Annotated in this window: 385 protein-coding genes, 9 tRNA genes, 2 rRNA genes and 73 pseudogenes (1 of these 469 only partly in view); 227 read left to right on the top strand and 242 right to left on the bottom strand. The window is 35.4% G+C overall.

The annotated features are described in order from the left end of the window. From wmk (NMD99_RS02335) to NMD99_RS02320, 4 genes and pseudogenes are all read left to right on the top strand, one after another. Window positions 1-906: the 3' portion of a WO male-killing family protein Wmk gene (gene wmk / locus NMD99_RS02335; RefSeq protein WP_264735343.1), read on the top strand. The gene continues 6 nt to the left of window position 1, outside the view; only the last 906 of its 912 coding nucleotides appear in the window; its start codon lies beyond the left edge, outside the window; the stop codon is at window positions 904-906. A gap of 170 nt (window positions 907-1,076) precedes the next feature. Then, window positions 1,077-1,733, top strand: a complete 657-nt coding sequence (locus NMD99_RS02330; RefSeq protein WP_264735344.1) for a JAB domain-containing protein — start codon at window positions 1,077-1,079, stop codon at window positions 1,731-1,733. A gap of 101 nt (window positions 1,734-1,834) precedes the next feature. Beyond that, window positions 1,835-2,590, top strand: a pseudogene (locus NMD99_RS02325) (hypothetical protein); the annotation flags it as partial. A 251-nt stretch (window positions 2,591-2,841) separates the two neighbouring features. Next, the gene (locus NMD99_RS02320) at window positions 2,842-4,167 is read left to right on the top strand and encodes an IS110 family RNA-guided transposase (RefSeq protein ID WP_309165749.1); all 1,326 of its coding nucleotides are present in this window, start codon (window positions 2,842-2,844) and stop codon (window positions 4,165-4,167) included. A gap of 66 nt (window positions 4,168-4,233) precedes the next feature. On the opposite strand, the gene NMD99_RS02315 is transcribed toward NMD99_RS02320, so the two are convergent. From NMD99_RS02315 to NMD99_RS02300, 4 genes are all read right to left on the bottom strand, one after another. Continuing rightward, window positions 4,234-4,464, bottom strand: coding sequence for a hypothetical protein (locus NMD99_RS02315; protein WP_264688326.1), 231 nt, complete (start codon window positions 4,462-4,464; stop codon window positions 4,234-4,236). A 69-nt stretch (window positions 4,465-4,533) separates the two neighbouring features. Beyond that, window positions 4,534-5,142: an SCO family protein gene (locus NMD99_RS02310; RefSeq protein WP_253309508.1), complete on the bottom strand. Its 609-nt coding sequence runs from the start codon at window positions 5,140-5,142 to the stop codon at window positions 4,534-4,536. A 44-nt stretch (window positions 5,143-5,186) separates the two neighbouring features. Continuing rightward, window positions 5,187-5,882, bottom strand: a complete 696-nt coding sequence (gene dnaQ, locus NMD99_RS02305; RefSeq protein WP_253309507.1) for a DNA polymerase III subunit epsilon — start codon at window positions 5,880-5,882, stop codon at window positions 5,187-5,189. Window positions 5,883-5,906: 24 nt separating this feature from the next. After that, a complete protein-coding gene (locus NMD99_RS02300) occupies window positions 5,907-6,557 on the bottom strand; it encodes a Tim44/TimA family putative adaptor protein (protein WP_264688327.1) in 651 nt (216 codons plus the stop codon). Between the two features lie 164 nt (window positions 6,558-6,721). Between NMD99_RS02300 and secB the strand changes: the two genes are divergently transcribed. The 3 genes from secB to putA all read left to right on the top strand — a co-directional run bounded on the left by secB (window position 6,722) and on the right by putA (window position 13,084). Continuing rightward, a complete protein-coding gene (gene secB / locus NMD99_RS02295) occupies window positions 6,722-7,225 on the top strand; it encodes a protein-export chaperone SecB (RefSeq protein WP_253309505.1) in 504 nt (167 codons plus the stop codon). Between the two features lie 14 nt (window positions 7,226-7,239). After that, window positions 7,240-9,825, top strand: a complete 2,586-nt coding sequence (gene acnA / locus NMD99_RS02290; protein WP_264688329.1) for an aconitate hydratase AcnA — start codon at window positions 7,240-7,242, stop codon at window positions 9,823-9,825. 118 nt (window positions 9,826-9,943) lie between these two features. Further along, entirely contained in the window at window positions 9,944-13,084 is a 3,141-nt protein-coding gene (gene putA, locus NMD99_RS02285) for a bifunctional proline dehydrogenase/L-glutamate gamma-semialdehyde dehydrogenase PutA (RefSeq protein WP_309166615.1), read from the top strand. 167 nt (window positions 13,085-13,251) lie between these two features. Here putA and NMD99_RS02280 read toward each other — a convergent pair whose 3' ends face one another. Then, complete coding sequence (locus NMD99_RS02280) at window positions 13,252-13,377, bottom strand: hypothetical protein (protein ID WP_309166614.1); 126 nt, start codon at window positions 13,375-13,377, stop codon at window positions 13,252-13,254. Between the two features lie 309 nt (window positions 13,378-13,686). On the opposite strand from NMD99_RS02280, the pseudogene NMD99_RS02275 reads away from it, so the two are divergent. Beyond that, window positions 13,687-14,701, top strand: a pseudogene (locus NMD99_RS02275) (IS110 family RNA-guided transposase). Between the two features lie 228 nt (window positions 14,702-14,929). Here the strand turns inward: NMD99_RS02275 and NMD99_RS02270 are convergent. The 4 genes and pseudogenes from NMD99_RS02270 to dapE form a co-directional block, all read right to left on the bottom strand. Continuing rightward, window positions 14,930-15,632, bottom strand: a pseudogene (locus tag NMD99_RS02270) (IS256 family transposase); the annotation flags it as partial. 104 nt (window positions 15,633-15,736) lie between these two features. Then, window positions 15,737-16,486 carry an alpha/beta hydrolase gene (locus NMD99_RS02265; protein ID WP_253309626.1) on the bottom strand — a complete coding sequence of 250 codons (750 nt, stop codon included), beginning with the start codon at window positions 16,484-16,486 and terminating at the stop codon, window positions 15,737-15,739. A gap of 1 nt (window position 16,487) precedes the next feature. Beyond that, a complete protein-coding gene (locus NMD99_RS02260; RefSeq protein WP_253309627.1) occupies window positions 16,488-17,015 on the bottom strand; it encodes a c-type cytochrome in 528 nt (175 codons plus the stop codon). Window positions 17,016-17,659: 644 nt separating this feature from the next. Continuing rightward, window positions 17,660-18,865 (bottom strand): succinyl-diaminopimelate desuccinylase, encoded by a 1,206-nt coding sequence (dapE, locus tag NMD99_RS02255; protein ID WP_253309628.1) that lies wholly within the window; start codon window positions 18,863-18,865, stop codon window positions 17,660-17,662. 42 nt (window positions 18,866-18,907) lie between these two features. On the opposite strand from dapE, the gene NMD99_RS02250 reads away from it, so the two are divergent. After that, entirely contained in the window at window positions 18,908-20,245 is a 1,338-nt protein-coding gene (locus tag NMD99_RS02250) for an iron-containing alcohol dehydrogenase (protein ID WP_264688448.1), read from the top strand. A gap of 195 nt (window positions 20,246-20,440) precedes the next feature. Here the strand turns inward: NMD99_RS02250 and NMD99_RS02245 are convergent. The 6 genes from NMD99_RS02245 to dnaE form a co-directional block, all read right to left on the bottom strand. Continuing rightward, window positions 20,441-20,513: transfer RNA gene (locus tag NMD99_RS02245), tRNA-Met, on the bottom strand. Then, on the bottom strand, window positions 20,513-21,805 hold the full coding sequence (purB, locus tag NMD99_RS02240) for an adenylosuccinate lyase (protein ID WP_253309630.1): 1,293 nt from the start codon (window positions 21,803-21,805) through the stop codon (window positions 20,513-20,515). The genes NMD99_RS02245 and purB overlap by 1 nt, the downstream gene beginning before the upstream one ends. A 112-nt stretch (window positions 21,806-21,917) precedes the next feature. Further along, window positions 21,918-22,463 (bottom strand): 50S ribosomal protein L9, encoded by a 546-nt coding sequence (gene rplI / locus NMD99_RS02235; RefSeq protein ID WP_264735518.1) that lies wholly within the window; start codon window positions 22,461-22,463, stop codon window positions 21,918-21,920. 7 nt (window positions 22,464-22,470) lie between these two features. Continuing rightward, the gene (gene rpsR, locus NMD99_RS02230; RefSeq protein WP_064125330.1) at window positions 22,471-22,746 is read right to left on the bottom strand and encodes a 30S ribosomal protein S18; all 276 of its coding nucleotides are present in this window, start codon (window positions 22,744-22,746) and stop codon (window positions 22,471-22,473) included. Continuing rightward, complete coding sequence (rpsF, locus tag NMD99_RS02225) at window positions 22,746-23,528, bottom strand: 30S ribosomal protein S6 (RefSeq protein ID WP_265016769.1); 783 nt, start codon at window positions 23,526-23,528, stop codon at window positions 22,746-22,748. The genes rpsR and rpsF overlap by 1 nt, the downstream gene beginning before the upstream one ends. 48 nt (window positions 23,529-23,576) lie before the next feature. Beyond that, window positions 23,577-27,017, bottom strand: a complete 3,441-nt coding sequence (gene dnaE / locus NMD99_RS02220; RefSeq protein WP_265016792.1) for a DNA polymerase III subunit alpha — start codon at window positions 27,015-27,017, stop codon at window positions 23,577-23,579. An 816-nt stretch (window positions 27,018-27,833) separates the two neighbouring features. Here dnaE and NMD99_RS02215 point away from each other — a divergent pair. After that, a complete protein-coding gene (locus NMD99_RS02215; protein ID WP_309166606.1) occupies window positions 27,834-27,959 on the top strand; it encodes a hypothetical protein in 126 nt (41 codons plus the stop codon). A 485-nt stretch (window positions 27,960-28,444) separates the two neighbouring features. Here the strand turns inward: NMD99_RS02215 and NMD99_RS02210 are convergent. Together NMD99_RS02210 and NMD99_RS02205 are read right to left on the bottom strand one after the other, a co-directional pair. Beyond that, window positions 28,445-29,458 (bottom strand): annotated as a pseudogene (locus tag NMD99_RS02210) (IS110 family RNA-guided transposase). A gap of 70 nt (window positions 29,459-29,528) precedes the next feature. Continuing rightward, window positions 29,529-29,807: a hypothetical protein gene (locus tag NMD99_RS02205; RefSeq protein WP_309166604.1), complete on the bottom strand. Its 279-nt coding sequence runs from the start codon at window positions 29,805-29,807 to the stop codon at window positions 29,529-29,531. A gap of 107 nt (window positions 29,808-29,914) precedes the next feature. Here NMD99_RS02205 and NMD99_RS02200 point away from each other — a divergent pair, with 107 nt between their 5' ends. Next, complete coding sequence (locus NMD99_RS02200; RefSeq protein WP_253309635.1) at window positions 29,915-31,162, top strand: IscS subfamily cysteine desulfurase; 1,248 nt, start codon at window positions 29,915-29,917, stop codon at window positions 31,160-31,162. A gap of 89 nt (window positions 31,163-31,251) precedes the next feature. On the opposite strand, the gene NMD99_RS02195 is transcribed toward NMD99_RS02200, so the two are convergent. From NMD99_RS02195 to lipB, 3 genes are all read right to left on the bottom strand, one after another. Then, window positions 31,252-31,470, bottom strand: coding sequence for a hypothetical protein (locus tag NMD99_RS02195; RefSeq protein WP_309166603.1), 219 nt, complete (start codon window positions 31,468-31,470; stop codon window positions 31,252-31,254). A gap of 393 nt (window positions 31,471-31,863) precedes the next feature. Beyond that, on the bottom strand, window positions 31,864-32,841 hold the full coding sequence (locus NMD99_RS02190; RefSeq protein ID WP_253309636.1) for an LD-carboxypeptidase: 978 nt from the start codon (window positions 32,839-32,841) through the stop codon (window positions 31,864-31,866). Further along, on the bottom strand, window positions 32,841-33,458 hold the full coding sequence (lipB, locus tag NMD99_RS02185; RefSeq protein WP_253309637.1) for a lipoyl(octanoyl) transferase LipB: 618 nt from the start codon (window positions 33,456-33,458) through the stop codon (window positions 32,841-32,843). Before lipB ends, NMD99_RS02190 begins: the two co-directional genes overlap by 1 nt. Window positions 33,459-33,733: 275 nt before the next feature. Here lipB and NMD99_RS02180 point away from each other — a divergent pair, with 275 nt between their 5' ends. The 3 genes from NMD99_RS02180 (at window position 33,734) to NMD99_RS02170 (ending at window position 35,625) form a co-directional block, all read left to right on the top strand. After that, complete coding sequence (locus NMD99_RS02180) at window positions 33,734-33,967, top strand: DUF6290 family protein (RefSeq protein WP_010081986.1); 234 nt, start codon at window positions 33,734-33,736, stop codon at window positions 33,965-33,967. Continuing rightward, window positions 33,943-34,206 carry a type II toxin-antitoxin system RelE family toxin gene (locus tag NMD99_RS02175; RefSeq protein ID WP_309166922.1) on the top strand — a complete coding sequence of 88 codons (264 nt, stop codon included), beginning with the start codon at window positions 33,943-33,945 and terminating at the stop codon, window positions 34,204-34,206. Before NMD99_RS02180 ends, NMD99_RS02175 begins: the two co-directional genes overlap by 25 nt. A 234-nt stretch (window positions 34,207-34,440) precedes the next feature. Further along, window positions 34,441-35,625 carry a phage portal protein gene (locus NMD99_RS02170; protein WP_264688245.1) on the top strand — a complete coding sequence of 395 codons (1,185 nt, stop codon included), beginning with the start codon at window positions 34,441-34,443 and terminating at the stop codon, window positions 35,623-35,625. A 302-nt stretch (window positions 35,626-35,927) separates the two neighbouring features. Here the strand turns inward: NMD99_RS02170 and NMD99_RS02165 are convergent, their stop codons facing one another. From NMD99_RS02165 to murJ, 4 genes are all read right to left on the bottom strand, one after another. After that, window positions 35,928-36,602, bottom strand: coding sequence for a hypothetical protein (locus NMD99_RS02165; RefSeq protein ID WP_265044955.1), 675 nt, complete (start codon window positions 36,600-36,602; stop codon window positions 35,928-35,930). A gap of 97 nt (window positions 36,603-36,699) precedes the next feature. Further along, window positions 36,700-39,252 carry an AsmA-like C-terminal region-containing protein gene (locus tag NMD99_RS02160; RefSeq protein ID WP_265016771.1) on the bottom strand — a complete coding sequence of 851 codons (2,553 nt, stop codon included), beginning with the start codon at window positions 39,250-39,252 and terminating at the stop codon, window positions 36,700-36,702. Then, entirely contained in the window at window positions 39,249-39,521 is a 273-nt protein-coding gene (locus NMD99_RS02155; protein WP_309166594.1) for a hypothetical protein, read from the bottom strand. The genes NMD99_RS02160 and NMD99_RS02155 overlap by 4 nt, the downstream gene beginning before the upstream one ends. Then, window positions 39,514-41,010, bottom strand: coding sequence for a murein biosynthesis integral membrane protein MurJ (murJ, locus tag NMD99_RS02150; protein WP_309166592.1), 1,497 nt, complete (start codon window positions 41,008-41,010; stop codon window positions 39,514-39,516). The genes NMD99_RS02155 and murJ overlap by 8 nt, the downstream gene beginning before the upstream one ends. Before the next feature lie 150 nt (window positions 41,011-41,160). On the opposite strand from murJ, the gene NMD99_RS02145 reads away from it, so the two are divergent. Together NMD99_RS02145 and NMD99_RS02140 are read left to right on the top strand one after the other, a co-directional pair. Next, window positions 41,161-41,236: transfer RNA gene (locus NMD99_RS02145), tRNA-His, on the top strand. Between the two features lie 65 nt (window positions 41,237-41,301). Beyond that, window positions 41,302-41,733 carry a hypothetical protein gene (locus tag NMD99_RS02140; RefSeq protein ID WP_253309643.1) on the top strand — a complete coding sequence of 144 codons (432 nt, stop codon included), beginning with the start codon at window positions 41,302-41,304 and terminating at the stop codon, window positions 41,731-41,733. Between the two features lie 274 nt (window positions 41,734-42,007). Here NMD99_RS02140 and NMD99_RS02135 read toward each other — a convergent pair whose 3' ends face one another. From NMD99_RS02135 to NMD99_RS02125, 3 genes are all read right to left on the bottom strand, one after another. Then, on the bottom strand, window positions 42,008-44,680 hold the full coding sequence (locus NMD99_RS02135; RefSeq protein WP_309166589.1) for a hypothetical protein: 2,673 nt from the start codon (window positions 44,678-44,680) through the stop codon (window positions 42,008-42,010). 119 nt (window positions 44,681-44,799) lie between these two features. Next, window positions 44,800-46,134: an alanine/glycine:cation symporter family protein gene (locus NMD99_RS02130; RefSeq protein ID WP_253309645.1), complete on the bottom strand. Its 1,335-nt coding sequence runs from the start codon at window positions 46,132-46,134 to the stop codon at window positions 44,800-44,802. A gap of 254 nt (window positions 46,135-46,388) precedes the next feature. Further along, on the bottom strand, window positions 46,389-46,892 hold the full coding sequence (locus NMD99_RS02125) for a protein-disulfide reductase DsbD domain-containing protein (protein WP_253309646.1): 504 nt from the start codon (window positions 46,890-46,892) through the stop codon (window positions 46,389-46,391). Window positions 46,893-47,181: 289 nt separating this feature from the next. Here NMD99_RS02125 and NMD99_RS02120 point away from each other — a divergent pair, with 289 nt between their 5' ends. Further along, a complete protein-coding gene (locus tag NMD99_RS02120) occupies window positions 47,182-47,391 on the top strand; it encodes a hypothetical protein (protein ID WP_309166585.1) in 210 nt (69 codons plus the stop codon). 223 nt (window positions 47,392-47,614) lie between these two features. On the opposite strand, the gene groL is transcribed toward NMD99_RS02120, so the two are convergent. Further along, complete coding sequence (groL, locus tag NMD99_RS02115; RefSeq protein WP_309166584.1) at window positions 47,615-49,264, bottom strand: chaperonin GroEL; 1,650 nt, start codon at window positions 49,262-49,264, stop codon at window positions 47,615-47,617. A 100-nt stretch (window positions 49,265-49,364) separates the two neighbouring features. Then, window positions 49,365-49,655: a co-chaperone GroES gene (locus NMD99_RS02110; RefSeq protein ID WP_373457551.1), complete on the bottom strand. Its 291-nt coding sequence runs from the start codon at window positions 49,653-49,655 to the stop codon at window positions 49,365-49,367. A 173-nt stretch (window positions 49,656-49,828) separates the two neighbouring features. Here NMD99_RS02110 and ygfZ point away from each other — a divergent pair, with 173 nt between their 5' ends. From ygfZ to NMD99_RS02095, 3 genes are all read left to right on the top strand, one after another. After that, a complete protein-coding gene (gene ygfZ / locus NMD99_RS02105) occupies window positions 49,829-50,635 on the top strand; it encodes a CAF17-like 4Fe-4S cluster assembly/insertion protein YgfZ (RefSeq protein WP_253309649.1) in 807 nt (268 codons plus the stop codon). A gap of 149 nt (window positions 50,636-50,784) precedes the next feature. Beyond that, complete coding sequence (dut, locus tag NMD99_RS02100) at window positions 50,785-51,246, top strand: dUTP diphosphatase (RefSeq protein ID WP_264688252.1); 462 nt, start codon at window positions 50,785-50,787, stop codon at window positions 51,244-51,246. Between the two features lie 78 nt (window positions 51,247-51,324). Further along, the gene (locus tag NMD99_RS02095; RefSeq protein WP_264688253.1) at window positions 51,325-51,954 is read left to right on the top strand and encodes a hypothetical protein; all 630 of its coding nucleotides are present in this window, start codon (window positions 51,325-51,327) and stop codon (window positions 51,952-51,954) included. Window positions 51,955-52,064: 110 nt separating this feature from the next. Here NMD99_RS02095 and nusB read toward each other — a convergent pair whose 3' ends face one another. The 3 genes and pseudogenes from nusB to yidC all read right to left on the bottom strand — a co-directional run bounded on the left by nusB (window position 52,065) and on the right by yidC (window position 54,661). Next, on the bottom strand, window positions 52,065-52,547 hold the full coding sequence (gene nusB / locus NMD99_RS02090; protein WP_264688254.1) for a transcription antitermination factor NusB: 483 nt from the start codon (window positions 52,545-52,547) through the stop codon (window positions 52,065-52,067). Then, the gene (locus NMD99_RS02085) at window positions 52,547-52,975 is read right to left on the bottom strand and encodes a 6,7-dimethyl-8-ribityllumazine synthase (RefSeq protein WP_253309653.1); all 429 of its coding nucleotides are present in this window, start codon (window positions 52,973-52,975) and stop codon (window positions 52,547-52,549) included. Before NMD99_RS02085 ends, nusB begins: the two co-directional genes overlap by 1 nt. Beyond that, window positions 52,953-54,661: pseudogene (yidC, locus tag NMD99_RS02080) on the bottom strand (membrane protein insertase YidC). The gene NMD99_RS02085 and the pseudogene yidC overlap by 23 nt, the downstream one beginning before the upstream one ends. 134 nt (window positions 54,662-54,795) lie before the next feature. Between yidC and NMD99_RS02075 the strand changes: the two are divergent. Beyond that, the gene (locus NMD99_RS02075) at window positions 54,796-55,311 is read left to right on the top strand and encodes a TIGR02281 family clan AA aspartic protease (protein ID WP_182182693.1); all 516 of its coding nucleotides are present in this window, start codon (window positions 54,796-54,798) and stop codon (window positions 55,309-55,311) included. 6 nt (window positions 55,312-55,317) lie between these two features. Here NMD99_RS02075 and secF read toward each other — a convergent pair whose 3' ends face one another. Continuing rightward, window positions 55,318-56,193 (bottom strand): protein translocase subunit SecF, encoded by an 876-nt coding sequence (gene secF / locus NMD99_RS02070; protein WP_265044950.1) that lies wholly within the window; start codon window positions 56,191-56,193, stop codon window positions 55,318-55,320. Between the two features lie 209 nt (window positions 56,194-56,402). On the opposite strand from secF, the gene NMD99_RS02065 reads away from it, so the two are divergent. Together NMD99_RS02065 and NMD99_RS02060 are read left to right on the top strand one after the other, a co-directional pair. Then, window positions 56,403-56,615 (top strand): hypothetical protein, encoded by a 213-nt coding sequence (locus NMD99_RS02065; protein WP_309166580.1) that lies wholly within the window; start codon window positions 56,403-56,405, stop codon window positions 56,613-56,615. Between the two features lie 11 nt (window positions 56,616-56,626). Next, a complete protein-coding gene (locus NMD99_RS02060) occupies window positions 56,627-56,821 on the top strand; it encodes a hypothetical protein (protein ID WP_309166579.1) in 195 nt (64 codons plus the stop codon). 379 nt (window positions 56,822-57,200) lie between these two features. Here the strand turns inward: NMD99_RS02060 and NMD99_RS02055 are convergent. Beyond that, window positions 57,201-59,086: pseudogene (locus NMD99_RS02055) on the bottom strand (heme lyase CcmF/NrfE family subunit). On the opposite strand from NMD99_RS02055, the gene NMD99_RS02050 reads away from it, so the two are divergent. The 6 genes and pseudogenes from NMD99_RS02050 (at window position 59,043) to hemA (ending at window position 69,558) form a co-directional block, all read left to right on the top strand. Further along, window positions 59,043-59,222, top strand: coding sequence for a hypothetical protein (locus NMD99_RS02050; RefSeq protein WP_253302580.1), 180 nt, complete (start codon window positions 59,043-59,045; stop codon window positions 59,220-59,222). The pseudogene NMD99_RS02055 and the gene NMD99_RS02050 sit on opposite strands and share 44 nt — an antisense overlap. Window positions 59,223-59,324: 102 nt before the next feature. Beyond that, complete coding sequence (locus NMD99_RS02045) at window positions 59,325-60,566, top strand: hypothetical protein (RefSeq protein WP_265016776.1); 1,242 nt, start codon at window positions 59,325-59,327, stop codon at window positions 60,564-60,566. Window positions 60,567-60,688: 122 nt separating this feature from the next. Then, window positions 60,689-62,014: a dihydroorotase gene (locus NMD99_RS02040; RefSeq protein WP_264688260.1), complete on the top strand. Its 1,326-nt coding sequence runs from the start codon at window positions 60,689-60,691 to the stop codon at window positions 62,012-62,014. A 1,549-nt stretch (window positions 62,015-63,563) separates the two neighbouring features. Beyond that, window positions 63,564-65,468: a molecular chaperone HtpG gene (gene htpG / locus NMD99_RS02035; RefSeq protein ID WP_309166578.1), complete on the top strand. Its 1,905-nt coding sequence runs from the start codon at window positions 63,564-63,566 to the stop codon at window positions 65,466-65,468. 159 nt (window positions 65,469-65,627) lie between these two features. Further along, entirely contained in the window at window positions 65,628-68,282 is a 2,655-nt protein-coding gene (locus NMD99_RS02030; protein WP_265016507.1) for a lipase family protein, read from the top strand. Between the two features lie 68 nt (window positions 68,283-68,350). Continuing rightward, a pseudogene (gene hemA / locus NMD99_RS02025) lies at window positions 68,351-69,558 on the top strand (5-aminolevulinate synthase). A 118-nt stretch (window positions 69,559-69,676) separates the two neighbouring features. On the opposite strand, the gene NMD99_RS02020 reads toward hemA, so the two are convergent. The 3 genes from NMD99_RS02020 to rimM form a co-directional block, all read right to left on the bottom strand. Further along, window positions 69,677-70,372, bottom strand: coding sequence for an inositol monophosphatase family protein (locus NMD99_RS02020; protein ID WP_264736261.1), 696 nt, complete (start codon window positions 70,370-70,372; stop codon window positions 69,677-69,679). 8 nt (window positions 70,373-70,380) lie between these two features. After that, on the bottom strand, window positions 70,381-70,947 hold the full coding sequence (gene efp, locus NMD99_RS02015) for an elongation factor P (protein ID WP_253307236.1): 567 nt from the start codon (window positions 70,945-70,947) through the stop codon (window positions 70,381-70,383). 62 nt (window positions 70,948-71,009) lie between these two features. Further along, window positions 71,010-71,516 carry a ribosome maturation factor RimM gene (gene rimM / locus NMD99_RS02010; protein ID WP_309166576.1) on the bottom strand — a complete coding sequence of 169 codons (507 nt, stop codon included), beginning with the start codon at window positions 71,514-71,516 and terminating at the stop codon, window positions 71,010-71,012. 120 nt (window positions 71,517-71,636) lie between these two features. Here rimM and NMD99_RS02005 point away from each other — a divergent pair, with 120 nt between their 5' ends. Continuing rightward, a complete protein-coding gene (locus tag NMD99_RS02005; protein WP_309166575.1) occupies window positions 71,637-73,667 on the top strand; it encodes a DEAD/DEAH box helicase family protein in 2,031 nt (676 codons plus the stop codon). A gap of 80 nt (window positions 73,668-73,747) precedes the next feature. Here the strand turns inward: NMD99_RS02005 and NMD99_RS02000 are convergent, their stop codons facing one another. Continuing rightward, window positions 73,748-74,713 (bottom strand): IS110 family RNA-guided transposase, encoded by a 966-nt coding sequence (locus tag NMD99_RS02000; protein ID WP_309165561.1) that lies wholly within the window; start codon window positions 74,711-74,713, stop codon window positions 73,748-73,750. Window positions 74,714-74,934: 221 nt separating this feature from the next. Between NMD99_RS02000 and NMD99_RS01995 the strand changes: the two genes are divergently transcribed. Then, window positions 74,935-76,611 (top strand): hypothetical protein, encoded by a 1,677-nt coding sequence (locus NMD99_RS01995; protein ID WP_309166573.1) that lies wholly within the window; start codon window positions 74,935-74,937, stop codon window positions 76,609-76,611. Here NMD99_RS01995 and NMD99_RS01990 read toward each other — a convergent pair. After that, on the bottom strand, window positions 76,592-77,788 hold the full coding sequence (locus tag NMD99_RS01990) for an aspartate aminotransferase family protein (RefSeq protein ID WP_264688070.1): 1,197 nt from the start codon (window positions 77,786-77,788) through the stop codon (window positions 76,592-76,594). The genes NMD99_RS01995 and NMD99_RS01990 overlap by 20 nt on opposite strands. 65 nt (window positions 77,789-77,853) lie before the next feature. Here NMD99_RS01990 and NMD99_RS01985 point away from each other — a divergent pair. Further along, a pseudogene (locus NMD99_RS01985) lies at window positions 77,854-79,280 on the top strand (sensor histidine kinase). Window positions 79,281-79,559: 279 nt separating this feature from the next. Continuing rightward, window positions 79,560-80,518: pseudogene (locus NMD99_RS01980) on the top strand (IS630 family transposase). A 127-nt stretch (window positions 80,519-80,645) separates the two neighbouring features. On the opposite strand, the gene NMD99_RS01975 reads toward NMD99_RS01980, so the two are convergent. After that, window positions 80,646-82,307: an ankyrin repeat domain-containing protein gene (locus NMD99_RS01975; RefSeq protein WP_309166572.1), complete on the bottom strand. Its 1,662-nt coding sequence runs from the start codon at window positions 82,305-82,307 to the stop codon at window positions 80,646-80,648. A 141-nt stretch (window positions 82,308-82,448) separates the two neighbouring features. Here NMD99_RS01975 and NMD99_RS01970 point away from each other — a divergent pair, with 141 nt between their 5' ends. The 6 genes and pseudogenes from NMD99_RS01970 (at window position 82,449) to NMD99_RS07945 (ending at window position 88,118) form a co-directional block, all read left to right on the top strand. Next, window positions 82,449-83,636 carry an MFS transporter gene (locus tag NMD99_RS01970; RefSeq protein WP_253307243.1) on the top strand — a complete coding sequence of 396 codons (1,188 nt, stop codon included), beginning with the start codon at window positions 82,449-82,451 and terminating at the stop codon, window positions 83,634-83,636. A gap of 60 nt (window positions 83,637-83,696) precedes the next feature. Beyond that, window positions 83,697-84,002, top strand: coding sequence for an integration host factor subunit alpha (locus NMD99_RS01965; RefSeq protein ID WP_253307244.1), 306 nt, complete (start codon window positions 83,697-83,699; stop codon window positions 84,000-84,002). Beyond that, window positions 84,002-84,337 (top strand): MerR family transcriptional regulator, encoded by a 336-nt coding sequence (locus NMD99_RS01960; RefSeq protein WP_253307245.1) that lies wholly within the window; start codon window positions 84,002-84,004, stop codon window positions 84,335-84,337. The genes NMD99_RS01965 and NMD99_RS01960 overlap by 1 nt, the downstream gene beginning before the upstream one ends. A gap of 53 nt (window positions 84,338-84,390) precedes the next feature. Beyond that, window positions 84,391-84,996: a murein hydrolase activator EnvC family protein gene (locus tag NMD99_RS01955; RefSeq protein ID WP_253310003.1), complete on the top strand. Its 606-nt coding sequence runs from the start codon at window positions 84,391-84,393 to the stop codon at window positions 84,994-84,996. A gap of 12 nt (window positions 84,997-85,008) precedes the next feature. Continuing rightward, window positions 85,009-87,516, top strand: a complete 2,508-nt coding sequence (gene leuS, locus NMD99_RS01950; protein ID WP_264688065.1) for a leucine--tRNA ligase — start codon at window positions 85,009-85,011, stop codon at window positions 87,514-87,516. 217 nt (window positions 87,517-87,733) lie between these two features. After that, window positions 87,734-88,118 (top strand): annotated as a pseudogene (locus tag NMD99_RS07945) (transposase). An 18-nt stretch (window positions 88,119-88,136) separates the two neighbouring features. Here NMD99_RS07945 and NMD99_RS01945 read toward each other — a convergent pair. The 10 genes and pseudogenes from NMD99_RS01945 to NMD99_RS01900 all read right to left on the bottom strand — a co-directional run. Beyond that, window positions 88,137-88,484, bottom strand: a pseudogene (locus NMD99_RS01945) (IS110 family transposase); the annotation flags it as partial. A gap of 301 nt (window positions 88,485-88,785) precedes the next feature. Beyond that, entirely contained in the window at window positions 88,786-89,865 is a 1,080-nt protein-coding gene (recF, locus tag NMD99_RS01940) for a DNA replication/repair protein RecF (RefSeq protein WP_264328634.1), read from the bottom strand. A gap of 16 nt (window positions 89,866-89,881) precedes the next feature. Further along, window positions 89,882-90,349 carry a thioredoxin-dependent thiol peroxidase gene (bcp, locus tag NMD99_RS01935; RefSeq protein ID WP_264688477.1) on the bottom strand — a complete coding sequence of 156 codons (468 nt, stop codon included), beginning with the start codon at window positions 90,347-90,349 and terminating at the stop codon, window positions 89,882-89,884. A gap of 302 nt (window positions 90,350-90,651) precedes the next feature. Then, window positions 90,652-90,873 (bottom strand): annotated as a pseudogene (locus NMD99_RS01930) (PD-(D/E)XK nuclease family transposase); the annotation flags it as partial. 3 nt (window positions 90,874-90,876) lie between these two features. Beyond that, window positions 90,877-91,215, bottom strand: a pseudogene (locus tag NMD99_RS01925) (ankyrin repeat domain-containing protein); the annotation flags it as partial. A 382-nt stretch (window positions 91,216-91,597) separates the two neighbouring features. After that, window positions 91,598-92,665: an RDD family protein gene (locus NMD99_RS01920; protein WP_253309130.1), complete on the bottom strand. Its 1,068-nt coding sequence runs from the start codon at window positions 92,663-92,665 to the stop codon at window positions 91,598-91,600. 288 nt (window positions 92,666-92,953) lie between these two features. Further along, the gene (locus NMD99_RS01915; protein WP_253309131.1) at window positions 92,954-94,042 is read right to left on the bottom strand and encodes a Fic family protein; all 1,089 of its coding nucleotides are present in this window, start codon (window positions 94,040-94,042) and stop codon (window positions 92,954-92,956) included. Between the two features lie 227 nt (window positions 94,043-94,269). After that, window positions 94,270-94,470, bottom strand: coding sequence for a DUF4143 domain-containing protein (locus NMD99_RS01910; protein ID WP_309166566.1), 201 nt, complete (start codon window positions 94,468-94,470; stop codon window positions 94,270-94,272). A 1,010-nt stretch (window positions 94,471-95,480) separates the two neighbouring features. Beyond that, window positions 95,481-95,699 carry a type II toxin-antitoxin system RelE family toxin gene (locus tag NMD99_RS01905; RefSeq protein ID WP_253309132.1) on the bottom strand — a complete coding sequence of 73 codons (219 nt, stop codon included), beginning with the start codon at window positions 95,697-95,699 and terminating at the stop codon, window positions 95,481-95,483. A 15-nt stretch (window positions 95,700-95,714) separates the two neighbouring features. Continuing rightward, entirely contained in the window at window positions 95,715-95,933 is a 219-nt protein-coding gene (locus tag NMD99_RS01900; protein ID WP_253309133.1) for a hypothetical protein, read from the bottom strand. A gap of 150 nt (window positions 95,934-96,083) precedes the next feature. On the opposite strand from NMD99_RS01900, the gene NMD99_RS01895 reads away from it, so the two are divergent. The 8 genes and pseudogenes from NMD99_RS01895 to NMD99_RS01870 all read left to right on the top strand — a co-directional run. Next, a complete protein-coding gene (locus tag NMD99_RS01895) occupies window positions 96,084-96,548 on the top strand; it encodes a hypothetical protein (RefSeq protein ID WP_253309134.1) in 465 nt (154 codons plus the stop codon). Between the two features lie 105 nt (window positions 96,549-96,653). Further along, window positions 96,654-98,586: pseudogene (gene mnmG, locus NMD99_RS01890) on the top strand (tRNA uridine-5-carboxymethylaminomethyl(34) synthesis enzyme MnmG). A 5-nt stretch (window positions 98,587-98,591) separates the two neighbouring features. Further along, entirely contained in the window at window positions 98,592-100,259 is a 1,668-nt protein-coding gene (locus NMD99_RS01885; protein WP_253309136.1) for an aminopeptidase P family protein, read from the top strand. Window positions 100,260-100,378: 119 nt separating this feature from the next. After that, window positions 100,379-100,744, top strand: coding sequence for a hypothetical protein (locus NMD99_RS01880; protein ID WP_309166563.1), 366 nt, complete (start codon window positions 100,379-100,381; stop codon window positions 100,742-100,744). Window positions 100,745-100,870: 126 nt separating this feature from the next. Next, window positions 100,871-101,582 (top strand): annotated as a pseudogene (locus NMD99_RS08110) (transposase); the annotation flags it as partial. A gap of 208 nt (window positions 101,583-101,790) precedes the next feature. Beyond that, a complete protein-coding gene (locus NMD99_RS01875; protein ID WP_253307195.1) occupies window positions 101,791-102,024 on the top strand; it encodes a DDE-type integrase/transposase/recombinase in 234 nt (77 codons plus the stop codon). Then, window positions 102,021-102,155, top strand: coding sequence for an IS3 family transposase (locus NMD99_RS07940; protein ID WP_353272951.1), 135 nt, complete (start codon window positions 102,021-102,023; stop codon window positions 102,153-102,155). Before NMD99_RS01875 ends, NMD99_RS07940 begins: the two co-directional genes overlap by 4 nt. Window positions 102,156-102,198: 43 nt before the next feature. Next, window positions 102,199-102,351: pseudogene (locus NMD99_RS01870) on the top strand (transposase); the annotation flags it as partial. Between the two features lie 252 nt (window positions 102,352-102,603). Here NMD99_RS01870 and NMD99_RS01865 read toward each other — a convergent pair. After that, a complete protein-coding gene (locus NMD99_RS01865; protein ID WP_309166560.1) occupies window positions 102,604-103,800 on the bottom strand; it encodes a hypothetical protein in 1,197 nt (398 codons plus the stop codon). Between the two features lie 1,389 nt (window positions 103,801-105,189). On the opposite strand from NMD99_RS01865, the gene NMD99_RS01860 reads away from it, so the two are divergent. The 7 genes and pseudogenes from NMD99_RS01860 to NMD99_RS01830 all read left to right on the top strand — a co-directional run. Then, window positions 105,190-106,983, top strand: a complete 1,794-nt coding sequence (locus tag NMD99_RS01860; protein WP_253309139.1) for a reverse transcriptase/maturase family protein — start codon at window positions 105,190-105,192, stop codon at window positions 106,981-106,983. A gap of 553 nt (window positions 106,984-107,536) precedes the next feature. Then, window positions 107,537-107,796, top strand: a pseudogene (locus NMD99_RS01855) (PD-(D/E)XK nuclease family transposase); the annotation flags it as partial. Next, window positions 107,794-108,006: a hypothetical protein gene (locus NMD99_RS01850; protein WP_309166972.1), complete on the top strand. Its 213-nt coding sequence runs from the start codon at window positions 107,794-107,796 to the stop codon at window positions 108,004-108,006. The pseudogene NMD99_RS01855 and the gene NMD99_RS01850, both read left to right, overlap by 3 nt. 149 nt (window positions 108,007-108,155) lie before the next feature. Next, on the top strand, window positions 108,156-108,422 hold the full coding sequence (locus tag NMD99_RS01845; RefSeq protein WP_265017506.1) for a hypothetical protein: 267 nt from the start codon (window positions 108,156-108,158) through the stop codon (window positions 108,420-108,422). A gap of 8 nt (window positions 108,423-108,430) precedes the next feature. Further along, window positions 108,431-108,670 carry a reverse transcriptase N-terminal domain-containing protein gene (locus NMD99_RS01840; protein WP_253309103.1) on the top strand — a complete coding sequence of 80 codons (240 nt, stop codon included), beginning with the start codon at window positions 108,431-108,433 and terminating at the stop codon, window positions 108,668-108,670. A gap of 147 nt (window positions 108,671-108,817) precedes the next feature. Beyond that, window positions 108,818-109,417, top strand: coding sequence for a group II intron maturase-specific domain-containing protein (locus NMD99_RS01835; protein ID WP_309166908.1), 600 nt, complete (start codon window positions 108,818-108,820; stop codon window positions 109,415-109,417). Then, window positions 109,414-109,998 (top strand): annotated as a pseudogene (locus NMD99_RS01830) (Rpn family recombination-promoting nuclease/putative transposase); the annotation flags it as partial. The gene NMD99_RS01835 and the pseudogene NMD99_RS01830, both read left to right, overlap by 4 nt. Before the next feature lie 20 nt (window positions 109,999-110,018). On the opposite strand, the gene NMD99_RS01825 reads toward NMD99_RS01830, so the two are convergent. Next, entirely contained in the window at window positions 110,019-111,344 is a 1,326-nt protein-coding gene (locus NMD99_RS01825; protein WP_309165749.1) for an IS110 family RNA-guided transposase, read from the bottom strand. 272 nt (window positions 111,345-111,616) lie between these two features. Here NMD99_RS01825 and NMD99_RS01820 point away from each other — a divergent pair. After that, a pseudogene (locus NMD99_RS01820) lies at window positions 111,617-111,835 on the top strand (Rpn family recombination-promoting nuclease/putative transposase); the annotation flags it as partial. Between the two features lie 137 nt (window positions 111,836-111,972). Here the strand turns inward: NMD99_RS01820 and NMD99_RS01815 are convergent. After that, window positions 111,973-112,512, bottom strand: coding sequence for a latrotoxin-related protein (locus NMD99_RS01815; protein ID WP_309166556.1), 540 nt, complete (start codon window positions 112,510-112,512; stop codon window positions 111,973-111,975). Between the two features lie 2 nt (window positions 112,513-112,514). On the opposite strand from NMD99_RS01815, the gene NMD99_RS01810 reads away from it, so the two are divergent. Continuing rightward, on the top strand, window positions 112,515-112,739 hold the full coding sequence (locus NMD99_RS01810; protein ID WP_253309672.1) for an ankyrin repeat domain-containing protein: 225 nt from the start codon (window positions 112,515-112,517) through the stop codon (window positions 112,737-112,739). A 158-nt stretch (window positions 112,740-112,897) separates the two neighbouring features. On the opposite strand, the gene NMD99_RS01805 is transcribed toward NMD99_RS01810, so the two are convergent. The 5 genes and pseudogenes from NMD99_RS01805 to NMD99_RS01790 all read right to left on the bottom strand — a co-directional run bounded on the left by NMD99_RS01805 (window position 112,898) and on the right by NMD99_RS01790 (window position 117,227). Next, window positions 112,898-114,007: a WD_0033/WD_0034 family tandem repeat-containing protein gene (locus tag NMD99_RS01805; RefSeq protein WP_265044935.1), complete on the bottom strand. Its 1,110-nt coding sequence runs from the start codon at window positions 114,005-114,007 to the stop codon at window positions 112,898-112,900. Window positions 114,008-114,382: 375 nt separating this feature from the next. Then, window positions 114,383-114,519: pseudogene (locus tag NMD99_RS07935) on the bottom strand (IS4-like element ISWosp8 family transposase); the annotation flags it as partial. A 204-nt stretch (window positions 114,520-114,723) separates the two neighbouring features. After that, window positions 114,724-116,534, bottom strand: a pseudogene (gene glmS / locus NMD99_RS01800) (glutamine--fructose-6-phosphate transaminase (isomerizing)). Between the two features lie 32 nt (window positions 116,535-116,566). After that, complete coding sequence (gene yajC, locus NMD99_RS01795; protein WP_253302548.1) at window positions 116,567-117,013, bottom strand: preprotein translocase subunit YajC; 447 nt, start codon at window positions 117,011-117,013, stop codon at window positions 116,567-116,569. Window positions 117,014-117,150: 137 nt separating this feature from the next. Continuing rightward, a tRNA-Asp gene (locus NMD99_RS01790) sits at window positions 117,151-117,227 on the bottom strand. A 192-nt stretch (window positions 117,228-117,419) separates the two neighbouring features. Between NMD99_RS01790 and rpsB the strand changes: the two genes are divergently transcribed. The 4 genes from rpsB to frr are packed head-to-tail and all read left to right on the top strand — an operon-like array spanning window position 117,420 to window position 120,419. Beyond that, entirely contained in the window at window positions 117,420-118,268 is an 849-nt protein-coding gene (gene rpsB / locus NMD99_RS01785) for a 30S ribosomal protein S2 (RefSeq protein WP_253309669.1), read from the top strand. Continuing rightward, the gene (gene tsf / locus NMD99_RS01780; RefSeq protein WP_264732175.1) at window positions 118,249-119,109 is read left to right on the top strand and encodes a translation elongation factor Ts; all 861 of its coding nucleotides are present in this window, start codon (window positions 118,249-118,251) and stop codon (window positions 119,107-119,109) included. The genes rpsB and tsf overlap by 20 nt, the downstream gene beginning before the upstream one ends. Window positions 119,110-119,119: 10 nt before the next feature. Further along, window positions 119,120-119,854, top strand: coding sequence for a UMP kinase (gene pyrH / locus NMD99_RS01775; RefSeq protein ID WP_182182811.1), 735 nt, complete (start codon window positions 119,120-119,122; stop codon window positions 119,852-119,854). A 7-nt stretch (window positions 119,855-119,861) separates the two neighbouring features. Continuing rightward, entirely contained in the window at window positions 119,862-120,419 is a 558-nt protein-coding gene (gene frr / locus NMD99_RS01770) for a ribosome recycling factor (protein ID WP_164224746.1), read from the top strand. A gap of 124 nt (window positions 120,420-120,543) precedes the next feature. On the opposite strand, the gene NMD99_RS01765 is transcribed toward frr, so the two are convergent. Beyond that, window positions 120,544-120,756, bottom strand: a complete 213-nt coding sequence (locus NMD99_RS01765; RefSeq protein ID WP_265016780.1) for a hypothetical protein — start codon at window positions 120,754-120,756, stop codon at window positions 120,544-120,546. A 172-nt stretch (window positions 120,757-120,928) separates the two neighbouring features. Between NMD99_RS01765 and uppS the strand changes: the two are divergent. Further along, window positions 120,929-121,623, top strand: a pseudogene (uppS, locus tag NMD99_RS01760) (polyprenyl diphosphate synthase). Then, window positions 121,613-122,239, top strand: a complete 627-nt coding sequence (locus NMD99_RS01755; protein ID WP_253309667.1) for a phosphatidate cytidylyltransferase — start codon at window positions 121,613-121,615, stop codon at window positions 122,237-122,239. Before uppS ends, NMD99_RS01755 begins: the two are co-directional and overlap by 11 nt. A gap of 24 nt (window positions 122,240-122,263) precedes the next feature. On the opposite strand, the gene NMD99_RS01750 is transcribed toward NMD99_RS01755, so the two are convergent. Together NMD99_RS01750 and coaD are read right to left on the bottom strand one after the other, a co-directional pair. Further along, window positions 122,264-122,455, bottom strand: a complete 192-nt coding sequence (locus NMD99_RS01750) for a zinc-finger domain-containing protein (RefSeq protein WP_253309666.1) — start codon at window positions 122,453-122,455, stop codon at window positions 122,264-122,266. Between the two features lie 68 nt (window positions 122,456-122,523). After that, window positions 122,524-123,030 carry a pantetheine-phosphate adenylyltransferase gene (gene coaD, locus NMD99_RS01745; RefSeq protein WP_253309665.1) on the bottom strand — a complete coding sequence of 169 codons (507 nt, stop codon included), beginning with the start codon at window positions 123,028-123,030 and terminating at the stop codon, window positions 122,524-122,526. A gap of 81 nt (window positions 123,031-123,111) precedes the next feature. Here coaD and NMD99_RS01740 point away from each other — a divergent pair. Then, a tRNA-Phe gene (locus NMD99_RS01740) sits at window positions 123,112-123,184 on the top strand. A gap of 80 nt (window positions 123,185-123,264) precedes the next feature. Beyond that, complete coding sequence (locus NMD99_RS01735) at window positions 123,265-124,266, top strand: gamma-glutamyl-gamma-aminobutyrate hydrolase family protein (protein ID WP_309166919.1); 1,002 nt, start codon at window positions 123,265-123,267, stop codon at window positions 124,264-124,266. Between the two features lie 120 nt (window positions 124,267-124,386). Here the strand turns inward: NMD99_RS01735 and ubiH are convergent, their stop codons facing one another. From ubiH to NMD99_RS01710, 5 genes are all read right to left on the bottom strand, one after another. Continuing rightward, window positions 124,387-125,535 carry a 2-octaprenyl-6-methoxyphenyl hydroxylase gene (gene ubiH / locus NMD99_RS01730; protein WP_253309980.1) on the bottom strand — a complete coding sequence of 383 codons (1,149 nt, stop codon included), beginning with the start codon at window positions 125,533-125,535 and terminating at the stop codon, window positions 124,387-124,389. Window positions 125,536-126,108: 573 nt separating this feature from the next. Beyond that, entirely contained in the window at window positions 126,109-127,119 is a 1,011-nt protein-coding gene (locus tag NMD99_RS01725) for an Mrp/NBP35 family ATP-binding protein (protein WP_253309664.1), read from the bottom strand. A gap of 644 nt (window positions 127,120-127,763) precedes the next feature. Beyond that, complete coding sequence (typA, locus tag NMD99_RS01720) at window positions 127,764-129,593, bottom strand: translational GTPase TypA (RefSeq protein WP_253309662.1); 1,830 nt, start codon at window positions 129,591-129,593, stop codon at window positions 127,764-127,766. Window positions 129,594-129,698: 105 nt separating this feature from the next. After that, window positions 129,699-130,295 (bottom strand): orotate phosphoribosyltransferase, encoded by a 597-nt coding sequence (gene pyrE, locus NMD99_RS01715; RefSeq protein WP_309166545.1) that lies wholly within the window; start codon window positions 130,293-130,295, stop codon window positions 129,699-129,701. Between the two features lie 3 nt (window positions 130,296-130,298). Continuing rightward, window positions 130,299-131,483 carry a dicarboxylate/amino acid:cation symporter gene (locus tag NMD99_RS01710; RefSeq protein ID WP_264732084.1) on the bottom strand — a complete coding sequence of 395 codons (1,185 nt, stop codon included), beginning with the start codon at window positions 131,481-131,483 and terminating at the stop codon, window positions 130,299-130,301. Window positions 131,484-132,026: 543 nt separating this feature from the next. Between NMD99_RS01710 and NMD99_RS01705 the strand changes: the two genes are divergently transcribed. The 5 genes from NMD99_RS01705 (at window position 132,027) to NMD99_RS01685 (ending at window position 135,953) form a co-directional block, all read left to right on the top strand. Then, a complete protein-coding gene (locus NMD99_RS01705; protein ID WP_265017533.1) occupies window positions 132,027-133,217 on the top strand; it encodes a WD_0033/WD_0034 family tandem repeat-containing protein in 1,191 nt (396 codons plus the stop codon). A gap of 174 nt (window positions 133,218-133,391) precedes the next feature. Next, on the top strand, window positions 133,392-133,607 hold the full coding sequence (locus tag NMD99_RS01700) for a hypothetical protein (RefSeq protein WP_264688148.1): 216 nt from the start codon (window positions 133,392-133,394) through the stop codon (window positions 133,605-133,607). A 170-nt stretch (window positions 133,608-133,777) separates the two neighbouring features. Beyond that, a complete protein-coding gene (locus NMD99_RS01695; protein ID WP_309166543.1) occupies window positions 133,778-134,881 on the top strand; it encodes an ankyrin repeat domain-containing protein in 1,104 nt (367 codons plus the stop codon). Window positions 134,882-134,976: 95 nt separating this feature from the next. Then, the gene (locus NMD99_RS01690; protein WP_309166541.1) at window positions 134,977-135,489 is read left to right on the top strand and encodes a hypothetical protein; all 513 of its coding nucleotides are present in this window, start codon (window positions 134,977-134,979) and stop codon (window positions 135,487-135,489) included. Further along, a complete protein-coding gene (locus NMD99_RS01685; RefSeq protein WP_309166539.1) occupies window positions 135,486-135,953 on the top strand; it encodes a helix-turn-helix domain-containing protein in 468 nt (155 codons plus the stop codon). Before NMD99_RS01690 ends, NMD99_RS01685 begins: the two co-directional genes overlap by 4 nt. Before the next feature lie 89 nt (window positions 135,954-136,042). On the opposite strand, the gene NMD99_RS01680 is transcribed toward NMD99_RS01685, so the two are convergent. Beyond that, window positions 136,043-136,402 carry a hypothetical protein gene (locus tag NMD99_RS01680; RefSeq protein WP_309166538.1) on the bottom strand — a complete coding sequence of 120 codons (360 nt, stop codon included), beginning with the start codon at window positions 136,400-136,402 and terminating at the stop codon, window positions 136,043-136,045. A 277-nt stretch (window positions 136,403-136,679) separates the two neighbouring features. On the opposite strand from NMD99_RS01680, the gene NMD99_RS01675 reads away from it, so the two are divergent. Beyond that, complete coding sequence (locus tag NMD99_RS01675; RefSeq protein WP_253308968.1) at window positions 136,680-137,639, top strand: IS110 family RNA-guided transposase; 960 nt, start codon at window positions 136,680-136,682, stop codon at window positions 137,637-137,639. A 112-nt stretch (window positions 137,640-137,751) separates the two neighbouring features. On the opposite strand, the pseudogene NMD99_RS01670 reads toward NMD99_RS01675, so the two are convergent. The 3 genes and pseudogenes from NMD99_RS01670 to NMD99_RS01660 form a co-directional block, all read right to left on the bottom strand. Beyond that, window positions 137,752-137,961, bottom strand: a pseudogene (locus NMD99_RS01670) (major capsid protein); the annotation flags it as partial. A gap of 34 nt (window positions 137,962-137,995) precedes the next feature. Beyond that, window positions 137,996-138,373 carry a head decoration protein gene (locus NMD99_RS01665; protein WP_264687786.1) on the bottom strand — a complete coding sequence of 126 codons (378 nt, stop codon included), beginning with the start codon at window positions 138,371-138,373 and terminating at the stop codon, window positions 137,996-137,998. 229 nt (window positions 138,374-138,602) lie between these two features. Beyond that, window positions 138,603-139,016: a hypothetical protein gene (locus NMD99_RS01660; RefSeq protein WP_309166537.1), complete on the bottom strand. Its 414-nt coding sequence runs from the start codon at window positions 139,014-139,016 to the stop codon at window positions 138,603-138,605. 372 nt (window positions 139,017-139,388) lie between these two features. On the opposite strand from NMD99_RS01660, the gene NMD99_RS01655 reads away from it, so the two are divergent. The 3 genes and pseudogenes from NMD99_RS01655 to NMD99_RS01645 all read left to right on the top strand — a co-directional run bounded on the left by NMD99_RS01655 (window position 139,389) and on the right by NMD99_RS01645 (window position 142,478). Next, a complete protein-coding gene (locus tag NMD99_RS01655) occupies window positions 139,389-140,354 on the top strand; it encodes an IS110 family RNA-guided transposase (RefSeq protein WP_309165561.1) in 966 nt (321 codons plus the stop codon). Between the two features lie 83 nt (window positions 140,355-140,437). Continuing rightward, window positions 140,438-141,333: pseudogene (locus NMD99_RS01650) on the top strand (transposase); the annotation flags it as partial. Then, window positions 141,330-142,478 (top strand): ankyrin repeat domain-containing protein, encoded by a 1,149-nt coding sequence (locus NMD99_RS01645; protein WP_309166536.1) that lies wholly within the window; start codon window positions 141,330-141,332, stop codon window positions 142,476-142,478. The pseudogene NMD99_RS01650 and the gene NMD99_RS01645, both read left to right, overlap by 4 nt. Here the strand turns inward: NMD99_RS01645 and NMD99_RS01640 are convergent. Further along, window positions 142,466-143,791 (bottom strand): IS110 family RNA-guided transposase, encoded by a 1,326-nt coding sequence (locus NMD99_RS01640; protein ID WP_309165749.1) that lies wholly within the window; start codon window positions 143,789-143,791, stop codon window positions 142,466-142,468. The genes NMD99_RS01645 and NMD99_RS01640 overlap by 13 nt on opposite strands. A 281-nt stretch (window positions 143,792-144,072) precedes the next feature. Here NMD99_RS01640 and NMD99_RS01635 point away from each other — a divergent pair, with 281 nt between their 5' ends. Next, window positions 144,073-144,228, top strand: coding sequence for an ankyrin repeat domain-containing protein (locus NMD99_RS01635; protein WP_309166534.1), 156 nt, complete (start codon window positions 144,073-144,075; stop codon window positions 144,226-144,228). 85 nt (window positions 144,229-144,313) lie between these two features. Here NMD99_RS01635 and NMD99_RS01630 read toward each other — a convergent pair whose 3' ends face one another. From NMD99_RS01630 to NMD99_RS01615, 4 genes and pseudogenes are all read right to left on the bottom strand, one after another. Then, the gene (locus NMD99_RS01630; RefSeq protein ID WP_253309412.1) at window positions 144,314-144,733 is read right to left on the bottom strand and encodes a YqaA family protein; all 420 of its coding nucleotides are present in this window, start codon (window positions 144,731-144,733) and stop codon (window positions 144,314-144,316) included. Window positions 144,734-144,739: 6 nt separating this feature from the next. Beyond that, a pseudogene (gene cysS / locus NMD99_RS01625) lies at window positions 144,740-146,112 on the bottom strand (cysteine--tRNA ligase). After that, a complete protein-coding gene (locus NMD99_RS01620; RefSeq protein ID WP_264687737.1) occupies window positions 146,105-146,761 on the bottom strand; it encodes an exopolysaccharide biosynthesis protein in 657 nt (218 codons plus the stop codon). The pseudogene cysS and the gene NMD99_RS01620 overlap by 8 nt, the downstream one beginning before the upstream one ends. Before the next feature lie 89 nt (window positions 146,762-146,850). Beyond that, the gene (locus NMD99_RS01615) at window positions 146,851-147,507 is read right to left on the bottom strand and encodes an exopolysaccharide biosynthesis protein (protein ID WP_264735898.1); all 657 of its coding nucleotides are present in this window, start codon (window positions 147,505-147,507) and stop codon (window positions 146,851-146,853) included. Between the two features lie 78 nt (window positions 147,508-147,585). On the opposite strand from NMD99_RS01615, the gene NMD99_RS01610 reads away from it, so the two are divergent. Next, window positions 147,586-147,714 carry a hypothetical protein gene (locus NMD99_RS01610; protein WP_309166532.1) on the top strand — a complete coding sequence of 43 codons (129 nt, stop codon included), beginning with the start codon at window positions 147,586-147,588 and terminating at the stop codon, window positions 147,712-147,714. 18 nt (window positions 147,715-147,732) lie between these two features. Here the strand turns inward: NMD99_RS01610 and NMD99_RS01605 are convergent, their stop codons facing one another. The 3 genes from NMD99_RS01605 to NMD99_RS01595 form a co-directional block, all read right to left on the bottom strand. Beyond that, window positions 147,733-148,827, bottom strand: a complete 1,095-nt coding sequence (locus NMD99_RS01605) for a hypothetical protein (protein ID WP_253309409.1) — start codon at window positions 148,825-148,827, stop codon at window positions 147,733-147,735. Between the two features lie 289 nt (window positions 148,828-149,116). Further along, complete coding sequence (tatA, locus tag NMD99_RS01600; RefSeq protein WP_006013840.1) at window positions 149,117-149,284, bottom strand: twin-arginine translocase TatA; 168 nt, start codon at window positions 149,282-149,284, stop codon at window positions 149,117-149,119. A gap of 173 nt (window positions 149,285-149,457) precedes the next feature. Then, entirely contained in the window at window positions 149,458-150,186 is a 729-nt protein-coding gene (locus NMD99_RS01595) for an ABC transporter ATP-binding protein (RefSeq protein ID WP_253309408.1), read from the bottom strand. Window positions 150,187-150,334: 148 nt separating this feature from the next. Here NMD99_RS01595 and NMD99_RS01590 point away from each other — a divergent pair. After that, window positions 150,335-150,411: transfer RNA gene (locus NMD99_RS01590), tRNA-Arg, on the top strand. A gap of 92 nt (window positions 150,412-150,503) precedes the next feature. Here NMD99_RS01590 and NMD99_RS01585 read toward each other — a convergent pair. Further along, on the bottom strand, window positions 150,504-150,659 hold the full coding sequence (locus tag NMD99_RS01585) for a hypothetical protein (RefSeq protein WP_309166478.1): 156 nt from the start codon (window positions 150,657-150,659) through the stop codon (window positions 150,504-150,506). Window positions 150,660-151,194: 535 nt separating this feature from the next. On the opposite strand from NMD99_RS01585, the gene rpsL reads away from it, so the two are divergent. The 12 genes and pseudogenes from rpsL to NMD99_RS01525 all read left to right on the top strand — a co-directional run bounded on the left by rpsL (window position 151,195) and on the right by NMD99_RS01525 (window position 167,094). After that, a complete protein-coding gene (gene rpsL, locus NMD99_RS01580; RefSeq protein ID WP_006279787.1) occupies window positions 151,195-151,569 on the top strand; it encodes a 30S ribosomal protein S12 in 375 nt (124 codons plus the stop codon). 5 nt (window positions 151,570-151,574) lie between these two features. Then, a pseudogene (rpsG, locus tag NMD99_RS01575) lies at window positions 151,575-152,053 on the top strand (30S ribosomal protein S7). Between the two features lie 21 nt (window positions 152,054-152,074). Beyond that, window positions 152,075-154,146, top strand: a pseudogene (fusA, locus tag NMD99_RS01570) (elongation factor G). An 11-nt stretch (window positions 154,147-154,157) separates the two neighbouring features. Then, entirely contained in the window at window positions 154,158-155,330 is a 1,173-nt protein-coding gene (tuf, locus tag NMD99_RS01565; RefSeq protein ID WP_309166470.1) for an elongation factor Tu, read from the top strand. A gap of 13 nt (window positions 155,331-155,343) precedes the next feature. Then, window positions 155,344-155,416: transfer RNA gene (locus tag NMD99_RS01560), tRNA-Trp, on the top strand. A 10-nt stretch (window positions 155,417-155,426) separates the two neighbouring features. Continuing rightward, window positions 155,427-155,636, top strand: a complete 210-nt coding sequence (gene secE, locus NMD99_RS01555) for a preprotein translocase subunit SecE (RefSeq protein ID WP_064125120.1) — start codon at window positions 155,427-155,429, stop codon at window positions 155,634-155,636. Further along, window positions 155,626-156,462, top strand: a complete 837-nt coding sequence (gene nusG, locus NMD99_RS01550; protein WP_309166466.1) for a transcription termination/antitermination protein NusG — start codon at window positions 155,626-155,628, stop codon at window positions 156,460-156,462. The genes secE and nusG overlap by 11 nt, the downstream gene beginning before the upstream one ends. Before the next feature lie 2 nt (window positions 156,463-156,464). After that, entirely contained in the window at window positions 156,465-156,905 is a 441-nt protein-coding gene (locus NMD99_RS01545) for a 50S ribosomal protein L11 (RefSeq protein ID WP_253307298.1), read from the top strand. A gap of 4 nt (window positions 156,906-156,909) precedes the next feature. Then, window positions 156,910-157,563, top strand: a complete 654-nt coding sequence (gene rplA, locus NMD99_RS01540; RefSeq protein WP_253307299.1) for a 50S ribosomal protein L1 — start codon at window positions 156,910-156,912, stop codon at window positions 157,561-157,563. 12 nt (window positions 157,564-157,575) lie between these two features. Continuing rightward, the gene (rplJ, locus tag NMD99_RS01535) at window positions 157,576-158,094 is read left to right on the top strand and encodes a 50S ribosomal protein L10 (protein WP_253307300.1); all 519 of its coding nucleotides are present in this window, start codon (window positions 157,576-157,578) and stop codon (window positions 158,092-158,094) included. Between the two features lie 26 nt (window positions 158,095-158,120). After that, complete coding sequence (gene rplL / locus NMD99_RS01530; protein WP_253307301.1) at window positions 158,121-158,522, top strand: 50S ribosomal protein L7/L12; 402 nt, start codon at window positions 158,121-158,123, stop codon at window positions 158,520-158,522. A gap of 58 nt (window positions 158,523-158,580) precedes the next feature. After that, window positions 158,581-167,094: a DNA-directed RNA polymerase subunit beta/beta' gene (locus NMD99_RS01525; protein WP_309166464.1), complete on the top strand. Its 8,514-nt coding sequence runs from the start codon at window positions 158,581-158,583 to the stop codon at window positions 167,092-167,094. A gap of 6 nt (window positions 167,095-167,100) precedes the next feature. Here the strand turns inward: NMD99_RS01525 and dusB are convergent, their stop codons facing one another. After that, complete coding sequence (gene dusB, locus NMD99_RS01520) at window positions 167,101-168,063, bottom strand: tRNA dihydrouridine synthase DusB (protein ID WP_264735904.1); 963 nt, start codon at window positions 168,061-168,063, stop codon at window positions 167,101-167,103. A 28-nt stretch (window positions 168,064-168,091) separates the two neighbouring features. Continuing rightward, on the bottom strand, window positions 168,092-169,372 hold the full coding sequence (locus NMD99_RS01515; protein WP_265045400.1) for a hypothetical protein: 1,281 nt from the start codon (window positions 169,370-169,372) through the stop codon (window positions 168,092-168,094). Between the two features lie 143 nt (window positions 169,373-169,515). On the opposite strand from NMD99_RS01515, the gene serS reads away from it, so the two are divergent. After that, window positions 169,516-170,793, top strand: a complete 1,278-nt coding sequence (gene serS / locus NMD99_RS01510; protein WP_264687727.1) for a serine--tRNA ligase — start codon at window positions 169,516-169,518, stop codon at window positions 170,791-170,793. Between the two features lie 34 nt (window positions 170,794-170,827). Continuing rightward, window positions 170,828-172,099 (top strand): phosphoribosylamine--glycine ligase, encoded by a 1,272-nt coding sequence (purD, locus tag NMD99_RS01505; protein ID WP_253307305.1) that lies wholly within the window; start codon window positions 170,828-170,830, stop codon window positions 172,097-172,099. 301 nt (window positions 172,100-172,400) lie between these two features. Here purD and NMD99_RS01500 read toward each other — a convergent pair whose 3' ends face one another. The 6 genes and pseudogenes from NMD99_RS01500 to NMD99_RS01480 all read right to left on the bottom strand — a co-directional run bounded on the left by NMD99_RS01500 (window position 172,401) and on the right by NMD99_RS01480 (window position 179,094). Beyond that, window positions 172,401-175,820 carry a cytoplasmic incompatibility factor CifB gene (locus NMD99_RS01500; protein ID WP_309166460.1) on the bottom strand — a complete coding sequence of 1,140 codons (3,420 nt, stop codon included), beginning with the start codon at window positions 175,818-175,820 and terminating at the stop codon, window positions 172,401-172,403. 53 nt (window positions 175,821-175,873) lie between these two features. Beyond that, window positions 175,874-176,614, bottom strand: coding sequence for a hypothetical protein (locus NMD99_RS01495; RefSeq protein ID WP_309166458.1), 741 nt, complete (start codon window positions 176,612-176,614; stop codon window positions 175,874-175,876). Between the two features lie 221 nt (window positions 176,615-176,835). Further along, window positions 176,836-177,342, bottom strand: coding sequence for a hypothetical protein (locus NMD99_RS01490; protein ID WP_309166457.1), 507 nt, complete (start codon window positions 177,340-177,342; stop codon window positions 176,836-176,838). Between the two features lie 109 nt (window positions 177,343-177,451). Continuing rightward, a pseudogene (locus tag NMD99_RS08105) lies at window positions 177,452-177,622 on the bottom strand (pyrimidine dimer DNA glycosylase/endonuclease V); the annotation flags it as partial. Window positions 177,623-177,631: 9 nt separating this feature from the next. After that, window positions 177,632-178,165: a pyrimidine dimer DNA glycosylase/endonuclease V gene (locus NMD99_RS01485; protein ID WP_253307348.1), complete on the bottom strand. Its 534-nt coding sequence runs from the start codon at window positions 178,163-178,165 to the stop codon at window positions 177,632-177,634. A gap of 20 nt (window positions 178,166-178,185) precedes the next feature. Then, complete coding sequence (locus NMD99_RS01480; protein ID WP_264688169.1) at window positions 178,186-179,094, bottom strand: Rpn family recombination-promoting nuclease/putative transposase; 909 nt, start codon at window positions 179,092-179,094, stop codon at window positions 178,186-178,188. Between the two features lie 385 nt (window positions 179,095-179,479). On the opposite strand from NMD99_RS01480, the gene wmk (NMD99_RS01475) reads away from it, so the two are divergent. The 3 genes and pseudogenes from wmk (NMD99_RS01475) to NMD99_RS01465 form a co-directional block, all read left to right on the top strand. Continuing rightward, window positions 179,480-180,421, top strand: a complete 942-nt coding sequence (wmk, locus tag NMD99_RS01475; protein ID WP_309166455.1) for a WO male-killing family protein Wmk — start codon at window positions 179,480-179,482, stop codon at window positions 180,419-180,421. A 211-nt stretch (window positions 180,422-180,632) separates the two neighbouring features. Beyond that, a complete protein-coding gene (locus NMD99_RS01470; protein WP_309166453.1) occupies window positions 180,633-181,310 on the top strand; it encodes a JAB domain-containing protein in 678 nt (225 codons plus the stop codon). A gap of 170 nt (window positions 181,311-181,480) precedes the next feature. Next, a pseudogene (locus NMD99_RS01465) lies at window positions 181,481-181,948 on the top strand (hypothetical protein); the annotation flags it as partial. Window positions 181,949-182,029: 81 nt separating this feature from the next. On the opposite strand, the gene NMD99_RS01460 reads toward NMD99_RS01465, so the two are convergent. Further along, the gene (locus tag NMD99_RS01460) at window positions 182,030-182,995 is read right to left on the bottom strand and encodes an IS110 family RNA-guided transposase (RefSeq protein ID WP_309165561.1); all 966 of its coding nucleotides are present in this window, start codon (window positions 182,993-182,995) and stop codon (window positions 182,030-182,032) included. A gap of 217 nt (window positions 182,996-183,212) precedes the next feature. Here NMD99_RS01460 and NMD99_RS01455 point away from each other — a divergent pair. From NMD99_RS01455 to wmk (NMD99_RS01445), 3 genes and pseudogenes are all read left to right on the top strand, one after another. After that, window positions 183,213-183,941 (top strand): annotated as a pseudogene (locus tag NMD99_RS01455) (hypothetical protein); the annotation flags it as partial. A 100-nt stretch (window positions 183,942-184,041) separates the two neighbouring features. Then, complete coding sequence (gene wmk / locus NMD99_RS01450) at window positions 184,042-184,944, top strand: WO male-killing family protein Wmk (protein WP_309166450.1); 903 nt, start codon at window positions 184,042-184,044, stop codon at window positions 184,942-184,944. Between the two features lie 46 nt (window positions 184,945-184,990). Then, entirely contained in the window at window positions 184,991-185,968 is a 978-nt protein-coding gene (wmk, locus tag NMD99_RS01445) for a WO male-killing family protein Wmk (protein ID WP_309166447.1), read from the top strand. 115 nt (window positions 185,969-186,083) lie between these two features. Here wmk (NMD99_RS01445) and NMD99_RS01440 read toward each other — a convergent pair whose 3' ends face one another. After that, on the bottom strand, window positions 186,084-187,004 hold the full coding sequence (locus tag NMD99_RS01440; RefSeq protein WP_309166445.1) for a patatin-like phospholipase family protein: 921 nt from the start codon (window positions 187,002-187,004) through the stop codon (window positions 186,084-186,086). Between NMD99_RS01440 and NMD99_RS01435 the strand changes: the two genes are divergently transcribed. After that, window positions 187,003-187,524, top strand: a complete 522-nt coding sequence (locus NMD99_RS01435) for a phospholipase D family nuclease (RefSeq protein ID WP_264329736.1) — start codon at window positions 187,003-187,005, stop codon at window positions 187,522-187,524. The genes NMD99_RS01440 and NMD99_RS01435 overlap by 2 nt on opposite strands. On the opposite strand, the gene NMD99_RS01430 is transcribed toward NMD99_RS01435, so the two are convergent. From NMD99_RS01430 to NMD99_RS01395, 8 genes and pseudogenes are all read right to left on the bottom strand, one after another. Continuing rightward, the gene (locus tag NMD99_RS01430; RefSeq protein WP_264329735.1) at window positions 187,525-187,743 is read right to left on the bottom strand and encodes a hypothetical protein; all 219 of its coding nucleotides are present in this window, start codon (window positions 187,741-187,743) and stop codon (window positions 187,525-187,527) included. It abuts the gene before it with no gap. Between the two features lie 67 nt (window positions 187,744-187,810). Continuing rightward, window positions 187,811-188,356 carry an ankyrin repeat domain-containing protein gene (locus NMD99_RS01425; RefSeq protein WP_309166441.1) on the bottom strand — a complete coding sequence of 182 codons (546 nt, stop codon included), beginning with the start codon at window positions 188,354-188,356 and terminating at the stop codon, window positions 187,811-187,813. A 204-nt stretch (window positions 188,357-188,560) separates the two neighbouring features. Further along, complete coding sequence (locus tag NMD99_RS01420) at window positions 188,561-189,358, bottom strand: phage late control D family protein (RefSeq protein ID WP_309166439.1); 798 nt, start codon at window positions 189,356-189,358, stop codon at window positions 188,561-188,563. Beyond that, window positions 189,355-189,564, bottom strand: a complete 210-nt coding sequence (locus NMD99_RS01415) for a tail protein X (RefSeq protein WP_373457550.1) — start codon at window positions 189,562-189,564, stop codon at window positions 189,355-189,357. The genes NMD99_RS01420 and NMD99_RS01415 overlap by 4 nt, the downstream gene beginning before the upstream one ends. Further along, window positions 189,561-189,899 carry a phage tail protein gene (locus NMD99_RS01410; protein WP_309166435.1) on the bottom strand — a complete coding sequence of 113 codons (339 nt, stop codon included), beginning with the start codon at window positions 189,897-189,899 and terminating at the stop codon, window positions 189,561-189,563. The genes NMD99_RS01415 and NMD99_RS01410 overlap by 4 nt, the downstream gene beginning before the upstream one ends. Further along, entirely contained in the window at window positions 189,899-192,184 is a 2,286-nt protein-coding gene (locus NMD99_RS01405; protein ID WP_309166432.1) for a phage tail tape measure protein, read from the bottom strand. Before NMD99_RS01405 ends, NMD99_RS01410 begins: the two co-directional genes overlap by 1 nt. 72 nt (window positions 192,185-192,256) lie before the next feature. Beyond that, window positions 192,257-192,550: a phage tail assembly protein gene (locus tag NMD99_RS01400; protein WP_309166430.1), complete on the bottom strand. Its 294-nt coding sequence runs from the start codon at window positions 192,548-192,550 to the stop codon at window positions 192,257-192,259. Between the two features lie 133 nt (window positions 192,551-192,683). Beyond that, window positions 192,684-193,313: pseudogene (locus tag NMD99_RS01395) on the bottom strand (Rpn family recombination-promoting nuclease/putative transposase); the annotation flags it as partial. A 142-nt stretch (window positions 193,314-193,455) separates the two neighbouring features. Here NMD99_RS01395 and NMD99_RS01390 point away from each other — a divergent pair. Further along, window positions 193,456-194,922, top strand: a complete 1,467-nt coding sequence (locus NMD99_RS01390; RefSeq protein ID WP_309166915.1) for an IS4 family transposase — start codon at window positions 193,456-193,458, stop codon at window positions 194,920-194,922. 7 nt (window positions 194,923-194,929) lie between these two features. Here the strand turns inward: NMD99_RS01390 and NMD99_RS01385 are convergent. From NMD99_RS01385 to NMD99_RS01370, 4 genes and pseudogenes are all read right to left on the bottom strand, one after another. Next, window positions 194,930-195,016 (bottom strand): annotated as a pseudogene (locus tag NMD99_RS01385) (Rpn family recombination-promoting nuclease/putative transposase); the annotation flags it as partial. Then, window positions 195,013-196,560 carry a group II intron reverse transcriptase/maturase gene (ltrA, locus tag NMD99_RS01380; protein ID WP_309165860.1) on the bottom strand — a complete coding sequence of 516 codons (1,548 nt, stop codon included), beginning with the start codon at window positions 196,558-196,560 and terminating at the stop codon, window positions 195,013-195,015. The pseudogene NMD99_RS01385 and the gene ltrA (NMD99_RS01380), both read right to left, overlap by 4 nt. Then, window positions 196,557-196,835 (bottom strand): hypothetical protein, encoded by a 279-nt coding sequence (locus NMD99_RS01375; RefSeq protein WP_264377970.1) that lies wholly within the window; start codon window positions 196,833-196,835, stop codon window positions 196,557-196,559. The genes ltrA (NMD99_RS01380) and NMD99_RS01375 overlap by 4 nt, the downstream gene beginning before the upstream one ends. A 160-nt stretch (window positions 196,836-196,995) precedes the next feature. Further along, the gene (locus NMD99_RS01370) at window positions 196,996-197,193 is read right to left on the bottom strand and encodes a hypothetical protein (RefSeq protein ID WP_309166428.1); all 198 of its coding nucleotides are present in this window, start codon (window positions 197,191-197,193) and stop codon (window positions 196,996-196,998) included. A 186-nt stretch (window positions 197,194-197,379) separates the two neighbouring features. On the opposite strand from NMD99_RS01370, the gene NMD99_RS01365 reads away from it, so the two are divergent. Then, complete coding sequence (locus NMD99_RS01365; RefSeq protein WP_253309092.1) at window positions 197,380-197,880, top strand: hypothetical protein; 501 nt, start codon at window positions 197,380-197,382, stop codon at window positions 197,878-197,880. A gap of 181 nt (window positions 197,881-198,061) precedes the next feature. Here NMD99_RS01365 and glpX read toward each other — a convergent pair. Next, window positions 198,062-198,978, bottom strand: a pseudogene (gene glpX / locus NMD99_RS01360) (class II fructose-bisphosphatase). A gap of 115 nt (window positions 198,979-199,093) precedes the next feature. Between glpX and NMD99_RS01355 the strand changes: the two are divergent. Continuing rightward, window positions 199,094-200,416: an ankyrin repeat domain-containing protein gene (locus NMD99_RS01355; RefSeq protein WP_309166427.1), complete on the top strand. Its 1,323-nt coding sequence runs from the start codon at window positions 199,094-199,096 to the stop codon at window positions 200,414-200,416. A 430-nt stretch (window positions 200,417-200,846) separates the two neighbouring features. Here NMD99_RS01355 and NMD99_RS01350 read toward each other — a convergent pair whose 3' ends face one another. After that, window positions 200,847-201,605, bottom strand: a complete 759-nt coding sequence (locus NMD99_RS01350; RefSeq protein ID WP_319803108.1) for a recombinase zinc beta ribbon domain-containing protein — start codon at window positions 201,603-201,605, stop codon at window positions 200,847-200,849. A gap of 27 nt (window positions 201,606-201,632) precedes the next feature. Further along, window positions 201,633-201,929 (bottom strand): annotated as a pseudogene (locus tag NMD99_RS08085) (recombinase family protein); the annotation flags it as partial. Between the two features lie 249 nt (window positions 201,930-202,178). Between NMD99_RS08085 and NMD99_RS01340 the strand changes: the two are divergent. Then, on the top strand, window positions 202,179-202,778 hold the full coding sequence (locus tag NMD99_RS01340) for an ankyrin repeat domain-containing protein (RefSeq protein ID WP_264688273.1): 600 nt from the start codon (window positions 202,179-202,181) through the stop codon (window positions 202,776-202,778). A 156-nt stretch (window positions 202,779-202,934) separates the two neighbouring features. After that, window positions 202,935-203,237 (top strand): hypothetical protein, encoded by a 303-nt coding sequence (locus tag NMD99_RS01335; RefSeq protein ID WP_309166423.1) that lies wholly within the window; start codon window positions 202,935-202,937, stop codon window positions 203,235-203,237. A 119-nt stretch (window positions 203,238-203,356) separates the two neighbouring features. Here the strand turns inward: NMD99_RS01335 and NMD99_RS01330 are convergent. From NMD99_RS01330 to NMD99_RS01300, 7 genes and pseudogenes are all read right to left on the bottom strand, one after another. After that, window positions 203,357-203,666, bottom strand: a pseudogene (locus tag NMD99_RS01330) (phage portal protein); the annotation flags it as partial. After that, window positions 203,666-204,697 carry a PDDEXK nuclease domain-containing protein gene (locus NMD99_RS01325; protein ID WP_253309097.1) on the bottom strand — a complete coding sequence of 344 codons (1,032 nt, stop codon included), beginning with the start codon at window positions 204,695-204,697 and terminating at the stop codon, window positions 203,666-203,668. The gene NMD99_RS01325 and the pseudogene NMD99_RS01330, both read right to left, overlap by 1 nt. Window positions 204,698-204,723: 26 nt before the next feature. Continuing rightward, window positions 204,724-204,948, bottom strand: coding sequence for a gpW family protein (locus NMD99_RS01320; protein ID WP_253309098.1), 225 nt, complete (start codon window positions 204,946-204,948; stop codon window positions 204,724-204,726). Next, a pseudogene (locus NMD99_RS01315) lies at window positions 204,935-205,675 on the bottom strand (terminase gpA endonuclease subunit); the annotation flags it as partial. The gene NMD99_RS01320 and the pseudogene NMD99_RS01315, both read right to left, overlap by 14 nt. Window positions 205,676-205,680: 5 nt before the next feature. Beyond that, window positions 205,681-206,013, bottom strand: a pseudogene (locus tag NMD99_RS01310) (Holliday junction resolvase); the annotation flags it as partial. Window positions 206,014-206,511: 498 nt separating this feature from the next. Beyond that, on the bottom strand, window positions 206,512-208,953 hold the full coding sequence (locus tag NMD99_RS01305) for a DEAD/DEAH box helicase (protein WP_309166420.1): 2,442 nt from the start codon (window positions 208,951-208,953) through the stop codon (window positions 206,512-206,514). After that, a complete protein-coding gene (locus NMD99_RS01300) occupies window positions 208,953-210,146 on the bottom strand; it encodes an SWIM zinc finger family protein (protein WP_309166418.1) in 1,194 nt (397 codons plus the stop codon). Before NMD99_RS01300 ends, NMD99_RS01305 begins: the two co-directional genes overlap by 1 nt. Window positions 210,147-210,565: 419 nt before the next feature. On the opposite strand from NMD99_RS01300, the gene NMD99_RS01295 reads away from it, so the two are divergent. The 9 genes and pseudogenes from NMD99_RS01295 (at window position 210,566) to NMD99_RS01255 (ending at window position 219,890) form a co-directional block, all read left to right on the top strand. After that, on the top strand, window positions 210,566-214,666 hold the full coding sequence (locus NMD99_RS01295; protein ID WP_309166417.1) for a host RNA manipulator TomO: 4,101 nt from the start codon (window positions 210,566-210,568) through the stop codon (window positions 214,664-214,666). Between the two features lie 103 nt (window positions 214,667-214,769). Beyond that, window positions 214,770-216,101 carry an NAD-dependent DNA ligase LigA gene (gene ligA, locus NMD99_RS01290; protein WP_309166911.1) on the top strand — a complete coding sequence of 444 codons (1,332 nt, stop codon included), beginning with the start codon at window positions 214,770-214,772 and terminating at the stop codon, window positions 216,099-216,101. A 399-nt stretch (window positions 216,102-216,500) separates the two neighbouring features. After that, a pseudogene (locus NMD99_RS01285) lies at window positions 216,501-216,746 on the top strand (PD-(D/E)XK nuclease family transposase); the annotation flags it as partial. A 358-nt stretch (window positions 216,747-217,104) separates the two neighbouring features. Next, window positions 217,105-217,371, top strand: coding sequence for a hypothetical protein (locus NMD99_RS01280; RefSeq protein WP_265017506.1), 267 nt, complete (start codon window positions 217,105-217,107; stop codon window positions 217,369-217,371). An 8-nt stretch (window positions 217,372-217,379) separates the two neighbouring features. Continuing rightward, entirely contained in the window at window positions 217,380-217,619 is a 240-nt protein-coding gene (locus NMD99_RS01275; protein WP_253309103.1) for a reverse transcriptase N-terminal domain-containing protein, read from the top strand. Window positions 217,620-217,766: 147 nt separating this feature from the next. Further along, window positions 217,767-218,366, top strand: coding sequence for a group II intron maturase-specific domain-containing protein (locus NMD99_RS01270; RefSeq protein WP_309166908.1), 600 nt, complete (start codon window positions 217,767-217,769; stop codon window positions 218,364-218,366). After that, window positions 218,363-219,148, top strand: coding sequence for an Rpn family recombination-promoting nuclease/putative transposase (locus tag NMD99_RS01265; RefSeq protein ID WP_264688117.1), 786 nt, complete (start codon window positions 218,363-218,365; stop codon window positions 219,146-219,148). The genes NMD99_RS01270 and NMD99_RS01265 overlap by 4 nt, the downstream gene beginning before the upstream one ends. 20 nt (window positions 219,149-219,168) lie before the next feature. Continuing rightward, window positions 219,169-219,693 (top strand): pyrimidine dimer DNA glycosylase/endonuclease V, encoded by a 525-nt coding sequence (locus NMD99_RS01260; RefSeq protein WP_309166413.1) that lies wholly within the window; start codon window positions 219,169-219,171, stop codon window positions 219,691-219,693. Further along, on the top strand, window positions 219,666-219,890 hold the full coding sequence (locus NMD99_RS01255) for a hypothetical protein (protein WP_253309107.1): 225 nt from the start codon (window positions 219,666-219,668) through the stop codon (window positions 219,888-219,890). The genes NMD99_RS01260 and NMD99_RS01255 overlap by 28 nt, the downstream gene beginning before the upstream one ends. 81 nt (window positions 219,891-219,971) lie before the next feature. On the opposite strand, the gene NMD99_RS01250 is transcribed toward NMD99_RS01255, so the two are convergent. The 5 genes from NMD99_RS01250 to NMD99_RS01230 form a co-directional block, all read right to left on the bottom strand. Beyond that, window positions 219,972-220,613, bottom strand: a complete 642-nt coding sequence (locus NMD99_RS01250) for a latrotoxin-related protein (RefSeq protein WP_264732308.1) — start codon at window positions 220,611-220,613, stop codon at window positions 219,972-219,974. 467 nt (window positions 220,614-221,080) lie between these two features. Continuing rightward, window positions 221,081-222,109, bottom strand: a complete 1,029-nt coding sequence (locus NMD99_RS01245) for a hypothetical protein (RefSeq protein WP_309166411.1) — start codon at window positions 222,107-222,109, stop codon at window positions 221,081-221,083. Continuing rightward, a complete protein-coding gene (locus tag NMD99_RS01240) occupies window positions 222,103-223,596 on the bottom strand; it encodes a J domain-containing protein (RefSeq protein WP_309166408.1) in 1,494 nt (497 codons plus the stop codon). Before NMD99_RS01240 ends, NMD99_RS01245 begins: the two co-directional genes overlap by 7 nt. Window positions 223,597-223,612: 16 nt before the next feature. Next, entirely contained in the window at window positions 223,613-223,867 is a 255-nt protein-coding gene (locus NMD99_RS01235; protein WP_264688114.1) for a DUF1016 N-terminal domain-containing protein, read from the bottom strand. 145 nt (window positions 223,868-224,012) lie between these two features. Continuing rightward, complete coding sequence (locus NMD99_RS01230; protein ID WP_253309112.1) at window positions 224,013-224,699, bottom strand: TerC family protein; 687 nt, start codon at window positions 224,697-224,699, stop codon at window positions 224,013-224,015. Between the two features lie 268 nt (window positions 224,700-224,967). On the opposite strand from NMD99_RS01230, the gene NMD99_RS01225 reads away from it, so the two are divergent. The 3 genes from NMD99_RS01225 to mutS all read left to right on the top strand — a co-directional run bounded on the left by NMD99_RS01225 (window position 224,968) and on the right by mutS (window position 230,232). Next, a complete protein-coding gene (locus NMD99_RS01225; RefSeq protein ID WP_353282582.1) occupies window positions 224,968-226,125 on the top strand; it encodes a Fic family protein in 1,158 nt (385 codons plus the stop codon). A 185-nt stretch (window positions 226,126-226,310) separates the two neighbouring features. Beyond that, entirely contained in the window at window positions 226,311-227,120 is an 810-nt protein-coding gene (locus NMD99_RS01220) for an ankyrin repeat domain-containing protein (RefSeq protein WP_264732319.1), read from the top strand. Window positions 227,121-227,718: 598 nt separating this feature from the next. Continuing rightward, a complete protein-coding gene (mutS, locus tag NMD99_RS01215; RefSeq protein ID WP_253309115.1) occupies window positions 227,719-230,232 on the top strand; it encodes a DNA mismatch repair protein MutS in 2,514 nt (837 codons plus the stop codon). Window positions 230,233-230,418: 186 nt separating this feature from the next. Here mutS and NMD99_RS01210 read toward each other — a convergent pair whose 3' ends face one another. Together NMD99_RS01210 and NMD99_RS01205 are read right to left on the bottom strand one after the other, a co-directional pair. Continuing rightward, the gene (locus NMD99_RS01210) at window positions 230,419-231,582 is read right to left on the bottom strand and encodes a porin (RefSeq protein ID WP_309166401.1); all 1,164 of its coding nucleotides are present in this window, start codon (window positions 231,580-231,582) and stop codon (window positions 230,419-230,421) included. A gap of 62 nt (window positions 231,583-231,644) precedes the next feature. Next, window positions 231,645-232,460: a hypothetical protein gene (locus NMD99_RS01205; RefSeq protein WP_253309117.1), complete on the bottom strand. Its 816-nt coding sequence runs from the start codon at window positions 232,458-232,460 to the stop codon at window positions 231,645-231,647. 503 nt (window positions 232,461-232,963) lie between these two features. Between NMD99_RS01205 and NMD99_RS01200 the strand changes: the two genes are divergently transcribed. From NMD99_RS01200 to NMD99_RS01180, 5 genes are all read left to right on the top strand, one after another. Continuing rightward, on the top strand, window positions 232,964-233,110 hold the full coding sequence (locus NMD99_RS01200) for a hypothetical protein (protein WP_253309118.1): 147 nt from the start codon (window positions 232,964-232,966) through the stop codon (window positions 233,108-233,110). A 207-nt stretch (window positions 233,111-233,317) separates the two neighbouring features. Then, window positions 233,318-233,395, top strand: a tRNA-Arg gene (locus tag NMD99_RS01195). 82 nt (window positions 233,396-233,477) lie between these two features. Further along, the gene (gene dnaJ, locus NMD99_RS01190) at window positions 233,478-234,596 is read left to right on the top strand and encodes a molecular chaperone DnaJ (RefSeq protein WP_264732332.1); all 1,119 of its coding nucleotides are present in this window, start codon (window positions 233,478-233,480) and stop codon (window positions 234,594-234,596) included. A gap of 217 nt (window positions 234,597-234,813) precedes the next feature. Next, entirely contained in the window at window positions 234,814-236,448 is a 1,635-nt protein-coding gene (locus NMD99_RS01185) for a ribonuclease J (protein WP_309166399.1), read from the top strand. A gap of 9 nt (window positions 236,449-236,457) precedes the next feature. Further along, entirely contained in the window at window positions 236,458-237,720 is a 1,263-nt protein-coding gene (locus tag NMD99_RS01180) for a Tol-Pal system protein TolB (RefSeq protein WP_253309121.1), read from the top strand. Here the strand turns inward: NMD99_RS01180 and NMD99_RS01175 are convergent. Beyond that, window positions 237,711-237,875, bottom strand: coding sequence for a hypothetical protein (locus NMD99_RS01175; protein ID WP_253309122.1), 165 nt, complete (start codon window positions 237,873-237,875; stop codon window positions 237,711-237,713). The genes NMD99_RS01180 and NMD99_RS01175 overlap by 10 nt on opposite strands. A gap of 93 nt (window positions 237,876-237,968) precedes the next feature. On the opposite strand from NMD99_RS01175, the pseudogene NMD99_RS01170 reads away from it, so the two are divergent. Next, window positions 237,969-238,187 (top strand): annotated as a pseudogene (locus tag NMD99_RS01170) (IS66 family transposase); the annotation flags it as partial. 34 nt (window positions 238,188-238,221) lie between these two features. On the opposite strand, the pseudogene NMD99_RS01165 reads toward NMD99_RS01170, so the two are convergent. The 7 genes and pseudogenes from NMD99_RS01165 to NMD99_RS01135 all read right to left on the bottom strand — a co-directional run bounded on the left by NMD99_RS01165 (window position 238,222) and on the right by NMD99_RS01135 (window position 244,397). Continuing rightward, window positions 238,222-239,452 (bottom strand): annotated as a pseudogene (locus NMD99_RS01165) (IS256-like element ISWpi15 family transposase). 192 nt (window positions 239,453-239,644) lie between these two features. Then, window positions 239,645-240,238 (bottom strand): Maf family nucleotide pyrophosphatase, encoded by a 594-nt coding sequence (locus NMD99_RS01160; protein WP_064125248.1) that lies wholly within the window; start codon window positions 240,236-240,238, stop codon window positions 239,645-239,647. Further along, window positions 240,216-240,478, bottom strand: a pseudogene (gene infA, locus NMD99_RS01155) (translation initiation factor IF-1). Before infA ends, NMD99_RS01160 begins: the two are co-directional and overlap by 23 nt. Window positions 240,479-240,624: 146 nt before the next feature. Next, a complete protein-coding gene (locus NMD99_RS01150; protein WP_309166395.1) occupies window positions 240,625-241,563 on the bottom strand; it encodes a coiled-coil domain-containing protein in 939 nt (312 codons plus the stop codon). A gap of 59 nt (window positions 241,564-241,622) precedes the next feature. After that, window positions 241,623-242,279: a hypothetical protein gene (locus tag NMD99_RS01145; protein ID WP_309166393.1), complete on the bottom strand. Its 657-nt coding sequence runs from the start codon at window positions 242,277-242,279 to the stop codon at window positions 241,623-241,625. Next, window positions 242,216-242,863: a hypothetical protein gene (locus tag NMD99_RS01140; protein ID WP_309166392.1), complete on the bottom strand. Its 648-nt coding sequence runs from the start codon at window positions 242,861-242,863 to the stop codon at window positions 242,216-242,218. Before NMD99_RS01140 ends, NMD99_RS01145 begins: the two co-directional genes overlap by 64 nt. A gap of 256 nt (window positions 242,864-243,119) precedes the next feature. Next, window positions 243,120-244,397 (bottom strand): adenylosuccinate synthase, encoded by a 1,278-nt coding sequence (locus NMD99_RS01135; protein WP_264688480.1) that lies wholly within the window; start codon window positions 244,395-244,397, stop codon window positions 243,120-243,122. A 180-nt stretch (window positions 244,398-244,577) separates the two neighbouring features. Between NMD99_RS01135 and NMD99_RS01130 the strand changes: the two are divergent. Then, window positions 244,578-246,244: pseudogene (locus NMD99_RS01130) on the top strand (hypothetical protein). Between the two features lie 67 nt (window positions 246,245-246,311). On the opposite strand, the gene NMD99_RS01125 reads toward NMD99_RS01130, so the two are convergent. Further along, window positions 246,312-246,479 (bottom strand): hypothetical protein, encoded by a 168-nt coding sequence (locus NMD99_RS01125; protein WP_264688104.1) that lies wholly within the window; start codon window positions 246,477-246,479, stop codon window positions 246,312-246,314. Window positions 246,480-246,550: 71 nt separating this feature from the next. Further along, the gene (gene ccmC, locus NMD99_RS01120; protein ID WP_253309953.1) at window positions 246,551-247,261 is read right to left on the bottom strand and encodes a heme ABC transporter permease CcmC; all 711 of its coding nucleotides are present in this window, start codon (window positions 247,259-247,261) and stop codon (window positions 246,551-246,553) included. 150 nt (window positions 247,262-247,411) lie between these two features. Between ccmC and NMD99_RS01115 the strand changes: the two genes are divergently transcribed. The 3 genes from NMD99_RS01115 to NMD99_RS01105 all read left to right on the top strand — a co-directional run bounded on the left by NMD99_RS01115 (window position 247,412) and on the right by NMD99_RS01105 (window position 248,791). Beyond that, the gene (locus NMD99_RS01115; RefSeq protein WP_253309258.1) at window positions 247,412-248,230 is read left to right on the top strand and encodes a pyruvate, water dikinase regulatory protein; all 819 of its coding nucleotides are present in this window, start codon (window positions 247,412-247,414) and stop codon (window positions 248,228-248,230) included. 69 nt (window positions 248,231-248,299) lie between these two features. Next, complete coding sequence (gene ykgO / locus NMD99_RS01110) at window positions 248,300-248,428, top strand: type B 50S ribosomal protein L36 (RefSeq protein WP_006279631.1); 129 nt, start codon at window positions 248,300-248,302, stop codon at window positions 248,426-248,428. A gap of 204 nt (window positions 248,429-248,632) precedes the next feature. Then, a complete protein-coding gene (locus NMD99_RS01105) occupies window positions 248,633-248,791 on the top strand; it encodes a hypothetical protein (protein ID WP_309166374.1) in 159 nt (52 codons plus the stop codon). A gap of 294 nt (window positions 248,792-249,085) precedes the next feature. Here the strand turns inward: NMD99_RS01105 and NMD99_RS01100 are convergent, their stop codons facing one another. Together NMD99_RS01100 and NMD99_RS08100 are read right to left on the bottom strand one after the other, a co-directional pair. Continuing rightward, complete coding sequence (locus NMD99_RS01100; protein WP_253309260.1) at window positions 249,086-250,015, bottom strand: AEC family transporter; 930 nt, start codon at window positions 250,013-250,015, stop codon at window positions 249,086-249,088. A 306-nt stretch (window positions 250,016-250,321) separates the two neighbouring features. Continuing rightward, window positions 250,322-250,465 (bottom strand): annotated as a pseudogene (locus NMD99_RS08100) (N-acetyltransferase); the annotation flags it as partial. A 16-nt stretch (window positions 250,466-250,481) separates the two neighbouring features. Here NMD99_RS08100 and NMD99_RS01095 point away from each other — a divergent pair. After that, window positions 250,482-251,645 (top strand): multidrug effflux MFS transporter, encoded by a 1,164-nt coding sequence (locus NMD99_RS01095; RefSeq protein ID WP_265016353.1) that lies wholly within the window; start codon window positions 250,482-250,484, stop codon window positions 251,643-251,645. A gap of 28 nt (window positions 251,646-251,673) precedes the next feature. Here the strand turns inward: NMD99_RS01095 and prfA are convergent, their stop codons facing one another. Next, window positions 251,674-252,753, bottom strand: coding sequence for a peptide chain release factor 1 (prfA, locus tag NMD99_RS01090; protein ID WP_253308954.1), 1,080 nt, complete (start codon window positions 252,751-252,753; stop codon window positions 251,674-251,676). 103 nt (window positions 252,754-252,856) lie between these two features. On the opposite strand from prfA, the gene yihA reads away from it, so the two are divergent. After that, the gene (gene yihA, locus NMD99_RS01085; RefSeq protein WP_373457554.1) at window positions 252,857-253,453 is read left to right on the top strand and encodes a ribosome biogenesis GTP-binding protein YihA/YsxC; all 597 of its coding nucleotides are present in this window, start codon (window positions 252,857-252,859) and stop codon (window positions 253,451-253,453) included. A gap of 4 nt (window positions 253,454-253,457) precedes the next feature. Further along, entirely contained in the window at window positions 253,458-254,369 is a 912-nt protein-coding gene (gene argB / locus NMD99_RS01080; RefSeq protein ID WP_253308952.1) for an acetylglutamate kinase, read from the top strand. Between the two features lie 429 nt (window positions 254,370-254,798). Here argB and NMD99_RS01075 read toward each other — a convergent pair whose 3' ends face one another. Then, a complete protein-coding gene (locus NMD99_RS01075) occupies window positions 254,799-255,002 on the bottom strand; it encodes a hypothetical protein (protein WP_309166368.1) in 204 nt (67 codons plus the stop codon). Window positions 255,003-255,267: 265 nt separating this feature from the next. Here NMD99_RS01075 and NMD99_RS01070 point away from each other — a divergent pair, with 265 nt between their 5' ends. From NMD99_RS01070 to NMD99_RS01045, 6 genes are all read left to right on the top strand, one after another. Next, entirely contained in the window at window positions 255,268-256,983 is a 1,716-nt protein-coding gene (locus tag NMD99_RS01070; RefSeq protein ID WP_265016351.1) for an ABC transporter ATP-binding protein, read from the top strand. A gap of 686 nt (window positions 256,984-257,669) precedes the next feature. Then, window positions 257,670-258,419, top strand: coding sequence for a hypothetical protein (locus NMD99_RS01065; RefSeq protein WP_309166366.1), 750 nt, complete (start codon window positions 257,670-257,672; stop codon window positions 258,417-258,419). Window positions 258,420-258,495: 76 nt separating this feature from the next. Continuing rightward, window positions 258,496-259,911, top strand: coding sequence for a hypothetical protein (locus tag NMD99_RS01060; RefSeq protein ID WP_309166365.1), 1,416 nt, complete (start codon window positions 258,496-258,498; stop codon window positions 259,909-259,911). Window positions 259,912-260,259: 348 nt separating this feature from the next. Further along, window positions 260,260-261,966, top strand: a complete 1,707-nt coding sequence (gene argS, locus NMD99_RS01055) for an arginine--tRNA ligase (protein WP_253308947.1) — start codon at window positions 260,260-260,262, stop codon at window positions 261,964-261,966. Window positions 261,967-262,020: 54 nt separating this feature from the next. Next, window positions 262,021-262,944 (top strand): ankyrin repeat domain-containing protein, encoded by a 924-nt coding sequence (locus NMD99_RS01050; RefSeq protein WP_309166364.1) that lies wholly within the window; start codon window positions 262,021-262,023, stop codon window positions 262,942-262,944. 14 nt (window positions 262,945-262,958) lie between these two features. Beyond that, the gene (locus NMD99_RS01045) at window positions 262,959-263,156 is read left to right on the top strand and encodes a hypothetical protein (protein ID WP_265017634.1); all 198 of its coding nucleotides are present in this window, start codon (window positions 262,959-262,961) and stop codon (window positions 263,154-263,156) included. Window positions 263,157-263,293: 137 nt separating this feature from the next. On the opposite strand, the gene NMD99_RS01040 is transcribed toward NMD99_RS01045, so the two are convergent. The 10 genes from NMD99_RS01040 to rpsD form a co-directional block, all read right to left on the bottom strand. Beyond that, on the bottom strand, window positions 263,294-263,413 hold the full coding sequence (locus NMD99_RS01040) for a WPE palindromic element domain-containing protein (protein WP_264688089.1): 120 nt from the start codon (window positions 263,411-263,413) through the stop codon (window positions 263,294-263,296). Between the two features lie 280 nt (window positions 263,414-263,693). Then, window positions 263,694-265,019, bottom strand: coding sequence for an IS110 family RNA-guided transposase (locus tag NMD99_RS01035; protein ID WP_309165749.1), 1,326 nt, complete (start codon window positions 265,017-265,019; stop codon window positions 263,694-263,696). Window positions 265,020-265,420: 401 nt separating this feature from the next. Then, window positions 265,421-266,527, bottom strand: a complete 1,107-nt coding sequence (locus NMD99_RS01030; RefSeq protein WP_253308944.1) for an FtsW/RodA/SpoVE family cell cycle protein — start codon at window positions 266,525-266,527, stop codon at window positions 265,421-265,423. Next, window positions 266,524-267,240, bottom strand: a complete 717-nt coding sequence (gene ubiE / locus NMD99_RS01025; RefSeq protein ID WP_253308943.1) for a bifunctional demethylmenaquinone methyltransferase/2-methoxy-6-polyprenyl-1,4-benzoquinol methylase UbiE — start codon at window positions 267,238-267,240, stop codon at window positions 266,524-266,526. Before ubiE ends, NMD99_RS01030 begins: the two co-directional genes overlap by 4 nt. Before the next feature lie 60 nt (window positions 267,241-267,300). Then, window positions 267,301-268,164 carry a lipoyl synthase gene (lipA, locus tag NMD99_RS01020; RefSeq protein WP_309166360.1) on the bottom strand — a complete coding sequence of 288 codons (864 nt, stop codon included), beginning with the start codon at window positions 268,162-268,164 and terminating at the stop codon, window positions 267,301-267,303. Further along, window positions 268,157-268,471: a 50S ribosomal protein L28 gene (rpmB, locus tag NMD99_RS01015; RefSeq protein WP_006279619.1), complete on the bottom strand. Its 315-nt coding sequence runs from the start codon at window positions 268,469-268,471 to the stop codon at window positions 268,157-268,159. The genes lipA and rpmB overlap by 8 nt, the downstream gene beginning before the upstream one ends. Window positions 268,472-268,508: 37 nt before the next feature. Next, entirely contained in the window at window positions 268,509-268,850 is a 342-nt protein-coding gene (locus tag NMD99_RS01010) for a DciA family protein (RefSeq protein WP_182182927.1), read from the bottom strand. 477 nt (window positions 268,851-269,327) lie between these two features. After that, a complete protein-coding gene (iscX, locus tag NMD99_RS01005; RefSeq protein WP_253308941.1) occupies window positions 269,328-269,522 on the bottom strand; it encodes a Fe-S cluster assembly protein IscX in 195 nt (64 codons plus the stop codon). Window positions 269,523-269,552: 30 nt separating this feature from the next. Further along, a tRNA-Leu gene (locus NMD99_RS01000) sits at window positions 269,553-269,639 on the bottom strand. A gap of 10 nt (window positions 269,640-269,649) precedes the next feature. Next, a complete protein-coding gene (gene rpsD / locus NMD99_RS00995) occupies window positions 269,650-270,264 on the bottom strand; it encodes a 30S ribosomal protein S4 (protein WP_265016347.1) in 615 nt (204 codons plus the stop codon). A 113-nt stretch (window positions 270,265-270,377) separates the two neighbouring features. Here rpsD and NMD99_RS00990 point away from each other — a divergent pair, with 113 nt between their 5' ends. Continuing rightward, entirely contained in the window at window positions 270,378-272,522 is a 2,145-nt protein-coding gene (locus tag NMD99_RS00990; RefSeq protein ID WP_309166330.1) for a transketolase family protein, read from the top strand. Window positions 272,523-273,214: 692 nt separating this feature from the next. On the opposite strand, the gene NMD99_RS00985 is transcribed toward NMD99_RS00990, so the two are convergent. Continuing rightward, window positions 273,215-273,355, bottom strand: coding sequence for a hypothetical protein (locus tag NMD99_RS00985; RefSeq protein WP_309166327.1), 141 nt, complete (start codon window positions 273,353-273,355; stop codon window positions 273,215-273,217). Between the two features lie 51 nt (window positions 273,356-273,406). On the opposite strand from NMD99_RS00985, the gene NMD99_RS00980 reads away from it, so the two are divergent. Then, window positions 273,407-273,712, top strand: coding sequence for a hypothetical protein (locus tag NMD99_RS00980; RefSeq protein ID WP_309166324.1), 306 nt, complete (start codon window positions 273,407-273,409; stop codon window positions 273,710-273,712). Between the two features lie 44 nt (window positions 273,713-273,756). Here the strand turns inward: NMD99_RS00980 and NMD99_RS00975 are convergent, their stop codons facing one another. The 4 genes from NMD99_RS00975 to NMD99_RS00960 form a co-directional block, all read right to left on the bottom strand. After that, entirely contained in the window at window positions 273,757-274,818 is a 1,062-nt protein-coding gene (locus NMD99_RS00975) for an ankyrin repeat domain-containing protein (protein WP_309166321.1), read from the bottom strand. Between the two features lie 57 nt (window positions 274,819-274,875). Then, complete coding sequence (locus NMD99_RS00970) at window positions 274,876-276,099, bottom strand: multidrug effflux MFS transporter (protein ID WP_482134908.1); 1,224 nt, start codon at window positions 276,097-276,099, stop codon at window positions 274,876-274,878. A gap of 371 nt (window positions 276,100-276,470) precedes the next feature. Beyond that, complete coding sequence (locus NMD99_RS00965) at window positions 276,471-278,807, bottom strand: glycoside hydrolase/phage tail family protein (RefSeq protein ID WP_309166318.1); 2,337 nt, start codon at window positions 278,805-278,807, stop codon at window positions 276,471-276,473. Then, window positions 278,804-279,766: a hypothetical protein gene (locus tag NMD99_RS00960; RefSeq protein WP_265045448.1), complete on the bottom strand. Its 963-nt coding sequence runs from the start codon at window positions 279,764-279,766 to the stop codon at window positions 278,804-278,806. The genes NMD99_RS00965 and NMD99_RS00960 overlap by 4 nt, the downstream gene beginning before the upstream one ends. A gap of 338 nt (window positions 279,767-280,104) precedes the next feature. Here NMD99_RS00960 and NMD99_RS00955 point away from each other — a divergent pair, with 338 nt between their 5' ends. Further along, window positions 280,105-280,962, top strand: coding sequence for a hypothetical protein (locus tag NMD99_RS00955; RefSeq protein ID WP_265017642.1), 858 nt, complete (start codon window positions 280,105-280,107; stop codon window positions 280,960-280,962). Between the two features lie 157 nt (window positions 280,963-281,119). Here the strand turns inward: NMD99_RS00955 and dcd are convergent, their stop codons facing one another. Then, window positions 281,120-281,677 carry a dCTP deaminase gene (dcd, locus tag NMD99_RS00950; protein WP_064125494.1) on the bottom strand — a complete coding sequence of 186 codons (558 nt, stop codon included), beginning with the start codon at window positions 281,675-281,677 and terminating at the stop codon, window positions 281,120-281,122. A gap of 175 nt (window positions 281,678-281,852) precedes the next feature. After that, window positions 281,853-282,014: a hypothetical protein gene (locus tag NMD99_RS00945; protein ID WP_264688080.1), complete on the bottom strand. Its 162-nt coding sequence runs from the start codon at window positions 282,012-282,014 to the stop codon at window positions 281,853-281,855. A 115-nt stretch (window positions 282,015-282,129) separates the two neighbouring features. On the opposite strand from NMD99_RS00945, the gene NMD99_RS00940 reads away from it, so the two are divergent. Continuing rightward, on the top strand, window positions 282,130-283,146 hold the full coding sequence (locus NMD99_RS00940) for a substrate-binding domain-containing protein (protein ID WP_309166310.1): 1,017 nt from the start codon (window positions 282,130-282,132) through the stop codon (window positions 283,144-283,146). A 347-nt stretch (window positions 283,147-283,493) separates the two neighbouring features. Here NMD99_RS00940 and NMD99_RS00935 read toward each other — a convergent pair whose 3' ends face one another. Beyond that, window positions 283,494-284,144: a hypothetical protein gene (locus tag NMD99_RS00935; protein WP_309166308.1), complete on the bottom strand. Its 651-nt coding sequence runs from the start codon at window positions 284,142-284,144 to the stop codon at window positions 283,494-283,496. Between the two features lie 28 nt (window positions 284,145-284,172). Beyond that, complete coding sequence (locus tag NMD99_RS00930) at window positions 284,173-284,736, bottom strand: hypothetical protein (RefSeq protein ID WP_309166305.1); 564 nt, start codon at window positions 284,734-284,736, stop codon at window positions 284,173-284,175. A 146-nt stretch (window positions 284,737-284,882) separates the two neighbouring features. On the opposite strand from NMD99_RS00930, the gene NMD99_RS00925 reads away from it, so the two are divergent. Then, window positions 284,883-285,881: a TrkH family potassium uptake protein gene (locus NMD99_RS00925; protein ID WP_309166302.1), complete on the top strand. Its 999-nt coding sequence runs from the start codon at window positions 284,883-284,885 to the stop codon at window positions 285,879-285,881. Continuing rightward, the gene (locus tag NMD99_RS00920) at window positions 285,848-286,333 is read left to right on the top strand and encodes a potassium transporter TrkG (RefSeq protein WP_309166299.1); all 486 of its coding nucleotides are present in this window, start codon (window positions 285,848-285,850) and stop codon (window positions 286,331-286,333) included. The genes NMD99_RS00925 and NMD99_RS00920 overlap by 34 nt, the downstream gene beginning before the upstream one ends. 353 nt (window positions 286,334-286,686) lie before the next feature. On the opposite strand, the gene mgtE is transcribed toward NMD99_RS00920, so the two are convergent. Continuing rightward, window positions 286,687-288,057, bottom strand: a complete 1,371-nt coding sequence (mgtE, locus tag NMD99_RS00915) for a magnesium transporter (protein ID WP_253308930.1) — start codon at window positions 288,055-288,057, stop codon at window positions 286,687-286,689. 154 nt (window positions 288,058-288,211) lie between these two features. Between mgtE and prfB the strand changes: the two genes are divergently transcribed. Then, a protein-coding gene (gene prfB, locus NMD99_RS00910; RefSeq protein ID WP_253308929.1) for a peptide chain release factor 2 occupies window positions 288,212-289,316 on the top strand; the annotation gives its coding sequence in 2 pieces (ribosomal slippage) (window positions 288,212-288,286 and window positions 288,288-289,316; 1,104 coding nt in all). Window positions 289,317-289,380: 64 nt separating this feature from the next. Then, window positions 289,381-290,871: an ankyrin repeat domain-containing protein gene (locus tag NMD99_RS00905; RefSeq protein ID WP_250294653.1), complete on the top strand. Its 1,491-nt coding sequence runs from the start codon at window positions 289,381-289,383 to the stop codon at window positions 290,869-290,871. Window positions 290,872-290,894: 23 nt separating this feature from the next. On the opposite strand, the gene NMD99_RS00900 is transcribed toward NMD99_RS00905, so the two are convergent. From NMD99_RS00900 to NMD99_RS00890, 3 genes are all read right to left on the bottom strand, one after another. After that, window positions 290,895-291,239 carry a DMT family transporter gene (locus NMD99_RS00900; protein WP_264732404.1) on the bottom strand — a complete coding sequence of 115 codons (345 nt, stop codon included), beginning with the start codon at window positions 291,237-291,239 and terminating at the stop codon, window positions 290,895-290,897. Between the two features lie 16 nt (window positions 291,240-291,255). After that, entirely contained in the window at window positions 291,256-291,570 is a 315-nt protein-coding gene (locus tag NMD99_RS00895; protein WP_064124961.1) for a DMT family transporter, read from the bottom strand. Window positions 291,571-291,678: 108 nt separating this feature from the next. Then, entirely contained in the window at window positions 291,679-292,785 is a 1,107-nt protein-coding gene (locus NMD99_RS00890) for a D-alanyl-D-alanine carboxypeptidase family protein (RefSeq protein WP_253308928.1), read from the bottom strand. A 1,256-nt stretch (window positions 292,786-294,041) separates the two neighbouring features. On the opposite strand from NMD99_RS00890, the gene NMD99_RS00885 reads away from it, so the two are divergent. From NMD99_RS00885 to NMD99_RS00865, 5 genes and pseudogenes are all read left to right on the top strand, one after another. After that, a complete protein-coding gene (locus NMD99_RS00885; protein ID WP_309166290.1) occupies window positions 294,042-294,578 on the top strand; it encodes a JAB domain-containing protein in 537 nt (178 codons plus the stop codon). A 352-nt stretch (window positions 294,579-294,930) separates the two neighbouring features. Then, on the top strand, window positions 294,931-296,991 hold the full coding sequence (locus tag NMD99_RS00880) for a recombinase family protein (RefSeq protein ID WP_309165575.1): 2,061 nt from the start codon (window positions 294,931-294,933) through the stop codon (window positions 296,989-296,991). Between the two features lie 33 nt (window positions 296,992-297,024). Then, window positions 297,025-297,171 (top strand): annotated as a pseudogene (locus NMD99_RS00875) (JAB domain-containing protein); the annotation flags it as partial. 53 nt (window positions 297,172-297,224) lie between these two features. After that, window positions 297,225-297,353, top strand: coding sequence for a hypothetical protein (locus NMD99_RS00870; protein ID WP_309166288.1), 129 nt, complete (start codon window positions 297,225-297,227; stop codon window positions 297,351-297,353). 45 nt (window positions 297,354-297,398) lie between these two features. Continuing rightward, window positions 297,399-297,689 (top strand): GIY-YIG nuclease family protein, encoded by a 291-nt coding sequence (locus NMD99_RS00865; RefSeq protein WP_007549156.1) that lies wholly within the window; start codon window positions 297,399-297,401, stop codon window positions 297,687-297,689. A 604-nt stretch (window positions 297,690-298,293) separates the two neighbouring features. Here NMD99_RS00865 and NMD99_RS00860 read toward each other — a convergent pair. Next, window positions 298,294-301,785 (bottom strand): UvrD-helicase domain-containing protein, encoded by a 3,492-nt coding sequence (locus NMD99_RS00860; RefSeq protein WP_309166280.1) that lies wholly within the window; start codon window positions 301,783-301,785, stop codon window positions 298,294-298,296. A gap of 280 nt (window positions 301,786-302,065) precedes the next feature. Between NMD99_RS00860 and NMD99_RS00850 the strand changes: the two genes are divergently transcribed. From NMD99_RS00850 to pstB, 8 genes and pseudogenes are all read left to right on the top strand, one after another. Next, window positions 302,066-302,932, top strand: coding sequence for a 4-(cytidine 5'-diphospho)-2-C-methyl-D-erythritol kinase (locus NMD99_RS00850; protein WP_253307339.1), 867 nt, complete (start codon window positions 302,066-302,068; stop codon window positions 302,930-302,932). 4 nt (window positions 302,933-302,936) lie between these two features. After that, entirely contained in the window at window positions 302,937-303,293 is a 357-nt protein-coding gene (locus tag NMD99_RS00845) for an Mth938-like domain-containing protein (protein ID WP_253307338.1), read from the top strand. Window position 303,294: 1 nt separating this feature from the next. Continuing rightward, window positions 303,295-304,104, top strand: coding sequence for a metal ABC transporter permease (locus NMD99_RS00840; RefSeq protein ID WP_253307337.1), 810 nt, complete (start codon window positions 303,295-303,297; stop codon window positions 304,102-304,104). A 131-nt stretch (window positions 304,105-304,235) separates the two neighbouring features. Next, window positions 304,236-304,424: a hypothetical protein gene (locus NMD99_RS00835; RefSeq protein ID WP_096618007.1), complete on the top strand. Its 189-nt coding sequence runs from the start codon at window positions 304,236-304,238 to the stop codon at window positions 304,422-304,424. A gap of 5 nt (window positions 304,425-304,429) precedes the next feature. Then, entirely contained in the window at window positions 304,430-305,446 is a 1,017-nt protein-coding gene (holA, locus tag NMD99_RS00830) for a DNA polymerase III subunit delta (RefSeq protein WP_253307336.1), read from the top strand. Between the two features lie 334 nt (window positions 305,447-305,780). Next, a complete protein-coding gene (locus NMD99_RS00825; protein WP_265045429.1) occupies window positions 305,781-306,698 on the top strand; it encodes an Rpn family recombination-promoting nuclease/putative transposase in 918 nt (305 codons plus the stop codon). A gap of 470 nt (window positions 306,699-307,168) precedes the next feature. Further along, window positions 307,169-307,952, top strand: a pseudogene (gene dapB / locus NMD99_RS00820) (4-hydroxy-tetrahydrodipicolinate reductase). Beyond that, window positions 307,949-308,707: a phosphate ABC transporter ATP-binding protein PstB gene (pstB, locus tag NMD99_RS00815; protein ID WP_253307333.1), complete on the top strand. Its 759-nt coding sequence runs from the start codon at window positions 307,949-307,951 to the stop codon at window positions 308,705-308,707. The pseudogene dapB and the gene pstB overlap by 4 nt, the downstream one beginning before the upstream one ends. Before the next feature lie 206 nt (window positions 308,708-308,913). Here the strand turns inward: pstB and NMD99_RS00810 are convergent. The 3 genes and pseudogenes from NMD99_RS00810 to NMD99_RS00795 all read right to left on the bottom strand — a co-directional run bounded on the left by NMD99_RS00810 (window position 308,914) and on the right by NMD99_RS00795 (window position 313,475). Further along, window positions 308,914-310,316, bottom strand: a pseudogene (locus tag NMD99_RS00810) (hypothetical protein). 193 nt (window positions 310,317-310,509) lie between these two features. Then, the gene (locus NMD99_RS00800) at window positions 310,510-311,841 is read right to left on the bottom strand and encodes a DNA recombination protein RmuC (protein WP_253307331.1); all 1,332 of its coding nucleotides are present in this window, start codon (window positions 311,839-311,841) and stop codon (window positions 310,510-310,512) included. Window positions 311,842-312,275: 434 nt separating this feature from the next. Then, the gene (locus NMD99_RS00795) at window positions 312,276-313,475 is read right to left on the bottom strand and encodes a phage major capsid protein (protein ID WP_309166270.1); all 1,200 of its coding nucleotides are present in this window, start codon (window positions 313,473-313,475) and stop codon (window positions 312,276-312,278) included. A 92-nt stretch (window positions 313,476-313,567) separates the two neighbouring features. Between NMD99_RS00795 and NMD99_RS08080 the strand changes: the two genes are divergently transcribed. Beyond that, window positions 313,568-313,825: a hypothetical protein gene (locus NMD99_RS08080; protein ID WP_264688133.1), complete on the top strand. Its 258-nt coding sequence runs from the start codon at window positions 313,568-313,570 to the stop codon at window positions 313,823-313,825. Between the two features lie 208 nt (window positions 313,826-314,033). On the opposite strand, the gene pyrF is transcribed toward NMD99_RS08080, so the two are convergent. From pyrF to NMD99_RS00745, 9 genes are all read right to left on the bottom strand, one after another. Continuing rightward, entirely contained in the window at window positions 314,034-314,702 is a 669-nt protein-coding gene (gene pyrF / locus NMD99_RS00785; protein WP_309166268.1) for an orotidine-5'-phosphate decarboxylase, read from the bottom strand. Between the two features lie 36 nt (window positions 314,703-314,738). After that, a complete protein-coding gene (locus tag NMD99_RS00780) occupies window positions 314,739-315,647 on the bottom strand; it encodes a hypothetical protein (protein ID WP_309166265.1) in 909 nt (302 codons plus the stop codon). Between the two features lie 50 nt (window positions 315,648-315,697). Continuing rightward, window positions 315,698-316,111 carry a hypothetical protein gene (locus NMD99_RS00775; protein WP_309166262.1) on the bottom strand — a complete coding sequence of 138 codons (414 nt, stop codon included), beginning with the start codon at window positions 316,109-316,111 and terminating at the stop codon, window positions 315,698-315,700. Window positions 316,112-316,201: 90 nt separating this feature from the next. Continuing rightward, complete coding sequence (locus tag NMD99_RS00770) at window positions 316,202-317,143, bottom strand: hypothetical protein (RefSeq protein WP_309166259.1); 942 nt, start codon at window positions 317,141-317,143, stop codon at window positions 316,202-316,204. Next, on the bottom strand, window positions 317,140-317,700 hold the full coding sequence (locus NMD99_RS00765; RefSeq protein ID WP_309166258.1) for a hypothetical protein: 561 nt from the start codon (window positions 317,698-317,700) through the stop codon (window positions 317,140-317,142). Before NMD99_RS00765 ends, NMD99_RS00770 begins: the two co-directional genes overlap by 4 nt. A 65-nt stretch (window positions 317,701-317,765) precedes the next feature. Beyond that, window positions 317,766-320,414: a valine--tRNA ligase gene (locus NMD99_RS00760; RefSeq protein WP_253307324.1), complete on the bottom strand. Its 2,649-nt coding sequence runs from the start codon at window positions 320,412-320,414 to the stop codon at window positions 317,766-317,768. 95 nt (window positions 320,415-320,509) lie between these two features. After that, window positions 320,510-320,632 (bottom strand): hypothetical protein, encoded by a 123-nt coding sequence (locus tag NMD99_RS00755; protein ID WP_309166255.1) that lies wholly within the window; start codon window positions 320,630-320,632, stop codon window positions 320,510-320,512. 19 nt (window positions 320,633-320,651) lie between these two features. Further along, on the bottom strand, window positions 320,652-320,774 hold the full coding sequence (locus tag NMD99_RS00750) for a hypothetical protein (protein ID WP_309166252.1): 123 nt from the start codon (window positions 320,772-320,774) through the stop codon (window positions 320,652-320,654). Beyond that, the gene (locus NMD99_RS00745) at window positions 320,768-320,920 is read right to left on the bottom strand and encodes a hypothetical protein (protein WP_309166249.1); all 153 of its coding nucleotides are present in this window, start codon (window positions 320,918-320,920) and stop codon (window positions 320,768-320,770) included. The genes NMD99_RS00750 and NMD99_RS00745 overlap by 7 nt, the downstream gene beginning before the upstream one ends. 187 nt (window positions 320,921-321,107) lie before the next feature. Between NMD99_RS00745 and NMD99_RS00740 the strand changes: the two genes are divergently transcribed. Then, window positions 321,108-322,409 carry a coiled-coil domain-containing protein gene (locus NMD99_RS00740; RefSeq protein WP_309166248.1) on the top strand — a complete coding sequence of 434 codons (1,302 nt, stop codon included), beginning with the start codon at window positions 321,108-321,110 and terminating at the stop codon, window positions 322,407-322,409. A gap of 467 nt (window positions 322,410-322,876) precedes the next feature. Beyond that, window positions 322,877-324,151 (top strand): MFS transporter, encoded by a 1,275-nt coding sequence (locus NMD99_RS00735; RefSeq protein WP_253308905.1) that lies wholly within the window; start codon window positions 322,877-322,879, stop codon window positions 324,149-324,151. 542 nt (window positions 324,152-324,693) lie between these two features. Here the strand turns inward: NMD99_RS00735 and ftsL are convergent. Further along, the gene (ftsL, locus tag NMD99_RS00730) at window positions 324,694-325,005 is read right to left on the bottom strand and encodes a cell division protein FtsL (RefSeq protein WP_265016323.1); all 312 of its coding nucleotides are present in this window, start codon (window positions 325,003-325,005) and stop codon (window positions 324,694-324,696) included. Further along, entirely contained in the window at window positions 325,002-325,955 is a 954-nt protein-coding gene (rsmH, locus tag NMD99_RS00725; protein WP_253309686.1) for a 16S rRNA (cytosine(1402)-N(4))-methyltransferase RsmH, read from the bottom strand. Before rsmH ends, ftsL begins: the two co-directional genes overlap by 4 nt. A gap of 220 nt (window positions 325,956-326,175) precedes the next feature. On the opposite strand from rsmH, the gene NMD99_RS00720 reads away from it, so the two are divergent. Continuing rightward, window positions 326,176-327,387: an MFS transporter gene (locus tag NMD99_RS00720; RefSeq protein ID WP_253309685.1), complete on the top strand. Its 1,212-nt coding sequence runs from the start codon at window positions 326,176-326,178 to the stop codon at window positions 327,385-327,387. Window positions 327,388-327,437: 50 nt separating this feature from the next. On the opposite strand, the gene map is transcribed toward NMD99_RS00720, so the two are convergent. The 3 genes and pseudogenes from map to ftsA form a co-directional block, all read right to left on the bottom strand. After that, window positions 327,438-328,220, bottom strand: a complete 783-nt coding sequence (gene map / locus NMD99_RS00715) for a type I methionyl aminopeptidase (RefSeq protein WP_253309684.1) — start codon at window positions 328,218-328,220, stop codon at window positions 327,438-327,440. A gap of 247 nt (window positions 328,221-328,467) precedes the next feature. Further along, window positions 328,468-328,770, bottom strand: a complete 303-nt coding sequence (locus NMD99_RS00710; RefSeq protein ID WP_309166246.1) for a pyrophosphohydrolase domain-containing protein — start codon at window positions 328,768-328,770, stop codon at window positions 328,468-328,470. Between the two features lie 41 nt (window positions 328,771-328,811). Beyond that, window positions 328,812-330,049: pseudogene (gene ftsA, locus NMD99_RS00705) on the bottom strand (cell division protein FtsA). 138 nt (window positions 330,050-330,187) lie between these two features. On the opposite strand from ftsA, the gene def reads away from it, so the two are divergent. Both def and NMD99_RS00695 read left to right on the top strand, forming a co-directional pair. Further along, on the top strand, window positions 330,188-330,727 hold the full coding sequence (def, locus tag NMD99_RS00700) for a peptide deformylase (protein ID WP_253309681.1): 540 nt from the start codon (window positions 330,188-330,190) through the stop codon (window positions 330,725-330,727). Then, entirely contained in the window at window positions 330,717-331,538 is an 822-nt protein-coding gene (locus tag NMD99_RS00695) for a uracil-DNA glycosylase (RefSeq protein WP_253309680.1), read from the top strand. The genes def and NMD99_RS00695 overlap by 11 nt, the downstream gene beginning before the upstream one ends. A 202-nt stretch (window positions 331,539-331,740) precedes the next feature. Here NMD99_RS00695 and NMD99_RS00690 read toward each other — a convergent pair whose 3' ends face one another. Continuing rightward, entirely contained in the window at window positions 331,741-331,899 is a 159-nt protein-coding gene (locus NMD99_RS00690) for a hypothetical protein (RefSeq protein ID WP_309166241.1), read from the bottom strand. Between the two features lie 520 nt (window positions 331,900-332,419). On the opposite strand from NMD99_RS00690, the gene NMD99_RS00685 reads away from it, so the two are divergent. Next, window positions 332,420-333,769, top strand: coding sequence for a leucine-rich repeat domain-containing protein (locus NMD99_RS00685; RefSeq protein WP_309166239.1), 1,350 nt, complete (start codon window positions 332,420-332,422; stop codon window positions 333,767-333,769). A gap of 345 nt (window positions 333,770-334,114) precedes the next feature. Here NMD99_RS00685 and wmk (NMD99_RS00680) read toward each other — a convergent pair whose 3' ends face one another. Beyond that, window positions 334,115-335,068, bottom strand: coding sequence for a WO male-killing family protein Wmk (wmk, locus tag NMD99_RS00680; protein WP_309166236.1), 954 nt, complete (start codon window positions 335,066-335,068; stop codon window positions 334,115-334,117). Window positions 335,069-336,054: 986 nt separating this feature from the next. On the opposite strand from wmk (NMD99_RS00680), the gene ltrA (NMD99_RS00675) reads away from it, so the two are divergent. The 3 genes and pseudogenes from ltrA (NMD99_RS00675) to NMD99_RS00665 all read left to right on the top strand — a co-directional run bounded on the left by ltrA (NMD99_RS00675) (window position 336,055) and on the right by NMD99_RS00665 (window position 341,174). Continuing rightward, entirely contained in the window at window positions 336,055-337,305 is a 1,251-nt protein-coding gene (gene ltrA, locus NMD99_RS00675) for a group II intron reverse transcriptase/maturase (protein ID WP_253309676.1), read from the top strand. Between the two features lie 557 nt (window positions 337,306-337,862). Further along, window positions 337,863-339,656: a reverse transcriptase/maturase family protein gene (locus NMD99_RS00670; RefSeq protein WP_253309139.1), complete on the top strand. Its 1,794-nt coding sequence runs from the start codon at window positions 337,863-337,865 to the stop codon at window positions 339,654-339,656. Between the two features lie 733 nt (window positions 339,657-340,389). After that, window positions 340,390-341,174: pseudogene (locus NMD99_RS00665) on the top strand (enoyl-ACP reductase FabI). Here the strand turns inward: NMD99_RS00665 and secD are convergent. Continuing rightward, window positions 341,171-342,688, bottom strand: a complete 1,518-nt coding sequence (gene secD, locus NMD99_RS00660) for a protein translocase subunit SecD (RefSeq protein ID WP_265016790.1) — start codon at window positions 342,686-342,688, stop codon at window positions 341,171-341,173. The pseudogene NMD99_RS00665 and the gene secD sit on opposite strands and share 4 nt — an antisense overlap. A 532-nt stretch (window positions 342,689-343,220) precedes the next feature. On the opposite strand from secD, the gene NMD99_RS00655 reads away from it, so the two are divergent. The 4 genes from NMD99_RS00655 (at window position 343,221) to murB (ending at window position 345,671) form a co-directional block, all read left to right on the top strand. Continuing rightward, on the top strand, window positions 343,221-343,349 hold the full coding sequence (locus tag NMD99_RS00655) for a hypothetical protein (protein WP_264736160.1): 129 nt from the start codon (window positions 343,221-343,223) through the stop codon (window positions 343,347-343,349). A 313-nt stretch (window positions 343,350-343,662) separates the two neighbouring features. Next, window positions 343,663-343,875, top strand: coding sequence for a hypothetical protein (locus NMD99_RS00645; protein WP_253309142.1), 213 nt, complete (start codon window positions 343,663-343,665; stop codon window positions 343,873-343,875). A gap of 39 nt (window positions 343,876-343,914) precedes the next feature. Further along, complete coding sequence (gene hemC / locus NMD99_RS00640) at window positions 343,915-344,793, top strand: hydroxymethylbilane synthase (protein ID WP_264688058.1); 879 nt, start codon at window positions 343,915-343,917, stop codon at window positions 344,791-344,793. Next, the gene (gene murB, locus NMD99_RS00635; protein WP_253309144.1) at window positions 344,784-345,671 is read left to right on the top strand and encodes a UDP-N-acetylmuramate dehydrogenase; all 888 of its coding nucleotides are present in this window, start codon (window positions 344,784-344,786) and stop codon (window positions 345,669-345,671) included. Before hemC ends, murB begins: the two co-directional genes overlap by 10 nt. A 738-nt stretch (window positions 345,672-346,409) precedes the next feature. Here murB and NMD99_RS00630 read toward each other — a convergent pair. The 4 genes and pseudogenes from NMD99_RS00630 to NMD99_RS00615 form a co-directional block, all read right to left on the bottom strand. Then, complete coding sequence (locus NMD99_RS00630) at window positions 346,410-347,168, bottom strand: cell division protein FtsQ/DivIB (protein WP_253309145.1); 759 nt, start codon at window positions 347,166-347,168, stop codon at window positions 346,410-346,412. Continuing rightward, window positions 347,149-348,166: pseudogene (locus tag NMD99_RS00625) on the bottom strand (D-alanine--D-alanine ligase). Before NMD99_RS00625 ends, NMD99_RS00630 begins: the two are co-directional and overlap by 20 nt. Window positions 348,167-348,472: 306 nt before the next feature. Continuing rightward, entirely contained in the window at window positions 348,473-349,078 is a 606-nt protein-coding gene (locus NMD99_RS00620) for a hypothetical protein (protein ID WP_253309146.1), read from the bottom strand. Window positions 349,079-349,292: 214 nt separating this feature from the next. Next, on the bottom strand, window positions 349,293-349,667 hold the full coding sequence (locus NMD99_RS00615) for a ferredoxin family protein (RefSeq protein ID WP_010082601.1): 375 nt from the start codon (window positions 349,665-349,667) through the stop codon (window positions 349,293-349,295). Between the two features lie 61 nt (window positions 349,668-349,728). Between NMD99_RS00615 and dprA the strand changes: the two genes are divergently transcribed. Beyond that, window positions 349,729-350,817 (top strand): DNA-processing protein DprA, encoded by a 1,089-nt coding sequence (gene dprA / locus NMD99_RS00610; protein ID WP_253309148.1) that lies wholly within the window; start codon window positions 349,729-349,731, stop codon window positions 350,815-350,817. Window positions 350,818-351,037: 220 nt separating this feature from the next. On the opposite strand, the gene NMD99_RS00605 is transcribed toward dprA, so the two are convergent. Both NMD99_RS00605 and NMD99_RS00600 read right to left on the bottom strand, forming a co-directional pair. After that, complete coding sequence (locus NMD99_RS00605; RefSeq protein WP_265016707.1) at window positions 351,038-351,766, bottom strand: triosephosphate isomerase; 729 nt, start codon at window positions 351,764-351,766, stop codon at window positions 351,038-351,040. Between the two features lie 24 nt (window positions 351,767-351,790). Continuing rightward, a tRNA-Thr gene (locus NMD99_RS00600) sits at window positions 351,791-351,863 on the bottom strand. 78 nt (window positions 351,864-351,941) lie between these two features. On the opposite strand from NMD99_RS00600, the gene rsmA reads away from it, so the two are divergent. Further along, window positions 351,942-352,760 carry a 16S rRNA (adenine(1518)-N(6)/adenine(1519)-N(6))-dimethyltransferase RsmA gene (gene rsmA, locus NMD99_RS00595; protein ID WP_253309945.1) on the top strand — a complete coding sequence of 273 codons (819 nt, stop codon included), beginning with the start codon at window positions 351,942-351,944 and terminating at the stop codon, window positions 352,758-352,760. Window positions 352,761-352,791: 31 nt separating this feature from the next. Continuing rightward, window positions 352,792-354,285 carry an IMP dehydrogenase gene (guaB, locus tag NMD99_RS00590; RefSeq protein ID WP_309166227.1) on the top strand — a complete coding sequence of 498 codons (1,494 nt, stop codon included), beginning with the start codon at window positions 352,792-352,794 and terminating at the stop codon, window positions 354,283-354,285. A gap of 10 nt (window positions 354,286-354,295) precedes the next feature. Here the strand turns inward: guaB and fsa are convergent, their stop codons facing one another. The 4 genes from fsa to pstC form a co-directional block, all read right to left on the bottom strand. After that, window positions 354,296-354,937: a fructose-6-phosphate aldolase gene (gene fsa, locus NMD99_RS00585; RefSeq protein ID WP_309166225.1), complete on the bottom strand. Its 642-nt coding sequence runs from the start codon at window positions 354,935-354,937 to the stop codon at window positions 354,296-354,298. Between the two features lie 305 nt (window positions 354,938-355,242). Beyond that, on the bottom strand, window positions 355,243-355,587 hold the full coding sequence (locus NMD99_RS00580) for a F0F1 ATP synthase subunit delta/epsilon (RefSeq protein ID WP_006279902.1): 345 nt from the start codon (window positions 355,585-355,587) through the stop codon (window positions 355,243-355,245). A gap of 12 nt (window positions 355,588-355,599) precedes the next feature. Then, window positions 355,600-357,027, bottom strand: a complete 1,428-nt coding sequence (atpD, locus tag NMD99_RS00575; protein WP_253309946.1) for a F0F1 ATP synthase subunit beta — start codon at window positions 357,025-357,027, stop codon at window positions 355,600-355,602. A gap of 101 nt (window positions 357,028-357,128) precedes the next feature. After that, window positions 357,129-358,217: a phosphate ABC transporter permease subunit PstC gene (gene pstC, locus NMD99_RS00570; RefSeq protein WP_264688474.1), complete on the bottom strand. Its 1,089-nt coding sequence runs from the start codon at window positions 358,215-358,217 to the stop codon at window positions 357,129-357,131. A gap of 107 nt (window positions 358,218-358,324) precedes the next feature. Here pstC and rpmH point away from each other — a divergent pair, with 107 nt between their 5' ends. From rpmH to NMD99_RS00555, 3 genes and pseudogenes are all read left to right on the top strand, one after another. Further along, window positions 358,325-358,459, top strand: coding sequence for a 50S ribosomal protein L34 (rpmH, locus tag NMD99_RS00565; RefSeq protein ID WP_006279898.1), 135 nt, complete (start codon window positions 358,325-358,327; stop codon window positions 358,457-358,459). Window positions 358,460-358,526: 67 nt separating this feature from the next. Next, window positions 358,527-358,802: pseudogene (gene rnpA, locus NMD99_RS00560) on the top strand (ribonuclease P protein component); the annotation flags it as partial. A 90-nt stretch (window positions 358,803-358,892) separates the two neighbouring features. Next, the gene (locus NMD99_RS00555) at window positions 358,893-359,117 is read left to right on the top strand and encodes a hypothetical protein (protein ID WP_253309152.1); all 225 of its coding nucleotides are present in this window, start codon (window positions 358,893-358,895) and stop codon (window positions 359,115-359,117) included. A gap of 16 nt (window positions 359,118-359,133) precedes the next feature. On the opposite strand, the gene rrf is transcribed toward NMD99_RS00555, so the two are convergent. Further along, window positions 359,134-359,240 (bottom strand): 5S ribosomal RNA (gene rrf, locus NMD99_RS00550). Between the two features lie 66 nt (window positions 359,241-359,306). After that, a 23S ribosomal RNA gene (locus NMD99_RS00545) occupies window positions 359,307-362,072 on the bottom strand. Between the two features lie 332 nt (window positions 362,073-362,404). On the opposite strand from NMD99_RS00545, the gene NMD99_RS00540 reads away from it, so the two are divergent. Together NMD99_RS00540 and NMD99_RS00535 are read left to right on the top strand one after the other, a co-directional pair. Further along, entirely contained in the window at window positions 362,405-363,481 is a 1,077-nt protein-coding gene (locus tag NMD99_RS00540) for a methyltransferase domain-containing protein (protein ID WP_264329070.1), read from the top strand. Between the two features lie 58 nt (window positions 363,482-363,539). Further along, entirely contained in the window at window positions 363,540-365,324 is a 1,785-nt protein-coding gene (locus NMD99_RS00535) for a ribonucleoside-diphosphate reductase subunit alpha (RefSeq protein ID WP_309166204.1), read from the top strand. 657 nt (window positions 365,325-365,981) lie between these two features. Here the strand turns inward: NMD99_RS00535 and NMD99_RS00530 are convergent. Next, entirely contained in the window at window positions 365,982-366,185 is a 204-nt protein-coding gene (locus NMD99_RS00530) for a hypothetical protein (protein WP_309166201.1), read from the bottom strand. A 223-nt stretch (window positions 366,186-366,408) separates the two neighbouring features. After that, window positions 366,409-367,423, bottom strand: a pseudogene (locus NMD99_RS00525) (IS110 family RNA-guided transposase). 209 nt (window positions 367,424-367,632) lie between these two features. Between NMD99_RS00525 and NMD99_RS00520 the strand changes: the two are divergent. The 3 genes and pseudogenes from NMD99_RS00520 (at window position 367,633) to NMD99_RS00510 (ending at window position 370,110) form a co-directional block, all read left to right on the top strand. Continuing rightward, window positions 367,633-367,878 (top strand): WD_0033/WD_0034 family tandem repeat-containing protein, encoded by a 246-nt coding sequence (locus tag NMD99_RS00520; RefSeq protein WP_253309706.1) that lies wholly within the window; start codon window positions 367,633-367,635, stop codon window positions 367,876-367,878. A gap of 38 nt (window positions 367,879-367,916) precedes the next feature. Beyond that, window positions 367,917-368,853, top strand: a pseudogene (locus NMD99_RS00515) (IS481 family transposase); the annotation flags it as partial. Between the two features lie 90 nt (window positions 368,854-368,943). Next, window positions 368,944-370,110, top strand: a complete 1,167-nt coding sequence (locus tag NMD99_RS00510) for an aspartate kinase (protein WP_253309957.1) — start codon at window positions 368,944-368,946, stop codon at window positions 370,108-370,110. 179 nt (window positions 370,111-370,289) lie between these two features. On the opposite strand, the pseudogene NMD99_RS08095 reads toward NMD99_RS00510, so the two are convergent. Together NMD99_RS08095 and NMD99_RS00495 are read right to left on the bottom strand one after the other, a co-directional pair. Continuing rightward, a pseudogene (locus NMD99_RS08095) lies at window positions 370,290-371,230 on the bottom strand (IS5 family transposase). Further along, complete coding sequence (locus NMD99_RS00495; protein ID WP_264735643.1) at window positions 371,215-371,382, bottom strand: hypothetical protein; 168 nt, start codon at window positions 371,380-371,382, stop codon at window positions 371,215-371,217. Before NMD99_RS00495 ends, NMD99_RS08095 begins: the two are co-directional and overlap by 16 nt. A 61-nt stretch (window positions 371,383-371,443) precedes the next feature. On the opposite strand from NMD99_RS00495, the gene NMD99_RS08075 reads away from it, so the two are divergent. Further along, window positions 371,444-371,602, top strand: a complete 159-nt coding sequence (locus tag NMD99_RS08075; RefSeq protein WP_410543501.1) for a hypothetical protein — start codon at window positions 371,444-371,446, stop codon at window positions 371,600-371,602. Window positions 371,603-371,621: 19 nt separating this feature from the next. Here NMD99_RS08075 and NMD99_RS00485 read toward each other — a convergent pair. Both NMD99_RS00485 and NMD99_RS00480 read right to left on the bottom strand, forming a co-directional pair. Then, a pseudogene (locus tag NMD99_RS00485) lies at window positions 371,622-372,852 on the bottom strand (IS256-like element ISWpi15 family transposase). An 85-nt stretch (window positions 372,853-372,937) separates the two neighbouring features. Then, window positions 372,938-373,237, bottom strand: a complete 300-nt coding sequence (locus tag NMD99_RS00480) for an ETC complex I subunit (protein ID WP_253309377.1) — start codon at window positions 373,235-373,237, stop codon at window positions 372,938-372,940. Window positions 373,238-373,382: 145 nt separating this feature from the next. Here NMD99_RS00480 and NMD99_RS00475 point away from each other — a divergent pair, with 145 nt between their 5' ends. The 3 genes from NMD99_RS00475 (at window position 373,383) to NMD99_RS08130 (ending at window position 375,158) form a co-directional block, all read left to right on the top strand. Further along, the gene (locus tag NMD99_RS00475; RefSeq protein WP_250295275.1) at window positions 373,383-373,991 is read left to right on the top strand and encodes a 50S ribosomal protein L25/general stress protein Ctc; all 609 of its coding nucleotides are present in this window, start codon (window positions 373,383-373,385) and stop codon (window positions 373,989-373,991) included. A gap of 2 nt (window positions 373,992-373,993) precedes the next feature. Then, a complete protein-coding gene (pth, locus tag NMD99_RS00470) occupies window positions 373,994-374,542 on the top strand; it encodes an aminoacyl-tRNA hydrolase (RefSeq protein ID WP_253309378.1) in 549 nt (182 codons plus the stop codon). 490 nt (window positions 374,543-375,032) lie between these two features. Continuing rightward, window positions 375,033-375,158: a hypothetical protein gene (locus tag NMD99_RS08130; protein ID WP_264688319.1), complete on the top strand. Its 126-nt coding sequence runs from the start codon at window positions 375,033-375,035 to the stop codon at window positions 375,156-375,158. A 283-nt stretch (window positions 375,159-375,441) separates the two neighbouring features. Here the strand turns inward: NMD99_RS08130 and NMD99_RS00460 are convergent, their stop codons facing one another. From NMD99_RS00460 to NMD99_RS00445, 4 genes are all read right to left on the bottom strand, one after another. Then, window positions 375,442-376,218 (bottom strand): hypothetical protein, encoded by a 777-nt coding sequence (locus NMD99_RS00460; protein ID WP_253309379.1) that lies wholly within the window; start codon window positions 376,216-376,218, stop codon window positions 375,442-375,444. A 65-nt stretch (window positions 376,219-376,283) separates the two neighbouring features. Beyond that, window positions 376,284-376,673 (bottom strand): phage tail tube protein, encoded by a 390-nt coding sequence (locus NMD99_RS00455; RefSeq protein WP_182159821.1) that lies wholly within the window; start codon window positions 376,671-376,673, stop codon window positions 376,284-376,286. Beyond that, complete coding sequence (gene gp17 / locus NMD99_RS00450; protein ID WP_253309381.1) at window positions 376,648-377,058, bottom strand: tail completion protein gp17; 411 nt, start codon at window positions 377,056-377,058, stop codon at window positions 376,648-376,650. The genes NMD99_RS00455 and gp17 overlap by 26 nt, the downstream gene beginning before the upstream one ends. Window positions 377,059-377,387: 329 nt before the next feature. Beyond that, window positions 377,388-377,936 carry a head-tail connector protein gene (locus NMD99_RS00445; protein WP_264688316.1) on the bottom strand — a complete coding sequence of 183 codons (549 nt, stop codon included), beginning with the start codon at window positions 377,934-377,936 and terminating at the stop codon, window positions 377,388-377,390. Window positions 377,937-378,075: 139 nt separating this feature from the next. Here NMD99_RS00445 and NMD99_RS00440 point away from each other — a divergent pair, with 139 nt between their 5' ends. Then, window positions 378,076-378,237, top strand: coding sequence for a hypothetical protein (locus tag NMD99_RS00440; RefSeq protein WP_309166190.1), 162 nt, complete (start codon window positions 378,076-378,078; stop codon window positions 378,235-378,237). 247 nt (window positions 378,238-378,484) lie between these two features. After that, window positions 378,485-379,504, top strand: coding sequence for an IS110 family RNA-guided transposase (locus NMD99_RS00435; RefSeq protein ID WP_309165827.1), 1,020 nt, complete (start codon window positions 378,485-378,487; stop codon window positions 379,502-379,504). Between the two features lie 490 nt (window positions 379,505-379,994). Here NMD99_RS00435 and NMD99_RS00430 read toward each other — a convergent pair whose 3' ends face one another. The 3 genes from NMD99_RS00430 to NMD99_RS00420 form a co-directional block, all read right to left on the bottom strand. Continuing rightward, window positions 379,995-380,294: an ECH_0659 family protein gene (locus tag NMD99_RS00430; RefSeq protein ID WP_309166187.1), complete on the bottom strand. Its 300-nt coding sequence runs from the start codon at window positions 380,292-380,294 to the stop codon at window positions 379,995-379,997. 315 nt (window positions 380,295-380,609) lie between these two features. Continuing rightward, window positions 380,610-380,792 carry a hypothetical protein gene (locus NMD99_RS00425; RefSeq protein WP_253309383.1) on the bottom strand — a complete coding sequence of 61 codons (183 nt, stop codon included), beginning with the start codon at window positions 380,790-380,792 and terminating at the stop codon, window positions 380,610-380,612. Beyond that, entirely contained in the window at window positions 380,786-382,981 is a 2,196-nt protein-coding gene (locus tag NMD99_RS00420; protein WP_309166182.1) for an ankyrin repeat domain-containing protein, read from the bottom strand. Before NMD99_RS00420 ends, NMD99_RS00425 begins: the two co-directional genes overlap by 7 nt. Before the next feature lie 69 nt (window positions 382,982-383,050). Here NMD99_RS00420 and NMD99_RS00415 point away from each other — a divergent pair, with 69 nt between their 5' ends. Continuing rightward, entirely contained in the window at window positions 383,051-383,176 is a 126-nt protein-coding gene (locus NMD99_RS00415) for a hypothetical protein (protein WP_264688313.1), read from the top strand. Window positions 383,177-383,848: 672 nt separating this feature from the next. Here the strand turns inward: NMD99_RS00415 and NMD99_RS00410 are convergent. The 3 genes from NMD99_RS00410 to NMD99_RS00400 all read right to left on the bottom strand — a co-directional run bounded on the left by NMD99_RS00410 (window position 383,849) and on the right by NMD99_RS00400 (window position 386,334). Next, on the bottom strand, window positions 383,849-384,427 hold the full coding sequence (locus NMD99_RS00410; protein ID WP_253309385.1) for an RlmE family RNA methyltransferase: 579 nt from the start codon (window positions 384,425-384,427) through the stop codon (window positions 383,849-383,851). Between the two features lie 76 nt (window positions 384,428-384,503). Then, window positions 384,504-385,079, bottom strand: a complete 576-nt coding sequence (locus NMD99_RS00405; RefSeq protein WP_253309386.1) for a PopZ family protein — start codon at window positions 385,077-385,079, stop codon at window positions 384,504-384,506. Between the two features lie 19 nt (window positions 385,080-385,098). Then, the gene (locus tag NMD99_RS00400; protein WP_264688311.1) at window positions 385,099-386,334 is read right to left on the bottom strand and encodes a TolC family protein; all 1,236 of its coding nucleotides are present in this window, start codon (window positions 386,332-386,334) and stop codon (window positions 385,099-385,101) included. A gap of 132 nt (window positions 386,335-386,466) precedes the next feature. Between NMD99_RS00400 and rplM the strand changes: the two genes are divergently transcribed. From rplM to NMD99_RS00385, 3 genes are all read left to right on the top strand, one after another. Next, a complete protein-coding gene (gene rplM / locus NMD99_RS00395) occupies window positions 386,467-386,925 on the top strand; it encodes a 50S ribosomal protein L13 (RefSeq protein ID WP_253309391.1) in 459 nt (152 codons plus the stop codon). A gap of 10 nt (window positions 386,926-386,935) precedes the next feature. Continuing rightward, entirely contained in the window at window positions 386,936-387,391 is a 456-nt protein-coding gene (gene rpsI, locus NMD99_RS00390; RefSeq protein WP_253309392.1) for a 30S ribosomal protein S9, read from the top strand. A 145-nt stretch (window positions 387,392-387,536) separates the two neighbouring features. After that, window positions 387,537-387,848 carry an HU family DNA-binding protein gene (locus NMD99_RS00385; protein ID WP_309166173.1) on the top strand — a complete coding sequence of 104 codons (312 nt, stop codon included), beginning with the start codon at window positions 387,537-387,539 and terminating at the stop codon, window positions 387,846-387,848. Here the strand turns inward: NMD99_RS00385 and NMD99_RS00380 are convergent. Beyond that, window positions 387,841-388,548: a pyridoxine 5'-phosphate synthase gene (locus NMD99_RS00380; protein WP_253309395.1), complete on the bottom strand. Its 708-nt coding sequence runs from the start codon at window positions 388,546-388,548 to the stop codon at window positions 387,841-387,843. The genes NMD99_RS00385 and NMD99_RS00380 overlap by 8 nt on opposite strands. 262 nt (window positions 388,549-388,810) lie before the next feature. Between NMD99_RS00380 and odhB the strand changes: the two genes are divergently transcribed. Next, window positions 388,811-389,983, top strand: coding sequence for a 2-oxoglutarate dehydrogenase complex dihydrolipoyllysine-residue succinyltransferase (odhB, locus tag NMD99_RS00375; protein ID WP_253309396.1), 1,173 nt, complete (start codon window positions 388,811-388,813; stop codon window positions 389,981-389,983). A 103-nt stretch (window positions 389,984-390,086) separates the two neighbouring features. After that, window positions 390,087-390,974, top strand: a complete 888-nt coding sequence (locus NMD99_RS00370; RefSeq protein WP_253309397.1) for an aminoglycoside phosphotransferase family protein — start codon at window positions 390,087-390,089, stop codon at window positions 390,972-390,974. 70 nt (window positions 390,975-391,044) lie between these two features. Here the strand turns inward: NMD99_RS00370 and NMD99_RS00365 are convergent, their stop codons facing one another. Continuing rightward, window positions 391,045-392,370: an IS110 family RNA-guided transposase gene (locus NMD99_RS00365; RefSeq protein WP_309165749.1), complete on the bottom strand. Its 1,326-nt coding sequence runs from the start codon at window positions 392,368-392,370 to the stop codon at window positions 391,045-391,047. A gap of 394 nt (window positions 392,371-392,764) precedes the next feature. Between NMD99_RS00365 and gyrB the strand changes: the two genes are divergently transcribed. Together gyrB and lpdA are read left to right on the top strand one after the other, a co-directional pair. Further along, window positions 392,765-395,152, top strand: a complete 2,388-nt coding sequence (gene gyrB, locus NMD99_RS00360; RefSeq protein WP_253309509.1) for a DNA topoisomerase (ATP-hydrolyzing) subunit B — start codon at window positions 392,765-392,767, stop codon at window positions 395,150-395,152. Between the two features lie 997 nt (window positions 395,153-396,149). Further along, window positions 396,150-397,535 carry a dihydrolipoyl dehydrogenase gene (lpdA, locus tag NMD99_RS00355; protein WP_264736150.1) on the top strand — a complete coding sequence of 462 codons (1,386 nt, stop codon included), beginning with the start codon at window positions 396,150-396,152 and terminating at the stop codon, window positions 397,533-397,535. A 1-nt stretch (window position 397,536) separates the two neighbouring features. Here the strand turns inward: lpdA and NMD99_RS00350 are convergent, their stop codons facing one another. After that, on the bottom strand, window positions 397,537-397,929 hold the full coding sequence (locus NMD99_RS00350) for a hypothetical protein (protein ID WP_264688321.1): 393 nt from the start codon (window positions 397,927-397,929) through the stop codon (window positions 397,537-397,539). A 73-nt stretch (window positions 397,930-398,002) separates the two neighbouring features. Between NMD99_RS00350 and murG the strand changes: the two are divergent. Beyond that, window positions 398,003-399,087: pseudogene (gene murG / locus NMD99_RS00345) on the top strand (undecaprenyldiphospho-muramoylpentapeptide beta-N-acetylglucosaminyltransferase). On the opposite strand, the pseudogene NMD99_RS00340 reads toward murG, so the two are convergent. Beyond that, window positions 399,028-400,258, bottom strand: a pseudogene (locus NMD99_RS00340) (IS256-like element ISWpi15 family transposase). The pseudogenes murG and NMD99_RS00340 overlap by 60 nt on opposite strands. A gap of 102 nt (window positions 400,259-400,360) precedes the next feature. Here NMD99_RS00340 and NMD99_RS00335 point away from each other — a divergent pair. Both NMD99_RS00335 and NMD99_RS00330 read left to right on the top strand, forming a co-directional pair. After that, the gene (locus NMD99_RS00335) at window positions 400,361-400,606 is read left to right on the top strand and encodes a hypothetical protein (protein ID WP_253307281.1); all 246 of its coding nucleotides are present in this window, start codon (window positions 400,361-400,363) and stop codon (window positions 400,604-400,606) included. Window positions 400,607-400,658: 52 nt separating this feature from the next. Next, on the top strand, window positions 400,659-401,258 hold the full coding sequence (locus tag NMD99_RS00330; protein ID WP_253307282.1) for a TIGR02217 family protein: 600 nt from the start codon (window positions 400,659-400,661) through the stop codon (window positions 401,256-401,258). Here NMD99_RS00330 and NMD99_RS00325 read toward each other — a convergent pair. The 5 genes and pseudogenes from NMD99_RS00325 to purE (NMD99_RS00305) all read right to left on the bottom strand — a co-directional run bounded on the left by NMD99_RS00325 (window position 401,251) and on the right by purE (NMD99_RS00305) (window position 408,339). Further along, window positions 401,251-403,895: pseudogene (locus tag NMD99_RS00325) on the bottom strand (2-oxoglutarate dehydrogenase E1 component). The gene NMD99_RS00330 and the pseudogene NMD99_RS00325 overlap by 8 nt on opposite strands. A 464-nt stretch (window positions 403,896-404,359) precedes the next feature. Next, complete coding sequence (locus tag NMD99_RS00320) at window positions 404,360-405,316, bottom strand: ankyrin repeat domain-containing protein (RefSeq protein WP_309166166.1); 957 nt, start codon at window positions 405,314-405,316, stop codon at window positions 404,360-404,362. A gap of 155 nt (window positions 405,317-405,471) precedes the next feature. Next, entirely contained in the window at window positions 405,472-405,612 is a 141-nt protein-coding gene (locus NMD99_RS00315) for a hypothetical protein (RefSeq protein ID WP_264736007.1), read from the bottom strand. A gap of 369 nt (window positions 405,613-405,981) precedes the next feature. Further along, a pseudogene (mutL, locus tag NMD99_RS00310) lies at window positions 405,982-407,840 on the bottom strand (DNA mismatch repair endonuclease MutL). A gap of 7 nt (window positions 407,841-407,847) precedes the next feature. Beyond that, window positions 407,848-408,339 (bottom strand): 5-(carboxyamino)imidazole ribonucleotide mutase, encoded by a 492-nt coding sequence (gene purE / locus NMD99_RS00305; protein WP_253307285.1) that lies wholly within the window; start codon window positions 408,337-408,339, stop codon window positions 407,848-407,850. A gap of 435 nt (window positions 408,340-408,774) precedes the next feature. On the opposite strand from purE (NMD99_RS00305), the gene NMD99_RS00300 reads away from it, so the two are divergent. The 10 genes from NMD99_RS00300 (at window position 408,775) to NMD99_RS00255 (ending at window position 414,855) form a co-directional block, all read left to right on the top strand. Continuing rightward, a complete protein-coding gene (locus NMD99_RS00300) occupies window positions 408,775-409,071 on the top strand; it encodes a helix-turn-helix domain-containing protein (protein ID WP_253310011.1) in 297 nt (98 codons plus the stop codon). A 60-nt stretch (window positions 409,072-409,131) separates the two neighbouring features. Continuing rightward, a complete protein-coding gene (gene rpoZ / locus NMD99_RS00295) occupies window positions 409,132-409,548 on the top strand; it encodes a DNA-directed RNA polymerase subunit omega (protein WP_253307286.1) in 417 nt (138 codons plus the stop codon). Window positions 409,549-409,576: 28 nt separating this feature from the next. Continuing rightward, a complete protein-coding gene (locus NMD99_RS00290; protein WP_082860906.1) occupies window positions 409,577-409,822 on the top strand; it encodes a monovalent cation/H+ antiporter complex subunit F in 246 nt (81 codons plus the stop codon). Between the two features lie 6 nt (window positions 409,823-409,828). Next, the gene (gene mnhG, locus NMD99_RS00285) at window positions 409,829-410,116 is read left to right on the top strand and encodes a monovalent cation/H(+) antiporter subunit G (protein ID WP_096617042.1); all 288 of its coding nucleotides are present in this window, start codon (window positions 409,829-409,831) and stop codon (window positions 410,114-410,116) included. 1 nt (window position 410,117) lies between these two features. Further along, on the top strand, window positions 410,118-410,645 hold the full coding sequence (locus NMD99_RS00280) for a DUF4040 domain-containing protein (RefSeq protein ID WP_264688399.1): 528 nt from the start codon (window positions 410,118-410,120) through the stop codon (window positions 410,643-410,645). After that, window positions 410,638-411,057: a Na(+)/H(+) antiporter subunit B gene (locus NMD99_RS00275; protein ID WP_164224942.1), complete on the top strand. Its 420-nt coding sequence runs from the start codon at window positions 410,638-410,640 to the stop codon at window positions 411,055-411,057. Before NMD99_RS00280 ends, NMD99_RS00275 begins: the two co-directional genes overlap by 8 nt. Then, the gene (locus tag NMD99_RS00270; protein WP_253307288.1) at window positions 411,054-411,380 is read left to right on the top strand and encodes a cation:proton antiporter subunit C; all 327 of its coding nucleotides are present in this window, start codon (window positions 411,054-411,056) and stop codon (window positions 411,378-411,380) included. The genes NMD99_RS00275 and NMD99_RS00270 overlap by 4 nt, the downstream gene beginning before the upstream one ends. A 123-nt stretch (window positions 411,381-411,503) precedes the next feature. Then, on the top strand, window positions 411,504-413,447 hold the full coding sequence (gene rpoD / locus NMD99_RS00265; protein WP_264688398.1) for an RNA polymerase sigma factor RpoD: 1,944 nt from the start codon (window positions 411,504-411,506) through the stop codon (window positions 413,445-413,447). 207 nt (window positions 413,448-413,654) lie between these two features. Further along, window positions 413,655-414,635 (top strand): SGNH/GDSL hydrolase family protein, encoded by a 981-nt coding sequence (locus NMD99_RS00260; protein ID WP_253307290.1) that lies wholly within the window; start codon window positions 413,655-413,657, stop codon window positions 414,633-414,635. 52 nt (window positions 414,636-414,687) lie between these two features. Further along, window positions 414,688-414,855 carry a hypothetical protein gene (locus NMD99_RS00255; RefSeq protein ID WP_265017346.1) on the top strand — a complete coding sequence of 56 codons (168 nt, stop codon included), beginning with the start codon at window positions 414,688-414,690 and terminating at the stop codon, window positions 414,853-414,855. 128 nt (window positions 414,856-414,983) lie between these two features. On the opposite strand, the gene NMD99_RS00250 is transcribed toward NMD99_RS00255, so the two are convergent. Beyond that, on the bottom strand, window positions 414,984-416,384 hold the full coding sequence (locus NMD99_RS00250) for a hypothetical protein (RefSeq protein ID WP_265017347.1): 1,401 nt from the start codon (window positions 416,382-416,384) through the stop codon (window positions 414,984-414,986). 959 nt (window positions 416,385-417,343) lie between these two features. On the opposite strand from NMD99_RS00250, the gene NMD99_RS00245 reads away from it, so the two are divergent. From NMD99_RS00245 to NMD99_RS00235, 3 genes and pseudogenes are all read left to right on the top strand, one after another. Further along, window positions 417,344-418,369: an extracellular solute-binding protein gene (locus tag NMD99_RS00245; RefSeq protein ID WP_253307261.1), complete on the top strand. Its 1,026-nt coding sequence runs from the start codon at window positions 417,344-417,346 to the stop codon at window positions 418,367-418,369. A 203-nt stretch (window positions 418,370-418,572) separates the two neighbouring features. Continuing rightward, window positions 418,573-419,469 carry an aspartate carbamoyltransferase catalytic subunit gene (locus tag NMD99_RS00240; protein ID WP_253307260.1) on the top strand — a complete coding sequence of 299 codons (897 nt, stop codon included), beginning with the start codon at window positions 418,573-418,575 and terminating at the stop codon, window positions 419,467-419,469. Between the two features lie 325 nt (window positions 419,470-419,794). Further along, window positions 419,795-419,947: pseudogene (locus NMD99_RS00235) on the top strand (IS4 family transposase); the annotation flags it as partial. Window positions 419,948-420,068: 121 nt separating this feature from the next. Here the strand turns inward: NMD99_RS00235 and rho (NMD99_RS00230) are convergent. Together rho (NMD99_RS00230) and NMD99_RS00225 are read right to left on the bottom strand one after the other, a co-directional pair. Further along, complete coding sequence (gene rho / locus NMD99_RS00230; protein WP_264328936.1) at window positions 420,069-421,472, bottom strand: transcription termination factor Rho; 1,404 nt, start codon at window positions 421,470-421,472, stop codon at window positions 420,069-420,071. Window positions 421,473-421,664: 192 nt separating this feature from the next. Continuing rightward, window positions 421,665-422,273: a cell cycle transcriptional regulator TrcR gene (locus NMD99_RS00225; protein ID WP_309166152.1), complete on the bottom strand. Its 609-nt coding sequence runs from the start codon at window positions 422,271-422,273 to the stop codon at window positions 421,665-421,667. Between the two features lie 334 nt (window positions 422,274-422,607). On the opposite strand from NMD99_RS00225, the pseudogene NMD99_RS00220 reads away from it, so the two are divergent. From NMD99_RS00220 to trpS (NMD99_RS00200), 5 genes and pseudogenes are all read left to right on the top strand, one after another. Then, window positions 422,608-424,419 (top strand): annotated as a pseudogene (locus tag NMD99_RS00220) (peptidylprolyl isomerase); the annotation flags it as partial. A 376-nt stretch (window positions 424,420-424,795) separates the two neighbouring features. Then, window positions 424,796-425,116, top strand: coding sequence for a 30S ribosomal protein S16 (gene rpsP, locus NMD99_RS00215; protein ID WP_253307256.1), 321 nt, complete (start codon window positions 424,796-424,798; stop codon window positions 425,114-425,116). A gap of 11 nt (window positions 425,117-425,127) precedes the next feature. Further along, window positions 425,128-426,113, top strand: a pseudogene (locus NMD99_RS00210) (polyprenyl synthetase family protein). 61 nt (window positions 426,114-426,174) lie between these two features. After that, window positions 426,175-426,744, top strand: a complete 570-nt coding sequence (locus tag NMD99_RS00205) for a nucleotide exchange factor GrpE (RefSeq protein WP_253307254.1) — start codon at window positions 426,175-426,177, stop codon at window positions 426,742-426,744. A gap of 17 nt (window positions 426,745-426,761) precedes the next feature. After that, window positions 426,762-427,760 (top strand): tryptophan--tRNA ligase, encoded by a 999-nt coding sequence (trpS, locus tag NMD99_RS00200; RefSeq protein ID WP_264688393.1) that lies wholly within the window; start codon window positions 426,762-426,764, stop codon window positions 427,758-427,760. Window positions 427,761-427,846: 86 nt separating this feature from the next. Here the strand turns inward: trpS (NMD99_RS00200) and NMD99_RS00195 are convergent. Together NMD99_RS00195 and NMD99_RS00190 are read right to left on the bottom strand one after the other, a co-directional pair. Continuing rightward, window positions 427,847-428,055: pseudogene (locus tag NMD99_RS00195) on the bottom strand (IS256 family transposase); the annotation flags it as partial. A gap of 10 nt (window positions 428,056-428,065) precedes the next feature. Then, window positions 428,066-428,580, bottom strand: a pseudogene (locus NMD99_RS00190) (gamma carbonic anhydrase family protein). A 144-nt stretch (window positions 428,581-428,724) separates the two neighbouring features. On the opposite strand from NMD99_RS00190, the gene secG (NMD99_RS00185) reads away from it, so the two are divergent. From secG (NMD99_RS00185) to NMD99_RS00175, 3 genes and pseudogenes are all read left to right on the top strand, one after another. Continuing rightward, window positions 428,725-429,045, top strand: a complete 321-nt coding sequence (gene secG, locus NMD99_RS00185) for a preprotein translocase subunit SecG (RefSeq protein ID WP_264732556.1) — start codon at window positions 428,725-428,727, stop codon at window positions 429,043-429,045. Next, window positions 429,045-430,166, top strand: a pseudogene (locus tag NMD99_RS00180) (CTP synthase); the annotation flags it as partial. The gene secG (NMD99_RS00185) and the pseudogene NMD99_RS00180, both read left to right, overlap by 1 nt. Window positions 430,167-430,619: 453 nt before the next feature. Continuing rightward, on the top strand, window positions 430,620-431,801 hold the full coding sequence (locus NMD99_RS00175) for a WD_0033/WD_0034 family tandem repeat-containing protein (RefSeq protein ID WP_265017585.1): 1,182 nt from the start codon (window positions 430,620-430,622) through the stop codon (window positions 431,799-431,801). 243 nt (window positions 431,802-432,044) lie between these two features. On the opposite strand, the gene NMD99_RS00170 is transcribed toward NMD99_RS00175, so the two are convergent. Continuing rightward, window positions 432,045-433,262 (bottom strand): MFS transporter, encoded by a 1,218-nt coding sequence (locus NMD99_RS00170; RefSeq protein WP_309166137.1) that lies wholly within the window; start codon window positions 433,260-433,262, stop codon window positions 432,045-432,047. 77 nt (window positions 433,263-433,339) lie between these two features. Between NMD99_RS00170 and NMD99_RS00165 the strand changes: the two are divergent. Further along, a pseudogene (locus NMD99_RS00165) lies at window positions 433,340-433,919 on the top strand (transposase); the annotation flags it as partial. A 76-nt stretch (window positions 433,920-433,995) separates the two neighbouring features. Here the strand turns inward: NMD99_RS00165 and NMD99_RS00160 are convergent. Beyond that, window positions 433,996-434,568: pseudogene (locus NMD99_RS00160) on the bottom strand (transposase); the annotation flags it as partial. Between the two features lie 75 nt (window positions 434,569-434,643). On the opposite strand from NMD99_RS00160, the gene NMD99_RS00155 reads away from it, so the two are divergent. Both NMD99_RS00155 and NMD99_RS00150 read left to right on the top strand, forming a co-directional pair. Continuing rightward, window positions 434,644-434,988 carry an MFS transporter gene (locus tag NMD99_RS00155; RefSeq protein WP_309166160.1) on the top strand — a complete coding sequence of 115 codons (345 nt, stop codon included), beginning with the start codon at window positions 434,644-434,646 and terminating at the stop codon, window positions 434,986-434,988. 19 nt (window positions 434,989-435,007) lie between these two features. Then, complete coding sequence (locus NMD99_RS00150; RefSeq protein ID WP_309166157.1) at window positions 435,008-435,859, top strand: MFS transporter; 852 nt, start codon at window positions 435,008-435,010, stop codon at window positions 435,857-435,859. Between the two features lie 243 nt (window positions 435,860-436,102). Here NMD99_RS00150 and NMD99_RS00145 read toward each other — a convergent pair whose 3' ends face one another. From NMD99_RS00145 to secG (NMD99_RS00130), 4 genes are all read right to left on the bottom strand, one after another. Further along, window positions 436,103-437,284, bottom strand: coding sequence for a WD_0033/WD_0034 family tandem repeat-containing protein (locus tag NMD99_RS00145; protein WP_265017585.1), 1,182 nt, complete (start codon window positions 437,282-437,284; stop codon window positions 436,103-436,105). A 601-nt stretch (window positions 437,285-437,885) separates the two neighbouring features. Beyond that, window positions 437,886-438,305 (bottom strand): nucleoside deaminase, encoded by a 420-nt coding sequence (locus tag NMD99_RS00140; RefSeq protein WP_253307249.1) that lies wholly within the window; start codon window positions 438,303-438,305, stop codon window positions 437,886-437,888. 41 nt (window positions 438,306-438,346) lie between these two features. Continuing rightward, window positions 438,347-439,951 carry a CTP synthase gene (locus tag NMD99_RS00135; RefSeq protein WP_309166155.1) on the bottom strand — a complete coding sequence of 535 codons (1,605 nt, stop codon included), beginning with the start codon at window positions 439,949-439,951 and terminating at the stop codon, window positions 438,347-438,349. Further along, a complete protein-coding gene (gene secG, locus NMD99_RS00130) occupies window positions 439,951-440,271 on the bottom strand; it encodes a preprotein translocase subunit SecG (RefSeq protein WP_264732556.1) in 321 nt (106 codons plus the stop codon). The genes NMD99_RS00135 and secG (NMD99_RS00130) overlap by 1 nt, the downstream gene beginning before the upstream one ends. 144 nt (window positions 440,272-440,415) lie before the next feature. On the opposite strand from secG (NMD99_RS00130), the gene NMD99_RS00125 reads away from it, so the two are divergent. Continuing rightward, complete coding sequence (locus NMD99_RS00125; RefSeq protein WP_253307252.1) at window positions 440,416-440,931, top strand: gamma carbonic anhydrase family protein; 516 nt, start codon at window positions 440,416-440,418, stop codon at window positions 440,929-440,931. 10 nt (window positions 440,932-440,941) lie between these two features. Continuing rightward, window positions 440,942-441,150 (top strand): annotated as a pseudogene (locus tag NMD99_RS00120) (IS256 family transposase); the annotation flags it as partial. A gap of 86 nt (window positions 441,151-441,236) precedes the next feature. On the opposite strand, the gene trpS (NMD99_RS00115) reads toward NMD99_RS00120, so the two are convergent. The 5 genes and pseudogenes from trpS (NMD99_RS00115) to NMD99_RS00095 all read right to left on the bottom strand — a co-directional run. Further along, on the bottom strand, window positions 441,237-442,235 hold the full coding sequence (gene trpS, locus NMD99_RS00115; RefSeq protein ID WP_264688393.1) for a tryptophan--tRNA ligase: 999 nt from the start codon (window positions 442,233-442,235) through the stop codon (window positions 441,237-441,239). A 17-nt stretch (window positions 442,236-442,252) separates the two neighbouring features. Further along, a complete protein-coding gene (locus tag NMD99_RS00110; RefSeq protein ID WP_253307254.1) occupies window positions 442,253-442,822 on the bottom strand; it encodes a nucleotide exchange factor GrpE in 570 nt (189 codons plus the stop codon). Between the two features lie 61 nt (window positions 442,823-442,883). Then, window positions 442,884-443,870: a polyprenyl synthetase family protein gene (locus NMD99_RS00105; protein WP_253307255.1), complete on the bottom strand. Its 987-nt coding sequence runs from the start codon at window positions 443,868-443,870 to the stop codon at window positions 442,884-442,886. Between the two features lie 11 nt (window positions 443,871-443,881). After that, a complete protein-coding gene (rpsP, locus tag NMD99_RS00100; protein WP_253307256.1) occupies window positions 443,882-444,202 on the bottom strand; it encodes a 30S ribosomal protein S16 in 321 nt (106 codons plus the stop codon). A 376-nt stretch (window positions 444,203-444,578) separates the two neighbouring features. Next, window positions 444,579-446,390 (bottom strand): annotated as a pseudogene (locus NMD99_RS00095) (peptidylprolyl isomerase); the annotation flags it as partial. Window positions 446,391-446,724: 334 nt separating this feature from the next. Here NMD99_RS00095 and NMD99_RS00090 point away from each other — a divergent pair. Together NMD99_RS00090 and rho (NMD99_RS00085) are read left to right on the top strand one after the other, a co-directional pair. After that, complete coding sequence (locus NMD99_RS00090; RefSeq protein WP_309166152.1) at window positions 446,725-447,333, top strand: cell cycle transcriptional regulator TrcR; 609 nt, start codon at window positions 446,725-446,727, stop codon at window positions 447,331-447,333. Between the two features lie 192 nt (window positions 447,334-447,525). Beyond that, window positions 447,526-448,929 carry a transcription termination factor Rho gene (gene rho / locus NMD99_RS00085; RefSeq protein WP_264328936.1) on the top strand — a complete coding sequence of 468 codons (1,404 nt, stop codon included), beginning with the start codon at window positions 447,526-447,528 and terminating at the stop codon, window positions 448,927-448,929. 121 nt (window positions 448,930-449,050) lie between these two features. On the opposite strand, the pseudogene NMD99_RS00080 reads toward rho (NMD99_RS00085), so the two are convergent. The 3 genes and pseudogenes from NMD99_RS00080 to NMD99_RS00070 all read right to left on the bottom strand — a co-directional run. After that, window positions 449,051-449,203 (bottom strand): annotated as a pseudogene (locus tag NMD99_RS00080) (IS4 family transposase); the annotation flags it as partial. 325 nt (window positions 449,204-449,528) lie between these two features. Further along, a complete protein-coding gene (locus NMD99_RS00075; protein WP_253307260.1) occupies window positions 449,529-450,425 on the bottom strand; it encodes an aspartate carbamoyltransferase catalytic subunit in 897 nt (298 codons plus the stop codon). Between the two features lie 203 nt (window positions 450,426-450,628). Then, window positions 450,629-451,654 (bottom strand): extracellular solute-binding protein, encoded by a 1,026-nt coding sequence (locus NMD99_RS00070; RefSeq protein WP_253307261.1) that lies wholly within the window; start codon window positions 451,652-451,654, stop codon window positions 450,629-450,631. A 959-nt stretch (window positions 451,655-452,613) separates the two neighbouring features. Here NMD99_RS00070 and NMD99_RS00065 point away from each other — a divergent pair. After that, window positions 452,614-454,014, top strand: a complete 1,401-nt coding sequence (locus tag NMD99_RS00065) for a hypothetical protein (RefSeq protein ID WP_265017347.1) — start codon at window positions 452,614-452,616, stop codon at window positions 454,012-454,014. A gap of 128 nt (window positions 454,015-454,142) precedes the next feature. On the opposite strand, the gene NMD99_RS00060 is transcribed toward NMD99_RS00065, so the two are convergent. The 10 genes and pseudogenes from NMD99_RS00060 to NMD99_RS00015 all read right to left on the bottom strand — a co-directional run bounded on the left by NMD99_RS00060 (window position 454,143) and on the right by NMD99_RS00015 (window position 460,213). Continuing rightward, a complete protein-coding gene (locus tag NMD99_RS00060) occupies window positions 454,143-454,310 on the bottom strand; it encodes a hypothetical protein (RefSeq protein ID WP_265017346.1) in 168 nt (55 codons plus the stop codon). A 52-nt stretch (window positions 454,311-454,362) separates the two neighbouring features. Continuing rightward, window positions 454,363-455,343 carry an SGNH/GDSL hydrolase family protein gene (locus NMD99_RS00055; protein WP_253307290.1) on the bottom strand — a complete coding sequence of 327 codons (981 nt, stop codon included), beginning with the start codon at window positions 455,341-455,343 and terminating at the stop codon, window positions 454,363-454,365. A 207-nt stretch (window positions 455,344-455,550) separates the two neighbouring features. Next, the gene (rpoD, locus tag NMD99_RS00050; RefSeq protein ID WP_264688398.1) at window positions 455,551-457,494 is read right to left on the bottom strand and encodes an RNA polymerase sigma factor RpoD; all 1,944 of its coding nucleotides are present in this window, start codon (window positions 457,492-457,494) and stop codon (window positions 455,551-455,553) included. Window positions 457,495-457,617: 123 nt separating this feature from the next. Continuing rightward, window positions 457,618-457,944 (bottom strand): cation:proton antiporter subunit C, encoded by a 327-nt coding sequence (locus NMD99_RS00045; RefSeq protein ID WP_253307288.1) that lies wholly within the window; start codon window positions 457,942-457,944, stop codon window positions 457,618-457,620. Further along, window positions 457,941-458,360, bottom strand: coding sequence for a Na(+)/H(+) antiporter subunit B (locus tag NMD99_RS00040; protein ID WP_164224942.1), 420 nt, complete (start codon window positions 458,358-458,360; stop codon window positions 457,941-457,943). The genes NMD99_RS00045 and NMD99_RS00040 overlap by 4 nt, the downstream gene beginning before the upstream one ends. After that, entirely contained in the window at window positions 458,353-458,880 is a 528-nt protein-coding gene (locus tag NMD99_RS00035) for a DUF4040 domain-containing protein (RefSeq protein ID WP_264688399.1), read from the bottom strand. Before NMD99_RS00035 ends, NMD99_RS00040 begins: the two co-directional genes overlap by 8 nt. A gap of 24 nt (window positions 458,881-458,904) precedes the next feature. Next, a pseudogene (locus NMD99_RS00030) lies at window positions 458,905-459,168 on the bottom strand (monovalent cation/H(+) antiporter subunit G); the annotation flags it as partial. A gap of 6 nt (window positions 459,169-459,174) precedes the next feature. Further along, window positions 459,175-459,420 (bottom strand): monovalent cation/H+ antiporter complex subunit F, encoded by a 246-nt coding sequence (locus NMD99_RS00025; protein WP_082860906.1) that lies wholly within the window; start codon window positions 459,418-459,420, stop codon window positions 459,175-459,177. A gap of 28 nt (window positions 459,421-459,448) precedes the next feature. Continuing rightward, window positions 459,449-459,865 (bottom strand): DNA-directed RNA polymerase subunit omega, encoded by a 417-nt coding sequence (gene rpoZ, locus NMD99_RS00020; protein WP_253307286.1) that lies wholly within the window; start codon window positions 459,863-459,865, stop codon window positions 459,449-459,451. Between the two features lie 29 nt (window positions 459,866-459,894). After that, window positions 459,895-460,213 (bottom strand): annotated as a pseudogene (locus tag NMD99_RS00015) (XRE family transcriptional regulator). A 427-nt stretch (window positions 460,214-460,640) separates the two neighbouring features. On the opposite strand from NMD99_RS00015, the pseudogene purE (NMD99_RS00010) reads away from it, so the two are divergent. Next, window positions 460,641-461,117, top strand: a pseudogene (gene purE / locus NMD99_RS00010) (5-(carboxyamino)imidazole ribonucleotide mutase). 7 nt (window positions 461,118-461,124) lie between these two features. Then, window positions 461,125-461,371: pseudogene (locus NMD99_RS00005) on the top strand (ATP-binding protein); the annotation flags it as partial. Window positions 461,372-461,373 lie beyond the last annotated feature (2 nt).

Here is a 461,373-nt window from a genome sequence, read left to right as displayed (position 1 = left end):
AATATCTCGATAAGGTACAAAATAGCACAAAAAGTAAGGAGCTGGAGGTTAAAGCGAGGTTATACTCAAAAAGATTTAGCGGGAAAAATTGGCGTAACGTATCAAGTAGTACTACAATATGAAAAAGGAACACGTAAAATTTCGATTGAGAAATTGTATGCTATAGCAGAAGTGTTATCGGTTGGCATCATAGATCTTATTCCTGTATCAAATGAAAAAATTTGCCTTAAAAACGAAGAAGAAGAGATACTAAATCTAGTAAGAGAATATAAAAAGATTAACGGTCAGGAGTTACGTAGGATGTTTTGTTTACTAACCAAATTTGTCCAAATTAGCGAGAAAAGTAGTAAAAAAGCAGAGAAGGTGAAAATTGCAAAGGGTATGGTTAAAGCAGGAATTTCTGTTGATATTGTTTCACAAGCAATTGGCCTCTCTGCTAATGAGTGTGTTGAAGAAAAAACAGGTTCTATATACTACCAAATAGGAAAAAAGATAAAAGAATGGAGGCTAGTGAGAGAGTATACTCAAAAGGATTTGGCTGAGAAAATGGATACAACACGTGATGAAATAAGCAACTATGAGCAAGGACGTGTGGCCATTCCACTGGAAAAATTATATGCAATAGCAGAAACATTATCAATTAGCATTACAGATCTGCTCATAGAGGAAGATGAGATAGTAGAAAGTGAGCTACCTGATTTAATAAAAGAATACAAAAAAATTGAGAGTCAAGAATTACGCTATGCGCTAATAAAATCTCTGTTTGAAAGCATACAAATTTGCGAAGAAAAAGTGAAAAGAGCAGAAAAGATGAAAATTGCAAAGGATTTAGTGAAAGGAGGAATTTCTACCGATATTATTTTGCAAATAACAGGCCTCTCTTTAGGCGAAATTCAACAGATTTAAAATAAAAAATCAGTATATATTAATATCTTTACTCTTAGATGAAAAAATAAGTAAAAAAGATTGAGAAATTGATTTGACTTCACTCGGAAGCTATGGCTCTATGCCAATGCTGATAAAAAAACAGCAGTAAATAATTAAAAAAAGTTTGTTGTTAGTGAAGGGTAAATTATATGAATAAAAGTAAAGAAGAAATAGAATTCAGAATATTAGAAAGCAAAGGCAAAGCACTACTTGATCGTGAAATAATGGAAACATTTCTAAGTGCAGTACATGAAAGGCCACAAGCTCAAGAAATTGCTAAAAATCTGGTGAATACTTATACGGGAGTAGGAAGGATTTTAGGTAGAGAAATGGATGACCTGAAAGTCATAGAAGGAGTAACTGATTCTGCAGTAGCAATGATTATGTGTGTTAAGGAAACACTAGAAAGGGTACTGAGAGAAAAGCTCAAGAGTGAGCCAATAATGGACTTACAAGGGCTAGTAGAGTACTTAAACGTAAGTATAGGCCACTCAGAAAGGGAATGTGTAAAAATACTGTACTTGAATAAAAGGCGCCAATTAATCGGAGAAGAATCCTATATTGGTGAAATGGAAAAAGCACCAGTATACATAAAGGAAATTATAAGAAAAGCATTAATAAAGAATGCAACATTAGTAATAATGTCACACAACCATCCTGGGGGACGCTTAGAACCATCAGAAGAAGATCAAGAAGTAACGAAGAGCTTAGCAGCAGCATGTAGTACTGTAAGCGTAAAATTGTTTGACCATATTATCATCACAAGTGGAGGCTATTTCAGTTTTCGAGAAAACGGATTGTTATAGCAGAAAATATTTGCAAATCTACTCACTATAATTTATAATGAGTAGTAAGATGTATAAAGTTTATTGTACGCTTAAAAAGTATTTTTAATAGTGAGGATAATATGGGTAATAAAATAATTGTACCTTTTGATGATAAGAAAGGAGGTACTTATGAATTAAACGTTGATCTTGATAAATTATCAGAAGGTGAGATGTTAAATGCTATTATAGGAATTGGTCGTGTTAACCAGCAGTCCACCTTTGTAAGCAAAACTAATAAGGCTAAAAAACCTGGAGAAGTGCCCTTCCCTAATAGAGACGTTCAAATCAACTACGGAAAGGGACTTGATTACATATATGGCACAAAACCTATAAGTGATCAAGAAGATAAAAATCCATTTACCTCTGCCTTGCAAAAAATAAAGCCAAGTATAAGCGAAAGCGAAAAATTGAGCTGGTTTAAAAGTGCTGTGGTAAGAGCAAAAAGTTTAAAAGAGATGAATAAAGTTATAGATGAAGTAATAGATGATGGAGCAAGGCTAAATGCATGTAATGATGGGGAATGGAGTTTCGCAGAGTATGTAGTATTAGGTACACATTTTCATAAATTTGATAAGGTTGATCGTAAAAAGGTAATACGTAAATTAATGTTAAGCGGTGCAGAGTTTCATGATACTCTACTACAGAATAAACTGATAGGTGAAATCTATAATGAGCTACAACCAGAAATTCAGCCACAGATAGATAAGCAACTAGAAGAACTAGGAAAAGCTGGTGAAAGTGCTGTTCAGGAAGGAGCTTTAATAGATCTAGAAATAGATAATAGGACGTTTTTTGTGGAATTCTCTGAGGACAGCGCCGGACAGATAAAACCTGTCAAACCAAAAAGAAACTTCCTAGCTGAGTGTATGGCAAATTTTATGTATAATTTTGTAGAGAAGAGCTTTTTGCAGTTATAGCCGAACTGTGCAATGGTGCCTTAAGTGCCCGTAGGACAGCGTGGCTTTGGAGGAACGGTCGAACCACTGATGGAGCCTTTTGGGCTACCTCGATTAGAAGAATGTATAACTCAATCGTCCCAAGCTTAAGCACTTCTCAATTATGGATTATTATATAATGGAGATTAAAAATGGCAAAGTTCAAAAGTAAATTAGAGATAACGAATCCTAATGCAGCAGGAATCGATGTTGGCTCGGCTGTACATTATGTATGTGTACCCGAAGGAAGCGATGAACAACGTATACAAAAATTTAGCTGCTTTACGGAAGATCTCTACAACATAGCAAAATGGTTGAAAAAATGTAAAGTTAATACAGTAGCCATGGAGTCAACAGGAGTGTACTGGATTCCTTTGTTTCAAGTACTTGAATCACACGGATTTGAAGTAAAACTGGTAAACGCAAAACATGTTAAAAATGTACCTGGGAGAAAATCAGATGTGCAAGATTGTCAATGGATTCAACAACTACACAGTTACGGGTTACTCCAAGGGTCATTTAGGCCAGATGATCAAATGTGTGTATTGCGTAGTTATGTTCGGCAACGTAAAAATTTAATTGAAAATGCTTCTACACATACTTTGCGTATGCAAAAAGCGCTAACACAAATGAATATTCAACTACATAAAGTTATAAGCGATACAACTGGTGTAACTGGAATGCAAATTATTAAAGCAATAATAGATGGTGAGAATAATCCTGAAAAATTGGCTGAACTAAGAGATGGACGAATAAAAAGTGATAAATCTGTTATTGCAAAAGCATTAGCAGGAAACTATAGAAAAGAACACCTATTTACATTAAAGCAAGAATTTGAGCTATATAATATTTATCAGGAAAAAGTAGCAGAATGTGACAGGAGCATTGAAGAATATTATAAAACATTTGAGACAAAGTCTGATGAGAGTAAAAAGTTAGGTGAAGAGAAAAATAAGCACAGAAAAAGTAAACCAAACTTTGCTTTGCATGAAGAATTATATCGAGTAACTGGTATAGATTTTACCAAAATTCCTGGATTGGATATACTAACTGTACAAACTATCATTTCGGAAGTTGGTATTAACTATAATAAATGGCGATCAGAAAAGCATTTTACTTCGTGGTTGGGGCTAAGCCCTGCTAATAAAATTACAGGGGAAAAAGTGTTTAGCACAAGAACACGTAAAGTCATTAATCGTGCCGCGAATGCATTTCGAATGGCTGCTCACTGTGTATCAAGAAGCAATAGCGGAATAGGTGCATATTGTAGAAGGTTAAAAAAACGACTAGGTGCACCAAAAGCGATTACTGCTACGGCAAGGAAATTAGCATGTATCTTTTATAGTATGTTGAAGTATGGACAAGAATATGTAGAAAGAGGAATAGATTATTATGAAACACGTTACAAAGAGAAAGTTGTAAAAAATTTAATCAAAAAGGCACAGGAATTCGGTTATATCTTAGTTCAACAGGAATAACTAATGGGAAGTTTCTTAGAAGCAAATAGTGTCATTCCAATGCGTCTTCCATAACTGTACGAACATTCATTTTTGAAGGTAAATTGCACAACAGATGATGTCATTCCTGTCTGGAATCCAGAAATTTTGCTTATAACTGAGCTGATGAGCTAAAGGTAGTTGTCTTACGCTAAAACAAACGTTTTTAATTAAGTTGCATAGAAGCTGGATCCCAGTGTCTGGGCACTGGGATGACACCTCACTGGTGGGAATTGCTCCCAAACTACAACGTTCGTACAGTTGTGTATGTCTTCCCATGGAGATTGCTCTCAAATCATAATGCTCATGCAGTTGCGTGCTCGACTAATTAACAGAAAAATCTATAATTCAGTTTACGTATTTTCTTATCTCAGCCAAAATCTTATCAGATTGACTTTCGTCTGAATTTAAATCAGCTGCAAAGTGTGTAACATATTTTCCTCCAGGGCCAATAAGATATATTATCGAAGAATGGTTGATTTCTTCTTCTCCGTCTACTTTGCTTGCATATACTTTATATTTCGCAACTACTTCGTCTATTTTTTCTCTTTCACCAGTTAACATTTGTATTCTATGGTCAAATTGCTGCTGAAATTCTTTAAGTCTTTCCGTGCTATCGCGCTCAGGATCAACTGTGATGAAGAATGTTTGTAGCTTGTTGTTAGTTTTCTCATCTAACTTTGCAAGTGTTTCTGAAATTATCCCAAGGTTCATAGGACAAATTCTTTTACATGAGGAAAATCCAAAGAAAATCATCATGTATTTATCTTTAAAATCACTACTGCGCAGAATCTGTCCGTCCTGATTAATTAAAGAAAAATCTCCGCCTATCTTAACTTCCGCGTTGTGAATCGCTGCCGGGGCAAATATGCCTTTTTTAGTGAAATAACAATAACCTAAAAAAACAACTGCTAATGCTGCTAGCACATTAGATAACAATCTTATAAACCTTACCATTAGAATGCTCTCAGTAAAATCAAATTGTATCTTTATTGGTTAACCTATTCAATATATTTATCCCAAAGTGTATTGTTAATTTTGTCTAACAGTTTCTTATGTTCATCAATTTCTTCACTATTTGGTGAATGTTCTCTGGGAGTTAGATTACGCACTTTATGCTGAACAAATGTAGAGTTACTGTCCTGATTGCATTCATTATCAAACAGAAAGGTTTGTAACCCTCCTGTAAGTTCAACATATACCTTTGCAAGCAATTGAGCATCAACTAGTGCTCCGTGCAATTCTCTATTCTCTAGCGATATATCAAAACGCTTACATAATGCATTCAAAGAAGCAGGTGATCCTACGAATTTTTTCCTCGCAAGAGGTAATGTATCTAGCACTCTATCTGAGGAAATTAACCCAGCATTCAGCTTGCTTAACTCCATGTTAAGGAACTTAACATCGAATTCAGCGTTGTGAATTACCAAAATATCATTAGATATAAAGTCAAGAAATTCAAGTGCAACATCTGAGAATAATGGTTTATCTTCTAAAAATTCTTCACTAATACCGTGAATCTTAAACGAGTGATAAGGTATATCTCTTTCTGGGTTAAGGTACCGATGGAGTACTTTACCTGTTGGAATACGATTAATTAATTCCACACACCCTATTTCAATAATTCGATGACCAGATCCAGTGTCAAGACCTGTCGTTTCAGTGTCAAGTACTATTTCGCGCAGCTTGCTTTCCATGGTTAACTCTAAATAAAACTAATCTTACTTGTCATTTGTCTTATCGTTATTTGTCTTTTTATAGTTAATAGAAACAAGCAACCAGCTTGGGTCTGATGAATTAACATTTTTTTTGAATTGCCATACATCCTCAACTTTATTAATGGTGGATGTGCTACCTGATATTATATTTTCTGAGCTATCTTTAATAAAGTTAATTTGCTCTGAAAGGAAATATACTGCAATAAACACTGTGTTTTTTACTAGCTTTATTTCTAAAATCTTTTGTGAAACGATAGAAACAATTATAGACTCGTGCACCTCTTTACGATGTTTAATCTTCTCTGCAAAATTATCATATAAGTCTTTATCGAGAAGTGGTTTTAACTGAGACAAATTTCCTTGATTGAAATACTTTATTATTAATTCAAAAGCTATGCTTGAACCTTCTATAAAGTGGGAAATAGAAAAATCTTTGTTTTTTTTTAATATTTGTTCATAAGTAACTTTTATTGAATTTTCATCGTTGCTATCAATGTAACCCTCAATGTTTTCTACTACATCTTCTTTACTTCGGCTTACATCCAACACACTAGTTAGCTTTTTTAGATTGAGATTGGCTGACCTTCCTAAAGAATTATACAAACGTGAAAAAATGAACGCCGCTAATAAAGTATATATTACAAGCTCTATCATAGTAACTCAACTCCTTGGCATATAAAGTATCCGAACATTATTAATTATTAATGAAAATATGTTTTTCATATCAACTTATAATCAGGTTTGCTATTCGTTTGTAAATGAATATATTATATAAGAAAGTATTAAATATCTCAACTTAATTAAAGGAGACGTAAGAAATGCCACAACAAAAAATGAGAATTCACGGTCAATATGTTAAAGATCTATCGTTTGAGAATCCGAATTCGCCATTCCTTTCTTCAAATAAAGCTCCCGATATTAATGTAATGGTTAATATCAATTCAGCGAAATTAGAAGGAATGGAAAACAAAGAAGGAGTAAATGAAGAAAAATCTTTCCATGAAATTACTTTACATATAGAAGTCAGAGCAACGATAAAAGATGAAGGTATAAAAGATGGCGTAGCTTTCATTTGTGAGACAAAATATTGTGGCATTTTTTCAATAGAAAATTTTAAAGAGTTGAGTGAGGAAGAGGTAAGACAAGCTTTGTTTATTGGCGGACCTACTTTTCTTTTCCCTTTTGCAAGAGAAATAATTGCAAGAGTTACAAGTAGTGGTGGATTTCCCCCACTAATGCTAGATCCCATAGATTTTGAAACTATGTACGAGCAGCAAAGTCAACAACAAAGAAGTAACGGTAGTAATTCCAATTTTAACTAATATGATGTAACCTGATGAATAATTCTTTAAACGCAAAAACGACTTTAAACATTGACGGGAAGTCATACAACTATTTTAGCCTAAATAGTGCTAGTGAATTTTTAGGAATAGATGTAACTAAATTGCCCTGCTCACTTAAGGTTCTGCTTGAAAATTTATTGCGCAATGAAGATGGAGTAAACGTAAAGCTGGATGATATAAAAATACTAGCAAGTTGCGTTAATAAACACGCTAATCATGAAATTAGCTACAAGCCAGCAAGGGTGTTGATGCAAGATTTTACAGGGGTTCCTGCTGTCGTCGATTTAGCTTCTATGCGGAGTTATGTCAAGAAAAATGGAGGCGATCCAAGCAGCATAAATCCGTCTGTGCCCGTTGATCTTGTGATCGACCATTCTGTTCAAGTAGATAGTTATGGAAGTGTTTCCGCATTCAGTAAGAATGTTGAGCTAGAAGTAAAAAGAAATTTGGAGAGATATCAATTCTTAAAGTGGGGAGAATCATCCTTCACAAATTTTAGAGTAGTACCGCCAGGTACTGGAATTTGCCACCAAGTGAATCTTGAGTATTTAGCGCAAGTTGTATGTAATAAGGATGGGGTTTTGTATCCTGATACTTTGGTTGGTACGGATAGCCATACTACGATGGTTAACGGGTTATCAGTCCTTGGTTGGGGTGTTGGAGGCATAGAAGCTGAGTCTGTGATGCTTGGTCAACCAATTAGTATGGTGATTCCAGAAGTAGTTGGATTTAAATTAATTGGCAGACTGCCGGAAGGAGTAACTGCGACTGATTTAGTGCTGACGGTTACCAATATCCTAAGAACAAAGGGTGTTGTTGGTACGTTTGTAGAATTTTATGGTGATGGTTTAGATTATTTATCTTTGGCAGATAGGGCAACTATAGCAAACATGGCCCCAGAGTATGGCGCAACTTGTGGATTTTTTCCAATTGATCAGAAAACGCTAGATTATTTAAGCTTAACCGGAAGGCCAGAAAAGCTAGTTGAGGCTTATGCGAAAGAGCAAGGATTGTGGCGTGGCAATAATGAGTTAGCATTTTTTGACATACTAGAGCTTGATTTATCAAGCGTGAAGCCAGTAATGGCTGGTCCCAAAAGACCACAAGATAAGGTTTTTCTTTCACAAGTGGCAGAGTCTTTTTCTAAATCATTTTCAGTTAACGAATTAAAGGAAAGTGATAAGCTTCAAGATGGAAGTGTAGTTATTGCAGCAATAACAAGCTGCACTAACACCTCAAATCCAAGTGTAATGATTGCTGCAGGTCTTGTAGCTCGTAATGCAATTAAACTTGGATTAAAATCAAAGCCTTGGGTTAAAACTTCTCTTGCTCCAGGGTCACAAGTTGTAACAGAATATTTAGAAAAGTCTGGATTGCAGGTAGATCTAAATGCTTTGGGTTTTAATCTAGTTGGATATGGTTGCACAACTTGCATTGGGAATTCTGGTCCACTTAATAAAGATATAGAAGATGGCATTAAAAACAAAAATTTAACTGTTGCTGCAGTTTTATCCGGTAATCGTAACTTTGAAGGAAGAATTCATCCGTTAGTCAAAGCTAATTACTTGGCATCTCCTCCACTTGTTGTTGCATATGCACTTGCTGGTACTGTGCAAACTGATTTGACAAAAGATTCAATATGCAAAGATAAGAATGGAAATGATGTCTATCTCAAAGATATATGGCCAACAAACAATGAAATCGAAGATTGTGTTAAAAATGTGGTAACACGTGAGATGTTTATACAAAAGTATAAGGATGTTTTTTCTGGTGATGAACATTGGCGAAAGATAAAGTGTGAAAAAAGTGAAATCTATAATTGGGATGCAAACAGCACTTACATACAAGATCCGCCCTATTTTGATAATTTATCACCTAAAAATAATAAAGATAAAACAATCGATATAAAAGGTGCACAAATATTGGCAATGTTTGGCGATAGCGTAACCACTGATCACATTTCCCCTGCTGGAAATATTGCCTCAAGTAGTCCTGCAGGTATATATTTAAAAAATCTTGGAATTGAGCCACAGGACTTTAATTCGTATGGGTCTCGTCGTGGTAACCACAATGTAATGATGCGTGGGACTTTTGCTAACATTAGAATAAAAAATGAAATGGTAAGCATCGAAGGCGGCTATACAAAATATATTCCTTCTCAAGAAACTATGTCGATTTTTGATGCAGCAATGCGCTACAAGGAAACTCTCATCATTGTGGCAGGAAAGGAGTATGGCACAGGTTCAAGTAGGGATTGGGCAGCAAAAGGTACTTTATTGTTGGGGATTAAAGTTGTAATTGCAGAAAGCTTTGAGCGTATACATAGGTCCAACTTGGTCGGCATGGGTGTTCTTCCACTTATATTCCAAAATGGAATAACCAGAAAGATATTTGATGGTAGTGAGGTAATAAGCATAAAAGGTGAAATAGTGCCAGGTGGAAATCTAGAATGTATCATCAAAAGAAAGGATAATTCAAAGCAATCAATTCAACTCAAATGCTGTGTACAAACCGCAACTGAGATTAAATACTTAATGCATGGCGGAGTGTTAAGCTACATACTTGCACAATCCTTTTAAAGTTATTGCATGGACTTCTTTTAGCCAGCCCTGATCCCTTTATAAATAACAATTTGCTCTGTGCAAAGTTATGATATAATTTTACCTTACATATAGTAAAGGTGTTTTATAAATAATTATGATTACCTCTATACAAGAACCTAACGAATTGAGAAAACGTTTACAAGGATTTTATCGTGCTGATGAGAAAAGTTATGTACGCCGCCTTATAGAAAAAACAGAGCTTTCAGCTGATTCAAAAAGTAGAATTTATAATATTGCAAAACAAGTTATTGAAAAAATCAAACACAATAAATTAAGTATTGTAGATTCCTTTATGCAGCAATACTCGCTTTCCAATGATGAAGGAATAGCATTGATGTGCCTTGCTGAATCGCTACTTAGAATACCAGATGATTATACAATAGACGAAATAATCAAAGATAAAATTGCCAATCAGGAATGGAATAAATATTTAGGGCACTCTTCTTCGTTGTTTGTCAATGCTTCCACATGGAGCTTGATGATAGGTAGCAGTATATTGAGAGATAATGAAGGCGATTCGAAGTTCTATTACGCAATTTCTAAGTTACTTAAGAATTTAGGAGAACCGATCATTCGCAAAGCAGTAAAACAAGCAATGTCTATGCTTGGTAATCATTTTGTTGTTGGAGAAACCACAGAAGAAGCTTTAAGGTATGCAAAACTAGATGACAATAGTAAGTTTTTATACTCTTTTGATATGCTTGGCGAAGCTGCTCACACAGCTGAAGATGCAGAAGAGTATTTTAATTCATACATGCACTCAATAAAAGCTATAGGTGAATCCACTGAAATAAATGATTGTTTTAAATCGCATGGAATTTCAATCAAATTGTCTGCGTTACATCCACGTTATGAATTTGGTCAATTCGATAATATAGCTGAAGAGTTGAGAGCTAAACTGCTAGAGCTTTGTCATGAAGCAAAAAAATACAACATTTCATTATGCATAGATGCAGAAGAAACAGAAAGGCTTGAAATGTCCTTAATCTTGTTTGAACAATTACGGCTTGATGAATCACTTTCTGAGTGGGAAGGGCTTGGCTTGGCTGTACAAGCATATCAAAAACGTGCTTTATCTGTTCTTGAATTTGTAGAGGATGTTGCTATTCGATCAAATCATAAAATTATGGTCAGACTTGTAAAAGGTGCATATTGGGATTCAGAAATCAAGCGTACGCAAGAATTGGGATTAAATGATTACTCAGTATTTACAAGAAAAAGCTATACTGACGTATCTTACCTCGCGTGCGCACAGAAACTTTTGAGTAAACCAAACAGCTTTTACCCATGCTTTGGAACTCATAACGCCTATACTTTTGCTTCTATCATGGAACTTGCTGATAAAAACCACCCTGGATTTGAATTTCAACGCTTACATGGAATGGCAAAAGACTTATATGATTATGCAATGTCAGAGCTTGCAACAAATGTTAGCTGTCGTGTCTACGCACCCGTTGGGGAACATAGTGACTTGTTGCCTTATCTTATAAGATGCCTTCTTGAAAATGGAGCTAATAGTTCATTTGTTAATCAAATAAATGATTCTAACGTTAAAATTGATGAGTTAATTTCAGATCCACTGGAAAAAGCTATAAATTTTAATTATGAACCTCATCCAGGCATTCCGTTACCACAAGATATTTTGGGACCAGAAAGAAAAAATTCTTTGGGAATGGATATTAGTGACTCGGTGATAGTCTCACAATTTGCAGATGATATAAAGAGCTTTAGTGAAAAAAAATGGCAAGTTGGGCCGATAATTGACGGACAGTCACTTTTTGATGATGCCAAATTTACTGAAGTGGTGAACCCTGCACATTTAGAAAATGTAATTGGAGAAGTGTCAAATACAACAAGTGCTCAAGTTTTAAACGCTCTTGAAATAGCACATAATGCTTTTACTGAATGGCAGAATGTTTCAGCAGAAAAGCGCGCTAAATGCCTTGAAAAAGCTGCAGATTTGCTTGAAGAAAGGATGAAAGAGTTGATTTACATTCTGATCGTAGAAGCAGGAAAAATTTTATCTGATGCAATAGCGGAAGTAAGAGAGGCAGTGGATTTCTTACGTTACTACGCAACGATAGCAAAAAATGAACTGAGCGACTGGAAAAAATTGCCAGGTCCAACGGGTGAAGATAACTTCATCTTTTTTGAAGGCAGAGGAGTTTTCCTGTGTATATCACCATGGAATTTTCCACTTGCTATCTTCATTGGGCAGGTTTCAGCTGCACTTGCAGCAGGTAATGCGGTGCTGGCAAAACCGGCAGAGCAAACGCCGATTATTGCCTACGAAGCTGTTAAGATACTACATGAAGCTGGGATACCAAAAAATGTGTTACACCTCATTCCTGGGGATGGTGGATATTTAGGCAAAATATTAGTTCCAGACAATAGAATTGCTGGAGTAGCTTTTACTGGCTCAACACAAACTGCTCAAATAATTAATAAAATGCTTGCGGATAGGGATGGTCCTATTGTACCGCTTATTGCTGAAACAGGAGGGCTCAATGCTATGATTGTTGATAGCTCTGCTCTCTTAGAGCAAGTGACTACAGATGTTGTACTTTCTGCGTTTCGCAGTGCCGGCCAACGCTGTTCTGCACTTAGAGTGCTGTTTATTCAAGAGGACATAGCAGAGAAGCAGATAAAAATGATATGTGGTGCAGCGCAAGAACTCAAGATTGGTGACCCAATACAACTTAGTACTGATATTGGTCCAATAATTGACAAAGCATCTATCGATATGCTAACTCAACATACGCAAAAAATGTCAGAGGACGAAGATTCAAATCTGTTATTTAAAGTACCCATGGATACAAATTCTCATAATGGTTATTTCTTTCCTCCATATATTTATGAGATACAAAAAATTTCGCAATTAAAGCAAGAAGTATTTGGTCCTATTTTGCATATCATACGTTTTAACAAGTCACAATTAAATGAAGTTATAAGTGATATAAACAATACAGGATATGGGCTTACATTTTCTTTGCAGAGCCGTATACAAAATCAGATCGATTTAATAAGCAAAAAAATATCAGTTGGAAATGTCTACATCAACCGTAACCAGATAGGTGCAGCAGTTGGGATACAACCATTTGGTGGTAGAGGACTATCTGGCACTGGGCCAAAAGCTGGTGGTCCTCATTATTTACAGCGTTTTTCTACAGAAAAAGTTGTAAGTGTTAACACTACAGCATTCGGTGGTAACACTACACTTATGTGTTTGGATTAATTTGCGGGCCCTAATTTTTCTCCTATCTTACCCCTAAACTAGACGTTCGTGCAGACAGCGCTAAAATCAGAAAAGGACCAGTTCATGCACTAGACTTCTTGCATAACCTAAACTAAGCAGAAAAAAGGTGTCATCCGAGTAGCCCCTTCGGTTTCATCTCAGTGCCTCTATGATGTCATCCCAGTGCCCTGACTACTTGGATCCAGGAAAAAGAATGATGTCATGAAAGTAGCCCCTATGATGTCATTCCAGTGCTCCTTTCTCGTCATCCCAGTAGCCTCCTTTTTTGTCATCCCAATACCCCCCTCTTGTCATCCCAGTGCCCAGACACTGGGATCTCATTTTACTTTATGATAATGTCATGAAAGTAGCCTCCTTCTTGTATCTTGTCAAAAGCATCTAATGTTTTAAGCTTAAGCATTAGGTGGAGAAGGGAGGAACTCTGTGCTTCTTCTTAGATATAAAATCTGTAGAGGAGATAAGAATTCCCTTCTCAAAAGTATAGGCTGGACGGTATCGTAGAAAGACCTGAATGGTTCTAATTCTGTATTCACAAGACTAGCCTTACTTTTCATTTTTAATGGTAACGTATGGGGTTATATATGATCAACAACTTTTTGGGCATAGATATATCAAAAGATCGCTTTGATGTTTTTCTCTCATTTATAAGCAAAAAAGGAAAGCGTGAAACTAGAAAAAGAAGCTTTAAGAACGATGGTTTCAAAGTCTACTGAATTTTCTACACAAACATAATGTAGAAAAAGTAAAAACCTGCATGGAATCTACTGGTTGTTATAGCGAAGCACTGGCTGAATTTCTACACAATGCTGGACATTTTGTAAGTGTTGTAAATCCTTATTGCATAAAATCTTATGCAAGGAGTAAGCTGATACGACAAAAGAATGATCAGACCGATGCAGAAGTTATTGCTGATTATTGCCAAAGACAGGAACCTTCTAGTTGGACACCACCTTCTCCTGAAATGAAAAAATTAAAACATCTTTATCGTTGCTCAGTTGCGTTAAAAGATGAGTTAACATTAGTAAATAACCACTTAGAAAAAAAGAGAGACTGCCTAAAGAAGTTGCAAATGCTTGGGAAGACCTTGCAATGAATATAGCTCAAAAAATAGAAACAATAAAAAACTCCGTACGTGAACTATTAAATCAACACAAAGAATTGTTGGAAAATTTTCAACTTCTATTGACTATTCCAGGCATAGGAGAAGAATCAGCAATAGCTATTTTAGCTGAAGTTTCTGATATAGAGGTTTTTAGAGATGCCAGGCAATTGGCAGCATATACAGGAGTTATACCACGAAATATGACGTCAGGTTCCTCTGTATATGCCAAACCCAGATTAAGTAAATCCGGTTCACAAACATTACGTAAGGCACTTTTCTTTCCTGCCATAGTAGCTAAGAATCACAATCCTATCATTATGAGCTTTTGCCAAAGATTAAAGGAAAAGGGTAAGCATAATATGGCCATCGTTGGTGCTGCAATGCGTAAGCTACTCCATATCATTTTCGGTATTCTGACATCCAAAAGTGCTTTTGATCCTAACCATATCAAAAACTACAGGGCTAGGAGGTTGACTGAAGGTTTAGTACTTTAAAATCAAAAATGCTTCCTATCTATCTTATGTAAAGTGGTATCTTACACAAATTTATTGAATGTTGTTGGTTAGTGGATATGTTGATAAGTAAATTAGTTTTATACGCACAAAACAGATGAAGTTTACTTATCAACATATCCACTAACTATAATCTGTGTACTGTTACACAATTGGAAGTATTTTTTGATTTTATGATGCAACTTGGGAAATTTTTATAATTTTTTTGTTGACTAACAAGACGGTATCTCCTCTTTCTTTGAGGTCATTTAGCACTCCCAACCAGAAGTTAGCTCCTTCACTTTCAGCCAAATAAAAACCTAATACTTCTTTTTTGCCATTTTGATCTATGCCTAATATGTTATACATGCATTTACTTACGCAATGCCCGTCCTCTTTGACTTTAAAAAACCATGAAAACTATCGGATATACAGACTGCAGCGGGCGACTACGCCATTCGTTGATTACTGGTAGCAATTTGTCAGTAATACTTGATATCTCTGCCACCGATATTTTGTGATCATAAATTTCCTCAACATGTGACACTATATCTCTATAGCCCATACCACTGGCAAATGTGCTCAAAATCTTCGTTTCAAGCTCTGGATGTAAGTTTGTTTGCCTTTTTTTGACTATTTGTGGTTCGAAACTTCCTTCCCTATCTCTTGGCGTCAAAAGCTCAAATGACCCTGCGCTTGTACGTAAAGTCTTTGCATTCCTCCCATTTCTTCGATTATTCTCTTCGCTTTCAGCCGACAAGTGGTTTTCTATTTCACCTTCCAGGCTTACCTCCAGCAACTTTTTTATAAACGGTGTTAATGCTCCATCTCTTCCTGTCAACGGTCTTCCTTCTCGTATAGACGACAGGATATTTGTTTCTAATTCTTTATAATCTACCAAACCGGTAGTTCTGTTTACTACTTTCTGACTCATTGTCAAACCTCCATTTTTTTATATCAATTTATTACTTTTTTTTCGGTTTGACACAGTTTATTTAACACTCCCGATTGAAGAATTAAGTGGAAATCTGTGAACGGTTACCTATATGTTTTTGCTGGCAAAAATTCTCTAATGGTCTTAAATAAAACTTTCAGTGAGTGATTGTCAGACATGTTGTGCTCTGCTGATTTCATCAAGTATACTTCAACATCGGTTGACTTAATTTTTTCAGCTAAATTCAATGAAGTTTGATAAGGAACATCTTTATCATTAATGCTATGCAATAAGCGCACAGGACAGTTTATATCTATTGCTTCTCTGTTTAAAAGAAGGTTCTTTCTGCCATCTTCGATCAAATTTTTAGTTATTTTGTATGTACAATGCTCTGAAGTAAAATCTATTACACCTTTAGAACCTAGTTCTTCTTTTTGCTTGCCTGACAATTGCTTGAATATCAAATCTTCAGTAAAATCAGGAGCAGACGATATGCCGATTAATGCTGCAATTTTTTCTGAAAATTGAAGGGCAATGAGCAGCATCAGCCATCCTCCCATACTTGAACCTATAATTATTTGTTTATCGCTAGTTAATTCACTTATCACTTTAGCACAATTTTCTTGCCAATCACTTATCGTGTAATCAATAAAATCACCACTTGAATGACCGTGACCAAAATAATCAAATAGCACAAGTGCTATATCGTTTTCTTGGCAAAATTTGTAAATAGCAGTTGCTTTAGTTCCATCCATATTAGATGCAAATCCACCGAAAAAAACTACAGAAGCTTTCTTTCCTTGTAGCTTTCGATATGCTATGTGACCATTATTTCCATCATTACAATAATCCATACTACTTTGGCAAAGCAACCGGGTTATCACTCAATTGACGCAAATAACTAACTAGATCTGCAATTTCTTGTGGATTGGAAATACCTGCAAATGCCATACGCGTACCTTTTATATAGGCTTTTGGGTTCTTTAAGAAAGCAAATAGCTCCTCATACCCCCATTTTCCACCTCTTTCAAGCACTGCTTTTGAGTAATTGAATGAGTTACCAAGATGAGCCTTTTTGTTTCCAACTACGTTCCATAAGTTTGGTCCTACTTTATTCATTCCACCTTTCTCAAAACTATGGCAGGCTATACATTTCTTCGCTGCTGACTTGCCTTTTTCAAAGCTAGCATTCTGCATGAGCGCTCCAATATCGAGCGCCACTTGCTCGATTTTTTGCTGGAACTCATTGTTACCAGCAGCTACTATCGTTTGGTGTTCAATCTTATATTCCTCTGGACTATACAGCATATCAACTACGTTGCTGACTATCATAATGATTAGCCCAGAAAGTAAAATCGATGCTGCAATCTTATTAAGCTCCATAGTTAATTTTTATCAATTAATGTTGCTTAAATTATGCAAATATTTTCGCAAATAGCAACCAATTACCTTGAAGCTCGCTAAAGATGAGAGTCTCTAGCTACAAATATTAAGAAATTTACCAAATGGAAAAAAAGGCAAAAGAAGCCCCGTGGTTGGCTAATTACTTACATTATACTTTCAAGTATGGCGTTTTTTTATTCTAAACGCTTAATAACCGCGATTTAGCTGCTTTTTAATGCAACTAACCTTTAGTCATAAATGTTTAAGAAATTTACTAAACAGAAAAAAAGGCAAAAGAAACCCTAGGGTAGCTAATTATTCACTATCCATTTTTTAAGTTGGCGTTTTTTAATGTTTTAAATGCTTTATAAGCGTATTTCAGCTTGTATAGGTAAAAACCTAGAAATTTGATAAAGACATAGAGTGCACATAGTGCAAAAAATTAAACATGAGACGCCAAATACGTTGAGTTTTTTTGTCATTTAATCTGTACAGAGAAGATAAATAAATAGCTTCATTTTCATGATAAGGGGGCTGGCGGAGTTTGTCAAGTGGTTTTTGTAGCTCTCATGGTTTTTGGATTCTAACGTCACACGCTGGCAGTTGTTACTCAAACAACAGTTATGCAAGAGATCTGATTACATCTAAGCTAACAATGGACCACTAGATATATTACTAACTACGTTGACCTGACTCAATATTTTATTAGTGGGATTGAAATAATTTTCTATAAATTCCTTATATATAGCTGTTAATTTATGTATATCATTTACTAATACGCATTCGTTTATCTGATGTGCGGTTTTGTTGATTATACCAAATTCAATCACTGGACAAACATCTTTGATAAACGCAGCGTCAGATGTGCCACCACTTGTGCTCAGCACAGCATCAATACTGGTAACTTTATTTATCGCATCAAGCATAATATCAGTATTTCTATCAGGAGTAGAGAGGAAAACGTCCCTGCTGCTATGCATAGAAAGTTTATAATCGTTAGTTACACTGGAGCATATTTCATCAATCAGCTTATATAAGCCGTCAGGTGTTTGTGTATCGTTATATCGAATGTTAAAACGTGTAGTTGCTGAACTAGGTATTAGATTGCTAGTATTATTTCCAACATCGATAGTAGTAACTTCGCAATGTGAAGGCTGAAAATATTTATTACCATGATCAAAAGTAGTATTTTTTACCTTACTCAATATCGATATTACCTTATATATTGGATTATCTGCTAGGTCTGGGTAGGCAACGTGTCCTTGTTTTCCATGGCAAATTAATTCAAATGTTACAGAACCTCTTCTGCCTATTTTTATGGTATCACCTAATTTCTCACTACTGGTTGGTTCGGCAACTACACAAAAATCTATCTTTTTTTGCTTACTTTTCATCCATTCCAAAACTGCCTTTGTTCCATATTCTTCCGTGCTTTCTTCAGCACTGGTAATCAATGCACTTATCGAACCATTAAATTGAAACTTTTCTGCAATTAAATTTGCCATAGCAGCAATAAATGCAGCTATTCCGCTTTTCATATCAGCTGCTCCTCTTCCATATAGCATTCCATCTCTAACTTCTGGATTAAATGGACCAAATGCCCAATCTTTTAACTGACCCGGTGGTACAACATCAACATGCCCAGCAAAGCACAAATTTGGTACTCCATTTATATATTTCGCATAAAGATTTTTAACTTTAGTTCCATCATCACCAAATTCTAAAATCTCACAGTCAAAGCCACTTTTCTTGAAGATTGTTGCTATATGCTCTATTGCCCCGCCGTCCCTTGGTGTTATACTCTCAAAAGAGATCAATTTCTTAGTTAGCTCTACAGGGTCAATTTTCATGTCAACCTTAAAATAATTATATTGCTATATTGTAAACACTCTATGCACTATTTAAAACAAATATTACATCAAACCGAACAAACTTTTCTAAGAGAAGTAATAACAGATTACCACCTTGCTGATGATATCTATGAAATATGCACACGACACGGAAATGACATCTTTCTAGTTGCAGATGAAAATACAGCAAAACTTTTAAACAAAAACGTATTTAATAAAATTTCTCACTTAATTATCCCGAGCAATACCATTAGGCCTCTTGCAAAACCTCATATCATTTCGGATGCTCCCTACATTTTATCATCCCAGTCCTTCGAGACTGGGATCCAGGAAAAAAAATCAGCGTCACGCGCTGGAATGACACCAACCATGGGTACTAATCTTTCACTTGCCTCTCTTGAAACCATAAATCTAGTTAGAAACAAAGCAAAAGACAGTGACTTAATAGTTGCATTTGGTAGCGGCACCGTTAACGACATCTGCAAATATGCAAGCTACCTCGAGAAAAAAGATTATATATCGTTCCCAACAGCCGCTTCCATGAATGGATATACATCCGCAAATGCTTCAATATTAGTAAATGGATACAAAAAATCGTTCAAAGCACATCTTCCAAGAGCGATATATATAGATATAGACATACTTACCAATGCACCACTGCGCCTCACATTAAGCGGATTTGCAGATTTCATTTGCCGTTCGACAGTTCAGGCTGACTGGCTACTATCTCATTTGTTGCTTGGCACAGAATACAATGAATTACCTTTTACACTTGTTCGCGATTTGGAGCAAATTTTGCTAAGAGAGTATACGGCGCTTACTAAAAGAAGTAGAAAAGTGGTCCTATTACTTATGGAAGTTCTACTAATTTCAGGACTTGGAATGGTAATATCAAAAGGCAGCTATTCTGCAAGCCAAGGAGAGCATATGATAGCTCACGCAATGGAAATGGTAACAAGAGATCATTCCTCACTACATGGCGAAAAAATTGCTGTTACGACGATTACCATGGCTAATTTGCAGGAAAAAATATTATCAATACAAAACCCGATTATCAACCCGACCACTTTAGATGTAAAACATATAACTCAGTGCTTTGATAATATCGAATTTGTAAGAACTTTTGAACAGAAGCAAATTATGCAGCAAAAAATCCAAGAGATTATTTGTAAAGAATGGACTAATATTTCCAATTTAATTAAGCAAAATTTACTACCTGCAAAATACCTGCAAAAAATATTTGAAGATCTATCAATTCCGCACTTACCAGAGCACCTCAGTTGGAATAAAGAACAATATTGTAAAGTGGTCGATCTTGCGTTTGCAACAAGAGATAGATTCACCTTTCTTGACTTAGCTAATTGCATAGAAGAAAGTTAAGTTTTGTAGTGAAATTCTGTCATTTAAAGAGATCATAGGCCAAAAGCTAAACCCTTTTCACAATCTCTTATCCATTTTCCTCTAAACTGTACACCTAAGTGGATATACAACTGAACGTAACCATTCCAAGTAGCTGACACTGGGTCGCACTACTTCACCAATAGCACTATCTTGCTAAACATAGTTTAGTTCGAGTGGCTGAGGAGGGACTTGAACCCCCGACCAAGAGATTATGATCCTCCTGCTCTACCAACTGAGCTACTCAGCCTAATTGAAAACCTTGCTATATATGTGACCTACATGCTTTGTATAATATTTCAAATCAAACAAAGATTCAAGTTTTTCCGAGTTAATAACCTTAAGTAAAGGTTTATCTTGTTTCAATTCGGCCAGAAAATCACTGTTGTTTTGTTTCACTTTCATTGCATTGCTCTGAACAATTTTATACGCCTCTTCCCTCGCCAAACCACTATTTACTAACTCAAGCAATACACGCTGTGAGAAAACTAAACCTTTTGAAGAATTTAAGTTCTTTTCAATGTTTTCCTTATTGATTACCAATTTATCTATCAAATCTGTTAATCGCACTAAAGCAAAATCCATTGTTATACAAGCATCAGGAGCAATGCATCTTTCCACAGACGAGTGTGATATATCACGTTCGTGCCACAATGCAACATTTTCTAACGCAGGAAAAACATAACTGCGTATTAAACGTGAGAGTCCCGTCAGATTTTCACTTAAAATAGGATTACATTTGTGTGGCATAGCAGAGCTTCCCTTCTGCCCAATGGAAAAATGCTCAGAAATTTCGCCGATTTCAGTTCTTTGCAAATGACGAATTTCAATTGCAATATTTTCTATTGAGCTTGCAATCACTCCCAAAACCGAAAAGAACATGGCATGTCTATCACGAGGAATGACTTGAGACGATATGGTTTCAGGTATGAGTCCCATTTCTTTTGCTACATACTCTTCAACAAACGGATCAACATTTGCAAAATTACCTACTGCACCTGATATTTTACAAATTGAGATCTCTTTTTGCGCGCTAATTAATCTCTGATAATTGCGTTTAAATTCAGCATAAAATCTAGCAAATTTTAATCCAAGAGTTGTTGGTTCTGCATGCATTCCATGACTGCGCCCAACACAAACAATATCTTTATAGTCCTCAGCTTTTTTTTTCAATACTGCAAGTAAATTTTTTAGATTCCCGAGTAAAATATCACATGACTCTTTCAACTGCACCGCAAGGCATGTATCCAAAACATCAGAACTTGTCATTCCATAGTGGAGATAACGAACATCAACTCCCGCTTTTTCAGCAACATATGTCAGAAAAGCTATAACATCATGTTTTACAATGGATTCAATTTCGTTGATACGTTCAATATCAAATTCAATAGCACCAGAGAGCTTCTGAGCAACACTATTTGGAATCACTCCTAACTCTGCTTGAGCTTCACACGCTAATTTTTCTATTTTAAGCCATATATTAAATTTATTATTTTCCTCCCAAATGGAAGACATTTCTTTTTGGCTATAGCGCGGGATCATTAAATGACCCCCGTCTTATCTTTGAACATGCTAGATCCCAGTGTCACGCACTGGGATGACAGAAAAAAAAGGCACTGGAATGACAGGAATAGTTGATATATTTTATTCACTGCTATTTGTTATTTGTATCTTCTTGCTCCACTGCTTCACCTTCTTGTTGCTCAGACTTCTGATTTTGCAACTTTACTTGCCTTAATTCATGCGCATCTGTTTCGGATTTCACGACGTATATAGTAATTGGTACTACTACTTCACTATGTAATTCTACGTTTACTTGGTATTCACCCAAGTTTTTGATGCTTATTCCACCAAAAGATAAACTACGATGATCTATCGCATGTCCTTCTTGTAGTAAAACTTTCGCAATTTCACGTGTTGTTACAGAACCAAAAATTTTACCATCCTCTGAAGCTTGCTTTATCAATACCACAAACTTATCATGTAGTGACAATGCAAGCTCTTTTGCTACATTTAATCTTTTTATATTCTCTTCTTCCAGTAATAAACGTTGCTCCTCTAGCTTTGTTAAATTTTCCTTGGTAGCTTTCACCGCTTTTCTTTGTGGAAAAAGAAAATTACGTGCATAACCTGGTTTAACTTTGACAACTTCACCAAGCTTACCTAAAGTCCTTATATTTTCCTTTAAAATTATCAACATAAATTACCTAAACTTTTTTAGTACAGTAAGGAACAAGAGCCAAAAAACGTGCCCTTATGATCGCTAAGCGTAACTTCCTTTGTTTTTTTGCACATACGCCTGTTAACCTTCTAGGTAATATCCTACCATAGTCAGAGGTAAACTTGGATAATAAATCTGTATTCTTATAATCTATGTCTTCATCTTTAGACGTAGCAAGAGGGCAAACTTTAGAACGCCTAAAGCCAGTCCTATTATTTACAGATACGTAAGAATTATTAAAACTATTTCGTCTTTTCATCATTATGCGTTTTGCTCCTCAATTTGTTTATTCATCATATAAGATTTACCTTCAAAAAATTTATCAACCTGCACAGACAAGTGGCGAATAACGTTCTCATTAAGTTTCATTCTACGCACAAATTCATCCAGAATGTTTGCAGTAGAACTTATGCACATTATACAATAATGACCGCTCTTCATCTTATTTATTGGATATGCAAAATCCAAAAGACCCCAATGTTCATACTTGATTAATCCCGATGCTTCAATGTTTTCCAAAAGCATCTCCAATGCTTTGCTCGATTGAGTTGGACCGTTTATTCTAAAATCTTTCAAAATATCTTGAAAAATCTTTATTAGATGTTCTGAAATATTTCTCTTCAAAGCATTTACTGCATTATGGATAAACGCACTTTTAGTAATTTGCTCACTGCCTCCTAGAAATTTTATAAAATCTTGCGTTATTCCTAAATCTTTTAGGTCATCTTTCAACTCTTTATCGATTTTTGACTTCACTTCTTTCAAATTTGAAAGATCTTCTTCCAATTCAACCCATAAAATTTTTGTAAGATCTTCCAAGAAATCAGAGTAAGCAACTAGACCTTCTTTAATGTCTTCAGCACGCGTTTCTAACTCTTGTTTTGTAAGCGTACTATTTTGCCTTTCCATAAGACTCTTGATCTTCTGGAAAATAACATCTGCTTTAATATTTTTCAATGAAACAGCTAGCTCTTGGACCATCTCCTCTACTTCTTGCTGTAATAATCCTTGTTGTGCTATAAAAGTAAATTCATAAAGATTCACTATATCTTCCTTTAATACCGATTAAATATTTCATTATATAAAGCTTTTTTATATAAGCAAGTTATTTGTATTAATTTCTACGCCTTTAATCCAGCTTAAGTTAGATATTTCATAAATAACTTGAGGAGCAATTGAGTATGCACCTGGTAATAAGATGCTCACTTTATGTTTTTCGAGAAGAAGTTTTAGCATTATTTTGGTTCTGCCTTTATCTTTCAATATTGCATTTAATTCCATAGCGGCTTTTTGCGAATCCGTGCACTCAGTGGTGAGAACTAATTCCTTTATTGTAGAAGCGATTCTTTTTGTAAACTCAGATATATCCTTGCCTGCTAATCTTGTCGTATTTTCCGAAGCTTCAAGATCAATTATCACAAATGTTCCTGGTGAAAATAAATCTCTTTTTTCTTCTATTATTTCATTATTATAAAATGCTATTTCAGAAACGTTATGGGGATCAGAAAGTGTGAGTATAACAAACCTTCCACGCTCTGAAGTTCTCATACGTGCATTTAATATTACCCCAGCAGTTTTTGCTGTTCTATTTTCTCCGATAAACCCAATATTTAACTTTTCCAGAAGAATTCTAAATTTTTCAAGTGGATGATTAGTTAAATAAAATCCTAGTGAAAATAACTCATGCTCTAATTTTTCCTCTTCATCAAAATCTTCCACATTCTCAAATTTCGGTTTGAGGACATCAAGACTACCAAACAAAGCAGCTTGACTTGATTCCCTATCCTGTTTGTTTTTATTTGCAAAGTAAATCAGCATGTCCATTGACTCATATAGCTGCTTTCTGTTCTTATGCACGCTATCGAATGCCCCGGATTTAATTAGGCTTTCTAGCGCTCTCTTATTTATTATATGACCTGAATTTTGAATGAATTCCCATATGTCCTTATAAGCGCTTGAACGTGTGTTCACTATTCCTTCTGCTATAGAAAAACCAACATTCCTCAAGGCAGCAATACCATAACGTATGCACTCACCCTCTATTGAGAATTCAGCTTGAGACTTGTTTATATCAGGTGGAAGAACGGTAACGCCACTAAACTTTGCTGCATGATAAAATAAATTCAGTTTATCTCTATCATCAATATTTAGATTCATTAGTGCTGTAAAAAATTCTAATGGATAATTAGCTTTAAGGTAAGCCGTTTGATAAGATATAACCGCATATGCAGCTGCGTGAGATTTATTAAATCCATAACCAGCAAATTTTGCAACAAGGTCAAAGATATAACTTGCCCTGTCATAATCAACGCCATTCTTCGTTGCCCCTTGGATGAAAAGTTCACGTTGTTTATCCATCTCTTCCTTAATTTTCTTACCCATGGCACGTCTCAGCAGATCTGCTTCCGCTAAGCTATACCCGGAAAGAATACGGGCTATTTCCATCACCTGCTCCTGGTAGATTATTACCCCAAATGTTTCTTTTAACACTCCTTCAAGTAACGGATGAATATAATCTGGCTTTTCAAGTCCATGCTTTCTTGCAACATAAGTTGGAATGTTATCCATAGGTCCTGGACGATAAAGGGAAATTAAAGCGATAATATCTTCAATGCAATCTGGCTTTAATTTGATTAAAGCTTCTCTCATTCCCGAACTTTCAAGCTGGAACACTCCAATTGAATCACCGCTAGAGAGCATCTCATAGGTTTTTTGATCATTCAAAGGAACTGAAGAAATATCGATCTTTTTTTCATCACGATTAATTAAACGACATACATGATCTATTAGTGTTAGCGTACCAAGTCCAAGAAAATCAAATTTTATTAACCCAGCTTTCTCCACATATTTCATGCTGTATTGAGTGATTGGCAGAGCCGAATTTGGATCGTAGTACACAGGAACAAAATTTTCCAACTTTTGATCACATATTACAATTCCAGCAGCATGAGTTGAAACGTGACGATATATTCCTTCAAGCTTTAGTGATATATCAAGAAGCTTTGCAATTACCTCATCACTATCCCGTTCTTTCTGCAGGTTTTGATCAAGCTCTATCGCTTGCGATAAAGTTACAGGATTTACTGGATTAAATGGAACCATTTTAGATATTTTATCCACTTGAGAGTAAGGCATTTGCAATACTCTACCAACATCACGCAATACTGCCCTTGCTTGCAATTTTCCAAAAGTGATTATTTGAGCAACATAACCGTACTTTTTCTGAACATAATCAATAACCAGGTCCCTTTTCTCTTGGCAGAAATCGATATCAAAGTCAGGCATTGATACACGATCGGGATTTAAAAACCTTTCAAATATTAGGCCAAACTTTATTGGATCAAGGTCTGTAATCTGTAAGCTCCAAGCAACAATTGATCCAGCACCAGAGCCTCTTCCTGGACCAACTGGAATGCCATTTGCTTTGCTCCAACGAATGAAATCAGAAACTATCAAAAAGTAGCCAGCGTAGTTCATCGAAGTTATTACGCTTAGTTCATAATCTAACCTGTCGTAGTATTGCTTGAAATCGATATCATGTTGTGTGTCATCATCTGGTTTGGTGTCATTCCAGCGCGTGACGCTGGAATCTCTCTGGATCCCAGTATCAAGTACTGGGATGACAGTGGAGGGTGTTCTGGTGACAGAAGAGGATTTTGCAATACGCAGCTTCAATCCTGCAACTGCCTGCTCCCTCAGTTCTTCATTCTCAGTTTTATTTTCTCGACAAGGAAATTTAGGCAAGATAGGCTGCCTGCTTCTTGGCATGTAAGAGCACCGCTTAGCTATCACTAAAGTGTTATGAATTGCTTCGGGAATGTCGCTAAACAGCTCCTCCATTTCTGCCACAGATTTGAAGTAATGCTCGGTAGTTAACTTCTTTCTGTTATTCTCCAGGGCATAACTCCCCTCCGATATGCACGTTAATATGTCATAAGCCTCATAATCAGACCTATTTGGAAAAAACACATCGTTCGTTGCAACCAGTGGTACATTGCGCTGATAAGCAAAATCTATTAAAGCTTCTTCAAGCTCTAGCTCTTTATTCAGCCCATGACGCTGCAATTCAACATATAAATGACCATCGAATGCTGAAAGCAGTTTTTCAACCGTTTCTTTATCTTGCCCCAACAATAGTTGAGCCAAACATCCACCGGTTAAAGCGATCAGACCCATACTTAAATTCAATAGCTCATCAAAATCAACGTAAGGAATATCGCTGTTATTCTTGCGCTTTTTAAAAGACTCACTCACCAAAGTGACTAAATTAGTGTACCCTTGCTCATTTTTTGCAAGCAATAATATAGGTAAATTTTGTTCTGAATGTTTAACTATAATATTGCATCCTATTATTAGCTGTATTCCCCTACTTGCTGCATATTCTGAAAATTCGAGCGAGCCAAACAAGTTGCCTGAATCAGTAATTGCAACCGCTGGCATTTTATTTCGCAAACAAAGGCCTATCAGCTCCTCAATTTTAACCGAGCTTTCAAGCAGCGAATAAACACTATGAACACGTAAGTGTATGAACATAAAAAACTTTAGATCAACAAAAAAGGATAACATTAATTTACCCATGAGAACATAATTTCATGAAAACAAAAGCCTATAAAATTCTAAAATTAAAATACAAAAACTTCCTTGACAAACTCCGCCAGCCCCCTTATTATGATAATAAGGGTATTTATGACTCAAAACTTGTTTTTGATCTGCGCAGGTTCAACAACAAAAATTCAGTAAAAAACTCAGGGTATTTATTGGCGGATTAGATAAAATTATAGCGGCTGCATGTCTTTTTTATTTTTTCTACATTCAGCCAAATCGCGCTTAAACTAAGCGTCAGCACATTATTACAGCGCCACTTACAGTAATATAGAGTCAAAACTCGCTACTCGGGGCTTCTTTTGCCTTTTTTTTCGTTTGGTAAATTTCTTAAATATTTATGGCTAAAGTAATTTAGGCCTACCGACAACCGTCATCCCGCTACGTATTAGCGGCTAAGAGATACCGCGAATGAATCGCGGTATGACGGTTCGCGGTGGCATCTCGTCATCCCGCTACGTGTTAGCGCTTACTATTACCCACAAATAAAGACATGGTATTGTATTTACTCAAATAATTTAATTTTATTAACCTGAAAGCTTATTGGATTAAAATTATTAAATTAAGAGTTATAATTTTAGCAACTAAAAGCTGTAAATTGCACCATATAAACAGTTATTTCAAGCAAAAGTTATGCCATTAAGAGCTATGCAACAAACATTTATATTTGTGGGTAATAGTAAGGTGTTAGCGGGATCTAGAGATACCGCGGCGGTATAATGGTTAAGTAATTCGTCATCCCGCTGCTTGTTAGCGGGATCTATGCTAAGGAGATACCGCGGCGGTATGACGGTTCGCGGTGGCATGACAATAACTTCGTCATCCCGCTGCTTGTTAGCGGGATCTATGCTAAGAGATACCGCGGCGGTATGACGGTTAAGTAGGGTGTCATTCCAGTCTGGAATCTAGTTCTTATTGTACATTTACTTGGTGTAGAGTTAAGTTTCCTGGATCCAAGTAGTCTGGGCACTGGGATGACGAGAAAGGAGCACTGCCATTATAGAGTAAAATGAGATCCCAGTGTCAGCTACTCGGATGACAGAAGAGGGGCTACTCGGATGACAAAAAAGGGGCTACTCGGATGACAAAAAAGGAGCACTAGAATGACAGGAGATACCGTCTTGTTAGTCAACAAAAAAATTATAAAAATTTCCCAAGTTGCATCATAAAATCAAAAAATACTTCCAATTGTGTAACAGTACACAGATTATAGTTAGTGGATATGTTGATAAGTAAACTTCATCTGTTTTGTGCGTATAAAACTAATTTACTTATCAACATATCCACTAACCAACAACATTCAATAAATTTGTGTAAGATACCACTTTACATAAGATAGATAGGAAGCATTTTTGATTTTAAAGTACTAAACCTTCAGTCAACCTCCTAGCCCTGTAGTTTTTGATATGGTTAGGATCAAAAGCACTTTTGGATGTCAGAATACCGAAAATGATATGGAGTAGCTTACGCATTGCAGCACCAACGATGGCCATATTATGCTTACCCTTTTCCTTTAATCTTTGGCAAAAGCTCATAATGATAGGATTGTGATTCTTAGCTACTATGGCAGGAAAGAAAAGTGCCTTACGTAATGTTTGTGAACCGGATTTACTTAATCTGGGTTTGGCATATACAGAGGAACCTGACGTCATATTTCGTGGTATAACTCCTGTATATGCTGCCAATTGCCTGGCATCTCTAAAAACCTCTATATCAGAAACTTCAGCTAAAATAGCTATTGCTGATTCTTCTCCTATGCCTGGAATAGTCAATAGAAGTTGAAAATTTTCCAACAATTCTTTGTGTTGATTTAATAGTTCACGTACGGAGTTTTTTATTGTTTCTATTTTTTGAGCTATATTCATTGCAAGGTCTTCCCAAGCATTTGCAACTTCTTTAGGCAGTCTCTCTTTTTTTCTAAGTGGTTATTTACTAATGTTAACTCATCTTTTAACGCAACTGAGCAACGATAAAGATGTTTTAATTTTTTCATTTCAGGAGAAGGTGGTGTCCAACTAGAAGGTTCCTGTCTTTGGCAATAATCAGCAATAACTTCTGCATCGGTCTGATCATTCTTTTGTCGTATCAGCTTACTCCTTGCATAAGATTTTATGCAATAAGGATTTACAACACTTACAAAATGTCCAGCATTGTGTAGAAATTCAGCCAGTGCTTCGCTATAACAACCAGTAGATTCCATGCAGGTTTTTACTTTTTCTACATTATGTTTGTGTAGAAAATTCAGTAGACTTTGAAACCATCGTTCTTAAAGCTTCTTTTCTAGTTTCACGCTTTCCTTTTTTGCTTATAAATGAGAGAAAAACATCAAAGCGATCTTTTGATATATCTATGCCCAAAAAGTTGTTGATCATATATAACCCCATACGTTACCATTAAAAATGAAAAGTAAGGCTAACCTTGTGAATACAGAATTAGAACCATTTAGGTCTTTCTACGATACCGTCCAGCCTCTACTTTTGAGGAGGGATTCTTGACTTTACCACAGATTTTATATCTAAGATTATTGACAAAATTTTCCCTTCTCCATCTAATGTTTAAGCTTAAAACACTAGATGCTTTTTTCAAGATACAAGAAGGGGCTACTCGGATGATACTATTATAGAGTGAACCAGTGTCAGCTACTCGGATGACAAAAGGAGCTACTCGGATGACATCATAGGGGCGCTGGAATGACACCATCACAGAGTGAACCAGCGTCATACACACATCCCTTTGGTGACAATGTTTGTTGATGCAAGATTATACCTTGAAAAAATTAAGTTTTAGTGCTATTAAATAGTTGTAAATTTTGTCCCTGTGGTAGCTTTATGAATGTTGAAAGTAAGAAAATACATGATACTAAAATAAAATTACCAATATTTCTTGATTATCAATCTACTACTAAAGTGGATCCCCGTGTTTTGGAGGTAATGATACCTTATTTTGGTGAGTTCAGTAATGCACACTCTCGCAGCCATTCATTTGGTTGGACTGCTGAAGAAGCAGTGGAAAAAGCAAGGAAACACATCGCTGATCTGGTGAACGCAGATAGCAAAGAAATTATCTTTACCTCAGGTGCAACTGAGTCAAATAATACAGCAATCAAGGGCATTGCTCACTTTTACAAAAATAAAGGAAATCATATAATAACTGTCTGCACGGAGCATAAGTGTGTTCTGGATTCTTGTCGGCATCTGGAAAATGAAGGCTTTAAAGTTACATATTTGCCTGTTAAGCAAAACGGAATTATAGATTTATCAAAGCTTGAGGAAGCAATTACTGATAAAACAATCCTGGTTTCAGTGATGATGGTAAATAATGAAATCGGAGTAATTCAGCCTGTAAAGGAGATTGGTAAAATATGCAGAAAGCATAATATATTTTTCCATACAGATGCAGCTCAAAGCTTTGGAAAAGTTCCAATTGATGTTAATGAGATGTGCATTGATCTTATGAGTCTCTCTAGCCACAAAATTTATGGACCTATGGGAATAGGCGCATTATATGTCCGTAGAAAGAATCCTCGTGTTAGGCTGATACCATTGATTAGTGGTGGTGGACAAGAAAGAGGTATGCGTTCTGGAACAGTTCCAACACCTCTTGCAGTTGGTTTTGGTGAAGCGGCACGTATCGCTAAAGAAGAAATGGAAACAGAAGCAAGCAAATTGGAAGGACTGAGAGATATTTTGTACAATAAGATAAAAGAAGCATTTCCTGATATCGTTTTAAATGGTGATTATGAAAATAGAATTCCTGGCAACCTAAACTTGAGCTTTCCCTATGTTGAGGGTGAGTCTCTCATCATGGCAATCAAGGATTTAGCAGTAAGTTCTGGTTCTGCGTGCACGTCTGCGTCTCTTGAGCCTTCCTATGTCATACGGTCGCTAAATAATGGCCACGACCTTGAGCATTCATCAATTAGATTTGGCCTAGGCCGATTTACAACTAAAGAAGAAGTTTTGTACGCAGCAGATCTTGTTGCTAAAAATATTGGCCGACTGAGAGAAATGAGCCCACTTTGGGAGATGGTACAAGAAGGAGTAGATTTGAACACCGTGAAATGGGACTTTCATTAAGTATATCCATTCAGCCAGTCCAACTGCAAATGCACTTTGAAATTACTCTGTAACCATTCACACTTAATTCTGCAATTCTTTGATCTCACTCATAGCTGTATGAACATTCGTTTTTGAAGGTAAATTGCACAGCAAATGGTGTCATCCCAGTGCCCAGACACTGGGATCCAGAAATTTTGCTTATAACTGAGCTGATGAGCTAAAGGTAGTTGTCTTACGCTAAAACAAACGTTTTTAATTAAGTTGCATAGAAGCTGGATCCCAGTGTCTGGGCACTGGGATGACACCCATAAGTGTTGAAAGTGCAATCACACAAGGTGATTAATGGTATGTAAATCTCCTCTTGATATCAACCTTCGTTGTTGGGAAAGCAGATAAACCACGTCGAAAATTCGCTTAAACCTTCTAACCACAGGCAAAAAGGCGCTTTTTTAATTTATTTTATTACCATTGAAATTTATGCCGTTAACCACCTTATATAATGCCACTTATAGCACTTTCAACACTTATGGATGACACCCCACTGGTGGCCCAAACTACAACGTTCGTACAGTTGTTAGCGCCGCGGCAGTATGACGGTTAAGTACGTGTTAGCGGGATCTAGAGATACCGCGAATGAATCGCGGTATGACGGTTAAGTACGTGTTAGCGGCTAAGAGATACCGTGGCGGCATGACGTAGAGCTCGCATTAGCTATAAGATTAGCTAACATTCTGCACATCCATAAAAAACAAACCTTCTTTTTCGTCTTGAACGCTAATAATAGCGTGAGTGTTAAGAGGTAAAGGGTCATTTGTATGTCCATGGCCTACCCCTTTCATTGTAAATACAGGAAAGTTAACACTTTTTGCAAGCCTTTCTTTTACAACTTCAACAAGATTATCATTATAACAGTTAACGAAATCCCCAAAGATTACTGCATGCACTCCATCAAAAATGTGAGCTTGTTTTAGGTGATCTAAACTGCGCTCTATTGCGTATGGGTAAACTCTTATGTCCTCTAAAAATAGAATTTTACCTTTCGCATTTATTTGCCAAGCGGTTCCTATACTATTTTCAACTAAAGTCATATTACCACCGATGACTTTAGACTCTAATCTGCCATCTTTTAGTCTAATGCCATTGTTTATCATCTTTAGGTTATCAAATCTGATAGAATCCCGCTTGTTAAGAATTAACTCTTTCAATTTTTCAACAGAGCTTTCAGAAACGGAGCTATTTACTATCATTTCCAACATGGTGCCGTGAAGAGTTTGCCAATCATATTTAGCTTGTAGATAGATGTGCAAGGCAGTTATATCGCTATAGCCTATGAGGATTTTTTTGTTTTGAGCAATCCTTTCTTTTTTATCATTGGGTAACTTTTCTAGATAGGGAATTAACCGAGAAGCCCCTTCTCCTCCTCTGATACACCAAATTATTTTACTATCATTAGTTAGTGCACTAACCAAATCATTTGCTCTGAATTCATCAGAGTTGGAATAAAATGGATTGTCATTACTATATATTTTTTCCGAAATATGGGGATTAAAATCCGAAGCTTCTACATATTCTTTTATAGTAGTCAGATCTGATTCTTTTCCCTTGGAAGAAGGAGCAATAATATCAACTCGGTCGATTGCATGAATACCTGTGTTAGCACATAAAGTGAAAATAAAATATAAAAGGTAAATGATCATTAAAATATCTTATAAAACTCTTTTTTTAGTATATCATCCAATTCAGAGAGTGGAACTTTCACTCCTAGTTCTTCCATTGATGTGACGCCATAACCTTGCAGTCCACAAGGAATAATACCCTTATAGTGAGAGAGATCTGGAAAGACGTTAAGCGCTATGCCATGATAAGTTACCCATTTTCTTAAGCGAATACCAAAAGCTGCAATTTTTTTTTCTACTCCATTGTTATTCACCCAAACACCTATTCTATCCTCTTTAAATTCTCCAAGTATATTAAATTGCTTTAAAACATTTATTATCCACTTACTTAGGTCTCTAATATATAGCTTTATGTCACATTTATTTCTTTTTTTAAGGTTTAACATTAAATATATGATGCGCTGTCCTGGACCATGATATGTGTGTTTACCACCCCTTCCTGTTTTATATATAGGAAATAGTTTTTCAACAATATCATCATCTGTTGCACTGATTCCTGCAGTATAAAGTGGAGGGTGCTGGAGTAGCCATACCAATTCGTCTGCTGAATTATTGTAAATTTGTTGAATTTTTTCTTCCATAGATTTTACGGCACAGTTATAATCAATAAGCTGATTAGATATTAGCCATTCTGTCATGTTCAATTTCTTTTCTTTTTAGTATAGCAATGCATTCTTTTCCTGTCATCCAAGTGCCCTCTTCTTGTCATTCCAGTGTGTGACACTGAGCGCAGCCTTTCTTATTCCTAATATACTTAATACTAACTTCTGTGCTATTTCTCCTTAACAAACATAGTACATGACAAATGTTTAATTGTTTGTCAACACAGGTCCTCTTTACGTATAGGCAACTTTTTTTATTGAAAAATTCAGAAAAATGTTGTATAATTATTAGTAGATTTTAGGTAAAATATATGGCAAACTCAAAATTTAGCATAACTTTCAACAACGAAATTTCAGAGTGTCTTGCTGGACTAGCTAAAATAAGAAATAAGTCCATTAAAGAACTAACAGAGAAGCTAATACAAGAAGCAATTGAAAATGAGGAAGATAAAATACTAATTGAGCGTGCTGCTAAACGTAATGTTTCAGGTGTAAAGAAAATTAGAAGTGAGGATGTAGACTGGAATACAATATTATCTTCATAGAAAGCGTTCTTGAGAAAGACCTTCCAGCTCTTCCAAAAACAATAAGATTAAGGATCATAAATGCGATAAATAAGCGCCTTACAATTGATCCCATTAACCTTGGTGAGCCATTATATTACAGATTTAAAGGACAAAGAAGATTAAGGGTAGGTGATTATCGCGTTATCTATTCCGTAAATATTATAAAATATGAAGTGGTTATCACAGAGATAGGACACAGAAAAGATATTTATAAGTAAGTACATCATATAAACATTAAATATATTTTTACTCCTTCCTGATTCATTTTCTACCTTAGGTGGCTTCGCTCAGCTCAAAAAAAAGCTCATTCTTTTTGCTACCCCTTATTGTGCCTGCCATTTAACTACTGTGTAGAGATTGCTCTCAAACATAATGTTCGTACGTTAGTATATCCTTCCTGTGACACCAATTGATATAATTCTACCACAAATTCAATTTTTTAGGAGGCACATATGAATTTCAACATTTTTCAAAGAAAGAAAAGCAGTGAATATTCTGCTTTGCAGCTAATGATGGAACCAAGTTGGAGTAAGCGTGATTATGTAAGTTTTGCTGAGGAAGGTTACATAAAAAATGTTATTGCCTTTCGAGCAATTAATATGATTGCAAGTGCTGCATCTTCGGTACCTTTTACTCTCTGCCAGCTTACTGAACAGGGAAAATCGCAACTAAAAGCCCATCCATTACTGAAATTACTTTATTCTCCTAATCCAATGACATCAAAATCGGAATTTATTGAGGGGATTGTAACTTATCGGTTAGTTAACGGCAATTCTTATATATTGATGGTTGAGTCGCAGAACAATAGAAAACCACCAACAGAGCTTTATCTTCTGCGCCCTGATAGGGTTGAAATTGTTCCAGGGAGAAATAACGTTCCTTATATCTATCGTTATACCATAAATAACAACGGTTATGACTTTAAAGTTGATAAACTAACCGGACGTTCAGCAGTGTTGCACCTAAAGACCTTTAACCCTTTGAATGATTGGTATGGATTATCACCAATTGAGGCAGCTGCATACAGTATAGATCAGCATAATCAGGCGGGTGCTTGGAATCAAGCGATGTTGCAAAATGGGGCAAGACCAAGTGGTGCAATAGTTGTGAAATCAGCGAAGGACGGGAGTGGTGGAAGTTTAAGTCAAGAGCAGTACCAACGCTTAAAAGAGCAAATAAATGATCATTATTCAGGTTCTGTCAATGCTGGAAGACCGATATTGCTTGAAGGAGGCTTGGAGTGGAAGGAAATGAGCTTATCACCAAGGGATATGGATTTTATTGAGTCCAAACACAGTTCAGCTCGTGATATTGCCCTGGCTTTTGGCGTCCCACCGCAGTTGCTTGGCATACCAGGTGATAACACTTATAGCAATTTAGTCGAAGCACGCTTATCCCTCTGGGAACAGACGGTTTTACCAACGCTAGAAAATATTATCTGTCACCTGAATTCTTGGCTAACACCAAAATTTGGCGAGGATCTGTGCTTGTCGTACGACAAAGATGCAATAGAAATTCTCATGGAAAAGAGGCAAAAGTTGTGGAAATACGTAGAAAACGCAAGCTTTATGACACTCAATGAAAAAAGGGAAGCATTTGGCTTGCCACCACTGCCAGGTGGTGATGAGTTAGGTTAAGTTTGATCCGTTCAGTTGTGCGGCTAAAAGACAACTTAAAAGAGTTTAAGTTTTTGCTTTGTACTTTGTAAAATATTAAAAAAATCAGCCAAATTACACCATATTTAGTCTATTTTATCCTATAGTTTTGGGTTTACCGAGGGTTCGTCATTCTGCTACATGTTAGCGCCGCGGCGGTGTGACGTAGGGTTGCACTAGCTATAGCAACTTTGTCTGCGCAACCATTTTCTACCGCACCATTGAACAGATATGCTTGAAGATATCCGTTCAGATGAGTTTATTGTCTCCTAAACCGTACACGCCTAACAAGCTACCGCTAGAGCTTGTGAAAAATTCTCTATTTTTATTCCCTTTAATTTACTGGATAAGTTGTCTACAAACAAATCTGATTTAGTGCAGATCTGCTCTATTTTTTTAGGAGATAAAGAGGAATCTAATTGATTCGCTATACCAGACACTCCATTTAAAACTACTCCAGCACCATATGGTACATATGACACAGTATATATAGCACCTGACGTAAAATCTAGTAAGTTCTGAGAAGAAGTGGTAATTTTATACCCTACTGTGTTTTTATCTTCTCCTTTGCATTTTTTAAGCACTTTTGATGCACCATGAGGAATATAAGATATACCAGCTATACCATATGAAGCCCCATTTAAGGCGTACGATACAACTACCGTTGTTGCTGATAGCGCTTTAGCTCCATATTTTGCAGTATAAAGCAATGGCTTAAGGGCATAAGAAATAGTTTTACCTTGTGATTCAGATTCAAGCAACGAATTTAGTTCTTCTTGTGTTGCTGCACATTCAAAAAATTCTTTCTCATCAATTTCTGCAAGATCAATCTCTTCAAAACCCTCATCAATATCTACAGGAGTCACTGTTTCTTTTATAGGGCTAACTTCTACATCACTTCCAATAACACTTGAATTATTAGAATTTTTGCCAAAAAGATTCGAAAACATACTAAACATTTTTTTTTACCTACAACTTAACGCTCATATCAATATATTAACCTAATATTAACCAGGTGTCAAGCACATATGACTCTTATAAACAGATGTTAGTAAATTAACTATTCCTCTTGCCAACCAGAGCGATGAAGATTTGGTCTACATCAAAACTCATCTTAGGACGCCAAATAGGGCCATCCAAATGCATATCGATATAGATTGGATTACTATAGTTTGGTGGTATGAAAAAGAACCTGAATATAGAAGCTAAAGCGAAGTTAGATAAGGTTAAATTAGAAGAGATCGACCCTGATGCTTGATCAATCCCGAATTGTAAACTAGTTGAACATATACCACTCTTAATACTTGCTTTTCCGCTAATATTTTCAAAAAATGTACTGCCATTATATATATCAACATAAGCAAATGTGGAAATTTCAGACTTATTCTTACTGCTTAACAAATTAGCGATAAATGAATTGAAATCTACATTAGTAACTTCTATTCCCTGCGCTTGTAAGTTTACATCTCCTGATAAGCTATTAGCCCAATCATGAAAACTTTTTCCTTGAGTTTTGATTGCACCACTTAAGCTTATCTGACCATTTACATTGTCAATTCCTATAACCTTACCAATCTTTTTAGTGTCCAAATTTACAATAGAAAATCTTGTATTCATTGAGTCTGATCTTAAATAACCCTGAAAAAACACTTGCCCGTGTTCTAATACGTAACTTGCCTGCCTGATAGTGATAACGTTGTTTCTCATTACCGCATCCAAATTAAAATCTTTCAAAACATTCTGCTCGGTTTTAAATTCTGCAGTATTGATTTGCACATTTGCATCAAAGCCTTCTTTGTCATCCAAAAAATCAAGCTGCTTTGTTGACCATTGAATTTGATCTATCTCATTTCTTGAATTTCTTTTTACCTCTACTAAATTTGGTAATTTAAAGATATTTCCATTAAATTTATTGCCCGTAAGGTTCACATCTAATAAAGGTTTGGCGTATTTTTGATCTACTAATATTTTTGCATTACCGGTAATATCGAAATCTTCTCCAGATAGTTTTATTTTATCTGCAACTAGCTTACCTTTTTCCATTTTCAGCAAAAAATCCAAATTTTTAATTTTCGTATCATTCAATGTAAGGTTATTAACACTGGCCTTTATATTTGCATCATACTGAAAATTTTTCAGCCGTTGCATTTTAGATAAACTGCTAAATAATGAATGATCATATTTATCTGCATCAAGATTATGCATGCTAAATTTACCATCAACCACACTGCGTTTTTTTGTGTGGCTTACTCTAATTGACCCTTGCAAGGATTCCTTATTATTTAGCAGTCTAATGTCTGAGATAGATAATATTCTTGGTGCAAGGTGCAGTTTAGAACTTAGTGTAAATTGATTTTTCTGGTTTTCTTTCATCTTTATAGAAGGAAAAAAACATGAAATGAATGACTCAAAATCATTTCCTTCTACTAACAAATCACCGTTGAATTCAGATAGGACATTATTGTTTGAGATCTCTCCTGATAAGTAAGATATATTATTGATTCCAGGAAATTTAAGAAGCGTATTAACTTTTACTTTGCCATCAGTGGATTTTAGTACAGCACGGAAATTGTCCAATATTTTGTTTTGATATTGAATGTTAGAAGCTTCCATATTAAAATTTAAGCTCAAGTTCTTTGGCACAACTGCTCTAAAACATTCCAGAAGGTCTTTTATATTCGTTGTTTTTTGTGAATTGTCTTGTATGGAATCTAAGTCAACTTTACTGAAGCTAATATTGAAATTAGTGTGATCGCTTTTTCTATCATTTTGTATTGTACCGCTGGCTTGCATGCTTTTGGAATCAATTTTTAAGTCAGTTGCCGTAAACTCACTTTCATTAAGACTTATATTGGATGATATCTTGATATTTTCGCTAGGAATAACACAAGAGAGAAAGCTAAGATTAATGATTTTTGCTAAATCACCCACAGAACCGGAACTGTTATTAATTGTTAATGTTAAATTACCCTGGAGTTCTTCTTGATTTCTATTACCTGTAAATAGCAAATTTACAAAATTTGATTCAACACTAATGTGTACATTCTTTTTTGTAATATCAACCTTTCCTGAAAAATCGTAATTATTATCACCTACCTTTACTTTACCGGAGAATTGCCTATTTTTTTTTACAGCAACTTCCTTTATATTAACAATGCTGCTATAATTAGCGAAATCATTCTTAAAACTTACTTGGCTGTCTTTTATTACTATATCGACTGTGTTACCACTGGCTTTTGTATTTATAATATTAATTAAATTTTCTTTATTGCTTTTCATGCCAAACAATGTGATTGACTTTGGTTGCAACGAGAATAAAAGCAACGATAGGAACGATGGCCTTATTTCAATTTTTCTTACACTAATTAAATCTGATAGCTTTTGCTCTTTATTTTCGTTGTATTGTATATATACATTATGAATAGTGAGCTTTGGAGTAATGAGTGAAACTTCAACTTTCCCTCCAATATGCACTTTAGCATCATACGTTCTCTCCAACTCTTTTATGATATATTTCCTGTAGCCACTCCAATCCTTAAAAGTTGCAGCAACGTGCATGAGAATTAATAGCAGCGAGATTGATAATATGGCGTATATTGAGAGCTTCATAATATGCCTCTTAATTGCAATGGAGTTACTCTATTTCCTACCTTTGTCATCTCAATGTCTATCTTTGTCATCCCAGCACCCACTCCTGTCATCCCAGTGCTTGACACTGGGATCCATCTTATTTTCATCATGGGCATTATTTCAGCGTATACTCCTAGAATCTGTTGTCTATTGCATAATTTGCAAATATTTTTATATCTGGATCCCAGTGTCAAGCACTGGGATGACACCGTTTGCTGTTCCTTTAGCAAAAGATCTAGTTTATACATATTTCAAATTATTCAAATTTCCTCTAAACATTAAATAGAGAATACCAAAATAAACAATAACACTCAAAGCTATTAAAGTCGTTAAATAAACAATACGAGCCAATATTTTATCAAAAAATAATCCTGCCAACAAAGAATTAAAAATATAAAGGGCTATTGACATGACTACCGTTGCTACAAAAATTTTCATGATATTTAACAATAACGCTTGGCTAACCTTATATATTTTATTTATTGTTAAATAACTAATTAATAGAATGGAGTTTATCCAAGTGGAAACGGAAGTAGCGATAGCAATCCCCGTGTGCTGATACTCGTTCATTAACAAAAGGTTTAGCACTACATTAATTCCAAGGCACATTAGTGAGAACATAGTTGGTATTTTTAGATTGCCTTTAGCAAAAAACGTGGGTAGCAATACTTTATTTATAATAAATGCAGGTAAAGAAAGAGAAAATGCTATTAACGTGGGAGCAGTTTGCTGCACTGCATAATGATCAAACCGGCCGTAAGAAAAAAGCGTAAGTAAAATTATGTCGGGAATAATAATAAAGGCAGCAGTTGTTGGCATAATTAACATTAATCCTATGTTGAGAGCCTTGTTCTGTATTTTGACTATATTTTCAGTATTATTTACCTGTTTTGAAATTAAAGGAAGAAGCACTGTACCGATTGCAGTACCGATTATTCCCTGCGGTAGTTGATTTAGTCTATCGGCATAATATATATAGGACACCGCATTTGGTATAAAACTCGCCATGATTGTGTCAATCCATACACTTATTTGAGTTACACAATTGTTGATAATTGCAGGTATCACACGCTTAAAAAACAACCTTACTTCATTGCTTAATTCAAGGCTAAAAGAAAAAGCTGCCTTTAACTTGTATGCACTAAATAGTATCAAAAGTAGCTGGAAAATTCCTCCTATAAGGACAGCTATAGAAAGGTTGTGCGCTGGAGTTTTTATGTAAGGCACAAACAAACTGATGATTAAACAGAGATTCAAAACGATTGGTGCAATAGCTGTTGAAGCAAAATGCTGCTTTACTTGCAGCATTCCACCAATAAGTGATACAATTGAAACAAAGATTATGTAGGGCATCATAATTCTTGATAAAGTAACAGTAAGGGTAAACTTACTTTGGTCAAATCCAGGAGCAAAAATTTGAATCATATAAGGGGAGAAAGTTTGCATGATAAGGCAAAAAATTACTAAGATAATAAACGTAATGGATATTACACTACTTGCAAAATTAAATGCCTTTTTATCATCGTGTGATTCTATTGAATATAACGGTATAAAGGACGTGGTAAATGCTCCCTCTGCAAAAAATGCGCGAAATAGATTGGCAAAACGAAACGAAGAAAAAAATATGTCTGCAAGAGAGTTTGCACCAATAACCGTAGCAATCAATACATCTCTTATTAACCCTGAGATCCTTGAAATAGCCGTAAAAAAACTAAATGTGAAAATACTTTTAAACATACCACTACTTCATTAGTATCAATACAATTAACTATAATAGTAAAAGTATCAATGAAAATATTTATTGGCTAAACTTAAAACCCTCTACAAAAGGAGAGTTAAATAATCAATTGACTATTTGCGCTCGTATGTTAGATATTTTATATCTTGGCGGGCGTAGCTCAGTTGGTAGAGCGTCAGTTTGTGGTACTGAATGTCGCCAGTTCGATCCTGGTCGCTCGCCCCACTAAAATTTTCTGCTTTACAGAAATATGAACAAATGGTAATATATCAATTAATTAGGGAGGTTGTATGGATAAAGGAGATTTAATACTTTTAGGTGTAGCATCAGTAATAGGTGCACTTACAGGTTTGGGATTGAGTTTCACAGCTTTGTCACCTTTGGTTATAGGTGGAATTATTGCTGACGTTCCTGTAATATTATTGACTGCATGTGATATATGCGAAGGAGAATGCTCCAAGAAAGATCTTTTCAATATGGCCGTTTTATGCGTTGCAAGCGCTGCAATTGGAGTTGGCCTTGCTGCAGCCGCAACTGCTATTTTTCCTGGTGCAATGCTTGGAATGGGCTCTGCAGCTTTAACAGGTGCGGCAATAGGAGCCATAGCGCCAATTGCAGGGATATTTGCAATCATAGCTACATCATTTGCTGCTAAAAAAGTGAATGAATATATTATTTCTCCTATAGTTGAGTGTTTTTCTTCAAAAGGGAAGGGGTGCTAATCACTTTAAACCAATTAAGTAAGGTTTCTGCTTTCTGTTATTCTAGTGTGTAGCATATAGCTGTACGAACATTTGTTTGCAAAGGCAGTGTGTTAAGTGTTATAGCCGGTTTTGCCTCAAACACAAAGGCAGTGCCTGGACTCTTGCTTCAATGTTAAACAAAATACCATAGAATTCAAAATGCAAAAAGAAATGTTCAACATTGTATCAGAATGGTGCTATATTGGGCCTTAACTTGACGCGTATGCTTTTTTGAACATTCCCTAACCTCAATTTATATTGAAATACCTTTATTGGTATCTTTTTCTTGTTGTGACTCAGCAATACGTTTAGTCCAATCCAGTGGCCTTTTATTTCTGTTACCTAATGCAATTCTATTGCGATCATAACTATCAGTGTGTTCCGTTAAAGTATCTTTTCTTTCTTCTTCTATTACTCCAATTTTCAGTTGTGCTTCATCTTTCTCTAGTAATTTATATAGATTACTATTTTTATCTACAATTGAATTAGTGTCATTGTTTTCTTGTTCTGCCACTGTTTTTATGTCTGTTGAACTGTCTTTTAACAATCCTGCTGCTAATAAATGTTCTTTGGTTTGTTCACTAATTCCTTTTTGATCCACCGGTTTTAGTGGGAACTTCTGAGTTTCTTTATCCAACTTACTGATAAATTCCGTAAGTAGAGTGTCATCTCTTTGTTCAACATTCATTAGGCTCGCTTTTAACTGTCCAGGATTTACTTGAGATTGTCCATGATTGGCATGAGTTGGAGATGAATAGCCCGAATCGTTTGTTTTTGCATCTGTTGAACTGTCTTTTAGCAACCCATCTTCTTTATCTTGTGACAGTTTATCAGTAGGATCAACTTGCCTTAATCCTCTATTATCTTGCTGTGATCTATCTCTGATTTCTTTAAGAAGATTTTCAGGTGGAGTTTGGTCACTTTGTTCAATGTTCTCTAAGCTCCTCTTTGGCTGCTCAGGATCTACTTGAGGTTGAGCATGAATTTGAGGTGAATAGCCCGAATCGTTTGTTTTTACATCTGTTGAACTGTCTTTTAGCAACCCATCTTCTTTATCTTGTGACAGTTTATCAGTAGGATCAACTTGCCTTAATCCTCTATTATCTTGCTGTGATCTATCTCTGATTTCTTTAAGAAGATTTTCAGGTGGAGTTTGGTCACTTTGTTCAATGTTCTCTAAGCTCCTCTTTGGCTGCTCAGGATCTACTTGAGGTTGAGCATGAATTTGAGGTGAATAGCCCGAATCGTTTGTTTTTACATCTGTTGAACTGTCTTTTAGCAACCCATCTTCTTTATCTTGTGACAGTTTATCAGTAGGATCAACTTGCCTTAATCCTCTATTATCTTGCTGTGATCTATCTCTGATTTCTTTAAGAAGATTTTCAGGTGGAGTTTGGTCACTTTGTTCAATGTTCTCTAAGCTCCTCTTTGGCTGCTCAGGATCTACTTGAGGTTGAGCATGAATTTGAGGTGAATAGCCCGAGTCACTTTTGCTATTGGGTTTTGGAACAGAAAGTGGCTGTTTACTTTCTTCCCACTCAGCATCACTGGCACCACGGTTATCACTGTCATGTTCATGTATATTTGAATAAGGCAAGTAAGGAACTTTGTCCTTTAATGTTTCTAATATAGAAGACGTTGATTCATTTTTCCTGCCTCCTTCCATTGATGCTCCGCTACCATCAACAACACCAGTGCGCCGTAAGCTGTTTCTCTTGAAATTTCTGATGTCTTGTAATAGATCGCCTTTGCTATTTCCTTCTTGTTGCTGGGTTTTAGGTTGTTGCTGATTATTAGGTGTTTGCTCACTTCTATCTGGTTTTTGGCTTCCAGGTACAGCATGTCCAAATGTAGGATTGTCATACCGTTCATCTTTTTGCCTATTATCTTGATTGTGGCTTACAGACTTGGTGAAAGTAGAACTGTCCGAAGGATCAGAAGTTGCACCTTTTTGCTGATTATTAGGTGTTTGCTCACTTCTATCTGGTTTTTGGCTTCCACTCCCTTGCTCATTGAAAACATCTTTTTCAGGTGTAGTTCTAAGTGGTGGCAGCGAAGGGGTCTGAGACCCAATTTCTCGATTCATATGAGTAGCTTGGTGTTTTTGAACAGGTTTTTTGACCTCTTGCTCAATATCTCTACTGTTACTTTTTATTGCGATTTCAGATGATTTGTTAAGGGCTTGATTGTCTTTTCCGTCATGTTGCACCTCATTCACTTTTCCTTTTTCCCTGAATTTTATTTCATGCAAGAATAAACCACCTATTTTTACATCTTGATTCGCTTCTAACCGTTCTAGAGAAAAATCATCACCTTTAACAAGGTCTACACCGTTAGCATCAATCTTAATTTTGATCTTGCATTCTTCCCCTTTCGCATACCATTTCAGAGTCATCTCATATGAACCATCGGTTACGACATAATGTCTTATTTTTTTCCCTCCTTCCTCGGCAACAAAACCATGCATTCCGCTCTTTCCATCACTATGCAACGTTGAAAATCCCGAGATTCCATTCTTCTGACAAAAATCACTGTTTAAAAATTCGCTGATTTTGAACTCTTTCTTGTTATCCTCCAGTGTAATACTGGCATGATTACCGTATATTGAAACTTTTTTATCTTCAACATCATCATTAATGTTATTAGCACTAGTAATATATTTATTCAACTCTTCTTTAGCTTTATCTTCAAGCTCTTTTCTAGCTGTCTTGTTGCATTCCTGAAGAATAACTCCACATGCTTTATTTTTGTTTTCATCTTCGTCCCAATTCCAGTCGGCGTGTTCTGTTAAAAACTTTACTGTGTTAAAATCAACTCTAACATTATAAATTAGGTCGTCTTCCTTTTTTATTTCATCAAATAAAGGAAAAAATTCTTGAACGCGCTCATTATAAATGTGTTTTTGTTGTATATTGTTAGTATTCATATACCCCTCACTAATAACCCTCTGCCTTTAGTTCTAGCTAATATTAGCTAATATAATTATCACGAGCATTGGTTGAATTTTTATTAAGGAAGGTTGTGTTGTTACTCAGATGGCAACTTTTAGTTGGCGCCTAATTTTAAATATCTGTTGCTCACAGTAAACACTTCTGGATCTTGAGAAGTTAGCTTGAGTATAGCGAGTATGTTGATAAATAACAAAGCAGCAATCGAGATATCAGCGACATCCCATAGCAATCGGACTTTACCTATTGCACCAAGCGGAATGATCATGGTAAAAATTACAATCCAGATTTTAGTGTATTTATTATCCATAGACACATAGCGTATTGTCTGTTTTGAGCAAAAAAACCAAGTAAAAATAGTAGTAAAGGCAAAACAAAACATTATGGCCATAATTAAATAGTCAATATAGGGCCAATTCATAGCTTTTCTAAAAGCAAATATGCACATGTTAGTACTCTCTAAATCAGTGACCCAAGAATCTGTGACAAGCAGTACCATTGTTGTAATAAACACTATAAATGCAACTATAAAAGGCGATATTATTGTAATTAGACTCTGCTCAATAATAAATTTATTATTATTTTTCTTAGGAACAATTGAAGAATGTACGATTCCTTCGAGGCCAAGCCCTATATCTGTTGCAAAAATACCTCGCAAAGTTCCGACTTGAATAATAGTCAACATTTCTAAAATCAAACCTAGAGATAAACCAGAGTTAAAGCTACTAGCTGTCAAAAAATTGCTTGTTATTAATTTTAGAGAAGGAGGGATATTTTCACTAAACTTAAATAATATGATACCGCAAAGTGTGAGGTAACTTACCGTCATTATCGGTATCATAGCCGATATAAAAATTTTAATTTTTTTTAAGCTGAGAACTGCAACAACAAAAAATATTATGGCCATTACAATGCCACCAATGACTACAGGCACATCTATCATGTTAAGTGGTATTGATAGAGAATTTACCTGAACAAGGTTACCAGCTGTTATTGAAACCATCATCATAACAACCAGAAACACAATTGTAGCTTTTCTAGAATTAAATGCATCAGCCATATAGGCTACAGGGCCACCTATAAACCGTCCGTTCTTTTCCTTTCTGGTTTTTATACTTAGATAACAAGTGACATATTTTATCACAGAAGTGATAACAATAATTATTGCCATCCATAAAATAGAGCCCGGTCCTCCGGTTTTTAGAGCAACAGCAGTTCCTGAAATGTTTCCTACTCCTAAATTTCCCCCTAAGATTGTAAACAGGGCGGCTATAGAAGAAAATTTATTTTCCCCTCTTTTAACTCCAATGAGTGAAAGGGCGTACGGCAATCTAAATATCTGTAGCCATTTTAGTTTAACCGATAGGTAAACACCAGCAACTAGCATGAGTAATATTGTTGGCAGTAATAAAACAAACTTTACTGTATCCATCTGTAAAAGTGAGATTTTTATTTAAGTATACAACAAAAATTGAGAATACCTAACCTATTTTCTATGTATGACTTCGTTTCCGTCATTCTAGAAACCTTTTCTTGTCATCCCAGTGCGTGACACTGGGATCTAAATTTTTTATGCGAAACCATTATGTTTATATACTTGTAGGCCCAAGTTCCTCACATAGTGAACAAAAAAGTAAATGAGATTCCAGTGTCACGCACTGGAATGACACCTACCCCATGAGAACCCTATTTTTCATACCACTCATTTATAAGTTTATTGATATCAGAATCTATAAAATCCTTTAGTGGTTGCCTGGTTTTTATCTCAACATTTTTAGGGATGCACCTATCTTTACATATCGCATAATTTATATGGAAGTTAAGGTCAATATACCCTTGATTTGAAAACACATTCATCTTAAAGGGAAATAATACCATATCCTTATATACGTTACTGATAAATATCTCTCTTCCTACTTTATCTCTATGTTCCTTTGGAGTAGGCCAGTAAATATCTATGTTTAATGTGTTACCCTTACAATCAAAAGAAGTGGGAAGACCGAAATCTCCAGGATCTTTATAATATATGTGCCAGCCTGGTTCTACTGTAACCTTTATTGCACCTTTAAGAGTGAGGTTTGCTTCATTTATCTCGCCAATAAGTAAATCAAATTTTGCAATTTCCTCGTCAGCATATAGTTGGGTGCAAGAAAAAAATAAAAACAATATTAAATATATATGTATTTTCATTAAGGCAAATTTCTCCTTTTATAGAGAAAGTGATTTAGATTTTAAGTGTTATATTTAATAGCATTATATAGATTATTTATTAATATAGCATTATTCTAATATATACAACTGTAATATAAATGGATGAAAAGAATAAGTCATTGTGGAAAACACATATAGCTAAACTGACTTAGATTTACCGACAATTTGAAAAACAAAAATTCGTCATTCCGCTACTTGTTAGCGGAATCTATGCCGAGATACCGCGAATGAATCACGGTATGACGTAGGATTGCTGTCGTCCTGCTACGTGTTAGCGGATGAGATACCACGAATGAATCGCGGTATGACGGTTCGCGGCAGCATGACAATAAGCTCGTCATTCCGCTACGTGTTAGCGGGATCTATGCCAAGAGATACCGTGAATGAATCGCGGTATGACGGTTCGCGGCAGCATGACAATAAGCTCGTCATCCCGCTACGTGTTAGCGGGATCTATGCCAAGAGATACCGTGAATGAATCGCGGTATGACGTGTTGCTTGGGTCAGCTATAGTATAAATATACTAGGGATTATAGTTTTCTTATGCTGCCTTTTTGTTATTAGACAACCACAATATAAAGGGGTGAAACGGATGCAAACAGTAGTGCCTTTCTGCACCAAACGTATTACCTTTAACGAATAGTAAAATGTGAGATTTTTTGGAACTACCGTGGAGCAATTGCTCCACGGTTTCACTCTACTTAGAATCCACCCATGCCACCCATTTCTCCTGCGCCCATAGGAGATGAAGCATTTTCTTTGCTTGGTACATCAACTATCATAGATTCAGTAGTAATCAGCACACTCGCAACAGATATCGCTGTTTCAAAAGCAATACGCACCACTTTTGCTGGATCAATCACACCAGCTGTAAATGCATTAGCGTAATTCATAGCCTCAACGTTGTATATAAGCTCTTTATCATTCTGCTTAATCAAATAGTCAATGATAACAGCAGATTCAAGACCAGCATTTTTAACTAACCTTCTAATTGGAGCACTGAGAACTTTCTTAATAATGTTTATGCCTATTTGCTCTTCGTCACTTGCACCTTTTAATTTGTCGAGAACAGATGAAGCATAAAGAAGTGCAACTCCACCACCTGGAACTATGCCTTCTTCAATTGCAGCTCTTGTTGCATGCAGCGCATCTTCAACTCTATCTCTACGTTCTTTAACTTCCACTTCAGTTGCTCCACCAACTTTTAGCACAGCAACACCACCTGATAATTTCGCTAAACGTTCTCTTAGCTTTTCTTTATCATAATCAGAAGTTGAAGTTTCAATTTGAGATTTGATCTGCTCGATTCTAGCTTTCACACTGTCAGAATCGCTATTTTCGCTGACAACTGTGGTATTATCTTTAGTAATTTTAACATTTTTAGCAGTACCAAGATCATCAAGTGTCAGATCTTCCATCTTGATTCCAAGTTCATCTTTTATGACGTACTTAGCACCAGTCAAAGTTGCTATATCTTCGAGCATTTCCTTTCTTCTGTCACCAAAACCTGGAGCTTTTACTGCAGCAACTTTTAAACCACCACGCAATTTATTGATAACTAAAGTGCTTAATGCTTCACCTTCGATATCCTCTGCAATAATAACTAAAGGTTTACCAGATTTAACAACAGCTTCAAGAATAGGAAGTAAAGGTTGAATAATATTTAATTTTTTCTCTGTAATTAATAGATAAGGATTATCAAGCTCCACGATCATTTTTTCATTATTTGTAATAAAATACGGAGAAAGATAACCGCGATCAAATTGCATGCCAGTAGTCAGCTCAACTTCTAACTCTTTTGAACCTTTACTCTCTTCAACAGTTATTACACCCTCTTTTCCAACTTTTTTCACGGAATCAGCGATACTGTTACCTATATCCTTATCACCATTTGCAGAGATTATCGCAACTTGCGCTACTTCATCCATTTTCTCTAGAGAAATTGTACGAGACATTAATGCAATTTCCTTTAATATTACATCTTTTGCCTTCTGTATTCCGTTTTTAATACCAACACGATCGTTTCCAGCAGCAATTGATTTTGAAGCTTCCATGATCATGCTGCTAGTTAATATTGAGCACGTTGTTGTACCATCACCAACTTTGTCGTTACATTGAGAACAACTTTGGGCAAAGATGCTTGCTATTGCAGCATTTAGTGGTTTTTCAGGCTTGATACCCTTCATCACCTTATAACCATCTTTTGTAATTTCTGGTGCTCCATAGGGCTTATTAATCCCTACTGTTTTTCCTCTAGGTCCCGCAGTTATTGCTACCGTTGAATCCACTATTGCTGCGACTTCACGAAAGGCTTCTTGTAACTGCTCACCTGATACTACTACATTAGTCATTTTTATCACCTCTTGTTAATAAAAAATTTAGAAAACTATAATAAAACCATTTACAATGCGCCATGTTGCGCTTTGTTTCAATTTAGTAAAATAAAGACTGCTATTTAATGACAGCAAGTATATCGGACTCTTTCATCACGATAAGCTTTTCATCATTATGTTCTATTTCTGTACCAGCCCATTGACGATAGAACACTTTATCACCAGCCTTTACAGTTAAAGCTATGCGTTCGCCATTTGAGTTGCGTGAACCTTCACCAGTTGCTACAATTTCACCTTTAGTAGGTTTCTTTTCAGCACTTGATGGAAGCATAATTCCACCCTGCTTTTCCTCGCTAATAGGCTTGATCAGCACGCTATCATCCAATACATTTAAACTTATACTTGACATTTGCTTTTCCTCTCAACAAATTAACCTATAACTTTATATATATACTCGTAAGTTAGATTTCAAGGGCTGGAGCTTGTAAAATATGCACACCATATAAAATATGCACGCCAAAAGCAGTTTCTAAAAGAGCCTAATGTTATATAATAAAATTTAGGTTTATTTATAGAGATTTCATGAGTTATATACCATTCTTAAGTCGTGGTGTGATAGTGCTATATGGGCCTGACACTAGAGATTTTCTGCAGGGCATTATAACCAATGATATTAATAAGCTAGATAGCCAAAAAGCTATTTACTCTTTATTGCTTAGCCCTCAGGGAAAATACCTATATGATTTTTTTCTTATTGAATATGGTAGATATATTTTCTTAGAGTGCGAAAATGTGCACTTACAGCAAATAATCGAGAAACTAGATTTACTTAAAACTTATTTGAGAGTGAAAATTAAAGACATTAGTGCACTATATAAGGTTGGAGTTTTGTTTGATACTAAGTTGGCGGAGTGTAGTAGTAAGTCACAAGTTATTTTTCAAGATCCAAGGCACAAGCTGCTAGGAATGAGGATCATACATAAAGATGAAATAAAAGAACCGGTTGGAGATTTTATTCAGTATGAAAAAGTTAGAATTAAAAACCTTGTCCCAGATGGAGCAAAAGATATGGTACAAAATTCATCGTTCCCATTGCAATATTTAATCGATAAGGCAAACGGTATAAGCTTTAATAAGGGGTGTTACGTAGGTCAGGAAGTCGTAAATCGAATGAGCAGACAAGAAATATTCAGAAGAAAACTTTATCTTGTTGAGGGGGATAACGCACTTCCAGATATTGGCACTAAAGTGACAAATGAAAATAATGAGGAAATAGGGGAACTGCGCTCTAGTGTAGACAACATTGGACTTGCATTGCTTAATACTCAAAAAAGTCATGCAAATTTATATGTCGATGGGGTTAAGTGCGTTAAGACGTTGTATAATTAAAGTCTTAAGGTAGCGCATATAGAAACGAAAAACTTATTTTATGGCCTAGCGTCACGCACTAGAATGACATCATTTACGATGTAACATTTATTACTTTTGCAGATACAATTTACATGCTATAATTGAATCTTCATAGTTGGTAAATTGGAGTGCAAAGAAGTAAAATTAAAGTAGAAATAAAGAGATTATCACACGGAGAAGACTTGTCTCTTCCATGTTATGCAACTACGCAGAGTGCTGGTATGGATCTTTATGCTGCATTGAATGACTCTGCTGTTTTAAATCCACTTGAGAGATTACTTGTTCCAACTGGAATTGTGATTGCAATACCAAACGGTTTTGAGGGGCAAATCCGCCCACGTTCTGGTCTTGCTGCAAAACATGGAATCACTGTCTTAAATTCTCCGGGCACTATAGACTCTGATTATCGAGGTGAGGTGAAGATTTGCCTAATTAATCTAAGTAATCAGTCGTATGAGATAAAAAGAGGAGATAGAATTGCACAAATCCTTATTTCTCCTGTATCTCAGGTAATTTGGGATGACAGAGAAGAATTCTGCACAGAAGAAACCGGTCGCAATGCAGGGGGCTTTGGCTCAAGTGGCAGGTAATTTGCGAAAAAGCTTGACTATGACAGTTCTTTTATATACAATTTAAGCATATTAATATTTTATTAAATGAGGTCGTTTATGCTAACTTTCAAAAATCATCGAGGTCAGTTCCACAAAACAAACACTGCACTTGTTGCACTTACTTCTTTGTATGTCATAGGCGCAGCAGTAGCACTTTCAGCACCATATTGGGTGTCTTCAACTTCCATGCTAGCTCCACTTGCAGCTTTTGCAGCTACACCACTTGGAATGGGTGTTTTAGCATTTGTTGCTGTTGCACTGATTTGTTTAGCAGTATATGCCATCAGCAAAAATAACGAAATATCTGAGTTGAAAGCTCCGAAGATTGTTGTTGATGATAAACAAGCAGCATTGCTAGTAACAAAAGAGGTGTATGAGGAAATAAAAAAGAATAACCAAGTTAAAGATGAAAAAGATAAGATGAAAGGTAAATGTTATATAGACTTCAGCTTAGAAGGCAAGAACTACCGTATTATTGTTGGGTCTTTCAGTTCAGCAGGCAATACTTTATTATTAAGTATAAGTTCACTAGAAGTGAAAAACAAAGAAGGTGAGTTCGAGGCAGTAAATAAAACAGAGTGGAATAAAACATTAGGTTTAGACAAAGATGATGCTAAAGAGGTTAACACTTATTTAGGCTCACTTATTGTTGAACAAGTTGCTTCTGAAGAAAAAGCAAAAAGCTAGACAGCTAAGTATAAAAGAGGTAGATTAAGTCTGCCTCTTTATTTTTTAGTGTCAGTTACTTAAATTTATTATGGAAATTGCCTTAACTTTTATATAGTTGTGAGAAGCTGCTAAGGATTTTTATTTAATTTAACTGCATCTTTTGCCTTATCCAATAACCCATTAATAAAACCAATTTCGCTTGGTTTATCAAGTAAATCAGATGCAATGTTAGTATATTCATTAATGACAACTGGAACTGGCGTATCACAATTAGCTAACTCACATATTGCAACACGCAAGATAGATAAGCTTATAAGATTTAAACGTGAGAGGGACCAGCTTGGATGTAAATAAGACTCTATTATTTTATCATATTCTTCACTGCTTTTTATAACCTTATATAACAAGTTTTCTAAGAACTGATGTTCAAATTCTTCACATTCAAATATATCTTTCAACTTACTTATGTAGTTCTTAAGCTCACAATTTTCCAGTTTAAAAGTGCTTTTGTTGTAACCTACGAAAATATTTGAATAAGCAATTTGTACAGCAAGAAATCTTGCCGTACTTCTTTTTATGCGCCACTTTTTATCTACTGGTTTTTCCTCCATTATTTTAATTTATTGTGTAAATCTATCATATGCAAAACAGTTGAGGCTGCATGGCCACCAACGTTCTTTTTGTTTTTGTCAGCTCTAACTAGTGCTTTATCTTTGCTGTCAGCGGTAATTACGCCCATACCAAAGGGTATTGCATAATGCATAACAACCTCATTTAAACCTTCGATTACCCCTTTACAAACGTATTGATAATGATCAGTTTCACCGCGAATCACGCACCCAAGAGCTAAATAACCGTCATAATTAGCATTCTTGCTTTTTACTGCAAAGAGAATTGTAGCTGGTATCTCAAATGCACCAGGAACTTCAATTATGTCATAGCTTGCATGACTTTCTTTTAATCTATCGACTGCACCTTCAAGCAAAAGGTTTGCTATTTCAGCATAATAAATTGAATTAACTATTAGTATTTTCGACATTTACTACCACTTTTTTCGTTAAAAACAACTTTATTAATGATTGTTGAATTAAAGTTATAATATTACTAAATATCCAATATATTACCAGGCCGGCAGGAAAAGAAGAAAAAATAAAGACAGAAATGTAAGGTAAAAACTTCATAACATTTACTTGAATATCATCTTTATTGGTTTGATCTTTCTCACTTAGCTTCTGCTGAATTATCATGGTGGCACCGAAAATTATAGGTAAAATGCCTATAGAAATAGGAAAGTTATAATTAAACAACCCAAATAATGTAAAGATGTTCGTTGGGTCAGGAGCTGAAAGATCCTTAATCCATAAAAAAAAGGAGCATGTCTCATCTCTATAGTAACAAATAATACTTTATATAGAGCAAAAAATACCGGTATTTGTATTAGCATGGGAAAAATGCTCGACATTGGGTTTACATTGTTTCTCTTGAACAACGCAATTGTCTCTTTGTGCTGCTTTAAGCTGTCATTTTTATACAACTCTTTTATACGAGTTAATTCAGGCTGCAGGCTTTTCACCTTGAACATCGAAATATATGATCTATTAGATAAGGGAAGCATCAAAAGTTTGATTACTAAAGTCAGCAATAATATTGCTAAGCCAAAATTTTTTAAAACGAAGTTAAAATATTCAAGCAGTAAAAACACTGGCTTGGTTATAAAATAAAGAACACCAAAATCTACAGCTTTATCAAACAAAGGTATATTGAGAGTATCCTTATAAGAATCCAGTAAATTCAACTTTTTTGCTCCAGCAAAAAAATAATTCACATTAGAAACACTTGCGCCAGGAAGTATGCTCTTATAAGGTTTGACAAAATCTACTTGAAATTTATCAATATCATTAGCGTTAGTATGCTTAATGCTTACATTTATTTTATCGGATTTCTCAGGTATGATGGCTGTAAGCCAGTATTTATCAGCAAAACCAAACCAATTTTTTTCACTCGTGCTTGCTTTTATTAAATGTTTTTTGGAAATATCCTTATATGTCCACTCCTCTAGTTTATTATCAAATGCACCCAGTACTCCTTCATGGGATATCCAATAAGATTCGTTGATATTGTCACGTTTACGGTTAATTCTACCATAAGGAACCAAAACTACATTATCTTTTGTATTGTTTTCAATAATTTGCTCAACTTTAAACATGTAGTTATCGTCAAGGCTAATTTTCATTCTAAATAAAATGCCATTTTCATTATCCCAAAATAAATTGACCTCTTTTTGATTGAGTTTATCTGCTTGCCAGACTGCCTTAGAATCTGGAACTTTAATCTTTTCATTCGGATCGAGCCACCCAAATTCTGCGAAATATACATCTTTTGATTCTGCAGGTGACAGTAACACCACTTGTGGAGAAGAAGAACTCGGTTCTAAGTGGTAGTTAGTTAAGATTAAGTCATCAAACCTTGCACCTTTCAAAGAAATTGATCCTTTAATCATGTTATTGGTTAAACTAACCCTCTGTTCTCGAGTGGAATTAATAATTTCAGAACGATTTTGGTGTATTATAGGAGCAAGGTCGTTAAAAGATTCGATATGTTCAATATTTTCAATCAATGGCTGGTTGTGGTTTGCACTAAAAAAATTATCATAAATAATGCGCCAAGATACCATGATCAACATGGAAAGGATAGCTGCTAAAATTAAACTTTTTGCTTCTGACATGAAATTAAATCAAACATATCTTCTTAAAGTGTATATTAAATATTGTACTAAAACAATGAAATTTACTTATTTTTAATAATAACTTTTAACGCTAATCTTTAAAATTTATTTTAATAGCTTCAAATTTTAACAATATGAACGCGGTGAAAAATCTAGTTATTTGGTTACTAATAATAGCTGCCACTTCAATGCTTATTGATTCACAAAGGGACAAACTAAGCGACAGATTTCTCAGTACTTTTTTACCATATAAAGGGAGAATTCAGAATAGTGGTCAGAATAGTGGAAGTATCGAATTTACGAAATCATACGATGGACACTTTTATATTCAGGCTCAGGTCAATGATCGCAATATAACGTTTTTGCTTGATACCGGAGCAACCGATATTGTTCTATCACAAAAAGACGCATTACATGTTGGTATTAACTTACAAAACGTTCAGGATTTTAAAATATATGAAACTGCTAAAGGTCAAATAAAAGCTGGTGTTGTTCACATCCCTCAGGTTAAAATAGGGAATTTTTTAGTTAATGATGTACAGGCGAGCGTTAACACTCATTCTATGTCTCATTCACTACTTGGAATGAGCTTTTTAAGGTATTTTCATTTCACTATAAGAGATAATAAGTTGATATTATACCGCGACTAAACACTTCTACAATCTACTTATCAAAGCTCTGTAGGTTAATATAGGAGCAGAAATAAATATTGCAGAACAAGTGCCAATCAAAATACCAAAAAAAATGATCAAGCTGAAGTCTCTCACTGCATCTGTGCAGATTAATGTCAAAGGAAGAGCAGCAAGAAGGGTTGTACCCGAGGTTAATATAGTGCGAAATAATGTAGCGTTGATACTTGCATCTACTATCTCACTCATCCGCCCACTTTTACCACTCTTGCAATACTCTCGAATCCGATCGTATATAATTACTGAGTTATTGATTGAATAACCAATGACAGTGAGGAGAGCTGCAACTGATGAAATATTAAACTCAATGCCAGTTAGGCTAATAAAACCAACAGTTAAAATCACGTCATGAATCAGTGCTGTTATTCCACTGAATCCACATTGCCAATTAAATCTAAACCAAACGTAAAAAAATATTCCAACAATTGCGATCAACATGGATAACATTCCTTCAAATATTTGTGTTGAGCTTATTTGTGGGCCAACATAGTCTATTTTACGATAGCTTATTGAGCTACCTAGCTTTTCTTCTAGTATGCTTTTTATCTTTTTGATTTTATCTTCATCTCCTTCATCTTTAAAACGCATGACTAAATTATCACCCGCTTTTGAACTCTGCACTGTAAAACCATTTTCTTTTAATGCATCGAGAATAGAGTGATTCTCATCTGAAGATTTTATCTCTATCAAAATTCCGCCTGCAAAGTCTATGCCTAAGTTCACTCCACGCAGCACAACAGTGAGCATTGAAAAGATGATAAAAATAATGCTAACGAGTGCAGTCAAATCCCTATATTTACTAAACTTGATATTGAGGTTATCTGGAATGAGTCTAAGTGCCATGCTATTTACTTAAAATAATCACTTGAATTTTATATACTTTTCAAAAAATTCACTAGTTTATTCTGTGATTGGACTTCTCTGTCATCCGAGTAGCTGACACTGGTTCACTCTATAATGGTATCACAGCAGTCCTACGTCATACCGCTGCGGTATCTCTAGATCCCGCTAACAAGCAGCGGGATGACGGTTGTCAGGCTAGTACCCCTATGATGTCATCCCAGTGCTTGACACTGGGATCCAGAAGAAAGAATGGTGTCATGAAAGTAGCTGAGGTTTCCATCCAAAAGGGTGTCGTCCCAGTGCCCAGACTACTTGGATCCAGGAAACTTAACTCTACACTAAGTAAATGTACAATAAGAACTAGATTCCAGACTGGAATGACAGCGGTCCTACGTCATACCGCCGCGGATAGATCCCGCTAACAAGTAGCGGGATGACGAATTACTATACCGCCGCGAACCGTCATACCGCCACGAACCGTCATACCGCCGCGGTATCTCTAGATCCCGCTAACAAGCAGCGGGATGACGGTTGTCGTTTAGCTATAAATATTAAGGAATTTACCAAACAAAAAAAAGGCAAAAGAAGCCCTAGTCATTGTCTATTTTCAGTATTTGGCGTTTTTTAAGTCTTAAACACTGCAATTTAGCTGCTTTTAAGTGCAACTAACTTAAGCTATAAATGTTTAAGAAATTCACTAAGCAGAAAAAAAGGCAAAAGAAACCCCGCGTTAGCTAGTTGTCACTCTCTAATCCTGCAAATTGGCGTACTATACTGTCTTAAACGACTTATAAGCGCGTTTCAGCTTGTGTAGGTAAAAACCTAGAAATATTGTGAAGACATAAGGTGCACATAGTGCAAAAAATTAAAAATAAGACGCCAACTACGTTGTTTTCTTGCTGTTTAATCTGCACAGATGAAGATAACTGAATACCTTCAATACCATGATAAGGGCGCTGGCGGAGTTTGTCAAGGAAGTTTTTTCGTTATAGTATAAAGGAGTCCTATTAAAATCTTCTCAATAAAGGAAAAGCAGCAAGGAGCGAACCAAAAGCGATGAGGAAGGATCCAAGCCAGATTATAGACATTCCAGGTTTATAGTGCACTTTAGCTGCGATTTTGCTCTTACTCTTATCAATCTCACCGATTACAACATAAATATCAGAAAGCAAATTGTGGTAGATACTGCTTTCAACATTTTTCTGACCTTCCACAAGGTAAAATCTATATTCAGGGGTTATCTCACCCAATATCTTATTATTCAGCAAATTCCTGATATCCATTGTACCTCTCACTGCATGGAAATTTTTTTCTTTTATTAGCTCAATATTTCGTAAAGTAACTTTAAATTTATTGACTGTTATGCTATCCCCTATTTTTAAGTAATTTTCTTTTTTCTCCTGCCAACCAACTGAATAAGCTATACCAAGCACTAAAATTGCCACTCCAGCATGAGCTGCCATCATTGCATAGTAGGATTTAGAAACTTTTCTTGCTAATAAAATTGATTCACCAAATGCTACCTTAAATAAACAAATTCTTTTACTATATGCTTCTAAAACAAAGATTAATAATGCTATGGAGATAGTAATTGATAGCACAATTATTAGCTCCATGTGAAAGATAAACGGCAAAATAGCTGCAGCACTACAGAATGAAAATCTGTATTCACGAAATATTGGCAATAGACTATTTCCCTGCCAACGGCAGTATTGCCCGATCATGGTGAGCACTAGAATAGCCAGTGCAATAGGATTAAATAAAGAATTGTAATATGGTGCTCCAACTGAAATTAATTCACCGGTTAAATACTCAAGCACTGTAGGGTATAAAGTGCCAACGAACACGATGAAAAAGGCAGTAATAAATAATAAATTGTTCATCAGCATCATCGTAAGGCGTGAAAAGAATCTTCTACCCTCTGTCACTTGAGTAGCAGATTTCTTTCTGGATTCCAATGTCGAGCACTGGAAAGATGTGCGATTTTTTCTCGTAAACACTACAAATATTACTAAGCTACTGACTGTAATTACACCAAGTAGAGCTAATATATACAGTCCATACCTTGAGTCATCTGCAAACGTGTGCACTGAGGTGAGTATTCCTGAGCGGACTAGAAATGTTCCAGTTACACTCAATATAAAAGTTGTAAGCGTAAGTAAAATAGCGAAATTCCTTAAAGTATTGAAATTTCGTACACCGAGCAACAAATGTGTCAGCGCCACTGCAATTAGCCACGGTATCAAAGAAACGTTTTCCACTGGATCCCAAAACCAAAATCCACCCCACCCAAGTTCGCGATATGCCCACCAGCTACCCAAGCTGATGCCCAAAGTGAGCAGCGACCAAGAAATAAGTACCCAAGGCCTGACAATTTTAGCCCAAACATTTCCTTCAGTATTTGCAATTAATCCAGCTATAGAGAGCAAAAAGGAACGCTAAATCCAAGGTACCCCAAATATAATATCGGTGGATGAATAGCAAGGCCTATATCTTGCAATATCGGATTAAAACCCAATCCATCTTTTTCAACGCTTGGCATTTTAGTGAAGGGGCTGGATTCAAGTAAAGTGAACAGTAAAAAACAAAAGCAAATCAAGCCTTGGGTGATCAAGGATACTTTCTTCAATTTACTGTCGTTATCAGTAAAAATACCCATCAGAAATAGGTAAAAGGTAAGCACTAATGTCCAAAGCAACATAGACCCTTCTTTATTTCCCCAAACTCCACAAATCTTATAGATCAAAGGTTTTGTTGTGTGTGAGTGGTAATATACGTTTTCGAGTGAGAAATCATTTGTAATGTGGCAGTAGATCAAAATAGCCATTGATGTTGATACACAAAAAAATATGGCAGTGGTAATAAACCGACAAGAACTAAGCGGTAAAAACAAATATGTCAAAGACAATAAGCAGGCTATGAGTAGCAATATATTCCCAAGTTCAGGCATAAAAAATTATAGTTTTTATATAAACAATATTACTGATGACAAGTTAGAAGTTAAAGTGTTAATTGACGCTTGCTATTGATGCTAGCATAATGCCCCCGTAGTTAGCTGTGCTAGTATTAATTAAAAATTAAATATTAAATCTTTATACTTTTATAGATAGCGTTAATATTGAGGTAACATTGTGGGTACAACTAAGATTAGTAAATTTCCATTCAATATAAAAGGTAAAGTGGCAAAACAACATGCCGAACCAATAGTTGAAAAAAATCTCTATACTATTTTAGGATTCAAAAGTAGAGAAGATTTTGAAAATAAGACAAGTAAGCTTGTTAATAAAAAAGTTTGGCAATCATTTGTTGACTGCTTTGCAAAAGAAATAGATTATGCAGCAACTGAAAAAGTTGTAAAAAACATCGTTTGTAACATTGCAAAGAGTGATCAAGGTAATGCTTTTACCAAAACTGAACATCTGATATTAAATGAAAAGCAAGATAATAAAAAGAGAGAAAAAGCGATTAGAAAAACTGTTGGTATTTTGAGAAAAATCAATCCAGAAAAAGCCTTCAATGAACTTTCAGTAATAAAAAAACAAGCTGAAGATTTTTTACAAACCGATTTTTATAAAGCTCAGAGTAAACCACTTCAAGGATTTGCTCCATCTGGTGGACAGCTCTTTGCGGAAGTTCTGAAATATATAGAAACACTAGAAAAATTAGCTGAAGTTAAAAAGGAAGAGCTAGTTAAAGATTTCTTGTTAAATCATGTTAGTTCATTGAATAAAAAGTATCCTAAATCACAAGGCAAAAGGGAAGATGCTATAACAATACTATCAAGTAATGAGTTGAAGAATTTTTACAATAAAGGTGTAGAAGAAGGAATATTACAACCAATGGTATCTTACAAAGAATGCAGAAACCTGTATGACAAAATGAACCAAATGAAAAATGAATCCAAAAGTATAATTAAAAGAGAAGGACGGGAAGAAAATTTGAAGAAAATAGATAAGTCGATAGTCAGTGCAATTAATGACATAAAAAAACATAGAGAAGCAATCCTTAACTGTAAAGACTTTCAAAGTTCTTACATAAAAGAGAAAAAAGAACATCCATTTAGAGGCAACGCATGTCAAAAAATAATTGATATATATCAAGAGAGAATTGCTGGATATCAGGAGAAAATTCGTCAAAATTTAAACCAAATAAAAGCGATATTAAAAAGTGCGCCGCAAGAAATGGATGATGTGGAAGAATTAGAGGAAATAATCGATGGTATGCATGAAGCGAAGCAGTGTGATGAAAATTTTGACTCAGCTTTGATTTGTTTATCGAACATACAGAATGAGCTAGATATTCAACTGGAAAATCCTTCAACAGAGCTAAGAGTTTTTCATATTAACGTTAAAACTGAAGTAACTCGGTTATAAGAGCCAAATTTTTGGGACAATTTTAATTCAAGACAGCTCTCGCAACTTTAGTCTGCGTTTTTATTTGGTTGTATTTTGTTAAAAAAACTTTAGATTTATTTTATAATCGATACTCAAATATAATGACTCAAACTTGGAATTTGCTGCAAACAGGGCAAAAGGAAGGCTATAAAATTGCATATATTAATGCTCGTGTTATCGATCCCGAAACTAAGCTTGATATAAAAGGTTCATTATTGACTGAAGGGGATAAAATTGTTGACTTTGGTGAATCATTATTTTCAACAAGTGGGGTCGATGAAACAATAGACTGTAAAGGGCTTGTTCTAATGCCAGGCCTTATTGACATTCACGTACATTTTCGTGAACCAGGCCAAGAACATAAAGAAACTATATATACAGGCAGCAAATCTGCAGCTGCGGGAGGCGTTACAACTGTAGTTTGTCAGCCGAACACTGTTCCAGCAATTGATAGCGTTGTTTTGGCTAAATATTTGAAATATAGAGCACTTGAAACTTCACATGTAAACGTTGAATTTTACGCTAAAATTACCACTTCGGAAGAAAAGTTGACTGAAATGGCACTTTTAAAGGAAGCAGGTGCGGTTGGGTTCACTGATGATGGCATGCCAGTTATGAACCCAATGATTATGAGACAGGCGCTGCTTTATTCAAGTATGCTGGGTGTTCCTATTGCTCAACATGCAGAAGATTTAAATTTATCAGCAGGTGGTGCAATCAACGAAGGTAAAATTTCTGAAGAATTGGGAGTAAAGGGAATCTTGAGTGCGTCAGAATCGGTTATGGTAAATCGTGATATACTGCTCATGAAAGATATGGAAAATGTGCACTACCATATTCTACATGTCTCTTCAAAAGATTCACTTGATGCTATTAAACGTGCGAAAGATTTGGGATTAAATGTTACATGTGAAGTAACCCCTCATCACTTCACTTTGACTGAAAATATAGTAAAACAACATGGAGCAATTGCAAAAATGAACCCGCCGCTTCGCACTGAAGAAGATCGTTTAGCTATGGTTGAAGGTTTAAAGACAGGTGTGATTGATTGCATTGCAACCGATCACGCTCCGCATGATCGTAATTCTAAAGATCTTCCACTTGAAAATGCTGCATTTGGTATTGTTGGCCTTGAAACAATGCTGCCCCTTTCACTTGAACTTTACCACAGTGGGCAAATGGGTCTACTTGATGTGCTTGCAAAATTGACATATAAGCCTGCAGATATAATACACGTATCACGTGGTCGTATACAAAAAAACCTTGCTGCAGACTTAATTTTAGTTGACCTCAATCATGAATGGGAAATTAAAACTGACAACTTTGCTAGTAAATCAAAGAATTCCCCTTTCGATGGGCGCAAAGTAAAAGGGCACGTGGTACGTACTGTTGTGTCTGGCAAAACTATATACTCACAGAAAAGTTAGTTATCATACCTTATCTGTTCCAATTTGTTATCACCAGAATGGGCTAAGTGCACCTGAATTTAAATTAAGAAATATTAGCCAATTCCACTAGACTTCTTGCATAACCATATAATAAACTTTTATTGGGAATAGAAACGAAAAACTTCCTTGACAAACTCCGCCAGCTCCCTTATCATGAAACTGAAGCTAATTATTTACCTTCGCAATCTCTGCAGTGGATTAATAACAAAAAAACTTAATGTATTTGGCGTAAATCATGCTTAATTTTTTGCACTATGTGCACCTCATGTTTTTATAAAACTTTTAGGTTTCTACCTATACAAGCCGAAACGCGCTTATAAAGCGTTTAAGACAGCAAAAGACGTCAAATAGACAAGGGAGAATTTGAATACTAGCTACCTTAGGGTTTCTTTGCCTTTTTTTCCACTTAGTAAATTTCTTAATGTTTGTAATTTAGGTTAGTCGCATTTAAAAGCGGCTGAATCGCGGTTATTAAGCGTTTAGAAAAAAAACGCCAATATTTTGAAGTACATATAAATAACTAGTTAACCATGGGGCTTCTTTTGCCTTTTTTTTTATTCGGTAAATTTCTTAATATTTATGGCTAAACGACAATCGTCATCCCGCTGCTTGTTAGCGGGATCTATGTTAAGAGATACCGCGAATGAATCGCGGTATAACGGTTAAGTAGGGTGTCATCCCAGTGCCCAGACACTGGGATCCAGGAATTTTATTAAGTTGGTAAGCATAAAAATAGATGTTTTACGTTAAAATACAACGTTTTCGATGAGATTATATGGAAAACTGGATCCCAGTGTCAAGCACTGGGATGACAAAAAAAGGAGTACTGGAATGACAGCAGTCCTACGTCATACCGCGATTCATTCGCGGTATCTCAGCCGCTAACTGTTCTCCCTCGTCATACCGTCACGGTATCTCTAGATCCCGCTAACAAGCAGCGGGATGACGATTGTCGTTTAGCTATAAATATTTAAGAAATTTACCAAACGGAAAAAAAGGCAAAAGAAGCCCTGGTCATTGTCTATTTTCTGTATTGGCGTTTTTTTAAGTCTTAAACGCTGCAATTTAGCTGCTTTTAAGTGCAACTAACCTTAGCTTAAATGTTTAAGAAATTTACTAAGCAGAAAAAAAGGCAAAAGAAACCCCGTGTTAGCTAGTTGTCACTCTCTAATCCTGCAAATTGGCGTACTATACTGTCTTAAACGACTTATAAGCGCGTTTCAGCTTATATAGGTAAAAACCCAGAAATGTTGTGAAGACATAAGGTGCACATAGTGCAAAAAATTAAAAATAAGACGCCAACTACGTTGTTTTCTTGCTGTTTAATCTGCACAGATGAAGATAAATGAATACCTTCAGTTTCATGATAAGGGGGTTGGCGAAGGGTGTCAAGGAATTTTTATGCAAGAGATCCCATAAATTGGGTGTCATAATATGGCGGCTACATTAATTTTGGCGTGCGTGACCTTGAAAGATTGCAGTGCAATACTTAGATTATTAGGGTAGTAGGCAAATAATGGAGCTCAAAATGCATAACGTACAAGAAACTGAAAATTTAAAATTTGACGCTGAAGTAGGGAAAGTACTGAATATAGTGATTCATTCACTTTATACTAATAAGGACATTTTTCTGCGTGAGTTAATATCAAATGCATCGGATGCATGTGATAAATTGCGCTATGAATCTCAATCTAATTCAAATTTGCTAGATTCAAGTGATGAGTTAAAAATCACTATTAGCTCCAATAAAGATAAGAACGAGCTATATATCACTGATAATGGCATCGGAATGAACAGACAAGATTTAATAGATAACCTTGGTACAATTGCAAGCTCTGGTACGCAAAAGTTCTTAGATGCGATTAAAAATAGCAAGGATTCAAGCCAAGCTGTGGAGCTGATTGGGAAGTTTGGTGTTGGTTTTTACTCAAGCTTTATGGTTGCATCAGAAGTAATAGTAGAGTCAAGAAAAGCTGGAGAGGAGGAGTCTTGGGTCTGGAAATCCAAGGGAGATGGAGAGTATTCGATAAGTAAACTAGATAATCAAATTTCTCGTGGAACTAAAATTACACTCATTATGCGTCCTGAAGAGAATGAGTTTTTAGATAAATTTCGTGTTGAAAACATTGTCACTACTTACTCTGATCACATAAATTTTCCTGTTGAATTCATAAATGAAGAAGGAAAAAGTGAAAAGTTAAACAGTAAGGCTGCAATTTGGACTAAGCCAAAAAATGATGTTACTCAAGAGGAACACAATGATTTTTTCCGCAGTGTTGCTCACGTTGGCGGGGAGCCTTGGATGATATTGCATAATAAAAATGAAGGTGCAATAGAATATACAAATTTGCTTTATGTTCCCTCTATTAAACCTTTTGATTTATTTCATCCAGATAGACGTTGCTCTGTTAAGTTATATGTAAATAAAGTATTTATCACTGAAGATAACGTACAGATCATACCGCAGTATTTACGTTTTCTGAAAGGTATTGTTGATTCACCGGACTTGCCTCTTAATATCAGCAGAGAAACGCTGCAGAATAATCGTGTTGTTGAGCAAATCAGAAAATCCTTAACTAAACGCGCGATATCAGAGCTCGGTAAAAAGGCAAAAGAGAATTTAGAGGAATATACAAAATTCTGGACCAATTTTGGTGCAGTATTAAAAGAGGGTCTTTGTGAAGCTATGCCAACTGATGAGAGAGAAGCGCTACTCTCGATTTGCAGATTTCATAGCACTGGTGATGAGAAATTAGTCAGCATTGATGACTACATAAGCAGAATGAAGCCTGAGCAGGAACATATCTATTATCTCACCGGGAATAGCCTCGATTCAGTGAAAAACAGTCCGCAACTTGAGGGATTCGTCAGTAAAGGACTAGAAGTGCTCCTATTTGTTGATCCAGTTGATGATTTCTGGACTAGCGTGATTCATGAATATAAAGATCAAAAATTTAAGTCTGTGACCCGCGCTGATGTTGATTTGGAAAAATTCTCTTCAGAAGAAGATAAAAAAGATGAGGAAAATAAGCAAGATGAAGAAAAGACTGAAGAAAATACGGACTCTATACTGCAATATTTCACCAAGGTTCTTGGCAATTCAGTGAAAAGCGTGAAAATCTCAAAAAAACTGACTGACAGCCCTGTATGTCTAGCAGTTGATGAAGGTGCTATGGATCTTCGCATGGAGCGTTTTTTGCGTGAACAAAAGCAGCTAAATTACCACACGCCAAAGGTACTGGAAATTAACACTAAGCATCCTGTAATAAAAAGCATAATGAAATCTCACGCTGAAAATGGTGAAAACCCAACATTGGAAGACATGATTCATTTATTATTTTACCAAGCTTGCATCGTGGAAGGTGAAGAGATGGATGATGTAAGTCTGTTTGCTAAGAGAGTTAATAATTTGCTTGGCAAGATTGTTGTCTAATACTATACTAGATTAGTTATTTATGTGAGGTAATATATAATTAATCTACTTAGAAAACCTATTCCACAAACAGCAGGTGTTACAGGAAAAGGTAAAAGCAGGAATAATTCTAGGAATCTAACTAAAATTGCAGGATTTAACCAAAAGAAGTTATTAGAGATGATCAACTTCGCTATGGTAGGCTATTATGTTAGTGATTGTGGTTGTAAAAACAATGAGTTTGTTAAGCTAAAGAAAGGAGGATATAAAACTCCTGCTCAACTTGAGAAAGAGGGTTACAAAGTTGTTCAATTTCATGGCATTATTTCTGACCAAGAAGTTCGACATACTGGTTATGTTTTCATAAGGGGTAAGGAAGTAACTATAGCATACCGCGGTACTTGTAATTCTTATGACTTCAAGAGAGATGTTGAAATACCTTTAATTCGTCAATATGAACTTCTGCCCAAAGGTGGTAAAATTCACCTAGGCTTCTACTCCGTATTTGAAAATTCCTGGGAGAGCCTTTACGGGATATTAAAAGGATATGCTAACGATCAAGGATTAGAAATCAGAGATTTAAAAATTAATCTTACAGGTCACAGCATGGGAGGTGCTGTCGCTAACATAGCTGCTCTATGTTTAAGTGTAACAGAGGATGCAAAAGATTTGCATATTGCAACTTTTGGTGCACCAAGGGTTTTTAACCGTAATGCTGCTAAAGTCTGTAATGAGCTCTTCGGAAGAAAGACTATTAGAGTAGTTGATCGATCAGATTCCATACCTTCATTACCACCTAATTTTATGGGCTATAAACATGTAGGCAAACAATTAAAAATAGGAAGACATTCCGTGCCGGCGCTACATGACCACAAATTGGAAGTTTATCATGATCTTATTTTAAAAATAAAGCCAAAAAATTTTAAGTCGGATAATAATACATCTGCAACATGCTACATCCTTTCCCGGACTGCTAGGGAAGTGTATGATGTACTAACTGTACCCAGTTGTCTTATTCCAAGCACCCATTCAAGTAGCGATAAACAATATTTTGAACGAGTGAAAGATCAACATAAGAATGCTTCATTCTCTGAAATAATTAATATATATTCTGAGCTCAGCAATAGAAATGATAAATTTCTTGACAAAGATAGAAGAAATGGTATTATGGGTGACATAAGGGCTTCAATAAAGAAGCCCAGAGGCAATTATAATAAGGAGGGTGTAATGACCAAATTTAAAGAACAAAGTGAAAAGTCAGTCAGTTTGGGAGGAGGACTTCCTAATATTGACAATTTGACTAATTCTAAAGGAGGATCGACGATCAATTTGAGGGAACAAAACAAAAGGGATGAGACTAGTTTGGTAGAATCGTTTGAAAAATGGGCCAATTCGGGGGAAATTTTTGATATTGGCAGTCCGAATAATCTTGAAGAAGGTGAAAAGACTGTGGTTGAACGTGTAGAATATTTTAACAAGTATTTGAACAATCCTAAACCTAGTAAGCACACCCGTCTAGGAGTACCTACTATGGGTGTCAATCAGGTCCATTTAAAACAAAGTAAAAAGAAGTCAGTCAGTTTGGGAGGAGGACTTTCCGATGTTAATATTTTGACCAATTCGGGAATAGAAACTCCTGATGCTGACAAGTCGACCAACTCTAAAGAGGAGAGACAAAGTAAAAAGGGGTCGGTTCAGAAAAGACTTTCTAATTTTTTCCGTCCTAAAAAAAAGACACAAAGTAATGAAAGGTCGACCAGTTTGAGAGAACTTTTTACTCTTCGAGAAACGATAAATGAGGCCGAGGCAGAAATTAATGGTTTGCAGGGCGAGGAAAAGAATCAACAAGAAAGCAAACTTAAAGAAATTAAGGAATTGTTTCCGTTTTCTAGGATTCAAACTAACCAAGGAAAGGCCATAGAAGAAATTCTTTGTAATGTTCTTGAGAGTGTTGATCTTGAGACAGTAAAACTTATAGTGGGACAGAAAAAAATTTATATAACTGCATCTGCTGAATTTGCTTTACGGGAAGCATTAAGCAAAGCCAAGACAAAAGTTGCTAGTTTAGAGGGCGAGGAGAAAAGTAAACAAGGAGGCAAACTCAGAGAGATTGTGAAACTTCTTAGTGAATGGCTTGTAATTCAAAATGATCATGCACCATCAGTAAGTGATGAGCTAGATTCTTCAAGTAAAGATGTTAGTGATACTACAGGTACTCTTGCTAATCAGTCTACTGAATACATAACACTACAAACAAGTGATACGCCAGATTCCTCAAGTGATGAGGAGGATAATCACCAGCGTGAAAGTGAAGATAATCCACAACCAGAAACTTTAGTTAACGATACAAACACCTTGGATGATAATGCTAGTCTCTCAAGCAGTGATGAGCATAGCAGCACCTCTTCAAATGCTGGCGATGTGTCTACAACTGAAGATATTACTGACAATGAAGAGCCTGTGGTAACTACAACAGATAGTAAAGAGGGTAATGATCAACCTACAGGTAAAGGTGATTCACAAGGTCCGCAGATTATTGTCATCGGTAATTCTAATAACGTAGTTGTTGAAGATAACGATGTTGAAACGCACCCACAAAGTACAAAAAGTAGTAAGCTGCCTGTTATAGCTGCTTCTGCACTAGCACTAGCTGGAGTTGCTTCGGGAGCGGCTATTGTAGTTTGCCTAGAGATGTTAGCAGTGGGAATAGCAGTTGGAGCTTGTTGTTTAGTTGCTGCTGTAATCATATATTGCTGTAACAGACCTTCAAGTTCACTTGAGGGTGGTAATGTTGAACCTGTAGCTAACAGAAAGTTTGTTGAAACAGTAAGTTGAAGAATAAATATTGTAGTTTACCATTTAATAATTTATTATAATTATATTAATTATTAGCGAATGAAAACTTGGTAAACTACGAAGAAATATTCTTAAACAAAATCAAAGATATAAAAGATGAGGGGCGCTACCGTGAATTTATGCACTTTGCGTCATTGCCAGGTAGGCTCCCCCACATTATGGACTATGAAAGAAATAGGGAAGTAATAGTCTGGTGCAGTAATAACTATTTAGGAATGTCACAAAATGAGAAAGTTATTGCCGCTATTCAAAATTCATCAATTGGTGCGGGGGAACAAGAAATATATCTGGTACAACAAAAGAGGTTGTAGAACTGGAAAAATCCTTAGCTTGTTTGCATAAAAAAGAGGCTGCTTTAACTTTTGCTTGTGGCTACCTTGCTAACCAGACAACACTTAGCACTTTATCGTCTATTATCCCAAATGTAGTAATTTTTTCAGACGAGAAGAACCATTCTTCAATGATAGAAGGCATAAAATCAGGAAAAAGACCAAAACATATATTTAAACACAATGATGTTGATCACTTAGAGCAGTTGTTAAAGTCCGTAGACACAAAAACACCAAAGATAATAGCACTTGAATCCGTATATTCAATGGATGGCGATATAGCGCCGCTTGAAGCGATATGCGATCTTGCAGATCAACATAATGCAATCACCTATTTGGACGAGGTGCACGCAGTTGGCATGTATGGTTCACATGGTGGCGGAATTGCAGAAAGAGAAGGCCTGATGGATAGAATAACCGTCATTCAAGGTACACTATCGAAGGCTTTTGGAGTGATGGGTGGGTATATAGCGTCTTCAAAGAGCTTGGTAGATGTAATAAGAAGTTCCGCTCCAGGATTTATTTTCACCACTGCTATGTCGCCTGTTTTAGCAGCGGCAGCAAAGGCAAGCGTTGAACACCTAAAATCGAGCAACATTGAAAGGGAAAAGCAAAAGCAAGTCGTTGAAAAAGTAAAAAACTCACTGAGAAATACAGGAATTAACTTCATTCCAACAGAAACTCATATAATTCCAATAATAATTGGCGACCCAGAGTTATCCAAAGGAGCATCAAAATTATTATTTGATGAGCATGGAATATACGTTCAACATATAAATTATCCAACAGTGCCAAGAGGAACTGAGCGTTTCCGTATTACCCCTACACCTTATCATACTGATGAAATGATAGAACATTTAACAGAATCTCTTGTAAAAGTTTTTGAGAAGTTGTCTATCTCTGTAGCCTGTTTATGCTATAGCTAGTACAGCCCTACGTCATACCGCGATTTATTCGCGGTATCTCAGCATGGATTCCGCTAACAAGTAGCGGAATGACGAGTTTTACGCTTATCAAATTGTAGGTAAACATAAATTACTTTAGCTATAGTTTTATATCTCCAGCAATGATTAGCCCGTTGTCTTCCGTTAGCCTTCCACCGCTTTCTTGCAGAAAAAGTCTACCGAGCAAGGCTTTATATTTGTTAATTCCAGAGTAAATTATTCCACTGTGCCTTCCTGCTGCAAGGTACGCAAAGCCTAAAATTGTTGAACCGATGGAGCGTACATTACTATTGCCAGGCAGCAATTTATTTAATAAATTACCACTTACATCTATTAGACCCCCTTCACGGCTTTTCACCCGCATTTTTATATGACGAGATCTAAAATCCTCAAGAAAAGCACCTTTCTTTTCTTCTGCCCAAAAAGTTTCTCTAAGAGCCGGAGCATCAATTACAGCTGCCACAACTTTATTTTTATGAATGAGACAGACTGATACTGCAAAATAAACCATGCAACTAGAAAAGTTCTCCCTGCCCTCTATAGGCATAATAAACCAAGTGTAACCGTTATCTTTTATTTCTTGGTCAGTATCATCTTCGGAAATAAACCCATAGTCTCGTTTGTAGTCGTGCAAGCAATCGTATATGGTTTGCTTGGATTTTGAATAAGTTTTATTAATGAAGTCTGCTGATTTAACATTAGAAATTTGCAATTCATTAAAATCGCGCATAAGCTGCCTGGAAGCACTACGCACAGAATCAAGCATCACATTAATTCGTGGTGATGAGATGGACATTCTTCCTTTTACTCTTTCACTCTTTCATAATAGCTGTCATCTGGAGTATATACTACAATTTTATCCTCTTCTTTTATAAACTGAGGCACGTTAACGCGCATTCCGTTTTCTAAAATTGCAGGCTTATAAGAAGCAGTAGCAGTTTGTCCTTTAATAACAGACTCTGTTTCTTTCACAGCAAGTGTAACATAATCAGGTACATGCGCAGAAATTATTTTGTCTTGATAAGTTACTACTTTAATTTTCATATTATCTTGCAAATAAATCTTTTTTTCTCCCAATAAGTCCAAATTTATAGTGATTTGCTCGTAATTACTTGGATGCATAAGATTTACAATGTTTCCTTCAGTGAAAAGGTAAACATACTCCTCTTCATCTAAAATTGCTCTTCTGATTGTTGCATCAGAGCGAAATCTTTCATAGTGTTTTGCTCCGGTTTTAATGTTTTTCATTTCAGCTTGTATGTATGCACCACCTTTACCAGGTTGAGTATGCATAATACCTACAACCAAAAATAATCCGCCGTTATGTTCCAACACCTGACCTGGTCTGATATCGTTAGCTCTTTCTGCCATAATTACATTTTCAGTTCGATCTTACAATTATAAATAGCTTTATATAAATATCAAAGTCTTTATTAGTCAATAAATTCTGGCATATTGAGCACCATATACCTCTCCTTCATGTTTATGTGCGGAAACATTTCTTTGGTAAAAGACAGCATAATGCGTTTTTTTGTGCTGATAACTAAAATTTCTAATGTATCCCCTGAGCCGAAATTATATATAGATTTTACATTGCCATATAATTCATTACTTTCCAGCCTTACTTCCATATCTACAAGGTCACTTTGATAAAATTCATTCTCATCATTTAGCTTCGGTAGCTTGCTTCTTTCTATATACAGCTTCTTATTCCTTAAAAGCTCTGCTTCATTACGGGAATTTACTCCGCTGATTGTAGCTATTACTAGATTATCACCTATGACGGATACTAAGTCTATTTTATAATTCTCATCACCACTTATTAGCTCACCATATAAGGAGATATTTTCAGGTTTTTCGGTAAAAGTTTTTAATTTAACAGCTCCTTTAATTCCGTGAGGAGAAGTAATCATTCCGAGGCATACCAGATTGTCGTTCATATTAAGATGATAACTAATGTTGGATTTTTTGTCTATAAGGCATAAAATACCTAAAAATGTTTGTTGTAATTCTATCAATACAATGTATTATGGAATACATTGTATTGATAGTGGGAAGATATGAGTCAATGTATTACTAATCAAATAAAAGAGCTTATCCCTCATTTAAAGGAAGTTAATAGTAAGCTACAAGGTGAATCTATAAAGCTCTTCAGTGACAAAGAATCTATAATAGTAGAACGTCGTAAACCTGTTGTTGAAGAGATGCTAAAGCATCTAGAAAGTTCTTCCATCACTAACTGTAATACTATGATTGATGCAGAAACTGGGTTTGGCAAGACTTATGATATTGGATTGTGGAGTCATGCGCTAGCTCAAGCAGGATATCACCATTTAGTTGCAGTGCCAAATGGTAATTTAGTTGAACAAGCTAAGAAAATGATAGATGGTGCATTTACTGTAGATGTTAAAACACCTAAAACTGTGCAAGAAATTAAAGATGCGCTGAAAGTCACTGAACCTACAACAATTATAGTAACACATGATCTGCTTTTACAGCAAGAGAATGATCGAAAATTTGAAGAGCAAAACGGTGAAAAGCCTAAATTGTGGGTTAGTGTTGATGAAGCAGATAGCATTAACAAGCAGCAGGCCTTTGAAAATATGTGCAAACTTGATGCGGAATATCCTACGACTTACCTAACCGCAACACCAAAGAAAAGGATCTTAAACAGATGTGGAAAAATTATCAGTCCTACAAGATCAAGTAGACGCTGCATTGCAGACACTATCAAAACAGTAAATGTTATTGCAAAAACTAATGAAAGAGAAAAATTCAATCGAGCATTCGTGGTGAATGTTGCTGCTACCATAATACCTTTAATTACATTATTCCCTATTATAAATAGTAATGTTGCTGCAATAATTGGTCTAACTTCAGATTATTGGCTGTATTCCGCTTTAATTAATAATCTATACTTTACAATTTCTTTCGTTATACTTTCTATAGTAATGTTGCCAATTTGGTGGGTGTTGACCAAAATAACTGGAGTAGAATCAAAAGAACTGCTCCTTAGGTTTGCTGCTAACGTGCGCAGCTTATTTACTAGGGAAAAGTCTAGTCCAGCTCATGAATATGTTGAAGAATGTGAAGAAGTTTTTAATTACAATAAACTTGTTGACTCTGATAATCTGCTGGAATCTGTAAGGTGGAACGTACAAAGCCCAATTGGGGAAAATGCTCTTATTCTAGTTGATGATGTGAATAGCATAATTAACCTTAGCTTTGCATTGCAAGGTAAGAATAATTTGGTATATGAAGATGGTACGCGTTATGAAGTTTATAATAAATTTCAGCCTGAAGGGATGTCGTACCAAGATTACAGACTCAAATTACGTCAATCAAACTTTATAAACTGCGTTAAAAAGCAACACCCTGGTCTAACGGAAGAACAGATATCTAAATTGAAAGACAAGGTAGATTTTAGCAATACTGCTAAGTATCTAGAATACAGAGTAATGCACTCAATGATTGATCTTACACTTTCGTATTTAGTGGAATGCGATAACACCGCTTTGGATAAACAAAGAAGAAAAGATTTAGGTGGATTAATAGAAGAGGTTAAAAATAAGGTTAGTACTGCTAATGATAGCAGCATTACAGATTTTCTAAAGAAAAAAAGTTTTAGTGAGAAATTCGCTAAGGATGAGCTTTTACCACAGATAAAGACAGTAATTAAAGCATTGAGTAAAAGCAATGATAAACAACGCAGTCTAATAGTTGATAACTGGCACTTAAGCAAGGAGTTACATAGTTTCATAGAACAACAGGGGGATGTACTACATAACCTAAACGACTTCTGCGAAAAAAATAAATGTATTTTTGCAGGATTTGGAAAAAATGATCTTGATATTAGACAAGATAAACCTTTCTTTAAAATCATGCATGATAGCAAAAGTCAATACGAAGCTGACTATTGTAATTATGACCAAGGCGATTTAAATACATTAGCTAAATATGCGTTGACAACAATTATAGACGAATCAAAAAGTCGTGGTTTCGATAGTGAGTATAATCACGTTGCATCAATATTTACAGATTCAACTAGTCAGTTCAACAATCCAGCAGAAGCTTTGCAGCAGTTGTGTTAAAAGTCAATAGAAAAATTGATGTAGCTGTGAATAAGTACTTAAAATTTGTGTGGGCGTACTTATTCACAGCTATGCTATTGCTATATAGAAGCAGTTTTAGGGCTATACTCCTCAGTAAACAGTCTACCGTCTCTTACTAAAGAGTTAGCAAGGATAAGTAATTTTCTCATTGCAGCAGTAGAGGTAACTTTATATGGTTTTTTATATTGATTGTATAGCCTATCAAAGAAGATTTTTATATAAGAATTGTACCTTTGCGCACTAAGAATGCACATATGTAAAACCTTTCTAATTTGTGATCTACCACCCTGAATACACCTTTTTCCCTTACTAAAACCACTATCTCGATTAAAAGGTGCAACTCCGGAAAGGCTGGATATTTCTTTATGTTGGAGAGTTCCAAGCTCGGGTAGATAACAAATAAAAGTAATAGCTGTTATTGCACCTACACCAGGTATACTAGTTATTGACATATACTTTTTTTTAAGCTCTTGATTTTTATCGACTAATTCCATTATCTCATCTTCTAAGACTTGAATTTGATTTTGTAAAACTGCAAGTAGCTCTTCCATTTGTTTGATTATAGATAAATCGGTTACTTGATGAGCTTGGGTTTTTTGTATTTTTGCTATTTCTACTAGTTGATTCCTGCGAGATAATTTTTGCTTCAAACAGTCAATACTACTAACTTTTAAAGGAGTGACACGCATGTCTGTATTACTAACATAACGTGAGATGATGCTACAGTCTATTTTATCAGTTTTAGTAGCAATACCAAGGCTTTTTGCATAGTCTCTTACCCATCTTGGTTGAATGACATATACTTCAAAACCATGTCTTAATAAAGTATAAGCACATAATTTTTCGTATCCACCCGTTGCTTCAAGTCCAACTTTGGTTACGTTATGTAAACGCAAAAAGTCAAGTATTTGATCAATAGCTTGAACGTTATTTTCAAATACTTTATGATGTCCAAGTGGATGAATATGGATATCTAGTTTATTTTTGCTAATATCAATGCCAGTAATAATATTTGATAAATTCATAATCCCTCCATAAATAATGTGTATACTGCATTTTCCACCCTTATATACGAGCCTAAAAGCTCAACCAGTTGTTCGGAACTTTCAGTATAATAAACCAGAGAGGAGAACCTTGCTGCAAAACGGTCCTTATGACCAAGAATATGTACGGTTCCTCCTCTCTGCGTGTCTTTATACCGCTATTTCGTAACATTTATAAAGACTTGTTTTTAACATATAAGAATTTGGGAAGAAATAGAGAACGCAATCCTAACAGGCAACCTTGGTTTTTTGCTGCTGGAGGTGAAAAAATTGAGTTATTTGTAGATAAAGTTTTAGCAAAATTAAAAAGCGCACCGCAGGATTTTTGTCAAAAGGTTTTATTTCCAGCCACTGATAGGTACAATAAACTAATAAAAAATAGAATGGGAATAGAGCTTGGAGAAAAAATAGAGATCTATATTAGCGAAAACATGGATGCACTAGGAAATATCGATGACGCAGCTCTGAAAAAATTTTCAAAGGATTTGATAAAAGAGGTGTATGAAAAAGTACATGATATAAATGATTTTGACGTAGGAAAGACAGAAGAAGATTTACGTAAGATTTTAAAAAGCACAGAAAAATATCTTTGTTCATATGAAGACAGAATTAAAAACAACGGTAAATTATCTTGCACACGCTCAGTTCTATTTTCTGTGGGAAGTGCTATTGTAAAGTCCATGTATTATCTATGGGCAGGATTTGACTATTTAGTCTTTTTAGCTAAAGCGTATAATGTAGGTAAGTCTGAAAATGCTGATGCAAAGGCATATGTACATATAATCAGAAACTGCTACTTTGAAAGTAGTGTGAAGGCTCAAAATATGTTAAGTCATGTATTAAAAATTGCCGGAGAAAATGATGATAGTTTTACACAAAATAGTTTGTACGAAGGCAATGGAGATAGGTGTAAAGAAAAAATCATCTCATATTTTCAATCCAAACAATATATATATGCATTAGATAAAACGATTTCTCGCATTGAAAATGAGCATTTAGCAACAGTTTTGAAAGCCGTAGGTTACAGAGATGATGCTAATAAAACAGCACAAGAAATTAAAGACTTTTTGTACGATTTAAAGAATTTAAGCTGCGCAGACTTTAGAAAAAAGCATTATTGTGGATGTTCATATAAAATGAGCAATTTATACAAGATCAATAATCAAATTAGTATGGTAATTGATGAAGTTATAGATTGCCATAAATGGCGTCATGGAGTAATTTCAAAGCGGGACAATCTTTTGAGAGGTTTTTTTCCAGAGTTGGAAGAAAATTTTGGTTTAGAACTTAAATTAAAAACTAACCATAATATTTTTAAAGTAAAAGTTAACAATAACTTTTCTGAATTGTATCGCAAGAACTGGAAAGAACATTCTAGACAAAGGATGGTCTTGGGTACAGCTATGCTATTTATCGGACTTATAGTTTCAGCGAAGCTTATATATGAAATATCATTAGGCCATACTATGCTATTGCCATCACTTTGCGGTTTCATAGCATTTGGACCGCTAGCATTTTTGTGTGGTGCATTATTATGTGGAATAACGACCTATTTAGTGAAAGGGACATTTTTTCTTTTTGGAATACCAATCCTGTTAGAGGGATTATCGAAATGCGTTTTTAGAAACGATTTAGTACAGGATTTATCAGAAACGACATTATCATTTGGTAATAGCGTTTTCTTCCAGGTTCCAAAAAGCATCTTACAATCATTTATATTTGAGGATGCAACAAAGTTTGACTCACTAAGTGATATAAATGGACTTACATTGATAAAAGAGCAAGATAAGGTAAAATGCATGAATGAAGTAGCTACTACTATAATTTCGGTACAAACAACAGTTGGTAAACAGCCAGATCTTACGTGTGTATTTGCTTGATTTCACTAGAAGATTTCTCAGATAAATATTGAGTCAAAATCTCGATGCCTTCATCAATTTCTTTCTCGGTGATAATTAGTGGAGGTAAAATTCTCACAACGTTATCTGATGTTACCCCAACAGTAAGCAAGCCGCGATAACTTAGCTCTTCTGCAAACTTTTTATTGTTTGCTTTCACCTTTATTCCAAGCATTAACCCTTTCCCTCTCACTTCTTCTATTATTGGAAATTTACTTGCTAAGTCTTCTAATTTATTTTTTAAATACTTACCTCTAATTTCAACATTTTTCAAAAAGCCAGGACTGAGCAATTCTTCGAGCACAGCATTACCTACTGAGGTTGCAAGCGGATTGCCACCAAAAGTGGAACCGTGCATACCGACCGCCATATACTTAGCAGCCTTTTCAGTTGCAAGACAAGCCCCTAGCGGAAAGCCTCCTCCTATTCCCTTTGCAAGAGCACATATATCAGGTTCCACTCCTATATGTTCGTATGCGAATAATTTTCCTGTCCTACCAGCACCGCATTGTACGCAATCAAAAAATAACAATATGTCATTTTCATCACACAGCTTTCTTAGTTCTTTCATAAAGACTTCATTCATTACTTTGATACCACCTTGCCCTTGTATTGGTTCTATTAATATAACGCCTATACCACTTGAAATTGCTTTCTTTACACTCTCAATATTGGGCTCGATATTATCACACCAATCAATACAGGGACTCAGTAATTCAGAAAATTTCTGTTTATCGTTTGCAGCACAAGTTAGGAAGGTTCTTCCATGAAATGCACCATGGAATGTTAAAATTCTGTGACGGTTTTTATTGCCTTTTCCGTTTTGATAGACCCTAGCAATCTTAAGCCCACATTCTACTGCCTCTGATCCAGAATTTGAGAAAAATACAGTGTCAGCGAAACTGTTGTTTATTAATTTTTCTGCAAAATTATTGGCAGCAGGTATATTATAGGTATTTGATATATGCCATAATTCTTCTCCTTGCAATTTTAGAGCACTAATTAATCGCGAATTGGTGTGACCTAAGCTACTAACGGCTATTCCAGAGTGAAAATCTACGTAGCGCTTACCGTCAATATCATACAAGTAAATACCTTTACCATAAGAAAAATTTATGTTAACAGGAGAATAAACTGGCAAAATAGGAGAAATTGTCATAAAATATTATATGCTAAATTTTATTATTAATAACATAAAAACCGTTGTTTCACAATAAGAAGAATATGTATAAGCTAGGTAAATCAATGTTTTCTGCGCTGGAGAAAAACAAATACACAAAAGTTATTGCATTACTCTCATCGATCTTTATGATTTTATTCAGTGTGATATATTGTAATTATTTACTAAGGAGTAATTTCCTTTCTTCTTACCGTGATTCAAGTGTAAACTTAAAAAGTATACTGGAAAATGGCATAATAAAAAAATACCATTATTTACTAATAGAAAAGCATCACATTAAATACAAAAATTTTGACTACATAAACCAACTGGTAAAACTGCGTGCTGAATTATTACAATCAGTGAGCAAAGTAAAGGATTTCAGCTTAATACTGTATGATCAAAACAGCAGAATAATATTCAGTAATTTTAACACTCAAGATTATGATTATGAACAGTTACTTACAAACGATGAAATTGATGAACTATTAAGTAACCAAGAAATATTTTATACTACAGGAAATACATTAACTTCTATTTTTCCTATATTCCATGAAAATAGCGTTAAACCTTCGTTTTTTTTGAAGATTCTTCGAAACTACAATAATTCTTATGTTATAGCATATGGCCTATTTTTAACATTTTTGGGCTTATTGTTAATAATTTTAATATTAATAATGTTCTATTTGCAATTTTCTAATACCCAAATGCTAGCCAAGCAACATAAAACTAACATTGAATTACAGCAGATAAAAGAGGCATTAGAGCAAGAAAATGCAAATAAGCTAAAATTTTTTGCAAGCGTTACACATGAATTACGCACACCTCTTAATGCTATTATTGGATTTGCGGAGTTGATCAAAAATGAAACTTTAGGTTCAATGGATAACTCTCAATACAAGGAGTATGCAGACGATATATATAATGCAGGAACACACTTACTTACCTTAATTAATGATGTGTTAGATTTTTCAAAAGCTGAATCAAGTAGTTTAACAGTAGAAAAAGTGAAGTTTAACCTGAACAAAATAATAGATTCATGCGTAAATATGCTATTACCTAAATTAAAAGAAGCCGGGATTAATTTAAAAAAGAGACGACTAATAAACAATTATTAGTCATTGCAGATCCTAAGAGAATGAAACAAGTTATAATAAATTTATTATCAAACTCAATCAAGTTTACTCCCAAAGATGGTTTAATAAGAATGGTGATAAAAGAAAATATAGAAAAAAACTTATTAACTATTGAGTTTCATGACAATGGAATAGGAATAATGCAGCAGGATATATATAAAGTTATGTCTGTTTTTGGCCAAGCAGATTCGGGATATAGAAATGAAGGTACGGGCATCGGATTACCGCTAAGCAAGAAATTAGTAGAGTTAATGGGTGGAACTTTCGACATTAAAAGTGAAGCAAAACTTGGTACTACGATAACATTGAACTTCTTTTATGAAGAACAAACATGTGAAGATTCGATTGATTTTTAATAGGATCTATTTGATATTGTCTTGAAAACCACACTTTATCAAAAGCAGCAAGCCGAGAAGGTAGGTACCGTCTGGCTAGTCAACAAGAAAATTATAAAAATTGAATCTCAAGCTGTATTGTAAAATCAAAAAATACTTCTAACTGTGTAGCGGTATACAGATTATAGTTAGTGGATATGTTGATAAGTAAATTAGTTATACCAATTCCCGCTATACAAGTAACGGATAGACAATAATGGAAAAAAGCCATACTGGAGTAAGTAAAATAGCGAGGTTTAAATGGCATTAAGATCAAAATTATTGGATGAAAAAGTGAGCAAAAGAAATGCTGAAGAAAGTAAGAAATAATGCATATGTTGCAAAAAAACTAAATGCTGTAATTGCAGCAAAAAAGTATAGTATAACAGCCGTAGCAAAAATATGTTGCATTTCAAGAAAGGCACTTACTGCATGACCTAAAATTTGGCAGAGAAGAAAAATTATTTGCTCCACCTCAACGCCGTAGAAAAACTATATTGAACCAAAGTCAACGTGAACAAGTTGAGGTGTGGATAGAGGAAAACCCCAATATTACTATAAAAGAAATGAAAATAAGAATTCAGGAAAGGTTTGGTTTAGCAAGTCTACAGTACACCGTAATATGCAAAGAATGAAATTCTCATATATCACACCAAGACCAGTGCATAACGGACAAGATAAAAGTAAACAAGAGGAGTTTAAAAAAAAAATCTTAATGAAACTATTGTCATGTATCCTGAAAAAGAGCTGTTTTTCTTCGATGAACCGCGGTTTGGCACACATTCAAAGATTGGACACGGGTGGTTTAAAAAAGGCATTAGGACACAGGTTAAGGTAAAACTAGGTAGGAAAATTTTTATCTCTATAGTGCACCAGAAATGGAGAGAGTTCTGGCTCAAACGTCAATACTGATTGTATGAATATATTCCTTGAGCAGATGTCACAATATTTAGGAACAAGGGAAGCATTTCTTATCATGGATTGTGCTAGTTGGCATAAGTCAAAAAATTTAAAGGTGCCTAAAAATATTGACATTATATACCTACCTCCATATTCACCTGACTGTTGAGAGGTTTTGGTTATACATAAAACAGAACATTTTGCGCAATAAAATCTATGATACAATTGCTCTGCTTGAGAGCGCTTTGTGCAAATTTATTGCCTCTCTTTCTCACTCCACAATTAAACAACTCTGCAATGCCTCTTATTTGATTCACTAATAATGAGAATTGGTATTAGAACAATTGGGGAGAAATCTTGATAGGTTAAAAGAACAAAACCCTAAGCCACGGAGTTTTATAAGTGAATCAGCTATATCTCAAGTTATTGATACTTTACATAAAGCAACTAAAAACCAGGCTGTTGGTTAGTACCGTTACAGATAGAAACATCGTAGAGCTTACTTGACACCATGTAAGCACCAACCCCGGCTATTAATGCAGACACAACTATTGCCAAAATGGGTAGTTGAACTGAATAACAGACCAAAGCTGTTGCTAGTGCAGCAACAATACCAACAGCAATTGCAATTTTTTGTTTTCTAGAAAATATTGGTGGCTCTTTTTGAGAATAAACACCAGAATTAAAAGTAGAACGTCCAGTTACCATAGGTTTTTTATCTGTGTAACTAGTATCACTTATCTCATTCCTGTTTTCTTTAGCAGCATTACCTTTTGATTTTTCCTTACCATGCTGTTTTACAGTATCCTGATCATCTTTATTAGGCTTTTGTGCAACATACTCTTCTGTTATGCTGTCTTCCTTTTTCTTTACTTCAGTCGGTGCACTACTAACTCTGGATTCACCCCAAAGCTCTTGTTTTATAGCCTCTGTGTTTTCCCTGATATAGCGAAATATTCTGTATGACAAGATTTGCGATTTTTGAGATGATAGGTCTTTGACTACAGGATTATCTTCAAAACAAGAAATAATCTTATCGAATAAGTCATAATATCTAAGAGAACCATCTTCAATCTCAATAACAGGCCATCCTGTTCCCTGAGAGAACTCTTGCTCAACCTCACCTTCAGCAATAGTACCTTTAATGACAAGCTTTATATCTGGTATTCCAAGTATTTGAGGTATCACTTTGCTGCAAACTTGAATGCCCATTACACCAATTAGACCATTTCCTGCTATAATATCAGCAAGTGATCTAAGATCTTTATTCTGTTCTACTACCTCAAATAACTTTCTGTGGTACTCTATTGAGTCCTTTTGCTTCTCTAAAAACTTTTGTATAGAGGTGACAAATTTCTTATCATTTATGTGATGACCATGAAACTGCACGTCAATAAGACCTTCAGGAGTCTTACTAAAATTGTTACTAGCATAAATATTAGCCCCATATTTTATAAAAAGTCCTATTAAGTCAGTAAGTTGTTTTTTGAAAGCTTGTTCTCTTATGTCAAATGATTGACGAATAAGCTGATGTAAAACAGTATTTTCTTTATTATCTACCACTTCATTAATGTTTGCTCCATTTTCTAATAGAAGTTTTGCTGCCTCTACATTAAGACTCTCATCAGAATAACGGCACGCTATAGATAACAGGGTTCTTGAATCTGTAGCACCATCGTCTATTGCATTTGGATCTGCTCCAGCGTCTAACAATAACTTTACTACTTCTTTATTATTGTCTCCTTCGGTGTAAACAGCTTCACTTAGTGGAGTACTATTGTAGCTATCTCTTACATTAAGATCAGCCCCTTTCTCTAATAGACGTTGAACCAATGGCATACATGCAGTTTCTTTTTCTCTGCAATTAATTGCGCTATGTAATAGCGTCGTCTCCGTAGTGCCATACAAACCACCAGATAACTTGAACTTAAAACTTGGATCAAATTGACTACTTCCCCACTCTTCATATATAGTACTAAGATTTTCTCTTAACTGATTTTTTATTTCCTCATAAATTTCAGCATGACCAACCCTACCGGAATTAATGTTATCACTTATTTTTGCAATGATATTATTAAACTCTTTGAATTGAGACTCACGTGGTGCCATATTAATCTAACCCTAGGATAAAATTATTTAATTGTACAATAAAGCTAAAGGAAGTCAAGTCCAGCACTTATTCAGGAAACAATAGCTTAAAAAGAGACTTAGTGTTAAATTTCTAATAGATTACTTATAAAAATAAATCTTATGGAAAGCAGAGCTAAGGCTTGGTTCATTTGGCTGATCAGTAACTTGGTTGTTATATTCAGCAATATTCAGATAGTTTATACTTTTATAAGTGTGAATCTTGAAAAAGAACTTGGACTTACAATCGCGCAAGTTGCGCTAGCTAACTCAGTATATACTTGGACTTTTGCTATCTTACAATTTTTTAGTGGGGCAACGTTTAATGTTTTTTCCAGTAAAAAAATTTATTTTTTCTCGTTATCAACTATGATCTTGGGGTTTTTTGTCCTTATTAATAGTGATAATTTTTCCCATTTGATTTTATCTCAAGTATTGATTGCAACTGGAGCATCATTTGGTTTTATTGGTGCTGCTCATACAAGTAGCATATGTTTTTCCGTTGCCCAATTTGGATTAATGTTTTCACTAGTGCAGACAATTTCAAGTCTTTCCGCTTTGGTGATTCAAATGTTGTTCTCTAGCTTGCTTGCCGAAGGTGCAGATTGGAAGAATCTGATTGTATGCATAATACTATTTGGTGTGTTGATATTTGTACTTACGCTTTTTTGTCCAAACACACTTCCAGAAAGCAGTTCAGAAGAATGCACAATAAAAAGCTCTATAAGAACAGTAATGTGCTCTGTACTCACAGTGCTAAAATTAAGAGATATCTGGATAACTTCAGTGGTGGGTGCTATTACTTTTGGAACATTTTTAGCACTGAATACCTTGTGGGCTCCAAGGTTACTGAGCAACTCAGAACTTGATGCAGTGGAGTCAGGTGTAGCAACCGCAATATTATGGCTTGGTCTTGCAGTTGGTGCTCCAATTGCAGATCGAATCTCAAATCTATTTAAAAATAGAAGGCATGTAATCTCTGCTTTTGCTCTGTTACAAGGTATTTCAATGATTATTTTGTTGTGCAGCCACTTAACAGTCCACGTTGTGTACTTTTGTATGTTAATGTTCGGGTTTTTTGCGGGAGGACATATGCTTAATTTTACTGTCGGCAGCGAGATTGTGAAACGAAAATACATTAGCACATCATCATCCATTATCAATGGGTTTATGTTTATTGTCAGCGGAATTATAGTGTCAATGCTAGCACTTTTTACAGATCATCAAATGGCGCTTTTTGCAATATTTGTAATGTTGGCAGTTGCTAGTATTTTAAATTATGCTACAGAAGAGACATACCCTAAAAAATAAAGTAGCTGAATCTCGAGTCGATTGCTATATTATATTTACGTATTGTAATATTTATCAATAATGGATCACGTTACAACAAAAGACACAACAGTAACTAAGGCAACGATAGCTGAAAATATAAACCAAGAAATAGGATTATCAAAGGAAGACTCTGCTTCGATAATAGATGATATATTGAACGAAATAAAGACAAGCTTGGTAAAGGATGGAATAGTAAAAATATCGTCATTTGGAACATTCTTGGTTAAGAAAAAGAAGGAAAGACCAGGAAATATACCAAATACATCAGAGAAAGTGATGATTCAGGCAAGAAATTCAATTTCTTTTAGGCCTTCAAAAATTATAAAAAAATTAATCAATAATTAATGAATAAGGAAAAATTATTTTATACGATTGGGGAAGTAGCTGAAGAGCTACATTTGGAACAGCATGTTTTAAGATTTTGGGAAGGTCAATTTCATCAAATTAAGCCTACAAAGCGTAAAGGAAGAAGGCTATATGATCTTAAGTGTATAGAGGCCATAAAGAAAGTAAAATACATGCTATATGATAAAGGATATACAATAAAAGGAGTGCAAAAAGAATTTGGTAATGATATAAAAGTCAATCTTGATCCAAAGAATTTGTTGCAAGAACTTACCGATTTGAGGGATTATTTAACTAGTAAAATAAATAACGAGGAAAGTAACGAACAGGCGTGAAACACTACGTCTCGCTAAAATTTTGGAGTTTTGTGAGAGTTGATATATCTAAAATGTGGCATATAGCTTCATTTCTTATATTATTAGCAATATTAATAGGCTGTGGCCTGCAAAAACCTGCACCTGTGCTGCTTAAAGGCGAAGAATTTTACGGAAAAAGAGAGCTGGAATATACAAGAGAGTACCATTTAATTAGGGAGCCTTTAATAAAAAAAGAAAATAGAAAAGCCATCATAAACAGGATATACAAAGATAACAATAATGCACAAAACGTGGGGGTAAATTGCAAATTTGTAATGCCAGTTAAAGGTACAGTTATTTCAGCTACCTCTTCTGATGAAATGTGTAAGGATGGCATAAAAATTGCTGCTCAAAATGGAACGAATGTAGTTGCCTCTGCACCCGGCAAAGTGGTATATGTAGGCAAAGGGCTGAGATGGTATGGAAATTTAATTATAGTAGAACACAAAGATAATTACATGACTGTGTACTCCTATTTAAAAAACATACATGTTGAAATTGGTGATAAAGTAAAGCAAGGTCAAGTGATTGGATCTGCAGGTAAATCAAGCACACAAGATAAAGATCCACAGATGTGTTTCACAATACGGCATAATGGCCAAGCGGTTGATCCTTTGATGCATGTGAACTGTAATTGAATTTGGATTTATATGAAATATGATTTTAAAAGTGTTGAAAAATTTTATCAAGATAAATGGGATTTTTCTGTAAGCAAGAATAGTGAACAAGAGAAATGTTACGTATTGGAGATGTTTCCATATCCATCCGGTAAAATTCATATGGGGCACTTACGTAACTATGCAATAGGGGATGTGATAGCGCGTTACAAGAGAGCTCGTGGATTTGAGGTTTTGCATCCAATTGGCTGGGATGCGTTTGGATTACCAGCTGAAAATGCAGCAAGGGACAATAATATTAGCCCTGAAACATGGACAAAAGAGAATATAGATAATATGCGTACACAGTTGAAATCTATAGGTCTTTCTTATAATTGGGAGCGTGAACTCTCCACATGTGAGCCTGATTACTACAAACACGAACAAAAATTTTTCCTGGATTTTTTAAAGCATGGGCTTGCCTATCGAAAAGAGTCATGGGTTAACTGGGATCCAGTGGACCAAACAGTGCTTGCAAATGAACAGGTGGTTGATGGAAAAGGGTGGCGATCAGGTGCAGTTGTTGAAAAACGTAAGTTGTCCCAATGGTTTTTAAAGATTACTGATTTCGCTGAAGACTTACTCAAGTGCCTGCAAAGTTTGAAAAATTGGCCAGAAAAAGTCAAAACAATGCAGGAGCGTTGGATAGGAAAATCTGAAGGAGCAACTATAGAGTTTGAAGTAGTTGGCTTAAATAAGAAATTGAAGGTTTTTACAACTTATCCTCATACTTTATTTGGGGCTTCTTTTTGTGCAGTGGCAGCAGAGCACCCTATTGTGCAGGATTTAAAAAATAAAGAAATACAGGACTTTATCGATAACATAAAAACAAATGGGGAGAATGATGAAAAAATAGGAGTTTACACCGGATTAAACGTTAAGCATCCATTTCTTGATAAGGAATTGCCGCTTTACATAGCGAATTTTGTGTTGATGGAATATGGGGAAGGTGCGATTTTTGGTTGCCCTGCACATGATCAGCGTGATTTTGAATTTGCACAGAAATATAATTTGCCGATTATTCCCGTTATTTCTTCAGCCCACTTAGGTGTCATTCCAGCGCGTGACGCTGGAATCCAGAATTCTTACAATGGATCCCAGTGTCGAAGCACTGGGATGACAAAGGAGGCGTATACTGGCGATGGGGTAATGTTCAATTCTGAATTCTTAAACGGATTAACGGTAAGTAGAGCAAAGGAAGTAATCATTAAAAAGCTCAAAGAAAAAGGGATAGGTGAGAAAACAACAAACTATCGTTTACATGATTGGGGAATTTCGAGACAACGTTATTGGGGATGCCCTATACCTATAATATATTGTAAAGATTGTGGAACTGTGCAAGTGCCAGAAAAAGACCTTCCTGTAGTTCTACCTGCAGATGTAGAATTTACAAGTGGTGGCAATCCGCTGGATAAGCACCCAACTTGGAAGTTCGTTGATTGCCCAAAATGTGGAAAGCAAGCAGAGCGTGAAACTGATACATTCGACACCTTTTTTGAGTCTTCCTGGTATTTTGCTGCATTCTGTAGTGAAGATAAATCAATAGACAAAGATGCATGTAATCGTTTTATGCCTGTTGATTATTATATAGGTGGGATAGAACATGCAATTCTGCATTTGCTTTACTCACGATTTTTCTGCCGTGCTTTAACCAAATGTGGCTATTTTGCTATTAAAGAGCCTTTCTCTACTTTAATCACTCAAGGAATGGTCTGCCATGCAACTTATAAAGACGAAAATGGTAAGTGGCTATTTCCCGCAGAAGCAAAAGAGTTGATTGCACAAGGAGCTAAGGTTCAAGTGGGCAAAGTTGAAAAAATGAGCAAGTCGAAAAAGAACACAGTTGATCCAAATTTTATCATAGAAAAGTATGGTGCTGATACTGCTCGCTTGTTTGTGTTGTCCGACACTCCTCCAGAAAAAGATATGGAATGGTCCGATGATGGCGTGGAAGGTTGTTCTCGTTATGTAAATAAATTGTGGCGTATGGTCATGCAGCTGAGACCTGTAAATATACACTATGATAATGAAAGTATTACGGGTGGACTTCTAGAGTACAGAAAAAAAATTCATAAACTCTTACACGGACTTACAGATGACTTGGAAAACTGCAGATTAAACTGTGTAGTGGCAAAATTTCGTGAGATGACGAACTTAATAGCTGAAATAGATGTAAAAACTGGAAAATCTCTTATTGATGAAGGTATATGTATACTAATCAGAGTAATTGAACCGTTCATGCCACATCTAGCTGAAAGCCTATGGCAAGAAATAGGAGGTCAACCTTGGCCAAAAGCTGATGAATCATTATTAGTTGACGATACGGTAACTATAGCAGTGCAAATCAATGGAAAATTACGCACAACAATAAAGGTAGCAATTAACTTACCTCAAGAAGAATTGAAGAAAATAGCGATAGACTCTGTGTCCAGTAAGATCGGTCAAAGCAAAGTTCGCACTGTATATGCTGTACCAAATAAGATAGTAAATATAGTTATATAAAAAATCCGAGTGTATCTGTTCAGGCAATGGCGTCAACTTAAGGGAAAATATCAGTGATAGTGTATAAAATTTCTCTCTAAAATTTTTACTATTAAATTACCCAAAAGCTGCAATAAACAGCACTTTTGTTTCTGTTTTATAGTATTTTCAAAAGCGAATGATAAAGGTATAATATATTCTATACTGAGAATATGCACGAGCTCCAAGAGGAGAAAAAATATATGCTGATGTTCCAGGAAAAAAGCGGGAAAGAGTGAGTATAATAGGTGGATGGATTAAAAAGAAGTTTATTGCACCAATGACCTTCACAGGAGGGTGTAATAAAGATGTATTTAATGTATGGTTAGAGCGAACCACAATTGCAGCGTAATACAACCATAGTTATGGATAATGCTACATTCCATAAAACTCCCAAAACAAAGTCATTAATAGAGTCTTTTGGCTGTCATTTGCTTTATCTTCCAACATATTCACCTGATCTAAATCCGATAGAGCATTGTTGGCACATCATCAAAAGTCGCCTCAGACCTCTAATGCATCAATGTACAGACTTACACCTTTTAGTTGGTAATACCATTTTAGACGTTTATCATTCGTTTTAGAAAATACTATAACTGCTAACATTGTTTGCTTTTATGCCTTGCCTCAGGCAACATATCTTTGCTTAGAAAGAAAGCAATAGCTCTTGCATCATGCTTGTCTGTTTTGTGTATAGAGCGGCGCACAACTTCAAACTGTCCGGGAGCGACTATTACCACACGCTTAACGTAAGGTGAAACTGCATCATAAAAGAAACAGCTATTGCCTGTTGCTTCTATAGCCACTTTATCTGTTTCTTGAAGATTTTCGATAAAATTATCCAAGTCTTTTAAGCAAAACGTTTGAATATACTCTGGCTTCCCTTCTTGCAGATAACAAGCAGTAAAGCTATTAGTATAACTCCAATGTGACGCATTTTTTCCTCCAATTGCATATTTCAATATATCAGAGTACCGGTTGTTCCAAACTCCTATACGAGGTCATCACATTTTGTGAGCCTCGCCGGTGGCAGAATCTGGGTCACGAGGTCTTCTTCCTACACTCCATGTAAGAGAAGAAAGTGCCTCAAAAGAAGTACCAACCTGCCACCTATCCACTCTGAAAAGTTATTATCTTCTCTTGCTTTCAACCAAGCAATACTTATTCATATCATCTGGGTAAGGTCACAGTCATATAATAAAAGACCAAGGACGTAAGTATTTCTTTCCTTTTGCAGAAGAATATTGTCACTTATTTACTTAACAATTCAAAAAACTTGAAAGAATAAAGATAGCTATTGAAATTATCTTGATTTACATCAGTTATCCAAGTTTGACATTGAATACTTAACACTTCCTCTATTAACGCCTTTCTGTAATGTTTATCCAGATGAGACATTATATCATCAAGTAGAAGAAGTGGTGCCTTATTGTAATGAATACACCTTGCTTTTACACTGGATAAAATAATAGAAAGCAGTAATAACTTTTGTTCTCCAGTGGAGCACAGATTTATTGGTACGTTTCTTTTTTGACAAAAAACCCGAAAATTATCGTTATGCACACCAAGGGTTACTCTACCAGTCAATGAATCTTTTTCTCTGTTTTCCTTTAGACGATTCTGAAAATATTCTGCAGTATCGTCCAAAGTTAGCTGGCTGCTGAATTTCAAACTTGCCTTCGGAAAAAGCTTACTGGAATGGTTATCAATTGTATCTTGTAATATTTTTAAAACAGACGATCGCATATGTAAAATACTAACTGCATTAACGGCCATTATGTTTTCAAGACTAGAGAACCAGTTTTTGTTCAAAATGTTCTCCCTCAATAGTTTACTTCGCTCATGTTTAGCTTTTCTATATTTCATGTAGCAGCAAGTGTAATTTTCTTCAAACAGTGAAACTATACGGTCTAAAAATTTTAATCTGTCACTTGGAGAATTAAGAAGAACATAGTCCATTTGTGGAATCAGCCATATTACATTGGATATCTTATACAGAGATGAATAACTTGATTGCGTTTTTCCATCAATTTGTATTAGTTTCTTATCAAAACTCTTTGCGATACCAATTGAATTAAAATCCGTTCCATTAAAAAAATCATAGTGCACTACCCAATCTTCATTACTGAATCTATTTTGTATCTCACTGGCTTTTGCTTTTTTCATTCCATTGCTTTTAGCAAGCAACGAGATTGCTTCAAGTATATTAGTTTTACCAATACCATTTTCGCCAGTTATTACAACTGAGCTATCATCTGAATCCAGTTCAAAGTTTGAGTGGCTACGAAAATTATGTAATTTCAGCTTTTTTATGTAGCAATGGGTAGCCATTAACCTATTCTTTAGTTTACATTCTCCTTACTTCTTCCAGAACCTCATCAACATGCCCACTAACTTTTACATTTTTCCAGATCTTCACTACTTTACCTTTTTTATCTATTAAAAAAGTAGTGCGCTCTATTCCCATATACTTTTTGCCAAACATACTTTTCTCTACCCAAACACCATATTTTTCCAACATTTCAGCATTCTCATCAGAAACTAAGGAAAATGGCAGAGAATATTTTGCTTTGAAGTTAGCGTGGCGCTTAACACTATCTTTTGATACACCAATTATCACTGTGTCAAGGGAAGAAAAATCATCTATTTTATCTCTAAAGCCTTTTGCCTCCATCCTACAACCCGGAGTATCGTCTTTAGGATAAAAATAAAGAACTACATTTTTTTTATCAAAAAATTCACTCAATGATAAATTTTCACCAGAATCTGTTGGTAAGCTAAAATCAGGTGCATTATTTCCTACTGCTAATTCCATACCTTGCTCCATTAATAACACTTTTATGGTATTATAGTAATATGGTGCATTATTTCCTACTGCTAATTCCATACCTCGCTCCATTAATACCACTTCTGTGGTATTATAGTAGTATGGCACATTATTTCCTACTGTTAATTCCATACTTTGCTCCATTGATAACACTTTTATCTATAGTAGTATATTGTAGTCAGAGTATCAAATTTTATATATAGCTAACAGATAAGATTCTTGATGGGGGCTTATTGATAAGTTTCTGCCTTGTATCTTGTAAAAAGCATCTAATGCTTTAAGCTTAAGCATTGTAAGTCATGCTCATTAGTTTCCTCATCTCTTATAGTATTGCTAGATATATAATTGGATTTCTTAGGAAACAAAATACAATTTGAAATCGCAATAAAGAAGACCTTCTTTAAATTAGTGTATCTGCCAGACTGTCTTGAGTAAACTTTACCAGCATATGCTTGTGCGCGTTTTTCAAAGCCCTTGTCGCGAGCGAGCTGCATTTCGACCACAAATGCAGCCTTGTAGAGAGGAGTATCATCACCATTGGTCTTAGCATTAATATCAGCCCCTTTTTCTACAAAATATTTCACTGCATTTAAATTACCTTGCTTGGCAGCTAAGTGTAAAGATGTGTTGCTATATTCCTCTATAACTTGCTCTTTTCCTGTTTCAGTAGACAAAATTTGTTTGAGATCATCTATAAAATCTTTTAAATCTTCTATATCTTCTATATCACCTAAAAGTTCCCTGGCTGTTTCTAGAGTTTTCTCCTGTCCACGTTTTGTAACTAAGTACCGATTGACTACCTGTAAACCACGCTTCCAACCCAGTTTATCTACCAGCCGATATGCACGATACATAAGGACTACTGAGTAATATATACCTCTTCCCATATCTCGCTTTGAACGACTAAGTTTAACTGTATCATCTATTAGCCCACTTACCCCTACATCACTAATTTTATCACTAAGACTTTTTTGCTTTAAAGTGCTAGACCGTAACAACTGAATGGTATTATATCTTGTAGCTATTTTACCAGTTAACTGTTGCTGACCTATAACCATTTCACCCCCCTTAAGTGTAATTAGAAATTACCCTCACTGTAAAACTAAATGGTCGTAAACAATTTATGTAAATACTAAGTATAGCCTTGCTTATAACACGGATATTTTTAGTGTCAACAACTTTTTAAGTAAATTTTATACAGATCAGAAATTGAATAGAAAAAACAAAACACGTAAATTAGCCTGTAGGTTTATTTATCACTATTACTTCTGCTTTCTTTTTTACAGCTACTGTTTTTGCAATTTTATCATGAAAAAACTGCTTTCGTTTGTCAAATATTGCAGATACAAAAATTAGTATTATAGCTGTAAAAATTAAGTCTGATAAAGGTTCAGGCCACCATTTAGAAGTATACTTATCAAAAAATAATATATCCATAATGAATAAAGAACTCAATATGAAGCTAATAACTTCAAGAGAAACATACCTAATTGTTGCTTGCATTAGAGTAATATTGTTAAGTGTATTTGCATCTTTTATACGGATACAGCATAACAATTGCCCTAGAGTACCACTAAATCTTCTTGTTATGAATATTCCGAATACTATTGATAGCAAAAAAAATAAGCAAATGTATATGATTAATAGTTGAGATTTAGCAGGGTGAAAAATTATTTTTACAAAAGGAAAATAGACTAAAGAAATTCCCATAATAATAAGACGGTCAATAATATATGCTATAGCACGCCTAGTTATTCCCACATATACATAGTTTAATCTTGGATAGCATTCTTCAGACTTATGATCCATTACTACTGTTTTTGCAATTTTGTCGTAGAAAAGCTGCTTACGTTGATCAAATATTGCAGGTATTAGGATCAATATTGGTAAAATTAAAAACCACTCAGAAATATAGAGAGGTACAAACAAAAATGCCTTGAGAGTGCTTCTCATCACTACTTGCATTAAAGCAGCGTTTTTAAGTGTGCTTGCATCTTTTATGTATATACCAAGTAGCAATTTTCCTGGAGTCCAACCAAGTCTTGTTATCATTAATACTTCTAATGCTATATATACTAAACTTTCTAGTAATGTACCTAAGTCTTCTAATATTTCATATCGTTCTGATATAAGGCCTGTATCAATGTCAGGATCAAGAAAGAAATAATTAAAAAAGTTGGCAAGGAATTCTTCTGGTAATATAAATAAAATTAATGAAAGAAACGATGAACAGCAGACTAGGAATATCGTTTGGTCAACTATATATGCTGCAACGCGTTTATTAATTCCCGCATAGTTATCCATTTTTGTATCCAACACGATTGCCTAACATACCATACTAGCAGTTAAATAATAGTAAAATTGTACTCCTTGTCTTCTTCTTGCTTTCAACCAAGCAACTGGGTAAGTTGATCTATTTCATTTATTGGCACAATTTGCGTGTCTGCTTAAGAAAGTTCACAGAAATACTGTACATTTTTAATAAAATCACTCTGAAGCGTGCTTGATTTCAATACCCCATTCTGCTAGTACTCATGTCCTACTTGCCTTGAGTGCGTGCTTTTAACCCGAATTCTAGATTAGAAACAGTTTTTAGTTTGAAATCAAATCCTCATATTGCTTGCTAAGCTTGTATTTTCTTCCTCTGTTGGAAAAGTCTACAACCTCAATAAATCCCATTTCTACCCACTTTTTACAAAGCTGAGCACTGGTGCGAGGCTTAAAATTAAATAATTTGCCTACTTGACTAGCTGTAATCATGGAAAATTCCCCAAAGAGCTCAAGAGCCCTACGCTGTTTAGGATCAAGTTTACGTATAAGATCAGTCTGGTCAGTTCTGTGCCCTTCCTCGTTTATACGCTGTAAAACATTCTCAAATGCAATTGCCACACCTTCCACAAAATAATCTATCCACTTGGTAATATCTGCTTCAGCTCTTCCCATGTAATAGTTGTGCGATGGACCTATACTGATTGCTTCATAATACGCTCCTAGATTCTTGGCATAATATTCTTCCAATGAATAAAGTCCTTTTAGGTCATATCCACCAAGGTGTAAAATTAATGTAGTCAACAATCTTGCAGTACGACCATTACCGTCATAGTAAGGGTGAATTGTTACAAATTGATAATGCGCAATACCTGCAATAATTGGGCAAGGCACTTGCTCACTGTCACGAATCCAATCAATCATACTGCTCATGAGCTTTGGTACATCCTTTGCTTCAGGTGGCATATAAATTATTGCACGTGTACGGCTATCACGAATAACGTTTTGACCATCACGATAAGGTGTTGGTTTTATTTTAGATTTTCCACTTGCTATTACTAGAGCATGCAGTGTTTGAACAGCTTTCTCAGTAATGGGTATTCTCCTTGCTGCCCATTGTTCAATTCGAGTTAAGGCTGCATAATATCCTTTAACCTCATTTTCATCTCTCTTATACCTCGGAAAGTGACCTTTATGCTTTAAAATCTCTTCAATCTGTTTAGGCTCAAGTCGATTTCCTTCAATCATAGTAGAATAGTGTGTCGTATAGAGCCTTGCAGTTTCACGAAGAGATGAAAGCATTGATACAGTGAGTGGTAAATGTAACACTTTTTCCTTTGCTGCCTCAATTCTTATAAGGCAGCTAGCGATTTTGGAGGTAATTGTATAATTTGGTGTAAATTTTATCGGCATAATATCTGCATTACATTACTTCTATATTATGCTGATAAAATGCAGATAATGCAACATTTGCAAATCTAAATACTGTAGATTACTTTCTGGATAGTTGATCTATTTCATTTATTGGCACAAGTTTAACTTTTGCGTGTCTGCTGACCTGTATAACCCCTTAGCTGTTTGAGAGAGTTCACAGAAATACTGTACATTTTAAAAAAAATCACTCTGAAGCGTGCTTAATTTCAATAGCATCCACCCCATTCTGCTAATAAATCTATTTCGTGTCCCGTTCGGTCACGCCAAAAGTATAGATTGGCAGGTAATCCCTGATTGAGGCGCTTCTTGAAAATCTCCAAAACAATCAAATTTTCAAACAGAGCTCCTTTAAGGTAGTACTCCTTTTCAAGGCCAACAAGCAAGTCATAGAAGTATAACTTTGGCATCTTGATTAAACGCTTGTTGAAACTTTGGTGAAATGGTTGAAGAAAAATATTAGGTAACTAGCTTCCAAAATATTCAGCCACTGCTGCATAGTTGTATGAGAAGTGCCACAATCTTGAGTAAGAGATAAGCTACTCGACCTAAGGTTTGCAATGTTTTTAAGTTGTCGAACGTCTCGCTCAATGTAGATAACTAGCCAGTGGATGCATGTTAAGGCCAGGACTTAAAAATAAATGTTTGTAGGCATCAGATAAACTGAAATGCCTATGCGCCCTGAAAGAGATATAGGGAAAATTTTGAGACCCTGTTAGTACACTTTGCAGGTTCTTAAAGATATCTCAGGATCAAAAATTGCGCCCTTTAGCTAGAAATGCCCTATGAAAACGAGATTCTTCTAAAGATACGTACATGTTTTGTAATAGTTGTTTTACCAGACTCTGTAATGTCCAAAGCAGTTAGAAAATCTTTCTAAAACTGGGGTTATAGAACGTAAATACATAAATTGAATTTTATAGTTTCAATATGCAAGAATACTATAAAAGGTTAAAGATGGCAACACTTACACGAACATTTGCTCGCTGAACTTTCTACAAAAACATAGTTGATTGGAATTAAGTCGATAAACAACTCAACGTCCATCGACCCTGAGCCCTCCTTCCTGATCCATTCTCTACCTTAAACCGGAGGCTCCTCAAACTCTAAATCTTGTTTTCGTCGCCTCTCCCCTAATTATATACTATATTATATATAAAATATAATATAGTATATAATTTATAGGGGGGGGTAGCCAAAAAAATGAGTTATTTTTGAGCTGAGCAAAGCCACCTAAGGTAGAGAATGGATCAGGAAGGAGGGCTGTATAATATATATAATCTTTATGATTTTCTGTATAATTTACTTATGTAACTTGATAAAAAAGGAGGGTAAAATTTATTGAAAAATATATTTATTGATTATCTTCAAAGCCTTCTCGTAAATGGTGTCTCTATGTCCTATTGCAACGATAGTTACTTCATATTTCACAGTGTTTACATGATATATAATACGGAACTCTTAGTCTTCTAAACCCTTTAAAGCTATAGTGTAAAGGCTCACCAAGATTCACTGGATCGACCGTAAGCCGTTCCTGTATTGCTTTATTTACTCTTGATTCTATTGTTACCGGTAAAGCTGGAAGATCTTTTTCAGTAACATTCTTTAAAAATTTAATTTTGTAATGCTTTATTTCCACTTGGCGTCTTTATGATCAACATCTCCACTTAACGTCTTCGTAATCAACTGTTTCTGCACTTTCAATATCATATTGATCAGCAACCACAGATAATAAAAAGTCATCCATTTCAAGTTCAATTGCTTCTCCGAGTAGTTTCTCTGCTAATTCTTGAGCAGGCTGCTTAGTAAGTTCAGATAACTTAGTAAGATTCTGCAAAATTTCTTTACTGAGAGCTATGTTAGCGTTTGCCATATGTTTTACCAAAATCTACTACTGTAATAATTATACAACATTTTTCTAAATTTTTCAATAAAGAAAGGAAGTAGGGCTGTATAGAAATACATTTTGTTTTTATAGAATATCTTCTATAATTTCTGTATGTAATAGTTTTTAGGTATGACTATGAATGAAGACAAAGAGCATTTAATATTTGTGATTGGAGCATCATTAGTAGGCCCTGCAATAGGGGCACTTACAGGTTTGGGATTAAGTGTCACAGCTTTTTCACCTTTAGCCATAGGTGGAATTGTTGGTTCTATAATTCCAGCAGCGGCTATATTTTTTTTTGCAGGATGTTTGCTGTGCAAATCTGATGGAATAGATTCTAAAAGAGGTTGTACAGTTTTCAGTATTGCAGCACCCATAAGCGCTGCAATTGGAGTTGGTCTTGCTGCAGCTGCAACTGCTATTTCTCCTGGTATAATGCTTGGAGCCGGATCTGCAGTTTTAGCAGGTGCAACAATAGGAGCAATAGCAGTAATAGCGCCAATTGCAGGGTTCCTTATAGCTGACAAAGTGAACGATTATATTATCTCTCCTATAGTTGAGCACTTTTCTTCAAAAGGGAAGGAAGAAAGTTTAAGCTAATCAAGTAAGGTTTCTGTTATTCCAGTGTGTAACATTGGAATAACAAGATTTGACATTAACCGTTGATAATCGGAATATTAGTAGAGTAGAATTACTCAAAAAAGCATGCATAAATATGACGTAGTAGTAGTAGGTGGTGGTCATGCAGGGTGCGAAGCTGCTGCTGCGGCAGCTCGCCTTGGTGCAAACACGCTGCTTATAACTCATAAAATTTCAACTATAGGAGAATGTCCTGCAATCCAGCAATTGGAGGAGTTGCAAAGGGTGTTGTAGTCAGGGAAGTTGACGCTCTTGATGGAATAATGGGAAGAGCAATCGATCAAGCAAGCATACACTCAGTCATTTTAAATAGCAGCAGAGGTGCAGCAGTATGGGGACCACGTGCACAGGCAGACCGAAAATTATATAAGCAGGCAATACAGGAAATTATTCTAAATTATAACAATTTGACGGTAAAAGAAGAGTCAGTTGACAATTTTCTTATAGAAAGTAATGGCAATGGAGAACCGTGCATTAAAGCTGTAATGATAAGCTCAGGTGAACGTATATCAACAAGTAAAGTCGTTCTAACTACAGGGACTTTTCTGCGGGGTGTGATTCATATAGGAGAGCAAACAACTCCTTCAGGAAGAATGGGAGATAAGTCTGCAGTAGAACTTGCAAATACGTTGAAGAAGTATGATTTTAGATTAGGTAGACTGCGTACCGGAACTCCACCAAGGCTTGATCGTAATACTATAAACTGGTCAATATTGCAAGAACAAGTGGGTGATAACCCACCTGTGCCGTTTTCTTATCTCACAGAAAAAATTAACCAACCTCAGGTATCATGCTTTATTACCCATACTAATGAAAATACGCATAAAATAATTAGAGAAAATCTTCATAGGTCAGCTTCTTCGTATTTGGATGACATTGTTGCACCAAGATACTGCCCATCCATTGAAGTTAAAGTTAATAAATTTGCTGAAAAAAGTAGTCACCAAATATTTTTAGAACCAGAAGGGCTGGATGATGATACTGTATACCCAAACGGAATTTCAAATTCATTGCCTGTTGAAGTGCAAAATGAAATGATAAAGAGTATCAAAGGACTTGAAAACGCAGAAATATTGAGGTCTGGATATGCAGTTGAGTATGACTATATTGATCCACGAGAACTAAGCCATACTCTTGAAACTAAGAAAATTAAAGGTCTATATTTTGCTGGCCAAATTAATGGCACCACTGGATATGAAGAAGCAGCAGGGCAAGGAATTATCGCCGGAATTAATGCAGCACTCTCTGCATCTGAAAAAAAGAAAGCTTTGTTCTTCACCGCACAGATTCATATATCGGTGTAATGATAGATGATTTGGTCACCAAAGGGGTGATCGAGCCTTACAGATTATTTACCTCACGTGCAGAATATAGGCTAGCTATCAGGTCAGACAATGCGGATAGAAGATTAACACAAAAAGGTTATGATATTTCCCTTGTGTCGCATGAGAGATACTCTGTTTTACAGAATAAACTTGAATCCATTAAGCAGCTTGAAGAGAAGTTAGGGAGTCTGACGATTACTCCTGAGCAGCTTAGATCTTATGGTATTAAAATATCTTATGATGGGATAAGAAAAACGGCATTAGATTTACTTAGCTATCCAAACATCGACTGGAATAAATTACAAGAAATATGGCCGGAGTTAAGCAGCGTCACGCGCTGGAATGACAAAATGGGACACACCAAAGCGGATAATAGAGCTAAGAATGAAATATGCGAAGCAGTTGAAATTGAAGCAAAATACAAACCTTATCTAATAAGACAAGAAGCAGATATGAAGTTTTTACGAGAGGAAATTAACACTCAAATTCCAATTGATTTTAACTATTCACAAGTTAAAGGCCTGTCAAGTGAAGTAATAGAAAAGTTGGAGACGATAAAACCAGCGACGATTGGCATTGCAAAGCAAATACAAGGCATCACTCCCGCAGCGATAGTGAGCATATTAGTGTACCTTAGGAATAAGAAAACGAAAGTAGCTGCTAGTTTTGCGTGAGGTATATGTCAAAAATCGAAGAATTTCGTTCTTTTATGTGTGAAACAAATGTTGACGCATTTATGTTGCATACTAAAGATGAATATTTAAATGAGTATTCAGAGGAGCTAACAAAGCTGTGTGGCTTTACAGGAACAAATGGGCTACTTATCGTTACAAAAGACAACAAGTGCCCATTTTTTACGGATGGACGCTATATCACACAAGCTCGCAATCAGCTCGATCGGGGCAATTTTCAAGTATATAATATACAAGAAGAGGATCCACGCGAATGGGTAAAAGCAAACTTAACATTGACCACCTCACTAGGTTACTATTTGCAATATTTTACCATAGAAGATATAAGAAAGTATGAGAATATCTGTAAATTAATACCCTGTTTAGCTGGAAAAAAAAGTGACTATCGAAAACAAGCAGTGGTTTTACATTCTATTAAATATGCTGGTGAAAGTAGCAAGAATAAATGTGAAAAAGTCGCTAAAAGCATAGATAAAGAAGCTGAAGCAGTGCTTTTAACTGATCCAAATTCAATTTCATGGCTATTAAATTTAAGAAATGAAAATGCCAAATATACTCCATGTATATTGGGCCGTGCTATATTGTATAAAAGCGGTAATGTTGATTTGTTTATTCAAGATAAAGAACATTCAACTATAGAAGCAAATTTAGGCAATCATATAAATATTTTTGATATTAGTGAGCTAGAAAATTCGCTGCACAGGCTAAATTCAATAGTTATAGATCCAAACACAACTCCAATGAGTATCATGGCTGTAATAAAAGATAAACAGGTAGCTGAAAGAGAAGATCCTTGTCTAATTTATAAAGCAGTAAAAAACCAAACTGAAATAGCTGGGGCTATAAATGCGCATATCAGAGATGGAGTGGCAGTTACAAACTTTCTACATTGGCTTGAAAGTAATGTTGGTACAGAACTTGAAGCTGAAGAAAAGATTTTAGAATACAGAAAAGAACAGAATTTGTTTAAGCAACCAAGTTTTCCAACAATTTCCGCATTTAATGAAAATGGTGCAATAATTCACTATCGTGCAAGCAGTAAGACGAATAAGGTAATTCAGAAAAGTGGACTATATTTGATTGACTCTGGTGGCCAATACCTTAATGGCACAACTGATGTGACAAGAACTGTAGTGGTTGGTAATCCGACTAGTGAGCAAATAACCCACTATACAATAGTATTGAAAGCTCACATTGCTGTAGCAAGTGTCATCTTTCCTTCTGGCACTACTGGTGGAGAATTGGATATATTGGCACGTACGCATTTATGGAAATTTGGAATGGAGTATATGCATGGTACAGGGCATGGAGTAGGAAGTTACCTATCAGTACATGAAGGACCACAAGCAATATCAAAGGGCAATAAAGTGAAACTCACGCCAGGAATGATACTTTCCAACGAACCTGGTTATTACATTCCGGGAGAGTATGGAATAAGAATTGAAAATCTGATGTATGTCGACAGACAAGAAAATAGCTTTTTACATTTCAAACAACTGACCTTCATTCCATATGATAGAAGGCTAATAGATGTGCAAATGCTTACTAAAGATGAAATTGAATGGATAAATAGCTATCATCAATTTGTCTATGAAAACTTAGAAAATAGCGTAAAAGATAAGGAATGGTTAAAGAAGGTATGTGACCATTTGTAAGCAAAGGAGCATTTTTTATTGTTTAAAAAGTATTAATGCAATTGTGATAGGTATTTTGTATTGTTTTTAATTTAAAAACGATACATAATAAAGAATACGTATTTTAAGGTAGACATATTATGATAGACAAAGGACAAGAAGATGAATTTATGAAGCAGTATATGGATACTTGCAAAGAGCAAATAGAAAAATTAGCCAAGGATCCTGAATTGCTTAATCAGACTTTAAAACCATTTATGCAAATGTCCCGGCAGCTTATGGCTGGCGGTATGTTAGAAGGGGCTATGCCTGGCATGGTACCTGATTTGGGTAGTATGGATGTTAACAAGATGATTGCTCAGATGAAGGAAATGATTGACTACATAAGAGGTAACTATAAGGAACTAATGAAAGAACATAGCTCGCAGATTCAAGAGCTTGATGAATCCAGTAAAAAGCTAAGAGGCTTAGTTAAAAAATTGATAGAAAAGATCGAAAGTAAATAAACAATATCTAACGCAAGTCTCTTCTGTCATTCTATGCACAGCTGCATAAGTGTCTAGTGACCTTACCCAGAAAAAGTAGAGAGAAAGTTAAGACGTTTTTGGAGTAAAATAAAACGTTTTTTCAAAATATGGCAAATAGAAGCAGCAGGATTCAAATTAGAAGCTGTTAAGCTGGTTAAAGAAACAGAAGTAAAAAAATAGCAAAAGATCTAGGCATAGATGGCAGTATGTTAAGTAAATGGGTAAGAAAATATGATGGAAAAATGTCAGAAGCATACGCATTTCCAGACAAAGGCTCCTTATGACAAAGAAAGATTTGATCTAAAAAAAGAACTAGCAAGAGTAACAAGAGAAAGAGACATTTAAAAAAAAGCCCTGACCAAACAAAAAGAGTAAAGTATTCTTTTATATAGAAATTGCTATAAAATACAGGAACTATGTAGGGTTTTAGACATATCTGCTGGTGGTTATTATAAATGGGTTGCTAAGGGAAAAAGCAGTAAGGAATTAGCAAGAGATGGGCTTCTAGCAGATATTCAAAAAAAGCATCCAAATGCAGATCCCTAAAATTCACGCTGAATTAAAAGCTTTAGGCAAAAATTAAAACAGTACAAAGTGTTATGCAGAAAAATGGTATTCGGGCTATATTGAGAAGAAAATTTAAAACTAAGAAGCAACAAACGGACAATAGAGTCGTAGCTCTCAATATATTAGACCAAAACTTTATTGTCGATCAACCAAATAAAATATGGGATTACTTATATAAAAACCAAAGAAGGATGACTATATTTGGCAGGATCTATATTCACGCATGGTAGTTAATCTTACTATTACCCACAAATATAAATGTTTGTTGCATAGCTCTTAATGGCATAACTTTTGCTTGAAATAACTGTTTATATGGTGCAATTTACAGCTTTTAGTTGCTAAAATTATAACTCTTAATTTAATAATTTTAATCCAATAAGCTTTCAGGTTAATAAAATTAAATTATTTGAGTAAATACAATACCATGTCTTTATTTGTGGGTAATAGTAAGGTAGTTAATGAGCAGTTCAATAAATAAACAATTGGTTGTTGACTCTTTATTGATGGCCGTTAATAAGCGCAAACCCGATAAAAATCTGCTGTTACATAGCGATCAAGGGTCACAGTATACCTCTCAAAATTACCAATTTCTATTGAATACAAAAAACATCATTTCCAGCATGAGCCATAAGGGATGTTGTTACGATAACTCTGTTGCAGAAAAGTTCACTCAAAAGGGAGCTGCTTATTGATACTTCTCGCTCAACAAACCAGAACTGCCATATTTGAATACATAGAAATCTTTTATAACAAACAACGTAGGCATTCTACTATTAATTATTGCATTCCTGCACAATTTATTCTCATGACAAAAACGTCTTAATTTTCTCTCCACTTTTTCTGGGTAAGGTCAGTCTGAAAGAACGAGAAAATTAATAGAAAGTGTTGGATGTAAAGTTTTATTTTTGCCGCCATACTCGCCTGATTTAAATCCAATTGAGAAGTTCTGGTTTGCCATCAAGCATGCCATAAAAAAAAGCGCTGCCAAGCTTTTGGCCCGATATCAATTCGGCTATTGATTTTGTTTTTCAGCACTCGGGGAAACCTTACTTAGGTTAGCTATATACAGCATATTTATAAGTATAATAAGATTATATTAAAATTTACTTACTTATTAATATGCTTGATTAGATATAAGTAAAATGTCATATGGGATGGCTTTGTTAGCTGCTTTAGGTGGTGATAAATGGATAGTCAAGCAAAATTACATTTGTAACTTTACTTGACTTGTCCGTTTTTTTATATCTTTATTACAATCATAACCTCTAGCCCTAAATTACACCTCTTGCTGTATTAGATGGACGTAGAACAGGACCCAATTTTGTGTTTAGTTGTTCTGGAAGACTTTCTAAAAGATCCATAACTAGTTTTGGCTGCTCAGGCTCAGCAGAATCAAGATTACTGCTTGGTTGTGAATCTTTCGGTTGCACGGTAGAGCAAGCTTCTTCGTATGATGGTGGTTGTTGTACTTCTGAAAGATTTGGGTACAATCTTGGCTGCTTAGGTCCATCGTATGGTGGTGCCGAAGGTTTTTTACCATAATCGCCTACTTCTGTTTCTTCTTGTTCTAATTTCTTCACATCTTCAGTATTAGTTGCTTTATCTACATATTTTGGTCCTTCTATAAAGTCTTGCATTTCTTTTGCAAAACTATGCTCTAGATAACAACTTGCTAAGTAAGCTACACCTGCTATTATAAGCGTTAATGCCATAACAATGAAAGGTGAAACTGCTATATACCTAAAAACCGTTACTTCATGCATACTCATATGAGTGGGTGGGTTAATGGCTATTATTATTGGGAGAAAGAAGAATACAGAAGTAAGCATTAATATTATAGCAGTGATACCTAAACATCCTAATGCTACTTCTTTTAATAATCCTCCGTTTTTCTTTTTATTATTAAGGCTTTGATATATTTCATGAATGTTAGTGTTGTTAGTATAGTCTTCTAGTTCTTTTGAAATCTCAGCCTTTAATTCTTTAACCTCATTTTCTAGTATAGAATAGTATTTTTGCTTCAATTGATCACTCAATACTGATTTACCGTCACTAAGAACATTTAAAATGTCTTGTTTGCATACCTCAATTTTTTTAGAAATTTTAGAATTGTTTTGTAGCTCCGCTTCTTGTATATCTTGATCCATTTTGGCCTGTAATTTTTTACTGATCTCATCAAAATCTTTAGATAAATTCCTGTGAACAAGGTATTTTAACATAATAGGTAAAGCTAGTGCATTTCCTCTATAAAGTGAAGATAAAAGCTGCAAAGCGAAAGAATTAGGTATTGCTTCTCTTGGTAGAGTTAAAGTTTCATTGTATCCATGTTCGATAACTAACTTTACTGAAGGTTCTTTGAACCTTTTTCTATCATCTATATGAAATACCCCTTTAGCAAAGAAGTTTTCTAATTTCTCAAAAGGACAACAGTTTTTCTCTAATTTTACTTTTATAATACTGCTTAACATTGCAACCTCACTAATTATTTTATGCACGCAGTTTAACACTATTTTAATTATTTGTCAAAAGAGTGTAATTATTAACTATAATATTTAATTAATAAGGCTTTGTTTTTTTTAATAAGAAGCAATCTAAGATAGACGGCTGCTATAGCTAAAGTGGCTTAGGTTTACCGATAATTTGAAAAACAACAAATTCGTCATCCCGCTACTTGTTAGCGGAATCTATCCTTGGCGGTATGACGTAGGAAAACCTTTCTTGGGTTAGGTGTGCCGTAGAGACACAAAGAATGTTCAAGTAAGAGCAAACTAAGTGCAAAAGCTACGCAATAGATGAGGGTGGGCCCCTCGGAGCCGGTTTACAAGAGCAGGCTTCAAACAACTATAAGCTGCTTTGGCAAGGTAGTGAGCGTTATGGAAAAGGCACAATTATATGTCATGTAAGGAATGGAGAGATGAACGAAAGTGAACCACTGATGAAGTGTCGAAACCTTTTAAATGACGTCAAAACCAGGGGTCTAACTTAACCTGGGATAAATCTATCGGGAGCTTGTTTACCGGATAGGTGGCGTCCGGCATAGAGGTGGCGTGAATCTATTTTGGGCTATTGCGTGGAACTGCGGGAACCTGTCGTTTCGATGATAAGGGAGAAATCCAAGGAGCTAAACTCCAAGGGTGAGAGTACCGATGCGAAAAACAGGGGCGCGTAGTAGTGAAGAAGTCTCTGTAATGGAAATGGAGCGAAGGGATTTAGTTTTAATTGTTTTGTCAACCAGAAATGGGATGAGCAATTGATTAAAACAGAGTCCTTGATTATGCTATAATTAGTAGCAAGGGCCGAATAATGGGAGCTGTGTGAGTCGAGAGGGTGCGCCGTGGTACGCATTAAGAAATACTTAGCAGAGCTAAGCGGGGTTCAGAATAAATGGCCTCGAGGTGAACAACTAACTTTAACCCGAAAGGGAAGGAGGACAAGAGCATGTATGTAAAGCGAGAGTTATCTGAAGATGTGTAAGATAACGGCTTGCAACACCTGATCAATATGGTTAAAGCTAAACTGCTTGAATTCTAATCTTCAGGGGTGGGACTTCACATCCATGGGTATCGCATTTAAAACCCCATGTCTACGGTAAGCACAGATTAAACTTTCGTTTGTGTGACATTCTGGCTGTAGAACGATAAGTAGTGAACTTATTTAAGAGGATGAATGGAAAACCTAAGTTGATCTAGAACAGTTCTTAGTGACGGAACATGGGATGACCTAAGGAACGCGAGTTCTATGGTTACGGAGTCATCGTAGTAGTCGTGAAAGTAACGAATCACCGGGGAGCGTGGGAAAGCCACATACAGGGCAAAGGGTGACAGATAATTGAATGTTGAAATTGGGAGGTACGCAAGATGCGGAAAGCTGAAACAATACTTAACATTATACGTGAACGTGGACAAAGAAATTTGCCGGTTAAAAACGTATATCGCCTACTTTATCAGCGTGATCTTTACCTTCGAGCGTATGGCAAACTTTGTCGTAATAAAGGTGCTATGACAGAAGGTGTGACAACTGAAACAGTTGATGGTATGTCTTTGGAGAAAATCGATAAAATCATAGAGGATTTACGCTATGAGCGATATCGGTGGACACCAGTAAAACGTATCTATATTTTAAAGAAGAGTGGTAAACGCAGGCCGTTAGGATTGCCAACATGGTCAAATAAGTTACTTCAAGAAGTAATCCGATTAATATTGGAAGCCTACTATGAGCCTAAATTTAGTGAATGTTCACATGGATTTCGACCAAAGCGTGGATGCCACACTGCATTAAGAGCAGTAATGCAAAAAGGCAGAGGTACAAAATGGTTTATAGAGGGAGATCTCAGTGCATGTTATGACTCAATTGATCATACTATGTTGTTGAAAATACTGAGTGAAAGCTTCCAAGATAACCGTTTTATTCAGCTAATCAATCGACTGCTAAAAGCAGGATATATGGAAAATTGGAAGTACAATAAGAGTCATAGTGGGGTACCACAAGGTTCTATTATTGGTCCAATTTTGAGTAACATATTACTCGATCGGTTAGATAAACATGTGGAACATATACTAATACCAGCAAATAACCGAGGTAAGCGAAGAAAGACAAATCCAAAATATTTAAGGTTAACCATGCAAGTATCGATGATGAGAAAACAAGGGAACTGGGATCAAGCAAAACAACTGCGTCAATTAGTGCAGGGTATGCCATCTAAGGATTCTTGTGATCTAAATTATCGACGTCTTTGGTATGTTAGGTATGCTGATGATATTCTGGTAGGGTTTGCAGGACCAAAAAATGAAGCTGAACAAATTAAAAATGAGATTGCTAAATTCCTCAATGAGGAGCTCAAACTTATGCTTAATGAAGATAAAACGCTTATTACACACGCGTGTGATAGCAAAGCCAATTTTTTAGGTTATAAAATACACGTCTTGCATGCAGATGATAAACATGATCATCGGACACAACGATGTATTAACGGTAGTATTGGGTTACGTGTACCACATCATATAAAGCAGAAAAAGTGTTCTGAATATATGCGTTGTGGAAAGCCTATACATTTACCTCAACGTACACTTGATACAGCTTACAGTATTGTTGCTCAGTATCAAACTGAATATCGAGGAATTGTACAATATTACAAAATGGCCTACAACCTTCACACACTAAGTTATTTGAAGTATGTGATGGAAGTATCATTAGTAAAGACTTTAGCATCTAAATACAAAACAACTTGCAGGAAAATTTATAGAAAATTTGGTGCAATGATTGAAAACGACGAAGGTGAAAAACGAAAAGTCATCCAAGTCAGAGTAGATCGTTTACCATCAAAGATACCATTAATTACACACTTTGGTGCTGTGTCACTAAAATGGAATAAATGGGTAAGTATAAGTGATAACCTTATACCAATATGGAATAAGCGTAGTGAAATAGAGCAAAGACTATTGGCACAAACTTGTGAATTATGTAAATCACAAGAGCAGATTGAAGTACATCACGTACGTAAACTTGCTGATTTGCTAGGTAAACGTAATACTGAGCTACCGAAATGGAAAAAGAGAATGATTGAACGACAGAGGAAGACTCTTGTTGTTTGTCATGAATGCCATAAGAAAATCCAATATGGAAAATATGATGGTGACTCCTTAAAACGTTAGATTATTGGAGAGCCACGTGATACGGAAACGATCATGCGTGGTTCGGAGACTTACTATTACCCACAAATAAAGACATGGTATTGTATTTACTCAAATAATTTAATTTTATTAACCTGAAAGCTTATTGGATTAAAATTATTAAATTAAGAGTTATAATTTTAGCAACTAAAAGCTGTAAATTGCACCATATAAACAGTTATTTCAAGCAAAAGTTATGCCATTAAGAGCTATGCAACAAACATTTATATTTGTGGGTAATAGTAAGGTTCGGAGAGGGGTTGTTGGAAAAGTACTTAACAAGTAACTCGCTGGCTGCCCACTCTACCTCACGTAGGGTTCTGCGAGCTTACTATTACCCACAAATAAAAACATAGTATTGTATTTACTCAAATAATTTAATTTTATTAACCTGAAAGCTTATTGGATTAAAATTATTAAACTAAGAGTTATAATTTTAGCAACTAAAAGCTGTAAATTGCACCATATAAACAGTTATTTCAAGCAAAAGTTATGCCATTAAGAGCTATGCAACAAACATTTATATTTGTGGGTAATAGTAAGGTTCTGCGAGGGGCCAGGAAGGAAGTTTTCCTGGTCTACTCTCCTCGCCTTTCGCCGTATCTTTGGTACTGAAAAGAATAAAGATATCCTCATTCACTTCCTCAATGATATTCTGGGTTTTGCTGGCAAAAATGCAATACAGGATATAGAGTTTTAAGTACTATTCAAGACCCTGATATCGCCGCTAAAAAGCAAAGTATTGTTGATGTTCTCTGTAGAGATTCTACAGGTGCTCAATACATTTGCGAGATGGTGCGACCTGAAAGTCTTCGGTCATATTGTTTAAAGGGAGAGGAATTCCTTCAGAAAGAAACTGAAAGAATTCTAAAACTTATTAAACCAGATGTTTTGCCATCTGAGTCTACGCATCAGTGCGAATCGGGTAACCGGTTGGTGCCGAGCGATGCGGACAATGAACCTCCTCTTGAAAAAAGAAGATGCGTAATCGTAAGAGGAGCATAAACTACAAGCATAATGTGGTTGGAGGGCTAGGCTAGTGGTATGGTGAACGTAAGTGAAGCTTCGTAAGTATCGTAAAAATTGAAGAGCTAAAGATGCTGATAAGCTCTGACCAAAAGGTAATGTGGATAAGTTACATTTTTCATCTCTAGATGTACGCAAATAATAACTCCACCGGTATAGAGAAGTCACCTAACCCACTGTTGTATGACAGAAGGAACAGGGTAAGCCTGTATTTCCGCCTATATGGCAAGCAAACCGCAAGGAACGCTGATGAAAATGCAGGTAAAGGAAAATGGAGAAAGCGAATGCCATTTTGTAACGAAATGGATAGAATTTGTAACATTAATTCGCGTGAAAACGAGCAGACTTCCATTTGGTCCCTCGTGACAAGAAACTTTGTCAACCACTTAAGGTAGGAAAGCAGATGATTACAAGTAAAACTGTAAGTGCACCTACCAACAGCTCCGAAGCATGGAACCAGTTGCCATGGAAGAAATGCCAAAAGGTTGTTATGAGGCTACAAAGGCGTATTGTTAAGGCTGTTCAAGAAGGAAGATGGAGTAAGGTAAAATCTTTACAACATCTCTTAACACGCTCTTTTAGTGGAAAAGCTTTAGCCATTAAAAGAGTAACTGAAAACCAAGGAAAAACACAGCAGGTGTAGATCGTCAACTATGGTCAACTTACAATGCTAAATTTCAAGGAATAAAGCAGTTAAAACAAAGAGGGTATAAACCTTCTCCGCTAAAACGAATTTATATCAGTAAATCTAATGGCAAAAGAAGACCTCTTGGAATACCCACGATAAAAGATAGAGCCTATTACAAAAGGGTTCGATTTTCTCGGTTGTAATGTACGTAGATACAGCAAGAAATTAATTATTACGCCTTCGAAGGAAAGTGTTAAGAGGTTTCTTAAAAAAGCGCGTGCATTAATAAAAGCAAATATAGGTAGTTCACAAGCTGTAGTAATTAAATCACTCAATCCTCTACTAAGAGGATGGGGAAACTATTACCGTCATGTGTGTGCTAAAAAAGCGTTTAGTAAGATCGACAATGAAATTTGGCATAGTTTATGGAAATGGGCAAAGAAAAGACATCCCCGTAAAGGGTTACGTTGGATAAAGAATCGCTACTTCAAAGTAACGAATCATCGTCAATGGGTCTTTGCTACTTCTGTATGCAAGAACAAACCAAAGGAAATAAGGTTTATGAGCTTACTCAAACTAAGCGATATTCCTATTAGACGTCATATTAAAATCAGGGCGGATGCAAATCCACTTGACTTAAAATGGAAAAAGTATTTTGATAAAAGAGTGAAACGAACAAGAATGTTAGCAAGCTCTTTCTCAAGAGAAGGTTCTCTACTGTTAGTGTCACCACTAAAGATGCTGTTTTCCGAGGAATCATGAAAGACAAGCCGGTTCGAGAAAAGAAGAACTTAGATAAGGGGCTCAAGCGCAGTGCTGGGAAACCTGCATGCTGCGTTTCTAAGGGAGGGAGTAGTAGTAATACTACTTCCTTACCTAACCAGGTCGCTAAAACTAAAGGCTTTGAAAAACGCGCCCAATACTATGCTGCCAAAGCCTATTCAAGACAGGCTGACAAGGGCGATCAATACCATGACCTTAAGGAAATTATCTTCATTGCTATAGCAGATTGTGTACTGTTTCCTAATAAATCTGAGTACAAATCAAAGCATACTATTCGAGATGAAGACACTAATGAACACGATCTAAAAGATTTTTATTTTATATTTATTGAATTGCCAAAATTTCCGAAAACAAAAGAAGATCAGTTAGAAAATATAGTTGAAAAATGGATATACTTCTTTAAATATGCAGATGAGACTAGTGAAGAAGAGCTGGAAAAAATAATAGGTAGTGATGTAATAATTAAAAAGGCCTATGAAGAGCTAAATAGATTCAATTGGTCAGAGAAAGAATTTATTGCCTACGAACAGGAAATAAAACGTATTCTTGATGAACAGGCTTCTAAGAAACTTCCCATTAGTTATTCCTGTTGAACTAAGATATAACCGAATTCCTGTGCCTTTTTGATTAAATTTTTTACAACTTTCTCTTTGTAACGTGTTTCATAATAATCTATTCCTCTTTCTACATATTCTTGTCCATACTTCAACATACTATAAAAGATACATGCTAATTTCCTTGCCGTAGCAGTAATCGCTTTTGGTGCACCTAGTCGTTTTTTTAACCTTCTACAATATGCACCTATTCCGCTATTGCTTCTTGATACACAGTGAGCAGCCATTCGAAATGCATTCGCGGCACGATTAATGACTTTACGTGTTCTTGTGCTAAACACTTTTTCCCCTGTAATTTTATTAGCAGGGCTTAGCCCCAACCACGAAGTAAAATGCTTTTCTGATCGCCATTTATTATAGTTAATACCAACTTCCGAAATGATAGTTTGTACAGTTAGTATATCCAATCCAGGAATTTTGGTAAAATCTATACCAGTTACTCGATATAATTCTTCATGCAAAGCAAAGTTTGGTTTACTTTTTCTGTGCTTATTTTTCTCTTCACCTAACTTTTTACTCTCATCAGACTTTGTCTCAAATGTTTTATAATATTCTTCAATGCTCCTGTCACATTCTGCTACTTTTTCCTGATAAATATTATATAGCTCAAATTCTTGCTTTAATGTAAATAGGTGTTCTTTTCTATAGTTTCCTGCTAATGCTTTTGCAATAACAGATTTATCACTTTTTATTCGTCCATCTCTTAGTTCAGCCAATTTTTCAGGATTATTCTCACCATCTATTATTGCTTTAATAATTTGCATTCCAGTTACACCAGTTGTATCGCTTATAACTTTATGTAGTTGAATATTCATTTGTGTTAGCGCTTTTTGCATACGCAAAGTATGTGTAGAAGCATTTTCAATTAAATTTTTACGTTGCCGAACATAACTACGCAATACACACATTTGATCATCTGGCCTAAATGACCCTTGGAGTAACCCGTAACTGTGTAGTTGTTGAATCCATTGACAATCTTGCACATCTGATTTTCTCCCAGGTACATTTTTAACATGTTTTGCGTTTACCAGTTTTACTTCAAATCCGTGTGATTCAAGTACTTGAAACAAAGGAATCCAGTACACTCCTGTTGACTCCATGGCTACTGTATTAACTTTACATTTTTTCAACCATTTTGCTATGTTGTAGAGATCTTCCGTAAAGCAGCTAAATTTTTGTATACGTTGTTCATCGCTTCCTTCGGGTACACATACATAATGTACAGCCGAGCCAACATCGATTCCTGCTGCATTAGGATTCGTTATCTCTAATTTACTTTTGAACTTTGCCATTTTTAATCTCCATTATATAATAATCCATAATTGAGAAGTGCTTAAGCTTGGGACGATTGAGTTATACATTCTTCTAATCGAGGTAGCCCAAAAGGCTCCATCAGTGGTTCGACCGTTCCTCCAAAGCCACGCTGTCCTACGGGCACTTAAGGCACCATTGCACAGTTCGGCTATAACTGCAAAAAGCTCTTCTCTACAAAATTATACATAAAATTTGCCATACACTCAGCTAGGAAGTTTCTTTTTGGTTTGACAGGTTTTATCTGTCCGGCGCTGTCCTCGCTCAAAAAATTGATGATGCTACTGAAAAAGGCATAAAAATCGGACATGAAAAAGGCAGAGCGGAAGGTAGGGAAGAGGGCAGAAAAGATAGGGATATTGAAGTCGCAAAAAACCTACTTAAGGCTGGCGTTTCCATTGATACCATCTCCCAAGCGACCGGTCTTCCTAAAGCTGAAATAAAACAACTTCAGGAAGAAAATACTTTTTAACCATTTTTGTTAAGCTCTTCACAAAAGAGGGATTTCATAGCCCTAAAACATGCTTTATGCCTTTAACTACTGATGTATCGCTTAAGAAGGTATCAGGCTTTTTAGATGGCTCCATTGCAACTACTTTCCTTGAAACACTAGATTGTTGGCTGATCTGCAGTCTGCTTTTGTTGTAGAAATACAGTTTCCTTTTTAGCTAAAAACTCTTCTAGATGGCTTTTCACATGAACTAGAAACTCACCAGTTTGTTCAAACTCTGGACAAGCTTCTTTTGCAGATGAGTATAAGGTTTTTGATATTTCAGAGAATTTACCACTTCTTATTTGCCCGGCCACCTTTAAGAATACTTCTACAGGATTAAATTTTAGATTTGTAACTGGTATTCCTGACTCAATAGCAGCACCCTCTAATGCTTGTTCAAATTCTTTTGCAATAGGTAATGCATAAATTTGCGCTTCCTGTTCAGAAATACTCCTTATATCGTTAGAAATATACTTTTGGCCTGTAACTTTTCTTATAAATACATCTAATAAAAGAAGTGTACCATTTGTATCAATACCTTGAGCTGTAATAGCTTTAGAAGGTTGGGAATGCTTCATATCTATAGCTGGCTTAAAAGGAGAAGAGATAAACTGAGGAGGCCAACATTCATGCTCAAGCCCAGAATGGTGCAACACCTTTGCACTTTGCTGCTTCTTATGGTCACTTAGATACAGCCAAGTTTCTTGTGGAAAAAGGGGCTAATATTAATGTTGAAGATAATTATAAAAATACCCCTATGGGTTTAGCTATTGCACAAAACAAGCAAGATATTATAGAATTTTTTAATGTACTATTACCTACTCCTAACTCTAGTCTTGAAGGAGTTTCTACCTGTAGTGGCAATACTAGGTTGCAGAAGTGATTTTTGGGAGCTATTCAAAACCTCATACGCTCAAGGTAAGGAGAAATAGCAGGGAAATAAATATTGAGTTAATAATTTAGAGATTCTTCTTAAGAAATTATTTTCTTGATGATTATGATTTTTTGAATATACACTTTTATGTTGGATTCAAAGAAGACTCAACAATTAGCTGTTCTATATCTTCCACTTTCTCGAGCTTGGTGTTGGGGTTTATGATATTGTACAGCGCAAAGCTCATACACACCAATCCAACTACTCCCACAGCTACTGCTACTGTGACATCGATTTTCAAAACATAAAATACAACACCGCTCACCAATAACGCTGTGCCAACAATACCTGCTACGATTGCCTGTCTTTGCCGTGTTGAGGGTCACAGTGTTGCCAGATCCACTACATGGCTCAGCGAAAGATGGGCTGTCAGCTCTATCAACGGAAGTTGGCTCTACAGTAGTTGAATCATTTTGCACTTCTTCGCTGCTTTCACATATAGGTTGAAGATCTTCACTATTTATATTACATAATTTAGTGTCAGTTTCTGTAGCTTTATCAATTACGTGAGTAGCATCTTTATGCTCTATATTTATTACACTATATTTACATACTTCATGCACTTCCTTACTATTTTCATCTTTAGCTGTAGTAGTTTTGGCTGTTACAACAGTGGGCTTCTGGGTTGCTCTCTTATTAAAAAGTTCTCCGGAGAATTTTAAGATTTCTTCTACAGCCTCACTATTTTTACGTGCTTCAGCATAGGTAAATGGGGTGTAAGTCATTTCCTCGCCATTTGAATGTTTTATCGTTATTCTTTTTTTGACAATCTCTTTCAAGATACCATTTTCCTCAGAGATCTTTAACACTGCTCTAATCATGTCATTGTCTCTACGTGATATAGCATCTGTAAGTATTGTATGAATTTCTTCCCGACCATCTGAATGTTTTGTGGTCATCTCTTCATTCAGAACTTCCTTTAATAGTTTTTGTTTTTTGGCTTCTTCTAAAAGATCTTTTACAGCTTGATTATTTTTATGACTTATAGCATAATGTAGTAGTGATAATGTCTCCTCTCTACCCTGATACTTGTAAGTTATTTTTGCTAAAAGAATCGTGCTTACGTTATAGCTGGATTTTTTAAATATTCCATTTCTGAACCTTCCAGCAATACCTTTCCCTTCCTCTATTTCTCTTGCTAGCTTTTGAATATTCTTTCCATCTTTATTTGTTAACTCATATATATCACATACTAATGTCAGTTTTGACGTTTTCATAATGTTTTTCCCCTATTAAGATTTATTGATTTAGTTGTAGTAGTTGCAGTTGCTCGCTCCATAAATTTGGTGCTCTTTTTCAATCAAAGGTGTCTTGCTGCTTGAAATGTTTTCCTTGTAAAAATTTAGCTTATCTTTTACATTGAAACAGCATTAAGACGATTTGCCTTTTTTTGGATGTAGAAATTTTCTAGGAATTGTCTTCTTGAGTTCTATGGTATTTTGTTTAACATTGAAACAAGAGTCTGTTGTCGTTTAATCTGCACAGATTGAAGATAAATGAATACCTTCAATATCATGATAAGGGGGGCTGGCGGAGTTTGTCAAGTAGGTTTTTTCGTCTCTATTCCCAATAAAAGTTCGTTATTGGTTATGCAGGAAGTCTAATACTGTCGTAAAAGGAAGTTTTCTTGTGCGTGTGAAACTTTTTTTCCAACAAAATGGATCTTCTGAAAAGTTTTCGAGTATATTGTATTTTTAATTTGTAAAATAAGATTTTTCCCTTTTTGCATGTTTCACCTAAAAAGGACACATTTTAGACTTCTTTGTTGAAATAAAACAGAAACAAAAGTGCTGTTTATTGCAGCTTTTGGGTAATTTAATGGTAAAAATTTTAGAGAGAAATTTTACACACAATCGCAGACATTTTTCCTTAAGTTGACGCCATTGAGTGAACGGTTACCTTAATTAGAAGTCTAGCTTTAACTTTAAATGGACTACTCAACCGTGACAGACTTAGCTAAATTTCTTGGACAATCGGCATCTAACCCTTTTTTTGCTGCAGTATAGTAAGCAAGGAATTGCATAGCAACACTATAGATGATAGGAGAGATAAAATTATCAGTGTCTGGAAGTTGCACCACATCTGCGCAAACTCCCCTTAGGAATGGCGCTCCTTGCTTATCACTGAAGGCAATTACTTTGCCTTTTCTTGCAATAATCTCTTGTATATTAGATAGCGTTTTAAAGAATAAACTATCATAAGGGATAATTGCTATAACAAGCACAGTAGAGTCTATTAAAGCAATAGAACCGTGCTTCATTTCTCCCGCTGCAATACCAATTGTATTGATGTATGAAAGCTCTTTTATCTTCAATGCACCTTCCATTGCAACTCCGTATGAACTTCCTCTGCCAATTAAAATAACGTTATTGTGCTCTAATATACTACCTGATATATGTTGTATTTGCATCACATTCAAAACGTGCTCAACATACTCGGGAATAGAATTGATAGCACTGCTTAGCTGTTTTATTCTCTCTCCACCCAGTATACCTTTTATTTTTCCAAGCTCCACGGCAAAGCATGCTAAAGTTGCAAGTTGCGCAGAAAAGGTTTTTGTTGAAGCAACACCAATTTCTGGCCCAGCAAGAGTATGTAACACAATATCTGAGATCTTTTCAATGCTGCTGTTAAATGTGTTAGTTATACTAATGATTGTTTGCTTCTGTGATTTCGCATAACGCAGCGCTTCTATGGTATCTGCAGTTTCGCCAGATTGAGAGATGAATAACCCAATGCTGCCTTCTTCTAGCTTGACGTTGCTATACCTAAATTCTGATGAGATTTCTAGATATACTCGAACTTGAGCGACACTTTCCAGCCAATATTTTGCTATTAGCCCGGCAAAATAAGATGATCCGCATCCAACTATAGTAATGTAACTCCGCTCAGAAAACAATTTTTTGTTGACCTCTTTATATTGCTTGTAAAATTGATTTATTGTTTTGTTTAATGCACGCGGTTGCTCAAAAATCTCTTTTAACATGAAGCTAGGATACCCATTTTTGCTAATTAGAAAATCACTTGGACTACTATTTTCTATACTACGTTTAACTTGTGTACCATTGTTGTATATACTAACTCCACTAGATTTTATCACTGCAATGTCACCATCTTCCAAATACGATATTCTTTCCACAAATGCACTTAAAGCATTAGAGTCAGATGCAGCAAACACTGTGTTACAGTTATAGCCTATTGCTAAAGGCAAATTTCTCTTCGCAACAAATAAGGCATCTGGATATTCTGCAAATAATAAGACCAAGGCAAATGAGCCATGTAAGTTGTTTAAACACTTAAATAGAGAATCAACTGGCGACAATCCTTCATCAAGATATAAGGTTAGCATATTTGGTATGATCTCTGTGTCAGTATCAGTATGGAATAACATTCCCCTTTCTTCTAGACCCTTTTTAGCAGATTGTAATTCTCAATTATGCCGTTATGAGCAACAACAACATTATTTGTATGAATGGGATGAGCATTTTTAAGGCCTGGAACTCCATGTGTAGCCCAGCGAGTATGTGCTATACCAACTGTACTGTGAGACATCTTGCTTTCATCAACAACTTCATACAATCTTTTAACTTTACCTTCTGATTTTTTGACTTCTATCTCGCCTTCGTTATTTATGATTGCTATACCTGAGGAATCATATCCCCTATATTCCAATTTTTGCAACCCAGTTAGTAAAGTTGGTATTACTGAATCACCGCTACTTACTACACCAAATATTCCGCACACAAATGGATCACCAAATGAACTTTCTTTTAAAGTTATGCAGCATTTTTGCCTTTATCATCTTTTCCCTTTTTACTTTCCTCTGGTGGTTGATTTTTATTCTTTTTATCACTCTTTTCGATTTTGCCTTTTTCAATTGGTTTAGCTGCCACTTTTTGAGTTTCTTTGTTTAAAACTTCAGATATAGCGGACTTTAGGACTTTCACCTCAACTTTTGGTGCTATTTCTATTATAAATTGTGCATTTGCCTCATCAACTTTATTAACTTCACCTATTATCCCGCCAGAAGTAATGACTGTATCACCACGTTTTATTTGATCTATAATTTTTCTATGTTCTTTTAGTTTTTTGTGGTTTGGGCGAATAATAAGAAAATAAAATACCACAAATATTAAAATCAATGGAATAAAACTAGCAAAAGATGCGCCGATACTTGATGCATTGCTAGTTGCATCTGCTGCAAAAACTTCAGAAATGAGCATATTTAATCCTAATTGTTAATGATAAAAACAAACCTATTTAAGTATTAATTACAATACCATGCCATGTCAAGTCTGGTGAAAACGTTTCTAAATACCGGCAATAATATTGCGGATTTTAGATTATGCTAAAACCACTATGGCGGGAGTGATGAGACTTGAACTCACGACCTCATGCGTGACAGGCATGCGCTCTAACCAACTGAGCTACACCCCCCCTAATTTCTTTTTAGCGTTTTCAGGCTTCGACTTTAAAGCTAATAAACATGTTGCCCTTTGTCAATATTTTTTGTTTGCGCTTTGCTGTCTTTTCTATTACTATGTAAATAATTTAATTTCACACATGGCTTGTACAAGTAGTCCCATTAGGGTTATGCCATGGAAGATAAACTATTTGGAGGAATGATATATGACAAATTTGCCTGAAGTCACTGTGCGTGATTTAGCCGAATCTGGTGTACATTTTGGTCACAAAATTAGTCGCTGGAACGCAAAAATGGCTCCATACATATATGGAGTGCATCAAGAAAATCGTATACATATAATTGACTTGCGAAAAACATTACCATTGCTACAGGTGGCCATGAAGGCTTTATATGACGTTGCATCTCAAGGTGGTCGCATTCTATTTGTTGGTACAAAGTTTCAAGCTTTTGATATTATTGCAAGTGAAGCGATTCGTTGTGGTCAATATTATGTGAATCATCGATGGCTTGGTGGTATGCTTACTAATTGGGGCACTGTTTCTTCTTCGATAAAAACCTTGATACAATATGAGAAAATATTAAATGACGAGGATAGCATTTTAACAAAGAAAGAATTGGGGAACATTGAAAAGAAAAAGCAAAAGCTTGATAAGGCGCTTGGTGGTATTAGAGAAATGGGAGCAATTCCTGATATCTTATTCATCATTGATACTAATAAAGAGCATATTGCGGTTAAGGAGGCTAAAAAGTTAGGAATTCCAATAGTTGCAATACTTGATACTAATTCTGATCCAGATGATATTACTTATCTAATACCTGGAAATGATGACTCAAGAAAATCAATAGAGCTCTATTGTAAATTAGCTACCGACTCTATATTAGCTGGAATAGAGTCTAGTCTAGCAAGATCTGGAGTTAAGATTGATAATATAAAAGGTGATGAGTTTATTCAAGAAAAAGAAGATAGTATTGTGCAAACTAAAAGGAAACGTAGTAAAGTTTACAAAGAAGAAGAAAGGGAGGTAGTAACAAATGAAGATGAATCCAGATAATATAAGGGAATTACGTGATAGGACAGGGCTTGGCTTAAGTGACTGTAAAAAAGCATTAGAAGAATGTGATGGTGACATCAAGAAAGCCGTTGATAAGTTGCGTACAATAGGTCTTGCTAAAGCTGACAAAAAATCTGATAGAGTAGCTTCAGATGGGCTCGTTGCTATGTGTTTGACTGAAAATTATGGTGCATTGGTTGAACTCAATTGCGAAACCGATTTTGTTGCAAGGAATGAGAAATTTATAGAGTTAGTTTCAAATTTAGCATCAATTGCTCATCAAGAACGCTGTATCAGCGTTGATGAGTTAAAAAATGCCAAGTATGAAAGCATTGGCACAGTGCAGGAAGCTATTATGAATGGTACGTCAGTTCTTGGTGAAAAGTTAGAGTTGAGCAAGCTTTGTTACCTAGAGACTAAGGATGGAGTTGTTGCTGGTTATGTACACGGTGATGTACGTGGTTTAGGTAAAACTGGCGCTTTAGTTGCATTGCAATCACCCGGTGATAAGGCAAAGTTACAGGAAATTGGAAAACAAATAGCGATGCACATAGTTGCTATGAAGCCTGAAGCTTTGTCTATAGATGATTTAGATCAAATGAAGTTGAAAAATGAACGTTCTATAATTGAAGAGCAAGTAAGGAGCTTAAATAAACCTGAAGAAGTAGCAAAAAAAATAGTAGATGGACGAATGGCTAAGTACTATGAAGAAGTTGTTTTACTAGAACAAAAGTTCATAAAAGATGATAAAATGAAGGTTTCTGATTTTATAAAATCAAGCGAGGTGAGTGCTATTAAATTATCTGATTACAAGTTACTTGTTTTGGGCAGTGCAAACTAAATGGCAAGAAATGTCTTCCTTAGCAGATAAAGTAAAATACTCTAGAGTGTTATTGAAGATCTCTGGTGAAGCTTTGATGGGGTCACAGTCTTTTGGCCATGATATGGGAATAATAAGCCAATTATGCAAAGATATAGCTGATGTTAACAGGCTTGGAGTTCAGGTATGTATTGTTGTTGGTGGTGGTAATATCTTTCGTGGCGCATCTGCGTCTTTAAGTGGCTGTGAAAGAGCAAGCAGTGATTATATTGGAATGCTTGCAACTATAATCAATGCTTTAATTTTACAAAACTTTTTAGAAAAAAATTTAGTAGCTTCTAGGGTATTATCTGCAATACCCATGGCCACTGTATGTGAACCTTACATAAGAAGGAAAGCTATTCGTCATTTAGAAAAAGGTAGAGTGGTAATTTTTGCAGCAGGCACAGGCAACCCATTTTTTACTACAGATACAGCTGCAGCCTTACGTGCTGTTGAAATGAATTGTGATGTTATTCTAAAGGGTACACAAGTAAATGGTGTATACTCCGCTGATCCAAAAAAAAATGAGGATGCTGTAATGTATGATAGGCTTTCTTACACGGATTTATTGACTCGTGATTTAAAAGTTATGGATGCATCAGCAATTTCACTTGCTCGTGAGAATTCTATTCCAATTATAGTTTTTTCTTTGAAGGGAGAAAAAATAGTCAATATTATTAAGGGTCAAGGTACTTATACTATAGTTTCAGATTGTAAACAGTAGGTAATTTATGTTAAATGAAATAAAAGCTAAAACAAAAGAAAGAATGCTAAAAACTATTCAGTCCTTTCATGATGATATTAAAGGCGTACGCACTGGTAGAGCTAGCGCATCGTTGCTTGATGGTATAGTTGTAAATATCTATGGTGGACATCAAAAGTTAAATCAGGTTGCAGGCGTTTCAGTTATAGATAACAAAACCCTATCAATTAAAGTTTGGGATATTAATGTTGTAGGTGAAGTGAAAAATGCTATATTAAATGCCAACTTGAATTTAAATCCTGTTGTTGAGGGCAATACCATACGTATAGCTCTTCCGGATTTAACACAAGAAACCCGTGAAAAATTAGTAAAATTATTGCATCAGTTTTCTGAAAATGCGCGGATTGCCATCAGAAATATACGCAGAGATGTTATGGAAGAAATAGAGAAAATGAAGGGAAATAAGGAGATCTCAGAAGATGATTTTCATGGTGCTAAGAAGGAAATACAAAATATTACTGATGATAATATAAAAAAGATTGATGGTGAATTGTCCATCAAAGAAAAGGATATATTGCATCACTAAGGTAATATGAAAGAAACCTTCAGTAGTGAAAAAGAAAAAATTATATGCAAAGGTGTCATGGAGGTAGTCGACACACAACTGTATGAACGTTGCAATATTGCACAGTATTATACAGTAAATGATGTCATTCCAGTGTCCTCTTTTTTGTCATCCCAGTGCCTTTTTTCCCTGTCATCCCAGTGCGTAACACTGGGATACATCTTATTTTCATCATGGACATTATATGCTCTAAGAATCTGTTATCCATTTCCCTCTTTCCTGTCATCCCAGTGCGTGACACTGGGATACATCTTATTTTCATCATGGACATTATATGCCCCAAGAATCTGTTGTTCATTGCATAATTTGCAAATATTTTTATACTTAGATCCCAGTGTCACGCACTGGGATGACAGGAAAAGGGCTACTGGGATGACACCTTTCAAGTAGAGATTGCTACTAAATCACTATTTTTGTACAGTGATATGTTAAGCACTCAGATGATATCGGGTGGTTTAGGTGAACTTTAAATGTTGAATCAAGAATCTTTACCGAAACATTTAGCAATTATTATGGATGGTAATGGTAGATGGGCGAACAATCAAGGAAAGGTAAAAATTGATGGTTATAAAAAGGGCAGTGAAGTTGCATACGATATTGCCAAGTATTGTACGGACCTAACCATACCCTACTTAACTTTGTATGCATTCTCTATGGAGAATTGGCTTAGACCCAAAAACGAAACTGACTGTCTATTTGATTTATTTTACTCCGTTTTAACTAATGAAGATAAAGTCAATTTCATTTGCAACTGTAACATTAAGTTGAATTTTATTGGCAATTTAAGTCTGTTATCCAGTAAAATATTGGATCAAATTAAAAAAGCAGAAGAAATGACACATAAGAACGATGGTTTATTACTCACTGTGGCAGTCAGTTACGGAGCAAAGCAAGAAATTACACAAGCTATAAGCAATATTATAAAAGAAAATATTGCTTATGTATCAGAAGAGGAATTTGAAAAATTTCTGTATACTAAAGATCTGCCAAAATTGGATTTATTAATTCGCACTGGCGGCGAAAAAAGATTAAGCAACTTTTTATTATGGCAAGCAGCTTATGCTGAATTGTATTTTTGTGATACTTTATGGCCTGATTTTTCTTGTCAAGATTTGAGTAAAGCATTAGAAGATTATAAAAAAGAGAGAAAAAATATGGTAGATAATAATTTTATAATTAGAATGTTGTCCTCAATAGTAATATTATTCATATTTTCCTTTGCTACATATTTCAGTGATTTATCGTTTTACCTATTGATTTTTTCAATAGCAGTTTTATCTTCTTTTGAATGGTATAATCTAACCCAAGGAAACAAAATTTTATACGTTTTCGCATTATTATTGATTGCACTACCAAGCGCCTCATTAATATATTTATATAACCTACCACAGGGAAAATACGCATTAGTATGGTTCGTCTTAACCATTTGGGGAATTGACATTACTGCCTACCTATTTGGTAAGAATTTTGGTGGAGCTAAAATTTGCCCAATTCTTAGCCCTGGAAAAACTTGGACAGGACTTCTTGGTGCGATTTTAGCTGGAGTAGTGTGCACAATTTTTGGATCAATATTTTTTGGTCTATTTTCAATTTTTTATTCTCCAATCATTGGCCTTGCAATCGCTATTCTAGCGCAACTTGGCGATTTCACTGAGTCGCTTGTTAAAAGAGCTTACGGTGTTAAAGATAGTGGAAGTATGATACCTGGCCATGGAGGAGTGCTCGATCGTATGGATAGTTTCATTTTTACTGCCCCTCTTCTTGCTATTTACATAAGCTAAGTCTGCAGAAGAAACAAAGTGCCATTAGAGGTCATCCCTAGTCAGCTCCCCAACCGCTTCTACAGTACAGTCATGGACAAACGTCTTTTCACAATAAGGGCAGGCTATTTCCTCTTCTTCTCCCATATCTAAATATATTAATGGATGGCCGGAACCCTCATTATTCTCATCACCATGACAACAAACTTTTCTATTATTAACCCTCACTTTTGACATGCTACTCCTTTAGCTTATAACATTTTATATATTGAATATACCCATTCAGAAATAAAAAACAACAAGCACTATTCTCCATTTTTTATCCTATTCAGGTTAATCAATTCGTTTTGAACGCCTTTTGATACAAATTTGCTAACATCTTCTCCTAATCTTGCTATTTCCTTTACAAAACTTGATGAGATAAATTGAGTATCTTCAGAAGCAGGAAGAAATATGGTTTCGATTTCAGGAAGAAGTTTATAATTTACCCAACTCATTTGAAACTCGTAATCAAAATCCGATACTGCTCTTAATCCTCTAATAATAACAGAAGCATTCTGCTCTTTGGCAAACTTCACTAGCAACCCATTAAAAGATATAACATCTGCATCAATTCCTAGCCCTTTGATTTCACTTTCAGCCATGCTTGTGCGTAGCTTTGTGTCAAAGGCAACATGCTTATTAACGTTTTCTGCAACTCCTATTATTAATTTATCGACTAGTTTACACGCTCTTTTGATTATGTCAATATGCCCAAAAGTTATAGGGTCAAATGTGCCAGGGTAGATTCCTATTCTGTTATTAATGTTCATCCTTTATTTTTATATAAACTACTTTAAAAACTTTTGATAGACATAATAACATTTTTTATCTAAAAATGAAAGTATACAGTTGGCCTGATAGCTCAGTTGGTAGAGCAAAGGACTGAAAATCCTTGTGTCGCTGGTTCGATTCCTGCTCAGGCCACCTTCTCTTTCTTGGCAAATTTGCCTTTTTGTTATAAAATACTCTATATCGTAATATAAATATTAGAGAGGCAAGTTATGGTGTATAAATATTACAATAAAGTATTTAAGATCTTATTAATTATAGTTCTATTATTAAGCAATATTACTTATGCTGGCGTTAGTGAAAAACCGGCATCTCAACATGTAACCAGAAAAGAAGAACCAGCGTCAACTGCCTTGACGGCAGAAAATACAGTAAATAATGACATAGTTGTTGGTTTGTTGAAAACGGAAGAAGCACATGAGCTTGGGCTATCTCAAAATATCTACGAGATGTTTAATAACTTTAGGGTTAAGACTGTACTGATTGATTATAATAAGATAATTAGCCTTAAAAAAATTCAGACAGAGTCACTTAATCTCGCAAAACAAGATGAAACATTGGCAAAGAAGCTGACATTAGACCGAATAAAAATTGAAGTTGCAAAGTTTATTAAAGAGCACAAAATAAATAGAATATTTATTCCGGATAATTTACACTCAGCACCCACTCCTTGTCGCCAGCTTGTTACTGAAGCAATTGCAAAAATAGTGGATGATAACCCTGCAATTCATTTACTTGGCATATGTGAAGGCATAATGAATGCAAAGGGAATTGAAGTAGTGAGTGTTGTGAGTGATGAAGAGAAGCGAAGATCTCATTTAAAATCAGCATCTAATCCACATAAAGAGGATGCACCTCTCGAGCAGATAAAGATCGTTCCAAACAGTCGTTTAGCGGAATTAGTAGCTAAATTCTTAATACCTAATGAAAATGGCTGGTTTTCAACATATTTTCCAGATGCTCATTCAGGGGCAGTAAGTAATACACCAGAAAATAGAAGAAAATTGGAGTTACTTGGATATAAAGTTGCAGCATTTTCCAGTGATGGGGTAATAGAGGCTATTGAAGATAAGCACGGTAATATTTACTTTCAATGTCATCCAGAAGCTCTTGTTGTAAAATCAGATAAAAACCTCTATTTATCAAATCACAAGGAACGTCAAGTGTCTACACTAGTTGCTATAGCGATTATAAATGATTTTCTTTATCGTGCTTAATGGCTATAGCTTTAGATTTACCAACGATTTGATAAACGACAAATTCGTCATCCCGCTGCTTGTTAGCGGGATCTAGAGATACCGCGGCGGTATGACTTGCATTAGCTATAAAATAGTAGTTTATATAAATCCCATAGCATGCCGAATGAAGCTTTTTTTGAGAAAATTTGAATTTTCAACTGCAATCAAGCCAAGATTTCTTAGTGCTTTAGCGCAGAATATTCTGTTGGAGAACATCCTATTTAATCCATCAGTTGCAAGCGCCATTGTAAAATTATCAAAGTATCTGTTACGTGAAATTTTCTTTAATAAATAACTACTGCCAACATCAATACCAGATGCTTTTGCAGCAACTATGTGCTTTATAACACTTTCTACATCTCTAATTCCAAGATTAAGCCCTTGACCTGCAACTGGATGAATTGAATGTGCTGCATCGCCGATAAGCAAAACTCTACCCTTATATAACTTTTTTGCGAAAACAAAACTTAAAGGATAAAGTTTTCTTTCACCCTCTAATTTTATCTCTCCTAAATAAGAACCAAATCTTTTTTTGAGCTCTATAATAAATTCTTCTTCAGACAGATCCATTAGCATTTTTGAAATTCCAGATTTTTCTGTCCAAACTATCGAAGAAGTATAGCCACCCTTCATCGGTAGAATTGCAAATGGACCGCCAGGAAAAAAACGCTCTACAGCTAAGTTTTGGTGATGCAGTTCATGCTTTACATTAAATACTATGCTACTTTGTTTATAATCAAATTTCACTGTCGGTATAGAAAATAACTCTGGTAGTTTAGAGTTTTTGCCTTCAGCGCAGATAAGTAGCGATGATATTAATTCCTGGTTATTATCAAGAATAACTTCCACATATCCTGAATCACAAGCAATTGTTTTATAGGAATGTGGAGAGTATATATTTAGTTTATTCAGAAAATTATTGTTGATTGCATTCCATATAGTAGCATTGTTAATAACATAACCCATTGGTTCTTCACCAACCATTTTATGATTGTAATGCACAGTAACCGCATCTAATATGCATATATCAAGTATTGGCTCAGCTTCGCTTTCTATAAACTGCCAAATCCCTAATTTTTCCAATATTTTTTTCGAGCCTTGAGAAATAGCAAATGCTCGGTTGTCATCTACTACACGTGGTAGACTATTTTTTTCAATCACAGCTACAGACACAGAGTCACAACTGAGGCCAATTGCAGTAATAAGACCAAGTAACCCACCACCTGAAATGATTACATCATAATTCATTTTATTCACGCTAATTGTAAAATTATATTTTATCTATTTTGAAAATAGTTTAAACAAACTTTGTATACTATGAGTAAAAGACTTTAAGGTTTTCCTATATACAAATTAAGTCTCTTAGAACCTGTCTTGAAAATGGCTAAGCATAGAAGTAATCATATTAGATTTCTTGCATAACCCAAACTAAGTAGAAAAAAGGCAACTCCCCTGTCATCCCAGTAGCCCTCTTCTTGTCATCCCAGTAGCCCTTTCTTGTCATCCCAGTAGCCCTTTCTTGTCATCCCAGTGCGTGACACTGGGATCTCATTTTACTTTATAATGATGTCATGGAAGTAGCTGACACTGGAATTCAGAAAAAGGATGATGTCATTCCAGTCTGGAATCCAGCCTTTCCATAATCATCAAAACGTTGTATTTTAACATAAAACAGCTATTTTTATACTTAATAAAATTCCTGGATCCCAGACTGGGATGACACCCTTCTGGTAGACAATGTTCGTACAGTTGTGGATTCATTCGCGGTATAAATTCCGCTAACTAGTAGCGGAATGACGGTTTTTCAAATTATAGGTAAACCTAATCCACTTTAGCTATAACATCTTTAGCAATGTCTTCATAAATCTCTGCCAAATCTTCACTTAGCATTAAAGGATTTCCACAATCAGAAGCATGACATATTTGTGGATCCAGAGGAATCCTGCCTAATAGTTTGATGCCCAGCTCCTCAGACATTCTTTTTGCGCCGTCTTTTCCAAATATGTATATTTCTGAGTCATTTTGAATGAAATAACTCATATTTTCCACAATGCCAATAATCGGTATACTGAGCTTTTTAAGCATATCATAAATTTTGCGAGCATCGATTAAAGAGAGCTCCTGTGGAGTTGAAACTATTATCGCCCCGGTTAAGTTAAAATTTTCCATAAGACTTAAATGCACATCGCCAGTTCCAGGTGGTGTATCAACTATCAAATACTCTATATCGGACCACTTTGTTCCCATGAGCAGATTATAAAGTGCTTTTGTGATCATAGGTCCGCGCCATATTGCTGCACGATCCTTGTCAACAAAATAGCCGATTGAAATAGTATGCAGTCCATACCTTTCTATAGGTATTGCTTTTCCACCCTGTATTTCTGGCTTTAATTTTTCAGTGCTAAGCATTTTAGGAATTGAAGGACCATATATATCTGCATCAACCAGCGCAACTTTATGTTTCAACTTTGCTAATGAGAGAGCAAGATTTAGCGCAACTGTGGACTTGCCCACACCGCCTTTACCAGAGGCCACAACGATTATATTTTTCACTCCTTCGATATGTAATTTAGCTTTTTGTTGCCCAGTTTGTTTTTGACAAGTAGCAACCACGATCACTTTTGTCACCCCCGGTATAGCTTTAACAGCTTGCTCACAATTTCTTCTTAATTCTTCGTTTGCTTGCGTGTTACCGGCAACTTCAAGCGCAAAACCAATGTCCCCGCCTTTAATAATGATTGAGGATATTATGCCAAGAGCGATCACATCTTTACCGCTTTTTTGCTCTATGACTTTTTTTAAGTTCTCTCTTACAATTTCTTCGTTGATCATTAGACCTCTTACATAGCAGATCCCAGTGCGGAACATTTGTTTCGGAAACAGTATGTTAAATGTTATAGCAGGTTTTGCCTAGAACACAAGCCAAGTACTGGTTCACTTTATGACAGTATCATGAAAGTAGCCTCTTTCTTGTCATCCAAGTAGCCCCTTCTCCTGTCATCCAAGTAGCTTGACACTGGTTTACTTTATGATGATGTCATGAAAGTAGCTGACACTGGTTCTTTTTTCTAGATCCCAGTGTCACGCACTGGGATGACAAAAAAGGAGCACTGGAATGACAGCAGTCCCACGTCATACCGCGATTCATTCGCGGTATCTCTTAACATAGATCCCGCTAACACGTAGCGGGATGACGAATATACCGCCACGAACCGTCATACCGCCACGAACCGTCATACCGCGATTCATTCGCGGTATCTCTTAACATAGATCCCGCTAACACGTAGTGGGATGACGGTTGTCGGTGAACCTAAGTTACTTTAGCTACAAACATTAAGAAATTTACCAAATGAAAAAAAAGGCAAAAGAAGCCCCGTGGTTATTATCCGCTTTAAAATATTGGCGTTTTTTATGTTTTAAACGCTTGACAAGCGAGATAGTACGCTGCTACGAAAATTACCTGCAAAAAGAAACCTCTACTCCTTATTCTTTGCCCTTCCTGCACGCTTACGTTCATTTGGATCAAGGAATTTCTTGCGTAAACGTATAGATTTTGGAGTTACTTCCACCAATTCATCATCATCTATATACGCTATCATATCCTCCAGTGTCATTATCTTTGGAGGAGTGAGTTTTATGGCTTCATCACTACCTGAAGCTCTTACGTTTGTTAATTGCTTACCTTTTAGCACGTTTATCTCCAAATCATTGTCACGGCTATGCTGGCCGACAATCATGCCACAATATACCTTATCCTGTGGCTTGATAAACATAATTCCCCTGTCTTGCAAATTGAAAATTGCATACGCCACAGCCTCACCCTTATCTGTAGAAATTAAAACTCCATTGCGCCTTCCAGAAATTGGACCTTTATGTGGAGCATAACTATGAAATAAACGGTTAATTATGCCTGTGCCCCGAGAATCAGTTAAAAACTCTCCTTGATAACCAATTAATCCTCTTGATGGCACTAAAAACGTTAATCTTGTCCTACCATTACCAGAAGGTCTCATGTCAGTCACTTCACCTTTTCGGAAGCTGAGTTTTTCCATGATGATTCCACTATATTCATCATCTACATCAATTACTACTTCCTCTATAGGTTCAAGTTTTTTGCCATCTTCTTCCTTAAATAGCACGCGAGGGCGTGATACTGAAAGCTCAAAACCTTCTCTCCTCATATTTTCAATTAACACTCCAAGCTGTAGCTCACCACGTCCACCTACTTCAAACGCTTCACCACTTGATGCCAAAGTTACGGTAATTGCAACATTTGTTTCTGCTTCTGCATATAAACGATCCTTTATAACGGTTGAGGTAAGCTTTGTTCCCTCTTGTCCGGCAAAAGGTGAATCATTAACACTCAGAGTAATCGCCATCGTCGGCGGATCAACTGGAGTTGAGCTTACTGCAGTTGTAACCTCTGGTACTGCTATAGTGTCAGAAACTGAAGCTTTCTCAAGTCCTGCAATTGCAATTATGTCTCCCGCCACAGCTTGTTCTACTGGAATACGTTTCAAGCCAGAAAATGAGAGCAACTTAGTTAATCTCCCTCGTTCAATTACTTTACCGTCCAGATCAAGTACCTTAAGATCTGAATTGACTTTTGCAACGCCCTGATAAACCTTTCCTGTCAATATTCTGCCAAGAAACTTATCAGACTCAAGTAGAGTGACCAACATAGCAAAAGGGGCATTTTGATCATAAACAGAAGGTTTTATATAATCTATAACCGTTGAAAATAATGGGCTTAAATCTTTTCTTTCATCAGAAAGCTCCTTAGCACACCAACCATTTCTACCTGAAGCATACAACACTGGAAAATCTAGCTGCTCGTTGGTTGCATCAAGGTTAAAAAATAACTCATATATTTCATTTAATACTTCATCAATTCTGCTGTCTGGTCGGTCGACCTTATTGATTATCACAATTGGCTTCAAATTTGCTTTTAGTGCTTTTGACAACACAAATTTAGTTTGTGGCATGGGACCTTCCGCAGCGTCAACCAGCAGCAACACACCATCTGCCATGCACAATACCCTTTCTACTTCTCCACCAAAGTCTGCGTGCCCTGGCGTATCAATAATATTGATTTTTTCATCACCCCACATTATTGATGTGCATTTTGCAAGTATTGTAATTCCGCGCTCACGTTCTTGGTCGCCACTATCCATAACTCGCTCTTGAACTTCTTGATTCTCACGGAACGTGCCACTTTGTTTTAACATGTTATCAAGCAAAGTAGTTTTACCGTGGTCAACGTGTGCGATTATTGCTATATTACGGATCGATTTAAATTCGTTCATTTTCTATCATTTCAAAATTAATTTAGTAATAAGTATACATAAAATACACTTGGAGTAAATAACTAAAGCTGTGTATAAGTGCTGTGTTTCCAAGATATTATAGGATTACTTTGTTAAATATTCTCTACTCCCAGGTTTTGTTATGGGTAGTTGTTTTAATTCACTTGGAAGTTCTTCCTCGCTGTAGTTTTGGATGTTCAGTTCAATCAAAGATATGACAGGAAAAGGCAGTTTCGTTTCACTATTCCTCTTTATTAGAGAAGCTTCAGCAATGACTTTACCTCCCTCCCCTTCTGCACATTTCACTGCTTCAAGTGAAGATTTGCCTGTGGTTATCACATCCTCGATAAGTAATATTTTCTCACCCTTTTTGATCTTAAATCCACGGCGTAATTCAAACTTGCCATTAACGCGCTCGCAAAACATTGTCTTTATTCCAAGCTGCCTGCCAATCTCATAACCTACAACTATTCCGCCAATTGCAGGAGATAATATTAAATCTATGGAGCTATTTAATTCTTTTTTTATTTTATCTGCCAGTAATGCGCAAACTTTCATGGCTCTGCTTGGATTTTCAAAAATTTTAGCGCATTGTATATATGTATTGCTATGCAATCCAGAAGATAAAAGAAAATGCCCATGCAAAATTGCTTCTGCTTCTTTAAATTCTTTTATTATTAGGTTGTTTTCGTCTAATATCATTTTTTAAGTTTCACTATTACATTCTTTATTAATTATCTGAGTGATACAAATATCAGACCACACGTTTATTGCAGTTTCAAACATATCGATGATTGTATAAATAGGCAAAATCAGTCCCATAATATGCAGAGGAACATTCATCGACATGAGATAACTGGTTGCCATAAAATAGCACCCCATCGGCACTCCAGCGTTACCAATTGCTGCACTAGTTGCTAAAAAAATCCATATAAACATTTCGCTTAAGGAAAATGCGCATCCATTCATCTCTGCAACAAACATTACAGTGATTAGTATAAATGCAGCACATGCATTCATATTAATTGTTGTGCATATTGGTAAAATAAAGGACGACAATTTCTTTGGCACCTTTAGCTTATTTTGCACACAGTCTATAGTTGTTGGCAATGTTGCACTGGATGATTTAGAAAAAAACGCAAGTGTGAGTGCCGGCATAACCCCTTTCAGCGTTTGAATTGGTGATATGCCTTTATACCACATAAGTAGCGGTAAAATCAGAAATGCCTGCACAAAATTTGCAGACATTATGCAAACAAAATACCATAAAAGACTGTAGAACTCGCTACCACCTTTTAATTCGTGCAAAAAACATGTAATAAAAGACCACACAGCAAGTGGAACAAGCTTTAGTAACCCCTGAGCAATTTTAAGTAACGTATCGAAAAGTGCAGAGAATATTTGATGTAATATGTCCTGCTTTTCTTTTGAAAGTGAAACAATAGCTCCACCCATCAAAAAAGCGATCAATATGCTACCAATAACGTTATTTTCAAGAAAAACTTGCACAAAATTCGAAGGAATGAGTGATTTTAAGTATGAAAAGTAACTGTAATTGTTATTATCCAAACTTCCTATCGTGTTACATATGAAATTTTTTTTCACTGGGTCTATTAGCAGGTAAAACAATAATGCAACAAACGCAGCTATAATAGTTGTAAGCAGCGTATAAAATAGTGTTTTCTTAACTAAGGTTTTAATTTCGATTGAGTCTTTAAGTCCTGAAATTGTGGAAACTATTGATAGAAAAACTAAAGGTAAACTTATTAATTTCAACAAACTAACAAATATGTCACTAAACAGCTTTGCTATTTCAAATATAATCTCACTGTTTAAATAGTAAGCAACTATTGCAAACAGTATAGAAAAGAGTATTGCAAACTTGTGCATTGAAAATAAAACTTCAAAGTAACATTATACAACAATTTTGCTGTTTTGGAATCAGATTGATAGACAAAATAACTTTACAAATTAGGAAAAGATAAGAGGATGCGTTTATTCGGAGACAGTAGACTTCTTGCATAACCCAAACTAAGTAGAAAAAGGTATCATCCGAGTAGTTGACACTGGTTCCTTTATGACGGCAGTGCCCAGATACTGGAATCCAGCCTTTCTGCAATCTCATCGAAAACGTTTTTCTATGCTAGTTTGCTTGTGAGCAAGCAAACTTTCCTGGATCCCAATGTCTGGGCACTTTAGACAATGTTACAAAAAATAATATCATAGAATTCAATAGGATAATTCCTAGAGAATTACTCATCTACAAAAAGCCAAATCGTGTTAATGCTGTTTAGATGTAAAAGATAAGCTAAATCTTTACAGGGAATTTAAAACAGTAGAATACCTTTGATTGAAAGAAAGCACCAACTTTATGGGGGTGAGCAACTGCAACTACTACCACTAAATCAATAAATCTTAATAGGGGAAAACATTATGAAAACGTCAAAATTGACATTAGTATGTGACATATATGAATTAACAAATAAAGATAGAAAGAATATTCAAAAACTAGCAAGAAAAATAGAAGAAGGGGAAGGTGTTGCCGAAAAGTTTAGAAATAGAATATTCAAAAAGTCCAGCTATAACGCAAGCACGATTCTTTTAGCGAAAATAACTTACGAGTATCAGGGTAGAGAGGAGACATTGTCACTACTACATTATGCTATAAGTCATAAAAATAATCAAGCTGTAAAAGATCTTTTAGAAGAAGCCAAAAAACAAAAACTATTAAAGGAAGTTCTGAATGAAGAAATAACCACAAAACATTCAGATGGTCGGGAAGAAACTCATACAATACTTACAGATGCTATATCACGTAGAGACAATGACATGATTAGAGCAGTGTTAAAGATCTCTGAGGAAAATGGTATCTTGAAAGAGATTGTCAAAAAAAGAATAACGATAAAACATTCAAATGGCGAGGAAATGACTTACACCCCATTTACCTATGCTGAAGCACGTAAAAATAGTGAGGCTGTAGAAGAAATCTTAAAATTCTCCGGAGAACTTGTTAGTAGGAGAGCAACCCAGAAGCCCACTGTTGTAACAGCCAAAACTACTACAGCTAGAAGTGAAAAAGTGCTTCAAGATACTATTGGTAATATCGAGACACCGGCTGACGCATATGAAAATAGTAATAAAAGTAGTCTTGAAGAATCTATAGAACATGAATATCTTGAGCCATGCGAAAATAGTAATGAAAGTAATACAATAGCTATAGAGCACATCGCTGCTTCAATAGAAAAGCTTGATAATACTGGAATATGCGAAAAAAATGAAACTGCTGTAACAGAAACTGACATACAAGAACCAAATGCTTCCAACAGCCTTTCTTCTGCTGCATGTTTTGATAATGGATCTAGCAAAGAAAATACTGCAGACAAAAAAGAAAAACCATCAATGCAACAAAGACGAGCAATCTTGGCTGGTAGTGTTGGTGCGGCGTTACTAGTCAGTAGTGTTGTAGCTTATATATTGAAAATGTATGCCATAGCGATTATTGGGGGAAGTGTTGGATTAGCGTGTATAAGTTTTGCGTTGTATGATGCACTAAAGCCCAGCACACAGCTCGAGAAAGTGGAAAATGTAGAGCAACTAGATGTTAAATCTCTTCCTAGTTTGTGAAGGAAATGCTCTACCGAAATTAATATATTGATATCCTTACTATTATTAATAACAAATAAATATTTAAAAAATTTCTTGACTTCCGCCAAAATAGATGGCTTTATGCCAATACTACTAAGAAAATAGTAGTAAACATTAAAAAAAATTGAAGCGTTAATTAGTGAGGATTTTTACATGAGTAATAATAACAATAACCGAGAATCAGTGTTAGCACGACTACTATCAAAGACCCCTGAGCAGCTAAAACTATACTGCAAACTGCTCGATAATGAGAAAAGACAAGATCTTTATCAAAAGGTGCTAAAGGAAATGCGTGAGAACCCAGAGGTTAATCAGGTGAAGAAGCTGAACGAAATAGCTGCTGTTATAGAAGAGGCCATTGAAGAGTGAAGAAAGTGAGTTTATTAATTAATACATATAAGATATTAACACGATTAGGAGTATCCTCATGAGAGAGAATAAGCAGTGCATATAGGAATTTATACGGGTTTTACAGTTAATAAAAAAATAATGTTTGTGTCTGTAGAATGGAATAGTTTTATTAATTTAGTGAGGTTGGTATGTGTAATATCATAGAAAAGTATTTAGTAGATAAGAAAGATGTTAATGTTAAGAATGATGAAGGGAATACGCCTTTGCATTTAGCTGTGGAAGAAGGTAATCTTGAAGCAGTTAAACATCTTATAGAAAAAGGTGCTGGTATTAATGCTGTTAATAGGTATGGATATACTCCTTTGTATATTGCTGCTTATAAAGGTAGCACAGATATAGCTGTATATCTTGTAGAGAAAGGGGCTAATGTTAGTGATAACATTCTACATGAAGCAAGTAACTTAGATATAGTAAGACATTTTATAGCAAAAGGAGCTAATATTAATGCTACTAAAGAAAATGGTGAAACATTTCTGCATATAGCTGCTATAGACGGTAAGTTAGAAATAGTTCAATATCTAGTGGAAGAAAAAAACTTCAACATAAATGCAGCAAACAAGAAGGGTAATACTGTTCTGCATCACGCTGCTCATGGTGGTTGTGAGAGAACAGCTAGATATCTAGTAGAAAAAGGAGCAAACGTGAAAGCAACTAATAGACATGGGATAACACCCTTGCATATAGCTGCTTTTTGTGGGTACTCATATGTGGTAGAAAATCTTATAGAAGATGGTGCCGACAAGAATGCCATTAGTAGCAATGGTTGTACGCTAGCACATTATGCAGCTATAGGCGATGAGTCTGGTATGTCATGTGTCCTTGAATATCTAGTAGAAGAAGAAGGAATAAATTTTAATGTCACTGATAATCTAGGTAGTACACCACTACATTGGGCAGCTTATTGGAATAATAGTGAAGTAGTAGAGTATCTTGTGGAGAAGCGAAACGTGGATATAAATGTAACTGACAATGAGGGCAGAACGCCTCTACATTGGGCTGCTTACCACGCTAACATTGATTTAGTAAAATATTTCATAGAGAGAGGAGCTGAAATTAAGGCCACTAAGAAATATGGGAATACACCATTACATTATGCCCTTAATGGTCAATGGAATGATGATTATTTAGAGGTAGTTGAATACATAGCAGGAACAAGAAAATTAACTATTCCCGAAAATGTTGAAAACGTTGAGAAGGACAGCTTGGACATCATCAAATATGATTTTTACTGAAGTCTTACTCTCTTACGGTAGTGCAAAGGAAAGTCTCCTTTAATAGAATCTTAGGTTAAAGAGTATATCTTTTCTTGAGATTCTTTTAAAGAGACATGACTAATGACACAAAGTTAACAGACTACGAAGTAGGGAAAAAATTAAAACATGAGAGGGAAAAGAAAAGATATACTCAGGCAGGTCTAGGAAGTAAAGTCGGAGTATTAGAGAAGCAAATGTCCAGATATGAGCGAGGGGAAAATCCGATTTCAATCATTATATTCTGTATGATAGTAGTGGAACTAATGATTGATATGGCAAAACTACTGCCTGAATCGATGGCATCAGAGAAAGGTGAGGTAGAAAAAACATTAAATCTAGTTAGAGAATGTAAAAAATTTAGGAACCAGGAATTATGTAAGATAGCCTCTGCATTAAATAAATCTATCCAGGTGGGGGAAGAAGAAGGTAAAAAAGCAGGAAAGATTAAAGTAGCAAAGAATTTACTTAAAGCGGGTATTTCTGTTGATATCATTCTCCAAACAACAGGCTTGTCTAAAGATGAACTTGAGAAACATAATAAAACAGAGATAGTTAATTTTATAGCCTATAAAACAGGGAAAATATGAAAGACTGGAGGCTAGCAAGAGGACGTTCTCAGGAGGATTTAGGAAATGAAGTCGGTTTAACAGGTGGTCAAATACGACGCTATGAGCAAGGAACACATATCATGACAATAGGAAAACTATGTAACGCAGCAGACAAATTATCAACGCACGCTCAAACTCTACTGCCGAAAATTAGTGAACTAATAGAAAAAGGCAATGTTGAAATTGAAAGAAGTAATGAGGATAGAGAAGGAGAAAATGGAGTACTAGATTTAGTGAGAGAGTATAATAAAATTGAGGATGAAGAAATACGTGATAAATTTTATTCATTAATTATGTCAGTATCTAAAAGAATACAGATTGATAAAGAAAAGGGTAAAAAAATAGGGAGAACAGAAATGGCAAAAAATCTACTTGAAGTGGGTATTCCTACCAATGTAATATGTCAAGTGACTGGCCTACACAATCTTGAAGCTATAAGATAATTTCTTTAGAAAATCTCTTAAACCATTAACCTAACATTACCTCCTTTCACACTTGTGCCATTTCCGCTTAACTTGCTACGCCTGTCAGATTAACGACATTGTGATCTGCTGTCTATTTTAATATCACTATCGTTATAATATAAAGAACTTAATGACTGACTGTGTGGAATTGGTTGCACTTTACTTAACCTGCTACTTGGACCTGACTGATCGTTATTGCTACTGCCAGAACTTGACAGGCTTGACGACCTACTACGCGACATTGGCAGCACATTTGAATCATTGGCAGCTTGAGCATTTGGTTTTTGTTGCTGATCAAATTTAGCATTAGAAGCCTGAATAGCTGATTCTTGTTGTTGATCGTTAGTACCTTGAGCATAGGGTTGTTGTTGGCTAGTACTTGCCTCTTCATTCTGAGCTATTCTGCTATATCCTATATAGTTAAACAATTCTTGCGTAAAGTTTTGTAACTCTTTTCTCGTTTTTCTACTCTCTTCTGTAGATCTCCTTATATGTTAAAAACAAGTTCATAAATATTACAAAGTGGTAATATTAAGAACATGCAGAGAAGAGGAACCGTAGATCGCCTTGGTCATAAAGGACCGTAATTTAGCAAGGTTCTCTTCCCTGATTATTTACTGAAAAGTTCCGAACAACTGATTGAGCTTTTAGGCTCGTATATAAGGGTGGAAAATGCAGTATTACATGTTATTCTATGGAGGAATTATGAATTTATCAAATATCATTGCTGGCATTGATGTTAGCAAAAATAAACTAGATATCCACATTCATCCACTTGGACATTATAAAGTATTTGAAAATAACGTTCAAGCTATTGATCAAATACTCGACTTTTTGCATTTACATAATGTAATCAAAGTTGGACTTGAAGCAACTGGTGGGTACGAAAAATTATGTGCTTATACTTTACTAAGCCATGGTTTCGAAGTATATGTAATTCAACCTAGATGGGTGAGAGACTATGCAAAAAGCCTTGGTATTGCTACTAAAACTGATAAAATAGACTGCAGCATTATCTCACGTTATATTAATAATACAGATATGCGCGTTACTCCTTTAAAAGTTAGTAATGTTGACTTCTTGAGGCAAAAGCTATCTCGTAGAAATCAACTAGTAGAAATGGCAAAAATACAAAAAACTCAAGCTCATCAAGTAACTGATATATCCATAATCAAACAAATGGAAGAGCTACTTGTCATATTACAGAATCAAATTCAAGTTTTAGAAGATGAGATGATTGAGTTGATTGAACAAAGTCAAGAGCTTAAAAAAAAATACATATCAATAACTAGTATACCAGGTGTAAGTAAAATCACAGCTATTACTATTATTTGTTATCTGCCAGAATTAGGAACTCTTCAAAGAAAGCAAATATCTAGCATTGCCGGAGTTGCACCTTTTAATCGAGACAGTGGTTTTAATAAAGGAAAAAGGTGCATTCAAGGCGGTAGGTCACAAATTAGAACAGTCTTGTATATGTGTATTCTTAGTGCGCGGAAATGGAATTCTTTCATAAAAACTTTTTTTGATAGGTTACATAATCAATATAAAAAACCATATAAAGTTGCTTCCACTGCTGCTATGAGAAAGTTACTTTTACTTGCTAACTCTTTAGTAAGAGATGACAGGGTTTTTACTGAGGAATACAGCCCTAAGTCTGCTTAGATCCAACACTAGCAGATTAGTGTGGATGTGGATAAGTGCGCTTACACAGACTGAAAGCACTTATCCACATCCACACTTTTTAAAAGAATTTAAATCAAATATTACAACTTATTTTTCCAACAGTTGCTGGTGCTCCTGGAACTTGAGTTGGAAGTAGTGCTAAAAAACCGTTTTGTTCTTCAATGGCAATATGGCGAAACCTTACTGATTTACTCGGAAAAAGTTTTAAACTTTCAGTTCGACCAAAACTAATTGGTAAAATATTAATAGCTCCAGTTAATGCTGTCATATTGAATGCTGGATTTGAAAGTGGATTTTGCATAATGTTTAGCTCCTATTAAAAATTAATATAAAATTCAGATTCCTTTACGGACAATAATACCCCTCTCTTCAAGTTGTTTTATTGCTGCTGTTTTTTGCTCTTCAGTTATATTTGCTGGCCAGACAATTGCATGATCAGCAAGTAAAGCTACGCGAGTAATGATTACTGCTTTAATATCTGCATCTTTACTATTTACATCGTTTATAATCACACCTATTGCTGTTTGAGTACCATCTGTGCCTAGCGGATTTAGAGCTCTTATAAAGCCCCCATCATCTGTCTTTTTGCTAACCACTGCTCCAAGCTTTAGGTTTTGTCCCTTAGCAACAGTAATTTGGTCACGTGAGTATAGATTTGATGCCTCATATTTTAAGAGGTCACCAAGATTATTTGGTTCAGTTATACAAGACATGTTTTTCTCCTGGAAATTTTGGCTGATAAAGTTATTAATTTTGTTTTTTCCGCTGAATTTGTAGTTGCTATAGTCCGCGGAATAGCTTTAGCTTTGTAGGTTTATATATTTTGTCGTGCCTTGGCTGCCTGCATCAATAAATCCTCCGAAATTACGTAAAATATGTTAAAAGCATCTTTGGCTTTATAGCCCACCAAGTAAAAATTATTTTTCAGTATTTTTCATTTCTCTATTGACTTTTAACACAACTGCTACATTCTTCTTCAAGTTTTGCATTCCCTCTTATGACCCTATCACAATCTTCTCGAAGCTTCTTATTCTCTATTCTAGAGCTCTCTATATAAGTGTCAGTATCAGCTATAGACTTCTCTGCTCTTTTCAATACATCATCCATAATCTTTGTCCATTTAATGTACTCTTCCATAATATATTTTCCAACACCACCTTCTATATAAGAATCAGGTTTAAATTTATGTGCTAAATTATTCTTGATTATTTTTATGATTTCAAAAAATCTATTTCTCACTTTTTCATGGCTGATTTCCTTATTACCTGTTATTTCAAGGATGTCTCTTACTTTTTTTCCGTATTCATTATTGCCGTTAAAATACGATGCTAAACAATGCGCATAACCGTATAACACCCTTTCTTGTTCAAAATTAATCTCTGAATTTTCCTTCGTTTCCTGTGATGAATTCCCTTCCAGAAGGAAAGAAAACCATGATTTCTTCTCTTTGTTTTTCTTTTTTCTACGTTAACACACATCTTACTGCACATCAATAAAACGCTAACATATTCTTATATGTTAAAAACAAGTCTTTATAAATGTTACGAAATAGCGGTATAAAGACACGCAGAGAGGAGGAACCGTACATATTCTTGGTCATAAGGACCGTTTTGCAGCAAGGTTCTCCTCTCTGGTTTATTATACTGAAAGTTCCGAACAACTGGTTGAGCTTTTAGGCTCGTATATAAGGGTGGAAAATGCAGTATACACATTATTTATGGAGGGATTATGAATTTATCAAATATTATTACTGGCATTGATATTAGCAAAAATAAACTAGATATCCATATTCATCCACTTGGACATCATAAAGTATTTGAAAATAACGTTCAAGCTATTGATCAAATACTTGACTTTTTGCGTTTACATAACGTAACCAAAGTTGGACTTGAAGCAACGGGTGGATACGAAAAATTATGTGCTTATACTTTATTAAGACATGGTTTTGAAGTATATGTCATTCAACCAAGATGGGTAAGAGACTATGCAAAAAGCCTTGGTATTGCTACTAAAACTGATAAAATAGACTGTAGCATCATCTCACGTTATGTTAGTAATACAGACATGCGTGTCACTCCTTTAAAAGTTAGTAGTATTGACTGTTTGAAGCAAAAATTATCTCGCAGGAATCAACTAGTAGAAATAGCAAAAATACAAAAAACCCAAGCTCATCAAGTAACCGATTTATCTATAATCAAACAAATGGAAGAGCTACTTGCAGTTTTACAAAATCAAATTCAAGTCTTAGAAGATGAGATAATGGAATTAGTCGATAAAAATCAAGAGCTTAAAAAAAAGTATATGTCAATAACTAGTATACCTGGTGTAGGTGCAATAACAGCTATTACTTTTATTTGTTATCTACCCGAGCTTGGAACTCTCCAACATAAAGAAATATCCAGCCTTTCCGGAGTTGCACCTTTTAATCGAGATAGTGGTTTTAGTAAGGGAAAAAGGTGTATTCAGGGTGGTAGATCACAAATTAGAAAGGTTTTACATATGTGCATTCTTAGTGCGCAAAGGTACAATTCTTATATAAAAATCTTCTTTGATAGGCTATACAATCAATATAAAAAACCATATAAAGTTACCTCTACTGCTGCAATGAGAAAATTACTTATCCTTGCTAACTCTTTAGTAAGAGACGGTAGACTGTTTACTGAGGAGTATAGCCCTAAAACTGCTTCTATATAGCAATAGCATAGCTGTGAATAAGTACGCCCACACAAATTTTAAGTACTTATTCACAGCTACATCAATTTTTCTATTGACTTTTAACACAACTGCTGCGTATGCAGAAGGCATTAATTCAAATGAATATACAATTCACAAGGTTATTAGTCATATTACTGGGATAACTGGTATGAAAATCATTGAAGCTATAATTGAAGGCGAAAGAGATTCTGAAAAATTAGCAGAATTCAGGGACGTGCGAATGAAAAATGATCAGTCTACTATTGCAAAAGCGTTAGCTGGTGACTATAGAGAGGAACACTTATTCACGCTAAAGCAAGAATTTGAATTATATAATATTTATCAAGAAAAAATAGCAGAATGTGATAGAAATATTGAAGCCTATTATAAAACGTTTGAAACAAAGTCTTGTGAAAGCAAACAGCTAAGTAAGCAAAAGAATAAAAATAGCAAAAGTAAGCCAAGCTTTGCTTTGTATGAGGAACTGCACCGAATAACTGGTATGGATTTCACTAAAATTCCTGGATTTGATGTATTAAGTATACAAACCATAATTTCAGAAGTTGGTATAAACCATAGTAAATGGCCAACAGAAAAGCACTTTTCGTCGTGGTTGGGACTCAGTCCTGCTAATAAAGTTACAGGGGAAAAAGTGTTTAACACAAGAACACGTAAAGTCATTAACCGTGCTGCGAATGCTTTGCGAATAGCTGCTCATTCTGTAGGAAATAGTAAAAGTGCGTTGGGTGCATACTACAGAAGATTGAAAAAACGACTAGGAGCACCAAAAGCAATAACAGCTACTGCAAGAAAAATGGCATGCATATTTTATAGTATGCTCAAATACGGACAGGAATATGTAGAAAAAGGAATGGAATACTATGAAACACGCTATAAAGATAGAACTGTAAAAAATTTGATCAAAAAAGCGAGCGAATTTGGCTACATATTAGTTCAACAAGAAGAGTTAGTTGAGTGAGTTTCTTAGGAGAAGATACCTTAAGAAAAGTTCTGGAATTGATAAACGGCAGTGATTTAGCAATAGATAATTTTATTCATGTTGCATCTATTTGGGGACATGCAAGTAAGCACAGTAGGTTGATTGATGATTTTTATTTTAGTTCTATTTATTGTGAGCACAAAAGTACTATATTACATTTACTAGCTGAAAATAGTGACTGTGAAGCAATTCAAGGAATACTAACGCATATAAAAGAAAAACATTCAGATAGATTTAGTTGTGTTCTTAATGCTAAGAATAAGTATAATATTACCCCATTACATTCAGCTGTTTATGGTGGAAACTTGAATGTAATAGAATATCTTGTTGAAAAAAACGCAGATATCAACGCTAAAGATAAAGACGGTTTAATTCCATTACACGTGGCTGCTGAGTATGAAAACTTAGAAGCAGTAAAGTACTTCATTGAGAAAGGTATTGATGTGAACGTTAAAGATGGATGTGGTAGTACGCCATTACATATGGCTGCTTTGTATGGAAATTTGGAGATAGTGGAATATCTTGTTGTAAGAGGTGCAGATATTAATGCTGAGGCTAAAGGAATATTTTACAGTGGGACTTCATTACATATGGCTGCTAAAGGTGGAAACTTGGAAGTAGTGGAATATCTCGTTAAAAGAGGAGCTTATTTAAGTGCTGAGGATAAAGATGGTATGACTCTATTACACGTTGCTGCTGAGAATGGTAACTTGGATATAGTTAAGTACTTCGTTAACAAAGGTGCTGACATTAACGCTAGGAATAGTATTGGTAATACTCCATTATATATGGCAGCTTTTTGTGGAAAGTTGGAGGTAGTGGAATATCTTGCGGACAAAGGTGCTAACGCTAACATCAAGAACAAAGCTGGCAATACTCCATTACATCTTGCTGCTATCAGAGAAAAAGTTAATATAGCTAAAGTGCTACTAGAACACAATGCAGATATTAATGCTGAAAATGATGAGGGAGCAACAGTGTTACACTATGCTATTATAGGAAAAAACTTGGAGGTGGTGAAGTACATTATCGAAAAAGGTGCCAATGTCAACGCTAAGGATAAAGATGGCAAAACACCACTACATCATGCTTCTAAGAAACTTCCCATTAGTTATTCCTGTTGAACTAAGATATAACCGAATTCCTGTGCCTTTTTGATTAAATTTTTTACAACTTTCTCTTTGTAACGTGTTTCATAATAATCTATTCCTCTTTCTACATATTCTTGTCCATACTTCAACATACTATAAAAGATACATGCTAATTTCCTTGCCGTAGCAGTAATCGCTTTTGGTGCACCTAGTCGTTTTTTTAACCTTCTACAATATGCACCTATTCCGCTATTGCTTCTTGATACACAGTGAGCAGCCATTCGAAATGCATTCGCGGCACGATTAATGACTTTACGTGTTCTTGTGCTAAACACTTTTTCCCCTGTAATTTTATTAGCAGGGCTTAGCCCCAACCACGAAGTAAAATGCTTTTCTGATCGCCATTTATTATAGTTAATACCAACTTCCGAAATGATAGTTTGTACAGTTAGTATATCCAATCCAGGAATTTTGGTAAAATCTATACCAGTTACTCGATATAATTCTTCATGCAAAGCAAAGTTTGGTTTACTTTTTCTGTGCTTATTTTTCTCTTCACCTAACTTTTTACTCTCATCAGACTTTGTCTCAAATGTTTTATAATATTCTTCAATGCTCCTGTCACATTCTGCTACTTTTTCCTGATAAATATTATATAGCTCAAATTCTTGCTTTAATGTAAATAGGTGTTCTTTTCTATAGTTTCCTGCTAATGCTTTTGCAATAACAGATTTATCACTTTTTATTCGTCCATCTCTTAGTTCAGCCAATTTTTCAGGATTATTCTCACCATCTATTATTGCTTTAATAATTTGCATTCCAGTTACACCAGTTGTATCGCTTATAACTTTATGTAGTTGAATATTCATTTGTGTTAGCGCTTTTTGCATACGCAAAGTATGTGTAGAAGCATTTTCAATTAAATTTTTACGTTGCCGAACATAACTACGCAATACACACATTTGATCATCTGGCCTAAATGACCCTTGGAGTAACCCGTAACTGTGTAGTTGTTGAATCCATTGACAATCTTGCACATCTGATTTTCTCCCAGGTACATTTTTAACATGTTTTGCGTTTACCAGTTTTACTTCAAATCCGTGTGATTCAAGTACTTGAAACAAAGGAATCCAGTACACTCCTGTTGACTCCATGGCTACTGTATTAACTTTACATTTTTTCAACCATTTTGCTATGTTGTAGAGATCTTCCGTAAAGCAGCTAAATTTTTGTATACGTTGTTCATCGCTTCCTTCGGGTACACATACATAATGTACAGCCGAGCCAACATCGATTCCTGCTGCATTAGGATTCGTTATCTCTAATTTACTTTTGAACTTTGCCATTTTTAATCTCCATTATATAATAATCCATAATTGAGAAGTGCTTAAGCTTGGGACGATTGAGTTATACATTCTTCTAATCGAGGTAGCCCAAAAGGCTCCATCAGTGGTTCGACCGTTCCTCCAAAGCCACGCTGTCCTACGGGCACTTAAGGCACCATTGCACAGTTCGGCTATAACTGCAAAAAGCTCTTCTCTACAAAATTATACATAAAATTTGCCATACACTCAGCTAGGAAGTTTCTTTTTGGTTTGACAGGTTTTATCTGTCCGGCGCTGTTCTGATGGGAAAAGTTGATATAGCTATGGTATTACTAAAACACAATGCAAATGTTAATGCTAGAAATAATTGGGGAATGAAAGTATTAGGTTATGCCGCTGATGACCACCAAGAGCTTGTGGAATTGCTTTTAGCTCATGGTGCATCCTATGACTACTAGAAATTTTGCATTTAATTTATAGCTCCGCTTCTATCAGGGCATAGGATGACAGAAGTGGGCTTTAATAGCTGTAGTACTATAGCTGTTATACTCCAAAAGTAAGTATTAGATATAACAAATAGAAGAAATTAGATAGAATGATTAAAGGGGCAAGGATATAAAGGTTTAACTTGAAATAACCTGATAAAATTTGAATCACACTTCCAAGTGCTGGCACCCATGAAAGTAATAAAGTTGCAAAAATTAGCAAATTTTTTGTAACTTTTGGCATTGTATATTCGTTTTCTAATTTGTGGTATGATTCTCGCATTAAGATTGTTATTCTACCTAAATACCAGTTAACTATTCCACCAAGGCTTGATCCTAGTACTCCAAAAAATAACATAAGTAGTAGATTGTGATGTGATCTAAAGTACAGCATAGCTTCAAACATAAAGCCTTGGTGTATAGGCAAGATTAACGATGATAATAGGCTATCTTTAAACAGCAGAAAGTAATCTTCCATATAAGTTTACCAAGTTGTTGTACCATCTTCATTGTCAGAAATTGTAACCCCCATTTGTTTCAACTGATCCCTTATTTTGTCTGCAGTATCGTAATTTTTATTTTTTTTTGCAATTTTTCTTAAGTCTATCAACCTTTCTATTTCTTGATGATTTACATCCACAGCAAACCACTCTTGATAACTTGACTCAAGAAGACCAATAAATCTGGCACTCTTAACAAAACTCTCAGTTAATTTAAGCTTTTCACTTTCATTACTCATTTTGTTAATTTTTGCAGCCATTTCATGCAGTATAGCTAGAGCTTCAGGAATGTTTAAGTCGTTTTTTAAAGCGTCTATAAAATCTTTAGAAATCTCTGCGTTACTTTCATCAATATTCGTTGTATCTAAGCCACGTAATAACCGATAAAATTTATTTAAGGTTTCCTGTGCATCAGAAATAACGTTTTCTGTCCAATCAAGTGGTTTTCTGTAGTGAGTTTTGAGCAGTGCATAGCGTATTACTTCACCCTTTATTCCACTATCTAGCAAATCTCTTACTTTGACTATATTAAATAAGGACTTGCTCATTTTTTCTTCACTTACTGTAAGAAAGCCGTTGTGTATCCAGTATTTTGCAAACATTGATCCAGCAAATGCAGACTTACTCTGTGCAATTTCATTTTCATGGTGAGGAAATTGTAAATCTATGCCGCCACCATGAATATCAAAATCTTTGCCAAGATAAGCATATGACATTGCTGAGCATTCTATATGCCATCCAGGCCTGCCCTCTCCCCATGGGCTATTCCAATAACTTGAAAGTTTGTAGTCAATATCACTTGCAGGCTTCCACAGTACAAAATCTCCAGGGTGCTTTTTATTTTCATTAACTTCAACTCTGCTACCTGGAACCAATTCATCAGTTTTTTTTCCTGATAAAGCACCATATTCATGGTAAGATTCTATATTAAAATACACGTGTTTGTCAGACTCGTAAGCGTGGCCTGATTGCAGTAAATGTTCAATTAATTCTATAATATAATCTACGTTTTCCGTTGCTTTTGGTTCGTGTGTTGGCTCTTTACAATTTATGCTTTCCATATCATCATGAAAAGCTTTAATGTAATATGTGGTTATACTTTCTATGTTGCTATTTTTCTCACTTGCTGCATTGATTATCTTATCATCAATGTCGGTTATGTTACGCACATAGGTAACTTTGCCATAACAAAACTTAAGTAGCTGAAATAACACATCATACACAACAACAGACCGTGCATTGCCTATATGTGCTGTGTCATATACTGTTGGTCCGCAAACATACATTTTCACATGATCTTTATCGATTGGTGTAAAAAGTTCCTTTTTTTTGTTAAGGTGTTGTAAAGCCTAACCATATACGAAGCTTTTGAGAAAAGAAAATGCCCCAATGATAAGTTGTGGCCCTTTGACTACTACAACAAGAGTAAGCAATAGTCCGCACAATGATATTAAAACTCCCAATATGGATAGAAACCCATCTTTACTCATAATACCAAGTGAAATAAGAGTCGTACCAATTGCAGGAATAAAGTTGGTAAGAGGTAATGGAAGAGCTATTGATAATGCACAAAGCAACATTACAAAAGCTAAAATTTTTTCGCCAGGCCCATAGAAAATAAAAGACATTCTTGGCTTCATGAATTTTTCTATTTTTCTTAATGCTGGAGAAGTTTTCTCCACCACAAGAGCTAGTGTTGAACGTTGAAAAGATCTTCTTTCTAGCCAACTGGGCATCCAAGGAGAATCAAATCCAAATAGAAGCTGCAGTGAGAATAAGATTAAAGGTATAGAAAGAATAGTTGTATAACCAGGTGGAACCGGTATAGGCACCGATAGTGGCAAGGAGAAGATGATTATTAAAATACCAAAACCGCGCTCATGCAAAGCTGTTTTAATATCGAACAAAGTTACTTTATCGCTATCATTGTTATTGGTATCTGCAACCTCTTTTAGAATATCAGAAGCTAGTTTATCACTTTTAGTCAACTTATCATTTTGTGACACGAAAAACCCTTGATAAAAGTAATTCTTAACACAATTATTGTTTTATTTCAATATGCATATTCATTTCGCGCTAGTACTTCATTCTTTTGTTAAAGTGTTGTAAAGCTTTTAAGAAGAGAAAGTGCTCCGGTTATAAGTTGTGGTCCTTTGACTATTACAACAAGAGTAAGCAACAACGCACACAATGACACTAAAACTCCCAATATGGATAGAAACCCGTCTTTACTCATAATACCAAGTGAAATAAGAGTTGTGCCAATTGCAGGAAGGAAGTGAGTAAAAGGTAATGGAAGAGCTATTATTATTGCACAAAGCAACATCATAAAAGCCAGAATCTTCTCACCAGGCCCATAGAAAATGAAAGATAGTCTTGGCTTCATGAATTTTTCTATTTTTTCTAATACAGGGGAAGTTTTCTCTACCACAAGAGCTAGTGTTGAACGCTGAAAAGACCTTCTTTCTAGCCAACTGGGCATCCAAGGAGAATCAAATCCAAATAGAAGCTGCAGTGAGAATAAGATTAAAGGTATAGAAAGAATAGTTGTATAACCAGGTGGAACCGGTATAGGCACCGATAGCGGCAAGGAGAAGATGATTATTAAAATACCAAAACCGCGCTCATGCAAAGCTGTTTTAATGTCAAACAAAGTTACTTTATCGCTATCATTGTTATTGGTATCTGCAACCTCTTTTAGAATATCAGAAGCTAGTTTTTTATCTTTAGTTAGTTTCTCACTTTTTTGCACAATTATCCTTTAATCAAACTATTCCTTTTAAACTAACGTAATTATTGCTGTATTTCAATATACATTTATTATTGTTAATTGTTAGAGTTAAAGTACAATCGTAATTTTGTCATTATACTTGCAGTTGGTGCAAATGAAGTTGTTTGTTACAGCATCAATGCAATACAGTTTTCCTTGCGTGTTTTTTGGGTTACACGCAAGGGTTAAACTACCTATAAAAAAAAGTTATAGTATATCATTAGTATCTGACTGTGAATAATGACTTTCGTCACTTAATGGATCAGAATACAATGAACTCTGTGATAATTCGATAGATTCACTTTCTTCTTCTGTGCCCCATATCCATGATATAAAACTTCTAAAAATAGATGCAATAGATGAAAATACACCAGGTTCACTCGTTTGTGTAGATTGACTTTCTTCTGTGTTATCATCTAGCTTAGCGGTTTCTTTTTGCACTTCTCTTTTTTCTCTATAGAGTTCTTTGTTATTATATAGTGTATCTCCTTCTGTTTCCTCTTCCTCCACTATATTTGTTTTTTTATCATCTTCATTGCTTTCTCTAAGCTCTAATGCCTTGTTATGAGCTGGATTTTCATATTCTTCAGTTTGATATTCTTTTATCTCTCCACTATCTATATCTTTTTTGTTTTCTTTTTCTACTTGACTCCCAATTAAATTTCCAACTAATTCAGGGTCTAATGAATTCTTCATACTTGTTAATAGCTCATTTTGGAACACATGGCCCAGCTCATGACCTAAAACAAAGTCCATACCGGCAAATTTGTATACTACTATCGCTTTACCATCAGTTGCACCATAAGCATTATCTGCGTCAATGCCAGCTAATTCATTATATTTCTGGTAATCATTCTTGTTGTTAAAAACATTAACTTCTAAATTTAAAGTTGTTTCAGGTTTGTTTACATCAAACAATTTTTTAAAATTTTCATAAGCAGCATGAATGTCCTTTTGAATTTGGAACTTCTCTTGTGATGACATGTCATCATACCTTATATTATATTTTATACCTTCATCTTGGAATGAAAATACTTTTGGTAATACTTCCTCTATAGTTTCTGGTGCTTTGTCAAAGATCTTTGACTCTGAAGGCTTATATATCTTATTAAAGAATTTTGGTATACATTGTTCTCTAATGTTATATATATGATTCCCATCCATATCACGAACTTCATAATTGTATACAGGATTTGAGTTATTTTTGATTAATTGAAACTTTTGTCCATTAGTGTTAATACCTATTTTACCATTATAATCTTCAGAATAGTTTTTGTATTGTTGATTGTTATTTTTACTCATTTTCGTACCTCACTATTTAAATAAATTTACTCTTACATTATCAGTATAGTATGTATAAAAATTTATTAATAATAATGATTGTATTTTTAAATTTTCACTACAAGACTTGTTTGTATGCTATATAAAGTGACCGCGAAAATTTCTATAAAGCATTTTAACAATATTAGAAAAATTATGAATTCAGAGGAAGGTGAAGCAGACGCAACAGCTTAAGCGGAAAGATTGAAAAATAATTGATGCTTTAAGTGAGTAACACGCACCTTAGTGCGTGTCACGAAGTATGAGGACGCTAACGATCTGGTTCATTAGACGATAATTTTTCTGAGTCCTTAAGCTCCTGTTTAAGGTTTTTGATGCCTTTTCCTAAATCACCCATAACTTGCGGTAATCTGCCTGCACCAAACAGAACTAAAATTATTATTAAGACTAGAAACAATTGCCATGGTCCTAAACTCATTTTCACCTCCATTTAAAATATTGACCTTTAAATATTAAAACTTGACTGAAGTCAAGTAACACATAGATTATATCACCTTTATTTAATTATAAATCAAGGTTTTTTAATTATTTTATAACAATTCCAAATTAGATTGTTTTCTTGCAGCGAATAAGTGGAAACTTTTCGCTTAACTATAGAGTAGAGGAGAGCTCACTAAAAAACTTTGCTAGCGTATCATCTTTAGGCCTATGGTATATATCGCTAGAAACTCCTGATTGAATAATTTTACCATTTTTCATTACGTAGATAAAATCTGCAACTTTCAATGCTTCTTGCGGGTCATGAGTTACCATTAGCACAGGGATATTTTTACTTCTAAAAAGGGACAATATATGTTGTCTTATTCGGCACTTGAGCAGTATATCCAAATTAGAAAATGGTTCATCTAACAACACAACATCAGGGTTTTGTGCCATCACTCTTGCTATTGCAACTAATTGTTGCTGTCCTCCAGATAAGGCGTTAGGGTACATATTTTCATATTTTTCTATATTGAGTAACTTCAAGATTTCCAATGCAATTAGGTGCTTTTCTCTCTTGGAAGAGCTGCGGATAGCAAAGGTTATATTTTCTACTACTGTTTTGTGAGGAAATAATGCAGAATGCTGAAAAATCAATCCGATATTTCTATGCTCTATAGCGACTGATGCCTTATTGCTTGCAACTAACCTATCATTTATAAAAATAGTTCCAGATTTTGGATTTTCTATCCCTGCAATTAATTTCAAAATTGTTGACTTGCCACAGCCAGAATGCCCCAATAAACATGCAACACTTCCTTTTTTTACTTTAATGTTTATATTGCTTAAAGCAAAGTCGTCTTGATTGTTATAGAAATAACCAATGTTGTTAACTAGCATTAATCTTACTTAAACCATGTTATTAAATATAATAGCATTATACTCAAGAAGTACAGAAATGTTTCTTGTCGTCATAAATTGGTTATGCAAGAAATCTAGAAAAGAGAAGGATTTTTTGCTATAACTTTACATAAATGGTAGGAAACACGGGACTATAGCTCAGCAGGATAGAGCGTTGGACTCCTAATCCGAAGGTCGTGCGTTCGAATCGCACTAGTCCCACCACATTGCTTCACAAATTTCATGGAGATTTTTTTTCACAAATACACACACCTATTCCAGTGTCAAGCACTGGAATGACAAGTTCTTGGTAACCCCTACGTCATACCGCCGCGGTATCTCTTAGCATAGATCCCGCTAACAAGCAGCGGGATGACGAGGTTATCGTCATGCCACCGCGAACCGTCATACCGCCACGAACCGTCATACCGCGATTCATTCGCGGTATCTCTTAGCATAGATCCCGCTAACACGTAGCGGGATACTTGACCTTTACAGGGATGACGGTTGTCGTTTAGTTATAAATATTTAAGAAATTTACCAGGCAGAAAAAAAAGGCAAAGAACTCCCGTGGTGCGAGTTTTGACCCTATAATAATTTAAACTGGCGCTGTAATAATGTGCTAACGCTTAAAATAAGCGCGATTTGGCTGAATGTAGAAAAAATAAAAAAGACATGCAGCCGCTATAATTTTATGTAATCCGCCAAAAAATACCCTAAGTTTTTTACTGAATTTTGTCATTGAGCCTGCAGGTCAAAAACAAGTTTTGAGTCATAAATACCCTTACTATCATAATAAGGGGGCTGGCGGAGTTTGTCAAGGAAGTTTTTTGTTTCTACTGAATGACAGTTGTGGCTTGGGAGGTAGTGCAAGAAGTCTACTGATGGCTTTCAAAGCAGTTGAGCTTAATTATTAGAGTAGTAATGTTTATTTTTATATTGACTATTGAGGTTTATTATTTTATAACTAAAAACTTAGTTATTTTAATGAGCTTGAATTTATAACATATGCCTACGATAAATCAATTAATACGTAAGGGTAGATTAGGATTGACCCATAAGAAAAAGGTACCAGCTTTGGGAGAAAGCAACCCTCAAAGGAGGGGTGTTTGCACTAAGGTGTATACTACAACTCCTAGGAAGCCTAACTCAGCACTCCGTAAAGTAGCCAGAGTAAAAATTAGTGGGTATGGTGAAGTGACAGCTTATATACCTGGTGAAGGTCATAATTTACAAGAGCATTCTGTTGTTTTGATACGTGGTGGGCGGGTTAAAGATTTGCCAGGTGTGCGTTATCACATAATAAGAGGTGCCCTTGATCTGCGTGGCGTGCAAAATCGAAAGAAAGCTCGTTCAAAATATGGTGTAAAGAAATCTGGTTAAAATTTATGGCTCGTCGGAATAAAGCAAAAAAAAGAGAAATAAGTCCTGATTCGCGTTATGGCAGTGTTTTGCTGATGCGTTTCATTAATACAATCATGAAATGTGGTAAAAAATCTACTGCAGAAAAGATTATCTATGACGCTTTGTCTTTAGCTGAAAAGAAAATAGGCGAAGGTGGGTTATCAATTTTTGAAACAGCGGTAGGAAATGTTACTCCTTCTATAGAAGTGCGTTCTCGACGCATTGGTGGTGCAACTTATCAAGTGCCTGTTGAAGTTCGACAAGATAGAGCGATTTCTTTAGCGTTAAGGTGGATTGCTAAAGCAACTTCTGCTGCTCGAAAAAGAGTGGAAAAACCACTGTTGATTGTTTGCAATCTGAAATACTGGATGCTTATAATAAACGCGGTGGTGCGTTTAAGATGTGCGAAGAAAAATATAAAATGGCTGAGGCTAATAAGGCATTTTCTCATCTTCGTTTTTAATGTTAGCTAATTAATTGTGATATGGAAATTGGGATATCTAAATACAGAAATATAGGAATAATGGCTCACATAGATGCTGGTAAGACTACCACAACAGAGCGTATTTTATTTTATACTGGTAAGCAAAATAGAATTGGTGAAGTGCACGATGGGGCAGCTTCTATGGATTGGATGGAGCAGGAAAAAGAGCGTGGTATTACAATCACATCTGCTGCAACAACATGTTTTTGGAATGATCATAGGGTCAATATAATAGACACTCCAGGTCACGTTGATTTCACTATTGAAGTTGAGAGATCTTTAAGGGTTTTGGATGGTGCAGTTGCTGTATTTGATGGAGTTGCTGGAGTTGAACCTCAATCTGAAACAGTTTGGCGTCAAGCTGATAAATATAGCGTTCCTCGTATCTGCTTTGTTAATAAGATGGATAGAATAGGGGCAAATTTTTATCGATGTGTTGATATGATAAAGACGAAGCTTGGTGCAGCACCTTTAGTCATTCAGTTGCCAATAGGAAGTGAGAAAGATTTCAAAGGTATAATTGACCTTATTTCTATGAAAGCCATTATATGGCAAGAAGAAACGTTGGGTGCTAAATTTTCTTATGAAGATATTCCTTCTGATTTGCTTGACAAGGCTCAAGAATATCGAAATCTTTTATTAGATGCTGCAGCTGAGATGGATGATGAAGCGATGAATACTTACTTTGAGTCTAATGATCTGCCAGTAGATTTACTGAAAAAATGCGTGAGAAATGGAACCATCAAAGGAAAATTTGTTCCTGTATTATGTGGATCAGCTTTTAAAAATAAAGGCGTACAACCACTTTTAGATGGTGTGGTTGACTTTTTACCTTCTCCTATTGATGTTGATGTAATTGTTGGAACTGATCCTAAAGATTCAGAAAAGAAAATTGAGATCAAACCTTCAGAAAAAGAGAAATTCGTTGCTCTTGCGTTTAAAGTGATGACGGATAAGTTTGTAGGCAGCTTGACGTTTATTCGTATTTATTCCGGTAAGTTAAAATCCAAATCCGCTGTGTTAAATGCGGAAAAAATGAGACTGAAGGAATTGGCAGAATGCTGCTTATGCATGCAAATAACAGAGAAGATATAAACGAAGCTAAAGTTGGCGATATAGTTGCCTTAGTTGGATTAAAGAGAACAATTACTGGTGACACTTTATGTTCACCTGATTTTCCTATATTATTAGAGCGTATGGAATTTCCTGAGCCTGTTATTGAAATTGCTGTGGAACCTAAAACTACTTCAGATCAGGAAAAATTAGGTGTTGCTTTAAATAGATTGGTTGCAGAAGATCCTTCTTTAAGAATGTCAGTAAATGCGGAGAGTGGACAGACTATATTGAAAGGCATGGGTGAGCTGCATCTTGAGATTATTGTTGATAGAATGAAGCGCGAGTTTAACGTTGAAGCTAACGTCGGTGCGCCTCAAGTTGCATATCGTGAAACTATCACTAAATCTGTTGAAATTGATTATACTCATAAAAAACAGTCCGGCGGTGCTGGCCAATTTGCAAAAGTAAAGATTATATTTGAACCTCTTGAGCCTGGTTCTGGGTTTCAATTTGAAAGTAAAATTGTAGGTGGTGCAATTCCAAAAGAATATATTCCTGGTGTACAAAATGGTTTAGAGTTGATAAAAGAAGGAGGCATGATCTCTGGTTTTCCGGTTATTGATTTTAAGGCTACCCTTATTGATGGTGCTTTTCATGAAGTTGATTCTAGTCCTTTAGCTTTTGAACTTGCTGCTAAAGGTGCTTTTAAAGAGATGGCAAATAAAGCTGGTTCAAAAATGTTAGAACCTATAATGAAAGTTGAAATCATTACGCCTGAAGAGTATATGGGCGATATCATGGGCGATGTAAATAGCAGAAGGGGGCAAGTTTCAAGTATGGAAACGCATAATAGTAGCACTATAATTCTTGCTTTCGTACCTCTTGCGAATATGTTTGGTTATATAAATGTTTTGCGTTCTATATCTCAGGGAAGAGCTCAGTATAGTATGCATTTTTCTTATTATGAACAAGTACCACAATATGTGGTTGATGAGTTAAAGTTAAAGTATAATTAAGGGTAATAATTATGACAGCAGTAGTGGAAGCATTTGGAAAGCCGCATGTAAATGTGGGAACAATAGGACATGTGGATCATGGGAAGACAACGTTAACAGCGGCGATAACAAAGCATTATGGAAATTTTGTAGCGTACGATCAGATAGATAAGGCGCCAGAAGAAAGGAAAAGGGGGATAACGATAGCAACAGCGCATGTTGAGTATCAGACGGAAAAAAGGCATTATGCACACGTTGATTGTCCTGGACATGCTGACTATGTAAAGAACATGATAGTAGGTGCAGCACAGATGGATGCGGCGATATTGGTAGTGTCGGGGGTTGATGGGCCAATGCCACAAACGAGAGAGCATATATTGCTAGCGAAGCAGGTAGGTGTTGGATATATCGTGGTGTATATAAATAAAGCTGATGTTGCTGATGCTGATATGATAGATTTGGTAGAAATGGAAGTGAGGGAATTGCTGAATAAATACGGATTTCCAGGGGATGAAGTGCCTGTGGTAGTGGGGTCTGCATTGAAAGCGCTGGAGGATGACAGTAGCGAATATGGAAAGAAATCAATAGATAAATTGATGGAAAAGTTAGATGAGTATGTGGCAGTTCCACCAAGGCCTGTGGATTTACCATTTTTATTGCCAATCGAGGATGTATTTTCGATATCGGGGCGAGGAACGGTGGTAACAGGAAGGATAGAGAAGGGAGAAATAAAGACGGGAGAAGAGATAGAGATAATAGGTCTGAAAGCGACGCAAAAGACGATATGCACAGGTGTAGAAATGTTTAAGAAGTTGCTGGATAAGGGGAGTGCAGGACTCAATGTAGGAATATTGTTAAGAGGAACAAAAAGAGAAGAAGTGGAGAGAGGGCAAGTATTAGCAAAACCGGGGACGATAACGCCGCATAGAAAGTTTAGGGCGGAGGTTTATATATTAAAGAAAGAGGAAGGAGGAAGGCATACACCATTTTTTGCGGATTACCAGCCACAGTTTTATTTAAGGACAACGGATGTAACCGGGAGCATAAAATTGCTAGATGGGAAGGAGATGGTAATGCCAGGAGATAATGTGAGTGTAGAAGTAGAATTGCAAGTACCGATAGCAATGGATAAGGGATTGCGTTTTGCGATAAGAGAAGGCGGTAGAACTGTTGGTTCTGGTGTTGTTTCTGAAATTTTGGAGTGAGAGTTTGAGTTATAGGAGTGTAGCTCAATTGGTAGAGCGCTGGTCTCCAAAACCAGAGGTTGTAGGTTCAATTCCTATCGCTCCTGCATTAATGTTGTGGTGAAAATGTTAAAAAGTTTGTGTGTTTTTTTCTATGATATAAAGCAAGAAATACGAAGAATTGCTTGGGTAAAGAAACAGGAGGTGTTGTCATCTCTATTTGTTGTGATGATTGTTATATTATGCTTTTCGATTTTCTTCTGTTTTGTGGATTTTATGTCTCTTTACGTAATTAAGGCTTTATTTGGAATTATTTATGGAATGTGAATATAAATGGTATATCATTAGAGTTGATTATGGATATGAGCAAAATATACGCGAATTGGTAAGTAATGCTGTTTATTTTAAGGAAGTGTTTATTCCTTATCAAACGGTATGTAATTCAAAGTCTGATATAAAAGAGTTATGTGAAGTGTATGTATATATGCATCTATGTGATGAAAGCAAAAATATTTTGAATCAAACGCCTGGATTCTGCAGTGGCGAATCTGGTGATTTTGAGATGATTTCAGATGATGAGATAAGTTTAAAGTGTAAAGAATTTAATAGATATAAATGGTATATCTTGAGAGTTGCTTCCAATTGTGAAGAGAAAGTGCGCCAACATATATTGGAAAATTCTATGAGATTGAGTGTTAATGGTTACTTTAAGGAAGTTTTTATTCCATATGAAGAGCTAAGTGAAGTAGAGTTGAAATCTAAGAAAATTGCTACACGAAGGAAATGCTTTCCTGGTTATGTCTTTTTATACGTGAATTTATGCGATGAAGTATTGAATTTTATCAATAATATACCAAAATCTCTTAAGGTTTATGGATTTTTGAAAAATGGTAATATTCCAAAGGTGATTTTGGATGATGAGATTCACTCAATGTGTAATGCACTTTATAATGCTCAAGAGACAAAGAAGTTAGGTTATGGTTATGAAAAAGGTGAAAAAGTGAAAATTAATGATGGTCTTTTTCAAAATTTTACTGGTAAGGTAAATATGGTAAACGATGAGAAAAAAATTATTAATGTGGAAGTATCAATTTTAGGTAAGCCGACAATAATAGAGCTTGATCTGGCTCAAGTAGAGAAAATAGAGGATTAATTATGAGTGTTATAGTTGCTAAGATTAACTTACTTATGGAAGCTGGGAAAGCAATTCCAGGACCGAAAATTGCTTCAGTACTTGGTCCACGTGGTATACCTGTTCCTAAGTTTTGTGAAGCTTTTAATAAAGTTACTAGCGCTGCTAACGCTAATTATAAAGTAGGCGATTTAGTAACAGTGCGAATTTCCATAAAGGATGATCGCTCTCATGATTTTACTGTCAGCGGTCCACCTGTGGCTTATTTACTTAAGCAGGAGGCTAAATTAAGTAAAAGTTCTGGTAATCCTGGTAAAGAATTAGTGGCTAAATTACCTATGTCTGCTATAATTAAAGTGGCAAAGTGCAAGATGGTTGATATGAAAGTGGATAATGAAGATTCAGCAGTGAAAATGGTTGTAGGCACTGCAAAATCTATGGGTATAGAAGTTGTGGAAGGTTAGGTAAATGAATACATATAATGATAATCCTAAGCAGTGTTTGAAGAAGATTATTGAGTCTGCTTCAGCAAAATTTAATGAATCAGTTGATATTGCAGTCAATTTAGGCGTAGATTCACGTAAATCTGAAGAGCAGGTGCGTGGTACAGTAGTTTTGCCTAAAGGTATCGGGAAGAATATTAAAGTAGCTGTTTTCGCTCAAGATAAACATTTATTAGAAGCTGAAAAAGCTGGTGCTGATATTGCAGGAGGAGAGGATTTAGTTGAAGAAATAAAAAAGGGTAGAAAATTAGATGTTGATTGGTGCATTACTACTCCTGATTTTATGGCAAAAATCACTCCTATTGCAAAAATATTGGGTGCTAAAGGGCTGATGCCTAACCCTAAATTTGGTACTGTGACTTCTAACATTGCAGAAGCTATTAAAACCATTAAGTCTGGTCAGATAAAATTTAGAACAGATAAAAATGGTGTTATTCATGGTAAATTAGGAAATATTAAATTTGATATTGATGACTTGCTAGAAAATTTAAAAGCCTTTCTTAAAGTAATTAAAGATAATAAACCTATTTCTGCGAAAGGAATTTACTTTAAGGGTGTTTTTTTAAATTCAACTATGGGTGAAGCTTATAAGATAAGCAAAGTGGAAGATATAATTTAAGGGAGTGATACCGTGAAGCGTAAAAATAAGGATGAATTTATACAGAGCACAATAAACGTATTTGTAAATAATGATTTCTTGATATTAGTAAATTTTAAATCTATAAATGCTAATGATTCATTAACTCTGAGGAATAGCCTGAAGTCTATAGCAGGTGGGGTATTAGTAGTTAAAAACACTCTAGCGCGCTTGGCTTTGGAAAGGACTGGTAAATTTTCTTATTTATCAGGCAAATTTTCTGGTTCTGTTGCTATTATATACTCTAGTGGCATAGTAGAAGCTGCAAAGTTAATAGTTGATTTTATTAATGCTAACAAAGAAAAAATGTCTGTGATTTGCGCGGCTCATATAAATGAATTGTTAACAGTGGAAGATGTTAATAAACTGGCTAAGTTGCCTTCTTTGGATGAGTTGCGTGTTAAAATTATGCGTTTAATATCTTATGATATTCCTGCTCGATTGGCGTTGTCTATTAATTCATCTTCTATGAGGCTTATGAGAGTTTTGGATTATTATAGTTCTAAAAAATAAATTTGTTGTTAAGTAAGGTGGTAATTATGAGTAATGTAACAAGTGATTTGGTTGATAAAATATTATCTTTAAACCTATTAGAGGCTTCTGAACTTGTAAAAGTTCTAGAAGAGAAAATAGGGTTGCCTGCTGGTTCTTTTCTTGGTGGGGCTGTTGGTGCTGGGGCGCCTATTAGTGATAATGCTGCTGCTCCTGCTGCTCAAGAAAAAGCTGAGTATAAAGTTGTGATTAAAGAAATTGATGCGAGTAAAAAAATAGGAGTTATTAAAGCTGTGAGAGAAGTTAATTCTACATTGGGTTTAAAAGAAGCAAAAGAGTTGGTTGAATCTTTACCTAAAGATTTAACTGCTAATGTTCCTAAAGACGAAGCAGAAAAAATCAAGCAAAAACTTATTGAAGCAGGAGCAACTAAAGTGGAGCTTGAATAATATTTAATGTATTAATTTTATATTGATATAGCTCTTTTAATTAGTTTGGGGTATTTTAATGGTTGATTCTTCTTATATGTACGCTTCTGGTGCTTTTGTCCCTAGAGTTTCTTATTCTAGGTCGATTGATTTAAAAGATTCTTTATTGGATTTGGTTAAGGTTCAAAAAGAATCGTATGATTCATTTGCTCCTAAGAATAAGGGTAATGAAAGACTTGAAGTTATCTTTCATACAATCTTTCCAATAAATGATCCTTTGCGTAGGGCTACTATTGAGTTTATAAGTTGTAGGGTAGATGATCCTAAGTATGATGAATCTGAGTGTATAAAGCGTGGTGTAACTTTTTCTGCTCAGGTTATTGCTTCTATACGTCTTGTTGTTATGCAGGATGGTATTTCTCTTGATGAATATAAATCGATTAAAGAGAGTGGAGATCATTCTAAACTTGCAACCGTTGTAAAATCTATAGAAGAGCAGGAAGTCCACTTTTGTGGGTTGCCTATGATGACTGATAAGGGCACTTTCATCATTAATGGTGTAGAAAAAGTTATTGTCTCACAAATGCATAGGTCTCCTGGTGTATTTTTTGATAGCGATAAGGGAAAAACTTACAATTCTGGTAAATTGATCTATTCTGCTAGAATTATTCCTTATAGGGGTTCTTGGCTTGATATTGAATTTGATGTTAAAGACCATTTGTATTTTCGTGTTGATAGAAAAAGAAAATTGCCAATCTCAGTTTTGTTAAAGGCGTTAGGTCTATCAAATAATGATATACTCGATAGATTTTATGAGAAAATAAAGTATGTAAAACATAAAGATGGTTGGAAAGTGCCTTTTGTTCCTGATAAATTTAAAGGAGTGAGGTTGCCTTTCGACTTAATGGATATTGAAGGTAATGTGCTGCTTAAAGCTAACGTTCGTATCACCTCAAGACTAGCTAAAAAGCTATATGATAATGAATTGAAAGAGTATCTGGTTCCTTTTAATTCTATATGTGGTTTATTCCTCGCAGAAGATTTAATGGATAGTGCTAGCTCTACGAAAATTTTATCTGCTGGTGAATCTATAAAGCTGGAAGACATAAAGAAGCTTGAGTTATTGTCTGTGGATGAAATATCAGTATTGAACATAGATAATGTATCTGTTGGACCTTATATATTAAATACGCTTTTCTTAGACGAAAACATGTCTTATCAGGATGCGCTATATGAAATATATAGAGTTTTGCGTCCTGGTGAAGTTCCTGTTTTAGAGATAGTAGAGGAGTTTTTCCGTAATCTTTTCTTCAGTCCGGAATATTATGATTTGTCTAACATTGGTAGGTTGAAGCTTAACTCTTACCTTGGATTAAATTATGATGAGGATTTAACTGTTTTAACGTATGAAGATATTATTGAAATTGTAAAAAAAATAGTATTGTTACGTGACGGTCAAGGATCTGTAGATGATATTGATCATTTAGGAAACAGAAGAGTAAGATCAGTTGGAGAGTTTATAGAAAATCAATTTAGAACTGGGTTGTTGAAATTGGAACGCGCAATAGTTGATTCTATGTCCACTTCTAGTTTAGATAAAGTTTCTCCATCTGATTTTATTAATCCAAAAGTGTTAACTAATGTCTTAAGAGATTTCTTCAATTCTTCTCAATTATCTCAATTTATGGATCAGACTAATCCGTTATCTGAAATAACACATAAAAGAAGGTTGTCCGCGTTAGGTCCTGGCGGTTTAACAAGAGAACGGGCAGGATTTGAAGTGCGTGATGTTCATCCAACTCATTATGGAAGAATTTGCCCTATTGAGACTCCTGAAGGGCAAAACATAGGGTTAATCAACAGTTTAGCTATATACGCGCGTATTGATAAATATGGTTTCATTGAAAGTCCTTATAGAAAAGTAGTTAATAGGGTTGTTACTGATCAAATTGAGTATCTGTCTGCCATAGATGAAGGTTTATATTATATAGCTGATACCAGCGCAAAGCTCGATGAAAATAATTGCTTTGTTGATGATATGCTATACTGTAGATATGCTAGTAGTTTCATTATGGTAAGTAGTGATCAGGTGAGTTACATTGACGTATCTCCTAAGCAGGTAATATCAGTTGCGGCTTCCTTGATTCCATTTTTAGAAAATGATGATGCTAATAGAGCATTAATGGGCTCAAATATGCAACGTCAGGCCGTACCTTTATTGAAGCCTACCGCTCCTCTGGTTGCTACTGGTATGGAGTCTTTTGTAGCTTCTGGCTCTGGTGCTGTAGTTTTAGCAAAACGCGATGGCATAGTTGATAGTTCTGATAGTAACTCTATAGTTATACGTGCTTTTGATAAAGAAAGGGTTAACTACTTGGACGTAGATATTTATCATCTAAGGAAATTTCAGCGTTCTAACCATAATACTTGTATTAATCAAAGACCGCTAGTGTGCGTAGGTGATTATGTTAAAAAGGGTGATGTAATAGCTGATGGTCCTGCAATTAACAGTGGTGAGTTGGCGCTTGGTAAAAATTTGCTAGTCGCTTTTATGTCTTGGCAAGGTTATAATTTTGAAGACTCTATTATTATTTCTAGTGAAGTTGTTAAAAAAGATCTCTTTACTTCTATTCATATAGAAGAATTTGACTGTGTTGTACATGATACCCCTTTAGGATCAGAAAAAATAACTCGTGCTATACCTGGTGTTAATGAAGAAAATCTATATCACTTGGATGATAGTGGTATAGTGAAAATTGGTACAAGAGTTGGTCCAGGCTATATTCTGGTAGGTAAAGTTACACCTAAACCTTCTCTTTCATTGCCTCCTGAAACGAAGTTATTAATGACAATTTTTGGTGAAAAGTCATTCGATTGTGCAGATTCCTCTTTATATACATCTCCAGATGTTGAAGGGACAGTAATTGATGTACAAGTCTTTACACGCAGGGGGGTTGAAGAAAATGAAAGGGCATTACTCATCAAACAAAAAGAGGTAAATGACTTTGAGGAAGAGCGAGATTATATAATCAATGTTACTAGTGAATATTTCTATGATGAACTGAAGAAACTTCTTATTAATTCTGGTTCTCAAGATCGAGAAAAATTTGACTCTATTGAACGTGAGCAATGGTGGGGTATAGGATTAAAAAACCAACCCATTTCTGAGCAAGTTAAGAGCTTAAAAAAAGATTTTGATGAAAAAGTATCACATGCAATAGCACAGTTTAAGCGAAAAGTAGAAAAATTACATGAAGGTTATGACCTGCCTCAAGGTGTGTCGATGTCAGTAAAAGTTTTCATTGCTGTGAAACATAGTCTGCAACCAGGGGATAAAATGGCTGGTAGACATGGGAATAAAGGTGTGATCTCTCGAGTTGTGCCAGTGGAAGATATGCCTTATTTGGAAGATGGTACTCCTGTTGATATTATTCTTAACCCTCTTGGTGTTCCTTCACGAATGAATGTAGGGCAAATACTGGAAACGCATGTAGGTTGGGCTTGTAGAAAATTAGGGGAAAGGGTAAGTAATATTCTCGATGAGATCAATAAAATCAAAAGTGCTTTTTGCAAGGGAATTAGGTCCCTTAACGATGATAATTTTACACAATTTGCAGTAGCATACCTTGACAATAAAAAAATTGAAAATATTGATGATGATGAAATAATGGCTTCTGTTTTAAATACACCTAATAAAAATGCACTAAATGACGAGTTGAATGCGTTAGTAGAGAACTATTTGAACTCTTGTAAAAGTTCATACAGCAATTTACGTAATTTCCTGATTGAGGTTTATAGCTATGGTAGTAACGTATCTATCTGTAATGATATTCGTAATATTAGTGATAATAATCTCATTGAATTTGCACGTAAATTACGTGATGGCGTTCCTGTTGCTGCACCTGTATTTGAGGGTCCAAAAGATGAACAAATAGCAAAATTATTTGAACTTGCTGGTTTGGATAACTCTGGACAAGCTGTATTATATGACGGTTGCAGTGGTGAAAAATTCGACCGCAAGGTTACAGTTGGTTACATGTACATGCTTAAGTTGCACCACTTGGTTGATGGTAAAATTCATGCGCGTTCAGTAGGGCCTTATAGTTTGGTTACTCAACAACCTCTAGGAGGAAAATCTCATTTTGGTGGTCAGCGTTTTGGTGAAATGGAATGTTGGGCATTACAAGCCTATGGTGCTGCTTATACTTTGCAGGAAATGTTAACTGTGAAGTCTGATGATATTAATGGTAGAGTTAAGATTTACGAATCGATAATAAAAGGTGACAGTAATTTTGAATGTGGAATTCCTGAATCCTTTAATGTGATGATAAAAGAACTACGTTCTTTATGTTTAAATGTAGATTTAAAGCAAAATGATGTAGTGATTGAAGATATATCTCACACTAACATTGCACAACCTTTTAATGAGGTTAGCATATCGATTGCTAGCCCTGAAAGTATTAAGCGTATATCTTGTGGTGAGATAGAAGATGTTTCAACTGCAAATTATCGTACGTTCAAAGTTGAGAAAGGTGGATTATTTTGCCCTAAGGTTTTTGGCCCTGTCAATGACGATGAATGTTTATGTGGAAAATACAAAAAAAGAAGACACAGAGGTCACATATGTGAAAAATGCGGAGTAGAAGTTACATCTTCTAAAGTAAGAAGAGAAAGGATGGGTCATATAGAGCTTGCATCTCCTGTTGCTCATATATGGTTTTTGAAATCGCTTCCTTCAAGAATTGGAGCATTATTGGATATGTCTCTCAGAGATATTGAGAATATTTTATATAGCGATAATTATATCGTGATAGATCCTCTTGTTTCGCCTTTTGAAAAAGGTAAGATTATTAGTGAAAAAGCTTATAATGAAGCTAAAGATAGCTATGGGATCGATAGTTTTGTAGCTATGCAAGGTGTTGAAGCTATAAGAGAGTTGCTAACGCGCCTTGATTTACATGAAATTAGGAAGGATTTAAGACTAGAATTAGAGTCTGTTGCTTCTGAGATAAGAAGAAAGAAAATTATAAAGAGATTGCGTATTATTGAAAACTTCATTAAATCTGGAAATAGGCCTGAGTGGATGATACTTACAACTATACCTATTTTACCACCTGATTTGCGTCCTTTGGTATCGCTTGAAAGTGGTCGTCCTGCAGTTTCTGATCTGAATCATCATTATAGGACTATTATTAATAGAAATAACAGGTTGAGGAAATTGTTGAGCTTAAATCCTCCTGAGATTATGATTCGTAATGAAAAAAGGATGTTACAAGAAGCAGTTGATTCTCTTTTTGATAATAGTCGTCGTAATACTTTGGTAAACAAAGCTGGTGCTGTTGGATATAAAAAGTCCATTAGTGATATGTTAAAAGGAAAACAGGGTCGTTTTCGCCAGAACCTCTTAGGAAAAAGGGTAGACTACTCTGGACGTTCTGTAATAGTTGTTGGTCCAACTTTGAAACTAAATCAGTGTGGATTACCAAAAAGAATGGCTCTTGAACTATTCAAACCTTTTGTTTACTCAAAGCTTAAGATGTATGGTATGGCTCCAACTATTAAGTTTGCTAGTAAGTTGATAAGAGCAGAAAAACCAGAAGTTTGGGATATGCTTGAAGAGGTAATAAAAGAGCATCCTGTTTTGTTGAATAGAGCGCCTACGCTACATAGACTTGGTATTCAGGCTTTTGAGCCAATCCTTATTGAAGGCAAAGCAATACAGCTTCATCCGCTTGTCTGTACGGCGTTTAATGCTGATTTTGATGGTGACCAAATGGCAGTGCATGTGCCAATTTCATTGGAAGCTCAGCTTGAAGCTAGGGTGTTGATGATGTCCACTAATAACGTTTTAAGTCCTTCTAATGGCAGACCGATTATAGTTCCTAGTAAAGATATAGTACTTGGTATATATTATCTGACTTTACAAGAACCTAAGGAAGATAATTTACCATCTTTTGGTGCTTTTTGTGAAGTTGAGCATTCTTTGAGTGATGGTACTTTACATATTCATTCTAGTATAAAGTATAGGATGGAGTATATTAATAGCAGCGGTGAAACTCACTATAAAACTGTTTGTACAACTCCTGGCCGTTTAATATTATGGCAAATTTTTCCTAAGCATGAGAATCTAGGCTTCGATCTAATAAATCAGATATTAACAGTCAAGGAAATAACTGGTATAGTTGATTTAGTATATCGTAACTGTGGTCAAAGTGCTACAGTGGCATTTTCTGATAAATTAATGGTACTTGGCTTTGAGTATGCCACATTTTCTGGTGTTTCTTTTGGTCGTTGTGATCTGGTTATACCTGAAACTAAAGCTACACATGTTGATCACGCGAGGGGTGAAATTAAGAAATTCTCTATGCAATATCAAGATGGGCTAATAACTAGAAGTGAGAGGTATAACAAGGTTATAGATGAATGGTCTAAGTGTACGGATATGATAGCTAATGATATGTTAAAAGCAATATCTATATATGATGGAAATAGTAAGTACAACTCAGTGTATATGATGGTTAACTCTGGTGCAAGGGGTTCTACTTCACAGATGAAACAGCTAGCAGGAATGCGAGGGCTCATGACCAAACCTTCTGGTGAGATTATAGAAACACCTATAATTTCTAATTTCCGTGAAGGATTGAACGTATTTGAATACTTTAATTCTACTCACGGTGCGCGTAAAGGTTTAGCTGACACTGCGCTTAAAACTGCAAACTCTGGATACTTAACTCGTCGTTTAGTTGATGTGTCTCAAAATTGCATAGTTACAAAGCATGACTGTAAAACAAAAAATGGTCTTGTTGTGAGAGCTACAGTTGAAGGAAGTACTATAGTTGCATCTCTAGAGAGTGTTGTGCTGGGTAGAACATCTGCAAATGGTATATATAACCCAGTGACAAAAGAATTATTAGTAAAAGCAGGGGAATTAATTGATGAGGATAAAGTAAAGCAAATCAGCATTGCAGGTCTTGATGCTGTAAAAATTAGATCGCCTTTAACTTGTGAAATAAGTCCTGGTGTGTGTTCTTTGTGTTATGGAAGAGACCTTGCAACTGGTAAAATTGTTTCAATAGGTGAAGCAGTTGGTGTTATAGCTGCTCAATCTGTTGGAGAGCCAGGTACTCAGTTAACGATGCGTACTTTCCATATAGGTGGGGTAATGACTAGAGGCGTTGAATCCTCAAATATTATAGCTTCTATTAGTGCTAAAATAAAGTTAAACAATAGTAATATAATTATAGATAGAAACGGAAATAAAATTGTGATAAGCCGTTCCTGTGAAGTCGTGTTGGTTGATAGCCTTGGTAGTGAGAAGTTGAAGCATAGTGTACCTTACGGTGCTAAACTTTATGTGGATGAGAGTGGGTCAGTAAAAATTGGCGATAAAGTTGCGGAATGGGATCCTTATACATTGCCTATTATCACGGAGAAGACTGGTACAGTGTCTTATCAGGACTTAAAAGATGGAATTTCGATCACTGAAGTGATGGATGAATCTACAGGAATATCAAGCAAAGTAGTAAAAGACTGGAAATTGCATTCTGGTGGAGCTAGTTTACGTCCTCGTATTGTGCTGCTTGACGATAATGGTGAAGTAATGACACTCGCAAGTGGCGTTGAAGCATGTTATTTTATACCAATTGGTGCAGTGCTCAATGTACAAAATGGCCAGAAGGTTCATGCAGGTGATGTTATTACAAGAACACCAAGAGAGTCAGTTAAAACTCGTGATATTACTGGTGGTTTACCGAGGGTTATAGAGTTATTTGAAGCACGTCGTCCTAAAGAGCATGCTATTGTTAGTGAGATAGATGGCTATGTAGCGTTTTCTGAAAAAGACCGTAGAGGAAAACGCAGTATATTAATTAAACCTGTAGATGAACAAATTTCTCCAGTTGAATATTTGGTATCAAGAAGTAAGCATGTAATAGTCAATGAAGGTGATTTTGTACGTAAAGGTGATCTATTGATGGATGGTGACCCTGATCTCCATGATATTTTACGTGTGCTTGGGTTAGAAGCTTTAGCGCACTATATGATTTCTGAAATACAGCAAGTTTATAGATTGCAGGGTGTTCGTATAGACAACAAGCATTTAGAGGTGATCTTAAAACAAATGCTACAAAAAGTGGAAATTACTGATCCTGGTGATACTATGTACTTGGTTGGCGAAAGCATTGACAAGCTGGAAGTTGATAGGGAAAATGATGCTATGAGTAACTCTGGCAAACGGCCTGCTCATTATCTTCCTATTCTGCAGGGGATTACTAGGGCAAGTCTTGAAACTAGCTCCTTTATTTCTGCTGCTTCTTTCCAAGAGACAACAAAAGTACTTACAGAAGCAGCATTCTGCGGGAAGAGTGATCCTTTAAGTGGATTAAAAGAAAATGTTATAGTAGGAAGATTAATTCCTGCTGGTACAGGTTTGATTATGAATAAGATCAGAGCACTTTCACTTTGTGATAATATAGATAAATATGAAAAATATTTTGATATTGAAACTTATGACGAGAAATGGTTTATGGATAATAATTGTCATTTACACTCTGGTGAGGAAGAGAGCGTAGTGGCATATGATCAGTCGAATTGAGTACAGCTAGTGTGTCTCTTGACCAAAAAAGCCAATAATATTTTCTTTCACTTCTGTGCTATCTGTCATGTTATTTACTCTCATGCGAAATTCAGATGAGCTTTGAAGCCCGCTACTGTACCAACCTATGTGTTTGCGGGCCATCTTTATTCCTGTGTTATTTCCATAGTACTCAAGAATATTGTCGTAATGCTCGAGTATGATGCTTAATCTCTCTGAAGCTGTTGGCTCAGAAGTTTCACTTCCACTGAGAAAGTTCATTGCTTGATTAATCAGCCAAGGTTTACCGTAGGCACCACGACCTATCATCACTCCGTCTGCTCCAGATTCTTTGAGAGCATTCTGAATATCATTTAAATTTTTAATATCGCCATTTACTATAACTGGAATTTTCACTTGCTCCTTAACATTTCTAACGAATTTCCAATCTGCTTGGCCGTTATAGAGCTGTGCCCTCGTTCTTCCATGCACAGTGATCATTTTTGCTCCTAAGTCTTCGGCAATTTTCGCAAGCCTCGGTGCATTGCGATTTTCATCGTTCCATCCAGTGCGCATTTTTACCGTAACTGGCACATTCACTGCTTTGACCACGGCCTCAATTATCTCAGCGGCTTTTTTCTCATCGCGCATTAGTGCTGATCCTGCATAACCGTTTACAACTTTTTTAACAGGACAACCGAAATTTATATCTATTATTTTTGCACCCATATCCTCGTTGAGCTTTGCAGCCTCTGCCATTACATCCGGCTCGCATCCAGCAAGCTGCACAGCAGTTAATTCATCGACTTTTGCTTTTTGCAGACTCTGGCGAGTTTGCATAATCATGGCTCTGCTTGCAATCATTTCTGAAACTAACAAACTTGCACCTAGCTTCTTTACAATACTTCTAAACGGATAATCAGTTACCCCTGACATTGGAGCTAAAATAACTGAAGAATCAATCGTCAAACTTCCTATTTGGAGGGGCATAAGGTTAATGGTAATCCTTCATTGTAAACTATATAGCAAACTGAGCTGTATTCTGCACCCTTGAGGTAAGAGAGGTGTCCGTTCCTGGTGGAAGATCGCATAAAAGCCCGTTTTCTAGATCTTCCTTCCATTTTTCATCTTCCATAAGCGCTTTTGTAAACTCTCTTCTTTTCTTTTGCAATTGTTCTGGATTAGGCTTGTATTCCGATAACTCTGCGTCAATTTCATCAAATGATTTACCTTCGTTGAGCATTTGCGTAATCCTATGAGCGTTTTCCAATGCAAATATTCCACAATTATGTCCATCGCTTTGTTGTTTGGCTCCGGAGCTTCTTATATTACAGTTCTCTATTTCCAAAACTGCTTCCAGTGCGCTCACTATATTATCAGTATTTATTGGGACATTAATTAATTCATTTTTCTTGTTCCGACACGTTTGTGCTGTCTCTTTGACATCTTTACTCATTTCTTTTTTTCCTTGCGCATTCAACTCACTAGCTTGATCAGTAAGAGGTGTAACCAATTCTTTAATTGCATTTGCAAGTTCTATTTTCTTACGTTGACTACCAGGACTTGGTAAATCAGCACTAAAAGAATCACAATAATAAGCTCTAAATTGTTTATTATCCGAGTTGTATGCAACAACTAGCGTTACCCAATGATTACCACCCAAATTAATAACTGAAGTAAATATCCTTTTCGAACTCTCTCGTTCTGCTTTATTTTTATATTCTCCCAACCTTTCACTCAAGGTTTCAAGATTACCAGGAATACAGAAGAATACACCATCCGTAAAATCTTCTGAATACTTATATTTAATTCTTGCAATATTAGCAATATCATGTTGCTGCAACCAGTAAGCGTAATTCTTTCTATTTGTTTGATGCACAAGAGTGTCCAAATTTTCATGAAACTCTTTACCACCCAAACCACTATCCAAAGAGCTTCTACGACTACTGTTCCTTGAATCGGGTTCACTGCCTGGTACAACACCACTATCTCCATCTTGAGTTTTTTGCTCACCTTGACCTGCTCCTTTTCCATTAACATAACCTTTTACCAAGTGAAATAAAGGTTTAACAATCATTTTGTATGCTGCTGTAAGGACTACTCCCATTATAATCCAAATCACAGGATGAGAAATTAGCATAGCAAGTGGAAAGGTCAATAGAGGAAATCCTATTATCAACCCCAAACAGCCAACAGCAAATGTGGCTGCTAGGCATACGCAAGTAGCGTAGATAACGAATTTCCCACCAGCAAAGTAAGTGCTCTCTTTAAATTGATTATATTTTTCTGTGATGCCCATACTACATCCTATGAATGCTAAGTTAATTAAATTTTAACAAATTCTAACAAAAAAATCAACCATAATAATTTTAGTAGTATGAGAAAATATTGAATATTAAGAGCTTTTGAAGTACAGTAACAGTGTTAGTAATAGCACAATATATGCACGATATAGAATATATACGCAAAAACCCTGAAGGATTTGAAAAGGCAATGAAAAGCAGGGGGATAAGAGAGTTTACTGCAAAAGAGATATTAGAAATTGATCACGAGAAAAGGTCATTAACCACTAAATTGCAAGATTTAAATAGGCAGCGCAATGAAATCACAGAGGAAATAAAGAAGCTTAAAATGAGCAAGAGCCCTTGTGAAGAGCAAATAGAGTTGTCAAAAGACATCACGAATGAGATAGAGGCAATTAGCTTAAAGGAACAAGCAGAAAAGGATAAGTTAGTGAATGTTTTATCTAACTTGCCGAATATTCCTGCGCAAGATGTGCCAATAGGCGCAGATGAGAACTCTAATTTAGAGGTGAGAAGATATGGAGGAAAAAGACAGTTTGATTTTGTACCAGAATCTCATTATGAACTCGGAGAAAAATTAGGTTTAATGGACTTCGAACAAGCGGCGAAAATTTCCGGATCAAGATTTGCGATATTAAAAGGACAGTTAGCTAAGCTTGGACGAGCGCTAATAAATTTTATGCTTGAAATGCATGTTAATGAATTTGGCTATACTGAGGTGTACCACCCAGCTTTGGTGAAAAACGAAGCTATGTATAACGTTGGTCAGCTACCAAAATTTTCTGACGATTCGTATTTAACTACCGACGAATTGAGGTTGATTCCCACAAGTGAAGTGTTTTTAACAAATTTGGTTGCTGATAAAATAGTAGAGGAAAAAGAACTGCCTATTCGTTTTACTGCGTATTCAGAGTGTTTTCGTAAAGAAGCAGGCAGCGCAGGGCGAGACACGAGAGGCATGATAAGGCAACACCAATTTGGTAAAGTGGAGTTGGTGAGTATTACAACTGAAGACCAATCAAATGATGAACTTGAGCGCATGACGAGTGTTGTTGAAGAGATATTAAAAAAACTAGAATTACCGTATAGAGTAATGCTACTGTGTAGTGGTGATATGGGTTTTGCTGCACAAAGGACTTATGACATAGAGGTATGGTTACCTGAGCAAAATAAATATAGAGAAATATCAAGCTGCTCAAATTGTGGTGCATTTCAAGCAAGAAGGATGAACGCTAAATACTCTTCAGAAACTGATAAAAAGATAAAAAAATATGTTCACACTTTAAACGGCTCAGCTTTAGCTATAGGAAGAACGATTGTTGCCATAATGGAGAATCATCAAAATTCTGACGGGTCGATTGCAATACCAAACGTGTTGCAAAAATACATGAGTAATGATACTGTTATAAGCAAATAATAATTTTGACATATAGAAAAGCGAGGAAATAAAGATGAAGGTTCTGGTTATAGGTTCTGGTGGACGTGAGCACGCTCTACTTTGGGCTCTAAAAAAATCTCCTATCTTGACTGAGTTATATGTAACTCCTGGTCGCCAAGCTATGAAAGATCTTGGGACTCTTGTGGATGTAAATATTCAAAATTCAGTGGATGTTACACAATTTTGCAAGAGAGAAAATATAGAGTTGGTTGTTATTGGTCCAGAACAACCAATAATTGATGGACTTGCTGATGATTTAGTTGCAGAGGGAATAAATGTTTTTGCTCCGAGTCAAGCAACTGCAAAACTTGAGGGATCAAAGTCTTTCACCAAAGGACTATGCAAGCGATATGGCATACCAACTGCCAAGTACGAGTGTTTTGTTGATGAAGGATTAGCTAAAGATTTTGTACGTAGCAATAAAATAAAGTTTCCACTTGTAGTGAAAGCAAATGGAATTGCGGCAGGGAAAGGCGTGATGATATGTTGCGCAGAAAACGAAGCTTTTTCAGCAATAGATTCAATGCTAGTGGAGAAAGAATTTGGTGAATCAGGTGAAGAAATAATCATAGAAGAATTTTTAATTGGAGAAGAAGTAAGCTTTTTTGCTCTTGTTGATGGGTTGAAAGTAGTAACTCTTGGGTGCGCAAAAGATTATAAGAGAGTGAATGAAAATAATGAAGGCCAAAATACTGGGGGTATGGGATCGTACTCATCACCTTCAATTATAAGTAAGGACATGGAGCAAAAAATCATCCAAAAAATAATATACCCTACAGCTCAAGCATTGGTTAACATGGGTACGCCTTATAAGGGAGTACTCTTTGCTGGTTTAATGATTTGCAGAGATGGCCCAAAACTTCTCGAGTATAACGTTAGATTCGGTGATCCAGAAACGCAGTCTATATTACCTAGATTTGATTCAAATTGCGATTTGTTAAAATTGATGTTGTCAGTTGCAGAAGGAAAGTTAAATGTCAAAATGGTGGAACTTAACAACAAATCTACAGTTTGTGTAGTTGTTGCAAGTAAAGGCTATCCGGGTGATTATCAAAAGGGAGAAGTAATTAAGGGATTAGATAAAATTGAAAGCATTCCTGGTATATTGGTATTTCACGCTGGTACTAAATTAGATGAGAGTGGTAATTGGGTTTCAGATGGCGGAAGAGTGCTAAATATAGTAGCAGAAGGGAGCACTATAGAGGAAGCCAAAAGTAAGGTGTACTCAGCATTAAATTTTTTAGAATGGCCAGGGGGCTTCTTCAGATACGATATTGGTAGTTAATGTTAGCTGTCGGTTAGCAGGTAGACCACGCGATTCCAAGAAAAAATCTTCTCACGCTAGCTGATTTTTGTTGCTGGAAATGGTTGCATCATTTAAATTTATTAATGTTATACACTACCAAATTAATAGTTGCTCATTTAAGAACCTCCTTCAACTTTACCCAACTCGACACATATACTTTTTGAAACATTGCTGCAAGTAGAAAAAAACAGGTTACCCACCTTAACTTCTTTAAATTTGCTCACAATCTTTACTTGATGCATAAGGTTTTTGTTACACTCCTTTCATCTACCGATTACCTCTACTTACCGCCTTTACCTTTGCTAAGGTCAGAAACACGACTAGCTTCAGGACCTTCTAAACTCGACTGTGGCAGGTCACCAAAATTACTGGAATCACTAACACCAAGCGATATAGGTGCTTCTACTAATCCATACCCTCCTCCTACTCTGTGATATCCTAATTCTAGATAAGTACGTAGTAATGGATCAATTTGTTCTCTATTTTGAATGTATGCTTGCAATTGCACATCTTGAAATCCCGGATCATTCCTGAATAATTGTGAAATGCCCACTCTTATGTTCTGAAAGTAATTTCTATCTCTGTTTGGGTGGCCTCTTCCAAGAAAATCGCGTATTATATTTATGATATTCTGCACTTGCCCAACAGGATTTTCGTTTAGAACTCGATTAATATCACTAGCATTTTCTAATGCCCATAAACCACAATTCCAACCATCTGTTTGCTGACTAACAGAAACATTATTAATCCTGATATTATTTCCTAAGTTATTTTGAATGATATCAGTAATACCACCTGGAACAGCAGTAGCAGTTGAATCAGCATAGTACCCAACATAGTTCCCATTTTGACGTTCAATCACTAGTGTAACCCAATGAGTATTATTTAAAGTAATGATTAAAGTTAAACGCTGTTGTTCTTCATTTTCCCTAAATTGATTTAATACTCTAACAATGTGCTCGTTACCGTCATTCCTTGCCAAATTAGCTACTTCAAAAGTGTGATTACCTTCAGTACGAAGCTGATATCGCAATCTTCCAGCGTGAGCTATATCAATTTGTTGAAGCCAGTAATCATAATGTTCATTTCTCGTCGCAAATTCTAGTGTAAGTAGATCATTTACTTCTATCCCTTGATTTCCAAGAATATCTCTTATTTGTCTTCTTATCTCTTGTGCTGTAGGAATGGAATTATCACCTCCCCTTATTCTTGACTTTAATGTTTCTATTACCTGTGCTCTAGTACCTTGCAAGTAACTAAATGGAACGTGCAGATTATCATCTATATCAAGCAAAAAAATAGAGTTCTGTCCTGGTTTTCTTTCCGTGTAAAAGCGCCTGAAATTTTCACGAGTCTGATCTGATAATAGACCCTCTGGTGGATTTTCATCAATAACACTTTCAGGTCCCACTAATCCTCTAGTACTGCGGTCAAGCCTATGTATATATAGTTCTTGTGGAATAGATATAAGATCTTCTACTCTCTGTGCACCTGCATTAAATACAGCAGAAGATAAAACCACCTCATTTCCAGGAGTAATAGGCAAATATCCCCTTTGCTTGTTCATAAGTTCTTTTATTCGATCTTTTGCGTTATTCTCCTTTTGTGCTACTTCTTCTGCATTATCAGCAAATCCTAATACATATACAATCGGGTGAGTATCTGGAGCATTCTCCGTAGATTGTCTTAATAATAAAAGGTCTAATCTCTGTTCTGTAATTCTTGTGAGCATTACCCTTTCTCCTTCTTCTTCCTGCCTCCTTTTCAAACTATATGTTTGACCAATTTTATACATAGCAAGCACTTTATCAGGATCGTCACTAGCATAAAATGTACCATGTAGTATAGAACGAAACTTATCCTCACTATTAACATTTATTGCATCCCTAAGTGGCATCAATGCTCCAGAGATCTCTTGAAATAATCCTCTATGCTGACCTACATTTTTCCAGCCATCATTCATAACCCTTTCTGAAATACCATGTACATTTTCAGCATTAGGTACTTGTACAAGATCACCATCAAGAAAATTATTTGCATTATTATTTTGGTAATCGTGATATAAACCAAGGTCATTTGGTTGATCAATATCTAGCTCAAATTGGTCATTAAGTGTGCATGAAACTTCCCATACATGAACATTATTTCCATTAATATTAAGATTTTCTAAATTGATTGCTCCTTGTTGTTGTGCATCGTGAGCTCTAATATGGAGTATAACTATATCAGAACCTTCAGCATGAAAGACCATAGTCAATGCGCGCTTTCTTAAATTGGGGTCACCATGTATAAATGTGTGCTTTATTATATGTACTTCATCTTCCTCTACACCTTCTAGTTGTAAAGGGTGTATATCAAAAGCACTACTTCCAAAAGTAAAACCAGTTATACAATCAAATACTCTGTTATAATTATCTGCATTTCTTGGTATTTCACCAGGAAGATGTTGAAGCAAGAAATCTCTAATATTCTCTCCAACCTCTTCATCTTCTATATACTCAAACAATCTTTGTACTAAAGGAAATCTATCCTGTTGAAGCCCTACTGTATCAACACTAAAAGGATCTAGATTTAAATTAAAATTTAATCCAACACAAACAGTATGCTCTGATGTGGTATGAATAGGTATAAATGAAGAATTGTGTAACCTTCCAGCGTAGCCTATGGCACAGTTTAATGCAACATCTGACGGTGTGTCAAATATAGCAAGATTAATAACAATAGGAATATTTTCTCTTTCTGCTTGATGACGTACAAGAAAAGCAACATGTGAGTTTCTAGGAGATAAGTCAAGATCGATGCCTATTGTGTAGCGATGACTAAAATTTGCTAAAAAACCTAATAAAAACCCGTGACTCTCAAATTTTTGACTGCGATTTTCAATATTATTTTCTAGCGCTTGTCTGCAATTATCATAGATGTCAGTGATGTATGGCAAAACTTCCCTGTGCATTCTACGTTCTACATTTTGTCTTTGGTTATTTGCTAGTATTCCCATAAAGTTGTCAATCCTTTGTTGACCTTGTGCTACCTGTGCAAACTTGACTGATCTATCAAGTTGTCTGAGCTGATTGTAATTGAGTTGTCTTCCTTTTATTTCCTGAATTGTCAATCCGTGATCTCCTAAGAGTTGTCTAAGAAGACTAATCTCAGATGCTGAATACTTGGCAAATTTATCTCTATCTCTAAAATCCTTTTCACGAATCACCTCGAATACTGTTGCAATTGCCTCTTCCTGACTCTTGCCCTTTCCATGCATGCATACTTTGTATTGCTCAAAATTTAAGTCTTCTTCCCTTAAATTTGGATTTTGCCGTCTAATCTCTCGCACTAGAGCATTTCTCTCCCTTGTACTGAACCTCAACCCATCACTATTAGGACGATCAGAAATACTGTAGCATCTGACAACTTGCTGTCCGTCACGATAAACAGCGACTTTTAGATTTCCTGTATTTCTATTTCTACCACCTGTATCAATACCATGATTATCAAAACGAAAATACACTCTCTCATTTTCATTTAAGATATTAGCATCATGTGCAGTAGAAAACATACTAAAAAAGAATACAGGAAGGAAACGACCTGCACTCACATGATACAAGAAAGATGGACATTGATCTAAAAAAGATTCAAATCCTTGTCTGAATCCTTCAAGATCTCCATCCACCAAACTCCTAATAAATCCATCACCATTACTCATACAAAATACCCCTTATTTACTACGACCAGAAACACCAAGAGTTCATAAGTGGATTACTTATTACCACTAAGCGTAAAGACGCTTTTTTTCTTATAAGAAGAAACACCACTTACACTAGGAGTTCCAAGCTCAGACTGTGGACCATCATCAACTGGCAAAGTTGTTTTCTTACTACCATGAGCTTTAGATCGTGACCGTAAATTATTCCAAGGACCATCACCTACAGGTGGTAAAATTGTTTTCTCTAACTCAGAGAATAATTCTTCCGCAAACAGACCGTAATCTACATTTACTCTTTTACCTTCTCTACCACATAATCTAAGACTTTTTATTATCCTTCCCTTAAAGAACTCAAATCTTTCAGGAAAGCTATTTTTAGCAAATAACATCATATCTAGTATTTCTTTTTTCTCTATTTCTTTTTCCTCATCAGACTTATAAATGTCTTCTCGTTTCCAGTTAATTATTAACCCTGCAAGCATGTCCTGTATAGGAACTATACAATTAGAAATATTAACAGAAATCTTTCTGTATTCAATAAAGCAGTCACATTTCCAAATCTTCATAATAAGAGATCTAGCTTGAACATTTGATTCAGGATTTTTCAACATTACATTTGAAAGTGAGTAAAGAAGGAGGTCATACTCATCCTGTGAGAGTATTTCCTTTGAATGATCACCTCGTGCTGAAGCTTCCTCATAACACCAGCACTGTACCAAATCATGAACCGTATCAAAAAAACATGACTCTATTAATTCAGCAAGAAGAGCATATACTCCCTTATCTTTCTGCAATAATTTCTGTAAAAGAGTATCTTTATCGACTATCTTATTTACACAAAAATCTAAAATAGGAGCATCTTTCTCAACAGATTGAACGCGGGACAGAGCAATAATAGCTTCTGTAAGTTTCTTTTCCTTATCTTCTTCTTTTAAATGATTATAAAAATACTCTACTCCTTCACTCCACTTAAGTTTTACAGCACTGTCAAAGCCTTCTACTGCATCATACTTCTTTAATTCCCAGATTCTCTATCGATCCAGAAGTTGAACACATCACCTTTTCTCTTCATGCTATTTAATAGGGAGTTTCGTATGTATTTATCAGTTATAGGATTACCGCTACCATCAAGTGTGCCAGGAGGAAAACTGTTCTTGTAAAATTCAAATCTTTTTTGAAAGAATGGATGAATTTTATCCACTACACAGTAACTACAAGCCATCTCATATTTGCGAAGTGGATTATCTATTCCACCTATTTTCTCTTCAGTAAACCTTTGACCTAAAGCAGCATTATCCAACCTTACACCTGACCAGCAACCTTCATCTTGGAATACATTGTGCAAAAACTTCAACTTATCACCCTTAAAGTATTTTATGTGCTCCATAAAGTTATCTTGAAGGACTCCCACCCATCTCTTGATAGCTGACTTCCTCCCGGCAGCAACTGTTGGATCTGGATGTTTAATAGCTTCCTGTAATTTTTTGGACATCGTAGCCCGAAGCTCTTTCTGTGTTGGCATTAACCCCTCCTATTAAGTATTTATATAAAAAAGGCATTGTACAGACATTAGAATGGATTGCAATATTAAAATTACTAGAATAGAGGGTTTAATAAAAAAAACGTTATGGCTAAAACTTCTTTTCTTGAATTTTCTCAATATAATCAACAGAAAACCCTGTTATTTCAGCAATAACATCAATAGAAACACCCGCCTTGAGTGAATTTTTAGCCACAGCTATTTTAGCCTGTTTTTCGCCCTCTTCCCTGCTTTTTTCATGTCCGATTTGGATGGCTTCTTTATTTATGAGCTATATTAGCTGTGGTATTGTGTAGCAGATTATCCAACCTGGTGCTTCTCTACCTTTTTCCCACTTAGCAAACCTCATCTTTTCTTTTAGGTAATATTCTCTATAGGCTTCTATTGGATTACTACATTTATATCGATCAGGTAACGCTTGTGTAAAAATTTGTATATCAGCTGATTGAAAAATTAGCAAATCCTTATTATTATCACACCAATCTATAACTTCTTCGGATTTATGCGTTCTTTTGTATCGCAAGCTATACTCTATGCACAATTCTTTTCCATGCTTTATCAACCAATTAAAGTTTCCTTTTGAGTGTCTAGCCCATAGAGAACAAGGGTGGTTTTTGTGAGTAAGTTTATATGGAACTTCTATATTCTGGTCTGTGATGCTGACTAAAGGATTTGGCACTTTTAATGCTATTGAAAAAACATTACTTAATAACTGAGCAGTTTCTAATGGCATTTTTACTATATGCTTATCACATAACATTTGTGCCGCAATTGCTGGGTTTTCATCTAGTACAAAGATGTTCATCTAGACACCCAAAGATAGAATTAGCTTAAGTCTTTGACTTCGTTAACTGTAAGACCAGTAGTTTGAGCTATTATATCGATAGAAACCCCTGCTTTAAGTAGGTTTTTTGCGACTTCAATTTCCCTTTCTTTTCTGCCTTTTTCATGACCGATTTGGATGCCTTCTTCTCTGCCTTCTTCTCTGCCTTTTTCAGTAGCATCATCAAGTTTTTGAGCGAGGACAGCCTGTTCATCAAGAATACGTTTTATTTCCTGTTCATAGGCAATAAATTCTTTTTCTGACCAGTTAAATCTATTTAGCTCTTCATAGGCCTTTTTAATTATTACATCACTACCTATTATTTTTTCCAGCTCTTCTTCACTAGTCTCATCTGCATATCGAAAAAAATAAACCCATTTTTCAACTATATTTTCCAACTGATCTTCCTTATTCTTTGGAAATTTTGGCAACTCAATAAATATAAAATAGAAATCTTTTAGATCATGCTCATTAGTGTCTTCATCTCGAATAGTATGCTTTGATTTGTACTCAGATTTATTAGGAAACAGTACACAATCTGCTATAGCAATGAAGATAATTTCCTTAAGGTTATGATACTGGTCACCTTTATCAGCTTGCCTTGAGTAAGCTTTAGCAGCATAGTATTGAGCACGTTTTTCAAATCCTTTAGTTTTAGCGACCTGCATCTCGCAAATGTATTGAGCACCTGTAGAATCTCTACAGAGAACATCAACAATACTTTGCTTTTTAGCGGCGATATCAGGGTCTTGAATAGTACTTAAAAACTCTATATCATTTATTTCATTTTTACCAGTAAAGCCAAGAATATCATTGAGGAAGTGAATAAGGATATCTTTATTTTTTTCAGTACCGAAGATACGCTTAAACGATACATCATTTTTGGGATCAAGAAACTTAGAAAAAGCCATGAGACATTAACCTAAAAAGTATTAATAATTATACACAATTCTGAAGAAATGTTCAAGTTTTTTATTTTTTTAAGTTTTGAATGCGTTGATGAAAAAAATGTCTCCCATAGATGGCTTTAGAATGCTACTACGCACCTTAGAGGTTGTTTGGGGTAGATCTTTTTATAACCCACTCATAAAGCGCCTAAAAACCCCGGCAAATGAATTCATGAGCTATAAAGAGCTTTAAAAACACTTATTTTTGGTGCAAGGGCCTAACAAAAGTGCGAGCGTAAGCCTACCATTAGCTCTCACACCTTTCATAATAAAGAGCTTGAAGTCAACATTTTCATGGTAAATTTATGCTCACCTGTGTAATAATGTGTAGTTTATTTCTGTTAGCGGCATGGCAAAACGTACTACTATCTCCATAAGATACGAAATAGCGCAGAATGTAAGAAGCTGGATATTAAAGCGAAAATATACCCAAAAAGATTTAGCAAATAAAACAGGTATAGAATACTATACGCTGCTAAGGTATGTAAAAGGAAAATGTGGCATTCCAACTGAAAAGTTAAAACGTATAGCAAAGGCATTGTCAGTTCCTATTAGTAATCTACTTCCTCCACCAAGAGAAGACAGTTGTTTTGATAAAGATAAGGCGCAAGAGACGTACGATTTCATGGGAAAATACATGAAAACAAAGGGGAGAGGACCGCGCAAGGCAATTAATGCATTAACCAAATTTATTCGAGCTCAAGAGGAAAGTGATGTAAAAGCAGCAAGAATAAGAATGGCAAAAAATATGCTCGAGTTAGAATTTGATGCTGATATTATCTACCAAGCAACAGGCTTATCAATAGATGAATATGATAACAAAGAGCTAGTTGTCTGTAAGCGTCACAAGGAAGGACAAGAGATGAAGAAATGGAGGATAATAAGGGAATATACTCAAGAGGAATTGGCAAAAGAGCTCGGTGTAGCGCATTCACAAATACATAACTATGAACAAGGAAAGAGTACCTTTTTAAGCGAGGTGGCATGTAAGGTTGCAGAAATATTATCAGTGGATGATAAAGATCTGATAACGGAAGAAGATTACTATGAAGACGAGGAAGCGGAAAATGAGCTATTAAGTTTGACGAGAGAATTCAAAAGAATTGATAATCAGGAATCAAGAGATGAACTGAACATACTAATAGGATTTTTATCCCAAAGAAAGCAGATTTACAAAGAAAAGATCGACAAAGCAGAAGGGATAAAAGTAGCAAATAATCTACTTATACTAGGTATTTCTGTTGATGCTATTTCTTCAACCACTGGCTTATCTAGTGAGAACCAATCCTGAGCTTATTTTTTAAGAGTACGAATACAAAGTGATATCGCTTAAAGAAACCAATAATTATTAATATCTTCTATCTTTTCACAAAAAAAATAAACAAAAAAAATCGAAAAAATTGACTTGACTCCCGCCAAAATAGATGGCTTTATGCCAAAGCTACTAAAAAAGTAGCAGTAAACATTTAAATTTTATAAGAAACTAATTCAAGGTAAATTTTATGAATAATAAGAATAAAGACGAAAATGAATTTATAGAAGAAATAAAGAGAGTAAAACAAAGCGGAGGAGAGGCTCTACTAGATCATGAAATAGTTGTAATGCTTCTAAGTTCAGTTCATGACAAAGCACAAGCTCAAGCTATTGCTGGAAAGCTAATGGATACTTGTAAAGGAATAGGAGGAATTTTGGGTCGAGAAATGTATGAGCTGAAACTAATAGATGGGGTAACTGACTCTGCAGTTGCAGCGATTGAATGTGTTAAGCAAGCTCCAAAGAGGGCACTAAGAGAGGATTTAAAGAAAGGGCCTGTAATGGATAATTACGCAAAACTCGTAGAATATATAAGGGTAAATATAGGTCTATCAGCAAAGGAAGCTGCAATGATAATTTATTTGGATAAGCAGTACCATTTGATAGAAGATGAGGTGCACATGGGTACAATAGATGAAGTATATATTTATGAAAGGGAAGTAATAAAAAAGGCACTAACAATAGAGGCAAAATCAATAATACTGTCGCATAACCACCCAGAAGGAAGGTTAAAGCCATCTGATGAGGATGAAGCTGTAACTAAAGACTTGGCTAAAGCTTGTCAGACTATAGGGATTAGGTTGCTGGATCACATTATCATCACAAGTGTTGGGTATTTTAGCTTTAAAGAGCAAGGACTGTTATAAAGCAGATGTTTGAAGATTTTCATGAGTTGTTTAACTACTTGAATGAAGAAAGTATTTGCAATTACATTAATCATTGCTTATAATTAATGAGAAAGTATATATTGAATTAATAATAAAGTAATAAAGTCGGTTATAGACTTAGTAAAGTATATTTAATAGCGGAGGCTAATATGGTTAATAAAATAATTGTACCTTTTGATGATCAAGAAGGAGGTACTTACGAGTTAAACATTGATCTTGATAGATTATCAAAAGGTGAGGTGTTAAATGCTATTGTAGGAATTGGTCGTACTAAGGAGCAATCCACCTTTGTAAGCAAAATTAATAAGGCTAAAAAGCCTGAAGAAATAGCACCTTTCCCTGGTAGAGAAGTTCGCGAAAACAAAATCAACTATGGGAAAGGATTTGACTATGTTTATGGCACAAAACCTGTAAGTGATCAAGAAGATAAAAATCCATTTGCTTCAGCTTTGAAAAAAATAAAGCCGAGTGCAGAAACTTTGAGCTGGTTAAAAAGTGAAGTGGTAGAGGCAAAGAATGTAAATGAATTGCACAAAGTTATAGACAAAGTACTAGCCTCAGGAGCAAGAATAAATGCATGTGATGACGGGGAATGGAGTTTTGCAGCAGTTGTGTTAAAAGTCAATAGAAAAATTGATGTAGCTGTGAATAAGTACTTAAAATTTGTGTGGGCGTACTTATTCACAGCTATGCTATTGCTATATAGAAGCAGTTTTAGGGCTATACTCCTCAGTAAACAGTCTACCGTCTCTTACTAAAGAGTTAGCAAGGATAAGTAATTTTCTCATTGCAGCAGTAGAGGTAACTTTATATGGTTTTTTATATTGATTGTATAGCCTATCAAAGAAGATTTTTATATAAGAATTGTACCTTTGCGCACTAAGAATGCACATATGTAAAACCTTTCTAATTTGTGATCTACCACCCTGAATACACCTTTTTCCCTTACTAAAACCACTATCTCGATTAAAAGGTGCAACTCCGGAAAGGCTGGATATTTCTTTATGTTGGAGAGTTCCAAGCTCGGGTAGATAACAAATAAAAGTAATAGCTGTTATTGCACCTACACCAGGTATACTAGTTATTGACATATACTTTTTTTTAAGCTCTTGATTTTTATCGACTAATTCCATTATCTCATCTTCTAAGACTTGAATTTGATTTTGTAAAACTGCAAGTAGCTCTTCCATTTGTTTGATTATAGATAAATCGGTTACTTGATGAGCTTGGGTTTTTTGTATTTTTGCTATTTCTACTAGTTGATTCCTGCGAGATAATTTTTGCTTCAAACAGTCAATACTACTAACTTTTAAAGGAGTGACACGCATGTCTGTATTACTAACATAACGTGAGATGATGCTACAGTCTATTTTATCAGTTTTAGTAGCAATACCAAGGCTTTTTGCATAGTCTCTTACCCATCTTGGTTGAATGACATATACTTCAAAACCATGTCTTAATAAAGTATAAGCACATAATTTTTCGTATCCACCCGTTGCTTCAAGTCCAACTTTGGTTACGTTATGTAAACGCAAAAAGTCAAGTATTTGATCAATAGCTTGAACGTTATTTTCAAATACTTTATGATGTCCAAGTGGATGAATATGGATATCTAGTTTATTTTTGCTAATATCAATGCCAGTAATAATATTTGATAAATTCATAATCCCTCCATAAATAATGTGTATACTGCATTTTCCACCCTTATATACGAGCCTAAAAGCTCAACCAGTTGTTCGGAACTTTCAGTATAATAAACCAGAGAGGAGAACCTTGCTGCAAAACGGTCCTTATGACCAAGAATATGTACGGTTCCTCCTCTCTGCGTGTCTTTATACCGCTATTTCGTAACATTTATAAAGACTTGTTTTTAACATATAAGAGTATGTAGTATTAGGTACACATTTTCATAAATTTGATAAGGTTGATCGTAAAAAGCTAATACGTAAATTAATGCTAAGCGGTGCAGAGTTTCATGATACTTTATTGGAGAATAAATTGATAGGTGAAATCTATAATGAGCTACAGCCAGAAGTTCAGCCACAGATAGATGAGAGACTAGAAGAACTAGAGAAAGCTGGAGAAAGTGCTCTTCAAGAAGGAGAATTAATAGATATTGAGATAGACAATACAACATCGTATATAGAGTTCTCTGAAAATAGTAAGATAGAAGTAGCCAAAATACTGAGAGAGTTAGGAAGTAATATTTTAAAAATTGGCAATGATGCAGTTGAGGTTAAAAGTGAGAAGGGAGGTATAAGAAACTATATCGATATGTCAGATGAAAGCTCTATTATATTAGAATTTCCTACAAGCATTGGTCAGCTAAATATTATATTGTACCACGATGTAAAAAAATATGATCAAGTACAAGTGAGAGTAGAAAACAAAGAAATGTGGGCTGAGTTACAAAAAAGAGGCGAAGAAATAGGAAAAAACTGCCTTTTTGGAGGAGTGAAACTTCAAGAAGCAGTAGAGAAAGGTAATTTCACTAGATGTGGCATATGGAGTGAAAAGTATGCTATAAAAGAGGTTAGCAATAATGAAGTATTGTCTCCGTGGGTAAATAGAATACGTGAAGGTAGTAAAGAAACCTTTAGAGAACTTTAATGCGTCTACATCCAACTTTAAGGTTCCAGAGGTTTTTTCTTACCGTTATATCTGGAGCCTTTGAGCTATAGTAGAAAATATTATATGTATGGTTCTTTGTATGGAAAAAAGTCTAGACTGTGAAGTAGGGCAAAAAGTGAAAAGTTGGAGGTTAGAGAGAGGGTATACTCAAAAGGATTTAGCGGAGAAGGTTGGTGTAAAGTACTGGGCAATACTGCAATATGAAAAAGGGAGTCGTAAAATTCCAATTAAGAAGTTATATGCCATAGCAGAAGCATTATCAGTGAATGTTAAAGGTCTAGTTTGTGGAGAGACACTACCAAATGAAAAAAGATATTTTGAAGATGAAGAAATATTAAATTTAGTAAAGGGGTATAAGGATGAAGAATTAAGCGAGGTATTTTATTTATTAACCAAATTTATTCGTTTGAGCGAGGAAAGAAGCAGAAAAGCGGTAAAAATAGAAGTAGCAAGGGGTTTGATGAAAGTAGGAGTTTCTGCTCATGTTATCTCTCGAACAACTAACCTATCTATTGGTGAGTATGAGGAGAACAAAATTTCGGTTCCATACAAAGTAGGGCAAAGGATAAAAGAGTGGAGATTGATACGAGGATATACACAAAAAGATTTAGCGAATAAAGTTGGCATAACAAATCAAGGAATATACGAGTATGAACAAGGGAGAGCTGCTGTCTCACTTGAAATGTTAGATGAAATAGCAAAGGTATTATCAATCAGCATCATAGATCTGCTTCCCGAATCAGATGAAGAAGCGGAAGAAAAGCTATCAAATTTGATAGAAGAATACAAAAAGATTGAGAGCCGGGAATTACGCGATATGCTAATCAAGTCTTTATTTGAAGGTATACATGTTTATAGAGAAAAGGTCAGAGAGGAAAAGAAGATTGAAGTTGCAAGGAATTTAGTGAAAGAAGGAATTTCTGTTGATATTATCTTGCAAACGACAGGCTTATCAAATTATATGATTGAGAAATTTTTGTGATTTCATAAAAACTTAGCCAATAGTGGATTTTTTTGTGATAGAATATATGTTTGCTTCTGTAGGAAAAACAGCTTTTAGAGGATTTATCTATGATAATTCAGAGCATATTGGCTCAGTAAGCTACGAGCTGGGGAAAAAAATAGAAGGTTGTAGGATAGTACAAGGGTATACTCAGGCAAAATTAGCAAGAAAAATTGGTTTAACACATAAGGAAATACATAACTTTGAACTAGGGTGCAAGGCTATTACAATCAAAGAATCGTATATAATAGCAGGAGCATTGTCAGTCAATGTTATAGATCTACTTCCAGGACCAACAGTACTAAGAGAAAACAGTTGGTATGAAGATGAGGATAAAGAAATAGTCTATCTAACAAAAATACATAGAGAAATTAAGGATCAGGAATTACACAAGAAGCTGTATCCATTAGTAAGGTTTGTATATATTAGCGAGAAAATTAGCCAAGAAGAAGCGAAAATAGAAGTAGCAAAGAATCTAGTGAAAGAAGGAGTTTCAGTTGATATTATTTCCCAAGTGACTCGCTTATCTACTTACGAATATGATGATATAGAGAAAGAAATTTGTACTGATTCTATACTCTACAAAGTGGGGAAAAGGATAAAAGAGCAGAGATTAATACGGGAATACACTCAGGAGGACTTGGCAAATAAAATCGGTTCAACACCTAAAGAAATACACGACTATGAACGAGGATATACAGACATTCCAATTGAAATATTATATAAGATAGCAAAGACATTATCAGTTAACATTAAAGCTCTTGGACTAACAGAATATGAAAATGAGCCAGTTTTTAGGTTTATAGGTAAATGCGAAAAAATTGAGGATCAAGAATTACTGGATACGGTAGCTAGATCTTTATCTGAAGGAATGCAAACTGGTAAAGAAAAGGTTAAAAAAGCAGAGAAAATCAAGATTGCAAAAGATCTAGTTAAGGAAGGTGTTGCTATTGATATTATTGTGCGAGCAAGTGGCCTAACTGCTGATGAGTGTGAAAATTGAATTGTGTTAAAAACAGTTAGGAGTAAAAAATAATATATTAAGATATAAGTAAAAATAGTTATATATTTAATACATCTATTCCAAACCCTTGTTTAGCTCTGCAGAATTTGACGTATCAAGATACAATATCACAGAATTTATCGACTACTTTTTGATTATCCTCTATCATTGCATTTGCCTCCTTCTGTAGAAATTTAATATTTTTAGGTGTTACATTATCCATCTCAGCAGACGCCATTGTCAGGTGTGATTGTATTCTTATATACTTGTCGTCCATTACATTACTCATCTGATAATTTACTACATCAAGGCTCGAAGCAAACATCACATCTAGTAACGGCTTTATCCAAGCTATTTTCCCTAATTTCCTGTACTTGATTCGATTAGATAGCCGACCTGTGCCAATTGACACCAGAATGATCTCTTCATTAGGGAAAAGTTTTTTACTGTTTGCGTATGCACATGCCGCTGGATTATTTGCAAACACCCCTCCATCCACTAATACCATTTCCTTTTGGTTGATTTTAAGATATTTAGGTGCAAAGTAAGTAGGTGCTGCAGTTGTAGCTCGTAATGCATCTTTCAATTTGATAAAATTTCTATCCTCTTTCCAGCTTTTGAAGAAAAAAGGAGCATTGTTCTTAATATCGTAGCTTGTAAGCATTAAATTATTTGTTGCATCTGCAAGAGTAGAATCACCAAAATATCTATTCAGAACATATTCAATATTTTTGCATGAATACTGTGCACAATTTAGCCAGGAAAATATTGATCTTCTCAAAAATGAAGATTTAAAAATATATGACCCGTATTCTTGGTAAAGCTCGACTAAATCACTAGCTGAATATTGGGGATTTCCTTGTTGATCTTTCTTGCATAACCCTGCTACAACAATTCCACCAGTTGAAGTACCTGCCATAAGATCAAAGATTTCAGCTATCGGTTTCCTTGTCCTTTGCTCTATTTCTGCGAGAATAATGGCTGGTATTATGCCCCTTATGCCTCCGCCATCTACTGAAAGGATATATTTAGTCATGTTTAGATATTTATTGGTTTTATTAACTTGTTCTCTTTTATCAGGTTGTGTTTCTTGTCCAAGTACTACTGTATGTTTCACTCCTAGAGAAAATTGCACCAATCTAATAATTGATTCCGTAGAGCATGCTAAAGGGTCTCTGTTGGTTCAAGCATATTCATTTACTTCTAAATCTATTGCAAAGTCGCTAATCGAAGCTAAGGAACGTGGTGTTGATATTAAGGTTATCCTCGATGAATCACAAACTAGTTCAAAACATAGTGTAATTAACGAATTATTTGAGCACAAAATCCCGATATGGATTGATTTTAAACCCGCTATTGCTCATAGCAAGGTAATTATTATTGATGATCAAAAAGTCATAACTGGATCATTTAACTTTTCAGATGCAGCTCAGCAAAAAAATGCTGAAAACCTACTCATCATAACAGGAGATTCTCCACTAGTTGAACAATACGTTGAAAATTGGAGAGATCGTCAATCGCAATCTAAGCCTTATACGCTATTAATAGAAAATTGATTACCCGCATTTTAAGTTGCTAGTTTTAAAATCATCCAGTTCTTCAGAAAGATTTTTTACCCTTTCCTCAAGTACTAACACTTTTTCCATTAAACCATATTCAATAAGTTTATCGTGAAATTGTACCCTTGAGTCTAGCTTGGATAACCACCATATGAATGCTACTGTTTGTATTAATAACGTGATAATTACTGTAATTGGGATTTTTTGATTTTGCATGTGAAGGTATTAATCTATTATGGATAGTTTTAGAAGTTTATATACAGATTATAGAAAACTTACAGCTTTAGTGATTACTTTTTGTTGATTCGTATCGGTCCTCTGCTTCTGCAAGTAGCTTAATGATTTCCCTGTAAGGTTTATCTTTATTGTGTCTTGATTCCACTACAGCCATATTTCTAGGTCTTCTTCCATCTTTAGCTGTAGCAGTGGGATCTGCACCTTTGTCTAATAAAAGCTTAACAACCTCTAAATGGCCTTTATCTGCAGCATGATGCAAGGCTGTCCATCCCATATATCCACCTGTGGCACTTATATCAGCTCCTTCCTCTACAAGAAACTTTACAACTTGCAGACACCCTGAACTAGATGAATAATGCAAAGCTCTCATCATAGGAATTTGTGTGTTAATATCTAATAGGTTTTTTACTGAAAATTCTGTAACTGCCAAACTGCAGTTCTTAGAGGCAATTTGTAGTATTGCTTTATAATTACCCACAGCTTTACTCTTTGTATAGCAGCATGTAATAACAACACATATAATTGTTATCATCAGCCATAGAAAATTTATCTTATTCTTTATGTTCTTACTTATTTTGTTCATGTCTAACATTTTTTTAGAATTAAATGACCATTTGCTTAAGTTTCACTTAAACAGCTTTGCTCACTGTTGCCTCTACTATAGTTTGATATCCTCTATTATTTAGAATATGTTCTGCCTTGCTAATTACCCATTCACCTTCAATTTCCTGACAAAATCCTGAAAGGCTGATCTTAGCTTCTGCAAATAATTCTGGATTACCAGGAACAGTTACATTTAAACTTGATGTACTACGTTTAGTTGTTTTAACTTGGCTGCTGCTGCACTAATTGCTGATTCTGCGGTAGAGTAAAGCGTTTGCAAGGTATAACTTGGGCCCTCATTTCCCACTTTCTCTTCTATAGTTTCTCCCTTTTCATAACTATGCCATTTTGCAATAACAGATCCATATTTGTTACGCACATTAAAATTTACCTCCCAATTTATAATATCTTTAGGTGTAAGTACTGTTGTACCTAACATCTTTCCAGTCGCTGATCTTGCTTCTCCCTTCGGAATAAAAATTATATATCCTCCTGCTGGTTTTACTAGTGCATCATATTTTTTGCCTAATCCTTCCAAAAAACTCATGTCGCTTTCTTCTGCTTGGATGATATGTGGTATAAATATATTTTCAAATCTTTCAGCGACTTTACCTTCATACCCATGTTCTTGTGCTATTTCTTTAATCAAATCTCCCAAGGTAATGTCTTTCCATTCCTTTGATTTTCTTTCCTTTAATGATCCTCTTAAACTTGCAGCGTCACATTTTATTCTTAAAGTTTGTGGTGGACTTTGTATTGTAATTTGATTTGCCTTATATACCCCCATAGGTAATAAACCTGTTTCTTTATATCCTAGAAAAACCTGTAAATTACCCTTAAGTTCTAAAGCGCTAGAGCTATAATTAATACATATCTCAGCTTCGTCACTTGTAGTACCTGATCCATCAGTGACACGTAGTAATATTAAACTCTTTTTTAAAACCTCTGTTACTGGGTTATTTTTTGCTACTATATCAAAATCTGGTGTCATTCATCTAAAATGTTTATAACAGATTCTTTCGGTATTTTTTGAATTTTAGGAAGCTTAATTCTTAATCCAGCGGGCAAAAAACTTCCATGTTCTGCAAGGCCTGGATTTTCAAGCAATACTTCCTCCACTGCTCCACTACTGTATCCATAATGTTTCCAGCAAATTTGATCTAACATTTCGTTTTCTTTAGTGTAATAATAAATCACTTGCTGTAACTTTTTAACTTCAAAATAAACTCAACTTTTCTTGGTTTTCCATCAGGAAAAAATAATATCTGTTTTTCTTCTATATTAGTAATGACAAAATTCCCAAGTATATTTCCTGAATTATCAACCAGAACTTGAGTATCACGTATATTTTTTAGCTGTTCTAAGCCATTACTCTGATAATGTGGATAAATCACTCCTGTCAGATCAATACATTCAATTCCTGAGCCAATGTTTTGTAGCAACGTTTTTTCAATACATTCAATTGTATACCACCTTTTTTCTTTACTGTATCTTAGGCTTATTGGTTCAAGCTTACATTTTCCAAGCAACATCAATGTAACTCTTCAACTATATCAAAAAGTGCCCCACGTGCTTGTTCTCTAAATCGTTCTATTACTGCATCAGCAACGCTGCGCACATCTTCAGATTTAATGTTGATATTAAACGTTTGATAGAATGCTTGGTTATATACTTTCGATTCACTATTTTCACATCTACTTTTCTTGAATGCTTTCTCAACTTCTTCTTGTTCTATAGCTCTTTTTTCTTCTATAACACCTTTAACTTTAAAACTCTCAAAATTGCCTTTACTATTTTCTGAAAATTGTTTAATAGCACTATTACTTGTCAATGGGTTTCCGTTACTGAAAATGCTATTTTTAGAAAGCTTATTAACAAAATTTCCATTATTTTCAAATTTTCTAATCGGGCTATTCTCAGCAAATATGCTACTAACTGTATTTCCCATCCATGAAAAAGCTTTTCCTATAGGTTCAATGAGTGATTTCCAAAAGCTAGAGAAAAAGTCTTTCACTTTTTGCCAGTTAGTTAGAACATAAGCTGCACCAGCAACAAGACTCGCTATTAAAAGTCCAATTGGGTTAGTCATTACAGCGAGTGTTATTGCTCTTAGTCCTGTTACTACTGCAGGAAAAACTATAGCTGATAAAAATGAAAATGTTGCCAATATCGTTGCTTTAAGACCAAAAATTGTACTTCCTAATAAAGTAATTCCGTAGCCTACTCCCACTACTAAGACTTTCAAACTTATCAAAGCTGCTAAAGTACTCATGATTGCCGTAGTTAAAGTTGGATATTTTTCTGCAAAAGAAGCTATACGCTCTGTTATTGCTTTCAAACTTCCAGCTACATAATTTAAAGTAGGCAACATTACTGACCCTAGATTCATGCCAGCTTCAAATACTGCATTTTTAAGTAATTGTAATTTATTAGCTGTAGTATTTGCCCGATTGTTAAATTCGTCCTGCATTGAAGCGTTATATTTTTCTTTATCAGCTAAATGTTCAATAGCTTTCTTGTAAATGTCTAAGCTTCCTACTAAAAGAGCAATGTCATCTTGAAACCCAGCACCAAATAGATTCATAAGAATACCGGCACGCTCTTGATCGTCTATTCTTTTTAAAGTTTCAAGGAATTGCAATATTGCCTCTTGAGGATTTTTTTTAATAGTTTGTTCGAGCTCTTCTATACTTGTTCCCATCTCATCTAATGCATCGTGAAATTCAGGACTTTGCTCTCTTGCGGTCTGTAATTTACTAAGAAAGTTATTTATAGCAGTTGCTGCTTTTTCAGGTTGTTTACCTAAACTTATGAATGCACTTGCTAAGCTACTTGCTTGATCAATTTCTAAACCAAACTGTTTAGCATTACCACCAATTCTATTCAGTGTAAAAACCATTTCCTTAGCTTTGGCAGCAGTATTATCTGAAAGATGGTTTATTATGTTACCTACATTTTCCATGCCATCAACTTTAATTCCATAGACATTGGATATTTTTGCAATAGCATTACCAGCTTCTTCTGCCGACATATCAAACGCTGTGGTCATTTTGGCAACTACTGTTGTAAACTTCATAAGATCATTTTTGTCAATACCAAGTTGACCACCACTTGCAGCTATTTGTGCTAACTCTGCTGCCGATAATGGTATAGTACGTGACATCTCCTTTAGTTTCTGCGCAAATTTGTCAACTTCTCTTGTTTCATCGTCAAACTTTACTACTTTTTTAATATCAGCCATAGCACTTTCAAAGTCAATCGCAACTTTAACTGGAGCTGCAAGCGTTAGCCCTAGCCCAATAGTCTCTATAATTTGTGACTTAAAATGTGCTTTGCTTGCTAAAAAACTTTGGTGACTACGTATTGCAGACCCAAGCTTACCATACTTACCTTTTAGCACTTCAATAGAAGAACCAAGTTTATATTGATCACTTACTAATGACTTAATATTTCTTCCACTTTTCCTTACTTCTTCATTAAATGAATGCAAAGCATCTCTCTTTTTCAAATATGCTTCTTTTGCTTTTGTTGCAGAAGACTTAGCTTTATCAAACTCAGCTTTTAAAGTTTTGCTTGGTTTCTCTATTGCTTTCATTTGTTTAGCTAAAGATTTTACCTGATCCTCAAAACCTTTCCATGACCTTCTGCTAGTTAAAACATCACTACCCAACTGCTTAAACTTTGATACTGATTTTAAAGATGAATCAAGCTTTCTTATATTCTCATCAAGATGAGTAAGTTGACTACTACTGCCCCTTATTACAGTATTAAAACTGCCATCTAAAACAGCTCCTATTTTTATAGATAACGTTGACATTGTACCTTCCTCGCTGCTTCATTCCATAGAATAAATTCATTAATTTCCATATCAAGCAAAGGCTCAATTCCACTACCAATAATAGAACTGAGCTCGATTACTTCTGACCTCAAATTTTTTGGATAATCGGTGAAAAAAATCCTTTAATACCTCTTGAATTTTCACATAATCAGCAATATCTAACTCTTCAATTGCTTCTTTTGCAACTGATGTCAAATTGGCAGTCAAAGTTACTTCCTTACTTAGATCACTACCATTAAGTCTCTCAATAGCTAGATAATCTCTAACTTTTGGACGTCTAACGGTAAGTTCTGAGACAGAAATTCCATCAACTGTTATTGGGTTATTAAGTGTTATAGCTTGCATACTTCTCCTGAAAAAGTTAATTAAATAAAAGTCTATATCGGCTTTTATATAACTAATTTTTTTTACTATAGTTTTTGTGTTTGATTAACGATCCTTCATACTAAATTTCTCAATATAAAGATGATAGTAGGGTTTATTTTTCCTCAACTTGAATTAATTCTTGAACTTCATCGACAGAAAGACCTGTACACTTGACAATAGTGCTAATATCAACATTATTAGTCAACATCGCTTTTGCAACTTCAATCTTTCCTTCAATCTTTCCTTCTTTTTTGGCATCATCAAGTTTTTGAGCAAGAACAGCTTGTTCATCACGAATACGCTTTATCTCTTGTTCATAGGCTATAAATTCTTCTTCAGACCAGTTGAACCTATTTAGTTCTTCATACGCTCTTTTAATTATTAGATCACTTCCTATTATTCTCTCTAGCTCTTCTTCACTAGTTTCATCTGCATATCTAAAGAAGTAGACCCATTTTTCAACAATACTTGAAAGCTGATCTTCTTTGGTTTTTGGAAATTTAGGCAACTCAATAAATATAAAGTAAAAATCTTTTAGATCATGTTCATTAGTATCTTCATCGCGAATAGTATGCTTTGATTTGTACTCAGACTTATCAGGGAATAAAATACAATCTGCTATAGCAATAAAGATAATTTCCTTAAGGTCATGGTATTGATCACCTTTATCAGCCTGTCTTGAATAAGCTTTGGCAGCATAGTATTGTGCACGTTTTTCAAAGCCCTTAGTTTTAGCGAGCTGGTCAGGTAAGGAAGCAGTATTACTACTACTCCCTCCCTTAGAAACCTTACTATTACCCATAAATCTATAAATGATGAAAAGCTGCTATTTTACTAATTTAACTTTCTACTATAAATAGATCTATGGTCTAAAAATGGAATATATTATGAAAGGAAATATAAGCACCTCAACTGGTGAATGGGCAGAAAGTGAATTTGGAATTGTTGATTTTGGTGATATAAGATTAAGTAGGAGGCTTTTAAAAATAGTTAATAGTCTTGCTGAATCGCCTGAACGTTCAATAAATCAAGCTTGTGAAGATTGGCATCAAAGTAAAGCAGCTTATAGATTTTTCCAAAATGATGCCGTTTCTGAAAGAAAGATATTATACAGTCATATAATTAAAACTGTTGAAAGAGCTAAAGAATATTCAACTATTTTAGCTATCCAAGATACGAGTTATATTTCATATAAAAATCATAAAAAGACCAAAGGATTAGGGATTATAGCAGCAAGGTTAAAATCTGAAACAACTAATTTTAAAACCCATGGATTAGTGACGCATACAACATTTGCAGTTACAACAGAAGGATTACCTATAGAGTTATTGGGTCAAAAAATTAGTACTAGACCTCCCTTAGCTGAAGATCTAAAAGAGTTGAAAAAAAGATGCCATAATACCGCTCTTCCCATAGAAGAGAAAGAAAGCATACGGTGGATAGAATCACTTAAAGACTCTACTAAACATCCTGGATTAAAAGATGTTAAGGTAGTTACCGTTTGTGATAGAGAAGCAGATATTTATGATTTATTTGAAGTTGCTTCCACTAATCAATCTCTTTTTGTAGTAAGAGGAAATCAAAACAGAACAGTAAACAAGAAATCAACTTATTCTGAAAAAGGTGGTGAAAGATTGTGGGATTTGATGAATCGCCTGTCTTGTCAAGGAGAAATTCAAGTGAATATTCCTGCTCGCAATGATAAACCTCAAAGAACAGCAGTTTTAGAAGTAAAGTTTAGTAACTTTGTGATGAATGCATCAAAAAATAACGCTAGACGTAAAATCCAAAAACTTCCTAATTTAAATTTACATGCTGTTTATGTTATAGAAAAATACCCACCATTTGGTGAAGAGCCTATGAACTGGGTTTTGTTGACAAATATAAATATTAATAATTTTGAAGAAGCAGTAGAAAAAATACAATGGTATTGCTTAAGATGGAGAATAGAGGTTTTTCATAAAATTTTGAAATCTGGTCTTAAAGTTGAAGAATGCAGGCTACAAACAGCAGATAGATTGATCCGCTTTCTTACAATTATGAGTATAATTGCATGGAGGATATTTTTTATCACATTGGTAGCTAGAACAAATCCAAATCTTCCTTGCACTACCATACTAACTGATGATGAATGGAAGGTTTTGTATACCAAAATGCTTAAGACAAAAAACTATCCTGAGACCCCACCACCTATAAGAGAAATCGTGAGGTGGGTAGCAAAATTAGGAGGGTTTTTAGCTCGCAAAAATGACTTAGAACCAGGCCCTATAGCTTTATGGAAGGGATGGAAACGTCTCTTTGATTTAGCAGAAGGATGGAGACTTGCTCACGAACTTTATATTTGTGGGTAATAGTAAGCTTAGAAACGCAGCATGCAGGTTTCCCCACACTACGCTTGAGCCCCTTATCTAAGTTCTTCTTTTCTCGAACCGGCTTGTCTTTCATAAATCCTCAGAATACATCAACTTTAGTGGTGACACTAACAGTAGAGAACCTTCTCTTGAAAAGGAGCTTGCTAACATTCTTGTTCGTTTCACTCTCTCATCAAAATACTTTTTCCATTTTAAGTCAAGGGGATTTGCATCCGCTCTGATTTTAACATGTCGTCTGATAGGTATATCAATCAGCTTAAGCAGTCTTAAATACCGTATCTCTTTTGGTTTGTTCTTGCATATGGGTGCAGCAAAAACCCATTGTCGTTGACCCATTACTTTGAAGTAACGATTCTTTATCCAACGTAATCCTTTACGAGGATGTCTTTTCTTTGCCCATTTCCATAAACTATGCCAAATTTCATTGTCGATTTTTCTAAACGCTTTTTTAGCACACACATGGTGATAGTAATTTCCCCATCCTCTCAGTAGAGAGTTAAGTGACTTAATTACTATAGCCTGAGTGTTCGCTATATTTGCTTTTATCAATGTACGTGCTTTATTAAGAAGTTTTTTAATACTTTCTTTCGAAGGTTTAATAATTAACTTCTTATTATATCTACGTACATTACAACCAAGAAAGTCAAACCCTGTTGTAATAAATGTAATCTTTGTCTTCTCTTCTGACAGAGCTAGACCTCTCTCATGAAGGAAAGATGATACTAATGGCTTAACTTCATTTTCCAGTAGTTCATGTGTAAAACCTGAAATAATAAAGTCATCTGCATACCTGATTACATTCACTCCACTTCTGATTTTTCCTCTTCTTTTGCTACCTAATTTACCAAAGCGACTTTCTAATAACTGTTCAAGACCATCTAAGGTAAAGTTAGCTAGTATTGGAGAAATTATACCTCCTTGCGGAGTGCCAGCAGTTGTGGGATACAAGGTTTTTGACTCTAGGAAACCAGCCTTTAACCAACTATGCAGAATTTTCTTCTCCATAGGAATATGCTTCATAAGCCATTCATGGTTAATGTTGTCAAAGCACCCTTTGATATCACCTTCTAGTATCCATTGTGGTCGATTGCGTCTTGCCAGTAATAAGTGACAAGCAGCAATAGCATCCACGCAGGATCTTTTAGGTCTAAAGCCATAGGAGTGACGGTCGCTGATCGTTTCAGATACTGGCTCCAGGGCAAACAGATATAATGCTTGCATGGCTCTATCTTTTATCGTTGGTATTCCAAGAGGTCTTCTTTTGCCATTAGATTTACTGATATAAATCCGTTTTAGCGGAGAAGGTTTATATCCTCTTTGCTTTAACTGCTTTATTCCTTGAAATTTAGCATTGCAAGTTAACCACAGTTGACGATCTACACCTGCCGTGTTTTTTCCTTGGTTTTCAGTTACTCTTTTAACAGCTAAAGCTTTGCTGCTAAAGGAGCGTGTGAGAAGACGCTGTAAAGCTTTTACCTTACCCCATCTTCCCTGTTGGACAGCCTTAACAATACGTCTTTGTAGCCTTATAACAACTTTTTGGCACTTCCTCCATGGCAATTGTTTCCATGCTTCGGAGTTGTCGGTAGGTGCACTTACAGTTTTATCTGTAATCATCTGCTTTCCTCCCTTAAGTGGTTAACAAAGTTTCTTGTCACGAGGGACCAAATGGAAGTCTGCTCGTTTTCACGCGAATTAATGTTACAAATTCTATCCATTTCGTTACAAAATGGCATTCGCTTTCTCCATTCTCCTTTACCTGCACTTTCATCAGCATTCCTTGCGGTTTGCTTGCCATGTAGGCAAAAATACAGGTTTACCCTGTTCCTTCTGTCATACAATAGTAGGTTAGGTGACTTCTCTATACCGGTGGAGTTATTATTTGCGTACATCTAGAAATGAAAAATGTAACTTATCCACATTACCTTTTGGTCAGAGCTTATCAGCATCTTTAGCTCCTTAATCATTACGATACTTATGAAGCTTCACTTACGTTCACCATACCACTAGCCTAGCCCTCCAACCACATGATGCTTGTAGTTTATGCTCCTCTCACGATTGAGCATCTTCTTTTTCAAGAGGAGGTTCATTGTCCGCATCGCTTGTCACCAACCGGTTGCCCGATTCGCACTGATGCGTAGACTCAGATGGCAAAACATCTGGTTTAATAAGTTTTAGAATCCTTTCAGTTTCTTTCTGAATGAATTCCTCTCCTTTTAAACAATATGACCGAAGACTTTCAGGTCGCACCACTTCATTATCTATTTAACTGATTCAAAACAGTATACAAGAATTTCAAATAATACGTAACTCTTTCTAAAATTCCAAATTTAACCACGAGGCGGCGAAGAACAACATGAAAAAAACTTTTAACGCGCCCTTTCATAAAATATGTTGACTATCTCCGTATTTTATATTAGGTATACTCCGGCAGTTATGAAATGGAGGTTTATTATATCAAATGAAATCCAACCTAAAAATAAGTTACTAATTGTAGGAGCTGGCTTACTATTCTTTGCGATGGTGTTCCCATCATTTTTTCTCTTAGCAAAAATAGCCATAGGATTAGCTATGATCGCAATTGCAACAATCGCGGTAAAAATTTTCTCAAAAACAATATCAAACGCTCTTGAAAAAGAAAAAGTAGATCAGAATCAGGCAGCACAACAAACAACACAAAGTAAAATTATAAACCTAGCTATTGGATTAACATTTATATTTGCAGGAGGATTATCAATGCTCATTATAGCAAAAACTGGCTTAATTGCAGCATGTGCAGCTATAACTGCTTTAGCTCTACACGAATATGTTAAAAATGAAAAAATAGGAAAAGAGATAAATGATAAATTCGATAAGGTAGCTGACGATACAATCAATTTTATTGTTAGCAATGTTGAAAAACTTATTCCAACAAAGCCGCCAGGCATAACAGCCTAAACTGTCTCCGTTCAGCAGAGTGGTTTAAGAAACAATAGATAGAAGGTTTTGAAAAGGGTTCAGCCTTCTTTTTATGTCCGCCTTGAGGAACTTCTTGTACAATTAGTTTCTCTTGAGAAAATGAATCTAACATTTTAACACTCCCTTTAACTCTTACATCATATATTGAAAAATAATTAACCTAACTTATAACTTGCACCTTTATCAGCTTGTTAGGTAGAATTATTAAAGAATTAGTTGAATAGGTATTATGATTCAATTCAACTCCATCCACAAGTTCTCCGCTTGTTACTCCAGTTGCAATAAACACTGATTCACCTCTTGTCATATCTTTTATGGTGTAGATTTTTTCTGGGTCATCAATATTTAAATTTTTTGCTCTTTCTCTTAACTGATCTGTGTCAAATATTAATCTTCCCTCCATCTGTCCACCGATTGAACTCAGCGCTGCAGCCGCAAGCACCCCTTCTGGTGCCCCTCCTATTCCGATATACATATCGTGATTGCCATTTACTAGTGAAACTACGGCCGCAACATCACCATCATCTATTAGTTTAACTTTTGCTCCTAACTCCCTGATTTTCACTATTAATTCATCATGCCTTTCACGATTAAGTATAGTTACTGTAAGATCATTTACTTTACATCCTTTTGCCTTGGCTAAATTGTCTAGATTCTTTTCAATGCTATTTTTTAGTGAGACTACACCCTCTGGGAGATTTTTTCCTACTGCTATCTTTTCCATATAAACATCAGGTGCATGTAAAAAATTACCTTTTTCGTTGCAGCAAGAACGGACATTGCCCCTTGTTTATGGTGAGCGCAGATTGTGGTGCCCTCAAGTGGGTCAACAGCAATGTCGATTTCAGGACCATTTCCAGTGCCAACCTTCTCGCCAATATACAGCATTGGTGCTGAATCTCTCTCACCTTCACCAATTACGATAGTACCATTTATTTCCATTGAATTTAATACTGTACGCATTGCATCAACTGCAACCTGATCAGCCTTTTTTTCATCGCCGAAGCCTGCTAGTTTATATGCAGCAAGTGCTGCAGCTTCGGTCACTTTAACTAATTTATAGGCTAAATCTTCCATCATTTGCTTTAAGAACTATATTCAATATATATCATGCTACTTGAAACTGCAATATGTCTTGACTGGTTGTGGGAAAGTTGCTATAATAAACTAACATATAGTAGTAGGTTTAGTTATGGCATATAGTAATGATGATATTAGAGAGTTGTATCGAAAGATAGCTACAATTGTAAAATATGATGATAAGGGAATTGCTAGTCTTAAAGATTTGCAAAAGGAACCAAAGTGGAAAGAAGTTAATTTTCAAGATAAGTGTGAAGGAGACAATTTATTAGGAGACTTACTTCTAAAACATGCAACCGAACATAACAACCCACGCGTTAAGGATCTTTTTCTTAGAAATGGGTTCAAGATTCCTCAACAAGAACAGATAACTACAGAGGTAAATGAGGAAAGAGAACCTGATGTAGAAGAAAATGGAGCAGGCAGCAATGCAGCAGATTCTAATAACTCCAGAGGTAGTCAATTTGCTACGTCATACAACAAGATAAAGGAAATTGTAACTAATAACCCTAGTATAACTGCTCAGGAATTTGGTGAGAAGCTTAAAAAAGAGAAAATAGATATAAAAATAACAAACCAGGATGGTTGGACTTTGCTTTATTATGCTGTTCGTTCAGAAGGGCCTAGTATTACCGGCGATCGCAGTATATTCCTAAGGGTTGTTGGATTGCTCACAAATTCAGACATTAAAGTCAATGGTATTCAAGATACGGCTTATACTTTATTAGATCATGCCGCAATAAAAAAACAAGCTGACGTTGTAAAGATACTTTTGAATAGTGGCAAATTTAATGAAGAAGAAAAATTTAACGCTCTGCGTCTTGCTATTGTTCAAGGTAATGTCCAAGAAGTTGGGGTATTTTTAGGTTATGTAAATGATGAAAGCAGACGAGCAGCTGTAGAGTTGGCTATAAATAATAGACAAAAAGAAATTACTCAGGTGCTTTTAAACTTTATTGTACCAGAAACACCTAATGTAGAAAAAAACGGAGCAAAACCTTGCAGCAGTAATGGGAACATTGGTAGTAGACCTGTAAATACACCAAATGGCCAGCTAAATCATAATAACGAAAATAAAACGCCTGTATCAACAAGGACTGACCAAACTGCCACACCAAATAATGATAATAAAGCTAACGGCTTCGTAGATGCTCAATTTTCTGTGCCAAATGAAAAAGAAACTAAATATAAAGAAAGCAAGGAAAATTTTTATACCTCATTAACAAAAGATGTTGTTGGAGTTGTTGTTACAGGGTTATTCATTGCTGCTGCTGTGATGGTTCCATCTGTGGCTGGTGCGGTGGTTTGTGGTGTTATAGCTGCTTTGGTTGCAACATATATCGGATTACATGTAAAAAATTCTACATTACCAAGCTATAGAGAAATGGAAAAAAATAAAGTTGAACACGTGAGTTCAGGTATACAAAAGGGGTGATTTAAGAGAAATCTTTGCCAAGCAGGATGTCATCCCAGTGCCCTGACTACTTGGATCCAGAAAACTTAACTTTAAATAAGTGGCTGCATAATAAAGACTAGATTCCAGTGTCAGCTACTTGGATGACACCTCTCTTGGGCTCTTTTAACCATAAACATTTAAGAAATTTACCAAATGAAAAGAAAGGCAAAAGAAACCCCGGTTAATATCTATTTAAAAACATTGGCGTTTTTTTATGTTTTAAACGTCTAATAACCGCGACTCAGCTGCTTTTAAATGCAACTCACCTTAGTTTAAATGTTTAAGAAATTTACTAAGCAGAAAAAAAGGTAAAAGAAATCCCGTGTTAGCTAGTTGTCACTCTCTAATCCTGCAAATTGGCGTTCTATACTGTCTTAAACGCTTTATAAGCGCGTTTCAGCTTATATAGCTAGAAATGTTGTGAAGACATAAGGTGCGCATAGTACAAAAAATTAAAAATAAGACGCCAATTACGTAATACTGGACTCCTGATATAATGTTGAACATTTTTTTTCTGCATTTCCGCCAGGGCAAGTTCTTGAAATCGAAACACTATATGTATATTATCGTGATCAATTTCAACGCGTTTGACTAATGCTCTAATTATATTAAGCTTAGCCTCCCAATCTGCTTGACCAAGTTCTGATTCAACCACAGAGGCAAAACCTTTTATACTACTTATGATAAAATCTATTTCCCTCTGTAGTTCCTTTTCATCAACCACCTCTTCCTTCTGGTTTCTCATTGCTTTTAACTTCTTCTCTATTTCCTCAGCTTCTAGATCATATTCCTCCTGAGTTATGCGTTCTCGAACATAGACATAATTTAGTCTTTTGATACCTTGTTCTAATTTGCTTATTTCTTTTTCAATCTCATCATTTGGTTGCTTATTTTTATGTTCTAAAAGCATAAGTTGATGTTCTTTTGCAACTTTATCCGTGTCTTTCAATACCTTCTTCATTTCTTCCCATATAACTGGTTCTAGTATCTCCATGCGTATTGATTTGTTGCTACATACTCTAGTCCCGCCAAAACGGCTTGCATCTGTACCAGTACAACGATAGTAGCTCCTTCCTCCCTTAGCGTTTTTTGCTGCATAGTAGGCATATTTGCAACACTGACATACCATTAGTCCTTGTAATAGGTGCCTTCTTCCACTTCGTTGTATTCTTGATCTCTTTCTATTTTCATCAAGTTGTTTTTGTACTATATCGAATAATTCCTCTTCAATTATCCTTGGTATTGTTATTTTTATCCAATTCTCCTCATCAGTACGATAAACAGAATAGTTCCTTTTGCGCACTTTCCATCTTGCCCTCACTGCTTTTCTTATTGGCCCTACCTTCGACTTACCAAATGCCGCTTCTCCTTTGTATGCTTGATTTCTTAATATTCTATGGATTGTACATACGTTCCACACTCCCTTGCGGATGATGATCCCTCGTGTTTCAAGTTGCTTTATTGCTGCAGCTTTTTGCTCTTCAGTTATATTTGTTAACTGTAGCCTTTTATCCTCTCTTAGTTCTTTTGATAATATTTGCTGTTCTGTTTTTTGCTCTGCAGCTTGCATAAAACACCTTATCTTGACAATTAATGCCATTTATATTGAACAATTACATAATGTGCAAACATTTTTTTACATAATTTAATTTGTAGAAAGTTTTGCCTCAAATGCCTTTTAATTGACTCTCTTCTACAGGGTAGTCATAATGTATTATTTAATTAAAGAGAGAGGGTGATTATGGAGCCGCTACATGAAATACTGGAAGTATTAAATAATGATCAAGATTTAAACTCGAATAATATAGTTAAAAAGATAAAGAAAAAACTAGAAGAGAAAAGCAAACTAGATAGTGGATTTGAAGGAGCATTAGCAAAGGAAGAATATAATGTATGGAAAGAAAGTAAGTTTTCATTAGACTGCCAATTTACTACTAATATTGCTAGTTGGCAAGGTACATTACTGCATGTAGCTGCTAAACATGGCCATACGAACATAATAAAAATTCTGATAGAAAGTGGTGCAGATGTTGATGGCAAGCATAGCCATACTCCTTTACATGCAGCTGCTGAAAGTAATCAGCTAGAAGCAGCAAGGATTCTAATAAAAAACGGCGCAAATGTTCATACAAAAGATATCTGGGAATGTACTCCTTTACATTATGCTGCAGTTAGTGGTAGTGAATCTATAATACGGCTTCTCATACAAAATGGTGCAGATCCTTGGGTGAAGGATAAAAATAGTGAAACTCCAGTATATAGCTATGTATACGGGCGTGCATGGCTCCTTTCACCTCTTACTATTACCCACAAATATAAATGTTTGTTGCATAGCTCTTAATGGCATAACTTTTGCTTGAAATAACTGTTTATATGGTGCAATTTACAGCTTTTAGTTGCTAAAATTATAACTCTTAGTTTAATAATTTTAATCCAATAAGCTTTCAGGTTAATAAAATTAAATTATTTGAGTAAATACAATACTATGTTTTTATTTGTGGGTAATAGTAAGCTTTCACCTGGGTCTGGTGATGGGTGTTTAGCACAATTTGAAAAAGCACGCAATGGAGGCCTCTTTGTTCGTTATTCAACACTGTTACTAGGCGCTGTAGCAGCAATAACACTTTTCACAACTGGCAATATTACACCAGATGCACCACGTATAATAGGCGCAGCAGCTTTAGTTACAGTAGCAGCACTTGCAGCTGGTCGTATTACATATGAAGCGTTTAAACCCAGTACTAAAATGGCAAAAGTAGAATATGAGCGTTTTGTAGCAGCACAGCAATCACCACAGTAGTCTATTTCTAAATAAAAAAACTGTTACATTATATCTCATATTATGGTAAGCCTAGCATTAGGTGGTTCATATGAGGTAAAAATGAAAAACATTATCATCGCAGGCTCTGGTCCTGTTGGTTCATCTGTCCATCTCAGCCATAATTCTTGCACTTTTTTCCGAAACTCTGCATCTTTAGCTTTTGATTGCGGTTTTATTCCTGTTCCAACGCAATTACTCACTATCGTATCGATTATGTTTGCTGCATAGGAGTTCTTTCTTACCATATCACGAGACCGACTGCGTAAGTGTTCAAGGCTTTGGGAAAGTAAGCTATTTATACTTCCTGACTCTGGTTGAAAGTGCAATAATCTCCTTCCTGAACCTCCATGCTGAACCTTTAGACTTTGGTGGTTTGCGGAATAATTGCTTGAATGATTTTAGTAGCATTACTTTTCCTTATCTGAAACTTTCGATAATTCAGCTTCTAACTCTTCTATTGTTGGCAAAGCTGTTTTGATGTTTTCTGGTAGATTTTCAGTTATTCGATATTCCGCTAATCCTATTGGTTTATTTATGTCTTTGAGTGTATATTTAGCAAGTACATCGTCTTTAGATTTACATAAGATTAACCCTATAGAAGGTTGATCTGTCGAGTGCTTCAGTAAATCGTCAACTGCGGAAAGATAAAAATTCATTTTACCTGCATACTCTGGTTTAAAATCTTTATCTTTTAGTTCAATTACTATGAAGCAACGTAACTTTAAATGATAGAATAATAAATCAATATAAAAGTCTTTATTACCAACATCTAAATGAAATTGTCTACCAACAAATGCAAATCCCTCACCGAGTTCTAACAGAAATTTTTCCATATGCCCTACAAGTCCCTTTTCTACTTCTCTTTCGTGAGCATCCTTACCTATACTTAAAAAATCAAAAATATATGGATCTTTTAATGTGTAATGTGCTAGATCGGATTGTGGAGATGGTAATTTTTCTTCAAAGTTAGTAATAGCTTTCCCTTGACGTTTATGTAGACCAAGCTCTATCTGCATCACCATAATGTTACGTGACCAGCCATGTTCAATAGCTTCTTTTATGTAGAATAGCCTCGCTTCTTTGTCCTGAACTAAGTCCATTAGAAATACATTATGTCCCCACGGCAATTGGGCAACAAGTTGTTGCACAAATTCAATATCTTGATACTCCACTGCAAATTGACGCATATATTTCAAGTTTCTCGTGCTAAAACCTTTCATTTCCGGGAATTCAGCCTTTAAGTCTCTACTTAACTGCTCAATTACTTTAGATCCCCAACTCTGACTCTTTTGTTTTTCTAGAATCCGCGTTCCAATATAATGATAAAGCAGTAGCAGTTCTTTATTTACTGTTCTTGCTGCCTTATAACGACTAATAGCAATATGTTCTTTCAACTGCTCTAAAAATTCTGTATATTCTTTTCCTATAATTTTTGTCATAGTGTTCCTTTCAACGATTTTTATCATTATATGATCCCTTTATTCGTTGCAATAACAATCTTTCTCTTCGGCTTCACACCTGCAACTTTTAACTCTGCTTTGATTCGTTGCCTGAGCTCCAATAAATCCTTTATTTGAACTTCCCCGTACCGAACTACATGGTCACCATATGCAATTGAGACAACCCTTTCCCCGCTTTGCAGCTTCTTTATCGCTTCTTCAACTTGGGCTAAATATTCACTGCTGTACATTCTTCTCACCCAGCCATCTACTCTTTCTTACCTTTTTAGGCTTTTTAGTTTTTTCACCTACTAAACTCTCCCATTTACTCTCTGGCCATCTATCAATCCCCAGGGCAATAGACGCAGCTCTTGCGTAAACTCTGCAATCTAGTACTTCATTTCGGTCTCTTATCTTTTGCCACTCTTGTTTGGTATATCCTTTTACTACCTTGGTAATTAGTTGCTCTGCGGTTAGCTGTTTAAAATACTCAGGTGTATACTCTGGAAAATGACAATACCCCGGCGCCCCTTCTGTTAAAACATTAAGTAGCTGAAAAAGCTCTGACTTTAATATCGATACCCCAACTGGCCACAGCTTCATTCCTCTCTTTAGCTTTTGTCCGCTAACTGTTACATCAACTCTACTTGGGCTGCTAAGTGGCACTAGCGCTTTGTTTGCCCCTTTCACTGCCATTACTCTCCCAGAGCCCTGGTGACCTCTTACCCAGTTGTATACCTCTTGTGTTGCATACCCAGCATTTACCGCCATCATGCTTATCATGTATTCAAGACCATTTTCACCGATAAAATGATGATTTAATAATTCCGAAAGTTTTCCCCATACTTCTTCTCCTCCCGGATCTCCTTCAAATACTTGGTAGTCTATTGACCAACTTTCTCGATTTCTTCCCCATGCTACAATTTCTGCCTCTAAACGATCTTTTTGTACATCAACCCCTGCCGTTAACACTACTTTGCCACACTTGCATTGCCTTTACCGGTGATAAAACGTTTTATCGTCTTGACAGGTACACCTTGATAAGGTATATGATGCTTTTCACACCAAGCAGCTAAAACAGCAAAGAAACCACCATAACAATGCGCAGCATCAGTTCCAAGGTGTCTCCTTACCTCCTCAAAGTACACTGTAGAAATGTCTTTCAAGGAATTAAGCCAATTACTAAAACTTAAAAAGCACATGCCACCTCCGCTGAAACGGCTAGAGTGAAAACTCTCACTGCCACTTTGGATTACTCCATCTGTAAGAATTGCCCAGCCGGTTTGCTTGCCGAGGTCGAGTGTTAGGATTGACATAACTGGAAATTTTCATCTAGAGACAGCAAATATATGCATGTAATATATATACGTAAATTCTCAGAAATTCGTCCAAAAAATGTGAAAAAAAGTTAAAATAATTTTAAGGCAGCTAATTACGTTTTTTACAACAGAAGTCTTCGCTATTTGAGTTGTTTCCATTTTGGAAATAACTGTTTGTCGGGATTTTAAAGAGGTTACATGGGTTTTTGATAAAGGTGCTATCTCTCTATCCAAATCACTAATAACGCTATAACAATCCTCTAAAACGTTTTAAAGAATTGGGTTGCAGTAGAGACAATTGAAATGGGCTATGTAAAACTGTATCTTTTTGGTTTTAATTTCAAGAGCCTCCCTTCAGAAAGCCCTATATCTCTGCTTTTTTTGACTACTACAAAAGAAGCTTTTCTGTTGGAGACATAAATTTTGATCTTTGTCTCTATTTTGAACTATTGAGCGGTAGTTATCTGGTTCTTTACATTAAATAACTCAGATATATTATAGTGCATTTTTTATATTAACTAAATCTCTTAACCGGTCATTGTTAAATTCTGTAATCCAACTCTCGCCACTACTTATAGTTAGGTTTGCCAATTCCTTCTTGCTTTGAATCATCTCATCAATACGCTCTTCAAATGTACCTGTTGAAAGTAGCCTGTACACTATAACATTACGTTCTTGCCCGATACGATAGGCCCGATCTGTTGCTTGTGCTTCCACTGCTGGGTTCCACCATAAGTCATAATGTATTACATGATTTGCTGCTGTTAAATTAAGTCCTGTTCCTCCAGCTTTTAAAGACACTATAAGAATGTTGGACTGGAATAAGTTTTGAAAGTCATTAACCATTTCGTCTCGTGCTTTACGGGACAGTCCTCCATGTAAAAATGGCACTTTTGATTCAAACCTTTCTTCAAGCAATTTAGATATAATTTCACCCATTTCAGTGTATTGAGTAAATATCAATGATTTTTCTGCAACTTCACCAATACTAATCAATATTTCCTCAAGCATCTGCATTTTACCGGATTGTTCAATACTCGCACGCTTTTTCTTGCCAAACTGTGATGGATGGTTACAAATTTGCTTTAAAGCATTGATAAGTTTAAAGATTAGTCCCTTACGTTCAATTCCTTCACTTTTTTCTATTTTTCCCATATTCGCATCAACAACTTCTTGGTAAAGAGCCGCTTGCTCTGGAGTGAGAAAACAATAACAATTACTCTCAATTTTATCTGGTAAATCCTGAATAATGCTTTTATCGCTCTTAAGTTTACGTAACATAAAAGGGCTAGTTATTTTCATGAACCTTTCTAGGCAAGATTTATCTCTCTCTTTCTCAATTGGTATTGCAAAGTTGGTCTTAAACTGGGTAGCACTACCTAGGTAAGATTTATTGGTAAAATCAAAAATACTCCAATACTCTAGCAGTCTATTCTCAACAGGTGTACCACTCATAGCTATTCTACATTTTGCTTTTATAGCTTTAATTGCTCTGGTTTGGTCAGCGTCACGGTTCTTAATATTTTGTGCTTCATCAATTACGAGCAAAAACCATCCAACTTTGTCAAGTTCTCTCTTATCGCTACGTGCAATACCATAAGATGTTAGAGCCACATCATAATCACTTGCTAATTCTCGATTTTGTCCGTGATAGATGAAAAGCTTTAATTCTGGTGCAAAACGTTCCATCTCTCGTTGCCAATTACTTAATATGCTTGTTGGAGCTACTATCAAAACTCTATCCCGATTTAAAAATCCTGCATTTTTACAATATAGAATAGCTGCAATAACTTGTATAGTCTTACCAAGACCCATATCATCAGCAATTATGCTACCAAACCCACTTTCTATGTTCTGTACAAGCCAGCTAAATCCGCGTTCTTGATATGGGCGCAATTGTGCTGTCAGATTGTTTGGCGTAGTTACAGGTGTATAAGTGTTAAGTTTTTTAAACAAGCTTGTAAGCTGCTGGTCAAATGCTACTTTAGTTTCATCCAACTCACCTGTTAAAACAGCTTGCACGAGTTCTGCTCGATTGAAAGAATTAGGTAGCTTATCAAGTTTCTTTAGTAAACCTCCTACTTGTTTGTCATCTAGAAGTACATACTGATCCATAATACGCACAAGTTTACGAGAGTTTTTTAGTAGCCTCTTAAACTCTGAAATACTAAACTTCTTATCACCTATTGCTACTCTCCAATCAAACTTTAATATGTCCTCAAACATCATGAAGATTTCGTGATTATCATCATCTTCTTCTTTTATTTCATCTTTAGTAGACAAGTTAAGACTTAATTGCGGTTTGAAGACTTTTTGCAAGGATTCTGGTAAAACAGCTACAATGCCAATCGTTCTTAATATCGGCAAAGTGTCTGTAAACACTGATGAGAAACGATCTAAGTATAGAAATAATGTACGATTACTGTTGATTGATTTTTCTAATTCTGGTATATGCTCAAGCAAAAATGCAAGGTCAGATAAAATACTCAGTCTTAATTCTTTATTTTGATTAGGAAGTGCCTTATCTAATTTCATCGGTGGCTCTGTACCGTCCAGAGATATCTGTACGTCAAGTTCAAATCTGTCGTAATGATCCCGTATAATTAAATGAAATTTGTATGGTTTACCTGCTAAGTAAAGGTGTGACAACCAGACATTAATTATTTGCGATTTTTCTTTGTCGATTAGTCCATGAAACTTTTGATACTTGCCAGTGAAAAACAGTCTAAAGATGTTCACATATTTATATTCATCAAGTGATACAGGAAAATTGTTTGTTATATATCCTAAAAGGATGAGAGAAGTAGCAACATTTACCTGTTCCTCTGGTTCTATAGCACGTCCCTTGTACTGCACCAATAGAGGCGGACAAATAGATGATATCTTGCTATGAATTTCCTTAACTGATTCATTAAACAACGCAGGAATCCATCTCATTATAATTTCTTCTCTTTGTTTTGTAATACTTGTGGTATTAGCGCTGACTTTTCCATCAGCATATGTGCAAACTGTGAAATCATATGCATGAAGCGAAGTTCAGGATTAAGCCTGTGAAGTAACGAATTAGGAATGTCGTTTAAAAATTGTGCTACATTTTTTGGTAAATTTTTATCGGTTGCAAATAACTTACTTATACCATTGTTTACCTGAATCAGTTGATAACGATCATCAATAAATAGTTGAAATGTTTGCCAATGTTCGATATGCACCCATTTCTCAATAAACAGTTCTTCTTCTGTAAAAGACTGATTTCCTGTGGGATATCTTTGCCAATGCTTATAAGCTGTTTGCAAGGTATGGCAAAAGTTTTTCTCAAAAAAAAGCGGATTATTCGTCAAAATACTGCAAACACAATTAGCAAGGTCAGGAATAGTTGATAAGTCAATGTTATCTAAAATTACTTGATTGGAAGTTGCTTGATCGCATGGTTTAAATACATCATCAAGCGTTAAGATTTTTTGAACATCTCCTAATTTTCCATCCCAAAAATCATCAATGAATGCTAGTAAGTTACAATTACGAATATTAAAAGCCAATAAAGGATTTCTATCAATCTCTTTAGCAATAAGATAAATTACAGCAGCAATATGCTTACAAGGTACAGCCCAATCAGGACAATTGCATCTTGCATTTATTTCTTTCCGCTCTGAAGTAAACAATTTCGTACCAAGATCATTGAGCTTATCAAGCAAATTGATCGTTCTTACTTCTCTCCATTTTAAAGAAAACAATTTAGTGTAAAAATTATTGAGTTTATCAAACAAGCTGATTGTTTTTATTTCTTTCCATTTTGAGGGAAACAACTTAATGCCAGAATCATTGAGTTTATCAAGTAAGCTGCTCGGTAACCGTCTGTTTATTAACCGAGATAATATAGCTGGTGAAGTTTTTATAATTTGATGAATGGCATGCTTCTCTGAAGCATTGAATTCTCTTAGTATAACTTCAACTCTATATGATTGACCCGAACCATAAACTTTAGCTACGATTACATTACTATTAATTTTAATACCAGAGACTCTCCCATCATTGGCATAGGTTCTACCACGTTGTAATCGATTATCGCAGTCAACTCCACCAAGGCATTGAAGCCACTTCTTACTCCACCATGTTCTTCCATAAATAGTCATTTTATAAAATCGTATATTTCAATATAAATAAATTGAATATTAATCTTATAGATAATTTTTCTAAATATATCAAACCCACCTTAAACAACTATAGTGTTTCTTCAGAGCAAGCTACCAATTTTAGAACGGTTTAACATCAATTACTACTATAAAACGCCAACAGAAATAAGTTAAAATAAGCATTTGTTTGTTGCTATAGATCAAATTTACTTATGTTGAGCTGCATAAAAGTGCAACCAAGACTATACAAAAAGACTTAAAACTCTCAAAACCTTATGAATTTATATGTAACCAGTGCTCCTAATTTATTTACAATTCATCACTCTCTGTGACCATACAGAATTGGGGTTAAAAGGTTTGCTTAGCAAAATTAATGTTTAGTGGTATACTTAAGAAGTTATATTAATAGGGGTAATATATTGGTTATTCAAACTAATTCTTTAACATCAAGTACTGCAAGTTTGCCAACTGAAGATTCAAGTTGGGTTAATGTAAATCAAGAGGAAGCTGAAGTTAAGGAGCATCACCATTCTGAAGGTTCAGATATTGAAGTAGAAGATTTATTTGTTGTAGTTCCTGAAAGTTTAACTTTTGCTAAAATAATAAATATTCTAAATAATGCCATAGAGTATAATAATTATAAAGAATTAGATACGATTGTACGAAGCATTGAAGATTATGATGGTCAACCTGTTAAATTAGATAATGAAAATCTCAAAAATTTCTGTTTAAATCAACTTAACTTGGACTTAGAAAAGAGAAGCGATCACCGACATATATATTCAAATATACTGTCACAATATAGTTTTGATCAAGTAAAATGCAATTATAGTTATCCAGTAAAAGAGCTGGTACTTTTAGCAATTGCAGCTAATGACAAACTTGCAGAAAAATACCAGGACATACTTTTTGCTGAAGGAAATTTGAGTCTTTTACCTCTACTTATTGGCAGTCAAAAATATATTGCAGCTTTTATAGAGAGATTTCCTGACCTTTATATTGAATTAAAAGATCAAGTTGTACAACTTAACGAGCTCAACAAGATTGGCTTTTTCTCAATTATAGCGCTAAGAAAAGAGCAGAATTTATTGAACTCAGTTCTTGTAGAAGATGTCTTAGGAGATCTTAAAGCAGTATTGCAAGAAGGTAGCCCTGACTCTTTATATGGTGTACTTGAAACAGCATCTCTCGCTAAAAATAAAGACTTTATGAAGATAGTACTGGATTCACTTGAAAGATATATTGATGATCAGGCTAAAAAAGATCTATTAAAAAAGTGTATTGTTACTTTTTTAGAAACTGTAATAAGCCAGGAGCATGTTTCAATTGTTGAGTACTTGTGCAGAGAACGTATTGAAAAGAAAGGTTCAATAATTCAAGAAATCTATAAAGAAGCATTTGCAGATGAGAAAATTATTGAACAAATTAAAAACCAGGTTCTAAAAAATATTGATAGTGCAGGTAATGGACGTAAGGAAAAAAAACAAAAAATTTATGACCTAGTTTTGCAAGCCGCCTCATGTACTGGCAGTACAGATTTTATAATAAAAGTACTAGATTTAATTAAAAATGATTCCAAATTTTCAGGCGATACAGATAGGCAGACCTTCTTGCAAAATAGTCTAGTTACTATTTTAGATAATGTTATACGTGAAAAACATTCCTCAATTATTCAAAATGTGTACACAAATTTTATATTGAAACTCGCTGAAAATTCAGGAGTGGAGTTTTTAACCATCCAACAAAGATATCAAAACGCTTGTCATACTTTTATAAGTGTAGATAATAATGTTGCCGGTCAGTTTAATGAGGAACTTAATGAAGATGATTCAAATCTAGAACAAGATAAATTTGAAATAACTGATATTCAAGAAGAGCAAAGGCCAGGTATTTTAGGACCAAATAAAACTGAAATTGCAGGATTTAGCCAAGAGAAGTTATTAGAAATCATCAATTTTGTTAAGATAGGCTATTATGTTAGTGATTATAACCTTAATAGTCAAAAGTTTTCTGAGTTAGAGGAAAGATCTTATAAAGTTCCAGCTAAACTTAAGGAAGAAGGATATAAAATTGTTCAGTTTTATAACGTGAATGATGGTAAACAATATCGACATGCTGGTTACGTTTTTATAAAAGATAAGGAAATAACTATAGTTTACCGCGGTAGTCGTAATCTCTTTGACTATATTACAGATATTAGAATACCTTTAATTTGTGCACCTGGGCTTTTACCTGAAGGTGGAAAGATCCACTCAGGTTTTTATTCTTTATTTAAGGATTCTTGGGGCAGTGTTTATGAGATACTAAGAGGGTATGCTAATGATCAAAAGTTAGAAATTAAAGATTTTAAAATTAACCTTACAGGTCATAGTATGGGAGGTGCCATTGCCACCATAGCTGCTCTATGTTTAAGTGTAAGAGAGGGTGCAGAAGATTTGCATGTTGCAACTTTTGCTTCTCCAAGGGTTTTTGACCCTTCTGCTGCTAAGGTTTATGAAGAGCGCCTTGGAAAGAAAACTATTAGAGTAGTTAATCAATCAGATTTCATACCTTCATTACCATCTGGTTCTATGGGTTATAAGCACGTGGGTGAACAATTAAGGGCAACTAGTGATTCTTATGCCCATTCATTAGACATATATCGCAATCTTATTATAAATATTGAACCTGACCAATTTAAGTCTGATAATAGTGTATCTATATACTATTATCCTTCTTACCTTGTTACAGCATTCTATAATGTATTCACTGCACCAAGTTACCTCATTCCAAATACCCATTCAAATGGTGATGAGCAGTATTTTAAACAAGTAAAGAACAAACATAAAGATGCTTCACTTTCTGAAATGATGAAATATTCTGGATCTAGTAATGAACAGAAAGTAGTAATTTATGAGGATTCTGAACCTGGTGAAGACGGGTTTATAACCTTTGTGATGCCATCTTTACCTAGACATGAAAGAGGTGAAGGGTTAAAAGTTAACGTTCCTGATATTGCTTTTTTTGTTAACAGTAATTATTATCTCAGTGGAGACACTATTAGTCTGAGGCTATTGAAAACCTTAATTGATAACTATCCAGGAAGCTTGGCACTTATGAAGAAAGAGAAAAAGAGTAATAAACTTAATGGAGGTTCTTCTTCTACCGCAGCTATCTCAACGTTAACAATAGCTGAAGTTTCTTCAACGAATTCATCTTTAGGTGATCATAGCAATAATAATGTACAAATCGCAGTGCAGAGTGATGAGAATCAGCAAATGAATGCTGAAAAAGCTGGTAGCAGTAACACTCCAGGAATTCCTGAACAAATACTTGTACCAAGTAATGAAAAAGAGCTTGTAGCAAGTACAGGTTACGGTATGGGAGATGTCATTACCAAAACAGGAAATGCAGGAGATTTGCGTGTTGCAACTTTGGGTACTCAACAGGTTGTTCCTCATGGTGGTGCTAAAATTCTTAACAAGTTTTATAAAAAGAATGCTACTGGGCTTTCAGTCGAGTTTATTGCTGGTAATATTAGTGAGATAGTACAGAAGTTTCTTAACGCTGGGATATCACAAGTCGTAGTTTCTACCTCCACTGGTAGTTCCGTATCCTTGGGTTTTAATGATATTAGTAAAGCAAGTCAAGGAGGACTTCAAAAAATAGCAAAAGCACTTATGGACTTGTTTACAAGAGGTGAATCTAATAGTAGAACTGTCAATGCTATTACTAATTTTTCTACTGTTAAAACACCAGCCTTAGAACAAGAAAATAATACTCATGGCAACGATCAACAACCAAGTGATTCTGTTTCTAATATTCAAAGTGATGATGTAGAAGTCGGTAGCACTACTATAAATGATCAATCAACCTCTATTATCAGTAGCGATGGTGAGGATAAACAAATTCCTGTTCAACAAGCAATTCCTATAGTTCTCAAGAAATCAGAAGAACTTGCTGCACAAACTGCTCAAGATATATCAGTTGGAGATGATGTAGCAGCTTCCGTTATTAGTAATGATAATCATAGTGATTCAAGTGAAATTCAGTTACAAGCTACTGTTCAACAATTTATTAATAAAGATGGTACTGCACCATCTGTTCAACTAGCTGCACCTAAAAGTTTAGATAAGAATAGTGGTAAAAAAGATACACAACCAAAACTAATACCAACAGGGGTACCTTTAGTAGCTAGTAAAGACTCTAACCAAGTAAATAATGTTCAAGGTAACAGCAAACAACCTAGTTATCCAGACAAAAACAACCCTGCTCCACAAAATGCAAAAAGTAAGTTGCCTGTGATAGCTGCTGCTATGTTAGCAATAACCGGAGTTGCTACAGGGATAGCTATTGCAGTTTGCTTGGAAATGCTAATGGTAGGAATAGCAGTTGGAGCTTGTTGTCTAGTTGCAGCTACAATCATATATTACTGTAACAGACCTTCAAATTTAGTTGAACCTCCAGCTAGTTGTAATAGGCCTTCAAGTTTACTTGAGGGTAGTAATGTTAAACCTCCAGCTAGTGCATCCATTGTATAATAAGTTGAAGAATAAATATAGTAGTTTACCATTTAATAATTAATTATCATCATGTTAATTATTGTAAAATAAGAACCAAAGCCTGATTTAAAATGCGTACTCGATAAATACTTCGGCGAAAGTACTCAGGTACTTTGCCTATTCTTTAATTGGTGGAGCAGAAAAGACTCAATTTGAAGTATTAAACAAGTTAAAAGAGCTAGGATTCTGTGTTAATGAGTATAAATTTTTAGCAAACAATGTGGACGAAATGCTGGGGTTTTATAACAGAATCTGTGATAATCGCCATGAATTAGGTTACGATGTCGACGGGGTAGTCTATAAAATTAATAACTTACAGTTGCAAGAACATCTTGAAAATACTAACAAGGCACCACGTGAATCTACAGCACACAAACTTCCTGCAACTCAAGGAAAAACCAAGATAAAGAAGATATCAGTACAAGTAGGCAAAACAGGTCAATTAACTCCAATCGCTGAATTAGTTCCGATAAATATAGGAGGGGTTCTCATTACTAGGGCAAATCTGTATAATAAAGATGAAATTAAGCGCAAAGACATAAGGGAAGGTGATATCGTAGTAGTAGAACGAGCTGGAGATGTTATTTCCCGCATTGTAGAAGTGGATAAAAAGTCTCGTTCTCGGAATACACCAAAGTTTATATTTCCTGATACTTGCCCGGAATGCGGAAGTGCAGTAGATATATTTAAAGATGAAGCTACAGCTAGATGTTCCGGAGAAAACGGTTGCCAAGCACAGCGAATAGGAAAGTTAAAATATTTTGTGGAAGTTCTTGACATTAAAGGTTTTGGCAGTAACCAAGTGGAGTTCCTTTATGACCTTGGTTTGATAAGGAAAATATCTGACATTTTTGCTCTCGAAGAAAAACTCAAAAATTTCAACTTAAGTGAACAAGAGGGATGGGGTGAAAAATCAATATCTAATTTATTGAACTCAATCAACAGCAGAAGAACTGTAACGCTTGAAAAGTTTATAACTTCTTTGGGAATTAGACTTGTAGGACCACACGTAGCAAAAATACTAGCTAATCATTACAAATCTTATGATGGTTGGTATGAAGTTATGGCTCAATTACCTTATGATAGAGAAGCTCCTGATAAATTAATGAGCATAATAGGCATAGGCGAAGAAACTATAACTTCCTTGGAGGAATTTTTCTCTGATGAGGATAATATTGAAATGGTAAATGACCTTGCTGCTCAGTTAAATATTCTGCCTGTGGTTGCTAATACTAGCAATTCCATTTTTAATGGCAAAACAGTAGTTTTTACTGGAAAACTTTCAAAAATGGAAAGAAATGAAGCGCAAGCACTAATGGAATCTTTAGGCGCAATTGTGAGTTCAAATGTATCGCCTAAAACGGACTTCTTGGTTGTCGGTGAAAAACCTGGTCAAAGTATAAAAAAGCTTTAGAACTAGGTGTTAAAATTTTAACTGAGAAAGAATGGCTTTTTCATCATAAAAGAAACACTTAGACCAGTTCAGAATGGCCTTTATATGTATAACTTCAATTTTGGGGGCATAACTACTTAATTTCATCGCCAGGTTAGTCTCTTACACCAAAAATAAGTGTTTTTAGAGCTCTTTATAGCTCATGAATTCATTTGCAGGGGTTTTTAGGCGCTTTATGAGGGGGTTATAAAAAGATCTACAAAAGACCTCTAAGGTGCGTAGTAGTATTCTAAAGCCATCTATGGGAGACATTTTTTTCATCAACGCATTCAAAACTTAAAAAAATAAACTAAAAATAAAGAAGTTGAATATTTTTTCAGAATTATGTATAATTATTAATGCTTTTTAGGTACCCTTGCTATGGCTCTTTCGAAGTTTCTCGATCCAAAGAATGATGTCGCATTTCGCCGTATCTTTGGTACTGAAAAAAATAAAGGTATCCTTATTCACTTCCTCAATGATATTCTGGGTTTTGCTGGCAAAAATGCAATACAGGATATAGAGTTTTTAAGTACTATTCAAGACCCTGATATCGCCGCTAAAAAGCAAAGTATTGTTGATGTTCTCTGTAGAGATTCTACAGGTGCTCAATACATTTGCGAGATGGTGCGACCTGAAAGTCTTCGGTCATATTGTTTAAAGGGAGAGGAATTCCTTCAGAAAGAAACTGAAAGAGTTCTAAAACTTATTAAACCAGATGTTTTGCCATCTGAGTCTACGCATCAGTGCGAATCGGGTAACCGGTTGGTGCCGAGCGATGCGGACAATGAACCTCCTCTTGAAAAAGAAGATGCGTAATCGTAAGAGGAGCATAAACTACAAGCATAATGTGGTTGGAGGGCTAGGCTAGTGGTATGGTGAACGTAAGTGAAGCTTCGTAAGTATCGTAAAAATTGAAGAGCTAAAGATGCTGATAAGCTCTGACCAAAAGGTAATGTGGATAAGTTACATTTTTCATCTCTAGATGTACGCAAATAATAACTCCACCGGTATAGAGAAGTCACCTAACCCACTGTTGTATGACAGAAGGAACAGGGTAAGCCTGTATTTCCGCCTATATGGCAAGCAAACCGCAAGGAACGCTGATGAAAATGCAGGTAAAGGAAAATGGAGAAAGCGAATGCCATTTTGTAACGAAATGGATAGAATTTGTAACATTAATTCGCGTGAAAACGAGCAGACTTCCATTTGGTCCCTCGTGACAAGAAACTTTGTCAACCACTTAAGGTAGGAAAGCAGATGATTACAAGTAAAACTGTAAGTGCACCTACCAACAGCTCCGAAGCATGGAACCAGTTGCCATGGAAGAAATGCCAAAAGGTTGTTATGAGGCTACAAAGGCGTATTGTTAAGGCTGTTCAAGAAGGAAGATGGAGTAAGGTAAAATCTTTACAACATCTCTTAACACGCTCTTTTAGTGGAAAAGCTTTAGCCATTAAAAGAGTAACTGAAAACCAAGGAAAAACACAGCAGGTGTAGATCGTCAACTATGGTCAACTTACAATGCTAAATTTCAAGGAATAAAGCAGTTAAAACAAAGAGGGTATAAACCTTCTCCGCTAAAACGAATTTATATCAGTAAATCTAATGGCAAAAGAAGACCTCTTGGAATACCCACGATAAAAGATAGAGCCTATTACAAAAGGGTTCGATTTTCTCGGTTGTAATGTACGTAGATACAGCAAGAAATTAATTATTACGCCTTCGAAGGAAAGTGTTAAGAGGTTTCTTAAAAAAGCGCGTGCATTAATAAAAGCAAATATAGGTAGTTCACAAGCTGTAGTAATTAAATCACTCAATCCTCTACTAAGAGGATGGGGAAACTATTACCGTCATGTGTGTGCTAAAAAAGCGTTTAGTAAGATCGACAATGAAATTTGGCATAGTTTATGGAAATGGGCAAAGAAAAGACATCCCCGTAAAGGGTTACGTTGGATAAAGAATCGCTACTTCAAAGTAACGAATCATCGTCAATGGGTCTTTGCTACTTCTGTATGCAAGAACAAACCAAAGGAAATAAGGTTTATGAGCTTACTCAAACTAAGCGATATTCCTATTAGACGTCATATTAAAATCAGGGCGGATGCAAATCCACTTGACTTAAAATGGAAAAAGTATTTTGATAAAAGAGTGAAACGAACAAGAATGTTAGCAAGCTCTTTCTCAAGAGAAGGTTCTCTACTGTTAGTGTCACCACTAAAGATGCTGTTTTCCGAGGAATCATGAAAGACAAGCCGGTTCGAGAAAAGAAGAACTTAGATAAGGGGCTCAAGCGCAGTGCTGGGAAACCTGCATGCTGCGTTTCTAAGGGAGGGAGTAGTAGTAATACTACTTCCTTACCTAACCAGGTCGCTAAAACTAAAGGCTTTGAAAAACGCGCCCAATACTATGCTGCCAAAGCCTATTCAAGACAGGCTGACAAGGGCGATCAATACCATGACCTTAAGGAAATTATCTTCATTGCTATAGCAGATTGTGTACTGTTTCCTAATAAATCTGAGTACAAATCAAAGCATACTATTCGAGATGAAGACACTAATGAACACGATCTAAAAGATTTTTATTTTATATTTATTGAATTGCCAAAATTTCCGAAAACAAAAGAAGATCAGTTAGAAAATATAGTTGAAAAATGGATATACTTCTTTAAATATGCAGATGAGACTAGTGAAGAAGAGCTGGAAAAAATAATAGGTAGTGATGTAATAATTAAAAAGGCCTATGAAGAGCTAAATAGATTCAATTGGTCAGAGAAAGAATTTATTGCCTACGAACAGGAAATAAAACGTATTCTTGATGAACAGGCTGTCCTCGCTCAAAAACTCGATGATGCTAAACAAGAAGGTAGACAAGAAGGTAGACAAGAGGGCATCCAAATCGGCGAAGAAAAAGGTGAAATGAAAGCTAAAATAGCAGTTGCAAAGAATCTACTTAAAGCAGGGGTTTCTATTGATATTATAGCTCAAACTACTGGTCTTACAGTTAACGAAGTCAAAGACTTAAGCTAATTCTATCTTTGGGTGTATAGATGAACATCTTTATACTAGATGAAAACCCAGCAATTGCGGCTCAAATGTTATGTGATAAGCATATAGTAAAAATGCCATTAGAAACTGCTCAATTATTGAGTAATGTTTTTTCAACAGCATTGAAAGTGCCAAATCCTTTTGTCAGTATCATAAATCAGAATATAGAAGTCCCATATAAACTGACTCACAACAATCATCCTTGTTCTTTGTGGGCTAGGCAATCGAAAGGGAATTTTTGTTGGTTGATAGAGTACGGAAGAGAATTATGTAAAGAGTACACTTGGCGATACAAAAGAAAGCATAAATCAGAGGAAGTAATAAATTGGTGTGATAGTAATAAGGATTTACTCATTTTTCGATCAACTGATATGCAAGCTTTTATACAAGCACTGCCGGATCAGTATAAATGCAGCAGTTCTGTGGAAGCTTATAGGAGATATTATCTCAAGGAAAAGATGAGATTTGCTAAGTGGGAAAATGGCAGAGGAGTACCAGATTGGATAATAGGAAATCCTGCTACGTAATACCACAGCTAATACAGCTCATAAATAGAGAAGCCATCCAAATCGGACATGAAAAAGGCATCCTAATCGGCGAAGAAAAAGGTGAAATGAAAGCTAAAATAGCAGTGGCAAAAAATTCACTTAAGGCCGTTGTCTCTATAGATGTTATAGCTGAAATCACCGGACTTTCCCTTGACGAAATCAAACAGACTTTCTGATCAATCAACATTAGTTAGAGAAACAGTAGGAGCAAGTAGCCACAAAAAATGCAAACACCTGCTCCTTCCTTCACTCAGGCTCTATCTGATCAATTCAGTAGAATTAGTTGTAATTGATACGTTATTTAAATTGGTTCTAGGACCAGATAGAGCTACAGCTTTATTAGTACTTACTGATGAAGGATCAACATTTGCTTTGTCCAGTAAAGGCATCATTTCTTTCTGCAACATTTGCTCGATTTTACCTTTAAAAGACATTGAGAATTTCTCCTTTTGCTCTAATGCTGGACAAGCTTTTTCTGCATATGAGTACAGCATACCTGAGATTTCATGATAGTTTCCCGCTATGACTTTCTTAAGTACACTTAATTGTACTTCTTGAAAATTAATTTTTAATTGTTGTACCGATATACCACAACGAAAAGCTGCTTGTTTTAGTTCTGCTTCAAACTTATCTACGATATTTAATGAATAGCCTTGTGCCTCTTGCAAAGAAATCTGTTTATCTGCTGAAGAAGTATACATTTGTCTTTTACCTCTCTTGGCCAGCAACATATCAGCTAATAGTATTCTTCCATTTATATCAGATTGTGCTGAAATGCTTCTAATGTCTGGCACCACTTTAGTTTTATCGTCAATTCCTTTTACAAATTCTTTATTTACTAAAGGCGCTGATAATAGAGTCTGCTTGTTGGAAACGCTTTGAAAAGATAATCGACTCATTATGTTTACAAACCAACCTCGGATCTGGAACAAAAGTGGTTTTAAATAAGGTTGATTGATAGAACGACGGCTACGGTTCCCATTCTCTACTTCCATCGAAGAGTTTGCTACTTGAATTGTTTTGTAGTTTCTTTCCTTTACCAAACAATACGTTCGAACTTTTCTATATAATAATTCTACTATACTATAAAGTCAGCTATATTAACCTACTTTTGCCACATTTAGATATGAACTAATTTGTTTGGCTTTGTTGCAACAATTTTGCGTTTTTATTTTCACAACGCTGCTTTTATTTAAATTGTTCTCACAAAGGTAGGTACTTTTTTGTGATTTTTGGAAAAGTAAATGAACAAATTTTTTGTGACGCTAAAGGGACTTGTGTTTTTATAAAAGTAATACTTTTTATGATAAAAAGAGCATACAAAATAATAGCCACAAATCCAAGTTTTTCACAAACTTTAAAACTCTTATCTCCTACAAGAAGGTCCTGCAATTGGTTCATTAGTTACATTGTTAAATACAGAGCTTGGCGCCTGCATATCTTGCAAAACAGTACTGTTATCAACTTCTATTACTACCTTCTCTACCATTTCTTCAACTATTTCATTAATAGTCAAAAAGTTTCTTATAACTACTTCTATCAATTCATCACTAACAGCGCCTTCTCTTACAACTCGTTCTTCATTAAACTTTATTCCTTCCATTATTGCACCTAGCACCTGCTCTAGAGAAAAGTTGTACTCCATAATACACTTCACAATCTTCCGTTTAATCTTTCTTTGATCTTTCAATATTGCTTTCCCTAATTTACTATCCATGTTGAAGTCAGATAACCTTTTCGTAAAAAGATCACTTACCTCCTCAGTAAGTTCTGCTTTGTGTTTTGCTTGTCTTAATTCTTCTTCTGATTTCTCTCGTTCTTCTTTCAATTGCTTAGATTCTTCTCTTTGCCTTTGGAAAGCTGTTTTCTTGCTTTGAAATCTATTACTCAATAATTCCTCTAAGCGTTTTAACATGAATACTATTACATTTCCTATTTCTTCTTTAGTCGGTACTTTACCTACCTTCGATTCCTTATAGGATCTCTTTACCTCTTCATTTAATTCATTATCATCATTCTTAACATAGGAATTTACCATAGCTCTTGTATGAAATAGTAATTCTCTGTAGGATAACTTATCCTCCTTTATGTTATCTTTATAAGATAATTGATTTTTCTTCTCTATTCTCTCTTCATGCGATGATTCACCCTCTACCTCTTCTTTGCTTTTTTCTTTCAAAACTTCCTTGCTATCTTTACTTTCTTTCAGTATGGAACTTATCTTATCAAGAGCATCTGAGTCGAAACGATAACCCTGAAGACTATAGCAATTCTTTTTGTCCTTAAGTAGTTTAGTAGCAAACTTATAGTATGCTTCCATCAAAGTAAAATAGTCTAACATAGGTAGTACAAAATTCTCATCTGGATTCACGCCATAAGATTGCCCTACTAGCATTTCATATTGTTCCTTGCTCTCTTTAAGAACTTTTCTACTGCTTCCTTTATTACCTCAAGCAACTCAGATTTTTCACAACGAGCATTCAAAGACTCTAAGTAATCTACCCAACGTTTATAATATTCCTCCACATACCCATTATAAGCACTATCAAACTCCTTCCATCTTACTTCTATAACGTTGCTTAAAGACTCAATTTCTTTATATGTTATGTTCTTTATTGCCAACAACTTTTCACAAAGGAATTCAACAGATGCCTTTGCATCTTTTAAGTACCTATTTCTTGCCCTCATCAAAAATTCTTCTTCCTGATCAGCCAAGCGACTCAACTCAAACAAAGCAGACATTCCATCTATGGGCGACACCTTTACTACTCTAGATATATCTTTTTCATCACTACTTAATGTGCTTAATGGTATGCGGTTATACATTCCATACAATAAGTAACAGTCTTTATTGAGAATAAACGTCTCATCCTGCATGATGTATGAATGTATATTCCTCAGAGCTTTTGTAGTCTGGTTAATTATTTTTTGCATTTCTTCATCTTTAACTTTTCCCTTGTCTGGATGGTGCTTTAATGATAAGTTCCTAAATTGTTTAATAAGACTTTCAAAATATTTGTTATGTTCCTCTTCACTCTTTGTTTTTTTTCTCACTCCACCCAAGCTTTTATCAAGATAAAATGGCATCCACTTTTTTTGCAATAAATCAAGTGCCTGACTTAAACTCAATTCTTTGTTATCAACTCTACATATGGTCCTGACTAATTTATCAATCCTACTTGCCTCTTCTAACCTATTTTCTTCCCTATATGCTTCCTGTGCAGTTTCAGGTACTTTTTCATCACTAGAAATAAGATTGTTGCTTTGTAGTAATTTTTTACATGAACCTATTATATCAAACCCTAATACCATTTTCCCTCCAAGTTTATGATAACTATAAAGATAACTTAGCCTTGCAACGTAAAGTTGATGCAACGCAACGTTAGTAAATAAGGAATAGATTAAGCGTGAAGCAATCGAGTAATCATTGTAGTTCACTGCTCTATTTATTTGTTCTTCAGTGATCGTAATATCCTCTATCTGTTTACTCCATGGCCACCACCAATACTGCGGCATTCTCTCTAGTGCTTTCAGCAATTTAACACAATCCTCTTGGCTTACCACCCCAGCCTTTCTTTTTGTCATTTGATAGTCAACGGCAAGTGTAGTTATAATCCCTAGTACTATTAGGCTAGAAGTTACTACTGCAGCAAGATATACCCTGCGTGTTGATACAAATGAAACAAGCCCAGCAGAAAAAGCAACTATAGGAGTGAAAAAAGCTCCAACTCTTATATAGTCTGTGCGATAATCCCTTATCCTATATAACTCATCAAATAAAATTGGACCAAACTCCCATCCAAATAACCGATACTTTCTACGACTAGATAAGAACTCAACAACATTTTTTTGCCACTCAGGCAAACTGGATGCATGTTTCATCAATTTCTCCCCATTCCTATATTTGCACCATCCGAAACAATGAAGCTCTATCAAACCCACGTCCATATTTAATCTGAAGTTCTTTTGCAAGTTGGGAGATGATTCGTTTGCCATAGTCTGCACGTTTGTGCTTTAAGATATCTTGACCAATTCTGAAGCCAATTTCCCAATTTAACAATACTAGAGTAGAATTGAAATGTGTAGCAAGATGATTCTTTGCTCTATCTATTAAATTACTAATATCCCCTAATAAGCTAGTAGTGATATCCATCAACGCTATTTTCAATAAAGAACCATTATGGCACAAAAACTTATGTATGCAAGAGGTTACTTTCACCCCGAAAAAACATTACTACTTCCTCTTATTACCTTAAATCCACAGGAAAATCTCGCTTGAGTGAGGCTATATCTACACACTACGTTTTCTTTATTTTGCTTATAACTTCCACAAGCAGTGCAAACATAAATGAAGAATACAAATATCCTTTTGGTAATTCTATATGAAATCCATGAAGTATGAGGTACACACCGACAAGTAAAATAAATAAGATAGCAATTACTTTTAAACCTGGGTTAGATTTGATTAACTGGGCGGTATAACTTGATAAAAACAGCATTGCTAGCATGGAAAATGTAAATGCTGTAGCAATTATTATCATGTTATAAGTTAATGCTATAGCAGTTAATATCGAATCAACTGAAAAAACTAAATCTATTAATATAATTTGTAGCACAACTAAAAAAAATTTTGATTTAACGTTTGCTTTCTTTTTATTTTTCTTACATACAAAGATGTCATCCCATAACTCCATAGAGCTTTTAACAATAAGGAATAATCCCCCTGCGATCATAAGTAAATCCCTTGCTGAAATATTTAGCGATGCAGTGTGAAATATAGGTTTTTGCATTGACAATATAGATGATGTAAAAAATAGTATTACAAAACGCATTAATAGCGCTAATCCAAGGCCCATAAGGCGCACTCTTTCTCTCAGCGCATTTGGTACCTTATCTATTGCTAGAGAAATAAAGATTAAATTGTCTACACTAAGTATAGTTTCAAGTAGTGTAAGTGTCAGTAAAGTCCAAGCATCAGCTAGCATTTTTGTCCCAAATTCGGCTCTTCTTACTCTACAATAGATGTGTAAAAATTAAGTGACTTCACTCAGAAGTTTTATAGCAGCTCTCCAGAAAAACAGGATAACTGCTAATATAAAGTTCAGCAGCTTCTTCTATTTTTGTTTTTGAGCAAAATCGACAATAAGAGAGTTTCTTATTTTCATGCACGCAAATAAGATAAAGCCTTATTTTCATTTTTGACTTTATTTGAAAATAATATATACTATAAAAATAGTGTACTAGGTTGAATGAATATATATTAAAGGATCACCATCAGGCAAAGTATTCGCTGGTTATCAGGCATTTATACCTAACCCCTTGCCACCAAAATTTGAATGGGACAATGATTTAGTTAATAGTCTTTCCAGAGCAGATCATATTTTGGGTATGTTATCCAGGGAAGGAGCTAAATTGCCTAACCCTCATCTTCTCATACGACCCTTTATAGCACGTGAAGCAGTTCTTTCAAGTAGAATCGAGGGAACTCAAGCAACTCTTGGTGAAATTTTGGCTCAAGAAGCAGGTGCTAATGTAGATCGCAATCCCGATGATTTACAAGAAGTACGCAATTATATATCAGCGCTCGATTATGGACTAAAACGTTTACAATCTTTTCCACTGTCGCTTCAGTTGGTTAAAGAAATTCACGGAAAACTTATGCAAGGTGTAAGAGGTTCTCACGCAACTCCAGGAGAATTTCGCCGAGTGCAAAATTGGATTGGAAGCCCAGGATGTACAATAGACACAGCAAAATATGTGCCACCAATGCCAGGTGAATTGATGGGTTGCTTGGACTCTTTTGAAAAATTTTTACATGATAGAACATTACCCCCACTTATACATATAGCTCTATGTCATTATCAATTTAAAGCGATTCACCCATTCTTGGACGGCAATGGACGTATTGGACGTTTATTAATAACATTACTTCTGATCGAAAGAAAATTATTACCATTACCTCTGTTATACTTAAGTGCATTTTTTGAAGCTACAAAAAGTGAGTATTATGACCAACTTTACAATATAAGCAACAGAGGCACGTGGCATGATTGGTTCTCTTATTTCTTAAATGGTGTAGTACTGCAATCATTGGATGCATTGTCAAGAGCAGAACGAATTAACATTTTGATTGCAAATTGGCAAACTGAAGTTAGTTCTAAAACTGAGGGAGTTGCGAGTGGTATTGTAAGGTATCTCGCTGTAAACCCTTACTTTACTATAAGGAAAGTGGTTGAAAACTTAGGTGTCGTATTTACAACAGCCCAAAGAGCAATCGTAAAGCTTGAAGATTTAGGCATCGTTTCACAAACTTCTCAAGGAAAGAGAGATCGGGTTTATTGTGCAACTGATATTTTGAATATTCTAGAAGAACCAACTAAGATTACAGAGAACTTCGATAGCACATTGTAGCTATTGTGATGAATAAATTCAGCAAACAGCAAGCTTAAAGAGTCTGATCCAATGGACATGCTGAACAAAAAGTAAGGAGCTCCTTTTGGAGAATTATATTAACTTATTAATTAATTGCTTGACTTTTAGCAGGATTTATTATATTATTTATTAATGAGTAATGCAATCAAATCAAGGAGGATAGCATGACTGGTGACGATAACAGAAAAACTTTACAATCGATAATTGCTAGCGAAAATCACAGTATAAATAGAGTTGGAAAGTTAAAAGATTTCCTTAAACAAAACAAAGAAATAACTATTAATAAAGACACATTTGCATGTGCTTTACGATACCAAAAAACTACAAAGGAAGCAATAGTACACGAAATTCTGCTTCATTTTATACAAAATCCTGGCGAGCAATCACTAGAACAAGTGATACAATGCTTAGATAGAGCAATAAAACCTAGGATATATGCAAAAAACAACCCAATAAGAAATCTAGATGAGGAACTTCGTACTCATATAAACTTTAAAGATGAAAAGGGAAATACATTACTACATCATGCAGTTATAGGTAAGAAAACTGAAGAAATAATCACCCTTCTTGTTACATATAGTGCAAATCCTTTGATACAAAACGCGGATAATAAAATTCCTTTAGATTTAGCTCAAGGAGAAACAAAAAAAGTGCTTATTAAAAGTATGAAAGAACAAGCTAATACGAAAAAAGAAAGCGCTATGATAGGCAGTTTGGTGCCTGGCGTAATAATTGGTGGTTTTCTTGGTGTTGTACTTGGAGCTGGTGTGTGTGTTGCAGTAAGTCTTTCTGGTGGTATGATACTAGGTGTAATGATAGCACCTGTTCTTGTTGCTAGTATAGCTGTTGGGCTGGCCATGTATTTTTTGAGTCAAGACTATGAACAGGCTAAAGCGATAGAAAAAACTATTAGCACTGTTAGCTCTGAAATATCTGTTGATGGTGCAAAAAGAAGGGCCACAACCTACGTATAGCTGACCCAAGCAACACGTCATACCGCGATTCATTCGCGGTATAGATTCCGCTAACTAGTAGCGGAATGACGAATGTGTCGTTTTTCAAATTGTCGTAAGTCACTTTAGCTATAATACACACAAGGAGGGTGTCATCCCAGCGCCCCTATGATGTCATCCCAGTGCTTGACACTGGGATCCAGAAAAGTTTGCTTGTTCACAAGCAAACTAGCATGGAAAGTAGCTGATCTTACACTAAATGAATGTTTTTGATGATGTTGCATAGAAGCTGGATTCCAGTGTCAAGCACTGGAATGACACCATTTGCTGTGCAATTTACCTTCAAAAATGAATGTTCGTACAGCTATGCGCGGTATAGATTCCGCTAACTAGTAGCGGAATGACGAATGTGTCGTTTTTCAAATTGTCGTAAGTCACTTTAGCTATAATACATACAAGGAGGGTGTCATCCAAGTGTCCTGACTACTTGGATCCAAGAAATTTAATTGTTTTAAATTTTCCCCTCTATACACCTATCTAAAATTTATGTTATTCACATGTGCAATATAATCTATAATAACATTGAATTTATTACCAATACAATATATTAAAAAATATTATGAGCTTCGTAAGAGAAAAAAACACCCCTGTGATGGAGCAATATTTGAACCTGAAAGCTCAATACAAGGATCATCTGCTATTTTATAGGCTAGGAGATTTTTATGAGTTGTTTTTCGATGATGCTATTAAAGCTGCGAAATTGCTGAATATAGTGCTAACCAAGAGGGGCAATTCAAATGGGCAAGAAATACCAATGTGTGGAGTGCCAGCACACAGTAGCGAATCTTACCTACACAAGCTAATAGATTTAGGATTCAAAGTAGCAATCTGTGACCAATTAGAAACTGCTGATGAAGCAAAAAAGAGGGGCTATAAATCCATAGTAAAACGTGATGTAGTACGAGTTGTAACTCCAGGTACAATTATAGAAGATTCGCTACTGGAGGATAAAAGCAATAATTATCTCGCATCCATAGTTGAACAAAATGACGAATATGCTATTAGTTGGCTTGAATTATCAACGGGAAAATTTTTTCACACTTTAACGAATTTGAAAGCTCTAGATAGTGATTTATTGCGTATATCACCAAGAGAATTATTAATTTCTGAAAAATTCACTGAGGACGAAAAAATTAGATCGATTTTAAAAAATTATAAAATATCAATTACACAACACGCACAGAGTTTTTTTGAGTATAGTAAATCTCACAGAACGTTATGCGAGTTTTATAAAATCAGGGAACTTGGGAGTATAGGAAATTTCAGCAAAGTAGAAATCATGGCGTGCGGTGCACTGCTTGAATATGTCAGAGTAACACAAAGGGGCTCCATTCCAAGGCTTGAATTCCCAAAAACCTATAAGCAACAAAATTTCATGCTTATTGATGCTTCAGCAAGGAGAAATCTTGAGTTGTTTTCAACTCAATTTGGTGAAAAGAAAGGTTCACTAATTTCAGTTATTGATCACACAGTTACAGCCTCTGGTGGACGCCTGCTCAAACAAATGCTCGCTTCACCACTTGCTTGCTCCAAGGCAATCAATTTGAGGCTCAGCACCGCTCAATTTTTTGTAAATAATCATGAGCCACGCAGAAAAATACGAGAAATATTATCTAACATTCCAGATATTGAGAGGTCTTTATCGCGCTTAATACTAGGGCGTGGTTCACCAAAGGATATGAACCTATTAAAAATAGGCCTAGAAAAAACTTTAGAGTTGTCTGAGTTCTTATGTAAAATTGAATCAGGTGAAAATGGATCTCTCCCACAACAATATGTCATCCAAGTAGCTGACACTGGAATCCAGATGCAGATTCCAGCGTCACGCGCTGGAATGACAGTAAAATCAGACGAGAGTGAACTAAGCACAATACATAAAAGTCTTGGTAATCATAAAGATCTATTCGAGCTTCTAAACAGCGCTATACTTGATAATAACCTCAGTTCCGTGAAAGAAGGAGGATTTATCAATCCAAAATACAACTCAGAATTATCTGAGTTATCTTATATATTGAACAACAGTAACAAGTTGGTAACTAAGCTCCGTGAGTCTTATCGCGACCTAACTGGCATTGCCGCACTCAAAATATTACACAACAATATACTTGGTTATTACGTTGAAGTGTCAGCAAATCACAAAATAACTTCGGACATATTTATTCATAGGCAAAGCTTAGCAAATAGCATGCGCTACACTACTAATGAATTGAAAGAACTAGAAAATAAAATTCTTACGGCACGTGATGCTGCAATCAGCTTAGAAGTGAAAATTTTTAGTGAACTGTGTAGTGAAGTCGCTAAAGAATCTGAAAAAATTGCTCTTGCTGCAAATGCTTTGGCAAAACTTGATATTAGAGCCACTTTTGCGGAGCTTGCAGTGCAAAATAATTACGTAAAACCCATTATCGATGACAGTAAAGAGTTCAATATTCGCAATGGAAGACATCCAGTGGTTGAAGTTAACGATAAATTCATTGCAAATAGCATCAATTTAGCTGGTATACATCTAATTACTGGTCCTAATATGGCTGGAAAAAGCACTTTCTTGAGGCAAAACGCTCTCATTGCAGTTTTAGCTCACATGGGGTCATTTGTGCCAGCAGAGAGTGCGCATATTGGAGTGATTGACAAGATATTTAGCAGGGTTGGTGCAACAGATAATATAACAGCTGGTTATTCTACCTTCATGGTAGAGATGATCGAAACAGCAACGATAGTAAATCAGGCAACAGATCGTTCCTTGGTGATACTTGATGAAATTGGTAGGGGCACAGGAGTGTATGATGGCTTATCTATTGCTCAGGCGGTGATTGAACATATTCACAATGTAAATAAGTGCCGCGCCATTTTTGCAACTCATTATCATGAATTAACTAAAGTAAGCAAATACTTGAAGAACGTGAAATGTTTTTGTGTAAAAATAAGAGAGTGGAACGGAGAGGTTATCTTTCTACATGAAGTAATTGAAGGCATTGCAGATGAGTCATATGGAATACATGTAGCAAAACTTGCTGGTTTTCCTGATTCTGTTTTAAATAGAGCAAGTGAAGTATTTGAGGAGCTAAAGGCTTAAGAGGAAATTCTGATCTTACCCAGAAAAAGTAGAGAGAACCCTATGATATTATTTTTTGTAACATTGTTATACACGTCATGATAAGGGGGCTGGCAAAACGTGTCAAGTAAGTTTTTCGTTTCTATGTTATCCGCTACTTGGATGACAGAAAAGAGTGCTGGGATGACAGGAGGCAATGTAACCTCATTAAAAACTTAATTTCAGTCCAGTCAAGAGCACATAACCAGAGTTGCTATTTTCTACTTCAGGCTCTTTGGTACTAAATTTTACAATATCGAAATAGTATGAAGTGCCCATAAAAAATGGATATTCAAGGCTTAAAGCATATGATGTTAACTCGTTTGCTGCAATATCCCTACCACTATTGAAATATGTTAAGCTCAATTTGCGAGAATCAGAATGGTAAGCAATACCTGCATTCATATAATACGTATTATTTATTTCAGGATTACGCTTCTCACCAGATTTAACGCCATTACCATACGAAAAAATGCAATCAAGATCGAACAATTTTAGCTTCAAACCAAAATTCCAGTGCAGTAATTGATTACGACATTCATAATTTTTAGAAGTTCCATCTGAGCAATCAGTTAAATTTTCTCTTGCAAATTCACCAGTTAAGGCAGTAGTAAAATTTATATCATCTGATAGGCCATTTTTATAGGAAAGGCCAGCAGCAATTAAATTGCTGTACTGTAAGTTATTTTTTCCTGGGACATAACTGAACCCGAGTTGAAAGTTATAGATTTCAGGGGAGATGTAGTTAATTGATGATTGTTTTAACCCTAGTTCGAGTCCATTATAATTACTGTAAATGTTGGGTTTTACCCAAAATACCTTGTCTTTATCATATCCAGGGCCATTATCTCTGTTTTCGTTACCACGCAAATTTGCATAGTTTGTCCAATGACCATTTACTCCTCCAGCAGCTGTATAAATTTTTGAAGTGTTAATTAACATGCCCTGACTAACTAAACTTCTTTTACCATATTCAATTGATCCAAGCACCTGATTTTTAATGATGAAATACCATTCCTCCATGTCTAACTTTTCTATGTCTAACGCTTTTAGGTTTGCAATACCAGAAACTCCTGCCTTAACATTAAACCCCATTTGAGTATTTGGATAAACTTGCTGTAAATAAAGAAAGCGCAAGTATGAATAACTTGAAGTTTTATCCTTAGCCTTAGCATTGAAAGAACCTCTGTTGAAGGCGTAGCCGAATCTCAAATCTATTTTTCCGTCTAGTTCTACATAAAATATTTCCTTATCCAAAATTGTTCTAGAGCTAGCACTACTCTGCAAAAATAATGATGAAAGCAGTGCTACCAGGTAGTACCTTAACTTCATAAATAAACTTAAATTTTTATAAAAATTTAAGTTTAAACTCAATATAAATAAAAAACAACTTTTCAGAAGGCGCCGCTGGTAGATTTTGCTGCCCGTTTTTGAGCTATATTCCCATAAATTATTGATACACTTGGTAATTTTCGCTTTAATAACTGCTTATTAATGGCAGAATGTATACGATTAATTATTTTAGACGTACTTTTTACATCGCAGTTAATCAAAACAAAAAGCACTTTATTCTCATCAATATACCCTAGAAAATCATCACTACGGCAATTTTTACAAAAATGTTCTATGATAACTTTCAGTGCATCATTTGTCTCACTACAGCTACTATTTAAGCCAATCACTCCTATAGCTGCATTAATTTGATGTTGAAAGGCAAAATTTAATATAACGTATAACTCTAGAATAGTAGACTCATTGTTTGGTATATCGAATAAGTCATGGTTTTTATATTTTTTACCCATTAGATATTCATCTCTAAAGATTCCTAATTTATGAGACAAGCTGATATCACGTATCAATAGCTCATAATTTATTTTATTACTAGCAAATTGTGCAGTGCGGAAAACTTTTACTTTTGTCTTTATATCTTCTCCTTTAGCATCAGTTAAGGAAAAACCTATCACTTTAGGTAATACATCAAGTAAATCGTGTCCATTTTCGGTATACTCTAAATAATTCTTCATGTCGTCAGCTGCTCTTGCACTTAAAATATTGATTAACGGCTTATTAAGTAAATTCCCTTCCTCGTATTTTAACAAATTCCTTGCGGCTTGATTGAGCCCTAAAATTAATACGTTTTTTTTCTTATTATCCTGACAAACAGATACTACAGCATCATCTTTCCTTCTTGCAGTTATGAAATCATCCATACTTTCATTCTATACAGCATATTTATAAGTATAATAAGATTATATTAAAATTTACTTACTTATTAATATGCTTGATTAGATATAGATAAAATGTCATACGGGATGGCTTTGTTAGCTATTTTAGTGGTAATAAATGGATAGTCAAGCAAAGTTACAAATGTAATTTTGCTTGACTTATCCGTTTTTTTATATCTTTATTACAATCATAACCTCTAGCTCTGAGTTATACCCCTTTGTTACATTGTATTAGATGGAAGTAGAACAAGTCACGTTTAGTTGTTCTGAAAGATCTACTATAGCTAACTGAAAAAAGATTACCCCAGAAGGGATAAAAAGGTATAAAATGGCTTTAGATAAGGTAGAATGATGCCAAAGTGAGAATCTGAGGGGACGTGTTTTGAAAGTAGGTAGCTTGTGCTGTTTACCCAGTCTTACCAGTGTGGGGTTTAGCTATCCTTGGCGTTAATTCTCTCGTATGTTTTGCTGGTGGTTTAGCTTTTCATATGAAGCATGAGAAAGAATCAGACAATATTGAGGAGGCTGAAGAAGCAGTTAGGAATTATGGACCACCTCCTCCTTACTCTCCTCCTTATAGTGAATTTAATAATTCTAATTCGGAACAGCAGTTTGGGAATTGTGAGGGGTTCTAAACCCACAACTATACGAACATTGCAATTTCAGATCCCAGTGCCTTGACTACAAATGTTCGTATAGTTGTGAGCTTGACCATAAAATGATTCTTAAGAAAACAAATGCAATTTTTTGCAGGTTTCACGTATGATAAAAATTAACAGTTTTATTTTTAGCCAAATTAATTGAATCAAGCTACAAAACCTGCTAAAGTTAACTTTATGAAAGCACCCTTAGCTCAGTTGGATTAGAGCATTTGACTACGGATCAAAAGGTCGGGCGTTCAAGTCGCTCAGGGTGCACCACATTTTATAGGAAACAGAAGTCACACTTGAAATTAATATATGCAATACCTATCTTTAAAGGTTAAACACTAAACTATTATATATGAGCAAAAAAGACTACTATGATCTGCTGGAAGTAGGAAGAAATGCCAGTATTGATGAGATAAAAAAAGCGTATAAAAAATTAGCGTTAAAATATCATCCTGATAGAAATCCTGGCAATCAAGAAGCAGAGGAAAAATTTAAAGAAGTAACAGCTGCATATGAAGTTCTATCTGACTCTGAGAAAAGGGCAAGCTATGACCGTTATGGCCACGAAGGTGCTTCTGGTGGGTTTCAAGGCTTTAGCTCTGCAGGAGATTTTAGCGACATATTCAATGACTTCTTTGGTGGAGGATTCGGTGGTGGTGCAAGTAGATCAAGAGCAAAGAGGAGCACAACAGGAGTGTCTGGAGCAGACCTACGTTATGATCTTGAAATTACCTTAGAAGATGCATTTAAAGGAATACAAGCGCCTATACATTATGTGACAAATGTAAAATGTGACACATGCCAAGGCACAGGTAGCGAAGGAGCAATTAAACCAGTTCAGTGCCCCACATGCCAGGGAAGCGGTAGGATTAGAACTCAACAAGGCTTTTTTACCATCGAAAGAACATGTACTACATGCTATGGGGAAGGAGAAATAATACAAAATAAATGTAAGAAATGTGGTGGAAGTGGACGTAGAAGAGATGAAGTAAATATATCCGTTTCAATTCCAAAGGGCATAGAAGAAGGAGCTAAGGTAAGGATAAGTGGTAAAGGAGAAGCTGGAGCAAGAGGTGGAAAAAGTGGAGATTTATACGTATACGTGAAAATAGCTCCCCATAAAATCTTTACTCGAAATAAGGCAGATTTACACTGTAAAGTACCTATAAGAATGACACTAGCTGTGCTTGGTGGTGAAATTGATGTTCAGTCAATTGATGGAGCTAAAACAAAAGTAAAAGTTCCAGAGAGCACTCAAACTGGTACCAAGTTACGTTGTAAGGAGAAGGGTATGCCGCATATGAGTTCACATGTTCGCGGTGATTTGTATGTACAGGTAATAGTTGAAACCTTAAATCTAAAAAGTTTAACCAAAAAGCAAATTGAGCTATTAAAAGCGTTTGAAGAAGAGGAAAATGCAAATGTACAACAACGATCTGAAGGGTTTTTTAGTAAAGTAAAAAAAAAATAAGAAATCTGCTAAATGACATGAAGGAGTAACTGTTTACGGGTTTTCATTTAATCCTGCAATTCTTTGACCTTATTAATGGAAAACTTAACAATAGTGTTGATATCAACATTATTAGCCAACAGAAACTTCTTAGTTCCTTAAAATTATGTAAAAGCAATAAATTTCTTTATTTAAGGTCGAAGTTTTGCTATTCTCAGGTTTTAATAATTTAAATTTAATGAATATAAACAAAAATGAGTTTTTATTTCTTCCGCTTGGGGGAGTAGGAAGAATCGGGATGAATGTTAGCCTATATCATTATCAAGGTAAGTGGATTATGATCGACCTTGGTGTTGGTTTTGCAGATGAAACTATGCCAGGTGTTGAGCTGCTCATTGCTGATGTAGATTTTATTGCTCAAAGAAAAAAAGATTTGCTTGGAATAATAATTACACATGCACATGAGGACCACTGCGGTGCAGTGCCCCACTTGTGGGAAGAGTTGCAGTGCCCCATATATACAACAAAGTTTACGGTTAATTTTCTTAGGGAGAAACTAAAGGAGTTTCGATTAGAAGATACAGTACCTGTGAAAGAGGTGGACATAAATGGCAGCACAAATTTGGGTCCTTTTACCGTCGAGTTTATAAATATAACTCATTCAATTCCTGAGGCAAATTCAATATTAATTAGCACTGAAATGGGTAGTGCACTCCATACCGGAGACTGGAAATTTGATCCAAAACCTGTTGTTGGATTAACTTCTAATATAGAGCGTCTAAAAGAAATTGGCGATAAAGGTGACCTGCTTGCAGCAATTTGCGATTCAACCAATATATTAAGCAAGCATCACCCTGAGTCAGAAGGTGAAATTTATAATAACATTTATAACATAATAAAGCGGTCTAAAAAATTAGTTGCTGTTTCGCTATTTGCTTCAAATGTGGCACGAATTGAAACGATAAGCCAAGCTGCAAAAGCACTAAATAGAAAAGTAGTTTTACTTGGTAGATCTTTATGGAGAATAGTGAAGGTTGCGCAAGATAGTGGTTATTTAACTGATTCTCCTCAGTTTCTTGAAGCAAAGGAAGCAATAAATTTTCCAAGGGAAAAACTGGTGCTACTTTGCACAGGTTGTCAAGGTGAGCCACTGGCAGCAACTTCAAGGCTTGCTAATAAGAGTCATCAAGCATTTAAAATGCAGCAAGGTGATACCATGATCTTTTCGTCAAAAATCATTCCTGGAAATGAAACTCGTGCGCACAACATGCTCAATGCCTTTATTGAGATGGGGGTAGAAGTTGTTACTGAAAAAACAGAGCATGTTCATGCTTCTGGGCATCCAACAAGAGAAGAGCTAAAGGAAATGTATTCTTTAATAAAACCGAAGATGTCTATTCCAGTTCACGGCGAATATATTCACACGCATGCACATGTAAAATTTGCTAAAGAGTGCGGTGTGGCAAAAGCAATAATGATTGCACCAGGTGATATTGTTAATTTGGAGAACGGAGAAAAAGTTGATTCAATCGATGTTGACTACTTTGGTATTGATGGTATGCTGCTACGTCATCCGGAGAGCAGTGTTATAAAAATGCGTAAAAGAATGAGAGATGCCGGAGTTATTGTGGTAATAGCAGTTGTAAACAAGAAAAATAAATTGCTTACTAAACCGAAAGTATTTGTACCTGGTGTTTTTGAAGTGCTAGAAGATGCAGCTATTATACAGAAAATTGTCAAGAAAGTTGAGTCGTTGTTTAGTTTGCAGCCAACAAAAAAAATTAAAAATAAGATTGAAAGTTCAATATTGAGTATCTTAAAGGAATATTTACTAAAAAGACCTATAATTGAAGTCCAGATAGAACAGGTATGAAATGAAAGAATGAAGTTATTCGTTCAATTAATATTGCTTGTTTCGTTATTTATTCCTTATTTTACAAAAGCTGCTTTATATGTTGATATAAAAAAAAGCAGTGTTGGTAACATTGGTCTTGTTGTATCTAAATGTACATGTAAAACAGCGCTGGAAAGCGAATTAAGCGAAAATATTGCAAAGGTAATAGGAACAAATTTATCTAATTGTGGCTTATTTAATGTAAAACGTGGCGCGGAAGCTGAATTTAAATCTTGGAAAAGCGATACTGTAGTCACAGTAAGTTTAAGCGAAGTATCTGGTAGTGCATTAGAGCTATCATTTCGTTTATTTGACACTTTTACAAAAAGAGAATTACTTACTCAGTCAGTTGTTTTTCCAGCAAAAGACTGGAGAAAAATTGGTCACCTCGTTTCGGATGTGATACATGATAGATTGATTGGTGAGAAAGGGCACTTCAACACAAAAATCACGTATATCGCTGAAGAAAAAGATAGCAACTACAAATCTGTGCGTAAAATTGCTGTGATGAATCAAGATGGAAGTAATATAAAATACTTAACAAATGGCGATAGATTTGTGTCAACACCGAGATTCTCACCAAATGGAAAGGGTATTGTTTATATCTCATACGCAAATGGTAAAAGTTATATAGTATTAAAAAATTTAAAAGACCACACTGAATCAATAATCAGCGCATTTGAAGGAGTTATTTCTGCACCAAGATTTTCTCCTGATGGTAAATCTCTTTTAATTTCCCACTCATTGGGTGGTGAAACGAATATATTATCTTTGGATTTAAGTAGTAAACGGACAAAAAAAATTACTAAAGGTTCAGCTATAAGCACTTCTCCCTCTTTTTCTCCAGATCAAAAGTATATGGTTTTTAGTTCCGATATGAGTGGGAGTCAGCAGCTGTATGTTATCGATTTTACTAACAAAAGTAAAAAACCTAAAAGAATTAGTTTTGGAAGTGGAAGATATGCTACGCCTGTTTGGTCGCCAAAAGGAGATCTGATAGCTTTCACAAAGATTCAGTCAGGAAAATTTTACATAGGAGTTATGAAGCCAGATGGCAAAGAAGAACGTCTACTTTCAGAAGGGCATAAAATTGAATCTCCGGCATGGCTACCAAATGGTAGAGAAATCATTTTCACAAGAACAGAATCACCAAGCAACTCTAAACTATATTTAGTAGACTTAGTAAAGAAAAATCAAAAAATGGTTTCCACTCCCACAAATGCTTCTTTACCGGATTGGTCTTATTCTTGAACTACTGAGCTGCATGCTCCACAGCATTGATTTATTGCCACATTAACAAGATATCCCGCTACACCACCTACTATAGTACCAGCGATTCCTGACAACACAACAGTTGCAATTACTCCAATAGCAGCAATTTCAGGTATAATTCCCATTGTAGCCATTGTGGCTCCTATAGCGCCAAACAATAATGCTGAGCTTATAATTATCCAGCTCCTCCCTGAAGATTGTTTTTGTGGAGAATTATGTATTAAGATGTATATGAACAAGTAGAGAGAGCAAGCAAAGTTTTGCATATTGATGAAACTAGCCATTATTCTAAAGGTAAACTTGGCTGGTGCTGGGTGTTTGCTAATAATGAAGCAAGCCTTATTAAATTAGCAGACACAAGAGGAGTTAAGTTTCTAGAGAGTAGTACATTTTCTAGTTATAAGAATTTGGTTGTTACCGATAGGTATGCGGTTTACAACTACTTCGGGAGTGTTAAATAAACTGTGTCAAACCGCATTTTTAGTTCAACTCAATTTTCAATCTGCCAGGAAAGAAAACATCAAGTTGAGAGATAGTTAATGCCCAATCATGTACAGGCATCGTCCACTTTTCCTCTGCCTTCTTTATAGCACAATATACCTGCTTATACAAGGCATTTATGCTGGTAAATGAGCCTTTGGTCTTAGTGAATTTCCTAATTTGCCTATGTAGCCCCTCTATGGGATTGGTGGTGTAGATTATCCTCCTAACTGGACCAGAATACTTAAAATAACCAGACAAGTTTTCCCAATTATTCTGCCAAGATTTTATAACCATAGGGTACTTTGTGCCCCATTTTTCATCCAATTCCAACAGATAATTCTCGGCAATTTCCTTGCTTGAAGCTTGATATACCTTCTTTAAATCGCTCAAAAAACTCTTCGCATCTTTACTGGCCACATACTTCAGTGAGTTGCGTATCTGATGCACTATACACATCTGCACTTCCGCATTAGGAAAGACACTGTTTATAGCTGCAGGAAAGCTTTTCAGCCCATCAACGCAGGCAATAAGGATATCTTCTACTCCTCTTTCTTTGAGGTCATTTAGCACTCCCAACCAGAAGTTAGCTCCTTCACTTTCAGCCAAATAAAAACCTAATACTTCTTTTTTGCCATTTTGATCTATGCCTAATATGTTATACATGCATTTACTTACGCAATGCCCGTCCTCTTTGACTTTAAAAAACCATGAAAACTATCGGATATACAGACTGCAGCGGGCGACTACGCCATTCGTTGATTACTGGTAGCAATTTGTCAGTAATACTTGATATCTCTGCCACCGATATTTTGTGATCATAAATTTCCTCAACATGTGACACTATATCTCTATAGCCCATACCACTGGCAAATGTGCTCAAAATCTTCGTTTCAAGCTCTGGATGTAAGTTTGTTTGCCTTTTTTTGACTATTTGTGGTTCGAAACTTCCTTCCCTATCTCTTGGCGTCAAAAGCTCAAATGACCCTGCGCTTGTACGTAAAGTCTTTGCATTCCTCCCATTTCTTCGATTATTCTCTTCGCTTTCAGCCGACAAGTGGTTTTCTATTTCACCTTCCAGGCTTACCTCCAGCAACTTTTTTATAAACGGTGTTAATGCTCCATCTCTTCCTGTCAACGGTCTTCCTTCTCGTATAGACGACAGGATATTTGTTTCTAATTCTTTATAATCTACCAAACCGGTAGTTCTGTTTACTACTTTCTGACTCATTGTCAAACCTCCATTTTTTTATATCAATTTATTACTTTTTTTTCGGTTTGACACAGTTTATTTAACACTCCCACTACTTCAGTGACGAAAAAAGACAGATTTGTTGGGCACACTTGTTAAGGGATTTCGAAAGGCTATCTACCCACTTTAAATGGTGCTATATTGGGCCTTAACTTGACGCGTATGGTTTATTTAACACTCCCGGTTAAAATAATTACTTAGCAAACAATAGGTTTCATGTAATGGTAACCCTATAACGGAAGAGTAGGAGCCGCGTAAGAACAATACGAACATCCCAGCTAGGCCTTGTATATTGCATCCCCCTGCCCTATTTTTCCACTCTTCTGATGCTAAATAATACTTAATTTCTTGTTCACTGAGACGTTTAAATTTCACTATTGTAACCACAGTTCTAATATGTTGTTTAGATTGATCGGGAGTTAATAGACACACACTGGTATATACTCTATGCCTTCTTCCTGATAACAAGCGGATGCATTTTTCTGCTTGCTCAACGTTTTCAGCTTTAAGCAATATCCTTCTACCACAAGCAACAACTGTATCAACACCAAGCACAAAGTAATTTGGATTTGAACTTTGTATTTTCTCAGCTTTACTTTTTGCCATACGGATTGAGTAATCCTTCGGAAGTTCCTTTTTTAAAGGGGCTTCATCTATGTCTGCTGGCAAAATTAAACCTGGCTCAATATTTATTTGTTTTAGTAAAGCTATACGCCTTTTCGATGATGAAGCAAGAATAAGATTATTTAGAGATCGTTCTGTCACTTGTACCTTTAAGCCTTCTAATGATCCGACCTTTTTCGCATTCCTATCGTAAATGCTCATCTCAACTAACACCCTATCCCCGATAATGATGCGTATTTTACTTCTTCTCACTTTCCCTGATACATGACAGATAATCTCATGTTCATTGTCCAGTTTCACTCTAAATTCTGCTGCAGGTAGTAAAGCAGTTACTGCCCCTTCCACTTCAAAAATTGTTTTCGATTTCTCGTCTTTTATCATATGTTATATTATAATTTAATAATCTTTTTCAGTCTACTATAGATTTTAAATTATTATCAACACAAAAGACTTTTTGCACCCCACTTAAGTATTTCTCTTGCAACTTAACCCCAACCATCTTCACAATAATGCGAGAGGAAGGTGAGCTACCTACCTACGTTTCTACTCCTTGCCTGTGCTCTGATAGGACTTACGGACCCTAGGACTAGAACTGAACTACAAGGATGATTATCACAATTCTCCTCATTGCTATCATATGCGCTATCATTGTCCCCTTCCTGTGGAACATAAGACTTATTATCAGATTCACTATCAAAGCTTAAAGATCTGGATAACTCTATCTTCTTTCGTGGAACATTATCAGGCTCACTAGAAATGTCTCCTGTTAGAGTATAAAATTGATTGTTGAAGCCTTTTTGTTTATCAGCAAACGTTTCTTCACTTAACTCTTCTACTTGACCACGGAAAAACTCTTTTTCTTTTTCACTGTTTTGTAATTTTTTCATCAGACCTTCAATATCCAAAACTTTACCTGCAATGATGTCGCTCAATGCATCAAGGTTCTCTTCCAATTCCTTAATCTCATCTTCATGCTCTTTTTCCAACCCTTGCATTTGACATTTTAAATTGCTTATAAACTGCTCCTTTTCCTCCATTATTTGTGCTTCTTGGTCTATCTCTTTTTCACGTTCTTTTAATTTTTCTTCTAATTCCTTCTTTTCTGTATTAACAACTTTCAGCTTGTCCTCTAGCTTTCTTTTTTCTTCATGCACACTTTTAAATTCTTCCTCATTCCTCTTCAGGTTTTCTTTAAGCTGCGTTAACTCCTTGCGCATTGCATCTATTTCTGCCTTTGATCCTCGCTCCTTTTTTTCAAGTTTATCTTGTAAATCGCTATTCTGCCTCTCTTTTACAATTGTTTGATTATCTTCTGCTTGGGTTGTTTCTAGTTTCTCCTGTAGTTGCTGATTTTCTTGTGTTAATTCATGGTGCTTTTTATTTATCACTTGCAACTCTGCTTCTTCTTGCTTCAATTCAACGTTTTCTTCGGACAGCATCTGATTATTTAAAATCAATTCATCCATTTGTTGTGAAGCAACTTCTGGTTGAGTTTCAGTGTGCTGTAAATTGACTTCTGTTTGAATTAATGCATTGCTATTAATAGAAGGAGAAGAAGGAAGGCTATTGTCATCATCAACTTTAGGGTCTGGACCTTTCGATTCCCCCCTGGTTCCTTATCTTGATAGGCCACTATAGATTCATTTTGAAAATTATTATTAGCAGTAGGTACAACATCAGCAGCCTTACCCTTTTCTAGTGATTTCATTACAGCATCATGTAAGACGAGGCCTTGAATATATAATTCATCATTTTGCTTTATTAATTCTAGGATCTCCTCCGATGACACAAAATCTTCACCATCAAATTTTAGTACTTCAGTTATGCCGCTACTACTCACATTCATAATCATGGTACACATTCTGGATCCATTCTCTACAGGCCAAGTGCTTGTCATTTCATAATATGCGCCTTCTTTAAATTCATAATATCTTTTCTTATCTTCTTGATGAGCGTATATTTCATGTTTTTTATTGCAATAGATATTCAGTTCTTTAATATCTTTCTCTTGCTGTAAAATGTCACTAATCCTTGTTGGCTCACTTCTATTGTAATTAATAAGGTTAACATTCAAAACTCTATGAGCGTTATCAGTTTCTGTGTAATAAGCTTGAAGCTCTACGTCTTTCCTCTCAAAATATTTACTTGCAGCTTTTTTCCCTGCTCTGCCAACTTTATGCATTTATTTATATCTTCCTTAAAGCTCTTATTAGCAGACTCTGTTACTGCTTTATCTATGTACGTTTGTTTAAAATCTCTATCGTTTATTAGGTCATAAAAACTCCACTCATCCCTATAAGCCTTTTGTATAGCAGTGAAGTCACTTTCTTCTTTTAAAAGTACTAAGAAGCCTACCTTGTCTTCTAGATCTTTTAGTTTAAAACCTGTTATTATCTTCTCTAATTGAGAATCAAATTCTTTATTGGCAAAATTTTCAGCAAGATTATTTAAATTTCTTAATTCTTTGCATAATTTATCATTTTCTGCAATTGAGCGGCAGAACTTTATTGTAGCAGAGTCCTTAGTGGAAGGATTTTCTTTTTCCACTTCATTGATACGGTTCTTGAGAGATATAAAAGGTAGTGTAAACCGTGATGAATAACATAATTTTTCTTTTTCTTCTCCATACAACACCAGTAGGCGATGTATTGCATACCAGGTACATGATGCTGCCCTTATAACTGATTCAACATCATAATTCTCTGACTGATCACTTGTTTTTCCTGCCTCTGCTGTTTTGTCTCCCTTAGTCAAACCTCCAATCATCACACACCTCCTTTAACTATATTTACATTATACCAATTAACATATATTCAAAAAAATCAAACTGTATAACCACGTTCTACACTAACTTTTATTATTAACTTAATTGTGTTGAAAATAACTGCAAGTGTTAAACTTAAGCTTTTGTCTTTCATTATGCACTACTCACTATAAGTTTACAATAATATCTTATATAATAGACTTAGTATTTTGAGTTATGCAAGTATTTTTTTTATTGGATAAAAGTTAAAAGACGTTTTCAGAAATCTTTAAGCTTAATAACATCCTCTCTTTTTGGACTAGTTGAAATTAGATGAATTGGTACACCTATTAATTTTTCTAACTTGTCTATATATTTTATTAAATTGATAGGCAATGCTTCAATCGACCTTTTACCTTGAGTATTTTCTTTCCAGCCAGGAAACTCTTCATATATTGGCTCTAATTCCTCCTGTATTGAATGCGATGCGGGTAAATAATCATACATTTTCCCGCTATACTTGTAACCAGTGCATATTTTAATTGTATCAAAAGAATCAAGCACATCTAATTTGGTTAATACAATGCTTGAAACTCCAGAAAGTTGCACAGCCTGGCGCACTAAAACTGCGTCAAACCATCCGCAGCGCCTTCTTCTATTGCTCACTGTTCCAAGCTCCTTGCCTATAGTAAATAAGCTATCTCCAATCTCGTTCTTTTGCTCAGTAGGGAATGGACCATTGCCCACTCTTGTTGTATAAGCTTTTACCACACCAATAATGTAAGCATTGGAGGCTAATCCTGAGCCTGTTATTGCTTGCGACGCTACAGTATTACTTGAAGTAACAAAAGGGTAAGTTCCGTGGTCGATATCTAAAAATGTGCCTTGGGCGCCTTCAAATATTATTTTCTTACCTTCTTTCACAAAGTCATTTAATATCCTCCACACAGGTTTTTTATATGAAAGAATTTTTTTTGAAATCCCTTGAATTTCTTTTAATATTTCTTCTTTTTTAACCACCTGGTAGTTAAGGCCTTTTCTGATAGCATTGTGGTAATTCAGAAGAGTATCCACTCTTTTATTGAGCTCATCTGCGTTTTCTAAATCACAAAGGCGTATAGCTCTCCTTCCAACTTTATCTTCATAACATGGCCCTATCCCTTTGTTTGTTGTACCAATTTTGTGATTTCCGTTTAAATCTTCAAATAGCTTTTCCTTGTCCTTATGTACGCTAAGTATTAATGGACAGCTCTCGGATACCATCAAGTTGTTATAGTTTACGTCCACTCCTTTAACTTTCAATGACTCTATTTCTGAGATTAGAGCATGTGAATCAAGAGCAACACCGTTTCCTATGATGGATATTTTGCCCGTTCTCAAAACAGCAGAGGGCAGTAAATTTAATTTATAAACTTCATCATCTATTACTATAGTGTGCCCTGCATTATTTCCTCCCTGAAATCTCACAACTACATCTGCATTCCCAGAAAGATAATCTACTATTTTACCCTTGCCTTCGTCACCCCATTGCAGACCAACAATTACAATGTTATTCATCATTATTTTCTAAATTAATACATAAATATTAATGCAGTACGCTACAAATGGAAAGAGAAATCTGCGCCTTTCCTGCACCTCTTAAATAAAGAAATATACTGTCGATTTTCTTAATATATTACCAAACTATTCATCATTATATGATATAACTTACAGCATATTTACAGTAAGGTGTTATTTATGAAAGAGGCAAAAGGAAAAAATAATAAGAGTCCAGTAGTTAGATTAAAGGCCACAGCTAAAGAGTTCAATTTTAGTAAATTAAGAGCAGGTCAAGATAATGAATTAGCAAATTCTGGTGAAACAATGTTCTTAGATTTTCAAAGGATGAATTTTATTATTAACGGAAAAGAAATAGATAAAAATCTTATTATTGCATTTAAGGAAGGAGCTAAGCACCACAAAAGCGAACTTTTTAATAGTGATGATATATATAATGACGAAATATTTAACAAAAAAGGAACAAGAGAAATAGATACGGATCATGGCAAAGCTTTTGTTGCTTCAGTACTCGAAGATATTGAGAAAGAGCTTGTAAGTAATGCATTGGGTGAGCTATGGAAAAATCACTGTGAAAATCCCAAAACTGCCAATCATCAAAAAACCGATTCATATAAGAAAGAATTTGAAGAATTTTACAATGCTGGCCAACATCTATTACCAACAGAGAAAGATGAAAACAAAGACTACCGTTCCTTTGCAAAAGAAGTTTTCAAAAAAATGTTTAGATACGCTGGAGCAGAAGTTCCAAGTAATGCTATTTTAGAAGAGCTAGTCACCAATTGTAATCAAGCAGGGTATGAGGCTGCTCCATTTATACAAACCCAACTTGCACTTGGACAGTCGTTCATAGTAGAAAATCCTAAAAAAGTAATAAATATTGATTGTGCTAACCAAAATAATGTAAGAATTAGATCTGACATGAGGCTACCAATACTCTCTGTTAAAAATCAAGTTATGCATGGTGATAAGATATGTGATCTGTCTAACTCATTAGAATTTACACTTGAGTCTCAAGATGGTAAAGACTTTGTAACATACAGAGATGGTAAATTGTCACTTACTATTCCTAAAGAGTTAAAAAATTATAAAGATAATGGCAAGAGCTTGTTTGACATTATTAAAGAATATTTTCAGAAATTCTGTGCAAAATTAGGATTTAAACCTGAGACAAAAATACAAATAGAGCATAGCTTAGGTACTCAAAGTAACTATTTAGATGGTACAATATCTGCTACAGGATCGGATGCAAATAAAGAGTTTATCAATCTTTTAAGCAAAAATCTCAGAGGGAGGTTATTGGAATCAGGAGTTGCTTTAGGAAATGAAGATGTTGATGGTATTGTTGAAGTCAGAGTATCTACAGTTATGGATCTGTTGAGTAATTATGCTAAATTGGAAGATAATAAAGAAAACAGAGAGTTATTAACAAGTGAAGTAGCAGATAATTTAGGGCTTTCCACTCAAGATAAAATAGCATCAGAAGTATTGAAAGAGTTTGATGATGAAATAATAAAGTTAATGCATACAGAAGGTATAAAGAATAACATAGGTCAACATATAATGGAATTAGGATCTTTACCTTCTTTGATAAAAGGTCAGGTTAATCATAATCAAGTGCAGTCTGTTGTAAATACTTTTATTAAGTTAATTATTGAAGGGAAAAGCGAAGTATACAAAGAAAAAAATGCAATTAATGCAATTGATGCAATTTATCAGAAGGTAGATAAGGCAATTGTTGAGCAAGAAAAAGAGCAACCAACAAACAAGATATAGAAAATGATAAATGGACAGATAGAATCAAAAAACAGAAATTATCTGTGGAATCACATGAACATTTACTTTAAAGATACTGGTAGGCTCCTTGAATATTTTAGAGTTCATGGTTGCAACGGTTGCTATTTTACAATGCACCTAATCGTAAAAACTACGTGCCGTTGCATCATATGTTTCAAGAACGTTGGTAAAATGTTCAAGTTGATCTCGATTCAATACCTGATCTATTCTAGTTAGTTGGTCATTGCTGCTTTTAAAATTAGTTAGATCACATAACATAGCACGTTCTTCAGTTTCAGCAGGCAAGTATTTAAAGTGACCAAAGATATTTTACCTAATTTTCTCTAGCATATTTACCTGTATACTTACAAAGCTACCTAATACCGCATACTGATTTCTCTCTTTATTTTGTACAAATTAATTAAGTGAAGTGAGTATAGTATCCACACTACTAAAAAAAATGTGGCACAAAACATAAACATTACAATGAGTGGCAACAGCAAAGAACTTTCTATTGCTACTCCACCTCTTCTCAAAATGCTTGCTGGCTGATGGAGAGTAGACCATAAATTCACAGAAAATTTTACTACGGGAATATTTATAGCACTAAAAATGGCAAATACTGCTGCTGATTTTTCTGCCCTCGCTTCATTATCAAAAGCGCTCCACAATGAAAGGTAGCCAACATATAGGAAAAATAAAATTAGCATTGAAGTAAGCCTTGCATCCCATACCCACCAAGTGCCCCAGGTTCCTTTTCCCCAGATGCTACCTGTGATTAAGCATATTGCAGAAAAGACTGTCCCTGCAGGAGCAGCAGCATGTGCCAAGACACTAGCAATGCTATTGTTCCACACCAATGAAATGAAACTAAGTGATGCAATGAGTCCATATATTCCAAGAGCAAGCCATGCAGAAGGCACATGAATGTACATAATTCGTACAATTTCTCCTTGTTTATAATCTTCTGGGGAGAAGAATAACGCTAAAAACATTCCAATTAAAAAACATGCGAAACAAATAACCCCAAGCCAAGGTAGTGCTTTTTTAGAAAAAGAAGTGAAATTTGTAGGCTTTAATAAAAACATTCGTTTTGAGAATAATTGCGTTAAGAATTTACCAATTAGTTTGAGTTTTATCAACAGAATAGTTTTTCTGCATTGACATAGATTAACAAATTAGCACAATTTCAGTAGCCGATTGCTTGCTATTATTTTTAGTATAACACTATATAAAACATGACCCTTAAAAAGCTTAATTTACACTTAGTATCAGATTCAAGTGGTGAAACTGTTATATCAGTTGCAAAATCAGCTCTGAAACACTTTCGTTCTGTAGAAACAATCGAATATGTTTGGTCTTTTGTGAAAGGAGAAGAGCAGATTGACAAAATTCTGGAGGAAATTAATAGGAAAAGTGATGAGCATAATTTTGTTATATGCACTATTACTGATGATGAGCTAAGAAAATATCTAAAAGATAACTGTATAAAGTTGAAAATTCCCTATAGAGCAATATTATCACATATTATTAGAGAAATTTCGTCCTATCTTGAAATTGAAAAAGACGAAAAGCTTGACTTGCATACTGAGATAAATAACGAATATTTTCAGCGCATTGAGGCAATAAACTATACTATTAATCATGATGATGGGCAAAATATTCAAGATATTGATAAAGCAGATATAATTTTGGTTGGAGTTTCACGTACATCAAAATCTCCCACCAGTACGTATTTAGCTTATCGAGGCTATAAGGTTGCAAATATTCCTTTTGTTAGTGGAGTACCCTTTTATGTCGACTTGGCAAAATTAAAAAATAAACTAACGATAGGGGTAACAATAGACGTAAGTAGGCTAATAGAAATACGCAAAAATAGACTTACTTCAATTAACAACGAAGATAATAATATATATGCTAATCCTAGAAAAGTAGAAAAGGAAATTAAAGAAGCAGAGGAACTATTTAAGCAGAATAACTGGCCAATTATTGATGTCACGCAAAAGTCAATCGAAGAAGTATCAGCAACAATTATACAGTATTTTAATAAAATGTGAAAAATTTATCAATTGACTAACTCTCTGTAAGTGATCATAATGTAAGGTAATTTAATTCTTACTATAGATATGAAAGTCAAAGGGTCGCTAAAATCTCATCGTAACAGAGATAAAAATTGTAAAGTTGTGAAAAGGGGTGGTAAGATTTACATTATAAACAAGGTAAAGCCAAGGTGTAAAGCGCGTCAAGGTTCTTAGCTTTTTGTTCACCTTTTCATGTTATACATTTCTTGTATGTGAAAGTACGGTGTTTATACCTAAAAAGAAGCAAAAGTTATTGTGTTTAAGCGCAGCCTTATTCATTTCTTCTCTTACATTATATTTTAGCATTAGCACAATTACAGGTAAACGTGGCTTATTGACGTTAATCGACTTAAAAAAGAGATTGAGTACAATAAGCTTTTGCTAAAGGATGTCTCTTCTGAAAAGGAAAAGTTGGACAATAAAGTATTTGGCTTATATGAAAAAAGCTTAGATTTAGATCTGCTTGATGAGCAAGCAAAAAATGCTTTAGGTTATGTGAACCCTAATGAACTTATGGTTGTTCTTGACGTGGAATAGCAGTAGACTTCTTGCGTTACCTCCTGTCATTCAAGCCCCTTTCTTGTCATCCCAGTGCCCCTATGATGTCATTCCAGTGCTTGACACTGGAATGACATCATTATAGAGTGAACCAGTGTCAGCTACTTTCATGACACCATTCTTTTTCTGGATTCCAGTGCCAGTTACTTTCATGACACCATCATAAAGTGAAACTAGATTCCAGCGTCACGCGCTGGAATGACAAAAAAGAGTAGGTTTTTTATGTGATTATGCAAGAAGCTAGTGTAAATTTAAGTTTTACCTACCGCTTGATCAAAAAAGAATAAGTTTAGTAAAAAATAATGATATTATTAGTGGAACATAAAATAGTCCCACTGCAGTACTAATTAGAAGCAACAGAGTAGCTTTATCTGGTTGATAATTCAAAATATTAGCAAGTATTATACTGGACCCAGAAACTGGAATAATAGCCAGCAACATCAGTGCTTTATATATACTCTCGTCGTATACACCTATAACATGTTTGTCTAGAAGGACAATTCCTAAAACAAACAGTGGCCAGAATACGTACTTTGCTGTAATAGTGATCAAAGCAAGCTTCCAATCTACTTTAAAGCTTGTAATATTTGCAATGCTCACTCCAAGTAGCATCATCCCTAATGTGACAAATGTACTTCTAATATTCATCATAACATCTGTTAAAAAAGTAGGTATTTGTATATCATATATACTTAAAAAGAAGCCCAGAACCATCGCATAAAGCGAAGGAAGTTTGAACAACTTTAATATGCATTCTTTTGCGGTATAAATACCATTTGCAGCTATGTAAAATCCTAAGCTATTTTCAAACAACGCCATTCCTATATAACAAACAACATATACAGATACTGAATCTTCATCAAACAAAGCCATGGCAATCGGCAGGCCAAAATACCCCATACTTGTGCTGCCCGAGCTAAACGCTAATATGTTTCTCGTGTTATCCTTAAATAAAAAAGAAGAAAGATAATACACTGATAAGGACATAGTGCTACCTATAAACCATATCAAAATCGGCAGAGAAATTACTTTTAAATTAACTTCTGTATGAGAGACTCCATATAAAATCACTATTGGATTAGCTATATAAAAGAGTATTTGAGATATAGTGTTTCTGTCAATTTTAAGACATTTTCCTGATAAATAACCAATAAATATTGTAATATAAATAGGTAATATTTTTAGGAAAAGAGTAAGGAACATACTAGCCTATTGTGATACTTTTGACTGATAAAGTGATATTAGATCTTAAGGTATTATAAAAGTAAACAAAATTTATTTTCCAATTTATCCAGTTCATAGTTAATTAAAAAAGATTCACTTAGTGTCAAAATTTGTTTTTACATAAGACTTAAGAATGACATTTTTATGATAAAATTATGTTAAGTTTCTATAAAGCTCCTTGCATATTTTTGAATAATGATGAAAAATTAAACTGCTTGTGGTAATTTAGACGGACTGTTGAAAAAGTAAGAGGAAATAAGTAAAGTTAGGACAGAGAGTAAGGGCTTTAACATAGTTGTCATATTTTTCTTTAATTAACCCTAGTGTCCAATTTACCCACCATAGCTTCACATGAGGTGTTTCTAACCATTTTAATAACAGTAAAAAATGTTCTTCTTTCAACGCTTTAAATGTGATATTTTTATTCATTAATTAAAAATTTCAAATGTTACTACCCTTTCTATTAATCCTGTCTCTAATTGCTAAGTTCATTGAAATTGACATTTCCGTACCTAGTTTTCCTGATATGGTGCACTATTTTAACGTATCAGAAGGCACAATTCAATTAACTATTGCTTATAATTTCCTAGGCTTTTGCATAGGAGGGTTGTTTTTTGGTCCATTGTCTGAATGCTATGGCAGAAGAAGGATTATGATCATAGGTAACACTTTGTTATTAATCGGCGCTGTTGGTTGTGTTTTTGCACCGTCGATTTTTTGGCTTTTAATTTCTCGCTTTGTTCAGGGCATTGGTGTTAGCACATCTGTAGTTGTGTTTGCAATCGTTGCAGACAGCTACAAAGGCGACGAAGCGGTGAAATTTATTGGAATCATGAATTCTGTTCTTACAGTTGTCATGGCAATTGCGCCAGTGTTAGGCAGTTTCATTAATGAAATTGTAGGATGGCGTGGTAATTATGCAACTGTTGCAATACTTTGTTTGATCTCTTGGGTTTTGCTGCTTTTTCTGTTACCAGAAACAAAAAAGGATCGCGATGCTTTCAGTTTGAAAAAAATAATGAAAGATTACAGAAAACTACTATCTAGTCCGAGGTTTGTTACGTTGTCTTTAATGTCAAGCCTCTTTTCTGCTGCGTATATGTCATTCATTACTTGTGGACCTTTTTTGTATATGGAGACTTTTGGTTTATCTAGCACTATTTATGCACTACATCAAGGTGCAATAGTTGGGTGCTTCTCACTCATTAGTCTATTTGCTGGCAAAATCTTACAGAAACTTGGAGCAATATGGTGTGTAATTTCTGGTACGAGCGTGGGTGCTATTGGGTCTCTATTGCTTGTAATATTCAGTATAATTGTACCCCACTCTTTCTACTTAGTAACACTGTCTATGATTATTTTTTCTATCGGTTGTGCAATTTGCCAGCCAGTGATTTTTAATGCATCAATAAATGTTTTCCCTGAAATTAAAGGCACAGCTTCTTCTGCAGTCTCGTTCATTAGAGCTTTTATCATGGCTATTTTTATCGGCTTAACAAGCTACGTTTACAACGGTCAAGCAATTAGTGTAGCTGTTCTTGTTCTATCCGCGATAGTACTAGAACTTGTTTTTACTGCCTGTTTATTGTTTTTAAAAGATCCGGTATAATTAATGATCTTTTTACAGATGTGAGCGATTAACTTTCCCCGGCCAATCTTTCTGCTTCATTACGTGAAATTAATGCCTCAATAAATTCATCTAGTTCACCTTCTTTTATAATCTGCTCTAGCCGATGTGAAGTTAGATTAATTCTGTGGTCTGTTATTCTTGATTGTGGAAAATTATATGTTCTTATGCGCTCGGAACGATCACCAGAGCCAATCTGACTTTTTCTCATTGTTGACCTTTCCATTTCTTTTTTTTGTCTTTCAATTTCGTATAGCCTTGCCCTCAATACTTTAAGCGCTTTAGCTTTATTTTTGTGCTGCGATTTTTCATCTTGCTGTATTACAATTATCCCTGTTGGCAAGTGGGTGACCCTTACTGCGCTGTCAGTTGTATTCACTGATTGCCCTCCAGGACCACTGGATCTATAAACATCTATTCGTAAGTCTTTTTCTTCTATTTTAAAGTCAACTTCTTCTACTTCAGGTAATATCGCAACAGTAGCGGCAGAGGTATGTAACCTTCCTGAGGATTCAGTTTCTGGCACTCTCTGTACTCTGTGTGCTCCTGATTCAAATTTCAACCTTGCAAAAACTTCTGTTCCATTAATGAGTGCAGAAGCTTCCTTATAGCCACCTATACCTGTATTAGAAATGCTTATTGGCTCGAACTTCCAATTTCTTCTTTCTGCATATTTTTGATACATACGAAATAACATTGCTGCAAATAATGCTGCTTCTTCTCCTCCTGTACCTGCTCTGATTTCCAATATTGCATTTCTTAAGTCATCTTCATCTTTAGGCAATAATGCTAACTTTAGTTTTGCTTTTACTTTTGGTAATAATACCTTGTGCTTTTCGAAAAATTCTTCTTTTGCTAACTCTTTTATATCACCTTCGCTGTTTTCATCTTTCATTATTTCCTCTAAGTCTGAAATTTCCTCTTTCAGCGTGTTATATTCATCAATTATCTTGATTATTGGCCTGAGCTCAGAGTATTCCTTTGAAAGAGTAATGAATTCTTTTTGACTTAAATTGGCAGGGTTTTCCAAGTTCCTTTCTATATCACTAAATTTTTTCTTTAAGTCTTGTAAATTATTCTCTATATTCATATAGCACAGATCTAGTATTTTAACTAAGTAATATATACTGAAATAAAAAATTTCTTATATCAAGCAATAACACTATAATATATCTACTACCTTCTACTTGAATATAATGGCAAGACAGATAACATCAAGCTGCAATTTCATATTTGGAGCTTCGGACATGAAATCATTACCAGATGAGTCGGCTCCAGAGATTGCGTTTGCTGGTAGATCAAATGTAGGAAAATCCAGTCTGATCAACTTACTGATAAACAGCAAAAAAGCTGCCAGAGTTTCCTCTAAACCTGGATGTACTAGACAAATAAATTTTTACTCTATGTACAATGATAAATTCAGACTTGTTGACCTACCAGGGTATGGTTATTCTCATGCAGGTAAGGAGGAAATTATACAATATTTAAACTTAATTGAGTATTATCTAATTCAAAGAAAAAATCTAAGAAGAGTGTTTGTGTTGATAGATAGCAAGGTAGGATTAAAAGAAATAGACAAAGACTTCATTTATTGGTTAATATATAATAATATTAACTTTAACGTTGTGCTAACAAAAATAGATAAAGTGAGTCAAAAAAGCCTAGATGCCATTCTAGAAGATACTCAAAAATGGATTAATAATGAGAATGTGTCAATTCATCAAATAAGCATCCGTATTAAGCATAAAATAACCAAGGTAAGAGATGAGTTTTTCAAGTTTACAAGATAAAAAAATGAAGAGTAGTGAATTTTTAAAGGGTGAAGTATCATTTGAACAAAAAGCAGAAATATTACTTGAAGTGTTATCTAACATACCTAGCTTTGTGGGTGAAACTTTTGTCATTAAATGTGGCAGCGTAACGATCTCAGATGAAACACTATTCTATACTTTTGTGCATAATGTTGTCTTATTAAAGCAGCTTGGTATAAATCCGGTGATAGTTCATGACGGAGAATATGAAATTAACTCAGTGTTAAAAATGCTGGGTATGGACAGTAAGTTTGTGAATGGTATCAGACTTACAGACAAAGACACTATAAAAATCATTGAAATGGCACTGTGTGGTTCAGTTAATAAAAAAATTGTTCAGCATATAAATTCTGCTGGTGGTTCAGCTATTGGATTATGTGGAAAAGACGGCAACTTAATAAAAGCTGAAAAGATAAGCGCTACGCTTAAGGAAGACAGATCAAATAACATCGAAAAAATACTAGACATGGGATTCATCGGTAGGCCCACTGAAATCAATCCTGATATATTATTTTTTATTGAAGAATCAGATTTTATACCAGTTATTGCACCAATTGGTCATGGAAAAAATGGGGAAACATATCATATTGATGCCGATAGCACTGCAAGCACAATTGCAATTGCAGTTTCTGCATCTAAAATGATAACCTTTAGCGATACAGGTGAAGAAATAGATAAAATTGGTGGCAGGAAGATATCTGTTAAAAATTTAAATGCATCGATTGATTGTGGCAAAATTCAAGGAGAAAAATTTATTAGAAGGCTTATGGCATATACTAAAATGGTAGAGGAATGTGCTGGAGTTGTTCACATAGTTGATGGTAGAATACCTAACATTATGCTTGATTTATTTACTGAGAATAATTCAAGCATATCAATTGTGAGTGATTTATAACTAGACAACTACACGAATAGACTTCTTGCATAACCATATGACGAACTTTTCTTGGGAATAGAAACGAAAAAACTTACTTGACAAACTCCGCCGGCCCCCTTATTATGACAATAAGGGTATTTATGACTCAAAACTTGTTTTTGACCTGCAGGCTCAATGACAAAATTCAGTAAAAAACTTAGGGTATTTTTTGACGGATTACATAAAATTATAGCGGCTGCATGTCTTTTAAATTTTTTCTACATTCAGCCAAAACGCGCTTAAACTAAGCGTCAGCACATTATTACAGCGCCACTTACAGTAATATAGAGTCAAAACTCGCACCACGGGAGTTCTTTGCCTTTTTTTTCATTTGGTAAATTTCTTAATGTTTGTAGCTAAAAGAGCCCAAGAGAGGTGTCATCCCGCTGCTTGTTAGCGGGATCTATGTTAAGAGATACCGCGAATGAATCGCGGTATGACGTAGGAATGAATCGCGGTATGACGTAGGACTGCTGTCATCCCAGTGCCCAGACACTGGGATCCAGTTTTCCATATAATCTCATCGAAAATGTTGTAACCACTTTCTATGCTAGTTTGCTTGCTTACAAGCAAACTTTTCTGGATCCCAGTGTCTGGGCACTGGGATGACAAAAAAGGGGCTACTCGGATGACAAAGAAATAGGCACTGGGATGACGAGAAAGGAGTACTGGGATGACACCTACGCACGCTCACTTTGTCATTCCAGCGTGTGACCAGAAAAAACATAGACCCCAAGTGTCAGCTACTTGAACAACATCACTTTGCTTAAAAATTGCAACGTTTGTACACGGTATGACGTTAGCTATTGTGCTACACCTTTCCCCTTTCCCCTGAAACTAAAATCTATATACTTAACTTTAGAAACTTCAAAATACGATGCGATCTAATATTAGAGAGTTATTTTGCTATATAAAGCCTAATCTATCTTATTTCATCATAGCTTTTATTGCAGTTTTATTTTCAGCCTTAACGATCCTCCTCTTTGGCAGAGGCTTAAGCAACATAATTGATTCTGGCACAGAGCACGATTTTACTACCAAACTATTAGTTGCAATACTTATAGTTTTAGCCATTTCTCTCACTGCATTTACTCGGTTATATTTCATTGGCATTGGCAGCGAGAAAGTTATCGCAAGAATCAGATATGACTTATATAGCAGTATCACTGACTTGCAACCAAGTTTCTTTGAGAACACAGGCGTACAAGATGTTATCTCAGCACTCATTACTGATACCTCTGCGCTGCAATCAATAATAAATAGCAGCCTACTCACCATATTGCGAAATTTTGTAATATTAATTGGCAGTGTTGCCATGTTATTATATACAAATCTGCACCTAACTGCGTATGCAGCCGCAATAGTACCTATACTACTCATTATCATGACCTCACTTGGAAAAAAAGTGCGTAGCTATGCACGCTTTGCCCAGGATAAATTAAGTGAGCTTGCGTCATTTAGTGAGGAAAACTTTCGATCTATAGTGACTATCAAGTCGTTTGTACTCGAAGAAAATGAAAAAATCCGTTTTCAAGAGTATTTAAACTCAGTATCAAAATCATACGTAAAATTAGTACTCTTGCGTGCTATTTTAGTAACTCTAGTTATCACGTGTGTGATAGGTTCACTAGTTGTTTTGCTCTTTTTTGGTATTAAAGAAGTCTTAAGCAATAATATAACTATTGGAGAACTCTCCTCATTTGTGTTTTATTCAGCGCTTGCGGCAGGAGCTATAAATAATTTGAGCGATAATATCAGTGATTTACAACGAGGTCTTGGAATAGTAGAGCGTTTATTTGAATTTAAAAATATGAAAAGCTCTATAGCAGATGCCAATGATCCTATAAAAATTTGTAGTGTTCAAAAAGGAATTTCGTTTAATGGCGTGACATTTTTTTATGAATCTCAGTCTGATAAGCCAGCGTTAAATAACATATCATTTTCTATAAAGGCAGGTCAAGTAGTATCAATTGTTGGACCATCTGGCAGTGGTAAAAGCACCATTTTAAAACTTCTGCTCCGTTTTCATGATCCAAGCAGAGGCAGCATTACTATCGATGGGCACAATATTAAGTCAATTGCGTTAAATGACCTCAGATTGTTGTTTGGCTTAGTGCCACAAGATAACATAATATTCTCTTGCTCAATAATGGAAAATATACTATATGGCAAACCTGGTGCTGAATATGAAGAAGTGAAGCAAGCAGCTATCAGCGCTTATGCGATGGAATTTATTGATAAGCTGCCTGATAAATTTGATACATTTGTAGGAAAAAGAGGATTAAAACTTTCTGAAGGACAAAAACAACGTATTATAATAGCAAGAGCCATACTCAAAAACCCTCAGGTTTTAATACTGGATGAAGCAACCTCTGCCCTTGATTATAAAAGTGAGAACCTCGTGCAAAAAGCATTAAGCAAGTTAATGCAAAACAGAACAACGATCGTAATTACACACAGACTATCAACTGCACTTAAAACTGACAAGATTATAGTAATTAATCACGGAAAAGTAGAAGAAGTAGGGACTCATGACTCCCTAATAAGTAAAGACGGGTTGTATGCAAAACTGGCGAAGATACAGTGGAATTGAAAGAAAATTTACATCATATCGTTAGTTGATATGCTAGATTTATAATTAAAGTTATTAAATTTTTAATCATTTTAATTTATAATAATCTTATAGTATTTTTTTAAGGATCATTATGACTTATCATTACAGTAATTTACCAAAACTACCATGTACGGGTTATAATTTGCCAGCTTTACCAGCACCAGTATCGAACTGTGCACAAGCTTGTGCACCTGCATACGCACCTTGTGCTACTAATTCGTGCCACAATCATTTTAACTCATATCATAACTATTATGACACATGTTATAATCCTTGTGATGAATTTGGGTTTCTTTATTAGAAGATTGTTTTTAAACAACTCATAAACGCACGTCTAGCTATACGTGCTTCCAAGAGCACATGGTTTCCCATGTGCTTCACATTTTGCTTGAAAATATAATAAACAGGTGCTTACTTGTTATTCACAGTAACCATATATTACAATTTATTTCAGCAACACGACTAATTTGACTACTGACAGCTTCTTCTTGGAATCTTATCATTATTCTACCATAGTAAAACTTTTAACTCTAATATCTGCTACATTAAAGTCGTATTTTGAAATGTACTGTAAGTTTGTATATGCTAATTTTAGCCTCAAAATTATTAAATCATTAACTTTTTTATCCTATAATAATCTAATAGTTATTTTTTAAAGGATTCTTATGAATTATAATTTTTCCTCATCTCCACGTGTTGGTTCATGTATTCCTACGCGCACAGCTTGCACAACTGACCCACGGTACCATCATAATTTTGATCCACATTGTCATAACCACTTTAACCCACATTGCCATGACCACTTTGATCCGTGTTATGATAGACTCGAATTAAATATACAGCTTCCTGATATAAAAATACCTCCTCGTCCTGAGGTAAAATGTCCTGAGGTAAAATGTCCTGATGTAAAATGTCCTGAGGTAAAAATACCTCCTTGTCCTGAGGTAAAATGTCCTGAGGTAAAATGTCCTGAGGTAAAAATACCTCCTTGTCCTGAGGTAAAATGTCCTGATGTAAAATGTCCTGAGGTAAAAATACCTCCTTGTCCTGAGGTAAAATGTCCTGATGTAGAAATACCTCCTTGTCCTGAGTGTCCTGCTTGTCCAGAACCTAAAAAACCAATTGACTTTTCAAAACTTACAATAGCAGTTGACGCAACTTCTGGAGAGATTAAAGATGCCATTACTAAGAAAACTAGTGGCTTAAAATTTGCAGACTGTAAAGAAATTATAGATAAAACTGACAACAACCTTGAAATTGATCCAGACAATCGTCTCAAAGGAGGATGTGATAGCAATTCTGAATGCAAAGCTTGTGTGGATGCGATAAATGCTTCTATAATAGACTCACGCAAAGAACCAGCATTTTTTTCTGAAAAAATGTCAGTACCAGAAGATACTGTTCATATTATATAAAGGCAACCAAGGTGTGTACATTGTTAGTACACACCCCCATTTTATGTTAATTCTTATTTATTAATGGAGCTATTTTATGTTAAAAAACACTTTTCCTTATTCAAATTATAAGCATGCAAGTCATGTACGTCAACTGCCACGTATGTTAAAAATTAATTTACATACAAAGCTAGATGATTGTAAAGACCCTAAGTCCGAGATTGATGATAAGACTAAGAATGAACTGAAAGAAAAGATTAAAAATGAACTAGAGAAAGATCTTAAGTTTGAGATTGATGATAAGACTAAGAATGAACTGAAAGAAAAGATTAAAAATGAACTAGAGAAAGATCTTAAATTTGAGATTGATGATAAGACTAAGAATGAACTGAAAGAAAAGATTAAAAATGAACTAGAGAAAGATCTTAAATTTGAGATTGATGATAAGACTAAGAATGAACTGAAAGAAAAGATTAAAAATGAACTAGAGGAAGATCTTAATTGTGAGATTGATGATAAGACTAAGGATGAAATAAAAGAAAAGATTAAAAATGAACTAGAGAAAGATCTTAAATTTGAGATTGATGATAAGACTAAGGATGAAATAAAAGAAAAGATTAAAAATGAACTAGAGGAAGATCTTAATTGTGAGATTGATGATAAGACTAAGGATGAAATAAAAGAAAAGATTAAAAATGAACTAGAGAAAGATCTTAATTGTGAGATTGATGATAAGACTAAGGGTGAATTGATAAAGGAAGTAGAAAAAAAAATAGACAAAGAATTAAAGGTAAAGTTAAATTGTGACATATTAAAAACGTGTAACCTTGAAGAGAAAACTAAAGAAATAATTGATGATGGTGGGTGTAACCGAAAAGGATGTGAAAACAGCAAAAAAGATGGTAACTATATTGACGTAAGTAACGATGGTAAGCTTTATATAAGAGAGGCAATAAATAAATTATACCCTGACTTAAGTGCAGACATTATTGACAAGATTAAAACTAATGATTATTATGTAAAACAATTTGGTATAACGGCAACTGACTGCAATAAGAATGGCATGGAATACCCTTTTATCACTTGGAGAGGAACTATGAATTCATGGTGCGTTACTATTCCTTCGAATAGTACTTGCAAAGAATCTTATAATATACGCCAAGTTGGTAACAAAGATCATTGGCCTGATTGGTATGCATCTTGTAAGAATGACATGTTTTCTGACAATAGTTATTTAGTTAACACAAGAGCATATTACTACCCTGACAGTATTGACAGAGGCAAGCCAGTGGTGGTGCTCTCTCAAAGTCAATCACTGATGATTGCTGACAAGAAAACAGATAGACTTGTAAGAAAAGATGGAACAATAAGTAATAAAACTTTTGATGAATGCAGAGCATTTTTTGATCAGAAGGAAAGAATAACTGATTGTACAGAAGGTGGCAGAGATTGTGAATTGTGCAAAGAAGTAATTTGGGATTCTTCGGAGGTAGTGCCAGTGTTTTTTATATAAATGATATTTTGAACAGGGAATGGTATAAGCTTATACGATTTTGATACATGTGCCATTAAAGAAAAGACTGCAAGATTAGGCTTTTGCATAACCATATGAAAAACCAATAGCCCATTCTTCTTTGTCATTCCAGCGTTACGCGTTGGAATGACAGGGCTATAGGTGTCATCCAAGTAGCTGACACGGAGCAACACGTCATACCACCGCGGCCGCTAACGGGTAGCGGAATGACAGTTCTTCAAATTGTCGGTAAACCTAAGTCACTTTAGCTATAGATTACATCAGATAACCCTTCAACTCCTTCCATTTATCCACTATACTGCTACAAGTCTTATAGCTTTTTAGTTAATGAACATTTTCAAACAGGTTTCCTCTCTAATTTCCAGCAAATTAAATGAGTTGAAGCAAAGGGGTGTCATAAATACAAGTGCGGCAAATTTTATTGTAGAGCCTCCAAGCAATAGAGCGCATGGAGATATTTACACAAACGTTGCCATGGTGCTTGCAAAGCATGAAAAGAGGAATTCAGTTGAGATTGCAGGGATCTTAGCAAGAGAATTTAAACCTTTTGATGAAGTTGCAAAAGTGGAAATAGCAGGCCCTGGTTTCATCAACATGCACTTAAAAATAGAAGTATGGCATGGAATTTTAAAACAAATAAATGAGCTAAAAACAGAGTTTGGCACCCTAGATATAGGGAACAATCAGGCCATCAATGTTGAATTTGTATCGGCAAATCCAACTGGTCCACTGCATATTGGTCATGCAAGAGGAGCAGTATTTGGTGACGTTTTGGCAAATTTATTGAAAAAAGTTGGTTATAAAGTTACTAAGGAATACTATATTAATGATGCTGGAGCGCAGATAGATACACTAATAAAGTCAGTATATTTGCGGTATAAGGAAGCTCTGGGAGAAAAAATCAGCATTGAAAAAGGTTTATACCCAGGTGAATATTTAAAACCGATAGGGAATGGGCTGGCCAAAAAATATGGCAAGGAGCTTCTAGAAAAGCAAGATAATCAGGTGATTAGGGAATATACTTTAAGTTCTATCTTAGAAATCATAAAGGAAGACATGAACTTACTTGGGGTAAGTCATGATGTTTTTACTTCAGAGTATGAGCTACAAAAAAGTGGCAAAATTGAAGAGAGTATAAAGATATTGTCTGACAAGGGTTTGGTGCATGAAGGGTACCTGGAGAAACCAAAAGGCAAAGAAAGTGAAAACTGGACTTCCAGAAAAGAAATGTTATTTCGCTCTACAAAATTTGGTGATGACGTTGACCGCGCATTGAAGAAAGAGGACGGCAGTTGGACTTATTTTGCCTCAGATATCGCTTACCATTTTGATAAGATATCACGTGGTTTTAATAATATGATAGTAGCAGTCGGTAGTGATCATAGTGGTTATATCAAAAGGCTAAAAGCAGTTGTCTCTGCACTAAGTGATGATCAAGCAAAAATAGAGGTAAAACTGCATAATATTGTGAATTTTTTCGAGAATGGCAAACCTGTTAAGATGTCCAAAAGATCAGGAAACTTCCTCACAGCAAGAGATGTAGTGGAAGAAGTTGGCAGGGACATAACTCGTTTTATAATGTTAACACGCAAGAATGATATGGTCTTGGACTTTGATTTTGCTAAAGTTAAAGAACAGTCAAAAGACAACCCTATTTTTTACGTGCAATATGCGCATGCTCGTGCTCATTCGTTAATGCGTAATGCTCCAAAAGAGCTCCCAACAGCAGACCCTTCACTTTTAAAGACAGATGGGGAGCTCTTCCTCATAAAAACCTTAGCAAAGTGGCCAAATGTGATAGAAACAGCGGCAAGGCTTTATGAGCCACACAGAATTACTTTCTACTTACTTGAAGTTGCAGAAGCGTTTCACGTTTTATGGGGGTATGGCAAGAGTGATTTAAACATGCGGTTCATACTGGAAGACAACTTAAACCTCACCGCTGCAAGAATGTTCCTTGTACAAGCCTTAGCACACGTCATCGCTTCTGGACTTTCTATCTTCAATATAGAGCCTTTGGAAGAAATGAGTTGATTTTTTTGCCATAATACATGATAATTAAAATATTATTGAAGTAGGGGTAAAATTATGACAATGAACTATGAGCAGTGGAAAAGAATGTTAAGCGCAGTTGATAAGGAGGAAGGCTTAAGTAAAGACAACGTAATTGACAAAATAAAAGAGGAATTAAAGAAATATCCAGAAGAATATAAGAAATGGGAAGAAGCTGGTTTTGATGTAGATTACCTATTTGAAATTGAAGATGATACATTAGATGATACATTAATAGCATATGATCGATTTATGTTATTGCATTCAGCTGCTAAAAATGGTCATGCAGATGTAGTAAATGCTCTAATACAAAACGGAGCAAATGTTAATGCAGAAGATAATTTTAAAAGTACTCCTCTACATAATGCTGCTAGAAATGGTCATATAGATACAGTAAAAGTTCTAATAGCAAAAAGAGCAGATGTTAATGCAGAAGATAATTTTAAAAGTACTCCTCTACATAATGCTGCTAGAAATGGTCATATAGATACAGTAAAAGTTCTAATAGCAAAAAGAGCAGATGTTAATGCAAAAGATATAGATGGATACACTCCTTTACATTTGGCTGCTAGAAATGGTCATGTAGACACAGTGAAAGTTCTAATAGCAAAAGGAACAGATGTTAATGCAAAAGATCAAGATGGATGGACTCCTTTACATTTGGCTGCTTACAAGTGTCATATAGATATAGTAAAAGTTCTATTAAAAAAAGGAGCAGATCTTTTATTAAAGAATAATTCTGGAAAAACTCCAAGAGATTTAGCTAGAACTGGTGATATAAAGAAGCTTCTGGAAGAAGAAGAAAAACAGCTAAAAAAACTAAACGAAGAAAAAAACGATTTACCGCAAGATAAGGATGATAATAAGGATACAACACCTCTTCTGGAAGAAACAGAAAAAAACAACCTACATCAGCGATTAAAAAAGGTGTTTTTGCAGGTGGTGCAGTCGCAGTATTAGGCACTGCTGTAGCAGTGGCACTTTTTGTAACCGGAACGGTTGCAGTTGAGTTAATACCTATAGTAACAGCAGTGGTTGCAATTGCAGCAGCAGCACTAGCAGTTGGTGGTATCACATATATGATGTTAAAACCTAGTACTAAAGTAGAAGAAGTGAAAGAAGAACAAGGCCCACCAAATGAGCAGAAAATATATGCAGGGTATTTTATGTAATCCTATTGCTTGACAATATGGTCTAATTGTTATCTAGATTCCAGTGTCACGCGTTAGAATAACAAGTGGAGTGTCTGTAGGTGTCATTCTAGTCTGGAATCCAGTTTTCTTTACAAATTCACCAAAAGTGCTTCATTCTATAACGCAAAACCCATACTCACCAAACCCAATGCATTACTTGCAATTAAGTTTCCTGGATCCCAGTGTCTGGGCACTGGGATGACAAGAAAGAGGCTACTTGGATGACACCCTGACAACCTTCATCCCGCTACGTGTTAGCGGGATCTAGAGATACCGTGACGGTATGACGTAGGACTGCTGTCATCCCGCTACGTGTTAGCGCCACGCACAACTGTACGAACGTTGTAGTTTGGGCCACCAGTGGGCAGTGCCCAGACACTGGTTCTATGCAACTTAATTAAAAACGTTTGTTTTAGCGTAAGACAACTACCTTTAGCTCATCAGCTCAGTTATAAGCAAAATTTCTGGATTCCAGACTGGAATGACACCATTTGCTTCTAAGAAACTTCCCATTAGTTATTCCTGTTGAACTAAGATATAACCGAATTCCTGTGCCTTTTTGATTAAATTTTTTACAACTTTCTCTTTGTAACGTGTTTCATAATAATCTATTCCTCTTTCTACATATTCTTGTCCATACTTCAACATACTATAAAAGATACATGCTAATTTCCTTGCCGTAGCAGTAATCGCTTTTGGTGCACCTAGTCGTTTTTTTAACCTTCTACAATATGCACCTATTCCGCTATTGCTTCTTGATACACAGTGAGCAGCCATTCGAAATGCATTCGCGGCACGATTAATGACTTTACGTGTTCTTGTGCTAAACACTTTTTCCCCTGTAATTTTATTAGCAGGGCTTAGCCCCAACCACGAAGTAAAATGCTTTTCTGATCGCCATTTATTATAGTTAATACCAACTTCCGAAATGATAGTTTGTACAGTTAGTATATCCAATCCAGGAATTTTGGTAAAATCTATACCAGTTACTCGATATAATTCTTCATGCAAAGCAAAGTTTGGTTTACTTTTTCTGTGCTTATTTTTCTCTTCACCTAACTTTTTACTCTCATCAGACTTTGTCTCAAATGTTTTATAATATTCTTCAATGCTCCTGTCACATTCTGCTACTTTTTCCTGATAAATATTATATAGCTCAAATTCTTGCTTTAATGTAAATAGGTGTTCTTTTCTATAGTTTCCTGCTAATGCTTTTGCAATAACAGATTTATCACTTTTTATTCGTCCATCTCTTAGTTCAGCCAATTTTTCAGGATTATTCTCACCATCTATTATTGCTTTAATAATTTGCATTCCAGTTACACCAGTTGTATCGCTTATAACTTTATGTAGTTGAATATTCATTTGTGTTAGCGCTTTTTGCATACGCAAAGTATGTGTAGAAGCATTTTCAATTAAATTTTTACGTTGCCGAACATAACTACGCAATACACACATTTGATCATCTGGCCTAAATGACCCTTGGAGTAACCCGTAACTGTGTAGTTGTTGAATCCATTGACAATCTTGCACATCTGATTTTCTCCCAGGTACATTTTTAACATGTTTTGCGTTTACCAGTTTTACTTCAAATCCGTGTGATTCAAGTACTTGAAACAAAGGAATCCAGTACACTCCTGTTGACTCCATGGCTACTGTATTAACTTTACATTTTTTCAACCATTTTGCTATGTTGTAGAGATCTTCCGTAAAGCAGCTAAATTTTTGTATACGTTGTTCATCGCTTCCTTCGGGTACACATACATAATGTACAGCCGAGCCAACATCGATTCCTGCTGCATTAGGATTCGTTATCTCTAATTTACTTTTGAACTTTGCCATTTTTAATCTCCATTATATAATAATCCATAATTGAGAAGTGCTTAAGCTTGGGACGATTGAGTTATACATTCTTCTAATCGAGGTAGCCCAAAAGGCTCCATCAGTGGTTCGACCGTTCCTCCAAAGCCACGCTGTCCTACGGGCACTTAAGGCACCATTGCACAGTTCGGCTATAACTGCAAAAAGCTCTTCTCTACAAAATTATACATAAAATTTGCCATACACTCAGCTAGGAAGTTTCTTTTTGGTTTGACAGGTTTTATCTGTCCGGCGCTGTCTTCAAAAATGAATGTTTGTACAGCTATGCATAACTCTTTCAGATTTCATAATATCTCTTGCCACTCATCTGAACAGATACCCATTTTGGAGGGATACCAATAATAGTTGTGAGCGGGTGACCACTAGTCCACAAGCATAACACGCTCACGAAACTTTAATGCGATAGCTTGATTTCTACTGAAAGACAGCATTATGCCAAGTGCGATGCTCGAAGATAAAAGAGAAGAACCACCATAGCTAAGTAGTGGCAGGGTTATGCCGGTGGTGGGAAAAACACTCAATGTTACCCCTGTGTTTATTATGAATTGTGTGATGAATTGAATTGAGATACCAAGAATCACCAATAGATTGAATAATTCATTTTCTCTATATGCAACGTAAAGCAAGCGGGCGGAAATGATGCCAAATAACATCAATGTGGCTAAGCACGTAATCAAACCAAATTCTTCTGCTAAAACAGAAAACACAAAATCTGTATGACAATCAGGAAGAGAGGTTTTTACGCTACCTTCACCAGGTCCAACTCCAGTTAATTGACCTCTTTTGAATGCTTCTAATGATTTTGTGACTTGAAAGTTATCGCGTTGCGTAAAAAAGACAAAATTGTAAATCCTTTGCTTTATATGTGGGAGGCATAAGTAAGCTATTGTAGTTCCAGTTGTGGCCATTCCTATTATGCATAGAAAGTATAAAAGTGGTATACATGCAATAAACATTTGACCAATAAAAGAATATGTTAAAAGCATGGACATACTGAAATCAGGTTGCAAAAGTAACAACACAAAAACTAACAGAAATATTATGATTGATATGTGCATTTTAAACTTCATTCCGCTGGCTAAGATACTAGCTATAACAACAGAAAAAAATGGCCTTACGAACTCAGATGGTTGAACTGAAATTTTGACAATATGTAACCATCGTTTCGCACCTTTTACCTCTATACCAAGTATTATCGCAACTGCCACTAAAATAGTAAATAAAATGAAACCTGCGAATGAGAGGTTAAGTATAGTTCTTGTGTTGAGAAAAGAAAATGTCACCAGGGTAATTAGTGACAGGACTATATAAATTGTATGGCGCCGTATAAAATAATCTTGTGGTAAAGAAAGACGCTGCGCAATTACAGGGCTTGCTGAATAAACAAGAATGAAGCTTATAGTGAGCAAAAAAAACACTGGAAGGATGAGATAATAATCCAGCGTTCTATACCAGAATTTAATATTCATTTTGTTCCAATGTGTAATGCCACTATTCCATAGCTCATATTATGAAACTCAACATTCTTAAAGCCTACCTCTTCAATTTCCATTTTAAAATCAGCCTGAGTTGGAAACTCTCTAATGCTCTTCACTAAATATTCATAAGAACTCCTGTCTTTAGCAACTATGCTGCCAATTTTAGGAATTACTTTAAATGAATATAAGTCATAAAGTTTGGTAAATATCTCATTTTGATAGTGCATAGGGGCAAATTCTAAGCAGATAAATTTCCCATGTGGTTTTAATACCCTGTGCGCCTCATTTAAAGCCTTCTTGCGGTCAGAAACATTTCGAATGCCAAAAGCTATTGTGCAATAATCAAATTCGGAGTCTTCAAATGGTAAACTTTCTGCATTCGCACATACCCAATCAAAATTAATTTGGTTTGAATTTATAGCTTTATCACGTCCTCTGCTTAGCATATTTTGATTTATGTCACATACTGTAACCTTAGCACTTGGCTCTTTTCTTACTATTCTTATTGCTATATCTCCAGTTCCTCCAGCAATATCTAAAATCTTAGAGTTTTTTGTAAAATGCACACTATTTACCATCTTATCTTTCCATAATCTGTGCATTCCGAGGCTCATTATATCATTCATGGTGTCGTAGCGACTTGCCACGGAATCGAATACCTCTTTAACTAATTGTGATTTCTTCTCGATTTTTATAGTAGACATTACGTAAAGTCGCTCAACTCCTTTATAATTAGTAAAAATTAATTTGAATTAACACAAATGTCAACGACAGGCCTTGAGCCTGTTGAAATCTTCTTCAGCGTGGTATGATGACCGAGTTAGTGGGCTTGATGCAACCACTAAGAAACCTTTGGAGTAAGCAACGTATTTATAATGCTCAAATTCCTCTGGGGTAACATACCTATCAAGTTTTGCATGTTTTGGAGTTGGTTGTAGATATTGACCAATTGTAATAAAATCAACCTCAGCACTGCGCAAATCGTCCATAACCTGAAGTATTTCCTCTTTTGTTTCTCCAAGACCAACCATAAGCCCTGACTTTGTGAAAACTTTAGGATTAATCTGCTTTACCATCTTCAACAAATATAGTGAATGAAAATAGCGAGCTCGTGGTCTTATTTTTGCATACAATCTCGGCACTGTTTCAATATTGTGGTTATAGACATCAGGTGATGCAACAGCAATTGCTTCAAATGCTCCTTTCTTATTTAAAAAATCAGGAGTTAAAATCTCTATTGTTGTTTCTGAAGTTATCTTTCTAATTTCTTCTATGCACTGTATAAACTGATTTGCGCCACCATCTGGTAAATCATCACGATCAACAGAGGTAATGACAACATGTTTTAAGTTTAACTTTTTTATCGCTTTTGCTAAATTTTCTGGCTCATGAGGGCCTAGTTTATCAGGAATGCCAGTTGCAACGTTGCAAAATGCACAAGCACGAGTACAAACAGAACCAAGAATCATCACAGTAGCATGACGTTTATTCCAACATTCACCAATATTTGGACATGCAGCTTCTTCACATACCGTATGTAAGTTATGCAGTTTAACGATGTTTAAAGTTTCATTGAATACTTCACCGGTCGGAGCTTTTGCTCTGAGCCATTGAGGTTTGCTATGCATCTGAAACGGCTAACTCTACCTCTTGCTTTACTAAAACTTTTTTCAACCTTCTTTTTATCTTCTGCGCTTTTTCACTTAGTTTAATCGTTCTTGTGTTGAGCAAAAAAGCATCTAAATCACCTTTGTAATCTATAGTTCTCAAAGTTCTTGTTGCCACACGAAATCTAAACTTTTTATTCAATATATCACTTGTCAACGTAACCTTATGTAAATTTAAAAGAAAGGTACGCTTTGTTTTACGATTCGAATGTGATACCTTATTACCAAAAGATTTTTTTCTATTTGTTAATTCACAAACTCTACTCACTTCAATATACCAAATTATTCTATGTACTTAGATTACCTTATATAGTCAAATAGTCAATACTCTCTTGCTTAATTTTTATACCATATACTGCTTTGTAGCCAAAAAATATCGTAATTTTTTCTATTATAAGAGAAATCATATGCTGAATTTCTAATGCTTTACTGCCATTTGTTACTACTAGATGCAATACACCAGAATTTACATTCTGTGCATATGAGATCTTTTTCGGTTTTGTACACTCTGCTATTTCTTTCCCTACTATATTTCGCCAGTTTAAAATCAGACGTATTTCATTTTTGCTAATCTTATTTTTCATGCATTTTAATGCGTAATTTTCAATTATAGACTTTAATTTTTTTGGACCGCTACGTTTGAGCATTTTTCTGTTTTGTTTCTAGTATAACTAAATAAGTAAGGTTTACTACTACATTGGATTTCCTCAGTGCCAAATCCAAGTAGCTAACACTGGGATGACAACCTTCTAACTACTTTACAAACCTCTAGCCTCACACCGTAAAAAGCAGTATTTTTATGTAAAATTTATCTCAACGTAGCACTTGTCAGGCAAGTCGTAATCACGTTCCATCCAAAAATTTTTGTGCTGCCATCTTTGCCTCATAATTAACCTTCTAGCTGTTTTAATTGTAATTAGTTAAATTATTATTAACCTGAGTGAATTTTAAATTAGATTTAAAAAGTACAGTATTGTCTAAAATGAATGATATACGGTGTCCGAATTTTAGACTCCTTCTTTTTTGTTGTCATCCCAGTACTTGATACTGGGATCCATTTTTCTTTTTTTCTGGATTCCAGCGTCACGCGCTAACTTTTAATAGCGATAGTTATTTCTTATTTGTTAAGATCTTTCCTCAATCCAAGCTGCTTGAATGGCTTCGAGTATTTTCTCGTTACAGCGTTTTTCATCATCATCAAATTCCTCTAAACTCAAGACCTTTTTTTTAAGCTCAGTGAATCTGATATTAATTATATTCTCATCTGGAAATTTTTCCTCTAGAGCTTCTACAATATCTTCTATATCAAGCCATTTCATACTTTTTTGTATTTATCTGCTAAGTTAAATTGGTGCCCATGGGGAGACTTGAACTCCCAAGGTCGCAAAACCCACGGATTTTAAGTCCGCTGCGTCTACCGATTCCGCCACACGGGCTTTTTTTTATCTATCTAGAGTAAAACTCTACTACTAAATTGACTTCCATGTCTGCTGAATAAGGAACCTCAGAATATTGAGGTGACCTCAAATACTTCACTGAATGCTCTTTACTATCTGTCTCTAAATAATCCGGAGCCTTGCGCTCTTGTTTTTGTTCAGCCTCTACTACTACAGGGATTTTTGCTGCCCTTTCTCTTATTTTTATTATATCACCTGGTTTCACTCGATAACTCGATATGTTGACCACCTTATCATTAACTGTAACGTGCTTATGAGATATGAGCTGCTTCGCTGCATAAATTGTTGGCACAAGACCAGAGTGGTATAAAACAGAACTGAGCCTTGATTCTAAAATACCGATAAAATTATCAGCCGTATAACCCCTTCTGTTATAAGCATCTAAAAATGTACGTCTGAGCTGCTTACTTGAAATCGCATAGTAAAACTTAAATTTCTTATGCGCAGCAAACTGCTTACCAAAGTCGGATAACTTCTTGAATCCAAGAATACCATGTTGACCTGGAGGGTATTTCCTTTTGTTTACTGGGTCTTTAGCTCTACCCCATAAATTTACACCAAGTCTACGGCTAATCCTATACTTTCTAGTGATAACAGTTGTCATATAAAAACTCTCACGATTTAACTTTAGATTATTAAGGATTTTAGCATTCAGTGTCAACTTGTTTTTGCTGATATAATCTTTTATACTTCATTTTTAAGTTTTTCTATTAACACATGAATCATTCACATTTGGAATCTATGGCAAACGCCATCCGTTTTTTATCAATTGATGCAGTACAAAAAGCAAACTCTGGACACCCAGGTATGCCACTTGGCATGGCAGATGTTGCAACTGTTTTGTTTGCTAAATATCTGAATCATAATCCTGATGATTCTAAATGGTTCAATAGAGATCGCTTTGTTTTATCAAACGGTCATGGGTCAATGTTACTATACTCAATATTATATTTGACAGGTTATACTAGCATAGATGAGCTAAAAAACTTTAGGCAAATGGGATCCAAGACCCCAGGTCATCCAGAGTTTGGCTTGACTTCCGGGGTAGAGGCAACAACAGGCCCGCTCGGTCAGGGGTTTGCCGCTGCTGTTGGCATGGCACTTGCTGAATCAATCCTTAAAAAGCAATTCAGAATCAATCACTACACTTACGTAATGCTAGGGGATGGCTGTCTTATGGAAGGAATAAGCCATGAAGCAGCATCACTTGCTGGGCATCTTAAATTGAATAAATTAATAGCCCTTTTTGATGATAATGATATCTCTATAGATGGCGCTACTTGCCTTTCCTGCTCTGATGATGTAGAGAAACGCTTCTTAGCGTATGGATGGAATGTTGACAAAATTGATGGCCATGATTTTGATGCCATATCCCTTGCAATAGAGCAAGCAAAAAAGTCTGATAAACCTACAATGATCTGCTGCAAAACTATTATCGGAAAATTTTCAAGCCGTGCTGGCACATCCTCTTCTCACAGTGGTGCTTTTTCGGAGGAAGACATCAAACAGATGAGAGAGAAATTAAACTGGAATTACGAGCCATTCCATGTGCCAGAAGATGTGAAAAACGCCTGGAAGAAAACTGTTGAGAGAGCAAGGCAAAATTACAATTCATTGTCATTCCAGCATGTGACCAGTGAAGAAGAAAAAGAATGGATCCCAGTGTCAAGCACTGGGATGACAGAAGAGAATGCTGGGATGACAGGATATCATGCAGAACTTCAAAGGCGACTAGATGAGCGTCTGCCAGATAACAGCAATTCGGTGTCATTCCAGTGCTTGACACTGGAATCCAGTGAAAATAAAGAACTTCAAAGACGGCTAGATAAACGTCTACCAGACAATATCGATAATGTTTTGGCTAACTTGAAGAAACAAATACACGAGACAATGCCAAACGAAGCTACACGTTCTTCTTTCGGCATGGTAATGGAACTTTTAACACAACATATGCCGGAATTAATCGGCGGTTCTGCTGATCTTACTGGGTCAAATTGCACTAAATATAAGCACATGCAGGTAATAGATAGTAATAATTATAGTGGTTCTTATGTCCACTATGGAGTGAGAGAACACGCTATGGCAGCATGTATGAATGGTATGGCACTTCACGGCGCGATTCTTCCTTATGGTGGCACTTTTTTGGTATTTTCCGACTACTGTCGTCCTGCTATACGTCTTTCAGCTTTGATGAAACAGCAGGTTATCTATGTGATGACTCATGACTCAATTGGAGTGGGAGAAGATGGCCCAACTCACCAACCAATAGAGCATTTAGCCTCTCTTCGTGCTATACCAAATCTATATGTTTTTAGGCCAGCCGATGCAGTTGAAACTCTAGAGTGTGTTAGCATTGCACTCGAAAAAAAAGAATCACCTGCACTGTTTGCGCTCTCAAGGCAAAACGTAAGTTACATGCGCAAATTCTATTTTGATATCGATCAATCTGCTAATCTATCGAAGTTTGGTGCATATGTTTTGTGTGAATGTTCAAAAGAATTAAAAGTGACAATATTTGCTACGGGGTCCGAGGTTGAAATTGCAGTTGAAGCAAGGGAGAAATTGCAGGAAAAGGGTATAGGTACAAGGGTTGTTTCTATGCCATGCTGGAGACTTTTTGATGAGCAAAGTGATGAATATAAAGCGGCAATATTAAATAATGACAGCATCAAAGTTGCAATTGAAGCTGGAAGTGAAATGGGTTGGCATAAATATATAGGTTCAAACGGTATATTTATTGGCATGAAAAGCTTTGGAGAATCAGCACCTTATAAAACACTTTATGAGCATTTTAATATCAGCGCTGATCACGTAGTAAAATGTGTGTGTGAATTTTATCATTCCACTGTATATATTCAATAGAAACCACTTGACAAACTCTGCCAGCCCCTTTATCATGAAACTGAAGGTATTCAGTTATCTTCATCTGTGCAGATTAAACAGCAAGAAAACAACGTAGTTGGCGTCTTATTTTTAATTTTTTGCACTATGTGCACCTTATGTCTTCACAACATTTCTAGGTTTTTACCTACACAAGCTGAAACGCGCTTATAAGTCGTTTAAGACAGTATAGTACGCCAATTTGCAGGATTAGAGAGTGACAACTAGCTAACACGGGATTTCTTTGCCTTTTTTTCTGCTTAGTAAATTTCTTAAACATTTAAACAAAGGTGAGTTGCATTTAAAAGCAGCTAAATTGCAGTGTTTAAGACTTAAAAAACGCCAATACTGAAAGTAGACAATGACTAGGGCTTCTTTTGCCTTTTTTTTCGTTTGGTAAATTTCTTAACGTTTGTAGCTAAAGTAACTTAGGTTCACCGACAACCGTCATCCCGCTACTTGTTAGCGGGATCTATGCTAAGAGATACCGCGGCGGTATGACGTAGGACTGCTGTCATTCCAGTGCCAGCTACTTTCATGACATCATCATAAAGTAAAATGAGATCCCAGTGTCACGCACTGGGATGACAGGAGAAGGTACTGGGATCTAGCCTTTATTATTTGGTTGAAATTAAGTCTTCTGGATCCCAATGTCAGCTACTTTCATGACATCATCATAAAGTAAAATGAGATCCCAGTGTCACGCACTGGGATGACAGGAGAAGGTACTGGGATGACACCGTCATAAAGGAACCAGTGCCTGGGCACTGCCCTCTTGGATGGAAACCAGTGTCAGCTACTTGGATGCATCCCACCATGTCATTCCAGCGCGTGACGCTGGAATCTAGTAAACCTTTAGCTATATTATGTCATGGTCTCCTGAACTATTCGGTGGTTCTAACACAACTGGTTGGTCAGATTCAGATGATGATTGTATTGGCTCATCAGACCCAAACAACCATGAAAAAACCCCACCAAAAAATGATGCAATTAATGAAAAAGGCTTCATAAGTATACTAAACAAACTACCAAAAAAAGAGCTCGGCTGTTCTTCTGTTTGTGCAGGTTCTATGGGAGCAATAGGCTGTGCACTTCCGGTTGCTACATCAGTTCCTTTTTCTGCACTGGTGGCGGGTTGTCCTCCATTATTTTGTGTAGGTCCTGTAGGTTGACTACCGTTGCTTACACCAGTTCCTTGTCCTGCACTGGTGGTGGGTTATCCTCCATTATTTTGTGTAGGTCCTGTAGGTTGACTACCGTTGCTTACACCAGTTCCTTTTTCTGCAATGTCTGATTCTGATTTAGCATCACCTTCTTGCTTTTCTTTCTTTTCTGTACCAGCATCTTCTTCTTGAACCCCTTTACTATCCGTCGATGGCTCATCAATTAAACCAGCATCAGGGCTTTCTGCGGCTTTTTGAAATAGAGTTTTTATTTCTTCGTTAGTAGTTAAATCGAAAGGAGTTTTTTCATCTTTATCTTTTACATTAATATTTGCTCCTGCTTTTATTAGAGCGTCTACTACCTCTTTGTTGTTATTTCGAGCAGCAAAATGTAAAGGAGTCTCTTCTTTATCATTTTGTGCATTAACATTTGCCCCTTTATCCAATAGGGCTTTTACTACATCTTTTTCGCCATTTCCAGCAGCAAAATGTAAAGGAGTCCATCCACCCTTATTTTGTGCATTAACATTGATCCCATTTACTTTCAGTAGGGCTTCTACTACCTCTTTGTCATTCTTTTCAACAGCCAAATGTAAAGGAGTATTTTCAGAATCATCTGTTGCATTAACCTGTGCTTTTCCTTCTTTACCCAACAGATTTTTTACATCATCAATATTACCGTTTTCAGCAGCCTTAAGCAGTTTATCATTGGCCTTTTTTACGCTTTGCAATAGATCTTGTATTCCTTCATCAGTGGCTAAATTGGAAGGAGTCTTTCCTTCATCATTTTGTGCATTAACATTTGCCCCTTTATCCAATAGGGCTTTTACTACATCTTTTTTGCCAGTTAGAGCAGCCTCATGTAAAGGAGTTTTTCCAGAATTATCTTTTGCATTAACATTTGCCCCTTCATCCAATAGGGCTTTTACTACATCTTTTTTGCCATATTCAGCAGCCCAATGTAAAGGAGTACATCCACTATTATTTTTTGCATTAACATTTGCCCCTTTATCCAATAGGGCTTTTACTACATCTTTTTCGCCATTTAGAGCAGACCAATGTAAAGGAGTATTTCCAAAATTATCTGTTACTATATCTTCATTTACATCACTCATCCCACACCTCCTGTAAAATTATATTATCACGGCAAAGCCGTTAATAATCTATGACCTTTATGTTCCTGGATCACGCAAATAATGCCCATGTTTTTCAGTATATTTGAGCAGGCTGTACATAAGAATTGCAATTGTAGAGCATATTATTGTTAATAGTAAATTTGGTAAAATGCCATAGCGAAAAAATTTTCCTACTATATATATTCCAATAGCCCCAAACATCATATTGCAGAATGAGAGGACTGCACTACCAAGCCCTATACCTTTGATCGTTTCTAAAGCAGAAGTTACGTTATTGCTGATTACTAATGCAAGCCCAATATTGGCTGGAATCCAGGCAACTTGAAGAATTAATATATTTAACTTGTCCGCGAAATAAAAATATACCAATAAACTATCGGATATTATCGGTAACACCAAACCTATTATTAGCATTTTGCTAACCCCTACTTTTGGTACATACCTTCTATTAATTAAAGTTCCAATTATGTAAAATATGACTATGATCGATATGAGGTAGCCAAAATACTGTACTTCAATGCCCATTGATTCAAATATGAACGGGTAGTTAGCAACATATGCCCAAAGCCACATGAAAGTTAATCCATGAATGGCTGAAAACCCAAGGAAACGATAATTTCTAAATATTGATATGTATTGCTTGAAGATATTAGTAGTTATGTTAGTTATACTGGTTTCATTTTTATTCACAATGAGTGTTTCTTGTAACTTAAAGTAAATAAAAATAAGCATAGCAATTGCCGCAAGTGATATAATAAAAAACAAAAATTTCCAACTATACCCATGTGAAATTATATAACCGCCCACCACTGGAGCTATTCCAGGTGAGAGTGCCACTACCATATTTAACTTTGAAATTACTCTCGAGTATTCACTACCCGAGTACATATCCCTTATTGCTGCATACCCAACAACACCTGCAACACCTGCCCCTGCTCCTTGTATGAAGCGAATTAGTATCAAGAGCGCAATACTGTCGGCTATATAACACATGATACTTGCTAAAGTAAAAATTGTCATACCAATCAGCATCATTGGACGCCTACCATAATGGTCCGATAATGGACCATAAATTAATCCAGATACTGCAAATCCAACTAGATTCAAGCTAATTATAAGCTGCACTACACTGCCTTCTACTTTAAAATAATTGGCAATGCTTGGTAGTGCAACTGAGTATAGGTCAGTTGCCATATCGACAATTGCTACAGACAATATCATAATAAGAGAGATGATATTTTGCGAAAGAGCTGTTTTCACTTAATGATTTACTGGATTAAATATACTTGATTATAATATATTTTTTTCATTAGTATAAGTACAATGTTACATAGTAAACGATGTCATTCGAGTAGCGGACACTGTCCTCCTTTGTCATCCCAGTGCCTTGACTACTTGGATCCAGGAATTTTATTAAGTTGGTAAGCATAAAAGTAGCCGTTTTATACAACGTTTTGATGATTATGAAAAAGCTGGATTCCAGACTGGAATGACACCCTCCTAGTGGATTCAAATCACAATGTTCGTACAGTTATGTGCTTTGACACTGGAATCTTAAGCTAAAATCATAAAAAGCCTGAATTTCAATATCTTATCTTCAATTATTCAGGTTTAAGTTTAAATACTGAGCATCAATTGTTCAGGACCTTTGCTTCCGTGTTATCCAACGAATCACCATAAGTCACTGCTTTGAGGTAAAATTTTCTCCCTGATTGCACTTCAAAAGAAATTATTGAATCATCAAGTAAGGTAAATTTCTCACCTCCTGTATGCTCATACTCTTTAGTACCTTCTTGCCCTCTAATTAGGTTGCTAAGCTTATATTTATTTTTATCTATGAGTTTAGTACTCTGGAATTTCACTATCTCTTTTCCGATTAATGCTGAATTTGAATCGATAATTCCTAGCAGCTTACCAAAACGTAATACTATTACAAGCCCCTCATCGGTAGATTCCATTACATATCCGTAAGTAGACTGTTTATTTGTGCTTGCGATAGGCTTATAATCCTTATCGTTGTACGAAATAAAGAGCGTTGCTCCCTTCCAATTCCTTTCCTCACCAATTAAAGTAAAGCTTGCAATATTACCTTTAACATGCGGTAAATATATCATTTCTACTATGGTTTTGCTGATATGAGAAGGAGGGTATTCCTTCAGCATAAGAGACCTTGTTGAAGGAAAAGAAAGCTTATATATGGAGCTGTCATAACCAACACCACTTACTTGAATGGACATGCTTTCAAATTTTGTTTTTATAATTCTCACCGTATGCTTTTTCTCACCGTCTAAAATCGTTATGACATCACTTGGCGCAAGCCACGCATATTTTATCGGCAGCTTGAAATTGTATATATTTCTCTCTTGCCACGAAGAATAAAGTAAAACCTCAGCTATATTTTGCGCCTCTCCCTCCTCCATAATGAGCGGTATTTCAACTGTTGCAGCAGTGCCTTGCTTTGGCAACTCAGCATATTTAACATCAATTGGATAGCCAAAATTGCGATTAAAATAAACGACGTTAACTTTATTATTTAAATCCAGTTGACTAATATTAACAAGTTTTGAATTGTTACTGAAAACCGTTTCACCAATTGGCATTACAGTTGTAACTCCCCTGCCCTTTTGGACAAATTTCAGTTTAGAGCCCTGCTCAACCACATCAAAAAAATAGCAACTTTGCAGCATTTTAATAATTGAACGTACGGGTTGCTGGTCATTTATTACATATCCAGACAATAACCCTTTGACGCCACCTGTATCGAACTGATTGCTTTTTAAACCTGTTTTTTGTAACAGATCCAATAAAACATCGGAAATATTAAGCTGTGAAAGCTTTCCCTGAATCCAATGTCCTGTCTGCCAATTATGGCAGTCAGTCCACACATCACACAAATTGGGAAAGTAAGGAAATGGCCTTGCATCCCATGCCCAGAGAAACATTTTTTCTACCATTTCTGAGCTTTGCCACTTCTTTAGCGTTCCTTCAATTGCAATTTTTTGTGAAAGAAAGCTCACCTCTCCGTTTGAATATCGTGGATATTTGCTCTCTATGCTGCCTTTGTCAACAAACACATTTGGCTCATTAGTGCAGCCGTTCATACTGGGAAATCCATATTCAGTAAACCATATTTTTTTCATTTTTGGTTGCCATTTTGTTTTACTACCACCGGGGTTTATGTGAGTTTCACTCCACCATTTCTCTATATTTTTCCACGCATACCTGCTGTCGTTATACTTTACTTTTTCAGGCTCACTTTTTGAGTAATCATAGAAATAATCATACCCCACTCCACTGCTCCAACCACCCATTACATCTTCCGCAGAATAGCCAAAAGGAGGCTCTGGACCATCAGTCAGTGGAAAATAAGCATCTATGCCAACAACGTCGATGTACTGTGAAGACCACAGTTCATCCATATTATACCAACCATCATATGAGTGGTATTCGCTCCAATCCGCAGCGTAAGTTACTGTTACTTCTTTTCCAAGATCAAGTTTTATCTGCTTTGCAAGCTTAACTAGCTCTGCCACTGCAGGGTAATTACCTTTTTCATCTCTGATTTTGGTAAGTTCAACAAATTCAGAACCAATGATAAACCCTTCCACTTTAGTTTGTTTGGCAATGCTTGCATAATGCTCTATAAATTTGTTGTACTGATTCTTAAAAAAATCACTTATATCCCCAGGAGTCCCGCTCAATCTTCCTCGCCACTCTTTGTTCTTTGTATCAAGTAAGGGCATCGGATAGAGCATCACCTTGTAGCCTCTGCTGTGTAGCTCTTCTATATATCTTATTAGCGCTGAATCACTAACTGTGCCACCATATCTTGGGTTTCCATTATCGTCTTTTGAAATTAGCTGAGCATCATCTCTGGTACTACTTCCTACTTGCCAATCATCAGGTAATATTGCGGAATCATCTTGAAATTCAACTGCAGGGTATATTTTACAATCTTTAATGTTCACAGATCATTCACAAACCAATTGACTACTACCGATACCCACTCAACATTTGGTAAATCTCCCTTTAATTGATCCAAAGAAAGCACTGCATCGCTCTTTTTAGTGTGGTTGTTATGATTTACCCTTTGTGCCAGCCCATATGGGATATATTGGTTGCTGCTTATTTTCTCTTGCGCGATTTTCTTCTGTATTTTTGTATCATATACAAACTCTCCTGAGCCTGGTATTATATTGATATTCTGAATATTTTCTACTACTGAAAATCCGCTAGGCTTTAATATAGTCTGCACTTCAAATGTGAATACCGGAACGCGGTTATTATAGTCTGCTAAAGGAAAATTCTTGATGACTATGTAAGATATTCCCCTATAAGCCGGCACACCTTCGATTGACGACATAAATGGATCAGGATTTTGGTCTTCTGTACCGCGGTAAAAAGTATAATCTATTTCATCAAAGCTAAGTGATGTTGTATCTGCCCAGATTCTGTTTAATTTTTCTACTTTCCCCTTGCAGATCGCAATTGCAAGCGTTGCATAGTAATTATACTCAACATTCATACCTCTTCCAATTTTGCTTTTGGTGGTTATCGCCTCTTCTTTTATTGGCTGTGACCAAATAATGTTCCCTGCAATGCGAGCAGTGCCATAGATAATTGGTATCGTCCTTCCATAGGTTGAGGTTTGAACTTGCAGATTTTTTAGTCTCGCACCATGCGTTACTTTCTGCTCAGCATCAAGGCTAAACATCGCACCATCAAGCTGCGCACCAAGAAGAGCACCGAGTTCTGAGCCGATAATCTGGCCAATTGGACCAAAAATGCTGCCTGCTTGACCAAAAATTGATGATAAAACTATTGTAGACATGATAATCCTCCTTTTTGTTTCTATAGTTAATGTAGGCTCTACGTCATGCCGCCACGAACCGTCATACCGCGATTCATTCGCGGTATCTCTTAGCATAGATTCCGCTAACTAGTAGCGGGATGACGAGCTTATCGTTATGCCGCCGCGAACCGTCATACCGCGATTCATTCGCGGTATAGATTCCACTAACTAGTAGCGGAATGACGAATTTGTCGTTTTACAGCCACTTGGATGACAATTTGCCACTAAATAGTAGGAAATTCAATAGCTTACAATGAATAGTTGAAGTTTTTAATTAAGAAAAGCACATGAGTAAATCGTGTAGCTATAATTATTGTAAGCAACAATGAAAAAGTGCGGAAGTAGAAATTTGAGTTGACAAAATAAGAAAAAATATAGTATATTAAAAATATTGATACTAACTTAAACTAATTATGCCAGCAGTAGTAAATACACCAGACAACATACAAAGACCGTCAAAATTAAAAAAAGCAAAAGAAATTCTGCTAGCTCCTGTAAGGTGGCTAATCACAGGTTTATTTGTAGTACTTTTTATAATATTTTTTATTCCTCCCCTGGTGTTTTTCTTAATCGCCAAGGTATTGAGTAAGCTATATCTTTTTGCAGGAGGCAAAAGAACTGAAGCATTTATGGAGGCAGCACGTATCCCACAAACAACGCATGATACTAATGTAAATGATGCAATTAATATTAACGTTCAAAAGCTAAAAGAAAACTATGGCGAGCCTGATGTTGATGATAAGTTTATAGAGGAAATAGAAGGATTTATTGATCAGTTAGAGTGCATAGCAAATGGCACACAAAAAGCTGCAGATAAAGATCAACTTAGAGAAGATGAGAAAAAACATGCACTTGAGTGCTTGGAGCGTATAAAAAATAACCCTGATACACATAGTGGAAGCGGGTTAACATTGAAGCAAGTTTTAAATTTAGCTTGGAAGGCTTGCAACGATCAAACTAGAGCAAATGCTGATCATAATATAGATATTAATACCCGCATATCACAGAGAAAATATCAACTGGTTAAACATTTAGTAGAATCGCAAACAGAATACGGAGTGCGTGGTGGTCGTGGTTCAAGTGCATGTTTTACTGGTACCTTCAACAGTATTGTCTCTTCCTTGTACATTTTTGAAGAGTTTTCCTTCTTGCAAAAAGCAGATAAGAATACTATAAAGCAGGAATTTGAAAATGAGCTGCAAAAAAAGGGAGAAGAACTATTTAATCAGCTTTCCAATGATAAAGAAAAAAAGAAGTTGCAGAAGCTTTAAGTAATCCTTCTACAAATTTCTTTTCAAGCTATGTAGAGTCATTTAAAAACCACTCTGCACGTGCAGTTTTAGGTGATAAAGAATGCGACAAATTAGTTAAAACTTATCTTAGTAATCTTCAGTACAATAGCACAATATCTTGCTTTACCTAAAGTAATCACTTTACCAGCGGCAAAGTGATACCATGCTGATTCATATATTTTCCTTTCATATCATCATATGATTTTTCACACTCACTTTCGCCGCTTAAAAATACGAATTGGCATGCGCCTTCATTAGCGTAAATTTTTGCAGGAAGTGGGGTGGTGTTTGAGAATTCGAGTGTGACATGACCTTCCCATCCAGGTTCTAAGGGAGTAACGTTTACTATAATTCCACACCTTGCGTAAGTTGATTTACCAACACAAATGACCAGTACATTTCTTGGTATACGAAAATATTCCACTGTGCTTGCAAGCACAAAGCTATTTGGTGGAATTATGCATACGTCTGTTTCTTTATCTATAAAACTATTCTCAGAGAAATTTTTAGGGTCCACGATGGCTGAATTAACGTTAGTAAAAATTTTAAATTTATTATCCACTCTTGCATCATACCCATAAGACGATAGTCCGAAAGATATAACACCTTTGCTGCTTTTGTGATCCACAAAAGGCTCTATCATTCCAAAATTTTCAGCTTTTTCTCTGATCCATTTATCTGGCATAACTGCCATAATTGCCCCTTAAAGTTGTGTAATACTTACAATAATATAAAATAAAATTTAAATGTAAACTGTAGCTTTTGTCATGCAAGTAGCTTGTATCAAATCACAATGTTCATACAATTATGCGCATGACGCTGGGATGACAATGGATTATTAACTAATAAATTGTACATGGTAAATGATGTCATTCCAGTCTGGAATCCAGAAAACTTAACTTTACACCAGGTAATAAGAACTGGATCCCAGTGTCTGGGCACTGGGATGACATCCTCCTAGTGGAAATTGCTCTCAAATCACAATGTTCGTACAGTAAGCTGCTTGCAGACACCATTGTTACAATGTTCATGCAATTGAAATAGCGGTCAATTGGATTAGCTATAGGTCAATCACAAGAGAAAATTAAAGCTTTTCAGTTTGATTTTTTATTACAATAATTAGATTTATGTTCTTAACTAAAAATAATGCTTAGAAACTTTCTCCTGATTTTTGTATTCGTATTATTCACGCCGCTGTCAAATGCTGATGCCAGGAAATACATCAGAATTGTTGGATCTTCAACCGTTTTTCCTTTTATCTCATTTGTAGCCGAGGAGTTCAATCGTGTATTCTCTTTTAAGACTCCAGTTGTGGAATCGATAGGAAGTGGATCAGGGTTCAAAATGTTTTGCTCAGGAATAGGGGAAGACACGCCAGACATCACCACTTCATCTCGCCCTATGAAGGAAGTAGAAAGAGAACTATGTAAAAGAAATAAAATTAATGAAGTGATAGAGATCATCATTGGCTATGATGGAATTGTCATTGCAAATTCAAATCAAAGCCATAGATTTGATTTCACAAAAAAGGACTTATTTGAAACTTTATCTGCATATTCTCAAGAAGATGATAAATTAGTAAAAAATAATAAGAAGTTTTGGTCTGATGTAAATCAAGCCTTACCAAAAACAGAAATTGAAATTTATGGTCCACATCAAAATACAGGCACATACGAAACTTTGGTTAATTCTATTATGTTCAATCAATATTCATGCATGAACTCGAGAATTTTCAAAGAGAATTATAAAGATCAGGAAGAAAGAAAGAAAGCATGTGGTAATATAAGGGATGACGGAAGGTATATAGAAGTTGGAATTAATGAAAACATAATAATACAAAAATTGAAAAGTAACAAGAACGCTTTAGGGATATTTAGTTTTAGCTTTTTAATGAGGAATCAAGATAAAATACAAGGGAGCACAATTGCAGGAATTGAGCCAACTTACGAAAATATATCATCGGGAAAATATATATTAGCAAGACCTCTATACCTTTATATAAAGAAAGAACACCTGGATACTGTTGATGGATTAAGAGAATTCATAAAAGAAATTATAGATTCGATCGGCATTGAAGATGGGTACCTATCTAGGCTTGGTCTAATCCCACTTTCAAGTGAATATATAAAGAAAGCTTCAGCAAAGGTTTATGATATAACGTGACGGCAACACTTCCTTCTCCTGTCATCCAAGCAGCCTCCTTTTTTGTCATCCCAGTGCGTGACACTGGGATCCAGACTTTAATTATTATACTCGTAAATAAGTGTAATAGATAATGGTCCTGGTGAGAAAAAAGTTCACCTCAAATGCAGTATTTTTGTTGAAATAGCTCAACTGGATGCCAGTGTCACGCACTGGCATGACACCATTTGTTGTAAACTCACTTTTATGGTTATCTTTTTATACTACCTTGTCTACCTTATTTTGTCGCTTTCCTGAACGGATACATATTCTTTGTCTAGCGTAGTCAGACCCCAGCGCAGCGCGCTGGGATGACAATGGATTACTAATTAGGCAGTTCTTGTTTTGTTGCAACACTGAGAAAGATCTGGGTCCGAGCTTTTCGTATTTGGGCTTTCTGATTTCTCACAAAACTTAGCAATACCAGCACCCATTAATATAACTGCTGCCAAAACTGTTAAAGCCAGTGCAACTACAGGATACGCTAGCACATAGGCTGCAACAGCACCAGCTACGCATAGTCCAGTAACACCTAGAGCAATCTTCCCTTTGTGTTCACTCCAGAAGTTTGTATCGTTCTTTTCTGGGGTTTTGTTATCTGCTTCATTTGTTAATTCAGGGTTTGCGGTGTTAATTACTGGGTTTTGACCTAGATCAGTGTCATCTATACAAGCATTAAGTTCATCATTCTCAAACAGATCATGATTGATTTCTTGTGAAAATCGAGTCGCATACTCTTTATCCCATGCTATCTGATCATCAGCCTTGGCATTATCTAGTGTATCTTTACTAAGTTTTTCCTCAAATTTTTGAATCAAATCTTGAAAGCATTGCTCACCTACTCCAGGTATTTTAGCAAAACGTTTTTGTGCCTTTACAAGTTTACTCATTACATAGTTATTTCCACGGTGCTCATACCCAAGGAGCTGTGGAGAAGCAGCATTAAACATTAATTCAAAGATTTCTTTTATCTTTTCCACATCTTCTTGGTTCAATTCTTTACTATATTTAACTTCCCAGAGGATAAACTAAAAAGGCATCTACGTCTCCATCAACCCAATATACTATTCGATCTAAAACACTTTGTACATTTTCACCACAATTCTCTAATGCTGCTTCAACTTGATTAACATTAAGACTTTTTATTGCATCTCTTAGTATTGAACTAAGATCCATTACCCTCTTGTGCTCTTCCATTTCTTGAATAACTGTTTCAAGAGCAGGTATGTCACTAAGGACAGTTTCTCTTAGAGAGTTTTCAAAACTCTCTATTGCATGATCACACACAGAACCACGAATTTTTTGATTAGTTTTCTGCCAAATTAGTTCAATGATCTTTACGCTTTTTTCAAATTTTTCTTTATCTTCAACTATATCGTTAAGGCGAGTAATAGCAAAATATAAAATGATATCTTTTTCACTAGTCGGAGCTCCCTCGTGTCTCAAAGCTGCTTGTATATCATCATTTTCATTACTGTTGAATATTTCCTGGACCATTTTAAGGTTGTTCTCGCTGATTGCTGTAATTAATGAAGTTTGAATTTTTTGTTGTATGTCAGTTAATTCAGTCATATTTTACCTCTATTTTCTATAAAGTTTAATTATCATATATATTTACAAGTAAGTCAAGTATATTGTTAATAACTGTTAATAAAGGCCAACAAAATGCTTGACGTTAGAGTAGCTTTTATGGCTTTGTATAGCGAGGAAATAACTCTATGAAAAATCATCAACGTTTACAAACTTTACGTTCAATTGTATTTATTGTGGGAATATTCCTATTGTTATTTAGCTTAGCAATGCTTATTCCTGCTATTACTAATAAATGTCTCAGCTACGAATGGAAAAATTTTCTCGCTGGATTCATAATTACCTGCACATCTGGCGTAATTTTTATTTTACTCGGTAAATTAAATGGCATGCCGGCAATTTTTGCAATTACTAGTTGCACCTGGATTGCCTTGTCTTTGTTTGCAGCTATTCCTTTCTATTTTGACAATCTGAGCTATGTTGATGCATTATTTGAAACGATATCTGGCATCACAACCACAGGGGCAACTATATTTAATGATATTGAAAAACAATCTCGAGGAATACTGCTATGGAGAGCAATGCTACATGGCATGGGGGGTTTTGGTGTAATCACTTTAGGAATTGCAGTTTTTCCTATGTTTAAGATTCTCAGCCTAAATAATTTACTTTATTCTGAATATTCAGATGCTACAAAAAGGAAGTTGCCGAACACGCGAAGCGTAGTAATTCATATTACAGCAATATATTATGGCCTAATTTTGTTATGTATATTTTCCTATTATCTGGCTGGCATGCCACTATTTGACGCAATATGTCACGGAATGTCCGCTGTATCAACTGGTGGATTTGCTAACTATAATGATTCTATAGGGCACTACAATAACCCTATGTTAGAAGTCATAACGATCATTTTTATGATTTTGGGTTCTCTGCCTTTTTTTAGCTATTTAAAAATCATAAGACGGTTAGACATTTGCTATGATGAACAGGTCTCTTACTTTGTTAAGATAGCTATTGTTTCATCTTTATTTGCTTGTTTTTGGTTGTATCAAAATGTTGATTTAGGAGTGTCATTATCATTTAGATACAGCACGTTTACCATCACCTCTTTAATTACGTCAACTGGTTATGCAATCTGTAATCATATAGATTGGAGCTTCATTTCAGTCTTAGCTTTTTTCTAACCTTTGTTGGTGGATGTAGTGGTTCTTCAAGTGGTGGCATCAAAATCTTTCGTTTGATCATTTTTCTAAAGTCTATAGGAAATCACTTTCGCCTTTTATTAAACCCAGGTGCAGGTAATAGGGTAAAATTCAACGGAAAAACCCTGGAGAATGATGAAGTTCACTCTGTCTTTATATTTTTTGCAATTTTCATGTTAACGTTTACCATTTCATCAATAGTGATGTCTTACTTAAGCAATGCAGACTTTATAACTAGCATCAGTTCAGTCTCTGCAACGCTTACAAATTCTGGCCCGGGATTTAGTAATTTAATAGGCCCTTCAGGTAACTATTCTTCTTTCAGTAATGAAGTAAAATTATTTTTGTCGTTTTTGATGCTGCTTGGTAGACTTGAAATATTGCCAATCTATTTTTGTATAGGTAATTTATTCTTATTTAATAGAAAGAAATAGTTGGTAAAGTTGTGAAACTTGATATTATAGCTAAACTGACTTACGACAATTTGAAAAACCGTCATTCCGCTACTTGTTAGCAGAATCTATACCGCGAATAAATCTACAGATGTACGAACATTGTCTATCAGGAGGGTGTTATCCCAGTGCCCAGACACTGGGATCCAGGAATTTTATTAAGTTGGTAAGCATAAAAGTAGCCATTTTATGTAAAAATACAACATTTTGATGATTATGAAAAGGCTAGATTCCAGTGTCAAGCACTGGAATGACACCATTCGCTGTACAGTTTACCTTTAAAAATGAATGTTCGTACAGCTATGGAATAAATCGCGGTATAGCTATAGATAGTATCAGCTGTTTAATAAAAAGATCGTAGCTAAACCAAGAAACATAAGAGCTGAGAGAATATCAGTTGTTGCCGATGTTAGGATTGAAGAAGAAACTGCAGGGTCAGACTTTAAACGGTGAAGCATTATAGGAATGAAAGTTCCGATGAACGTTGCAATAATTGACATCATAATCATGGAGACCACAAAAATCATCTCCACTTTGAAATTGTGAAATCTTATTGCTAATACTACGAGTGAAATGGTAGATAAAATTACCCCGTTTATAAGACCTATTAAAAATTCTTTCATCAGTACTCTTTTTGCATTTTGCTCAGTTAGATATTTTGTTGCGATTGCCCGGATGGTTAGCGTTACTGTTTGGGATCCTGCATTTCCGCTCATTGATGCAATTATCGGCATGATTATTGGCAGTACTATAAAACTTTTTATTACATCATCGAAAAAGCCAACTACTATGGAACACATTGTTGCAGCTAAGAGGTTAAACAGTAACCAAGGTAGCCTTTTAATTATAGTTTTATGTATAGGGGCATTTATATCGGCTTTAGAAGATACACCGCTTATTTTGAGTACATCCTCTTCTGTTTCTTGTTGAACAACTTTTATCACATCTTCAATTAAGATCACACCAATAATTTTACCATTCTTATTTACTACCGGAGCCGATAATAGAGAGTAATCTTTAAATATTCTTGCTACTTCCTCTTGGTCTACTCCAGTTTTAATGATTTTTATGTCATGATCCATTATCTCTTTTATTATTGTGTCTCCTGAGTGAGATATTACCTTATTTAAATTAACACTGCCTATAGGCTCTAATTTTGAGTTGATAATGAATATCTGGTGAAATCTTTCTGGTATTTTTTTATAGTTGCGCAAGAATTCCATTAGCTGATTTATCGTCCAATAATATGGAGCTATAACCATATTTTTATGTATCAACCTTCCTGCACTTTCTTCTGGGTATGATAACAACTCCTCTACTAATTTTTGAGTTGCATTGGGTAAGTAGTTAAGTATGTTTTCTATAGACTTTCTATCCAAATCTTTCACTATGGTTACTATATCTTCTACATCAAGGAGCATTAGTAACTTTGCTGTATTTTCTATTCCCAATGTTTCTATGATCTCTCTTTGTAAATCTGGCACTACATGCACTAGGGCATCACTTAACAAATGTTGATCGAGGATATTAACTAATTTCTCCCTGTGATCACTGATTGAAGTAGATAAAAAATAAGCTAACTGAACGCTATCTATCGTTTTTACAATATTACAAACATTTTCTAGCTCCTCGTTATCAAGTGACTCTATTAAGTCATCAATAGCCTTTTTGTCTAAACCATAATGAGAACTTATTTTAATATTCATTACTTTACCTTATTTTTTAATAAATATACACACTTGATTTCCTTAAACATTAAAGTATAATGAAATTATTTTGAATTAACTATCATATGGTTAAATTTCTATTTTGTTTGCTGTTATTGTTAGTAATAGTAAATATATTAAAATCTAAAGTATAATGAAAACTTATTCAGAAATTTTCGAATACTTTCAAGGCTTAAATAAAAGTATTTCTCTTATCAGGAGGTGTCTTTGACATAGAAAAATTAAAGTTGCGTCTTGAAGAGCTGGATTCCCAAGCGTCGAATGATAATCTGTGGCAAGACAATCAAAAGGCACAAGAAATTTTAAAAGAACGTTCTAAAATTAAGCATGACGTAGAGTTGTTTTTAAAGTTGGAAAGCGATTACAACGATGCCATTAGCTTAATGAAGTCTGCTATTGATGAGAATGATGAAGAATTTTTCTCTGAAGTTGAAAGTGAATTAGCTAAGCTAGAGAAATTAATCAAACTTAAAGAGACAGAATCCTTATTTACTGGTGAAGCAGATAACAATAACTGCTTTTTAGAAATCCACTCAGGAGCTGGTGGAACAGAGAGCAATGATTGGGCTGAAATGCTGATGCGCATGTATGTAAGATGGGCAGAAATTTATCACAACTTTAAAGTTGAAGTTGTAGAAAAATTAGAAGGAGAGTCGGTTGGTATAAAGTCTGCAATGATAAAAATCGTTGGAGAAAAAGCTTATGGGTGGGCAAAAAGTGAAAGTGGAATTCACAGGCTGGTTAGAATATCGCCGTTTGATGCAAATGGTAAACGTCATACCAGTTTTGCAAGTGTAGGAGTAACTCCAGTGATAGAAGATTCAATTGATATTGCTGTGGATGAAAAGGATCTAAAGATCGACACCTACCGTGCTTCCGGAGCAGGCGGTCAGCACGTGAACAAGACTGAAAGTGCGGTACGCATTACGCATATTCCAACTGGTGTTGTAGTTCAATGCCAAAATGGTCGTTCTCAACACAGAAATAAGGATGAGGCGTTAAAATTACTTAAAGGACGTTTGTACCAAATTGAACTGGAAAAAAAAGAACAAAAGATGGCTGAAGAATATGGTAAAAAATGCGATATAGGCTGGGGCAATCAGATCAGATCGTACGTTATGCATCCATATCAAATGGTGAAGGATTTAAGAACTGGACATGAAGTGGGTAATATAAATTCTGTTTTTGATGGTAATATAGATTGTTTCATAGTTAGTGTGCTTACTAAGCAAAATTAGGTAGGGTTAACTTTCTTGTCATAATATATGATAATTAAAATATTGTTAAAGTAGGAGTAAAGTTATGACAATTGAACACGAGCAGTGGGAAAGAATGCTAAGTGCAATTGATGCTGACAAAAATTTAAGTAAAGATAACGTAATTGGGAAGATAAAAGAGAAATTATCACAATATTCAGATGAATATAAAGAGTGGGAAGGAGCTGGTTTTGGTGTAAACCACTTATTTGCAGTAGAATATGGATTATTGCATTTAGCTATCCACAATAATTTAGAAAATGTGGTGAATGCTCTATTGGGAGTAGAAGGAATCAATGCTAATGCAAAAAATGGATATGGAGACACTCCTTTATGTAAGGCTGCTCGCCGTGGCTGCACTAAAACAATAAGAGCTCTAATAGACAACGGAGCAGATGTTAATGAAAAAGATAATCATGAATGTACTCCTTTGCATTTGGCTTGTGAAAATGGTCAAACAGAAGTAGTAAATCTCCTATTGAAAAGAGAAGATATAGATGTTAATGCAATAAGTAAAGATGGGTATACTCCTTTACATTTGGCTACTGAAAAAGGTTACATAGAGATAGTAAAAACTCTAATAGAAGGAGAAGGAGATGTCAAAGCGGTAGATAAATATAGGAATACTCCTTTACATTTGGCTGCTAAAAAAGGTCGCATAGAGATAGTAAAAACTCTAATAGAAGCAGGAGCAAATGTTGATGCAATAGATAGAGATGGACGCACTTCCTTACATTTGGCTATTCAATATGGTTGTAAAGAAACAGTAAAAACTCTAATAGGAGCAGGAGCAAATGTTAATGCAGCAGATGAAGATAAACGCACTCCCTTGCATATAGCTACTCAATTTTGCCGTAAAGAGATAGTAAAAATTCTAGTAGAAGCAAGAGCAAATGTTAATGCAGCAGATAAATATGGATGTACTCCTTTACATTTTGCTGAAGATGCAGAGACAGTAAAAACTCTAATAGGAGCGGGAGCAAATGTTAACGCATTAGATAAAGATAAACGCACTCCCTTGCATAATGCCAAGAATGAAGAGACAGCAAAAGCTCTAATAGGAGCAGGAGCAAAGGTTAATGCAGTAGATAAAGATAAATGCACTCCCTTACATATGGCTGCTCGACGTGGTTGCAAAGAGGTAATTGAGACTTTAATAGGCAAAAGAGCAGATCTTTTGTCAAAGAATAATGATAATAAAATTCCGAGCGATTTTGACAAAAATCATTATATAGTTCGGCATGTGAATTTTCTTTTATCTGAAGAAAGAATGAAACGACATGACCAACAGGGTAAAATATCTCTTGTTGCTTTCAGTTTAACAATATTGTTTGGTACTGCTATAACGATAACACTTTTTGCAATTGGAACAATTACAGCTGGGCTATATCCTGTAATAGGAGCAGTAGTTACAGTTGTAGCAGCAGCATTAGCGGTAGCTTATACTACAGTTAGAATGTTAGAACCTAGTACTAAAATGGATGAAACGAAAGAAGCGCAAAACGTAAATGGGAATGTGCAGGAAGTATTTCCTTAATATAATTCCAATTGTGGGATCTCTTATTCCATTTTATCAACAGTTTGTTTTGCAGTATCAAACAATTTTAATCCTATAATCCCGAATGTAACTAAAATAAAGCATATTACTTCGAATAAATTAACTGGTTCATTAAATAGGTAAACTCCAAGTATCGAAGCTCCTATAGCACCTACTCCAGTCCAAATTGCATAGCATACTCCGATAGGTATAGAACGTATAGCGAGCGAAAGTAAATACGTACTAAGAGCCATGGAGAGTATGCTAATTATTGATGGTACGAGATGAGTAAATCCACAACTATGCTTAAGTGTTATGACCCAGAACACTTCAATTAGTGACGATAAGAGTAAATATATCCAATTCATGCATAAATTTTTAGGTTTAAATAGAGAGCTTTAGCCCTATGGTTCCTATTACAATTAAAATGATACATAAAACTTGAGATAAATTAATATTCTCTGTGAAAGCGGTTGCACCAATTATAGTTATTCCAATTGTGCATATTCCAGAGGAAACTGCATAGCATACTCTAATAGGTAGAAAGCATGCTGCAAGAGATAAAAAGTAAATGCTAATGATCATAATTACCAATGTTGCAATCGAAGGCACAACTTTAGTAAAACTGTTACTAAACTTTAACGTTACAGCCCACAGTATCTCTAGGATACTAGACAGCAACAAATATAACCAGCACATTTTCGTAACATTTCAATCTTGTATTGTAACAGAAATTGTTAGTTAAAACTACACTAAAGTGCAATAGATCTCTCTTTCGAAATTGCTTTGAAAGCCAATATATTAAACTTAAAATAACATTCTAAAAAACTTTTCTACGAAATTCAATTCCTGTACGTCATTTGCTGCATAAAGAGGCGTAGTTTGTTGCTCAACACCTGGTATTTCTACAAAAACTTTGCCCACTTCTTGACCTTTTTTAATGGGTGCAGGTATCATATCTTTATATTCAATACGCACCTTAATTTGGTCATGCAATTTGCGGTTGTAAGTTATGGTAACATCGTTTGCAACTGTAATAGGCACTTTTTTATCTTTTCCATAGAGAACATTTACTTCCTCAACTACACTGTCTTTAGCAAATATTTTCTTAGTATTAAAATGTTTTAAGGAGTATTGTATCAGTCTTTTTGCTTCTTCTATTCGCTCTTTCTCAGTGTTTAAACCATTTACGACAGCAAAAATTCTCCTATCATTTCGTTTTGCAGATGCTACAATGCCATAACCACCAGCATTTGTATAACCGGTTTTTAAACCGTCAACCCCAATGTCGTGAAAAAGTAGAAGATTTTTATTCTTTTGTGCAATTTCGTTATATGTCAAATATTGTTCAGAAAATAAATCGTAATATTCAGGAAAATCAGTGAAAATCCTTTTTGCCAGCATTACCAAGTCTTTTGCGCTCATAAAATGATCTCCATCTGGCCACCCGCTTGAGTTGACAAAATGACTGTCATTCAGGTTCAAATTTTGTGCAACCTCATTCATTTCAGCCACAAAATTCTCTTCTGATCCTGCAATACCCTCGGCTAGTGTTATGCAGGCATCATTACCTGAGACTATTGTAATTCCTTCGAGTAATTCCCTCACCGTAACGGATTGACCTTCTTTCAAAAACATAGAAGAGCCTTTTCTTTCCCACGCTTTTCTGCTTACTCGAAATTTATCCTCCATGTGTATTATTCCAGCTTTTAGATAATCGAAGGCTATATATAAAGTCATTAGCTTGCTCATTGAAGATGGGGCCATTTTTTCATCAGAATTATGGTCAAAAATGAATGAATCTGAAGCTAAATCTAAGACTACTGCTTGCTTTGCTTTGGTTCTAAACTGGTATGAGTATGAAGAAAAAGGAAGTATAAAAACTAATAGCAAAATTACCAATCTGCTTAACATATCTATAATTTTAAATTTACAGTGCACTAATTAATAGTATAATTTTACAGGGGCATTTCAATAGATCTCTTGCATAAAACTTGCTTGACAAACTCCGCCAGCCCCCTTATTATGATAGTGAAGGTATTCAGTTATCTTCATCTGTGCAGATTAAACAGCAAGAAAACAACGTAGTTGGCGTCTTATTTTTAATTTTTTGCACTATGTGCACCTTATGTCTTCACAACATTTCTGGGTTTTTACCTATATAAGCTGAAACGCGCTTATAAGTCGTTTAAGACAGTATAGTACGCCAATTTGCAGGATTAGAGAGTGACAACTAGCTAACACGGGGTTTCTTTTGCCTTTTTTTCTGCTTAGTAAATTTCTTAAACATTTAAACAAAGGTGAGTTGCATTTAAAAGCAGCTAAATTGCAGTGTTTAAGACTTAAAAAACGCCAATACTGAAAGTAGACAATGACTAGGGCTTCTTTTGCCTTTTTTTTCGTTTGGTAAATTTCTTAAATATTTATGGCTAAACGACAACCGTCATCCCGCTACGTGTTAGCGGGATCTCTTGTTAGCGGCTGAGATACCGCGAATGAATCGCGGTATGACGGTTAAGTATCCCGCTACGTGTTAGCGGCTAAGAGATACCGCGGCGGTATGACGGTGTAGATAGTAATTCGTCATCCCGCTGCTTGTTAGCGGGATCTAGAGATACCGCGGCGGTATGACGGTCTGCGGCGATATGACGGTTCGCGGTGGCATGACGATAACTTCGTCATCCCGCTGCTTGTTAGCGGGATCTAGAGATACCGCGGCGGTATGACGGTCTGCGGCGATATGACGGTTCGCGGTGGCATGACGATAACTTCGTCATCCCGCTACTTGTTAGCAGGATCTATGCTAAGAGATACCGCGGCGGTATGACGGTCTGCGGCGATATGACGGTTCGCGGTGGCATGACGATAACTTCGTCATCCCGCTGCTTGTTAGCGGGATCTAGAGATACCGCGGCGGTATGACGGTCTGCGGCGATATGACGGTTCGCGGTGGCATGACGATAACTTCGTCATCCCGCTACTTGTTAGCGGGATCTGCTGAGATACCGCGAATGAATTGCGGTATGACGTAGAGCTCGCGTCAGCTACTTTGATGACACAATTTACTGTCTTTAAAAATGAATGTTCTTACAATTGTGCGTCATGCGCTTTATTAAATATTTTACTTAAAAATCTAACTTCTTATTATACAAGAGATAAGCAATTCACTAATGATGAAAAATTACGAAAAGGGGCATAGAAAGCGCCTAAGAGAGAAAATTATTTTAGATAATGGACAATCATTACTTGATTATGAAGTTTTAGAGCACATTTTATATTCAGCATACAGTAGAATTGATGTAAAGCCGATAGCAAAGAGTTTGATAGAAAATTTTGGCAGTTTGAATAAAGTTTTTAATGCTGACCTGGAAGCACTGCAAAATGTTGATGGTGTCAGCAATGCAGCAATATCTGCCATCTTTTGTGTGAAACAAGCCTTTGTTCGTTCTGCAAGAGAAGAAATAAAAGACCTGCCTATAATCGATAACTGGGAAAAATTGCTTGATTATTTAAGAATAAGCATAGGAAGCCTCAATAAGGAAAATTTTCGCGTCATCTATATGAATAAAAAGTATCGTCTAATAGCGGAAGACCTGCAAAACGTTGGTACAGTAGATCAAACTCCTCTTTATGTCAGAGAGATCATCAAGCGCGCACTTTTGATTGGTTCAACATCCATTGTAATATCTCACGATCAACCACCTTAATACCCCATTCAACAACCAAAAAGAGATTACAGTTACAGATCCAACTCATCCGCTATTTGGCAGAACTTTTCCTATATCCTTTATCAGTTCAAGAGCCCATTGTAGTAGTAATGTATTTGTTATTCATCGTAATAACATAATTCTGCGTATCCCGTTTCTTGCTACCAACTTAGCCAGTAAGCAAGATTTTCTCACAAGTAAATTAACATGGGATTCATTATACGAATTTGTTTCTTTAGCAAAGGAGTATAAATTATGCCATGTAAACCAAATAGAGTGTGGAAAAAAATGCCGCAATGTCTCAAATCAGAAATTTTAGAAAACATATTATTAGTGTCCAAAGAGGTCATCCATGAATACATCAGAGCTAATTACAGCACAACATTTAACACGCGAAGCGATAATTTACATAAGACAATCAACACCTCATCAAGCACTGAGCAATCAAGAAAGTTTGGAGTTACAGTATGCGCTGAAACAAAGAGCTATTGATCTTGGGTGGAAAGCTGATAATATTGTTGTTATTGATAATGATCTCGGCTTAACAGGTGCTAGTGCTGAAAAGCGTGAAGGGTATAAAGAGATTCTCGCTAAAGTCACTTTATCAAAGGTAGGGATTATCCTATCCTACGATGTGACTCGTTTGTCACGTAATTGTTCTGATTGGTATCCGTTATTGGATATATGTGGCTATAAACAGTGTTTGATAGCTGATCGGGATGGTGTGTATGACCCTGGTACTATTAATGGTCGGTTGTTACTTGGTCTGAAAGGACAGCTTGCTGAAATGGAGTTATCTACTATAAGAGCCAGACTAAATGCTGGACTAGTAAATAAGGCAACCAGAGGAGATTTAGCCTTATCTCTTCCAGTGGGTTTCGTTCGTAACATTGATGATTCCGTGAGTAAGGATCCTAACCTTGAAGTTCAGCAGCATATTAAGCTTGTTTTTGACACTTTTCTAGAAAAACGAACAGCAGCACAAGTTGTAAGGTATTTTAACAATAACCAACTTACCATTCCTAGGTATGACAATTTTAAAGAAGTGCATTGGAAAAAACCAACTTTTGACGCAATTATCTCAATGCTCAAAAACCCTGCTTATGCTGGAGCATTTGCTTATGGTCGTTCTTGTACTACGCGTCACAAACTATCTTCTGCTAATAAAACAACAAAAAGACTACCAATGGAAGAATGGAAAGTTCTAATTAAAGATAAATACCCAGCTTACATAGATTGGGAAACCTTTACAAAGATTCAGATCATACTTAAAGATAATCATGCGGATTACCGTCGCTGTAGAACACGTGGAATAGCTAGACCAGGTGCAGCATTATTACATGGAATAATCTATTGTGGAGAATGTGGACACAAAATGATAGTACAGTATAAAGGAGGAAATCATTATAAATGCAGTTACCAACATCAACGTGATCTTTCCCCTTCATGTCAGTTTTTACCTGCTGATATTATTGATAATGAAGTAATTCCTAAATTTTTTGCAGCACTTAGTCAAATTGAGCTAGATGCTTATACTAAGGCTATTAACTCGCAGCTACAATCTGAACAAGAAATTAATAAAGCTCATTTACAACAATTAGAACGCTTAAGATACCAAGTAAGATTGGCAGAACGACAATTTAATCAAGTTGATCCTGACAATCGTCTTGTAGCTGCAGAACTTGAAAGACGTTGGGAACAGGCATTGAATGAACTCAAGCAAGCGGAAATTACATTTGAACGTCAGTATCCAAGTAAACCTACTCCTCAATTATCCGAGGAACTGAAAACAATATTTTTAGATGTAGGTAAGAAACTACCAGAAATTTGGCATAAGTCAGTTCTGTCACGTCAGCAAAGAAAATCTTTTGTTCGTTGTCTGATTGATAAGGTAGTAGCACACCGAATCATGCGTGATTGCTTGCAGATACGTATTGTATGGCATGGTAGAGAAACTACCACTTTCCATGCTCCTATTCCAGTAAGCTCCTTTCGTGCATTGACTACTGCAACAGAAATGGAGCAATCGATAATAAAGTCAAGTAAAGAGGGTAAAACGGATATAGAAATTGCCAAGTACTTAGAAACACAAGGGTATCGTTCTCCCTCACAATCAAAGAATATTGTTTTAGAAAATACAGTAAAAAATATTCGGTTAAAAAATAATATTATGCGAAAAAAGGAGCAATCACACCCCATTAAAGTGCCTGGCTACCTTACTATTTCACAAGTTGCAAAAATCCTTGAAGTTTCCAGGCAGTGGCTTTACGATAGAATAAGGAGAGATAAAATAAAAATACAAAAAGACTATAGCAAAACCAGAGGCAAGTATTTATTTGAAGATAGACCAGAAACTGTTAGAACCCTTATGGATTTTAAAAATGGTAAACTCAACAACCCAAATTTTTTATAGGAGTATCAATATGTATAATCGCACAATCATCCAAGCGGAGATACACAACCTTCAAATAGCGATATATCTCTCACTAGGCAACTAGCAGAAGCTTGCCAAAGTATAGGAATAGAATTAATAGACCACATTATTATTACATTCAGTAGCTATTTTAGTTTCAAGGAAAATAGGTTGTTGTGAAAGCTTTTATAGCTACAGTAACTTAGATTTACCGACAATCGTCATTCCGCTACGTGTTAGCGGCTAAGAGATACCGTGACGGGATGACGGTTCGCGGCGGCATGACGATAAGCTCGTCATCCCGCTACGTGTTAGCGGCGCGGCGGGATGACGGTAAGTTTTATTGTGGCACGATGGTGTAGTATAATGTTGGTAAACCTCAGTTACTTTAGCTATAAACGATTAAGATGAAGTTATCATATATCTATATACTTACAAATAAAGCTAATAGCACATTATATATTGGTGTAACTGCAAATTTGATCAAGAGGATTTGGGAACACAAAAACAAAATTGTTTCAGGTTTTACATCAAGATATAATGTAAATAAACTTGTATATTTTGAAGAGTTTGAAGATATAAGTTTAGCTATTGCAAGAGAAAGGCGCCTGAAAGAATGGCCAAGGCAGTGGAAAATTAATTTGATCAATCAAAAGAATCCTAGCTGGGTTGACTTATATTACTTAGCTTTAAGATAGCTATGCTGAGATCCCGCTAACACGTAGCGGGATGACGAGAAAGGAGTAGCGGTATGACGGGAAAGGAGTAGCGGGATGACGAGAAAGGAGCAGCAGGATAACGGTTAAGTAATTCGTCATTCCGCTACGTGTTAGCGGATGAGATACCGCGAATGAATCGCGGTATGACGGTTTGCGGTGGTATGACAGTTAAGTAATTCGTCATCCCGCTACTTGTTAGCGGGATCTGCTGAGATACCGCGAATGAATCGCGGTATGACGGTTCGTGGTGGCATGACGAGAAAGGAGTGGCGGTATGACGGTTCGCGGCGGCATGACAGTTAATTAATTCGTCATCCCGCTACTTGTTAGCGGGATCTATCCGCAGCGGTATGACGTAGGACTGCTGTCATCCCGCTGCTTGTTAGCGGATGAGATACCGCGAATGAATCGCGGTATGACGGTTCGCGGCGGCATGACAGTTAATTAATTCGTCATCCCGCTACTTGTTAGCGGGATCTAGAGATACCGCGAATGAATCGCGGTATGACGGTTAAGTAAGGGATCTATGCTAAGAGATACCGCGGGGTATGACGTAGTAGCTATTTCTTGTAATCAAGTTTCGTTAAAGGTCAGATTGAATGGTTAAATCTTCCACCCAAATAACCACACACTCTACTTGCTTGTTTGGATATATTTCTTGTACTAAGGTTTTATAGGTCAGCATTTGCTTTTTTATTTCATTTAATAAGGAAACAGAAACGTTACGGTGTGATTTGTAGTCAATTATGATCGCTTTATCTTGCGTTATGCATAGCCTATCTAGTCGTACTAATACTGGTTCGCCATCGATTATTCCACTCAGTGTAATCTCTGATTTGCCTTCTAAGTCAAACAAATAGCCATATTTTTCATTAAAGGCCAATATTTTACTGTAAATTTCATCCTTATCTTCACTGGTGTTTATATTGTCAAGATATTTTCTGACCCAGTTTTTTCTCCTTTCTTTTTCTATCTTGGGCATATATTGTAATATGCTGTGGATTATTAAGCCTCTTGTATAACCATCTGTCATCCAAGTAGCTGATGCTGATTTTCCTTCTTTTTTACTGGATCCCAGTGTCAAGCACTGGGATGACAGGGGAGGACGCTGGGATGACAAGGAAGGATGTTGGAATGACGAAAGAGGGCGCTGGAATGACATTGATAGGTTTGGCGGAAGGGAAATGACTGGAACGTCAAAATAATCACGTTTTTTATAAATGTAAGGGTAGTTTGCGTTCACACATAGCACTTCAACTTTTTCTTTAAATATTGGCTGTAAGTATGCTTGTTTCTTTTCATATGGTTCTCCATACTGAGTGATTAGATCATACCAAGAGCCCTTTTGCACTGGCTCTTTACTTAAGATGTATAACTCATCTTCAGCACGTGTGAGTGCTACGTATAATAAACGCAAATATTCGTTATAATCCTCTAGTTTTTTCTCTCTTTTTACTTGATCACAATAAGCGTTATTGTTTTTTCCACACCAAAATGGCACTTCCGTTCCATCAAAGATAATGCTTTCACTGTTTCTTGGCACTGTGTTTGTATCAACCAAAAATACTATGGGAGCTTGCAGACCTTTTGATTTGTGAATTGTCATTATTCGCACAGCATTGCGTTCTGATTGCATATCATTCTTAATCTCCGGGTTATTCTCCTTGATCCACTGAACAAACGCTTGAAGAGATGGGTTTTCAAATTGCAACACAAGGTTCATAAATTCGTCTAGAACCTCGAAGCACTCAAGACCTAGCCTTGCAGCAAATTTCTTCTTACCTGTACGCAATATATGTGTAAATAGTGCAAGAGGAGACTCTATGCGAGATAAGTTAATGAGATAGTTTAATTCACTATAGATAACCACAGAATAATCGCGAATTCTTTCCCATAGTGAATGCTCTTTACGGTCATATGCAATGTTAAATAAATCATCCTCGGTAAAATTGAATAACGGTGATTTTAAAGCATTTGCAAGAGCTAAATCATTTGCCTGGAGGAGTAAAAATTCGGCCAAAGCTATTAAGTCCTGCACGGCTATATAGTCCATAATTCTAAAATAATCTCGGCCTACAACTGGCACGTTTGCTTTTTTAAGTTCGCTTATTATGTAATCAACTAACACGTTTCGTTGCCGTACCAGAATCACAATGTCCCTTGGCTCTATATGGCGATCTTTAGCGACTAAAATCCGCCCTTCGTTTAACCAATTGTGAATTCTGTTGGCTATTGTTTGAGCAAGTAATCGATCTGTTATTATATAATTTTCCCTGCATGTCAGAGGAATTTGTAAAGCTCGCTGTTCTTTCTCTTTACACTTTGGTAACGCTGGCCAAATTTCAATATATCCTTGGTCATTCTCTCTATGTGGAACATGTTTTATTTCATTATCAACAAAAGATATTTCTGCGCGGAAGTTATTAAATATTCTATCTACAAGCATTAAAACTTCTGGAGTTGAACGAAATGACTTTTCAAGTTGGCATGATATCCAATCTCTGCCACCAGTTTTCGTATGAAAGTATTGTTGCATGTAGTTGAATAGATGGGGATTTGCTCCTTGAAATCTGTATATGGATTGTTTTACGTCACCAACTACAAATAAGGTTCGCTTTTCATCATTACCGGCAAAAAATTCATCGCAGAGATTTGTTATAATTTTCCATTGGCTGATGCTATTGTCTTGTGCCTCGTCAACAAGGATGTGATCTATTTTTTGATCCAAGTTAAACAATATCCAATCTTTGTAGTTTGGATTGCTGAGAAGATTTGTTGCTAAGCCAATTATATCATTGTAGTCAAGCAGTGCGTTTTTTGATTTTTCGCTACTGTATAGATCAACATATACTTTAAATATACCAAGTAAGCTACTGGTTCTCTTGAATATTTGATAAGAGTTCATGTCTTTTATATGAGTAAACACTACATTCTGAACGCTCTCTATTATTTGCTCTGCATCTCTAAATTTTTCCAAAGTACTTTTTGTTGCAATGGATGATATGCTCTTTTTTTCGTGCGATTCTGATTTGAGAAATACCTTGGCTAGGTTTTCTATTTTGGTGTCATTCCAGCGCGTGACGCTGGAATCTACACTTCTTTTCTTCTGGATCCCAGTGTCAAGCACTGGGATGACAGTAGAATAAAGTATTTCACTATAACTCTGATCTCTTTTACTGCCTTCACTTAATATCTCGGCTAATCTTTTTATGTGCTCAGTCGTTTCACTCTGTAAGTCATGAATTTCATCTGGAGCACTGAGTTTATCTTTGATATATTCTGAATCATTTTCTGATATCGATCTTTTTATACATAAAGTATAAAGCAAATCGCGTAGCTTATTTTCATCAAATTCAGCCGCAATAAGATTGATATCATCCTGCACAGTTTCGTTATGAAGCACTTTATTGAATATGATGGAATGTAATTCTTTACATTCACTCAGCGTACAATTTGGGGCGATGCCAGCTTCTATGGGAAAGTTGGAAATTAGTTTGTAACAGAAAGCGTGTATGGTTTGTATAGTTAGACCAAGATTTTCCAATTCAGAGAAAAGCCTTCTTGCTCTTGTTAAATAATCTTTATTTTTTCTGGATCCCAGTGTCACGCACTGGGATGACAAGTAGGGGTGCTGGGATGACAAATAGGGGTGCTGGGATGACAAATAGGGGTGCTGGGATGACGTCGAAGGGTGAGCTACTGGATTTTCACTTAAATCGTGATTATGTGGTGCTATCACCTCAGCATCATTCTCCGTTATTTCTGCGTCATCCCCTGTCATCCAAGTAGCTGACACTGGGATCCAGGTTTCTTTTTTTCTGATTTGCAATAGGTCTAGTTGTTCCAGATCCATTATTAATTCACTTTCTGAGCATATTGCCCACTTACTGAGTATGCTGTGAATGCGATTCTCCATCTCGTTTGCTGCAGCGTTGGTGAACGTTAAGCAGAGAATATTTCTTTTGTTTTCTAATAAAAGTCTCAATACTCTGTCTATTAAGATTTTTGTTTTGCCTGTACCAGCGGACGCATTTACCCATACAGAGAAATTGGGATTTATGGCATTTGATCTCATCAGAAGTGCGAAAACCTTATAGAAGTTGACTAAAATAGCATTATACATATAATGTAAAAATAATCTTAGTGAAGATATATAATGAAAAGTTTTTGTGTAAAGGCGCCTGCAAAAATCAATTTTTTTTGCATGTTGTAGACAAAAAGAAACAGGGTATCACTTGATTGAAGGTTTATTTGTCTTTGCTAATCTCTCTAATTTTTTGGAAATAAAAGTAGGTGAGGTTGACTAAAATAGCATTATACATATAATGTAAAAATAATCTTAGTGAAGATATATAATGAAAAGTTTTTGTGTAAAGGCGCCTGCAAAAATCAATCTTTTTTTGCATGTTGTAGACAAAAAAGAAACAGGGTATCACTTGATTGAAGGTTTATTTGTCTTTGCTAATCTCTCTAATTTTTTGGAAATAAAAGTAGGTGAGAAGGATTCTAGATACGATAACTCTACAGTTGAATTTGTAAATTCCGAACTTAGAATTAATAACAGGTACAACACCGTAATGAGAGCAGTTAATCTATTGCTTAGATATGCTCCTGCGCGAACTAAAGTCATTGTAAAGGTTGTGAAAAATATACCAATTGCTGCGGGTTTGGGCAGTGGCTCCTCAGATGCTGGAGCTGTGGTACGCATACTAGGGAAGCTGTGGAAGATTGATAGGACGATTTTAAATGAAATAGCTTTAAGCGTTGGTGCTGATGTTCCTGCGAGTATAGATAGCAAGCCAGTTTTTGTTAGAGGTATTGGTGAAGAGTTGTGTCCCATAAAAAAATTCTCTCTACCCACAAATATAGTACTGGTGAAGCCGAAAAAAAAGTTTTTGAGCACACTAGAGGTATTTTCCAAACATGAAGGAGAATTTTCTGAGCCAATTAAATGGAGCGATGACGCTGAAAAGGATTTGTTGAAGTTTCTTAAAGAGACGAGAAACGATCTTCAAGAAATAGCAATAAGCCTTGTACCTGAAATTCAGGATGTGATATCAACACTTGAGTCACAAGAAGGCTCTATACTTTCTCGCATGTCAGGCAGTGGTGTATCATGCTTTGGAATATTCGATAGTGAGGAAAATGCAAAAGCTGCTGCAGTTAATATCAGAGAAAAGCAACCAGAATGGTGGGTATGTGACACTCAATTAATAGTTTGACTTTATGCCCTTAATTTCCGAGAATAAAAATCTTATAAATGGTTACAGGGAAGGAAAATTTTTGGTGAATAATAGAGAATATTGCGGCTCAATTATAGTTTTTCCTGAAAAGGTGATTAAATTGAAAGAAAGTGATATAAATAGCAAGGAACATTTTAAATCTTTTTTAACAGAGGAAATAGAAATTTTGATAATAGGTACTGGTAAAACACGCAATATACCAAGTTCTTCAGTGAAGTCCTATCTTATGGAACAAAAAGGTTTAAATTTTGAATTTATGACAACCGGTGCAGCATGCAGAACCCATAACGTTTTAATATCCGAAGATAGATTTGTTGTCAGTTATCTAATAGCCATATAGCATGCTTGAAATGTTTACCCAGGACTTTTTCATCAATAGTCTAGTTGCAGTAGTCGTAATTAGCCTAGTAACAGGCGCTTTAGGATCGTTTATGATATGGCAAAGGTTATCTTATCTTGGTGATAGTTTGTCCCATTCTTCGTTGCTTGGTGTTGCACTTGCTTTAATCTTTAAGATTAGCCCATCGCTTAGCATAATGCTCATTGCAATTACATTTGCTATACTACTTTCTCTTAATTTTAACAGATTATATTCTGCTGATACGATATTGAACATTGTTACCAATGTAGTTTTATCATCGAGTTTAATACTTATGTCTTTTCTTCCATCGGGCAATAATAGTATTATTAGCTCACTGTTTGGTGATATATTAACGCTCGATCAAAGTGATATAATATTGATTTTTTTAATCTCTGTAATAGTTACTTTGATATTAATATTTAGATGGCGTTATTGGTTAATGATTTCAATTAATCAAGATTTAGCAGTAGTTGAGAAGATTAATGTTAATTTTGTTAGACTAGAATTTTTAATCACTCTTGCTATATTTATAGCAATTGCTGCCCAATTAATAGGAATATTACTCATTGCTGCATTTTTGCTAATACCAGCAGCATCTGCAAGGCTCATTTCGAAAACTCCAATGCAGATGATTATTGTTGCAACAGTTTTTTCTGTGATTTCTGGGATATCAGGTCTGATGTTATCTGCAAGTTTTGATTTGTTAACTGGACCTGCAATTATACTTGTTGCAGCCGTATATTTAATTATCGCTTATTTTATAAGGTTAGTATTAAGCAGGTTGGCTTGATTTTAGTCTCGAATGTTAATAATTTTGTAATATACTCATTATAAAACATCACTATCTTAGCACAAAATAGTCTTTGCTATATTATTGTTTATGTGCTAATGATAAGCTGTTAATTTTATGGAGTAAGCAATATGAGCGAAGAAGGATTTTTTTCCAAATATATATCTCAACCTGTGAAAAAATTTTATAATTATATTACAGGAAAAACAGAAGAGTCGGATAATGTGCAGAGTACGGCAGATGATGTGCACAATATTGCGCAAGAAAACTCAGAGTCTTTGGATACTCATGTACAATCAAATGAGAATGATATCATATAGATGGCATGAGGGTCATACCATCCAAAGTTAAAAAATTCCTAGAGAAACCTGATGCTTTAAGTGGTGTGTTAATTCATGGAAGTGATAACAGTAGGGTTGGTTTTTATGTACAAGAAATAATTGCCAATTTGGATGAGTATTCAGTTCAGGTGATGGATTTTGCAATAGTGAATAAGTCACCCGGTTTACTGTTTTCTGAATTGGCAAACATTTCGATGTTTACCAGCAAAAAATTAATTAAGCTGATAAATGTGAGTGGAGGTATATCCAAAGAGTTAAAAAACGTATTGGATTATAACGCAAGTGGTCACTATGTAATGATGGTAGCAAGTGATCTTCCATATAATTCTGCGACTAAAAGTTATATGGAGAGTTCAAAAATTTTTGGTGTGATTGCTTGCTATAAGGACAGCAACAGCAATCTTTATGACATTATATCAAGTTACTTAAAACAAAATGATATAAAATGCACAAATGAGATAATCTACCATTTGCAATCTTACTTTAATCATAGCAAGCTGCCTATATGTTCAGAACTTGAGAAGTTAGTTTTGTACTTAGGGGAGAGAAAAGACCTAAAACTTACTGATATAGAATTATGCTTTTCAACTTCCGGCAACGACTATGCTACACTTGATGATCTATGCTCTGCCATAGCAAGTAAAGATATGTCGCGCTTCATTAGAATTTCTGATGCATTGATATCGCAAGAAAATTTTTCACCGATAGCGCTAATTCGCATTATATCAAATTATTTCCTACGCCTTGAAAACGTTTTGCTGTCAGTGCAAGGTGGAATGAGTGAGCAGGCTGCGATTGATCAGCTAAGCCCTCCATTGTTTTTTAAACAATTGCAGAGCTTTAAATCTCATTTGAAAAGTTTGCAACTTTCAGAACTTAAAAAGATTTTGGAAGAATTGATAAGCTTAGAAGTTACCTGTAAAAAAACTGATTTAGATCATAAAATGATTTTTCAGCAGGTGATTTGTCATATTACAAATACAATTACTTGCTATAGCTAACAAAAATAAGGTGTAACCAGACTGCATTCTGTGATTTTTAGCAAAACATGATCTTTCATTTGAGCTTTCTTCAATTTAAAATAAATACAGAAAATTGCTGCCTATAGCTAAACTGACTTAGATTTACCGACAATTTGAAAAACCGTCATTCCGCTACTAGTTAGCGCCGCGGCGCTATGACGGTTCGCGGCGGCATCCTCGTCATCCCGCTACTTGTTAGCGGGATCTATGCTAAGAGATACCGCGGCAGCATAGCTATAGCTATCTTCAAAAATATGGTTGAATAATTGTTAATAATAGTGTATAATTATTAATATTTTCAAGCATTTTTGCCATGGCTCTTTCAAAATTTCTCGATCCTCGCAATGATTTGTGTTTCAAAAAAATCTTTGGAACGGAAAAAAATAAGAATATCCTGATCCACTTTTTGAACGATATTTTAGGGTTTACTGAGATAAATGCAATACAAGAAGTTGAGTTTCTTAGCACTATTATGGATCCCGAAGTTGCCTCTGATAAACAAAGTATTGTTGATGTTCTCTGCAAGGATTCTCACGGAAATAGATATATAGCAGAAATGCAGCTCGCTAGAGACAAGGGCTTCGAAAAACGCGCTCAATTATATGCCGCTAAAGCCTACTCAAGACAATTAGATAAATCTGGCAACTACATTGATTTAAAGAAAGTCTTCTTTATTGCTATATCAAATTGTAACTTACTTCCTGAAGAAGTTGGTTATATCTCTACTCACAATATACGTGATATAAAAACTAACGGCCATTACTTAAAAGATTTTCAATTTATCTTTATAGAATTGCCCAAATTTTCAAAAAGTAAAGTAGAGCAGTTAGAAAGTATAGTAGAAAGGTGGTGTTTCTTTTTTAAATACGCAGAAGAAACAACAGAAGAGGACTTAAAAGAGATAGCAGAAAAAGCGCCAATAATAAAGCTAGCATATGATGAATTAGACAAGTTTCGTTGGAACGAAAAAGATTTAGTAGCTTACGAAGAAAGAATAATGGATCTACGGAAAGAAGAAGCCATTCTTGAATACAGACTTGATCTTGCTGAAGAGAAAGGTATACAAAAAGGTATAGAGAAAGGAAAAATTGAAGGGAAAATTGAAGGGAAAATTGAAGGGAAAATTGAAGTCGCAAAAGCAATGCTGGCTAATAATGTTGATGTCAACACTATTGTCAAGTTTACTGGCCTTTCTATTAGTGAGATTGAAGAATTAAGTGGAAATCTGTGAACGGTTACACTTGGAAAACCTTTGTGGCATAATTTAAGTGGGCAGCGTAGTCTACGATTACCGCATAATTTACTATATAGATATTCCAGAACATATAGACTTCAATTGAACACAGAAAAGATTCTTATCAAAGTTAATTACCCTTATTGTCAATAACTATTAGCTACAGACCAGTTCTTGTTAAGTTACAGTAAAGAAATGAGTCATATATAGCTAAACTGACTTAGATTTACCGACAATTTGAAAAACCGTCATTCCGCTACTAGTTAGCGCCGCGGCGGTATGACGTGTTGCTTGGGTCAGCTATAGCTAAAGTAACTTAGGTTCACCGACAATCGTCATTCCGCTACTAGTTAGCGGAATCTATCCGCAACGGCATGACGTGTTGCTTGGGTCAGCTATAGAATATAGATCAGAAGTGACAGAGCTTAAAAAAAGGCATAACATTCTTAATAAACGTAAAAAGCTTTATGAAAATCAGAGTTGGAGTAATAGGCTGCTTAGGCAGAATGGGCAAGAAAATACTCAATGAATTAATTACAAATGCCGAAGTGGAAATAGCAGGTGCTGTTGCCCGTTCAGGCAGTAAGTACATAGATTCAGATATTGGACCAATTATAGCCAATCTAGGAATCAAGGTTACAAGTTCTATTAGTGGCATATTTGAGTTATCCGACGTTGTAATAGATTTTACAACTAAAGAATGTATGTTAGACTGCCTTAAAGCAGCTGTAAAATTTAAAACACCGCTGGTTAGTGGCACAACTGGAATAGAAGGTGTCGATTTGAAAGAATATGCTGCTGAAGTTCCAATATTATGGTCAGCAAATATGAGTGTTGGGGTTAATGTGTTGCTGAAATTGGTAAAAAAGCTGCTGAGCTTTTAGGTAATGAATATGACGTTGAGATTTGGGAAATGCATCATAACTTAAAAAAGGATTCACCATCTGGAACAGCTATAGAACTTGGCAAAACAATTGCTAACGCTTCAAAAGTGGATTTTCAGTCCAATCAATATTTACATAGTGGTTCAAACATAAGAAAAAAGGGGGAATAGGTTTTGCAGTATCTCGTGGAGGTGGAGTAATAGGAGATCACAGCGTGATGTTTGTTAATTCTGATGAACGGATAGAACTAAACCACAAAGCAATTGATCGCACAACATTTGCTAGAGGAGCTGTTCAAGCAGCAGTATGGCTATATGAAAATAAAAGAGAAATTCCGGGGCTCTATTCAATGCAGGATGTGATATGAGCAATACACGTGCCTCTGTTAAAGATTTAAATCTCTGGTATGGCTCTAAGCAAGTTTTATTCGATATAAATTTGAATATTTATAAAAGAAAAGTTACTACTTTTATCGGACCATCCGGGTGCGGTAAATCAACATTTTTGCGTTGTTTTAATCGTATGAATGACTATGTACCTGGATGCAAAACTGTTGGTGAATTAGATATCGATGGGCTGGGTGATATATATTCACGCGATATGGATGTTGTGCTACTCAGAGCAAAAGTTGGCATGGTATTTCAAAAGCCAAATCCTTTTCCAAAATCAATATATGACAATGTTGCTTATGGGCCAAAACTGCATGGTATGGTGAAGGATAAGCAAAAATTGAATGAGATGGTGGAAAATAGTTTAACTAAAGTTGGCTTATGGGAAGAATTAAAAGACAGATTGCAAGATAGTGCACTCGATTTATCCGGTGGCCAACAACAGAGGCTATGCATCGCTCGCGCAATTGCAGTGAAGCCAACTATTTTATTAATGGATGAACCGTGCTCCGCTCTTGATCCAATGGCAACCAATGCAATCGAAAATCTTATACAAGAGCTGAAATTAAGGTTTACTATAATTATGGTAACTCATTCAATGAAGCAAGCTAAAAAGTTATCTGATAGTGTAATTTTCTTTCATAATGGCAGAATTGTTGAGTCTGGAAGCACTCAAGAAATATTCGAAAATGCTCAATCTCCCTTAACAAAGGAGTATATCCTGGATCATTAGGTTTCTGTCATCAAAGTAGCTTGGCTACTTTAAAAAATGTATCCGTATGCCGTATTTGTCATTCAGCATGGTAGCGGTTGGATCATTCAAAAAATACCACTTCATTCTTTTTGCTTCTAACTTTTCTATTTTTTACTGTAAATTTTTGCAGAGTTCTCTCACATTTACTCTCTGATTACCTTTTTGTCTTGCTTTGTTTATCTGTTTTAACGCTCCACTAAACGGATACCCAATTGTTCAACACTGTCTATTTCAATTTGTAAAGTGTCCTTTATAAACTTATCAGCCTGGTCTGTACTCATAAAAACTGTATGTTTATTGGGCATTAATTTTTCTATAGTGGCTCTATCTTTTTCGTCATATGTATATTTAAGAAGCTCATCAATTTCTTTGTCCTTCAGATGAGATGTGCAATTATAGCTATGCTTTTTGAGATCCAGAAATTTAGCAAAGCTATTACAATCGTTCTCATGGTGAAAGGTTACATTTATACCTACTATTTCGTCCGTTTCTTGCAACTTTCCATCTTTAGCTATCTGTGCCTTAGCAAGCGCAACTGTAGGTTTATGGCCATAATTTGCTCCAATAATCCTTCTTATTGAGTGTTCTATTGCCATTTTTTGCACTTTGGGATTTTCATCGAACTCTTTCAAAAAATTAAGGTGTAAGTTAATATATTCAGAGTATTTCAACCTGTGTTTTTTATGTATAGTTGGTTTGCAGGGCAGTTCATTTGTAGGTGACTTATAGCTTGCAAGAAGCAACTTTTGTTCATACTGTTCATTATATTCTTTTACCCCTTTAAAATGTCTTTCATATTGAGTCAATCCATCTTTTCCTTTTTTCTCCATCCTTTTCAAGAATTCCTCTGCTGGCTCTTGTTTAGCTGGAATAATTTTGCGTATAAACGGAATTTGTTTTTGCAAGCCAACCCAATATGGTAAGCAGACAACTTTTGCATCTTTCGAAAATAGACCTTCTAATTTTTTCACTGCATTGTATAAGTTTGCTGATTCTGGTTTATAATGCCCACTATTATTGTCTATATAAGTTATTTTACCATTTACCACTTTTATTAAACCAGAACATAAAACTGGCCTACCACCTGCAAGAGTTGAATGACGATAAGCCCACTCGTTTTTATTAACATTAATATGTTCATGAGTTACCAATCTGCCATCAAGCGTGATCACATAAGCTACACAACCTTTTTTACCCTTACTAATTTTATCAGTTGTATCATATAGCTTGCCTTCTAAGTCGTATAACCTTAGTTCCCCATCTTCCTCACCAATAAATTTGCTTTGATCAAACTGTTCATCAGAGTTAAAATACTTAACCTTGTATTAGTTCTAGGAATTTTTCTTCCTTTAACTCCAACTTCTGAAAATAAATTATAGCGTGGAAAAAAATATGTAAATTTACTTTCTATCCAGTGTAAAATTCTGTTTATAATACCAAAAACTTTTTTGTTACCTAAATCAATAGAGAGTTGCTGTTCTTTTGGTACTGTTTTATGATTGGACTTTGTACCAGATTTGCCAAATTCTTTGGCAGCATATTTAAACTTTTCTAGTAAATATTCCTTACGCTCTTTTGATACTGACATTTTTACCTCACCAACTATTATTTTATTTTATATTATCTTAGACAAAAAGTCAACTTTTTCCTTAATATATTAATAAATAGCTATTTCATTTGCAGCATTGAGCACAATACTATTTGTTTGTGGAGCAGAAGAACTTCCATGTTAGCGCAGGAAAACGCCTATGGTCTGGCTCTTGAATAGTTATGTAAGAAGTCTAATCCACTTTCAGTTCCTCAGTATGTAAATTGCGTGGTAAAGATTCTAATTCCTTTGCAGCACTTAAACTTTTATTTTTTGCATGTATACCAAGCTTATTGAATTCTCGGGCAGCAGGAAACACCCTTGCTTCAAGCGAACCAGCAGTTTTATTATAATGATCGACAGCACTTTTTAAGCTCCTGCGCAAATTATCAAAGTTTTCGCCCATTGTGCAAATGCGCTCATATAAAATATGACCTAGTTCACTGATTTTCTTTGCATTTTCAGCTATCATCTCTTGCTTCCATCCATATGCTATTGCTCTCAGCAATGCAATTAGAGTGATCGGTGTTGCAATGATCACTTTTTTTTCCACTCCAATCTCTATCAAAGCAGGCTCATATTCCAGTGCTGCGCTAAAAACCCCCTCCCCTGTTAAGAAAAGCACCACAAGTTCTGGCGTATTTTCAAATTGATTCCAATACTCTTTTTTACCCAAGTCATTTATGTGTTTTTTTATTGCCAGGGAATGATTCTTTAATTTCTCCTTTTGTATTTGCAAATCATTTTGTGATATAGCATCCATGTAAGAATCAAGCGGCACTTTAGCATCTATTATTATTTGCTTTCCAGATGGCATTTTGATTATTAAATCAGGACGCAATAAATTATCCTCGTTTTTATCAACCACTGACGGCTGAGTAAAAAAATCGCAATATTCAATCATTCCCGCCATTTCTACCACTCTCTTTAACTGCATTTCACCCCATTTTCCTCTAATGTGGGGCTTTCTCAAGGCATTAGCAAGGCTAGAAGTTTGGTTCATCAGCGCTCCAATTTGCTCCTTTAAACCTTCATAGGCCCCTACCCTCTCCTTTTCTAGCTCACGTATTTCGTTATCGAATTTTTCTAATTTTTCTTTTATTGGCGTTACAACTTCGTTGATCGTTGCTTGTCTTTTTTTGAAATCGCTTTCTGTTTCTTTTAATTTACTATCGATTACTTCCTTTGCTAAGTTCAGAAAATTATTGTTATTTGTCTGCAAAGCATCAAGAGAGAGCGCTTTAAAAGTGTTTGTTAATCTCTCCTCTGCTTTTGTTAGTAACTCTATTTCCTTTTTCTTTTCCTCACGTTCTTTTTGCAGAGTTACTTCAAGCTCTGCTCTTTTGACCCTTAAATCAACTATTTCTTCATTCTTTGTAAGTAAAGTTTGCTTTGTTTCTTGAAGCTCACGCTCTAATTTACATAAATTACCCTCAAGGTTTGCTTTCTTTTCGCTCAGTTTTTTTACAATAATGTAGAAAAATAGTAATAGAGAGACAACCAGAGCTATAGAATTGAAAAGCATTAGAATAAAAAAACTGCGTTTACAATTCTATATGATTTTTGTGTGTATAGCTATAAGTAACAACGTCATACCGCACACAACTGTACGAATGTCTAGTTTAGTTATAAAATGTATATAAAATATTAACCGCTGATGTCATCCCAGTGCGTGACACTGGGATCCAAATTTTTTAGACTGGATCTTATGGTCAAGCCCACAGATGTATGAACATTGTCTACCAGGAGGGTGTCATCCCAGTGCTTGACACTGGGATCCAGGAATTTTATTAAGTTGGTAAGCATAAAAGTAGCCGTTTTATGTTAAAATACAACGTTTTGATGATTATGAAAAGGCTAGATTCCAGACTGGAATGACAAGAAGAGGGCATGGGATGACAGGAGCGGAGCTATACAAAAAGAAGTAAAACGGCTCTAAAGATGATGCTATAGAAGTTTTTAGTACTTGCTCGCAACTTTCAACAATTTAATAGCACTGGTGTTTACAACCTCTCCGCCGACACGCTTAGTGACAAAAAACCTCACATAAGGTTTATTCGTATAAGGGTCTCGTAATATTCTCATTCCTCTGTTATCTACAATCTTATAAGCTTGTTTGAAATCTGCCATCGCAATTACCGGTAGCTGATTGTTTGGCACCGGTGGCATATCGGCAGATTGATATACTGGTATTCCCATTAAGGTATCTGGAGCTTCAAGCGACAAACTTGGTTGCCAAAGATATTGACCTGTTTGAGCTTTTAGTAGCCTAACATTCTTCAACGTACTCCTGTTCATCAAAAATGATGCATTTTTGGAATAATATTCATCCAGAGAGTAATACAATATCATTATTGAATCGCTATCCAATTTTTCAGTTTTAACTTGCTCTATTTTATTGTAGCCCTTTCCATCATCATAAGCTAAAATTCCTTTGGGTTGAAAAGTGCCATCACCCTTAATGAAGGCTTCGTTTTCTTTCTTACTAAAAGTCTCGGCAATCTTTTCCACCAGCCAACTCTCAACATCGACAAACGCATCATCGAGTAACTTTTGTGATATCTGTGGTTGAGCATATAACTCGTAAGTCGTGATAGAAATCTTTTGGATTTTAGGCGTGTCCGTATCTTTTGCAAAATCATACTTAGATTTATTGCCACCGTCCTCATCATCTACTGTTTCACTGCTCCAACCTGCACCGGCACGGTCAAAATCTTCTATAATGTAATCCAATGTTTCAGTAGAGATTCTTTGACTGGAGCATATTTGTCGCATTGGGGACGAATCAGTTACGCGCTTGTTTATGCGTTTTACAATATGCGGAGTAACTAGATACCCTCCGATATCATTATCATCTCCTCTGAGGGTTTTGTGTGATAAACCGCTTTCCATTCCCTTGCGGATATAATCAGAAAAATATTTATCACTTGTGCTAAAATCTGTATTTACTTCTGGACGTTGAGCTGCAGTTTCGATCAAGTCTAAACGCTCTTTGCAACTATCAATGGCATTATTTACCTTGCATAGCTGCTCAATCGTTGCAGAATCAGCACGCCCTTTGCTCTCAATTTCTTTTAATTTGCGATCATTTATTAATTTAAATTGCTCCCATGATGAAGCGAGTTCATTGATACGGTGAGCGATATCGGTAAGTGACATAATAGCCTCCTTTGAAAATAAAATTAGAATGGAAATAAGGTAATAGGAATGGCACCCATAGATGTTTCCCACAGTTGTACGAATATTGCAATATGGTACATAGTAAACGATGTCATTCCAGTGTCTGGGCACATAACTGTACGAACATTGTAGTTTGGGAGCAATTCCCTACCAGTGGGGTGTCATCCCAGTGCCCAGACACTGGGATCCAGCTTCTATGCAACTTAATTAAAAACGTTTGTTTTAGCGTAAGACAACTACCTTTAGCTCATCAGCTCAGTTATAAGCAAAATTTCTGGATTCCAGACTGGAATGACATCATCTGTTGTGCAATTTATCTTCAAAAATGAATATTCGTACAGTTATGTGCCCAGACACTGGCATGACATCATTTGTTTATCTGTTGAAAATGTAAATCGGAAAATAGCGTGGCACTTTGTACCACGCTTAGTGATGTAAGCTTAATCCAGTAATTAAATTAAGCGAGGTAAAACAAAAGACAACAACAATATATAATGTTCGTTTTTTTATGTCAAGCACTTTTTTTATCTGCTTCGATTAGATAAGGGATTTCAATATTAATTCTGCACTACTTGCAGTTTTTGTAATGGGTCTGCCAATGATGATATAATCAGCTCCTAAATTTATTGCTTCTCTTGGTGTTGCTGTTCTTTTTTGGTCGTCATGACCTGGATCTATACGAATTCCTGGAGTAATAATTTTAAAGTCTTCACCGCATTCTCGGCGCACTTCTTGAGCTTCTAGTGCAGAACAGACTATTCCATGGAGTCCAATCTTTTTTGCAAGCTTTGCAAGCAAAATTACCTGTGATTTTACCTCTCTTGCTACTCCAAGCTCGTTTAAATCCTCATTGCTCATACTAGTTAGCACTGTCACTCCAATCAGCTTTATTTTTGTGCCTTGCACCACACTTAGCGCTTCTTCAAGCATTTTTGTTCCGCCACTGATGTGCAGAGTTAACATTTCAACACTTAGAACTTTTATTACTTCAACTGTTTTAGCCACAGTGCTCGGAATATCATACAATTTCAGATCTAAAAAAATTGGTACATTGCATTTTGCAACTTCTTGCACTCCAGAGAGACCATGAGCAGCAAAAAATTCTAATCCCAGCTTTACCATGCCAACTTTACCACGCAGAGCATTAGCTAGAGAAATAGCCTTATTTAAGTCTTGTGTATCCAGTGCGCATATTATTGGGTTCATTATCTTGCATAATTTTTTTTATAATAAAGCTAATTATTATGTTTTGCAAATACCTTCACTCTGATTACGTTCATAAGATTCTGTCAATAGTGAATTTGGCAATTTGATCGGGGTGGATGAGCGACTGTTATATCCAGAATCTTCCTCGGATCCATATCCAGGATCTCCTGCATGTAAAGGAACAGATGTTTCCTCTGGCGATGATGCATATACAAGATCTTCCAGCGAAGAAGAAGGCGTTTTGTCTGGCAAAAGCCGTGCAAATTCTTCTTGTAACGCAAACTTTAATATTTGAATCGTATTTAATATTGCTTTTCCATCATTATTTCTTATAGGTTCTTCTATATTGTCTGTTACGCATCTTATCAACAGTTGCACAAAATTCACTTGTTTTTCTTTCTCTTTCAAAAAATCTTCTATTTGACTGTCTCGTTCTAAAAGTGAATTTCTTAAACTTTTCACTTCGTTATTACAATCTTTTCTTATCCCATCTAACTCAAAAGATTGATTTTTAATTAAATCATCTGCTTTATATAGCTCTTCAAATTTCCTTTTTAATTCTTGAGATAAGTTTTTATTTTTCTGATTAATTTCTTTAAATTTACATTGTAATTCATCTAATTCTACACAAAGTTCTTCTTGTCTTTTATATAATTCTTCTTTTTTTTCACATAATATATGTTTTTCCTTACACAATTTTTCTATTTCCTTACACAATTCCTCTTTTTCTTTAGATAATTTTTCTATTTCCTTATATAATTCTTCATTTTTTAATTCTGCATGTTTATTATTGTCTATTTTCCTTTTCAATTCCGTCATGCGTTTTTCTTTTTCAGCTAGATTACCTTCTTTTTCTTGTAACTGTTCACGTAAACGCGAGATTTTAAGATGCAATTCTTCTTCTCGTGCAACAAGCTTATCTATTTCCTCTTTTGTTTTGTCCAATTCATTGTCTATTTCAAACGTACGATTCTTTGCTGTTTCTAATCTTTTCTCTAAAGATTTTTTTTCTTCAAGAAGAGATTCTCTTTAACTTCTGACTCATTTACTTTCTGATCCAATTTTTTTGCTCTCTTGTCTAAATTTTGCTTTTCTCGAGTTAATTCATGTTTTAATTTTTCCACTTCTTTGTCTGCAGCTTTTTCAGCTTCCTTTCCTAGAGTTATTTTATTTTCTAACTCTTGCTCTTTCTGAGCGAATTTACTTCTCTCAACCTCTATTTTTTTATTATTACTAATCATTTTATACGAAAGTGCAAGCACCAAAACAGATAATGCAGCTAAAGCAAGAATTAGAGGAAGAGGCACATTAGAAGTTACAGTAAGCGCTAAAGATGTAAGTAACGTAAGAGTAGCTAAGGAACTAGCTACAAAATAAAATGTGTTAGCTTTGTTAAACAAATTGCTCATTACTCCCCTCCCCTCATGAACAAAACTTCAGCAGTCTTGTATATATTTATTAAAATTCTCTTATCTGTGGAGGTCCCTGCACTTACATCGTTAAGGTGTGATAGGAATTATTTGTTGCATCTCTAAAAGCGATAAATTAGGGCTGCCGGTACTTGTATTAGGATTTTCGTGATTTAGTTGCTCTGAATTTTCTTTATTCTCATCCTCATCTTCCTTTTTAGGAGATAGAGATTTTCTAGAATATCTTCTTGGTGTGGATGTGCGAGGAGAAAGTGGTTTCGGGAAAGTTAGTCCATTAGCAAGCTTATTTTCACCTGTTCCTTCAAATTCTGATGAATGTTCACTGCTTATATCTAGTTGATTATTTATACCTAACTTTTCATATATAGGTTGCATAAATTCATCAACTGCTTCTTGTATACGGTCTGTATCTTGCATGTCTTGTTCTTCTAAATTAAAAAGTCCTTGCTCTACTCTTTCTTTCACTACACTGAGTACAGTAAATACTGTTTTCGTTACATATTCTCTCTTTTTTTCTTCAAATTTATTTACATTTTTCTTGTAATCATCCTTAACGTTTATTGATTGATTAACAAGTTCTTCCTCGTCTGCTTTTAAAGATAATAATTCCTTTTCCAGCTCCTCAATTTTAGATAAGTGCTTTTTCTCCTTTGTACTTAATTTGTCAACTTCATTTTTAAAACGAGTGTGCTCTTGACGCTCATAACTAACTTCACCTTCTAATCTTTTCTTTTCCCTTTCCAACTGGTATAACTTCTTCTCTAATTCTTTTATGTCGTTACTTAATTCTTTTTCTCTTTTCTTTAATTCCTCCTTCAGAGAGGAAGCTTCATCACTTTTTATTCTTAACTGCACTACTAATTCTTCTACTTCTTTTCTTAATTCTGTTTCTAATTGTATCTTTTCTTTTTCTAACATAGTTAATTGATGATTTAGAGAAGAAACCTTCTCTTTTAATTTACAAGGTAAGTCATTGTATTCATGTTCTAAGTTGCTCAGTTTGTTCTTCATCTCACATAATTCACCTTGTAAATTACCTTTTTTTCATTTAGTTTCGTATTTTCATCACGTAACTCTTTAGTAAAATCAAGAGAATTTTTCTTTTCACATTCTAACTGACTTACTTTCTTATTCAATTTTTTTATTCTCTCATCTAAACCTTGCTTTTCTCGAGTTAATCTATTTAGTTGATTATTCAATTCCTCCACTTCTTTGCTTGCAGCTTCTTTAGCTTCTTTTTCTAGAGTTATTTTATTTTCTAACTCTTGTACCTTACTCTCAAATTGTTGTTTTACGCTTTCTAACTCTTGCTCTTTTTCAGCAAATTTATTTTTCTCAACCTCTATTTTCTTATTATTACTAATCATCTTGCATGAAAGTGCGAGTATCAAAGTAGATAGTATAGATAAACTCAAGGCAACAGGAAGAGCTACATTAAAGACTGCAACTGAAGACAAGAACTCAACATAAGGGGCAACAGCAAGTGTCCCAGATGCAAGCAATACCAAAGTAGCAAAAGCACCAGCTATAAGATATGGTGCATTGGCTTTATTATATAAATCCCCCATTATTATTCCCTCACAACTAAAGTATTATAATAGCATAAATGTCAAGGGAAGTAAAGCTATACAAATCAGTATAAGTCTATATTCACTATGTATTTCCCGTCTTCAGTTTCAAGCTCAGACTGCATCCACTCTATCATTTCCGCATTGCAAACTGCTTGTAGGTCATTCTGCGCGGATTGATTCAATTTGTCCTCTCGTAGATCTGCTTTTATCACTAATTTCTTTATCAAATGCTTAACTGATACATTATTATCTGCTTTTATCTTTCTGATAATGTTTAATATCTGCACGCAATTGTCTCCCATTTCCTCTGAATATTTATCGTAGATAAGCTCTTCTAATTTTGGCCAATTACTTTGATTGTGTACAGAATTATAACTATACAACTGGTGGTATATCTCTTCTGTAATGTAAGGCAAAAAAGGTGCAAATAACCGCAAAATAACATTTAACACATACGCCAAGCTTTGTTTTGCACTTAAGGTTGCTTCACTGCTTCCGTACGCGCGTTTTTTTACTAATTCCAAGTAGTTATCACAAAAATCCTTCCAAAAAAATTCCTCTATTACGCCCAAAGCTTCGCAGTATTCAAACTGTAATAGGTTATTCGTTGCTCTTTCTATAACTTTGTATAACTTAGACAATATCCACTTATCTATTGTCTCGTGAGCAGAATTTATGCTCATTACTTGATGCTTTTCCATGAACATGGAAACAAACTTGCTAGCGTTCCAAAGTTTTGTAACTAGGCGCTTGCCAATTTTAAATATATTTTCAGAGTAGACTGTATCAACTCCAAGCCTTGAGTTCGCTGCCCAATAGCGTACTACATCAGCCCCATAAGTTTCAAGTATTACATGAGGAGTGATGATGTTACCTTTTGATTTACTCATCTTTTTCTTATCATCGGCTAAACACCAACCGCTGATCATAATGTTTTTCCAAGGTAAAGAATCTGCATGATAATGTGCCTTTAAAATAGTATAAAAAGCCCAAGTTCTTATTATCTCATGGCTCTGGCTGCGCAGATCTGCAGGAAATATTGTATTATAGCGATGATTTGGTAAGCTAAACTCACTGTTTACTGCCAGTGCACTTAGTTGAGGAGTAATTGAACTTGTGGCCCAGGTATCCATTACATCTTGATCTGGGATAACCTCTTCTTTGCTATACCCTTTTGGCAAATCTTTGAGTGGATCTATAGGTAGGTCCTTTATCTCAGCTAGAATAATTTTACCTTCTTCTCCCTTACGTTTGGAATACCACGCTGGAAATGGCACACCAAAATAGCGCTGCCTTGAGATGCACCAGTCCCAATTTAGCCCTTCTATCCACACTTCCATGCGTTTACGCATATTGCTTGGATGCCAATTGCATTCTTTTACTTTATCTAATACTTGAGCTTTTTGCTCTAAGGTCTTGATAAACCATTGATAAGTAGGCAATATCTCAAGTGGTGCACCAGACCTTTCTGCGCACTTAACAGAATGAGAAATGCTAGTGCTTTCTATTAGTAACTCCTTCTCAGTTAGGATTTCGATCATCCTCTTTCTTGCTGCTGTAACTTTCAATCCATTGATTTCATTGTAGATTCCAGCGTCACGCGCTGGAATGACGCCGGGGTGTGGTGGAATGACGTCTTCTTTTGTCATCTGAGTAGCCCTTTCTCCTGTCATCCGAGTAGCCCCTATGGTGTCATCCCAGTGCCCAGACACTGGGATCCATTCTTCTATTTCCTGGATTCCAGTGCCACCTATGGTGTCATCCCAGTGCCCAGACACTGGGATCCATGCTCTTTCCTTCTGACCATGTGGTGGATGCAGGTTCATCCTCCCATCCTGATCGATGATAATTTTCATCGGCAGATTATGCTTTTGCTGCCAATATATGTCGAGCTCATCACCGAATGTACAACACATAACAAGCCCAGTGCCTTTATCTACTTTAACCTTATCATCAGCTATTATTGGAACTTTTTCCTTTGTTATTGGCGCTACGGCTGTTTTGCCAATCAGATGGGTATAGCGTGCATCCTCTGGGTGGCAAAAAACTGCAACGCATGCGGGAAGTAACTCAGGTCGCGTAGTTGCAATATTGATCTGCTCATTTTCGTGAGTAGAGAAAACTATCGTGTTTAAGGATGACTCAAAAACTTTATCTTCTATTTCTGCTTGCGCAATTGCGGTTTTATCAACCGGATCCCAAAGAATAGGTTGCATTTTTCTATATGCATACCCTTTATTATATAGATCGATAAACGACATTTGAGAAAGTGTCACAGTTTCCTTGCTGATCGTGTGATATTCCAAACTCCAGTCATAACTAATGCCGACCGATTTAAATAGTTCCTTAAATTCTTGCTTTGATTTTTCAATAACTTCATGGCACATCTCTATAAATTTTTCTCTGCCAACTTCTTTTGCACGGGTTTTATAGGTTTGTTCAACCAATCTTTCAGTGGGGAGCCCATTATCATCAAACCCAATTGGATAAAACACATCTTTTCCCAGCATGCGCTGAAACCTTGCAATAAAGTCTGTGTGGCAATAGCTAAATATATGGCCGATATGCAATTTACCCGATATTGTTGGTGGAGGTGTGTCTATAGTGAAAGTGTTATCCTTTTCACCATTCCATTTATAAACTTTACTACCTTCCCATAATATGTTGCATTTGTCTTCAACTTCTTTAAAGCCGTATTTTTCTTTTAACATAAATATTTCTCAATTTTAAACCTTAAGCTAGCAACGTCATACCGCGATTCATTCGCGGTATCTCAGCCGCTAACACGTAGCAAGATACTTAACCGTCATACCGCCGCGGTATCTCTTAGCATAGATCCCGCTAACAAGTAGCGGGATGACGAGGTTATCGTCATACCACCACGAACCGTCATACCGCGATTCATTCGCGGTATCTCAGCCGCTAACACGTAGCAGGATACTTAACCGTCATACCGCCGCGGTATCTCTTAGCATAGATCCCACTAACAAGTAGCGGGATGACGAGGTTATCGTCATACCACCACGAACCGTCATACCGCGATTCATTCGCGGTATCTCAGCCGCTAACACGTAGCAGGATACTTAACCGTCATACCGCCGCGGTATCTCTTAGCATAGATCCCGCTAACAAGTAGCGGTATGACGAGGTTATCGTCATACCGCCACGAACCGTCATACCGCGATTCATTCGCGGTATCTCTAGATCCCGCTAACAAGCAGCGGGATGACGATTGTCGATAAACCTAAATTACTTTAGCTATAGCACAATTAAGTAAATACGGCAATTTTACGCCAAAATTTTTTGTTTACGAACATAAATTTTCTATGCTATAATAAAAATATTACTTGACCTTAGGTTCTAAAGGTATTATGTAATGTTAATTATATATATTGAGGTTCGTTATGATAGGATTTGAAAGATTAGCAGAGATTTTGGGTGCTTTAGATAAGAGTGGTCATAATCTGGATGCTACAAAAAAAGAAGAGCTGAGAGTTTTCCTTAAAGAAGTGTTGGAAGGTAAAGAGGAAGAAACTTCAGAAAACACAGTAAGTGCACTCAGAGAGAAACTAAAAACAGAAGCTAAAGATGAACTTAAAGCTGATGAGGCAATAAAAACTGAAGCTAAAGATGAACTTAAAGCTGATGAGGCAATAAAAACTGAAGCTAAAGATGAACTTAAAGCTGATGAGGCAATAAAAACTGAAGCTAAAGATGAACTTAAAGCTGATGAGGCAATAAAAACTGAAGCTAAAGATGAACTTAAAGCTGATGAGGCAATAAAAACTGAAGCTAAAGATGAACTTAAAGCTGATCAAGCAACAATAACGGCTGCAAAAGCTGAACTGAAAACTGACCAAGCAATAATAACGGCTGCAAAAGCTGAACTCAAAGCTGATCAAGCAACAATAACGGCTGCAAAAGCTGAACTGAAAACTGACCAAGCAATAATAACGGCTGCAAAAGCTGAACTCAAAGCTGATCAAGCAACAATAACGGCTGCAAAAGATGAACTGAAAACTGACCAAGCAATAATAACGGCTGCAAAAGCTGAACTCAAAGCTGATCAAGCAACAATAACGGCTGCAAAAGATGAACTGAAAACTGACCAAGCAATAATAACGGCTGCAAAAGCTGAACTCAAAGCTGATCAAGCAACAATAACGGCTGCAAAAGCTGAACTGAAAACTGACCAAGCAGTAATAACGGCTGCAAAAGCTGAACTCAAAGCTGATCAAGCAACAATAACGGCTGCAAAAGCTGAACTAAAAACCAAAAAGCTAAAAACTGAAGCTAAAAATGAACTATCAAATGAAATGCAAGAAAAAGTAAATAAACTTGAGCAGATAGAGAAGGAAAAAACAGACTTACAAACTCAATTGGGTGCAGCTAATACGCAAAAAACAGAATTACAAGCTAAATTCGATCAAGAAAAACAAGCACTAGAAGCTAAAAACAAAACAACTGAGCAACCAAAACAAGGCAATGGAGCACGGTACACCGCTACTGTTGGTATGGGTCTTGCTGCTGGACTGATAGCATTTACTGCACTTGAACGTACAGTTAGGTTAGAGATGTTAGTAATGATTGGTATAGCAGTAGCATCTGCACTCGTAGCTGGTAGTATTACATATGTAGCATTACCTAGTACTCAAGTAGATGGAGCGAAAGCACAAGAAGTAAATGAGAATGGGAAAAAGAAGTAACAAAGGCACTGGGCTGAAACCGTCATAAAGGAACCAGCGTCAGCTACTTGGATGACAAGAAGAGGGCGCTGGGATGAAATCATTATAGAGTGAACCAGTGTCACACTACTAGGATGACATCCTGACAATCGTCATACCGCTACTTGTTAGCGGTATGACGATTAATTATTCTGCGCGGGATGACAAGAAAGGAGCAGCAGGATGACGCCTCACCATGTCATTTGAGTAGCGGACACTGGAATGGCTTTGTTGCATCGCTAGCTATGATGGATTAAAGATAAAAAAGATGGAGAATATCAGTAGCTTATTATTCTGGTGTTTATAACAAGAACGGTCAGTGAATACCTAAATTTTAACAATCTCAATTATCACACACCATAATAAAACAGTCAACTTCACATGCTTAGGTTGCAAAATCCCAAAAAGCAGCCAGAATAGAATAAGCAAACATTTACGAATTAAATTTAGTGGATAATCACCAAATAAGGGTATTGATATCAACCATACTCTGCAGAATCGCAATATGGTATGACTACATGCTCTTCACTGATTTGATTAACATAATTAGCAGAGAGTTTTGTTTTGCAAAAGATGTCTACAGTAACATACTGCAATTATTTGGAATTGTAGGGCTAGGTGCAATTGTAAGGCCACTTGGTGCATTCATATTTGGTCACGTTGGTGACAGGTATGGAAGAAGGATAGCATTAATAATTACTATCTTGCTAATATCGATACCATCAAGTCTCATTGCATTTATTCCAAGTCACAATCAAGTAGGTATAATTTCTACTATATTGCTTCTTGCAATCCATGTGACACAAGGAATTGCACTTGGTGGTGAACAGGGAAGTTCTGTTTATCTTATAGAACATTTATCCAGTAGGAAAGAGAACTTAGGAATGTATTTTGGAATAATGGGCTGTGGTCGCTCCATTGGTGTCTTGCTTTCTGCGGTGATAGTAATTATCTGCAAAAAAACTACTGATTTTTGTACCTGGGGTTGGAGATTGCCATTTGTTTTCTCAGCTATTTTAGGATTAATTAGCGCGTATAGCATATACACATTGGGAGAAACTCCAGCATATGAAAAAAATCGAAAACAAAGAAATTTACCTGATTTGCCAATAATAGAGCTTATAAAGCGCCACAAGAGAGCTCTTATACTTGCTATTTTAATATCTGTACCTGTTAATGTTGCTGTCGGATTTACCATATTTCTTCGAACACTCGCAAAGGAAATAGCATCAGTGGATGTGTATGTAACGACATATATCAACGAAATTGTGCTCATTATAACCAGTGTATTAATGCCGATATCTTCAATAGCGTTTGGAATGTTGGCTGATAAAGTTGGAAAAGAGCGCACTGCAATCTTATTTATAGCAATTACAATGGCACTATGTTGTCCTGCGTTATCTATTGCATATTACTACAAAAATTACCTTATAATTATGCTTAGTGTAATGGCTCTTTCTATAATAGAAAGAGGTATAGTTCCCATAGGAATAGTTGCATCTGAACTCTTTCCCACCAATGTTAGATTTAGTGGTGTGAGCTTATCACGCAACATCTCTTATGCGTTACATGGAGGATTTACTCCTATGGTTTGTATTTGGTTGACTGTAACATTTCCTCAAACAAACCTTGCTGCTGGGCTTTATATAGTCTTCTGCTTGTTGATCAGTGTGGTAGCAATATTGCAAATAAAACCGCAAGATAAAAAATGTGATTGGTCTTAGTTTTCTCTTATGTGATTTGATAGTGATCTCCACCGGAAAAGGGTTTCATCTAAGTAGCTGACACCCTGACAACCGTCATCCTGCTGCTTGTTAGCGGGATCTAGAGATACCGTAACGGTATGACGTAGGACTGCTGTCATTCCAGTCTGGAATCCAGAAAAAGGGGCTACTTGGATGACACCCTGACAACCGTCATCCCGCTGCTTGTTAGCGGGATCTATGTTAAGAGATACCGCGAATGAATCGCGGTATGACGTAGGAATGAATCGCGGTATGACGTAGGACTGCTGTCATCCCAGTGCCCAGACACTGGGATCCAGGAATTTTATTAAGTTGGTAAGCATAAAAATAGCTGTTTTACGTTAAAATACAATGTTTTTGATGATTATGGAAAGGCTGGATCCCAGTGTCAAGCACTGGGATGACACCATTTGTTGTAAACTCACTTTTACTCTATGGTTATACTACCTTGCCGCTATCCTGAACGGATACAAAGTAAGTTTTATTGTGATGTGCTCATCTGTAAAAAATAAGACTTAATCTCACTGTTGATCATGGATTTTAAGTTGTGCTAACACACTGCGGCCATTTAAAGAGTCAAGATTTTTAACCTGGCTAGCCAGTATTAAAGAGTTATTTTTTAGGTATTTCTTTACAAGGCTTGCAAGTCTTTTTGGATTATTCAAATAGCTCCACTCTGCTTGTAAAACTTTTATATCACTTTGTACTAAACTAATTTCACTTTTTATTTTTATTAGCTCTCTATTTAATGACTGAACATGTAGTTTTATCTTAAATAGTCCTACAATGCTAAGAAAAAACATAACTATTGAGATGATGCAGAAAGTTCTCATGACAACTTCTGTATAGCTCTTAGTTTTGCTGAGCGTGAACGCGGATTTGCACTTACTTCTTCTATACTTGCTTTGATCACTTTTTTATTTAGAAGAGAGAATGTCTTACAATCAGTAGATCTTGGCTCACATAGATCTTTAAAAAAAGTTTTGACTATACGATCTTCCAAAGAATGAAAGGTGACAACAATTAATTTGCCATTCTCATTTAAAATTTCAGATGCAGCTTTAATGCCCCTCTCAAGTTCTCCCAGCTCATCGTTTACCCATATTCTGATTGCCTGAAATGTTCTGGTTGCAGGATCAATTTTGCTTTTTCCACGGAACACCACAGAACGTACAATGTTCGCAAGCTCAAATGTAGTTTTGATAGTTTTCTTCTTCCGTGCACTTACTATTGCTCTTGCGATTTTGCGAGAATGATGCTCTCCTCCGTAGTTATATATAGTATTTGCAATTTCTTCTTCGCGTAAAGCGTTAACAAACGTTGAAGCGTTTATATAAGAAGAGTTATCCATGCTCATATCGAGTGGACCATCATGTAAAAATGAGAACCCTCTATCTCCGTTATCAAGCTGCATAGATGAAACTCCGATGTCAAAAACCACCCCATCCACTCCGTTTGATTTCATTCCAGCGCGTGACCAGTTATTTTTTCCAGTATCAAGTACTGGGATGACAGGAGATGGCTCAACGCTGCTTAGTATACTTTTAATATTACTAAACTTCTCAATGAATAGTTTTATTCTATCGGGATATCTAACGCTTAAATCATCATAAAACTTAGTTACCGTTTCATCTCTATCAATTGCATATACCTTGCAATCAGCTGACTCCAATATTGCTTTGCTATACCCTCCAGCTCCAAATGTGGCGTCCACGTATATACCACCATCCTGCGGTGATAGTAGTGATAGCATCTCTTTTAACAAAACTGGAGTGTGTGTCATAGTGCTCCATCAAAAGACTCTGTGCATACAAATAAAAATAGCTTCCCACTAAAACATATGGAAATATATAGGCAATAATATAAAAATACTTGAATATAGTCAATGATATAAAAATATTAAGATTTAATAAGATACTATTATTAATATAATGTTCAAATTTTTCTATTATATAAAAAAAAGTAATGTATATTACTAAATACTAAACAAACTATAGAAAATTATGCAGCAAATAACAAAAGTAATATTTTCAAGTTTGATTTGTAACACTTTATTGTGGTATGACCACATGCTTTTTGGCCACTTAATAAACATAATAGGTGGTGTGTTTTTTCCATCGGATGATCAACTAACCAGCGTATTGAAGGCTTTTGGAGTGTTTGCAGTGGGTTTCTTAATGAGACCAGTCGGCGCTGCTATATTTGGTCACATTGGTGATAAGCATGGCAGAAGAGTTGCCTTATTGCTCTCGATTATATTAATGACTTTATCAACCGTATTAATTGCTTTTGTTCCAGGTTATCAAAGCATTGGAATACTAGCGTCAATGCTGGTAGTTTGTTTAAGATTATTGCAGGGTATATCCCTTGGAGGAGAAGCAGGAAATGCACCATTTTTAATAGAACACGCTCCTAAAAACAAAAAAGGATTTTTTGGCAGCATTGAAGTATTAAGCGCAATTTTTGGTTCAGTATTAAGCCTGATAGCAGTACTCATATGCAAAAAAGTATCTGATTTTGAATCTTGGGGGTGGAGATTACCTTTCATTTTCAGTTTAGCAATGGGATTAATCAGCATATATATGAGATATATACTTGATGAAAGCCCAGAGTATAAAAGACAGAAAAATCCATCTAAACTGCCATTAAAAGAGTTATTGAATAGCTATAAAAAACCTTTTCTGATATCAGTTGGGGTTGATATAGTTGAAAACTCATCTCTTTACATATATCTGGTATTTTTCAATGTGCTTACATCAACAATAAATACTCATTTTAACCATATGGTAGAAATACTGAGTCAAATTGCGCTCGGAGGATTGACAATATTGTTTGCAATACTTTCTGATAAGGTAGGAAGAGAAAAAGTTATGAAATTTTCATTTATAGCTTTTGTAATAGTGAGTTATCCAGTTTTCTCAATGTTATGTAGTGGCAATTACTTACTCACTTTTACGGCACATATTCTTTTTATAATTCCAATAGCTGCATCGCTTGGTCCTGTCAGTGCATTTATGTGTGAATTATTTCCAACAAAGGTTCGGTACAGCGGATTTGGCTTGTCAAGAAATATAGCTGCTGGATTTTTTGGTGGCCTTGCACCATTTATATGCACAACAATTATCAAAGTTACAGGACAAGAGACTTCAGCTAGTTTTTACATGATTTTCTGTGCATTAATTGGGCTAGTTGCTATATCGCAAATTAAGGATTAGCTTTCTTCAAGATCCAAGTATAGTTGCAGTATAGCAGAGTTTAAAAAAATCTAATTATATGGTGGGAAGTGCCAATTTTTAGGTGATAATGTGAATATTTCAGCACCATCTTTAGTTACTCCGAGCGTATGTTCAAATTGAGCAGAAAGTGAAAGATCGCGTGTTGTCACTGTCCAGTCATCGATTTTACTGAGCAGAGTCTCATGTTTTCCAGCATTAATCATTGGCTCTATTGTAAAAAACATACCTTCCTTCAAGATGAGATTTTCATCTTGATCATAGAAATGCACTACATTTGGTGGAGCATGAAAGACTTTTCCTATACCATGTCCGCAGTAGCTGCGTACGATAGAATATCCAAAATCTCTAATATATTTCTCTATAGCAAGCCCTATTTCATTTAACTTATTGCCGGGTTTAACTTGTTTAATTGCTTCCATCAATGCATGATAAGTAGCGTCACACAAACGTTTTGCTTTTATTGATGGCTTGCCAACCCAAAACATGCGACTTGTATCACCATGCCAACCATTTAAAATCACCGTGACATCAATATTTAAAATATCTCCATCTTTAAGCGTTTTATCATCGGGAACACCATGGCACACAACTGCATTTTTTGAAGTGCAAATCGATTTTGGATACCCCCTATAGTTTAGTGGTGCTGGAATTGCACCTGCATTAATTATAAAATCATGACATAGATCATTTAACTCATTAGTTGTCACCCCTACCTTTACGTACGGTGCAATGAAATCAAGAGTTTCAGCAGCAAGCCTGCCAGCCTTGCGCATAAATTCAAAATCTTCTTGTGAGTGTATAGTTATGTTCATATTTTCCATGTCTTATTGTAATTGGTACGCTTACTTGCAAGTACATAAATGTAATAACTTTACGTATTATGAAAATAAGCCCTATGGATCCTAGTGTCAAGTCATTTGTATGAAAGGTGGTCAAGCAAGAAGTCTATTTAATAATCTGAACTATACAACTACTATCTCAGGATAATCTGAAGGTTTTTTGTGATAGTAATCGATGCTATTAGAATTCACCTCAATGTAAGTATTGTAGATACGATTCTCAAAACCACCTCTCTCGTTTTTTAGAGATACGCTTTTCTTCAATTTGTTCTATAGATAGTCCACTTTCTTTGCCTAATGCATGTATGACCTCAAGTAAATCAGCTAACTCTTCAAGGTTTTCATCTGAGGTTTTAGAGGCAATAACTTCCTTTACTTCTTCTAAAAGTTTATCTTTGAGACGTTCAATGTATTCATCTTTTTCCATCACCCTCTCATAAACAATAATTCCATGGGAACGTATAATTTCAGTTGTATGATCACGAACAAGTTTATTAATTTTGAAACAATGTTTTTTATTCATAATGTTTCCTTTGACAGATATAAGAATTTCATTCAGTAAAATTAAACTGTAACTTTTGATTTAACCCAATGGTACAACTTACTTATTTTACCATCTTGACCGAGCATTCCAGAGTTATTCTTATAAAAAGTTTCAACTATTAGCTTTATAGAACCTATAGCAGCAGAAAATACAGGATTTTTATCATATTCGCCATCAAGACCGCTACAAGACTCAGGGCACCCAATTCGAACTTGCTTATTGAATATATAGCCTGCAATTTCCTTCATGCTTGTGAGTTGACTAGTTCCACCTGTGATCACTACTTTATTAATTGGATCTTTCTGCTCTTGAAATTGCTCTCTTACCATTTCAAGTATTTCTTCAACTCTTGGTCTTATGATGTTAATAAGCTCAGATTTGAATACTTGAGTAGGTTCATCATTTTCACTATTTTGGACTGTAATATATTCGTTCTCATCTATTGAAGTTACGATAGTGCTACCATACAGTATTTTTATATACTCTGCACGTTCTATGCTTGTGCATAGCCCGTAAGCAATATCTCGAGTGATATGAACGCCACCAATTGGAACGCTGCTTGCATACACAAGTTTCCCTCTTTTGAAAATTCCAATTGCAGTGCACCCACCGCCTATATCAACAATAGCAGTCCCGAGCTCTTTTTCATCTTCACTCAGACAGGCAAGACCTGCAGAATATGCAGAAGCAATACAACCTGCCATATTTAATCCACCATTATTGGTAATACAGTTTTCAATATTGGTAAGCGCTGGACGCGAAGCAGTGACAACATTAACATCAGCAGATAGTCTTTTCCGTACAATCCACCAACTTCTTTTATGTCAGTCATGTCATCTAAGTGATATTTCAGTGGTATATTGTGAATGATAACATTTTCTTCAATATATTTCTCAAACGTCTGAAAAACTACACGTTTTATATCCCGGTCAGAAATTTCATGATTAGCTGCAATAATTTCATTATGTACATTAAAAGATGAGATGCCACATCCAGCAATGTTCACATATATCTGGTCTATAGTTTCCTCTGACACTTGCTCAGCTAAACCTATAGTTGATGAGATGGAGTAATTTGCGTGTTTTACATTAGTTATCGACCCACCGTTTACACCTTCTGCAATCTTATAGCCCGTTCCTGTCACTTTATAGCTGAAGTTGCCATTTATTTTAACGATTAGACAAATAATCTTTGTTGTACCTATGTCTAAAACAGCAAAAACGTTTCTCTTTGGTTTTGCTATTACTGCAGAGTACATTAGTTAACCTTATTACGCAATTTCATTTAAATTGTAGCTTTCTTTAATAATTTATATTTCTATTATAGATATAGCAACATTTTAATATACACTAAATTCTGGACAAAAGGAAAAGCAAAACATAGAATTATAATTTTTATGTCCATATTACCAATTGTAATTGCCCCTGATGAAAGACTAATCACACGTGCCAGTGAAGTAACAGATATAAACGATAAAATTAAAGAATTAGTAAACGACATGTTCGAAACTGTGTACGATGCAGAAGGTCTTGGCCTTGCTGCAGTGCAAGTTGGAGTGCTGAGGAGAGTTTTTGTTATGGACATTCAGCTCTCTCGAGCTGAAGACGAGCCAGTAGGGTATGAATCGACTGGCAAATTTTACATGATTAACCCTGAAATTACGGAATTATCCGATGAACAAGTAATTCTCAAAGAAGGGTGCCTTTCAATTCCAGAGCAAAGCTATGAAATTAAGCGTCCAAAATATTTGACTGTGAAATATAAGGATTTAAATAATGAGGAACAGACGCTAAAAGCTTGCGGCTGGCTCGCAAGGTGTATTCAGCATGAGCTAGATCACTTAAATGGCATATTATATATTAGACATTTATCTAAATTAAAGTATGATATGGCCATGAAAAAAGCACAAAAGGTTAAAAAGCATTATGAGCAATGAAGACCTAGAATTATTAAAATTTTACCATGAAGTGGGCGTTGATTGCACACTAACAGAGGGTGAAGAGGAAAAAAAGTTGGAGAGCAAAGAGGGTGTGCAACCCTCTGTTATCCAAACTGGGACCCAGAAGAAAGATGCAGATACGCGCTGGGGTGACACTAAAGATGGAAAAGACATGTTTCCAAGTGATTGGATAATTGAAGCAAGGAAACTTGCAAGTAAATGTAGTAGTGTGGATGAACTAAGAAGTGCAGTTGAATCATTTGAAGGTTGTGAGATAAAAAAAACTGCAACTAATACTGTTTTTTCCGATGGTAATCCAAACGCAAAAATTATGCTCGTTGGTGAAGCTCCAGGAGCAAATGAAGACCTTCAAGGCATACCATTTTGTGGTGCAAGTGGAATGTTGCTCGATAAAATGTTAAATGCAATCAATCTTGATCGCACTAAGGTATACATAAGCAATACCGTATTTTGGCGCCCACCTGGCAATAGAAAGCCAACCGACCTAGAGCTTGATATGTGCAGACCATTTGTTGAGAAGCATGTTGCACTGGTTTCACCGCAAATTCTAATTTTGGTCGGGGGAATTGCGTGTTATAGCCTTCTTGACAGCACAAAAACTATATCGAATTTGCGTGGTAGATTTCATACGTACACTAACCAATATTTATCTCACTCAATCACTACAGCTGCTATATTTCACCCAGCTTACCTACTGCGTCAGCCAATGCAAAAACGTTTAGCCTGGGAGGATTTAAAGAAGATTAGGGAGTATCTTAATAATACCAATAACTGTACGAATACTTAACACCACTGGTGTCAAGAAGTAGCCCGCAGAAACGAAAAAACTTACTTGACAAGTTTCGTCAGCCCCCTTATCATGAAACTGAAGCTATTTCATTTAACTTCGCAATCTGTGCAGATTAAAACGACAAGAAAACTTGTATTTGTCGTACTATGCTTAATTTTTTGCACGATGACACTCTCGCATATAAACTCACTACTTTCATTTATTTCTTTCTCTCTATTTTCTTTTTTCTCTTTATCAATCTCTCTATCAGTTGCCCGTATACATCCGATAAGCGTTTATCTGCTAACTCATCAGGCTCATATCGACAGGTAACAGTTAATGTTCTTTTTCTCATAGTTTCTCCTGTAAATGTTTTCATAGTTCAGGCACTCCTTTTTTCCATAAATCCATTTATCAGCTATTCTTGCGAAAAAGACGCAACTGTTAACCTTCGTTTTGTTTTACTTTTATGCACAATTTTGGAAACACATAGCGCTATCTTTCATCAATTAAGCTCTCTTCCAAATCATCAAGCTCCTCTTTTCCCTCTAATGATCTTCTTTTCCAAATGACACGTTCGAACTTTTCTTATAATAATTTTACTATACCACAAAACTAGCTATATTGGCCTACTTTTACCATATTTATATACGAACCAATTTGCTTAACTTCGTTGCAACAATTTCAACCTTCTATTTTCACAACCTTATTTTTACCAAACAAGCTCTCACAAAGATACGTACTTTTTTGCGGTTTTAGAAAAAGTAAATGAACAAATTTTTTGTGACGCTACAGAGTCTGGTATTTTCTACAAATTTTCACGTAATTTGTTAACAAAATTGACAATCACTGAAATACTGGCTAAAATATTTATATGATAATTTTAGTAAGGAGAAGAAATGGATTTTAATGAACATGTTAAGTACGGTGTCCTTTATTGTCATTGCGCCGTAAACGTAAGTGAACTAGTAAGCTTTTTACAAAATAGAACAGACGTTACAAAACTTAGTTTGCACAGAGCAGATATTGGTGATGAAGGTGCAAAAGGGTTAGCTGAAGGTAATTTTACAAATCTTGAATGGCTTGGGTTAGGTAGTAACAAAATTGGTGATGAAGGTGCAAAAGGGTTAGCTGAAGGTAATTTTACAAATCTTACTACACTTGAATTATCTGATAACAATATTGGTGATGAAGGTGCAAAAGGGTTAGCTGAAGGTAATTTTACAAATCTTACTAAACTTGAATTATCTGATAACAATATTGGTGATGAAGGTGCAAAAGGGTTAGCTGAAGGTAATTTTACAAATCTTACTAAACTTGATTTGACATATAACAATATTGGTGATGAAGGTGCAAAAGGGTTAGCTGAAGGTAATTTTACAAATCTTAAATGGCTTTGGTTAGGTAGTAACAATATTGGTGATGAAGGTGCAAAAGGGTTAGCTGAAGGTAATTTTACAAATCTTACTAAACTTGATTTGGCACATAACAAAATTGGTGATGAAGGTGCAAAAGGGTTAGCTGAAGGTAATTTTACAAATCTTACTAAACTTGATTTGGCACATAACAAAATTGGTGATGAAGGTGCAAAAGGGTTAGCTGAAGGTAATTTTACAAATCTTGAATGGCTTTGGTTAGGTAGTAACAATATTGGTGATGAAGGTGCAAAAGGGTTAGCTGAAGGTAATTTTACAAATCTTGAATGGCTTTGGTTAGGTAGTAACAATATTGGTGATGAAGGTGCAAAAGCTTTAGCTAGTCTTACGAATCTTACTAAACTTGAATTATCTGATAACAATATTGGTGATGAAGGTGCAAAAGCTTTAGCTAGTCTTACGAATCTTACTAAACTTGAATTATCTGATAACAACATTGGTGATGAAGGTGCAAATGAGTTAGCTAATCTTATACATTGCGGGATAGGTTTTAAAAGACACCCTAAATTACAAATAAAATCTAAAAACAATAACAAATACTATGTTTGTGGCGGTATAGCAATTGGTTTGTTTTTAGGTTTGAGCATAGCATATCTTGCAGGAGCTGCTACTTTAACTCCTGTTGGTGCTGTTGCGGTGTTTCTTGTAGCTGCAGTAATTGGTGCATTAGTAGGTTATGGTGTTGGAAAGTTTTGCGAGAGAGTTAGTGAGGAAAAGCAAGAAGATCCCGATATAGGTACGTGTGATGCTGTTAAGAGCGTCCTTTCTAGTGTATGGACTACTGGGCACAATAAATCGCCAGTGTATTCTTAAATCTTGATTCAAATTATCAGCATATGCACAAGCTTTAAGTAACCTAAAGTCCAATATGTTGGCCTATTTTCATCCTATTTAGACACATACTAGCAATGATAGTTTCGCGTTTTTAGAAAGAATTAAAGCAGTCAAACAAGCATGTAGTACCTAAAGATACATTTCTTTGAAGATTTATGTACTTTTTTTTTCAACACTTTCCCAAATTAATTCCCATTTCTAGTTGCTTTTTAAGATTAGGAATAACTTATGATTGGTTCTGATATTCTGAAGTAAAAAAAACTTGACATACGAAATAATGTTTGTATTTTTACCATATTGTTTTCATATATTGTACTTTTTAGACTAGGAGGTATATATGGGTTTTCTAGATAAGCCAGTTATTGAAGAAATAGCATCAACAGAAATACCTAGTATAAGTAGATTATTTGCTACTTTTATCCCTTCTGCTTTGTCGATCTTTTCTCTGTAGATTTGCCTTCTTTCGGACAAAAATTCTATTAGTATGTTCAGTTCATCTCTTGATTCCTGATTATCAATTCTTTTGAATTCTCTCGTCAAACTTAATAGCTCATTTTCCGCTTCCTCGTCTTCACCTTCATAGTAATCTTCTTCCGTTATTAGATCTTCAGCATCCACTGATAATATTTCTGCAACTTTACACGCCACCTCGCTTAAAAAGGTACTCTTCCCTTGTTCATAGTTATGTATTTGTGAACGTGTTACACCTAGCTCTTTTGCCAATTCCTCTTGAGTATATTCTCTTATTATCCTCCATTTCTTCATCTCTTGTCCTTCCTTGTAACGCTTACAGACAACTAGCTCTTTATTATTATATTCATTTGTTGATAAGCCTGTTGCTCGGTAGATAATATCAGCATCAAATTCTAACTTGAGCATATTTTTTGCCATTCTTATTCTTGCTGCTTTTACATCACTTTCCTCTTGAGCTCGAATAAATTTGGTTAATGGATTAATTGCCTTGCGCGGTTCTCTCCCCTTTGTTTTCATGTATTTTCCCATGAAATCGTACGTCTCTTGCGCCTTATCTTTATCAAAACAACTGTCTTCTCTTGGTGGAGGAAGTAGATTACTAATAGGAACTGACAATGCCTTTGCTATACGTTTTAACTTTTCAGTTGGAATGCCACATTTTCCTTTTACATACCTTAGCAGCGTATAGTATTCTATACCTGTTTTATTTGCTAAATCTTTTTGGGTATATTTTCGCTTTAATATCCAGCTTCTTATATTTTGTGCTATTTTGTACCTTATGGAGATAGTAGTACGTTTTGCCATGCCGCTAACAGAAATAAACTACACATTATTACACAGGTGAGCATAAATTTACTATGAAAATGTTGACGTTAAACTTCAAGCTCTTTATTATGAAAGATGTGAGAGCTCGATGGTAGGTTTGAGCTTTTGGCTCGTATTTTATTAGGCTCTCACACCAAAAATAAGTATTTTTAAAGCTCTTTATAGCTACTAAATCCATGAATTCATTTGCCGGGGTTTTTAGGCGCTTTATGAGGGGGGTATAAAAAGATCTACAAAAGGACCTCTAAGGTGCGTAGTAGTATTCTAAAGCCACCTATGGGAGACATTTTTTTCATCAACGCATTCAAAACTTAAAAAAATAAACTAAAAATAAAGAAGTTGAATATTTTTTCAGAATTGTGTATAATTATTAATGCTTTTTAGGTTAGTTCGTTATGGCTCTTTCGAAGTTTCTCGATCCAAAGAATGATGGTGTGCTGCAGCAACAAACAGGGTAATGTTTGTGAGAAGCTTTATTGAAGATGAAGGAAGGTCCTTCGAAATCGGTTTTCAGGAGCAGGTTTCAAACCACCTTAAGTGGCTCTATTTAAGAGATAGGGTCATAAGCGTTAAGGAAAAATCAGCGTAAGAGCTGGAAGGTGTGGATCAGAAAGGCGAACGTAAGTGAACCACTGATGAACGTGTCGAAAAGGGAAGTGAACATCGAAAGGAGGAGTGAGTTGTTCTCCTCTTAAAAGCGTACAGGGAACCTGATTACTGTGTAGGCGGTGTTCGGCATAAAGGTGGCGTGAGTCTGATCTGGGCTTTAATAAGGAACTGCAGGAACCAGTCGATTTGATGCAAAGCGAGACAAGCAAGAGGCAAATCCTCAAGCTTTAGAGTAGCGATACAAATCACTGGGGCGGATCAACTCGTAGTAGTGAAGAAGTGGTTGTAATGACCATGGAGCGAAGGGGTTGAACTAGTCGACTTTAGTAAATCATTCAACTTGAAGGAGGATGAAAATGATTGAACGAACAAAGCCTTTTGATATACCGAAATCTCTAGTGTTTATGGCTTATAAAAGAGTTAAAGAAAACAGAGGAGGAGCAGGTATTGATGATCTAACAATTGAAAAGTTTGATCAAGACTTAAGCAAGAACCTTTACAGGCTATGGAATAGGCTATCATCTGGTAGTTATTTTCCACCTGCAGTTAAGGCTTGTGATATAACCAAGGCAGATGGAGGGACAAGGACACTTGGAATACCAACTGTCTCGGATCGTATAGCACAGGAAGTTGTAAGAAGTGTTTTAGAACCAGAACTTGAGAAGGTATTTGATGAGGATTCATATGGTTATAGGCCAAATAAATCAGCATTAGATGCCATAGGACAAACCAGGAAGCGATGCTTCGACCAAAATTGGTTAATAGAGTTTGACATCAAGGGAATGTATGATAACATAGACCACAATCTACTGATGAAAGCAGTCAGAAAGCACACTACAAACAAATGGGTTCTCTTATACATACAAAGATGGCTAAGTGCAGATATACAACTTGAAGATGGAACAAAGATAAAGCGTCTCAGCGGAGTGCCGCAGGGAGGTGTAGTTAGTCCTATCTTAAGTAACCTATTCATGCACTACAGCTTTGATGTGTGGATGAGAAGAAAATATCCAAGTGTAAAGTGGGCAAGATATGCTGATGATGGTGTTATACATTGTGTAAGCAAGATCCAAGCACAACTAATTTTAAGTCAACTTGAGCAGAGACTGAAGACTTGCAAGCTGGAAATAAAACATACAAAGACCAAAATCATCTACTGTCAAGATGGAAAACGAAAGGATAGTCATGAGAATGTGTCATTTACATTCCTAGGATATGAATTTCGCAAAAGGCTTGTAAGAAATAGAAAAGATGGTAGTCTATTTGTAAGTTTTACTCCAACCGTAAGTAAAGAAAGTCTGAGAAAGATGAAGAAAGAAATTAGAGGCTGGAAATTTGCTAGAAGAACAAACTTGGAAATAGAAGATATATCACGAATATGTAATCCAATTCTAAGGGGTTGGTTTAACTATTACGGGAAGTATCACATAACTGCGCTAGAGGACATAATAAGAATGTTTAATAGGAAACTCAGAAAGTGGTTTCAGACAAAGTACAAGAAGCTGAGTAGGCATAAAACCAAAGCAGCTAAGTTACTAGAAAGAATCGCAAAGAGTAGACCAAATCTTTTTGTGCACTGGAAATTAAGTATAGGGTTAGGGCAATGACTAGTGGGAGCTTTATGAGACGCGAGTGTGCGCCGTGGTACGCATTAAGAAATACTTAGCAGAGCTAAGCGGGGTTCAGAATAAATGGCCTCGAGGTGAACAACTAACTTTAACCCGAAAGGGAAGGAGGACAAGAGCATGTATGTAAAGCGAGAGTTATCTGAAGATGTGTAAGATAACGGCTTGCAACACCTGATCAATATGGTTAAAGCTAAACTGCTTGAATTCTAATCTTCAGGGGTGGGACTTCACATCCATGGGTATCGCATTTAAAACCCCATGTCTACGGTAAGCACAGATTAAACTTTCGTTTGTGTGACATTCTGGCTGTAGAACGATAAGTAGTGAACTTATTTAAGAGGATGAATGGAAAACCTAAGTTGATCTAGAACAGTTCTTAGTGACGGAACATGGGATGACCTAAGGAACGCGAGTTCTATGGTTACGGAGTCATCGTAGTAGTCGTGAAAGTAACGAATCACCGGGGAGCGTGGGAAAGCCACATACAGGGCAAAGGGTGACAGATAATTGAATGTTGAAATTGGGAGGTACGCAAGATGCGGAAAGCTGAAACAATACTTAACATTATACGTGAACGTGGACAAAGAAATTTGCCGGTTAAAAACGTATATCGCCTACTTTATCAGCGTGATCTTTACCTTCGAGCGTATGGCAAACTTTGTCGTAATAAAGGTGCTATGACAGAAGGTGTGACAACTGAAACAGTTGATGGTATGTCTTTGGAGAAAATCGATAAAATCATAGAGGATTTACGCTATGAGCGATATCGGTGGACACCAGTAAAACGTATCTATATTTTAAAGAAGAGTGGTAAACGCAGGCCGTTAGGATTGCCAACATGGTCAAATAAGTTACTTCAAGAAGTAATCCGATTAATATTGGAAGCCTACTATGAGCCTAAATTTAGTGAATGTTCACATGGATTTCGACCAAAGCGTGGATGCCACACTGCATTAAGAGCAGTAATGCAAAAAGGCAGAGGTACAAAATGGTTTATAGAGGGAGATCTCAGTGCATGTTATGACTCAATTGATCATACTATGTTGTTGAAAATACTGAGTGAAAGCTTCCAAGATAACCGTTTTATTCAGCTAATCAATCGACTGCTAAAAGCAGGATATATGGAAAATTGGAAGTACAATAAGAGTCATAGTGGGGTACCACAAGGTTCTATTATTGGTCCAATTTTGAGTAACATATTACTCGATCGGTTAGATAAACATGTGGAACATATACTAATACCAGCAAATAACCGAGGTAAGCGAAGAAAGACAAATCCAAAATATTTAAGGTTAACCATGCAAGTATCGATGATGAGAAAACAAGGGAACTGGGATCAAGCAAAACAACTGCGTCAATTAGTGCAGGGTATGCCATCTAAGGATTCTTGTGATCTAAATTATCGACGTCTTTGGTATGTTAGGTATGCTGATGATATTCTGGTAGGGTTTGCAGGACCAAAAAATGAAGCTGAACAAATTAAAAATGAGATTGCTAAATTCCTCAATGAGGAGCTCAAACTTATGCTTAATGAAGATAAAACGCTTATTACACACGCGTGTGATAGCAAAGCCAATTTTTTAGGTTATAAAATACACGTCTTGCATGCAGATGATAAACATGATCATCGGACACAACGATGTATTAACGGTAGTATTGGGTTACGTGTACCACATCATATAAAGCAGAAAAAGTGTTCTGAATATATGCGTTGTGGAAAGCCTATACATTTACCTCAACGTACACTTGATACAGCTTACAGTATTGTTGCTCAGTATCAAACTGAATATCGAGGAATTGTACAATATTACAAAATGGCCTACAACCTTCACACACTAAGTTATTTGAAGTATGTGATGGAAGTATCATTAGTAAAGACTTTAGCATCTAAATACAAAACAACTTGCAGGAAAATTTATAGAAAATTTGGTGCAATGATTGAAAACGACGAAGGTGAAAAACGAAAAGTCATCCAAGTCAGAGTAGATCGTTTACCATCAAAGATACCATTAATTACACACTTTGGTGCTGTGTCACTAAAATGGAATAAATGGGTAAGTATAAGTGATAACCTTATACCAATATGGAATAAGCGTAGTGAAATAGAGCAAAGACTATTGGCACAAACTTGTGAATTATGTAAATCACAAGAGCAGATTGAAGTACATCACGTACGTAAACTTGCTGATTTGCTAGGTAAACGTAATACTGAGCTACCGAAATGGAAAAAGAGAATGATTGAACGACAGAGGAAGACTCTTGTTGTTTGTCATGAATGCCATAAGAAAATCCAATATGGAAAATATGATGGTGACTCCTTAAAACGTTAGATTATTGGAGAGCCACGTGATACGGAAACGATCATGCGTGGTTCGGAGACTTACTATTACCCACAAATAAAGACATGGTATTGTATTTACTCAAATAATTTAATTTTATTAACCTGAAAGCTTATTGGATTAAAATTATTAAATTAAGAGTTATAATTTTAGCAACTAAAAGCTGTAAATTGCACCATATAAACAGTTATTTCAAGCAAAAGTTATGCCATTAAGAGCTATGCAACAAACATTTATATTTGTGGGTAATAGTAAGGTTCGGAGAGGGGTTGTTGGAAAAGTACTTAACAAGTAACTCGCTGGCTGCCCACTCTACCTCACGTAGGGTTCTGCGAGCTTACTATTACCCACAAATAAAAACATAGTATTGTATTTACTCAAATAATTTAATTTTATTAACCTGAAAGCTTATTGGATTAAAATTATTAAACTAAGAGTTATAATTTTAGCAACTAAAAGCTGTAAATTGCACCATATAAACAGTTATTTCAAGCAAAAGTTATGCCATTAAGAGCTATGCAACAAACATTTATATTTGTGGGTAATAGTAAGGTTCTGTGAGAGGCTGGCGGGGAAGGTCCGCTGGTCTACTCTCCCTATAGAAACTCTCATCGCTGCCTTTTTGTTAACAGTGGTATTAGACTTCAAGTTACTGCAAAAAATGTTTTAAAACATAATTGACTTTATCTAGTTAATACTCCAAATTATAAAAACAGATAGTTCTATGATGACAAGTCTATTACAAGGCAAAAAGGGGTTAATAACTGGAATAACAAATAAGAGATCGATAGCATGCGGTATAGCAAAAGCTCTCTCAGAGCACGGGCAGAACTTGCAATCACCTACCAGAATGAAATAATAAAAGAAAAACTATCACCAATAGCAGATGAATTAAATGTGGAGCTAATATTACACTGTGACGTTTCAAATGAAAAAATCATAGATAACGCTTTTGAAATAATAGAGAAAAAATGGGGTACTCTTGACTTTTTGGTGCATGCAATAGCATTCTCCGATAAAAATGAGTTAGATGGTAAATATGTCAATACTTCACTGAATAACTTCCTCAATGCAATGCATATATCGTGCTATTCTTTCACTGCTTTAGCGCAAAGAGCTGAAAAAATGATGTCAGGTGGTGGTAGTTTACTTACTTTATCTTATTATGGCGCTGAAAAAGTTATGCCAAATTATAACGTTATGGGTTTATGTAAAGCAGCACTTGAAGCAAGTGTAAAATATATAGCATGTGATCTCGGGCCACAAAATATCAGAGTAAATGCAATTTCCGCTGGTCCAATCAGAACTTTAGCATCTTCTGGAATAAGCGATTTTCACTTCATATCAGAATGGAATAGAAATAATTCTCCGCTTAGACGCAATGTTACAATAGAGGATGTTGGCAAGGCAGCGTTATACTTATTAAGCGACTTAAGTAGTGGCACTACTGGAGAAATTTTGCACGTCGATTCAGGATATAACGTTGTGGGAATGAAGGTGGTTGACTAACAAAGCACTAGTTCCTTCGGGTTCATACACAACTCTATCAGGAGTTTTGTGACTGTGATTGCAGAAAACATCGAACATAAAATTCCTATTGATAAAGTGACAGAAAAGCCTCTAATTGCTCCGCTGCCAATAATGAACATTATTCCTGCAGCAATGAGTGTTGTGATATTTGAATCCAGTATTGTCTTTATAGCGTTTTTAAACCCTTCTTCAATAGCACGTTCCACTCTCTTGCCAGATTTGATTTCCTCGCGAATTCGCTCAAATATTAAAACATTTGCATCCACCGCCATACCGACAGTGAGTGCAATACCTGCAATTCCAGGTAAAGTTAGAGTTGCTTCAAGCAGAGTGAGAATTGATAATATAAGAATTACATTAGAAAAAAGCGCAACAGAAGCTAATATACCTAATTTGCCGTAAGTGATAATTATAAATAAAGCCACGGCTATAATAGAGATTGTTGCTGCCATTTCCCCTGCCTTTATTGATTCTTCTCCAAGGCTTGGGCCAATGTTTTTTTCTTCAATTATTTTAAGTGGTGCTGGCAGTGCTCCAGATTTTAAAAGTATTGCAAGTTCGCTTGCTTGTTTTTCAGTGAAATTACCGCTAATTTCTCCCTCTCCATTTAAAATTGGCTCACGTATTGTAGGTACTGTTAAGACTGTGTTATCCAGAACAATTGCAAAAGGTTTTCCCACATTTTCTTTAGTGATTTTCGCGAATCTTTTACTCGCTATGCTGTCAAATTTAAAATGCACTGTTGGTTTACCTAAGTGACCAAATCTAACTGATGCGTTAACCAGCGAATCGCCACCTATTTCAGTTTTGCGGAATATTGGATAAGAATTACCTAAAGAATCCTTGAGCATGACAGTAGTTTCGTGATCTATATCCTGCACCTTGGCTATGTTAGTGTTTGCCAAATGAAAAGCTAGCTTAGCAGTTTTGCCAAGCAGAGATTTTATCTGCTCGGTGTCTTCTACTCCAGGCACCTGCACTAATATTTTATTCTGCCCTTGTTTTTGAACGCTGACTTCCTTTGTGCCAAGTTTGTCCAAACGGCGCTGGACATTGTTTATTGATTCTGCAGCTACTTCACTGATCAAAGAATTTTTATAATGGGGTTTATACGAAATGAGAATTGAAGAATCTTTTCTATTTAGCTCTAAATTTGGATTTATCGCATTAATCAACACAGATGCTTTTTTATAATCATCAATATTATTTAAAGTTACAATTACTTGTTCGCTATTTTGTACGTTAGATTCAATATTTTTTGTTAGCAATGTCTCTTTTATCTCACCTGCTAGCATGCCTAGCTTTTCCTTAAAATAGAAGTCTAAGTCTATGTTTAGAAGCAAAGATGCCCCTCCTTTCAGGTCAAGGCCTAAGTTTATTCTTTTTTTCGAAATAAAAAGCTTATTATCAAAGAAATTTGGCAGTGTTATGTATAAAGCAAATAAACAGATGCATAATACTGAAAAAGATTTGACTATAAGCCTGTTGTACATAAGTTGTAGGTTTAAAATTGCAGTGTAAGTTAAAAATAGATTTTTGTAAAATTCTCTATTGCCCAAATAACCTATCCAAGTAGCTATAGAAACAAAAAAACTTCCTTGACAAACTCCGCCAGCCCCCTTATCATGGTACTGAAGGTATTCAGTTATCTTCATCTGTGCAGATTAAACAGCAAGAAAACAACGTAGTTGGCGTCTTATTTTTAATTTTTTGCACTATGTGCACCTTATGTCTTCACAACATTTCTAGGTTTTTACCCACACAAGCTGAAACGCGCTTATAAGTCGTTTAAGACAGTATAGTACGCCAATTTGCAGGATTAGAGAGTGAACATTAATTACCACGGGGTTTCTTTTGCCTTTTTTTCTGCTTAGTAAATTTCTTAAACATTTTAGTTAAGGTTAGTTGCACTTAAAAGCAGCTAAATTGCAGTGTTTAAGACTTAAAAAACGCCAATACTGAAAGTAGACAATGACTAGGGCTTCTTTTGCCTTTTTTTTCGTTTGGTAAATTTCTTAAATATTTATGGCTAAACGACAACCGTCATCCCGCTGCTTGTTAGCGGGATCTAGAGATACCGCGAATGAATCGCGGTATGACGGTTCGCGGCGGCATGATGATAAGCTCGTCATCCCGCTACGTGTTAGCGGCTAAGAGATACCGCGGCGGTATGACGGTGTAGATAGTAATTCGTCATCCCGCTACGTGTTAGCGGGATCTCTTGTTAGCGGCTGAGATACCGCGAATGAATCGCGGTATGACGGTTAAGTAGGGTGTCATTCCAGTCTGGGATCCAGTCTTTATTATGCAGCCACTTGGTTAAAATTAAGTTTTCTGGATCCCAGTGTCTGGGCACTGGGATGACAAGAAAGAGGCTACTTGGATGACACCCTGACAATCGTCATCCCGCTGCTTGTTAGCGGGATCTATGTGAGATACCGCGGCGGTATGACGTAGGACTGCTGTCATGCAAGTACTAGAATCCAGTAAGCTTATTTATGCATATAAAAGGTTATTATTTTGTAAAGGCAAAGTTGCTTTTGGTTTTAAGTTAAAGTACAATAAATGCAAAGGCTCATATGATGAATTAAACTCGATCCAAGTAGTCAGCTACTCGGATGACATCAGAGAGATGGTAACCGAAGTTCATGCGATACACGCTACCAAAGTGTTTAAATAATTAATTAGGTTAAGGTTTGGTATTCAAACAGTCATACATATGCTAGTCAAAATAGGTACCAGAGGAAGCAAGCTTGCAGTTGCCCAGGCTTTGGAAGCAAAACAAAAGTTGCTGGACTCTTTTCCTAACTTATCTATTGAAATTGTTAAGATAAAAACTTCTGGAGATAAGTATGCAAACGCAAATCTTGCTGAAATAGGAGGTAAAGGATTATTCATTAAAGAAATTGAGGCTGAATTGCTCGAAAATAATATAGATATGGCAGTTCATTCGCTAAAGGATGTGCCTGCGTTTTTCTCAGGGGGTTTAACAATTCCTTGTGTTTTAGAAAGGCTAAGTCCATGCGATGCGTTTATTTCTCATAAACACAATAGCCTTGAGTCTTTGCCACAGCAGGCTACTATTGCCACTTCTTCAATAAGAAGAAAAGTTCAGTTGTTAAATGTTAGACCAGATCTAAATATAATATCGCTACGTGGAAATGTAACAACTAGATTGCAAAATCAAAGTTTTGATGGAATAATTCTAGCTGAAGCAGGACTCATAAGATTAGAAAAGAATCACTTAATTACAGAGGTATTGCCACCAAAAGTTATGTTAAGTGCAGTGGGACAGGGAGCGATTTGTATTCAATGTAGAAGGAATGATGTAAAAATTATCGATCTTGTAGAGAAAATTAATAATAATATGTCTTTTATAAGAGTGAAATCAGAGCGCAGTTTTATGAAGACAGTGAATGGTTCATGTTTTACACCACTTGCAGCTTTGGCTGAATATGTGAACGAAAATATGCTACACCTTTGTTGTATGTTAGCAAGTGGAAAAAATATATACTTCACTGAGCGCACTTCATTTATAGAAGATGCGGAGAAAATGGGTATGGATGCAGGACTAGAGTTGAAATCAAAATGCTTATAAGCTTACCTAAAGTACGTGGAATCTATCGTTATGACATCTTAATGTCTAAAGCGACGTGGTTAAACGTCGGTGGACGAGCTGATGTGTTATTTAAACCATGTGATATTGAAGATTTAACATACTTGATTAAAAATACTGAACTGCCAGTTAGCGTTATTGGTGCAACATCCAACATAATAGTACGAGATAGTGGCATTCGAGGAATAACAATAAAATTAGGTAAGGAGTTTGCATATATTAAAAGTAAGGGTAACAACTCCATTGTTGCAGGTGGTGCTGCGCTGCTCAGGAACCTTGCTTACTTTGCAGGAGAGCAACAAATTAGTGGACTCGAGTTTCTAGTTGGAATTCCAGGAACAGTTGGTGGCGGAATAGAAATGAATGCAGGTGCGTATGGTAGTGACATCGCAAGCGTTGTACAATCCATAAAAGCAGTGAACCTAGAGGATGGAAACCTATATGAGTTCTCCAGCAAAGAAATGGGATATTTTTATCGTGGACATAGCTTAAAAGGAAATTGGATTTTTGTTGAAGCTGAGTTTAAAGGAGTAAACTCAGAGCATGAGCTTATATTGCAAAGGTTAAAAGAAATTGTTGAGAAAAAAAATAAAAGCCAGCCAATAAGAGGAAAAACTGCTGGGTGCATATTCAAAAATCCAAAAAACTACCGAGCATGGGAGTTAATTGATAAATCTGGCTGCCTAGGGTTAAATATTGGTGGAGCTAGAATCTCTAAGAAACATTGTAACTTCTTGCTCAATTACGATAATGCAACTGCATCTGACTTGGAAAACCTTGGCAACAGAGTAAAAGATGCAGTGAAGGATAAATTTAATGTTGAACTTGAGTGGGAAATAAGGGTTTTGGGTGGCTATTAAACAGTTTTTATAGCTGCTGTATATTCTAATCTTTCCTAATGACTCAGCATGATCGTAACCTTTCACACTTAATTAAACAGACTAAATTCTGTAATTTTGGGATGTTGAAAAATTTACCTTACGTTGTTATTCCAGCGCATAACGCTGAAATCCAGATTTATAGAAACGAAAAAACTTGCTTGACAAGTTTCGCCGGCCCCCTTATTATGACAATGAAGGTATTCAGTTATCTTCATCTGTGCAGATTAAACAGCAAGAAAACAACGTAGTTGGCGTCTTATTTTTAATTTTTTGCACTATGTGCACCTTATGTCTTCACAACATTTCTAGGTTTTTACCTATATAAGCTGAAACGCGCTTATAAGTCGTTTAAGACAGTATAGTACGCCAATTTGCAGGATTAGGAAGTGAACACTAATTACCACGGGGTTTCTTTTGCCTTTTTTTCCATTTGGTAAGTTTCTTAATGTTTGTAGCTAAACGACAACCGTCATCCCGCTACGTGTTAGCGGGATCTCTTGTTAGCGGCTGAGATACCGCGAATGAATCGCGGTATGACGGTTAAGTATCCCGCTACGTGTTAGCGGCTAAGAGATACCGCGGCGGTATGATGGTTCGCGGCGGTATAGTAACTCGTCATCCCGCTACGTGTTAGCGGCTAAGAGATACCGCGGCGGTATGACGGTTCGCGGCAGCATGACGATAAGCTCGTCATCCCGCTACTTGGATGACAGCAGATCACCTCTTCACAAAAATTTTATCAGTAATACGCATATCAATAATACTCCAATCGCTGAAAGTAAAATCAGTTGTATTGTGCAAGTGGTTTAAATAGTCCCATGCACTAGAAGGGTTATCTTCAGGCAGTTTCACTGTGGAATCGTTATCAAGTATGATATTCCATCTTCTATTCCCTATATAAGCAAAAGAAGAAATGTGGTTACTTAATTGAGTTTTACTCTCTAACACATCTCTAACAAATTCTAGGTTTGATAACGAGTTTTGTCCTGTAATTACAACAAGATCATCTACTGGATAGTCATCTACGATCACTTTGCCTTCGAAATCAATTACCGAGGTTTTGTTATTATCTTTCCAGAGAGCAAACGGTTTATGCTCATCTATATTAATATGTAGGGTATTGGGCAAAATTCTGTGAACTCCTACGTATTTTATCCATCTGCTTACGGATTGTATGTTACCGGCAAGTTTTGAAAGTGATATATACAGGATAGGTTGCGTTCTATCTGTCAAACTTAGAATGTCCTTTTTGTTTGTAAATTTGTTGCCGCTCACGACTACTTCATCGATTGAAAATCCATTGCTGAGTAATAAACTGGATAGGCACTCATTACACCAAGTAAAGTAGTAATTAAATCGATTTATTATTTTATCAAGTGAACTATAAAGTACTAATGTAAAAAAAAGCGCAGTTATAATAACGAAAGCGCACTTGCGCAAAAAACTCCTTTGGCTTCTAGTAATACTGCTCAACATGACTTAAATCCCTAATATTTTTGTGCTGCAAACTATCTTCAATAATAATTTTAACTAATTCATTAAAATTGATTCCTTTTGCCAATTTTGCAATTTCTGGCACTAACGATAACTCAGTAAAGCCAGGATGTGTATTAATCTCAAGCATTTTTAAAGTGTTATTTTTGGGATTATAACGGAAATCTGAGCGGGAAATAGTTTTACAGCCTAAAAATTGATGAATTTTCAGTGCGTGTTCCAAGGTCATTTTATATATATTGTCAGGAATTTCAGCAGGAAATATATGTTCTGCAAATCCATCTGTATACTTTGCTTCATAATCATAGAATTTATTTTTTGGTCGTATTTCCATAGTGCCAATTGCTTCATCTAGCAATACAGCAGTATGTAACTCTATTCCTGGGACATATTCTTCTATGATCATCAAGTCTCTTGTCATAGAGGTAGCTGACACTGGTTCTTTTTTCTGGATTCCAGTGTCAGCTACTTGAATGACATCAAGTATGATAGCGTCATTTTTAAATTTTAAATGGTCTTCATATGAGGAAACAATATGCACTCCGATGCTAGAACCTTCGTTAATTGGTTTTAAGACGTACGGATAATCGATTTTAATATTATTTTTTAGTAGATCTTCTTGGCTAATTACATAACCTTTTGGAGTGTCGATACTAAGGGATCGAAATATATGCTTTGACATCACTTTATTCATAGCAACAGCAGAAGCCATAACTCCTGAGTGTGTATATTTTATACCTAAGATTTCCAATAAACCTTGAATGCAACCATCTTCACCATAAGGTCCATGCAGAGCAATAAAAGTAAGGCCCGGATTAATCTTTTTAAGCTTTTCAACAATGTTGCTGTCAACATCTATTTCTATTGCATTATATGAAAGGCTATCAAGTGCCTTCTTTACGGCTTTTCCGCTCATAAGCGACACTTCTCTCGCAAGAAAATCCACCACTTAAAATTGCTATAGTTGGAATCATGGGCATTCTATGTTTTGCTATATAGCATATAGAAGATACTTTTATCTTCAATAAAAACCTGCTTCTATAGCTAAAAATTTATCAATGAATTAATATTAACTTAGTATTAAATAATGTTAAAAACTTAACATTATGATTATTTTCAGCAATAAAAACTAAAGGTTGTGAGAACCGTTCATTTTGGAATCTGTATACCTATCCTCAAAAGATTATGAACAGGTTCTCACGACTATAATTCATCTGGCGAGTGATCAGATAACATCTTGCTCCCTCTAACCCTTTTTCCTGATTAATTTTTGCTAGCGCTACTTGCTAGCCTATTAAGTGATAATCATGATTATAATCATCTAGCGGGTGATCAGTAGTTGTTATAACATCTTGTTGATCAGATTCCTTTAATTCTTTTTCCTGTTTCTCCTGATTAATTGTTGTTTTAGGTCTCTCTTCTGTATTTAACTCTCCTTGATTATCGTCTAATCCAATGTTTTTTAATTCTTCTGCTACATCTCTTATAAATTCGCCTCTTGGGAAAGAAGTGCCGTAATTTTTCTCATTATACAAATTTAGAGTAACATAAATCATTGTTGTCAAATCATTAGCTATAGACTCACTGTGATAATGGTATTCGTGATAATCCGCGGTAATAGAATCATAATCATCGTCAGACAAATTTGCTAAGTTGTTATATGTAAAGCCTTTAACAGTATGATCTGTGTTCATATCTAAATCATATCTCTCTTGGTAGGCATGAAAAATATAATTAGCGTATTTTTCAATCGTAAGGAGATCTTTCTCATCTAATTGATCGTAATGTATTTCATACTTAAATTTTGTTCCTTCAATATTGATTGTTTTTGAGTTTGGTAATACTACTTTATGCTTTGTTGGGTTTATACTCTCTTTAGCGTGATTTTCCATTTTGATGCCTCTAAATTTTATAATACTGTCATCCTACTAAAAGTTATATAATAATTCGTTAATTCTATATTTAACATAATCTTTCGTTGTTTCCAAGTAGATTATTATTAATCTAATATTAAATATTACTAAAAACCTAAATAATGCGACCATTTTCAATAACCAAAGACAAACAGGATAAGATATAAAAGAAGTTTCTTCCTCTTCAGCAGTATTACTCTAAATTTTCATCAAAATAAGCTGTTTTATCCTTTTTTTCCTTATACTCTTCTGCAGTATAGAGAGGTTGCTTTTTAGCTGTAATGTTTGGCCATTTTTGTGAGTATTCTACATTTATATCGTAAAATAACTTGAAAGTTTTTTGTTCGCTGCTCAGTAATTCTTCATCTAATTCTAAAATATCTTTTATGGAATCATCAGTTACAATTGCATCTACTGGACACTCAGGTATGCACACTCCGCAATCAATACATTCATCTGGGTTAATCACGAGCATGTTTTTACCTTCATAGAAGCAGTCAACGGGACATACTTCCACACAGTCCGTATATTTACATTTTATGCATTTATCTGTAACAAAATGCGTCATAAAACACTGTATATTTGTATTATCTTGGGTACACTAAATTGATAAGAAATTCAAGCCTTTTATGAAGATAAATAAATTGAACAACAAAGAATTAGAAGTATGGTTAAGCTTGGCTAGAACTATAGGACCAATAAAGTTTTTTAGTATACTAAGAACACATGGATCGCTAGATGAGGTGCTAAAATATCTCAATAGGGTGGCTAATAATAAGGTGTATGGCATTCAAGATGCACGAGAAGAAATCAATAATGCAGAAAGAATTGGAGCTAAAATTATACCCGCATGTGACCCAGATTACCCTGATCTTTTAAGAAATATCTCTAGTTGTCCTCCTATAATAACTGCGTTTGGTAATATATCATTATTAAGCCGTGAGATAATTGCAATAATCGGTGGGCGCAACTCTTCGATGAATGGAAGAAATTTTGCCAGTAAACTAGCACTTGATTTAAGCGAAGCTGGTTTTGTTATCGTTTCTGGACTTGCAAAAGGAATCGATACCGCAGCAAACAGTGTAATATACAAAAATCATCCCACTATTGCTGTTACAGCAAGCGGAATTGATGTGGTGTATCCAAAAGAGAATTTTGATCTATACAAAAAAATCACTGGGAACGGTGGTTTAGTAATTACTGAGCTTCCATTTGCTACTAAACCAAAGCCTCAGTATTTTCCTCAAAGGAATCGAATTATATCTGGTCTATCGCTGGGTGTTGTAGTGATTGAAGCATCGAAACGTTCTGGCTCTCTAATAACAGCAGATTTTGCTTTAAATCAAGGGAGAGAGGTATTTGCAGTTTCTGGTTTCCCTTTAGATTCACGCTGTAGTGGTAGTAATTATTTAATTAAAAACGGTGCTAAGCTTATCGAGTCCGCTGATGACATAATAGAAAGTGTTAGGTTTAGTTTACCTCCGCAGCAAAAAAACCTATTTAATGTTGAGCACTATGCTGTTAACCAAAAACAAGAAAAATTACAACAGGCAAAATCTGTTATAGTTGATCATATTAACTCTGTACCTGTTGATATAGATGAACTTATATTAGCAAGCGGACTTTCTGCCAACATAGCTCTAATGGCTCTTTTAGAACTAGAGTTGGAAAACAAAATAGAGCGTTCACCGGGGAATAAAATATCGTTAATTTTCTAGATTACTTTAGCTATAGCTAACCCAAGAAAGGTTTTCCTACGTCATACCGCCGCGGTATCTTGGCATAGATTCCGCTAACAAGTAGCGGAATGACGAATTTTTGTTTTTCAAATTATCGGTAAACCTAAGTCACTTTAGCTATAGGTCAGTATGTCGTTTTACTAGATGTTCGTACAGATATATGCTTGACACTGGAATGATGCCATTTGCTATAGGATTCTTAGTTGCTGATTTTAGAATTGATAAGAGAAAACTTTTTTTCAACTTGTTGTATGATTTTATAAAAGTGATCGAAATCTAAGCTTGCACTGCCAATTAAAACTCCTGATAAATTTGAAATATTTAACAAATTTTCTATATTTTCTGAACTGACTGAACCACCATATGTAATGTGTTTTTTACCAGTACACAATTTTATTACCTCTATCACCTCAGCAATTGCATCATTATTTGGCACATGACCTGTGCCTATTGCCCATATTGGCTCATATGCTACGGTATATTCACCGTGTGTTGGCAAACGGTTTTTGCATTGATATTCTATTACTTCTTTTGTTTTTTCATTCTTATAATCTTCTGAATTTTCACCTACACAGATAATTGGGTGTAAGCCTGATTCTATTGCTATTTCCGACTTAAGTTTTATTTCACTATCTGTTTCGTTAGCCCTTTCAGAATGCCCAAGTATTACGTAAGTACACCCTAATTCCTTTAACATTTCTGCGCTAATTTCACCTGTGTAAGAACCAGATTTTTTATAATGGCAATTCTGTGCTCCTATATTAATATTATCGCTCAACTCTATACTGTCTGAAAATGCGGTAAATGGTGGACAAATCACTAGTCTAGAAGTAATCTCATTGTTCTTGTTATTAAGTTTGCCTATAAAGTCAACAAATGAAGACCGTGTTCCATTCATCTTCCAATTTGCTACTATTAAAAAGGACATCAACTTTACTTATATGGGCGAGAGTGCCGGCTGTCGGACTTGAACTGACAACCTACTGATTACAAGTCAGTTGCTCTACCAATTGAGCTAAGCCGGCGTTAAACACATTAATAATATACAATTATCAATGGATTTTAGTCAACTGATTTTTAAAATACTGTATAATGAAAATAATATGAGAAAATTTTTACTGAAGCCAAAAAAGAGTCTAGGGCAAAATTTTATTTTATCGAGTGAGATAATAAAAAGAATAGTCGTTTTAGCTGGCAATCTAGAGAATTTTAACGTCATTGAGATTGGTCCTGGATATGGTGCATTAACAAGAGAAATATTGGTGCATAATCCAAAGTCTCTACTTTCTATAGAAAAAGATAGAGATTTAGTAAAACACCATGACCAACTGCTAAATGAGCATCAAGGAAAGTATAGAATTATAGAAGCGGATGCACTGCATGTTATAGAAGAAGAGCTGATAGAGCGCCCAGTCAAAGTTATTGCTAACTTGCCTTACAATATCTCGGTAGCGTTATTTTTAAATTGGTTAAATAATATAAAATTTTTTACGAACTTGACATTAATGTTTCAAAAAGAGGTAGCAGATCGCATTACGGCAAGACCCAATTCTAAAGATTATGGTTCCTTATCAGTGCTAAGCCAGTTACTATGTGATATAAAAAAGGAATTTGATATTGAACCTAAAGAGTTTTTTCCAAGGCCAAAAGTACATTCTTCAGTAATTACAGTAAATCCTTTGCCTACCCCAAAGTTTGCAGTAAATTTGGAAACCTTAACAAGATTAACACGTGCCGTTTTTGCTCAAAGAAGAAAGATGCTGAGAAATAGCTTGCAAAATATAACGAACCACGCTGAAACTGTCCTTGAAAACGCTAAATTGAGTGGAAACGAACGTCCAGAAAACTTAACTATTGAGCAGTTTTGTTTGCTGGCAAATAATGTAGAATGCTTATTTTGCAAAAGTCCTATTGCAATTTAATTAATTGGCGTATAAGCTTTAAATAAAGCCTATGAAAAAAATGGAAGCTTATTATTCGTTTGACGATATACTTCTTTTGCCAGCCTATTCTAATATATTGCCTTGCGATGCAGATACAAAAACTTATTTAACAAATAATATAGAACTAAATATCCCTCTCATATCCTCTGCAATGGATACTGTTACTGAATCGGGCTTTGCAATAGCTATTGCCCAACATGGAGGGATAGGTTGCATACATAAGAATTTATCAATAGATGAACAAGTTTTAGAAGTAAGAAGGGTGAAAAAATATGAAAGTTGGATCGTGTATAACCCAATTACGATTTCACCGGATAAAACAGTTGCGGAAGCAATTTCATTAATGAGAGAGCACAATTATTCTGGCATTCCTGTAGTCGATCAACTCAAGTTAGTTGGAATTTTAACTAACCGAGATGTGAGGTTTATTGAAGACCAGAACATGAATGTAAAAGTTTCCGAAGTGATGACAAAAGATAAGTTAGTGACAGTGCGGGAGCAGGGAGTGAATAGTGCCTCAGCAATGAAATTGTTGCATGAAAATAGAATAGAAAAGCTTTTGGTCGTAGATGAAAATTCTTGTTGTATAGGTTTAATTACGGTTAAAGACATTGAAAAATACAATAGATACCCAAATTCATGTAAAGACAGTAAAGGGCGGCTCAGAGTTGCCGCTGCAATTGGCACTGGTAAAAAAGATGGTATAGAAAGATGTGAAGCTTTGATCGGAGAAGAAGTTGATGTAGTTGTTGTGGATACTGCTCACGGTCATTCCGAAAACGTTATCAATACCATTAGGGAAATAAAAAAGATGTATCCTAATACGCAATTAATTGGCGGAAACATTGCAACAAAGGAGGCTGCTGAAGCGTTGATTGATGCGGGTGTTGATGCAGTGAAGGTCGGAATAGGACCAGGATCAATCTGTACAACCAGAATAGTTACAGGTGTTGGTGTGCCACAATTCTCTGCAATCAAGAATGTTGCAGAGACGTGTAGAGCAAGAAACGTCAGACTAATTGCTGATGGTGGGGTAAAATACTCAGGAGATGTTGCAAAAGCTATTGCAGCTGGTGCTGACTCTGTGATGATTGGTTCGATTTTTGCTGGCACTGACGAAAGCCCAGGTGAGATTATCATGTATAAGGGCAGAGCATATAAAGGCTATCGAGGAATGGGATCTATTAGTGCAATGAAACGAGGTTCAGCTAGCCGTTATTTTCAAGATAAAGATTCAAAACTAAAATTAGTTCCACAAGGAGTGGAAGGAAGAGTTCCATTCAAAGGTCCAGCTTCAGGAGTAATCCATCAGTTGATTGGCGGATTGCAAGCTGCAATGGGGTATACTGGTAATAGGAATATAGAAGAGATGAAAAAAAATTGTAAATTTGTTACTATTACTGCATCAGGATTAAGAGAGAGTCATGCTCATGATGTAGTCATTACACAAGAAGCTCCAAATTACGCTTATCAAGCGTCCAATTTGTCAACCGATTCAGAGTAGTGACCGTTTATTATTTTGCACCCCAGTCTTTTTCAAATATTGCTAGCCCTTGGTCAGTAAGTGGGTGATTAATTAATTGTCTAAGTACTTTTGCTGGCACAGTAATTGAATCAGCACCAAGCCTTGCAGCTTCTATTACATGTGCTGGGCTTCTCACTGATGCAACAAGAACTTTAGTATCAAAACCGTAATTAGAATATATAGTACATATATCTTCTATTAGCGATAAGCCATCATAGCTTATATCATCAAGGCGACCAACAAAGGGAGAAAGAAAACAAGCACCGGCCTTAGCGGCAAGCAGTGCTTGTCCAGGAGAAAAACATAATGTGATGTTAACAGGTATTTTATGCTCTGTCCACAACTTTTTACAAGAAATTAATCCTTCATATGTAAGGGGCAATTTTACCACAACATTATCAGCGATTTTCGCTAACTTAAGGCCTTCTTTAACCATATCTGCATGGTTACTTGCAACAACTTCAACACTAACAGGCCCCTTGATAATAGAGCATATTTCACGCACTAAATCCTCGTATTTATCTTTACGCCCGGACTTTGCTATTAAAGAAGGATTAGTTGTTATGCCGTCAATGAACTCCTTTAGTTCTTTAATTTCATTTAAATCAACGCTATCAAGAAAAATTTCCATATTAATCTCCCATAAAAAAAATACCCTTGCAAAATCTTGTCATCCAAACGCCCTCCTTTGTCATCCAAGTAGCTGACACTGGGATCCATCTTTTTTTATTATGAACATTATATGCTCCTAGAATCTATTACCCATTGCATAATTTACAAATATTTTTACACCTAGATCCCAGTGTCACGCACTGGGATGACAAAGATGAATACTGGGATGACAGGGAAGAGAATACTGAATGACAGAAAAAAAAGCACTTGGATGACAAAAGTTGGGCTACTTGGATGACAAGACCGACTTTTTGCCTAAAATAACTAAGAAAGAAATTTCTCATCAAGATAACTTAAATATATACTAATTCTCTTATTTTTAAACGATTTCTCATCATGAATTGCACGATCAAAAACCTGAATTTGACTTGTTATAATGCTACAATTATTATTTGCAACTTCTAATACGCCACTATCAATTACAACCTTCTTTTCTGTTTGGTTACTCATTTTAACAGTAATCATACCAGGCAATAAATAAATTAAGTAAGGAGCATGGTGAGCTAAAATCATAAGCTCCCCTTCGAGCCCAGTTACTGAAAGAGAAACCACTCCACTGAATGAAATTTGATCATCAGGAGAGAAAAATTGCACTTTAAAAGTATTCATAATCTTTAACTTTTATTTAGCTTCAGCTTGTATTAATTCAGCCTTTTTTATTGCTTCATCTATATTCCCCACCATATAAAAAGCAGCCTCTGGTAAGTGATCATATTTACCTTCAACAATCTCTTTAAAACTGGAAACAGTATCAGAAAGTGAAACAAATTTACCAGGCATACCAGTAAATATTTCTGCAACGTGAAAAGGTTGAGAAAGAAATTTCTGAATCTTACGAGCCCTATCAACAATAATTTTATCTTCATCAGATAGCTCATCCATACCAAGTATTGCGATAATATCCTGCAGTGATTTATAAGTTTGCAATATACGTTTCACCTCAGAAGCTACCTTATAATGTTCTTCACCAATGATTTCAGCAGATAAAGACTGAGAAGTTGAATCAAGTGGATCAACAGCAGGGTATATTCCCATTTCAGCTATTTGCCTTGACAACACTGTGGTGGCATCAAGATGAGAGAATGTAGTTGCTGGGGCTGGATCAGTTAAATCGTCCGCAGGAACATATATAGCTTGCACAGAAGTAATAGAGCCAGAAGTTGTTGAAGCTATTCTTTCTTGCATTGCACCCATATCAGTTGCAAGGGTTGGCTGATAACCAACAGCTGACGGTATTCTTCCAAGTAAAGCAGAAATTTCAGAACCAGCTTGTGTAAAACGGAAGATATTATCCACAAAAAATAGAACATCTTGGTTTTCACGGTCACGAAAATACTCTGCCATAGTAAGTGCTGTTAAAGCAACTCTAGCCCTTGCTCCAGGAGGCTCATTCATCTGACCATAAACCAAAACAGCTTGAGATTTTTCATGCTCATTTATATTTATTACATTTGAAGTGATCATCTCGTGGTAAAGATCGTTACCTTCACGCGTTCTCTCCCCTACCCCGGCAAACACAGAAAATCCTTTATGAGCTTTTGCTATATTATTAATTAATTCCATTATCAGGACTGTTTTACCAACACCGGCTCCACCAAATAAGCCAATTTTTCCTCCTTTAAGATAAGGTGCAAGAAGATCTATAACTTTTATTCCCGTAACTAAAACTTCTTCCTGTATTCTCTGTTCAGTAAAACTTGGAGGTGCTCTATGTATAGGCTCTAAGTTATATTTTCCCTTCAGTGGACCACACTCATCTATAAGCTCTCCAACAACATTAAAAATCCTTCCTAAAGTTGAACGCCCAACCGGAACTGATATTGGTGCGCCTGTATCAACAAATTCATCCCCCCTTGACATGCCATCTGTGCTATCCATAGCAATACAACGAACTATATTGTCACCTATATGCTGCGAAACTTCTAAAACCAGCTCCTTATCCTTATATTTTAGTTTGCTTTTTAAAGCATTAAATATTTTAGGCAATTCACCTTCAAATTTTATATCAACAACTGCTTGAGTTACCTTAATCGCTCTACCTATATTCATCTCTTTATTTTTATCACCCAACACTATAATTCCATAAAAGAACTTCTAAAGAAAATAAATCTTATATTATTAATAGAAATTTTGCAACATTAAAACGCTTACTAGTTACGCTTCATTACAAACAATGCAAATGCATTTAATAGCCAAGTAATAATAAACAATACTAAACTAAGCGCATAAGCAGCAAGAGTTTGTACACTATTGAAATCCTGATCTCCGGTAAGTAATGTAGCGATCTGCACGGTAATGGTAGTAACTGAATTAAGAGGGTTAAAAGTCAAATTTGCGTTGATTCCCACAGCCATTAGCACAATCATTGTTTCACCTATCACTCTTGAAATTGACAATAAAATTGCACTTAAAATTGTAGGCATTGCATAAGGTATTGTTATATGCCATATAGTTTCCGCTGGAGTTGCGCCAAGTGCCATGAAGCCATAACGCAAGCTTTTTGGAACAGATCTTATGGCATCTTCGAGTAAAGAAATAATAAAAGGAAGAATCATTATCCCAATCGATAAACCGGCAACTAAGGCACTTTCTGAGTGTATACTTAAACCAAAAAAATTTGCTACCTGCTTTATAAAGAAAGACAAGAACACAACCGCAAAATATCCATATACAACCGTAGGAATAGCAGATAAAACTTGCAAAGTTGTATTAACAATATAACGCACTTTCTCACTCGCATATTCACTAATATATATTGCAGAAAATAAACCAAGCGGAACGACAACTAACATTGCTATAATAGTTATAAGTAATGTACCTACTAAAAGCGGCGCTATACCAAAATATCCTATCTTCTCTTCATTGACAGTGACTACATTGTGGCCCCATTTCAAGCAAAACAAGAATTCTGAAATAGCTACTTTATTAAAAAAATTAATGGATTGAATAAAAATAGATAGCATTATAAATAAAGTGATAAAAAATGATATGGCCAAAGCCACAAATAACGAAAGTTTTATTATCTTATTTCTTTTATTTTTAAAGATAAAAGCAAGCATGAAAAAAAGTAACGCTATAGAAATAAAAGTTACAAAACAATTATTATAGAGTACTAACAACCAAGTTAGCATCCATACACAACTAAGATATAGATAAGATTTAACCTTATTTACTTCTTGAAACCTACTAAAACAAAATAAAAGGATTAGTAGGACAGGTATGACTATCACCGAATTCATTTTCCCATGCATCAAATTTTATTCTACGAAAATGTCATACAAGTTCACCATCATTTGACAATAAAGTAAAACAATTTAAAATAAATAATTATATTAATATAAAAACAATGAAGAGAACATTTCAACCAAAAAATTTGATAAGAAAGCGCAGACATGGATTTCGTTCACGTATGGCAACAAGAGCTGGAAGAAAAATCCTTAATAGGCGCCGTTCATTAGGGTGTAACAAATTATGCGCATAGTAAGTATAAAAAAAAAGATTTTTCCTTTGCTTTCAAAAATAAGTTAGCACTCAGCAGTCTTTTTTATCGTGGGCTTTATATATCACTGTACGCCATAAAAGAAAGAGAACCTGAAAAGTACACTCATACTATTAGAGTAGGTCTGGCTATCAGTAAAAAAGCCGGAAAAGCAGCAAAAAGAAATAAAATAAAAAGGCAATTACGAATGCTTGCTAAAATTAGCATTTTAAATATAAGCAATATAGGGCACTACTACATAATACTAACTCATAGAAACATTATGCAAGCAAATTATAAAAACTTACAAAAAGATCTAACTATTTGCTTAAAAAAGATAAAATAAAAAAAAATCTCAATTAAGGTATTTACAACTATATTTTTTATGATAACATAAGTAAAATTTTTAAAATAAATTAACGGGTGTGGGTGTTTAATGGTAGAGAGTAGAAAAGAACAAGATAAAAATCTCAATATAAATACAAATAATGTTAAAGAAGATTTTTATGAATATAAAGAATCTAATTATCGTACACAATGGGAATTAGCATTTGAGCAAAGTCGATACTTAGAGCAGAATAAGAATAAGCCTAGACCACAATTATTAGATTTGAATATAGAAGCGACTTCTCGTAATAAAAGAATTATTAAAAGGCGATAAAAAGAAATTTTTATAAACTTGGCGGCGACCTACTCTCCCTTTTCAAGTACCATCAGCGCTAAAAAGTTTCACTTCCGAGTTCGAGATGAGATCGGGTGGTTCATTTTTGCTATAGCCACCAAGTCAATAAAAATTTCTAACTTAACAATTTTAACTTAATATTTAACACTGCATACACACATATAGAAAGCAAATAAATCAATCAGGCTATTAGTACTAGTTAGCTTCACATGTTACCATGCTTCCACACCTAGCCTATCAACGTGGTAGTCTTCCACGGCCTTAATTGGGAAATCTTTTTGAAGAGGGTTTCTTGCTTATATGCTTTCAGCAATTATCCCATCTATACATAGCCACCCAGCGATGCTATTGGCATAACAGCTGGTACACCAGAGGTATATCCATCTCGGTCCTCTCGTACTAGAGTCAGACCTTCTCAAATTTCCTTCACCCACGGCAGATAGAAACCGAACTGTCTCACGACGTTCTAAACCCAACTCACGTATCACTTTAATCGGCGAACAGCCGAACCCTTGGGACCTTCTTCAGCCCCAGGATGTGATGAGTCGACATCGAGGTGCCAAACGGTGTCGTCGCTATGAACGCTCGAACACCATCAGCCTGTTATCCCCGGCGTACCTTTTATCCGTTGAGCGATGACCCTTCCATACAGAATCACCGGATCACTATGACCGACTTTCGTCTCTGCTTGGCTTGTCAGCCTCGCAGTCAGGCAAGCTTATGCCATTATACTATCAAGCTGATTTCCGACCAGCTCTAGCTTACCTTCGCACGCCTCCGTTACTTTTTAGGAGGCGACCGCCCCAGTCAAACTACCCACCATACAATGTCCTAGTTCCAGATAATGAAACATAGTTAGATATCAAAAGTGTAAAGGGTGGTATCTCAAGGTTGACTCCATTATAGCTAGCGCCATAACTTCAAAGTCTCCCACCTATCCTGCACATCACACTTTTAATAGCAATGTAAAGCTATAGTAAAGGTGCACGGGGTCTCTTCGTCTAACCGCGGGTACCCCGCATCTGCACGGGGAATTCAATTTCGCTGAAGTGATGTTGGAGACAGTGGAGAAATCGTTACGCCATTCGTGCGGGTCGGAACTTACCCGACAAGGAATTTCGCTACCTTAGGACCGTCAGTGTTACGGCCGCCGTTTACTGGGGCTTCAATTTAGAGCTTGCACCCCTCCTATTAACCTTCCAGCACCGGGCAGGCGTCAGACCCTATACTTCCACTTACGTGTTTGCAGAGTCCTGTGTTTTTAGTAAACAGTCGCTACTCCCTATTTTGTGCCACCTACTCATAGTTGCCTAAAAGCAGGTTACCCTTCTTCCGAAGTTACAGGTATAATTTGCCGAGTTCCTTCAACATCATTCTTTCAACACCTTAGTATACTCTACTCATCCACCAGTGTCGGTTTGCGGTACGGCCTCATAAATATAAGTGCTATTTCCTGGAGCTTCTTTTAAGCATAGATCAATCCAATAAGATCTATACAAATACGAAACCCGTCACACTTAAGAGGTTTAGGAATATTAACCTAATTGCCATCGACTACTCCTTTACGGACTCGCCTTAGGAACCGACTAACCCTACGCAGATTAACTTAACGTAGGAACCCTTAGATTTTTGGTGAGAGTGTTTTTCACACTCTTTTACGCTACTTATGTCAGCATTCTCACTTCCGATATCTCCAGCAGTTTTCACAAACCACCTTCACAGACTTACGGAACGCTCCGCTACCGCGCCTATTGATCGAAATCAATAAGCACTCACATCTTCGGTATACAGCTTTAGCCCCGGTACATTTTCGGCGCAGAAAAACTTATTTAGACAAGTGAGCTGTTACGCTTTCTTTAAAGGATGGCTGCTTCCAAGCCAACCTCCTAGCTGTAATGGTTTTTCTACTTCCTTCCCCACTTAGCTGTAATTTTGGGACCTTAGATAGTGATCTGGGTTGTTTCCCTTTCCACCACGGACTTAGCACCCGTAGTGTGCCTGCTGTATAATTAATTGTTGGTATTCGGAGTTTAGTTAGATTTGGTAAGACGGTGAATCCCCCTAGTCTATCCAGTGCTCTACCCCCAACAACATACATACAACGCTCTACCTAAATAGATTTCGCGGAGAACCAGCTATTTCCAAGTTTGATTGGCCTTTCACCCCTAATCACAACTCATCCAATAATGTTGCAACATTAACTGGTTCGATCCTCCAGTGTGTTTTACCACACCTTCAATCTGGTCATGACTAGATCACTTGGTTTCGGGTCTAATCCATAAAACTAAAACGCCCTATTCAGACTTGCTTTCGCTACGCCTACACCTAACGGCTTAAGCTTGCTTCATAGATTAACTCGCTGACCCATTATGCAAAAGGTACGCTGTCACTCTAAATATCAATAAATTGATATAGAGCTCCAACTGTTTGTAAGCACTTGATTTCAGATTCTATTTCACTCCCCTCCCGGGGTTCTTTTCACCTTTCCCTCACGGTACTTGTTCACTATCGGTCGTTAAGGAGTATTTAGGCTTGGAGGATGGTCCCCCCATATTCAAACAGGATTTCACGTGCCCCGCTCTACTCAAGGATTTAAAAACTTTCTACTTATACAGGACTATCACCTTCTATGGTTACTATTTCCAGAGTATTCTAATTCTTATTCTTAAATCACTAGCCTTTTCCGCTTTCGCTCGTCACTACTAACAGAATCTCGGTTGATTTCTTTTCCTTTGGCTACTTAGATATTTCAGTTCACCAAGTTTGCTTTACATACTTAGTATGTAATAACTAGCCAAGCTAGTTGGGTTTCCCCATTCGGAAATCTGCGGATCAAAATTTGTTGACAATTCCCCACAGCTTATCGCAGCCTGCCACGTCCTTCATCGCCTCTTAACGCCAAGGTATCCATCAAGTGCTCTTAATAATTTATTTATCCGACTATATGCAGAATATGCAGAGTTAAATATTATTAAAATTGAATTGAGATTAAATTAATCTCTACCATAAAACTTGTCAAACATCTAAAAACTAAATTAATCTTTATATTATAACCTAATAAATAATATGTCAACGCCTTTTTGCACAAAACATTTACTTATATTATCAACAACAATATACTAGCAATCCTAAACAGTACAATCTGAGAAATATGCGGTAAACTTATATATACAGTAAAAATTAATAAAAAAGATATTTTGTAAGATAAAATGTGTTAAAATCAATTGCCTAAAAATGATAATGAACATTCGGAGTATTTCTCATGTATGAAAAGTAATCTCTCTTTTATAAAAAACGTTGCTTTAAATTGTATGTCTAAGCTCATTGGTGTATTAAATATTAAGAAAGTAAAACACTTCATTGTGAATAAATATAATACTCTTCATAAAGAAATGACAGTGCTTCTTAAAAAATCTAAGAACCTGTTAAATACCAACATTGAAATCGGTTTATATCACTTTTATAAAGGTAGCATATCAGATGCAAAGTTACGATTTTGGTTAATTAGCATATTTTACCCCCATTTACCCATAGTCTGGTATAACATCGGAAGGTGTCATTTTGCGGTAGGGAATACTAATAAAGCTTATAATTATTTAACACAGACACTAAAATTAGATAGTGATCACGAGGAGGCATCTTACTATATAAAAAAAATGACAAACTCAGCGCCTATTACAGAATTGCCAAAAAACCTCATAAGACAATATTTTGATTACACAGGTGAATATTTTGTTGAGCATTGGTTGATTGCTAAACAGTATAGAGGGCATGAACTTGTACACATGATAATTACAAAAATCTTCAACAACTCCACTTCTGAGCTCAATATACTTGACCTTGGTTGTGGGACTGGAATATGTGGTCATTTCTTGAAAATAAATAGTACTGGAAGCCACATAACAGGAATTGACATTTCAAGTAGAATGCTAAATATCGCAAGAGGATGCTTTATAAAAGGTAAGCCTGTTTACAATGAATTAATACATATGGAAATGAAAGAGTTTCTTAAACAAAAGAAAAACCAGCAGTATGATGTAATTATCTTTGCTGAAGTGCTACATTATCTACATGACTTTCAAGAAGAATTGGAATTAGCAAAAAGATCTACGAGCAAAAAAGGGGTTATTATATGTTTAATAAGAAGAAAGGAAGGTGAAGGTATTGACTTTGTAAACAAAGGAGACTATTTTCGTCACTCAGAAAGTTATGTTCAACATGTTGCAAAAAAAATAAATATGCAGATAAGTTATATGAGTTACTGTAAAATATATGGCAGTCAGGTTGACGGTATCTTGTTTGCATTACAGCATCAACAAGAAAATCCGAAAAACCTAACTTAAAAATCGCTCAAAGTGGCTTTTAAGTATCTATATATAATAAAAGAATAAAAGGAATTTTATGAATAACATTACTATTAATTACGCAAAGGATAGCAAATTAACCGATTTTGGAAAAGCAGTTCTATCAGACAGGTATTTAATAGAAAATGAAAGTTACCAAGACCTCTTTGCACGTATTGCTAATTACTATTCTGATAACAAAGAACATGCGCAGCGTCTTTATGACTACATGAGCAACTTGTGGTTCATGCCTTCAACACCAATACTCAGCAATGGTGGCACCAAGAGAGGGTTGCCTATCTCTTGCTTTCTTAATGAAACCGAAGACAGCTTGCAGGGAATAGTTGACTTATGGAATGAAAATGTTTGGCTTGCTGCACGTGGAGGAGGCATAGGTAGTTATTGGGGAAATTTACGTTCAATTGGTGAAAGTGTAAAAGGTAGTGGTAAAACATCAGGAATTGTACCATTTATTGTGGTGCAAAATGCTCTAACGCTCGCAATTAGTCAGGGATCCTTAAGGCGAGGAAGTTCAGCAGTCTATCTTCCTGTATCTCATCCGGAGATAGAAGAGTTTCTGGATTTGCGCAAGCCAACAGGCGGTGACCCAAATCGCAAAGCGTTAAATATACATCATGCTGTAATAGTAACAGATAAATTTATGCAGGCTGTTGAGAATGATCAAGAATGGAATTTAATAAGCCCTCACAACAATAAGGTTATTTCAACTGTAAAAGCGCGGGATATATGGATCAAAATATTAACAGCAAGAGTTGAAACTGGAGAACCTTACATTATTTTCCTTGATGCAACAAATAACAATAAGCCAGAATCTTACAAAAAGCTCAACTTAGACATCAAGATGTCAAATCTATGCAGTGAAATAACTTTAACTACAGGTTATGATCACCTGAATAAGTCACGCACTGCTGTGTGTTGTCTATCATCCGTAAACCTTGAGTACTACGAAGAATGGAAAGACAATAAACTCTTCATAGAAGATATAATGCGCTTTCTTGATAATGTATTGGAAGATTTCATAAATAAAGCACCGAATGAAATGCAGCAAGCAAAATATTCTGCAGCCAGAGAACGCAGTATTGGTCTTGGTGTGATGGGTTTTCATTCATTTTTACAAAGCAAAATGGTTCCTTTTGAATCAGTAATAGCACAACAATGGAATAAAAAAATATTTAAGTATTTACGTGAGCAAGCAGATATAGTTTCTAAAAAATTAGCAGAGGAAAAGGGGGCATGTCCTGATGCCAAAGAAGTTGATCTAATGGAAAGGTTTACACACAAGCTCGCTATTGCTCCAACTGCCTCAATCTCCATTATTGCAGGCAATACCTCTCCTGGAATAGAGCCATATGCAGCAAACGTATTCATACAAAAGACACTGACAGGCTCATTTGTAGTGCGAAATAAATTCTTGCAAAAACTATTAGCAGAAAAAAATCAAGACAATGATAAAATATGGTCTTCAATTTCGACAAACGAGGGTTCCGTTCAGCATTTAGATTTTCTTAGTGAGCATGAAAAATTGACATTTAAAACAGCGTACGAGCTTGATCAAAGATGGATTATAGAACATGCAAGTGATAGAACTCCGTATGTTTGTCAGTCTCAATCAGTCAATCTGTTCTTGCCTGCCAACATACACAAACGTTACTTGCATAAAATACACATGCTTGCCTGGAAAAAAGGATTGAAGAGCTTATATTACTGCAGATCACAATCAATGCAGAGAGCTGACAAGGTTTCGCATGACATATTCAAAAAAAGTGAAATATTGCAACACAAAACAGATATTGACTACGATGAATGTTTGTCATGCCAATAGTGACCTTATTCAAAAAAAGTAGAGAGAAAGTTAAGCAAATGGGTAAGGAAATATAATAGACTTCTTGCATAACCATATAACGAACTTTTCTTGGGAATAGAAACGAAAAAACTTCCTTGACAAACTCCGCCAGCCCCCTTATCATGATAGTGAAGGTATTCAGTTATCTTCATCTGTGCAGATTAAACAGCAAGAAAACAACGTAGTTGGCGTCTTATTTTTAATTTTTTGCACTATGTGCACCTTATGTCTTCACAACATTTCTGGGTTTTTACCTATATAAGCTGAAACGCGCTTATAAGTCGTTTAAGACAGTATAGTACGCCAATTTGCAGGATTAGAGAGTGACAACTAGCTAACACGGGGTTTCTTTTGCCTTTTTTTCTGCTTAGTAAATTTCTTAAACATTTAAACTAAGGTGAGTTGCATTTAAAAGCAGCTAAATTGCGGTGTTTAAGACTTAAAAAACGCCAATACTGAAAATAGACAATGACTAGGGCTTCTTTTGCCTTTTTTTTCGTTTGGTAAATTTCTTAAATATTTATAGCTAAACGACAATCTTCATCTCGCTGCTTGTTAGCGGGATCTATGTTAAGAGATACCGCGAATGAATCGCGGTATGACGTAGGACTGCTGTCATTCCAGTGCTCCTTTTTGTCATCCCAGTGCTTGACACTGGGATCCAGTTTTCCATATAATCTCATCGAAAATGTTGTAACCACTTTCTATGCTAGTTTGCTTGCTTACAAGCAAACTTTTCTGGATCTCAGTGTCGGGGCACTGGGATGACAAAAAGGGACTACTCGGATGACAAAAAAAAAGCACTGGGATGACAGGAGATACCGTCTTGTTAGTCAACAAAAAAATTATAAAAATTTCCCAAGTTGCATCATAAAATCAAAAAATACTTCCAATTGTGTAACAGTACACAGATTATAGTTAGTGGATATGTTGATAAGTAAACTTCATCTGTTTTGTGCGTATAAAACTAATTTACTTATCAACATATCCACTAACCAACAACATTCAATAAATTTGTGTAAGATACCACTTTACATAAGATAGATAGGAAGCATTTTTGATTTTAAAGTACTAAACCTTCAGTCAACCTCCTAGCCCTGTAGTTTTTGATATGGTTAGGATCAAAAGCACTTTTGGATGTCAGAATACCGAAAATGATATGGAGTAGCTTACGCATTGCAGCACCAACGATGGCCATATTATGCTTACCCTTTTCCTTTAATCTTTGGCAAAAGCTCATAATGATAGGATTGTGATTCTTAGCTACTATGGCAGGAAAGAAAAGTGCCTTACGTAATGTTTGTGAACCGGATTTACTTAATCTGGGTTTGGCATATACAGAGGAACCTGACGTCATATTTCGTGGTATAACTCCTGTATATGCTGCCAATTGCCTGGCATCTCTAAAAACCTCTATATCAGAAACTTCAGCTAAAATAGCTATTGCTGATTCTTCTCCTATGCCTGGAATAGTCAATAGAAGTTGAAAATTTTCCAACAATTCTTTGTGTTGATTTAATAGTTCACGTACGGAGTTTTTTATTGTTTCTATTTTTTGAGCTATATTCATTGCAAGGTCTTCCCAAGCATTTGCAACTTCTTTAGGCAGTCTCTCTTTTTTTCTAAGTGGTTATTTACTAATGTTAACTCATCTTTTAACGCAACTGAGCAACGATAAAGATGTTTTAATTTTTTCATTTCAGGAGAAGGTGGTGTCCAACTAGAAGGTTCCTGTCTTTGGCAATAATCAGCAATAACTTCTGCATCGGTCTGATCATTCTTTTGTCGTATCAGCTTACTCCTTGCATAAGATTTTATGCAATAAGGATTTACAACACTTACAAAATGTCCAGCATTGTGTAGAAATTCAGCCAGTGCTTCGCTATAACAACCAGTAGATTCCATGCAGGTTTTTACTTTTTCTACATTATGTTTGTGTAGAAAATTCAGTAGACTTTGAAACCATCGTTCTTAAAGCTTCTTTTTCTAGTTTCACGCTTTCCTTTTTTGCTTATAAATGAGAGAAAAACATCAAAGCGATCTTTTGATATATCTATGCCCAAAAAGTTGTTGATCATATATAACCCCATACGTTACCATTAAAAATGAAAAGTAAGGCTAGTCTTGTGAATACAGAATTAGAACCATTCAGGTCTTTCTACGATACCGTCCAGCCTATACTTTTGAGAAGGGAATTCTTATCTCCTCTACAGATTTTATATCTAAGAAGAAGCACAGAGTTCCTCCCTTCTCCACCTAATGCTTAAGCTTAAAACATTAGATGCTTTTGACAAGATACAAGACGTTGTCACTACTACATTATGCTATAAGTCATAAGAATAATCAAGCTGTAAAAGATCTTTTGGAAGAAGCCAAAAAACAAAAGCTATTAAAGGAAGTTCTGAATGAAGAAATGACCACAAAACATTCAGATGGTCGGGAAGAAAATCATACAATACTTACAGATGCTATATCACGTAGAGACAATGACATTACGAGAGTAGTTGTACAGTTCCAGAGTGTGATGGTATGATAAAATGTGAGAAAAAAATATCATCAAAGGGAGGAATTATGGGACAAGTATTACATGGGTGCGCCAGAACAACAGAGACAATTCGTAGAGCAATACAAAATAGTAAAGAGAGCATAGCAAAACTCTCCAAGTGTTATAACCTTAAACCAAAAACTATTATTAAGTGGAGAAAACGCTCATTTACCAAAGATGCTGGTATGGGTCCAAAGCATCCAAGATCAACTGTTTTAACTTTAGAAGAGGAGGCTATAATTGTTGCATTTCGTAAGCATACTCTATTGCCATTAGATGACTGTCTCTACGCTTTGCAAACCTCAATCCCACATTTGAGTCGCTCCAGCTTACATCGTTGTTTACAAAGGCACAACATTAGCAGACTACCAGATGTCGATGGTGAAGTTAAATCAAGAAAGAAATTCAAACAATATCCTATAGGCTATTTCCATATTGATATCGCGGAAGTTAGAACAGAAGAAGGAAAGCTGTATTTGTTTGTTGCAATAGATCAAATTCACCTACGTTGAGTTGCACAAAAGTGCTACAAAACCCATAGCTGCTGAGTTTTTAGGTAATCTGATTAGAATTTTACCGTATAAAATCCACACTATTTTGACAGATAATGGCATACAATTTACAAATCAGAAGCGCCATAAATACGCCTTCCAACACATATTTGATAGAGTTTGTGAAGAAAATAACATTGAACATCGTCTGACAAAAGTTAGCCATTCTTGGACAAATGGACAAGTTGAACGTATGAATAAAACTTTAAAGAATGCTACAGTTAGGAAATATTACTATCGTTCGCATCAGCAACTTAAGGAGCATCTTTATGACTTTGTTATGGCCTACAATTATGCAAAGAGACTCAAAGCTCTTAGGGGTCTTACGCCTTTTGAATTTATATGTTCTCAGTTGACAAAGTCTCCTGAATTATTTATAATAGATCCACACCATCACACTCTGGAACCATACATCTTATACTCTACCTTAATTCTAGTTTCCGGACAACCTCTATCTCTACAAAAACTATATTTTTCTTCAGAAGAGAGTTATATTGTAACTATGGACAAAATAATCATAAAAAAATTTGGTGGGACTTCGCTAACTGATTTAAACCGAGTTGCAAATTTGATAAAAAACGATATTGAGAAAGGTTGTAATGTAATCGTTGTTGTATCTGCTGTTGCAGGATTTACTGACCAAATGGCTTTTCAGGCTAGGCAAATCTCAAATTTAAGTTGCAGACAAGAGTTATCAGAGTATGACGTTATGCTTTCAGCAGGAGAACAAATTTCTTGCGGTCTATTAGCTATCACTCTCCAATCGATCGGAGTTAATGCTAAATCGTGGCTTGCCTGGCAGTTACCGATTGTAACTGATGATTTTTATTCTGAGTCTAAAATAAAAACAATAAAGATTGACCGTGTGAAAAGATCTTTTGCTGAGGGTTATACTGCTGCGATCATCGCTGGTTTTCAGGGTATAAATGATGATAGAATCACTACTTTTGGAAGAGGAGGCTCTGATATATCAGCAGTTGCCTTCACGGTAGCCTTTGGTGTTAGAACTTGCGAAATTTTTACTGATATTGATGGAATATATACAGCAGACCCGAGAATTGTTCCAAAGGCACGCAAGCTCAAATTTATCTCTTACGATGAAATGTTGGAAATGTCGTCATCTGGTGCTAAAATACTGCATAATCGTTCAGTACAACTTGCAATGAAGCATAACATTAAAGTGCAAGTGCTATCCACTTTTAAAGAAGTAGAAGGCACCACAGTACTACACAAAAGGGATGTACTAGAGAGATACTTAATTACTGGAATAGCTTATAGCACTAATGAAGCTCTTGTAACTTTCACTAACCTTGCAAATAACTTGCGTACTTTAAGAGATATAGTAGGGGCAAACGTTAAAATTGATATGATACATGGGTCAAGTTTTGTTATCTCCAAATTTGATATTGATTTAATGGAAAAGTTACTGAATAAGAATGAAAATTATGCTATAAACGATAATGTAGCTAAAATTTCAATAATTGGTATTGGTGTTATGTCTAACACTGAAGTGATGCACCGCACACTCAAGGTTTTAAGCGAAAAAAAGATAGAAATACTTGCTATCACAACATCCGAAATCAAAATCAGTATAATTGTTCAAAAAGAATACGTTGTAGCTTTGGTCAAAGATTTACATACTGAGTATGAGCTTGATATGCAACACTAGGATAGGCTCGACGTCCACAACTGTACGAACATTGCAATTTGGGCCTACCAAGGAGGGTGTCATTCTCCTGTCATCCAAGTAGCTGACACTGGTTCCTTTATGACGGTGTCATCCCAGTGCCCAGACACTGGGATGGCTTTGTTGCATCACACTTTATGAGATGGTGATTTATGGTAAATTCATGTAACTATCTCAAATTTAGCCATACCAATATCAGTGAATTTATTAAGCAAATAGCATTTGATTAGCAGTTCTTTTTCTCGATTTATCTCAGATTTATTCCTAAAACTAAATCCGAATATTTGCTTTAATCTTGAGAAAAACCCTTCAATATAAGATCTTTTCCCATAATTTACTTCTTTTTTCCATTCTTTCATGCCATCTTCACCGTATAATTTTATTAACCTAATAGCAGCATTCCTGTCAGACATATAATCTATTTCTGGATGTTCTGCCGCATTGTTTATTGGTGGAATTTTTGTCTTTATATCATATTCGTTACACAACTTATAAAACTTGTGCCTATCACATGCTCTATCTGCATATAGTGCTTTTATGGCATGCTGAAAATCAACTTCTTTTAGCAAATCACAAGCTCCATAGTGATCAGAGTAGACACCGTTACTGTATTTTACAGCTATGGCTTTTTTGTTGTTTATATTCAACATTACGTGCAATTTTCTCGTTTGCTCATAGCCACGATATTTTCTGTCAGTGCTATTTTCCTTGCTGTGTGTTGTTGTATATACTAATTCCTGTACTGTCTATAGCAATTTCGATATCTTCCATATTATTTTTATCAATTCTGCAATCATTTATCTTAATATTAAGTTTCTTTTGATGCTTGTGAATAGCTGATAACTGCCAAATCTCTTCCTATTTGTTGCAAATACCCTTTTATAAACCCGACTGTTTGTCTTAAACCAATTCTAAAGAAACTGACGATTATATGCACCAAAATCACAACTTTATCACTATAAATATAGTTGCCGCCCTGCATTTTTGGACAATTCTCGTACCAATTTTCTATGGCGTCATTGATATAACAAAAAATGCTTCCTCTTTCTTGGAGAAATTTGTTATATTCATGGCAGTTACTGACTCTCATTTTTTGTGGCATATTTTTTCTTCAACAGTTAAATGGCTATTTATAATGAATTTTGTCAGTAACTGCCAGTTCTTTTCACTTGAGCGATGCAACAAAGCCATCCCAGTGTCAGCTACTCGGATGACATCATAGGGGCGCTGGGATGACACCCTGACAATCGTCATCCCGCTACTTGTTAGCGGCTAAGAGATACCGCGGCGGTATGATGTAGGGGTTGCCGAGAACTTGTCATTCCAGTGCTTGACACTGGAATCTAGTTCTTATTGTACATTTACTTGGTGTAGAGTTAAGTTTCCTGGATCCCAGTGTCTGGGCACTGGGATGACAAAGGAGAGCAGTGTCAGCTACTTGCATAACACCATTTGTTGTGGGAGTGTTAAATAAACTGTGTCAAACCGCATTTTTAGTTCAACTCAATTTTCAATCTGCCAGGAAAGAAAACATCAAGTTGAGAGATAGTTAATGCCCAATCATGTACAGGCATCGTCCACTTTTCCTCTGCCTTCTTTATAGCACAATATACCTGCTTATACAAGGCATTTATGCTGGTAAATGAGCCTTTGGTCTTAGTGAATTTCCTAATTTGCCTATGTAGCCCCTCTATGGGATTGGTGGTGTAGATTATCCTCCTAACTGGACCAGAATACTTAAAATAACCAGACAAGTTTTCCCAATTATTCTGCCAAGATTTTATAACCATAGGGTACTTTGTGCCCCATTTTTCATCCAATTCCAACAGATAATTCTCGGCAATTTCCTTGCTTGAAGCTTGATATACCTTCTTTAAATCGCTCAAAAAACTCTTCGCATCTTTACTGGCCACATACTTCAGTGAGTTGCGTATCTGATGCACTATACACATCTGCACTTCCGCATTAGGAAAGACACTGTTTATAGCTGCAGGAAAGCTTTTCAGCCCATCAACGCAGGCAATAAGGATATCTTCTACTCCTCTTTCTTTGAGGTCATTTAGCACTCCCAACCAGAAGTTAGCTCCTTCACTTTCAGCCAAATAAAAACCTAATACTTCTTTTTTGCCATTTTGATCTATGCCTAATATGTTATACATGCATTTACTTACGCAATGCCCGTCCTCTTTGACTTTAAAAAACCATGAAAACTATCGGATATACAGACTGCAGCGGGCGACTACGCCATTCGTTGATTACTGGTAGCAATTTGTCAGTAATACTTGATATCTCTGCCACCGATATTTTGTGATCATAAATTTCCTCAACATGTGACACTATATCTCTATAGCCCATACCACTGGCAAATGTGCTCAAAATCTTCGTTTCAAGCTCTGGATGTAAGTTTGTTTGCCTTTTTTTGACTATTTGTGGTTCGAAACTTCCTTCCCTATCTCTTGGCGTCAAAAGCTCAAATGACCCTGCGCTTGTACGTAAAGTCTTTGCATTCCTCCCATTTCTTCGATTATTCTCTTCGCTTTCAGCCGACAAGTGGTTTTCTATTTCACCTTCCAGGCTTACCTCCAGCAACTTTTTTATAAACGGTGTTAATGCTCCATCTCTTCCTGTCAACGGTCTTCCTTCTCGTATAGACGACAGGATATTTGTTTCTAATTCTTTATAATCTACCAAACCGGTAGTTCTGTTTACTACTTTCTGACTCATTGTCAAACCTCCATTTTTTTATATCAATTTATTACTTTTTTTTCGGTTTGACACAGTTTATTTAACACTCCCTTTGTTGTGCAACTTACTTTAGTATGAAATTGCTTGCGTAAGATTTTGGCAGCCTCTTAACATTTTTTGGCATTTCAATTACGTATTTAACGTTGCGTTTTTTTGCGTAGAATACTGCTTTTTCAAGAGAATCAAACTTTAATACAATCTGTTTTTTTGGATCTTTTGAGCCAACCCACCCCATTAAAGGTTCAATGTAGTAAGAACCAGATTCAATTTTTAGGTGCCAGAGATTTGTATTACCTAAACCAGATTGTGTTGCAGTTTTTGTTGGTTTATAAATCCTAAAAACTACTTTATCATCAATGCCCATAGTTCTTGTTAAATAAGCTTAAATATACATCTAAATAAATCCTTTCACAAACAATTAGTATGAAAGAATGAAGTTTGAAATAAATATTTTTATGTTATATTATTATTAAATTATATTAAAAGGATTAGCTGAATAGGAGTAATCGATGACGCAACAAGAAATAGTAACAATTAATGCAGAGTTACGTGATATAACAAAAACAAAAGCGATGCATTCTCTAAGGAAGAAAGGAAACATCCCTGGAATCATATATGGAAAGGGTCATGATAATGTAAATTTAACATTGTCTGCAAAGGAATTCACGAAGCAATATAAATCAGGCTCTCTTTCTGCACATTTGATAGAGCTGAATATTTCGGGCAAAAAGGAATATGCTCTTGTTCGCGATATCCAATTGCATGTAGTAAAGGATACTGTGCAACATGTTGATTTTCAATTTGTTGATAAAGGCAGCGAAATTAAAATAGACATACCTCTATCATTTGTGAATGAAAGTAAAGCTCCAGGGATCAAGTTAGGTGGAGTGCTTAATGTTTTGTGTCGTTCTATTGCTGTTAAATGCTCTCCTGATAAAATACCTCAGGTTATTGAAGTTGATTTATCCGGTAAAATGATTGGCCAGTCTATACATATTAATGATGTAAAATTACCAGAAGGTGTTAAGTTTGTAGCTCATGAAGAAGAAAATTTTACTATTGTTACAATTTCTGCTGCCGATAGTGACGTTGAAGAACCTCAAGCAGAAACAGAGTAATAGTGCATCTGATAGTTGGACTTGGTAACCCTGGTGGTCAATATGAGTTAACTCATCATAATATCGGCTTCATCGTAGTTGATAAAATTTACAAATATTGGAATTTCCAGTCGTTTTCTAAAAAAGCCGATTATCTAATAACCTCTGGCATAATTAATGATAATAAAATCATGTTAATAAAGCCTTATTCATTTATGAATAATTCAGGCATCCCTGTTGCAAAAATACGAAACTTTTACAAATTATCGCTAGATAATATCGTTGTCATACACGATGACGCTGATTTGGAAATTGGAAGAATAAAAATAAAGAAAGGTGGTAGCTCTGCTGGACATAATGGACTTAAATCCATAGATAGTTTTATTGGTAATGATTATTGGCGCTTGAGATTTGGAGTGGGTAGACCTGAAGATGAAAAAAGCTTAGCAGATTATGTATTATCAAAATTTTCAAATTTTGATAACGTTACTCCCTTAGTGGAAAAAATAGCAAAAAATATACACTTAATGCTGCAAGGAGATAATACAGCTTTTATCAATTTGATTGTATAATATTATGAAACACAAAACTAAATTTCACACAATTAAAATAACAGATTTCTTGTACTACCTCCCAAGCCACAACTGTCATTCAGTGGAAACAAAAAACTTCCTTGACAAACTCCGCCAGCCCCCTTATTATGACAATAAGGGTATTTATGACTCAAAACTTGTTTTTGACCTGCAGGCTCAATGACAAAATTCAGTAAAAAACTTAGGGTATTTTTTGGCGGATTACGTAAAATTATAGCGGCTGCATGTCTTTTAAATTTTTTCTACATTCAGCCAAATCGCGCTTATTTTAAGCGTTAGCACATTATTACAGCGCCAGTTTAAATTATTATAGGGTCAAAACTCGCACCACGGGAGTTCTTTGCCTTTTTTTTCGTTTGGTAAATTTCTTAATATTTATGGCTTGGGTTAGTTACAAATTAAGAGCAATATTCACTAGGGAGGATGTCATCCGAGTAGCTTGACTACTTGGATCCAGGAAAGTTTGCTTGTGAGCAAGCAAACTATAGCTAACCCAAGTAAGGTTTCCCCGAGTGCTAAAATCAATAGCCGAATTGATATCGGGCCAAAAGTTCTGCAGAGCTTTTCTTATGGCATGCTTGATGGCAAACCATAACTTTTCAATTGGATTTAAATCCGGCGAGTATCTTTGTCTTTGCACATATTGCCAAATTTTTCAATTATCTTTTCTCTTGATTATCTTCTCCATAGTCATTTTTTTCTCGTCTACTACTTTCAAAACACGTTCCCTCAGATCCTCACTTTGGCATCATTCTACCTTATCTAAAGCCATTTTATACCTTTTTATCCCTTCTGGGGTAACCTTTTTTCAGTTAGCTATATAACCCTAATTATGAATTAACAGACAGTAGAATCGAAAGATTATTACAAGGAAAAGTCTACACAGATCGACCTTTTTGTGAATCTGCGTTTCTGCTTTCTTCAACTTGTTTTGCAAAAGATGTTTCCTGTTTGCTGATATGCTGAAGTGGCTTAGCAATTTCGCGCACAACGGCAGTAACTGCTGTTAAAAATGTTTTTAACAATGCACCTAAAGCTCCACCAACTGCTTCCCTGCCATATATATGAGCTTGCTTTTCGTTATCGTCAGCAGTTTCTCCTGCTCTCCTTCTTGGATCCATCCTATGAGCAATCACCGAAAACAACACTCCCCTGATTGAAGACTTCACTCGTTTTTTTGCTTCATCATCATGTGCTGTTTCATGTCCATGACTTAAGTGTTTAGCGTTCATTAGCTCCTTTTGTTGCTGGGCAAACATGCTACTTAATACTTCTTCTATTGCTTGCTTCCTTCTTTTCTCTCTAACCCTTTTCATAGATTCTGATTTATCGCGAGTATGCTTTGTGGTTTCAAATTCTGCATCAATATCTTCAGACGCAGCCTGACTATATAAAGTCTCTATGAGCCTGTCTATGCTTCGCTTTATTTGCATAGTCCTTTCGTAACTATCCAAATTATCAATTCCTTCGTCGATCTGATTTAGAATATCCTCAAAAACTTTTAAATAGTCTTGAATATACTGTATTATGTATTGCTTATCTTCCTCTTTGTATTGTTCTTCTTGATTTTCATTTTCTAAACTTCTCTCTCTTCTGTCATTGTTATTTTCTTCAATATTACCACCGTCTTCCTCGAAAAGGTTTTCGTCGTTCATGATTTTTTTTAATTTAGTTAAAATTCTCACCAGTTACTATTGTATATGAAAAAATTAAATTAACATTAATGAAAAGCGTTTACAACTTCAGCACTCGCTAAAATTACAGTAAAACTGTCAAAAGCAGCGGGGTCATAATATCTCTCATACAGTTCAACTGAACACCGTAATCTGATCTTTTCCTTAGTGTTAAAATTAATTTCATAATCATTATTAGAGTTTAATATAGCAGAATTACGTAATAATTCATCAGCTAATACAGAGTCTAAAATTCCATTAATTTTTATCGTAATGTGTCTGCTTCCAGCACAATCGAGCACTTTTCTCCAGCCAAAAGAAGAAATATCTTTCACCTCTTCTCTGTTATTACGCAAAGTAAACCTTAGGTTTCGTATATTATTTAACACAATAAAATTATTGTCATGATCTTTAATTTTTAGCTGTAATTTGCTCATTATCGCCTCCTTTCATTAAAATATCAAAATTAATTGTTGAATGTAAAATTTCATCGTGCTGACTAATAGCACAATTACTTTCCAAAATAGTTTCATTATCAGAATATTTAATACTCTTAAGTATCAAGTTAATATGCCTTATAATGGCAAACATACTGCCTATATGATGGGTATATATGTCGCATGAAAATCTTGCCTTTGTAGCAAAATTGGACAGCATGTGCAGATTATTATAATTCACTACATGCAATCTCAGGTAAGGAATGGTGACCTGTTTAGGTAAGTAGTCATAAATGTTAGTAACATATTTCCTTAAATCAGAGTTTGCTTTTAGTGCTGCATAAATACTATTGTACAACTCGTTTATAGCTTGAATTTTTTCCATGATTAATCCTCGAAAGATATATAGCTAAAACATAAGCAGCGTTTCCCGATACAAACTCGTCATCCCGCTGCTTGTTAGCGGGATCTATGTGAGATACCGTGACGGTATGACGTAGGACTGCTGTCATTCCGCTACGTGTTAGCGGCTGAGATACCGCGGCGGTATGACGGTATTTATCTCGTCATCCCGCTGCTTGTTAGCGGGATCTATGTGAGATACCGTGACGGTATGACGTAGGACTGCTGTCATCCCGCTACTTGTTAGCGGGATCTATGTGAGATACCGTGACGGTATGACGTAGGTAGCCCAGTTTGGATGACAAGAAAGAGCTACAAAACAACCTTTGGTTCGCGAAATGGAGAATACACCTTCTTCACTTCAGACAAATGGCTACTTACCCCCGATTCACGATCTTTGTAAATAGCAGAAACATGCCGCATAATACCTAGTTTTATCTGCTCAGGAACATTGTCATAGCCAGCCTCGTATACAACATCAACTCTTATTGCATTCAAATAATTGAAAAACTCAACGTAGCCCCCTACATCACTAAAATAATACTTAAGTGTTCTCTTCTCTTGACCTTTAGACATCATTGCAGTAGCCAATACTATCTTACTCACAGGGCCATAGCTTAAATAGATCCTACGAGGTACATAATCTTCATATGAAACTTGCCATGTTTGTTTCACCAGTGACTTTTCCATATGCCACTCAGCATAATCAGTTGCCATAAAAATTAGATCTGAAATCAACTTATCATCTTGATCGTTCTCAATGCGTAAAAAAGATTTAACCTCTTCTAAAGTAACTGGAAAAGATTCAGGCTTAGATTTACGTTGCACATGTATTCTTGGTGAAGTAGATCTTGTTGACATGATAACCCTCCTTATAAATATATTTTTGTCATTCTAACGCTCCTTATTTTGTCATCCCAGCACCTTCTTCTGTCATCCCAGTGTCACGCACTGGGATGACAAAAAGGAGCACTGGTTCCTTTATGACGGTGTCATCCAAGTGGCTGACACTGGTTTCTTTATGATGGCAGTGCTTGACACTGGAATCCAGCCTTTCACTGTCAAAGATGTTATTTTTAATATAAGGTTAGTCACTTTCGTGCTCACCAACTTAATCTCTAATCAAAATTTCTGGATCCAAGTAGTCATGGCACTGGGATGACATCTTTGTGTTTGAGGCAAAACCGGCTATAATATTTCTTCGCAAACAAATGTTCGTACAGAGCTACTTTCATGACACCACGATTATGCTATAAATTCTTTATCGTATGAATATATTAAGAAGAGAACATACTGTAATTGCTGTTGAATAATGGAGAGACATACTCCATTATTTTGGCGCGAAGTAACAAATTCAGTAGAATAAGTTCTTCAAAAATAATTTAAACTTTTATAGTAGGAGTAGTCTCATGAAATATTATAGCGGATTAGATGTCTCACTCAAAGAAACTTTTATCAGTATCGTTGATGAGAAAGGAAAAATTATTAAAGAAGAAGTTGTTGCAAGTGAGAGTGATGCAATAGCTAAGTGCTTGCTTGGCCAAGACAAAGAATATGAAGTGATAGGGATAGAAAGTGGACAGCTATCAATATCAATGTGCAAAGAATTAAGGAATTTTGGATTACCAGTAATTTGTGTAGATGCAAGACATATGGCAGCAGCATTATCTGCAAGGATCAATAAGAATGATAAAAATGATGCAAGAGGTATAGCACAAATGATGAGAGCTGGGTTATACAAAGAAGTATTGGTAAAATCAGACGAATCTTGCAAAATTAAGGTAGCGCTTGGAAGCAGAAGGCAGTTAATATGCAACAAGCAGCAAATCATTGGAACAATAAGAGGATTATTGAAGATATATGGAATAAAGCTCGGTAAAGGAGCAAAATTTGAAATTTTTGCCTTAAGAATACAAGATGCAATGAATAATTTGGATGAAATCAGTAGGAGTTCAATAGAAGCATTAGTTTGTAGTTTGGAAACAATAGAAGAATCAATAAGAAAACTTGACAAAATACTTTCAGGACAAGGCGAAAAAGACGAAGATTGCAAATTGTTAACTACTACCCCAGGAGTTGGTATGATAGTAGCAATGACATTTAAAGCTGCAATAGATAATCCATATAGATTTGAAACATCTTATACAGTTGGAGCCTATATAGGATTGACACCAAGGCAGTACGCTTCTGGGGAGGTTAATCATCATGGCAGTATATCAAAAATGGGACCAGTGGAGTGCAGAAGTATGTTGTATGAGGCTGCACAAGTCTTACTTGTAGTCAATAAGAAGAAATTTAAGTTAAAAAGCTGGGGATTAAAGCTAGCAAAGAAAAAAGGGATGAAAAAAGCAATTGTAGCAGTAGCGAGAAAATTAGCTGTAATTATGCACAGGATGTTGGTTGATAAAACAGAATTTTGTTATCAATAAACAAGAGGAGTATAGAACAATAGTTTTATTGAAAGTGAAGATAGTAATGCCGATGGAAGGGACAAGCAAGAGCAGAAAGTGAAGCTTAGACTTCGTGCGAAACATGTTGCCGTCCACTTCCGCCTAACAAGTATAGTGCGGCTTGGCGAACTAAAGTTTTAGCCATATTGGACCGCGGAGAGAACTTTGGAAGCATGCTACTTTAACTTATGTAAAATCACTAGGATTATGAGGAAAGTATGACACCTTAATTTTTATGAGTTTAATGAATATGTGAATAAGTACTTTTAATGTGTGTGGACGTACTTATCCACATATTCATTAACTATATTGATTTAGAAAGGTCATTAAAAATTTAGTACAGGTGTTTTTTTGCCAATAAAGCGATTTGTAGTTGAGTAAGATAATATAATAGCAGATAAAATTTGTACTATAGCCAGGCTTGATGTCAGAAAATATTTTTAATGATATAAAAAATTATTATTGACTTTTATGCAATTAGAGAACGTATTAAAGCTGTTTCTCCTTTTTTATTGATAAAATTTGAACTTATAGCATATTCAACTAGGCTGGATTTTAGTAGATTAACATTTTGAGAATGAATATTATTGAAGATGGAGTTTAACTCTTTAGCAAGCAGACTGCGAAATTTTTGCACACTGTCATATGCGATATTTTCAAGTTCATGTGCAAATTTATCTTGAGCTATAGTTGTTATATCTTCAATTTCCTTATTAAACTCCTCTAGCTTTTTTTCGTTATTTTTAAAATTTTTCGTAAAAGTTTTCATATCAATTAAACTCAACTACTATTATGATTATAATGATAATGAAAAACTACCGAAGTAAAAAATTCACACTACTGTGTAACTTGCAAATACTTTTTACTAGATTCCAGCGTCATGCGCTGGAATGACATGGTATCCTGCTGCTCCTTTCTTGTCATCCCGCGCGGAACAATTAACCGTCATACCGTCACGGTATCTCTAGATCCCGCTAACAAGTAGCGGGATGACGATTGCCAGGGTGTCATGCAAGTAGCTGACACATAACTGTACGAACATTACCTCCTGGGACAATGTTCGTACAGATGTAGGTGCTAAGTTTTACAAACACTGTCGTGCTGAACCTTGAATATCCACTTCTTTCAATTCAGTGTCAGGAGCGATGGGTTTTGATATTGTGTATGTAATGCCACCGGCTATCAGTGCAGATACCACAGAAGCTGCAACTATTAATAGAGCAGACAATCCAGAAGCAATACTAAGAGCAGCACCTACTACTAACATAGCTGCAAGGCTCGCATAGACAACTTTTGGGAAAATTGTCTTTTTCCTACTTTTTCTAGCGACACTTCATTTGTTTTAGTTTTGCCTAATTCACCCTTAAGTGGTGTGTTTTCATTTTTCAGATTTTTTATTTCTTGTTTTAGTAATTCATTCTCTTTATTGAGTTGTTTCAACTTAGTCTCATGTCCAGCTATGCAACTTTTTGATTCTTCTAGTTCCTTTTGCGTTTTTTCTAACAACGCTTCTGCTTTAGAATACTGACTTTCTGTTTTGTCTAATTTATCCTTAAGCGTTGCGTTTTCATTTCCTAGCTCTTGTATTTTTTGTTTTAGTGATTGATTCTCTTCGTCGAGTTTATTAAGTGTTTTCAGCCTAGCCTCATGTCCAGCTACGTCATCCTTTAGTTCTGCTAGTACTTTGTGCGCTTTTTCTAGTGACACTTCATTTGTTTTAGTTTTTGTTTTTTCTAATTCACTATTAAGCGTTGCGTTTTCATTTCCTAGCTCTTGTATTTTTTGTTTTAGTGATTGATTCTCTTCGTCGAGTTTATTAAGTGCTTCCAGCCTAGTTCCATGTCCAGTGACACAATTTCTCAATACTTCTAGTTCCTTTTGCGCTTTTTCTAATGGTACTTCATTTGTTTTAGTTTTTGTTTTGCCTAGTCCACCCTTAAGCGTTGCGTTTTCATTTCCTAGCTCTTGTATTTTTTGTTTTAGTGATTGATTCTCTTCCTTTAGCTGAGCACATAATTTTTTTAATTTAACTTTACGTTTTTTAACCTTTTCTGTTTCTTCTGGAGTTTCCGTTGCATTGTGTGTTTTGGAATGGGAAGAAGTACCAGATACAACCTCAGATAGCTGACCACACATACTGTTTAGTCTATCTATTATTAGGCCTTCATCCTTTATCAATGAGCGATCTGCTCCATGTTTTATCAAAAGTTTTGCTAATTCTTTATTGTCATTTGCAAGAGCGTAATATAATGGAGTATACTCAGCTTTATCTTGTGCATCAACATCTGCTCCTTTATCTATTAGATATTCTGCAATCTCCACATAACCAAGTGCAGCAGCATAGTGTAAAGGGGTATGGCCATCTTTACTCTGTACATCAACTTTTGCTCCATATTCTAACAAAAGTTTCACTGATTCTTTATTATTGTTTCCAGCAGCACGATGTAAAAGAGTCAATCCATTTTCATCCTGTGTATTGTGTTTTTCTAACTCTTTACCGATGTCTTCTGTGGAAGTATTTATTCCACTGTCACTACTATTACTTTCATCAATAGTCGAATCTAAAGAGATCTGTTCCCCATTATGTATAGTATACTGCTGTTCTGTGTGTTGATTGTGCAAATAAGTTTGTTCTATGCGCTTCTGATTATTGGCAAGTCGTTGTTCTGCCTCTTGCAACTTTTGCGCCACAGCATCTCTTTTAGCCTGTTCTCTTTCTAATGTATCACCTACTTTGTCTGTATTGTTTTCATTAATGATTGAGTTTGAAGAAGTCTGTTCATTCTCATTTTGTACATAGATTTTTCTGTTGTTTGGTGTAGTTCCATTGTTCTCTCCCTGACCTTTTGCATTCCATGCTTGCACTGCAGCAGTTATTTTATTTCCGCCCACAGCTAAATTTCCTGGAGTTTTATTATTAGGCTGCGGTAAAGTGCCTTGTCCATAAGTTAGTCTTTTCTTTCTTGCCTCAGCATAACGTTGTTCTCCTTCCTTTAACATTTCTACTATGATATCCTTATTTGGTATATTGCTAACCATATCTCTTGGAGTTCGGCCTTGACTATCTTTTAGTAAAGGATTTGCGTTAGCATCTAATAAAAGCTGAACCATCTCTTGATGACCATGCAAAGCAGCAATGTGCAAAGCAGTGAATTTAGAATTAAAATCACCCGATATTTGTTCATCAACTTTTACTTTCTTTTCTAGTAGGAGTTTTACTATTGGTACACTGTTACATTCCACAGCAAGATGTAACAATGTGTAACTTGCAATTTTATCTAAATCTTGTATCATGAATAGCTTATCTATCTTCAAATTGTTATAAGTGCTATATGCTTCTGGGTTTACACCTTTTAGCTTACTCCCTATCCTTTCAAGCAAATTATCCTTATTCAAACCTTTACTCTCACTCACATTGCGTATTATTTCAAAAAACTTTTCCTTTTCTATTGCCACAACCTTTCCTCTCAATTTATTTATTATTGCTGAATAGTCTCACAAAAAAGTTAAGTTTGTCGAAATTCGATGTTTGATCTAAAAATTAGTCATAAACATTTTCTTCCAATTCGTTGTCATTCAACTCCCCTGTCATCCCAGCACCTTCTTCTGTCATCCCAGTGCGTGACACTGGGATCTCATTTTACTTTATGATGATGTCATGAAAGTAGCTGACACTGGAATCCAGAAGACAACCAAATAATAAAGGCTAGATCCCAGTGTCACGCACTGGGATGACAAAAAGGAGCACTGGAATGACACCCTACTTAACCCGTCATACCGCCGCGGTATCTCCTTAGAATAGATCCCGCTAACAAGCAGCGGGATGACGATTGTCGTTTAGCTACAAACATTAAGAAATTTACCAAGTAGAAAAAAAGGCAAAAGAAGCCCCATGGTTGGCTAATTACTTACATTATACTTTCAAGTATGGCGTTTTTTTATTCTAAACGTTTAATAACCGCGATTCAGTTGCTTTTAAGCCGCAACTAATCTAAATTATAAACATTAAGAAATTTACTAAACAGAAAAAAAGGCAAAAGAAACCCTAGGGTAGCTAATTATTCACTATCCATTTTTTAAGTTGGCGTTTTTTGATGTTTTAAATAGCGTATTTCAGCTTGTATAGGTAAAAACCTAGAAATTTGATAAAGACATAGAGTGCACATAGTGCAAAAAATTAAACATGAGACGCCAGATACGTGAGTTTTTTTGTCATTTAATCTGTACAGAGAAGATAAATAAATAGCTTCAGTTTCATGATAAGGGGGCTGGCGGAGTTTGTCAAGGAAGTTTTTTCACTTCTGCGGGCTACCTGGGTTAATATTATATAGGAGGTCTGCTGCCAATAAAGCCTAAACTTACCAAATACATTTCTGTAGATTCAGATCTACTTGACTTTGGTTTAAAATATTTTACTGTTTTAAACATTTTTTTTAGCTTGTTACAAAAATCTTTATCAGATTCTCCTTGGAAAATTTTTACTACAAACGTGCCACCATGGCTCAAGAAATGCTTTGCAAAATTGAGCGCTGCCTCACATAAAAGCATAATTCTGATATGATCCAACGATTTTAAACCACAAGATTCGGGCGCCATGTCAGATAAAATTACATCAAATTTTTGATCCTTGAATTTTTCTCTTAAAATTTCAAGCCCATTGATAATATCACATTGTATAAACTCTACTCCATTAATTGCGTTCATTGGTTTCATGTCAAGAGCAACTACATTTGCACCTTTCTGAGACGCGACTTGTGACCATCCACCAGGAGAAGCACCAAGATCAATAATTTTTTGCCCTTCTTGGAATAATTTAAATTTATTATCCATTTCTACCAGCTTATATGCTGAGCGTGACCTATAACCATCCTTGCTAGTTTTTCGCACATACTGATCATTCAAATGACGATGTAGCCACCTTGTTGAAGATAGTTTTCTGCCTCTAGCCGTCTTTACTCTAGTTTTTATTGCTAATACCCTACTTATTATTGATTATATCTTTGAGCTCTTTTTCAACTACTTCTTTTACCAGTGCATGTAGATATTTATTCAGCCATTCTGAGAGCTGAGGTTTTAAAAGAGATGTAACTAATTCTTCAACAGTAAGATTCGCTCTTTTTTGTTGTTTATGCTGCAATTCGTTTTGCATTTTTCCAAGCAGCGCTTTGATCTCTTCCATATTCTCTTTTAAAATTAGATGATCATTATTTTGCGCTTGTAAGCCGCTATTACTCGCTTTGTTATTACTCATTTGGATATTATCGTACAAATCAATGTCTTTTTTTTCTTCTGAATTGTAGCTATGGCCATTAAATTGGTTGTTGTTGCAAGCCATTTCCTCACTTTGGTCATCATTATCAATGTTCTCTTCTTTACCATTTTCTTTTTTGCCATCTTCTTCCATGTCTTCTGGATACTCTTCTTCAAGGCATAGCACATCATCATTTTCATCCTTTATTTCTGCTTTATCGTTACTTGCGTTTTTACCCGATATAGCTTTTTTTATATCTTCTAGAATATCTTTTACAGATTGATTGCCTTGTTCATCATGCATAGTGCTAATACCATTAAATTTAGAGATTTATACTATTTATTATAAAAAGCAAATTATAAACACTAGTTACATAATTGCTTTTTGCTTCAACTAAGTCTGAACGTGCTTTAAATAATGCATCTTCAGTGTCCAAAAGGTCAGATGTACTCTTTAAACTTAAGTTTACCTCTTGCTCAACTCCTTCCAATGCTAAAGCTGCTGCTTTTTCCGCTTCTTGACTTGCTTTAATAATGGCTTTTGCTGTTAGCACATTATTCCAAGCATTTACAACTTCTTGTTCTATATTTTTTACCGTTTCATAATAATCGTAGGTAGATTTTTTTGCATCCATTTTAGCTTTACTGACACCAAAAGCATTCGCTCCTTTTTTAAAGATTGGAACATCAAGAGTAAAAACTATATGAACATTTTCTAATAGCTTGTCTAATTTTACACCATCCTTCCCAAAATTTTTGCTTGCGCTTAGATTTAAAGAAGGAAGCCACTTGGAGCTTTCAGCGATCACTTCCATTCCGGCTGCTCTTTTTTGATAAACTGCTGCTTTTAGAGATAAATTATTGGTTTTTGCTAATTGTAAACATTCATTTAGCTCTGGGACAGAAGGTAGTTTATCATTAGCTTCAGAAAGGTCATCAGCATCTTCGCCAATCAAATGATAATAAGCAATATTTGCCAATTTTAATTTACCTTCAGCATCAACTCTTTCGGATATAGAAGACGAAAATTTTGCTTTTGCTAGCAAAACTTCAGCGTTAGTAACTTCTCCAAGGGAAAAGCGTTTTTTCATAGCTGACAAATGTTCCAAAGAAACGCGTTCTTTATGTTCTCTGAGCTTTAATATTTCTGTCTTTTGTAAAACACCAACATATGCTTTCACAGCATTAAGTGCAACCTCTTGTTTTAATTGCTGAAATCGCATTTTTTCTGCTTTGAGAAGATGACTTGATCGACTGAATGTGGCAAAGGTGCCACCTCCATCTATTATCCTTTGGCTTAATATCAGACGTTTTCCAGGTAAATTAGGTTGATTATAAAGATTAAAATTACTATCAAAATTGTACTGCAAACTAATGTCAGGTAAAAATCCAGCTAACCCAGAAGACTTAAGCTGTTTTTCTGCGCTTTTATATTGGTAAAATTGAGACTTTATTTTTGAGCTATTTTTGATCGCTTTGCTTATAACTTCTCCCACATCGGTTGCATAGCAACTTATAGTACCAAAAATTATCGCAAGTGTAATAATCAATCGAAACATTCTACTTCCTGTGCATATTGGTTGCGCAGCTCAATTACTAACATAAATTACTTTAATAATCAATAACTAATATTGTTGACACTATTGAGAAATTAAGTATATAGTAGCTTACTATTGTTTAGTTAAATTACAATGAAAACTTTTTTCTTAAAAGAGAAACAAATCGACAAAAAATGGTTTGTCATAGATGCAGAAGGATTAGTGGTAGGAAGGCTTGCAGCATTTGTAGCGACACTATTGCGTGGAAAGCATAAACCTGAGTATACACCTCATATGGATTGTGGCGATAATGTAATTATTATCAACGCAGAAAAGGTGCATTTTACCGGGAAGAAGCTTAAAGATAAAATTTACTATAAGCATACAGGTTATTCTGGTGGTTTGAAGAAAACTACTCCAGATAATATTTTAAATGGCAAATTTCCTGAGCGTGTAATAAAAATGGCAGTGAAAAGGATGCTTGATGATGGCCCTATGGCGCGTAGACGCTTTGAAAATTTGTATGTTTATTCTGGTTCAGAGCATAAGCATCAAGGGCAGCAACCTGAAAAGATAGATTTTGCCTCTTTGAATCGTAAAAATAAAAAGTAATGGAGTAAAAATGAAGAGTTTTACAATAAATAATAATGATTGGTCAGAAAAGACAATTAAATCAGCAGTTGATTCGCTTGGTCGTTTATATGCTACAGGCCGAAGAAAAGAATCTGCAGCAAGAGTATGGATAAAGCCGGGAAGTGGAAAATTTAGTGTTAACAAAAAAGGCGATCTAATTTCTTATTTTAAAAGAGAGTCAGTGTGCCAAATAGTGAAAATGCCATTTGTAGCAACTTCTACGTTAGACAAATATGATGTATTCGCAACTGTAAAAGGTGGAGGGCTATCTGGTCAAGCAGGTGCTCTAGCTCATGGAATAAGCAGAGCTTTAAGTAGTGTAAGCCAAGATTTGCATTCTATATTACGTAATGGTGAGTTCTTAACTAGAGATTCGCGTGTTGTTGAACGTAAGAAATATGGTCAACATAAAGCTCGGAAAAAGTGTCAATTTTCTAAGAGATAGTTATTTCATAGTGGTGTTTTTTTGTAAGTATTATACAAATATTTGCAAAAGTGTATAATATCCTCTATTTTTGTGATGAATTTAGTTGACTATCGGTGTCAACATAATATGCTATTTGTGTGATTTTTCAATATTAAGGTAATTTATGAGTAAAGAAGATATAATAAAACAATTAAAGGAAGATTGTTCTGGTCAGAATATAGATATAACAAAATCTGATTTGAGCAAGATTCATGATGCGTTTATTAAAATAATAAAGGATGAGCTGCATGGGAAAGGTGAAATACGTTTGCATGGAATAGGAACATTTTCTACTGCTATAAGTCAGGAGAAACAATGTCGTAACCCCCACAATGGTGAGATCATGACTGTTCCTGAAAAGACAAGGGTAAAATTTAAAGCAAGCCAAACTCTTTTAAGTATTTTAAATGAGAAGGAAAAAGCAGCAGTTAGTTAGACATTATCATTTTCATTGTTTTTACTACGCTGTGTAAGCCATAAAATACAGCTTCGCTAATTAAATAGTGGCCTATGTTAAGAGCTGAGATGTGAGGTATTCTTGTCATCTTCTTAGCGTGTTTATAAGTTATGCCATGTCCTGCGTGGCATTCTATTCCTAATTTATTGACGTACTCTGCAGCATTAGTAATTAACTGTAACTTTTTCTCTGATGGATTATCACAGTAATCCCCTGTATGAATTTCTATTATGTCAGGTTTTATCTCTAGCTTCTCAAGATATTTTAGTTGATTAATATTTGGATCGATAAACAGTGAGACTTTTATGCTAGAGCTATGCATTTCCTCTATTATACTAGAAAGTTTGCTGTGCATATTAATGATATCCAGGCCACCTTCGGTTGTTAATTCTTCTCTTTTTTCTGGTACTATACTAATCGAATAGGGTTTTACCTTTTTTGCTATTTTAAGCATTTCTTCCGTGGCTGCAATTTCAAGATTTAGCTCAGTGCTAATGCTTTTTTTTAGGTTAAATACGTCTTCATCTCTAATATGCCTTCTATCTTCTCGTAAGTGTACAGTAATAAAGTCTGCTCCAGCGTCAATGGCTATTTCTGCTGCTTTCAATAGATCTGGGTAGGAAGTTCCGCGTGCGTTGCGGAGGGTTGCAACGTGATCAATATTAACACCTAGTTTCACAATCTACCTCAAAAATTATTTATGGATTATACATGTTATTAGGTCTTTTGCATAGTCATTGTTTGATTAGCAATACCATAGCCGAGAGACGGGGTTGGCGAAATGTGTCAAGATGGCCTAGCATCACGCGCTGGAATGACATTTGGGAGTATATTATCCGTTTGTCACTTCTAAATGATAAAAGCCTCAATGAATTTATTAGTTTATTACATGTCTCTTTTCATGTATAAATCTATAGAAAGTTTTATACGGAAGTTGTTTTATGAGCAAAATTATAGAAATCAGAGCGCCAAAAACTCTTGGTGGTGAGTCAGTTACGGAAGGTATAGTAAAAATAAAGAAAAATATTGGAGAAGCAGTAAAAGTAGATGACTTGATCTTTGAAATTGAGACTGACAAAACAGCACTCGAATTAACTGCAGAAGCTTCAGGGCAAATAACTGAATTTCTCGTAAAGGAAGATGATGTAATAAGTCCTGATCAATTGTTAGCGAAGTTTTCCGTGGGGGAAGTAAAAGAGGAAGCGAGAAAAGAAGATAAAAGCGAAAGTTCTGCCAAAAAAGATGCTCCGTCAGCTCGTAAAATTATGGAGGAAAATGCAATCAGCGCAGAAAGTGTCAAAGGAACTGGCATGGGAGATAGGATAACAAAAGCAGATGTAATAGGCCATATAAACAAAACAGAACAGCCTGCAATAAAACAATATGAATTGCCAAAAAGTGTAGTAAGTGGAGAGCAAAGAGAGGAACGAGTAAAAATGAGTAAAATAAGGCAAGTAATTGCCGCTCGTTTGAAAGCATCGCAAAATACTGCTGCAATACTGACCACGTTCAATGAAATTGACATGAAAAATGTCATGGATCTAAGAGCAAAATATAAGGATGCCTTTGAAAAAAAATATGGAATAAAACTTGGTTTCATGTCGTTTTTTATAAAGGCAGCAGTGCAAGCACTGAAAGAGATCCCTGAAATTAACGCTGAAATCTCAGGCGATGAAATCATATATAAACATTACTATGACATAGGTGTTGCTGTTGGCACTGACAAAGGCCTTGTTGTACCTGTTATTCGGAGTGCTGATCAGATGTCATTTGCAGAAATTGAGTTGACTTTAGTTGCTCTTGGCAAAAAAGCACGGGAAGGCAAATTACAAGTATCAGAAATGGAAGGTGCAACATTTACTATTTCAAACGGTGGAGTATACGGTTCACTTCTTTCCACTCCGATAATAAACCCTCCGCAATCTGGAATACTTGGAATGCATTCGATACAAAACAGGCCAGTTGCTGTTGGTAATGCAGTAGAAATCAGACCGATGATGTACATTGCTCTCTCTTACGACCACAGAATAGTTGATGGCAAAGGAGCAGTTACTTTCCTTGTCAAAATAAAAAATTATATAGAAGATCCAAATAGATTAGTTTTGGAAGTGTAAATTGGTATTAACTTAAACAATGTCAGCAATTAAAAATGACAAGCAAGTTTTTCTAGAATCAGAAGGTTTCTAAGGCGGATGGTAAAATAGGAAAAATCGGCAAATGGCATCAAAAATTGATAGTCGCTCTTGGTTATTACTTGTTACCGAACTTGTTGCACAGCAATTTCCAAAGTGGGCTCACTTAGAGATCAAACCTGTTGAACTCAGTGGTATAGACAATAGAACTTTTCGCTTGGGTGAAGAGATGTTGATCAGGCTACCAAGCGCAGAAGATTATGCGCTACAAGTTCTAAAGGAGCAAAAATGGCTTGAGATACTTGCACCACATTTGTCATTTTCTATTCCTAAGCCACTTGCAATGGGACAACCATCAAAGCATTATCCCTGGAATTGGTCAATATATAAGTGGATCGAAGGGGAAAGCATAAATGCATTGTCTATAGATGATCTGGATTTACAGATTATTGCTTCTCAGCTTGCACAATTTTTGAATGAGTTACATAAAATTGATGTTAAAGGAGGCCCTAATCCTGGACTCCATAACTTCTGGCGCGGCGATCACGTATCAGTCTATGACACAGAGGTAAGATCGGCCATTAAGGAATTGCAAGGTTTTATTGATGCTAGAACTATAATGTCCTTTTGGGAAAAAGCTATAAGCTCAAGATGGAACAAGAATCCAGTATGGATTCATGGTGACTTTGCAAGCGGGAATATCCTAGCGAAAGATGGATGTGTAGCTGCTGTAATCGATTTTGGATGTGTGGGTGTCGGCGATCCAGCCTGTGACTTGGTAATTGCCTGGACACTTTTGAACAACGAAAATCGGAGAATCTTCAAGTCACATCTATGTTTAGATCCAGACACGTGGGCCAGAGCAAGCGGCTGGGCTTTATGGAAGGCACTAATTACAATGCGCGACTGGAAGACAACAGAAGTTATGAAACAACAGAAAATTATTAATGAAATTCTAAATGAAGAAGCTTAGTTTAACCAAAGATTTTCAGTCCTATTTTTGCATACCTATCTTTCTTTGCTTCTAAGAAACTTCCCATTAGTTATTCCTGTTGAACTAAGATATAACCGAATTCCTGTGCCTTTTTGATTAAATTTTTTACAACTTTCTCTTTGTAACGTGTTTCATAATAATCTATTCCTCTTTCTACATATTCTTGTCCATACTTCAACATACTATAAAAGATACATGCTAATTTCCTTGCCGTAGCAGTAATCGCTTTTGGTGCACCTAGTCGTTTTTTTAACCTTCTACAATATGCACCTATTCCGCTATTGCTTCTTGATACACAGTGAGCAGCCATTCGAAATGCATTCGCGGCACGATTAATGACTTTACGTGTTCTTGTGCTAAACACTTTTTCCCCTGTAATTTTATTAGCAGGGCTTAGCCCCAACCACGAAGTAAAATGCTTTTCTGATCGCCATTTATTATAGTTAATACCAACTTCCGAAATGATAGTTTGTACAGTTAGTATATCCAATCCAGGAATTTTGGTAAAATCTATACCAGTTACTCGATATAATTCTTCATGCAAAGCAAAGTTTGGTTTACTTTTTCTGTGCTTATTTTTCTCTTCACCTAACTTTTTACTCTCATCAGACTTTGTCTCAAATGTTTTATAATATTCTTCAATGCTCCTGTCACATTCTGCTACTTTTTCCTGATAAATATTATATAGCTCAAATTCTTGCTTTAATGTAAATAGGTGTTCTTTTCTATAGTTTCCTGCTAATGCTTTTGCAATAACAGATTTATCACTTTTTATTCGTCCATCTCTTAGTTCAGCCAATTTTTCAGGATTATTCTCACCATCTATTATTGCTTTAATAATTTGCATTCCAGTTACACCAGTTGTATCGCTTATAACTTTATGTAGTTGAATATTCATTTGTGTTAGCGCTTTTTGCATACGCAAAGTATGTGTAGAAGCATTTTCAATTAAATTTTTACGTTGCCGAACATAACTACGCAATACACACATTTGATCATCTGGCCTAAATGACCCTTGGAGTAACCCGTAACTGTGTAGTTGTTGAATCCATTGACAATCTTGCACATCTGATTTTCTCCCAGGTACATTTTTAACATGTTTTGCGTTTACCAGTTTTACTTCAAATCCGTGTGATTCAAGTACTTGAAACAAAGGAATCCAGTACACTCCTGTTGACTCCATGGCTACTGTATTAACTTTACATTTTTTCAACCATTTTGCTATGTTGTAGAGATCTTCCGTAAAGCAGCTAAATTTTTGTATACGTTGTTCATCGCTTCCTTCGGGTACACATACATAATGTACAGCCGAGCCAACATCGATTCCTGCTGCATTAGGATTCGTTATCTCTAATTTACTTTTGAACTTTGCCATTTTTAATCTCCATTATATAATAATCCATAATTGAGAAGTGCTTAAGCTTGGGACGATTGAGTTATACATTCTTCTAATCGAGGTAGCCCAAAAGGCTCCATCAGTGGTTCGACCGTTCCTCCAAAGCCACGCTGTCCTACGGGCACTTAAGGCACCATTGCACAGTTCGGCTATAACTGCAAAAAGCTCTTCTCTACAAAATTATACATAAAATTTGCCATACACTCAGCTAGGAAGTTTCTTTTTGGTTTGACAGGTTTTATCTGTCCGGCGCTGTCTTCAAAAATAAGCATTCGTAAAGTTGTGCTTTTAACATGGGTTATCAGTTTAAAAATGTTGCTAACTAGTATATCTGGATGTAATATTAATTAACATTCATAAACGAAGCAATCTAATGGAAAATAGTTATAATGCCGATGCAATAAAAATCTTAAGGGGTCTTGATGCTGTAAGGAAACGTCCAGGTATGTACATTGGTGACACTGACGATGGATCTGGCTTGCACCACATGGTATATGAGGTTGTTGACAACGCAATAGATGAATCTTTAGCTGGATATTGTGATAAAATTGAAGTTAGCATAAATAAAGATGGTTCAGTATCTGTAACTGATAATGGTCGTGGCATTCCAACTGACCTTCATGAAGAAGAAGGAATATCAGCAGCAGAGGTAATAATGACTCAACTCCATGCTGGTGGTAAATTTGACAGTAATACCTATAAAGTTTCTGGGGGATTACATGGTGTTGGAATCTCAGTTGTGAATGCATTATCAAGCTGGTTGGAATTAACTATTTGGCGCAATAAGAAAGAACACTTTATGCGCTTTGAAGATGGTGAGTCTATTGAACCTTTAAAGGTAGTCAACGAAAATACAAACAAAAGAGGAACTAAAGTCACGTTCATGCCATCAACAGAGACTTTTAATGGCATTAATTTCAGTTACTCAACGCTTGAAAGTCGTATAAGAGAATTAGCATTTTTAAATTCAAATATCGACATTACTTTACGTGATCTGCGCAATGAACCATATACAGAATCTCATTTCAATCAGAGCAATCAATCTAAAGACAATTTTGGTACAGCGAATTTTGTGCGGTACTTAGATAAGAATAAGACACATGTAACTAAAATTGCCAGTATGAAAGGAGATGCAGAAGATCTTGGCATCAGCTTGGAAATATCGATGGAATGGAATGATTCCTACTATGAACATATGTTATGCTTCACGAATAATATAAGGCAACGAGATGGTGGTACGCATTTGGCAGGATTTAGATCTGCACTAACTAGATGTATCAATAACTATGCAACTAATGAAGGGTTTTTAAAGAAAGCAAAAGTAAATTTAACTGGAGAGGACGTTAGAGAAGGTTTAACTTGTGTTTTATCTCTCAAGATGCCTGATCCTAAGTTTTCTTCACAAACAAAAGATAAACTAGTTAGTTCTGAAGCGCGTACAGTTGTGGAGAGCATAGTTTCTGATAAATTGAGCACAATCCTTGAAACTGATCCCAAATTGGCAGCAAGTATAGTAGAAAGAGCAATCAGATCAGCAAAAGGAAGAGAAGCCGCAAGAAAAGCACGAGAGTTAGTTAAAAGCAAAAACAATATTGATATTGCAACTCTGCCAGGAAAGCTTGCTGATTGCCAGGAAAAAGCCCCTGAGTTATCGGAATTATTTATAGTAGAGGGTAATTCAGCAGGTGGTACTGCAAAGCAGGGGCGTAATCGTAAAACACAAGCAGTGCTTGCCTTAAGAGGAAAAATTCTAAACGTAGAACGTGTAAGTTTAGATCGTATTTTTTCATCTGCAGAAATAGGCTCTTTAATTACTGCAATTGGTGCTGGAATAGGGAGTGAACACTTCAATATTGAAAAAGCTAGATATCATAAAATTATCATCATGACAGATGCAGATGTTGATGGTTCACATATAAGAACTTTGATTCTAACTTTCTTTTTTAGACATATGCGTGAAGTTATTGAAAAAGGCTACTTATACATAGCACAGCCACCCCTTTATAAAGTTACAAAGAATGCTAAAGACACTTATATTAAAGATGACGAAACTTTTGAAGAGTATATAATAAACTCAGCAGTTAAAAGATTAACACTAAGTGGTACAGCTACAGAATTTAACGACTTGCGCCTTATTTTGAATAAATGCGTTAGCATTTCTAATATTAGCAAAAATTATGATAGAGAAATACCACAAAATCTCTTAGAGTCATTGCTAATTTTAAGCAAAAAGAATGCTCTATCATCGGCTGATGAGATATTAAAGTATTTAAAATTAATGTACAGTGAATATACTTGGGAAGTAGAAATAAAGGATGAAGAAAAAGAAATTCACATCTCTAAATTATTTCAAGGATTGGCAGACAAATATATATTTGCACTTAGTATGCTTGAAGGCAAAGATATGCAAAACATATTAAGTTTGCTTGATGGTATAAGTAATTTATTTAATGGTGATTCATTTTTAAAGTCACAAGAAACTGAAATAAAAATCACTTCTCCAAGTACGCTTGCAAAAATAATAATGGACTATGGTAAAAAAGGTTTAACTCTGCAGAGATTTAAAGGTCTTGGTGAAATGAATGCTGATCAGCTATGGGATACTACGTTAAATCCTGAGGCTAGAACTTTATTGAAGGTTGAAATAAGAGATTGTGAAGAAGCTGATTCCATATTTTCAATATTAATGGGTGATATAGTTGAACCACGCCGTGATTTTATTAATAGTAATGCACTCAACGTGCATGATGTTGATATTTGAACTTTTAGCAAAATGTACGAACGTTACGGGTTTAAGCAAAAACTGTGTCATTCAAGTAGCTGACACTTGGATCCAGATTGGATACTGAGTTGGTGAGTATAAAAGTATAGCTTCTACGTCATACCGCGATTCATTCGCGGTATCTCATCCGCTAACACGTAGCGGGATGACGAGGTTATCGTCATGCCACCGCGAACCGTCATACCGCCGCGGTATCTCACATAGATCCCGCTAACAAGCAGCGGGATGACAGCAATCCTACGTCATACAGCGATTCATTCGCGGTATCTCATCCGCTAACACGTAGCAGGATGACGAGGTTATCGTCATGCCACCGCGAACCGTCATACCGCCGCGGTATCTCACATAGATCCCGCTAACAAGCAGCGGGATGACAGCAATCCTACGTCATACAGCGATTCATTCGCGGTATCTCATCCGCTAACACGTAGCAGGATGACGATTGTCAAGGTGTCATCCGAGTAGCTTGACTACTTGGATCCAGAAAACTTAACTTTAAATAAGTGGCTGCATAATAAAGACTAGATTCCAGCGTCACGCGCTGGAATGACACCATTTTCGGTCTCTTAAATTGCTTTAGCTAGAAACATTAAGAAATTTACCAAATGGAAAAAAAAGGCAAAAGAAGCCCCGTGGTGCAAGTTTTGACTCTATATTACTGTAAGTGGCGCTGTAATAATGTGCTAACGCTTAAAATAAGCGCGATTTGGCTGAATGTAGAAAAAATAAAAAAGACATGCAGCCGCTATAATTTTATGTAATCCGCCAATAAATACCTGAGTTTTTTACTGAATTTTGTCATTGAGCCTGCAGGTTAAAAACAAGTTTTGAGTCACAAATACCCTTATTGTCATGATAAGGGGGCTGGCGGAGTTTGTCAAGCAAGTTTTTTCGTTTCTATGTTGTCAGCTACCTGAATATTGATCATACGGGTTCCATCTGTTATATATAATCTTTTTGAATACGAAGAAAACTGATGAATGAGTATGATATTACGGTTATAGGTAGCGGTCCTGGTGGTTATATAGCAGCAATTAGGGCGGCACAGCTTGGGTTTAAAACTGCAATTGTAGAAAAAGAAAAAAATTTAGGCGGTATATGCTTAAATTGGGGATGTATACCAACAAAATCACTACTTAGAGCATCTGAGGTTTATAGGCTAATAAAAAGATCAAAAGAGTTTGGTATAGAAGTAAAGGGAGCGAGTTTTGATATACAATCAATAGTGAAATACTCAAGAAACGTTGTTGATAAATTGTCAAGCGGTGTTGCATATTTGATGAAAAAAAATAACATCAAAGTTCATCAAGGCTTTGGTAAACTTGCAGGCAATAGTACTATAAAAGTTGCTGGTGATAAGGAAGAACAAGAAATTGTTTCCAAACATATCATTTTAGCAACAGGCGTGAGAGCACGGAATCTGCCTGGAATAGAGGCAGATGGAGATTTAATATGGAATGCGCAGCACGCTATGACTCCAGAGAGATTACCAAAATCACTACTAATCATAGGGTCTGGTGCAATTGGAATAGAATTTGCAAGTTTTTATAGTACTTTGGGGGTTGATGTAACAATCATAGAGATAAAGAGCACTATTTTGCCGCTGGAAGATAAAGACATTTCAGGCCTAGCAGAAGAAATATTCACAAAACAGGGGATAAAAATATATACAAACAGTAGCGTAAAAGCTCTTACTAAAAGTAAAGACTCTGCTCAAGTGCTACTAAGTAGTGGCGAGAGCAAAGAATTTGATAGGGTGATTGTTGCGGTTGGAATTCAAGCAAATATTGAAAATATAGGTTTAGAAAATACAAAAATTAAATTAAGCCCTTCTGGTTTTATTGAAATGAATGAATGGTATGAAACTAGTGAATCAAATGTGTATGCAATAGGTGATGTAGCTGGCCCACCATGTTTAGCACATAAAGCGAGCCATGAAGCTGTGATCTGCGTTGAAAAGATTGCTGGTAAAAGTGCTCATGCGTTAAAAAAAGAATGCATACCAAATTGCACTTATTCTCATCCACAAATAGCGAGCATCGGCCTTACTGAGGAACAGGCAATAAGAGGTGGGTATGATGTAAAAATAGGAAAATTTCACTCTAACTTTAATGGTAAGTCTATTGCACTCAGTGAAACTGAAGGGTTAGTGAAAACAATTATAGACAAAAAGACAGGCGAACTTCTGGGTAGCCACATGATAGGTGCAGAAGTAACGGAGTTAATTAGCAATTTTGCTCTTGCAAAGCAACTAGAAGGAACAGACTTCGACATAAAATCTACGATTTTTCCTCATCCAACCATTTCAGAGATGATACACGAATCAGTGCTTGCTGCAGATGATGAGTCGTTAAATAGTTGAACTAACGTTCCATCGTTTTAGAGTTGTCAATGTCTTGGGTAGTAGTTTGATTAGGCACTTTAGTTTCAATAGATTGATTACCACCAGCATCAGAATTCTGTAACTCTTCTTTCAATCCCTTAGCTGCTTCTTTAACTTTAAGCTTTGCCTTTGGATGAAGATCTTCTGGGCCTTTTCCTTTAGTATCCAAACCTTGTTGTAGATTAGTGCTTTTCATTTTATTATGCTGCTCGTGCTCAGGTAGGTCAACAACCGAATTGAAAAGAATTTTTATTATATTTTTTAGCAGTTCTAAAAAACCTCCGCTTCTGCCTTCTCTTTGTTCTTGAGGTTTATTTTTCTCATTAGGTTCTTTTTTACTATTACTTTTAGGCATTTTTAACTCAACTATCATAAAGCTTAATAAAATTCTACGTGCAAATTATTAAATAACAGTTAACAATCTAGTGTTAATTTGTTATTTACAGATGGATATTATTTTAGCAACAGGTGGCACAGGTGGGCATATCTTTCCGGCCATAGCCTTAGCAAAAGCACTAAAGACACAAGGATACAATTGCATATTATTCACTGATAAAAAAACAAATAAAAATATCGACATAGAAAGCTATATTTTACCATTACGTAGACCAAGCGGCAACAAATTTAAATTTTTTCTTTTATTAATGTATAGTTGTGTGCTAGCAATATATAAAATCAGAAAATTGAAGCCAAGATTAGTAATTGGTTTTGGTAGCTATGCTTCTTTTCCAACTCTTCTTGCAGCAAGGGTTCTTTCTATACCTATAATTTTACATGAACAAAATACAGTTTTAGGAAGAGTAAATAGATTTTTTTTAAGAGTGCAAAATTAATTGCAACCAGCTTTCCGGAGACTAAATATACAGAAGGTAATAAATGTATTTTTACAGGAAATTTTATTGATATAAAAGCACAGAGCCATTCTAGCACTGAGAAAGTCCTAAACATATTAGTCATAGCAGGTAGCCAAGGTGCAAATTTTTTTGATGATGTAGTAAGCAGCGTAATTTGTAATTTGCCTATTAAAATGAAAAAGAAAATTAGAGTGACGCAGCAATGTACGAAGAAAAATGTAAACAAGGTCAAGAGTCTATACAAAAGTGAAAAGATCGATTGTGAATTGAGTGAATTTTTTGATGATATGGAAAATAGATTGGCCAATGCTCACTTGGTAATTAGCAGAGCAGGAGCAACTTCAATAGCAGAGATCACTCTTGCTAGGCGCGCTGCTATATACATTCCTTACCCTGACTCAAAAGATAATCACCAATTTTATAACGCAAAATATATTGAAGATTCGGGAGCAGCTGTAATAGTTGAGCAGAATAGTGAAGCAAAAAAAAATCTAACAGAGGTACTATTTGATCTATTAAATAATTCTCAAAAATTGCGTGATATGACCAATAATACAAAAAAAACAGGGATAAAGAATGGGACGGGAGTGTTAAATAAACTGTGTCAAACCGCATTTTTAGTTCAACTCAATTTTCAATCTGCCAGGAAAGAAAACATCAAGTTGAGAGATAGTTAATGCCCAATCATGTACAGGCATCGTCCACTTTTCCTCTGCCTTCTTTATAGCACAATATACCTGCTTATACAAGGCATTTATGCTGGTAAATGAGCCTTTGGTCTTAGTGAATTTCCTAATTTGCCTATGTAGCCCCTCTATGGGATTGGTGGTGTAGATTATCCTCCTAACTGGACCAGAATACTTAAAATAACCAGACAAGTTTTCCCAATTATTCTGCCAAGATTTTATAACCATAGGGTACTTTGTGCCCCATTTTTCATCCAATTCCAACAGATAATTCTCGGCAATTTCCTTGCTTGAAGCTTGATATACCTTCTTTAAATCGCTCAAAAAACTCTTCGCATCTTTACTGGCCACATACTTCAGTGAGTTGCGTATCTGATGCACTATACACATCTGCACTTCCGCATTAGGAAAGACACTGTTTATAGCTGCAGGAAAGCTTTTCAGCCCATCAACGCAGGCAATAAGGATATCTTCTACTCCTCTTTCTTTGAGGTCATTTAGCACTCCCAACCAGAAGTTAGCTCCTTCACTTTCAGCCAAATAAAAACCTAATACTTCTTTTTTGCCATTTTGATCTATGCCTAATATGTTATACATGCATTTACTTACGCAATGCCCGTCCTCTTTGACTTTAAAAAACCATGAAAACTATCGGATATACAGACTGCAGCGGGCGACTACGCCATTCGTTGATTACTGGTAGCAATTTGTCAGTAATACTTGATATCTCTGCCACCGATATTTTGTGATCATAAATTTCCTCAACATGTGACACTATATCTCTATAGCCCATACCACTGGCAAATGTGCTCAAAATCTTCGTTTCAAGCTCTGGATGTAAGTTTGTTTGCCTTTTTTTGACTATTTGTGGTTCGAAACTTCCTTCCCTATCTCTTGGCGTCAAAAGCTCAAATGACCCTGCGCTTGTACGTAAAGTCTTTGCATTCCTCCCATTTCTTCGATTATTCTCTTCGCTTTCAGCCGACAAGTGGTTTTCTATTTCACCTTCCAGGCTTACCTCCAGCAACTTTTTTATAAACGGTGTTAATGCTCCATCTCTTCCTGTCAACGGTCTTCCTTCTCGTATAGACGACAGGATATTTGTTTCTAATTCTTTATAATCTACCAAACCGGTAGTTCTGTTTACTACTTTCTGACTCATTGTCAAACCTCCATTTTTTTATATCAATTTATTACTTTTTTTTCGGTTTGACACAGTTTATTTAACACTCCCAAGAAAGAAGCTGTTTATGGCACAGTTGCTGTGATAGCTGCTATAGTATTCACAGCATCTGCTATAGCTGCTATCATTACTCAAGCAATTCCTTTTGCATGTCTTACTGGAATTGCTTTAGTCGTTGGATGTGTTTGTGTATATCAATTAACGCAGAGTCATAAGAACATTAACGAACTGAAAAGTGAGTTAGAAGAAAATAGTACCCTTACTTTTCTAGAAGAAATAGGATTAAAAATGCACGGTCTTATTAATAAAGCAACTTTAAAAATTTAAGATCTTTCCTGTTTTACTACACCACCTCAATTTTACTTTCATAGGAGGACATATGTCATTCACAGAAATTAGATTTCCAGAAAATATATCTTATGGTTCCACTGGAGGACCGGAATTTTCCACTGACGTTGTAACAACTCATAACGGTTGTGAACAGCGCAACATCAATTGGTCTCATGCACGCACTAGATACAACATAGCTTACGGGGTCAGATCAAACGAGCAGCTAACAGAACTCATAACATTTTTTCATGCACGAAAAGGTAAAGCAATAGGGTTTCGTTTTAAGGATTGGTCAGATTTTATAGCCATTAATCAAAAGATTGGTATAGGAGATAACAAAAAAACGACTTTTCAGCTAATCAAAACTTATGTAAGTGGGGAAGATAAGCATATACGCATGATCAAAAAGCCAGTACATGGGACAGTAAAGATTTATTTAAATGGTAAAGAAGAGAGTGAATATTCAGTAAATTATTCAACGGGAGAAATAACATTTATGAAGCCACCAGTAAAAGATGCGATAATCACTGCGAGCTTCGAATTTGATGTGCCCGTGCGCTTTGATACAGATTACTTAAACGCTTCTATTGATGACTATGGAAGCAATAGCTGGAATAACATTCCACTAGTAGAGGTGAAGTTTAATTAAGCTGCTTTAAAATTTCCTCCTGTTGCTGAGTGTGAACACTAGCATAACCACATGCAGGAGATGCAGCAGCAGGTCTTGCGATACACTTAGGTCTTTTTGCTTGAATATTGAGGTCAGATAACACCTCGTCTATCAATGGGTTGACAAAAAACCATCCCCCCATATTTTTTGGTTCTTCTTGACACCATATAATTTCAGCGTTCTTGTACTTTTCAAGTTCGCTGCTTAATTTATCGGCTGGAAACGGATAGAATTGTTCTAAACGTATCACTGCTATATCGTTTATTTTTTGTGTTTCAAGCATTTCAATTATATCGTAATAAACTTTACCACTGCATATTACAACTTTACGTATTTCATTATTTGAAACTAAACCTGTTCTACATTCTGGAATTACCGTGAGGAATTTTCCTTCAAAGTCAGATAGGTTAGAAACTGCTCTTTTATGACGCAATAGTGATTTAGGTGTAAACACTACTAAAGGCTTACGAAAGTCTCTATGCATTTGTCTGCGTAAGACATGGAAGTAATTCGCCGGAGTGGAACAATTAACTACCTGCATATTATCCTCTGCGCAGAGTTGCAAAAATCTCTCTATACGTGCGGAGCTATGCTCAGGTCCTTGCCCTTCATAACCGTGGGGCAACAATAGAACTAGACCGCTTGATCGCAACCACTTTGTTTCTGCAGATGCGATAAACTGGTCGATCATAATTTGTGCACCATTTGCAAAATCACCAAATTGTCCTTCCCAGAGCACCAGTGAATACGGAGAATCAAGACTATATCCATATTCAAAGCCCATTACAGCATACTCTGATAAAGCGCTATCTATGACCTCAAAGTGAGCTTGCTTTTCATTTATATTGTTTAGCGGAATAAACGCTTCTTCTGTTGCCTGATCAACAAGCCTTGAATGACGGTGCGAGAAAGTCCCACGACCAGAATCTTGTCCTGATAAACGCACTCCTATTCCTTCTGTAAGCAGTGACGCAAATGCAAGACTTTCGGCAGTTGCCCAGTCTATATTGCTACCAGAATTTATGCTGTCTATTCTTCCATCGAGTATTTTTCTAACCTTATTGTTAATGTTAAAGCTACTTGGAATATTGCTATTTATATGCACACCCAATTTTTTCAACTCATCTGGCGGAACACCAGAATCCGTGTAGTATTCGCTCAAATCGTTCAGCTTTGCTCTTCTTAATTTTGACCACACTCCACCGAACCAGTCAGCTTTTTTTGGAGTGTAAGTCACTGATTCAGCAAGACTTTTATCTAATTTTGCCCTGAACTCACTGCGCAATTTATTTACTTCATCGCCATCTAATACTTTCTCTGCAGTCAATTTTTCTTCATACAATGTTCCAGGAGTTTTATGTTTTGATATCAGCTTATACATAAGTGGCTGAGTGAAATTCGGTTCATCGCCTTCATTATGGCCGTATTTGCGGTAGCATATTATATCAATCACTACGTCCTTTTTAAATTTCTGCCTATATTCCATCGCCAGACTTGCAGCAAAACTCACAGCTTCCGGGTTATCTCCATTCACATGGAAAACCGGAGCTTCTATTGATTTTGCTATGTCAGTGCAATAAAAGAGGATCGTGCGCAGCATGGGTTAGCAGTAAAACCAACTTGATTGTTTATAACAATGTGCACAATACCACCCACTTTATAACCTTCAATGTTGCTTAGGCTCAAGGTCTCGGCAACGACACCTTGACCGATGAAAGCCGCATCACCATGAATTGATATGCCAAGCACAGACCTTATATTCTGTTTTGCTCTTATTCTTCCAGCCAAAACCGGATTCACCGCTTCAAGGTGAGATGGGTTAGGGCATAAACTTAAATGTATTTTTTTGCCACCTGTAAGTGCTCGATCAGAAGAATAGCCAAGGTGATATTTAACATCACCAGACACCTCAAGACCACTTGGGTATGCAAGGTTGCCTTGAAATTCAGATAGCATTGCCGCATATTCTTTGCCCATAACTTTGGTTAGAACATTGAGCCGTCCGCGGTGAGCCATGCCAAGGACTATTTCTTCAATACTAAAAGCTGCAGAATCACTAATAATTTTTTCAATAGCAACGATAGCTGATTCCCCACCTTCGATAGAAAAACGTTTATATCCAGGAAATTTCATATGGAGAAATTGCTCGAACATCTCAGATTCGATCAAGTGCCTCAGGATTTCCTTTTTATCTTGTGAACTCAGCGTATAGGTTTGATTTTCGATCTTTTCCTGCAGCCATATTCTCTCCTCATAAGAGGAGATATGCATAAATTCAAAACCGATATTCTTGCAGTAAATATCTCTATAGATTTCAGCGTCACTTGCCGGAGATAGATTTGAATATTTTTGGTAATCTATTAATTGATTCTCACTTGGTGACAATGGGTTTAAGTCTGCAAAAAAGTGACCATAGGACCTGAAGAAATTTGCTAAACTAGAAACTGAATCATCTACCTTAGTTGCATTGCAGGGCTCTGCTTTATTAACTTCTAAATTGCTTGAAAAAATTCTATACCAATCTTCCCCGATTGATTTATCGCCCTGCAGATAACGGCTATACATTTCTTCCACAAATTCTGCATTATCACCATAAAGGCAGCTTAAATTCGACATAATCACTATAAAAAGTATCAAATACTTATAAGTATAACTTAAGTTTTTTAAAAAAGAACTTTTTTAGTTTCTATACGTCATACCGTGATTTATTCACGGTATCTCATCCGCTAACAAGTAGCGGAATGACGATTTATCAGCAATCTAAGTCATACCGTGATTCATTCGCGGTATCTCTTAGCATAGATCCCGCTAACAAGTAGCGGGATGACGAATTACTATACCACCGCGAACCGTCATACCGCCGTGGTATCTCTTAGCATAGATCCCGCTAACAAGTAGCGGAATGACGAATTACTATACCACCGCGAACCGTCATACCGCCGTGGTATCTCTTAGCATAGATCCCGCTAACAAGTAGCGGGATGACGAATTACTATACCACCGCGAACCGTCATACCGTGATTTATTCACGGTATCTCATCCGCTAACAAGTAGCGGAATGACGGTAAACCTAGATTACTTTAGCTATAATTATTAAGCTGCACCTGCTGGATTTGGTGATTGACTATTAAGAAATTCTTCTCTAGCTTCGGTAAAATCTGGTGAGGGTTTTGAAAAAACGCAGTTTTTATTGCACAGTATGCGCAATATAATGCAACAGCAGCAGTACTTACTGTAAAAATGGCAAACCCGATTTTATCTGCTTTTCTGAAATCTCCAACTGCAGCCTCAAGTGCGCAGCAGATACTAAAAAGCGAAAAAATCACTATACCACCAGAGTATAGTAACACCGTATCACGATCAACGGCACCAAATAGCTGCCCAACTTTACTGTTGTGTTCAGCATAATCTACTGGTCTTTTATTGTAATGATCTTTTAAGTCTGGGTTAGCGCCTTTCCTCAACAGCAATTTTGCAATTTCAACACGATCGTGACTTTTATCTTCAAATAAGTAATGCAACAGTGTTTTACCTTGACTATCTTTTGCATTAGGGTCAGCACCTTTATTTAAAAGTGATTCAGTAACTTTGTGGCAAGAAACGCCATCACTATTATTAATAACATAGTGTAATGATGATTTACCTTCTCGATCTCTCGTATTAGGATTAGCACCATGCTCTAAAAGCAAAGCTATGATCTTAACTCTTGACTCATTCTTATAACCTGTATATCTTAATGCAAAGTTCAATGGTATACTGCCACCAGTACCTTCTGTATTCAAATAGTTAAATTTATCATCATTTTTTACTGTCTTCAGCAACAACTTCAGAAAATCTAGCTCATTACTGTTAATAGCTGATATTACAAGATCCGAAAAAGCTTCTGCTTGACTATCGGTAAGCGATTTATATGCCTCGATCTGCGTTTTTAATACATCTGAGTTTTTTTCACTATCAAATAATTTCTTTCTGGCTTTAGAGATAACGTCATGGCTATCTGTTAGTTCCAAAATTTTTAAAGCTTCTTCTTTATTCATGATCATTACCCCTGCTAATAGTGTTGAAGTTGAGTATAACCCAAAATTTCAAAAAGCAAAGCTTTTTATGTTAAACTGCATCCACTGCGCAATCCCATAACTGTACAAACATTGTAATTTATCTCCATCTAGGAAAGGGTGTCATCCCAGTGCCCCTATGATGTCATCCCAGTGCCCAGACACTGGGATCTAGTTTTCCATAAATGGTGCATTTTAACATAACTTTTATACTTGATAAAATTCCTGGATTCCAGCATCAAGTGCTGGAATGACACCTCTCTTTGAGCTATAAACATTAAGAAATTTACCAAATGAAAAAAAAGGCAAAAGAAGCCCCGAGTAGCGAGTTTTGACTCTATATTACTGTAAGTGGCGCTGTAATAATGTGCTAACGCTTAAAATAAGCGCGATTTGGCTGAATGTAGAAAAAATAAAAAAGACATGCAGCCGCTATAATTTTATGTAATCCGCCAATAAATACCCTAAGTTTTTTACTGAATTTTGTCATTGAGCCTGCAGGTCAAAAACAAGTTTTGAGTCATAAATACCCTTATTGTCATGATAAGGGAGCTGGCGGAGTTTGTCAAGTCGTTTTTCGTTTAATCCGTTTCTATGAGCTACTTGGATGACGAGGAAAGAGCACTTACATATTTATGGCAACCTCATTACCTGCGCTCAAACAGTTTTTCAATATCACTGAGTTTCATTTCTATATAAGTTGGTCTTCCGTGGTTGCATTGCCCGGAATATGGAGTTTTTTCCATTTGTCTCAGCAGCTCATTCATCTCCTCTAACCTCATTTTCCTGCCTGCTCTAATTGATCCATGACAAGCGATAGTAGCCAATATCTTGTTCACTTTGTCTTCTACTGGCAATGTATCTTCTATTTCCGTTAATCTACCCACTATATTAATTAGCATCTCTTTCACATCTATTGCTCCCAAAATTGCAGGGATTTCTTTTACTATCACTTTATTCTCTGATTTGATTTCAATATCAAAACCCATTTCAAATAACTTATCTTTATAGATTTCAATCATCTCCATTCCAGCTTGATTTTTGATTTCAACCGTTTCAGGAAGAAGTAGTTTTTGTCTTTTTATACTTGATTTTTGTTTTAGGCATTCATATACTAATCTCTCGTGGGCTGCATGCTGATCAACTATAATCAATTTGTCTCTTACCTCGGCAATAATGTAAGTATTATAGACCTGACAGCGTGCAAACCCGAGCGGGTGGCTCTCTATCAAATCAACTTGCTCTAACACCTTTTTTCTAGAACCATAATTTCCGCTTGTGATGGGGATTTCTGTATGCCGGTATAATCAAACGATTTTGACTGTTCTGATAAGCCTTTTGCTTTTTCATTTGGAGAAGCAAATTCTTTTATTAGTTGATTTTCAAAAGGACTTGGCCTTCTTTCATAAAATTCATTTTGAACATCAGATTTATCAAAAGGATCTGATAATGAACCTTTCAAAAAACCCTCTATTGTATTAGTAGTTTTCTGGTCACTAGCTGGAATGACATCAAAGGTGCCTATCCTTCTTGACAATGCTTTGATTAATCCTCTTGTCACTATCTCATATATGAGCTTCTTATTCTGAAACCTTACTTCTGACTTATTTGGATGCACATTTACATCTACTTGATCATAAGGTATCTCTAAATGTAACGCTGCAAAAGGATACCTATCGCTTGGAATAAAATCATGATATGCATACCTAACCGCACCAATAAGTAAATTATCTTTAATTGGCCTTCCATTAACAAATGTATAGATCTGAGTTGACTTACCACGATTGACGGTTGGCTTACAGATGTGTCCCGTAAGTTTGATGCCGTCTTCTTCTTCATTGACCTCCAAAGAATTGCCCTGAAATTCTTCTTCTACTTCACACAATCTATGAAATAACGAAGTCTGCTTAGCGTATTTTAAGAGCTTTTTATTACCTGAAGTGAGAGTAAACCCTATATGATAGTTAACCATTGCTAGGTTGTTTACAATATCAACAATGCTTTGAGTTTCTGCTCTTTCGGTTTTTAGAAATTTTAGTCTATTTGGGGTAGCGAAAAACAAATCTCGTACTTCAATATGTGTCCCTTGTGATAAAGAGTAAGGAGTTAGCTCCCCCATCTTTTCTCCACCCTCATAACTTATAGACCATGCTTCACTTGCTCCGCTTGCTTTAGACGATAATTTTATCCTACTTACTGCTGCTATTGAAGGCAGAGCTTCTCCTCTAAAGCCAAGATGCTTGATTTCTATCAACTCACTATCGCTCAATTTTGAAGTAGCATGGCGCATAAACGCAAGTTCTAAATCGTTTTTTTCTACTCCGTTACCATCATCTGTCACAATAATAAGGTTACGCCCACCACTTTCTATTTTGATCTCTATTTCTAAACTTCCAGCATCTATTGCATTTTCCACTAATTCCTTTACTACACTTGCTGGCCTTTCTATCACCTCCCCCGCTGCTATACGGTTTATGGTTTTTGTGTCTAGAAGGATTATTGCCATAGATTTATTATGAAACTGGTTTTTCTTTTACTTCTTTGGTCTGTCTCTCTCTCCACTTTTTTAACCTACCTGCAATTTCACTGTTGGAAATTGACAATATAGATACGGCGGTAATGGCAGCATTATATGCTCCATTTTCTCCTATAGACATGGTTGCAACTGGAACACCCTTTGGCATTTGAACTATAGAGAGTAGACTGTCCAGCCCATTTAATTGTTTACTATGCACAGGAACGCCGATAACTGGTAAACAAGTTAATGACGCAACCATACCAGGTAAATGAGCTGCACCTCCTGCACCAGCTATAATAACCTTGAAACCTTCTTCTTGTGCAGATTTAGCAAAATTGAAGAGCCTTTCTGGTGTTCTATGTGCAGATATTATGAATATGTCATGTGAAACTTCTAATGCTTTTAGCATATCGACGGTATGGACCATAGTGGTGTAATCTGACTCACTTCCCATAATAACAGCAACATCTTTTTTTATTTTTGTCATATTCAACACAATTTTACTTACTAACTAAATAGTGTTCCAGCTAAAAAGCAACAAATATTTAAGTTATATTATAAATATAGTATATAGAATTCTCGTTAAAATAGAAATTTTAAAAATTTAAATAAATATCTATGTTAAGATATAGAGATATAAACTTCTTATGTAAGATAAATTTATAAAATAATTATTTTTGTATTTCAAGCTTTGTAATTTTAGCTTGTTCTTTCTGTAAATGATTTTTTCAGAGAGGCTGATGGTAAAATGGTAATTTAAAATTACTAGAAATTTGATTGAAATATTAATATACAATCAACTTAAAGTTTTAAATTTGATATCATATAATTATTGACAAGTTATATGATATTAATATCTTGGTATATTAAATATTATGCTATAATATTTAATAAAGTTAATTGATATGTGAGTGTAAGAATTATGGAAATAATATCGTTAAATAACTTAGACAGTGCAGCAATAAAAACAAAGTTGCTTTATATAATAAATAAAATTATAGAAAAAAATGCTTGGACTCAGGCTTTTGCAGCTGAGAAACTTGGTATTGATCAGCCAAAGGTATCACAAATTAAAAATGGTAAAATAGATGGTTTTTCTTTAGAGCGATTGTTAGGATTTCTAAAAAAACTTGATCATGAAATAACAATCACGATGACAGAAAGCCAAGAAATAAAATCTGAGGCAGAAAAAGTAAAACATGAAGTTGAATCGCAATAGATACAAAGTTGACAACTTGTTTTTTGTGATATAGTATAAAACTTATTAAGGTAGTATCTTATGGCTGAGTCTATTGTAGAAAAGTGTACAGAACAGGTAAGTAACCGTTTCAAATTGGTTCTATTGGCAAGTCAAAGAACACATGATTTAAATACAGGAGCAAGTAATCCAGTTCAAACAGTTCAGTTTAAAGACCATAAAAACACCATAGTTTCCTTATATGAAATAGCAGAAAAACAGGTGGATACTCATGAGCTATTTAACCTTTTGGTAGGTAGATGCAAGGAGTACATGAAAGGAAATATGAATAATGTTTACAGCAGTAATACAAGTAAGCTAGCGAATTTATTAAATTTTTCTGATGGTCAATTTAACACAGATCTTGATGCAAGTCAAGAAAGCCAAGATTATGAAGTGGATGGTGAAATAGATGATGAAATAAATGATCAAGATGGCGATGAAGAAGTATCCGTTTAGAAATCTACTGAAGTTACATAGTCTTTAAATGCTTCACATTGCTATCTATACACTGTTGTTCTGTATGAGTATAATGTTGTGCCGCATAGTGTCTAAGTCAAGTGATGTGTACAATAAGGTTTTAGCGTTCAATAATTTCTCAACGCAAGTAGTTGTACTCATAACAGCAATATCAATCATTCTGAATAATTTTTTTTTAATTGATATAGCATTGTTGTATGCTAGCGTTAGCTTTATATCAACTATAGCACTAATGAGATTAATGTTGTTTTAATAATTTATGATAGGATCCGTTCTTATATTTTTAGGCATTTGTTCAGTAATCATTTCAAGTGTGGGAGTAATTAGATTTCCTGATTTCTATACTAGGTTACATGCAGCAGGTATTACAGATTCTAGCGGTGCAACGCTATTGTTAATTGGTTTTGCTTTGCAGAATGGATTTTCAATCAATACTGTTAAAATAATATTATTAATTCTTATAATATGGGTAGCTAGCTCAACTAATGGCTATATTTTAGCGCGCACTTATTATAAAGTTAAGAAAAAAACTGTTAAAGAAGGTTAAGGTGTTAGAAATATTAAATGTAGTGCTACTTTTGTTGTTACTAACAGTTACGGTTTTTATAGTCTTCTCGCGACATTTAGTCGTAAGTGCTGTTCTAATGTGTGTATTTAGTTCACTTATTGCGCTTATATACTTAATTATGAATGCACCTGATGTTGCAATTACTGAAGCTTCTGTTGGTGCGGGGCTCAGTACGATTTTTACGTTTGCAGCACTCTCCTTGATAAAGAATCATAAAGTAAATCTATCTCATAACCCTATAACGCTTTTTTTTATGTTATTTCTGGCTGTATGTTTGTCATATTTTATGATTCAATTGCCAGATTTTGGCAGCCACAATGCTCCGATCCACTTGCATGTTGCTCCTTATTATGTGGAAAATACCGAAAAAGCTACCGGTATTCCTAATATAGTGACAGCTGTTTTGGCAAGCTTTCGTGGTTATGACACGTTTGGAGAAACTATAGTAGTTTTTACTGCTGCGCTTTGTATAACGTTGATATTAAAAGAAGAAAAAGACAATGATTAAAGATCCGATATTAAATGCAGTAACATTTTTGATGATACCTTTTATCATTTTATTTGGTTTATACATACAATTTCACGGTGATTACACTCCGGGTGGAGGTTTTCAAGCAGGAATAATTATTGCCTCCGGGATAATATTATATTCAATGCTATTTGGTGTATCTACAACTCTAAAAGCAATACCTTATTCTGTGATTAGATTGACTAACGTGTTAGGTATTTTAATTTATGGAGGAACGGGCGTTGCAACAACTTTACTTGGCCAAAATTTTTTATCTTATGATATCTTGTCAGCCAATAATAGAACCGGTCAAAAATTGGGTATTTTTTTGGTGGAATTAGGTGTAGCATTTACTGTCTGCTCCTCTATGTTAATTATATATATGAATTTTGCTCGTAGGAAAAAACAATGACTTTATATAATTATACGATTATTATTGTATTAATGGTGCTAGGTTTATATATTATTATAAACGATAAAAATTTAATCAAGAAAATGATAGGGGTAAGCGTCTTCCAAGCATCTGTTTTGTTGTTTTACATATCTCTAGGATATATAAAAAGTTCTTTGCCTCCTATATTGGTTTCAAATTTTTATTCATATAGCAATCCTATACCTCATGTTTTAATGCTTACTGCTATAGTGGTTGGAATTGCAACATTTTCAGTTGGATTGTCCATAGCAGTAAAAATGGAAGAAAAGTATGGAACAATTGATCAAGACAAGTGTACATAAATTAACAGTATCTTAAACTATATGAAGTAACGAATAGCCACAAGTTAAAAGTAAAATTATAGACTTGCTCGTTGTAAGTTTATTTGTTAATAAGAAATAAAATTATAAACTATAAAGGTAATGATGTCAACTATTAATGATGCAGAAGATAAGAAAAAAGTTATCAGAGATCTTGTAACTAAAAGTATAAAAAAAGGTGGTTTTGTCACCTTTGATGATATAAATGATAAATTATCAGATGAAAATTTTTCGTCTGATTTTATAGATGATGCTATATCTTTATTGCAGGATTCCGGAATTAATGTGCTTGAAAGTAGCGAAGATGAAGAAGATATTCCTTCCAACAGTGATGATAGTAAACTTGATGATGATGACACATCGCCAAATATTACTGCAACTTTAGTACAAAATGATGATCCAGTGAGGATTTATTTACAAGACATGAGCTCTGTAAAGCTTTTGTCAAGGGCAGATGAAATCGAGATAGCAAAAAAAATTGAATCTGAAAAGCATAACATGTTACGTGCAATAATTGAAACATCAGTAACATTAAAGGTGATAAAAGTATGGCGTGATGATTTAAGTAGTGGAGCTCTCTTACTGAGAGAAATTATAGATCTGGATGCAATTTATAACTCTGACTTTAATGTGGTACCCAAAGAAGAGAGTGAAGAAAGTGCTGAAGATGTTGAGGATTCTGAGGATGTTTCTGAAGATGCTGAGTACTGTAGTGATGATGAGAAAGATAGTAAAAAAAGTGATGATGAGAAAGACGGTGATAATGAAGATATAAATTCAGCGAATTTAAATGTTTCTATTCTTGAAATGGAAAGTGACTTATTGCCAAAGGTCATAGTTGCATTGGATGAGATAATTACTTTAACAAATGAAGCATTGGTATTAAGAAAAAATTCTAAAGATTCCTCTGATGAACTAGAGAATTTATATAGTCAAATATGGTCTATAGCATTACAAATTAAGTTAAGTGATGCTGCTGTTGCCAGAATTACACAAGAACTTTATAAGATAAATAGATCCATCACGCTTGAAGAGGCTAATCTTATTGCTGAGGCTAGAAAATACGATATCGATAGAGAAAGTTTCTATAAAGTTTATGATGACGTGCTTTTAAAGCACGAATTGAAAAAGATAATTCTTTTAAAGATCAACGAAAATCAGTCCTCTTTTACAGGTGAATTAAAAAACAAATTTTTAAGGTTTATAGACGATAACTCTGAACATATAGCTAGTACTTTGAACGGTATTAAGCAGCATATACAGGAAGATAACGTGCAAGAATTTAAGGAGCTAATCAGGAGAATACAAAAACACGAACGAGAAGTCTCTGAAGCAAAGCAAGAGATGATTAAGGCTAACTTAAGGCTAGTAGTTTCCATTGCTAAGAAGTATTCAAAAAGAGGCCTTGATCTGCTTGATTTGATACAAGAAGGCAATATTGGTCTTATGAAGGCCGTGGATAAGTTTGATTACAAACGTGGATATAAATTTTCAACTTATGGCACTTGGTGGGTAAGACAATCAATCACTAGGGCAATACCTGAGCAGTCTAAAGTAGTTAGAATACCAGTTCATATGGTAGAAGTTATCAGTAAAATCAACAGAGCATTAAGAAAAATGACTCATGAGATGGGAAGAGAGCCGACGTTAGAGGAATTAAGTGTAGAACTGACAATGCCACTGGAAAGAATACGCAAAGTTATGAAAATAGCAAGGGACCCAGTAAGTCTTGAAGCTCCAACAGGAAAGGATGATAGTAGTACCTTCGGTGATTGTATAGAAGATAAGCGAGTCTCCAGACCAGAGGATGCTGCAATACTTGCTGACTTGCGTGGCATTACAACCAATGTTCTTGCAACTTTAACACCAAAGGAAGAAAGAATTCTAAGAATGCGTTTTGGCCTTGGTAAAGATGGGAAGGAGCATACCTTAGAAGAAGTAGGAAAAATTTTTAATGTAACACGTGAGAGAATTAGGCAAATAGAGGCAAAAGCACTGCGCAAGTTGAAACATCCAAGCCGCGCTAGAAAACTTAGAGGGTTCTTTTAAGTATACGTGTCAAGTTAAGAAGAAGCTGATTTTGCCCGGAAAAAGTGGAGAAAAAGTCAGAGCGTTTTTAAAATAAAACGTTTTTTCAAAAAGGTATGATATGAAGGAAATGCACAATAAAGTTTAAAGTGGGGGTTGTAAAAAAGTTGCACCGCTATTTTTTTTTATGAATCTAATGAAACAACATGCTAATCTACGGTAAATATTATGACAAACAAAAATGACAATTCTAATTCAAAGTATAGAAATTTTTATGTTCTGGGTGATAGTTTATCCGATAATGGCGCAATCATTGGAATTTTAAATAACTTATCCTTTGCAAAAAGCGTAAAGTTTGATGACCCTTTTTATCAAGGAGGATCTTTTAGCAATGGCCCCACTGCTGTTGAATATGTAGCAAAATATTTAGATTTAGACGAATTTAAACCTGGGTGGAGTTATTCATTTTTTGGGAAATGCCACGAACAGCAAGGTCAAAACTATGCAGTTTCATGTGCAACAGCATCTGAAATTTTTGACCCTATTTTTTATTATTTCTTCAATAAATTTCGTTTAGCTAACCAGCTAGATGCGGTAATTAAACATCATCCAGATATAGGTAAAGAAGATTTATTTTGCATCATAATCGGCGGAAATGATGTTATGGTTGCCACTGCTTATGACGATACTAAAGCGGAAGAAGTGTTGGAACAAGCAGTGAGTGAAATATGTAATGCACTTAAGGTTCTAAATGAACATGGTGTTAAGCATGTAGTTGTTGCAAACGCACCTGAAGTTGGCTCAATACCAGCTTTTAATAGAGATGAAGAAGCAAGGGAACTAGCTACGAAGCTCACAGAGAGTTTCAATGCAAAATTGGCTAATGGCTTAGATTATATGAAGAAAAGTACAAATCTTGAAATAAAAGCATTTGATCTTAACTCTAAAATGAAAAGTATGCTTAGCGAATACAAGAGCAAAGGTTTAAATTGTCAAGATGCATGCACATCGAACATTGCAGACCAAATTGGGAGATTTAAAGAAAATATAAAAATACTCTTAAAGTTGATATTTAAAGGGGAACTTGACGTTCACTATAACCCTGGGTGTAGCGAAGAAACACTAAAGGATTATTTCTTTTTTGATTATTTCCATCCAACTGCAGAACTTCATCATGAAGTTGGTAATGAAGTGTATGAGTTGATTTGACACAGTTTTTTGAACATTCCCTAGATCCCAGTGTCCCTATGATGTCATCCCAGTGCTTGACACTGGGAACCAGAAAAGTTTGCTTGTGAACAAGCAAACTAGCACAGAAAGTGATTACAACATTTTCGATGAGATTATATGGAAAACTGGATCCCAGTGTCTGGGCACTGGGATGACATCGTTTACTATGTGCCATATTGCAATGTTCGTACAGCTGTGAGTCACGCACTTTGCTTCAATATTTGCACATTAGCCACTCCTCTGAACAGATACAGTCAGTTTAGCTATAACTTCCTAAGTTTGCTCACAATCTCTTGACTTGACCATATGTTTTTTTCCCAAATGTTACTATCTTCCTCCTTTTCCTTTCTCAATTTGTGCAACCATTTCCTTAACACTTACTTGTGTGGAAGGAGGATTTTTGCTGACATGAGATTTTGGATCAGATTTTGCTGTTATGTGTTTCGTTGCAGATCTTTTATTCTCTGTTAGAAATGAATGAGATTGTTTTTTCTTCACACCGATATCCGCTTGTGCTGCTGGGGTAGTTTTGCTTTCAGCAAGCCGTACATTAGCATTTCCTTTTGCTTGATTTTGCTCAAATTTTTCTTTTAATGCCTTTACTTTACTGCCCATCTCGCGATTAGCTCCTCCTTTCATAGTAGCTGCTGCTACTTTTGGTATCGCCTTACCAGCAGCTTTTTGTGCTGATTTCCTATTGTCTTGATTTTCAGATTTTAGTGGTACTGTAGGTTTACTTTCAGCTGATTTTTTAAGAATTACTTCTACTACTTTTGGCTCTGTGCTTACTTTTTGATCAGCACGGCTTAGATTTTTAGGCTTTGGCGGTACTGCAGGTTTATCTTTGACTACCACTTTCGATTCTTGTCTAACTTCTTGACCAGTAGTAAACATTTTTTTTGGCACTTGCGATGCTCTTGGTGGTTTTGGTAGTACGAGGGATTGAGGTTGTTGTTTCTGCTTACGTTTTCTTTTTGCCTCTATATGTTCTTTAGAAACTGTTGCATAAATTGGCTCTTCTTTGGGCGATTTTGAACTCTGCGAATTTTCTATTAAAATTTTACTCTTCTTCTCTTGATAATTTGATATGTCTTCATATTCATGCTCTTCATTTAATAAACTTCCATAGCCTAAATCTTCTCTCTGCTCATATAAAGGATTTTCCTTTTGCTTTTTCTCTTGATAATGTGATATGTCTTCATATTCATGCTCTTCATTTAATGAACTTCCATAGCCTGAATCTCCTGCTTGTAGATCATATAAAGGATTTTCTTCTTGCTTTGACGCTGTTCTATCCTCTAAGTTCACTCCATACAATCTATGTTCCTCCTGATTTTTTTTACTTTGCTCTAAATCTGAAATTTTCTTTAAAACATTTAGGTATTCGAATGTTATTTTTTCAGCAAGACTGGGCAATTTATCATTAGCAAAATTTCTTATATCGTTATCCTGAATTGAAGCATCTTTTCCCAAGATTTTATTAAATGTTTCCTTGAATATTCCAAAAAAACCTGATGGCTTTTTGTTCACCGGTTCTATATAATTATTCAAGTCACTACATATAACAAACTTAGCTACATCTTCTGCCTTATCTGTAAAACTCTCTAATGTCTGGGATAAATCTCTCACTGTTTTATTATATTGTTCACCAATATTTTTCAGCTTTATAGCTTCTATCAAGGAGTCGAGATTTTTTTTATAGTTCTCACTTTTAAATGGATCATTCATACTAATTACAGCTCATTATTTATTAAAATATAGATCTAAAATATTAAGATCTAGTAAATATTACTTTTGTAATTCATGTAGAACTATAGCTATAATAAGTAATACGTCATACCGCCGCGGTATCTCTTAGCCGCTAACACGTAGCGGGATGACGATTGTCAGGGTGTCATCCCAGCGCCCCTATGATGTCATCCCAGTGCGTGACACTGGGATCTAGTCTTTATCATGCAGCCACTTATTTAAAGTTAAGTTTTCTGGATTCCAGTGTCTGGGCACTGGGATGACACCTGTAGCCCTACGTCATACCGCCGCGGTATCTCCAGATCCGCTAACACGTAGCGGGATGACGGTTGTCGTTTAGCCATAAATATTTAAGAAATTTACCAAACGAAAAAAAAGGCAAAAGAGGCCCTGGTCATTGTCTATTTTCTGTATTGGCGTTTTTTTAAGTCTTAAACACTGCAATTTAGCTGCTTTTAAGTGCAGCTCACCTTAGTTCAAATGTTTAAGAAATTTACTAAGCAGAAAAAAAGGCAAAAGAAACCCCGTGTTAGCTAGTTATCACTCTCTAATCCTGCAAATTGGCGTACTATACTGTCTTAAACGCTTTATAAGCGCGTTTCAGCTTGTGTAGGTAAAAACCTAGAAATGTTGTGAAGACATAAGGTGCACATAGTGCAAAAAATTAAAAATAAGACGCCAACTACGTTGTTTTTTTGCTGTTTAATCTGCACAGATGAAGATAACTGAATACCTTCAGTTTCATGATAAGGGGGCTGACGGAGTTTGTCAAGTAGGTTTTATGGCCTAGCGTCACGCGCTGGAATGACAATTTCGATTATTTCATACATTGACTTCGGTAAATCCAAATTATATTAGCTACATCTAACGAATTTTACACTTGCTAAGATTGCGCTATTTGAGTATCTTTAACTGAAAGAAGTTATTTTTTATCCAATATGAAAAAAGCCTTTATATTCACATCCTTAATAGCAGTTGTATTAATAGTCATTACTTTTTTGTATAAAAACAGCGGAACTGACAATTCACAAGTAGTGAATGTCTATTCATCGCGCAAAGAAGAATTAGTACGTACTTTATTTGATGAATTTACAAAAAATACAGGCATTAAAGTACGTTACATCATTGATGATTATTCTCAGCTACTTTCACGCATGGAAAATGGCGGTGAAGCTGACTTGCTTTTAACTGCAGATGCAGTGAACCTGATTTTGGCAAAAAAAAGAGGGCTTTTATCTCAAGTGGATTCAGAGATTTTAAAAAGTGTTATACCTGCAAAATTTAGAGATAGTGAAGATTATTGGTTTGGCCTTACAAAAAGAACCAGAATATTAGTTTATAATAAAGAGTCAGTAAATCCTAAAAACTTAAGTACTTATGAAGATTTAGCAAATGAAAAATGGAAAGGAAAAATATTAGTGCGTTCTTCTACAAGTCCATATAACCGGTCATTGATTGCTTTTATGATTGCAAATAATGGTTTTGAAAAGACGAAAGAATGGGTAAGTGGAATTGTGAGTAATATGGCAAGAAAACCAAGTGGTGGTGATACTGACCAAATTTATGCTGTAGCTGCTGGTGAAGGAGATGTTGCAATAGTAAATAGTTATTACTTTGCAAGAATTCTTTCATCAGAAAATAAAAAGAATGTTATAGACAAACTAGGGGCTTTTTTTCCTAATCGCAATGATCACGGCGTAATGGTAAACATCAGTGGTGCAGCAGTAACAAAAAACGCAAAAAACAGGGAAAATGCTATAGTCTTATTGGAATTTTTAGTAAGCAAGCAGGCTCAAGAGCTATACGCTAAAAAAAACCAAGAATACCCTGTTATTGAAGGCGTTGAAACTTCCGATATACTAAAGTCTTGGGGAAATTATCCACAAAGTGATTTACCTCTAAGTGAACTTGAGAAGCATCTTCTTGAGGCTGTTATGATAGCGGATGAGTGTAAGTGGAAGTAATCCCCAGTGCCACTGAACACTGGGATGAAAGATTTATGCTAATGTACCTTACTCTTGACTCGCTGAACTTTTTCTTCCTTCTAACTTAATTTTGACTTTACTATCTTTTTCTGTTCTTTCACCAAAACAATTGCTGCACAAGAGGTCTATTGAAAAACAATAATAAGAAAGTAGAATAGGTTCAAGTAGTTGAAAAGGAAACTATGCACAAGAGAAGGAATTTGTTAAACATCTCAGACCTTACAGTCGATGATGTAGAAAATATAACTAAGTTGGCTAACCAGTACCTTAAAAAAGAAGCTGCAAATAGTCATATCTTGGAAAATAAGACAGTAATAAATTTATTCTTTGAAGATTCAACGCGTACACTTGCGTCTTTTGAAATAGCAGCAAAAAGCCTTGGAGCAAATGTTGTAACTTTGCCAATAAGATCTTCTTCTATTAACAAGGGAGAAGATCTAAAAGACATGATCAAAACATTAAATGCAATGAATCCTGACTATATAATAATCAGGCAAAAAAATAGCGGTATTGTTAATATGCTGGCTAAGAATGTTAGCTGCTCGCTAATCAACGCAGGCGATGGAAGCAGTGAACACCCAACTCAAGCTCTTGCAGATTATCTTGTAATCAGCAGTCATAAAAAGCAAATAAAGGATCTCAAAGTTGTGATATGTGGAGATATTCTGCACAGCAGAGTTGCAAGGTCAAATATAAGGTTGCTAAAAATGTTTGGAGCAGAGATAAGCTTGGTCGCACCACCAACTTTGATTTGTAAGCATTTTCCTGAAGTAGATTCAGTCCATTATTCATTAATTGAAGGTATAAAGGATGCTGATGTAATCATGCTTTTAAGACTGCAGAAAGAGCGCATGAATAATAGTTGTTTTGTTCCTTCAGAGAAAGAATATTTTCATTTGTATGGACTTGATTCACAAAAGCTATCATACGCAAAACCAGATGCGATTGTTATGCACCCAGGGCCAATAAATAGAGGGATTGAGATTAGCAGCGATGTAGCAGATTGTGTTATTTTACAGCAAGTAGAATTTGGATTGGCAATACGTAAGGCAGTGCTGCACTATTATAGGCCTTGTTAATATTAAAAGATGCTACACAACTAATGCGAAAGAAGGGTTTTTTCATGAAATGACGAGAATGGTTTGAGAATGGCCATTAAGATGTTAAGGCCGAGGATATAGTGTGGAAGTTTTTACGAAAGCCTGAAGTCAATCAACAACCTTGCAGAACGGCAAATTAGACGGCTATCGTAAAAACAGCTTTTTCACCTGGTTGGAACGTGGGGAAAGGTTCGTGGAAGAATGTTGTCGATATTTTTGACATCACGTCTCAATGGCCAAAATCCCTTCCAAAAGTTACGACTGCTTAGTTCTTTATTCATTCTCACAATCCGTGAACGGTTACTTGTTTTTAGCGTTAAGCAGCAAAATTAATAATTTGAGAATTTTCCTGAAAAAACTTACCACAAACTGGTCACAATTTTCTGTGAAAGACAGATATAGAAAGACTAGAGTATCCACCTTAAGTTCATTGAATTTTCTTACCTTTGCTTCTTAACTTGACGCGTATAGTTTATTTAACGCTCCCTAAGTTCGCCATTGCCTGAACGGATACAATTATTTTAACTATAAAAGCGTTTTACTTTTTGCTCAGCATATCCATCATAACTGGCTTACTTTTAGTGATTCATGGAGTTAAAAAAGTCAGCATTGCTCTTTGTTAAAAGTAGTTTGTCACGTAAAAATTCCATTGCTTCAACAGATCCCATAGGATTGAGTATTCTACGCAACACCCATATTTTATTTAGTATAGCCTTATCAACTAATAGCTCTTCCTTCCTTGTTCCGGATTTTGTAATGTCAATAGCTGGAAATATACGTTTATCAGAAAGTTTTCTATCAAGTATAATCTCAGCGTTTCCTGTACCTTTAAACTCTTCAAAAATAACCTCATCCATTTTTGAACCAGTGTCTATAAGAGCTGTAGCAATGATTGTCAAAGAACCACCATTTTCAATATTACGAGCCGCTCCAAAAAAACGCTTGGGTCTCTGCAGTGCATTTGAATCCACACCACCAGTTAGAACTTTCCCAGACGAAGGAATAACAGCGTTATAAGCACGTGCAAGTCTAGTAATATTGTCAAGTAGGATTACCACATCTTTTTTATGCTCAACCATTCTTTTAGCTTTTTCTATTACTATTTCAGCAAGCTGTACGTGACGGTAAGCAGGCTCATCAAACGTAGAACTCACTACCTCACCTTTTACAGAACGTATCATATCTGTTACTTCTTCAGGTCTTTCATCTATAAGTAACACTATTAATTCTATTTCAGGGTGATTTATAGCTATAGAGTTAGCCATTTGCTGAAGCAATACAGTTTTTCCTGTGCGAGGTGGAGCAACTACTAACGCTCTTTGCCCTTTTCCAAGAGGAGCTACTATATCTATAGCACGCATGCTTAAGCCTTTTTTATCATCACCACTATTACACTCAAGTACTATGCTTTCCTCAGGATAAAGAGGAAGCAAATTATCAAAATGGACGTACTTTCTTAATTCACTGACTTCAGTAGAGTTTATACTTTGAACCTTAGTTAAAGTAAAATATCTTTCTTTATCACCAGGTGGCCTTATTTCTCCACATGCCATATCTCCTGTACGTAAATTAAACTTCTTTATTTGCCCGTTAGAAATATAAACATCATCGGTACTTGGAGCATAATTTGCACTTGCTGAACGTAAGAAACCGAAACCATCAGGCAATATTTCCACTATTCCACTCCCTGTGGTTATGCCTCCTTCTTCGCTCATTTTCTTCATTAAGCTGAATATCATTTCCTGCTTTAGCATTCTACCATTGCTTTTACCGTTAGTTGAAATTTTTCTTTCTTCAGCTAACTCTAACAATTCTTCTGCTGTTTTCTCTTTTAATTCGCTCAGATCTAATGTTTTTCTGTTTTTCTCAGTACCTTCATTGACCATCTGTTTTACTGTATCGTTATTGTGAATTTGCTCACTTTTTTCAGGTTGAGCTGTAACCTTTCCTTTTGCCAAAACATCTTCATTGATTGTTGTCATAATCCTCCAAAAATTTTAATTGATGCTTACTAACCTAAAATGTGACTATAAGATAATAAATTAGGCTGAGCTAGTTTTAGTGCGTATTAAGCTTAATTATTATTAAACCCCGTACTTTACTTACATTATACTAATAAACACTAGCAAGTCAAGTTAATTTAATGTTAACAAAGCACAAAAATTTGAGGATTTTCAATAGCTATTCTTTATATTTTTTAACCTTTCTTGCTTCTCTTCTTCTACTTTTGCTTTTTCCACTTCTGCTTCTAAATTTTCTTGACTACATAAGCCAAGTAGTACAGGATCTTGGGGTTTTATATTTTGCATGTTATGATGAGATCCATCTCTTACTTGCTCAACTGTGTAATTTGTTGTACTAATTAATTTAGCTATAACGTTATTATCCAAGATAGGAAATTTTTTTACTAAATAATAAATCGCATCAGGTTTATCTCTACGCCTTGCCGTAGAGGCAAAGCCAAGAATGCTACCAATCGCTTTACTCCTTTTTTTTATATTTTTTATAATCAAATTTGGTACACGGTTTGAATTTTTTTTGCAATCATCGATTTCTTTTTCAGTAATTACCCCAGAAATAATAGGGTTATATTTTTCAACTTCTATTTCCTCATCAGCTATGTCTTGTACTTCTTCAAGGGCCAACCTACAGCATTGTGCTATTTGATTAAAAGTTAAACCAGTGTTGTCTACTAACCAAGCAGCTATTTGCATTAGAAACTGTTTATTTCCATCGTTATTGCCCTTAGAAGATTCCATTGACATCAAAAAAGCATCTCCCATTTAAAGTATCCCTTACTGTTATACAGAGCTAAAATATAAGCTATTAAAACTAAAAAAGCATTAATTTTGTCATTCAATGACTTTTTGTTTGTCACTTCCCACCTCTTAAGTTAATTAAATGCGCTTACGTTTAAGCATATTTCAAACGATTCAAAAAAATATTTTCCCTTCTTAAGGTATAGTATAACTTAGTCAAACATATGTTTCTATTTAAGAAAAGAGTTAAATTTTAAGTTAATATATTGTAATATTATATATATTGGCTAATAAAGCAACAGGTTTACAAGAATTAAATTATCACTATTCTATAATTAACCATTAATTAACTGAGTTTAAAATGAATGTTAAAAATTTTTTCACTAAAGTAACCGTTGTCCTTTTAGCTTGCTTATTAGTCTTCATGGGAATTGGCAACCTTTTATCAGGTGATGATGAAAAAGAAGAGGTAGCTAGGGTTGGAAAAGAAGTTATAACGTCAGATGAGTATAAATCACTATATCAAAATTATGAAAAGCAAATTTCTGGATCTGATGCGAGTAGAGAACAAGTAAAAAAGCTGAAATATGATTTGCTTAACGCACTTATAGAGCAAAAACTATTGTTTAACCTAATTAGTGAGCTGGGGTTGACAGTTGGAGAAGAGTCTATAAAAAACCATATTAAAAATACCAAATACTTTCAAAATGATAAAGGCGAATTTGACAAAAATAAATTCCATGAAACGCTAAATGACCTGCATATGACAGAGAAAGAGTATATAGCAAAGCTAGAGAAAGTTCTGCCTGCAATGATGTTCATGACTTCGTTATTTAAAGATAATTATCCGGTAACTTTTGGCGAGAGAGTTGATGAGCAGATATACAAAAGTCGCTACCAAACTAGAGTGGTTGATATTGTTAAAATAACTGAAGATGCAGTTACAAACATTCCTGAACCAGATGATCAAGCATTACTTGATTTGTACGAAAGAAATAAATCCCATTTTTATTATCCTGAGTATCGAACTGCGCAATATATTTCCCTAGGCCAAAAGTATTTTGAAGATCAAATCAAGATCTCAGATGAAGAAGTTGATGGTATAATAGAACAACAGGAACTAAAAGATCAAAGAGATGTATTCAATGTAATATTTTCTACCAAAGAAGAAGCTGAGACAGCAAGAAGAGCATTTGAGGAGGGTAAAACAAGCTTTGAACAGATAGTAGGAGAGTTTGGCAAAGCAAAACTTGAGGAAACTAGAGTAAATAATATAACTAAGGATTTTTTACCAGAAGACGTGAGGGAAAAGGTATTTGCTCTCAAAGTAGGTGAAGTAAGTGAAGTTTTAGCAAGCAGTTTTGGTTGGCATATAATAAAAGTGGAAAGTGCGCATCAAATCTCTGATGAAGACTTAGTTGATTTAAAAAAAGACATAAAGTCAGTTCTAACTAACCAAAAGTCTTTTGAAAGAGTCAATGATTTCATAAACCAAGTGAACTATAAGATATACAATGGTTCAGAAATTGAAGAAATATTGAGTGAATATAATTTACCTATACAAACTATTGGTCCAGTAGATGCGAGTGGAAAAGATCAAAGCGGTAATAACGTAGGAGATTCTGGTGATTTGATTTCTTTCATTTTTTCGCGAGAAAAGGATCAGAAAGGTTATTTCAAGGGCGTTGGGGACGCTGTTGTTAGTGTAAAAATCATTGATATCGTTCCACCCAAATTGCAAAGTTTTGAAGAAGGCAGGGCATTAGCGGTAGAGCTTTGGTGTAGTGAGTTTATAAAAGAAAGAATGTTTAAAATTGGGCAAGAGGTTGCAGTTCAACTAAGAGAAAAAACAGATTTGGAAGAAATTCAAGGTGTGGAATTAGTTAAAGGTCAGCAGATGCAACGCAATGAAGTGGATCAACAAAACTACCCCTTTTCTTTTGTAGAAGAGATTTTCAATATGAAAACAACTGGTTCAGTGACAGACCCTATTCAATACAATAATGAAATTATAATAGGTGTTCTAAAAGAAATGCATTCATCAAATGGTAAATTAAACACGCTTGACACCGGAAAACGTGTGATGATATCGCTAAAAGAGCAATTAATTAGCTATCTGGAATCAAAGTATAAAGTCGAAGTTAATCACGCTATACTTGATGATATATAGTCAAAAATCTTATAAGTTGCTTCAAACGCATCCAGTGCCGAGACACACAACTGTACGAACATTGCGATTTGAGAGCAATCTTCACTAGGAAGGATGTCATCCCAGTCTGGGATCCAGGAATTTTATTAAGTATAAAAGTAGCCGTTTTATGTTAAAATACAACGTTTTAATGATTATGAAAAGGCTGGATTCCAGACTGGAATGACACCATTTGCTGTGCAATTTACCTTCAAAAATGAATGTTCGTATAGCTGTGCGCCCGGCGCTGCCCTACATTATTGGTAATTATATTATAAGGTGCAAAAGTTGTATAATTCATTTGACTTAAAACGGCTCATTGTATAAAATTGTGACTAATATATGAATAAAGGTTAACATGGTAGTTAAAATAAGGTTGGCAAGGTTTGGCGCAAAGAAACGCCCTTTTTATAGGATAGTTGTAGCTGATTCACGAGCACCAAGAGATGGGCGTTTTATTGAGAAAATAGGACAATATGATCCAATGTTACCAAAAGACAATAAAAATCGTGTTGTGGTGAAGGCTGATAGATTAAAACATTGGCTAAGCGTAGGCGCGCAAGCAACTGAAAGAGTACTATGGTTCATTAAAAAAGGCATAGTAACTTTAGAAACAGAACCAAAGAAAACAGAAAAGAAGAAAGTAGAGAACGAGAAAGCACAGGGACAAGAAGCATAAGTCTCTTTAAAATGCTAAATACTGATTTAACAAATAATGGTAAATTAGACGATGTCGTATCTTCTGATCTATCAGCTATGAAGGACTTTATCTTCAAAAATGTCAATGATGAAGGTGCTAAGCTTGCTACTGATATTATATCTCATCTTGTTAGTTCAGGTGGAAAAAAAATAAGGCCTAAACTAGTTTTTATTATATGTAAAATGCTAAACTATTCTGGGAGGATAGGATCAACGTTGCTGCATCGGTAGAGTTTATACACAATGCTACTTTACTTCATGATGATGTGCTCGATGAAAGTGAGGCACGCCATGGAGTTAAAACAGCGAATAAGATTTGGGGAAATAAATCAAGCATTTTAGTTGGTGATCTATTGTTGACTCTAGCATTTAGATGGCTTATAGAGTGTGGAAATTTAAATATTCTCTCTATTTTATCTAAAGCATCGCATTTACTTGTGAAGGGTGAAATAAAGCAGATGACAACACGTTTTGACCCCCACACAGTCAGGGAAAATTATTTTGATATCATTGGAGAAAAGACAGCATCTTTATTTTCTGCATGCTGTGAAGCTGCATCTACAGTATCTGGTGCAACAAATGACGAAACAGAGAGGCTAAAGAATTTTGGTTTTAATTTTGGTATGGCATTTCAAATAGTTGATGATATGCTCGATTATACTGCTAATCAAGGCACTTCTGGAAAACAAGTCGGAAAAGACTTTTTCGAAGGTAAAGTCACCTTACCTGCTATTATAGCATACGAAAAGGGCAGTCCAGCAGAGCAAAAATTCTGGGAAAAATGCTTTTCTTCAGCTAGACACAATTTTGACCAAGCATTACACTATATTAATCACCATAATGCCATTCAGCTTTCTATGGAAAAAGCTAGATACTACATTAATATGGCACAAAATGATATTAGTACTTTTTCTGATTCTTTTTATAAAATTACTTTAATTGACTTTTTAAATGCGAGCATAGAAAGACAAATGTAGCTGGTGCTTGATATTTTCGAATTAATTGCTATATATTTATTAGATTCTTAAGGATAGTGATATGTCAGACAGTAGTAAAGAAAAAAAGAGGAAATTTGCCGATATGGTAAATAGGCAGAAAGGTGACGACCAACAAAGTGATAACCATAAGCAAACTGATGATTTAAATGAAGATCTCAATACATTAAAAGAACGTGCAGCTCAGCTTGAAGATCATTTACGCCGTGCTGTTGCAGATAATGAAAACGTCAAACGTATAATGCAAAAGCAAATTAGCGATGCAAGTGACTATGCAGTCACAAAATTTGCACGTGATATGATCGACTCGTGCGACAATTTAAAAAAAGTAATGGAAATTTTGAAAGACGGTGATCCTGTTCATGAGGGGATTAAAGTAGCTTATCAAAAAATTATAAATGATCTAAAAAAACATGGAATAGAGGAAGTAGATCCACTTGGTGAGCTTTTTGATAGTAATTTACACCAAGCTGTTGTGGAAAGAGAAGACAATGAAAAAGAGCCTGGCACTATTATAGAAGTACTACAGACTGGTTATACTATCAAAAATAGGTTGCTCCGTCCTGCAATGGTTATTCTTTCTAAGAAATCTGCTGATTGTGGAAGCGATTAGCATGAGGTAAATGTATAATGACAAGTATTGTCTTTTCAGGTATCCAGCCAAGTGGCGTACTACATTTAGGTAATTATCTTGGTGCAATCAAACAGTGGATAGACTTACAGCATAAATACAAATCTCTTTTTTGTATTGTCGACCTACATGCAATCACAGCAAATAAGCTTCCCGCAAGTGAATTAAAAAGTAATATTTTCAAAACAGCAGCAGCTTATATTGCATGTGGAATAGATCCAGAAAAGTCCATTATTTTTAATCAGTCCACGGTTAGTGGTCATGCAGAACTGGGCTGGCTGCTTGGGTGCTATACACCAATTGGTTGGCTTAATCGCATGACTCAATTTAAAGATAAAGCTGGCGGCGATAAACAAAAAGCCTCTCTTGGATTATATAGTTATCCAGTACTTATGGCTGCAGATATATTGTTGTATCAAACTAAATACGTTCCTGTTGGTGATGATCAAAAACAGCATTTGGAGCTTGCACGTGATATTGCATCAGCTTTTAACAATCATTATAAACTGGATTATTTCATCGTACCTGAAATCTTAACTTTGGATTGCACATCAAGAATAATGAGCTTAAGAGATGGCACAAGCAAGATGAGTAAATCTGACCCTTCAGAATATTCGTGCATTAACCTTGATGATACGGATGATTTAATTGTCAAAAAAATAGAAAAAGCAAAAACAGATTCAATTCTAGGCTTTGATTTTGCTACTTTAGAGTGCCGACCAGAAATAAGCAATTTGATAAACATTTATTCAGTGCTTAGTAATGTAAATGCGGAAAAAGTATGTGAAGAAGTGAACAAACATGACATGAAGCACTTCAAAAAAGAGTTAGCTGATTTAATTATCAGTGTTATATCACCCATACGTGAGAGAATGAATGATCTTTTAAAAGACCAATTCCATTTACGTGAAATATTAAAAAAAGGTACAAAGAAAGCAGCAGAAATTGCAACCCATAATATAAAAGAAATCAAGGATATTATTGGATTTGCTCAATAGACCTCTTGCATAACCTAAGGAATCAATTCAAAATTGTAAAAACAGGCAATAAGGAAATGTTCAAAAAAGTGTGTCAAACCGCATTTTTAACTCAACTCAATTTTCAATCTACCAGGAAAGAAAATATCAAGTTGAGATATAGTTAAAGCCCAATTAGGATAGTCCAATTTTGCTCTGCCTTTTTTATAGCACAATATACCTGTTTGTACAAGCTAGTAAATGAGCCCTTAGTTTTAGTGAATTTTCTAATCTGTCTATGCAGTCCCTCAATAGGGTTGGTAGTATAAATTAGCCTCACGCGAACTTTAATTTTTATATTCCTTCATTAGCATAATATAATTTTGTGCTGATTGTGTAATATGTTTAATTTCTTCATTCGACATTTTTTTGAAGAACTTTGCTGGCCTGCCAGCCCATATTTCCCACTTTTTATTACTTTTCCATGTGTCACTAGCGAGCCAGCAGCTACCATAGCTTCAGGCTCCACAACTGCATGGTCCATCACGGTAGAGCCCATACCAATAAACGCTTTATCATGCACCATACATGCATGCAACATACAAAAATGTCCCACTGTTACCATATTGCCAATAGTTGTATCACCACCTGGGTTTCTATCCACATGAATTACCGTTCCATCTTGAATATTTGTTCCATCACCTATTTTTATTGATCCAACGTCCCCTCTGACCACACAATTAAACCAGATGCTCGCATCTTTTCCTATTTCAACCTTGCCTATGATATGCGAACCACCTGCGATGAAAGCACTTTCGTCTATTTTTGGTTCATAATCTTTGTATTTTAAAATGTGATACATATTAAGCCCACAGTTTTATGCATATGCTAACCAAAATAAGGTAGGCAGTAAATACATACTTAGATTCCAAGCTACTTGGGTGACAGATGTTCTTGACTTATGCACTTTATGCTCCTAAAATTTTTATTTTCAGCTCTATCTATAATGTCAGTAGCGGTATTAAGTATATTTCAAGTAATATTGGTTGTTGTGTTAGTAATTTTAGTGCTCTTGCAGCCGCCTGGGAGTAGTTCGTTAAGTGGTTTTAGTAATACACAACAGGGAGTCAATTCGATGATTCCGGTAAAATCTTCTGAAAACCCGCTCAGCAGAATAACGGCTATTGTTGCTGGATTGTTTATTATAAACACATTGCTATTGTCAGGATTATATTCAAAAGACGTACATAAAAAATCGATTGCAGAGAAAATTATATTAGAAAAAAAGCAAGAAAGTGAACCTACTTCTGTTCCATTTGAAAATTAATGAAGGAAGCTAAATTTATCTTTGTCACAGGTGGAGTTGTGTCATCGCTTGGTAAAGGCTTAGTTGCTTCAAGCGTTGGTGCGCTTCTTCAAGCTTACGGTTTTAAGATCCGTATCAGAAAACTTGACCCGTATCTCAACATTGATCCTGGACAATGAACCCAACTCAGCACGGAGAGGTGTTTGTTACCGAGGATGGTGCTGAAACTGATTTGGATCTTGGGCATTATGAGCGTTTTACTGGAATTAAAGCAACAAAAGATGACAATATAACAACTGGTAAGATATATCATGAGTTGTTGAAGAAAGAGAGGCGTGGTGATTATCTGGGCAAAACTGTGCAAGTCATTCCTCATGTGACAGATTTAATCAAATCGTTCATTTTTAATGGTACGGAAGGTTTAGATCTTGTAATATGTGAAATAGGCGGAACTGTAGGTGACATTGAAAGCCAACCATTTTTGGAGGCTATACGCCAAGTTAACTACACATTAGGAAAACAAAGAGTTATCCTTATTCACTTAACTTTAATACCATATCTTGCCGCAGCGCAAGAATTAAAGACAAAACCAACGCAGCATTCAGTTCGAGAGTTAAATTCCGCGGGGTTACAACCAGATATTATATTATGCCGCAGTGAGAAAGAAATTTTCGATAATCAGAGAGAGAAATAGCTAAGCTTTGCAATGTTTCTTTGTCCAATGTGATACCTGCTCCTGATGTGAGTCATATATATGAGTTACCGGTGTTGTATAGCCAATGTGGGCTTGATACGCAAATTTTGGAGCACTTTCATTTAAGTGAGCCAAAACCAAGCTTGATTGAATGGGATCAAATAGTGCATTCCATAAGGCACCCAACACAGGAAGTTACTGTGTCTATAGTGGGAAAATACACCGAATTCCCTGATGCGTATAAATCACTAGTTGAAGCATTAAATCATGGTGCGATTAGTAATAAAGTCAAAGTAAAGATAAATTGGGTTAACTCAAGAGAGAAGGAAGAAAAACCTATAAATGAAAAGCTTATAGGGAGAAGTTACAGAATTCTCATGCAATTCTTGTCCCAGGGGGGTTTGGTGATGACGGAGTAGAGAGTAAAATATTAGCAATAAATTATGCCACCAGCAGGGTGTCATGCAAGTAGCTGACACATAGCTGTACGAACATTCATTTTTGAAGGTAAATTGCACAGCAAATGGTGTCATCCCAGTGCCCAGACACTGGGATCCAGAAATTTTGCTTATAACTGAGCTGATGAGCTAAAGGTAGTTGTCTTACGCTAAAACAAACGTTTTTAATTAAGTTGCATAGAAGCTGGATCCCAGTGTCTGGGCACTTTAGACAATGTTACAAAAAATAATATCATAGAATTCAATAGGATAATCCCTAGAGAATTACTCATCTACAAAAAGGCAAATCGTGTTAATGCTGTTTAGATGTAAAAGATAAGCTAAATCTTTACATGGAATTTAAAACAGTAGAATACCTTTGATTGAAAGAAAGCACCAACTTTATGGGGTGAGCAACTGCAACTACTACCACTAAATCAATAAATCTTAATAGGGAAAACATTATGAAAACGTCAAAACTGACATTAGTATGTGATATATATGAGTTAACAGATAAAGATAGAAAGAATATACAAAAACTAGCAAGAAAAATAGAAGAAGGGGAAGGTGTTGCCGAAAAGTTCAAAAATGGAATATTCAAAAAGTCCAGCTATAACGCAAGCACAATTCTTTTAGCAAAAATAACTTACGAGTATCATGGTAGAGAGGAGACGTTGTCACTACTACATTATGCTATAAGTCATAAAAATAATCAAGCTGTAAAAGATCTTTTAGAAGAAGCCAAAAAACAAAAACTATTAAAGGAAGTTCTGAATGAAGAGATGACCACAAAACATTCAGATGGTCGGGAAGAAATTCATACAATACTTACAGATGCTATATCACGTAGAGACAATGACATGATTAGAGCAGTGTTAAAGATCTCTGAGGAAAATGGTATTTTGAAAGATATTCTAAAAAAGAGAATAATTATAAAACATTCAAATAGCAAGGAAATGACTTACACCCCATTCACCTATGCTGAAGCGTGTGAAAATAGTGAAGCTGTAAGAGAACTGGGAAATATTCTTAATAAGAGAGCAACCCAGCAGCCCACTGTTGTAACAGCCAAAACTACTACAGCTAGAAGTGAAAAAGTGCTTCAAGATACTATCGGTAATATCGAGGCACCGGCTAACGCATATGAAAATAATAATGAAAGTAGTCTTGAAGAATCTATAGAACATAAATATCTTGAGCCATGCGAAAATAGTAATGAAAGTAATACAATAGCTATAGAGCACATCGCTGCTTCAATAGAAAAGCTCGATAATACTGGAATATGCGAAAAAAATGAAACTGCTGTAACAGAAACTGACATACAAGAGCCAAATGCTTCCAACAGCCTTTCTTCTGCTGCATGTTTTGATAATGGATCTAGCAAAGAAAATACTGCAGACAAAAAAGAAAAACCATCAATGCAACAAAGACGAGCAATCTTGGCTGGTAGTGTTGGTGCGGCATTACTAGTCTGTGGTATTGTAGCTTGTATATTGAAAATGTATGCCATAGCGGTGATTGGGGGAATAGTTGGATTAGCGTGTATAGGTTTTGCACTGTACAATTCGTTCAAGCCAAATACCAAGCTCGAGAAAGTGAGAGATGTAGAACAGCCAATTATTGAATCTTCTTTAAACCCAATATAAATCAAAAAAAATGGTCATAATCATCAAGTAAATTTTTTAAAAAAGTAAAATGAGATAATTTCTTTGGAAGAATCTATAAATCATTAACTTATAGCCCTTCTCATAATAATCCAAATTAGGTAAGATACGGATTCATGGCTATGGTGGAAGTCAGTAGGCAAGCAGCGTATAGTGATCGGATTATTGTGAAAAGAGCTATACTATAAAACGTCTCAACTTTCTCTCCACTTTTTCTGGGTAAGGTCACTTAAGTGATAACCTTTGATTATTCATTATTAATGATAGCCCTAGCAATACTAACAACAAACCAACTAGTAAAAACATTATATCAATCGTAATAAAATTGGTTAACAATGCACCAATTAAAGGAGATATAATCATGAAAAAGTTTTGAATAGATTCACTGAATGCAGAAACTGAGCCTATTATATTTTGTTCAACTTCCGTCTGTAATAGAATAGCGTATGGTATATTAATAAGTGCTCCTGTTATCCCAAATAAAAGCCATATTAATACATAAAAATATACAGACAAATTTATCTGATAAAAAGCCAATAACCCTAAAAGCAATAATAATAACCCACCAAAGATTTGCCCTGCAGAAATTAATGCAATATATCTAAAACGGGCAATATAAGTAGTAACTATTACTGAACCGACAACACTACCTACTCCAATAGCACTTATTGCTATTGCATATATTGATGCATTAAAATTCATGAATTTGTTTAAAACTATTATATAAAAATCGAATACAAATATTATGGCAAATCTTAATGCACTGTTAATAATAACAACATTTAAAAGTTTATTATTTTTAATTGTATTGCCCACATTTATCAGCTTCTTATATATAAAAGACAATTTACTAACCTTATTATTAGTTAATTTTGTTTCTGTAAATTCCACAGGTAAGCTAATAGCTTTAATAAAGCATGCAGATACTAAAAAAGTGAAGGCATTAACAATAAACAGAAAATCTATATCACAATATAAGATCAACAAACCGCCGAATGCAGGACCAATAATTTTTGCAAATTGGTTCGAGGTATGCAAAAAACCTGATGCTCTTGGCAATAAATCATTAAGAACCATTACTTTTAATGCTATTTGTCTAGAAGGTAAGAAAAAACAACGGCATATTCCCTCTAAGAATAGTAGTAACAAAATTATCTTATAATGATAAGCTGAAAAATACAAAATAATAGATAAAGCTGCTCGAAAAACATCAGAATAAATCAAAATAGGTATTGGATTTTTATTATCTACTGATACTCCTATAATTGAACCAAAAAAGACGCTTGGAGCTGCCATAGCAATCTCAACAATAGCGAGCATTTGTGATGGTAAGCCAATATCATAGATGAATAATGAGGCAATAATGGGTATTATCATCCAATCACCTAAACTGGAAATAAAATCGGCAATAAGTAAGTTGACGTAGTTAGCATTACCGATCAAACGATGGGAGTGTTAAATAAACTGTGTCAAACCGAAAAAAAAGTAATAAATTGATATAAAAAAATGGAGGTTTGACAATGAGTCAGAAAGTAGTAAACAGAACTACCGGTTTGGTAGATTATAAAGAATTAGAAACAAATATCCTGTCGTCTATACGAGAAGGAAGACCGTTGACAGGAAGAGATGGAGCATTAACACCGTTTATAAAAAAGTTGCTGGAGGTAAGCCTGGAAGGTGAAATAGAAAACCACTTGTCGGCTGAAAGCGAAGAGAATAATCGAAGAAATGGGAGGAATGCAAAGACTTTACGTACAAGCGCAGGGTCATTTGAGCTTTTGACGCCAAGAGATAGGGAAGGAAGTTTCGAACCACAAATAGTCAAAAAAAGGCAAACAAACTTACATCCAGAGCTTGAAACGAAGATTTTGAGCACATTTGCCAGTGGTATGGGCTATAGAGATATAGTGTCACATGTTGAGGAAATTTATGATCACAAAATATCGGTGGCAGAGATATCAAGTATTACTGACAAATTGCTACCAGTAATCAACGAATGGCGTAGTCGCCCGCTGCAGTCTGTATATCCGATAGTTTTCATGGTTTTTTAAAGTCAAAGAGGACGGGCATTGCGTAAGTAAATGCATGTATAACATATTAGCGCATAGATACGTAGCAACTTATGGCTCAAAGAAGAGCTGCTTAAAAGTTATCTATTAGCTGCGCTAATATGTTGATAGATGCATTTACTTACCAATGCCCGTCCTCTTTGAGCTGTTTAAATGAACCATCAAATGAACTATCGGATATACAGACTGCAGCGGGCGACTACGCCATTCGTTGATTACTGGTAGCAATTTGTCAAATACTTGATATCTCTGCCACCGATATTTTGTGATCATAAATTTCCTCAACATGTGACACTTATCTCTATAGCCCATACCACTGGCAAATGTGCTCAAAATCTTCGTTTCAAGCTCTGGATGTAAGTTTGTTTGCCTTTTTTGACTATTTGTGGTTCGAAACTTCCTTCCCTATCTCTTGGCGTCAAAAGCTCAAATGACCCTGCGCTTGTACGTAAAGTCTTTGCATTCCTCCCATTTCTTCGATTATTCTCTTCGCTTTCAGCCGACAAGTGGTTTTCTATTTCACCTTCCAGGCTTACCTCCAGCAACTTTTTTATAAACGGTGTTAATGCTCCATCTCTTCCTGTCAACGGTCTTCCTTCTCGTATAGACGACAGGATATTTGTTTCTAATTCTTTATAATCTACCAAACCGGTAGTTCTGTTTACTACTTTCTGACTCATTGTCAAACCTCCATTTTTTTATATCAATTTATTACTTTTTTCGGTTTGACACAGTTTATTTAACACTCCCATCGTTTGATCGGTAATGCTAACTACGTCAACTTACTTATTGCCGATTTTATTTCCAGTTTAGGTGATTGGATGATAATACCCATTATTGCCTCATTATTCATCTATGATATTGGCTTACCATCACAAATGCTCGCTATTGTTGAGATTGCTATGGCAGCTCCAAGCGTCTTTTTTGGTTCAATTATAGGAGTATCAGTAGATAATAAAAATCCAATACCTATTTTGATTTATTCTGATGTTTTTCGAGCAGCTTTATCTATTATTTTGTATTTTTCAGCTTATCATTATAAGATAATTTTGTTACTACTATTCTTAAGGGAATATGCCGTTGTTTTTCTTACCTTCTAGACAAATAGCATTAAAAGTAATGGTTCTTAATGATTTATTGCCAAGAGCATCAGGTTTTTTGCATACCTCGAACCAATTTGCAAAAATTATTGGTCCTGCATTCGGCGGTTTGTTGATCTTATATTGTGATATAGATTTTCTGTTTATTGTTAATGCCTTCACTTTTTTAGTATCTGCATGCTTTATTAAAGCTATTAGCTTACCTGTGGAATTTACAGAAACAAAATTAACTAATAATAAGGTTAGTAAATTGTCTTTTATATATAAGAAGCTGATAAATGTGGGCAATACAATTAAAAATAATAAACTTTTAAATGTTGTTATTATTAACAGTGCATTAAGATTTGCCATAATATTTGTATTCGATTTTTATATAATAGTTTTAAACAAATTCATGAATTTTAATGCATCAATATATGCAATAGCAATAAGTGCTATTGGAGTAGGTAGTGTTGTCGGTTCAGTAATAGTTACTACTTATATTGCCCGTTTTAGATATATTGCATTAATTTCTGCAGGGCAAATCTTTGGTGGGTTATTATTATTGCTTTTAGGGTTATTGGCTTTTTATCAGATAAATTTGTCTGTATATTTTTATGTATTAATATGGCTTTTATTTGGGATAACAGGAGCACTTATTAATATACCATACGCTATTCTATTACAGACGGAAGTTGAACAAAATATAATAGGCTCAGTTTCTGCATTCAGTGAATCTATTCAAAACTTTTTCATGATTATATCTCCTTTAATTGGTGCATTGTTAACCAATTTTATTACGATTGATATAATGTTTTTACTAGTTGGTTTGTTGTTAGTATTGCTAGGGCTATCATTAATAATGAATAATCAAAGGTTATCACTTAAGTGACCTTACCCAGAAAAAGTGGAGAGAAAGTTGAGACGTTTTATAGTATAGCTCTTTTCACAATAATCCGATCACTATACGCTGCTTGCCTACTGACTTCCACCATAGCCATGAATCCGTATCTTACCTAATTTGGATTATTATGAGAAGGGCTATAAGTTAATGATTTATAGATTCTTCCAAAGAAATTATCTCATTTTACTTTTTTAAAAAATTTACTTGATGATTATGACCATTTTTTTTGATTTATATTGGGTTTAAAGAAGATTCAATAATTGGCTGTTCTACATCTCTCACTTTCTCGAGCTTGGTATTTGGCTTGAACGAATTGTACAGTGCAAAACCTATACACGCTAATCCAACTATTCCCCCAATCACCGCTATGGCATACATTTTCAATATACAAGCTACAATACCACAGACTAGTAATGCCGCACCAACACTACCAGCCAAGATTGCTCGTCTTTGTTGCATTGATGGTTTTTCTTTTTTGTCTGCAGTATTTTCTTTGCTAGATCCATTATCAAAACATGCAGCAGAAGAAAGGCTGTTGGAAGCATTTGGCTCTTGTATGTCAGTTTCTGTTACAGCAGTTTCATTTTTTTCGCATATTCCAGTATTATCGAGCTTTTCTATTGAAGCAGCGATGTGCTCTATAGCTATTGTATTACTTTCATTACTATTTTCGCATGGCTCAAGATATTTATGTTCTATAGATTCTTCAAGACTACTTTCATTATTATTTTCATATGCGTTAGCCGGTGCCTCGATATTACCGATAGTATCTTGAAGCACTTTTTCACTTCTAGCTGTAGTAGTTTTGGCTGTTACAACAGTGGGCTGCTGGGTTGCTCTCTTATTAAGAATATTTCCCAGTTCTCTTACAGCTTCACTATTTTCACACGCTTCAGCATAGGTGAATGGGGTGTAAGTCATTTCCTTGCTATTTGAATGTTTTATAATTATTCTCTTTTTTAGAATATCTTTCAAAATACCATTTTCCTCAGAGATCTTTAACACTGCTCTAATCATGTCATTGTCTCTACGTGATATAGCATCTGTAAGTATTGTATGAATTTCTTCCCGACCATCTGAATGTTTTGTGGTCATCTCTTCATTCAGAACTTCCTTTAATAGTTTTTGTTTTTTGGCTTCTTCTAAAAGATCTTTTACAGCTTGATTATTTTTATGACTTATAGCATAATGTAGTAGTGACAACGTCTCCTCTCTACCATGATACTCGTAAGTTATTTTTGCTAAAAGAATTGTGCTTGCGTTATAGCTGGACTTTTTGAATATTCCATTTTTGAACTTTTCGGCAACACCTTCCCCTTCTTCTATTTTTCTTGCTAGTTTTTGTATATTCTTTCTATCTTTATCTGTTAACTCATATATATCACATACTAATGTCAGTTTTGACGTTTTCATAATGTTTTCCCCTATTAAGATTTATTGATTTAGTGGTAGTAGTTGCAGTTGCTCACCCCATAAAGTTGGTGCTTTCTTTCAATCAAAGGTATTCTACTGTTTTAAATTCCATGTAAAGATTTAGCTTATCTTTTACATCTAAACAGCATTAACACGATTTGCCTTTTTGTAGATGAGTAATTCTCTAGGGATTATCCTATTGAATTCTATGATATTATTTTTTGTAACATTGTCTAAAGTGCCCAGACACTGGGATCCAGCTTCTATGCAACTTAATTAAAAACGTTTGTTTTAGCGTAAGACAACTACCTTTAGCTCATCAGCTCAGTTATAAGCAAAATTTCTGGATCCCAGTGTCTGGGCACTGGGATGACACCATTTGCTGTGCAATTTACCTTCAAAAATGAATGTTCGTACAGCTATGTGTCAGCTACTTGCATGACACCCTGCTGGTGGGACAATGTTTGTATAGTTGTGCGTCACGCGCTGGAATGACGAATTACTTAACCGTCATACCGTCACGGTATCTCCTAGCATAGATCCCGCTAACACGTAGCGGGATGACGAATTTGTATCGGAAAACAAGTAGCATGACGGTTTGTCAAATGTCTCTCAGTTTCTCAAAAAAATCCTTTAACAAAAAAGAGCATTCTGTTTCTAATATCCCACCATAAACTTCAGGTATATGGCTGCAAAATTGAAATATCTTAGCACCATTTTCAATTCCTCCACCTTTTGGATTATAAGCTCCAAAGTACAATCGTTTAATCCTGGCAAAGGAAATAGCTTGAGCACACATCGGACATGGTTCTAATGTTACGTATATGTCAGAATCATAAAGCGTTGAAGTTGAGAGCAACTCACATGCCTGCTTGATCGCTAACATCTCTGCATGTGCAGTTGGATCGTTGGATATGTTGTGTGCAGAAGAAACGACATTGCTTCCACTAACTATTACGGCACCTATGGGAACCTCATCATTTTTTTGAGCAAGTTTGGCTTGCTCTATGGCAAGCTCCATATATTGATACTTGAACACTTTCCTTTGCTAATCTTCTTTTTTTAAATTTTATTAACTGCTGCCTTAATAAACGATATAAAAAGAGGATGAGGAGAAAACGGCTTTGATTGAAACTCTGGATGAAACTGCACACCAATAAACCACGGATGACTCTCTAACTCCACTGCCTCTATACATGTTCCATCTTCTGATATGCCACTGCATAGCAGCCCATTTTTTTCCAAATCATCTTTATAATCTGAATTGATTATGTATCTATGTCTGTGTCTTTCTGAAATAGTAGTGTTACTATATGCATCCATCATTTTAGAGCTTGCATTTATATTACATTTGTATGCCCCAAGTCTCATGGTTCCACCAAGATCGTCATCTTGATCGCCAGCTAACTTAACGATTGGATGTTTACAGTTATGAAATTCTTCAGAGTGTGCATCTTCAAGCTTAACAACATTACGAGCAAACTCAATAATTGCAAGCTGCATACCAAGGCAAATTCCGAAAAATGGGATATTATTTGTACGGGCATAATTTATTGCTAATATTTTACTCTCTACTCCGTCATCACCAAACCCCCCTGGGACAAGAATTGCATGAGAATTCTGTAACTTCTCCCCTATAAGCTTTTCATTTATAGGTTTTTCTTCCTTCTCTCTTGAGTTAACCCAATTTATCTTTACTTTGACTTTATTACTAATCGCACCATGATTTAATGCTTCAACTAGTGATTTATACGCATCAGGGAATTCGGTGTATTTTCCCACTATAGACACAGTAACTTCCTGTGTTGGGTGCCTTATGGAATGCACTATTTGATCCCATTCAATCAAGCTTGGTTTTGGCTCACTTAAATGAAAGTGCTCCAAAATTTGCGTATCAAGCCCACATTGGCTATACAACACCGGTAACTCATATATATGACTCACATCAGGAGCAGGTATCACATTGGACAAAGAAACATTGCAAAGCTTAGCTATTTTCTCTCTCTGATTATCGAAAATTTCTTTCTCACTGCGGCATAATATAATATCTGGTTGTAACCCCGCGGAATTTAACTCTCGAACTGAATGCTGCGTTGGTTTTGTCTTTAATTCTTGCGCTGCGGCAAGATATGGTATTAAAGTTAAGTGAATAAGGATAACTCTTTGTTTTCCTAATGTGTAGTTAACTTGGCGTATAGCCTCCAAAAATGGTTGGCTTTCAATGTCACCTACAGTTCCGCCTATTTCACATATTACAAGATCTAAACCTTCCGTACCATTAAAAATGAACGATTTGATTAAATCTGTCACATGAGGAATGACTTGCACAGTTTTGCCCAGATAATCACCACGCCTCTCTTTCTTCAACAACTCATGATATATCTTACCAGTTGTTATATTGTCATCTTTTGTTGCTTTAATTCCAGTAAAACGCTCATAATGCCCAAGATCCAAATCAGTTTCAGCACCATCCTCGGTAACAAACACCTCTCCGTGCTGAGTTGGGTTCATTGTCCCAGGATCAATGTTGAGATACGGGTCAAGTTTTCTGATACGGATCTTAAAACCGTAAGCTTGAAGAAGCGCACCAACGCTTGAAGCAACTAAGCCTTTACCAAGCGATGACACAACTCCACCTGTGACAAAGATAAATTTAGCTTCCTTCATTAATTTTCAAATGGAACAGAAGTAGGTTCACTTTCTTGCTTTTTTTCTAATATAATTTTCTCTGCAATCGATTTTTTATGTACGTCTTTTGAATATAATCCTGACAATAGCAATGTGTTTATAATAAACAATCCAGCAACAATAGCCGTTATTCTGCTGAGCGGGTTTTCAGAAGATTTTACCGGAATCATCGAATTGACTCCCTGTTGTGTATTACTAAAACCACTTAACGAACTACTCCCAGGCGGCTGCAAGAGCACTAAAATTACTAACACAACAACCAATATTACTTGAAATATACTTAATACCGCTACTGACATTATAGATAGAGCTGAAAATAAAAATTTTAGGAGCATAAAGTGCATAAGTCAAGAACATCTGTCACCCAAGTAGCTTGGAATCTAAGTATGTATTTACTGCCTACCTTATTTTGGTTAGCATATGCATAAAACTGTGGGCTTAATATGTATCACATTTTAAAATACAAAGATTATGAACCAAAAATAGACGAAAGTGCTTTCATCGCAGGTGGTTCGCATATCATAGGCAAGGTTGAAATAGGAAAAGATGCGAGCATCTGGTTTAATTGTGTGGTCAGAGGGGACGTTGGATCAATAAAAATAGGTGATGGAACAAATATTCAAGATGGAACGGTAATTCATGTGGATAGAAACCCAGGTGGTGATACAACTATTGGCAATATGGTAACAGTGGGACATTTTTGTATGTTGCATGCATGTATGGTGCATGATAAAGCGTTTATTGGTATGGGCTCTACCGTGATGGACCATGCAGTTGTGGAGCCTGAAGCTATGGTAGCTGCTGGCTCGCTAGTGACACATGGAAAAGTAATAAAAAGTGGGGAAATATGGGCTGGCAGGCCAGCAAAGTTCTTCAAAAAAATGTCGAATGAAGAAATTAAACATATTACACAATCAGCACAAAATTATATTATGCTAATGAAGGAATATAAAAATTAAAGTTCGCGTGAGGCTAATTTATACTACCAACCCTATTGAGGGACTGCATAGACAGATTAGAAAATTCACTAAAACTAAGGGCTCATTTACTAGCTTGTACAAACAGGTATATTGTGCTATAAAAAAGGCAGAGCAAAATTGGACTATCCTAATTGGGCTTTAACTATATCTCAACTTGATATTTTCTTTCCTGGTAGATTGAAAATTGAGTTGAGTTAAAAATGCGGTTTGACACACTTTTTTGAACATTTCCTTATTGCCTGTTTTTACAATTTTGAATTGATTCCTTAGGTTATGCAAGAGGTCTATTGAGCAAATCCAATAATATCCTTGATTTCTTTTATATTATGGGTTGCAATTTCTGCTGCTTTCTTTGTACCTTTTTTTAATATTTCACGTAAATGGAATTGGTCTTTTAAAAGATCATTCATTCTCTCACGTATGGGTGATATAACACTGATAATTAAATCAGCTAACTCTTTTTTGAAGTGCTTCATGTCATGTTTGTTCACTTCTTCACATACTTTTTCCGCATTTACATTACTAAGCACTGAATAAATGTTTATCAAATTGCTTATTTCTGGTCGGCACTCTAAAGTAGCAAAATCAAAGCCTAGAATTGAATCTGTTTTTGCTTTTTCTATTTTTTTGACAATTAAATCATCCGTATCATCAAGGTTAATGCACGAATATTCTGAAGGGTCAGATTTACTCATCTTGCTTGTGCCATCTCTTAAGCTCATTATTCTTGATGTGCAATCCAAAGTTAAGATTTCAGGTACGATGAAATAATCCAGTTTATAATGATTGTTAAAAGCTGATGCAATATCACGTGCAAGCTCCAAATGCTGTTTTTGATCATCACCAACAGGAACGTATTTAGTTTGATACAACAATATATCTGCAGCCATAAGTACTGGATAACTATATAATCCAAGAGAGGCTTTTTGTTTATCGCCGCCAGCTTTATCTTTAAATTGAGTCATGCGATTAAGCCAACCAATTGGTGTATAGCACCCAAGCAGCCAGCCCAGTTCTGCATGACCACTAACCGTGGACTGATTAAAAATAATGGACTTTTCTGGATCTATTCCACATGCAATATAAGCTGCTGCTGTTTTGAAAATATTACTTTTTAATTCACTTGCGGGAAGCTTATTTGCTGTGATTGCATGTAGGTCGACAATACAAAAAAGAGATTTGTATTTATGCTGTAAGTCTATCCACTGTTTGATTGCACCAAGATAATTACCTAAATGTAGTACGCCACTTGGCTGGATACCTGAAAAGACAATACTTGTCATTATACATTTACCTCATGCTAATCGCTTCCACAATCAGCAGATTTCTTAGAAAGAATAACCATTGCAGGACGGAGCAACCTATTTTTGATAGTATAACCAGTCTGTAGTACTTCTATAATAGTGCCAGGCTCTTTTTCATTGTCTTCTCTTTCCACAACAGCTTGGTGTAAATTACTATCAAAAAGCTCACCAAGTGGATCTACTTCCTCTATTCCATGTTTTTTTAGATCATTTATAATTTTTTGATAAGCTACTTTAATCCCCTCATGAACAGGATCACCGTCTTTCAAAATTTCCATTACTTTTTTTAAATTGTCGCACGAGTCGATCATATCACGTGCAAATTTTGTGACTGCATAGTCACTTGCATCGCTAATTTGCTTTTGCATTATACGTTTGACGTTTTCATTATCTGCAACAGCACGGCGTAAATGATCTTCAAGCTGAGCTGCACGTTCTTTTAATGTATTGAGATCTTCATTTAAATCATCAGTTTGCTTATGGTTATCACTTTGTTGGTCGTCACCTTTCTGCCTATTTACCATATCGGCAAATTTCCTCTTTTTTTCTTTACTACTGTCTGACATATCACTATCCTTAAGAATCTAATAAATATATAGCAATTAATTCGAAAATATCAAGCACCAGCTACATTTGTCTTTCTATGCTCGCATTTAAAAAGTCAATTAAAGTAATTTTATAAAAAGAATCAGAAAAAGTACTAATATCATTTTGTGCCATATTAATGTAGTATCTAGCTTTTTCCATAGAAAGCTGAATGGCATTATGGTGATTAATATAGTGTAATGCTTGGTCAAAATTGTGTCTAGCTGAAGAAAAGCATTTTTCCCAGAATTTTTGCTCTGCTGGACTGCCCTTTTCGTATGCTATAATAGCAGGTAAGGTGACTTTACCTTCGAAAAAGTCTTTTCCGACTTGTTTTCCAGAAGTGCCTTGATTAGCAGTATAATCGAGCATATCATCAACTATTTGAAATGCCATACCAAAATTAAAACCAAAATTCTTTAGCCTCTCTGTTTCGTCATTTGTTGCACCAGATACTGTAGATGCAGCTTCACAGCATGCAGAAAATAAAGATGCTGTCTTTTCTCCAATGATATCAAAATAATTTTCCCTGACTGTGTGGGGGTCAAAACGTGTTGTCATCTGCTTTATTTCACCCTTCACAAGTAAATGCGATGCTTTAGATAAAATAGAGAGAATATTTAAATTTCCACACTCTATAAGCCATCTAAATGCTAGAGTCAACAATAGATCACCAACTAAAATGCTTGATTTATTTCCCCAAATCTTATTCGCTGTTTTAACTCCATGGCGTGCCTCACTTTCATCGAGCACATCATCATGAAGTAAAGTAGCATTGTGTATAAACTCTACCGATGCAGCAACGTTGATCCTATCCTCCCCAGAATAGTTTAGCATTTTACATATAATAAAAACTAGTTTAGGCCTTATTTTTTTTCCACCTGAACTAACAAGATGAGATATAATATCAGTAGCAAGCTTAGCACCTTCATCATTGACATTTTTGAAGATAAAGTCCTTCATAGCTGATAGATCAGAAGATACGACATCGTCTAATTTACCATTATTTGTTAAATCAGTATTTAGCATTTTAAAGAGACTTATGCTTCTTGTCCCTGTGCTTTCTCGTTCTCTACTTTCTTCTTTTCTGTTTTCTTTGGTTCTGTTTCTAAAGTTACTATGCCTTTTTTAATGAACCATAGTACTCTTTCAGTTGCTTGCGCGCCTACGCTTAGCCAATGTTTTAATCTATCAGCCTTCACCACAACACGATTTTTATTGTCTTTTGGTAACATTGGATCATATTGTCCTATTTTCTCAATAAAACGCCCATCTCTTGGTGCTCGTGAATCAGCTACAACTATCCTATAAAAAGGGCGTTTCTTTGCGCCAAACCTTGCCAACCTTATTTTAACTACCATGTTAACCTTTATTCATATATTAGTCACAATTTTATACAATGAGCCGTTTTAAGTCAAATGAATTATACAACTTTTGCACCTTATAATATAATTACCAATAATGTAGGGCAGCGCCGGGCGCACAGCTATACGAACATTCATTTTTGAAGGTAAATTGCACAGCAAATGGTGTCATTCCAGTCTGGAATCCAGCCTTTTCATAATCATTAAAACGTTGTATTTTAACATAAAACGGCTACTTTTATACTTAATAAAATTCCTGGATCCCAGACTGGGATGACATCCTTCCTAGTGAAGATTGCTCTCAAATCGCAATGTTCGTACAGTTGTGTGTCTCGGCACTGGATGCGTTTGAAGCAACTTATAAGATTTTTGACTATATATCATCAAGTATAGCGTGATTAACTTCGACTTTATACTTTGATTCCAGATAGCTAATTAATTGCTCTTTTAGCGATATCATCACACGTTTTCCGGTGTCAAGCGTGTTTAATTTACCATTTGATGAATGCATTTCTTTTAGAACACCTATTATAATTTCATTATTGTATTGAATAGGGTCTGTCACTGAACCAGTTGTTTTCATATTGAAAATCTCTTCTACAAAAGAAAAGGGGTAGTTTTGTTGATCCACTTCATTGCGTTGCATCTGCTGACCTTTAACTAATTCCACACCTTGAATTTCTTCCAAATCTGTTTTTTCTCTTAGTTGAACTGCAACCTCTTGCCCAATTTTAAACATTCTTTCTTTTATAAACTCACTACACCAAAGCTCTACCGCTAATGCCCTGCCTTCTTCAAAACTTTGCAATTTGGGTGGAACGATATCAATGATTTTTACACTAACAACAGCGTCCCCAACGCCCTTGAAATAACCTTTCTGATCCTTTTCTCGCGAAAAAATGAAAGAAATCAAATCACCAGAATCTCCTACGTTATTACCGCTTTGATCTTTTCCACTCGCATCTACTGGACCAATAGTTTGTATAGGTAAATTATATTCACTCAATATTTCTTCAATTTCTGAACCATTGTATATCTTATAGTTCACTTGGTTTATGAAATCATTGACTCTTTCAAAAGACTTTTGGTTAGTTAGAACTGACTTTATGTCTTTTTTTAAATCAACTAAGTCTTCATCAGAGATTTGATGCGCACTTTCCACTTTTATTATATGCCAACCAAAACTGCTTGCTAAAACTTCACTTACTTCACCTACTTTGAGAGCAAATACCTTTTCCCTCACGTCTTCTGGTAAAAAATCCTTAGTTATATTATTTACTCTAGTTTCCTCAAGTTTTGCTTTGCCAAACTCTCCTACTATCTGTTCAAAGCTTGTTTTACCCTCCTCAAATGCTCTTCTTGCTGTCTCAGCTTCTTCTTTGGTAGAAAATATTACATTGAATACATCTCTTTGATCTTTTAGTTCCTGTTGTTCTATTATACCATCAACTTCTTCATCTGAGATCTTGATTTGATCTTCAAAATACTTTTGGCCTAGGGAAATATATTGCGCAGTTCGATACTCAGGATAATAAAAATGGGATTTATTTCTTTCGTACAAATCAAGTAATGCTTGATCATCTGGTTCAGGAATGTTTGTAACTGCATCTTCAGTTATTTTAACAATATCAACCACTCTAGTTTGGTAGCGACTTTTGTATATCTGCTCATCAACTCTCTCGCCAAAAGTTACCGGATAATTATCTTTAAATAACGAAGTCATGAACATCATTGCAGGCAGAACTTTCTCTAGCTTTGCTATATACTCTTTCTCTGTCATATGCAGGTCATTTAGCGTTTCATGGAATTTATTTTTGTCAAATTCGCCTTTATCATTTTGAAAGTATTTGGTATTTTTAATATGGTTTTTTATAGACTCTTCTCCAACTGTCAACCCCAGCTCACTAATTAGGTTAAACAATAGTTTTTGCTCTATAAGTGCGTTAAGCAAATCATATTTCAGCTTTTTTACTTGTTCTCTACTCGCATCAGATCCAGAAATTTGCTTTTCATAATTTTGATATAGTGATTTATACTCATCTGACGTTATAACTTCTTTTCCAACCCTAGCTACCTCTTCTTTTTCATCATCACCTGATAAAAGGTTGCCAATTCCCATGAAGACTAATAAGCAAGCTAAAAGGACAACGGTTACTTTAGTGAAAAAATTTTTAACATTCATTTTAAACTCAGTTAATTAATGGTTAATTATAGAATAGTGATAATTTAATTCTTGTAAACCTGTTGCTTTATTAGCCAATATATATAATATTACAATATATTAACTTAAAATTTAACTCTTTTCTTAAATAGAAACATATGTTTGACTAAGTTATACTATACCTTAAGAAGGGAAAATATTTTTTTGAATCGTTTGAAATATGCTTAAACGTAAGCGCATTTAATTAACTTAAGAGGTGGGAAGTGACAAACAAAAAGTCATTGAATGACAAAATTAATGCTTTTTTAGTTTTAATAGCTTATATTTTAGCTCTGTATAACAGTAAGGGATACTTTAAATGGGAGATGCTTTTTTGATGTCAATGGAATCTTCTAAGGGCAATAACGATGGAAATAAACAGTTTCTAATGCAAATAGCTGCTTGGTTAGTAGACAACACTGGTTTAACTTTTAATCAAATAGCACAATGCTGTAGGTTGGCCCTTGAAGAAGTACAAGACATAGCTGATGAGGAAATAGAAGTTGAAAAATATAACCCTATTATTTCTGGGGTAATTACTGAAAAAGAAATCGATGATTGCAAAAAAAATTCAAACCGTGTACCAAATTTGATTATAAAAAATATAAAAAAAAGGAGTAAAGCGATTGGTAGCATTCTTGGCTTTGCCTCTACGGCAAGGCGTAGAGATAAACCTGATGCGATTTATTATTTAGTAAAAAAATTTCCTATCTTGGATAATAACGTTATAGCTAAATTAATTAGTACAACAAATTACACAGTTGAGCAAGTAAGAGATGGATCTCATCATAACATGCAAAATATAAAACCCCAAGATCCTGTACTACTTGGCTTATGTAGTCAAGAAAATTTAGAAGCAGAAGTGGAAAAAGCAAAAGTAGAAGAAGAGAAGCAAGAAAGGTTAAAAAATATAAAGAATAGCTATTGAAAATCCTCAAATTTTTGTGCTTTGTTAACATTAAATTAACTTGACTTGCTAGTGTTTATTAGTATAATGTAAGTAAAGTACGGGGTTTAATAATAATTAAGCTTAATACGCACTAAAACTAGCTCAGCCTAATTTATTATCTTATAGTCACATTTTAGGTTAGTAAGCATCAATTAAAATTTTTGGAGGATTATGACAACAATCAATGAAGATGTTTTGGCAAAAGGAAAGGTTACAGCTCAACCTGAAAAAAGTGAGCAAATTCACAATAACGATACAGTAAAACAGATGGTCAATGAAGGTACTGAGAAAAACAGAAAAACATTAGATCTGAGCGAATTAAAAGAGAAAACAGCAGAAGAATTGTTAGAGTTAGCTGAAGAAAGAAAAATTTCAACTAACGGTAAAAGCAATGGTAGAATGCTAAAGCAGGAAATGATATTCAGCTTAATGAAGAAAATGAGCGAAGAAGGAGGCATAACCACAGGGAGTGGAATAGTGGAAATATTGCCTGATGGTTTCGGTTTCTTACGTTCAGCAAGTGCAAATTATGCTCCAAGTACCGATGATGTTTATATTTCTAACGGGCAAATAAAGAAGTTTAATTTACGTACAGGAGATATGGCATGTGGAGAAATAAGGCCACCTGGTGATAAAGAAAGATATTTTACTTTAACTAAGGTTCAAAGTATAAACTCTACTGAAGTCAGTGAATTAAGAAAGTACGTCCATTTTGATAATTTGCTTCCTCTTTATCCTGAGGAAAGCATAGTACTTGAGTGTAATAGTGGTGATGATAAAAAAGGCTTAAGCATGCGTGCTATAGATATAGTAGCTCCTCTTGGAAAAGGGCAAAGAGCGTTAGTAGTTGCTCCACCTCGCACAGGAAAAACTGTATTGCTTCAGCAAATGGCTAACTCTATAGCTATAAATCACCCTGAAATAGAATTAATAGTGTTACTTATAGATGAAAGACCTGAAGAAGTAACAGATATGATACGTTCTGTAAAAGGTGAGGTAGTGAGTTCTACGTTTGATGAGCCTGCTTACCGTCACGTACAGCTTGCTGAAATAGTAATAGAAAAAGCTAAAAGAATGGTTGAGCATAAAAAAGATGTGGTAATCCTACTTGACAATATTACTAGACTTGCACGTGCTTATAACGCTGTTATTCCTTCGTCTGGGAAAGTTCTAACTGGTGGTGTGGATTCAAATGCACTGCAGAGACCCAAGCGTTTTTTTGGAGCGGCTCGTAATATTGAAAATGGTGGTTCTTTGACAATCATTGCTACAGCTCTTATAGACACTGGTTCAAAAATGGATGAGGTTATTTTTGAAGAGTTTAAAGGTACAGGAAACGCTGAGATTATACTTGATAGAAAACTTTCTGATAAACGTATATTTCCAGCTATTGACATTACAAAATCCGGAACAAGGAAGGAAGAGCTATTAGTTGATAAGGCTATACTAAATAAAATATGGGTGTTGCGTAGAATACTCAATCCTATGGGATCTGTTGAAGCAATGGAATTTTTACGTGACAAACTACTTTTAACAAAGAGCAATGCTGACTTTTTTAACTCCATGAATCACTAAAAGTAAGCCAGTTATGATGGATATGCTGAGCAAAAAGTAAAACGCTTTTATAGTTAAAATAATTGTATCCGTTCAGGCAATGGCGAACTTAGGGAGCGTTAAATAAACTATACGCGTCAAGTTAAGAAGCAAAGGTAAGAAAATTCAATGAACTTAAGGTGGATACTCTAGTCTTTCTATATCTGTCTTTCACAGAAAATTGTGACCAGTTTGTGGTAAGTTTTTTCAGGAAAATTCTCAAATTATTAATTTTGCTGCTTAACGCTAAAAACAAGTAACCGTTCACGGATTGTGAGAATGAATAAAGAACTAAGCAGTCGTAACTTTTGGAAGGGATTTTGGCCATTGAGACGTGATGTCAAAAATATCGACAACATTCTTCCACGAACCTTTCCCCACGTTCCAACCAGGTGAAAAAGCTGTTTTTACGATAGCCGTCTAATTTGCCGTTCTGCAAGGTTGTTGATTGACTTCAGGCTTTCGTAAAAACTTCCACACTATATCCTCGGCCTTAACATCTTAATGGCCATTCTCAAACCATTCTCGTCATTTCATGAAAAAACCCTTCTTTCGCATTAGTTGTGTAGCATCTTTTAATATTAACAAGGCCTATAATAGTGCAGCACTGCCTTACGTATTGCCAATCCAAATTCTACTTGCTGTAAAATAACACAATCTGCTACATCGCTGCTAATCTCAATCCCTCTATTTATTGGCCCTGGGTGCATAACAATCGCATCTGGTTTTGCGTATGATAGCTTTTGTGAATCAAGTCCATACAAATGAAAATATTCTTTCTCTGAAGGAACAAAACAACTATTATTCATGCGCTCTTTCTGCAGTCTTAAAAGCATGATTACATCAGCATCCTTTATACCTTCAATTAATGAATAATGGACTGAATCTACTTCAGGAAAATGCTTACAAATCAAAGTTGGTGGTGCGACCAAGCTTATCTCTGCTCCAAACATTTTTAGCAACCTTATATTTGACCTTGCAACTCTGCTGTGCAGAATATCTCCACATATCACAACTTTGAGATCCTTTATTTGCTTTTTATGACTGCTGATTACAAGATAATCTGCAAGAGCTTGAGTTGGGTGTTCACTGCTTCCATCGCCTGCGTTGATTAGCGAGCAGCTAACATTCTTAGCCAGCATATTAACAATACCGCTATTTTTTTGCCTGATTATTATATAGTCAGGATTCATTGCATTTAATGTTTTGATCATGTCTTTTAGATCTTCTCCCTTGTTAATAGAAGAAGATCTTATTGGCAAAGTTACAACATTTGCTCCAAGGCTTTTTGCTGCTATTTCAAAAGACGCAAGTGTACGCGTTGAATCTTCAAAGAATAAATTTATTACTGTCTTATTTTCCAAGATATGACTATTTGCAGCTTCTTTTTTAAGGTACTGGTTAGCCAACTTAGTTATATTTTCTACATCATCGACTGTAAGGTCTGAGATGTTTAACAAATTCCTTCTCTTGTGCATAGTTTCCTTTTCAACTACTTGAACCTATTCTACTTTCTTATTATTGTTTTTCAATAGACCTCTTGTGCAGCAATTGTTTTGGTGAAAGAACAGAAAAAGATAGTAAAGTCAAAATTAAGTTAGAAGGAAGAAAAAGTTCAGCGAGTCAAGAGTAAGGTACATTAGCATAAATCTTTCATCCCAGTGTTCAGTGGCACTGGGGATTACTTCCACTTACACTCATCCGCTATCATAACAGCCTCAAGAAGATGCTTCTCAAGTTCACTTAGAGGTAAATCACTTTGTGGATAATTTCCCCAAGACTTTAGTATATCGGAAGTTTCAACGCCTTCAATAACAGGGTATTCTTGGTTTTTTTTAGCGTATAGCTCTTGAGCCTGCTTGCTTACTAAAAATTCCAATAAGACTATAGCATTTTCCCTGTTTTTTGCGTTTTTTGTTACTGCTGCACCACTGATGTTTACCATTACGCCGTGATCATTGCGATTAGGAAAAAAAGCCCCTAGTTTGTCTATAACATTCTTTTTATTTTCTGATGAAAGAATTCTTGCAAAGTAATAACTATTTACTATTGCAACATCTCCTTCACCAGCAGCTACAGCATAAATTTGGTCAGTATCACCACCACTTGGTTTTCTTGCCATATTACTCACAATTCCACTTACCCATTCTTTCGTCTTTTCAAAACCATTATTTGCAATCATAAAAGCAATCAATGACCGGTTATATGGACTTGTAGAAGAACGCACTAATATTTTTCCTTTCCATTTTTCATTTGCTAAATCTTCATAAGTACTTAAGTTTTTAGGATTTACTGACTCTTTATTATAAACTAATATTCTGGTTCTTTTTGTAAGGCCAAACCAATAATCTTCACTATCTCTAAATTTTGCAGGTATAACACTTTTTAAAATCTCTGAATCCACTTGAGATAAAAGCCCTCTTTTTTTTGCCAAAATCAGGTTCACTGCATCTGCAGTTAAAAGCAAGTCAGCTTCACCGCCATTTTCCATGCGTGAAAGTAGCTGAGAATAATCATCAATGATGTAACGTACTTTAATGCCTGTATTTTTTGTAAATTCATCAAATAAAGTACGTACTAATTCTTCTTTGCGCGATGAATAGACATTCACTACTTGTGAATTGTCAGTTCCGCTGTTTTTATACAAAAAAGTAATGACTATTAATACAACTGCTATTAAGGATGTGAATATAAAGGCTTTTTTCATATTGGATAAAAAATAACTTCTTTCAGTTAAAGATACTCAAATAGCGCAATCTTAGCAAGTGTAAAATTCGTTAGATGTAGCTAATATAATTTGGATTTACCGAAGTCAATGTATGAAATAATCGAAATTGTCATTCCAGCGCGTGACGCTAGGCCATAAAACCTACTTGACAAACTCCGTCAGCCCCCTTATCATGAAACTGAAGGTATTCAGTTATCTTCATCTGTGCAGATTAAACAGCAAAAAAACAACGTAGTTGGCGTCTTATTTTTAATTTTTTGCACTATGTGCACCTTATGTCTTCACAACATTTCTAGGTTTTTACCTACACAAGCTGAAACGCGCTTATAAAGCGTTTAAGACAGTATAGTACGCCAATTTGCAGGATTAGAGAGTGATAACTAGCTAACACGGGGTTTCTTTTGCCTTTTTTTCTGCTTAGTAAATTTCTTAAACATTTGAACTAAGGTGAGCTGCACTTAAAAGCAGCTAAATTGCAGTGTTTAAGACTTAAAAAAACGCCAATACAGAAAATAGACAATGACCAGGGCCTCTTTTGCCTTTTTTTTCGTTTGGTAAATTTCTTAAATATTTATGGCTAAACGACAACCGTCATCCCGCTACGTGTTAGCGGATCTGGAGATACCGCGGCGGTATGACGTAGGGCTACAGGTGTCATCCCAGTGCCCAGACACTGGAATCCAGAAAACTTAACTTTAAATAAGTGGCTGCATGATAAAGACTAGATCCCAGTGTCACGCACTGGGATGACATCATAGGGGCGCTGGGATGACACCCTGACAATCGTCATCCCGCTACGTGTTAGCGGCTAAGAGATACCGCGGCGGTATGACGTATTACTTATTATAGCTATAGTTCTACATGAATTACAAAAGTAATATTTACTAGATCTTAATATTTTAGATCTATATTTTAATAAATAATGAGCTGTAATTAGTATGAATGATCCATTTAAAAGTGAGAACTATAAAAAAAATCTCGACTCCTTGATAGAAGCTATAAAGCTGAAAAATATTGGTGAACAATATAATAAAACAGTGAGAGATTTATCCCAGACATTAGAGAGTTTTACAGATAAGGCAGAAGATGTAGCTAAGTTTGTTATATGTAGTGACTTGAATAATTATATAGAACCGGTGAACAAAAAGCCATCAGGTTTTTTTGGAATATTCAAGGAAACATTTAATAAAATCTTGGGAAAAGATGCTTCAATTCAGGATAACGATATAAGAAATTTTGCTAATGATAAATTGCCCAGTCTTGCTGAAAAAATAACATTCGAATACCTAAATGTTTTAAAGAAAATTTCAGATTTAGAGCAAAGTAAAAAAAATCAGGAGGAACATAGATTGTATGGAGTGAACTTAGAGGATAGAACAGCGTCAAAGCAAGAAGAAAATCCTTTATATGATCTACAAGCAGGAGATTCAGGCTATGGAAGTTCATTAAATGAAGAGCATGAATATGAAGACATATCACATTATCAAGAGAAAAAGCAAAAGGAAAATCCTTTATATGAGCAGAGAGAAGATTTAGGCTATGGAAGTTTATTAAATGAAGAGCATGAATATGAAGACATATCAAATTATCAAGAGAAGAAGAGTAAAATTTTAATAGAAAATTCGCAGAGTTCAAAATCGCCCAAAGAAGAGCCAATTTATGCAACAGTTTCTAAAGAACATATAGAGGCAAAAAGAAAACGTAAGCAGAAACAACAACCTCAATCCCTCGTACTACCAAAACCACCAAGAGCATCGCAAGTGCCAAAAAAAATGTTTACTACTGGTCAAGAAGTTAGACAAGAATCGAAAGTGGTAGTCAAAGATAAACCTGCAGTACCGCCAAAGCCTAAAAATCTAAGCCGTGCTGATCAAAAAGTAAGCACAGAGCCAAAAGTAGTAGAAGTAATTCTTAAAAAATCAGCTGAAAGTAAACCTACAGTACCACTAAAATCTGAAAATCAAGACAATAGGAAATCAGCACAAAAAGCTGCTGGTAAGGCGATACCAAAAGTAGCAGCAGCTACTATGAAAGGAGGAGCTAATCGCGAGATGGGCAGTAAAGTAAAGGCATTAAAAGAAAAATTTGAGCAAAATCAAGCAAAAGGAAATGCTAATGTACGGCTTGCTGAAAGCAAAACTACCCCAGCAGCACAAGCGGATATCGGTGTGAAGAAAAAACAATCTCATTCATTTCTAACAGAGAATAAAAGATCTGCAACGAAACACATAACAGCAAAATCTGATCCAAAATCTCATGTCAGCAAAAATCCTCCTTCCACACAAGTAAGTGTTAAGGAAATGGTTGCACAAATTGAGAAAGGAAAAGGAGGAAGATAGTAACATTTGGGAAAAAAACATATGGTCAAGTCAAGAGATTGTGAGCAAACTTAGGAAGTTATAGCTAAACTGACTGTATCTGTTCAGAGGAGTGGCTAATGTGCAAATATTGAAGCAAAGTGCGTGACTCACAGCTGTACGAACATTGCAATATGGCACATAGTAAACGATGTCATCCCAGTGCCCAGACACTGGGATCCAGTTTTCCATATAATCTCATCGAAAATGTTGTAATCACTTTCTGTGCTAGTTTGCTTGTTCACAAGCAAACTTTTCTGGTTCCCAGTGTCAAGCACTGGGATGACATCATAGGGACACTGGGATCTAGGGAATGTTCAAAAAACTGTGTCAAATCAACTCATACACTTCATTACCAACTTCATGATGAAGTTCTGCAGTTGGATGGAAATAATCAAAAAAGAAATAATCCTTTAGTGTTTCTTCGCTACACCCAGGGTTATAGTGAACGTCAAGTTCCCCTTTAAATATCAACTTTAAGAGTATTTTTATATTTTCTTTAAATCTCCCAATTTGGTCTGCAATGTTCGATGTGCATGCATCTTGACAATTTAAACCTTTGCTCTTGTATTCGCTAAGCATACTTTTCATTTTAGAGTTAAGATCAAATGCTTTTATTTCAAGATTTGTACTTTTCTTCATATAATCTAAGCCATTAGCCAATTTTGCATTGAAACTCTCTGTGAGCTTCGTAGCTAGTTCCCTTGCTTCTTCATCTCTATTAAAAGCTGGTATTGAGCCAACTTCAGGTGCGTTTGCAACAACTACATGCTTAACACCATGTTCATTTAGAACCTTAAGTGCATTACATATTTCACTCACTGCTTGTTCCAACACTTCTTCCGCTTTAGTATCGTCATAAGCAGTGGCAACCATAACATCATTTCCGCCGATTATGATGCAAAATAAATCTTCTTTACCTATATCTGGATGATGTTTAATTACCGCATCTAGCTGGTTAGCTAAACGAAATTTATTGAAGAAATAATAAAAAATAGGGTCAAAAATTTCAGATGCTGTTGCACATGAAACTGCATAGTTTTGACCTTGCTGTTCGTGGCATTTCCCAAAAAATGAATAACTCCACCCAGGTTTAAATTCGTCTAAATCTAAATATTTTGCTACATATTCAACAGCAGTGGGGCCATTGCTAAAAGATCCTCCTTGATAAAAAGGGTCATCAAACTTTACGCTTTTTGCAAAGGATAAGTTATTTAAAATTCCAATGATTGCGCCATTATCGGATAAACTATCACCCAGAACATAAAAATTTCTATACTTTGAATTAGAATTGTCATTTTTGTTTGTCATAATATTTACCGTAGATTAGCATGTTGTTTCATTAGATTCATAAAAAAAAATAGCGGTGCAACTTTTTTACAACCCCCACTTTAAACTTTATTGTGCATTTCCTTCATATCATACCTTTTTGAAAAAACGTTTTATTTTAAAAACGCTCTGACTTTTTCTCCACTTTTTCCGGGCAAAATCAGCTTCTTCTTAACTTGACACGTATACTTAAAAGAACCCTCTAAGTTTTCTAGCGCGGCTTGGATGTTTCAACTTGCGCAGTGCTTTTGCCTCTATTTGCCTAATTCTCTCACGTGTTACATTAAAAATTTTTCCTACTTCTTCTAAGGTATGCTCCTTCCCATCTTTACCAAGGCCAAAACGCATTCTTAGAATTCTTTCTTCCTTTGGTGTTAAAGTTGCAAGAACATTGGTTGTAATGCCACGCAAGTCAGCAAGTATTGCAGCATCCTCTGGTCTGGAGACTCGCTTATCTTCTATACAATCACCGAAGGTACTACTATCATCCTTTCCTGTTGGAGCTTCAAGACTTACTGGGTCCCTTGCTATTTTCATAACTTTGCGTATTCTTTCCAGTGGCATTGTCAGTTCTACACTTAATTCCTCTAACGTCGGCTCTCTTCCCATCTCATGAGTCATTTTTCTTAATGCTCTGTTGATTTTACTGATAACTTCTACCATATGAACTGGTATTCTAACTACTTTAGACTGCTCAGGTATTGCCCTAGTGATTGATTGTCTTACCCACCAAGTGCCATAAGTTGAAAATTTATATCCACGTTTGTAATCAAACTTATCCACGGCCTTCATAAGACCAATATTGCCTTCTTGTATCAAATCAAGCAGATCAAGGCCTCTTTTTGAATACTTCTTAGCAATGGAAACTACTAGCCTTAAGTTAGCCTTAATCATCTCTTGCTTTGCTTCAGAGACTTCTCGTTCGTGTTTTTGTATTCTCCTGATTAGCTCCTTAAATTCTTGCACGTTATCTTCCTGTATATGCTGCTTAATACCGTTCAAAGTACTAGCTATATGTTCAGAGTTATCGTCTATAAACCTTAAAAATTTGTTTTTTAATTCACCTGTAAAAGAGGACTGATTTTCGTTGATCTTTAAAAGAATTATCTTTTTCAATTCGTGCTTTAAAAGCACGTCATCATAAACTTTATAGAAACTTTCTCTATCGATATCGTATTTTCTAGCCTCAGCAATAAGATTAGCCTCTTCAAGCGTGATGGATCTATTTATCTTATAAAGTTCTTGTGTAATTCTGGCAACAGCAGCATCACTTAACTTAATTTGTAATGCTATAGACCATATTTGACTATATAAATTCTCTAGTTCATCAGAGGAATCTTTAGAATTTTTTCTTAATACCAATGCTTCATTTGTTAAAGTAATTATCTCATCCAATGCAACTATGACCTTTGGCAATAAGTCACTTTCCATTTCAAGAATAGAAACATTTAAATTCGCTGAATTTATATCTTCATTATCACCGTCTTTCTCATCATCACTTTTTTTACTATCTTTCTCATCATCACTACAGTACTCAGCATCTTCAGAAACATCCTCAGAATCCTCAACATCTTCAGCACTTTCTTCACTCTCTTCTTTGGGTACCACATTAAAGTCAGAGTTATAAATTGCATCCAGATCTATAATTTCTCTCAGTAAGAGAGCTCCACTACTTAAATCATCACGCCATACTTTTATCACCTTTAATGTTACTGATGTTTCAATTATTGCACGTAACATGTTATGCTTTTCAGATTCAATTTTTTTTGCTATCTCGATTTCATCTGCCCTTGACAAAAGCTTTACAGAGCTCATGTCTTGTAAATAAATCCTCACTGGATCATCATTTTGTACTAAAGTTGCAGTAATATTTGGCGATGTGTCATCATCATCAAGTTTACTATCATCACTGTTGGAAGGAATATCTTCTTCATCTTCGCTACTTTCAAGCACATTAATTCCGGAATCCTGCAATAAAGATATAGCATCATCTATAAAATCAGACGAAAAATTTTCATCTGATAATTTATCATTTATATCATCAAAGGTGACAAAACCACCTTTTTTTATACTTTTAGTTACAAGATCTCTGATAACTTTTTTCTTATCTTCTGCATCATTAATAGTTGACATCATTACCTTTATAGTTTATAATTTTATTTCTTATTAACAAATAAACTTACAACGAGCAAGTCTATAATTTTACTTTTAACTTGTGGCTATTCGTTACTTCATATAGTTTAAGATACTGTTAATTTATGTACACTTGTCTTGATCAATTGTTCCATACTTTTCTTCCATTTTTACTGCTATGGACAATCCAACTGAAAATGTTGCAATTCCAACCACTATAGCAGTAAGCATTAAAACATGAGGTATAGGATTGCTATATGAATAAAAATTTGAAACCAATATAGGAGGCAAAGAACTTTTTATATATCCTAGAGATATGTAAAACAACAAAACAGATGCTTGGAAGACGCTTACCCCTATCATTTTCTTGATTAAATTTTTATCGTTTATAATAATATATAAACCTAGCACCATTAATACAATAATAATCGTATAATTATATAAAGTCATTGTTTTTTCCTACGAGCAAAATTCATATATATAATTAACATAGAGGAGCAGACAGTAAATGCTACACCTAATTCCACCAAAAAAATACCCAATTTTTGACCGGTTCTATTATTGGCTGACAAGATATCATAAGATAAAAAATTTTGGCCAAGTAAAGTTGTTGCAACGCCCGTTCCTCCATAAATTAAAATACCTAACACGTTAGTCAATCTAATCACAGAATAAGGTATTGCTTTTAGAGTTGTAGATACACCAAATAGCATTGAATATAATATTATCCCGGAGGCAATAATTATTCCTGCTTGAAAACCTCCACCCGGAGTGTAATCACCGTGAAATTGTATGTATAAACCAAATAAAATGATAAAAGGTATCATCAAAAATGTTACTGCATTTAATATCGGATCTTTAATCATTGTCTTTTTCTTCTTTTAATATCAACGTTATACAAAGCGCAGCAGTAAAAACTACTATAGTTTCTCCAAACGTGTCATAACCACGAAAGCTTGCCAAAACAGCTGTCACTATATTAGGAATACCGGTAGCTTTTTCGGTATTTTCCACATAATAAGGAGCAACATGCAAGTGGATCGGAGCATTGTGGCTGCCAAAATCTGGCAATTGAATCATAAAATATGACAAACATACAGCCAGAAATAACATAAAAAAAAGCGTTATAGGGTTATGAGATAGATTTACTTTATGATTCTTTATCAAGGAGAGTGCTGCAAACGTAAAAATCGTACTGAGCCCCGCACCAACAGAAGCTTCAGTAATTGCAACATCAGGTGCATTCATAATTAAGTATATAAGCGCAATAAGTGAACTAAATACACACATTAGAACAGCACTTACGACTAAATGTCGCGAGAAGACTATAAAAACCGTAACTGTTAGTAACAACAAAAGTAGCACTACATTTAATATTTCTAACACCTTAACCTTCTTTAACAGTTTTTTCTTAACTTTATAATAAGTGCGCGCTAAAATATAGCCATTAGTTGAGCTAGCTACCCATATTATAAGAATTAATAATATTATTTTAACAGTATTGATTGAAAATCCATTCTGCAAAGCAAAACCAATTAACAATAGCGTTGCACCGCTAGAATCTGTAATACCTGCTGCATGTAACCTAGTATAGAAATCAGGAAATCTAATTACTCCCACACTTGAAATGATTACTGAACAAATGCCTAAAAATATAAGAACGGATCCTATCATAAATTATTAAAACAACATTAATCTCATTAGTGCTATAGTTGATATAAAGCTAACGCTAGCATACAACAATGCTATATCAATTAAAAAAAAATTATTCAGAATGATTGATATTGCTGTTATGAGTACAACTACTTGCGTTGAGAAATTATTGAACGCTAAAACCTTATTGTACACATCACTTGACTTAGACACTATGCGGCACAACATTATACTCATACAGAACAACAGTGTATAGATAGCAATGTGAAGCATTTAAAGACTATGTAACTTCAGTAGATTTCTAAACGGATACTTCTTCATCGCCATCTTGATCATTTATTTCATCATCTATTTCACCATCCACTTCATAATCTTGGCTTTCTTGACTTGCATCAAGATCTGTGTTAAATTGACCATCAGAAAAATTTAATAAATTCGCTAGCTTACTTGTATTACTGCTGTAAACATTATTCATATTTCCTTTCATGTACTCCTTGCATCTACCTACCAAAAGGTTAAATAGCTCATGAGTATCCACCTGTTTTTCTGCTATTTCATATAAGGAAACTATGGTGTTTTTATGGTCTTTAAACTGAACTGTTTGAACTGGATTACTTGCTCCTGTATTTAAATCATGTGTTCTTTGACTTGCCAATAGAACCAATTTGAAACGGTTACTTACCTGTTCTGTACACTTTTCTACAATAGACTCAGCCATAAGATACACCTTAAAAGTTTTATACTATATCACAAAAAACAAGTTGTCAACTTTGTATCTATTGCGATTAACTTCAGTTTTACTTTTTCTGCCTCAGATTTTATTTCTTGGCTTTCTGTCATGTGATTGTTATTTCATGATCAAGTTTTTTTAGAAATCCTAACAATCGCTCTAAAGAAAAACCATCTTTTTTAATTTTTAAATTTGTGATACCTTTGGCTATCAATACCAAGTTTCTCAGCTGCAAAAGCCTGAGTCCAAGCTTTTTTTTCTATAATTTTATTTATTATATAAAGCAACTTTGTTTTTATTGCTGCACGTCAATTTATTTAACGATATTATTTCCATAATTCTTACACTCACATATCAATTAACTTTATTAAATATTATAGCATAATATTTAATATACCAAGATATTAATATCATATAACTTGTCAATAATTATATATATCAAATTTAAAACTTTAAGTTGATTGATATTAATATTTCAATCAAATTTCTAGTAATTTTAAATTACCATTTTACCATCAGCCTTTTGAAAAAATCATTTACAAAAGAAAAGCTAAAATTACAAAGCTTGAAATACAAAAATAATTATTTTATAAATTTATCTTACATAAGAAGTTTATATCTCTATATCTTAACATAGATATTTATTTAAATTTTTAAAATTTCTATTTTAACGAGAATTCTATATACTATATTTATAATATAACTTAAATATTTGTTGCTTTTTAGCGGGAAATTTTTAGTTAGTAATAAAATTGTGTTGAATATGACAAAAATAAAAAAAGATGTTGCTGTTATTATGGGAAGTGATAGATTACACCACTATGGTCCATACCGTCGATATGCTAAAAGCATTAGAAGTTTCACATGACATATTCATAATATCTGCACAAAACACCAGAAAGGCTCTTCAATTTTGCTAAATCTGCACAAGAAGAAGGTTTCAAGGTTATTATAGCTGGTGCAGGAGGTGCAGCTCATTTACCTGGTATGGTTGCGTCATTAACTTGTTTACCAGTTATCGGCGTTCCTGTGCATAGAAACAATTAAATGGGCGGGAAAGCTACTCTCTATAGTTCAAATCCCAAAAGGGTGTTCCATTTGAAATGTCTATAGGAGAAAATGGAGCATAAAGCTGCCATTACCGCCGTATCATATTTCAATTTCCAACAGTGAAATTGCAGGTAGGTTAAAAAAGTGGAGAAGAGAAACCAAAAAAGTAAAAGAAAAACCAGTTTCATAATAAATCTATGGCAATAATCCTTCTAGACACAAAAACCATAAACCGTATAGCAGCGGGGGGGGTGATAGAAAGGCCAGCAAGTGTAGTAAAGGAATTAGTGGAAAATGCAATAGATGCTGGAAGTTTGAAATAAAATCAAAATAGAAAGTGGTGGGCGTAACCTTATTATTGTGACAGATGATGGTAACGGAGTAGAAAAAAAAGATTTAGAACTTGCGTTTATGCGCCATGCTACTTCAAAATTGAGCGATAGTGA

Origin of the sequence: Wolbachia endosymbiont of Listronotus oregonensis, assembly GCF_031205055.1 — a bacterium.
Lineage (GTDB): Bacteria > Pseudomonadota > Alphaproteobacteria > Rickettsiales > Anaplasmataceae > Wolbachia.
Note: the sequence above shows the minus strand (reverse complement) of the source record. Positions and strands in the feature narration are given on the sequence as shown.

Bases quoted from the DNA above. Each gene is read 5' to 3' on its own strand.
- rho (WP_264328936.1), bottom strand. From the start codon at position 421,472: ATGACAACAATCAATGAAGATGTTTTGGCAAAAGGAAAGGTTACAGCT.
- NMD99_RS01115 (WP_253309258.1), top strand. From the start codon at position 247,412: ATGACCCTTAAAAAGCTTAATTTACACTTAGTATCAGATTCAAGTGGT.
- def (WP_253309681.1), top strand. From the start codon at position 330,188: ATGTCCATATTACCAATTGTAATTGCCCCTGATGAAAGACTAATCACA.
- NMD99_RS00260 (WP_253307290.1), top strand. From the start codon at position 413,655: ATGACAAACAAAAATGACAATTCTAATTCAAAGTATAGAAATTTTTAT.
- NMD99_RS01180 (WP_253309121.1), top strand. From the start codon at position 236,458: ATGAAGTTATTCGTTCAATTAATATTGCTTGTTTCGTTATTTATTCCT.
- murB (WP_253309144.1), top strand. From the start codon at position 344,784: ATGCTTATAAGCTTACCTAAAGTACGTGGAATCTATCGTTATGACATC.
- mutS (WP_253309115.1), top strand. From the start codon at position 227,719: ATGAGCTTCGTAAGAGAAAAAAACACCCCTGTGATGGAGCAATATTTG.
- NMD99_RS01405 (WP_309166432.1), bottom strand. From the start codon at position 192,184: ATGTCAACGTTATCTATAAAAATAGGAGCTGTTTTAGATGGCAGTTTT.
- NMD99_RS00850 (WP_253307339.1), top strand. From the start codon at position 302,066: ATGAAAAGTTTTTGTGTAAAGGCGCCTGCAAAAATCAATCTTTTTTTG.
- NMD99_RS00860 (WP_309166280.1), bottom strand. From the start codon at position 301,785: ATGAGATCAAATGCCATAAATCCCAATTTCTCTGTATGGGTAAATGCG.
- NMD99_RS01035 (WP_309165749.1), bottom strand. From the start codon at position 265,019: ATGGCAAAGTTCAAAAGTAAATTAGAGATAACGAATCCTAATGCAGCA.
- gp17 (WP_253309381.1), bottom strand. From the start codon at position 377,058: ATGGAAAAAATTCAAGCTATAAACGAGTTGTACAATAGTATTTATGCA.
- iscX (WP_253308941.1), bottom strand. From the start codon at position 269,522: ATGAAATGGCTTGATATAGAAGATATTGTAGAAGCTCTAGAGGAAAAA.
- NMD99_RS01675 (WP_253308968.1), top strand. From the start codon at position 136,680: ATGAATTTATCAAATATCATTGCTGGCATTGATGTTAGCAAAAATAAA.
- recF (WP_264328634.1), bottom strand. From the start codon at position 89,865: ATGGCTACCCATTGCTACATAAAAAAGCTGAAATTACATAATTTTCGT.
- lpdA (WP_264736150.1), top strand. From the start codon at position 396,150: ATGAATGAGTATGATATTACGGTTATAGGTAGCGGTCCTGGTGGTTAT.
- NMD99_RS00040 (WP_164224942.1), bottom strand. From the start codon at position 458,360: ATGATTAAAGATCCGATATTAAATGCAGTAACATTTTTGATGATACCT.
- NMD99_RS00800 (WP_253307331.1), bottom strand. From the start codon at position 311,841: ATGCTTTTCAATTCTATAGCTCTGGTTGTCTCTCTATTACTATTTTTC.
- NMD99_RS01515 (WP_265045400.1), bottom strand. From the start codon at position 169,372: ATGGGCATCACAGAAAAATATAATCAATTTAAAGAGAGCACTTACTTT.
- ubiH (WP_253309980.1), bottom strand. From the start codon at position 125,535: ATGAATTATGATGTAATCATTTCAGGTGGTGGGTTACTTGGTCTTATT.
- NMD99_RS01425 (WP_309166441.1), bottom strand. From the start codon at position 188,356: ATGTTAGACATGAACAAAATAAGTAAGAACATAAAGAATAAGATAAAT.
- NMD99_RS02125 (WP_253309646.1), bottom strand. From the start codon at position 46,892: ATGAAAATACATATATATTTAATATTGTTTTTATTTTTTTCTTGCACC.
- NMD99_RS01975 (WP_309166572.1), bottom strand. From the start codon at position 82,307: ATGGCACCACGTGAGTCTCAATTCAAAGAGTTTAATAATATCATTGCA.
- NMD99_RS00125 (WP_253307252.1), top strand. From the start codon at position 440,416: ATGTATCACATTTTAAAATACAAAGATTATGAACCAAAAATAGACGAA.
- NMD99_RS00740 (WP_309166248.1), top strand. From the start codon at position 321,108: ATGATAGGATTTGAAAGATTAGCAGAGATTTTGGGTGCTTTAGATAAG.
- lipB (WP_253309637.1), bottom strand. From the start codon at position 33,458: ATGACAGAATGGCTAATATCTAATCAGCTTATTGATTATAACTGTGCC.
- NMD99_RS02155 (WP_309166594.1), bottom strand. From the start codon at position 39,521: ATGTATAAACTAGATCTTTTGCTAAAGGAACAGCAAACGGTGTCATCC.
- mnhG (WP_096617042.1), top strand. From the start codon at position 409,829: ATGATAGGATCCGTTCTTATATTTTTAGGCATTTGTTCAGTAATCATT.
- typA (WP_253309662.1), bottom strand. From the start codon at position 129,593: ATGAACGAATTTAAATCGATCCGTAATATAGCAATAATCGCACACGTT.
- NMD99_RS00930 (WP_309166305.1), bottom strand. From the start codon at position 284,736: ATGACTGAATTAACTGACATACAACAAAAAATTCAAACTTCATTAATT.
- NMD99_RS02200 (WP_253309635.1), top strand. From the start codon at position 29,915: ATGAATGTTGAAAGTAAGAAAATACATGATACTAAAATAAAATTACCA.
- acnA (WP_264688329.1), top strand. From the start codon at position 7,240: ATGAATAATTCTTTAAACGCAAAAACGACTTTAAACATTGACGGGAAG.
- NMD99_RS00925 (WP_309166302.1), top strand. From the start codon at position 284,883: ATGAAAAATCATCAACGTTTACAAACTTTACGTTCAATTGTATTTATT.
- NMD99_RS00320 (WP_309166166.1), bottom strand. From the start codon at position 405,316: ATGAATAAAGAAGAAGCTTTAAAAATTTTGGAACTAACAGATAGCCAT.
- NMD99_RS00990 (WP_309166330.1), top strand. From the start codon at position 270,378: ATGAATCATTCACATTTGGAATCTATGGCAAACGCCATCCGTTTTTTA.
- NMD99_RS00630 (WP_253309145.1), bottom strand. From the start codon at position 347,168: ATGTTGAGCAGTATTACTAGAAGCCAAAGGAGTTTTTTGCGCAAGTGC.
- NMD99_RS02000 (WP_309165561.1), bottom strand. From the start codon at position 74,713: ATGAATTTATCAAATATTATTACTGGCATTGATATTAGCAAAAATAAA.
- NMD99_RS01655 (WP_309165561.1), top strand. From the start codon at position 139,389: ATGAATTTATCAAATATTATTACTGGCATTGATATTAGCAAAAATAAA.
- NMD99_RS00840 (WP_253307337.1), top strand. From the start codon at position 303,295: ATGCTTGAAATGTTTACCCAGGACTTTTTCATCAATAGTCTAGTTGCA.
- NMD99_RS01920 (WP_253309130.1), bottom strand. From the start codon at position 92,665: ATGGATAACTATGCGGGAATTAATAAACGCGTTGCAGCATATATAGTT.
- NMD99_RS00435 (WP_309165827.1), top strand. From the start codon at position 378,485: ATGAAATATTATAGCGGATTAGATGTCTCACTCAAAGAAACTTTTATC.
- ltrA (WP_253309676.1), top strand. From the start codon at position 336,055: ATGATTGAACGAACAAAGCCTTTTGATATACCGAAATCTCTAGTGTTT.
- putA (WP_309166615.1), top strand. From the start codon at position 9,944: ATGATTACCTCTATACAAGAACCTAACGAATTGAGAAAACGTTTACAA.
- NMD99_RS01185 (WP_309166399.1), top strand. From the start codon at position 234,814: ATGAATATAAACAAAAATGAGTTTTTATTTCTTCCGCTTGGGGGAGTA.
- dprA (WP_253309148.1), top strand. From the start codon at position 349,729: ATGAAGATAAATAAATTGAACAACAAAGAATTAGAAGTATGGTTAAGC.
- NMD99_RS02020 (WP_264736261.1), bottom strand. From the start codon at position 70,372: ATGTCCATCTCATCACCACGAATTAATGTGATGCTTGATTCTGTGCGT.
- NMD99_RS01060 (WP_309166365.1), top strand. From the start codon at position 258,496: ATGTTAAAAAACACTTTTCCTTATTCAAATTATAAGCATGCAAGTCAT.
- wmk (WP_309166455.1), top strand. From the start codon at position 179,480: ATGGCAAAACGTACTACTATCTCCATAAGATACGAAATAGCGCAGAAT.
- odhB (WP_253309396.1), top strand. From the start codon at position 388,811: ATGAGCAAAATTATAGAAATCAGAGCGCCAAAAACTCTTGGTGGTGAG.
- NMD99_RS02205 (WP_309166604.1), bottom strand. From the start codon at position 29,807: ATGACGCTGGTTCACTCTGTGATGGTGTCATTCCAGCGCCCCTATGAT.
- NMD99_RS00900 (WP_264732404.1), bottom strand. From the start codon at position 291,239: ATGAATTGGATATATTTACTCTTATCGTCACTAATTGAAGTGTTCTGG.
- dusB (WP_264735904.1), bottom strand. From the start codon at position 168,063: ATGCCCCTCCAAATAGGAAGTTTGACGATTGATTCTTCAGTTATTTTA.
- NMD99_RS01300 (WP_309166418.1), bottom strand. From the start codon at position 210,146: ATGACTATTTATGGAAGAACATGGTGGAGTAAGAAGTGGCTTCAATGC.
- argS (WP_253308947.1), top strand. From the start codon at position 260,260: ATGAACATTTTCAAACAGGTTTCCTCTCTAATTTCCAGCAAATTAAAT.
- NMD99_RS01070 (WP_265016351.1), top strand. From the start codon at position 255,268: ATGCGATCTAATATTAGAGAGTTATTTTGCTATATAAAGCCTAATCTA.
- NMD99_RS00145 (WP_265017585.1), bottom strand. From the start codon at position 437,284: ATGAAAACGTCAAAACTGACATTAGTATGTGATATATATGAGTTAACA.
- prfA (WP_253308954.1), bottom strand. From the start codon at position 252,753: ATGAATATAGAGAATAATTTACAAGACTTAAAGAAAAAATTTAGTGAT.
- NMD99_RS00765 (WP_309166258.1), bottom strand. From the start codon at position 317,700: ATGGGGGATTTATATAATAAAGCCAATGCACCATATCTTATAGCTGGT.
- NMD99_RS01240 (WP_309166408.1), bottom strand. From the start codon at position 223,596: ATGAAACATGCATCCAGTTTGCCTGAGTGGCAAAAAAATGTTGTTGAG.
- NMD99_RS00225 (WP_309166152.1), bottom strand. From the start codon at position 422,273: ATGGGAGATGCTTTTTTGATGTCAATGGAATCTTCTAAGGGCAATAAC.
- bcp (WP_264688477.1), bottom strand. From the start codon at position 90,349: ATGGAATTAGCAGTAGGAAATAATGCACCTGATTTTAGCTTACCAACA.
- NMD99_RS01150 (WP_309166395.1), bottom strand. From the start codon at position 241,563: ATGGATGAATTGATTTTAAATAATCAGATGCTGTCCGAAGAAAACGTT.
- NMD99_RS00415 (WP_264688313.1), top strand. From the start codon at position 383,051: ATGTTTGATCTAAAAATTAGTCATAAACATTTTCTTCCAATTCGTTGT.
- NMD99_RS01065 (WP_309166366.1), top strand. From the start codon at position 257,670: ATGAATTATAATTTTTCCTCATCTCCACGTGTTGGTTCATGTATTCCT.
- NMD99_RS00430 (WP_309166187.1), bottom strand. From the start codon at position 380,294: ATGAAAACTTTTACGAAAAATTTTAAAAATAACGAAAAAAAGCTAGAG.
- NMD99_RS02140 (WP_253309643.1), top strand. From the start codon at position 41,302: ATGGATAAAGGAGATTTAATACTTTTAGGTGTAGCATCAGTAATAGGT.
- NMD99_RS00620 (WP_253309146.1), bottom strand. From the start codon at position 349,078: ATGGAAAATCACGCTAAAGAGAGTATAAACCCAACAAAGCATAAAGTA.
- NMD99_RS00540 (WP_264329070.1), top strand. From the start codon at position 362,405: ATGAAAAGTAATCTCTCTTTTATAAAAAACGTTGCTTTAAATTGTATG.
- NMD99_RS02320 (WP_309165749.1), top strand. From the start codon at position 2,842: ATGGCAAAGTTCAAAAGTAAATTAGAGATAACGAATCCTAATGCAGCA.
- NMD99_RS00645 (WP_253309142.1), top strand. From the start codon at position 343,663: ATGCAAGTACTAGAATCCAGTAAGCTTATTTATGCATATAAAAGGTTA.
- NMD99_RS00045 (WP_253307288.1), bottom strand. From the start codon at position 457,944: ATGACTTTATATAATTATACGATTATTATTGTATTAATGGTGCTAGGT.
- wmk (WP_309166236.1), bottom strand. From the start codon at position 335,068: ATGGCAAAACGTACTACTATCTCCATAAGGTACAAAATAGCACAAAAT.
- lipA (WP_309166360.1), bottom strand. From the start codon at position 268,164: ATGCATAGCAAACCTCAATGGCTCAGAGCAAAAGCTCCGACCGGTGAA.
- NMD99_RS00245 (WP_253307261.1), top strand. From the start codon at position 417,344: ATGAAAAAAGCCTTTATATTCACATCCTTAATAGCAGTTGTATTAATA.
- NMD99_RS01470 (WP_309166453.1), top strand. From the start codon at position 180,633: ATGAATAATAAGAATAAAGACGAAAATGAATTTATAGAAGAAATAAAG.
- NMD99_RS01700 (WP_264688148.1), top strand. From the start codon at position 133,392: ATGAGTAATAATAACAATAACCGAGAATCAGTGTTAGCACGACTACTA.
- NMD99_RS00955 (WP_265017642.1), top strand. From the start codon at position 280,105: ATGCCAGCAGTAGTAAATACACCAGACAACATACAAAGACCGTCAAAA.
- NMD99_RS01970 (WP_253307243.1), top strand. From the start codon at position 82,449: ATGGAAAGCAGAGCTAAGGCTTGGTTCATTTGGCTGATCAGTAACTTG.
- NMD99_RS01140 (WP_309166392.1), bottom strand. From the start codon at position 242,863: ATGATTGGAGGTTTGACTAAGGGAGACAAAACAGCAGAGGCAGGAAAA.
- htpG (WP_309166578.1), top strand. From the start codon at position 63,564: ATGCATAACGTACAAGAAACTGAAAATTTAAAATTTGACGCTGAAGTA.
- NMD99_RS00895 (WP_064124961.1), bottom strand. From the start codon at position 291,570: ATGTGCTGGTTATATTTGTTGCTGTCTAGTATCCTAGAGATACTGTGG.
- NMD99_RS00880 (WP_309165575.1), top strand. From the start codon at position 294,931: ATGAATACATCAGAGCTAATTACAGCACAACATTTAACACGCGAAGCG.
- rpsD (WP_265016347.1), bottom strand. From the start codon at position 270,264: ATGACAACTGTTATCACTAGAAAGTATAGGATTAGCCGTAGACTTGGT.
- ccmC (WP_253309953.1), bottom strand. From the start codon at position 247,261: ATGTTTTTATTAAAGCCTACAAATTTCACTTCTTTTTCTAAAAAAGCA.
- NMD99_RS00365 (WP_309165749.1), bottom strand. From the start codon at position 392,370: ATGGCAAAGTTCAAAAGTAAATTAGAGATAACGAATCCTAATGCAGCA.
- NMD99_RS00075 (WP_253307260.1), bottom strand. From the start codon at position 450,425: ATGCACAAGAGAAGGAATTTGTTAAACATCTCAGACCTTACAGTCGAT.
- NMD99_RS00105 (WP_253307255.1), bottom strand. From the start codon at position 443,870: ATGCTAAATACTGATTTAACAAATAATGGTAAATTAGACGATGTCGTA.
- NMD99_RS00615 (WP_010082601.1), bottom strand. From the start codon at position 349,667: ATGACGCATTTTGTTACAGATAAATGCATAAAATGTAAATATACGGAC.
- NMD99_RS02095 (WP_264688253.1), top strand. From the start codon at position 51,325: ATGCTAACTTTCAAAAATCATCGAGGTCAGTTCCACAAAACAAACACT.
- NMD99_RS01220 (WP_264732319.1), top strand. From the start codon at position 226,311: ATGACTGGTGACGATAACAGAAAAACTTTACAATCGATAATTGCTAGC.
- NMD99_RS01275 (WP_253309103.1), top strand. From the start codon at position 217,380: ATGATTACAAGTAAAACTGTAAGTGCACCTACCAACAGCTCCGAAGCA.
- NMD99_RS00135 (WP_309166155.1), bottom strand. From the start codon at position 439,951: ATGAAGGAAGCTAAATTTATCTTTGTCACAGGTGGAGTTGTGTCATCG.
- NMD99_RS01355 (WP_309166427.1), top strand. From the start codon at position 199,094: ATGGCATATAGTAATGATGATATTAGAGAGTTGTATCGAAAGATAGCT.
- NMD99_RS00835 (WP_096618007.1), top strand. From the start codon at position 304,236: ATGAGCGAAGAAGGATTTTTTTCCAAATATATATCTCAACCTGTGAAA.
- NMD99_RS00270 (WP_253307288.1), top strand. From the start codon at position 411,054: ATGACTTTATATAATTATACGATTATTATTGTATTAATGGTGCTAGGT.
- hemC (WP_264688058.1), top strand. From the start codon at position 343,915: ATGCTAGTCAAAATAGGTACCAGAGGAAGCAAGCTTGCAGTTGCCCAG.
- gyrB (WP_253309509.1), top strand. From the start codon at position 392,765: ATGGAAAATAGTTATAATGCCGATGCAATAAAAATCTTAAGGGGTCTT.
- NMD99_RS00150 (WP_309166157.1), top strand. From the start codon at position 435,008: ATGGTTCTTAATGATTTATTGCCAAGAGCATCAGGTTTTTTGCATACC.
- NMD99_RS02260 (WP_253309627.1), bottom strand. From the start codon at position 17,015: ATGGAGCTTAATAAGATTGCAGCATCGATTTTACTTTCTGGGCTAATC.
- NMD99_RS01860 (WP_253309139.1), top strand. From the start codon at position 105,190: ATGCGGAAAGCTGAAACAATACTTAACATTATACGTGAACGTGGACAA.
- rpmH (WP_006279898.1), top strand. From the start codon at position 358,325: ATGAAGAGAACATTTCAACCAAAAAATTTGATAAGAAAGCGCAGACAT.
- NMD99_RS01840 (WP_253309103.1), top strand. From the start codon at position 108,431: ATGATTACAAGTAAAACTGTAAGTGCACCTACCAACAGCTCCGAAGCA.
- NMD99_RS00250 (WP_265017347.1), bottom strand. From the start codon at position 416,384: ATGAATGATCCATTTAAAAGTGAGAACTATAAAAAAAATCTCGACTCC.
- NMD99_RS00905 (WP_250294653.1), top strand. From the start codon at position 289,381: ATGACAATTGAACACGAGCAGTGGGAAAGAATGCTAAGTGCAATTGAT.
- NMD99_RS01895 (WP_253309134.1), top strand. From the start codon at position 96,084: ATGAATGAAGACAAAGAGCATTTAATATTTGTGATTGGAGCATCATTA.
- NMD99_RS00580 (WP_006279902.1), bottom strand. From the start codon at position 355,587: ATGAATACTTTTAAAGTGCAATTTTTCTCTCCTGATGATCAAATTTCA.
- NMD99_RS01490 (WP_309166457.1), bottom strand. From the start codon at position 177,342: ATGCCAACACAGAAAGAGCTTCGGGCTACGATGTCCAAAAAATTACAG.
- guaB (WP_309166227.1), top strand. From the start codon at position 352,792: ATGAAAAAAATGGAAGCTTATTATTCGTTTGACGATATACTTCTTTTG.
- NMD99_RS00475 (WP_250295275.1), top strand. From the start codon at position 373,383: ATGACGCAACAAGAAATAGTAACAATTAATGCAGAGTTACGTGATATA.
- NMD99_RS01410 (WP_309166435.1), bottom strand. From the start codon at position 189,899: ATGTTGCTTGGAAAATGTAAGCTTGAACCAATAAGCCTAAGATACAGT.
- NMD99_RS00090 (WP_309166152.1), top strand. From the start codon at position 446,725: ATGGGAGATGCTTTTTTGATGTCAATGGAATCTTCTAAGGGCAATAAC.
- fsa (WP_309166225.1), bottom strand. From the start codon at position 354,937: ATGGAAATTTTTCTTGATAGCGTTGATTTAAATGAAATTAAAGAACTA.
- secF (WP_265044950.1), bottom strand. From the start codon at position 56,193: ATGGCACTTAGACTCATTCCAGATAACCTCAATATCAAGTTTAGTAAA.
- NMD99_RS01325 (WP_253309097.1), bottom strand. From the start codon at position 204,697: ATGACAAAAATTATAGGAAAAGAATATACAGAATTTTTAGAGCAGTTG.
- NMD99_RS02310 (WP_253309508.1), bottom strand. From the start codon at position 5,142: ATGGTAAGGTTTATAAGATTGTTATCTAATGTGCTAGCAGCATTAGCA.
- NMD99_RS00140 (WP_253307249.1), bottom strand. From the start codon at position 438,305: ATGGAGCTTGCCATAGAGCAAGCCAAACTTGCTCAAAAAAATGATGAG.
- rpoZ (WP_253307286.1), bottom strand. From the start codon at position 459,865: ATGGCTGAGTCTATTGTAGAAAAGTGTACAGAACAGGTAAGTAACCGT.
- NMD99_RS01595 (WP_253309408.1), bottom strand. From the start codon at position 150,186: ATGCTAGTTAACAACATTGGTTATTTCTATAACAATCAAGACGACTTT.
- map (WP_253309684.1), bottom strand. From the start codon at position 328,220: ATGAACATAACTATACACTCACAAGAAGATTTTGAATTTATGCGCAAG.
- NMD99_RS00425 (WP_253309383.1), bottom strand. From the start codon at position 380,792: ATGTTAGTAGTAGGTGCTGCTCTTAGTATTGCTTCTGGATTGTCTGCT.
- NMD99_RS00025 (WP_082860906.1), bottom strand. From the start codon at position 459,420: ATGCTTCACATTGCTATCTATACACTGTTGTTCTGTATGAGTATAATG.
- NMD99_RS02040 (WP_264688260.1), top strand. From the start codon at position 60,689: ATGACTCAAACTTGGAATTTGCTGCAAACAGGGCAAAAGGAAGGCTAT.
- purE (WP_253307285.1), bottom strand. From the start codon at position 408,339: ATGACAAAAATAAAAAAAGATGTTGCTGTTATTATGGGAAGTGAGTCA.
- efp (WP_253307236.1), bottom strand. From the start codon at position 70,947: ATGGCAGAAAGAGCTAACGATATCAGACCAGGTCAGGTGTTGGAACAT.
- NMD99_RS00940 (WP_309166310.1), top strand. From the start codon at position 282,130: ATGCTTAGAAACTTTCTCCTGATTTTTGTATTCGTATTATTCACGCCG.
- NMD99_RS02030 (WP_265016507.1), top strand. From the start codon at position 65,628: ATGATCAACTTCGCTATGGTAGGCTATTATGTTAGTGATTGTGGTTGT.
- NMD99_RS00825 (WP_265045429.1), top strand. From the start codon at position 305,781: ATGGCTCTTTCAAAATTTCTCGATCCTCGCAATGATTTGTGTTTCAAA.
- NMD99_RS00405 (WP_253309386.1), bottom strand. From the start codon at position 385,079: ATGCATGATGAACAAGGCAATCAATCTGTAAAAGATATTCTAGAAGAT.
- NMD99_RS01665 (WP_264687786.1), bottom strand. From the start codon at position 138,373: ATGTCTTGTATAACTGAACCAAATAATCTTGGTGACCTCTTAAAATAT.
- NMD99_RS00460 (WP_253309379.1), bottom strand. From the start codon at position 376,218: ATGAACGACGAAAACCTTTTCGAGGAAGACGGTGGTAATATTGAAGAA.
- NMD99_RS01245 (WP_309166411.1), bottom strand. From the start codon at position 222,109: ATGCTAGTAGGGCAATCTTATGGCGTGAATCCAGATGAGAATTTTGTA.
- rho (WP_264328936.1), top strand. From the start codon at position 447,526: ATGACAACAATCAATGAAGATGTTTTGGCAAAAGGAAAGGTTACAGCT.
- dapE (WP_253309628.1), bottom strand. From the start codon at position 18,865: ATGAAAATTGACCCTGTAGAGCTAACTAAGAAATTGATCTCTTTTGAG.
- NMD99_RS00110 (WP_253307254.1), bottom strand. From the start codon at position 442,822: ATGTCAGACAGTAGTAAAGAAAAAAAGAGGAAATTTGCCGATATGGTA.
- murJ (WP_309166592.1), bottom strand. From the start codon at position 41,010: ATGTTTAAAAGTATTTTCACATTTAGTTTTTTTACGGCTATTTCAAGG.
- NMD99_RS01305 (WP_309166420.1), bottom strand. From the start codon at position 208,953: ATGAGATGGATTCCTGCGTTGTTTAATGAATCAGTTAAGGAAATTCAT.
- rpoD (WP_264688398.1), top strand. From the start codon at position 411,504: ATGTCAACTATTAATGATGCAGAAGATAAGAAAAAAGTTATCAGAGAT.
- NMD99_RS02280 (WP_309166614.1), bottom strand. From the start codon at position 13,377: ATGACAAAAAAGGAGGCTACTGGGATGACGAGAAAGGAGCACTGGAAT.
- secG (WP_264732556.1), bottom strand. From the start codon at position 440,271: ATGTCAGTAGCGGTATTAAGTATATTTCAAGTAATATTGGTTGTTGTG.
- NMD99_RS00455 (WP_182159821.1), bottom strand. From the start codon at position 376,673: ATGAGCAAATTACAGCTAAAAATTAAAGATCATGACAATAATTTTATT.
- NMD99_RS00480 (WP_253309377.1), bottom strand. From the start codon at position 373,237: ATGGGCATTGATGATAAAGTAGTTTTTAGGATTTATAAACCAACAAAA.
- holA (WP_253307336.1), top strand. From the start codon at position 304,430: ATGAGGGTCATACCATCCAAAGTTAAAAAATTCCTAGAGAAACCTGAT.
- NMD99_RS01880 (WP_309166563.1), top strand. From the start codon at position 100,379: ATGATAGACAAAGGACAAGAAGATGAATTTATGAAGCAGTATATGGAT.
- rsmA (WP_253309945.1), top strand. From the start codon at position 351,942: ATGAGAAAATTTTTACTGAAGCCAAAAAAGAGTCTAGGGCAAAATTTT.
- NMD99_RS01725 (WP_253309664.1), bottom strand. From the start codon at position 127,119: ATGATCAACGAAGAAATTGTAAGAGAGAACTTAAAAAAAGTCATAGAG.
- pstB (WP_253307333.1), top strand. From the start codon at position 307,949: ATGAGCAATACACGTGCCTCTGTTAAAGATTTAAATCTCTGGTATGGC.
- NMD99_RS01460 (WP_309165561.1), bottom strand. From the start codon at position 182,995: ATGAATTTATCAAATATTATTACTGGCATTGATATTAGCAAAAATAAA.
- argB (WP_253308952.1), top strand. From the start codon at position 253,458: ATGAAGAGTAGTGAATTTTTAAAGGGTGAAGTATCATTTGAACAAAAA.
- NMD99_RS01280 (WP_265017506.1), top strand. From the start codon at position 217,105: ATGTACGCAAATAATAACTCCACCGGTATAGAGAAGTCACCTAACCCA.
- NMD99_RS01175 (WP_253309122.1), bottom strand. From the start codon at position 237,875: ATGGCTACAATGGGAATTATACCTGAAATTGCTGCTATTGGAGTAATT.
- NMD99_RS00975 (WP_309166321.1), bottom strand. From the start codon at position 274,818: ATGAGTGATGTAAATGAAGATATAGTAACAGATAATTTTGGAAATACT.
- NMD99_RS01365 (WP_253309092.1), top strand. From the start codon at position 197,380: ATGAAATGGAGGTTTATTATATCAAATGAAATCCAACCTAAAAATAAG.
- NMD99_RS00445 (WP_264688316.1), bottom strand. From the start codon at position 377,936: ATGTCAACAAGATCTACTTCACCAAGAATACATGTGCAACGTAAATCT.
- NMD99_RS01200 (WP_253309118.1), top strand. From the start codon at position 232,964: ATGAAGCATGAGAAAGAATCAGACAATATTGAGGAGGCTGAAGAAGCA.
- yajC (WP_253302548.1), bottom strand. From the start codon at position 117,013: ATGCTCATTTCTGAAGTTTTTGCAGCAGATGCAACTAGCAATGCATCA.
- NMD99_RS00070 (WP_253307261.1), bottom strand. From the start codon at position 451,654: ATGAAAAAAGCCTTTATATTCACATCCTTAATAGCAGTTGTATTAATA.
- groL (WP_309166584.1), bottom strand. From the start codon at position 49,264: ATGACTAATGTAGTAGTATCAGGTGAGCAGTTACAAGAAGCCTTTCGT.
- wmk (WP_309166450.1), top strand. From the start codon at position 184,042: ATGGAAAAAAGTCTAGACTGTGAAGTAGGGCAAAAAGTGAAAAGTTGG.
- NMD99_RS00890 (WP_253308928.1), bottom strand. From the start codon at position 292,785: ATGTTAAGCAGATTGGTAATTTTGCTATTAGTTTTTATACTTCCTTTT.
- NMD99_RS01545 (WP_253307298.1), top strand. From the start codon at position 156,465: ATGAGTGTTATAGTTGCTAAGATTAACTTACTTATGGAAGCTGGGAAA.
- NMD99_RS01850 (WP_309166972.1), top strand. From the start codon at position 107,794: ATGGTGCGACCTGAAAGTCTTCGGTCATATTGTTTAAAGGGAGAGGAA.
- NMD99_RS01235 (WP_264688114.1), bottom strand. From the start codon at position 223,867: ATGGATATCACTACTAGCTTATTAGGGGATATTAGTAATTTAATAGAT.
- rplM (WP_253309391.1), top strand. From the start codon at position 386,467: ATGAAAACTTTTTTCTTAAAAGAGAAACAAATCGACAAAAAATGGTTT.
- NMD99_RS00370 (WP_253309397.1), top strand. From the start codon at position 390,087: ATGGCATCAAAAATTGATAGTCGCTCTTGGTTATTACTTGTTACCGAA.
- rplI (WP_264735518.1), bottom strand. From the start codon at position 22,463: ATGTTGATAATTTTAAAGGAAAATATAAGGACTTTAGGTAAGCTTGGT.
- NMD99_RS01640 (WP_309165749.1), bottom strand. From the start codon at position 143,791: ATGGCAAAGTTCAAAAGTAAATTAGAGATAACGAATCCTAATGCAGCA.
- NMD99_RS00300 (WP_253310011.1), top strand. From the start codon at position 408,775: ATGGAAATAATATCGTTAAATAACTTAGACAGTGCAGCAATAAAAACA.
- tsf (WP_264732175.1), top strand. From the start codon at position 118,249: ATGAAGATGAATCCAGATAATATAAGGGAATTACGTGATAGGACAGGG.
- NMD99_RS00330 (WP_253307282.1), top strand. From the start codon at position 400,659: ATGTCATTCACAGAAATTAGATTTCCAGAAAATATATCTTATGGTTCC.
- NMD99_RS01885 (WP_253309136.1), top strand. From the start codon at position 98,592: ATGTCAAAAATCGAAGAATTTCGTTCTTTTATGTGTGAAACAAATGTT.
- leuS (WP_264688065.1), top strand. From the start codon at position 85,009: ATGAAATATGATTTTAAAAGTGTTGAAAAATTTTATCAAGATAAATGG.
- wmk (WP_309166447.1), top strand. From the start codon at position 184,991: ATGTTTGCTTCTGTAGGAAAAACAGCTTTTAGAGGATTTATCTATGAT.
- NMD99_RS01525 (WP_309166464.1), top strand. From the start codon at position 158,581: ATGGTTGATTCTTCTTATATGTACGCTTCTGGTGCTTTTGTCCCTAGA.
- NMD99_RS00980 (WP_309166324.1), top strand. From the start codon at position 273,407: ATGTCATGGTCTCCTGAACTATTCGGTGGTTCTAACACAACTGGTTGG.
- rsmH (WP_253309686.1), bottom strand. From the start codon at position 325,955: ATGACACACACTCCAGTTTTGTTAAAAGAGATGCTATCACTACTATCA.
- NMD99_RS01230 (WP_253309112.1), bottom strand. From the start codon at position 224,699: ATGCTAGCTGATGCTTGGACTTTACTGACACTTACACTACTTGAAACT.
- NMD99_RS01765 (WP_265016780.1), bottom strand. From the start codon at position 120,756: ATGAACAACAGATTCTTGGGGCATATAATGTCCATGATGAAAATAAGA.
- NMD99_RS00275 (WP_164224942.1), top strand. From the start codon at position 410,638: ATGATTAAAGATCCGATATTAAATGCAGTAACATTTTTGATGATACCT.
- rpoZ (WP_253307286.1), top strand. From the start codon at position 409,132: ATGGCTGAGTCTATTGTAGAAAAGTGTACAGAACAGGTAAGTAACCGT.
- NMD99_RS00205 (WP_253307254.1), top strand. From the start codon at position 426,175: ATGTCAGACAGTAGTAAAGAAAAAAAGAGGAAATTTGCCGATATGGTA.
- NMD99_RS02180 (WP_010081986.1), top strand. From the start codon at position 33,734: ATGGCAAACTCAAAATTTAGCATAACTTTCAACAACGAAATTTCAGAG.
- serS (WP_264687727.1), top strand. From the start codon at position 169,516: ATGCACGATATAGAATATATACGCAAAAACCCTGAAGGATTTGAAAAG.
- NMD99_RS01955 (WP_253310003.1), top strand. From the start codon at position 84,391: ATGTGGCATATAGCTTCATTTCTTATATTATTAGCAATATTAATAGGC.
- ubiE (WP_253308943.1), bottom strand. From the start codon at position 267,240: ATGTCTACTATAAAAATCGAGAAGAAATCACAATTAGTTAAAGAGGTA.
- NMD99_RS01900 (WP_253309133.1), bottom strand. From the start codon at position 95,933: ATGGCAAACGCTAACATAGCTCTCAGTAAAGAAATTTTGCAGAATCTT.
- NMD99_RS01755 (WP_253309667.1), top strand. From the start codon at position 121,613: ATGGTAGATAATAATTTTATAATTAGAATGTTGTCCTCAATAGTAATA.
- NMD99_RS00795 (WP_309166270.1), bottom strand. From the start codon at position 313,475: ATGTCACTTACCGATATCGCTCACCGTATCAATGAACTCGCTTCATCA.
- NMD99_RS02130 (WP_253309645.1), bottom strand. From the start codon at position 46,134: ATGGATACAGTAAAGTTTGTTTTATTACTGCCAACAATATTACTCATG.
- NMD99_RS00770 (WP_309166259.1), bottom strand. From the start codon at position 317,143: ATGAAGAACAAACTGAGCAACTTAGAACATGAATACAATGACTTACCT.
- NMD99_RS02050 (WP_253302580.1), top strand. From the start codon at position 59,043: ATGGCAGTGGTAATAAACCGACAAGAACTAAGCGGTAAAAACAAATAT.
- rplA (WP_253307299.1), top strand. From the start codon at position 156,910: ATGAATACATATAATGATAATCCTAAGCAGTGTTTGAAGAAGATTATT.
- rpoD (WP_264688398.1), bottom strand. From the start codon at position 457,494: ATGTCAACTATTAATGATGCAGAAGATAAGAAAAAAGTTATCAGAGAT.
- NMD99_RS01265 (WP_264688117.1), top strand. From the start codon at position 218,363: ATGAAAGACAAGCCGGTTCGAGAAAAGAAGAACTTAGATAAGGGGCTC.
- NMD99_RS01320 (WP_253309098.1), bottom strand. From the start codon at position 204,948: ATGTACAGCAGTGAATATTTAGCCCAAGTTGAAGAAGCGATAAAGAAG.
- rpsP (WP_253307256.1), top strand. From the start codon at position 424,796: ATGGTAGTTAAAATAAGGTTGGCAAGGTTTGGCGCAAAGAAACGCCCT.
- NMD99_RS00670 (WP_253309139.1), top strand. From the start codon at position 337,863: ATGCGGAAAGCTGAAACAATACTTAACATTATACGTGAACGTGGACAA.
- rpsL (WP_006279787.1), top strand. From the start codon at position 151,195: ATGCCTACGATAAATCAATTAATACGTAAGGGTAGATTAGGATTGACC.
- secD (WP_265016790.1), bottom strand. From the start codon at position 342,688: ATGTACAACAGGCTTATAGTCAAATCTTTTTCAGTATTATGCATCTGT.
- NMD99_RS01485 (WP_253307348.1), bottom strand. From the start codon at position 178,165: ATGAACATCTTTGTACTAGATGAAAACCCAGCAATTGCGGCACAAATG.
- ykgO (WP_006279631.1), top strand. From the start codon at position 248,300: ATGAAAGTCAAAGGGTCGCTAAAATCTCATCGTAACAGAGATAAAAAT.
- NMD99_RS02060 (WP_309166579.1), top strand. From the start codon at position 56,627: ATGACGAATTACTATACCGCCGCGAACCGTCATACCGCCACGAACCGT.
- NMD99_RS01690 (WP_309166541.1), top strand. From the start codon at position 134,977: ATGACTAATGACACAAAGTTAACAGACTACGAAGTAGGGAAAAAATTA.
- secB (WP_253309505.1), top strand. From the start codon at position 6,722: ATGCCACAACAAAAAATGAGAATTCACGGTCAATATGTTAAAGATCTA.
- NMD99_RS01500 (WP_309166460.1), bottom strand. From the start codon at position 175,820: ATGAGTAATGGTGATGGATTTATTAGGAGTTTGGTGGATGGAGATCTT.
- NMD99_RS00055 (WP_253307290.1), bottom strand. From the start codon at position 455,343: ATGACAAACAAAAATGACAATTCTAATTCAAAGTATAGAAATTTTTAT.
- NMD99_RS00775 (WP_309166262.1), bottom strand. From the start codon at position 316,111: ATGAGCAATTTGTTTAACAAAGCTAACACATTTTATTTTGTAGCTAGT.
- NMD99_RS01805 (WP_265044935.1), bottom strand. From the start codon at position 114,007: ATGAAAACGTCAAAACTGACATTAGTATGTGATATATATGAGTTAACA.
- tuf (WP_309166470.1), top strand. From the start codon at position 154,158: ATGACAGCAGTAGTGGAAGCATTTGGAAAGCCGCATGTAAATGTGGGA.
- NMD99_RS01910 (WP_309166566.1), bottom strand. From the start codon at position 94,470: ATGCCAAAGTTATACTTCTATGACTTGCTTGTTGGCCTTGAAAAGGAG.
- NMD99_RS01605 (WP_253309409.1), bottom strand. From the start codon at position 148,827: ATGAGTAAAAATAACAATCAACAATACAAAAACTATTCTGAAGATTAT.
- NMD99_RS01635 (WP_309166534.1), top strand. From the start codon at position 144,073: ATGGGAAAAGTTGATATAGCTATGGTATTACTAAAACACAATGCAAAT.
- NMD99_RS01915 (WP_253309131.1), bottom strand. From the start codon at position 94,042: ATGCCGATAAAATTTACACCAAATTATACAATTACCTCCAAAATCGCT.
- dnaE (WP_265016792.1), bottom strand. From the start codon at position 27,017: ATGTTCATACACTTACGTGTTCATAGTGTTTATTCGCTGCTTGAAAGC.
- NMD99_RS02315 (WP_264688326.1), bottom strand. From the start codon at position 4,464: ATGGGAAGACATACACAACTGTACGAACGTTGTAGTTTGGGAGCAATT.
- purB (WP_253309630.1), bottom strand. From the start codon at position 21,805: ATGATCCCGCGCTATAGCCAAAAAGAAATGTCTTCCATTTGGGAGGAA.
- NMD99_RS02075 (WP_182182693.1), top strand. From the start codon at position 54,796: ATGAACGCGGTGAAAAATCTAGTTATTTGGTTACTAATAATAGCTGCC.
- NMD99_RS01375 (WP_264377970.1), bottom strand. From the start codon at position 196,835: ATGTACGCAAATAATAACTCCACCGGTATAGAGAAGTCACCTAACCTA.
- NMD99_RS02065 (WP_309166580.1), top strand. From the start codon at position 56,403: ATGTCATCCCAGTGCTTGACACTGGGATCCAGAAGAAAGAATGGTGTC.
- NMD99_RS02165 (WP_265044955.1), bottom strand. From the start codon at position 36,602: ATGTTTAGTATGTTTTCGAATCTTTTTGGCAAAAATTCTAATAATTCA.
- pyrF (WP_309166268.1), bottom strand. From the start codon at position 314,702: ATGAACCCAATAATATGCGCACTGGATACACAAGACTTAAATAAGGCT.
- NMD99_RS00315 (WP_264736007.1), bottom strand. From the start codon at position 405,612: ATGTTTATAGCTCAAAGAGAGGTGTCATTCCAGCACTTGATGCTGGAA.
- coaD (WP_253309665.1), bottom strand. From the start codon at position 123,030: ATGAACATTAATAACAGAATAGGAATCTACCCTGGCACATTTGACCCT.
- NMD99_RS01250 (WP_264732308.1), bottom strand. From the start codon at position 220,613: ATGAGTCGATTATCTTTTCAAAGCGTTTCCAACAAGCAGACTCTATTA.
- NMD99_RS01135 (WP_264688480.1), bottom strand. From the start codon at position 244,397: ATGAATAACATTGTAATTGTTGGTCTGCAATGGGGTGACGAAGGCAAG.
- NMD99_RS01205 (WP_253309117.1), bottom strand. From the start codon at position 232,460: ATGGATGATTTCATAACTGCAAGAAGGAAAGATGATGCTGTAGTATCT.
- trpS (WP_264688393.1), top strand. From the start codon at position 426,762: ATGACAAGTATTGTCTTTTCAGGTATCCAGCCAAGTGGCGTACTACAT.
- NMD99_RS01990 (WP_264688070.1), bottom strand. From the start codon at position 77,788: ATGACAATTTCTCCTATTTTGCCAGTTTATTCTCCTGTTAACATAAAT.
- NMD99_RS01440 (WP_309166445.1), bottom strand. From the start codon at position 187,004: ATGACTAAATATATCCTTTCAGTAGATGGCGGAGGCATAAGGGGCATA.
- tatA (WP_006013840.1), bottom strand. From the start codon at position 149,284: ATGAGTTTAGGACCATGGCAATTGTTTCTAGTCTTAATAATAATTTTA.
- NMD99_RS02135 (WP_309166589.1), bottom strand. From the start codon at position 44,680: ATGAATACTAACAATATACAACAAAAACACATTTATAATGAGCGCGTT.
- NMD99_RS00495 (WP_264735643.1), bottom strand. From the start codon at position 371,382: ATGACGATTGTCAGGGTGTCATCCCAGCGCCCCTATGATGTCATCCGA.
- NMD99_RS00510 (WP_253309957.1), top strand. From the start codon at position 368,944: ATGGACAAAATAATCATAAAAAAATTTGGTGGGACTTCGCTAACTGAT.
- nusB (WP_264688254.1), bottom strand. From the start codon at position 52,547: ATGGAGGAAAAACCAGTAGATAAAAAGTGGCGCATAAAAAGAAGTACG.
- NMD99_RS00655 (WP_264736160.1), top strand. From the start codon at position 343,221: ATGGCTAAACGACAACCGTCATCCCGCTGCTTGTTAGCGGGATCTAGA.
- nusG (WP_309166466.1), top strand. From the start codon at position 155,626: ATGGAATGTGAATATAAATGGTATATCATTAGAGTTGATTATGGATAT.
- NMD99_RS00175 (WP_265017585.1), top strand. From the start codon at position 430,620: ATGAAAACGTCAAAACTGACATTAGTATGTGATATATATGAGTTAACA.
- NMD99_RS02250 (WP_264688448.1), top strand. From the start codon at position 18,908: ATGCACTATTTAAAACAAATATTACATCAAACCGAACAAACTTTTCTA.
- ftsL (WP_265016323.1), bottom strand. From the start codon at position 325,005: ATGAGAACTTTCTGCATCATCTCAATAGTTATGTTTTTTCTTAGCATT.
- NMD99_RS00760 (WP_253307324.1), bottom strand. From the start codon at position 320,414: ATGTTAAAAGAAAAATACGGCTTTAAAGAAGTTGAAGACAAATGCAAC.
- NMD99_RS01825 (WP_309165749.1), bottom strand. From the start codon at position 111,344: ATGGCAAAGTTCAAAAGTAAATTAGAGATAACGAATCCTAATGCAGCA.
- NMD99_RS01845 (WP_265017506.1), top strand. From the start codon at position 108,156: ATGTACGCAAATAATAACTCCACCGGTATAGAGAAGTCACCTAACCCA.
- NMD99_RS08080 (WP_264688133.1), top strand. From the start codon at position 313,568: ATGGTACATAGTAAACGATGTCATTCCAGTGTCTGGGCACATAACTGT.
- NMD99_RS00535 (WP_309166204.1), top strand. From the start codon at position 363,540: ATGAATAACATTACTATTAATTACGCAAAGGATAGCAAATTAACCGAT.
- NMD99_RS00720 (WP_253309685.1), top strand. From the start codon at position 326,176: ATGCAGCAAATAACAAAAGTAATATTTTCAAGTTTGATTTGTAACACT.
- pyrH (WP_182182811.1), top strand. From the start codon at position 119,120: ATGTCTTCCTTAGCAGATAAAGTAAAATACTCTAGAGTGTTATTGAAG.
- ltrA (WP_309165860.1), bottom strand. From the start codon at position 196,560: ATGATTACAGATAAAACTGTAAGTGCACCTACCGACAACTCCGAAGCA.
- NMD99_RS00350 (WP_264688321.1), bottom strand. From the start codon at position 397,929: ATGATAGTTGAGTTAAAAATGCCTAAAAGTAATAGTAAAAAAGAACCT.
- NMD99_RS01260 (WP_309166413.1), top strand. From the start codon at position 219,169: ATGAACATCTTTATACTAGATGAAAACCCAGCAATTGCGGCTCAAATG.
- NMD99_RS01095 (WP_265016353.1), top strand. From the start codon at position 250,482: ATGTTACTACCCTTTCTATTAATCCTGTCTCTAATTGCTAAGTTCATT.
- rpsP (WP_253307256.1), bottom strand. From the start codon at position 444,202: ATGGTAGTTAAAATAAGGTTGGCAAGGTTTGGCGCAAAGAAACGCCCT.
- dcd (WP_064125494.1), bottom strand. From the start codon at position 281,677: ATGGCAGTTATGCCAGATAAATGGATCAGAGAAAAAGCTGAAAATTTT.
- NMD99_RS01430 (WP_264329735.1), bottom strand. From the start codon at position 187,743: ATGCAAAATCAAAAAATCCCAATTACAGTAATTATCACGTTATTAATA.
- NMD99_RS00945 (WP_264688080.1), bottom strand. From the start codon at position 282,014: ATGAACATTGTAACAATGGTGTCTGCAAGCAGCTTACTGTACGAACAT.
- NMD99_RS01030 (WP_253308944.1), bottom strand. From the start codon at position 266,527: ATGAATATTAAATTCTGGTATAGAACGCTGGATTATTATCTCATCCTT.
- NMD99_RS00845 (WP_253307338.1), top strand. From the start codon at position 302,937: ATGCCCTTAATTTCCGAGAATAAAAATCTTATAAATGGTTACAGGGAA.
- NMD99_RS01050 (WP_309166364.1), top strand. From the start codon at position 262,021: ATGACAATGAACTATGAGCAGTGGAAAAGAATGTTAAGCGCAGTTGAT.
- NMD99_RS00065 (WP_265017347.1), top strand. From the start codon at position 452,614: ATGAATGATCCATTTAAAAGTGAGAACTATAAAAAAAATCTCGACTCC.
- NMD99_RS00385 (WP_309166173.1), top strand. From the start codon at position 387,537: ATGAGTAAAGAAGATATAATAAAACAATTAAAGGAAGATTGTTCTGGT.
- trpS (WP_264688393.1), bottom strand. From the start codon at position 442,235: ATGACAAGTATTGTCTTTTCAGGTATCCAGCCAAGTGGCGTACTACAT.
- NMD99_RS00605 (WP_265016707.1), bottom strand. From the start codon at position 351,766: ATGTCCTTTTTAATAGTAGCAAATTGGAAGATGAATGGAACACGGTCT.
- NMD99_RS00290 (WP_082860906.1), top strand. From the start codon at position 409,577: ATGCTTCACATTGCTATCTATACACTGTTGTTCTGTATGAGTATAATG.
- NMD99_RS00865 (WP_007549156.1), top strand. From the start codon at position 297,399: ATGAAGTTATCATATATCTATATACTTACAAATAAAGCTAATAGCACA.
- NMD99_RS01695 (WP_309166543.1), top strand. From the start codon at position 133,778: ATGTGTAATATCATAGAAAAGTATTTAGTAGATAAGAAAGATGTTAAT.
- NMD99_RS01340 (WP_264688273.1), top strand. From the start codon at position 202,179: ATGGAGCCGCTACATGAAATACTGGAAGTATTAAATAATGATCAAGAT.
- NMD99_RS02265 (WP_253309626.1), bottom strand. From the start codon at position 16,486: ATGGATTATTGTAATGATGGAAATAATGGTCACATAGCATATCGAAAG.
- NMD99_RS02005 (WP_309166575.1), top strand. From the start codon at position 71,637: ATGAGTCAATGTATTACTAATCAAATAAAAGAGCTTATCCCTCATTTA.
- NMD99_RS00960 (WP_265045448.1), bottom strand. From the start codon at position 279,766: ATGCTAAGAGATACCGCGAATGAATCGCGGTATGACGGTTCGTGGCGG.
- pyrE (WP_309166545.1), bottom strand. From the start codon at position 130,295: ATGATATTAGACGAAAACAACCTAATAATAAAAGAATTTAAAGAAGCA.
- ygfZ (WP_253309649.1), top strand. From the start codon at position 49,829: ATGAGTTATATACCATTCTTAAGTCGTGGTGTGATAGTGCTATATGGG.
- NMD99_RS02085 (WP_253309653.1), bottom strand. From the start codon at position 52,975: ATGTCGAAAATACTAATAGTTAATTCAATTTATTATGCTGAAATAGCA.
- NMD99_RS01010 (WP_182182927.1), bottom strand. From the start codon at position 268,850: ATGCTCAAACGTAGCGGTCCAAAAAAATTAAAGTCTATAATTGAAAAT.
- NMD99_RS01420 (WP_309166439.1), bottom strand. From the start codon at position 189,358: ATGACACCAGATTTTGATATAGTAGCAAAAAATAACCCAGTAACAGAG.
- NMD99_RS02110 (WP_373457551.1), bottom strand. From the start codon at position 49,655: ATGTCAAGTATAAGTTTAAATGTATTGGATGATAGCGTGCTGATCAAG.
- purD (WP_253307305.1), top strand. From the start codon at position 170,828: ATGAAGGTTCTGGTTATAGGTTCTGGTGGACGTGAGCACGCTCTACTT.
- rplL (WP_253307301.1), top strand. From the start codon at position 158,121: ATGAGTAATGTAACAAGTGATTTGGTTGATAAAATATTATCTTTAAAC.
- secG (WP_264732556.1), top strand. From the start codon at position 428,725: ATGTCAGTAGCGGTATTAAGTATATTTCAAGTAATATTGGTTGTTGTG.
- NMD99_RS01960 (WP_253307245.1), top strand. From the start codon at position 84,002: ATGAATAAGGAAAAATTATTTTATACGATTGGGGAAGTAGCTGAAGAG.
- NMD99_RS01705 (WP_265017533.1), top strand. From the start codon at position 132,027: ATGAAAACGTCAAAATTGACATTAGTATGTGACATATATGAATTAACA.
- NMD99_RS01100 (WP_253309260.1), bottom strand. From the start codon at position 250,015: ATGTTCCTTACTCTTTTCCTAAAAATATTACCTATTTATATTACAATA.
- NMD99_RS01630 (WP_253309412.1), bottom strand. From the start codon at position 144,733: ATGGAAGATTACTTTCTGCTGTTTAAAGATAGCCTATTATCATCGTTA.
- NMD99_RS01400 (WP_309166430.1), bottom strand. From the start codon at position 192,550: ATGCAAGCTATAACACTTAATAACCCAATAACAGTTGATGGAATTTCT.
- mgtE (WP_253308930.1), bottom strand. From the start codon at position 288,057: ATGAATATTAAAATAAGTTCTCATTATGGTTTAGACAAAAAGGCTATT.
- NMD99_RS02300 (WP_264688327.1), bottom strand. From the start codon at position 6,557: ATGATAGAGCTTGTAATATATACTTTATTAGCGGCGTTCATTTTTTCA.
- atpD (WP_253309946.1), bottom strand. From the start codon at position 357,027: ATGAATATAGGTAGAGCGATTAAGGTAACTCAAGCAGTTGTTGATATA.
- NMD99_RS01145 (WP_309166393.1), bottom strand. From the start codon at position 242,279: ATGCATAAAGTTGGCAGAGCAGGGAAAAAAGCTGCAAGTAAATATTTT.
- pstC (WP_264688474.1), bottom strand. From the start codon at position 358,217: ATGAATTCGGTGATAGTCATACCTGTCCTACTAATCCTTTTATTTTGT.
- dnaJ (WP_264732332.1), top strand. From the start codon at position 233,478: ATGAGCAAAAAAGACTACTATGATCTGCTGGAAGTAGGAAGAAATGCC.
- NMD99_RS00240 (WP_253307260.1), top strand. From the start codon at position 418,573: ATGCACAAGAGAAGGAATTTGTTAAACATCTCAGACCTTACAGTCGAT.
- NMD99_RS00400 (WP_264688311.1), bottom strand. From the start codon at position 386,334: ATGTTTCGATTGATTATTACACTTGCGATAATTTTTGGTACTATAAGT.
- NMD99_RS02330 (WP_264735344.1), top strand. From the start codon at position 1,077: ATGAATAAAAGTAAAGAAGAAATAGAATTCAGAATATTAGAAAGCAAA.
- frr (WP_164224746.1), top strand. From the start codon at position 119,862: ATGTTAAATGAAATAAAAGCTAAAACAAAAGAAAGAATGCTAAAAACT.
- rimM (WP_309166576.1), bottom strand. From the start codon at position 71,516: ATGAACGACAATCTGGTATGCCTCGGAATGATTACTTCTCCTCACGGA.
- NMD99_RS01480 (WP_264688169.1), bottom strand. From the start codon at position 179,094: ATGGCTTTTTCTAAGTTTCTTGATCCCAAAAATGATGTATCGTTTAAG.
- NMD99_RS01685 (WP_309166539.1), top strand. From the start codon at position 135,486: ATGAAAGACTGGAGGCTAGCAAGAGGACGTTCTCAGGAGGATTTAGGA.
- NMD99_RS01965 (WP_253307244.1), top strand. From the start codon at position 83,697: ATGGATCACGTTACAACAAAAGACACAACAGTAACTAAGGCAACGATA.
- NMD99_RS01865 (WP_309166560.1), bottom strand. From the start codon at position 103,800: ATGTTAAGCAGTATTATAAAAGTAAAATTAGAGAAAAACTGTTGTCCT.
- rpsI (WP_253309392.1), top strand. From the start codon at position 386,936: ATGAAGAGTTTTACAATAAATAATAATGATTGGTCAGAAAAGACAATT.
- rpsB (WP_253309669.1), top strand. From the start codon at position 117,420: ATGACAAATTTGCCTGAAGTCACTGTGCGTGATTTAGCCGAATCTGGT.
- rpsR (WP_064125330.1), bottom strand. From the start codon at position 22,746: ATGATGAAAAGACGAAATAGTTTTAATAATTCTTACGTATCTGTAAAT.
- NMD99_RS00710 (WP_309166246.1), bottom strand. From the start codon at position 328,770: ATGAATAAAAAACATTGTTTCAAAATTAATAAACTTGTTCGTGATCAT.
- NMD99_RS00690 (WP_309166241.1), bottom strand. From the start codon at position 331,899: ATGAAAACATTTACAGGAGAAACTATGAGAAAAAGAACATTAACTGTT.
- NMD99_RS01210 (WP_309166401.1), bottom strand. From the start codon at position 231,582: ATGAAGTTAAGGTACTACCTGGTAGCACTGCTTTCATCATTATTTTTG.
- NMD99_RS02190 (WP_253309636.1), bottom strand. From the start codon at position 32,841: ATGATCATTTACCTTTTATATTTTATTTTCACTTTATGTGCTAACACA.
- NMD99_RS00685 (WP_309166239.1), top strand. From the start codon at position 332,420: ATGGATTTTAATGAACATGTTAAGTACGGTGTCCTTTATTGTCATTGC.
- NMD99_RS01710 (WP_264732084.1), bottom strand. From the start codon at position 131,483: ATGCACAAGTTTGCAATACTCTTTTCTATACTGTTTGCAATAGTTGCT.
- dnaQ (WP_253309507.1), bottom strand. From the start codon at position 5,882: ATGGAAAGCAAGCTGCGCGAAATAGTACTTGACACTGAAACGACAGGT.
- NMD99_RS00885 (WP_309166290.1), top strand. From the start codon at position 294,042: ATGATGAAAAATTACGAAAAGGGGCATAGAAAGCGCCTAAGAGAGAAA.
- NMD99_RS02160 (WP_265016771.1), bottom strand. From the start codon at position 39,252: ATGAAGCTCTCAATATACGCCATATTATCAATCTCGCTGCTATTAATT.
- NMD99_RS02170 (WP_264688245.1), top strand. From the start codon at position 34,441: ATGAATTTCAACATTTTTCAAAGAAAGAAAAGCAGTGAATATTCTGCT.
- NMD99_RS01435 (WP_264329736.1), top strand. From the start codon at position 187,003: ATGTTTAGATATTTATTGGTTTTATTAACTTGTTCTCTTTTATCAGGT.
- NMD99_RS01875 (WP_253307195.1), top strand. From the start codon at position 101,791: ATGAGCAGTTCAATAAATAAACAATTGGTTGTTGACTCTTTATTGATG.
- NMD99_RS00555 (WP_253309152.1), top strand. From the start codon at position 358,893: ATGGTAGAGAGTAGAAAAGAACAAGATAAAAATCTCAATATAAATACA.
- NMD99_RS00695 (WP_253309680.1), top strand. From the start codon at position 330,717: ATGAGCAATGAAGACCTAGAATTATTAAAATTTTACCATGAAGTGGGC.
- NMD99_RS01750 (WP_253309666.1), bottom strand. From the start codon at position 122,455: ATGTCAAAAGTGAGGGTTAATAATAGAAAAGTTTGTTGTCATGGTGAT.